The organism is Paenibacillus sp. FSL H3-0310, from assembly GCF_038002785.1.
Classification (GTDB): Bacteria; Bacillota; Bacilli; order Paenibacillales; family Paenibacillaceae; genus Paenibacillus_AQ; species Paenibacillus_AQ odorifer.
The window spans coordinates 2,133,137-2,594,509 of sequence record NZ_JBBODC010000001.1 but is presented as its reverse complement, the minus strand read 5'-3'; the positions used below and the strand labels follow the sequence as shown (position 1 = coordinate 2,594,509).

Here is a 461,373-nt window from a genome sequence, read left to right as displayed (position 1 = left end):
ACTGTGCGTCTTGACCGTGAAGATCCAGTAGCTGCATGGCAGGAGCATCTTGACACCTTGGAGCAAAAAGCGAATGTACTCAACGCAAAAAAATATAAAAAGCTGCATTACATAGCACCTGGCACTGACCTTAGCATCGAGCTTCCTGAAGGCCATATCTGGGCACAAGGAGACAGCATTAATGCAAAAGGTCATTCTTTTGTAGCCAATATGCCTACCGAAGAAGTCTTCACTGCACCACTAAAGACTGGTGTTAATGGCACTGTAAGAAGCACAAAGCCACTTAGTCATGGCGGCAACATCATCGATGGCTTCTCTATTAGCTTTGAGAACGGCCGTATTATAAGTGTTACTGCTGAGCAAGGTCAAGAAGCGCTAGAGCACCTCATTAGCATGGATGAAGGAGCGAAATACTTAGGGGAGGTTGCCTTGGTTCCTCATAAATCCCCTATTTCTGAATCCAACATTCTTTATTACAACACATTATTTGACGAAAATGCTTCTAATCACCTTGCTATAGGTATGGCTTATGCCTTCTGTTTAGAAGGCGGTAAAGACATGAATCCAGAGCAGTTAATTGAGCATGGCCTCAACAATAGTGTAACCCATGTGGATTTCATGATCGGGTCAGCTGAGATGAACATTTACGGGATAACTGCTGATGGAACTGAAGAACCTGTCTTCCTGAATGGAAACTGGGCGTTCTAATTTAAGCACACAAGAGATACAGGATATTGGGAGGAATAGAAACTATGTTGGATTTCAAGCAAAAGCTGGAGAATTACGCATTGCTGGCCGTGAAGATTGGCGTTAATATTCAACCGGGTCAGACACTCGTTGTGAATGCAGATATTGTATCCGCAGAGCTTGTGCGACTTGTGGTTCGTAAAGCCTATGAAGCCGGCGCGAGACTTGTAAAGGTAAACTATAGTGATGAAGTTGTATTACGTACACGTTATGATCTTGCTCCATCTGATTCCTTCCTGGAGCCGCCGCAGTGGCAAGCCGATGAATTAGAGGATCTTGCTAAAAAGGGAGCCGCATTTCTAACCATTATCTCCGCTGACCCAGATCTTTTAAAAGGCGTTGAACCTGGAAGAATTGCAGATAATCAACGTATTTCTGGGCAGACCCTAGCACCTTATCGTGAGTACTTAATGGGGAATCATGCGAGCTGGAGCGGCCTTGCCTTCCCATCAGCCTCTTGGGCGGCAAAAGTGTTCCCTGACGCTCCATCAGAGCAGCAGGTTGAACTATTATGGGACGCCATCTTTAAAGCCACACGTGCGGATCAGGAAGATCCTATTGAAGCATGGAGCCGCCATTTAGATGGACTCAAAACTCGTTGCGCTTCCTTGAATGAAAGTAAGTTTCGCAAGCTGCATTATACAGCACCTGGTACAGATTTAACTATTGAGTTGCCGGAAGGACACATCTGGTGTCAGGCAGGAGCTGTGAACGGTAAGGGCGTCCCTTTCCTAGCCAACATTCCAACGGAAGAAGTGTTTACTGCCCCTCTGAAGTCTGGTATTAATGGTAAAGTGAGCAGCACTAAGCCACTTAGCTACGGCGGCAATCTAATCAATAACTTCACGCTGACCTTTGAGAACGGTAAAGTGATTGATTTTACTGCTGAAGAAGGCGCAGAAACTCTGGCATCACTAATCGCACTGGATGAAGGCTCTTCCTATCTTGGTGAAGTTGCTTTGGTGCCTTTCCACTCTCCGATTTCTGAGAGCGGTATTCTTTATTACACTACGTTGTATGATGAGAATGCCTCCTGTCATTTGGCTTTAGGTGCAGCTTATGCCTTCACAATTCAAGAAGGAATTACGATGACTAAAGAACAGCTGTTGGAAAAAGGAATGAATCAAAGCCATACCCATGTTGACTTTATGATGGGCTCACCTGAAATGAATATTGACGGAATTAACGATGATGGAACAACAGTACCTATCTTCCGTAATGGGGATTGGGCTTAAGGCTTAAACAACACCCGTTAGATCCTAGATAGAACCAACTTCAAACAACCCGCTTAGCTCTCTAATTAGAGAGTAAGCGGGTTGTTTTTGTTTTAACAGCAACATTTCAGGTGGTAAGATGCCCAAATTTGAATAAAAGTTCAATATTTGTTCACACTATTGTTGATTTCCGTTCACAAATATGTCACAATACAGTTAAGGATTGAATTTCCAAGGAGGGGATTATCATGTTGAGAGACCCAGTATCCAAAGAAGTTGACAGCCTCGAAGAAGAACAGCTAGAAATTCAACCACCGGTAGATTCAAGAATTGTTGCATCTAATGCTATTAAATACACTGCCTATGTTATGCTGCTTTTTGGATTCTTGTATTTCCTGATTGCTTACTTGGCGCCTATGTTGGAACCTTAATGTGATGGATATAATTTTATTGGAAAACGCTTACGGTTAATCACTCTCTATGGAGCAGTGATTAACCGTTTTTATTAATTCCATGAGAATGCTTTGTTTGTCCAAGCTATTGCTGTTGGCGACCATACCCCGTTCATCTTCGTTTGTATCCAAGCTACGGCCTCTTCTCTATCCCCTTCAAAAGCGGATAAACCGTTATCTGACATCCAGTGACTGACCGTCTCGAACGAGGTGCTGCTCCAACCATTTACATCACCTTCATCATTCAGGCGTTGGTTGATGCCTGAGATCACCATATCTAACGATCCTTGCAGCTCAGTAACCGCGTTATCGAAGGCTGTTTTCTTTTCTTTTGCCTTCATATCAGCCTCTGCCCGAAGTTTACGTGTATCAATGCCTTCATGTTCACGAACAATCTGCAGTAAGGTCACAGCTTCTTTACTAGCCAACCCATCCTTATACCGCTCTTCAATAGATTTGGTACTGCCTACTGCTGCTACAAATGCCGGGAACCACTCCCTTGAGACCAAAATAGCCTTTTTCTTAATAAACTTTCCGTATCCTGCAAGGCCCTCACCTGGAAACTGCGCACGCCATGACCACGGATCTAAATCTGTCCCAGTATGCCAATTCTCGGGCTTAGTCAAGCCGTTTAAAGACGGGTGCCCGGGAATCAGCGCAGCAAGCGGTAAAATCCCCAATTTCGCAATAATCTCTGCTGTTTCCCCATAAGTGGTGACACTACCTTGTTCATATTCCTGACCCATTTGTTCATCATCTCCTAGATCTAATCTAATTTAATCTGATTTCATATTTCCAATTCCGGTTATAAAAGTGCTAATCAAGCGGGTTAGACTCTCGTTAGTATCGAGCGCCATACCAAATCCACCCTTTTGCTCCAAAGAGGCGAATCCATGTAGGATACTCCGTAATCCCCTTACGGCATGAAGTTCTCCTTCTTCACCTAATTGATAACTCTTCATCACCTGAATTATAAACTGCAAAATATGCTCACCAGCCGCTTCAAGCTCCGTGTTCTCCTGTTCAGGCGCTCGTAGTGTAGTCTCATACAAACCTGGTCTACTTCTAGCAAAATCCACATATGCTCGGCCCATCGCGTGTACAGCAGCATCTCCATTTAATCCCTCAGCTGCGTTCGACATGCATGTAAATAATAACTCTAAACCGTAAATGGCGAGCCCAGTCCGCAAATCCTGCAGGCCATTTATATGGTTATATAGTGACGGGGAACGAACACCTAGTTTAGCTGCTAGTGCAGCCAAGGTAACAGCTTCTATACCTTCAGCATCGGCAATTTCTGCTGCTCTAATCACTAGCGTGTGACGATCTAATCCTGCTCTAGGTGACATTTAATTACTCCTATCCTGAATCATTTGTGCCTTACGTATGGCTTTCTCCATCTCCTGCTTTGGCGCTTTTAGTAAGTTGCCGTGACCAACAGCAAGTAAAACTGGAGAGAACTCTAGAAGCTTAATCGCACTATTCAGAGCTTGTGCTTTATTCCATGTAGCCATTGCTGGAAAAGGAAACAGGGGGATGATGGTTCCAGCCACCGCAGTTCCCCGGAAGGTCTGAAGAGCATCCCCCACGATTACAGCACCGCTGCGTGAATCAAGGAAAGACATAGAGCCAGGGGTATGTCCTGGAGTGTGAATCGCTGTTAATGATCCAATGGTATCCCCTTCGTGGAGAAGGACATCTGGCTTGGTAGCTATCTTCTTCGGCACGCCTCCCTTAATAGGGGTCTGAGGTTCTCCTTCCCGAAGTGAACGATCTCCATGAAGTAATGCCGAATCTCGCTCAGAGATGTACACCTGAGCCTCTGGACGTTGCTTTTTCAGTCCATCCAGTGCCCCAATATGATCATCATGCGCATGCGTTAAGATTATGCGTGTAAGCTTCTTATTTAGCTTCGCTTCAGTCTCCATAATTCCTTTTAGACTAAATGGCATAGCGGCATCTATTAAAGTCAATCCATCGTTTTCCTCAATAATGTAACAATTCACTGGAAAAAAATTAGGCATCCAAGTCAACTGCAATAAATGACCTTCACGTGTTACTCTCATCCTTACCCCTCCGATAAACTAATGGTATTAGCTTAAATATAAACTAATGAGATTAGTTTTGCAAGAAGTGGTTATCTTTAATATTTAATCTTTAATCTTTAATTCTCAATGTTCTTGTCAGCATTTTTGTTGGATTTATTAATTATGTACCACATCGCCCAAGTGACCCCTATGAAAAAAACAACCGCCCCCACGAGAGTACTCGATATATTTTTTCTAATATCCACTTCTCCCGCTTCTCTAAAATCAAGCAAAAATGTTAGCGTGGCCCAAATAATCGTGCTGATAACTCCCGATATTAAATGAATCTTCTTAAACCGTCTGAGTTCTCCATCCTTACTCGGCAGCAGGTATATCCCATCTTTGACACAACGAACGGTAACATACAAGGAACCTAACAGCATAATCCCAAAAGTATCAACCCAATATTTGATGTCCCACTCCAGGATAAATACTTTTACCAAAAGGCTAATCATAAATCCCACTAACACAATCAACAATCCGTGCGTACTAAACTTCTGAATTTCTGTGATAATTCGTTCATCTTTAATCTTTGGCCCTTTCACAACTAATCCTCCCAAAAAATATCGTTTAATGACGTATCCAACGCCTTGCAGATGGCTATGCACAGCTTAATCGTCGGGTTATAGTTACCAGCTTCAATCAAGCCGATCGTCTGCCGTGTAACCCCTACAACTTCCGCTAACTGTTCTTGGGAAAGATTCTTTTGGATCCTAGCCAGCTTCAACTTGATGTTTTTGTTCTCTCCCACTCCATAACCCCTTTTAATGTTTGTCATGCATTCCATTTTCCACCATTGTAATCTATATCGGTCATTATGTACATTATATATTGCATTTAATTGGTGGGATCAACGTTTGACTTTAGGATCGACGTGTCATATTAGGGGCAACGTTTCATATTAAGATCAACGTTTCATATTAGGATCCAGACTTCATTTTCCATTCCCTCTCCGTCAGGAAATACTTTCTCCCCACCGTTGGATCAAATGGTGAAGAGTGATTGTAACTGAGTCCATAGCCAGTCAGTTGCGATGCCTAACTCGCCGCCTTTGCTAGTATGTAAGCACACTTTTGCCAATGGTTCGGACTCAGTTGATCTTATTTCACCATTTCAAACGTTTTAGGCGAGCTATCGGACTCAGATGCAGCTATTTACTCAAAACCACACTGATTCTGCGACGTTACATGGTAATAAGAGCTATGCGGTCCGATACATCTGCAAAATGACTCAAAAAGCTCAAATAGCTGTTATACGGTCCGTAACATACTGAGGGTCTTTAGTTAGTTTGGGTAGTTTAGGTTAGTTTGGAGTTAGTTCACATATTCGCCGTTGCATCGGACTGAGGAGTCCTTATTTCGTAGATTTGCAGCTAATTGACGTGCTATCGGACCCAGTTGCAGCTATTTACTCATAACCACACCAATTCTGCACAGTTACATGGTAATAAGAGCTATGCGGTCCGATAGATCGGCAAAATGACTCAAAAAGCTCAAATAGCTGCAATACAGTCCGATACGGAGATCAGTAGGAAGCCCGCAGGAGGTCAGTAGGAGATCATTAGGAAGTAAGTAGAAGGTTGAGCCACATCAGCAGAGGAACCAGCAACGAAACGTGATCAGCACCTAGCAGCCCTTCCCCCCTCACCCGACTACGGCTAGTCTAAGCAACAAAAAAAGCATCCCTAAGGATACTTTTGATCTTTCGATGCTAATGATCTTTCGATGCTTATGTCTTTCGATAATTATGATCTTTCGATCTTTTTGATCTTTCGACGCTTTTTCGATATTTTTGATCTTTCGCCGCTTTTAATATACGAATGCCTTCGACTTTCCTTATTCCACTACGCCATTCTCTGGATAGAAGTCTACGATCTTCAGCAGCTCCGAAGCGTCTGTGCGTGGACGGCTGTCAGGTACAGTCTCCGGATATCCGGCATGAATCATGGCTACAATTTTTTCGCCGGGCTTCACACCAATTTTAGTGCGGAATTCAGGGTTGTTGATGTATGGATCAGTCTTCCAAATTGTCCCTACACCTTGCTCCCAAGCTGCGAGCTGGAAGTTCTGTACAAGTGCGGACGCTGCTGCAAAATCCTCGTCCCACTCTCTCTGCCGAGGATCTTCAGGCATCACTACGATTACTGTTAATGGAATATTCGAGATATATTCTTTACGTTTAGCAGCCACTTCTGGATCAGCTATAGCACGTTTCACAAAAGCAAATGCAGATTCAGCTAGGAATTTCGAACCTTCCCCTTGAAAAGCAATAAATCTCCACGGCTCACGCACACCATGATTCGGTGCCCATACCGCTACATTTAATAATTCCTCTAAAAGGCCTTGTGGAAGTGGATCTTTTTTAAAAAGCTTAATCGAGCGTCGTTCTTTTATTATTTCGGCCACACTATTCTGTTGAGTCTGTTGAGATTGCGTCATAAGATCCACTCCCTATTATAGTAATAATGATAATCATTATCACAAATGATACAGCATCTTTCTACCTTTTGCAAATAACAGGTAACCTTTCGAATCACAGTTAATTTCATATAAAAACAACCGATATACTTCGCAGAAACTTTCGGATGTTATTGTTTCTCTGCATATTAACTTTTGAATTCACAAAAAAAACACCGTTCCTGAAGGAACGATGTTCACAGCTTCAGCCGAATCGGCCCATGATATATTCTTGCGTCATTTGATTCTCTGGATTGGTAAAGACTTTATCCGTCTTATCATATTCGACAAGGGAGCCAAGATAAAAGTATGCAGTATAATCAGAGATCCGAGCTGCCTGCTGCATATTATGTGTCACAATAACGATGCGAAGCTCTTCTTTTAACTCCTTGATTAGCTCCTCTACTTTACCTGTGGAGACCGGGTCTAGAGCTGATGCTGGTTCGTCCAAGAGCAGAATTTGCGGGTTAACCGACAACGCTCTAGCAATACAAAGACGCTGCTGTTGTCCACCGGAAAGTGCAAGCGCTGAATCTTTTAAACGATCCTTTACCTCATCCCACAATGCTGCTTTGCGAAGACTGCTCTCAACAATCTCATCAAGAGCCTTTTTACCTTTAATGCCATGATACTTAGGTCCAAAAGCGATGTTATCGTAAATCGATTTATAGAACGGATTTGGCTTTTGCCATACCATCCCGATCTTCTGACGCAGCTTAATCACATCCGTACCCGGAGCATTAATATCCACTCCATCAATCCAGATGCTTCCTTTTGTTTTTGAGCCAGAAATTTCGTCATTCATCCGGTTCAAAGAACGAAGAAAGGTTGATTTACCGCAGCCGGAGGGGCCGATCAGTGCAGTAACCGTATTTTCAGCAAATGGAAGGCTTATCCCCTTTACTGCCTCATATGTTCCGTAAAAAATACTCAGGTCTTCGGTTTGAAAAGATTCACGCACTGCTGTTGCCGACGTTCCCATCGATTACTCCTCCTACATCTCTACTTTAATTTGTATGATTAGTTCATTCTTTTTGAAGCTGTAAGCTTACGATAAATAAATCTTCCGAAATAACGTGCTGCCAGATTGAAGATTAACACCATAATTACAAGCACCGCCGAAGCTCCCGCAGCAATTTGTGCAGCGTCTGGAGCTAGACCTTCACTGTTGACCTTCCAAATGTGGACAGCCAGCGTTTCCGCTGGACGGAAGGGATTCAGTGGTGAATTCGCACTAAGTGGATTCCAGTTGGTGAAATCCAATCTTGGACTACTCATCCCTGCTGTGAACATCAACGCAGCTGCTTCCCCAAAGACACGACCAGCGGACAAGATAGTACCTGTAATAATTGTAGGTAATGCTACCGGAAACAACACCGAGGTAACAATTTTCCACTTGGACAATCCTAGTGCAAAACCGGCCTCTTTTTGTTGTTTTGGAACACTACGGAAAGCTTGCTCCGTAATCCGCACCATCAGCGGTAGATTAAAGACCGTCAATGCCAGCGCACCGGAGATTAAGGAGAAGCCTAGATTGAAATAGTTAACAATCAGCAATAGACCAAACAAGCCGACTACGATGGAAGGGAAAGATGACAATACTTCAACAATCAAGCGAATAAAGCCGGTAATCTTACCGGGACGAGCATATTCCGCCATATAAATACCGGCACCCAGTCCAAGCGGAACTGTAATAATAAGTGTCAGTACTAACAGGAATAAGGAGTTAAATAGCTGCGGTCCGATCCCTCCACCTGCACGAATCTTTTGCGGTGCGGAGAAAAGAAAATCCCAACTGATATGGCTTAAGCCTCTAAAGAGGATATATCCCAAAAGTCCAAGTAGAATGACAACGATGAGCATCGCGAAAAATACAATAAGACTGGTGGCAATTTTATTTACGGTTCTCGGCTTCAAATTTTATTTCTCCTTTCAAGCATTCTCACAAAGAAGACAAATACGAAAGTCATCAGCATGAGAACCAATGCCATACTCCACAGTGCATTATTGTGAGGTGAGCCCATGGTCGTGTTCCCCATACCGAGTGTGATCACACTGGTCAAGGTAGAAGCTGACTCAAAGAGTGATTTTGGTACGAATGGCGCGTTCCCGATAACCATTTGTACAGCGAGTGCTTCACCGAAAGCACGAGCCATTCCCAATACAATCCCTGTCATAATGGCAGGAAAGGTTGTTGGAATAATCACCCGCGAAATCGTCTGCCACCGGGTGGCACCAAGCGCATAGGAAGATTCTTTTAAGTTTTGCGGCAATGAAGCCAGCGCGTCTGCAGCCACGCTTGTAATCGTCGGAAGAATCATTACCGAGAGCACAAGCGCGCCTGCAGCTACCCCGATGCCTTGGCCCGGCAGGTTGTTGCGTAGAAACGGTACAATTACACTTAATCCGATGAAACCATATACTACCGAAGGAATCCCTGCCAAAAGCTCAATAACAGGTTGAAGTAATTTTTTGCCCCACCCTGGAACAATCTCAGTCATAAATAACGCAGCGCATAAGCTAAGTGGACTAGCAATCAATGCGGCAAGCAAAGTAACCAGGAAGGAGCCCGAGATAAATGGAAAAGCTCCGAAGGAAGGCGTATCCGCTTCAGGCGACCACTTTGTACCGAAGAGAAATTCAGAAACGGTAGCATTGCCACTTGTGAAGGTTGAAATTCCTTTAGACGCTACAAAATATACCATCGATACAATGATTGTTATCAACAGTAATACACAGAAGGACATATAAGTACGTCCAACAAAATCTTCAATATGATGTTTTTCGAATCGTGAGTTCTTTAGTTTCACCCTCAATTGCTCCCTCTTTCTAAAGTGAAAAGAGAGGCAGATGTATCCGCCTCTAATCACTTGAGATTCTAATCAATAACATTGCCTAGAATTAAATTACTTAGCGGTAACAGTTCCTGCAACGTCGCGAACAACTTGCATTTTAACAGCTGGGATGTATCCAAGTTCAACAACTTCACCTGTTTGCACTTCGTCAGTTAAGAAAAAGTCGAGGAATGCTTTTACTGTTGCATTAGGTTCACCATTTGTGTACATATGCTCGTAAGCCCATACTGGGTATTTACCAGAAACAACATTGTCAACAGATGCTTCTACACCGTCAAGACTAAGTGTTTTAATGGAATCATCCAGGTAAGAAAGAGCAAGGTATCCGATTGCCCCTGGAGTTTCACCGATCATTTTCTTAACCGTACCGGAGGAATCTTCTTGAATCGAACCTGGGATATCTTCTGTTTTGGTTCCAAGTGCAAAGCTTTCAAAGGTAGCACGAGTACCGGAGCTGCCTGGACGGTTGATGATTTGGATTTTTTGATCCGCTCCGCCGACTTCAGACCAGTTAGTGATTTTACCAGTGAAAATGTCCACCAGTTGTTGTTTAGTCAAGCTATCCACACCAGCATCAGGATGAGATACTGCTGCGATCGCTACTACTGCTACTTGATGATCTACGAGTGCTGCTGCTTTTTCCGCATCTGCATCTTTTAATTTTTCTTCTGCGAATACGTCAGAGTTTCCGATATCTACTTGTTTCTCAGCTACTTGAGTAAGACCAGTACCACTGCCACCGCCTTGAACTTGAATGTCCACGCCAGTGTTTTTATCCATGAAATTCTCTGCTACCAGCTCAACCAAGGGTTGTAATGCTGTTGAACCTGAAGCCAGAATCGAACCACTTATTTCAGCGCCGCCGCTTCCTTCGTTAGTTGCTGCAGCGTTTCCTCCTGTGTTGTTTGCCCCGCCGTTACCGCAAGCCGATAGTGCCAGTACGCTTGTTAAAGCCAAAGTCATGATCCATGATTTTTTGAATTGCATTGTTTTGTCTCCTCCTAAATGGTTTGTTAGCATGGCTCCCTGATCAGTTCATACCAAACTGGCTTCGAAAGCTTTAACATGGTGTTGTGGAGCTTGGCCCCCATATGCATGGTTACTGTAAAAGTTCATCAAACGCATATGTTATATGTTGTCCGGGACTTCTTGGCCCCTCTGACTCTTCTTATTCTAGAGCTCGTTCGTTAGAGAAACTTCTTATCTTTGTAAAGCGAACGAAAAAAATACCAATATAAAGTGTATATCTGTATAGATATAATCTATAATGGAGATATAATTTATAATCCAACTTAGCATTATGTGGAGGAAAGTCATGAATATTATGAAATTGAACATCGTAGTTCTAATTGAAAAATATAAAAAAGTAACCGATGTAGCCGCAGAATTAGGCCTTAAACAACCTACTGTATCTTTTCATATGAAGAATCTGGAGGCTGAGCTCGGAACCTCTCTATTTCTTTACCGAAGCGGAAGAGTACTGCTTACGGATGCTGGACGAGCCCTTTATCAATACGCCCTCAAAATCGTCTCTCTCACAGCAGAAGCTGAACGCACAGTTAAACAATTTTCTTCCCCCTCAAAAGGAATATTAGAGCTGGAAGCCAGTTTTATTCCTGCAACTTATATTTTACCTAATGTGTTAATCCAATTCATGAAACTCTATCCGGGGATTAACAACTCTTTGACTGTTCAAAGCGATGCTTTGTTACGTGAGCGTCTCCGTAGTCGGGATATTCAGATGGCCATTTTACATACTGCGGATTGGCAGGACGAATCTTTTGATTTTCAGCTTATTGTCCGTGATGAACCTGTCCTAATTTTTGCAACTGGTCATCCATTTGAAGGCCTAGAGAAATTAACACCTGAACTAATTGCCAATGAGCCGTGGATTCAGCATGAGCAAGGATCTTGTTTACGAGGGTATGCCGATCAATGGGCACAATTCAATCAAATCCGTTTATGGAACCGATCCGAGTTGAATTCTCCAGAAGTGATTAAACAGTTAGTTAGCGGGAGTGATTGTGTTGGTATTTGTTCTAAAGCGGCGGTTAAAGCTGAGATTGAGCTAGGCAAGCTTAGCTATGCTAACCTGCCAGGGATTCTGCCTGAAAGCGGCGGGTTTGTGCTCGGCTGGCGTAAAGATCATATTTTAACACCGTTGCAGCAATCCTTTGTTGATATAGTAACGACTCTTGATCTTTAAAAAAACAAGGAAGCTTCTAAAGCCGCAAACGGTTTTAGAAGCTTCCTTGTTCATTTATTCTATAAAAGGAAACATTAATTTCTCATTTTCACTTAAATACATATTCTCCTTCGTGATGATCACGGAGCCTGTATCTATTATCCGTTCCACTTTCTCACCCTCAACAGCTTCAATCGCCGTCTTCACAGCTAAGTACCCCATATTAAAAGGCTTCTGCATTACCGTGCCAAGCAAGATCCCTTTTTCGAGGAGCTTCACCTCATTGCTAGAATTGTCGAACCCAAATAATTTCACTTTGTCCTGAAATCCCATATCCATAATCGCCTGCCCAGCACCTAGTGTAGAAGGTTCATTAAGACCTATTATCCCCTTTAGATTTGGCTCGTCCTTTAGTAAACCAACAGTTAACTGGTACGCTTTTCGCACGGAACCATCACTGTATAATGTAGGCTGCACATCATGAACTCCATTCTCTAAAAGGGCATCACGAGCCCCTCTTTCCCTCTCAATTGCGGTGGCAGAGCCTTGTACAAAGTTAACGATAGCGACTTTATCCTCTGGATCGATATATTTTCTTAACTCCTGTCCTGCCTTACGTCCTGCTTCATAATTGTCTGTAGCAATAAAGCTCTCTGATACACCACCGCTTAAGCCCGAATCTACAGTAATAAGCGTAATGCCAGCTGATTTGATCTTTTCCGCGATTGGAATGAGGCGATAATAATCCGTAGCAGATAAAATAATGGCGTCAGGCTTTTCCTTAATTGCTTGCTCCAGCAGTTCTATCTGTTGATCTACATCAAGCTCTGTATCCGTTCCAATCGTGCGAACCTCTGCGCCGAACTCCTTAGCCGCAGTTGCCACACCTTGTTTCATCACTTCCCAGAATTCAATACTGCTATCGATAGTCTTGGGCACATAAATAATGGTCCTAACCTTTGCGTCAAGCTCATTTGTAAACATACGATAGGCTAATGAACCCAAAGTAACAATGAAGAGCAGTAGCAGAGTATACAGGCCAATTTTTGACCGTAAAGCGCTCATTGACTCTCCTCCTCATAAATCACAGGTATTCGTAAAGTGGCCGTCGTTCCTTCCTCCATCTCGCTTGCAAAAGACAAACCGTATTTCACACCGAAATACAGCTGGACACGATGGTTCACATTCGCGACACCTACACCGCTGCCAGTCTTGAAATCTGATTTTTGCAGCAGTACCTTACCCATCTGCTCTTCATCCATCCCAATACCGTCATCAATGACCTGTACGATAATATCGTTCTGTTCTTGTCTTGCTCGGATCAGAATGTGCCCTTGCTCAGGATTATGTTTTATGCCGTGATAGATCGCATTTTCAACCAAAGGCTGAAGTACCATTTTTAAAATGCTGCAGGTTAGGATATCTTCTTGTACCTCTATGGAATAAGTGAATTTATTACGATAACGCATGTTCTGAATCGTTAAATAGTGCCGAATATGCTCTAATTCTTTGGCCAGCGGAATCAATTCCTCACCCTCACCAATTGTTGAACGAAGCAGCTTGGATAGAGATGAAGTCATCTCAACCACTTCCTCCATCTTTCCTGTCTCTGCCATCCAAATAATCGAATCAAGTGTATTGTACAAAAAGTGAGGTTTAATCTGCGCTTGCAGTGCCTTCAGTTCACTCACACGTTTCATCTCTTGCTCCAGAACGATCTGTCCCATTAACTCTTTAATCTTCATAATCATAAGATTAAACGTACGAGCAAGCTTGCCGATTTCATTCGTGCTCTCAATCTCCACGCGTATGTCGAACTCTCCACGTTCCGCTTTTTTCATATTCAGCTCCAAATTCTTCAGCGGTTTGGTCAGTGCGTAAGAGAGAAATATCGATATAGCCATAGCAAAAATCAAACTAATTGCTCCCCATAAGGCGGCGGTTCCTTGCATACGTTGCTTGTTCGCGACCAAATCATCCGGATAAGTGACTCCAACTATTTTCCAGCCAAAGCTGGTAGTGTCCACAGTGTACAGTTTCTGATCATTCCCCGTATTAACCGTAACAGATCCACTCTTGATCCCAAGGACCGTCTCTAATTGTTCGAACTTGAGCTGGGAGTAGATCAACTGCTGTTGTGGATGATAGACAAGGCTACCTGCGGGATCGACGATAAAAACATAACCTCGTTTTCCCAGTTCGATTTGTTTACATAGATTATTAATTACACTGTAATTGAGATCTACGAGCAGTACACCTTGTTGATCCGCTTCCGTCATAGCATTCGCATTCGAGAGTTTTCGGCTGATCGAGACTACCCACCGGTATTCATCTTGAAAGATGTGCTGCACATGAGAGGAAGAAACTGCAACGTCTAATTGATTCATAGCTTTTTGATACCAATCTTGAGCTATTAGTTCAGGAAGCGGTTTCAAAACAGCATGCTGTCGATCCGAAACGGTCATGCCATCTGAGCCTGCATATAATATAGAGGAAATATCCGAGCGGGACTGAACGACTGACCGGAGATAATGACTGGCAAGCAGTTTATTCTTAAGTGCCTCTTCTTTATCTAAATTCGAGCCTTTTATATACTTCTCTAGATCACTGCTAGTTAACACTAGAGCAGCTATGCTCTCCATATTGCCAATGTAATTCTCGATATTCAGTTTTACTTGTTCTATTAACTGTGAAGTATAGGCTACAGAATTTCCCTTGACCGCGGCTGAGGACAGGCGATAGGAAGTATAACTCAGGACAATAGTTGTGCAGAGGATAAGAAGTGAAAAGGAGATAGCAATATTAGTATGAATACTTCGGCTGCGGAAAAAGCGCTGTGATCTCATAGAGAGAGATTCTCCTTCTGCCGGTGTCGATATTCCTTCGGTGTGCTTCCTACATTACGTTTAAAAATAACACTAAAATACTGTGGATCAGCATAACCAACTCTGGCAGCGATATCATATGTCTTCAACTGTGTGACCGTAAGGAGTTCTTTTGCTTTTTCCAAACGGAGTCGAGTCAGATACTCTATAAATGTTTCACCGGTATGCTGTTTAAAAGTTGCACTGAAATAACTGATGCTCATAAAAATATGGCTACACAGCTCATTGAGTGAAAAGCTGTCATTACAATAATTCTCGCGAATATAAGCTTCTGCGGCTTGCATCTGAGAAGTCCGAACCGTTGTTCTCTGTTCCGATAGTTTAAGTATCAGCGCATGGCAAGTCCTCTCCAGATAATTCCTTGCTTCATCTAGAGTCTTAAGCGCAGCAACCTCTGCAAACATATTATGCGAAACAACTACTGTATTTGGGAAGCCGATGTCGACCACATAGTTCATCAAAGAAACCAGCAGCTGATAGATGCTGCTACGGCAGCCTTCTATAGAGGAGGTATTACTTTTAAGCTCCTGAAACCACTTCAACAGAATTTCCGATACAGCAGAAGCTTTACCTGTCTTTAAAGCGGATATGAATTGCTTTTCCCATGAGGTGAAATGCGCCTGATCCAATCCCTTGCCAAACTCAAGATCCTGTATGGAGATAACTTTATCTATGCCTAAAAGGTAACGATATTCTATGGAGGAGATCGCTTCTTGGAAGGATTGTGGAATTTGTTGCAAAGTATTATATTTTCTACCGATGCCTATGGTGGATGACAGCTTCAAATATTTATTTAAGCTACCCTGGACTTGCTCTGCAAGAAGCTGCGTTGCTACTTCTAACGTCTCCGAATTGCCGGATCTTATCGCAGCGATTTTTCCATCTCTCGTCTGGAATACCACTCCATCTTGCTCTTTCTCCAGCTGCTCTTGAACAATGTTAAAGGCGCCGAAACGCAGTAGCTCTGCATCAAAAGCTAGGTCCTGGCTTCGTTTCTCCAATTCTATATCTATAACGAGCGCAAGGTACACTTGACCCTGCAACGGAATATGAAAATAACTCAATTTATTCTCGATTTCTTCGCTTTTCATTCGAGTAGTTACCAGCTGCTCCAAGAATCGTTCCCGCAGCAATGGAAGACTCTGATTAAGTTGCTTACGAAGCTTAACTAAATTCGCTTTTTGTAGATGCTCTTCATCTAAATCCTGCTTCATCTTACTTAGAAATTCAGCAAACTCACGTGCATTAATCGGTTTTAATAAGTACTCAGTCACCTTCAGTGTTATGGCCTGCTTCGCATATTCGAAGTCTTCATATCCAGTGACGATAATGACCTTCATATCCCGGTACCTATCCATCACAGCTCTGGCCAATCCCAGTCCATCCATAAAAGGCATACAAATATCAGTAATAATTACGTCAGGACGATGCTGCTCAATTGCTTCCAGTGCATCTCTGCCATTATCGAAATCACCAACCAGCTCAAACCCATATTTACTCCATGAGATCTTTTGTTTGATCCCTTCACGAACCTCATCTTCATCATCAACCAGAATTATTTTATACATCCAACACCTCCACAACTTTGAACTTATCAGCATAAGCATAATAGAGGCCGCCTGCGGGAGGCAACCTCTATTATTAAACTCTATTCGTATAGTAGAGGTTTGATCTCATCGGAATCCATATTGTTTTTATCATACCAGTGGAACCCCGTGTCGATGTTCTTTTCAACCGCTTCCCCTTTAATCGCTTGCACAGCTGCCTTCACAGCTTGATAGCCAATACCAATGGGGTCTTGTGTAACGGCACCAGCCACAACACCACTGCGGATAGCATCCATCAACTGCTTGCCAGAATCAAAGCCGACGACTACGATCTTACCATTCATTTGCAATTCATTAACTGCATTAGCCACACCTACAGCAGAGCCTTCATTAGAGCCATAGATTCCTTTCAGATCCGGATTTGCCTGCATCATCGCTTTCGCAAGGTCTGTGGACTTTAACTGATCTCCACCCCCATATTGCGGCTCTAACACTTGAATATCCGGATATTTTGCTTTCATTTGTTCCAAGAAGCCATCGCGACGCTGTTGCCCTGTGCTGCTCGTTTGGTCATGTATGACAAGGCCCACTTTACCTTTCTTGCCAATCAGTTCAGCCATTTTATCTGCGGCCAAAGCAGCTGCTGCTTTATTGTTAGTCGCTGCTGTTGCTACAGGGATATCACTGTCTACACCAGAGTCAAAGCCGATGACCGGAATCTTATTTTCCTTTGCCTTTTCTAGATAAGGAATCGCAGCTTTGCTGTCCAGTGCGGCAAGCGCAATTGCAGCTGGCTTCTTGTCGAGAGCGGTCTGCAGCATCTCAATTTGTTTATCCACCTGACTCTCATTTTCTGGACCTTCGAAGGTAATCTCAACATCAAATTCCTTAGCAGCTTTCTCCGCTCCTTGCTTCACCGCTTGCCAGAATTGATGCTGGAACCCTTTTGATATGACTGGAATGTATGGTTTGTCTGAACCGGATGCACTCTTGTTACTATCATTGTTGTTACATGCACTCAGCAAAGTAGTGACTAACAATAGACTGGCAAGCATAATAAACCCTCTACGACGCAGTTTCATTTGAATCTTCCCCCTCGTCATTTGCTTTGTATATCACTCCGGATGGAGATCATACCAAGTTTATTGCTTACGGCGGCGTAGAATATCAGCGTAAACCGCAATGATGATTACAACACCGACAATGACCGTCCGCCATTCCTGAGCCACGGACATAATCTGTAAGCCATTCGTCAGCACACTCATAATCAGTGCGCCAATAATCGTGCCTAGAATAGAACCTACACCTCCACTTAAGGAAGTTCCGCCAATGACCACTGCCGCAATAGCCTCTAGTTCATAACCGGTGCCCAGTGATGGCTGTGCTGAATTCAGACGTGATGCCATCAGGATACCTGCGATTCCACTAAAAATCCCTGTAATGGAATAGATAATAATCTTCCATTTGACTGTGTTCACACCTGATAAGCGAGTAGCTTCTTCATTACTGCCAAGCGCGAAGTTGTAACGCCCAATAATCGTCTTAGACAAGATTATGCTTGCGATCATACCGAGTAATAAGAAGATAACGATGGTGTTGGGTATACCGGGGATCATTTTACCCATGGCGATCTTGGCGAAGATCGGATCATCGTTGAAATATATAGGTTTGGCACCGGTGATGACAAGCGACAAGCCTTTGGTGACCATCATAATCGCCAGAGTGGCGATGAAGGGTGGAATGTTCATCTTCGCCACCATCAAACCGCTGACAAAGCCACACAGTGCTCCAGCCAGAATCCCACCTACAATGCCTACCGGGACGGGCAGACCCCAGAATGTAATAATGACTCCAACCATAACAGATGAGAATGTCATTACAGTACCGAGAGCAAGGTCGATGCCGCCCGTAATAATAACAAAGGTAGCTCCAAGCGCTAATACTCCGATTACAGCTGTAGAAACTAGAATTCCGACAAGATTTGAGAATTGAAAAAAGTTGCTGGAGGATAAAGAAAATACGATGACCAATATGATCAGACTGGCAAATGCCAATATTTTTTGTTTGAATCCGGATTGCCCTCCCGATTGCTTCATACCCGCTGGCTGACTAATCTCTTTATCCGCGATCTTCATAGTCCTGACACCTCCGGTTAACTCTTGAACAGTTATGAACGTTTCGTCGCATATTTCATAATCGCCTCCTGCGATGCTTCTTCTGCGGGGAGTTCTCCTGTTATACGCCCTTCACACATAATGATAATCCGGTGGCTCATTCTTAGAATCTCAGGAAGATCTGAAGAAATGATAATGATCGCCTTCCCTTGACTCGCAAGCTGATCCAGCAGCTTATAAATTTCACTTTTCGCGCCTACATCAATACCTCGTGTAGGCTCATCGAAGATGAGTACATCACAGTCTCTAGTCAACCACTTGCCGATGACCACTTTCTGCTGATTACCTCCGGACAGAAACTTAACCTTTTGATCTACACTTGGAGTTTTGGTGGCTAGCGCTTCAACATGCTGCTCCGCTGAGCTTCGCATCTCCCGCTCCTTCATCCAGCCAAATGAATTACGGAATTTATAAAAGGAGGCAATCGCATTATTCATGCTGATATCCATATCCACAAGCAATCCGAAACGTTTGCGGTCTTCGGACAAATACCCAATACCATGCTGTACCGCTTGATGTGGCTGACGTATCCGAACCGATTTTCCATGGAGCATAATTTCACCCTCATCGATGGGATCGGCACCAAATACGGCACGTACAACCTCGGTACGTCCAGCTCCCATTAAACCAGCGAAGCCCAAAATCTCACCTTTATACAGATGAAAGCTAATATCCTTGAACGCATGCCCTCTAGAAAGCTTCCGAACTTCTAAGACAACTTGCTGAGTCTGTTTCGCAATCGTTGGTTTCGACGTTTGATATAATTCACGTCCAACCATCATGCTGATGATCTGATCAATCGTTATTGAATCGGTACGAACGGTATCTACATAACAACCATCACGCATAACTGTAATGCGGTCTGTAATTCGCTTCAATTCATCCATGCGGTGAGAGATATAAATAATTCCCACACCTTTATCTCGTAGCTGCTCAATCATTCGAAATAACTCGTTAATTTCTGTATCTGTTAACGCGGCGGTTGGTTCATCCATGATCAATACCTCGGCTTGGAAAGACAAGGCTTTAGCGATTTCAACCATTTGCTGATTAGCAACGGTCAGGTCTGATACCAAAACTCTGGGATCCAGCTTCAGATTCATTTGATCAAACAGTACCTGAACTTTTCGGTTCATCTCCACATCATCAACGAACCATTTCAGAGCTTTACGCGGCTCTCGTCCAATGTAAATGTTCTGGGCGACCGTAAGATGAGGCATTAAATTCAATTCCTGATGGATGATACTAATTCCAAGCTCCTGTGCTTCACGGGTATTAACAATCTCCACTTCATTTCCCTTGTACCACATTTGACCAGTATCCTTGGAATAGACACCTGTCGCAATCTTCATAAGGGTAGACTTGCCAGCGCCATTTTCTCCTACTAACGCATGAACTTCCCCACGCTTCAGCTCAAATTGACATTCATTCAAAGCATGAACACCTGGGAAAAACTTGTTGATTCCCTCCATACGAAGCAACACTTCGTTCATTTTGATATCCACCTCAAATTCTTTGAGAATGCCTTAACCCTTAAAGTAATCGCTTTCAATCCGGAATGTAAAATCATTGTATTCCTTATAAGTTGCCATTGTAATGGAATAATCTCCGTAAAAAAGTTTAAAATTTTATGTTTTACATACAAAAAAAGCTGAACCGAGAGCACCTCAGTTCAGCACAAATGTTATACCCTAAAAATCACATGTCAGCGAACCCTCCTAAAGGCTTGCGCCATTTCCAGCCACCAATGTGAAGGTCTTAGGAATTCCCTTATCATACACGTCGGAGGATAGATTAGGTTCTTCAACTAATTGGCGGATCACTAGTCCGCTATTAGCTGCTGCGGTTACAATTTCTCCGAGTGTCCAGCGGCGCCAATACACAACACTATGCTCTTGTTCACCTGCTGGTTTACCTGTGGAAGGCAAATACTTGGAATAGGATACCTTCTTCTCTTCCAATGATGAGTCAAAATAATCTCCGTTTACTTTGTGTTTGCGTACCTTCGCAGTAGATCCCTTCGAGGAAATAAGCTTGGTCGTTACCGGATGAAAATCGCGGAGTACAAATACGCCTCCAGGAGAAAGCAATCGGCGAGCTGTTTCCATGAATAGTGTAAGGTTGGTAAAGTAATGAACAATTCCTAACTCTGCAAAGACGATGTCATATGAACCATCAAGGACGTCTTCTGGCAGCTTAAGAATATCTGAGACGATATAGGTTAGTGGTACCCCTGCTTCTTGGGCAAGATCAGCCGCATATCGCGCATTGGCTTCCGAGAAGTCAGCAACCGTTACTTCCGCACCTAGTAATGAGAGTGCCACGGCCTTCATCCCGTTTGAGCCCATTAAATTCATCATTTTCTTACTCTTCACCTCTCCAAAAAAAGAAAGGAGCGGGTGAAGCTTTGCACTTGGTTCCTTTATTAATTTTGCAGCTGCTTCTGACGGTGTACCAAACCGAGTTACCCAAGCGGTATAAGTATCTTCGTTCCAAAGCTCTTCGCTTGTTGGCACAGCGTTTTTTTCTGCCTGATTATTTGAATATTGATTCTGCTCTTCCATCCATTGCTACCCCTTTATGTGTAAAATATCTGTTATGAAGCATTCTGAATGGCATCAGCCATCCGGATAGTTTTCCTTCTTCCCGCGCACAAATATACTGCGAGGCCAATCATAACGAGCAGCCCACCTGCCCATTGTAAGGTTGTTAGCTGCTCACCCAAGAGTAAATACGCTAAGATACTGGCACCCACTGGTTCTCCTAAAATGTTCATTGAAACCGTAGTCGCGGATACATATTGTAGTAACCAATTAAACAAAATATGGCCAAACACCGTTGGCACCACTGCTAACAATACAAAGATTCCCCATTCCTTGGCCGGATAATTAAAAAAGGAAATCAATATGAACAGATTGTATACGGCAAACACGCCAGCGGCTGATAAGAAGACAATCAAGCTATATAAGTAAGAGGGCATACGCACCACTAGCTTTTGACCGATCAGCATATGTACAGCTACCGCGACAGTGCCTCCGACCGATAATAGATCACCTTTTAGATTATCCGCAGAGATGCCGATATCACCCCAGCCGATAAACACGACACCGCCAATCGCAATGCCAAGCCCTAGAATAGCGGACAGAGCTGTCTTTTCCTTATACAAAAAATAAACACCTAGCATAATGAATACAGGCTCCAGCGCCATGATCATTGTTGAACTAGCTACCGAAGTATACTTTAATGATCCCATCCATAGCAAAAAGTGCAGCGCAAGCATTGCGCCTGAGAGGATGAGCATTAGCCAGTCTTTTTTACGAAGAGCAAAAGCAGCTCCACTATAGGGTCTTGCAAAAGGCAGCATCAGCAGTGAGGTAAATAATAATCTGTACATGCCTTGTATAGATGCAGGTGCATCAGACCATTTAATAAAAATGGCGGAAAAGGAGATGGCCACAATCCCTATCAACATTAATAGTGGAATCGGAAGTGGCGGTTTTTTAAGTTTCACATGTTACGCGTCCTTTCAATATCTTAAGTCACTTATGTTAATTTAACGCAGACCGTGAAAAAATGCATCTATTTTCATAAGATTTCACTAAAAAAAGCACAAGCAATGTCATTTCTGACGAAAGCTCATGCTTCTTAAAAGGCTACGGCTTCAGAACAACCTTGATGCAATCCTCTTTTTTCTCACTAAAAACGTCATAGCCATGCTCCGCTTTACTAATTGGCAGGCGATGCGTAATGATATCTGTAGGATCAAATTTATTTTCTTTAATCATCTTATACAGCAACGGCATATAGTGAATCACCGGCGCTTGTCCCATTTTTAAAGTAATGTTGCGTTCAAATAGATGACCCAAAGGGAACATATTGTAATTAAGCCCATAAACTCCCACAAGCTGAATAGTTCCGAATTTACGTACGATATCCGAGGCCATTCTAAATGCACTGAGTGAGCCTCCCTGTAGCTTCAGAGTGGTTTCCACTTTCTCCAAAGCAGATATTTTGGCATCTAAACCTACACAGTCAATAACTACATCTGCGCCCCCATGTGTTATCTCCTTCAAATGAGCTTCAATATCCTTGATCTCTTCGAAATTATAAACTTCAACATTATTGGTCAGCTTCGCATGCTGCAGACGATAGCCAATATGATCAACCGCAATGACTCTTGAGGCACCTTTGATCCAGGCAAACTTCTGAGTAAGCAGTCCAACAGGACCGCAGCCGAGAACAATGACTGTATCCCCTGGCTTCACTCCGCCGCTTTCTACTCCCCACCAAGCAGTAGGCACAATATCAGATATGAAAAGAATTTTCTCATCTTCCATTTCTGCATCCTCAGGAACGACAAAAGGGCCGAAATTACCATAAGGAACCCGCAGCAATTCAGCTTGTCCGCCTGCAAAGCCCCCATAAGTATCGGAATAACCAAGATAACCGCCTGTGTCCTTGGCGTCATTAGCATTGTCGCATTGGCTCTCCATCTCATGCTGGCAGAAAAAACACTGCCCACAGGCGACATTAAAGGGGATGATGACTCGGTCACCTTTTTTGACTTTAGTTACGTCAGGACCCACTTCCTCAACAATCCCCATCGGCTCATGACCAATAACATAATCATCATGCATACCTGGTATTTCCCCGTTATAAATGTGCAGATCCGAGCCACAAATCGCCGTAGTGGTAATCCGAACAAGGATGTCATCTTTTTTCTCAAGCGTCGGATCAGCTACTTCTTTAACTTTCACTTTTTTCTTCCCTTGGTAGGTTAGTGCTTTCATGCTGTTAATCCGCTCCTTTGGAGATGGTCTAGAGATATAATTTTCATGCCTTTCTATGTTATATCCCTAAGCCCTACCCTCTTATCCATGAAGAAGCGGAGAATACATCATTAGTGCGTAATTATCAGTTACAGCTTCATCTCCAATTAGATCTCCAGAGCGTGTATATACTTTTCGACTGATCTTGTTACTGCGTATATATCCGCCCCAAGGCTCTAGACTAATCCTATGATCACTTTCGTATACTTCATAATCATAAAACGCCTGCTCATTGCATCTCCACTCCCCGTGTAAATGGCTATCGTCCAGCCAGAGCTTTAGTTGATACGTTTGAGCGGTGTTATTTTTTAATTGAAGATCCAAATAGTTATAAGAACAGGTCGCCCCGCTTCCAAAAGGTTGTGTACGTTGTTCATCTGGAAATACATCATAACTGTGACGATGCCGTTCCATAACGGTAAGTGGCGTATGCAGTGCCATCCAATAGATCAGATTAGACAACTGGCATAAGCCTCCTCCAACCCCGGAATGAAAACCACCATAATGCAGCACCATACCCTCCAGATACCCTTTTCGCTTAGTGGGCTTACCAATACTTCTCCAGTAGGAAAAAGTCTCCCCCGGCTGCACAACAAGTCCATCCAGCTTCGCAATTGCCAGCCGTAAGTTAGTTATTTTATTGTATTGAAGCACCATATCTACATTCCGAAGACTTCTTAATAACGGGGTAGCATGAGTCATAGCTGCATAAGTTAAAGTTTCATCCGTACGCTGCTTCGCTATTTTGCTTCGTCCAGTGCACCATTTCAAATATCTTTTCCAAATAAAATATCGTTTGCCAGCAAACAATCTAAGGCGAGAACGCTGAATAGGCTTCATGGCAGCCTGGGGTGTATTCATCTAGAACTGAACCTCGCTTTCAGCTCGTAACTGGGCGAATCTACCTCCAATTATCGCATTATGATGCTTAACGATCTCCCTACTACTCAGAACACCATTATCAAAGGTGCTATGAGCGTCTGAGACCAGTACACTTTTATATCCCATGCTGTATGCGCGTCTTATTGTCGTATCCAGACAGAATTCACTTTGCATCCCACAGATCACCAGATCCGTGATCCCGAGCTTTTGGAGTTCATCTTGCAGTTCCGTTCGGTGAAAAGCATCCCAAGTAGGCTTCTCAACGATAACTTCGCCTTCCTGCGGTGTGATGCGGTGACTGATCTGCCAAGTGGGTGTACCTTTTGTGTACTCCTCATCTTCGGTATGTTGAATATACACAATAGGAGTACCTGCTAATCGAGCTTTTTGCTGAAGGGAGACAATCCTGTCCATCACACCCTCTTCATCGTACAGCTTTAGATCATAGGAGAACATGGCTTCTTGAACATCGATAATTAATAATGCTGTTGATTGTTCCAAATGAATAACCTCCAAGAGCTTTTTTTTAAAATCATACCAGAAACTGGGACAGACTATCTACCTGCTAGAAGTTACAAATGTTAAAACTAAAAACCGAGTATCTGTAAGCAGATACCCGGACGATTTCATCAATCATTTATTTGCCACGCTTATTATGCCAGATCAATGCATGCAGCTGTGGAAGTACACGAACCTTGTTCATATCCGAATCCACGATTACTTTATTAAACAACCACTCCAGCCTTCCCAGAAGCCGAGCAGAAATGTTGCCCTCTTCCGTGACATCATCATTACCAGGCTGCAGAAAGAGCTGCACATTCGGATATCGCTGGTGAACGTTTTTCGCATAATCAAAATCCTTATCATCAAACACTACGACCTTCAAGCTATGCGTAGAACGACCCAGTTTCTCCATCTTACTCATGATGTTATCTAGCATTTCCCAATTCGTTGTCATTCCTGAGCTTGGGGGTTTAGGACTGATTGTCAGCACATCCACGTCATTGAACCAATCCTGCCATTTACTCCCCTGAGTTTCTATCGCTGCTATTATTCCACGCTCATGAAGCAGATTGATGAAGGTACCCATTCCTTCACCAATCAAGGCAGGATTACCGCCTGAAATCGTAACACAGTCGAAATTATCTCCAGCTAACGCCAATAATTCATTTATGATTTCCTCTGCTTCCATCATGCGAACCTTATTCTTAGCCGTACCATCCCAAGTAAAAGCGGAGTCACACCAGCCGCAGCGATAATCGCAGCCATAGGTGCGGACAAACATCGTCTTCACTCCAATTACCGCACCTTCGCCTTGAATAGTTGGACCGAACATTTCAATTACAGGAATCTTACTCACAATCACAGCCTCCATACAAACGGTAGGATGGCCCTTCATCCGGAACATCTTCAGCCAGCACCTCTGCCCAAGAGGTTGGAGTCTCCCATAGCTTTACCGAGTACAAAGGCAACCCTGCTTGCTTAAGCTTGTAGGCAATATATGAAGACATATTCTCTACTGTGGTGCGGAAAGACAACAAGGCTACTTTGGAGCCCGTATTCGTTAACGTCTCTAACACAGGTTCATTTCCCATGGCAAGAAAAGCGTGATCTAAACGATCTACAAGGCTTTGTTGTACTGTCATTTTGATATCGCTGAAATCAATGACGAAACCTTCATCCGAGTGGCCTTCCGCGGCCATAGGTTTGCCCTTAAGCACTACTTCGAGCTTATAAGTATGTCCGTGCAGATTGCTGCATTTCCCTTTGTGTCCCACTAACTGGTGTGCCGCATCGAACGTAAATATTTTGCAGACTGAAACCTCGTTAAGCATTAAGAACCGGCCTCCATTCTCTCCGCCTCATATTGCTCAAGACCACGCTGACGCAATAGACAGGCTGGACAAGTACCGCAGCCACTGCCAATAATACCGTTGTAACAGGTCAGTGTGTGTTCGCGAACATAATCAAAATACCCCAGTGCATCGGCCATTTTCCACGTTTCTTTTTTATCCAGCCACATTAGGGGAGTGTGGATCGCAAACTCATAGTCCATAGATAAGTTCAGCGTAACATTCAATGATTTCACAAAAACATCACGGCAGTCCGGATAACCGCTAAAGTCCGTTTGGCAAACCCCAGTGACGATATGGGAGTACCCCAGTTGTTTAGCTAATATTGCGGCAAAAGATAAAAACAACAAATTCCGTCCATCGACGAAAGTACTTGGAAGCTCATCTCCTTCACCAGCCAGAATATCTATATCCTGACGGGTAAGTGCATTGGGTGCCAGCTGATTGAGCAGCCCCAGATCAAGAATATGCTGTTTTACATTAAACTTAGCTGCTATCTCTGTTGCAACTTCGATTTCAGCCGCATGACGTTGACTATAGTTGAAGGTAACTACCTGCACTTCCTCATACTGCTGCAATGCCCAAACCAGGCAAGTGGTGCTATCTTGTCCGCCGCTGAATACGACGAGTGCTTTTTTGTTCATATGAATCTCTCCTTATCACAAGTTGGAATTTAGCGGTTGTCCACTTTTTCTGGATAGAGGTCGTGATTGATTAAGCGGTGTTCCGCCATCGCCTCATACTTCGTACCCGGTCTTCCATAGTTGCAATAAGGATCAATTGAAATGCCTCCGCGCGGAGTGAACTTGCCCCATACCTCAATGTAACGCGGATCCATCAGTGAGATCAGATCATTCATAATAATGTTGACACAGTCCTCATGGAAATCACCATGGTTGCGGAAGCTAAACAGATACAGCTTTAATGATTTGGATTCCACCATTTTTTGTTCAGGAATATACGAAATATACAGCGTGGCAAAATCCGGCTGACCCGTTACAGGACACAAGCTAGTGAACTCAGGGCAGTTGAATTTAACAAAATAATCACGCCCGGGATGTTTGTTATCAAACACCTCCAGAATGTCTGGATCATAACCAAACTTGTACTGTGTTCCCTGATTACCAAGCAAAGTAACTTCTTGCATTTCCTCTTTCAATCTTCCTTCTGACACGACAAAAAACCCCTCTCTTTTCCTTCGGCCTTGGCCGGTAATGGAAAGAAGAACGAGATTTCGAAAACTTGGCTCCACTAAGAAGAAACGGAAGCAACGTCCGGATAAAGGACAGCAACCGCTTGTACTGTTTAATATATTCTTAGTTTTTTATAGAGGGAGTTCGCGAACCTCTCCTGCACAACTTTAGCGCAGACTTCTTCTTAAAGCATATTGCGTCTTGAACTATACCATGGGTAGCCCGCTCCTGACAAGTTCTACTCTTTACTGTTACCTTATATAGATCAGCAAATAACTCCAGATTAACGTGGATAGACCTGCGTATGTAGAGATTAGGAAGCTCAAAAACCACGGCAATTTGATCGCGGATTTCTTTTTAATTACATGAACTATTCATACAGTTAATTAAGATGTGGCAAAAAAAAGGATTCAAATCCTAAGAAAAGGGTAACTTATTCATAATAATCTTCGAGCTAAGGGTGGGAGCATTTTATGGAACAAAGTATACAGCAGCTTATGGATTGGCTTAACAATCATTTAAATGAAACAATCGCTATTGAAAAGAAAGAACTTCGTGATTTGGATAAAGTTCATTTCAATTTAGAGTCCGTAGATTTCCGGAGTGCAGATGACGTAATTGATGAATATCTTGGAAGTGCACTGATATTAAGAGGTTTCGGCAGCACACTTAACGCCGATGGTGAACTGGTATCCCTGCCACAATCCACTTATGATTTAGCTGTTGAAGGTCTTCAAATCGTAGACTTAGCCGACCGCAAGGCAGAAATAACTACGGACAGAGCTAATTACACCCTTTCAGTAGATTAAACGAACATGATTATGATAAGCAAAAAGAGCCCACAGCGATCTGCGGGCTCTTTTTGCTTATCATTTATTCTTCTCCAATGATCTCCACTTCAGTTTCAAGCTCTACACCGAATTTATCCTTCACAGTCGCTCTTACATGGTGGATTAGCCCGATGTAATCACTGGCTGTTGCATTATCTGCATTCACAATAAATCCCGCATGCTTCTTGGATACCTCAGCACCGCCGATTCTTGTACCCTGTAAGCCGCTCTCTTGAATTAACTGTCCTGCAAAACGGCCTGGAGGCCGCTTAAATACACTCCCACAGGATGGATACTCAAGCGGTTGCTTCGATTCACGTAAATAAGTTAGTTCATCCATTTTTGCCTTGATCGTTAAAACATCACCGGAAGTCATAGCAAATTTGGCCTCAAGTACAATATACTCACCGCTTGCGAATACACTTTTTCTGTATCCCCATTGCAGCTCATCTCCTTGCAGAGTTACCAATTGCCCGTTCTTATTTATAGCTAGTGCACTATGCAGGACATCTTTGATCTCACCGCCATAAGCACCTGCGTTCATATAGAGCGCTCCACCAACTGTTCCTGGAATGCCACAGGCGAACTCAAGACCCGTAAGCTCCTTATCAAGCGCATATCTGGAAACATCAATTATTTTGGCACCACATTGCGCATATAAGAGATTGTCGCGAATTCCCATTTCGGTCAGTCCTGCCGTTTGCAGAACGATTCCACGTACCCCTCCATCACGGATAATCACATTGGAGCCATTCCCAAGTACCGTAAGGGTTATCCCATTTTGTTCTGCATATGTAACGATCTTTTGAATTTCATCATAAGTAGCTGGTGCAGCCAAAATATCAGCTTTGCCGCCCATTTTAGTGTACACGTGATCTTTTAAATTCTCATGACTTTTCACTATTCCTGCAGTCATTAGCTGCTCTAGATCATCTTGAATTTTGTCAATATTCATGTTTTCATGCTCCTTTAACCATGTATAAATGATGGTCCTTGATCTATTTTAAAGAGTTATTATGAAATTGTAGGCAACCACAACTGTAACAACGAACAGGCTCCCTTGTCAATGACGGGAGCCTGTTCGTTGTATGTTTTTAGATGATAATTACACAGCTTTATAGGCAGCAAGCTCGTAAGGAAGACACAGTGGCACACCCGTACGTGGATCCGGAACGATATCCGCTTCAATTCCAAACACTTCCCGCAATACATCTGGTGTCATAACCTCAGTAGGTGAGCCTTCGCTAACCACAGTACCGGACTTAATCGCTACCATATGCTGCGCATAACGAGTAGCATGATTCAAATCATGCACGACCATGATGATGGTACGGCCTTCTTCCTCATTCAGCTTTTGCAAAAGCTGAAGAACTTCGAGCTGATGCGCCATATCTAGAAACGTTGTAGGCTCGTCAAGGAATAAAATATCTGTTTCTTGAGCTAACGCCATAGCGATCCAAGCGCGTTGACGTTGTCCACCAGAGAGACGGTCAATAGGGCGATCATGAAAAGATTCCATGCCCGTAACAGAGATGGCATTGGAGATGATGTTGCGATCTTCTGCGGTCATCGTGCCAAATCCCTTTTGATGAGGGAAGCGACCGTAACTGACCAGCTCAGATACCGTCAGACCGTCAGGAGCCGTTGGGTTCTGCGGTAGAATCGCTAGCTGACGAGCAACCTCTTTAGTTGAAAAGTTATGAATCGATTTGCCGTCCAGCATTACGGTGCCACTCTTCGGCTTCATAATCCGGGCCATCGTTTTGAGGATTGTAGATTTACCGGAGCCGTTAGCGCCCACTAGTGCGGTGATTTTTCCCGTAGGGATAGACAAGTTCAAGCCTTTAACTATAGTAGCCTCTGCATACCCAATACTTAATTCTTCTGTATTCAAACGTTCTGACATGATCTACAACTCCCTTAAAAGTTTTATGGAGCTATGCTCCTAAGTATGAACTAATTTACGCTTTAGACTTGGCGAGTAAATATAAAAAGTAAGGTGCGCCAATAATCGCAACCACAATGCCAGTCGGAACTTCCGCAGGTTGCAGCACCCATCTGCCGATGGTATCAGCGGTAATCATAAGAAGCGCCCCTGTCAAAGCACTAGCAGGTAATAACACTTGATGGCGGGGTCCCACGAGCCTGCGAGCCAGGTGTGGTGCTATCAGGCCGACGAAGCCAATACCTCCGCTTACCGCGACGCAGGAGCCGGCAAGCGCTACGGCTGTTACCAGAAGGAGAATACGTTCCTTCTCCACACGCATTCCTAGACCTAATGAAGTATGGTCCCCTAGATTCAATACATTTAGAACCCGGGCTTTATAGAAGGCGAACGGTAACAGAATCGCGATCCAAGGCAGCAAAGCAAGGACGAATCTCCAATCCCCACCCCATATTTTCCCGGCGATCCAAGTAGCTACAAATTGATAATTATTAGGATCAAGCCTAAGTGCCAATACAAGCTGGCAAGCATTGATTCCTGCAGCGACCGCAATCCCGATAAGGATCAGCCTTGTAGGAGACAGACCATCTGCCTTCCGGTAGGCAAGAATATAGATTAAAGCTGCGGTCAGGCCAGCCCCACCAAGCGCTAGGAGAGGCAAGACAAATACCGGAGCTGCTGTTGTAGCCGGAAAAAACGAGATAAAAATGATTACCGCAAAACCTGCACCAGCACTTATGCCCAGCGTAGCCGGTTCAGCGAGTGCATTACGTGCGAGACTTTGTAGAATACAGCCCGATACTGCAAAGCCCGCTCCAACTAACAATGAAATTACGATGCGGGGTAATCTGAAATCAAATAAAATAAGCTTTTGCTGATGTGTTCCATCACCCATGAGTGTATGTAATACCTCTAGTGGGGATAGACGCATAAACCCTGTATTCATACTGACTATAAACACAACGACGATCAGTATAGCAAGGAGCGCTAACACCGTTAAGGCGCGTGTGCGGCGTTCTTTTTCATCTGGAGTAAGGGTTAATTTGGGCATTACAGCTCCCCCTTCCGCTTACTCGCTAAATAAATAAAGAACGGTACGCCGATGATGGCAATTAAAGCTCCTAGCGGTGTCTCATAAGGTGCATTTATCATTCTTGCGGCAATATCTGCAAAGATAATCAATAAGCTCCCTAGAACTGCCGAGCAAGGGATAATCCAGCGGTAGTCCACTCCAACGAAATAACGTGTAACATGTGGAATAATTAGTCCTATAAAAGCAATCGGGCCAACCGTTGAAACCGCGCTTCCAGCTAAGATAACCACAACAATCATACATGCCAATTGAACTATCCTTGTCCGCTGCCCCAGACCAACCGCTACTTCTCTTCCTAAGCTGAGCAATGTGACGGATCGTGATAACATCATTGCTGCAATTAAGGCTACGGCCACCCAAGGGAATATAATCTTGATCTGAGTCCAGCTAGCTCCACCCATCCCACCAGCTAACCAGAAGGCTATGTCCTGAGATAAGTTGAAAAGAATAGCTACTCCCTGACTAATAGCAACCAATAAAGCACTAACAGCCGAACCTGCTAATGTCAATCGCAAGGGGGTCAGGCCATTAAAAGAAAGCGAACCGATTCCGAATACGATAAAAGAGGCCACAGCGGCACCGATAAAGCAATACAACATTAGTGAAGTGAATGAGAGTGAGGGTGCAAAAGCAAATACTATGGCCAGCGCTACCCCTGCTCCTGCATTCAAGCCTAACAGCCCTGAATCCGCAAGCGGGTTTCTTGTCATCCCCTGCATGATAGCCCCTGCTACTGCGAAGCAAGCACCGACTAAGGCGCCAGCAATAGCACGTGGAAATCGCAGTTCTCTAATTACCTGATGTTTTTGTAAATCTGGATTGAAATGAAATATAGCTTCCCATACCGTAGCTAACTTGATATCTGCTGCACCTACTGAGACCGAAAGTGCCAATCCGAAGGCAATGGCAGCAAGTCCAAAAATAAGAATACCAATGGCAGCTGCCGGTCGGGTATGTAGAGCTTTTTTGGGTTCATTTTTAATACGATTTGCGAAATCTGAGGGTGAAACCATGAGTCGTCTCCTTATTCAATAGTTACAATGGTTTATATGATAACAACAATCATTCTCATTATCGCAAAAATATTTATGTTGTACAATTGCAGGATCGATTTTTCCGTACTATGGGTTGGTTTATAAAAAAATGGTGCAGATCTTTGTATCCCGAGATACTTGATCTGCACGCTCTTCCCCACCGAAATGATCAGTCTCATTCATGGTGAATTACGACTTTTATTTCACAAGACTTTTTAGCACATCGTCAATGATTTTTCTGCCAGCGTTCGCACCACTGTAAAGCCAGCTGCTTGTTGAGCTCATTTCATGCACATTTCCAGCTTTTACAGCTGGGATGCCCTTCCAGATTGCACTATCTAGGATCTCCAAACCCTCAGTCTTATCACTATTTACAAGGAAAATATGATCTGCGGTCAGCTCAGAAAGCTTCTCTAGTGAGATCGGATTCCAAGTTGCTCTTGTTCCTACTGGGATCTCTGTTACTAAGTTAGGCAGCGTTACGCCAAGGTCTGTATATAATACAGCTCCACTGCTGCGGGTTTCGTCTACAATATAGAAGTTTTTTTGCACCAACCATAAAATAGCCGCGGACTCTTGTCCAATAGCTCCTGCAAGCTGTTCTTTCGCAGCCGCTGCTTTAACATCATAATCTTTAATGGCTTTTTCTGCTTCAGGGGTTTTGTTCAAAATCTCACCCATCTTGAGCAACGATTTGCGCCAATCTTGATTTAGTTCATCCCCAATTACATAAGTGGGTGCAATCTTATTCAACTGATCGTAAATCCCGTTCTGAACAGAAGACTCCGATGGGATGATAATAAGATCCGGAGCAAAGCTGGTTACAGCCTCTAACGGAAGGTCGTAACTAATTGTAGGAACATCCTTCAATTCAGTGGCCAGATAATCCTGAACGCCGTTTGTAACTGACCATTGAGCTACTGGAGTTACACCCAGAGTTACCAAAGAGTCTTCCAAATATGAACCCAGAACGCGCTGTGGATTAGCCGGAATCGTTACTTTATGACCCATTGCATCTGTTAACGTCTTAGGTGCAGCAGGTGCCTCTGTAGATTCTGCTGTAGGCGCTGTTGTAGGCGCTGTTCCTGCATTTGATGAGCTTTCAGCATTATTATTACCACAAGCGGAAAGTATTAGCGTCATCACTATTAGTCCGCTCATCGTCACTTTCATGCTTCCTGATCTTTTTCTGTTAAGCCAAAACATTAAAAACCCTCCTATATGTAACTGCTTTGATATTCAAAGGTGACCTTTACCTCTGCTTCACTTTTAAATGATATTGATTCTCATTCTCTGTGTCAACATATAAATTTCAAATTCTGTGGATTTGCAACAATTTCCTTCATATAAAATACAAAAGAGGTTATATTCCGAACGTTCCGGATATAACCTCATCTTTAATCTTCTACTTATTTATTTAAATGATACGGGACAGTCGCTACTACAACGTCCTTTTGATTCATTAGATACGAGCGGATTAAAAAGCTGGTCTGATTATGAAGCACGGCTTGCCACCAATGTTTGGTAATAAACTGTGGAATCAGAATCGTGATGTGATCCGTCGCAGCGGTCTTCCACTCTACCGTATCGATAAACTTCACTAACGGACGAATGATACTACGATATCTGGAACGAAGAACAATCAGGCGTACACCTGGATTCCATTCCTCCCACCGTTGCTCCATCTTATGAATGTCTTCTTCATCAAAGCCTACATACACAGCAACAACATTATCTGTTAGAGACTTCGCATAGCTGATGGAATGTAATACAGCACGTGTAACCCCTGCAACAGGAACAACTACAGTACTTCCTTTAATTACAGGTTTATCAGTAGCCGGACATATACGCAGTTGATCCGCAGTATTCAAATAATGCTTATGAATACGGTGGAACACGAACATTACAGCAGGTAAGAAAATGAATGCCATCCATACGCTCGAGAATTTAGTAATGATAAATATAAGCGTAATCGTCAATGTAGTCAGCATACCGATGGTATTTACTACAAATCTTTTCACCCATCCAGCGGGTCTTGTTTTGATCCAATGCACCATCATCCCCAGTTGGGATAAGGTAAAAGGAATGAACACGCCTACCGCATATAGTGGAATCAAACCTTCCGTATTCCCATGGAATGCAGTCACAAGTATGATAGACATAACTCCTAGAAAAATAATGCCGTTTGAGAAGCCCAGGCGGTCACCACGGACCATAAATGCATGTGGCAGATATTTATCTTTTGCAAACATAAAGGCGAGCAGCGGAAACGCTGAATATGCTGTATTAGCTGCCAAGAACAAAATCACTGCTGTAATCCCTTGAATGAAAAAGTACAATCCGCCACGGCCAAAGGTCGATTCAGCGATCTGAGAGACAACCGTAGCCTTTTCATCTGGCACAATACCATACCAATATGCCAGCACAGTGATTCCGGTAAACATAAAGCCAAGGATAAGTCCCATGATCATTAGCGTCTTGGCTGCATTTTTCTCAGCCGGTGCCTTAAAGTTTGGGATCGCATTAGATACGGCCTCAACCCCCGTTAGGGCTGAACAACCAGAGCTAAACGCTTTTAATAGTAGAAACAAACTTACATTAGATACGGCGCTGCCTATTTCAGGAACATTCGCATGCGCGCCACCCATTGCATATTTAACGATACCGGAGATAATCAGAACAACAATCGAAACCACAAACAAATACACTGGAATTGCGATAAATGAAGCCGATTCAGTCACTCCGCGAAGATTAATGATTGTTAATAAAACGATAACAGATACAGCGATGAGAACAGTATGATTATGAAGACTTGGAAAAGCCGATGTGATCGCATCCGTCCCTGCCGAGGCACTAACCGCTACGGTAAGAATGTAATCCACCAATAATGAACCCCCAGCGAGCAGCCCTGTCGGAATACCAAGATTACTCTTGGCTACGATATAAGCTCCGCCTCCTTGCGGATAAGCAAAAATCGTCTGCCGATAGGATAAAATCAGGATGGCCAGCAGGCCCAATACGGCTAATGCAATTGGCAGGGAATACCAGATGGCAGTAAACCCGGCAGCCACTAGTACAATCAGAATTTGTTCCGTTCCGTAGGCTACAGACGAGAGCGCATCAGAAGACAGAACAGCCAGTGCTTTAACCTTGGATAACTTTTCATGATCGAGTTCATTCGACTTCATCGGACGTCCGATCAATAGTCGTTTTACCTTGCTTACCATGGTGGATACAGTTCCTTTCTTTGGGAGCTGAAACGGAATTTCCGTGCGCTGTTTTCATCGGTGGATTTCATAAATGCAGACACAAAATAAGCATACGGAAATGATCCGCATGCTTATGCATGGTCATTTTCCCACCTTGCTTACGAGGTTAGCTGGCGGATTCGGGCTGTGGTTATAGCCCTACGGTAGAGGTCTGTTCGACCCGGTTCCGATTCACCCCATTGGCATGAATGCCAAGTTTGGTTCCCCCGTTTTTCCTAAGAAAATTCAGCGCATATTCAACTTCTCACAAGGTCTAATATTAGTCTACAAAGTGCCTACAGTAAAGCGTTGAAAAAAATGAAAAAAGAATGAAAAAACATCCAATAAGCTCAAATATAGCGTCTTATTGGATGCTCTCTTTCATTATCTTCAATTATCCCTCTAGCCCGTGATTTTAATACCTTTTCAGCTTTTTTGTACCTTCCAAAGTAAAAACTAAAATCCTAAGCTCTCCTCAGCATCTACTTCAATCACTTCTTCTTCCCTACGTCCATACCAAAGAAGGAGACTTATTAGAGCAAAAGCGATTAAAGCTAACAAAGGAATCGTTATAAATCCGAAGTAGTTCAAGTAATCTTTATTACAAGGAACACCAACTGTACAAGGTAGAACTTTACTTAACGCTGGAATCTTCTGTTCCGCATAATGATAGATTGAGATACTGCCACCAATCAAACTTAATGGAAGCACATAAGGAATGATGCGCTTATCTCCACGGAAAGTGGCAATTCCCAACAAAAATAACTGCGGATACATAAAAATCCGCTGAAACCAGCAAAGCTTACAAGGTTCATACTTCAAGACTTCACTTAAATACAAGCTACCAGCTACAGCAACCAAAGAGACGAACCAGGCCAGATAGAGGCAGTTACGCTTGCAAAAAGATAGGAATTTTGTCACTTTGCCTCCACTGCTTTTGCGGCGGTGTTAATTTCAGATGTAATCGCTTCAATATCGAAAGGTTCAGCCGTTTTCACTCCATTAATGTAGAGCGAAGGCGTAGTTGTCACGCCTGAGTCAGTTGCCAACTGAATGTCTTTCTTCAGCTCATCTGCATAAGTTTTCTCTTGGATGTCTTTACGCAACAGATCGTAATCGATCGCTAATTTCTCTTTTTCAGCAAGGCTTACCAAGAAATCCTCAGTCGCCCATTCCACGCTCTCATCCCCTTGCTGCGCATACACAGCATCATAGAACTTCCAGAATTCATCCTTATTCTGATGGTATACAGACAATGCAGCTAGTGAAGCTGTCTCAGAGTCAGGACCAACGAAAGCCATATTTACAAAGTAAAGAGCTGCTTTTCCCTCGTTGACAAAATCTTGAACAATTTTCGGTTTCATGGAGCCAGCAAATTGGGAACAAGCTGGACATTTGAAATCACCAAATTCAACAAGCTTAACAGGTGCATCCTCATTACCAATCCTAGGTAGCTCACTGTAATTGAATTCTACCGGTTCTCCTGTAGAGACATTCTTTGCTGCATCTTTCGAAGCTAACATAAACAATCCAACAAAAATGATAACTACTACAGCTATTGAACTAATAACTAAAATTCTCGTTTTCTGCTTCTGTTGCTCCTGTTCTACCCGTCGTTTCTCTTGTTTGCTCAACTGGGGAACATTTGGACTTTTTTTAGGTTTACTCAAGGAGAATTCCTTTCTGTCCTCTAGGGACTAATGTAGTTTTTATCATATACATTTAAAATTATATAATTATTAATCTCTTTTTGGCAAACAGTATGGTCAAAAAAAACAGCGTAACTCCAAAAGGAGAAACGCTGCTCTTATTTTAAAAATATATAATTCCATTAAGCTCCAGCTTCTTCATTCAATAACTGTAACCGCAATAGCTTAATTCGAGAAATTCGCTTATTCTCAGTCTCTTCTACAATAAATAGATGATCATCAAATTCTACGGATTGCCCTTTTTGAGGTGGATTAACCTCCAATTTAGAATACAGCCAGCCGCCTATCGTATCGTAATCCTCAGTCTCCATATGAAGACCTAAAAGATCATTAATCTCTTCAATAAGCATCAAACCGTCAATGGAGTGTTCATCCTCGCCAAGCTTCTCAACACCGGGACGTTCCTCATCAAATTCATCCTGAATTTCTCCAACAATTTCCTCCATGATATCTTCCAGTGTCACCATTCCTGAAGTACCCCCATACTCATCGATCAATATGGCGATTTGTGTCTTCGCACGCTGCATAACTTTCAGCAAAGCACTAATCTGAATGGATTCCGGCACGGTCAATATTGGACGAATTAATTTCTGATAACTTTGTGGACGATCCTTAATTAAGTCCTTTATATGGATGAAGCCTAAAATATGATCCTTATCACCGTCACAGACGGGATAACGTGTCCTCATGCCATCATAGGCAATCTCAAGGTTCTCCTCAGCAGAAACATGATTATTCAGACAGATCATCTCTGTCCGCGGAATCATGATCTCCCGAGCCATGGTATCCACAAATTCAAAAATATTGTCAACTAACGCCATTTCAGTATTATCTATAAAGCCGCTTTTGTTACTTTCCTGCATGATAATACGAATTTCTTCTTCCGTATGCGCCGTTCCCAGCTCTGAAGCCGGGGCTAATCGGAAAATTTGCAGTAAACCACGCGCCAGCCCATTAACGATCCATATCACTGGATACATGATTTTGTAAAATACATTCATCGGTCCTGCTGTTAGTAAAAGGACAGATTCAGCCTTGTTAACAGCAATGGTCTTAGGTGCAAGCTCACCTAATACGATATGCAAGATAGTAATGAACATAAGAGCAATAACCAAAGATACAACATTAACAGCAGTTTCTCCTAAACCTATGCTTCCTAATAAAGGCCCGATAAGATTAGCTATAGCTGGTTGACCCAGCCACCCTAACGCAAGCGAAGCCAATGTAATGCCGAGCTGACAGGCTGAGAGGTAGCCATCCAGGTTGCTGACAATGCTTTTTGCATTAAAAGCTTTTTTACTACCTTCTTCAATCAGGGTATCAATTCTACCACTTCGTACTTTCACCATTGCATATTCGACTGAAACAAAAAATCCGTTTAACAATACCAACAAAATAATAAGACCAACATGTAATATACCGGGTAAAGGGTCGCTCAATTTATACTCCTATCCACCATTTTCCGTACATGGATGGATAGGCCCACCTCCTTCGTTTTTTCAGAGTATTGGCAAAATGCTTGCCGTTTGTTCCTTTCAGTATCAATTTCCCAATGGTTTCATCTCCAGTCTAGAATCACGTTTTTGAATATATACTTTATTATATTATTACATAGCCCATCAAAACAGGTCAAAACCAGTGTAAAAATATGATCTATTTTTGCCGCTGATGGACACATACCCCTTAAAAGTAGAAACAGGTACAAACTAATAAAAAGAGATTATGTGATTTTTCCGTGATTTTATCAGATGATTTTCTTTTGTTCTAATTTCTTATAAATGTGTTCCTTCTATTATATATGTTAAGTCTTTAGAACCCGTCCCGTCAACCGGAGCACCTCCAGCTTACGTTGAAGTTCCAATTGCTACTCATGATCATTCGTAACACTTGCCAGTCTAGACTGATTTTCGAACATCAGTCAGTCACAACATCAACGTCATGACCAATGTGACCATTTACTATTGCACTCTCAAGACAGCAAAAAAACTTACAAAGTAAGGTTTTTTGCTAAGTGGGTCCTGAGGGACTCGAACCCCCGACCACTCAGTTATAAACCGACCACTCTAACCAACTGAGCTTGGGGAAAGGTTAAAATAAGCTTAACTGTGTTTCTTTTTCTTCTATTATAGGGGTTTTTCTATTCATGAATTTAACCCTATATCAGATACTTCGTTTACAAATTCGTTAGCAAGTTTTCGTAATGTTCTCTAGAAAAAATTACCTATAACTGATAGAATACTCCCAGAATCATACATTGGGGGTTTATTTTTTATGAAAAGAATTATTGTACCAATCTTCATGTCACTTGTTTTATTGTTGATGCCTGTACTTGCTGAGGCGCATCCAGGACGCACAGATGCAAATGGCGGTCATTATTGCCGCACCAATTGTGCAAAGTGGGGACTGAAAGACGGAGAATACCATTACCACAATGGTGGTAGTTCAAATTCAAAACCTGCTGCCACTGCGAAACCAGCTGTTAAGCCTACTGCGAAACCAACAGCAAAGCCTACTTCTACGCCAGCTCCAGCTTTGCTTTTACCAAAGAAACAAAACGTCGGCACTCTTCAGGTCTACTTTTTCGATGTTGGCCAAGGGGACTCTACCTTAATCCGAACTCCTAATAATCAATATGTCCTCATTGACGGAGGTAATAACGATCAGGGTAAGAATGTAGTAAAATACCTGAACGCCCTTGGTGTAAAGACACTTGATGCCCTGGTTGCTACTCATCCTGACGCAGATCACATTGGTGGGCTAGATGATGTTCTCAAAGCGCTGGATGTTAAATCTGTCTACGCTCCAAAGGTATCACATACCACTGAGACATACAAAGATTTTTTGACCGCTGTAAAGAATGAGGGACGTACCATCAAAGCAGTGACTAAAGGCGTTACCATTCCTTTAACTGGTGTTGAGGCTAAGTTCCTGGCTCCTATTAGAACGTATGGGGATAATCTTAACGACTGGAGTGCTGTCTTAAAGGTCACTTATAAGAACAAGTCCTTCCTCTTTACCGGCGATGCTGAAAAGGCTTCTGAGAACGATATGTTAGCCGATGGCATGAATTTAAAAGCTGATGTATTAAAAGTCGGCCATCATGGCTCCAGTAGTTCGACCAGTAAAGCATTCATCGACGCTGTTAAACCACAGTATGCAATAATAAGTGTCGGTAAAAACAACTACGGGCACCCAGATTCCGGAATACTTACAAGGTTAAAAAATGCGAATACTTCAGTTTTACGGACTGATCAAAAAGGAACCATTACTGCAATAAGTGATGGTAATAAAATCTCTTTTACATCGACTAAGGGGGCAAAGTAATGCGGAAAGGAATCATTGATCGCTTCGAGGGTGAGTATGCCATTATTGAATTTGATGGTCAAACTGAAGATATCCTTAGATCAGAACTACCGGCAGAAATTAAAGCTGGAGACACTCTTATTTTCGAAGAAGGTAAGGTCATGATTGATACTGAGGCTACAGCCTCGCGGAAAGAAGAAATCGATAGTTTAATGGATGAGTTATTCGAGGAATAATAGTTATGCCCCGGTGAACGCTTCCGGGGCATTTTTTTATGTAGTCACTTGAATCACATCGTCAATCTTAATCCAATCATAGTCATCATCCGTTTGCAGTTTGATCCGGCGTAGCTGCTTGTCTATGGCCAGCACAATTCCCCGAAGCTTAATATCTTGAACGGGCTCAAACTGAGTAATTGTTATCTGCTCTCGATATCGTTTCGAATATGCCAGCACTTGATCAATCAATTCCCACTCCTGAGCGTCAAGCATCGGCTTTTTACGATCTCTCCACTGCTGCCCTCGCTCATCACTAATAATCCGAATCTTATGCTCCGGTAACATCATTCTACTGCAATCCCAAATACTCTCCAGTTTCTTAACCATGGTGTCTGCCCTCCTAGTAATCTGTCCAGTAATCTATATGGCCACCGTCCATGCCCCATGAAACAGATGCTGGTCGATCCTCTTTTCGCTCCCATCCCTCAACGACAACTGCACTCTCAGGTAGTTTCCCAAACTCCCACAGAATGTAGTTGTCCTCTGCCAATTCCTGCAGCCCGGCTAGAATCTTTTCTGGTGTCCGTCCGCTCTTTGTCTCCAGTACCTCAAGTGTAGGCCTATAACCGTGATGCACCGAGCAATGCCGCATGATCATCAGCAGCTTGCGGGCCGTATCGCTAAGCATAGCGGTTCTCCTGTGTCGGTTGCCATGACAGGATACTGGATTCTAGAAATACACGGGGCGAATTGGTGGTCAGGCATGTGGCACGGATACGGCCGTCACGAATACCACGGACCTCGATCTTACGTTGCGTAATCTTTTCCGTTTTGTCCTGGTATATAATTTCAACTGTTTGGCCAACACTCATTTTCATGTGATCGCCTCCAAAATAAGAACATTTGTTTGCATTATAAACAAAAATTCATCCAATAACAATAAGAGGAAAATTCCTTCGATGGTTGTTTATGTATTATCCATGAACAAATGTATATTATCCCAAAAATAAGATTTAATGTTTAGACACTTCCCGACATAAATGTTAATATTCATACATTATCCCAATATAAGGAGTGAGCAGGTGAGAAGTTCAATTTAAAATGAAAGACCTCTACAAAATACATACTAGGGAGTGTTTTAATTGAAAAAAATAAAGATAATTATGATGTTCTTGCTTATTTTTTCTGCAATACCAGTATCAAATGCGTTTGCAAAGATAGATTACTCAGGCGGTTTATTCGATGGGAAAATAATATATATATCAAATTCTATAAATCAAACGATCGGTGGTACTTTAAACTTATCTGATAACAATGAAAATACCAATGATACTATTAGTTATCCATCAACTGCATTTATGACTGCTGTATTAACAACCCCATCGAGTATAACTGGCATACGTTTGAAGGCCAACAATCTTATAAGAATAAGTTATATACGGTTATTAGGGGAATCTAATACCATCCTGCACGAATTGACCAGTAGTAGTATAGATATTACCGGGGAGCTTATAACCTTTCCTGCAGTTGAAAATGTAAAGAAAATTATTATGTTAACCTCTGAAGGCACTGGAGTCGTAATTTCAGAGTTCAACGCATATGGTACGGTTTCAACTCCATCTCCAAGTCCTACAATAACACCTGAACCAACTCCAACGGCTACGGCTACTCCTGTACCTACAAGCACCCCTAGTCCAACTGTTTCACCAACACCAACACCGACACCACCAGTGACGCCTAAACCTACAGCAACTCCAGAGCAACCATCCGGAGATCGTGCTATCCTAACTGTCACATTGATTAACGGAAGTGAAAAAGAATATGATCTCCCTATGTCCGAAGTGGAAGCATTCATAAATTGGTACGACGCTCGTGATGCTGGTAGAGGACCAGGTTCATATGCTATTGATAAACACTCAAAAAACAAAGGGCCTTTCAGCAAACGTAAAGACTATGTTGTATTCGATAAAATACTTACATTTGAGGTAAGTGAATACACAATTGAATAATTAAAAATAACCCCGCTGACCAATTAAGGTTGACGGGGTATTTGTTATACACGCTTATGCCAAAACCATTCTAAATTCAAATTCACTTCTCATGTAATAAGCATCAGCAACTTTAACGCTAACCGGACTCCATTTCTGAACTGGACCCTCACAATCAATTATGCAGTCAGCCAAGTCACCACGGCGTTCAAGTATATCCACTTGAGACTGTGACAAAGCAGCCGTTAGAAATTCTGCATCAGTCTTCAAGACTTTGTATACATTACTCAATATGATCACTCCTAAAAAGATAAGGTAGAAAGCGCTACTCCTAATACAATAACTCCTACGATCATCACCACAACACCTTTTCTGTTTTTCAAATAGTTGTATCCACCAATAGATATGAGAACTCCACACATCACTACAACCAACAAAGATAGTTGTTCCTCATCCGCAACATCATAATCATTGAACAATAATGAAATGCCTAGAAGAATAGTTGCCGCACAAAAATGGACACCAAATTCTTTAAATATTTTCTTCATTACAGCACCCCTATGTACTAAAGTACCTCGCCAATACTGGCAGGATACGGTACTTCCGTTGCGTCTATAATACCGGTTGCTGGAGTAATCTGTAAATTACAAATATAGCAAAGAAACCATCCTCACGTATGGCGAATTAATGCTAAAATTAAACAGGGAGGAATTTCCTACTTTCACATTCAGCGCTACCTACGGGGGAGGGAAATAAGACATGGCAATTAGTGCACAGATTTTTGATGCACACAATGATTTTGAAAAACAATTATACATTCCAGTTGCTTCTCTGTCTTTCTTCAGAGAATGCTGGTTACCTGGCGTCCAATCATTAGGTTTACGTTGGACTGAACTTTTTGAGTCAGGTGTAGATGTAACTGAAAAAGAGTTGCCAATTATTCTTGAGGAACTAGATCAATTGAAAAGTGGGCAGATCTCAACCTAAAGAGTATTAAAAAAGAACACTTCTTCGAAAGAGTCGAACAGCTTGAGATAAGACTCCCCACTGCATTTCAGCGTAGTGATACTGTTGTCTATATAGGATAGTTAATTACTACTGGAACTGGACCAAGATCGGCACGCTGCGAACACCAGTATTTACAAAGTTTATCATATAAGCAAAAAATAGACCCGTCAGGCATAAGTCCTTTCTTTCGGGTCTCACTTTCCCATAATTATCTATAAAAGTCCAAACGATAGTAAAGAAGGCCAAATTCCAATTGATCAACTATAAATTCAAAAGCAACATCGGTTCCATATAAAACCCCCTCATTCCCACTAGAAAATCTACCATCAATCACAAAAATAGCGTTAGGATACAACTTCTTCCTATACTTACTTTCAGGATCGGCCTTTATACCTTGTAAGTTCTCATCATTCCTTAAATCATCATATGTATAGATATTATCTCCAACTAGACTATACATAGCTGAATCATTGTTTTGTTTTATTATAGGGGCTTTCCTTATGTAATTTGAAATATAGTCATACAAAGCATCTCTGTTTTTCCGATAACCCAGTTCCGAAACACCATAACCAACAATTAGGTTATTAGTAAATAAGTGACCATAACCAAAATCCATCTCATAATCAGACACATCTCCCCTTGTGCCTGACGCTGAGTAAGTAGTAAATCTCACCTCACCCGAGGCCATATCAAGATAATCATCTTGCTTATGTTTTAATAATGGGAGTGAGTCATCAAAAGGTAATTTAGGATTAAAATTTCTATCTCTTGAAATTAATGCATAACCTAAGATACTTTCGTCTTCCTTATAAAATAGTGTGTAAAGGTAATCTTCTTCTATATAGTCTACCCTAGATATTTTATACTTTCCTCCCTCGGAATTTGTCCAGTATATATCGTGATTCCTGTGCGCCGTACCTAATAAAGTTTCAACATATTTTTTTGAATATCCTATTTTTATATTTTCTAACTTTGTTTCCATAATTCTATGTCTGATAGGAGTTATATCTAAAATCAATGGCTTAAAAATTTCTACTAATCCAACTCCAAGAATTGTCAAAACAATAATCAGTCCGTTAACTATTTTTAGTTTATTCCTCTTAATCCCCCCCCATAGATACCCAAAAAATCTTTTTATCATTCTAATTAATTTCATTTTATTCTCCTAAATATATTTTTTTGGAAAAAGCAATGTTAAGGAGTTATTTTATGTATGTTCTAAATTCAAATCGTTCCCGAACAAACCGAGCTCCAGCAATTTTGATAGACTCCGGAGTGTACCCTTCTACTATACCTCCATAATCCATGAGGTGGCCGAATGGGTCCGGGTACCAGACGGATACTTTTGATTGTGCTATGGCTGCAGCAAGGAAGTCTGTATCGCTCTCCAGGATTTTGTATGTATTATTCAAATTATCACTCCATGAATGAGTATAACGCCTATTAGGCTGTAGTCCATTCTACAATCTTACTGTTCCACCTGAATCTTATCTTTGCTATCTTCTACTCTTCCCTTTTCATCTGCATTAATAACTTTCTTAGCCGTATCAACAATTTTTGTAAATAACGCAAATATAAACTCTGAGCTATAACCTGCCGCAAATATTATTGAATGGATTTTTGAAATTCCAACTATTGCATCGTCTTCAAATTTAACGAGACTGATAAAAATAAAAGGAAATAAAAAAGCCAATAAAAATCGAATGTTGATGCTTTCGTAATCACCTTTTGACACTAATGCTTTAGAAAAAAAATAAGCTGTTGTACCAAAAAATGCAATGAAAACAAAAGAAAAAACCTGATAAGAACTGTACAAAAAAGGCTGTTCTAGCTTGGATAAATTCTCAGCAGTTTTAGTCATGAAAATTGATAAGGATCCGAGAACAACAATGGCCCACATTCCTCGCTTTAGTATCTTTTCTTCATTCTTTTCAGGATGACTTACTAAATCCTTTTCTAATGCTATTAATTCATATTTAATGTCTACCATTTGTGCAAGACTGGATTCCTTTAAGACCAATCTTTTTTCGAGTTTTTTGCATTTTTTTGCTAGTTTAGGTGAATATTCAGGATTTGAAGTTAAGTACTTTTCTCTTAAACGTTCTACTTCTTCAATAAGTATTGCTTGGGTTAATTGCGTCATTGAATGATTCCAACCACCTTATATTCAATTAGGTAATAGATCAAATATAGATCATTTGGAACATTATGTATATGTACTCTATATCACTGAAAGGAAAAAACACAAAGAAATACCCCGCCAATGCTGGCAGGGGATGGCACTTCCGTTGTGAACAGTTCACCTCATACTGACGTAATCTGTAATGCATAATAAATCAGTTCCAAAATCAGATTTCCGGAGCCAAAGTCCACAAATTATTTAATGTTGAACCTTCATCATAATAATCGCATAGGCTATAGTATAAAATCTCTAGGAGGCTAAAAGTAATGGCGTATCCAGGTAGTTATTCATCTGTTCCTCAGGTTCAAGAATGGTTAGGTAAGTATGTTGATATGACATTGGTTGGGAACATCCAAATCAATAGTGCTCTAATAAGCAAAGTTGACCCCATACCAGGAACAGTTGATGCTGGAGTTACTTACATTCAATACCCATATGGAAGACCACCTTTGGTTCAACAAACCACCGCTAGTGCAATTGTAATAATCGGTCAAGCGATGCCACCATTTGTTGATAATAAAAATAATTCAAGCCACAATAACAAACAACGTAATTATTAATTTAGAGAAAAGTTAGTAATGTCATAACCGATACTAAAATTTAGCCTTACAGAACATAACTGTCTGTAGGGCTAATAATAATCATATTTCCTAAGTGGTTAGGTAATTCACTCTTTCGTTCACTGTACCTTCTCAATTACTAAATGCTAATTCAAACTTCCCAATATCCGAAAGTCCCACACGAGCCTCAGACGCAGTACTAAATCCAAATCCGTAAAGAAGTGTGCTATAACACAAATAAGTAAGCCTATTACATGGCTGATTAACTCCAATAGATTTTTAGGTACGTTTATCGTTAACTTCACTGATTTTTATTAGTCAAGTTTTGATTATCCATCAATTTATTTATCGCCTTTCTTAAATAACCCTAGATTAAAGAACATCTGAATTATATTAAGCTCTAGCTTTGATTTGTCTGCCGATGTAGTTATCGCACCAGCTGCTTTAGCAGCCGTAATTGCCTCTGTATAATTGATGGAATATGTTTCCTTGCCCGAAATGTTTAATCGCTTTTCTACGTCCCTTAGGCGCCCATCCTGCTTCATTACGATTGCCTCTAACTCCTCAATTTTACTCAAGTCTCCCTTCGCCTCCTCTTTTAGTCGATCAATAATAGCCGTTGCTTTTGCCAGTGCTGTTTCAGATGGCTTGATACCAGCTCTCAACTGAGTAAGTGTTAAGGCAAAAACCATTTGGAAATGTGGATAATCCTTAAATGATGTCCAGTCGCCTCCCCACTCAAATCCGAGCTTCTTGGCCTCTTCCACCACTTCTATCCAGTCTTTGATGTTGTTATCGTTGTAGTCTCGGTTCATATCCCATGAAACGCTAGATCCATTCGGTAGCAGCAATGCGAAATCTACAGCGAGTCCATAATTATGGTAACTGTAGCCGCCTTTTGCATTGGTAACAATAGCTCCTGGCTTAGTGCGTCCCTGTGCATACAGTGCGTCTTGCTCGGTATTTGTGCGTAACCCTTGAGTTATCAAAATAGGAATACCCCTGGCGTAACAACGCTCAATCAATACTGTAGTAGCAGACAATATAACGGGATGTAAACCTAACAATCTCGCAGATGATTTACTCTTTACTTGTTCCAATGTCAGAGACATTACTCATCATCCCCCTTTCTACTGGCAGCGCGTTTAACTTTCTTATCCAACTCACTACCTACCCACTTGAGTACTACATCCAAGACCGGCAACGGAAGAGAATCCCCCCAACCAGCCCGAATTGAGTTAGCAGTCATGCTTTGTAAAACGTGATATAAGGTACCAATGGACAGTGCTCCAAATATCGCCCCAGGCAACCCGAACACCATGTCCAAAAGATGTCCACCAGCCGGAAGCAGTAACATAAAAAATGTTCGGAAGACTCCATCAATGCCGTATTTACTTGCATAGGTGTTGTCTTTCTTGGCGGCTCTAATACCTGATAACCAATCCATGATAATAAAAAATAAAAGTGCGACCATAATGGTTACGACAGTGTCCGCCTCCCCGTATAAAAAATCAAACGTTGGAATAAGCACTGCCCCTACTGTAGACGCAGCAATTTGAGATTTAGACAATTTAATTCCCCCTTAATGTAAATAGCCCCCGGGGATCCGAGGGCAAAATAAAAACGCCTCTATAGGCGCTATCTGTAATCCTTTATGCCAAAATTCCAAAAGCGTAAACTTCCTTGTAACTATCTGTGTTATTAGTAAAACGTATATACACGGCATCTGCTGCACTTGGCAGCTTCGCGGCTCCATCTACGACGGCAGTTAGGCTTCCGGCAGTGGCTCCCACTTCGACGGTTATTCCGTCCTGGGCTTCCAGGTACAGCTGTACCTTTTCCACGCTTTCGCCTAGCGGCAGCTTAACGGTTCTGCACTTGCCGCGTGGGTGAAGGGTTATTACACCGTCGCCCATATTGGCCGAATGTTCTGCCAGGTCTACCGCGAAGTTTTCCAGGCTAAAATCTTCGTCATAATAGAGCAGCAGCTTTCCTTTGTAGGCTTTTTCTAAGCTAGCACATTTCGCCGCGTTTAGTTCGTCGAAGGTAAAAAGGCTCGGCTGCTCTGTAAAAGATACACTGTTATAGATGATGTTCGGGACCATAACCGGCTGTAGATCGTCCCAAGCAGTTGCGACTTGTGATGTGTTCGTAATCGGCGTCGTGCTGCCGTCTTCGTTAACTAGGTTATATTCCTGGCTTACTTCCTTCCAGGCTGTAGCGATCCTGGCAGTAGTAACTTCGTCATATGTTTCCAGCCCGCTATCGTCTACAGTTAGGCTGCCTTTGTAGAGTAGCTGGCCCTTCTCGTCTGTCTTCTGTTTCTCTCCGTTGACCCCTGCTATCGACTTAGTGACTGCGACCGAAAAGGGAAGGCTTAGGGAATACTCAAAAGGACCGGCCGGGCGATTAAGCCCGGTTACGGTGTGACCCATGCGGTTAAAGGTTACACTATCCATGTGGCAATCCTCCTTATAGTTTGACTAATGGGCGGCCTGGTAGACGGTAAAAGTTGTATAACGATCCTGACCCCATGCCTACACTACTAAGTTGCGACCGTTTACGTAGCGACAGTTTTAGGAGTAATTCCCCGTTATATTGAATCAAACTAGGGAAACCAGTTAGAAATTCAGTCGCTTTGGCTGCCCAGGACGGGATACCATCAGTGTATTGTGAGTTATCTACACCGGTAACCAGGGGCGTGTCTGGTCGCCAAAAACGCAGGCAAGGCGTCCCACTACCACTGGCGTTAAACAGTACAGTGCTTATAAGACTTTGCGGGTCAATTTTATAATTGATATCATCACCAGGACCCATTAAACGACTGGCAGCATTAGCATATGCGTTAGGCGTTACAGCGTCATATGGGGCATTCGTTCCGGCCGTTGTGACGAAACCGGACGATCCAAGCAACACATTAGTAGAACCCGAAAGCGTGACCGCAGTTTGGCTAGTCATCTCCTGCGTCGGTAAATATTCCCCAATAACGCTAATACCATTATCCTCGTCGTTACCTAGAAATAGGCTCTCCACTTCACGGGTCTGTCTAAGTACGTACAGTACCCCCGCTAGGCCAGCGTCGCGCCGGGCGTTTTCAGGGACTAGCGTGTCGTATCCCGATTTTGTTGGGATAGATATTGATATAGTAAATTGATCCGCGTATAGCGCGGCTGCCGTTACGCCGTCAGAAACATCTGTATACGCTAGATAATGAACAAAACCTGCGTTATCAATGTGCCCCGGATGGATTGGCATATCCAATTTCGAGGGAATTGTAGCCGCATGGGACACCGGGGCTTGACTCCATGCAGGCATTCCGTTCCCTGCGTACCATGTAGTAAAGTACGTCTTATTCCCTAAAGGACCGTTGCCGTAACCGTAAAATGAGCATGTGCCTGCGGATATGTTAGCTTTTAACCAAGCTACCTTCTCGGCTACGGTGAACACGCCTGGTATTTTTCCATACTTGTCTTCGATTTCCCTAATAAGGTCAATAGAGAACATCATCTGGGCCTGTTGCCCGTTTGTGCTGATTGTTACAACTTTTAAAGAATTGTCCAGGGATTTTATAGCGTCATAATCAGCCTGTGAAAACTCTGTACCAGGCGCTGTAGGCGTAGCAAGGGCGCTTCCTACAGCGCTGTAAGCTTTGTTAGGATTAACGACCGTACTGCCAGTGATCTTACCTGCGAAGTCGTCTGTAACGGCTACCGCTCCTGGGATCAGCTTTTTGCCGTTCGCTTCCCCACTAAGTGTCTTAGTATATACCTGGTACAGCGACCCCAGGCCTGCTGGCATGTTAAGGCTGTACTCAATAATAATATCCTGGGCGACTAGGCCGCCAGGGAGCAATCCCAGGGTTACCTCTGCTTCATTTGTTCCCAAAGCTGTCCAGGTTCCCGATACAGTGGTCGAAGTACCGGAGATAATCGCCCGGACTACGGGGCTTGATGTGCTGGCGGTGGTTTCTACCAGGTATTGACCTACTACTGCAGTAGATAGCGCTATATTAATAGTTGCTGTTTTATTCATTGCATCTATGGATACAATAGTACGCCCTGACCCCGGAACGCTTGGACTAGGCAAATTAACTACAAGGAATGTATCGCTAACTGCTATTTTACTCACATCGTCTAATGAAATAGTCAGCCCATCGGCCGATACAGCTGTAATGCGGGCTAGCGCAGTATCCGAATCAATCACCCCGCTGATAATCTCTCCTGCTAGACCTTTTACCTTGATCTTGTCCCCAGCTTCCCAGGCTGCCGTATTCGCGCCGGTTCCCTTCGTAACTGATATGAAGCGTTCTTGCGGCTGGTTTTTCACTTTTGCCGCAGCATACGATTTCTGAGAAGTTTGAGCGTCGCTATTGATCCGGCGCTGGTCGCTTAAAGCTGGTGTAATGTCGGCGTAACCCGCGATAAAGTCCGCTGGTAGCGTGGCGAAAGAGGCCCCACGATCTACGTTACTGATAGCAACGTCTGAAATTTTTGTTCCGTTGGTAGCTATTATAGATATTTGATTGCCAGTAACTATTGCTGCACTAGCCATAAGAGAGATAATATCTGTAGTTGATCTTAGTTTTCCGTCAATGTATAACCTAACATTCTTTCTCGGACCATCCATGACAAACCGAACATGATGCAGACCTGTAATACTCTCCGTAGTTAGCCGTATCTGTGCGTTAAACGTCCCACCATTTGTGGTAGTTATATACATTGCATTATTTGTTGAAGCCTTTTCAAATACTAGCGTATTATTTAAGGCGTCAATCAAACGGATATTAAGCCCGGCCCCATCTATGGCCAGCATCCAGAAATCTACTGTCATTAGTCCCATGCGCCAATTAGTCGCAAGAGCGCCAGTACCTTGGAAATTAAAAATACCAGCACCCGATGGCATAGGGATAAAGCCTTTATTGGTAGATGTATCGGTAAGCGGGCTACCTACTTCTGGTGTAACGGCTCCATCAAACGAAGCATAAAATACATGGTTAGCATCCAGCGGTGTCTTGCGTACGCCTACGTAAGTTTTCCGCATAGCTTTCTTTCGTTCAACCTGGGAAGCCCCTCGAAGAATTTGATCCGTACCGTCAATCAACAATTGTTCATAGGACGGTGCAACTAAGTACGTCTTGTGCCGTAAGTCGGTTATGTCGCGTTCGTCGATGATGTTAGCGTATAGGTTGTCTGGGCGTGAAGTCGATAAACAAAGCGGGCTTATTGATCCTGTGACCGCAACCGATCTTAGGTTTTTAACAGATAGGGACGTAGAAGAAAGAACCTCGACAACCTCAAAATATAAGTTACCGAAACTATCAACCAGGCGATCCCCCGCCTTAATTCCGCCCATTGTATACCCACTGGATAAAGTAACTGTTTTAGTCGCTTGTGGTGCTATCCCGTCCGCATCCGTTATGATGCCAACGGGTTTGTAAACTATTGCTCCATTCGGATTATTCACACTATAGCCGCCTGTATTCCGGCGGTTGACTTTAAATAATGGGATTGCATATACATATCCGTCGTAGGTTTTTAGAGCGGACTTACTTGCTTCTGTGCCAGTACCCGAAACATACAGCCCCACATCTTCGTTAGCTATCGCATAGGTTACACCGTTAGCTGCCCGCTGTTTCGCGTTACGGAAAGCATAGGTTATGCCTTCTGTAATAACGGGGGCTGCGTTGCCCCCTTGGCCAAGTATGCTCATATTGTGTGAATTTACTGTTATATTCATTGTAGCGGTATCTACACAAAAGCCATCCGAAGGGAATTTAACAAAATCAACACCAGGTACAACCCTTATCCTGCTTTTTCATTCCTGAGTCGTTTGATCCCGCCAGGCTTCTAAAAAGACTAAATCGTCGCGCGTCCCTCCGGTAGGTGGATCAGGAAGGTAGAATAATACTCCTAGTGCTAGACCCCCGTAATTAACCACCTGCAACCTATTCCCTGCGATCAGTGCGTCTATAGGACCCATGCGCAGCCCATTAATAGATCCAGGGAATGAAGTGTTATTTAATTGCTGGGTCGGGTTCGGTACGTATACCTGCCCCGGTATATGCTCGGCCGCAATCCCAATAAAGGCCGGGTTAATCGCGACAATGTGCTGTAAAACGCCGCTGTGAGCGGTAGCCGCGCCCAATTCTCCAGCCGTAAAGGTTGTAGCGTTTGCCAAACCCTCTTCGATACGATTCAAGTTTCCAGCACTTAAAGGCGTACCCTGCTGAACTACTTTCCCACCACTATCTACGATGTGGTCTTTCCATACTGTTTTGTTATATATGGTCATATGAACAAACCCCCTATACTCTCGAAATGGTGTATTTAAAAGTTACCAGCAGACCGTTAAGCGCCGGCTTTACAATGCTGTCCGGCTGGTCGTCAAAAACCTCGCCATCCCTGTCGATCACCTGGAACCTAGTAATGGTTCCACTTACGCTGTCAGCCAGGTAAAACTGTACTGTGATTACATCACCGACCTGAGTTATGGACTGAATTGGCATAGTCGTTGTCGTACTGCCAATCTGGTACGTGCCGTGTGAAATAAGATTCTGCAGCCAGTTCTTCATCTTCGTATGTGTTCCAGATGTTAAGGCCATTAGATCGTTTCCCCCGTTCCTGCGTTTGTTTTGCCTGTCAACTTATAGGCCCGTTGCTGTTGCATATCGTAAACTGCACTTATGGACTCCCCACCATTGCTATAGGTCGCCGTCTGGTCGTTAGGCTTAACTGTAGGCGAGATGCTTACCCCGCTGCTGCCAGCATAGACCAGGCTAGTTACAGGAAAAGCCACCTGGAACTTCTTATCGAAGGTATTGGCGGCTTTCAGGGTTCCATTGTTATAGACTGGATTCGGCGGGATATTTACAACGGCTGGACCGCTATACAAGACGCCCGCGTAAAGCATTTGACTAGCAAAAGCCTGAAATGGATAGTTGAGAACTGTATACTGCTCGGATATCTCCAGCCTATTGCTCCATTCCGGTGCCTTAAGACTAACCACCAAATTACGAACGTGTACAGGCCGTATATATTCAATATTCCGTCTTAACGACTCTTGATCGATAGATTCTTCTGTTGAAAACTGGAATTCAATGTCGTTGTTAATGAAATCCTCTTTTATCTCCAATAGCTTGCCATGCTGATTTCCCAAATCCCGTAAAACCGCAATCCGGAACGGACTGTTCCCCCAACGCTTCTGCCGAATGCCTTCCCTTCGGTAACTATCAGACCCGTTCATTTTGCGTCTGAAATAGATCCACTCCCATATCCATAACGACCATGTCGCCATTGGAAGGATAAACTGATTACTTAGCTCATCAATCTTCTGCTCCCGAAGTTCCATTTCGTCCTGCATGAGAGAGAAGTGACGTTCGGCCATGTCTATCTCATACCAATATGCCGGCAACATACCACGGTACCGTTTAGGGATCACGATAAAACCACCTCAACGCGCGGAATGGAGGAAGGCGTCATCTCGACATCTTCCTCCATTCCATTCAAAGTGTAGTCTTCATAATCCTCTACTCCGGTTACAAGCAGCAACGAACCTACATAGTTATAAGCCAGTTTGCTTCGCCCACTCGCGTAAGTCATGACCCGTTCCTGTATGCTTGCAGCCATTTCATCAAGATTAGAACCTTCTGCTGTGATAAGATGGGCTGTCACAACTACCACATAGACCGGTGCAGGATGTACCTCCAAATCATGACCAGCGATTCTCCGCTCTTCCCACATCCAAGACTTTACCGTCTCAGCGAATTCTTCAGAGATTGGCTGACCGGCCAGATCCGTAAGATACAGATCAATAGAGTTCTCGTTCCTCTCTTTCTCCCTAGCTATGGCGGACCCTATCCCCTCCATCTCCTTCGCCCAAGTCTCATAATCTTTACACCGTCCGCTACCTACTTCCGTCACAGCGCGCTCCAACATCCGGAGTCGCAGCGTGTCATCGTCTTCCCCTTCTTTCCTCGTAACCCCAGCTGCCCAGCCATGGCCGTCCAGAAATTCCGAATCTGCCCAAATCGGGAAGCCCTGAAGGAAACCGTAGGTCCACAAAGCCTGCTGTTCTGAAATCTCAATGGCTATCGGGTACCACAGATCATAAAAAAACTCACCTTCATCCATTGGTGGGGGAGCTAAGCCGCGCTCCTGCGCCAAGGCAATAGCTCGATTAACCCAGCGTCGATAAATGTCCTCTGGTGTCTCCTGAAGGATCGGCATGTTCGGCATAGCTGGCAAATCTGATAGTTTAATAGTCATGTGCTAATTCCCTCCTCCAGCTCTGCAATGCCGGCTAAGCCAGATAATGATATGTTCAGTAACATCTCTTGCCCTGCTCTCTGCATTGACCTTACTTCGGCCCGCTGGATCTCTGCATGTGCCATTAACGCTTCTTCGATATCACGCTTAATCTCTACGTCCTCCCACCAGAACCACTCAGTCCGTTCAACACCTACCTCGTCCCCGTACACCACATAGCGAAAACGCTCGGTATTTAAAATCTTTAGTGCCGTTTGCACCAGATACTCTTCATAGGTAGTAGTTTTTTTGGGATAACCAGCATCATCAAGCACAGTACGTCGCTTTCGATAATCAATGACGTAAGTCCATTTGTTAGCCGAAACAACCGATTCTGCCAGCTCAACTTCTCCGATGTCCGCTATGTCCAAATCAGGAAACAAACTATCCACCACTGTTTCCCACATCCTTTCCTAGCACATAATACCGCTGGCCTGTCATGCGAGAAACAATAAGCCGTTCTCCAACCTTCAGTGGGCTGGGGATAGTTAGGACACCGGTTAACTTTGAAACCTCAAGTTGCTCAACCTCAAAGACTGCATCCATACGGCGTTCCTGCAGATATTCTGCAAAGACCAGTTTATCTGCAGGATAAGGTTCCGGGTCACCTTCTACCTGAATTTTCGGATTACCTGGCCAACTCAATAATGTCGCTCGTTCGGTATCTCGAGCGTCAATATGACCTTTCGTCTTTTCCTTCAACAAATTCAATGCGTTATTCAGCAACGTTACTCCCTCCTTTCCAGCTCAAGCTTCACAGTGTACAACCCATTCTTAAAACTGCTCTCTGCAGACTCTACAATCCACTTAGAGGTATGGTCCGTTTTGATCAATACCATCCATCCAGCCCGCAGCCCTGTCAGGGTATGATCTTCATGCTTTATCGTAATTTTCTTAATCTGCTTCGCCTGCGACAAAGCCTTCAGGCGCTGCGTTGCGATTGTGGCCGGGTCCTCATCTTCTTCCACTTCGATGATCTCTTCCATTCTACCCATTGCCTGTAGAGCACCTGCCGCTGTTTTGGTGACGGAGGAAGCCAACTTATCGTCCTTATACTTTTCAGCGGTGACGACCGTGTAGGTCTCCTCGATGCTATAACCAGCGGTGCTAGTCTCCATTTGTTCCGGAATGAAGACCGGAACAAGAGTGTTCGTCCCCTCCCGAACTACCTGCAGGTAGAAATTAGTATCCGTCCGGACTACATCTACATGATAGCGGTAGCCGCTACGCTCATATGCCTTTTGCAGCACATCCAAGATAACTTCTGAATGGAACATCGTGCCATAGCGTTCATCCAGATTGAACCCTAACGAAGGACATCGAAAATCAATTCCGGTAGTCTTGATATAACGCTGCAGCTCTGCGCCGGCTTCCCCTTTAAGATAAGGGCGGACGCCCTTGTTCTTCGCTAAATACCAACTCATCTCCCGAGCTTCAACCTCCCATTCATCCGTGAACTCATTTTGTTCATACTTGATGATGGGACCATGGAAGAACTGATTCTTGTGATGAAGCACACCCACACCTTTTAATCGTTGTGAAAAGCACATCAGCATACCGGCTACTTTTAGATCAGTAGCACCACGGAGTCGAACAGTGGCACTACGTGCGATTTCATCTCGTGCTGAAGACCAGGACAATTCAACTGCTGCATCCGTCAACAGCTGCCGATTACTCTCCTTTCCGTAAATGATCGCAAAGTTATCCATTTTAATCCCGCCTTTTATTTAACACTAAAGTTCTTATCCAAAATCCGCTCCTTTTGAGCCAGATAATCAAAATTTCCTTTAGCGTTAGCTGTAGACTTTTTCTCCTCATTTTTCTTCTTTTTTTCTTCCGCTTTCTTCAATTTTTCACTTTTCTTTGTCTCATTCTTCTTATCCGTTTTCCCCGTTGTATTAGGTCGACTTTTGGATGACTTGGTTATGATTACACCAGGCTTTAAGAGTTGCTTTGTATTGGAATACGAAACAATTTTAACTGGGTTGAACTCAACGAAATTAAATGTGATGTGTAAATTAGCTTGGCCATCTTTATAAGTGGCTTCGAAACTCTCAAACCACATTGTTTGCGAAAAGAGTGATTCAAAATTAATAACAACCGGTTTGAGCTTCCATTCCTCCATCAGCTTCCAAGCCTGCTCCGGGGATTGGTAAGTCACCGTCTCCTTGCCAGTTTCCCAAAGCTCTTGCCAGTCCCGCGGAAAAATGACTGAAAAAGAGACTCGCTTCAGCTTCGAAGTGAGTCTCTTACTTGTCTTCTCTTCACCTGTAATTACAACAAAGGAATCTATCTCATTGCTGCTAGTGATTTGTATCTCTGCTGGTGTAATTGGAAATGTGAATCTATTCTTATCACGTATCATGGTCAGCATGATTTATCCCCCGCTTTCCAGAGCATTGTACAACTCCTCGCCGAAAACCTTGCGGAACAACGCTCTTCCCTGCGGGCTGGTCAGCATCTTAGCGAATTCAGCAAAGTTGGTAATTCCCTTGGCCAGTTCACCGAAATCGATACTGATATTCTCTATTATGATATCTTGGACAGCTGCAGGTGCCTGGGCAATTGTCTTGGCCACCGGGATGCTCGATGATCTCATGCCCACTGCTCCACCATCGGCATAGGGCCGCACACCAAGCAAGCTTCCGGCTTGTTCCCACAATGCTCTTCCTCGTTTACTCTTCTGCCGCGAAAGTGGAATGATCATCTCTGGACCAGCTTCACCGACCAGTCCCATATGTGGAGCACTGATAAGCCCACCATCAGCGTACTTCTTCTTGCGCTTTTTCCGACGTCCAAAGAATCCAGAAATGCCATCATACATTTTCGTGGCCAACTTCTCACCGCCGATTGTTCCTAACAGCCCCCCGATTGCACCGCCAACGGCTGTTCCTACACCAGGCATGAGGAAGGTACCAAGCATTGCACCTGTTGCCGCGCCACCTAAGATCCCGCCTCCAATTCCACCAGCTACTTTAGCAGTCTGTCGCCCGCGCTTTCCTTTGCCAGCAAAGAGGATATCCCAAGCATCCATGGCGTAGCCAACAGGTCGAACCACTTTGCCAAGTAGTTTCGTACTTCTGGCAAAGGTTTTCATCTTGGCAGCCTGCCTACGCAATTGATGACCCGTCGAGCGTATTTTATAAGCATCAGTGAGGCTACTCGCTTTACTCATCGCCTTGGTGTAACGCTTCAGACCTTGCCTTTTCACCATTTCAAGCGAACCATGGATCCCTTCGGCATAGCCGGCTCCGTAACCTATCCTGTCGTTGTTATCATCAATGTAGGCCTTCGCCTTATAAGCTTGAGTTCGCAAAGGCTGTGCGCCAACAATGCCTCCATTTGCATACGCACGGACACCCAGCATCGCACCAGCTCGTTCCCACAATTTCACCCCGCGTTGCCGGCGCCCTGCTGAGAGAGGAATAATCGCTTCCGGTCCCGCCTCACCGACTAACCCGATATGAGGTCGAGTAATAATATCGCCGTTTGCATATGCGGCACCACCACTGGATTTCATAAGACTTGGTGCACTAAATGATTTCGTAGACCCTGCTCCAGTCAGGGTATTCAGAATACCCATAGCACCGATTGCTGTCGACTTAAGTTCTGGGAATTTACTCTGCATCCCCTTCGAAATCCTCGTAATAATGGTACTGCCCCAGCTTTCACTCTGACTCGTAACCGTTTGTATCGATAGCAGCTGCTGCTTCGTCTCATCCGTCGCCGTCTTTACTGCAGTCCCGATTCCGAGCATACTCGCTCCCGCTGCACCAGCACCCTGAACAATTCCAGCAGTGCTGATTTTCGTGGTTACACCTAACTGCTGAGTCTGTCCAGCTGTTTTCTGTGCAGCTGCTCCAAAAGCCTGCACGTTTTGCTGAGCATTGCCCGATTCTGTGCTTTTCCACGCGCCAACAAATGTATTTTTAATCTTATCGACCGTTTCCTTAACGCCGCTCTCGTTAACAGCACTAGTTAATGCGGTCTTTAATCCATCCTTGGCGACATTGGCCCGGAAAGCGTTGAAGGTCTCCTGTAATTGTTTTTCTCGTTCTGGGGTCAGGGTACCAAAGGTGATCTTTGCTTCAGTTGGAGGTTTAACCTCTGGCTTTTTCTCTTCTTTTTTGCCAAAGCCAAGCCAACCACCTATTGAAGCTGCCGCATCCTTAATACCGCCAGCAGCCGAAACCACTCCATCAACAACGGATTTGGTAACTCTGCTCGAATCGGCTAGGGAACCTAGTTTATCGCCAACCCATCCGCCTGCTGCTGCTCCTACTGCAGTTCCTATGGGTCCAGCTAATGAACCAACAACACCCCCAAGGATTCCCCCTGCTGTACCTCCGACCAATGATCCGCCTGTAGATGATACTCCGGCTTTAAACCCATCGTCTCTTGATGCTTGATACAGGTCATAGCCTGTCATGCCAATACCCGCCACAGTACCTGCAATTCCTAATGCTTTTACAGCTTTGGTCCCACCTTTAGCGAATCCCTTTAACAACCCTCGTCTCGCAGGTATATCCGAGACATCCGAGATGATATCCGGAACAGCAGACGTCCCCCGAAGCCGAGCGGTATTACGATAGGTAACTCGTCCTCTTCTTCCAGCAACGTCTGGAATTGCATCGATATCAGGAATATTAGTAGTTCGCGTACCCCGGAGCGCTCTGATTGAGCCTGTACCTCCACTGCCACCAGTTATTGTTCCGGTGTTAGAACTTGAGCGACCAGTACGCCCACGGCGGGTTGGCCTACCTCCTGAGCGACTACCTTGCCCACCAATTGATCCACCTAAACCGCCAGATTCATTAAGGTAGACCACACTGGCATTTACAGTCATAGAGGAAATCGATTTCAGACCACCGCCAAGACCACCATTTGATCCAGCAGTGGTGCCACGTCGGAGCGTAAATCTACGGCGGGTAGGGGTGCCTACTTCATCGATTGGAGTTGTTGTTTGTCCTCTTCTCTGACCAATCCAATCTGTTGCTGTTTTGACACTCGTATAGCCTTTTTGGAGTAGTCTTCCTCCCTTCACTGCTACTAACCCTCCAGCAACAACTCCTAAAGCCCCATTTATCGAATTGAAATGATCACTATATAAGCTGGTAAGTTTGCTGACAAAGCCAACAACTTTAGTTCCTAGTTCTTGTATTTCGTCTTTATTTTCTGTGATAAGAGTATTGAATTCTTTAAGTGCTGGAAGAACTGCTGTTGATAGATTTGCTCCCAGCTCCTGCATTTGCTGATCGATCTCCGCCCGTGTCTGAATAATATCCTGCATTGGATTGGCATCTTGCTGAGCCTTGACCATTCTCTCTGTTGTCCCTGCAATACCTGAAGGTGCAGGTTGAAAAGGTACTTGGAATGTCTTGAGCACAGCACTTCCGTTGTCTTCTGCTGTAGCTGATCCAAGAGATACCAGAGAAGCTTTCAGCTCAGTCTGTGATTGACTGGCTAAATCAGCAACTAGGGCCATGAGCGCACCCTTTGCACGTTGTTCTTCACCGGAGTTAATGTCTCCAGTAAATGAGACAGCTTGTTTTGCTGCTTCGGCTTTTCCAGCTCCGCGTAGAGCAAAATACTTCTCCATATCGCCAGCGTCTAAAGCTTTAACTCCAAAAGTTTCCTTTATAAAATCGGCAGGTTTATCAAAATTGAAGGAGCCTTCCTTCACACTTTGGGTTAAGAAGTTGGCCATCTGACCAGAGTTTGCACCGGTGTTTTTAAAATAACCGCTGTACTCCCAAAATGTGTCGAACAGATCTTTCTGTCGATCTCCGACTTTTTCATAGGCATATATCATGCTGTCAGTTACAGAAGCATAAGTTTCACCGAACGTGTCAGCTGACTGCGCGAGTGCGCGATTGATCTCTTCGAACCCTGCATCTGGCAAGAGATATTTCATCATTGCTGAAGCTCTCAGAAATTCGCTAGTTTGCGACTTATCCCGGACTAGTGGGGAAATATCTGCTAATTGTCTAGCCCCTTCCGTCTGAGAAGGGATAATACCCTGAACATTTAGATCTTTCACAGTCTGAAGACCTTGATCACGTGCAGTTGCAGGTAGTAAGGCTGCGCTTCGGGAAGCTTCGGAATAGTAGTCCATGACATTCCCGAATAATGCATCCTTGATTCCACCACCTAGCACTAGAGCTCCTGCAGTTGCCGCAATCGTTGTAATCTTGGAAGATATTCCATCAAGGACTGGGCTCAATTCATCTTGAGCACGTATATTCACACGAGAATCACTCATTCCGCGGATCTCCGAATCTGCACGGGATGCTGAACGACGTAAATCATCTGCACCTGATTGAGCCCGGCGAAAGATATCATCAACGTTAGCGCGTCCCAGCCGACGCACTTCATCTGATGCGTTACCGACCCGGCTTCCTAAATCATCCGCTGCACTCCGAGATCGCCGAAGGTCAGATACTAGGTTGTCCCCCATCTGTCCTGCGGCACGCCTGAAGTCGAGCAAATCATCTGTGGCTCCACGGAGTGCTGTTCGTATATTCCGGACAGCACCGGAAATAAGATCCCGTGCTTCGAACGGGACCGTCACCTTTGTTGTAGCTGCTATAATTGTTCACCCCCATCCTGCCTATTTCTTGTTAGCCAGGCGTTTGGCTTCTTCCTCAGCAATCATCCCCGCGGCAAGACAGAAATAATACTGCCGCTGTTTATCCACCTCATAAGGTAGGATTTCAGCCGGCAGCCGCTTCTGGTTAATCCAAAAGGATGCTACCCAGCTTGCTTCTCCGTCTTGCTTGATGAGTTTTTTGCTTCTTTCATAAGTTCGTCCTTTGTTTCTTGGAAATTACGCACAGCTTTGCTAAGCTCCGAATAATCAGCAGGATTGTCTAGAATACGCGGTGGCAGCTCATATTTACTAGTGCAATTGAAGGCGAGTAGTAAATCTTTATTGTTCCAATCAAATTCATGTTCGGTTGCCTTAACGATCATGACGTCGATCTCGTTATAGGAATCTTTCGGATCACCATTTTCCTCATAGGCCAACTCATAGGCTCGGCGTACCTCAATAGTGGTCAGGCGGCGCACAGACCATTCTTCTCCGTCTGCCGGCACAGTAATGGTATCGTCGTTACGACCTGCTTTGCCTTTGGATAGGTATTTTTCTAATTTATCGCTCATAGTGATTCTTCCTCCAATTTTTAATTGATATGAGATAAAGAAAAAGAGACGGTTACCCGTCCCTATGCCATATAATCCGGAAACTGTTCAATAAAATCAAAATCATTCGCGGTACCAGACAGTGTGATATCAATGCCATTGTTGTCATCAATCTTGGCAACCAGCAGATCCATTTCATCATGAATATGCACACCGCTGATCATCACCCGTTCTACATTACCTGTCTGCATGTCCTCAAGAGAGCCGGTAATCCGGTCTAGAAACATCGTCTTACCCGCCTTAAAATCAGCTAGGAGCCTGTAACGAAGAGAGGACTCCAGTTTTGACATAACCAACTTTACGGTGATCTCATACCCGACGATCTGTTTCGTCTTAGACATCTTCCGCGCACGGATAATATCCAGTGTCTCCGGCTTCAGAATAACCTCTACTTCTTTAATGGTCTGAATAGAGTCGCCATTGTCATCCTGTACGGATAAATTACGGCCAATAAGTTCGCGTTCCATCGATTACGCCACCTCCCAATCAATATTAAAGATCTCAATCGCGTCCAGCGGTTTTGCAGACAGGGAGAAGTAAGCATAATCCATATCACTTTTCTTCGTTGGATGCTCAGTAAATGTAAACTCTGAGTCAATCGCCTTCTGTCCAGCACGAGTCTTCAGATAACTAACGACTGCTGCGATAAACATACCTCGGCCATCCTTGTCATTATCCAGCTTAGCCTTGTTTGCTTTGCCAGCAGCGTAGATGTCATTCAGGATTTGGTCAATCGTCATGGAAACTCGAATCTTACCGAAGTCCTCCCGTTCCCCTGCCCCAAGTGCGGTCAATGTGTTCACTGCCGACTCAATAATATAGTCGTAACCGTCGCGGGTAGCCATCAGGGTACCTTCAGCCAACCCCTTCAAAACTTCGCTATGACTCCAGTCCACTAGAGCTTCAGTCATTGGTACCTTAACACCCGTAAATGATTTATTCGCCGGTGTTCCAGCTGCAAGTCCAGCCACCCATGCTGCCCAGTGAAGAGAACCATAGGTCTTACCATTGGTGTGTTCACCAGCCAAAGAGCAATTGATGATAAACCGGGCATTGGCCGCGCGACTGCGCGTATTATGATCTTCAATGTCATCATCAGTTTCCAATGCCCCTGCAATGACCAGCTGTGCAAGTTTGCGAGCCTTGGTGCGGCGATCCAGCAACCATTGTTTCGCGGCTGCCTGAACCGAAGCTTCAGAAGAAGGCAAGTACACGACATCAAACACTAAACCATCAATCCGATTAAATATACCGCTCCAATTGGCTGCCGTAATCGTTGCAGTTCCAGTGATTCCACCGGCTAACTTCGTGTAGGCAACATCAGCCAACGTCGTTGAACCTGTGTCTTTAAAACGCACCATATTGGACTTTTTCAGAGCATTAATTGCTTCCATTTTATCAGCGACCAAGAACGTCTCAGTATCATAGATACCTTTCGTATCCCGAATGACAACTTCTTTCTTTGTTGCATCCACCAGACTCGTCCGAATTAGGTACTCGAAATCATTTCCGCGAGTGCCTGGATAACGGGCCTCAATGGTATAGCTGCTGGCTACTGCAACGGATGCTGCCACCTCACTGCCGTTGGTGACACGGTAACCGATAACGGTCGCCCCGTTCTCAGCTGCTAGCTCCAACTCATCTACCAACAGTCCAGATTCTTTCAAACGCTCCGACTGATCCGCCATATCCACTGCTTTATTTGGCAATCCCCACTCAGCTTGATACGGTATCAAAACGCGACCAGATACCGATAGAACACGAGACTTTGCAACCGCCTGCAGCTCCACATACGCGCCTGGTCTATTCCGTTGTATCGACATTCACTGTTTCCTCCTTTTTTGTCAGTCCCAAATAGGCCTGCACCTTTTGAATAACTTCCTGCTGAGTCAGCAGGGTATCTTCGTCACAATCAAAAAGAGCGCCGGCGATTTCAAAGCGTTCCCGCTTCAAAACCACTGCGCTCTCGATCCATTCCTGCTTGCTTCGCTTGTTCAGGGTATCCGGAACAACATTAGTAGGTTGGCGAATCTGTTTTTTTAAGTTCATTCTTTAAGTTCTCCTTTCTTTTCTGATCAAAAGAAAAACCACCTCAACAAGGGCGATTATATCTTTTGAGACGTATACCATTTAACTAAATTCGCGCTAAAATCTTTGTGCTTCTTAATAAATCTCTCCATATATTCACTCGATATAGAATCAATCCCCATTCCAAAGTGATCATCCAATTCGTGAATAATAAACTCATAAATATCGTTCTGGCTTCTCCCTTTGTTCAACATTGAAATTAGCTGAACTGAAATGCAATCATACTCATCTTTCGGAGCACCGCCCTCAATCAAACCTATTGGGTCCCAAGCATTCACGATTGGTTCTAGCTGAATGTACAATTCCTTGTATTTGTTCTTTAACTGCTTAACTTGACTATTCGAAGGATGTTCCCACATATACATCACCTAATTCATATAGAGTACACCTCTTATTCGTGATATACCTCATGGTTTCCTCTAATATTTGAGATACAGCAGTTTGCAAAAGAAATATAAAAGCGAATTATCGTCAGCTTCATATTGAATCAATAAAAAAGTCGTTAATCTTGGCCACTGGACTACCATCACTATTTTCAAGCAGCTTCGGAACATGCAGCAGATATGAATATCTGAAGGTGACTTCCATCCGGTCATTCAGTGTCCGCGTGCGCGGAGCCTCGATCACCATCATAATGCCGAAGCGCTGCGAAGCCACGCAGAACCGCTGCTGACGAAGGTACAGAAAGAAGGGAGATAAGTCCAAGGGGACAGGTTCCTCGGATTCCTCCCCCCTGCTTCGGTCGATATCGTAATGAAAGACAAGCCCAACATCCTCGATGATGCGGTCTGCACGCGGCGTATGAGTTTTGTCGGATACCAGATCCGTTTCGATGAACACGCTGGGGCGATCAAACTGCCCTGCCAGCCAGCGAGAACGATCTCGAAGAATCGGCAGCTCCGGGTATATCCGCTGCACGAGTTCTGCCCAGGCTTTCAATCCCACATCCATCATGACAGCATCCTCCCCAGCTCTTTCTCCAACCGCTTCATAATCAGTGCGTTCATACCGCCATCCAGCTCCTTCACAGCGATGTCAAAGTATTGCCGACCAATGAACGACCGTGGCTTAGCCATAAAGCCAGTCTTTGCAGCCGGATCATATACAAACTGACCATTTGCCTTCCAGAATCCAGGAACATAATGTGCTTTACGGATGGTGTATCCATCATTGAGATGGCGTGCATAAGGAAGGTTGGAACCAACTTCTATAGTTATAGAATTGCGGTCAACATCCCATTCCCAAATGTTATTGTCCTCTCCACGAGTAAAGGAGTTCCACATCAATCCAGTGTCAATCAGATCCTGTTTATCAATCTCATCGATGACCAGGTTCAAAAGTGTTTCGCCCACAGCCTCAGCAATGTTCTTAAGGATCTGACTAACCCCTTCGTCGCTCAGCTTCTTGAATTTCTTCACTAAACCATCAAAATCATGCACGCTCACTGCCTTTCACCTCGCAAGTCACCAATAACTCACGCCAGTAACGGCGAGGGTTAGAGTCAATCACCAGATACCTACGTCCGAGCAGTAACACTTCGTCACTGATTCGGACGTCTGCTGTCTTCGGAACCCCAATTGTCTTTTTGACAATGTAAATGACAGGAGTAGATTCTGCCTTGGCATCAGTCTGCGTCTTAACAACGAAACAGTTCAGAACCGCGACCTTACCCGCCTTCCGATCACTGAACAGATTATCGGCATCCTGCTGGCGGCCGACCCTGTACACCTCCAGCGGTGTATTCATGCGGTGATTCATAGCAAATAGGCCGTGATGTTCCCATCATCCGACCCGGCCTGCTGCTTCTTGACCCACAGGAAGAGGATAGAGTCCACATCAGCATTGCCTGTAGTTTTCCCTTCAACTGCCTGTCGGGTATATGTCCAAGCGCCGTCACTTTCTGCTGAGTAGCCGCGGGCGACTGAAGCCAGGTATTCCTCACTGTCCTGCAGAGCCAGTGACTCCGCAAGCTTCACCCAGGCCAGCATGAGCTGCTTGTCTACCACCTCCGGAAAATGAACAGGTAAGTACAACTCAATCCGGGTCTGTGCGTCATCAATGTACTGCTCAAGCTGATCGTCAGTAGCCTCCTGCACAGCGCTGACGCGGCTACGGCTCTTAAGGAGTGTCGCTGTCAGCATCCGGCACACCGCCGCTTTCCAGTGCCTTCAGGGCGACGATCAAATCCGGCTTCTTCATATCCGTGAAGCCTTCAATGCCTGCTTTCTTCGCCTTATCCTTCAGTTGCGGTAGAGACAAATCTTCCAGTGGAATGATCTTTTCCGTTTTAACCTCAAAATCAGGATGCTCCAGTAAGTGCTTCAGCACCGTCTCATTTTCCACCAACACCGGCACAGCAGGCACAAACCGGATACTATGCAGCCGAAGGGAGGCGTTTTTGCCTCGGTAAGTTACGTAGGACATTAAAATTCCACCCCTTCCACGAATGCCAGAGCCTGTGGCTCCTCATAGATCGCATCAAAATCTGAATGAATAGCATAGAAACGTTTATCTGTCCAAATTGCCTCTTTTCCCTCAGTCGTCTTACGGATCTGCATATCGTAGGTATGGACCATTGCAAAGTTCGGCTGATAAGTAAAGAGAATGGCACCTTCTGGCATACTCCAGACCTCTTCTACATCATAAGCGTTGACTTTCTTCGTCCCTCCCAAGATCTGCAACTGAATAGATGCGCTGGTGTCCTTCTCAGCCAGCATCTGAAGTCGCTCGCTGAAGGTATTTGGATGCATGAAGTATTTGAATACTCCACCAGCGCGATAACGGGTTGGTATCGCACGCTCAACCTCAAACAAAATCCCTGTTTTCTCTTTAGCCGAAAGTGTTTTCCAATCTAAATAATGACCGGTTGTTCTGGCCAGTTTCAACCAACCGTCATTAATGGTCAGGAACTCATAATCTGGGTCTGTATTAGGTGTATTCGTATCGCCATTAAAGGCAATGTCTTGCATATTCTCCCCGTAGTTGTTGGCCATGTTCCGCATGATAATTTCTTCAGCGTTTTGACCACGAACCCGTTGCGTCTGACGGATAAACTCTTCAGTGATATCAAAAGGAAGAACCACAGGTTCTACCGAATACGGAATTTGTGGAAAGGTCAGCCCTGGTGTATTAGTCGCCATGATGTTCTCTTTTTTACCGCGCATGTTCCGGCCACGCACACCAATTTTATCGATAGTTCCTTTGGAGCTCTTCCGATTCTCATGACGGATACCTTTTAGGAAGCCATTAGCTTCGTACGCCATATCCGTGAAGGCTTCGACTTCCTCATAGTTCAAGGCATTTTGGTCCATTGGTGTAACGATGGTTGATTTACGAATGCTCGTACTAGCGATGTTACCGTTTGTTCTCATGATTTGCATTCCTCCTTCGAATTATAGGAAGCGTCCGAAACTAACGGCGCCTTCTGATTTGCTGATTTCTTCTTCATCACCTTGCGCGGAAGCACCGCGGCTATTCTTTACCAACTGCACGTCAGCTGCCAGCGTCTGCATCTGCTGACTCAGCGGTGCAAGAGCCTTGGCAATGGCGTCGGTAATTGCAGTCTCTTCTGCGGTATTAACTGGAGCAGCCCCACCTGCAGGTTGCTCACCATCGACACCTTCCTCTTTCTTAAGATCCGCAATTTCTGCCGTCAAGCCTTCTACCTGCTTGGCGATCGGGGCCATTGCGGCCGTAACGGCCTTTGCAATATCTTCAGCTTTCAAATCGTCATCCTCCTCGAGCTCTTGTTCTACAGGAGCCGTTTTATTTTTCAATTCATTAAGCGCAGCAATCGCATCGTCCACATGTTTAAGATTGCCGGCAGATATCGCCTTTCCAGCTTTGGTAATGGATTCAGGCGGCGCGCCGATAGCTTTCACGATATCCTCCTTGGTCAACACGTCCTCAGCAATGTCCACAAAATCCTGTAGCGCCTCCCGAATAGTATCCGTATCGGTTTCCATCCCGCTTTCCCAACTACCCCAACGAAAAAGGACCGAGTTGAGCGCATCCTGTGCTGCCCAAAATTCTCGGTCCTTTCGGTTTTTATTGTATTTGTCAGCGACAGCGCCCTTTTCAATCAGACCCAGCGCTTTGGCTATCCTGTTCAAGAATCCCTTGGATACCTCCTCTTCTTCCTCGATCTCTTCCCTCTTGCCTACGCCCCACATTGAAAAGCCAGTTATCTCGCCTTTCTTGATTGCCTCCCAAGTATCGTCTTCAGTCACTTTCACAGCTGCCACCCAGGAGCCCTTCGCAATCTGCTGCTCACCAAGTGTCATGTCACAAGGAGCAATGTATGACTCAATGACAAAACCCTTATCGACCTCGAGATCATGCTGCTTGTCGATGTTGTAGGTATGCTGCTTCTCCATAAAGAGATGCGCTGCCTTCTCAATCTCCACTTCATCCATTTGATCATCATGGGCGTCTGCCACATCGGGCTGATACACCACGCCTTTGACAATCCGCTTATCGTCGTCAATCTTGGCGATCTGGACCTGCTTCTGGATGGCATTCTTCCCAACGTCTTTGATGATGGCGAACGGCACGCCGTTCGCTCCCTTGTCTACAAGGGAGATATGCGTGATCTTGGCGTCTTTCAGTTTATAGCTCATATTCTGTTCTCACCTCCTTTCAATAAAAAAAGCTATATTAGATAACTCCTTGCAGATTCTGAATTGTAATGGCGCCAAAATTCGTTAAATAAATAATGGACTGACCTAGAAATTGAAACAGCGACAGCAAAGGACGAGAAAATAATGTCCTTGACTGTCGCTGTTTCATTGAACTAACGTTTCCCGTTAGCTTAATGATCATTTACTGATTCAGTACATAAGGGGCATTTGAATTTCCCCATATATTAGTTATCAAGTATTTTTTCCATTATCGCATTTCCATCATTGTTCTCAACTTCTTTATATTTTAGTTTTTTATATAGATTGTAGGCTGGTTCATTGAAATTAAATACACTAAGTCTGAGTTTTCTAATTCCTTTATCTTTGGCATCCTGCTCTATCAATTTCATAGTTTCAAATCCATATCCCTTATTTCTGTAATTTTGCTTAACCAAAAAATCACAAATGAATCCTGATGTATTCTCTTTTTCATACCAAATAAAACCAATTTTTTCTAAACTATGATTTATCATTACATATAAATAATTATTTTTTGTTGATAAACCCATCGGAAGTAGTTCATTGAATTCTTTTTCAGCACATTTATAAGCATCTTTATCGCTACTCATTTTAGATTTGATTAAATCTTTTGCATAGTCATTAACAGACCACTCTTTAAATTTTTCAAATTCACTTTCTGTCATATTTCGAATCTTTATCATTTATTAACCCCTATTCATTTAAATTTCTCGTTCGTATTTTTTCACAAACATGTTCGAGTTGTATAAAAGAAATTCCACTAAAAAATCTTTTGCATAAGGCAACAGGATGTTGCGAATGAATTACTTTCAAAGTTTATTGGGCCGCTCTTTCAGATAACGAATATTTACGAACTTCGTAAATAATTCCATATGTAGAGTATTCGCGAATTTATTGAGCTATCCTGCCCGATAGTTGAACAGGTAGCCTATACCGACAGCCTGTTCGTCATGATGCTATCGTGTCCCGTTAGTTCAATAGAAAATATTTATACTATAATTTCTTCTTTAAGAAAAATTGTTTTATATCTTCTGGGTATTCATCATTAACTGCAAAAACCTCATAGCCCATGCGTTTATAAAATTCCGGCGATTGATACGTAAATGTACAAGTATGAGCAAATATACAGCCAAGTTCTTTCCCTAGCCTCTCAGCTTCTGCTATCATGATTTTTCCATATCCTTTGTTTCTGTATTCATCAGCTATCCAAAATACATCAATATACAAACCGTAAGACCAGGTTTCACAAAACAAACCGCCCACGGCTTTGCCTGATTCATCTTTTAGATATAAATTAATATCCTTCCCAGGCTTTTTGAGTAACCCATTTGTCGCACAAACATTGTACTCATATAAATTATTACATACCTGATTGTAATCAGTGTCATTTGAGTCTACTGTAATTTTGATATTGTCTAAAGTTATATCAGTCATAGGTCTCTCCCAATAGAATATTTGTACTTAATCATTTATTAGCATGAACTTTTTCAAATATATATTAATTAACAAATTATACCACAATCAGGTTATAATTCTTTGGCAAAAAACAATTAAAGCTAAAGAATCCTGCCCGTTAGCTTAATGATCATCATCAGTCTATTACTCTATTTACTCAGTCTTCTATTCCACATTCAAAATAATCCCCTCCAGTTTTTTTGTAATTCATATTAACTAAAAGAAAGATTAGTCAGGAAATCACCTTTTCATTCCATTACAGATTGCAAAGTACACCGACAGCGAATAATCTCCTCGGCTCGTCCTGCAGGATCACCTGGAAACATCAGTTTGCTTTTACCCACTTCAAAGGGCTTATCCAGCGGTTGCACCTGACCGTTGGCTTTTTTGTGTGTCTTTCGTGTGCGATCGCCCTTAGAAGACCTCCACTTCTTCCCAGTTACCACCTCTGACTGCTTCCAACCTTCCAGCTTGCCGCCGTTGGCTGCTGCCGTGCTCATGGTTCGGGAAACGGTAATGGCCCGCTCCATGTTGAATGGGCCGGCATCACCTTTGGCGGCCGTCGCGCTGATCTCACGCACCAACAGCGCTCGCTCGGAGGGGGTCTTTCCCTCCTTAATGGCTTTCTGAAAAGCCCGGGTCATAACATCCGCGCTGGTGCCGTTCATATCTGGTACCAGCTTCTTGAGGTTCTTCGCAAAACGGGAAGCTGCCTTGTTCTTAGTGGACCAGGTCTTGTTGGTATTCAGCGCCGTCAGCTCCGATTCACCAGCCAAATGGTACAGCGGAGTGAAAGCATCATATACCGCTTGCTCGAACTGAACTGTAAAGAGATCACCGCTTTGAAGAGACAGCAGAACCTTTCCAAGCTCCCCGATATCAATCAGCAACTCCTCTCTGAGGTCCAGAATCGCGTCATGCAATGCCTTCCCTTGTAGCTCAAGGATTTCAACTATTCGGTTTTCTCCCTGCTTGTACAACTCTTCCAGCACTGTCCGCTCCGCATGGGTCAGCTCCAAACTATCCAAAAACTCAGTATCATCCGCTTTGGCGATGAGCTCCCAGCAATCCTTACACATGGCCGACTACCTCATCATGACTCTGACGCAGCAGACGCTTGGCAATGGTGGATACCTGCTCTTGCAGATTGTCTACATCAGAGTTAGGTTCTGGCACAGTTAATGCAGGCTGACTATTAATCAGTTGAGCAATCGGTGTATCCAAATATTCATCAGTGTATTTTGACTCATCGACCGTTGTATCAAGTACCTCTTCAGCGATTGGGATTAAATCTCTGATCAACATAATGCCTCGGTCTGCGATAAAGTCCAGCAACGCCTTGCGGTCTTCCGGGTCAATGATGCGTGGCCCACGCAGGGTCGCCCGCACACGGAAGATGCCCATAGCCGGGAATAAGCGTTTATTAAAGATCTCATCCATGATCCACTTGCGGTACGGTTCAAAGACCTGTTCCTCTGCAAATCGCAGCGCGGCTTGCGCCGTTGCACGGTTGTAATCAGAACTCTGGCCAACCAGTATCGGTGGCAATCGGAACGCGGAGAGGATATCGGCTTTCTTGTCCTTCCCATATTCCAGGAACAAGGCATCCTGTTGCAGCAGATCATTCAGTTTGTCCAGCTTAATGGATACCTTCTCGACTTTCTCATCTAGTGGTCCACCAGTCTCTTCCCCTATGGCTTCCAGATAAAGAATGCCTCCTTGGGACTGCGAACCTTTTACATTCTTCAGCAGCTCCATGGATTGCTTAGTTAGTCGTCCGTTGGTCACCGTTAGCAGCATGGAAAGCATTCGTCCATTAGAGAAATAGGAAACATTTAGTTCCTCTGCTTCACGACTACCAACCACTCCTGGTGCATTTCCAAACCAGCGCGGTTCACCATAAGGACCATCGTTTCCCAACTTCAAAGGTATGATCTGATTCCCTTGACCCTCTGTTCCAAATGTACGGAACCACACCACGGACTGCCCTCTCTTCATGGCATACTTCCGGGCATAGATATCTTGGGAGAATTCCTCTACCTTCTTCGATGACCGGATAAGCCGCTTGCGCTTGATCGACACCTTATCCGTCTCTCGGGTACAACGAACGAATTTCGGATTGATTCGGTAGAGTGTTGGGAACTCACTGCCGGCAGGCCAGGCGATCTCCACATTTGCATTCCCGCTGCTCTCTATGTCCTCAATCAAGGAGCCGATAATCTCATCCGGCGTATCCTCCAGGTTACAGGTCTCCAAGAACTTATCAGCCTTGTTCCACTCCTCCTGCGCGGTCTGATCACTCTCACCGGGGAGGTACTCCAAAGCAATACCATATCCAGCAATGTTTCGCTTGTATGCCTCGATGCACTGCGGAATGATGTTACTGTTTTTCACCAGTAGTTTGCAGGAGGCAGGATCATTGCCTGGTGGAAACGGAAGCAGCCCGTGCTGATCGTATAGGTTTTCAAAGCTATCCGGTAGCTGAGCGCTCGATGGAATATGCCTTTCCTCTGCTTTTGATATTTGGAACCACTGTGCCTCGCCACTCATGCCTTACACCCACCCCACATCATGATCAGATCGCTCCTCTCTCTCTTTTTTACGCTGCTTTACACGCTGTAGCAGATAATCCGTATGAATACCGTATCGGCGTGCATCACAGGTATGGTCGTTTTGCTTAATGGGCTTGTCTTCGCCGCGTTCTGCGGCTTTTTCATCCCAAACGTAAGACACCAACTCCTGAAGGGAATTGGTGTTATCAGCACAGATATAAAGTTCATTATTCTGAAATCGGTTAGATACCGTCTGAATCCCATCCAGTACAGTATTTACCGCAGCACGGATATTGTTGATCCCCCGCTTCTTCAGTTCAATAATAAAAGCTTTTGCTGATGGGTCGATGAAGACTGAATACTCATCACCATCAAGAAAGGCTTCCAGGTCATCCGCGTATTCACCATTCGTTTTCTCACCCTTATGGCGGATATTGTGATAATACTCATCAAGTTCATAATAGACGTTCCCTTGGACCCCGTATTTCAGGAATGCCGTTGGGTTATTGGCCCCGTAGTCGATACAAATGAATTTGCGATCAAACTTGGCCGGAAACCAGTCTCGGGGTTTCTTATGGACCGCATCATTAAACTTAGAGAAAATCACTCCCTCTGCCATAACCCAAAGCCCTAAGATGTACCGCTGATAGAATATCCCGCTGTACATGCGACGGTACCGCTCCCGTACACGCTCGGAGAGAGACAGGTTGTCCTCCATCGTGAAGTGTAGGTGCAGTGCTTGTTTCTTCTGCAGCTGGTCCAGCCATTCCTTTTTGAACCAATGATAAGGTCCTGCAGGGTTGCAGTTGAACCAGAGTTTGGCTCCATCTACGGAACAACGAGCAGTCGCCTGATCGACGAATGACTTCGGCATGAGTGCCACTTCATCGAAGAACATCCCGGCCAGCGTGATCCCGGCGATTAAATCCTGTGAGCTTTCATCTCGGCCACCAAATAAAAAGAACCGATTGCTTATTAAGCCCCGGGTCACAGTCAAAACATTTTCAGATCGATTATCATGAACGTGGTACCCACGACTGGCCAGCATGCGCTTTAAAGGCCCGACCACGTTACGTCGTAGCGCACCAATGGTCTTCCCTGACATGCCGAACTGTTCTCCTCGGAAGGTGTCCATCCCCCAGGCGATAAAGGAGAATGACATGCAAACCGTCTTGCCAGCCCGGACCGAACCATCACAGATGATCGCGTCCTTATCATGGTGCGGGCTCTCGGGCATCCACCAAGTCAGAACTTTAAGCTGCTTGTTGGAGAATGGAGCCCATTTGAATGCCGGCGGCTTGAGTTTAAGCTTCGCCATCGTTCCACACCTCCGCTGCCCTACCCTTCAGCGCATCCATAAAGCCATCGTCTTCGAAGTCTTCCTTACCCCCGCCACGAAGCATCTGCAACTCATACTCCATGGTTTCGATGCGGATACGCTTCTCGTCGTCGGTCAATCGATTTTTGAGTTCAATGGCCCGAATCTTCTTATCCTGGATGCGGGTCAAGGCCTCCTCCAGCTTTACGATATCGTCTATCTTGCGGAAACCCTTCTCCTCAATCTTCGACTCCATCATTTCATTTCGACTGTGTGGGATCTTCTTCGTAATACCGGTCTTCTCATCGTGGATCTCCGCGACTTCCTTGATGGCCTTCATCTCGTAGAGCACACTGCGCTCGGTCTCGGATAACCCATCCATCAGGGATTTGATCCGGTGCATCATGCGGCGCTCACGGATCGTTAGAAGATAAAGGGATTGATTCGCTTGGATGATCGGGTCAGTGTCCACCTGATCGATGAGCTGCTGCTCGGTTTCGGTTAACGCATCCAACCAAATGGTCTCATGCTCGCCTGTGGTGACTGCCTTCTTGTTGCCAAATGGCCCACCAGCACCGCCGCTGTTTCCTTTCGCATTATGATTGCCCGGAGGAGCACCGCCTCGATTACCGACTGCATTTTTGTTCCCTTTGGGAGCGCCGCGAAGTGGAACGCTCCCTTTCATTTCAATTGGAACGCTCCCTTTGGATTCAGGTGGAACGTTCCCTTTGAGTTCCTCTTCCCAATGGTCAATTGACTTCCATTTACGCACCTTATTTTCGCCAACAAAAAGAGCGGCGGCGATGTCCTTAAGCTTCATCGTCCCGCCGCTCTCGAGCCACATCTGCTTTGCCTTATCCCGTTCGGGACTGCGTTCTCTGGCCATTACATATCACCCACCTCCGAACGAGATATTGAAAAAAAGCCCGCAATAATTGCAGGCTTCAGATTTACTGTTTTGTCTTACTTAATCTTTTTTGTAGTGACTGAACAAATGTTACATCAGCGGGCAAAAATGAATACTGATTGAGGTCCGAGATGTCTACCCACTTTGCTTTATCATGTACATTCAGCTGAATATCTCCACTTATATGCTTTGCAAAGAAAGCCATTATTCTATATGTGGCTTTCTCAGACTGAAAAACACTTTCCCCGAAATACTTACGAACTCTTATATTAATACTTAGCTCTTCTTTGATCTCACGACGAAGGCATTGTTCTAAGCTCTCGTGGCCTTCTATTTTACCACCAGGAAACTCCCACAACCCTGAAATGCTTCCCTCGTCTCTCCGCTTAGTAATGAGCACCTTTTCCGCATCCATGATAATGGCTGCTGTCACAGTGACAACTTTGGCAGCATAATGAGCAGCCCGATGACAGTTTGGACAAACTGCTTTTGCATTTTCAACAGTATCTTCACCGCCTTCAGATAACGGCTTTACATGGTGAACTTCTAAATAAGGCGTAAAGTCCCTTCTCAAAAAAGGAGCAGGTTTTTTGCATTCTTCACAAATTCCCTTCGATCTTTCAAGCACTTCTACAATAACATCGCCATTTCTTACAAATTGAGTAGAAGTAACCGTCACGGTGCTCGGGACTTTTTCCGCTTCCTTGAGTCTATTGCGTCTATCTGACCTATTTCGCCTTTTTGATTTAGACACCTGCTTATTGATTTCCTGGTCATATTCATTTTGGGTTACAACCTTTTGGGTCTCAAAAGAATTCACCTTGTTAAGTATAAACCAACGCGAGTCATCGGAAGGCTCGTGTTCGTGTTTGACGTACTGGTATATACCCTTTAATAAACACTTCTCATTTTCCTTCTCAAAAACATATATCGGTGTCCCATACTTTGGAGAATCAATTATAGCCTTATTGTATTTATACTCAGATTTAAAAACACTTCGAAAGCTAAACATGTAGTATTTTAGAACATCGAATTTTTCAATCCACTCATTCGGGTATTTGCCATCCGAGAAAGTTGCCTTAATAAAAATGGCTTGATACTTAGGCTCATCGCCGATCAAATATATCCCAGACTGAGTATCATAAGTTTGCGAGAATATAGAAATGTCCCAAGATGAGTATTCTTGACCTATAACAAAATCATCGAGCACTGTCACATCGTCCGTTGCATGAGCAAATGAATTTACAAATTCGGAATAAAGGTCCTCATATGTTTTTAACCCGAGCGCTTTAAATCTATCATATAGTTTTCTTTTCGGATCTCCTATTTGGGGGACTATTTCAAACCGCTTAAGATACCTTGCAAGATCACCAACTTTTTTCATCCGATGAACGAGGGTTTTTGACCGTTTGACCTTATTTTTGTATTCCTCCTCGAGTTGTGGATGTTCAAGAGCAGGGGACTCAACTTCATCAATAACAAACTGTATTGCTTGATCTATAAACAAATTAGACACCTCTTTCTTTTGGTGCCTACCTGTTCGACAAAATAGAAGCTTTTTCCTCCAATTTCTTGCTAAAGAGAATTAAATCTCTTCTCTCTGCAGCTCAATATCTATCTCAATCAGCTTCTTCAGATCGTCAACCGTTTTGATCTCAATCCGGCCGTCCTGGAAGTCCTTGACCCACTTGGCTATGCCGGCCTTAACAATTTTACGGTACTGCGCCTTGCTCTCCAGGATACCGGCCATGACTTCGAGCTCATGCTGCAATAAAATTTCATCTTGTGTTCCCATTTACGTACCCCTCGACTTTCCGTTATGATGGAATGCGAGACAGCGGATGTCTGGAAATGCCACGCGTGGCGCGCCGCTGTCTCAGCCGGGGGATACCCTGGGTGAAGGGGAGGACGTTCACGCGTCCTCCTTTTAATTTATTACGGGATCAACACGATGAAGCAGCAATGGCTCTGTGCCTGTCGCGGCCTGGTACCGCAATTTGATCACATCACAAAACAGCGGATCAAGCTCCATGGTCCTGCAAGAGCGGTCAAGCTGCTCACAGGTCATCATGGTGGAGCCACTGCCACCGAATAGGTCGACCACAGTATCCCCACGCTGGCTACTGTTCTGGATCGGAATAGTCAACAGTTCCAATGGTTTCTGAGTCGGATGAAAGTACTTCGAAACATCCCCTCGAGAAATATCCCAAATAGTAGTTTGAGTCCTATCACCATACCAACTAGGCGCTCTTCCTTTGATATGACCATAAAATACTGGCTCGTGTTGAAATCTATATTGTGACCATCCAAAACTCGCAGAATTTTTGACCCAAATACACTGTGTTCTACGTACAATGCCTGCAGCATTCATCGCATTCTCGAAATCCCTCTGATAAAATGCTGGATGGAAGATATATATGGCCGCTGTAGGCAGCATCACCGTCACATAGTTCTGAAAAACAGCATGCAAAAAGCCCGCAAATTCATCTGCGGGCATATCGTCGTTCATTATGGAACTGGTACCTGCTTCAGCTAGGCGGGCCGAATCGCTCTGTACCGCTACATTATATGGCGGGTCCGTCACAACCAGATTCGCCTTCATCCCGTCCATAAGCCGGGACACATCTTCTGCATTCGTAGTGTCACCACACATTAGGATATGCCGGCCAAGCTGCCAAATATCCCCGCGCTGCGTCTCCGGCTCCTTAATCTCGTCAAGAGCTCCCTGTACGTCGAAGTCATCTTCAACTACTGAATCATTGATCTCAATATCCGAAATATCTCCAAGCTCTACAATCAACTCCCTGATCTCTTCCGGCTCAAAACCAGACAGAACCAGATCCGCTCCGTCTTCCTGCAGCTCATTCAACAGCTGCACCAGCGCTTCATCGTCCCAGCGGCCTGATACTTTATTCAGCGCCAGATTCAGCAGTCGCTCCCGATCCGGGTCTAGGTTAACTACCGAAACGGCCAGCTCCGTGCAGCTCTGCTCATTGACCAGCACCTTGTAACGCTGATGGCCACCGACCATGTTGCCGGTCTGCTCATTCCAAACAATCGGGTCGACATAGCCAAATTCGTCCAGACTGCGGCGAAGCTTCTCATACTCCGGATCTCCCGGCTGAAGGTCGACGCGGGGGTTATAGACAGCTGCATTGATCTGTTCAATTGGTACAATTTTGATATCCATTAAGGTCGCCCTCCCAAATAAAAAAAGCACCGATTAAGGTGCCAATTGGAACAAATTAAAATTATAGTAATTGCCTGAGCTCAATAAATCAATTCTTTCAAGAACATTTAAAGAAGAATTGTAACTTCTGACTAATGAGTTTCGTTCCATGTCACTTAGTTGTTCTATATAAGAAGGACTAAAGAATACATTTTCGGTACTTTCAATTATTAAGTAATTCAAGTATTTAAGGAATGCCTCATTGTCAAGTGTTTCCAGTAAATCGAAGTAACTTTTATAAACCGAATTATCGGTTAATAGATGTGAAATCAGAATGTCTGTTGTTCCATTTTTTGTTGGATAGACAGTAACGAATATCGAAGGTATTCTGTCTGCTCTTAAATTAAAAGTGTCATTTATCATCTCGCCATTTAAATTGTGCTGTACTGCAAATGATGCCGATGTTGCAAACTTTACTTCATAGTCTAATTTTCGATAAACTGTCCTTAAAATATCGTATTGATTAGAAATATATTTTTCTTTGAAATTATTATACTCAAACATGTGATCCTCTACATCAACCTTAGCAAGTCGATACATGTAAACATGCTGTTCATCCAACATTAACTTTGGTCTATCTAAAAACATCTTTTTGACAATGGAAAGCATCCTATTTTTTCTGTGTAATTCAAGAGCCAGTGATCTGAAAGCAAATAAAAAATCCTGTATGGCTTCACCTGAGTATTCTTTAAGTTCGATTGGTTTAAAAAGTTCTGTATCATGAAAATCGCAAAATCCAAAAAATGTACTTGCAGTATTCCTACTAACCTGTTTAATAATTGCTTCAGGTGGTCGACCTTCCTTAACAACCTCAGTTGAAAAGTGATATAGATGACCGTTATCGCTCAATCTATCCAAAATTCTATTATTCTGAATGGTGTGAGCACCTTTTATTGGTCCTTTACACTCAGTTTTATCAAAACCAAAACAGATCTTAAAATCTGTCTTAGCAAACTCTGTTCTGAGCAAATGATTGACCCTTCCAATACTTGAATCCTTATGATTTGAAAACGAATTATCTTCTCTCGCTTTCTGGTAGCAGCAGAATTTAAATTTTTTATCAGGATGACAAGGACAAGGTTCATATGCTTCTATTTTTAAGTTTTTATTATTTCCCGTGTAAATCATTTCATCACCCTTTCTTAACCAGAACACTTTCCAGTATCATACAATAGGCGATTTAGGTCAAGGAGGGATCTGATGCAAAACTACCTCCTTTGAGTTAAGTTGGTTTTTCATCTTTGGGCAGGCAGAAACTCAGCGGGAGACGAAGAGAATCACCCCTCCTTCTCTTTTCCGTCCTTTACCACACAAATACTCGTTCCTGCATTCAGGGTCTGAGAACGGCTTACAGAAGGCTCTTTATAGGCATAAAAAAAGCACCTGTTAAGGTGCTGACAATACGCCAAAGTCGAATCCGGATTCTGTGTTTAACTTACTTCTCTTAATTTCCATATGGTCAACTTTAACTGCATAAATTTCGGCTTGGACTTCCTGATCAAACGGGGTATGGACTACCATCTCTACTTCGTACCAATTTCCATCATGAGATAAAGCGAAGTACTCTTTTTCTATCGGCACTCTACTAAATAGATGACATTCATTCTCCCATTCAGATTCACCTTCATCATGTACATGCACAAAAACATTGATCATATTATCACCTCCCCACATCATATTTCAACATGAAGAAATATTCCCCTTTACTGCGTAGATAGATTCTGGAGGTTGCTCCTCCTTTTGAGTTGGTTGCTAAAAAACTACTCAACTTTTTCCAATGGCGCAAATGCAGCTAATAACCTTTTATAACCGACTGGAGGAGGAAATGATATTGTTACTTCTGTTTCCAATAACTCTCCTTTCACCTTAATCACTTCGCCAATACCCCATTTTCCATGACTAACTTCCATTCCCTGTTCAATTGGTTCTAACTTTCTTAGCTGGCTTAATCCAATTTTTTCACTTTTAAGTTTCTTATATTCAAATATCTCATCGTCTATTTCATCAAAATTGTCTATACTGTTTCTGATTTTTCTTTCCTTACTTGAATAATTCCCACTAATTCTTCTAACCTCATTAGTTAAATCAGCTACATTCTCCATTAACTTTCCCAATATTTGTTCACTAGGTTTTTCACTTGTTAACAAACCATCAATAATTAATCCTTCATGAATAGGTGTCATTAAACTATCAGGTTGCGCAAGCGCACTTTTCGCATACTCAACTAACAATCTTTTAGCGTCAGCCACACTATCTAAATCCTTGTAATCAAACATAATAGTTCTTTGATTTTTCACATCAAAAGGTAAAGCGGTATTAACATCACATATTTGGACATAAGGTTTTCTTAAAACATGCCTGATAGCTAGTTCGTAATAAACATTAGCATTGTTACCAGTCAGGTCTGCAATAACAAGATCAGAATTTATTATCGACGTAATAATTTGATGAGTTATCGCACCAGGATTACTGATTGTATCTGCTCTAACTACATCTTCGACATCAAAGCCACATTCGACAACGCTTGGGATAACGACATGTTTTAAAACTTGATCTGCTCTTCTTCTAATTTCAGAACCAGCTTCACCGATTGGGGAAACCACAAAGCATTCTTTTACCGACATAAAATCCCTCCTAGCATCATACTTCGACATCTAGGGATTTTTTTCCTTCTGGCATTTAATCATGGAACAAAACTGCGCTGTTCCTTCCCAGCGACCCCATATACAGCCCTTACACTTAACCGGCTGCTGAGTTGAATCTTTTAAACGCCGCTGCTGTTGCTTCTTCTTCAAATCAATTCCCCCAATACAAAAAAGCCGCCCAATAATGAGCGACTTCGAAATATATATTCAATTCAATCATGCCATGAGTCCGATCTATAGAACGGCGTCCGCTCTGCATCCGCAGCAAATGCGCTGCGCTCTTTGCTTAAAATCTTTACGGACTTTGTAACATAGGAGGATAAGACCATTTTACTGACCACATGAAATGAGAGCCAAAAGGACCAAACCCGATTTCTGACCATTCCTGGTGCGAGGACTCTCGAATCCTCAAAATCTCTAACTCTTTCATATCCACCTACCATTTGATGGATTATACTGTAAAAAATGAATCCGAGGAGGAATTACATTGCGAGAACTTATAAAAAAAGCATTGATTCGAATAGCAATAGTCCTTTCAATTGGATTGATCGGCGGGCTAATCGTAGATCACTATTCAAAATAGAAAAGCGAGAGGAAGTACGCCCCGGTTAAATGCCTCAGGGACGAGCGTCCGTGTCTCTCTCGTCTTATTTCCACAATCTCATAGTAGCACGGAAAAAGTGTCATATGGTATTCAACATATAGGCAAGTTGCAGTCAAGTCACGGTCAAGTTAAATCCCCTTCTCTTTTAAGAATTAGTTTCCCATTATTATGTCTGCCACCTATTGAACGGTTATTGAAATATTCTCCTTTCAATGTCTGTGCGACTGAATCATAATACAAAGTTGTATACCCGTTATGAACATCTAGCCCGCTTCCTTTGTCTCCGTCATTTGAGTATGCATAAAAAAGCTGTGTATTCGCCTCATCAGTTTTTATTGAGGCGATGCTACTTTTCGAAAGCGTTGTATTAAAGTTCCCCTTAATACAGATTTTCGTCCAGTGTTGTGTTATAACGAGATTTGCTGGGTATTTTACTTCATAATGGTCGTATGAGGACATTAAAACTCCTGTCCAGGTTCCACTTAGATCAGGTGTTCCTTCATATTTAGAGATCCACTTCCACAAAAATTTATCGAAAAGCCAAAACAGTATTCCAAAAATCAGAGATGTAGTTATTGGTATTTTTACGAATTGCCAAGGGATGTGATTAATAAGTTTTACTAAAAACGATGAAATAAAAACAGAAAAAATAACTAAGAAGTATAACGTCCTATTACGATTTTTATTTATGCTATATTCATGCATAAATTCACCACTCATTCCAAAGTATAATAGCTTCGTCTATAGTATTTAAAGCGTTAATACTTCTCCACTGCTCTTGTGATTCACCAATAAGTAGAACTTTTTCATTTTGACAAGTAAAGCCCCCCATCTCGAACCGGTTTTTATCCAGCCAAGAAAGCACATTATATGCCCTCTGCTCATAAGTATTTGAATGAAAACAATAACTAGGTACGTTATACAAGAGATTTTCTATAAAATATGAAGGGGCCATCTCCTTTGTTATTTTCCCGTTCGAAATTAGTTTATTTCGTAGATTTTTAAAAACTCTAACAAATGGTTTGAAATTTTGAATAGCAGATTCATTTTTCATTGAACCATTCTTAATATGTAGCTTCGGATAATTTATTACCCGTTTTTCGTCCTGAGTAGTAAAGAGTATGATCCCCTCTTCATACTGTGTGGTAGGTTCATAATTCCCGAACTTTTTGTAGGATCTAAATTGAAAGGACGGTACTACATCAGCTTCAAATCCATTTATCAACAATTTGATAGACTTATTTCCTACCGTAATATTTGAACTGCCAAATTCATTTTCAAGTGTTTTCAAAACCTCATTTTTAAACTGACTCCATGTATAAGATGCAGGTATGAAAGCTTGTTGAAATGCTGTATCTTCGTACTCAGTAAGATAAGTGATATCATAAAAATATGTATCATTAGACTGGACTACTATATCCACATCACTATTTCCAAAAATATTCGTATTGTTCCGATACGATCCTTGCAGAAATATCTGCAAGTTGTTCTTATTACGAATAATAGATAAATTTCCTCGAAGTGCTCTTTCAATTCTTTCTCTCACCATTTTAGGAGTAATAGTCGCTCCCTGATTCGACCATCTTTGAAGTTGTTCTTCAGGTATACCCATAGTGCGCCCCCTTTTTTTGCTGATCCTCTCTTATATTTTAGCAAAATTTGTATTATACAGCATTACAAATAAAAAAATAGGGTCATTCATTTGAATGGCCCTACTTCTATGAAAATTCATTTTAAAATTTCAATTCGTCAATTCCAAAAAAACCTATCAGTTTTAATGTATTTGCAACACTATCGGTTCCTTCACGGATCTTTCGCCGAATTGTACTATCACTCATGCCATACCGAAAAAACATTACTGTCTCCTTAAATGAATGTCCCTCAATGTATTTGTGCTGTATTGCACGCTTTGCATCATCGTCTTGAATTAATCCCACCGCCCGCAGAATTACCCCAGTATAGAGCTGGTACTGCTCATACACCCAACGTTGCTTTTCTAACAGAATGACAGCATTTGCCGCCTTATCAGCATGCAGTTCATCTTGATCGATCCTACGCGCAACTTCTCCATCAACAGCCACTTGCTGCAAATCTCTTGTAAAATCTTCGTAATCGCTCATTAGTAACTTCATACTCTTATATTTACAGAGGAGAAACTTCGTCCGCTGGATCTCTGTCTCGTTTGCTGTTGGAAAAAGCTCATCCTGTTCCCATGCCATCGCCATCCCCCTACTCCCCTTTATGTTATAATATCAAGAGGAATAGATTAGAAGAGTGACCCCCGTCCCGGCCAAGGTAATGGGGGTCTTTGCATATCGTTTAATCTTCGTACTATTTGAACTCTACCGTAAGGTGAGATAGGCCCATATCGTCGATTCTATTAAGCAGGTCGTCTCTGCCATTATCCGTTCGTACTAGCTCACGTTCGCTGCCATTATCCTCTAAAAGCATAGCTATCAGTTTGCTTTTGCTACCATTTTCAACTACATTTATTTTCATTTCCGTTCACTCTCCTTCATAATATAGATCAATACATTCCCCAAACCTTGTCTTTACCGCATCGCAGACAATAGCTGTACCAAATTCGGTTCTTGTTGACGATCTTATGTCCTAGCAATTTGCGGATGATTTTACGCATGAGATACGTACACCTTCCTTCGCTATATGTGTCTTCGTACTGTACAGTATTTGGTCATCAGTATAAGTTGGTATGATATAATACATTACGTAATAATTACCAGTTTTTTAAAGGGGTTAAAATATGAATACCGCAAAGAAGCAAAATAAAAATATTTATAAATGGATTTCCATTATTTCTATTACTTTAATACCTCTCGCTGTTGGCATCGGAATTGTATTTGATATTAATCGAGATCCAATACAAATTCTTCTTATGGTGTTAGGTTTTTTAAGTTTATCTTGGATAAATTGGTCAAAGTATAAAGAGAAATCTAAGTTGTAAATACTTTTGCTTCACAGTATGCGTCGACGGCGTAGCAACTCAGCTTCGGCCTCCTTCCAGTGAACCGGATGCGTACCGTTATCACAGAGAACCCTATAGTTTCTTCAAAGTCGCACCGCGCCAGTTTGGGGCTGTTTCCTAATCCCAGAGAGGGAGCTTCTTAACTCGAACTTTCAACCCTTCCATGGAACAATCTGGGGAGCTAACGATGTAATAATCATTGCCATTGTGCTCTACATGTGAATAAATCCAGCGACTGTCTCCGGATGGATCAACATACAAGTACTCAATTAACGCACCAGATGTGTAGTAGGCATGTTTTCCTGCTGTGTACCTACCATCTTTCCCTTTGTGAAGTATACCTTCTTCAATCACAGGTGCCGTCACTTGGCGTATATACCGCCTAACCTCGTCCAATTTACTGCTAATCTGATAAAACATACCCCGAAGATACATCTCTTGAGGATCTCCCTCGTTGTAAACCCCCTCATTTTCAGCTTCATTGATCATATTTGTAACCCACTTAATCCGAGGTTCAAGCTTCTCTAGCTCTACCTGTATTAGGTTTTTCATTTCTTCACTCCCCCTTCCTTAATCTTTTTAACTCCGTCGAATACCGATAAAAGCTCTCTTCATCTCGCTCATCCAGCGCATGGTCGATCAGTGTCCGAAGCTCTGCAATCCGATGTTTCCGCACTGCCGTTTCCCAAACCACTTCGATATATTTATCAATTGCCAGAGCATAAACTGCAAAGATCAAGGTGGCACCTCCCTGGGTAAGAGAAAAGCAGCTTACGCTGCTCCTCCGCCATCCTTCATTTTCTTTGCTGCCAGCTTGCGATAAGCTGTCCATCTGGTTGACAGCTGCCCACTGGTCATACCATTTTCATTAGCGATTTCGCGCCAAGTTTTATCTTCCTTGATACGTTTCTCCAGAAGAACAGGGAACGGGATTGGCTGTCCATCATATTCGACTTCTGGAAAAATTGGACGTTCAGCAAGGATAAAGGCGTCGAGTTCTTCCTTACTTGTCTCATCTGCAGAAGCTTCACCAAGATCAGAACTTTCACCTTTCAAGACTTGTTCCCCTGATTCATTAGGATCGCCTTCGTTATCTTGGCCGTCAGTTCCAGCTCCATCATTCATCCAATTTGGTTCGAGTTCTTCACCCTCTGAATGCTCATCAGAACCGCCATCATTAATATCTTCTTCAGATGATTGAACGCCATTAGTGTCTTCTTCCGCATCCGGCTCAACAATCTCGATATCATCATTCTTCTGCTCGCCGTCCATAACCCCCTCTTGCTGTTCAAAAAGGTTAGCCTGATCTGGATCTTCTTCACCAATCTTATCTGCGCTCATAACGACACCAGAAGCATCAGTGGTGACACGGCGGCCTGTAACCTCACGATAAACCTCATCTTCTTCGCTGAAATCAAAGGCAGCCTGTGGGTCGCCAAGGAATACGTTAACTTCTTCCCCTTGATTACTGCTCAGGAAGAGCAAGTGCGGCAGTGCTGCCTTCAGTGGAATTAGTAGTTTCACCTCAACACTGGACTCTCCAATTTTAATGCCCTTAGCAATTTCTCCTGTAAATTTCGCGTGATCCTTCATCATTCGAATCATTCCCCTTTGGTTTTATTGGAGTTGCTTGATCTTCACTTCAATGCGTGGTCGTGCGCTGTACCGTTTCCTTACGAATGCGTCCACAACCTGGCTATCATCCTTCCAGATGATGCCCTTCAGCGCATCCTTAACGCCCTTCAGATAGTTGTCCGCATCAGGCTTAGTCACTGGGAGAATATCACCACGCTCTGCAGCTGCTGCTTTTTTCTGACTAAAGCTCTTAGGTGTAGAGCGGAAGGCAGTAACCGCAATTCCGAGAGGTCCTTCCAGCAGTGCTGCTGGCGCATACTCACTGGCAGCCAATCGGACGTAATCCTTATAATCTCTTGATTTGGCGGGATCATAGGCTCTCGGGAATCCACCGGCAGTGCTAAATTTAGGCCGGCCCTGGGCGACCGGTTCTCCGTAAACCGTAAACTGAATCATTACGTTTCCCTCCTCGATGCTTAACCGGCATCATTGCTGTATCAAGCACATATACCATACCTGCCATCGCTCCAGTTTCATCCACAACCATGAAGTAATTTTGCTGCTGAAAGAACGGATCAATCGGCTTACGCTTCTTTACAACCATTAAGATCGACTCCCCTCATTCGTATACCGATTGCTAACTCGAACTCAGCAATACCCTCGTCCACTTCCGCTGGCTCCATGTCAGAAAACTCAGCTAGCAGATCCGTACGTCCCTGGGCAACTCCGGTATCTAGATAATGACGACGCATCTGGTTATACACGTGCCAGTAATTCCGCCCGCTCATCAGGCACCCTTGCGGATCGTCCGCTTCTTCGTCTTCCCTTCGACGCTGATCTTGGGGATCAGCACCAGTTCCGCAGGCGTCTCCCGCTCAACCAGCCAATTATTCGGGTTAAGCCGACTGGCCCGGATCGTTTCCTTCTGCCGTCGTGTCGGCCGTTTTCCCTGCTTCATCTTCTCCATCCCCCTTATTCAGCTGCTTCCACTCTTCAGGCCACACATACTGGCCGTCAATCATCTGTACGACGATAGAATCACCGCCATCTGTCACCCGTACCTCGCGGAACATCCCTGCCTTACCGTGAAGCTGTGTATAGCGATAAACTTCCTCCGGAGTGTTCAGTGTCACCGAAGGTGTATGCCAGCCGCCTGGTTCAGAGAAGCAAAACCCGTAAAATCGCTCTGCCATATTGGCTCCTTTACTGCGCCCATTGGCGCTTTGCAATGTTCTTCGCATTCCCTGCCAGCGTTTTTCCCTCATGCACATATTCGTAATTAGCAAATTTATTGAAATTCTTCATGAAGACAAGTTCGACGGTCCCCACCGGGCCGTTACGCTGCTTGGCAATAATGACCTCAATGATGTTCTTTTTCTCTGACTCTTTATCGTAGTAGTCGTCGCGATACAGGAAAGCTACGATATCTGCATCCTGCTCGATCGCACCTGACTCACGAAGATCGCTCATCATCGGACGCTTGTCCTGCCGCTGCTCAACGCCACGGCTGAGTTGGGATAACGCAATGACTGGCACTTCAAGTTCCCGGGCTATTTGCTTCAAGGTTCGGCTAATCTGTGATACCTCTTCCTGCCGGTTCGCACCGCTGCGCCCTCTACCCTGGATGAGCTGCAGATAATCAATCACGATCATTCCCAGCTTGCCTTCTTTCTTCAACCGCCGGCACTTGGCACGAATCTCATTCACCGTTATACCAGGGGTATCGTCAATGTGAATATCCGCCTCCGACAATAATCCAACGGCCATCGCCATGCGTTCCCAATCATCACCTTCAAACTTCCCTGTTCGCATACGACTGGCATCGATCTGGGCTTCAGCACAGATCATTCTTTGTACAAGCTGCGCGGCACTCATCTCCAAACTGAAGATAGCGACAGTCTCCTTCGCTCGTACTCCGACATTTTGAGCAATGTTCAGTGCAAAAGCCGTTTTACCGACCGATGGCCGTGCCGCTACGATAATTAAGTCGTTTTTCTGGAATCCGGCAGTCATCTTATCAAGATCAGTAAACCCAGACTCAATCCCTGTGATTCCGCGGTTTATATCACGGACGTTGTACCGCTGCTCTGCCTCTTCCCATACCTGCATCAATGCATCTTTGATCCCAATAAACTCACGTACTGGAACCGTTTGGTCTGAGAGTTTAGATACAGCAGTCTCAGCCATTGCAACGAACCCTTTAACATCCTGCTCCTCCCCAGCATTACGAAGCAGATCTAGGGCCGTATCAATCGCTTGACGACGAAGGAACATCTCCTGTACTCGCTCAACATAGTAGGCTGCGTTCGCTGTTGTCGGCACTGCATGAGCCAACTTCGACAGGTAACTAACCCCACCAACCTTGTCGATTTCCTCGCTGTCCTGCAGTTGTGAAGTCAGGCTGATCAAATCAATAGGCTGTTCCGCATTGCTGAGACGACGCATCGCTCTGTATATCCGTGCATGTCCTTCGTCGCTAAATTCCCCACCTTGCAATATATCTGCCGAAGCTTCATAAGCCGACTGGTCTATCAAGGACGCACCTAGTACCGCTTGTTCGGCTTGAAGGTCAACTGGCATTTCAATTCCTGCTGCTGCTAAAAAAACCTCACGATCAAGCATCCGTTTCACCTCGAAGCTTCCGCTTCACCGTTTCCCAGTAACCTTCAGGTGGTGGTTTATCGCTAGAACCCCACTCATCGAGATTGGCGAAATGTTCTGCAGCAGCTTCCTTGCTGCGCTGGCTATCTTGCAAATCGCCCAGGCGGCCACGGATGTTTGCAATCTTTGGCTCTACCGTTTCAGTCAGAATATAGCGATCAATATTCTCTTGGGCTGTTTCCGCCGGAAAATCTTTGAGATATTTATAATCTGCTTTTACCTTTTCGACGGAAGCATCAAAAAACGGGAAATGCTTCTTAATCTCTCGATAAAGCTGAGCAACTTCAACCACTTCCACGCTTCTTCTCCTCCTCGATGAACTGTTCTAAATCTTCAATTTCCTGTTGACGTTGGCTTTTTCGACGCTCTCTTGAGGCTCCCAGGGCGACTGTTCCCTGCTTTGAAGATGCAGGGGGAGTTAGGTACCGCTCAAGAAATGAGGACAATTCATCCCAGCAGCCATAAATAACGGTTTTGCAATACGAGAACGTCCGAATCTTGTCCGAAGGTCTCCTCCGTTTAGCTTTCTTTCGGGCAATTGCCAGATCGATGAAAAAGTATACGAGATCCAGCGGCATGGCCTCGTTCGCAATCTCACGAACATGTTCCCAATCGGCAGTAACGGAACTGAGTAGCCCATTACGTTGCATGTAATACTGTTCGATTTTAAGGACACGCTGTTCGACTGTCGGTTTATCAAGATCTATTTGGCCTGTGGAGACGGCACCCACAGCGGCGGTCAGCACCCCGGATCTTGAACTCAACTCTTTTTGATCATCTTCTTCCAAACCATTAATCCATCTATCAATCAAAATCTTTATAATATCTTTATTAGATCGGAAGTTTTCTTCCAGGTGATCGGAAGTTTTCTTCCTATCTCCATCCTCCAGATCGGAAGTTTTTTTCCTATCTCCATCGTCAGAGTGGAAGTTTACTTCCGGTCTATTTTGATACTTTTTTGAGTTCCGAACACTGAAAATAAGTCCATATGGAGCGCGGGTCACTCGTATGTAACCATGCTCCTCTAATCTTTTAATCCAATCGCGGATTGTTCTTCCGGTCACTCCGAAAGTTTCCTCCAACTCACTGCTGCGGATCGGCTTGTTCCCGAGGACAATACCCCAGATAGTTCCCTCTCTTTCCTTCTCCGATGTCGTGGAGCTGATACACCACAGGAAAAGCCATATCGCGCTGCCTATTTGTTTGTAATGTTGTGGCTGCAAAAGCCCTGAGTATGTCGGAAACGGGTAACTGTCTTCGGGCATTCAATCATCCCCTATAAATCATTCATATCAATCTCTATCATCCTGGAGGTAAACGATCGGATATTTCACCCGCTTCACCGTCCAGCCTGGGTAAGCTCGCGCGAAGTATTCTCGTGTCTCCCGCTTAAACTCTTCTTGATCTACATTCATCAGCTTCCAGATCCGCTCCCCCATCATGCTCTGCATCATAGGTTTATCGTTGATCATCGATCTGCCACCCTAACAAGAGCTCCGGTAGTCTCCTGAATCTCTCTCTTAAAGCGCTCTGCGTCACTATTACCGTCAGATAAGTGCAGAAGCCAAATCTCCTCAACATTCCGGGTATCATTGGCTTTCAAGAATTCTTTCACATTCTCCAATTCGAAGTGAGAACGAAGCAGCCGTTTCTTTTGGGCGGGATGCAAGTGACCCGCAGCCACCCGATTGTTAACGATTTCTAAGGAATAATTACACTCCACCATGATGTGAGTCAGGCCTTTGAAGCGATGCCGGCAATAGTAGGTATCAGTCAGAAAGACCAGCTTATCTCCCGCTGTATTGGCTAGCAGAAAACCTAGCGGCTCTTCCACATCATGCTGAATATCAAACGGTAGAATTGTCCAAGTATCAATTGTGAACTGCTCCAACGCCTTTATGACCTTCAGGCGATGTCCTGACAACCCTCTGGCATCCGCCGTTCCTTGACTGGTATAAATGTTTATACCTGCTCGCATAATGTCAGGAGCAGCCTTGCTATGGTCCAGGTGCTCGTGTGTAATGAGGCAACCGGCAATGTCCGACATTCTAAAATTAAGCGCCCGTTGTATCGACTTATAAGGAAAACCGGCTTCCAGCAGAAGTACGGTATGCCCGTCAGATATGCGATAGGCGTTACCAGCGCTGCTAGAGCCGAGACATTGGATGTCAATCATTAAAATTCCATCTCTTGTTCCACAGGAGGTACATCACCAGAGAAATTATCAGGATCAGTTTCACCTGTGGAATTATCATTCGCAGGCGAGCTATTAGCTGCATCCGCCGGTGAACCATTCGGAGTAATATCAATAATCGGTCCGTTTGCATTCGCCCGAATTTCCTCTTCGACTTCCGCCTCTGCAAAATCACTTTCCATTTGCTTAAGGCGCAGGTAGTCATCGTCAATCTTCTGAGAGTCGATAGTAATGTCGCCATAGGCGGCGCGGTAAATAGTCTTCCAGGCCATCTTGTCATACCAGCCTTCAACTGTTTCCGTGCCAACCTTTTTGTTATTTTCCCATTTGTCCTTTTCTCCGCCCCAGAATTCCGCAGAAGCATGATCAGGCTTTCTCTTTTCGATATCTTTTTTTGTCATGACGACAAGTTTGTTTTTTTCCGGGACCTTGGAAAAACTATGATAATAAAAGCCCCCAATGATATTTCCACGGTCAAATGCATTTACGATCTCGAACTCATAGCCTTCATACTGATTCTTTGAATCCTTCTTGATCGGTTTGAACTTATCGCTCGAATAAACCAGTTCAACGGTTACGTGATCTGGAACTTCAAGACCGTATTTCGTAGCCTTAAGCTCAATCCCACGGTACCCTTCAATAAAGGTGATATCATATTTTCCAGTATGCTTATTTTTATAGGGGATTGGATTAATATGGTTAGGTTGAGAAGGGTCAAATCCAACCCTTGCCATAGCCACCACATCACGAGCAAGCTTCTCCATGTTTACGTGTTGCCAAGTTACCGGCACAGCATCACGGAACTTCTCAGACTTCTTCAACCGCTTTTCTTCAGTTGTCTTAAGAATGGCATCCAGAGCGACAAAGTAATTCTGAGCGAGACGTTTCTGAAAGTTGGTAAGGGCTACTTCTCCAACGCTGGAACCAAACTCAGAAATGACTTTGGTCATAAAGCGTTCTGATTGTGTCGGTTCTTTCTTTTCAATCTCTGCAAGTGTCATATGTTGCTTTGTTTGATCAGTGGTACTCATTAAATCGCCTCCTAAATTTAATCGCAGTAAGATCGGAAGCAGTGCGGGCATCCGGTAACAAGCTCCCGACCTGCTTTTTCAACAGTAATCCCCGATGACTCACGTCCATCGGACTTTCCCTTCCACACATGATGACCAGGTGCATATATATTTTGATTACAAGACCAACAGCGGCCATCGTTTGGCGCGAAGCGAGGATCTTGATGCTCCTCACAGTAATTTTTCTGTGCCTTAATGCTTTCCTGAACGTCGTACATTCAAATCGCCTCCTGTATAGCTGCCGTCTCAATGCGCAGCCGTTTATCTGCTTCACTTACTACCAGTCGGATCACCTGAGCGTCAGTTGCGATCAGCTGCGTCACGGCCTCGGCATTATCTACGAAGATTGGAGCCGAGAATCCGTAATGCTCACCTAATGTGTTGATGATGTCCAAACCAACATTAATTCGAGCCGCATTGTTGAGCCCACCATCATAAGGAACTCCTCTATAAAGCGTGTCGCAGACTTCCTTGATCCCGCCGTTGATTTGATCCTCAAATAGTCGAAACCGTGCGAGCTTGAATTTGCTGTTGATCTTGGTATCCAGCATGCTGACCTTGGTCTTAGTGAACTCCTCGCAGAGGAACAATTCATGCTGCAGGCGTTCGTACTCTGATGCAAGTTCCCGCTCTTGTTTCTCTAGCTCCATCACCCGCATTTGCGCCCGGCGGACACTATCGAATTTGACTAGATCGCGTTCCATTTCTTCGATCTCAGCACGTTGCCGGCGAATTTCGGAACGAGCTATTGCAGCAGCATCCTCACCTGAAGTTCTCAATACTTCAATCTGCTGTTTAACTTGAGTTGCTTCAGCCTGCTTGCTCGCATATTCCGGATCTGAGGCAGGATCTTTTACACCTGCTCGAAGGACGGTTAGCTGATCATCAGCGGATGTGACCTCAGCCTGCAGGATTTTCAGGGTACTGGTTAAACCTTCAATTTCTTCCCGTAGCCGAATGATTTCCTCCTCGAATTTCTGAGCTTCTGCCACCGCTGCTTTACCGGAATTATTGATACGCTCCTTACGCTCTGCTAGCCGACGATTAAATTCAGCCTCTGCTTTGTTGTGGGCTGCCTTAATTTGGTCTTCTGGGAGTGACTGACCGCAGGCTGGGCAATTTGCATCATGACCTTCAGGATGTTCGAAGGTAAGACTCTTCAGCTCAGCAAATTCTGTTCTCAAGCGATCTGCTTCTTGCCGACGATCAGAAACTAAGCGCTCATTCTGCTTGATACGTTGCTCTTTGTCCTCTACTGTACGGCGGTACTTATCCAGCTCGTTATGCATCCGGTTCACTTCATCACGTTTGAGAGCCAACTTATCCAACACATTGGACTGCATCCGACTCTTGATATCGATAAGCTCACCTTCAATTTTACGAAGCCGCTTCTCCTGAACTGCCACTTCCCCGCCAGAAAGGATGCGGGACAATTCTGCCTCGCTGGATTCAACCCGGCGGCGAAGCATTGCGATATCTTCCTTGAGGAGCTCTTCATCCAGCTCCGCAACATCCGGCATTTGGCGCTGCACTTCACTGATCCGCACCGGCAGTTCCTTGATCTCCTTGTTAATCACAGCGCATCGGGAAGAAATAACCTTTTTATGTGACTCAAGGTCGCGATCTCCCAGGATACCAGGTAATGAAACAAGTTCCTTGTTACCGTAAATGACCTCGGCGTCCGTAAGATCACCGCATACTTCCAGTAACGTCTTCCGGCGTTCTTCTTTCTTTAGCTGTTCATTGAAGTAAGAAGGTGAAGTCAGGAGCTTGAATAAATCCTCTTTGATGATGGAATCAACTTCGGCGGTGTACTCTCCTTTTTTCACAGGAACACCATCAATGAAGTAATTCGTTTCATGTCCTTCGAACGCATCCGTCGCGGAACCACGTTTCTTAGTCCACTTTTCAGTAAATACTCGGCGGAAAGTACGACGGCGGCCATCGATCAAGAAAACTCCCTCCACCTCGTGCTCCAACTTGTGCTGAAGAACCTTTCCCACTCCATCCAAACCTTTAATCTCGAAGTCAGCCTTGTTCTGGCTGTCCTTACCGAACAAGAGCCAGACAAAGCCGTCGAACATAGTGGTCTTCCCAGTAGCATTGTCACCATAGACATCAGCATCCCCGCCATTAGCGGCGAGGACAAGTTCTTTAATACCTTTGAAATTACGGAGCGTTAGGCGCTCCAAAACGATACGTTTCAAGCGATCCCCTCCTCGATGGCTGCAATGCATTCATCGTGCAGCAGTAATTGTTGATCAGGTGTTTCTGGATAGCGGATACCATCCAAATAAGTCCGGATTTTGTATTCCAGCTCAGCCAATTGCTCATTGCTAAAATGATGCTGAATGGATTCCCCGCCTTGCTGGATATTTAGAACCGGAGGATTAAAGTAGGTCTCCGCATCGATGATGAAGTCAACGATTCCCTCATGTAAGAGAAATGTGTGCGTTCCACGCATGGATGAACTCCCCCTCTTGTGTAGTGCGCCCCCAGCATGATATAGTGGGGGCAAGAAAATTTGATTTTCAATGAACTGAGATAGCCCATGCCAGTGGGCTATTTTTCGTTGTCGTGTTCAGCAATTTCTTTGTATTCCACGATTACAGGAGCGTTCTCGACACTGGCTATCATGTGGCCATCTTCGTCCAGAACGACATACTCAGAATGAACATGGTCCTCATACTCAGAACCAACCTGCTTAATCTCAATTACTTCATGGCTATCAATCTCGGTTCCAACTTCAAATACTCGTGTAGGATTACTAACCACTGTTAACTTTTGAATGATTTGCATAAGCTGCCTCCTTTCTATGTATTTGCAAGGTGAGCGAGGGAGTAACTGCACCAATAAAGACGGCCTTTTCAGCTCCCTTGACCTATGTGATCCGCCACCACCTTGGATGCGTCAGCCGCATCTTGGAATCCCGGACGGAGGAAAGGTTATTTCTAAGGTCCGACATCCCAAGACAGGGGCCGAAGCCCGTGCCCGTCCTTCTTAAATCTTTGCTGCTGCTGCCATTTTTTGAATAACTGAACGGCTGTACAGTTTCCCTTCAAACGGAACCAAATCTTCCTGGCTACCAGTGATCGAACAGCCAGGCGCATACTTGCGGAAGATGATCTTGTCGTCGTCAACGAAGATCTCTACAGGGTCTTTGATCTCCAAATTCATAGTGCGACGTAATTCAATAGGAATAACGATCCGTCCAAGCTCGTCCAATTTACGTACAATTCCAGTTGATTTCATATTATTAGCCTCCGTAAGATGATTTTTAAGAGTTTATTAATGCATTTGAATCTCAAAGGGTAACCTTGTGCTTTTCACGCTTCGGGTTTAGAATGGACATCAAGAGATTCTCTAACCGAGATTTCAAACCAAGTGACTGCCCTGCCAGGCGGTCATTTTCCATTTCTACTTCTGCGATGCGGATCATATTATTCAGATAGTCTTCAGCATCCTCAATCCTTCCTGGTAGAATCACATCCGGATTCTTCCGGATCATCTGCAGGTTATGAGCTGCATGCTGACCCGCTTCTTTTGCCTCAGCAACCAATCGTTCTCTTTCCAAAGCGCTCCCTCATTTCAAATATTTTTTAACTTTTAGCTCAGCACGATGCTCCTTCCAAGTTCCCAACCAACTAAAGGAATACTCTTTACATAGCACTGCAGCCAGATGAGTCAGGGCCGTAATAGCTTCCACCGTTTCCATAAGCAGTCGTTTTATTTGATGTCGCTCTGCATCCGTTATTTGTTCATTAGTTTTGCTGATTGGAGCATGTCCAGAAGCGTCCAGCACTTCTTCCATTTCTTCGATAGTTTTAAATAAAACGCTCGCTCTATGTAGGTCTACGTTGTCTAACCATGGGGCAAACGCCCCACCAGTTACATCTGCAGCAGCTGCTAGTGAGAGTTGCCCATCATCGTAATGCTCAACCGCTGCCTTCATGACTGGCCTGGAAGCTTTACGCGTTCCTTTAACGATTTTCCCGATTTGAGAAGCATCGACATTAGCTACTTTTCCAGCAATATGCCGGTTATCACCAGCACGTTTCAATACGTCTTGTAGTGCGGTTCCAAATTGTCCGATTGCCAACTAGATTTCAACTCCTTTGTCCGTTTTATGGGATGCTATCGGACAGAGGCCTGATGTATGATGTTGTTAAGCGATTCCCCTTACCGCAATCCCTGCCCGCCGCTGCCGATAAAGCTCGGCGGGTTTTCTTTATCCGATTGCATGTCTGCGTTTAGCTTTGAAATCTTCACCAGCGTTATTATCGATCCACTCGGTGTGTTCATCGATCCACCGAAGTAATAAAGCTGACGGTATCCGTGGATTACCAAACTCACGATTCACTGGAAAGTCTGGACGTTTCATAACCTCAGTGGCTGTTGGTCTGCTAATGTCCAGAAGTTCCATGAACTGCTTAATGCTAAGCACTGGCGGTAGTGAAGTCGGGACTTGTACTGCGTAAACTTCAATTGCTCGAGATACAACTTTTTCAAGCAACCGTTCTAAGTCATCGCTGTCCATCACAACTATGGACATTTAGATCACCTCCTTGATTCAAATATGTTCCTTTAAGGAACTTTTGTCTTCAAAAAAATTTTCCCATGGAAATTTAAGAACACTAGCAATAGCTTTTGCAGCGGGAACAGCAGGAGTTTTAGTACCGACTTCAATATTTGTATAGTAACTCCGCGATATACCTGCTTCATCAGCTACCTGCTCATGAGTTTTACCTAATGTCTCACGAAGTTCTTTCAACCAACTCCTCATCCAGCATCACCTCCATTGTTCCTTTAAGTAACTTTATAGCTTGATTATATGTTACTTTAAGAAACATGTCAAACATAAAAGTTTCTTTTAAGAACATTTATATCAAGTTTCTTTTAGGAACATTATAATAGTCTTATCTTGTATAGTTGGGGTTGTGTACATGGAAATAGTAGGGAAACGAATAAAAGGTGAACGAGAGGCCTTAAAGAAACAGGATCAAAAATGGACTCAAGAATTTGTTGCAGATCTTATTGGTGTTGCTAGGGTAACCTACACTGCTTATGAAAATGGAACAAAATTACCACCAGTAGATACATTGAATAAAATAGCTGACACATTTGATTGTGACACTGATTTCTTAAGTGGAAGATCAAATATACGCAAGAAGCCTGAGAGCAACCTTACTTTCTACGGTGGGCCAAATGACTGGACAGAAGAGGAATTTAAAGCGGCTGATGATTTTATAAAGGAAATCAGAGAGGCACGACAAAGAGCTTTAGATAAAGCAAATAAAGAGCAGAAATAAAGAGGTTTTACACATAGCCAGCAATGGCTTTTCTTTTACATACAAAATAGAACATATGTACGCTAATTGGAGGATTTAACATGAACTTATCCAAATACTTCAAAACTCCGTTGGAACAAACTATTGAAAATCACTACCTCTCCAGGGCTATATTGGTGCCAAACGATTTGACTATAGAACGAATTTCTGAAGCCTTTAATGTTGAGGTGCATTTCAAAAGCGTTAAATCGTTTTCTGATAATGAATTATGTGTAATTGTTATCAACCAACAGGATGAACGTGATGTACAGCATAAAACATTCTTCCACGAGCTTGGACACGTGCTCCGCCATGTTGGGGATCAGCGTCAGATTTCGGAGCTTTTCCAGCAAATGCAAGAAGCTGATGCCGAACGATTCAGTCTTTACGCAGCCATCCCCTTTTTCATGCTTGAAAAATTGCAGCTCCCTGCTTTCGAAGAAGAAGCGGCAGGTATAGTTGCAACCGTATTTCAGGTTCCTCCAGAATTCGCACTGTTGCGTCTGAAACAGATTCGCGAGCGTATTGCTAGCGCTGAATTCATGACGGCTTTTACATATACTGCTGTGGCCAAGGAAAACACTTTACCATACACGACAACTCCTGAGCCAATCATACGAGGTGTTTACGGGCTTGACGATTTATCTAGACCCCACACGCTTATCATTGAACAACGTGGAGGTTTTAAGTGGGATCAGCCACTCTACATCGAGGTTAATGGAACCTTTAAAAGCGTGGATGTCCATCCAAACTCTAATCGGAATAGCGCTGTTGTTCGTTCAAGTGATCTTTTAATCCCTCCGAGCCGTTCTGGATACGTAATGATCGACATGGAGCGAATTGCTTCTCGACATGGACAAAACGCAAACAAATTGTTTCTAACCATAGAAGCTTTAGAAGATGCTATTAATTTTTAATTTAGGAGGACCTACTCATGGCCAGCGTATTTAAAATACCTGCAAAGAACAAACAAGGCTACAAGTGGAAGTGTGTCATGGAGGGTCCTCCTGATCCGGTCACAGGCAAGCGCCAACAGGTACCGAGGGTACGTGATACTCAGAAGGAAGCCATCGCCGCAGCTCAGGCAGTTGTGGATCGTATGAAGGGTGGAACCGATACAAAGCGAGCCAAAAAAATGAAATTCAATGAGGCTGCTCAAGAATGGCTACAAGATTATATTATTACTAGCGGAGTTAAAGGAAAAACTGTGGAAGCTCATGTGTCCGACATTAATTTACTGAACAAATATTATGGTGGAGCTAATATTGATAAAATAACACATAACCAACATCAAAAAATGCTCAACAATTTGTTTTCAGAAGGATATGAAATAAATTCCATCTATCGTTATCACTCAACAGCAAATTTAATTTTCAAATGGATTATCAAAGAAAATTTACGCATGGATAATCCTTGTCAAAACATTAAAATGCCTAAAAAACAAAGGACAGTTTTAGAAGCTAAAAACAATGCACTGGAAGAAAAATTTCTGGAAAGAAGTGAAATTGAAGAATTTCTGGAAGTACTACAAAATCACGGTTTAGGTGATGATCTAGAGACGTTTTATTTTTTGCTGTTTAGCGGAGTGCGACCCGGAGAATTTTGTGCATTAGAGTGGCCTGATTTCAACTTCGAAACTCGTGACGTTCATATTTATAAAACACTTCACTTTCCACAGGGTGGAAGTGGCGCGTACCAATTAACACCTCCAAAGACTACCGGATCCGTCCGCACCTTTGATGTGGATGATTTCATCGTTGAGATGTTTAAGCGGTTAAAGGTAAAACAGTCCGCTCGACATAAAAGATACAAGGAGCTCCACGATGACTTTGTAGAGACTCAGTTTATTTTGACCAATAACAACGGAACACCATTTACAAACTGGAAGTTAGTTAATCGTATGGCTCGTCTAATGAAATTAACAAACATCAAGAAGCACGCGACCCCTCATATATTTCGACACACGCACATCACAATGCTTATCGAAGCAAGTATAGCGTCTGGCTCTCAGATTGATCTCAAAACGATTATGAAGCGTGTAGGTCACGATGATGCAAAAACCACACTCAAGATTTATACCCATGTGACGGAACGAATGATGCAGAGCAGTAGTGACAAACTAAAAATCCACTTCCAAAACATATTAAATCCCAAGGATCTGCCGAGAATGTGATTTTTCTGTGATTTCAAGATAAAAAAAAGACTCAAAATCCCTTGTAAACACTGATATATCAAGGTTATTTGAGTCTCATACAATTTATTATATTAATATATTGGGGCAAACCGCAAGCATGCGTGTCCTTTTGAAAAAAAATGGGCGATGATTATCAAGATTATTCCATAAATTCATCACAAAAAAAAAGAACTCCTAACCGTTTGGCGTTGGAGTTCTTCTCATCGAAGATAGGTTAAATTTAGCGACAATTTCTCATCGTTGGAGGATTGCCAATTACACCTGGGTATTGGTAAGTAAGGGGCTCATCGAAGGTAGCATAATCAAAATAAATCATAAGTAAGACGGTGCGTTGGCCAGTCGCAGGGTCACTGATAATAATGTGGTCACGGCCTGCCGCTTCCAGCACACCCTTGTAAACTTTGGCATTCCAGTCTTTATTGTTCTCATAAGTAAAATAAAACGTACCTACTTTTCCTAAATTCAGGCGGAAAATATTCTCAATGTAGGATTGTTCGAACGTTTGTGGTGGATTCTGAACTACTACTCCCCCTGGAGTCATTGGACTACCACTGCTTACTTGGGGTGGCATGCTGCCCATGCCTTGCATTCCTGATGACATCGGCATTCCGGAAGACATTGGCATACCTGAAGAAGAGACACTACCGATGGTATAAGTTACGGGGCGGTAAGGTTGAACGATCATTTACTGAAACCTCCTAAATGTTTATCAGAGCATGAGCTCCTTTGGACACTAATGAAACTTACATTTGGACACAATTGAAATCACACTAACTTTCTGTGAGAATTACTCATTTTATTGAGTAATTCTCTTTGCACAGTTACCATGCTAATTGCCGATAAATACAGTCGGGCAATCTTCTCCGGTCGGAGTAAAGAAGCAATGGGCTTTAAAGCGGCCTGTGTTTTGTTGGTTATACCAGGTTGCAGGACAATCACCTGCGGGTCTGAAGAACCACAAAGCATTGGTAGCTGGCCAGGTTCTTTCACCAGCAATTACACGTTTGGCTAGACGGATATCTGCTTCTCTGGCTCGCTGGTAGAAGTATCCCTTCTGCGGCGCTTCGAAACCTCCAGGACTTTGATAGACCATATCATTCACATTCCGAATGTTATTAAAGTCCAAGCAATTGCCAAGAATCCGGTTGACGCCAACATTGCCGACCATGAGCATGCCGAGTTCTCCATCTTCCTCAGCTTCCGCTCTCATCAACCGCGCCAGCACCTTCACATCTTCCGAGTTCGTTTTGATGACGGCCACGCTGTCTCCTCCTTGGGGTCACTTCTTGTAGCAACCTCGTTCTTAACTGCATGCTGTATAGTATGTGCATTCGCCTAAGAGGTGACAGTTCCCGCCTATTTTTTAGAGTAGGGATCTTTCCTTTTAACTACTCAGCAAATCCCCATTATCTACACTCTAAGCTGCGTATGTCCAATTACATTTGCGCTGCAGCGTCTGAGTCGGGGTCGGTGGCAGCATAAGAGTCGACGTCGAGGTTAGCGTCGAATCAGTGCTGGCATCGGAGTCCACGTCGGTGGTAGCGTCGAATCGGTGCTGGCATCGGTGTCGGTGCTAGCCACAATTATCTACGTCAGCATCGATGTTCTTGTTAACGACAGCTTTAGCATCAGAGTCCACGTCGGTGGCAGCGTCGAATCGGTGCTGATATCGATGTCAATGTCAGCACCCGCTCAAAAGGCGCTATCGGACACAGCTGACCTTATTCGCGATATTAATCCACTTTTGAGATTCTATCGGACCCTAAAGCCCCTATTGGCCCGCAAAGCACCGATTATAAGCCTCTTTCTAATGAATAGCTGCATTGGAGTCCGAAACTAGGCTCAAAAGACTGTGAATTTGCAAATAACGTCATCTGGGTCCGCAAGGTGAGAGGGTAATGAAGATCTGACACTTAATAGATGATCGCACCTACAGTGAGCTTTGAGAGCTACGAGGTCAGTGAGCTTTGAGAGCTACGGTATCAATGAGCTTGAATGGTACATAACCAAAACGCAAAACAGCGATCCACCATGAGCATGAGGATCGCTGTTTTGATTTAATACATATGACTACTCCGCAGTTGAGTATTGTGCCTGTCGTTGGAATCCATGATATCTGGTTCCTTGATAAGTAAGCATTCCTCTATCGCCTTCAGCACTCAAGCCATATTCATGGCCATCTACTTTAAATTCCATGCGACTACCGCCCTCCAGCTCGTACGTTAAATAGTAAGTTGTACTAGTACGAGTTGAGCCATTCTCTTCCTGAAGCTGCTGCTGTCGTACTTCAGTCCGTTTGCTAACGATATGCGCAGGGATTGTTAGTATGGGGGAGCCATTGTTCCTGCCCCATTGAAGCAAGCCCCTGCCTGCTGATATAGCAAGAATACCAATCATAACAACGATAAAGATCGGCATCACCGTTCCGGCAAAATCAAACATCCATGAAAGATCCGGGCCCATTCCCATGACAGTTTCCCCCTTCTTCCTCTTGTTATTCAGCCTAATTGCTGCGTTCTGGTACTTCTGTACATGTATATGCCTCATCTAGTCCAGAAAGCATTAAATAAGTGAGACTAGATGCAAAAAAGACCACTTCGTTTTCTTAGAAATCAAGAATTCGAGTGGTCTCTATACAGAGTTTTCAGTTATTAAATTAAGCATGAACTAGGTCTAGCAATTTCTTAGTTTCGTCCGTCTGATCGTCTAACATTCCATTCTCAGCCCAGCAAGCTCTGCATTGTTCTTCAGTTTCACAAAGATGAGCGTCATCACAGTTGTAGCAAAGTTGCAAAAGGTTTCTTGTCATATAATCTGTTTCGAATGTTTTCATTGTAATCTCTCCTATTCGATGTCTGAGTTTGTGAAAATTTGAACTTGTTTTCTATGTGTTAAATATATCACAGGATTCTTTAAATGTCATGTGATTTTTTTCACATTTATAAAGAAAATTTTAAATAAGTTTTTTCCTTATATTCAATCATTCACAAACAACAATACCCCCCCACTCTTCTAACAACAAAAGAACCTACCATCAGGCAGGTTCTTATTCCTTATTACATTACGCGCCAGCTGATACCACCATTCGTAGTCTGTAACAGTATCGAGCGCTTGTCCTCTCTTTTCTCAATCAAAAGCCACCCCACCTCAGTGGAAAAAAACTGCAGCTTTACAATCTCCGGATATTCCAGAAGCTTAGATCGCAGTACACTGCTCTCTTTAAGAGGTAACCAGGTCGCTCCTTGATCAATCGTATGGTAAAGGGTGTCGCCGAGTATGGTCCAACCGATCTGTGAATTCAAAAAAGTCGGAGCAATTAGACGATTAACACCAGCTTGTGCGTTCAATCCAAAGGAAGCGAATTTCCAATTAGAGCCGCCGTTAGCTGTAAAATATCCATGGTAAGTGATCGTTTTTTCTTTATCCTTTTGACAGCCAACAGACATCCAACCAGTAGACTTACTAGCATCGAAGAACTCCGGTTTGCCAGTAATTACTCGGTCACAATCTTCTAAACGTTCGTTAACTAGAAAAGCTGGCCCGAGGCTCCAGCTCTTACCGCCATCTTTTGTCATAAAGATTTTGGGAAGAGCACCTGTCTGTAGTGTCACAAATCCATGTGTACTATTGCGAAAAATCATTCCAGTGGTGACCCCGGCAAACGGTATCGAATCATTTGGGAAATTCGGATTGTATTGCTCATTCTGCATCACTTCTTCCCAAGTGGCCCCACCGTCTGTCGTTGAAAAAAGTGCCTTGTTCTCTTTATTGGAAGAAGCGTTCCATGAGGTCATTAGCCAACCCTTTCTGGGTGAGTTGAAATATACAGAGGATACTGTATTCACATCTCCTAAAGATGAGATTTTCCAGCTTTGGCCACCATCTGTGGTTCGCAGCACAATCGTTTCTGTCGAGCCAAAAGCACTTCTTATAATCCAACCATGAGATGGATCCGTGAAGAAAATCCCCTTCCCATACACAGGATTGGAGAGGAACTGCACATTTGGTGCTGGTGAAATATTAGCCCAAGTTGCTCCGTTATCCCGGGTCAAGTACAACCGGAGTTCGTTTTTGGTAACCCCCCAGGCCAGACCCTCACTTTCACTAAGCAGCTGAAAATCTGTAAGACGAGTCTGAATTTGATATTTCGGAGCGCTATCATTGTCAATATGATTGGCGTCTGGAGTAATCAGGGTTATCGTCTGTCCTTCTTCAGGTGCCTCTGTCGGCTGGGGCTGCTGAGTAGGTTCAGGGGGAGGAGATGAACAAGCCGTGACCACCCACGCTAACAAAATCAGCATCAATATTAATCTTATTCCCTTCAATCCAGCAATCTTAGATGCCAATAACCTCTCTCCTCTCGGATGGATTGAATCTTATTTATGATTCAAATTACTATTACGATAGCCATATAGTGCATAGATTAGAAGTCCAACAACTGTCCAAATTAGAAAACCAATCCAAGTCTCACTTCCTAGATTATACATCAAAATACCACAAGTTGCCGCACTTAACAGCGGAATGAAAGGTACCAAAGGAACTCTGAACCCTCTTTTTAAATCCGGATGAATATATCTAAGCGCGATTACCCCTAAAGACACTACAAAAAAGGCAAACAATGTTCCTATGCTTGTCAGATTTGCCAACCGGTCCAGTGGGATGAAACCCGTTAACACAGCTATTAAGATACCTACCATCCATGTGCTTCGTACAGGTACCTGTGTTTTAGCATTAATCTTAGATAAACTTATGGGCAGTAGGCCATCACGTGAGATGGCAAATAACAGCCGAGTTTGACCGAATAACATCACGAGCAGTACCGTAGTCATTCCCGCAATGGCTCCAACAGAGATCAGACCGGCAATCATATCCTGATTTACAAAGCGAAGCGCATAAGATACAGGATCACTAACATTGAGATCAGTATATGGAACAATACCCGTTAATACGAGTGAGACAAGAACGTACAAGACAGTACAGATAGCAAGGGATGAAATAATTCCAATCGGCAAATCGCGTTGGGGTCTTTTCACCTCTTCAGCAGCGGTTGCTAGCGCATCAAAACCTATGTAGGCAAAAAACACTGTGGCCGCGCCATTGATCACGCCATGGTACCCAAAAGGGAGAAACGGAGTCCAGTTCTCTGGCTTCACATAGAAAAATCCTGTTACGATAAATAGAAGCACCACTGCTATTTTGATAAAAACCATGATTGCGTTAAAGCGTGCCGTTTCTTTGGTTCCCCGAGTCAGTAAATAGGAAATTAACAAAATGATGATTACTGCAGGCAGATTTATTATTGTACCCGCTTGTGCATTATAAGCCCCCGATAGTGCGGTTGGAAGATGTATCCCAAAGCCCTCTAATAACCCCTGAAAATACCCTGACCAACCGCTGCTTACAGCCGCTGCGGCAACTCCGTATTCCAAGACAAGATCCCAGCCTAAGATCCAAGCTAATAGTTCTCCAAAGGCTACATAACTATAAGCATAAGCACTCCCGGAAACAGGAATGGTCGAAGCAAATTCCGAATAACATAATGCCGAGAGCACACAGGCAAACGCCGCTAGTAAAAAAGAAATTATAAGACCAGGACCTGCATGTTCTGCTGCGGCAACTCCTGTCATTACAAAAATACCTGTGCCGATAATGGCTCCTACCCCAAGCATTGTTAGATCCAGGGCACCCAACGTCTTGTTTAACTGCGTCCCCTCAGAACTTGTGGGTATGTGTAGAGCCTTTTTACGAAATAAATCCATCCTTACATTCTCTCCTGTCTAGTCTTGCTAAGATAATGAAATAAAAATCACATTTTAGTATGGCCTTAATTAGGGTAATGCATTAAATAAGATCAGCTTGAAAACACTACCGTTAACGATTATGATGGACAAGATTGAAACCAAAAATTTGAAATATTAAGGAGATGGAGACATGGCCCCCCCAAAACCCAATCGGGTCGTAGTTATCGGTACTGGAGCAGTTGGTACAACTACAGCCTATACATTATTGTTACGTAGACGTATGCCCGAACTCGTACTTATTGACGTTAATCATCAGAAAGCACTTGGCGAAGCACTGGATATGAATCACGGCATGCCTTTTGTCGGCGGTGTGAAGTTATGGGCTGGTACTTATGAAGACTGCCGTGAAGCAGATATCATTATAGTCACTGCCGGTGCATCACAAAAACCGGGAGAAACCCGGATAGATCTGCTTCGTAAAAATATTTCGATTTTTAAAGATATCATTGAAAAAATAACAAAGTATAACCAACATGCCATTCTACTTATTGCAACTAACCCTGTAGATATTCTGTCTTACGCGACTTTGAAAATAAGTGGGTTTGACCGCAGACGTGTAATTGGTTCTGGTACGGTACTTGATAGTGCTCGTTTTCGTTATTTGATCGGTCTTCACAAAGAAATCGATCCTCGCAGTATTCACGGACAGATCATCGGTGAACATGGAGATTCAGAGCTTCCGGTTTGGAGTCTTGCGAATGTAGCTGGGATTGATCTTGGTTTTGACGAAGCAGAACGCGAAGAAATCTTCCAAGATACCAAGAATGCAGCCTATGAAATTATTGATGCCAAAGGCTCAACCTCTTATGCAATAGCTCTTGCACTGGACCGAATTGTAGTCTCCATTCTTCATAATGAAGGCGCCGTGTTGAATGTTTCTACTTTATTAAATAACTATAACGGGGTTTCGGATGTCTATCTCGGTGCGCCTTGCGTAGTAGATCGCTCGGGTGTTCGACAGGTACTGGACCTCCCACTCAATGAAACCGAACAGGCTTTATTCCAGAAATCCGCTGAGAAGCTAAAAGCAGAAATAGCTAAGCTAGAATTGTAAGCGAATATGGCTGGAAACAGCCCTTTTTGACTACAAAAGACACAAGAAACCGTCCTTTTTATATGTGGAGCGTTGCCTCCACTATGAAAAGGACGGTTTTTAATATAACACGAATTAACTTAGCCTGCCAATGACAAAAAGATCCTTTAGCAGGCCAGGCTCACCTGAAATTCCGGATCTTTTTTATCAATTTATTTAGTGATAGGTTGCTTGTAATATTCTTTGAGAACTTGTTCGGCTTTTTTGCCATAAATATCAAAACCACGGTCAATGGAAGCCTCTTCCAAGGCATATAATTTCGTGCTCCAGTCCCACCAGAAGTAACCGGCAAACCAAGGTTCATTCCAGAATGCTTCCAGCGCTGACCGATAGAAGTTGGCTTGTTCATCTTCTGAATACGGTAAGTCTGTGTATGTAAAGTCCCATGGCATGGTGGCACATCCATGCGCACTTCGGCATCCAATCTCGATGAATACGAGAGGCTTGCCAAATCGCTCAGAAAGTGACTTAAGCCGCGGTTTCTGCCGCTCCCAACCTGCCAGCATATTCTCATAAGAATCTCCCGGCACGGAAGCTACCGGATAATAAGCGCTGGTTCCGATAAAATCCACCTCATCCAGCCACTCGATTCCTTCTTCTTTGCCATGATTGGCATTATAAATGATCGGCCCTGTATAAAGATTGGTGACCTCTTGAATCAATTGTCTCCATTCCGCAGTTCTAGACTCTGTGCCTACCATTTCGCAGCCGATACAGAACATCTCACATTCAAGCTCTTCCGCCAACTCTGCATAGTGTTTAATGAAATTTGTATAAGAACGGAACCATGCTGCCCAATAAATCTCTCCCTCTTCCGGAAATCCAATCCTAGCTCTCCAAATGCCATCCCTCGAATTCACAACCGGTTTAAGACAAACTTTAAGACCAAGCTGTTTTGCCTGTTGTACCGCATGTGCGAGATCACGATCTGTCACCGTGTAACCGTAATCATAATGAATTTCTGTTGAATGCACTGTGTCTTGCCATGTCCAAAAAGATAAGGCGATCCATTCACTTCCTGTCTCCGCCAGCTTTCTCATCGAATCTTCTGCATATTCTGTACGGTATTCACCTCGTTTTGATCCCCAGCCATAAGTCATCCCTTTTAGAAATACATCCTTCACGATTAGGACCTCCTATAAAAAACTCTTAATAACTGTTAGAATAAATCAATACCGTTATAATAACAAGTTATTTTTGTTATCAATTTTCTGAGGAGGTTTCTTTCTTTTCTATCACAGCTGGATTTGCAATTTAGACATAGCCTCTTCCTTCTCACGACTGGTAATATGTGTGTATACGGTTGTAGTCTGGATCGAGGAGTGACCAAGCAGTTCCTGTACAGTGCGCAGATCTGCCCCTTTTCTCAGCAGCATGGTTGCAAAGGAATGTCGGAGCTTATGACTTGAATACGGACGTCGCTGTGCTGCTGGCACATCCCTTTGGAAACGATCAAAGGTATCTGCTGCAATTTGCTGAATGCCGCGGATCGACAACCTGCGTCCTTTTTGTGAAATGAACATCGCTTCCTCTTTACTGCGCCAAGGATCTAACCTTTCTGCTAACGCAGAGTCCAGAAAAGGCACTACATCCTCGGGAACCGGCACATTACGCCATTTACGCCCCTTCCCAAACACACGGAGAGAATGTCTTTCTACATTATAATCACTCAAATTCAGTGTGTGGACTTCCCCCACCCGAAGCCCCATATAGGACATCAACAAAAAAACTGCTAAATTGCGCTTTTTGTATTTACCATCTATAGAAGATAAAAACCGACCCAGATCACTTTCATCTAAGTAGACCGGCTCACGATTGATCTCCGTTTTGGATTTCTTAATCCCGGCTGCCGGGTTGTTCTGAAGTAATTCCAGCTCGATCAATGCCTTGAAAAAACAGTTAATCGCAGCATGCTTCCGGTTACGGGTCGCATCACTCACTCCACGTTCGCGGACAGAGGTCAAAAAAGAAATGACATGCAGCTTCTTCACCGTCTCAAGCTTTTTACCATTCAGGCTGTCTAAAAATTGTTTCACATCTACTAAATAGGATTTTTGCGTATAGGGAGTGTACCCGGCATCCTTCATCCAGATGAGAAAGGCCTCCAGCCCTTCTTCGTAGTCTTCACACCACTCATTCATGCCTTAGAGCCTCCTTGTTAACGTTGATCTATATTAGACTTCTCCATTGCTCAGCATGTTTTTGTATCGCAAGTAAGAACTCCGTCAGTACGGGCGATTTCCATTTCTTATGATGATAGGCGATCTGCGTCGCCACACGCTGTGATTCATCATTCCAATTCAACCTGGCAAGTTTGCCTTCGGAGAGTTCATTTTTCACAGTAATTAATGGAAGAAAGGCAATGCCAAGATCAGCCATCACACATTGCTTTATCGCCTCGATGCTCCAAAACTCTAACGTGGGGTCAGGAAAAACACCGTAACTGTTCAAATGCCGTTCAAATAAAGTCCGGTAGGAACAGCCCGTTTCGGTATGAAGTATGGTCACTCCTTTTAAATGAAGGGGTTCTACCTCAGCAAGATTTAATAAGGGATGATCTGGCGCTGCGATCAGCGTCATCGGCTCATGTACTAATGTTTCTATATTTAAATCTTTATCTTCCGTCTCAGGTTGCAACAAGAACGCTAAATCCAGTTCACCCGAACGGACAAAATCTGATAGTTCCCAGCAAGCTCCAGGCTTCAGAAGAATTTGCACCTTCGGATATTTAGCGCGAAACTCCTTAATAATACCTGGTAAGCGAAAAGCAGCGAGAGATTCAGGAGCCCCAATCCGTAAAGAACCCGTAAGCTCACTATCCGAGCGTAACGCGTCCTCTGCTAAAGTGTGCATTCTGGATATTTCTTGAGCGAACGGGAGCAACCGACGCCCTGCGTCGGTTAGGATAATCTTTTTACTGATCCGATCAAATAATGGCTGACCAATTTCAGACTCTAGTGCTTGGATTTGTGCAGTAATACTGGATTGTGCATAATCAAGCTTCTGTGCTGCTCTAGTAAAACTGCCCGTCTCCACTACCACTAAAAAGGTAAAAAGATGACGTGACTCCATGAATTTCCCCCTAAATGAAAATGAACCATCGGAATATCGAATGGATACTATTCAAAAATTCTGTTTTTCCAATGGATCTATTATCTGCTACTCTAGAACAAAAGACAAGGAAAGCAGGATAAAAAAACATGAAGGAATCCGGTTCAAACACTTTACAAAAAAACATTGGCATGCCTCAGGCTATTGCCCTTTACATCGGGGCTGTGTTGGGTTCTGGGGTCTTAATTGTTCCTGGTTTAGCTGCAGAAATGGCGGGTCCCGCTTCATTACTGGCGTGGGGATTTATGTCGTTGCTGATTTTGCCGATGGCCTTATCAATGGGTCTGCTCTCTGCTAAATTCCCTAACGCTGGAGGCGTGTCCCATTTTGTAACGCTTGCTTTTGGTCCAAAAGCTGGCTCACTGGTAGGATGGTTTTTTCTGATGTCCGTTCCGATTGGCGCACCTGTTGCTGCACTGACTGGAGCTGGTTATATGACCGCCGCTATGGGCTGGGACGAATCTGCAAGAATTACTATTGCCGCTATTATGTTGGTCATTGGCCTGATTACGAACTGGATTGGTATGCAGGTAGCTGGAAAGGTACAAATAGCGGTAGTTATAGCGATTGTTGCTGTGCTGGTCTTCTCCTTTGCTACTGCACTGCCCCGTATGGAAGTCGAACACTTCACTCCCTTTATCCCACATGGATGGATGAGCATTGGCCAGGCTGCTGCAATCTTATTCTGGTGTTTTATTGGCTGGGAGGCTGTCTCACACCTATCTGAGGAGTTCAAGGACCCACAGCGTGCCGCCGTTAAAGGAGTAACTATCGCCGCTATTATAGTAGGGATTCTATATTTTCTCTCCGCACTAGCAACTGTTGGTACACAAAGCTACCTCAAAGGTGGATCAAGCACTTCACTCGTCTGGATTATTAGTCAGCCTCTTGGGCGCTGGGGAGGATTTATTGCCGGACTTACCGGTCTGTTCATCTGTACAGCCACAATTATTGCCTATGCAGGAGCTGCCTCACGTGTGGCTTATGCTTTATCCCGCCAAGGCTCTGCGCCGAAATGGATGGGTAAAATATCCAAACAGTATCATACCCCTATCGGTGGCATAGCTTTTCTTCTGCTCTGTTTTGTATCGGTGATGACGCTGTATGGCAGCGGGTCCCTCTCCATCACCACTCTGATCCAGTTTCCGAATGCTACTTTTATCCTGACTTATATCGGAGGTTGTGCTGCAGGAATACGTCTGCTCAAAGGAAGTCGCTTAGGTGTGACGATAAGCTGGATTTCTTTTTTAGCAACAGCTGCTGTGTTTCCTTTTACGGGCTGGGCGATAGGCTATCCGCTACTCATTACTTTGGTATTCGTTTGGATTATCCGTAATAAGCGTAAACAGAGGATACGTGTCACTGAAGAGATTGGTCCTGAAATGCATAAGGAACAACAAAAGGTGTTGTAAGGCTCTAACTGCGTTTGAACTTCTCCTTAAGGAATAGTTGTACTGGTGTCCGAAACCGTGCTCAATAGGCGATAAATGTGCAAATAGCGTCAAATCTCTAACTAGTCCTAAACGGGCATTCGTTTCAGCAGCTGCTTAGATGGTTATGGAATGAAGAGGGTATACTAGACTATGACCAGTCAAAGGAGACGATAAATCATGCCAAACAAAACTAAGATTATTCTTGAGCCAGCTGCTCAAAAATTTGCCGATGATAATGCGAAACCTCCCTTTCTACCTGACCTTGGGCCAGAAAAAGGCCGTGAAACGGTAGATAGCGTACAATCCAGTGAGATATATAAACCTGAAGTTGATATTGAAGATCTAATGGTGCCAGGTGGACCTAACGGTGATGTTTCCATAAGAATCGTTCGTCCCCCAAGCTCCTCATCAGCGTCGCTGCCTGTTATCCTGTACATTCATGGCGCAGGCTGGGTGTTTGGGAATGCTCATACCCATGATCGCCTGATCCGTGAACTAGCTGTCGGAGCGGAGGCCGCAATTGTTTTCCCAAATTACAGCCTCTCCCCAGAAGCTAAATATCCTACAGCTATTGAAGAAATCTATGCAGTACTCCAGTGGACAGCTGAAAAAGGAAGCGAGCACGGATTAGATACTAGCAAGCTTTCTATAGCCGGAGACAGTGTAGGTGGGAATATGGCCGCTGCTATTACTCTAATGGCTAAAGAACGGAGTGGGCCGAAGATAGCGAAACAACTACTATTCTATCCGGTAACGGATGCCTCGTTTGATACTGAATCCTATCATGAGTTCGCCGAAGGCTATTTCTTGCAGCGGGACGGCATGAAATGGTTCTGGGATCAATATACTACTGACCCTGAGGAACGTAATCAAATCACGGCCTCCCCTCTTCGGGCTAGCCTAGAACAGCTACGGGATTTACCAGATGCACTGGTCATTACTGGTGAAGCAGATGTGCTACGGGATGAGGGTGAAGCTTATGCCGCCAAATTGCGGGAAGCTGGCGTGAATGTTACGGCTGTCCGCTTCCAAGGCATCATTCATGATTTTGTCATGCTGAATCCTTTAGCCGAGACTCATGCTAAAAAAGGAGCTATCAAGTTAGCGACAACATGGCTTCGTGAAGGTTTCTAAACAAATCAACTGTTGACATATTCTTTTACTAGGCGAATTGGTTCACACAGAATTCTTGTGCGAAACTGATTCGCTTTTTATTGTTAACATAATATTTATTATGTTAACAAGTGTATTTTTACAATTGAGAAACAAATATCCATTCTCTGCGTCAATATATTATAAATGATGTATAAGGAGCTAAAATCGTGAAATATGTACCGTTTATCCTAAAGACCGTTATATCTTCCTCCTTGCTCGTATCTGGAGCTGGTATATATTTGTCTAGTGCTCAAGCAGCAGTAACAACCTATGCCTCCTCTTCAACAACCGTCGACTCTATCACCACAATTAAACCCTTATGGCACGACAAGGCAGATGGTCAAGGAATTTATAGCCAACAGGCTCCTATTGCAAATAAATTATTCTATTATTCATCAGGCGGGACACTAAAGGCCGCCGATCTCACCACAGGCAAAGTTAAATGGTCCTACAAAAACGGAACAAATCCTGAGATTATAACGAATAACTCGGTTTTCTTTATCACTTATGAGGGTTATCTTGTAAAAGTTAATGCTCAAACGGGGAAATTGCTTTGGAAGGTTAAGGCTGCCAAAGATCCGATCGAGATCGGTGCTTTCGCGGAGTTAGTTAACGGAGTGATATACTTCCGGAACGAACATGGTGGAATTGCAGCTTATCATCCGGTTACTGGTAAAAAGATCTGGGAGAATAAAGACATCCCTATGTATGTAGGAAGTATCGACGGCCTTTATAACGGGGTATTGGTAGTATCCAGTACCGTTGATAATAGACGCACACAGTTTTTCGGTCTCGATCCGGCTACAGGCAAGAAGTTATGGAGAATTCAGGGATTTTATAGCTTTGTTGCTTACCGGGATGGTGAATTATTACTCCGCGAACAAGCCAATGCTGCAAATGATGCCTCTAACGAGCCTCTTAAAGGCTATCAGTTGACCTTGATACATGTAGATGTTAAAACTGGAAAAGCGAAGACCAAAAAGAACTACAAACCGCTCGAAGATGTCAGTAGACTCGGTAATTATTTTACATCACTTCAAGGCTCGTATCTATATACAGTCGATGGAGGTTTAGACCAATGGGGTGGTCATCCACTATACCGCTTTACCTTAGGTCAAGAAACAGCGAGTGAACCCAAAAGTTATGAGGAGTACGGAAATTGGGTGGCTGGTCCAGTAAATAACATGGCTTTTTTCCAAAAGGATGCACAGATTACTGGCGTTCAAATGAACGATAATCGCATTATAAGCTTCAACGGTCCGGACAGTCCCGCGCTTAGCGTTCAATTTCTGGGTAAGGGGATTTACGCTGGCTATGAGAATGGCTACTTCTATATCATAAATGCAGAAACAGGCAAAGCGCTTGGCAAAGTAAAGACCGGAGTACAACAATACGGCACACTATTTAGTGCGAATGGTATTCTCTACATCCAGACAGAGCACGATATATTCGCGATTTCCCTGCCAAAAGAATTAAAATAGTTGTTACTCCTCATTTTTTGCAGCCACTTCTCGTTTAAACTCACTGGTTCGACTCTCCAGATGAACTGACCCGCTGTTTCCAATCTGGAAGGTCGTGCCAGTCCCGATCGAAAGAATTTTAATATATTGTATATTAATCGTTGTTTCCACGGAATCCTTTAATATCACAAATTCATCCGCTTCATTCCCTTGGTTTGTCCATACAGGGATAGGAATATCTATGAGTGTAGTTTCTTTCGTGTGATTATTAATCTCCTTTATGTTAAAAAGATAATTCTCCTTGCTTCCCAGGAATTTAGATTGAACCCGGTCTACAGATCCACAAATAAAAATAGAACTGTCGGACAGATTGTTGATATAAACATCTTGTATGCGTGAGGTGTGCATAGGTTAACTGCCTTTTTTGACTTGATCTGGCGCGCTCTGAGTATATTCTATTACGCTGTCAAACGCCGAGGAGCAATGAATGGATTGAGTATCCCCTACTAAAAATACTGATGAACCCGAGATCGAAACGACTTTCACTGCATTGACACTAATATCTCTATTGATCACCGTTATCTTCATTCGTCTCCCGCCTTCCGGTTATATTTATTTCCAAATGCCGCTCTACTGCCATAACGATATCTCGTTTGATTTGCTCTACAATAGAAGCGCATTCCTCATCAGTGTATCCACGCCCTTCTTCTGTGGCAGGGAGTTGGTTTACATACTCGTTAATCCGTCCATCCATTTGATTCAGCAGATCCTGAGTCACCATTTGGATATATTGCTCATCAATGCTTAAATTCTTCTCTTTTTCTAAACGTGAAAATTGCGAGGGAACCTCTTCTTGCACATACTTCAAAATCTGTGGGCGAATCTGATCCGATAAGGCAGTTGTACCATCCTCCCGCTCCCCTATAGGTTTACCGTTGATCATCGCTTCATCCAGATTGTTTCCCTCATTCGGTGTAATGCCTATATTTAAAGTGCCTTCCAGCTTTTCGATTTTTAATTGTTCAAAATGATAATTGATAGGTCCTATACTTGCAGATTTATTGTTCTTTATGCTGTCTACATCGCCTTGCAATTCGCGAAGCTGCTTCTCTAACTGTTGAATCTTCTCCGCTTGCAACCTTAGTGTATTAAAAACCTGCTGAGCGTAATACGGATGCATACAACCCCCTCCTATGGTTTATTGTATGCGGGGACAAAGAGCCTAATTCAGATGTGCATATAGTTCCGCCGCTGGCGGTAAGGATACACGGGGTGAAGCCATTTTTTCCGCTGGAGTCGTTGGAGCCGATGATGGAGCTCCAGAGGTCTCATAATTATGAGACAACGTATTGATTCGTCCCGATGTACCAATCTGAAGTACCGAGGAATTAGAGATAGTGCCGATTTTTAGATTATAGATCGATATGCATTGATATACCGTAATGTTCATTTAAACCCCACCCTTAAGGAGGTGATACTTGATCCACCACATCTGAATCCATCGTATTTGTACTGCTGGCCGCATTATTCGTTATATTCGTACCTATGGAGTCACCTATGGAGAAGGAGTTGGCACCGGCATAAATTTTAGAGTTGCTGCTCAGGATAACGGATGCCGTATTTCCTACTAAGACTGTGGAGCTGGGGCCTACGCTATTGATTTTAATATTGCCGATGATTGAAACCACCAAACCACTCCTCCTTTCGGAATGATAAGCTATTCTATGTAGATATTCGCCCAGATGTCACTGAATAAGTCAAACGCCCATACAATGGATAAAAACCGTAGGAGGCGCAGAGCTATGAGTCCCAATAAGACGAACCCTTTAGATTGGATGAATGAAGATCCCTTTTTTAAGAAAAAGTTATCCTTGAAAGCTCTTGAAGAGCAGTGGAAGTTGAATCCTAACCAAATTGACGGGTATGTCGAAAAAGTAATCCGTGAAGCAACTGCAGCGACCTCCTCTTCATTTATGAACGAAACCTCAAGTTTAAGTTTTGAGCATATCGACACTCATAATCACCTAATTACCAAAATTCGTATTCCGAACGGAATTCACCCCGAAAGTATATGGGCACAAATCAATCGCACACAAATTAAATTAACAGGTTTAGGAAAAGATCATAGCGAGATTATTCAGTTGCCAGTTCCCGTCATTCCAGATCAGAGCAGAGGCACTTATAAACAAGGTTCCCTGCAATTCAGAATGCCTAAAATGTCAGCGGGAAGATTCAAAGATATCGACATCCGTTATTTATAAAATATTCCTTTAAAATCCACCTGTTTTACTCGTCCAAGTGCCCCATCCCCCCTAAAAAAACGTCTTAAAATCAAAACAGCGTATAATTTAAGTTATACGCTGTTTTTTGAGGGTGTTTTTTGCCCCTTTTTCATCCGATTTTCTATTCTTTTCGCTCTTCGAACTTTAAGTTCCTCTTGGTCATAAGATGGAGTATTAAGAGTAAAGGTGGGGGCAAATCATGTCTAAAAACAAACGCGGCAAAGCACTTTGGCGCATTCCATCCCGGGCCAGAGGAACATGTCCGATCTGTGGAAGCACACGTATTAAGCTGTTGTACTTCGGGAAAGGCATTTCAGGTGAAAAGCTTAATGTATGTAAGAAATGTGATGGGAAGCAAAAGGCATGAAAGCATTTAGCAGATAATTCACAGAACGGGTTACCAAATAAAGTGCGACCTTAACCTCGAACCTAAGCTCGACAAAAAAGCTATCGCACTTTGCTTGGTAATCCTTCACTTACAAAAATTTTTATAGTTCAATCCGATAGCGTCTTTCCTCATTCGTTAGAATGAAACCGACAGATTCATATAGCTGTAATGCAGAATCATTTTCCGTAAGCACCATCAGACATGCCTCTTCCAGTCCGTGGGTTCTAAAATAGCTCAATGCTTGAAAAAGCATGTACTTAGCAATTCCGGATCTTCTCCATGGCTCAAGTACAAATACATTTTCGATGTAGCCACCCTTCTCTTCCTGCCAGACCATTAAGCTACCCGCAACCTTCTCCCCTTCTCGAACAACAAGTGATGTCCAGAGCGGATTTTGTTTAAATTCAGCTAACCGTTCTTTCCCTAGCGGAGTTTCCGGCCAAATCTCAGCTTCTAATTCCAAATAATGCTCGTCTTCTTCAGGCGTCTCCATATTCCAGGTTGCGAATTCAAGTTCCTTAGCCAGAGTGGGTTCAGACAAGCCATCACTTAGATTGTGTTTCATCTTAAATAAGCTATTATAATGAGAGAAGCCCTTCACTTTTTCGAAAAATTGAGTATTCAAGACTTCTGCCGAATCGTTCCCTACACATAGAGTAGTTTTGTAATCCTTTGATAACGTTTCTTTTAATTCGAGTGCTCTTAATAAGAGTGACTGATAAACTTTTTCTAATAAATCATAATCGGCTTCACGTTCTGGTATTGTTTTTAAGTTCAGGTAGATCGAATGTCTGCTATCCTTGGAACGGCCGGGTGGCACAATATTGATGATGCTCACTTGACCTTTGGCCACCATTTTACCGTCCTCGAAAGCGCAATATACATTTTCCCAATTTTCCTCAGTGCCAACCCACCAAAAAACAACATTCCCCTTTGAAGATACTGAGTTATAAAGTTCACCAAGTAATGGCATGTCAGCTTGTTCAAAATGACGGATAATAGTCAATACAAAACCCCTTTTCAAATCATTAATATGGAATATATTTATAATAACATGCAAGTCCACGCTTGATTTGGTAATGAATTTTTATAACTAACTTCTCCTTGTTGTAACATTTTTTAAGTAACCCCTGTCTTACTTATATAGGGGGACTGAAGGATGAGAAAACGATTTTTTATAGGGATTACGATATTTCTGATTACTTGTGGAGTTGCTCTTGGTGTAGGGACGATATCAAATCTTCTGAGTCCGTTTAAAAGCTTCTCAGTCATCGTAGATAATCAATCTGATGTTGATATTAACTCTATCGAAGTAGGATTAATTGGTGCGGATTCAAAGAAATTGTATACAAGTCCAATAAAAGCAGGACAAAAGAAAAAATTCAAACCAAAATTGAGTTTAAATGGTGAAGGTGCTATATATCTTCGATATACCAACTCTAACGGACAGTCTAAAGAACAAACCGTGTGCGGTTATACCGAATATTTATCAGGTCATTCCAAAGTCACGATTACTAATGAACGCACAACCGTTGTTCAGCAATGTAATTAAATCTATTCACATCTGACCTTCAATCCTGCTTCACTCTGATGAGAGATATGTCTTCTAATAGGATAAAAAGCCGCCATTAAGGCGACTTGCTAATCAAATAAGATTTAGTTTTTTAATTTGGAAGATGGGTCGGATCCAATCCTAGAGGGAATACTTCCTCAAAGTTATCTTGCTTTTCATATAAGCTATACCAAGTCTCTGCAATAACATCAGGATCACCAGCTGTTCCTGCTTGTATCATTGTCCCTATGGAAAGATGGCCGACAAATACTCCTTTATCTATTAACTCATTGTGTAAAGCAGTAGCATAATTTCGTATACCAGACATAACAATGCCGCCATTTCCTACAAAAGGCAAAGGGAACATAGCAGAAATACCAGTGGTAAAAAGAATGGCTCCTGATCCTCTATGGATCATATTGGGTAATACTTCATTAACCGAAAGAACGGCGGGCAGCAAGTAACTGTTTATTTGTTCCAACACACTTTGAGGTGTAGTTTCCAGCACATGAGTGAATTTATCCCACCCTGCATACGGACTGAACTCTAGTACATCGATTGAACCAAACTCTTTTATTATCGCTTGAAAGACTTGTTTTAGAGCTGCTAAATCTGTCACATCCGCTACAAAAGATTGTGCTTCAATATTAAGTTTCTTAAGTTCACTAATGATCATTGATAATTTCTCGGGATTGCGTGAAATGACAGCCACCCTAAATCCATTAACTCCGAATTTTTTAGCTAGAGACAATCCTAACCCAGGCCCTGCACCCACGATAACAATATTTCTCATTTTTGATGAACTCCTTTTCTATGATATATTAAAGTAACAGCTGTTGCTTTAATTGCTAATATACAGCTACTAATTTAATGTATCAATCAACAATCAACCTGCAAATGTTGCTATAGCAACAAGATTGCTAAATTGTTGGGTAGGAGTGAAGTAATGGCTACTAAAGTAAACAATATTCGGCTGACACAGACTAAACAGTCTTTAATTGACTCCTTTTTACGGTTAGTTTCCCTGAAGGATTTTGAGAAAATAACAATCGTCGATATAACAAAGGGAGCTAAAGTTAATCGAGCCACGTTCTATGCACACTTTAATGATAAATATGAATTATTGGATTATATTATGGGTGATTCGGCATCCGCTGCTATTGTAAAACATACTGAAGGTGAAATTAAATTCGATCAAGAAGGCATCACTCAACTCGTATTATCGGTATTCGATTTCTATCAGCAACCAAACATACAATGCCGCAGCAGTTATATAGGGATGGTTGTCCCTCAATTGAAAGAGAAGATTATAAATGAGCTGAAGGTTCACTTATCTAACGCTTTAGGAGATATCTACCCAGATCACGGGAAAAGCTTTTATGTACCGATCATCGCACAAATGATCCATGAAGGTGTCTATCAATGGGTAACAGGGAATAATACTATAAATCAACAAGAAGTCGCCGAGAGAATTTCATCATTAGTCTTACGTGGGCTGCAATCGTAATTTAAAATCAGAAGATTCCTCAGACCTTTCCGCTGCCTGAACACTAAGGGGCCGAGTACGTCATTTTACAGACGAACTCGGCCCCTTGTGATACAGAATATTATCTGACCGTGCAACACATCAATCGATTACACATTCCCCGAAAGATTTAATTGCCATGACACACCAAATTGATCCGCTACCCAGCCAAATTTCGAACTGAATGGATATTCGCCTAGTGGCATGAGCACCTGTCCACCCTGGGATAATGCTTCATAAACGCGGTCAATTTCGGCTTCACTTTCACAATTCACATACAAGGATACTGCTGGAGTAAAGGTGAATCCATGCTTCACATAGCTATCTATACACATAAAAACTTGTCCATGTAATGAAAAAGTAGCCTGCATGACACTCCCTTCAGGGCCTGCTTCATTTGCTCCATAACGTTTAATACTGATGATTTCGGAGTGATCAAATAAAGAAGTATAGAAATTCATAGCTTCTTCAGCCTTTCCTTCGAACATTAGAAATGTCATTATCTTTTGATTCAGTTGCTTCATAATCGTCCAGCTCCTTAAAGTTATTTTATACAGATCATCTCATATCATTAACGCTTTCGTATACTTTCAAACGGGCATATAAGGTTTCGAGAATGGGATACATAACTTGACCAGGTACAGCCATCGCCAAAAGTGCACCATGCAGATGTTCAGCTTCCACTGGCAGATGTTTTAGCATATCCCTATGCATAGAGGAAGTAAATTCGGGTAGCACCGAATCCATCTTTTGCATCGTGACCGATACCATATCTGCTCCAACAGGCATACCTGCACTTTGCGCTATACTCACGATCTCATTCAGAAGCTGCTCATAAATAGTACGCGCTGTAGATGAGGCTAAAATGGGTCCAACCGAGCTATCCATTAAAGTTGTAATCCCGCTTAAACTAGCTACGAATATATATTTCTGCCACACTTCGCGCTGAATATCAGAGCTTAGTATCACAGTGAATCCTGCTTTATCCAAATGACTGAGAAGTTTCTGCGTTCGTTCTGACTCCCCACCCGCCCATTCACCAAACACAATACTATGAAAAGAACTACTTTGTATGATAGCTCCATTAGAACCTAACGTTGTCTCGATATAACAAAGACCACCCAATACCTTTTCTGCTCCAAAATGCTGCTGCAAAATACTAAAATGTTTATACCCATTAAGGAGCGGGAGAATCATAGTCTGTTCACCGACGAAAGGGGTAAGATCCATCATCACCTGAGGCAAATGATAGGCCTTCACTGCAATAATAATACAGTCAAAAGGCGCTGCCTTCTCCCCATATGTAATCGTCCGAACGGGAGTCTGAAAGTCACCATGCACACTTTTTATTGCCAGACCCTCATCTTCTAACTGCTTTTGTTTAGTAGAACGGACTAGAAAAGTTACATCTTCCCCTTTTTGAACCAGACGCCCTCCAAAATAACCACCAATAGCTCCTGCACCCACGAATAGAAATCGCATGTAAGTCTCCCCTTTTTTCACCTAATTTTTAACAAATAAAAAGACCGCTTAGCTTATCCGCTAAACAGGTCCGAATGGCAAAAAAAGAGTCAAGTATCGACCGTTCTTTTGTCTCGGTCCATACGGATCTGAGCAAAATCCAACGAGTTCACCTCCATGGCTACAAATAAATTACTATTCTTAAATCTGATCCATCTAGAGCGCCATTCGATTCTATCGATACAGCCTCCCTGGAAAGTATAACAAAAGAAAACCTTAAAGCCTAGTTTTAATCCATAACTTAGAGATGTCCAGAAACCCGAAGGAACCGGTGTGCAGACCAAACAGGCTTTGATTTAGCTGAGCTTTTTTATTCATATGACAGCCATGCAGCACCCAATAATTGTCTCGTAGAATTCCCTCCGCTTGATTCAGCAGTTTCACCCGTTCATCCTTTGGAGACTCTGCGAAAGGACCTAATACCTTCGAAAACAATGAAATCTGGTCCTCTCTAAGCAAAGAAAATAAATAATTAGATTTATTATTAAAGTAGTTAATCATTCCCCATTGCCAATCATCTTCTAAAACCTCTTCAGCAAGCTGGATCTCTGCTGTTGTCTGTATATGATCTGCCTTAAATTCATTGAAAAAATATAACTCAATTTGCAAACCTACGGAGGCAGCGCGTGTTTGGAGCCATAACGCTTCTTCTCGTTCTTCTTTTTTATCCTTAGTTGCTAAAGTAATGACTTCTCCCTGATACCCATTTTCCGCTAAAAGCGCTCGGGCATGTTCCAAAGTTGGATCTAGAAGCTCTCTCTTACTGCTCTCCCATGGCAAAAAGCTATCTGCTGGAGTGATACGATTGCCACCCAATTCTTTTATTAAAGCCGTTCGACTGTAAAGGATACGGATCACTTGGCGAAACCATAGCTGCTGATGAATTCCCTCTCTATGAAAATTAAACAGAATATATCTGCAGCCTAAGGCTGGGTAATCTATACTGTGATTGCTGATGATATCAGGTAAAAGCTCTCCATGTTCAGGATCTGGCAGCTGGTATTGGCGTTCATTAGAAGCCTCTTTTGGCAAATACCAAATCTCAACACGATCCAGGAGCGGCCGAATTCCGAAATAAAAATCAAAAGCTGCGAGCACCAAAACATCCTCATTCAGATCCAATAAACGGTAGGGACCTGTACCGCTTACTTCACTAGTGATATCTATATCGTAAGGAAGAATGGACATGTGAATACAACTGAACAGATGCAGAAAAAAGAGATTTGGACGTGACAACACAAACCGGATTCGATGATCTCCTTCAACCTCTACTCGTTCGATATCCTTATAAAGGCTAACCGCAGGGCTGTTCAAGTCGATAAGCCGTTGTAGCGTCTCTTTTACATCTCTCGAGGTCATGATTCTTCCGTGATGAAAGCGCACCCCCTTACGGAGGTAAAAAATGTAACTTGTATGGCCCTCATTAGCTTCCCACATATGGGCCAAACCAGGAAGAAAGGTATCGGTCGTTGCGTCATAAGTAACTAGTGTGCTATAGATCTGACCCAGCAAATAGGATTCAAAAGCGGTGTATACATAAGCAGGGTCCAGTACTTCCATATGCCGGTTACGGGTAATCCGCAGGACGTCCAGCCCTGAGGTTGACTCTGCTTCACTACGGAAACCCATCTGTTTATTTAACATCGTTAACAATCGTTCCTTTAAGGGTCCGGTCACCTGATCGCTGCTCATCAATTCGATAGCTTCTTTTATCTTTCCTTTACTGACTAACTCCTGAAAGCTATCCTCGAATACCTCATCAATACTTTTTAAAAAAGTAAGTTGAGAGATATGCCCCCTGCCTCTCCCCGGCTGCCATTGAATATATTCCTGCTCTTCCAGTTTCCGCAGCACGAATTTAACATTACGTGGAGTGCAAATCAGGATCGAAGCCAATAAATCTATCGTCACAGGAACAGGTTCATTCAGTTTGAACGAACTAGTAACGCCTGCTGCTAAACATAAAAAATGATTACTTATCTGGTCCAAATGGTTCACTCCTTTAAAGGTGAAATGGTTAATGTAATCCTTACACTTTTCCTTCCCCCTTTTATCATTATAATTATACATAAATCAACAAGGAATATGCAGCAACAATATTAGAGCAATAAGACTAGGAGATCGTAATCATTATGAATCAGCATCTAAGGCACATTCACCCACTAGCCTGGACAATTATCATCGGCACCATGTTCGGACGTCTGGTGACCTCGATGAGCATCCCGTTCTTATCCATCTATCTAACCCAAGTTCTCGGAGCTTCCCCGACACAAACAGGGATTACGGTCGCGGTTAGCTCGCTGGCAGGCGTATTGGCCAGTTTTTATGGCGGTTATATTTCTGATATTGTTGGCCGCAAAATCGTCATGTTAATCTCGGTATTTGGCTGGGCAGCCGTCTTCTTCGGATTCTCAGTGGCTCAACATCTATGGGTATTTTTCCTGGTGAACACCTTGAACGGCTTATGTCGATCTGTATTCGAGCCTACTTCACGGGCACTTTTATCTGATATTACACCTCCCGAGAGCAAGCTGCTTGTCTTTAATCTTAGATATGCAGCAATTAATCTTGGTGTAGTATTTGGTCCGATCATTGGGCTACAGCTCGGCTCTGCGGAATCAACTTTTCCTTTTCTAATCGCAGGAATCGTTTATGTTGCATATGGAATTGTATTATTCATGCAATTTAAGGCACATCGTTCAAGCATGCCCGACCGTACACAAGCTCAAGCACCACGTTTACTCGAAGCTTTGACAATCACCGGTAAAGACCGTGTGTTCCTACCTGTACTTCTGGGTACCATCTTTTGTGTGTTAGGATACGGTCACTTCGGCTCAACAATGGCTCAATATTTAGCGATGAATACGCATTTCACCAATGGTGGGCAATTGTTCTCCTATATGTTGTCACTGAATGCTATAACCGTGTTAGTAGTGCAGTATCCCATTGTACGAACGGCAAGTAAATTCCCGCCGATTGTCCCTTTAATCCTTGGGAATATCTGCGTTGCACTTAGTCTTCTCTTAGTGGGGCTTGCAGGTGGTGTGGCTCTATTAATGATCAGTGTAGTTCTGTTCACTATAGGGGAAGTCTTACTCTTTACGATGATGGATATGTTGATCGATCGGATTGCCAAACCTGAAATGAAAGGGACGTACTTTGGTACGATTGGCTTTAATAATTTAGGGAGTGTTATGGCACCTATCTTCGGGGGGGTGTTGTTAGACCATTATGGCGCTCAGAATGGCCTTGCGATCTTCGTACCGTTGGCTTTAACAACAGCTTTTGGTCTTCCTTTTCTTCTCGTAGCGCACAAAAGACTTGTTGCCAGAGAGAAATTAACACTTGGTGTTGAAACTAGAGCAATAAAAGGATAACTTATCCAATTAAATACGTCATTTACTGGATCATACTCATATTAGTTAACATAATCATTATTATGTTAACTAACTATATGAATTAATTCATTTATCAGAAAATCGGGACCGTATCTTTGCAGAATATGCAATAGCTACGGTCTCTTTTACATAGAAAAAACGGTTAATCATATATTCCCTGCAGAAAACTCAACTGGCCTTTCACATATTGCCTTAGCTCTAATGGCTCAATGATTTCGGAATGTCCTATTATGCTCCAGATATTAGCACATGCACTTTCATAACCAAACATATTCACCTTTAAAATGAATGCATCCCCTTCTTCTCTCATTTCCATGACCTCTAGCTGAGATAAAGAAGACATTGTTCTCTTATCGGCTCTAATCACAACAGGATAGACCTCTTCCTCTTTACAAACTTGCTTAAAAACCTGTCCCTGCTGCTTCCAGTGCTCTTCTAATGAAAAATCCATAGGTATAGAGTACTCTTCTTCCACAAGCTGCGTAGAGGCAATTCGCTCACATTTAAATGTGCGGATGTGCTTAGCTTCTTCACAGTAGGCTATAAGATACCATTCCTCTTTTTTCACCACAAGACCATAGGGCTGTAATTTCCTGTATGATATTTCTCCGCTAACCTTTTGGTACGCAATCTGTAGTTTATGAGATCGCCAAACGGCTGTCCGAATAGATTCCAGACAGGGAATTTCTATTCGTTCTGTCCACCAAGGTGTGTCATCGAAATAAAAGCGTTTTTGCGCTTTCTGAATGTCAGGTTGGTAGGATGCGGGCAATGTTTTTTGTAATTTCAACAGCGTCGTTTTCAGCTTAAGACCCGATTCAGAATGTCCCCCAGAATAGATGCCCATACCTGTTAAATATAGATTGATTACATCTTCACCATGTAACTGCTTCAGGTTAACTGTGTATCCCTCCATTAAAGAGATACCACCATTGGGCCCCGACATAGACAACAAAGGAATACCAGCTTCAGCTAGTACATCTATATCTCTATAGATAGAACGTACAGAAGTTTCCAAGGCTTGAGCTAGTTCATTGGCCTTCATTTTCCCTCTCGACTCCACTAATAATAAAATAGCGATCAAACGATGTAAGCGCATGAGAACCTCCGAGCTTTTCTTTTTTATCTAGTATACTTCAAAATTCTTGCCATGATGTTGTCAACAATAACAGGTTATGATTTAGTCATTACATAAAGGGAGCTGAAACATATGAAAATTGCCGTATTAGGAACAGGGTTCGGAGCTTATCATGCAGAATTATTGACGAAAAATGAGCGTGTAGACAAAGTAGTTCTTTATGGTAGAAATGAAGCTACGCTGCAAAATTTAAAACAAACGTTAGGCGTTGAGATTACCACAAATATAGAGGATATCATGCTTGATACCACGATTGATGTAATCGATATCTGTCTGCCCGTGACTTTACATAGACAGTATGCCGTTGAGGCGCTTAAGCATGGAAAACATGTATTCTGTGAAACCCCCGTATGCTTTACCATTGAAGATGCCCTTGCGATGAAGGAAGCAGAACAATTGTATGGCAGACGAATTCTCGTTAACCAGTTTATTAAATTTGATCCTGCGTACAAATATTTATACGAAACCACTACTAATGAGAAATATGGAAAGCTTTTAGCCTTCACCTTAAAAAGAGAAACGTCTCCTCTCTGGGGGGATCTCGGACTTCATTCTATCTCCACAAATCTGATGATTCACGAACTTGATTTTGTAACGTGGCTGCTTGGATCGTTAGAAGAATACTTTGTGTGGGGAACCGATGGTGGACGAAGTGAACAAGCTTTAGTGCGTACCCATTTTCAGAAAACGAATGTCTCCGCAGAGATCGTTGTATCCTCACAAATGCCAGCTGGTTATCCTTTTTCCGTAGGGTATGAGGCTTATTTTGAACAAGGAAAGCTAGTCTATCAAGAAAGTGACGACATGAATGGCATGGTTGAAGGATCATTAATTGAATATACCTCTGCAGGTAAACAGCAACTTTTGTTAGAACAAGCTAATCCTTTTGAAAAGAGTATTACGCATGCTCTCCAGTGCTTAGAGGAGGGTTCTACATCAATAATCGAGTTAGACTATGCCTTTCAAGCTATGGAATTAGCAATAAAAATAGAAAAAAAGCTTGTTTAAACATAAGGGTTGGTGTAGATATCCTTTTTCATGGTTTTTGTTTGTATGGGCGTAGAATTTGTAGAATTAGTGGTTAGTAGCTAGGGAGAGGAATAGGTTTTGAGTTTTCTATTGTGAATTTTTCATATGTTGAAATTGTAGAATAAAGTAGTAAATTTAGTCCTTTTTGGTACGCTATGGTTAGTTCTTGTTCATAAAAAGCTGTTATTTCACAGCATTTTGGAGGGATTTCATCCTTGGGATTAAGGGCGTTCAATTAGAGGATAAGTTAGTTGAACAGGCTGCCTATGATCTCGGCAGCCTGTTGTCATTGTGCTATCGTGCCCCATTAGCGTAATCGCGAGATTTATTAAATCTAACGATTAGTTTCAGAAAACTGAATCGATTGGATTGTATCAGTTAGCGGGTCAAATTGGATCGATACAAAAACTCCAAACTCGTTACCTGCTTTGCTTCTAATCCATAGTTTGAATTTCTCTTCAGACTTTTTAGGTGTTAGTTCAGTACGACCAATGTGCTTATAATCAATTATGACTGCATTGTATCGTTTTTGTGTTTCCTCTACTGCAATTTTGCCCCATTTTGCGTATTCAGGCGCAGCCTCTACTGTAACAGTGGAAAAAATAAGTATCGCCAAAAATGATATCAGTATTTTTTGCATAATAACCGCCCATCTGGAGAAGTTTTCAGTAATATCTCCCACTTTATCCAAATGTATTCTTAGACAACTTAACGCCAGCGTGCAGTCTACAACTTTATTTTTAAATTTATCAAGATCTAGATTTAGGAAAGTCAGATATAATAAAGGGTTCCACATATTAGTCATGACTAATATGTGGAACCCTTTATGCTTAACTATCGTACTCCGTTAGGATTTCTGTGGAACGAATATTTTAAATCGCATTGTTACTCATACGGCATCTTGTCCTTACCCATATATACAACACACTTTTACTCCTCCTTAAATGCTGATACCTTCATTGTATTGAATTCATCAACTCATAGTAATATTTAGAATCACTAGTCTTATAAAGGCTATACCAAGCGTCTAATGTTTTTGGAGAAAACACATCCAAAGCTTTCAAGATGTGTGCAGAAAATTCCAACGGAGCTATTCCAGATGCGGTGATCAGTTTTCCATCAGTTACAGCAGACTCCATTTTGTAATACTTTTCTCCTGTATAAGTGGGACAGATCATTTTAAGGTATTCCAGATCATTGCTTGTATGCCCACGTGAATTCAGCAATCCTGTCTGGGCAAGTCCCATTGTAGCACCACAAATCGCTGCAACCCATATACCTTCCCTTAAACACCTTTCAGCGATTTTTAAGAGGGGGTGGTGAATGGTTTCTGTCCATGTATCTCCACCGGGTAAAATCAATAGATCGGATCTTTCAATACTGCAATCATCCAATTTGATGTCAGGTAATATTTTTAATCCGCCCATTGTAGTTACTGGAGTCTTATCAATTCCCACGGTAACTATTTTTGATGGGGCCAGCCCCTTTTTATAATATCTTCCCGAGTTCAGTTCGGCAGTTAAGTAACCTATTTCCCAGTCTGCCATTGTGTCAAACACATAAAGATATACCGTATTATTCATTTGCAAGTTCTCCCTATTTTACAATTCATCAAGTGATACCAACCAGGTAATCAATGATTATCATCATTATAAAATGACTTCACTGACATCCGCTGTCAGTGAAGTTTTTAAAGTTGATAATATTCCATTAACTCCGACACAACACCAACAAGTTTTTCCTTCAAACTCTGTGGTTCGATTACTTGAATGGATTTCCCGTAGGATAAGAGAAAATTAGGAACATAGGTATGAATTGATTTTTCCTCAAGTAAAAAGATTGCTTGATTTGATGTACGCTCTTTCAGATGATGCCCCAAAAACCAATGCAGGCATAAGTCATCCAACGCCTCTGACCTACCTTCGATAATTAAAGCAATTAACCCGTCCTTGCCGACTAAATCAGGTAATAGATTTCGCAAAAAAAATTCCCGAGCCAAAAAAGCTTCGGAACGTTTAAATATGTTTTGAGTCCGCTTGATTTGTAAAATCCGTTCTACCCGAAAGCTGCGGATCTCATTTCTCAGGTGGCAAAATGCAACAATATACCATTTATTGTTCCAGTACACCATTCCATAGGGATCTATCACCCTAGTCTTGGGTTGATCATCACGGCGTGTGTGATAATCAATTTCTACAGAGAATTCGTTTGCTACAGCTTGCTCCAATTCCGCCAATACTGGCTGAATAGAAGGGTCTCCCCTACGGTTTATAACTTCAAATCCGGCTAAATGATGGCTGAGAACACTTTCCTGTTCCTGATTCGAATACATTTTCAATTTGGATGTCGCATTACCTAAAGCCTCACTCAAAGGGTATCCCGCTTCTTTTGCAAAAACAGCAGCATGAAGAAGTGCTTTTTTTTCTTCAATATCAAATAGCAGAGGTGCTCTGATAAAATTATTCAGTAAGCTATACCCGCCATTATGACCAGTGTCCGATATTATAGGCACTCCACTGGCACTTAGCGCATCAATATACCGATAGACTGTCCTTATATTTATTTCTAACTTTTCGGATATTTGTTTTGCGGTCATTTTAACACCCGAATTCAGCATCCATAGGATTGCCAGCATATTATCGTTTTTTGGCATTACATATACCTCATCTTTTATTAGGATCGCACTAAATTATTTGCTTTGCGAATCGCCTGCATCCCTTTATTCATCAATCTTTCAGCCTTTCAATCCTCACTTAGCAATCTATAAACAACAATCTGCAATTTTTAACATTGCTGCTCTTAGCTCAACCCAACAATCTACTTTACCACAACTTGTGATACAGTTCACCGCGCTGTTTGTAACGGTAAGTTTTTGGGCCATCCTTTGCAGAATGCTCTTTCTTTGATCCGCTAGGTTCCAATTGCCCTAACCGCCGTTCAGGGGACTAAAGAATATACACAGCATATACATCACCTGGAAGAATGGATATTTCCAGTTTCAATAAACTTGAGTGATGCGTATAGCCTTTACCAAGTAGACAGTTAATAACGCCTTTACACAAAAACAAACTTACCATGCGTCTGCTCATGAGCAGTAACGCACGGTAAGTTCCATCAATAATAACTCTTTATTTGGTAATATGTTGTATTTTTATGAAAATATCTTCCTTCTTCATTTATTTATGCCGTCATCAGTATTTAAGCTCACTATTCTTCCACATGGTATTCCCTTCCTTGTCGAAGCCTGTCATCTCGGTAGCGCTCATCAATTCGCCTGTTTTGACATCAAAGAAAGCGCTCATTCTCAAACTGTCATTCTCACGATTAGGAGAATTCGGCGAGATACCCATAACTCTTAGCAGCAGACGTGTTTTGGAGGAGTTAGGATCAGTATTATACCCGCTGATAGTAAAATGATACCCCTTGATCCAGTCATCTGCTATAGCAGGATTTCCTGGTTTCATCCCCAGTCTCTCAACAGCTTGTTTAACTGCATCGGAAGAATCGATTTGAATATCAGATATCGCATACTGTCCTTTTACAAGTAAATTCTTATCGTGCTTTTTCACATCAGTCTTAATGGCCATTCCATTATCGATCTTGATATAAATAAAAACATTCCCTTTCTTGCTGCCAAATTCGAGATTCCAAGCATCTCTTGTTCCATCCGAACCATCGGTTCGTTCCTGGGAAACAGAAGTGTCATCCGTGCTTGTTATGTTAATAAGTAACGGCTCTTCTTCCGTCAGCTTCTTCGCCTCTAAGTACCCAAGGCGCAGTGCCTCCATCGCGGTTACGCTCTTCTTTTCATTGGTTCCCTTATTCGTTATTGTGGCAGCTGGTTTCTCTGTCTCGTTAATCATCTCACTGGTTGTTGTGGCGGCCTGTTCCTCTGATTTGTTAGAAGAGCCGTCGAAAAGAACATTTTTCATACTGAAGAATAGAACGACCATAATCACAATCAATGTAATTGAGGCAATGCTAACATATTTCTTCTTACGCAAGGCTGCTTCTCCTTAGTTAATGAGTATAAGAAACTTTGGTTACGCCATAATTAACTGCTGAAGTAGTTTCCGTACTGTCCACACAATGACGATTGAATTTTCCAATTTTTAACACACCAAAATCATACAATAATGTTTCCTTAAATGCAATTCTTGTCGCATATTTTAAAATAACGGCTATTATTTACATTAACTCGAAACGAAATTGATCCTAGCTCACTGGTTTCAAGGGTTAAACTTGCCCCTATTTATGATACAGTTCACCGAGAATGATCTTAAACTAAGCTGCCCGTTAGCTGAATAAGCTAACAGTCATTCCCTCGAATCCTTTGATAGACCTCCGCATAGGAAAACTTAAGTTGTTCTCGCAACTTTTTATTTTCTTTTTCGAGCTTCTTCATCTTTCGTTTTAACGACGCAATGATGGTGTCCTTGTTGTTTTCATCGAACGCCAACAAACAATTGCATTTCTCCGCCTCATGCGTTACACTCTTTATATTGACAAATTTGCAGGTCTATAAAAAAGGAGGTTAACGCGCCCATGTGCCCCCGTACCAAAGAACAAAATGAGCTCATACGCATGCAGCGCAGGGAACAAATCCTGGACTTCGCCGCGCGCACCTACTTCCGTACAGGCGGAAGCTTTGATATTCGCGACGTCGCCCGCGAGGCTGGTCTCGGTTATGGCACGGTATACCATTATTACCCCAACCGGTATTTACTAATAGAAGATGTGCTGAGCAGCGGCTTCGAGCGATGTGAGCAAACCCTGACTCAATGGGCGAACATCAGCCGGGACACCCCTGACGACAGGCAGTTGTTAACGTATTGCAAGATGCTACTCCAGTTGTGGCAGTCAGATGCCCGCGCATATCTCGTCTACAAAATGGCAGCGGAGCATTTTACAGGCTTGCCAGAGAAAGATCGGCACCCTGCCAAGAGACGATTCATGGAAAGACTGTATGTTCCACTCCAATCGACTATCCAACGCGAAGACGACAGCATCAACCTTATGCTTGCCGTGTTGGTCGGCTGCTGCGGGCTGCACTACTATGCGAACAATTCCGAGCTGGACGTCGATCGAATCGCCCAACTCGCGATGCAAGCCATTACAAAGGAGTCCTGAAACAAACATGGTTATCTTAAAAAGCAAGTATGAAATCGAAGCCATCCGCAAGGCATGCCAGGTTGTGGCCGAATGCCATCGCACAATTGCTCCGCTCATCAAACCGGGCATCACAACGAACGAGATTGAGCGCATATTCGAAGATATTATTTTGAAGCACGGCGCCAAACCCTATACGAAGGGCTACAATGGCTATCAATATGCAACCTGTGCCTCCGTCAACGACGTAATTGCACATGGCTTCCCTACAAATAAGCCACTTGAGGAAGGCGATATCGTGACGATCGACACGGTAGCGGAGCTCGACGGCTGGCTCGGCGATTCAGCCTGGAGCTATGCGGTCGGGAAGATCTCACCGGCGGCTGAGAAGCTGATGCGCGTCACGAAGGAGTGCCTTGATCTCGGCATCGCGCAGGCACAGCCCGGCAATCGGCTTGGAGACGTGACGAGCGCAATCCAGCAGCATGCCGAATCGAACAACTTCGGTGTCGTGCGCGACCTTCTCGCTCATGGCATCGGTCGTGACCTTCACGAGGAGCCGACCTATATGCATGTCGGCAAGCCCGGCAAAGGCCCCCGCATCAAGGAAGGCATGGTATTCACGATCGAGCCCATGATCACTGAAGGCACCTACAACATGACAATTGATCAGGACGGCTGGACCGCCCGGACGCTGGACCGCAAGCTCGCCGCCCAATACGAGCATACGATCGCCATCACCGCTGAAGGACCACAAATCCTGACCGCGCAATAGAACAATTAGAAGCCGACCAACGAGAGGGTCGACTTCTTTTTTATTTATTGAGCAGAAAACGAATGGCCCGCGGACCGATTGAATTCTTAATGCGAAAAGGATGCTAAACTTAGAAACAACAAAATCCCCCTCAATCTGAGGGGGGGTTCTATCGCAATGCATTACGTTTCTCCTAACATTTCCTACAAACACTAATGATAGATGAAGATGACAGAGAAAACGGCGTTTTATCCCAGTCAGCATATTGATGTTCGACGCGAAAGCCGTGACGAGTTAATAAAGAATGTAGCGTATTCGGATCCGTGAACCGACAAGCAATTCGGGAAGTCGTTCGCTTATACCCCCAATCACGCATCGTGACCCAATGCATGATATGCTGGCCAGCATCGTAACATTGGGTGCCTGATACCTTGACGTTATTTCCATCCTTATCAATAAATGATCCCCATTCTGTCTCCTCTTGATCGGATAAATCCGTTCCCTCCGGATTTCGGGTCTCAAATGCAAAGATTCCATGAGGTTGTAAATGTTTGTGAACGGTCGTGAGCAAATCGCTTTGATCTTGATCACTTAAAAATGCCTGAAAAGCATTACCAGTCAAATAAATCATCGAAAATCGCTTGTCCGATTCGAAGGTACGGGCATCACCTTCCATAAAAGTAACAGTCAGCCCTTTCGCCTTCAACCGCGCATACGCAATCATCGCTGAAGAGATATCTACACCGGTCATTGTTATACCGGCTTTCGAGAGGGGGATCGTTGTTAAGCCTGTACCACAAGCAAGTTCTAACACTTCCCCAGGACTCGATCTGGCAAGCTCAAGATAGAACTGATATTTGTCCATTTCACCGTCAAATTCAAGATCGTAATTTACCGGATCTTGAAATTCTTCAAGATTGCTATGTTCAATCAACACCATTCCCCCTTTCATTCCTTGTTATAATATAATCGAAATAAATGCTAATCGACAGCCATCGCGCTTAACAGTATTATTTTACTATTTTTTTGATAACACGTTTGGTGATAAACGGTTATAATCAATTTTTATCAAACATGCCAGTCCTCGTTAGTTCAACCCTGAACGTTCCATTTCATATTTTATAAAATATACTTTCACCATTGAGGAAGGGGCGACAATATTCAGCGCATAATTTGGGCATTCTTTCACGCATCCAGTCATGAACATGTACATTCTCTATCTGGAAAACGTAATACCCAATAATAGCGACCAACATTAAACCTTCTAACTGCAGTAGAGCACTCGCTGTATTTTCACACGCTCTGTAATAACCCTTTAGGAAAGTATCTCTTCGATCGGAAGGCAGCATCATAGCTCCCATGGCTACATCAAGTAAAGCATAACCTTTTCCGAAAAAGCCAAAATCGATAAAACGCACCTTTCCTTCGGTTGTGATGATGATATTACCCATACACAAATCCCCATGAATAAGGTCCGGGCCAGCCTCCCCGCCATGGTCATCTAACCGGGAGTTGATCAATTGCAGCGTTTGTTCAATGACATTAGCATCAGGAGGCGTAAATAAATTCTTTCTCACACCCGAATGAATCACACGGATCATCCGTTCATTATAAGCTTTGCCTTGACTCGGGCGAATCTCCATACCTGAATGTTCGTACTGCCGAAAAAAAGTATGCAGTTCTGCTATTTGAGATCCCAGTTCTTTTACCAGTTCAAGATTGTTAACATCATTCATATTCAGGTCTCTTCCATCCAACCAGGTGAGGACGGAGCAGTTTAGCAGTTCACCTTCGTATTCAATGATCGTAATAAGTTCACCCTCATTGTTTCTTACGGGAGCCTGTATTTCGTTGGTGCTCCAGCTTCCCAGCTTCTCAAGCATTTGCAATTCTCCAAGAATGCCGCTGTATGTATGTTGCAGACCTTTCATGTCCTCTATAAAAGGGTCATGAATGCGGAGTAAATATGATTTTCCCGTTCTGTCATTAACACGATAGGTTGTACTTCTACAACATTTTCGAAATATCCTGCCTATAGCTTGACGAAGCTGCCGGAATGATTTTTCGCGGCAGCTTCGTTGTGAAAGGATATTCAGCGCTCAGTTTCAATAGTCCAACCAAACTCTTTTATTTCTTAGTGATAGGCACCCATATTTCACTTTTAAAATTTGGCGATGTGATATCTTTGTGCTCATTCCATAGAATTTCAGGCCCTTTAATTAGCTCATATCCCGATGACGGAGCCCATTCCGAATATATTCGCCCCCAGATCTCTTGTAGCGCACTCGGAAAAGAGCCGACGACTGTGAATACAGCCCACATAGAGGCCGCCACTTCCAGCTGTTCCAAGCCATTCCATGAGTCTTTTGTAGTGGCAACGCCAATATAATGATCGAACTCTCCTTTTTCCTCCATACGTCCTTCAGAAAAATTTGTAGAGGCGCTTATAAACCCTGAGGGCTCAACATCAGAAAATCTCTTCATCTCATCAATCATTTCCGGCGTCAACCCTTCATACATAGACGCAATCTCCGGATTGACCCCTTGGAAAATGATTGGAACCCGTTTTTTTATGCCCACGATGCGGAAAGACTCTTTGTTTTCAATCCGGTAATTCATTTCATTTCCTCCTTTGATAGTCAGCTGAAACGACATCCGAGGGAACGCCTTAAGGGAATGTCCATGGACCCGAGCTTCTGAAGGACTAACCCCATGCAGGCTATGGAAAGCCCTAGAAAAGGAATCCGGCGAATTATAACCATACTTCAGAGCGGTATCGATAATTTTGATATTACTTTGTGAAAGCTCGAGTGCTGCCAAAGTTAGACGTCGACGCCGGATGTATTCCGACAGAGTAATGCCTGCTAGGAATGAGAACATGCGAGTAAAATGATATTCCGAACAGCAGGCTATTTTCACAACCTCCTGATAATCAATGGGATTTGTTAGGTTCTCCTCAATATAGTTTATTGCTTTGTTCAGTTGTACCAGCGTATCCATGACGTTGCCTCCCCTCGTTAATTATAAGGTTATCAGAGATGGTTTTTATCTTCCCGACTTTATCTGCACGATTCTGTAGGGTTTTTTCATGTTTCGATGAACAGAGACTCAATACGAGGAAGTTACTCTCTTCTCACAAGAAGGACTACTTTTTTTTGAATGTCAAAATCATAGTAAACATAATAATAATTATGTTAACTATGATCCGAAGTGCGTTCAGAAGCTCGATCGTCCACTCACTTTCACAACCTTTTTATAGCAAGAGCAAAACGCTCGATCGTCTCTTTTGATAACCCATTTACGTTCTTATTTTTTCCTTTTACCATCCGCAGTACAAACCGGTCTAGCAAAGTTAGCTTCTCTTCATAGATCTCATCTCCAAAAACTTCTTTCGTCACTGATTGGTCATATAACACTTCTGGAAACGCAGATTTCAATTCTTGTGAGGCCTGTTCACCTGTTGCTCCTGCACAAACAAACAATCCTACTCGTTTTTTCCCTAGTTCATTTTGATATTTTGTTGTAAAATCAGTCATTTGTTTTTGGATTTTTCCATAATAAATAGATCCTCCCAAGATGACCATATCATATCGTTCCAGTGTCGGCTCTTTAACATGCATCAAATTAACTACTTCGGTTTCTTCGCCCAGTTGAGATTTTAATAAATAAGCCGCTTTTTCCACACACCCATATTTCGAGGTATACATAATTATTGTCTTCATTCTAATCACTCCCTGCCGCGCTGGTCACTTATTATCTTAAGGGTTCACGTACATGCTTTAACAAAATAACCATACAAGCAGCAATAGCTACAGTCATCGTCGGAAAAATTACACACTCGGCTATAGACACATCCACACCGCTATAGATCATTGCCACCAGCATTGCCGTAATTGCTAGCAGTAATGTAACTCCTTTAAAAACAACGACAGTTGCCAGTAGGTACCCAAAAGGTTGTCTACGAATGACCATAATCCCCGTTACAATTGCTAATGGGACTAAGATCGCAAGATCCAAAACTTGAATTACCAATGTACTATAGTGCTCTAGCCCTTGTGGCGGTGTTCCCCCCAGTAGTGAATTCAGTATTTTCCCTAACCAGAGCAATAAAATCATAAAAGCAATAACCATTAGGGAAAAGCCGATTCCTTTAGAAGGTAAACTGTTTTTAAAGTAAGTATGTATGGATTCTTTATCAAAGGAAAATAAGGCTAGGATGAATGCGAAAAAACTTAAGGAAAACAACAGCACATAAACTAAAAACAATGAATTGTACATCGTCAGAAAGCTGTAGGATGCGTAAGTATATAAAAAGTACCCCAGAGTGCCCGTAAGGAGCATCCTCCCCTTTATCGAGCCTTTAATTGTCATGATGAGCGAGTTGAGCAGTAAAGGTATGGCAAGAAATAATGTAACTCCATCCTGTGCTTTAGCTTGTGCCGCCGCAGAGACAGAATCATGGCTGTACACTCCTGACCCCTGAAGCTTTACATCCTCGCCCCATATTGACGTGAAAGTATATTTTGTTCTATCACTTATCCCATCTGAAAACAACCCAACCGCTGTTGCAAACACTGCAATAACCGAAATCATCACCGACAGCACTACGACTTTCCTTATATGTTTTATAACAACCGCCCCCTCCCTTCATAAAAATATTTAGATTTCACCTGGAAGCAATAGCAACCATTGAATCCAAATGACATGAAATCAGAGCTTCGACCTGATCATCAGGCAGATCCTTTTCGACAAGCAACCGCATAATTAAACCGAACGCTGCACTCCATATCACCTGAGCTGTGAGTTCTACGAAAGCTTCTTCACGGTTTTTTTGTGCTTCAAATCTGAGCAGGCCCTGGCAGAGCATCCCAATCGCTTTACGTTCCTGTGCAGCTCCTCTAAATAGAACAGCTGTGTAACTAAGAACAGCCGGTGTATCGTTTAGCATGACATTCCGGTATTCTACACCCGTAGAAAGAGACATCCTGATGAACTTCTCCAATGTTCGTTTTAAAAGTGTATCTGGAGGTAATTCCTGCTGTACCTCTTGTTGCACAGACTGAAGCTCAGAAAGCATATCCGTATATTTTTGTTGCAAATAGTTCTCGATAATCTCTTCTTTGCCTTTAAAATAATGATAAATAATTCCCGGTGAATATTCGATTTTCTCAGCGATTTTTCGGATAGACAGCTTCTCTATTCCCTCTTCGGCAATCAATAAAGCTGCATTTTGCAGGATTAGATTTCTCATTTCTTCACGCTCACGTACTTTTCGTTGTTCTTTAGTCATAAATTTGTCTCCTCATGTGTTGAACACCGTTTAATCTTTGAACACTGTTTAATATATGTTTTGGATTAGTATTATGTCAATATCCTTAGTCACATGTATTCCCCTCCTCCAATCTACATATCTGGACATAAAAAATCCGCCAGTCTATATAGACTGACGGAACCTTTAATTTGTGAAGTTAAAGGATTACAGACAGAGGGTTTTAGTAATGATAACCAACAGGATAAACAGAACCAGAATAGCTCCTGTGGAAGTGAAACCACCGTATCCTCCTGCAAATTCGCCCATTGTTGACTCCTCCTTTGTAATTGAGTACATCATAAGATATGCAATATTGCCCTCACTGACTGGGTATTTTGAACACAAAAAATAAACCAACGACCTTTTTTATGGTGAATGGTTTAATAGGTTAACATAATTAATGTTATGTTAACTACAATAGAGAGCATAAGATGCTCCCTACATCACAATTCGTATATGTTCTTAATAGCTAGCCAGTTTTATAAAAAATCACAATTTCCTGACCTTCCGTCTTGACGCTCTCTTTGTCATTCTCTACTGTCTAGCGCTCACTCGCTTAGCCCCTTTTTCAATCCATTTGCCGTTAGTAGCAAGCTCCATAGCTAAAAGAAACCAGCAATATAACGGTTTTTATTTCTTAATCCTATTAATAGTTAATGTGTTGAAGTATTGGCTGGGGTTGCCTTGCTGTGGATTAAAGCGCTCTTGAAACTCTCCATGGGTATAGTCCCCGATCACTTTATGCCAGAAATCACGAGCAGGTGTATTCGCACGGACTTGTGAAACCTTCCATTCCCCAGAGTACATATCAAAGAGCTTATGCGCAGCCCATGTACCTACACCACTTCGGCGGTATTTTTGCATCACAAAAAACTCAGTCATATAAAACTGGCCTTCAGGATTACGCAATAACCTGTCCACCAAAGCAAAACCAGCAATATGCCCGTCCACCTTAAACAAATATGCGAATTTATTATTTCCGCTACTCCAATAAGCTTCTAGTCCCGGATAGGCCGGAAATACCCCGTCTTGATTGACATCAAATTCTAAATAACGGGTGAAATCATATAGGTAGAACTGCATTAATCTGCTTATAGTATGCTTACGTTCTTTGGGAACCAGCTCAATTTCAAGTTTCATTATGTGCACCTCTGACATTTATGTTTACTTCACATCATAAAGCTTAGCGGCATCAGGAGCAAGGCTCGGACCTAGTTTCCCCTTCATTCGAAGTCCAATCTGGGACAAAACATGTTAAGATAGAAGGAAGAGATTTTATGCAATCTATGGAAAAAGGTGAATCACATGAGCGTTCAAAAGAACGATGACCGTAAAAAACTTGATCAAAAGCTACCCCTCATGCCCTGGTTCGTTCAGCAGTTTATTGATTATAAACGCCCTGATCTCTCCCCTTCCACACTGCTGGAGTATATCCGGGATTATGAATCTTTTTTCGGCTGGTTGCGTGCAGAGGGCTTATCTCAAGCCGGCTCAAATACCGAGATCACACTTCTAGAATTGGAAACCCTACATATGGACAGTATTGTCGGATATCGGTTGCATCTAACTACTCGCGCCGAGGGAACGAACACTCGAGTTACTGTATCCCGTAAGTTATCTGCATTACGCTCCTTATTTCATTATTTAAGTCAAATCGCCGAGGATGAGAACTTTTATCCATTGCTTAAACGCAACATTATGGCTAAGGTTGAGGTCAAACGAACACATAAGCCAAAGGATACTGCCGCTAAGTTAAAGGGTAAGATTTTGGAAGATGAGGAATTACTGGAGTTTGTGGGGTACATTTATGAAGGTTATGGACGGGATGTGGAAGGTAACAAACAGGCTTATTATTCGTTTCAATTAAATCATGAGCGCGACGCCTGTATTGCCAGCTTAATTCTGAACTCTGGCCTGCGTGTGTCTGAGGTAGTCAATCTAAACGTAGACGATTTGGATGTTAACAACAAGCTGCTATATGTCACCCGCAAAGGGAATAATGACGAAACGTTCAAGACACCTGTCTATTTTCGAGAGCAAGCTAAAGATGATCTAGCTCTTTATCTTAGTCTGCGCCAATCTCGCTACAAAACACCCAAGAGAGAAAAAGCCTTGTTTATCTCTCTCCCTAACGGGCGTCAAGAAGGCAAACGTATGACCAAACGTGCGATTCAAGAAATGATTATTAAGTACGCTAAACGCTTTGGTAAACCGTATCTTACGGTTCATAAGCTGCGTCATTCTTTTGCAACAGATTATTATCTGCAAAATGATATTTATAAAACGAAGGAACAGCTCGGGCACGCATCCACCGAAACAACTGAGATCTACGCTCATCTAACGGATAAAACGATGTCCGAGGCGATCGAGCGGCGTACCGATAATTAATCATCACCAAGGGGAGCTTATACTTCGGATGAGTAGCCGCTCTTCGCTAGTGCAGAGTTGTTATCGGTCTCAGCGGACCTTAAATGCAGGATTATCTCACATTTGGATTGCCAACGGACCCCAAGGTCGCTATTGGCCTGAAATACGCAAATATGAGCTCCATTCTATGAAATAGCGACGCTGAGGTCCGAAACCCCGCTTAAAAAGTGATAAATTTGCAAATAAGATCATCTGAGTCCTTAAGCATCCGCGGGGGATTAATCTCGGCAGTGGTGCAGGCTAATAACTCCAACCAGCAGAGCAGCGACTCTTCCGATAGGAGAATTGCTATGATAGTGTCGCCTACCCGGACATTTCATTCTCGCTTTTTTTCAAATTTGAGTACATCCGGCGGGCACCCCTAACCCTTTTATAGTTGCACTAAAAACCCACTTACGGTACGCAAGTGGGTTTTCTTATTCTAATTTATGGGGTAAAATCCCCCTTTAAACCGGTTGTAAGCGACTATTGGGTTAGCACGAACGCTATTTTTTTGCTTATCTATTGTGAATTTTTCATATGTTGAAATGTTGGAAATAATAACGTTGGCTAAGCAATTATATGGCGATTTCTGTGCGTGCGTGGATATCAAATACCTTTTAATCCTCGATGGCCAGAGTACCCTCCACATCTAGCCCCGAATCTCTCCTGGCAGCTTGATCACTGTTACCTTATCTCCGGCAGATAGCCCTTTTTCTTCTGGGGGTACAACTATCAAACAGTCGCTATCCTTGATCGTGACCGTTACGGAAGATTCATCAATGATTGCCGGATAAGCAAACAGGCTGCCGTCTTTAATTTCTAACCGAGCTCGCACAAATCTAGTAAAATTATTCACTCTTTTATAATCTGTGCCGAGTTTAGCGCTCCATTCCGGTAAAAAAGGCTGAGAAGCACTTTGCATCAGTGAAATCACAGGCCGTGCAAACAGTTGAAACCCAACGAAACAAGCCCCCGGATTCCCGGATAAAGCTAACAGCAGCTTACCCCCTCTAACCGCAGCAGTAGTTACGCTTCCTGGACGCATCGTCACTTTGTTGAACAACATATTACCACTTTGTTCGCGAACCAAGTCGCCCATGATATCATAATCCCCCACAGAAACGCCACCCGTTGTAATCACAAAATCATAAGTTTCCAGCGCCATCTGTACTTTACTTCTAGCCAGCTCCAGATCATCCACAATAGCGCCTAACATTACTGGAGCACCCCCTGTTTCTTTGACTAGAGCTTCTAGCATAGGGGAGTTACTATTGCGGATTTTGCCAGGCTCCAGCGGCTCATGCACTTCCAGCAGCTCTGTTCCTGTGGCAAAGATGGCTACCTTGGGACGACGATAGACTTTCACGGTATGTAATCCAAACGCTGCAAGAACAGCTATATCCCCCGCAGAGATTAACCTTCCTGTAGGCAATACAAGATCACCTTGGCTTAATTCGAAACCTTGAGGTGTGATATTGCTGTTTGCTTCTAGTTTTTTTCGAATTCCAACGTAAGTCTTTCCTTCCTCTTCACGTCTCTCCGTGACCTCCAGCATCACCACAGCATCTGCACCAACCGGTACTTGTGCACCCGTCATAATTCTTGCGGCTGTTCCCGGAGTTATATCTACCGCAGGCACTGCGCCACACGGAATATTATCCACAATTTCTAACCATACCACTTGTCCATTAACACAGTTACGGGTATCCCCCGCGATAATCGCATATCCATCCATACTCGAACGATTAAACGCAGGAAATGGGTGTGGAGCGATCACTTTTTCAGCCAAATAACGTCCACAACACTCATCCAGCGATACGTCTTCTGATTCTAGCGGATTGGCATATTTGATTATTTTGGCCTGAGCTTCTTTTACTTGCAGCGCTTCACGCTGAAATCTATTATCCTTCATAAAGACCTCCGTTCTGAAACTTCGATGTTTGCAGTAATAGGTATTATTTTAACATGAGACCTCTTGAAGTAAAATTATAAACACAAAAGGCCACCATCCATGTTTATGGGCAGCAGCCTTTTCTACAATATTTTTTCCGGTATAGTGATCCGTTACTTCTCTACTAGTCTAGGATGCTCTAATTACCTTTACATCCCCAGGGATTATTTTCTCCCCTTCATAAAGCATAAACCGTCCATGTTGCCACTCTACACGCAGTAGACGTGAATCATCTGATTGATATTGCCACACATGCTGCTCTCCACCGTTCATAAATGGAGTCTGACCTGCAACAGCAACAAAACCTTCATATTCTTCCTCCAGGAAAAATGTATAGCCATCGAGCTCAAGCGTTGCTGGAACCTCAGCAGGATTATCTAACCGCCCATCGATTGGTCTGTACAATCCATATTGCAGCTGTTCCCGCTCTTCTATATGAAGATAAGCTATCTGGCTTCCATCTCTAAGGGTCAGAACAACAGCATTACGGCCCCGATTATGTGTCCGGCCAGTAACTTCATAGGTGACAAGCGATACTTCACAAATGTCTCCGGGAGACAAATTAAGCATACTTTTTTGAACTTCCTGAGGCGCTGGCTTAGAGAAAAGGTTACCTATACGTTTCCACATACTCAACTTGATCGTTCCTCCTACATAAAGGCAGTAATAATTAAAGCACCCGTAATTTGCAGTGAACCTGATAGCAGGCCATATCCGATTTTACCAAGCTGTGTACCATGATCCAGATCCAGCTTCCCCCAATTTGCTAGTAGAAGTCGAACCGTTCTTTCTAAAATTAACAAAAGCAAAAATGATACCAACGAAATCAGCAACGCATCTGGCAAACTATTGGAAGCCGCTATCGATGAAGATAAAATGAAGGCCTGAGCTAAAAGCTTCATTACAAGCCGTGTAGTCACCGCCATATTTCCAGCCTTTAACTCTTCTATATCGTTATAACGAGTAAAAAGTGAATCTATATACATCAGTACAAACAGCAACACAGCGCCGCTCACCGTCCACACGACCATGGACACCAGAATATGGAGATCCATTCTATAGCCCCCGCTTAATCATTTTGCATGCCTTTCATAAGCATAGATAAAGCGAAGAAGAAACGAATTTCTGTCTCCCCTTCGCCTGTGAACACCAGCCGTGAACCGGCTAAAGATCAAATGTTATTGCTTCTCGTATTGTTTCATCAGAGCCGCCAGTTCATCTTCAACCGCTTGATCTTTGTTCAGCTTCTCGAATTCATCATCCAGAGATTTATTGCCTGAACTCATCTCATTGCTGGCTTCAGCCTGAGCTTCTGCTTGCAGCATTTTATCTTCCATACGTTTGAGTCCTGCAGACGCTGAATCGGAACTAAATCCGCTCATTGCTTTGTTGATCTCGGTTTGAGCTTTGGCAGCGTTATAACGTGCAACCAATGTCTCACGTTTGTTCTTCATTTGGGTAAGCTGTTTGCGCATCTCTTCAAGCTTGCCACGAAGGTTATCCGCAGAGGCTTTGTTCTGATCAAAGCTGGCTTTGTATTCTACCAGTTTAGCTTCAGCAGCATTTTTCTCTTCCAGAGCGCGGCGAGCAAGGTCAACATTACCCGCTTGAGCTGCTGCATGAGCCTGTTGGGTGCGTTTGTTAACAAGCGCTTCTTGTTCTTCATACAGCTGTTTGAATTTCTTCTCAATGGCGATTTGCGCCGCTACAGCTTTTTCTGCATCTTCTAAATCTTCGGTCATATCACGAATGTATTGATCTGTCATTTTAATCGGGTCTTCTGCTTTGTCAATAATCGCGTTCACATTAGACATGGTTAAATCGCGCAATCTTTTAAATATAGACATGGTTTCATTCCTCCAAAAGATAATTTAATTCCTCACATGCTATCTTTTACGTAGAATTGCCACTACCGTTTCATATTTGTTGCGCTAAATATTGATTTACTTTTAAATTCACAATTTCCACGACTTCCATAATACCTTCTTTCGTGAGATTGTCGTAATGAATCCCCATCACTACTGTGACCGTCTTGTTCAGCGCTTCAGCTACTCTGATCGCAATGGGCTCGCTTATCGTGTGCTCTTTATGATGAGGAACCGCTGAAGTCAGTACTTTAATCTGCTCCCCCTCCAGATAAGCAGTACTCGTGGCACCAATATGCCGAACCCCTCCACTAATTAAGAGCAAGAGATCACGTCCGACAGCCGTCGCCTTCAGCTCAATATTCTCAGGATCAATCTGGTTAGTAGTCAATAGTATTCCCCTCGCTACTTCACTTTATATAATGCCCCGTATTTCCTCTAGTGATTGAATATTTTCTTCAACCATAAATTGCTCAAGCTCTGCAACTAGCTGACTACCTGCACGCAAGTTCATGAAATTATAAGTTCCCACTTGGATAACTGCAGCACCTGCCATAATAAACTCGATGATATCCGTTGCTGAAGTGATGCCACCCATTCCGATCACGGGAATCGTTACGTTTTGTGCAACTTGATGCACCATACGCAGAGCGACAGGCTTAATCGCAGGTCCAGACAATCCAGCATATAAGTTATTGAATACACTGCTTCTACGGCGGACATCAATCTTCATTCCTGAGATAGTGTTGATGAGCGAGACAGCGTCTGCACCCTCCTCCTGACACATTTGTGCCATTTCAACGATATTTTCGGCTCCCGGCGACAGCTTTACAGCGAGGGGCAGTTTAGTTGCGCGTCTAACAGCCTGTACTACTTTTTGAGCTTCTGAAGTTTGGATCCCAAACGCAATGCCGCCCTCTTTAACATTTGGACAAGAAATATTCAATTCAATCATGTCTACTGCTGTCTTACCTGCACTCGCACGAGCATCTGCATCCCGCTGAATCATCTCAGCTCCAAGAACATAATCTTCAAGTGTGCCTCCACCCAGGTTGACCAAACGAGCGGTGTCGAGTGTTTCCCAATAAGGGCATTCTTTATCTAAAAATGCAGCTACACCCGGATTCTCGAGTCCCACACTATTCAGCATACCAGAAGCTGTCTCGTATACACGAGTGCCGGGATTCCCCGCTTTCGGATTGAGGGTTAACCCCTTGCCAGAGATTCCGCCCAGCAGAGACACATCATACAGCTTGCCATATTCACGGCCAAAACCAAACGTTCCAGAGGCCATTATAATTGGATTTTTAAAATGAACGCCAGCAATTGTTGTGTTCAACTTAGTCATGGAAAAGCACCTCCTCAGAAAGAAACACAGGTCCGTCTGCACAGGCCTTCTTTTGACCATCACGGCAGGATACACTGCAGACCAGACAGGCTCCAATCCCACAAGCCATTCGGTTCTCTAGAGAAAGGTATACTTTCGTTCTACTGCCTGCTTCTTCAGCAGCAATGCCTTTACGTTGAGCAGCTTTAAGCATAGGGTGTGGGCCGCAGACAAAGACATGATCATATTGGCTGAAATCCACACTATCCAAAATTAAACCGCCAACATCGACTACAAGCTCACTTGCAAGTGGGCGAAACGCTTCTGTCCGGTAAGCTTCACGGCTAAAGCCCAAAAAAATATCACTCCCCGGAAGCTGCTTCGCGCAATAATAAAGCGGTGCAATTCCGATCCCACCGCCGATGAGTGCAACCTTCCCTTCGACCTGTGGAAATCCATTTCCAAAAGGGCCCTCAAGCTCTACCGAATCACCTGAACCCAGTCGTGATAATATCTCCGTACCTTCCCCAACGACGTGATACAGAAATTCAACACTATCCTCGTGTACTTCATGTATACTTAAGGGTCTGGATAGGATGGGGTAAGCTCCCCATGCCCGTAACATGTAGAATTGACCCATTGCTCCGCCACTATTCGTCTCTACCTTAAGGTGATACACACCATCTGTCAGCCGTTCGTTACTTAGAACCGTCCCCACGTTATCAAGCTCCTTCAAATTTTATCTTTATTAAGATTGCCTTAGAAGGAGCATAAAATCTGTGACAAACTTCACACCGAAAATGGTCTAGCCTCTTTTCCAAATCCCACGTTCATAAGGTTTAGGTACATCATGTACGCCACCAAGCGCTTCTTCAGCATGTAAAGCCCAATAAGGATCACTTAACATCCCACGGCCAATAGCTACAAGCTCCGCCCTTTTTTCTGCAATGATGGACTGTGCCTCAGAATAGGCTTCAAGCCGTCCTACCGCAATTACTGGCACTTGTAATCCACTGCGAATATATTCTGCCAGATCTGCTTGGTAGGCTGGGCCCGCATTAGGTCCACCATTAGAGCCAATGGGACCTTCACCACCTGAAGACACATGGAACATATCCACTCCAGCATCCTTATATCGGCGGCAAAACGCCAGGGCATAGTCAGCATCATATCCACCATCAACATATTCTTTCGCGGAAACCCTCATGATCAAGGGCATATCTACTGGCACTACTTCTCGGATTGCTGCAACTACTTGTACTCCAAAAAGTGCTGGATCTTGTCCATATTCATCCAATCTGATGTTGGTCAGAGGTGAATGAAACTGGTGAATTAAGTAGCCATGCGCACCATGAATCTCCACAGTATCAAATCCTGCCTCCACAGCTCTACGAGCGGCAGCACGAAAGGCTTCTATCATCTCAAGGATGCCTTCCTTAGAAAGCGCCTGTGGCTGCTTAGAACGAGCATCAAATGGAATTGCAGAAGGGGCAATCGGCGGTTCAGCATCGACTGCTTTACGTCCAGCATGACCTAGTTGAATGGCTATTTTTGCCCCATAGGCATGTACACTTTCTGTGAGCTTACGATAAGCCTCTATATGTGTATCACTCCAAATCCCTGTATCCCGGTTCGTTATTCTACCGTCCGGGTGGACTCCAGTCATCTCGACAATGATTAGACCAGCACCTCCAACAGCACGGCTAACATAATGAACAAAATGCCAATCATTAGGAATTCCATCCTCTTTATCCACCGAATACTGGCACATAGGCGGCATAACAATACGATTTTTCAGCGTTAAACCCTTCAATTCATAAGGTGCAAACAATTCTGACATCCTTGTCCCCATCCTTCCACCTGTCTATAATTGGCCCGGGAATATCCCGTTCTATTTAGTATACACGCATTAGGGTGTGCCAGAAATCTTTACCAGAGCCCTTGAAGAAACGGCATAAATTCATCCTTCAATGGAGATAACAATGAAGAATATGGTGATGATCAGGTAGTAAAGGAGGCATATGGGGATGTATGATCAACGGAGAGTCCAGAAACTGCTAGTAGTATTAGGATCAATCATTGTCCTGCTATTTCCAACCTCTTCAGCAGAGGTTGCTTCAGCCCCAGCTCAGAGTCAGAAATCCTCACAGGATCAAATTAAAAGCACGCAAACCACTGACGAAGACAAGGCGATATCTGCGGGAACTTCTACTACAAATAATTCAACGAGCAGCAACAATAAGAACACTAAGGGCTTGTCTCTGAGTCAGCTATTACACAAATATCCCGAGACCTTTAAGACCAGCGGTCCTCGGAATAAAGTCATCGCCTTAACTTTTGATGATGTGCCTGACCCAAGGTTTACACCCCAATTGCTAGATGTTCTTAAGAAATATCATGTCAAAGCAACCTTCTTCGTGGTGGGAAGCCGAGCTGAGAAACATCCCGCTCTAGTGAAGAGAATGATTAGAGAAGGACATGCTATTGGAAATCACTCTTATGATCATCCTCAGTTTGTAAAGCTAAAGATGCATGATTTCAGATCACAGATCATTGAGACCGAGAACATTATTCAAACCTTAGCCGGATATAAACCACGCTTGATTCGTCCACCCTATGGAGATATCTCTGAGCAACAGTTGAGATGGGCAAAAAATCATGGTTATAAGCTTGTAAATTGGAATGTGGATTCGTTGGACTGGAAGGGACTTTCCAAAACTCAAGTTAGAAATAACATCTTAGCTAATGCTGGAAAAGGAGCAATTATCCTTCAGCATGGTGGAGGTGGGCCGGGTAGTGATCTTCGCGGAACGATTCAGGCTTTACCTGAGGTAATCACGATTATGCGTAAACGTGGCTATTCTTTTGTTACCGTTCCTCAATTGCTGCAGGTCTCTAAAAATAAATAAACAAGAAACGGAGGCAGCCGCTAAGGACTCCCTCCGTTTCTTGTTTAACCTTTTTAACCCATTTCATATCTTTATAATAAATCTCTATATTTTTATCTAGCTATTTAACAATGTATAATTGTACATATTGATAACCAAAATCGGCTACAAAGCTTTGGCTGCCTGGGATAAAGATATCGATCCGGTTACCTTTAATGGCACTTCCCATATCGGTTGCAGTAGCCAGAAAAGCTTCTTTAGGCAATCCTGCGTGTGAATGTCCGGTAACCAATACTTTTGTTCCGAGAGGAATTACACTTGGATCAACTGCGATGGTTCCTAGCTTGAGTGGGTTCCCGAAATAATCAACGGCACCCCAGCCTCCATTCTCACTAGCCGCTGAGGAATAAGCAGAAGCCTTAACTTGTATCGATTTCTCGTAGTTAAAGGACTTGCCCCATGCTTCAACTGTTTTTGATTCTGGAGTAACATTCAGGCTTGGTGTAAGCACTGGAGTTTCTGTCGTAGCCACAGACTCTGCTTGCATTTTACTTGGGATCGTTATTTTAAGTCCATCGTAAATATTAAGAGCAGCAACGTTTGGATTAGCTTTCATTAAATCATTAACACCGACATTGTATTGCTGAGATAGAGTATAGAAAGTATTGCCTTCCTTTGCAATATGAACGCTGTCTGCAAAAGCAGGAGCGGTGTGCAGCAATGCACTAATTCCCATAACTGCAGCAAGGGTTTTAATGGTTCTGAACTTGTTCTTCATAAATGCCTCCTCTTTAGATGGGCGTAAGCGGTATGACTTCCGTATACGCTCGTGTACATTTCCTGTACTTATGTACATCTTGTGTGATGTCCTGATGTATTGTTGTCATTTGTAAAACTGACAGGACTTAATATATCACAATTTTGTAACCTATGCGTATGTAATTGTTACCATTCTGAAATAACATGTTTAATTATTGTCTTTTGTCCATTAAGAAGTTAACGTAATTTTGATTATGTTAACTAAATAGCGACAATCACATCCTATTATATAAGATAATTAAATAATATTCTTTGAGATTTTACATAGATTTAACATTTCGTGCCTCATCCAATAGTAAAATGATAGAATATGATAAATAGATTTGAGATATAGACATCGAAGCATATTTGGAGGTCCCATGAATACAGAAGAGATTAAAAACAATCAGAGCAGTCCAGCCACTGCTTACCTCAATAGGGATTTGAGCTGGATCGAGTTTAACCGCCGCGTACTCAAGGAGGCGCAGGACCCTGATAACCCTTTAATGGAACGTGCCAGATTTCTGGCGATCGTCTCGAGCAATCTGGATGAATTCATAAGCGTTCGTGTGGCGGGAATTCAGGATCAGATCCGGGCGGGCTATACTAAAAAAGATTTCACAGGCTACACCCCTTCCGGGCTGTATAAACGCCTCATCAAACGCGTAACCAAAATCATTGCCGATCAATACCGGACGTTCCGTGATATTTCGCGGAGTTTGCATAAAGAAGGCATCGTATTTGTGGATTATGAGGATCTTACCCATGCCCAAGAGCAGTCCATAGAACAGTATTACCGGGATATCATCTATCCTGTACTAACGCCAATGGCTGTTGATCAGAGCCGGCCGTTTCCACTCGTGCACAGCCAGTTTATCTACCTAGCTGTTGTTCTTACTCGTAAGAATGGTCTTGAAGAGGAGCCTTATTTTGCTATCCTGCAAATTCCTTCGAATCTGCCAAGATGTATCCCTCTTCCCCACCGCTCTAATAGTAAGAAAAGACAATTTGTATTTATTGAAGATGTGATCCGCCATCACATTCAAACCTTATTCAGCGGTTACGAACCTGTTGCGGTTAGTGAGTTTCGTTTGACTCGTAACTCAGATCTTACGATCGATGAGGAAGGTGCAGAGGATCTGCTGGAAGAGATCGAAAAAGAGCTGCGCAAGCGTCGTCGCGGGGTGCCAGCCCGTTTGGAAGTACAAAAAGGTATCCATCCCTATGCTCTTGAGCAGCTGCAAGCGGAATTTGAGCTGGAGGACTTCGTATTTGAAATTGAAGGTCCGCTTGATCTAGGCTTTCTTCGTAATTTTGCCGGAAGCTTAAAAGGTTTTGGTTACATGAACTATCCACCTATTGAGCCGGTTTATCCTGCTGAATTTCAAGAAAATGAGGATTTCTTCGAGGTGCTGCGTGAACGGGATGTATTAGTCTACCACCCTTACGAGTCTTTTGATGCAATGACAGACTTTATCATTCAAGCTTCAGAGGATGAGCAAGTGATGGCGATTAAAATGACCTTATACCGTGTCAGTGGAAATTCTCCACTTATTACTGCACTAGCCAATGCTGCGGAGTCTGGTAAGCAAGTTACAGTGGTTGTAGAGTTAAAAGCTCGATTTGATGAGGAACGGAACATCGCTTGGGCACGCCAGCTTGAAAAATCAGGCTGTCATGTCGTTTATGGTCTGATCGGACTCAAAACGCATGCCAAAGTGACCTTGATTGTCCGCCAGGAAGGCCCTGAACTGCGCCGTTACGTGCATGTAGGCACAGGAAATTATAATGACAGTACAGCCAAGGCCTACACGGATCTCAGTCTATTCACCGCCCAAAGCGATATCGGACTGGACGCTTCTGAGCTGTTTAATCAAATGACTGGATATTCGGCTAATTTTGACTGGCATTCCTTCATTGTTGCACCGACGAATATGAGCTTATCCTTGCAAAAGCTAATGATGCGTGAAGCTGAACATGCACGGGCAGGCAGACCCGCTCGCATAATCGCCAAGATGAACTCGCTCTCTAATCAGCAAGTAATAGACGATTTATATAGCGCAGCCCAAGCCGGAGTCTCCATTGACTTAATCGTGCGAGGGGTTTGCTGCCTACGTCCGGGAATAGAGGGCTTAAGCGAAAACATTACCGTACGCAGTATTGTAGACCGTTTTCTGGAGCACTCCCGGATCTATTATTTCGAAAATGGCGGCAAACCTGAGGTGTATTTATCCAGTGCCGACTGGATGACTAGAAACCTAACCCGCCGGATTGAGCTGATGTGTCCTGTCAGAGACAGCGGCATCCGTAAACAGATCGTCAAGATTCTAGAGTTGTCTCTAAAAGATAATGTTAAAGCCAGCTTCTTGCAGGCTAATGGATATTACGAACAACCAGACGACAAAAAGGCCCCTTTCCGGAGCCAGTTTGCTGCAATGGATGTTACACGTTGGAAGGGAAGCCGAGTTTTACCTTCACCGCCCAAGCATTCTTAAATGCTTTTATCGCGTTCTCAATGTCCTCTAGGCCAATTAGCAGTGACGATGCGCCCTCTAAGTCCAGATGAAGCGTATTGCCGTGCAGATTGGCCTTCAGGCCGCTTACAATTCCAATCTCCGTGCTGTCCAACGCAATGCTAAGCTGGACAAGCGACCCGAGCTTATGAATCCACTCTTCGTCGGATGGCAGCAAAATGTCCTTATGTTGTTGGGACAATTTCTGCTTCCGGCTTTTTGTGCTGTATGAGGCAATCATGGCGCAAAGAATAAGCTGACGGTGGGTAAGTCCACGAATTGGTGAATTCATCAACCAATACAAAGTATGTCTTTTGGATTGGTAATAGTTAATATTCGTTCCCGTACGATGCAGCATGATGGACACGTAAATTAACATCTCGTGCTCTGCTCTATTCGATTCATCTTTAAATGCGTCAAACAGGCTGAGTGCTAGCTTGTTGATATGATCTAAATACCGTTTAGAAGTATGAATATCAAAGCGAATGATCGTGTTTAAGCTATATTCCAATGCACTATCACGCACTGGCTGCTCCGGCTCCAGCAGATCATGCAGCAAGCCTTCTCTGAGCCCTTCCCCGCTGATTACCGCCTCACTCGCCCCAATATACTGATACACCGTATGGAAAATAATCAACCCGGATACAATGATATCCGCCCGACTCTTAGATAATCCATCTAAATCCTTACGTTTTTCGTAAGGCATTGAAGGTAGGGTGTTCATAAAGTGCTCGATCGTCTCACTGGTCATCGTATAGCCATGGGAGTTAGGCAATGAGTATGCTCGTGTCTTCTGATCCAGCTTCCCTAAGGAACGAACCGTCCCTCCTAAACCGAATAAAGGAAGCCCAGCTTTGGCATTTAGCCAATCATGCTCAACCAGTCTGCCGAGAACAAAAGTCTGCAGCTTGTGAATCTGCTCATCGCTCCAATTCCCACCTTGGCCAAACATTAGGTTGGTATTTACTGCCCCGAACGGGAAAGAAATGCTGTGTTGATAACGCCGCTCACAAAAAAGAGTGATTTCAGTACTCCCGCCACCAATATCAATGACATAACCATCCTCTACATTAAAGGCATTAATAACACCCAAGAAGCCATAATATGCCTCCTGGTGGCCACTGATCACCTCAATCGGAATGGAAGAGGATTGTGACAAAAAGCTTATTATTTCACTTGAGTTAGCCGCATTACGAATGGCTGCCGTTGCACCCGCCCGAATGGTTTCCACTGCAAAAGCGTTGCAGATTTCCTTAAACTGCCGCAAGACCGGAACAATCGTTTCCATGTCCTTTTGTTCCAGTCTATTCTCCTTCGTAATCTTCTCACTAAGGCGAGCGGAGTACTTACACTCCTTGATGATCTTATAGCCTCCTTCGCGCGTTGTATCATAAATTACAAGACGAATGGAGTTCGAACCAATATCAATAATGCCTATCCGGCGTAGATCATCTCTCATTATGTATGTACTCCTTTTCCTGTTGATTGACTGACCATCTATTATACATGGTTTACATAAATAAATGAACTCAGCCCCCAGCGATATATTCCCACATTACCCTCAGGACCCTATAACAAAACGGCCACTGGATACTTGTCCAGGGCCGTTTTGACGAATTCTTTATAATACTTTACTTAAAAAATCCTTAGTCCGAGCATGTGTAGGATTACCAAATACTTGTTCAGGAGTACCCTGTTCAACGATGAACCCGCCATCCATAAACAGAATGCGGTCACCCACTTCACGGGCAAAGCCCATCTCATGTGTAACAATAACCATTGTCATTCCGTCTTCGGCAAGCTTTTTCATAACCTCAAGTACCTCTCCTACCATTTCCGGATCAAGCGCTGAGGTAGGCTCATCAAAAAGCATCACATGGGGCTGCATGGCTAATGCACGAGCAATCGCGATCCGCTGCTTTTGTCCACCGGACAATTGAGCTGGATAAACATCCTTTTTATCTTCAAGCCCTACAGTCTTGAGGAGCTCCATTGCGAATTTATCGGCCACAGCCTGCTGCTGTTTTCTTACTTTAATCGGTGCGAGCGTAATGTTTTGCAGAACGGTTTTGTGCGGAAAAAGGTTGAACTGCTGAAAAACCATCCCCATCTTCTCACGCGTTGCATTGATATCATGCTTCTTTGAGGTGATCGATTCCCCTTCAAAAGTGATCTCGCCACCTGTAGGCTGCTCCAATAAATTCAAGCAGCGCAGAAAGGTACTTTTTCCCGAACCACTGGGCCCGATTACAACGACAACCTCACCCTTTTTAATCTCCAAATCGATTCCTTTGAGAATCTCCAGCTTTCCGTAATGCTTCTGCAGGTTCTTAACGGCGATCATCGGTATTCAGCCTCCTTTCGAGTCTACCTAGGATCTTGGAAAGCGTAAATGTTAGAACAAAATACATAAATGCAGCAATCACGAGTGGTGTCATGCCATCATACGAAATCGTTGTAACTGTACGAGCTTGAAACATCAAATCCGTTACTCCGATAAATGAAATAATCGATGATTCCTTGATAATGGTAATGAACTCATTACCGATTGCCGGAAGAACACTTTTAAGTGCCTGAGGAAGTACAATATGACACATGGTCATCCCTTGCTTCATTCCAAGTGAACGTGCGGCCTCCGTTTGTCCACGATCGACACCCTGAATCCCGGCACGAAAAATTTCTGCCAGATAAGCAGAACTGTTAATGGAGAGTGTAATCGCCCCGGACTGAATCGGAGTAAACTCAATCCCAAACGTCGCCAGCCCGTAATGGATGAGAAACAATTGCACAAGCATTGGAGTGCCCCGCAAAAATTCAACCCAAGCTGTGGCTAAGAAACGTAACACTCTCCATTTTGACATGCGTAGTAGAGAGACGATAATCCCAAGAATGAAGCCAAATAATACACCAAGAACAGCAAGTAGCAAGGTATATTGTAGTCCAGTCAAGAAAAGATCACGATAATCATAAGCCATTCTAAATAAAGTAATATCCAATATCTTATCCTCCTATCTCCAAAAAAATAGAAAATAGCAAAGTTCCGCTATTTTCTGTAATACACATACAATTTACTTCAGCAGACCTAAAACAATATACATTCCTTACTTCGTGCTTTCAGCAAGCTCGCTGGCAGCCGCTACATATTCATCAATCTTACCTTCTGATTCTAGACGTTTAAGTGTAGCATTTACTTTATCCAGAAGCTCTGTATTGCCTTTTTTAATCCCAATTGCGTATCCATCATCTTCTACTTCAGGCTTAGCATCGGTAATTACAAGACCCGCTAAATTCTTAACAAAAGATTTAGCTACAGGTCCTTCAATAATTGCTGTATCGATACGGTTAGATTGCAATTGCAGAACGATCTCGGAGATTTTACCAAGAGAGGTGATCTTTGCGCCTTCAATCTCTTTGGCGATTTCTTCTTGAATAGAGCCTGTCTGTACACCAATTTTGGTACCCTTCACCGCGTCCATAGTAGCGTATTTATCTTTATCTGCTTCGCGTACTACAATAGCTTGCTCTGCTTTGTAATAAATATCTGAAAGTTCAACCGCTTTTTTGCGTTCTTCAGTCGGGCTAAGACCGGAAATCACCATATCTACGCGTCCACTGGACAATTCGTTAAGCAGTGAATCAAAAGGCAGATCCTTAACTTCAAGCTCAGCGCCCATGTCGGCAGCAATTTCCTTAGCGATGTCGATATCAAAACCTACGATGGTATCTTTTCCGTCCACTACTTTATGGAATTCGTACGGAGGGAAATCTGCACTTGTTCCCATAATCAGCTTTTTAGTAACTGCACCGGAATTTGCATTACCACTAGCAGCGGTATCATTATCATTTTTATTTTGACCGCAGCCTGAAAGCAGACCTACCGCTAATACCATTCCTAAACTAAGTTTACCCCATTTGTTCATTTCTATATCTCCCCTATTCATATGAAAAAATCTAAGTTGACCCAATGACTGACTTATTATAAATCAGAACGCATGAATATGCAAAGGCATAATTGTGACAATAACTTCCTTTTAATGGATTTCTATGAGGGGAATTCTATAATACATAGCTAAAAAATCACTTTTATTCACGTTGAAGCTAAATTTATACATTTTTACTATCCCCTATACTGGCTAAATCATTCGACTGTTTATTCCTAATTTCATAAAAAAAGGACTGCTCCCAGAGTATTTACCATACTCCCAGGTGCAATCCCTTATTAACCCATTACAGAATTCGTTAAACTTTATCTGGTTATATCATCGTAGATATCCATGTACTGCTGAGCGGATACATTCCAGCTATAATCTCCCGCGAAAGCATTTTTTGTGATCTTTTTCCAATGTTCAGGCTGCTTGTAAAAAGAAAGCGCCCGGCGTAGCGTAAACATCATATCGTGTGCATTATAATTGCTGAACGTAAAGCCATTGCCTTCACCGGTTTCTTCATTATAAGCGTGCACAGTATCATTTAGGCCACCTGTCTCACGGACAACGGGTATGCTACCATACCGTAAAGCGAGCAGCTGACTGATGCCACAGGGCTCAAACTTAGACGGCATAAGGAAGATATCGCTGGCAGCATATATTTTTCGTGAGAGTGCATCATTAAATAAGATCTGTGAAGACAGCTTGGTCGGATACCGCCATGCCGCTTCCTTGAACCAACGCTCGTAAGATTCATCACCTGTTCCAAGCAGCACAAATTGAATATCCTCGTGATATAGCAGCTCATCCAGCACTCGGGTAAGCAGATCTAAACCTTTGGAGTCCACGAGACGCGTGACCATGGCTACCATTGGGATATTAGCATCCACAGGTAATCCCAGCTCTTCCTGCAAGGCTACTTTGTTCTCCGTCTTCTTGGTCAAATTAGAACGATAACGGGTAACAAGGCTCGAATCTGTCGCTGGATTATAACTTTTAGTATCAATGCCATTCACAATCCCACTTAAAACATCTGACCGTGCGTTCAACAAACCATCCAAACCGTAACCATAATAAGGTGTGCGAATTTCTTCTGAATAAGTCGGACTGACGGTCGTGACCCGATCACTGAATACAATCCCGCCTTTTAAGAAATTCACATTACCATAGTACTCCACACTACCAAAATAGCTGCTATCCAGACCTAACAGCTCTCCAAGTACCTCATAAGGAAACACTCCCTGATACAACAGGTTATGTATTGTAAATACACTCCGCATTTCACTGTAAAATGGATTGTGGCGATAATGCCCCTGTAGCAGCATTGGAATTACGGCCGCGTGCCAATCATGGCAATGCAGTACATCAGGCTGGAAATCAATGGCTGGCAGACACTCCAGCACTGCACGATTATAGAACGCAAACCGTTCACCATCGTCCATATAACCATAAATTCCATCACGGCCAAAATAATACTCGTTGTCGATAAAATAAACGGGGATACCCTCATAGATAATGCGTTCAATTCCACAGTATTGTTTTCGCCAGCCAATTGGAACAAACACTTCCGTTAAATGCTCCATTTGAGCGGTGAACTTGTCAGGAATCCCACGATATTTAGGCAAAATCACTCGTACATCTACCCCGGCAGCCTTCAGCGCTTTAGGTAATGCTCCAATGACATCGGCCAAACCACCCGTTTTGACAAAAGGATGGGCTTCAGCTGCGGCAAATAAAACCTTCATGATTATTTCCCCCTTAAACTGTACGGATTCTCTATTCGTACTTAGATCTATAACTCTTTTGCCTCTTTATTCTTACCCATTCGTGACGTTTTTTTAAACACCAGAAAGCTAAGGGGCGGAAGAGTCAGCTCTATGCTGTTCACCTGATTGTGCCATTCCAGCTTAACGCTCTTTTGAGGGACATTGTGCAATCCGGAGCCACCATACTCTACATTTTCTGAGCTAAAGAGCTCTTCATAAGTCCCGGCCCGTGGCACGCCTATACGATAATTGTGCCGTTCTACCGGTTGAAAATTGATGACTATAAGCAGCGTATCTCCTGGTTTCTTCCCTCGGCGTATATACGAAATCACACTTTGATCATTGTCATCCGCATCAATCCACTGATAACCCTCTTGAGAATGATCCAGCTCCCACAACGCTTTTTCGGAGCGATACAGTTTATTAAGTGCAGCCGTGTAGGCAAGCATACGACGATGGCTCTCATAATCCAACAGCAGCCAGTCCAGCTGCTCCTGATCCTTCCACTCGATAAACTGACCGAATTCCCCACCCATAAACAGAAGCTTTTTACCGGGATGAGAGATCTGATATCCCAGCAGCTGCCTGAGGCCTGCGAACTTTTGTTCATAAGTACCCGGCATTTTGTCTAACAAAGACTTCTTGCCGTGAACAACCTCATCATGCGATAGCGGCAATGCGTAATTTTCGGCATAAGCATAACATATTGGGAACGTAAGTAAATTATGATGATAAGGTCGCCCACCAAAATCATGTTCTATGTAGCCTAGCGTATCATTCATCCAACCCATATTCCATTTGTAATTGAAGCCAAGGCCCCCTTCATGCACTGGTGCAGTAACCCCTGGCCAAGCACTGGACTCCTCCGCCATCATCAATGCTTTTGGGAAATAATGAAAGATAGCCTTGTTCAGATTCTGGATAAATTTGATGGCCTCCAGATTCTCCAATCCACCATTAACATTCCGCCGATATTGATGATCCCGCTTTTCGAAATCTAGTCGAAGCATACTCGTAACCGCATCTACACGCATTCCGTCGATATGATAATACTCGAACCAAAACAGCGCATTAGAAATAAGAAATGAAGAAATCTCCGGCTTACTGAAATCAAACGAAAGTGTCCCCCAGCCTGGTTTTTCAGCTAACATTGGATCGGCATATTCATAAAGTGGCGCTCCATCAAACATACGTAATCCGTGTGCGTCTTTGGCAAAGTGAGCGGGAACCCAATCTAAAATCACACCGATACCTGCCTTATGCAGCTGATCGATCAAATACATCAACTCATGGGGTTCGCCATAACGGCTGGTTGCCGCAAAATACCCCGTCCCTTGATAACCCCAGGATAGATCATATGGATGTTCTGCCAACGGCATAAATTCCACGTGTGTATAGTTCATCTCCACCAAATAAGGAATTAACAGCTCGCTCATTTCCCGGTAGGTGTAGAACTCTCCATCCTCTTTTTGACGCCAGGTACCGAAGTGCATTTCATAAATGTTCATTGGTTGTTGATATGGAGCTTTGCTTTTCCGACGCCATGCTGCATCTCCCCAGCGGTAGCCATCCAGTTCTGCTACTACCGAAGCCGTTGCCGGTCGAACCTCAGCTTTAAAAGCAAAAGGATCCGCTTTAAGGAAACTTGATCCATCTGAGGCAAGAATCCTGTATTTGTAAAAAGTTCCCGGCTGTATTCCCGGAAAAAAACGACTCCAAAATCCTGAATCGGGTATCTTATATAACGAGTCCACGCCCTGTGTTCCGTCCCAATCATTATGATCACCAGCTAGTCCTACATATGTCGCATGAGGAGCCCACACGGTAAAGCGCACACCGGTAACGCCTTCTTCAGCGGCAGTGTGTGCACCCAGCATAGAATAGCTGCGATAATTGGTGCCCTCATGGAACAGATAGATATCAGCAGCTGACGGAAGGGTCTCGATTTTTGCTTTTTCAGCCAATTCTACACCACCTTTTTCAATGTGCTTGTACCTATTACCTTACCCGAATATTACCATTTTGAAAATGTTTTGATGTTAAAAGAAAAGATTTTCTGATAAAGAAATATTAATTGTAATTTTTCTGTTTACAAAGCAATATATTTCACCTATGTCGTTTCAAGCGCTTGTCGTAAGTTTATATTACAAGCATTGACAAAATAATGGGAGGGATAACAAATGAACAACAAAAAAGATTGTATCGCCATGTTATTGGCAGGAGGGGAAGGCCGCAGATTGGCTCCCTTGACTTCCAGTATGGCTAAGCCTGCAGTCCCTTTCGGTGGACAGTATAAAATTATTGATTTCCCGCTAAGTAACTGTGTAAATTCGAACATTGATACAGTAGGTGTTCTGACACAATACGAAGCTGACTCTTTGCATAATCATATCGGTGAAGGTGAGCCTTGGGGCTTAGTTAGTCAAAAGGATAAAGGTGTCACACTGCTTCCTTCAGGTGTTGAAGGCAGAGACAGTTATACAGGGACTGCTGATGCGATTTATAAAAACATTGACTTTATTGATAGCCGCAACCCAGAACATGTGCTCATTCTATCCGGTGACCATATTTACCATATGAATTACCGTAAGATGCTGAATTATCATATTGAAAAAGGAGCAAAAGCAACCATCTCCGTAATGGAGGTTCCTTGGGATGAGGCTAGTCGTTTTGGAGTAATGAACGTAAACGATGATCTGAAAATTTCCGAATTCGCGGAAAAACCTAAAGTACCAAAAAGTAATCTTGCTTCAATGGGTATCTACCTGTTCGAGTGGGCTTATCTGAAGGAGCACTTGTTGCGGGATGCAGCTAATCCTAATTCCAGTCATGACTTTGGTAAAGACGTAATTCCTACCATGCTGGATCAGAACGATGATTTATTCGCTTACCGTTTCAAGGGTTACTGGAGAGATGTAGGTACAGTCGGCAGTCTTTGGGAAGCACATATGGACCTTCTGCAAAAAGACAATGGCATGAAGTTAGACAAGACTCATTGGCCTATGTATAGTCGGGTTCGCCGGACTAAGCTTGCAGTTCATAAACCACGTGTACAGAACCCAGCAACGGACTCTCTCGTGAATGAATCCTGCTCCCAAGAAGGTAGTCTACAACGTTCTGTAGTCTTTAATGGGGTAGAAATCGGTAAGATGAGCCAGATCAAACAAAGTGTTATTATGCCTGGAGTTCGCATTGGCCGTGGAGTGCTGATTGAGAATGCCATTATTGGTGAAGGGGCAATCATTAAGGATGGAGCAGTCATCAAGGGAAGCATAAATAATATCGTTGTCGTTGGACCACATGAGACTGTGGCTGCCAAGCCGGCGGTCCGAAACCAACCTTCCCGTCTGTTTCAGGATGTGTATGAGAAGACAGGACGTTTGCGTGAAGTTCTTCCTTCATAACAACCATTATATAGAAAAATACTTTATATAAAAAGGGGCTGTTGTCCTGGTCGATCATGACCAGAGCAACAGCCCCTTCGGTTGTAAAGAATTAGTGATTTTATGAATTACGGCTAGCCGTCCATTCTCTGTCTAATATGCTCATTTCCACACAATCTACATATTGCTCACCGAATAAAGCAGACTCACGTTGAACACCCTCCCGCTTAAAGCCAACAGCTTCATAAGCTTTCAGGGCAGCCGTATTGAAATCGAAAGCACCCAGAGACAGACGATGCAGGTCCAGACCTTCAAATCCGATTCGAAGCATCTCTTGCATCATCCGTTTACCAATGCCTTTACCTTGAAACTCAGGATCTACTACTACCCTGCCGATACGTGCAGAACGATTAACCCGGTCAATGGCTGAAAAGCTAATATGGCCCACTACCTGCTGCGTAGCTTCTTGAATTGCACAGAAGATAAGACGATCGGATAAGCCTGGATGATTAGCATCCTTTAAGTATTTAACAAGCTGCTCATCCTCTAAAGGATAAGTTAGCGAAGGTCCTGCCCACTGCTTCAGATACTCTGGAGAAACACTCCAGCGCTTTAAGTGTTCAAAATCAGATTCTGATATAAATCTGAGAATCAGACGGTCTGACTCAGCACCTTCCTCAAAATGTTCATATAAGTTCACTAAACGACCATTTCCCATATCGTTAGTGCCCATGTAGTGAAAACCCATGCTCTGATAATAACGATTGAGCTTAATGTTATGTGCCACAGTGTCAAACCTAAGGCTCTTACAGCCTAGATCTTTGGCTAGAACTACTGCATATTTAAGCATTTGCTGTCCAAGTCCTCGGCCGCGGTGGGAGTCTTTCACAGCCAATCGGTGCAAATAAGCGTAGGACTCATCATTTTTACTGCCCCAGTACTGTGGATCACTGAATTGCAACGTGAACATGCCAACTACAGCCCCATCGTCAAGGGCTAAATAAACATGTCTGTCAGCAAAATATCCTGCTATATCGGTCTCGGTAAATTGTCCGGGTGTCCATTGCTTAATTCCATTAAGCTCCATCCACCCCGCCGCTTCTTGCAGTAGCCTCAAGATGTCGCTAACCCGATCTGGCTCTCCACGAACTATACGGATCGAATTCTTCGTTACCCCCATCTCACGTTAGGCCTCCCAATCATCTAATTCAGGAAAGGTAGCTGTCACTTGAGTTACCTCTTCTGTGATAACTTCCGGCTGTGGTTCTGTAAGAGGCAAGATGACGGTAACTTCCGTTCCTTTTCCAAGCTCACTTGCCATATCAAGTGTCCCATTATGAAGTTCTACAAGTTGCTGTGAAATCGCTAACCCCAAGCCTGTTCCTCCATTAAGTGCATCCACTTGAAAGAAACGGTCCTTCACTCTGGATATATGTGCTTCACTAATCCCTATCCCGCTGTCTCGTACCATAATCGCTGTTTCTGTAGCAGACAGTCTCTTTGCTGACAGTTCAATACTGGAATCTTCATGTGAGAACTTCACTGCATTGTCTACCAAGTTTAAGAATACCTGTTTTAGCCGATTGGCATCCCCTTTAACAAAGATCGCATCTTCACATTCCAGCAACAGATGTATTCGTTTCTTTTCCGCTTTAGCCCAAACATTCAGTATCGTCTCTTGCAGCAGTACCTTTACATCTACAACCCCAATCGACAGCTTCATCTGGTTCTGCTGCAGCTTAGAAAAGTCGAGAATTTCTTCCACCAGCCCAATCAGGCGTTCACTTTCTTTGGAAATGATGCTGACTCCAAGTTTTGTCTCCTCCGGATCATACCCGCCGGATACCAAGGTTTCACTCCAGCCCTTGATACTTGTAAGAGGTGTCCGCAGCTCGTGAGAAATGGATGAGATAAAATCATCCTTAATCTGATTACTGCGTACAATTTCCTGAGCCATATAATTCAGCGTTGAAGCCAAATCACCAATCTCAAATTTATAGTCTCCCTTAATCCGTACGTTGAATCTCCCCTTCGCCATCTGAGCTGAAACTGCCGTTATATTATTCAGCGGCTTCACAATCGAGTTGGCCAGTCCGAAGCTAAACCCAACAACTACAGCCATAACAGCTGCAGCAATAGCAGTGGACAATAAAGTTAGATTAAGCAAATCATTATTGATTTCTTCTAGTGAAGTAATATACCTTAGGACATACTTATCCTGTCCATGAATCTGCAGCATTTTGGAAACCGCCATCACGCTCTCATTCGTGCCTGCCTGACGCCCTACCCAGCGCCCAACGCTGCCGCCAACGGCTTCTGGTACATCACTGGTCGTAATGGTCCGATCCGGCTGAAAGCCAGTGGAACTAGTGATGATATCCCCATTTAGCGATAAGATTTCCAGCTCCGTCTTGCTCAATGAGAACCTCTCCAGTACTTCTTGTAGCAGATAGATGCTATTATCGCTGGGTATCATGTTCTTTTGAAAAAACGACTCTGAAACAGAAATGTGATTTTTAATCTTGCTGTATACACTGTCATAATAATATGTTCTGATGGCCAGCAGGAAGATAACTTCTACGAGGAGAAGCGCCAAAAAAACTACAAGAATGTAGTGCAGAACAATCTGTCTGCGCATCCCCTTCTTAATCATTGTCCTTGGCCTTTCCATCTATATCCGTGCCCCCATACAGTCTGCAAAAATTCCGGCTCCGAAGGATTGTTCTCAATCTTCTGGCGTAAGCGCCGGATATTTACATCTACAATTTTGGGATCACCCATATACTCCTTGCCCCACACATGATCCAACAGAAGATCGCGGCTAAGTGGAGTGTTTTCTTTTTCAAGAAAGAATTGAATCAGAGAGAACTCCGTGGGCGTCAGTTCAATGGCTACATTATCACGTTTGAATTGTTTGGTAATAAGATCCAAGCTGAAAGGCCCCGAATGAAAAGAAACCTTGGCCGACTGTTCACGATGCACATTTACACGGCGCAGCAAAGATTGAATACGTGCAATTAGCTCCGTTGGGCTAAATGGCTTACTAACATGATCATCTGCACCTACGGACAAAGCGTAAACTTTATCCTGCTCCTGAACCTTGGCGGTAAGAAAAATAATTCCCAAGCGTTCATTAGTCTCCCTAATCCGTCTACAAACTTCAAATCCATCAATGCCGGGAACCATAACATCCAATAACGCAATATCAATATCAGGTATAGTGGTTAATTTATGCAATGCTTCATTCCCGTCAGCAGCCTCCAGCACTTCGAAACCATTACGCTTCAAATTAATGACTATGAAACTGCGAATGGACTCTTCATCTTCCAATATCAGAACTTTACTCATCTATTCCCTTCCTTTCAATAGGGGAGGCAATCTTATTGCTTCCTTCTTTAGTTGTACTTTGTTCTAGCTCACCACGGTAGCCGATGACTTTATCTAAATCCCGTCCAAGCAGCTCCCAGCCTTCATTCTTAGCCTTATCCCATTCCGAAGGAGAAAAGAAGGAAACCTCAGCAAAAGTCTCTCCGGTATCAGTCATGATGAACTTAAGGTTTTTATCCAGAACAGATTTCGTATCAATACTTACCTTTCCATGCAGCTCTGGATCAAAATTAATAGTAAAGCGATCCGATGGATCACGATATAGCTGGACTGCAAAGGTTAGGCCATCTTTTCCATCCCATTTATAATAGGAGGTGAAATAAGGAATATCTGCGGGGTCGAAATACTCCCATCCTTTTGGCGCTTCAAGCAATCCAACTTCAATAATGCCATCATGATCGATATCTTCGCTTGCAATCAGACGATCTTTGTAAGTCCTCGTATCACCTGGCAAAACCACACGCAGCTTGTTATGCTCCATAAGAACCATTAAGCTGTAGGCGGATTGGAAATCCACCGAAGCGTCTAATACGATTCCTTCTTTATCCTTAGCAATCTTTCCTGCGACAATATTGTAATAATTAGAAAAATACGGATCGATATCCTCGATCTTATCGAGCACCTTAAAGCCATCATTGTACTGATAGATCGAAATGGTTGCAAATTCATTTCTTTTAAAATAAACAACGGTGATGTCTTCAATTCCATCCTTGTTAAGATCATCAAGCATATATTTGGTGTAAGGAAGTGAAAGCACTTCTTCCAATGATCCGCTGGAATAGCTATACACGACGAGGCCTTTTTCTTCCCCGCGTGAATAACCTGTAATGATATTCAGCTTCCCGTCACCTGTCATATCTTTCAGATCGACGGACTCCAGCATAGTTCCATCCCCATCAAAAACAAGCTTTTTGACCCAGGCATCTCCTTGCTTCTCTAAGATCATCCCGTGAATCTCTACAGCTTCGCTTGGCGTTCTATAGAACACCAACGACTCCATAATTCCATCGTTATTGAGATCCTCTGTGAAAATTGAGCTCTCATCATTAACCGGGCGGATCAACTCCGTACCCGCTGGAATATGTGAATTAATAGCAGCCATAAGTGTTGCTTTGTCAGCAGACAGCTGCGGAGCTTTCATCTTCGAAACGGGATCACTGATGAAAGTACAACCCGAAAGTACGGATAACGACAGTGTTGCAGCTGCCAGGCACCTAAGACTTTTTATACTCAACCTCATCACTCTTTTCCTTATCCGTGTCCGAACTTTACAAATTTGCGCGTTCCTGAGACGTTAATCTACGTCCCTTTATATCATGCTTAATTCGTCCATCTTCTAGTACCCATATACGTGAAGCGAAACGTTCAGCCAGTTCAATAGGCAGCACCGTCACTACGGTAAGACCCGTCTCTTTACACAGTCTGCGCAAAGTTTCCAATACACTTTCTGCGGATTTGGGGTCCAGACCCGTAACCGGTTCATCCGCTAGAATTACTTTGGCACCATGAGTTAATGCTCTAGCAATCGCTACACGCTGACGTTCTCCACCGCTTAGCTGGCTAGTCTTCATCTTCGCTTTGTCTAGAAGTCCAAGGGCATCTAATTCATCCATCGCACCCATATAATCATCTGAACGAACCATCCCTGTAACCATACGCCACATTGGCGTCTGTGCGGACTGGCCGATCAGCACGTTTTTCAGCGCTGTGCGGTTAGGATTGAGCTCTGCATTCTGCTCCAGGTAAGCCCACTCCCGTCGAATTTTTCTTTTTCCGGAAAAGGCACTCGCCATAATATCCGTACCGTCCACTCTAAAATTCCCTCTGTCCCACTTCTCTCGCAGCGCTAAACAGCGTAATAAAGTGGTCTTACCGCTCCCACTCGCTCCAAGTATGGCTACGAGTTCACCCGGCTCTAATTGAAATCCTATATCCTGCAGGACCGGATTTTTGTCTTCCCCAACTGCCTTGGCTAAGTGTTCAACTGTGATCATAGTTCAGCCTCTCCCTGTCTTCATCTATAATCTATAGTGTACTCTGAATGTGAGTTCAATTTCCATGCGAGCACTCGTTCTTATCTTACCTCAATTTCTAGGTTGTGGCGAGAATAATAACCCCAGCAAGCCGAACACGATATATAAACCACCCATCAGGGCGAAAATACCGCCGCTTAAGCCCACTTGCAGCAACAAACCACCAATGCCGGGGCCGATAATACTGCCAATACTAAAATGGAAAGAAGCAACCACATTAGCAGCAGGCAGTAGATGTCGTGGCAAAATATCCGCGGCCAGACTTAGCCCTAATGAGAAAAAGGAGCCCACTAATCCTCCTGCGATCATCAGAAGTACCATTGTCAGCGTAAAATGATCACCTGCCAGCGGCAACATCGCAAAGGCGATCCCGCCTCCGATCCCGGCAATAATCAGTACCCGCTTGCGGCCAAACCGGTCGCTCCACAGACCTAATGGAAACTGCAGAAGCAGTCCTCCAATCCCCGCAAAAGGCAATAACGCTGCAATTTGATCTGTGCTGTAACCGATACGCAGACCATATACCGGAAAGCTGCTATTTAAGCTGGCTTCCATAAAGCCATATAAAAGGGCTGGAATTAAAGCGAACCAGGCTAAGCTGTAACAACGACCGAAACGGCGAACCTGGCTTTCACCACTCTCCGCTTTATCTGGCCGGGAATCCGGCAGAATTGTAGTCACAAGGATTAAGACTAACAAAAATAGAAATGCGAGAACAATAAAAGGCACGGCCTGTCCATAACGCAGCAGACTTATCCCAAGTGGTCCTAAGCTAAAACCCAGACCATAGGACATGCCATATAGTGAAAGATTACGTCCGCGATGCTCGGCAGGTGTCATAAGCAGAACCCAAAGCTGGGCCCCGTAATTAATCGCAGCATCGCCCACACCCACAAGCAGACGCAATACAAACCATACCTTGATCCCTGTAAAAAAGGGAAACATGAGCAAGCTTACTAAGACTAAACTAATCCCACCAGCTATCAATTTTTTAAATCCAACCGCTCCAAGAACACGTTCAGCAATCAAGGTCATCCCAAATGATCCTATGTATAGTGCAGCAGCATTCAGTCCGTTCAGTGACGAGGACACTCCTTTTTGCTCCAAAAGAATGGATAGAATGGGCAGCAACAGCCCTTGGCTAAGCCCTGCGGCTATAGTAGCGGTAATAAGAATCATGAAAGTCATTTTGCTATTACTTCGTATAGATACTTTAAGCCGGTCTGACACGGATGATATCCCCCTATAATAAAAACAATGATGTGATCTAACGCCAATTGGCAAACACCGAACATTATAGTGGACAACCCTCTTCAAAACAAGAGATAATATGTAGAAGTTACGGATTTCTGGGGGTGCATGTTACATGGATTACGAATTAAAAATCGACGTATCGCCGGTTTATGAACTGTTGGACAGTTTTATGATATATGTAACCAGAAAATGGATCTCCAATTTAGACCTCGGTCCCCACTGGGTTAGTGATGTGGAAGATCGCATTACTCCTCATAAAGTAACAGCTCTCATGCAAGCTGCCGAGTGGCCATTTACAGATTATGATGTGTTATATGCTTGGGTTTACAGCCGGGGGCCCGCAACATCAGTGCTGCATTTCCTGGATGATCTGGATTCAGCTTCTATAGAAGAGTGTTATCAGCAGATCGCACCGTTAATTCATGATTTCACCATAGATGAAGCTTCCCGGATCAAGAGCAGCTATAGTCCGCTTCTTAGACTCTGGTATGAGCAATATTTTCGTCATGTAGAACACAAGATTTTACCGTTATTAATTGAAGATGCCTCTGAGAAAAAAATGCTGGAAAGCAAAATGGACCCTATTTCTTTAATTGAATATGCATCCGGTGGTGTAGTTTTCGAGGATATACGGGATCTTAAGACTATAGTATTATTGCCTACCGTTCATAATCGACCAATTAACACCTACTGCTTCTACAAAACTATGGTGATTGTACAGTATCCTGTAGATGTGCCATTGGAAGATGAAAATGAACCCCCGATGGTGCTATTGCGCATGACCAAGGCGCTGTCAGATCCAACCAGACTCCGATTGCTTCGGTATGTCGCCCATGAACCCAAATCTCTATGGGAGATGCAGTCCGATCTAAATCAATCCAGAGAAATGCTTATGCATCACCTAATGATCCTACGCGTAGCCGGTTTACTCCGTATCCATCTTCGCGGGGAACAAGACGAGCGCTTCAGTATCCGTCCAGACGGCGCTTCTGAGCTTCAAATGTTTCTAGAATCTTATATTCACCTATAGAACACTATACAGATACAGATCCAAGGAGAGAGAGATATGAAATACACAACTCAACAAGTAATTTTCGATCTAGATGATACGCTGGTTCACTGCAACAAATATTTCGATTTAATTTTAGGACAATATTTCGAGCTCATGACTGATTGGTTTAATGAATTTGGGCCAAGCACCAGTGAATTACGCAGCAAGCAAATAGAAATTGATGTTGATACCGTCAACACAAGTGGCCTGGCCAGCGACAACTTTCCCAAATCCTTAATCGCCACCTACCGTTATTTCTGCGCCAAATATAACCGTCCGACAGATCGCTTTCAAGAGCAGCAATTACACAAGCTCGGCCTAAGCGTCTATGACCAAGAAATTGAAGCTTACCCTGGCATGGTTGAAACACTCGATACGCTGAAGCAAGAGGGTCACCATTTATTCTTGTATACTGGCGGGGACGACACCATTCAGCAACGTAAAATTGAACAAATGAAGCTGGATGCTTATTTTGACGATCGTATCTATATTCGGAAGCATAAAAATGTTGAGGCGCTTGAAAATATTTTGGCTACCCAAAGCTTTGACCGCAAACGTACCTGGATGATTGGCAACTCGTTACGTACAGATGTACTTCCCGCAGTTACCGCAGGCATCAACAGTATTTACCTGAAGCAGCAAAATGAATGGAGCTATAACCTTATCGAGCTGGAGCAAGAGATGCAGCAAGCCGTGATGACTATTTCGTCCATCCACGAGGTGCCCCCTGTCATTCGCTCAGCCGCTAAATTCAAAAACTAATAATCTAGCTGCGACGTTACGTAGCATTGTTACAAATGACATATCTACACTACCTACTGGATGATTATACTATTTTTATAGTATTCCTATATTGTCTAGGAGGTGAGATATGAAAAAGAAAGTGTCAGCTAAACAATCTCAGACCAAAAGACCTTTGCTTCCCATGATATTAGGTGTCGTTGTTGTAATCCTTCTCGCTGTAATTGTTTTCATCTTAAGCAATAAGACTGATGATACAGCAGATCTACCCAACTACACCGACGTAAAGGGAAGCATTGTTGTTGATGGGCTGAAATATGAGAAGCAACCTCATCTTGGAAGTCCTGATGCCAAAGTTAAAGTTATCGAATTCGCAGATTTCAAATGTCCCGCCTGCAAAATGTGGACTGAAAAGTATCTGGATACTTTTATTAAAGACTACGTAGATACCGGAAAAGTGGAACTTTTCTTCATGAACTTCGCATTTTTGGACCGGGACTCTTATCTTGCTGCTAGCGCCGGCGAAGCCATCTACAAGCAAAGCAACGAGAAGTTCTGGGAATACCTTCATAAGCTGTACGCTAATCAAGGCGATGAGAGCGAAATTTGGGCCACTCAGAAATTCATTTTAAAATTCGTTAAGAATAACATCGAGGGCATTGATTACGCCCAATTTGAAACAGATCTCAAGAATCATACCTATATGTTCGATGTAAAAGAAGACTTTAAGATCGCTGGTTCCTACGGAGTCAACGGTACTCCTAAATTTATGGTGAACGGAGTGCTGCTTCAGGATTCTTCGTATGAAGGGTTAGCAGCAGCGATTGACAAGCAGTAATCAGTCTTTAAACTGCGCCCTATAAGCTGTTCACTTTGAAAAAAGTGACCTTCTTACAGGGCTTTTTTGTGTGTATGAATTAAAAAAGATGACTTCTGTGATATACAGAAGTCATCTGCTGATTACTTAATTAAGCCACTGCTTATTCTACCAAATGACACACGGCACTATGGCCTTCTGACACGATTTTCCGTTCAGGCTTGACAGCCATACATACATCCGAGGCAAAAGAACACCGCGGATGAAAAGTGCAGCCACTTGGTGGATTAAGCGGTGATGGCACCTCGCCTTGAATCGATACCATCTGCTGCTTCTGCTCCACACTATCCGGAATCTTCAAAATCGAATTTAGCAGGACCTGCGTGTAAGGATGCGTAGGTTTCTTGAACAATTCATCCGCCGGAGCCTGCTCAACCACCTCTCCTAAATAAAGAACCGCGATATCATCACTCAAATACTCCACTACTGCCAAATTATGCGAAATAAAGATATAAGTCAGGTTAAACTCCTTCTGCAAATCCTTTAGTAATTGAATGACTTGAACCTGAATAGATACATCCAATGCGGACACCGGTTCATCACAAATGAGCAATTTGGGATTCAGTGACAACGCTCTGGCAATCCCAACCCGCTGCAATTGTCCACCTGACAGTTCATGCGGATAAGCGTATTGGACTTCAGAAGGCAAACCGACCCGCTCAAGTAGTTCGATCACACGCTCATGCCGGCTTACTTTAGTTCCGATTTTGTGGATAGCCATTGCATCTTCAATAGCGTCTCCTACCGTCATTCTCGGACTGAGGCTCGCCTTGGGATCCTGGAAAATAATTTGCATATCCCGGCGCATCGCCCGCAGCTTCTCTTTATTTGCCTTTGAGAGCTCCACGTCCTCAAAAAATATTTTTCCTTTGTCAGATTCGAGTAGACGCAGAACCATTCGCCCTAAGGTTGATTTTCCTGAGCCACTTTCCCCAACAAGCCCCAGTGTTTTCCCCGCTTCCAGGGTAAAAGAAACATTCTCGATGGCATGCAGCTTTTTTCCTTGTACACGAAAAGTTTTCGAGACATTTTCTACGCGCAAGAGCGGATTATTGGGCATAGGAAGCGACCTCCTCAGCATGATGGCAGGCGATCTGATGATCGGTGCTAAAATCACGAAGCTTGGGAACTTCATTCTGACACCGTTCAGTTGTATAGAAGCAACGATCGGCAAATGGGCAGCCGGTCAATGTCTGTGTAAGTGTCTTTGCCGTCTTTGGAATAGGCATTATTTCTTTTCCCTTGTGGCCCACTTCGATAATGGAGCGTTTCAATCCAAGTGAATAGGGATGCGCCGCCTCACTTATGAACTTGTCCGTAGTGGCTTTCTCCATGATTTGGCCCCCGTACATCACGATGATTTTGTCACAAAAGTTGGTCGCAAGGCCAAAATCATGCGTTACCATAACTACGCTCATCCCATGTTTTCTGCGCAAATCCTGCAATAGTGCAAGAATCTGCATCTGCACAGTGACATCAAGCGCGGTTGTTGGCTCATCGGCAATCAATAATTGCGGTTCACATGCCAAAGCAATAGCAATCATGATACGTTGGCGCATCCCCCCGGAAAATTCGTGAGGATAACTTTTAAATCGTGATTTAGGATCCGGAATCCCCATTTCATGCAAGAGCTGAATGGTGCGGTCAAAAGCTTCCTTCCGGTTTGCATATTGATGTGTCAGCATGGCTTCCATTATTTGATCCCCGATACGCATGATCGGGTTCAAGCTGGTCATCGGATCTTGAAAAACAACGCCGATGTCACGTCCACGAATATCTTCTAATTGTTTGGGACGCATTTTAAGTAAGTCCTTACCATTAAACTGAGCTGTCCCCGATGTTATTTTTCCATTTTCACGGATGAGCCCAATTGATGACATCAATGTAACTGACTTACCGGAGCCACTTTCACCAACAATCCCCAAGGATTCATTTTCATTGATCGAAAAACTGACGCCGTTTACGGCATAAACTTCATCTTCACTGCGGGAGAACTTCACATGAAGGTCATCAATAGAAAGTAGCGGTTCACCCATATTAATTGCCTCCTTTCGGACTGAATGCTTCCTGGAGACCGTCTGCTACAAACAGAAACGAAAGCAAGGTTATTGCAAAGATACCTGCCGGAAAATACAGCAGCCATGGAAAGCCGAGAATATTCTCACTGGCTTGAGCAATCATACTCCCAAATGAAGGGATTGGCGGCCGAAGCCCCATGCCAAAAATACTTAAGCCTGCAATCTGGATGAGATCACCGGGAATCCCGAAGGCGAGAGAGACACCCATACTGCCGATAACATTCGGCAACATATACTGTCTGGCAATATGCGCCTGAGATGCGCCTAACGCTCTTGCCGCTTCCACCATCTCCCCGTCCCGCATACTTAGGACCAGACTTCGGATCAAGCGTGCATACCCCGCCCAACCCGGAATTCCAATTGCTAGAATCAAAGATAAATACCCACGTCCCAGCATAATGACTAATATCAAGGCGAACAAAAATCCCGGCAAGGTCATCATAAAATCCACAGCACGCATAATAATCATATCGGCGATTCCGCCGCGCAATCCGGCCCACAAGCCCAATATGATCCCGATAATGAAGCTGACCAAAGTCGCGCCAAAAGCAATAATCAGAGCGCTTCGAACACTGAACAGAATCTGGCTGAACATGTCATGCCCCACATTATCCGTACCAAAAATATGCTGCCAGGTCGGCCCTTGATTGATAGCCAAAAAATCTCCCGTGCGATAGTCATATGGGGCCACCCAAGGTCCAATGATCCCCGCGATCAAAAAAAGGATAACCCAGACCAAACCAATAACGGCAAGACGATGTCTTTTAAATCGCTTCCAACCTTGATAAAACTGGGATCTCTGAAGATTCTTTTTTCTCTTCAAAGCTACATCCGATTGAGTTGCTGCAACTGTGCCAGCCAATTGCTCCCCCTCCTAGGTTCGTATAGTCTGTGCCGCTTATAATCTGACACGCGGATCAATAAAGGCATAAATAATGTCAACGAGTAAATTCATAATCATAATCATGGATCCCAGCAGAAATACAGATGTGATGGCGAGCGGATAGTCGAAACTGGTAAATGCCGTCTGCATCACCTGACCAAGCGCTGGAATGGCGAAAATTTGCTCCACCCAGATCGTGCCCATCACTGTAAAAGCAAATTGAGGTCCGATGACGGTTATCATCGCAGTCAGCGAGTTTTTGACACCATGCTTAAAAATCATCGGCCAATATTTGACACCCTTAGCTTTTGCGGTTCGCATAAAATCCGACCTCATGGTTTCGATCAGACTGCCCCGCATATATCTGGCAACAACACCGACATTCGCCGCAGATAAACAAATAATCGGCAAAATTGCTTGCCTCCAGTGACCCCATCCCGTTACAGGCAGAATTCCTTGAAACACAACACCAAATAACAAAACCATAATCACCGCGAGAACAAATGCCGGAATGGCCTGACCCGTCAATGAGATGGTGCTTACCACATAATCAATCCAAGTGTTACGTTTGAGTGCTGCAATAATGCCAAGCGGAACCCCGATAATTACCGAAAGAACAACAGATCCAAAGGCCAAAAGTGTACTGATCGGCAAAGCCTGCTTCAGTTGAGTCGCAATTTGCAAAGACGGGTTCTGCATCGAATTACCGAAATCGAAGGTTAATTGATGCCATATATACTTCATGATTTGTTGCCACAGCGGTAAATTCAAACCATACCGGCTTTGAAACTGGTCCATGACTTGTTGATAGAGAACAGGGTTTTGCCCTTGCAGCGGAGCCAGTGCCGTAGCCATGGTATTCGTATTCATGAAACCGCCAGGTGAATAATACATCATGGTATAGCTAACTGAAATGACCAAGATTAAAGTGATAATAATTTGTAAAATGCGCTTTGAAATAAATTTCAATATGGTCAAATTCGAACCTCCTTTACCGATTCACGGGCACCATAATTGGCGCCCGCGATTGGTAATTATTCAACCCATTTAGGATTATTCTACAGATAAAAGATGTAGCCCATAGAAGTTGCCCCATGCCCAAGGATTTGATTGCACTCCTGTAATGCCGGGTTTTACCAAGAAGTATTGCTGTTGATAATACAACGGAACAGCATAAGCTTCTTCGAGCAGGTTATTAACTACCTTAGCCGCGATAGGAGCAGCGTCTTCGACGGTCAGCGCATTTACGAATTGCGCTTGCCACATTCTCAAATCTCTTAAGGTATCAGATTGATAACTGTTGTAATATACCTGTACATCAAGTGCATTTTGATTCAACTTGCCACCTGGCGCGTTTGGTGCTACGAAGGTCCAAGCGGTTACAAAGGCGGCATGTTTTTCATCGTTATTTTTAGCATTTTTCCAAAGGTCTACAATCTGTTGCCATTGTTCAGCGGCCGTTGGAAGCCCCGGTTGTTTCAAATAAGGCTGCCAATCTGCAGGCTGCTCTGCTGTCCATTTATCCAAAAAGGCGATATCCTCTTTAGCAGCTTTTTCTAATGCTGCCCAGTCGCTCCATTCTACACCGGCGTTCTTATTATCCGGATCCCCATATTTTTCAATAGCCGGTTTATAATAAGTTTCCTTGGTCCAATCCACGAATTGTTTCGTAGCTTCTAGCGGGGCATCCAGTGTTCCTATGGAATATAGTTGCTGCGTAGCACCCATGTCCAAACTTCCTGGTTCACTCCAGTTGGTTGCGCCCGACGCCAGAATAAAGCCTGGTTTTGCATCGCCCTGAGGTCCGCTGTACTGATAAGCGTTAAACTGCGCCTCATTGAGCTGAACTAGCTCTGTTTTGATACCAAGATTTTGTTGCAGTAATTGACCTAACGCCAAAGCGATTTGTTCACCCTGAGCATCTACTTGCTTGACCCCAACATACAACGATAGGGTTGGCAGACCTTTACCGCCTTCATAACCAGCATCCTTCAATAATTGTTTGGCTGCCTCGAGATCTTCCGGAAGTCCTTGCTCCAGTTTTTCCGTTGGCCAACCTGGTGAAGCAAAGATATTGGTCGCCCCGCCCATGCCGTTCAGCACCGATTCTACGATCGGTTTACGCTGGATCGCTTTGGCGATAGCCTGGCGCACCTCTTTTTTGTCATATGGAGATTCCGTTGTCGGGTTGCTCCAGAGCAAATATTTGATCGCATAAGTCGCTGCAGTATACAGCTGGGACTTTAGCTCCTCCGTTTTCTTCACGTATTGTAAATCAGACGCGCTTTGGATTAGAACGACATCTGCATGGCCGGACATATAATCCTCCACCGGCACGGTTGTCGCCGGAAGAACATGGATGGTCTCTACATTGCCGTGATTAAGCTGGCCGGCTGCACCTACATAATTCGGATTGCTCACCATGACGAGTTCACCGTTAGGTGTAAAAGATTTAACCATGTAAGGGCCATTGCTCACAAAATTCCCCGGTTCAAACCACTTACCAGGGTTCGCTTCGACCGCTTTAGGATTCATAGGCATCGACCCGGAAAGAACCATATCCCCCAGAATAGCGTGAGGCAGCGTGGTCGTAATTTCCAGCGTGTAATCATCAACTACTTTTAGACCAACTTCTTCTTTACTTACAGATCCGGCATGGTATGCATATCCGTTCTTCACAAAATTAAGTACGCTTAGCCAAAGTTGTGCGGTTGTGTTAGCTGGATCCAATTGATACATATAAGAAAAATAAAAATCATGGGCGGTTACTGGATCGCCGTTTGACCATTTGGCATCTTTACGGAGGGTAAATGTCCAAGTTTTTTTGTCATCGGAAACGGTATAACCTGTCGCAATTTTCGGAACGATTTCATTATCCTGATTGTAGCCATAAAGCCCTTCGAGCAAAGTTCCTTGCCCTACCAGAATTTGTCCTTGCCATTGTGTAGGATCGAGCGTCGGGATCTTTGGATTGAAAACGGTTACCGAACTTCCCGCTTTAATTTCAAGATCAGAAGCGCCCTCATTCTTAACTGCCGTTTGACCCACATCACTGGTTGCTTTTACCGAAGTATTGCTATTACCTGCAGCATTTTTACCGTTCTCATTGGCACTATTAGAGGAATTACTGCAAGCAGTCACAGATAACAAAGAAAATGACAGAAGTAGAGCTAAGAACGCGTTCTTTTTTTTCATCCTCAAGTGAACCCCCTCATACATAGTCTTGAAACAAAAAAACTAACATTTTATTATCTTGTTATCTATGATGTTATCCTTCACCTTTTCATGCTTTGCCCCCCTAAATTTAAACTCCGATGTTTGTTGGTGAACTTACGAATATCTTCTTTTGAATATCACTCAGGAAACTAAGGGTAATCGCTTACATTCTAAAATTTTCCACAAAGATTGTCAAGAAAAAATGTTACGTTAGTTAGCATAACTAGTTATTATTAATATAACTTAATCTTATAATATGAATTTTTCGTTAATTTTTTATTAGCTTTTTTAGTGTTATTTCGTAAATAACACTAACTTATTGACGAATTTTAGCTTATTTCTTGTAATGCTGATATAAATGCTATAGAAGAACTAGTTCTATGAGTTGAGTTCCTTAGGACATAATAAAAAGAGTGCATCCCGGCAGTCATTTTATGACCTTTGGGATACACTCTGAACCATTTAGATATGGGAATCGGAATAAAATACTGTTATCGATACAAATATCAGAATAGGTGGACTCTGCCTCTACCGGAAATTATCTACACACTCATGTAGAAAGGCGTCTAGTGTGCGTGGATCTCTGCCGAGTAAACGCTTCACAGTGTCATTTGGACTTTCTGGCACCATCCTAGACATGGTTTGAATTTCCACAACGTGGTTCGCGAGCCAAAGAGGCAGATTCCCATGCTCAATAAGATTACGGAGTAGTACTTGAGGGTCCATGTTGATGTAACTTATCGGCCGATTAAGCAGGGCAGATAGTCGACTCGCGATCTGGGGATAACTGAAAATCTCCGAACCAGTAAGCGTATATATATGGCCTGATACCTTGTCGTTGGTCAGAACTTCTGCGGCAACGTCTGCAATATCGCGACAGTCAATAAAGTTACACGGTGAAACGCCCATAGAGCCGAAGAAAACATTTTGGGTTGTGATCGTTGGTGCAAAGCGCATTAAATTTTGCATGAACGCATAAGGGCGCAATACGGTATGGGTGATACCCGATACCCTCAACGTGTTCTCAATTTCTTGATGCCAGCCCGCCACTGCCACTGGAGCGCTATGCTCAAAGGCTGGACTGGATATTTTTACGATATGTTTGATTCCAGATTCGGTGGCAATCTGAATGATTGAGGTTTCCAATTCGATTTGTCTTGGACTGTTGGACATGGCAAGGAAGAGCTGGCTAGCACCTGTAAACGCGCGGCGCACCGATGTAGGGTCAGAAGCATCCACAAAAGCGACCTCGATAATTGATCGGCTTTTTTCTCCGATTTGATCACGCAACTTCTCTGGCTCTCTGCTCAGCGCCCTGACAGGTACACCAAGATCAACCAAACGTTCCAAAAGCGCACTTCCAATCGTACCTGTTGCTCCCATAATAACTATCATTTTTATCTTCTCCTTTTGGATGAAAAATCAGTTGTGACGGCAAGTCGCCACCGCCATGTCACTATCGTGCTCGCTATGAATCCAGACAACGGGAAATCGATCCAGACACGATTTACCCAGACCAAGTGATTACTCGGAATCATAATTTCTACTACAACAGATGTCACCCATGCAGCGTATAGCCCAAATGAGGACCCGGCCATTGCGAATACCCCTACCACAACCAAGTGAGGTGCACCGATGACCCATCGCAAATGGCCCACTCGACTATGCAACAAAAGTCCAATCATCAAGGCCATCAAGGCGGATGCACCGCCAATAGTGGTCAATGCCGCTATTTGAAGCCCCCTATCTGCAGTAACCAATCCCCCGATACCTGCCATAATGGCAGGAGCAGCATAGGCCATTACAACTTCACGCCATAGTACAAAAGTCTTTTTCTTGGAACCAACAGCCTTGATGCTGTAAACATCATCTGTCTGATTCGGGTTTTTCATCTGGTTCATTTACTTGCTCCCTTCTTCTTTGAAATAGTTCAACGATTGATTTCAGCGAACTATAATTAGGCGCCTAACTATATAAGAGTAAAAATAGGCTAGCTTCACTAGCCCAATTCTACTCATTACTGATGTTTCCCCTTTGGTTTCGAGCCTAATTCGCCCGTAAGTGCTGAAATGCCTTGTGTAACTCGACCTAGCAAGTCGAGAAATACGCTGCGTTCTTCGATGTTGAGCAACCCCACCATAGCTTCCAGCCGAGCGAAATGCTCAGGAGCCATTTCACGGAGCTTCTTCGCTCCTTCTTCCGTTAAAACAACTGATTTCTGACGGCCATCGTCTGAGCTTAATCGCCGAGATACTAGCCCATCTCGTTCAAGAATGTCGATAAGACCAGTCACTGTAGCACGTGTAACTCCTAGATGCTCCGCTAATTGCGAAGGCAACTCTTCTCCTTCGTTATCTTCAAGATCTGCCAATAAACGATAACGCCCTGTTGATAAACCGAATCTAGAGAAATGAATCTCCGAGGCGTGTCCAAGCATGGCTCCCGCTGCCATTAGCCTAGACGCGACGAGTATAGCCTGTGCGTCTATGTCTAGGTTATAGCGATCAATCTGACGCTTGGATTGTACAAGCGAGGGAATAGCCTCAATGTCGTTTATTTTTTTATTATTGTTGTTCATATATGTAGTATGGTCCCTAACTACTTTTATGTCAACTCATTTTTTTATACCTCGGCAACCCTGGAGTTAAACAGTTGCATTTGGTTGTAACTCTATATTTCTCCCAAAGCTTGATCAATCGACCTTCAAGATCTTCAATCCGTAGTGAATATTCTGCTCTTATTTTCTAAAGTAGTAGAAGTTCTGTCCGCATCATTCTACTATTCAAATTTTAACTGAAGCGAATCACAGATTGGCATATAGCCTATCTTTTGATAAATGCTATTAGATGTGGGATTTGCTAAGTCGGTATATAAGACGCATCTAGTAAACCCTTTATCCAATGCAAGTTGGCTTATTTGCGCCACAATTGAAGTTGCGTAACCCTTTCCGCGCTCATATGGAGGGGGATATACAAATGCTACACCAATAGCCGTCTGCATCTCCCTTGTATATCCTGCCATAGAAACGGGTATCCCATTGTCCTCTAAAATATATAGTTTTTTCGATGCTATTCGGTAGAGGTAAGGGTCTGCATCTTGCGGGATGGACATTTCTGTTTTACCATAACTCCCCGCTGCATAAAATGCTTCAGCCCAGTAAGGGAAAAAGTGAATATCCTTTTTATCTAGTAATCGAACGATACCAACCTTTTGAATGTCTGGGTTTACTGCCGTAAGTTCATATATACGTTGGGTCATGATTGTTTTAAAGGTTGTTCCCTTGCGTAAAGTATATTCTTTGGCAAAATACTCTGCCAAGGTTTTTTCGGTCATCACACCTGGAATTTCACGGTCTTTCAGCCCATCTACCAGACAGTTTATAGCTTCTGGGTTAATTATGTTGTCTGTTGCATAAAGCGTAATATTGTGTGGCGGTGTCATTATGGCGGTAAGTTGTATGCCCCTAGCATCCGAAATAGTTACCATAAGCCAATTTACAGGGTCACGCCAGTCTGTTTTGTCTTTTCCTTCATGTCCAATTATGATATTGCCAAGAGGAATCAAATTTTGTGCTTCATGACGCATCAACATACCATAGGTATCATTGTAAAACTCATACACATCCGTATACAACTTGAATTGCATTGCAATATCCCCCTTTCATCTGGTCAACGTTTTTCCGGATTTTTCGAACTAATCGTTCTTCTTACGGTTTGTTCATTTTTCGCCTGCCAATTTAATAATTAATTTATGAAGACGCAAAAAACCCCATCCCATTAGGGACGGAGTTGCTCCGCGTTACCACCCTGATTGACGTTTATAATAAACGCCCTCTTTGCCATCGTCCAACAACGATGCTTCTTTGTAACGGTAGAATCCCGGTCCCATCTACTATAATTCGGGGGACTGCTCTGAGGTGATTTTTGGATTCGGATATCCGCTGCCTCGCACCAACCGGCAGTTCTCTGAACGGCTTTTCCAGATCTACTTGTCCTCTTCATCGCATTTGGTAATTATTAATTAAGTTTAATATAAGACAATAGGAATTTTCTGTCAATAATTCAAACAACAATAAGGACCTTTAAACTTATATTGCTTCTAAAGCAGATAATCTAACTAATCATGCGACGATATGAATGCGGAGACTACACTACAGTCTGCTTATTTTCTTCATCAGCACATAGCACCAACCTTTTACTTACCTGCTTAATCTGTTTCGATTAGCTTAGAGGTCAACTTCACTACTGGCCTGATATACTTCAAAAACCGCTCCGGATCGTGATAAACGTAAATGATTCTCCCAGCGGAAGTATCAAAGCAGTAACCAGTGTCTGCAAAATTAAAAGTTGCCATTGCCCTTTCCATCTTTTCCTCTACACTACGATTTTCCTGCTCATAATTGAATGGCCCATGTTCAAAAACAATATACTCGGCTTCGAGAACATCAATCATAAGCATTTGTGGAGGTACTTCACCTTTATAATCAAAAGGAAGACGTACACCAAAACACTCTGTACGTGGAATACCCCAATCGCAGAGTCTGCCATCCGGGTCATTAATGTAAGCCATAATCTGACCGCTGCCACCGTTAGATTCACTCCCGCCATCGTCATCCAATTTGCCCTTGATACTATCGAGTAAGCCGCAAATTGTTTCGCAGTCCTGTCCTGTAATAAGACTTTGCTTTTGCCAAAAATCCCAATACCCATTACTCTCATAGTTTTTAATGTGCAAAAATTTGTGAGTGGGAATGGTTACAAAATAAATGTTAAGATCATCTGTAGATTTCATCATACCAATCTCTCCAAATCCGAAAAAGTAGCGGTCGAAAGAGTTTATTTTTGTACGAAGGGCGACAGGCATAGGCTTTTTCCGGTAATCACTTGGAGTTACACCATATGTTCCCTTGAAAGCCCTGGTAAAAGCTTCATGTGATGAAAAACCATAATCAAAAGCAATATCCAAAATGCTCTTTTCACTATCCCGAACCTCTTTTAGTGCAAAGGCTAATTTTCTATGCCGTAGATAATCCCTAAATTGCATTCCCGATATTTCCTTAAATTTTCTCGTAGTATGAAATTCGGAATAACCTAACTTGTGAGAAAGAAATCGTAGCGTTATTGCTTCACTGTTACGATTCTTAATACACTCGTCAATTTCATTAACGATTATTTGGATTTGCTTGTGCCACTCGTACAATTGGTCTGTTCACCTCGTTTCAACCACTCTATAGTCATTGTAGAGTAATGGAATTTGCATTGCTTGATTCTACTTGCGGAAAAGAGATGACAATTCAAACGTTTTGGTCCTACTATTTCGGAATCTCATCATGAAACGGTACCACTATTTCGTTTGTATCGTTAAGGAATACATATTGAATCTCAGATTTCCTCTTTGCATTTAGTGGTCGGTGTATAACCCTATCGTTCTGTCAAAGTTATTTCCGCAAGCAGCTTAAGCGTGTCATGCATTCGCAGGATGGACAAGAAGAAGCATGGAGTATCGGGAGGCATTAAACAAAAGGGCTCGGACCCGTTGAGACATGGGAGTGAAAATGACATGCCCCTACAGTTGTTCCAAGCCACCGCCTCCTCAATTTCCTTCTTATCTCACATTTAGCTAAAGGGTAAAATCCTACGAATTCATGAGCCTGCATGAGTAAACTAAATCATTTCGGAGGAGTTCAAAGCCCATCTCATTCCGGGTAATGGTGATGATTAGGCCCTGTTAGAGTCTGGCGAACGTGATGTAATCGACTTGGACAGGTTCTGCCAATTCCATCCGAAGTGCCCGGTTGATCTGTCCCCGGTGATATTGCCCATGTAAAATGACCTGCGACAAGATATCCCGGACGGACGTTTGGAACGGGACTCCGTTCTGGTTCGCATAATCGACCCTCACGTCCAAATCAGATTCCTCGAGCCCTTCGATATACACACGATATTTCTCGGCGTTTTCTTCGAACATCGTTCGAATCGCCGTCAGGTCCTCTGCTTCCTCCCACAACGAATATTGCGCACTACCCTTGCCCTGCAATCGGGACAGCCAGACTCGTTCCGCAACCGCGACATGCCGAACCAGCTTCAGAAGGTCCTTGTTCTTCATCTCACTCTCCTCGAGCGCTTCTAAGATTTGTGCGTCCGCCCAGTATAGGTGGTCCATCATACATTTGATCGTCTTCATTTTCGTTTCCCCCTTTTCGTCTCATTGATTAATTGAACCTACCGTTTCCCGTAATTGGTCATTTATTTCACAAATCATCATAATCTTCATCAGTCCAAGGTTCTATTTTTTATCGCGCTCAATGGAATCAGGAGACGTATGTCGTCTTTTGGTTAGAATCAGAAAATATAAAAGATGAGACCTTTGCCCTCGGCTACAGTTTGGCTGTAGAAACGCCGGATTTCGTTAAAATGCTGTAGCAGGTAGGCAAAGAACGCATCCTTATCCTCGCCTGAAACAATATCAGGTTCAAGAGGATATACTTCTTCCTTAACCATGGCCGGGAAATCATACCGCAAGCGGAGCTGCGCTTCATCCAGCTCAGAAATAACCTGATGCGCTTCTGCAACTTGCTTGGCACGTAAGGAAAACGCCCCGAATGAGCCAAAATCGATGCCTTTGTCTGATGTCAGCGGAACAACATAACTAAGAGGGGCATCTCCATCGGAAATAACTCCACAAAGCAAGTAGTGAATCGCCTCCCAGGATCTATCAATGTCCAGTCCGGGATAATCGTCTATTTTCAAGCTATTCAATGCAATGTCGCCTGTAACAATTTGTTGCACTAGGTTGTCATCCATAGCAAAGTAATATCCACGCATTCCCATGTTGTCATCCTTCCTTCCATTCTAGTAGTGACTATACTGCCCTATCATAATGTAACCTCTGGATTTATCCCGCAGGATAGAAAAAGAGTGAAGATCAGCCCCCTACGTAATCATAATATCTTGTCTGCACAAGTTACTACATCCCGTTTAAGATAGGTATGTCCTACACTCTTTAACTAATGAATTTTATGTGTAAAATATATAGTCTCCCACAGCCGACACTGAAATCATATCCCATATACGGCAAGTCTGACTAATAGTCTTAACTACCGACCCAGCTGAAGCTATTGGCGAATTTATTGCCGTTGGAGCAAGTTTGCGGACTCCAGTGCTGCTATTCTCTCGCAAGCGGTGCATTTATAGCCCTTTTCATGCCAATAACGACTATGGGGTCCGATAGCAGTCCAAAAAGGACGTATTCCCGCGTTTAGGGTCATCTGTGTCCGCTAGCGGCTTCGTACATGTAAATGTGATGTAATCACCCATGATCCATATAAACTTCTAGTTAGACTATGACTCCACTGTTAATTGACCCGTATCCATATTATTAAGCACAAGTTTGCCTTCCAGCGGGGTGCCGTCTTCGCTCGCAAGCTTCAGCTTACCCGTACGGCCCTTTTCAATTAATGCCTTTACTTGTGTATCTGTAAGGGTACGCCCGTGGTTCTCTTTCCAGATCACGAACTTGCAGCCTTCTTTGTAATGAGAGCAGCCGTAGCCTTTTTTACCCATAAAAATCATCCCGCCACAGCCAGGACGCGGGCAGTTTCCGATAATTTTCGGACCTGAATTTGCTGATTCTTCTTCGTTAGCTGGTTTACGTTTTCTTGGCGCGGCAGGTTTATCGCTGGTTTTACGAGATGTACCTCCACCACTCCGACCTTTAGCCCCTGTATTCACAGAAGGAGTTTCCCCTTCAAAAGAAGTTTTGGACGCCCGAGACTGCACACGAACCTTGTCCACGATCATACAGGCAAATCTTTTTACATTCTCCATAAATTGTCCGTCCGACGCCGTTCCTCTTGATATTTCGTTCAAGCGACGTTCCCACTGGCCGGTCATTTCAGGTGAAGTCAACAGCTCGATGCCCGCTCCACGTATCAGTTCAATAGCCGTTCGTCCTTTTTGCGTGATGGCGATTTTTTTGCCTTGCATTTCAATGTATCCGACATTCTTAAGCCGTTCAATGGTTGCAGCACGGGTGGCGGGAGTACCCAGCCCTGAATCCTTCATAGCATCCCGAAGCTCTTCGTCTTCAATCTGCTTTCCGGCACTTTCCATCGCTCTAAGCAGCGTGCCTTCCGTATAGTGTTTTGGCGGCTGTGTATCTTTCTCTTTAACGATTGCGTCACTACAGATCACCTCATCTGCCGGAGCGATTGCGAACGGTTCATTCACTTCAATCTCTTCGTCTTCCTCATCATCCTTGTTTTTTCCCTTGGACGACTTCGCTTTATCTTTTTTCTGGTCCGCGTAAATTACCTTCCAACCGAGACTTAATAATTCCTTAACAGTAGTTTTGAACTTTTCGTCCTCTACATCAGTCATAACCGTATGCACTTTATATTCCGCAGCCGGATAGAACTGTGACAAAAAGCGCCGCACAATCAAATCATACAGCTTTCCCTCATCCGCACTAAGCCCTGTTGCTTTCCGATATGTAGGCAAAATCGCATGGTGATCCTCTACCTTGGAGGGATTGCAGATAAATTTGTTTCCTTTATGAACGAGATTACGATTCGCGCCCTTCACCCATTCATCATAAGCCGTCCCTTGGAGCGCAGATAAAGTCTTATGCATCTCCGGAATATTTTGTTCTGTAACATAGTTAGAATTCGTCCGCGGATAGGATATCACCTTATGCTTTTCATATAAGGCTTGTGCGATATCGAGTGTTTTTTTAGCGGAAAAAGCGTACTTCCCATTCGCCTCCCGCTGCAACAGCGTTAAATCATACAGTTTATTCGGGTACTCTTTCGTTTCCTTAACCTCATAAGATTCAATACGTCCCGGTTTTCCTTTGACCTTGGCAGCCAGCGCCTCCGCCTTCTCACCATCAGTCAGCCGGTCACCCTGCCACATGCCTTTATAGGTCATTTCATTTTGTGTAAAATGGCCCTCCACCTCAAAAAACTTAAGGGATGAGAACGCCTCAATCGTCTTCTGGCGATCATAAATAAGTGCAAGTACTGGGGTCTGAACTCTCCCCACCGACAGCAGCACATTATGTTTCGTAGTAAATGCACGTGACCCGTTCATACCGATTAACCAATCGGCTTCACTGCGCGCTTTTGCTGCTTTGGTTAGATTCTCGTACTCCGCCCCATCCTTTAGCTCTTGAAAGCCTTTGCGGATTGTCTCTGGTGTCAAATCGGAAATCCACAGCCGCTTCACAGGATGTTCAAGCTTCAAATGCCGCTGAATGAGCGAAAATATATGCTGGCCTTCTCGCCCGGCATCACAAGAATTTACTAGCAGATCGCTTCGTTTAGCCAGCTCTCCGATTACCTTCAGCTGATCAATGGTGCGCGCATTAGGAACTAGCTTGAATTGGTCCGGAATAATGGGAAGATCATTAATATTCCATTTTTTGTATTTCACATCATATGCATCCGGCTCAGCCAATCCGATTAGATGCCCTATTGCCCATGTAATAATGTACTGCTCCCCTTCAAGATAGGAACGGTAATTTTTAGCCTTTGGTTCTATTGCGGCGGCGATATTCCGCCCCATGTCCGGTTTCTCCGCAATAATAAGTGTCTTCAAAAACATTCGCTCCTTACCTTCTCGTTCTTAAGTCCAAAATAGGTCCAGTACTCTATTATAACATTAACCTCAGTTTTTTTTAATCGACCGGACTTTTCATAATCTTTCGTTTGATTTAAAATAAGTTGGTATAAGCGTATTCATATATCGGAGGGAAACAAACCTTGTATGAGAATCACAGATTTACTGAACCTTTTTCTGATCGAAGGCTCTCTGCCCTGAAGGCGGATTGTGAGCAGTGCTTTGGCTTGTGTTGTGCCGCATTGCCTTTTGCTGCTTCCATAGATTTCGCTAGAGACAAAGACGCTGGACAGCCATGTCACAATCTACAGTCGGACTTTCGCTGTGGTGTACATACAGAGCTAAGAGAATTAGGCTACCGTGGTTGCACGGTCTATGACTGTTTTGGAGCTGGGCAAAAGATTTCTCAAGTCACTTATGCTGGAGAAGACTGGAGGAAAAATCCGAAAACTGCGAAGCAAATGTTCGAGGTATTTCCGATCATGTGGCATTTGCACGAGCTGCTCTGGTATTTACATGAATCTTTAAACTTAGAAATAACCCGTACAATCCATACGGAGCTGCAAACAGCTCTCGATGAAACGGAACAGCTCACTTTACTTAATCCTGAAGCACTTGCAAAAGTGGATGTTGCCGCTCATCGAGCAAAAATCAATATGTTACTGTTGCAGGTCAGTGAGCTTGTACGAACTGAGGCTCGCCGTAAACTAAAAAAATCAGCGAAGAATTTCAGTCGAGGTGCCGACCTTATGGGAGCTAAGCTCAAAGGAGCCGATCTCAGAGGCGCCAATTTGAGAGGAGCCTATTTAATAGCCGCAGACCTTAGGGACGCTGATCTCAGAGGTGCAGACCTTATTGGGGCAGACTTTCGCGATACTGACCTCAGAGGTGCTAATTTAGCAGAAGCTCTCTTTCTCACTCAGGCACAGATCAATGCGGCAAAAGGCAATACTCTCACAAAATTACCAGCAACACTCTCCTGCCCTGATCATTGGCATTCCCATTAAATGAAAAAAGATCATTTATATCAGCTGTGAATAGAATTGTTTGATCCGAGACACAGCTTCCATAATTTCTAAGACTTCTTTCCCCGCTGTGTTTCGGTTCAGATACTCTACTCTTCCCTGTGATGCTTCCTTGCCCACAACTATTGATAGAGGTATCCCGATCAAGCTTGAATCTTTAAATTTCACGCCAGCGCGTTCATCCCTATCATCAATCAGCGTCTCAATACCAAGCTTGGTTAGTTGATCATAGAGACCTTCGGCAACCGTCCGCTGCTCACTATCCTTGACGGACATTATCAAGATATGAACCTGATAAGGTGCCAATGCTGCTGGCCACATTAATCCATCCTCATCATGATGCTGTTCAGCAATAGCGGATAAAAGCCGTGAGATACCAATTCCGTAACAGCCCATAATCATAGGTTGACTTTTGCCTGAAGAATCTAAGTAAGAAGCGCCTAGCTTTTCACTGTATTTAGTACCTAATTTGAAGACATGACCCACTTCAATCCCTTGATGAAAATGCAAAATACCCTCCAAACAATGCGGACAAACTTCACCTTCTGCTACATTCCGAAAATCCCCCACATGCCCAAGCGAAAAATCTCTGCCGGGTACGACATTACGGAAGTGATAATCTTTTTCTCCCGCCCCTGTAATCCCTTGAGTCATATCAGCTACTGCCGCATCTGCTAGGACAGTAAGCGTTAAGCCTACAGGTCCTACAAATCCACTTTCAACGCCCGCTAAGGATTTCACAGACTCGTAGTCAGCAAGCTTAATCTCATTCGTTCCTAAATATTTACTTACCTTTATTTCATTGACTTCATGATCACCCCGGACCAGTACAGCAAAAATCTGTCCGTCACCTTCATAGATTAATGTTTTGATAATCTGGTCTGGCCGGATATCTAGCTCCTGCTCTAGTTGCTCAATTGTGCGCAAATCAGGAGTGAGGAATTTCTCTATCTCCGGTACTTGTATGACAACTTCATTTTTTACAGGCCGCACGGACTCTGCCTGTTCCAGATTGGCCGCATAATCACAAACGGTGCATGCAGCAATCGTATCCTCCCCAATATCAGCCAGCGCCATAAATTCATGACTGCCACCCTCGCCTCCAATCGCACCGGAATCCGCATGGACAGCACGGAATTTCAATCCACATCGCTCCAATACCCGGTGATAAGCCTCGAACATTTGGATATATGATTTATCTAGACCTTCCAGGTTTGTGTCAAAAGAGTAAGCATCCTTCATCAAAAACTCTCTGCCTCTCAGCAGTCCAAAACGTGGTCGGCGTTCATCTCGGAACTTGGTCTGAATCTGATATACGGTAATAGGAAGCTTTCGATAGGAGCTGATCTCATTCCGTACGAGTGTGGTTACTACTTCCTCATGTGTAGGACCTAGTATGAATTCCCGCTCATGACGATCCCGCAGCGTCATCAGCTCCTTACCGTATACCTCATACCGGCCTGATTCTTTCCAGAGCTCCGCAGGCTGCATAGATGGCATCAATACCTCCTGAGCCCCAGAGACATCCATCTCATGCCGCACAATCGCTTCTATTTTCCGTAAAACACGTCTTCCAAGCGGTAAATAAGTATACACACCCGCTGCTAATTGGCGGATATATCCCGCACGCAGCAGTAGTTGATGACTGCTTGTCTCCGCCTCTGAAGGTGCCTCACGCAGAGTTGTTAATAAAAGATTACTTTGACGCATATTTATACCCTCCCTAAAAAATGAACGCTCTAAACGCAAAAAGACACATTCGTCAGGGACGAATGTGTCGTGATACCACCCTTATTTAACCGCCAGCCCGTAAATAGTCTACACTTGATTTGGCGATCCTCGATCGAATAACGGCCGATTCCGGCAGCGGTTATAAGCTGCAGCTACCCAGGCAGGATACCATCCACACGTATTTGAGGAACCTTTCAGCCGGTGAGTTCCCTCTCTGTTCTAACGCTACTAGGATCGTAAGTCCTTGGTCAATGCTTTTGTCATTTAAATATTGTATTAAATCTATATGAAAATAATATTTCCGTCAAGCGTCGGCTCCAAAAAGAAGCCGCTTCTCCAGCAGGTAAACTGCTTTTGAAACGGCTTCTTGAATTAATGCCTAGACAAGAACGCTTGAGCCCATCAGGTATTTATCCACTTCACGTGCAGCTTCGCGACCTTCGTTGATGGCCCAGACCACCAAGCTTTGACCACGACGCATATCGCCCGCAGCAAACACTTTATCCACATTCGTATTGAATTTGCCGTAACGTGCTTTCACATTGGTACGACGATCAGTCTCCAGGTTAAGCTCCTCAACAATATCTTGCTCCGGTCCATCGAAACCAATAGCGATGAGAGCGAGTTGAGCAGGATATACAGCTTCCGTTCCAGGAACGGGCTGGTAGATTTTACGACCTGTCTCATCCACGATCCGGCGGATCTGCACCGTATGAAGCTCCTTCAAGTTCCCCTCTTCATCCCCAACAAATTTAGTGGTCATGATAGAGAATTCACGCGGATCATCGCCAAAAATAGCTTTCGCTTCTTCTTGCGCATAATCCAAGCTGTACACATTCGGAAATTGTGGCCAAGGATTAGCAATCGGATCCCGTTGCAGAGGCGCTTTTTCATGTGTACCAAATTGAGTGATACTGCCGCAGCCATGACGAAGCGCTGTGGCAACACAGTCAGATCCTGTATCCCCGCCACCCAAGACGATTACATCTTTACCTTCAGCGGATACATAGTTACCATCCTCCAGATTGGAATTCAAGTAACTCTTGATCGTGCCATTTAAATAATCCATGGCATACATAACGCCCTTAAGCTCACTGCCTTCAATGTTGAAACGGCGTGCTTTAGTAGCTCCACCACACAGAACGACCGCATCATACTCATCAACAAGCTGCTGAGCCGGAATGTCTTTACCAATCTCAGTGTTCACTACGAAGTTAATCCCTTCAGCAGCCAGCAAATCTACACGACGTTGTACAACTTTTTTATCAAGCTTCATAGTAGGTATTCCATATGTCAGCAGTCCGCCAATGCGGTCACTGCGCTCAAATACAGTTACAGAATGTCCAGCCTTGTTAAGCTGTGCTGCTGCGGCAAGTCCAGCAGGTCCAGAGCCTACGATTGCAATTTTTTTGCCAGTCCGTTTCTCCGGAGGATTAGGTACAACCCAGCCCTCTTCAAAACCCTTATCAACGATCGCAAGTTCAATTGTTTTGATGGTTACCGGCTGTCCGATCAAGCCCACTGTGCAAGAGCCTTCACAGGGAGCGGGACAAATACTGCCTGTGAATTCAGGAAAGTTGTTTGTCTTATGCAGACGTTCCAGTGCTTCTTTCCAGAGTCCACGATACACCAAGTTATTCCATTCCGGAATTAAATTGTGTACTGGACAACCTGAGGTCCCGCCAGCCATATCAATACCTGTATGGCAATAGGGGGTTCCGCAATCCATACAACGTGCGCCCTGTGTCCGAAGCTCGTCCTCGGATAAATGATGGTGGAATTCTTCCCAGTCCTTTACCCGCTGCTCAGGATCCCGATCACCTGGGAGCTGCCGTTTATACTCCATAAAACCTGTAGGTGTAGACATGTTTACGTTTCCCCCATCCGTTCTCTTCGTGTTGAAGTATAGTACATTGTAGCATATTGCGGCTTCGTATGGTTGTCAGCAACGCAATGAAGTACCTGCACATTCTATTCTATACCTATACATAATCATTTCTAATTTTAATTATAGTAACATTCATCACTTTTGCACAGTAATGGATAAATCTACTGATTATTTGTACTATTTCACATGTTATGTCAGAGAAAACGTTTTATTGCTATTCCGTACGTTCATAAACAAGGAAACGGTAATCATACGGATTCTTCTCATCACGAATTCCCTTGATATTGGAGACCTCTTTCCACATCCTCCAGTCAATCTCAGGAAACCGGGTATCTCCTTCAAAATCCTGTTCGATCTGCGTCAACATCAACTTGTCAGCATACGGCAACATCAACCGGTAAATTTCCGCACCACCGATTACCATCAGCTCATCTTCTTTTCTACCCTCACTGAGAGCCTCTTCAAGCGTGTGTAGAACCTCTGCACCTTCAGCTGAATAATCAGTATCCCTAGTTAGAATTAGGCTCGTTCTGCCCTTCAAGGGCTTGCCTCCGAGCGAATCCCATGTTTTGCGGCCCATTAGCATTCTTTTGCCCAATGTTTCTGCTTTGAAATAAGCAAAATCCAGCGGCAAATGCCAAGGCATATCGTTATCTTTTCCTATGACATGATTGGCACCCATTGCCCATATTAAGCTAATACTCATGAAGTTCTCTCCTTCCTCCATACTAAAGTAAAAAACTATATTGCCAAAAATTATATTTGCGAATCTTCATTTACAATTACGTTATACTGCGATCGGCGCTTTTATCGAAGGATGCGGATTGTACCCCTCAATGACCAGATCTTCCAGTTCAATATCAAAAATTGATTTCTTCTGTGAATTAATAACCAGTGTAGGCAATGCTCTTAATTCTCTTGATAATTGCTCTTTCACTTGCTCAACATGGTTTGAATAGATATGCGCATCACTAATGCTGTATACAAACTCGCCTACTTCTAGCCCACATTCGTATGCGATTAAATGTGTAAGTAAGGAGTAAGATGGAATATTGAAGTTTGCCCCGAGAAAAGAGTCCGCACTGCGTTGCAGCAAGTGACAGCTTAGTTTACCATTTGCAACGTAGAACTGGAACATAACGTGGCAGGGCGGTAACGCTGCTTTGCTTCCTTTCGTCCCAGCATTTATAACATCTTCCGGGTTCCATGCGCTGACAATTAAACGCCGAGAATCAGGATTTGTTTTGATCTGATGAATAACGTCTTGTAATTGGTCAATTGATTCGCCAGTTGAAGATGTCCAATTCCGCCATTGCTTACCGTAAACGTTTCCTAGCTCGCCATATTTCGCAGCAAACTCATCATCTTCTAAGACACGATCACAGAATGCTTTCATCTCTGCTTGATATAATTGATTAAAATCTTCATCAACTAAACAACGATTCCCGAAGTCTGTCATATCCGGGCCTGCATATTCGTCCGATTCAACCCATCTTTTAAAAGCCCATTCATCCCAAATATGATTATTATTTTTCAATAAATAACGAATGTTGGTATCGCCTTTAATAAACCACAATAACTCACTTGCAATTAAGCGAAACGGTGTACGTTTTGTTGTAAACAGCGGGAAGCCTTTTGATAAATCAAATCGCATCTGATAACCAAATACACTTATTGTACCAGTTCCTGTACGATCTTCTTTTTTCACACCATGATCCAAAATATATTGTAAAAAATTCAAATAGGTTTGTTCTAACTCATTCGTCAATGTATTGCACCTCCGTAATATTTCACCTCATATATTATATCTGAAAAATCCGATTTTTGTAGAAGGTAAGATAATTTTTAAATATATTTAATAATCGGGTTACCTATTCAATTATAAAGGATTGATTCAGCAATTGTATCTCTACTCCGCTATCCTAAGCTCCACTCTTGCCCCATAAGCCCGAAGGCTTGCTTGTCCACCCACAGGAAAGGTAATCATCGGCGATGTATGTCCAAAGTCCACGTCTGCAATCACAGGAATATCGGATAATTCTTCTTTTGAGCGGATAATTGTGGTCAGCAGCTTCATGGACATACGTGATTCTTTTTGGAATCTGCCGATCACCAACCCTTTGGCCTCTTCAAACTCAGGCTGATGAATTAGGGATTGCAGATCTCGATCAAAGGTTGCAGGTGCTGACTCATAATCATCCTCAATGAACAAGATAGAATTTTTTAAACTTGGCATATACTCTGTTCCCTGCAAAAGATTTAAAGTGCATAAATTGCCACCAATAATCGTTCCTTTCGCTTCCCCATCATTGATAATGAACGGACCTTCATTTTTAATAAATATCCGGTTTTCCTGATCCAGATACCACTCATCATCACTCCAATGCCTGGAAGGCTGCACTAGAATTTCTTTATTGTCCATCATCAGCTTGCGGAAATATTCGATGGTATATTCATTATCGTGGAGCATCGCAAATGTGGAAAAATGCGGTCCGGAGTATGTAACTAATCCTGTCTGAGCATAAATCGCATTACTTAGTGCAGTAATATCCGAATAACCACATAAACGCTTTGGATTCTCTGCAATGATTGAATAATCTATATAACGCAGGAGCTGGTTACTATTGAAGCCCCCAATGGTCGTTAATATTCCTTTCACTTTGGGGTCTAAAAAAGCTTCGTGCAAATCCTCAATTCTCGAATCAATAGAAGAGGAAACAAAATCATCCGTCTCAAAAGAATTTGTTGAAATGGATATCCGAAAACCTAACCGTTCAAGCTGCTCTTTAGCGATTTTCCTTTGCTGAGCATCGATTAATGACAAACTTCTGGAAGGAGAGATAATACGCAGCTCATCTCCAGGCTTTAATTTATCAGCTCTCATCATTGAACCTCCCTATATTTATAAAATACAGATTAAGTAATTGCTCTTCCTCCCAGTATATCTCTTTTCAAAAAAGTGGAAAACACAAAAAAAGGCGGAACGCATTTGCGTCCGCCTTTCTGTTGCCTGCTAGAGCAATTTTTGGAGAAAAATTATTTCATTACATGAATTGGGTGACCTTCAACCAATTCAGCAGCTTCCATGACGATTTCGCCAAGGGTTGGATGCGCATGAATAGTCAAAGCGATATCTTCAAGCGTTGCGCCCATTTCGATTGCCAAACCAAGTTCAGCGATCAAGTTAGAAGCTTCGATACCAACGATTTGAGCTCCCAGTACCAAATTGTTCTCGGAGTTAGCAACAATTTTGATGAAGCCTTCTGGGCTGTTCAAAGATACTGCGCGACCATTTCCTGCGAATGGGAATTTGCCGCTTTTCACTTTGTAGCCTTTGTCTTTTGCTTCTTTTTCAGTCAAACCAACGCTTGAACACTCAGGATCTGTAAATACAACAGCTGGGATGACTTTGTAGTCAACAACAGATGTAAGTCCTGCAATTGCTTCAGCAGCGATTTTACCTTCGTAAGAAGCCTTGTGAGCCAAAGCAAGACCTGGAACAACGTCGCCGATAGCGAAGATGGTAGGAATGCTTGTGCGTCCTTGGTGATCAACTTTGATCAATCCGCGCTCGTCGAGCTCAAGACCGATCAGATCTAGACCAAGTTCACCGTCAGTGTTAGGACGACGACCTACAGTTACAAGCAAGTAATCTGCTGTAACTTCTTTGGACTCGCCACCAACAGAGTATTTCACGGTTACTTCTTTGTCGTTCTGAACAGCACTTTCAGCTTTAGCGTTAGTTACGATTTCGATGCCAGTTTTAGCCATGTTTTTCGCAACAAGACGAGTCATATCTTTATCGAAGCCTGGAAGTACAGTATCCAAACCTTCGATGATTGTTACTTTAGTGCCAAATTTAGAGTACATTTGACCAAGCTCGGCACCGATGTATCCACCACCGATTACGATCATGCTCTTCGGAATTTCTGGAAGTTCCAGAGCTTCAGTCGAAGACAGAATACGTCCGCCGAATGGGAAAGGTTTAAGTTCAATTGGACGGGAACCTGTAGCAATGATGCAGTGTTTGAAGCGGTAACGTGGAGATTCATGATCATTGAACACACGTGCTTCTGTGTCGCTGATAAACATGCACTCGCCGTTAAATACTTCAATTTTGTTGCCCTTCATCAAGCTAGTCACACCGCTAGTCATTTTTTTAACTACGCTGTTCTTGAATTCTTGAGTTTTGGCAAAATCCACTTTAACATTCTCAGCTGTAACGCCGAAAACTTCACCATGCTGTGCGGATTCAAATTGATGCGCAGCAGCGATCAAGGCTTTAGAAGGAATACATCCACGGTTCAAACATACACCGCCGAGTTCCGATTTATCCACGATGAGGACTTTTTGGCCGAGCTGGGCGGCACGAATTGCCGCCACATACCCACCAGGACCTGCACCAATGACCAATGTATCAATATCTAGTGAAGCGTCTCCTACTACCATAATTATACCTCCATAACCAGCAGCTCAGGATTATTGAGCAGCGATTTAATGTAGTTCATAAAGTTTTGAGCAGTCGCACCATCGATAATACGGTGGTCAAAGCTGAGTGACAACGCCATTACTGGAGCAACTACGATTTCACCATTTTTCACAACTGCTTTTTCACTGATACGGCCAGTTCCGAGGATAGCCACTTCAGGGAAGTTGATGATTGGAGTAAAGAACATACCGCCAGCAGAACCGATGTTACTGATGGAGATCGTGCTGCCCTTCATTTCGTTAGCAGACAATTTACCGTCACGGCCACGAACGGCCAAGTCAGTGATGCTGCTAGCAATCATCCAAATGCTCTTACGGTCAGCGTCTTTGATAACTGGAACGATCAAACCGTTTGGTGTATCAGTAGCGATACCGATATTGTAGTATTTCTTGTAGACAATTTCGCCTGCTTCTTCATCAATCATAGCATTGAGTGCTGGGAATTGACGGGAAGCTGCAACAAGTGCCTTAACGATGAATGGAAGGTAAGTAACCTTAACGCCTTTTTTCTCAGCAATAGGTTTCATACGTGTACGGAATGCTACCAGTTCAGTAACATCTACTTCATCCATGATGGTTACGTGTGGAGCAGTGTAAGCCGATTTAACCATTGCGTTGGAGATCGCCTTACGAATACCCTTGAATGGTACACGTTCTTCTTCAAGACTAACGTTACCGCTAGCTGCTGCAGGTGCTGCTTTAGCTTCGGTTTTAGCAGCCTTAGGAGCTTCAGACGACGCTGCTGCTGCAGGAGCTGCTGGTGTAGAACCACCTTTCAAGAAGGCTTCTACGTCTTCACGAGTGATTTTACCACCTTTACCAGTTCCGTTCACTTTGGAAATATCCACTTTTTGCTCACGAGCAAATTTGCGAACGCTTGGTGTAGCCAAAACATCGCGGTCAGGAGCTGGTGTTACACTTGCAGATCCGCCTTCTTTAGCATCAGTAGGGCTTGTTGCTGCAGGGGAAGAAGTAGTGTTTGCACTTCCTTTTGCTGCATCGGCTTCAGCAGATGCATGACCTTCTTGTTCAGGAACGTCGCCTTCAGCAGCGATAATAGCTACAACTTCGCCTACGCGGCAAACTTGGCCATCTTTAGTCAGAACTTCCAATACAGTACCATTCACTGGACATGGAACCTCAACTACCGCCTTGTCATTTTGAACTTCCATGATGATGTCATCATCCGTTACCTTGTCACCGGCTTTGATATGCATTTTGATGATTTCACCTTCATGCAGACCTTCACCCAGCTCAGGGAAGCGATATTCAAAATTCGATGCTTTGTTAGATGCTGGAGCAGCTGGTGCAGCTGGCGCTTGAGCAGCAGGAGCTTCAGTAGCAGCACCCTCTTGATCAGGCACGTCACCTTCTGCTTCGATAATAGCCACTACTTCACCGACACGGCATACTTGACCGTCTTTTGTCAGAACTTCCAATACAGTACCGTTTACTGGGCAAGGCACCTCAACTACCGCCTTGTCATTTTGAACTTCCATTACGATATCATCATCCGTTACCTTGTCACCGGCTTTGATATGCATTTTGATGATTTCACCTTCATGCAGACCTTCACCTAGTTCAGGAAATCGGTATTCAAACTTTGCCACTTTGAAAACCTCCTCGTGAAATTGGGACTAACCTTATGATTTAAACTTTATAAGATGAAACAACGTTGTCATCCATATGGATGACAACTGTTTCTCGTAAAAATATTTAGAATTCCAAAACTTTCTTCACGCCTGCAATAATACGTGCAGGGTTTGGAAGCCATGTATCTTCTATTTGTGCGAATGGATACACAGTATCAGGACCTGCGATACGAAGCACAGGTGCTTCCAAGTGCAGTAGTGCTTTTTCATTGATTTGTGCGATAACTTCAGCAGCTACACCCGCACTCTTTTGTGCTTCTTGCACCACGATAGCACGGTTAGTCTTCTTCACAGACGCTACAATAGTATCGATGTCGATTGGACTTACAGTACGAAGGTCGATAATTTCAACATTAACGCCTTCTTTTTCGAGTTGCTCGGCTGCTTTGGTAGCTGTATGTACCATCAGCCCGTAAGTAATGATCGAAACGTCAGAACCTTCACGTACTACGTTCGCTTTACCAAGTTCAACTGTATATTCACCTTCTGGCACTTCAGCACGGAATGCATGATAAAGGTTCAAGTGCTCCATGAAGAAGACAGGGTCATTGTCGCGGATAGACGCGATTAGAAGTCCCTTAGCATCATATGGGTTTGAAGGAATTACAACTTTAATCCCTGGGCTTTGTGCGATCAAACCTTCGAGTGAGTCAGTGTGAAGCTCAGCAGCCTTAACTCCGCCACCAAAAGGAGTACGGAATACTACTGGAGCGTTATATTTACCGCCAGAACGCCAGCGCAAACGCGCTGCTTGAACAACGATTTGATCCAGTGCTTCAAAGATAAAACCTACGAATTGAATTTCAGCAATCGGACGGAAGCCTTGTACACCAAGACCAAATGCCAGACCGCCGATAGCGGACTCAGCTAGTGGTGTATCAAAAATACGATCTTCGCCAAATTCCTTTTGCAGACCTTCAGTTACACGGAAAACGCCACCTACATTACCAACATCCTCTCCGAAGATAAGAACGTTAGGGTCACGATTCAGTTCAACGCGCATCGCGTCGCGAATCGCTTCTTTCATATTCATTTGTGCCATTGCCTGATATCCCCCTTATTCAAAATCGGCTTTTTGCTCTTCCAGATGTTTAGGTGTTACTTCGAACATACTGTCGATCAAGCCAGGTATTGTCATTTTTTCGGTTTGTTCAGCTTTTTTGATCTGCTCGTTAACAGTAGCTTTCGCTTCATCTTTCACGCGCAGTGTATCTTCTTCAGTCCAAAGACCTTTCTTCTCCAAATACTTGGCAAGACGGGCGATTGGATCCTTTTCACTCCATTGTCCTTCTTCTTCTTTCGAACGATATTTACTTGCATCGTCAGAAAGGGAGTGTGGACGGAAACGGTAAGTTACAGCTTCGATCAATGTAGCACCTTCGCCGTTGCGTGCACGTTCTGCAGCATCACGTACAGCACTGATTACTGCAAAGATGTCCATACCGTCAACCTTAATCCCTGGAATACCAGCTGCAACCGCTTTGTGAGCGATCGATTTGGAAGCCGTTTGTTTAGCGAACGGAGTCGTAATCGCATAACCGTTGTTTTGAACAAAGAAGATTACAGGCAGTTTAAAACGACCAGCAAAGTTCAAGCCTTCGTAGAAGTCACCTTCTGAAGAACCGCCATCACCAGTGTAAGTAATTGCAACATTCTTTTGTTTTTTCAATTTGAAGCCCATAGCAATACCAGTAGCGTGCAGGATTTGCGCACCAATGATAATTTGTGGCATCAATACATTAACCCCATCAGGAATAGCTCCACCATGTTGGTGACCGCGGGAATATAAGAAAGCTTGGTACAATGGAAGTCCGTGCCATACTAGCTGCGGAATATCACGGTAGCCTGGGCATAAAAAGTCTTCTTTCTCCAAAGCGAACTCACTACCAATCATGGTAGCTTCTTGACCGGATACCGGTGCGTAGAAACCAAGGCGACCTTGACGGCCAAGGTTTACTGCACGATCATCCCAAGTACGGGTAAATACCATACGATACATAATTTCTTTCAGTTGATCGTCGGTTAAATCTGGCATCTTATCCTTATTGATAATTTCTCCATCCGGGGAAAGTACCGATAGAGCCTCGACGTCCTCTGTATACACTTCATAAGGAACTTTACTCATTATCTTCACCTCAATAAAAAAATTTGAATATCAGCTGCCTCTGTTATAATATTATTATACACCTGTTTAGTTACTTTCGTCAAAGAAATACTTATAAAATTTATATTCCTTCAAATTTTGTATGTATAACAGGTGAGGAAATTTTATATAACAGTTTAACACTTTTCCAACAAGTAAATGATTAATAACACAGTTACACATTTAATAATTTTAGCGTAACCCTGTGTGTATTGCAAAATTCGACAAGAAAGGTGACGTGACAACGATGAGCGATTCTGTTTTTCTGAAACGCACAATTGTAAAAGAAACGCTTTGGAGTGAACATCTGCAGGAGGAACGTAAATTACGTATCTATCTGCCCCCAGGCTACAATGAAGTTCTGAGTTACCCCGTGGTGTACTGCCAAGACGGAGAAGAATTTTTCAACTTTGGACGCATTGCTACACTTGCTGGACAACTTATTATAGAAGAAGATGTCGAGCCCTTCATTATCGTTGGTGTAGAAGTTAACGTCGCTGTTCGGACTCAAGAATACGCTCCGTTCGGCAGCCGATTCAAACAGTACCTATCTTGCTTTTCCGAAGAGATTATTCCCTTCATTGAAAAAAATTATCCCGTACGCCGTACACCCGACGAACGAATCTTAGCCGGCGATTCCCTTGGAGGCAGCGTCTCCCTCCATCTGGCACTTGCTTATCCAGCTATCTTCACACGTATCATCAGCCTATCCGGTGCATTCTATCCCGAATCACAAGCCATGCTGGCTAAAGAGGAAGATCTCTCCTGGCTTAATATTAATATGGTCGTTGGACTGCAGGAAACAGATTACCAGACTGATACTGGGACCTATGATTTTGTTCAGATGAACAGAGAAACAAAAGCATTGCTTGAAGCACGTGGAGCTACCGTATCCTACCGGGAGAAAGACGGTCGTCATCTCTGGGGCTTTTGGCAAAAGGAACTCCCTGAATCTCTACTCTATTTTTTAAACACATAATGCCTTATTGATAGAAGCAAAAAATGAACATCTAAAGAACGTATGTAGATTTCAGCCGTGTTTACGCTTACAGTTTAATCCAGAAAATTTCCTTAATTCACTTTAATACTAATCAGAGAGGCTGGAACCCAACCGGGTTACAGCTTTTCTCTTATCACCATTTCTAGCAACACGTCACAGCCTGCATTGATCAAATCATATACCTGTTCAAAATTACCTGTAAAATAAGGGTCTGGTACTTCTCTCAATTCTTCCTCAGGCAATAAATCCATGAAGAACAAAAGCTTAGCCTCTTCCCCACCAGGAACCTTTCGAACATTCTCTCCATTAGACTTGTCCATGCAGACGATATAATCAAACTTCTGAAAATCCTCGCTACTGACCAAACGCGCTGCCATATTTGCATAACTAATCTTGTTTTGATCAAGTATACGTCTAGTCCCTTCATGCGGTTCCTTACCTATATGCCAATCTCCAGTTCCCGCAGAGTCAACCAGAATCTTATGTGAAAGCTCTCGTTCATCAATCTTATGGCGCAGAACGGCCTCCGCCATTGGTGAGCGACAAATATTACCCAGACAGACAAATAGCACGTTTACGATTTCATTCACCTCCCAATTGTTAAAACATTAGTAAATATGAATTTATGCACATAAAAAATCGCACACTATCATTTTAGCGTTGTCTTGGTCAATTGTGCAACTTTTCGATCTGCATTATACTGGGACAGGATAACCAACTAGAGTTTTAGAGGAGGAATGGATGTTATGCCATCCAAACGAGTTGTTATTTTTGCCGGTGGAGAACTATCTCCGGATTATTTCGCTCTATTAGATGAAGAAGATTTTATTATCGGTGCGGACCGGGGTGCATTATTCCTCATCTCACATGGATATATACCCGATATTGCGGTAGGTGATTTTGATTCTGTATCGCCTGAGGCTTTTCAGGATATTCAATCCAAAAGTAAAAAAACAATCACTTGTGACGCCGTGAACAAGGATTTAACCGACAGTGAGATGGCACTCGATATTGCAATGAATCAGCAACCTGATTCTATTTTACTATTAGGAGTTACAGGCACTCGAATTGATCACTCCTTAGCCAGCATTCAAATGATGACAAGGGCTCTGCAACGGCAAATCAATTGCTACGTGATGGATTCTAATAACTATGTGACACTTACCGGATCCCAAACAGTCATTGAAGATTTGGGCTACACCTATGTATCTTTGCTTCCATTAACTCCTGAAGTAACAGGGATTACATTAGAAGGATTTCAATATCCTTTGAATGATGCTACTTTAAAGCTAGGGCAATCTCTAGGTGTAAGCAACAAACTGATTTCCTCCACTGGAACAGTTAGAATACGTAGTGGATTATTGCTGATTATCCAGAGCAAAGACTAAATACATAGTGATATAGAAACATCCTTGTAACTTTTGTTTCAAAATTAAAAAGCCGTTAAATCCTTTATATATCAAGGGGTTTACGGCTTATTTTATTGCTCAAAATATCAAGTTATTAATTTTTTGTAACTTTTAATGAATTTTTAATAAAACGTTTACAACCCAGGCCCAGCCTCACTTTATTGCTGCTCTACCAAATTTTATGACATAGATAACCTGCTATACTACGAATCAGGCAAGCAAGACAAGCCAAGCAAGACAGATTGATATACTAACTTTGGAGGTACTTACAACATGAATAAACAACAATGGATAAAAAAAGCGATTGTTATAGGAATGGTTACTACAATGGGCTTAGGAACAATGATGGCAACTGGTGTAGGTGCAACTAAAGTTGAAGCCGCTACGGTGTCCAAAGGACAAAGCGTTGTCAATTTCGGAAAAAACTTTATGGGAACTCCATACAAATTCGGAGCCTCTACTTCTACTACTAAGGTTTTTGACTGCTCTTCCTTTATGAAACATATCTTTAATAAATATAATGTATCATTACCCCGCACAGCTGCGGCTCAATCAAAAGTAGGAACTGCTGTATCCAAAGCTAACCTTCGTGTCGGCGATCTTGTATTCTTCTCCAGCGGCAGCAGAGCAACTGGTAAAAATGTAACTCACGTAGCTGTTTACGCTGGAAACGGTAAAATTCTGCACACTTACGGTAAACCAGGTGTTACGGTTTCTGATCTTAATTCTGGTACATGGAAAAAGACTTATCTAAAGGCTCGCCGCGTACTGTAAACAACAGCTCTATAGTAGAGTCTTTTCTATAAAAGAGAATTAGTCTCAGGATGTGGTGCTGCCTTCGGGCACCCTCATTACATATCCTGTTCCGCGAACAGTATGAATCAACTTGTTCCGGTACCCTTTATCAATTTTTAAGCGGATATGCCTGATGTATACATCTACAACATTGGTATCTGCATGGAATTGATATCCCCATACTTGTTTGAGTATTTCCTCGCGGGAACATATAATCCCTCGATTCGCAGCGAGATAATATAGAAGATCGAATTCTTTATGCGTCATCTTAAGCTCGATCCCTTCACGGGTGACCAGCCTGCGGCTGGGATCGAGCATTAAACCATCTACCTTTAACAGATATTTTAAATTTCGACGCCGACCCGTGAGGGTTAATAAATTTAGAATTCTACATTTAAATTCACCGGTATGTAGTGGTTTTGTCATGAAATCATTCCCTCCGGCTAAAAAGGCCGCAACTGCTCCGTTACCAGATAATTCTTCGGAAATCACCATGACCGGAAGAATCATTCCCTCATCTCTTACTGCGGAAATGATTTTCCATCCTTCCCATGTTCCCACCTCGCCTAAATCAGCAAGCAGCAATACCGGTTCTACTTCAGAAATGGATAAGCGAAGATCTTCGGGATCTTCGCTTTTTGTTATTTGCAGACCGATATCATTAAACACTTTCGCAATAGCGTCTAGTTCTTCCTCTCCTCTTCCGTTTCCCGCAGACATGTACCATATCATTTGCTCACTCACGAAGATCCCCCGTATCCATCAGACATGCATCAGCATCCCATTAATAGATATAGAATCCCCGGAAAACAAAGAGACCATTCCTATGAAATGGCCTGAAGATCAGTTTATTATGCTTTTTATCCAAAATATCGATGATAAAAGCTACGGGCAGCGGCAATATCCTTCGTTCCATGGATCAATGCCCGGCCATCTGCGAAGATCACCATCCGGTAAGGACCTTCCTTAAAGGAAATTAGATAAGGATTGCTCTCTACCTCACGGTCTCCTAAACGAGACAGACGACTGGCTGTTTCCTGCAAGTTAAGTTTCTGCGGCCGGGCAGGGCGGATCTGTACGGTATCCCTGCCACAAAGCACATCACTTCGTTCCGTATTTAAGGCTGTTAGATAAGGGTAGATCGGATGAGTCCCACAAGAAGGACAATTCTCCTTTTTAGCACTTTTCACGCCAATTTCTTGATGTTCATTACGCCATACATCGAAAGTCAGCAGTTTATTCCGTAATTGATCCTTATGGTTACCGAGAAGCTTTAACGCCTCAGCTGTAGCATTTGCAGTGACCAATTGTACGGCCTGGGGAAGAATACCCGCTGTATCACAGGTATCTCCCCCTAGTGGAACTGTACCTAAAAGACAATGAAGACATGGCGTTTCTCCAGGCAAAATCGTATATGTAATTCCATAGCTTCCTACACAAGCTCCATAAATCCAAGGGATATTATTCTTTTGGGCAATATCATTAATGATGAGACGTGTATCGAAATTATCAGTCCCATCCATAATCAGGTCCACCCCTGAGATGAGTCCTTCCAGCTCTTCCTTCCGCACATCCATAACATGCGCTTCTATGACAACCTCAGAATTAATCTGCTGCAGTCTGTTCTGGGCTGCAATGGCTTTTGGAGCTCGCTCCTGCGCATCCATCTCGGTATACAGCTGTTGGCGCTGCAGGTTACTCCACTCTACATAATCGCGGTCAACGATAAGAACATGCCCAACCCCACAGCGGACTAATGTCTCTGCAATCCCTGTACCTAACGCACCCGCACCAACTACAAGCACTTTTGAATTTGCGAGACCCTGCTGTCCTTCAGTTCCAAACGGCGCGAAACGTATCTGCCGTGAGTATCGATCTTCTCGCCCAGCGTTATGAAACATACATTATCTCCTCCCCATATCCAAAAAGCGGAGAACAGCAGGATCTCTGCTATTCTCCGGATTTATGATTATTCTATACCTGTACAGCTGACCACTGCTCAACATCCCAAATTTTCGTAACCCAATCTTCATAAAAATCAGGTTCATGAGATACAAGCAGGACTGTGCCTTTATATTCTTGCAAAGCGCGCTTCAACTCTGCTTTAGCAATAACGTCAAGGTGATTGGTAGGTTCATCGAACAGTACCCAGTTGCTTTCGCGCATCAAAAGCTTACAAAGTCGCACTTTCGCTTGCTCCCCACCACTCAGCATACTAAGCGGACGTGTAATATGTTCATTTTTTAGGCCACAGCGTGCCAGATGCCCACGAACTTCGTTCTGAGTTAAACTGGAGAATTCATTCCAGACATCCTCAATGGGTGTAAGACTAGCTGCTTTCACTTCTTGTTGGAAATATGCAGGGTTCAGATAATCCCCAAGATAGGTTTTGCCGCTGTATGTTGGGATCACTCCCAGAATTGTCTTCAGCAGTGTCGATTTACCCACACCATTGCAGCCAACAATAGCAATCTTCTCTCCACGTTCAATGACCATGTTTAGCTGTGGCAGCAGCGGACGATCATAACCAATCTCAAAATCAATTCCTTCGAAGACGGTTTTGCCGCTTGCCCGGCTCTCTTTAAACTTAAAGGTCGGCTTAGCAGCTTCTTCAGGACGATCAATTCGGTCCATACGATCAAGCTGCTTCTCACGGCTTTTTGCCCGGCCTGAAGTTGAAGCACGCGCTTTATTCCGCTGGATGAAGTCCTCTTGTTTTTTGATAAAATCTTGTTGCTTCTCATAGGCATCGATATGCTGGTTTTTATTCATCTCCGCCATATCGAGGAATTTCTCATAGTTCGCCGTGTAACGGGTCAATTTACCGAACTCTAAGTGATAAACGACATTAACGACTTTATTCATAAACTCAGTGTCATGGGAAATCAATATAAATGCATATGGGTACTGTTTCAAATAGTTGGTCAGCCAATCGATATGCTCAACATCCAAATAGTTGGTAGGCTCATCAAGCAATAGTACATTGGGTTTCTCCAGTAGCAGCTTCGCCAGCAGCACTTTGGTTCTTTGACCACCGCTGAGAGAAGCAACATCACGATCTAGCCCAATCACGGACAGGCCTAAACCATTGGCCATTTCCTCTACTTTTACATCAATCAGATAGAAATCTCCGATATCCAGTTGTTCCTGAATGTCTCCCATCTGCTCCAGTAGTACTTCTAGTTCCTCAGGCGAAGCATCACCCATCTGCTCTGTGATCTTCAGCATTTCCTGCTCCAACTCAAGCAGTGGCAAAAAAGCGTCCTTTAGAACATCGCGAATCGTTTTGCCCGGTGTAAGAATCGTATGTTGGTCCAAATAACCGTAACGCACCCGAGGGGTCCACTCTACTTTACCATTATCCTTCAAAAGCTTTCCTGTCAAAATGTTCATTAGCGTCGATTTACCAACGCCATTTGCTCCAACAATTCCAACATGTTCTCCTGGTAACAACCGGAAAGACACGTTCTTGAACAATGTCCGATCCCCAAAATTGTGGGAAACGTCTTCTACAGTAAGTAAACTCATAAATTCTCCGCAAGCTCCTGTCTATACTTAAATAATGCGTAAATCAAATCACGTATAAATATATATTTTATCACACTTTAGCGGAACACTGAATTAAATGTTAGTCCCAATAGCCTATCTTAAGAAAAAACCACGGCGTTTTCCATCGTTTCGTTCGCCCTTAATGTCCCCTAACAGCTCAGCAATTACATCTGCCAACTTCCCTTTTTGTAAAAATGGATCTTGCTGACATGGTAAATTATAAACCCTATCTATACCTAAAGAATTTCGCAACAGTTCAACAGATTGGTGTTCAGCAAGTGGTAAACCCACTCTCCATTCCCGTTCAGGCTGCAGCCCCCTTCTCCTAATCCATAATAAAGATTCCTCCAATCGCCAATCGGCGCCAGAAGCAATTAGAATGGGAATATCGCTATGCTTGATTTCTTCCAACGCTCCATCAAATCCACCCGTGCCCAGATCTAAGACAACAAATTGATAAGCTCCTCTCATAAGCTCTGCTACATCCCCATGGTGAGGTCGCTTCCAGTAATGAACCTTCCTCCAGGAAAATACAGACTCAGAGCTCTCATCAGGAACTGAAGCGCTCTGCACATCAACCATATTGTGCATGCGCTCATAAACCGATGAATCCGGTGATAGATCAACCCAAGCTGTTGAACCGATCTGTGCCAGATAACTGCTAATTGCAAATGAAGTATGTGTTGTTCCAAGTCCCGGCCCTACTCCAAGTAAGGCGATCACTTTAGCCTTCCGTTTATCAACCACTAGGGGCACAGACACTGCTAAAGAATTACCTTCATCCATATCATTCTCCACATGAACCAGTGCTTGAATAACAGCTGTTGCGTCCTGATATCTTTCCTCCGGATGTGGCCGTAATAAACGTCTAATTATAGGAATAAAAGCTGCGGGAACATGGTCACGCAACTTATTTTCCATTCCTGACTCCCAGTGGCTGCATAAGCCTCCGGTAGCCATATATAAAAGCAATGCACCAAGACCATATAAATCAGAAACCGGCTGACTCTGCCCGTTCCCATACTGCTCAGGAGCCGCAAACCCAACTGTACCAAGCTTCACCGTATCTTCAACGATTCCTTTTCTATAATTTCGAGCGATTCCGAAGTCGATTAACATCAATTCTTTTTGCTTAGTTAACATAAGATTAGAGGGCTTTAAATCACGATAAACAATGGGCGGATGATGACCATGTAAATATTGCAGGACTTCTAAAAGCTGTTTAGCTATTTGTAGGATGAACTCACAAGGTAAAGGTCCGGGATTATCCTTCATCAGCTGACTTAAAGTTATCCCTTCAATATAATCCATAACTAAATAAGAATACCCTTCTTGATCCGAAAGATAGTAATCAACAATACGTGGAAGCCGCGGGTGATCCAGACCCATTAGCATCTCCGCTTCCGCCTCAATGTCTGAAGGTAGTTCTTCTGAGCTTACACTTTCTTTTACAGCCCAGCGTTTCCCCTTTAAACGCAGATCCTCCGCAAGATAGACAATACTCATTCCACCTGTTCCAATCTGATCAATAATTCTGTATCTGGCGTCCATTATCTGCCCTACCCCAAGCTTCGATGCAAAATCCACCTGAACTTCCCCCTTTTTCACATAAAAAAAGAGAAAGCTTCCGCCATTAACGTTGTTACCGCAGATTACGATAACGTTAATAACGGGATGCTTTCCCTTAAGATTTTTAAATTAGGATCTAACTTAGTATTTAATCATATAAAGTGTTATTTCGTCACGATTATGAAACAGCTGCTTGGCCCGTTGAATCTGCATACGTTCGCCCTCAAACATTGCAATGATCTCTTTGATCATCGCTAGAGGTTTCTTATGCATCAGCTTTACGGTCACAATCGCTGTTCCGCCTGGGGACAGGCTGTGCAGCAGCCCGGTTACAAGCTTCGCCATCAGCTTAGGACTCCAGCTCATATCACATACAAGCAGATCAAATTCATTATCGCGGAATTTCACTTCTCCGGCATTTTTGCGCAGGATCTTCAGACCCGGGTAATTACGCAGCGATTCATGCATCAAAGCAGGGTCAACCGCTGTTACCTTCATTCCACGCTCCAGCAAGAAAGAAGTCCAGCCCCCTGGAGAGGCACCGATATCAAGCGCATTACGGAAGCTGTAAAAAGGAATAGCGAACTCCTTCTCCGCTTCCATCAGCTTGAACTTAGCACGTGAGATTTGTCCGTCTTCCTTGCGGAAACGGATTGCACCGCCATTCCAGCCGGACAGATTCTCTTCTGGTCTGGACACTCCTGCATATAAGGCATTCCCGTCTGCGTAGACAGAAATGACCCATGCCGGATCTTGTACTGTAAATTCTGCACCCAAGCTCTGCAATTGCTCCTGCAGCCATTCCCGAAGTTCGCCCGGACTTTCCTGCCAGAAGGAAGGATCCCCTTTACGAACATTTAGGGATACTTTCTCCCCCTCTAGCTCACTGCGGCGGCTTAAATACACAGCCAAACGCTGTAACGCATCCATGGTTCCTTCATCCTGAAACTGCACAGGCTGTATATGACGAAGGAAAATGGGCAGATTCTGTGTGAGCAATCGTGATACTTCCTCGGGTTCAGACTGCAAGGTGGCTAGAAAGATTTCTCCCGGCAGCAGCAGCGTACTCTTCACTGCGCCGAACAAGCGCCGAAGCTCTTCCTGAGCATATGGCGCAAAGCCGTGATTAGCTGTACAAATATATCGGGAGTACACCATTTCTTCCGGAGCAGTGGTCTGCTCTTCGTTATCATGTCTTAATTCGTTCAAATCGTTTTGCCTCCAGGTCTAATTTTAATCCAGGGACGACCGCTATCCCATTCTACATCAACAGGAATATCATAGGTGGCCAAGATCATTTCTTTGGTTAATACTTCTTCTTTCGGTCCGGAACCAGCTAGCTTACCGTCGCGAATTAAAGCAACATGTGTAAAAAGCGGGACAATTTCTTCCACATGATGAGTTACATATACAACGGAGACATTACGTTGTCTCAGCTTGTCTACTTCAGCCAGCATTTTTTCTCTTTCGTACAGATCAAGACCTGCACAAGGCTCGTCCATAATCAGTAGTTTGGGGTCAGCCATAAGACATCTTGCCAGCATTGCTTTTTTTCGCTCTCCCTGTGACAAGGTTCCAAAAGGATGAAGTGCCATATTGCCCAGATTCATATCCTCTAGCAAGCGGATTGCCTTCTCCTTCACTTCGTGTGGAATGCTCTCGTAGAAACGCAAATAAGCGTAAGCTCCTGTAGCTACAACCTCCCACACCGGATCATTTAAAGACATTTTCTCCATTAAGGAAGGACCAATATAACCAATCTCTTTACGAACCTCGCGTAAATCACATTGACCATATTTATTCCCCAATACCTCAACAGTTCCTTTGCTAGGGAATAAATAACCTGTCATAATCTCCAAAATTGTTGTTTTGCCCGAACCATTTCGTCCCAAAATGACCCAGTTTTCGCCTTCCTTCACTTCTAACGATACATCGTCCAAGATTAGGCTTTCTTCTCTGCGCAGAGATAAATGTTGTAATGAAATGATCATGATATAACACTCCTTATGTATTCCAGAATCCGCTCAACTGAAACCATTGAATAATAAATATGCGGATTCTCTATCCGGTCAGCAGAAGCCACAAGTAGAGCAGGGACACTGGTAATACGGTATTTTTGGACCAGATTAGGCAACATGTTCACATTTCCGGCAACCATTTGGAGTTCAGCAGGCAATAGATGTGCCGCTACTTCCAACATGCGTTCTGTAGCCTTACAGGTACCACACAGCGGAGTATGCAAAAATACTACCAGCGGTTCTCCAGGTCTCGTGAGTATCTCCAGTAAATCCGCTTCATTCATTTCCTTCATTTCAGCCCCGTCTCCCCAGCGATATCATAAAGCTTATCAGAACTTAGGGGACCATTAAACAAGATCATCCCCTCAGGTTTAGCCGCGTATAAGATTTCATACATTTCTTTTCTCCCTAAAACACTGGAGGTGTGTAGATAGATTTCACGGGGGTACAGTCCTTCCAGAACAATCCGTCTAGCCACTTCCCCACCAGAATAATCATCCGGTCCCATATCATAATCTAACGATAAAATACCAACCTCACACTCACGCAGCATCAGAAGACATTCTTCTGTTGTCCTGGCTAAAGCAAATCCAAGCGGACCTTTACGGAGATCGTCCATATAGATATGAGTCACTTTCTAGCCCCCGCTTCAAACCAACTGCGAACAGTAGCTATTTCATTCCGATGACTGCCATCTGAACCCTTTTCAGTTTCCAAAACAACAGATTTTTTACGTAATGGATCAGAAGTTATTAAGCGCTTAAGACCCTCTTCGCCGATATAACCTTTTCCTATTCCAGCATGCCGGTCCCGTCTCGAATCAAAGGGAAACTTAGAATCATTTAGATGAACAGCTACAAGATGCGGCCAAAATCCAAGCTGGTTTCCTCGTTCAAGCAAGTCTTCCGTATGCTCAGGATTCCAAATTCCCGCCGCAAAAGCATGACAGGTATCCAGACAAAATCCAATCTTCTCGGGAAACTGGCTAAGCTCACGAACCTTCACCAATTCTTCAAGTGTAATCCCTTCGGTACCATGGTTGCCCGCTTGATTCTCGATTAGCAGCTTGGCGTTACCTTCCCAGGACTCCAGCGTCTCATTCATACATTGTATAATATTTTGATAGCCTTGTAACGACTCCATTCCAGCAAAATGTCCAAAATGAACAACAATGCCTAAGGAACCGCAGGCTTCAGCAATTTCCAGATCATTAAGTAGGGAGTCTACATACACCTTTCGAGGGGTAGCGTCATCCCTATTCGCAGCCATATTGATTGCATAAGGGGTGTGGGCGATAGAGGTGATCCCTTTTTCTTGGCAAAAGAGTGCACAATCCCTTGTATCTCGAATATCAACCGTCTTTAACTTCAGACTGCGCGGATTTTTCGGAAAATATTGAAAACTTGTTGCACCGCTCTCCCAAGCAAATCGGGCAGCTCTCCCATATCCACCACGAATGCTGACATGAGCCCCTATTTTGGGTTTAGGCTTCATGCTGACAGTCTGGGCAAAAAAATACTTTGCGTCCAGACAGCTCTGTTTTGATAATCGTTCCCCCATCGCGTAGGCAGGGTTCGCCCTCACGGTCATAGACTTTACATTGATCATTATAAGAGCCCGTAACCGTATCACCGGTCATAAATGGCATTTCCATGTATCCGCCAATCTCTGTCGCATCAGTCAATACTTTTTGAATGCTTTGATACAGGCGGGAAATGGCTTCAGGTGATAAATTTTGTACTAAAACTGAAGGCAGAAGCCCTGCGTCAAAAGCAATCTCATCCGCATAACAATTTCCAATACCCGCCATTACATGCTGATTCACTAACAGACTTTTTAACGCACCACGCCGCCCTTTTAATATTCCTGCAAAACGTTCCGGCGTCATCCGTCGATCCAGCAGCTCAGGTCCAAGCTTACCCATCGTTGCTTCGCTTTCCTTCACGGATACTAAATGTAAGAACCCTAACCGCAGGCCCATAAAATAAAGGATCTGATCACCAAATGCGATTTCTACTTGCGTATTACGATCCGGCCGCTCTTCTTCTGAACCATAAAAAAGCAATCCACCCAGCATTAAATGTAATAGTAATCTTCGTCCATCATGGAGATGAAACAAAATGTACTTGGCACGCCGCTCTACAAAAACAACACGCGCACCGATCAAGGCATTAATGAAAGCTTCTGTTTCCATGTTAATTGTTTTTTCTCTGTTCACAATTACATTAGTTATCGGAACATTTATAATACGCTGGCTAAGCAGCTGTCTATAATTCTCCATTTCCGGCAATTCTGGCATACTCATCGTCCCCTCTAAGTTGGTGAAGTAATAAGACCCTAGCTATTATACACCGAGAAACATTTTAAGTTCAGCTAAATCGGCACATATTTCATCGGGAGTGATCCCTGTGATGCTTTTATAGTGCTCCAGGTTCTCTGTAGTGGTTAAACCGGTAAGAACAAGGATTGTACGACAGCCCGCATTAACACCGGCAGCGATATCCGTACGCATATTATCCCCAACAACAGCAGCATGTTCAGGTTGAATGTTCAGAAGATCTGTCGCATATTTGATCAGGTGGGATTCAGGTTTACCGATCACTACTGGCTTCACTCCACTGGCAGCCTCAATTGCTGCACCAATCGTACCCGCACCCGGCATAACCCCATCATCTGATGGTAACATTAAATCTGGATTGGTGAGCACAAACTTTGCCCCGCTCAAAATCCAACGCGAAGCTTGAGCTAACGAAGCATAATTAAAAGAACGATCGATACCTTGCACCACATAATCAGGGGATTCTGTGACGATTTGGAGCCCTGCCTCAACGCAAGCCATACGCAGTCCCTCTTCTCCAAGTATCGCCACTGTAGCCCCAGGTGATTCCTCAGCTATGTAACGTGCGGCTGCCATAGAAGAGGTACATACCTCCTCAGGTTTCGCCTCAATTCCCATTCCACTTAAGTGGGCAGCAACGTTAGCTGCCGTACGCGATGAGTTATTAGTAACAAATAAAAAAGGGATATCCGCTTCACGAAGAGCTTTTATCAGCAGATCAGCACCGGGAATCATTTTATGCCCATGGTACAATGTACCATCTAGATCAATCAATAATCCTTCAATTTGTTCCATCACTAACCCCTCAGTTTCCACAATAAATTTAATTAATATAATAAATAAATAATAGTATTAACAAACTCGTAGCCTTTGCCCTGCTTGGATTTACAGAAAAACTCAATCCCTTTAGGTGGAAGATATCACCTACTGATTTTCGGCAATATGTCCAGCCATTCGTTCGTCTTTTACTCCGTGATTACTTTAAATCTAACACACTTCGTCGAATGAAATCGAACAACCGTCCCATCCAGCATTTTTTAGCATAGCACTGTCATTTCCTGCGCTTTCCCGGAAAATAATCATTCCCCCTATTGCCCATTTAGTCTGCGAGGTACCGGATATGCATTAAATTCCTCAGCTAATAATGTCTCTGGGAATAGGAGTCCAGCCTCCTCAAGCAAAGGAATTAACTCTTCATGCGAGCTGTAACGAGAACTGAAATGAGTCAGCAACAGCTGTCCTGCTTTGGCTTCTTTTGCTAACTCTGCAGCCTGACGGGCTGTACTATGATGATATTGATACGCCATGTCAGCCAGATCATGGGCGAAGGTTGCTTCATGAACGATAAGGTCTGCATTAAGAGAGAGTTCTAAGGCTCCCGAACAAGGTCTTGTATCTCCAAGGATAGTAACAATACGTCCTCGTTTGGGTTCCCTGACAACATCAACAGCACAGATTCGTACACCTTCATCCGTAACAACATCTTCACCTTTTTTTAATTTCCCATAAATCGGTCCCGGTTTTAAACCATAACTCTTAAGCAATTCCGTATTGAGGCTTCCGGGACTATCCTTTTCCGTTACCCGGTAGCCATAGCTGTCAATCCGGTGCTCAAGTAATGCAGCCTCAACTTTAAAGCTATCATCCTCGAATATAATTCCTCCTGTATGCTCTACAATCTCAATCTTATAAGGAATTCGGGATTGGCTCACAGCTAAGGAGATCTCTAAGTAAGCTTTTAATCCAGGGGGTCCGTACACCGTTAACGGCGCTGTCCCTCCCTGATAACCACGACTTGATAATAGACCTGGAAGACCAAATAGGTGATCACCATGCAAGTGGGTAATGAATAGTTTTTCCAGCTTTCCTAGCCGAATCGGTGAACGAAGAACCTGATGTTGTGTACCTTCCCCACAATCGAACATCCAAATACTGCGACGTTCTTCCAGCAGTCTTAATGTAACGGACGTTACATTGCGTTGTAGCGTTGGCACACCTGCATTAGTACCTAAAAAATATAAATCCATTCTTTTTCCTCCCTTCTGCTTATTGGCTCAACCATCTCTTTTCAATTCTAAACGACCTTCTTCCAGCAAAAAACCCCCCAGTTACGGGAGGTTCCGCTGAAAGGGATACAATCCCCTACAGACCAGGTATATAAATGAAAGAATTACAGCTTCTCTACATTAAAATACTGCGCTTCTGGATGGGCAAATACCATAGCCGAAACGGAAGCTTCGGGCTCCATCATAAAGCCTTCTGTAAGGTGAACACCGATATCCTCCGGAGATAACAACTTAAACAGTGGACCTTGATCTTCTAAATCCGGGCATGCAGGATAACCAAATGAAACACGGATTCCTTGGTATCTTGCCCCATGTCTTTGCTTCATCGTCATATCCGCCGGATCCGGGAAACCCCAAGTATCGCGCATCATATGATGGACGCGTTCCGCCAGTCCTTCTGCCACTTCAAGTGCAACCGACTGCAAGGCGTGTGAACGCAGATAATCTCCGCTTTCTTTCAGCTGAGTAGACAATTCACGTACACCGTGACCTGCTGTTACAACTAGGAATCCAACATAGTCCATAATACCACTGTCAACAGGTTTCAAAAAGTCCGCCAAGCACAGATGAGGCTCTACCCCTTGTCTCGGGAAAGTAAAGGTATGCAGGATCTCGGACGTATTCTGTGGATTATACACTATAATATCATTCCCTTGCGATTGTGCAGGGAAGAATTGATACATAGCATGTGGAGTAATGGTACCCTCTAGCATTGCTTGATGGAGAATATCGTCTACGGTACCCTTCAGTTCAACAGTCCGCTGATCTCCAGCAGCTAATTGGGCTTCTACAGAACCCCGTAACCCCAAATGATGACCCAGCAGCATTTGCATATTCACATAGGGGATAATATGCCCCAATGGATAGTTACGCAGTACGTGGCGTTCTAAATCCGGTGGAACAAATACAGGTGCATCTGGAGATATTTTGGAACGCACTGCTCTGGTTAGTTTCGGCAGTTCTTGCTTAGGCGCCACCGCAACCGCTGCTTCTGCCTCCACACGAATTTCCTCGGCAATCTTCTCCCGTTCTTCAGGGTTCATAAGCCGATTGGCAATATCCAGCCCGTCCATAGCGTCCTTAGCATACAATACTAGACCGTCATATTCTGGACGAATACGGGTCTTCGTAAATTTACGGGTCAAAGCTGCGCCGCCAACCATAATCGGAACATCGATACCTGCTGTACGTAAATCCTGAGCGGTGAGGACCATCTGCTGAGCAGATTTCACAAGCAGCCCGGACAATCCTATCGCATCAGCTTTTTCTCGACGGAAGGCTTCGATAATGGTCTCTGGTGGTACTTTTATACCCAAATTAATGATCTGATAACCATTATTAGAGAGGATGATCTCCACTAGATTCTTACCAATATCATGCACGTCCCCTTTTACGGTTGCCAGCATAATTTTCCCTTTAACCGCTGTCTCATCCTTCTGCATAAACTGCTCTAGATGATTGACAGATGCCTTCATCACCTCAGCGCTTTGCAGCACCTCAGCAACAATCAATTCATTATTATTAAATAACCGGCCGACTTCCGACATCCCTGCCATCAGCGGTCCATTGATGATCTCCAGCGGACCAGATTTAGTCAATGCTTCATTAAGGTCAGGAATGAGTCCTTCCTTCGTACCTTCAACCACATAGGAGGCTAAACGCTCTTCAAGTGACAGGTTGGAAATCTTCTCTTTTTTCTCTACTTTTTTACCACGGAAAGCAGCTACAAAAGCAGAAAGCGTCTCATCATTCGTATTATAAATCAGTTCCTCAGCAAGATGACGTTCTTCGGCAGGAATGGAAGCATACCGCTCCACTTTCTCTGTATTTACGATCGCATAATCCAACCCAGCTTTTGTACATTCATAAAGGAATACTGAGTTCAACACTTCACGTCCCGCTTCCGGCAATCCAAAGGAGACGTTGCTGATGCCCAAGATCGTATGAACACCTGGAAGTGCTTCCTTGATCAAACGAATGCCGTCAATCGTTTCTTTTGCTGAACCGATATATTGTTCATCTCCGGTTCCTACAGGGAACACCAATGTGTCAAAAATAAGATCTTCTCCTGCTAAACCGTACTTATTCACTAGCAAGTCATAGGAGCGTTTAGCCACTTCCAGTTTATCTGTCGCCTTAATGGCTTGTCCCGTCTCATCGATGGTACCCACAACAATAGCTGCACCATATTTATGAATGATCGGCGTCACCAGCTCGAATTTTTCTTCACCATCTTCAAGGTTAATGGAGTTAATTATCGCCTTACCTTGACAGTACTGCAAAGCCAAATCGATAACCTTAGGATCGGTAGTATCGATCATCAGGGGTACTTTAACCTTTTTCACAACCAGTTCTAAGAAAAGCTTAATATCTTCAATCTCATCACGGTCAGGGTCTTGTACACACACGTCAATAACCTGTGCCCCACTCTTCACCTGAGCACGGGCAATTTCTGAGGCTTCCTCATATTTACCTTCGACGATAAGACGTTTAAATTTACGAGAGCCAAGTACATTCGTACGTTCACCAACCATGTATGGGCGGTTGTCGTTCTCAATATAGATAGGCTCAATGCCTGAAAGTGCAGGTGGATGATTACCTGTCAGCGGGCGTGGAGGATATTCAGAAAGTGCTTCCTTCATCGCACGGATATGCTCTGGGGTCGTTCCACAGCAACCCCCCGCAATGTTCAGCCACCCTTTTTCGGCAAAGGCTGCAATCTTGCGAGCTAAAGAATCTGGAGATTCATGATAATGTCCGTTCTCATCCGGCAATCCTGCGTTTGGATAACAGCTCACGGCTGCGGAGGAGATCTCCGAAAGCGAACGAATGTGATCCCGCATGAACTCAGGACCAGTCGCACAGTTGAGGCCCATAGAGATAGGCTTCAGATGTTCTAATGAGATATAAAATGCTTCAATATTCTGACCCGCCAATGTAGTACCCATTGGTTCAATTGTTCCTGAAATCATAACCGGCAATGTGATGCCAGTCTTTTCAAAAGCATTACGAATACCAATACTTCCAGCTTTAACGTTAAGTGTATCTTGAGAGGTCTCCAGCAGCAAAACATCTACTTTACCGTCGATCAATGCCACTGCTTGTTCCTCATAGCTATCAACTAACTCTTGGAAAGTAACGCCTCCAGTTACTGAGAGCGTTTTTGTTGTTGGACCCATAGCCCCCACGACGTATCGCGGACGGTCAGGTGTGTCATATTTGTCTACTGCTCTGCGAGCCAACTCTGCTGCCGCTAGATTGATCTCACGTGCCCGCTGAGGAATATCATATTCAGCTAGCACAACAGAGGTTGCACCAAATGTGTTAGTCTCAATGAGATCAGCCCCTGCTTCGAGGTACTGCTCATGAATCGTCTGAATGACTTCTGGACGTGTTAATACCAGCATTTCATTACAGCCGTCCAGCTCATCGCCTCCAAAATCTTCTCCAGTAAGAGGCACCTGTTGGATCATCGTGCCCATTGCGCCATCAAGGATCAAAATCCTTTGTTGTAAGCTTTCCTCAAGTGTATATTTAGCCAACTAATAGCCCCCCCAGTAAAACATTAGAGTAAGTTTAGCAGAATAAAGGAATTTCGAAAAGCCTTCCTTTCCACTCTGCTTTATCTGTTATTGCTCAGTAAGCGTTGCGAACCTTTGAATCATGGTTTCACAGACAGCTCTTTGCTAGGCATAGAGTGCTGTGTCCGGGCTGTCACATGTGAAGTGACATTATATTGTCCTTCCTTTTCAAGGGTCCCTTCTGCTTGATAGACTCCTTTACCAATTAGCTTTCCCTTAAGCTCTATTTTCTGTCCCTCATCATTTTTATTCACAATTTCGAACAGAACCTCTTTTGCATCATCTACTGCCTCGTTATCTTGGGTCACCACAGCTTCAAAGGTTACCTTTTGATTTACAACAACTTCTTCAGGACTCCATTGTAGTTCGACTTTGATAGGTTCCATAGACATGTTCATATTCATGTTATGTATTTCTGAATGCTTGGTTCCATTTGAAGAACATCCACCTAGTACTAGAAGTGTTGCACCTAATAATACAGCGACTAATTTCTTCGATCTCATCATTCGGAGCCCTCCCAATCATTATCGAATAATAAAAATCTACCAATTCATGTTATACATCTCCATCTATTATACACATTATTATTGGTTTTTCAGTATTTTGCATCAATTCCGCATTAGTCTTGTGACTTAAATCATTTACTTAAAAATCTAATGAAATCCTTATGTTAGTATGTATGTACAGAAAAGCAGCGAGTTTCTTAGGATCTCAGAAACTCGCTGCTTTTATAAAGTCTTTATGTTGGAGCTAATAGCTCTGTATATCTTACAAGGATTGAACTAGTGGAAGAAGTTCCTCAAGGTGATTGATTTCATGATCCGGATGAATATCAAGACTAGGTGCTCTACCTTTTCTATTAATCCAGACCGTGGTCAACCCTGCTGCCAGCCCCCCACGGATATCCGTTGTCAGCTTATCGCCGACCATAACCGCTTGCTCAGGCGTTACATCAAGAAGCTCTAAAGCATGCAGGAAAATTTCCTTATCCGGTTTGCCTTTACCAAAGCTTCCGGAAATCACAATATGATCAAAGAAAGGAATTAACTCGGGCACACCATCTAGTTTCTCTTGTTGCAGTGCAGGACAGCCGTTCGTAAGTAGCAGAAGCTTCACTTGACCCCGTAACTGCTCCAGTACATGCATTGTTTCTTCATAGATGTATGGACGTTTTCTGCGCTCTGCTGCGAATTTAGTTGCCAAGGTCTCAGCTAGTGCTTCGTCTTCCACCCCTAACGCTGCAAGTCCGCGACGCCAAGACTCTTTACGATATACCGGTGCAAGCTGCTCCAATTGACGGAATTCTGGCTGTTCACCTGCCGTAAAGTTAGCCCAGAGTGCTTCATATGGATTAATTCCGATCATCTTTGTAAATGGGAACGTCTCATAAGATTCATATAAGCTACTTGCTTCCTTACGAACTGCAACTTCTAGTTCTTGTGGATCGATCGTATCCCCGGCGGCTTCACAAGCAGAACGAAATGCTTCTTCGACGCTCCGATCATCCCACAGCAATGTATCATCAAGGTCAAATAGTACAGCAGAAATTGGCATTACAGGTCTCCCTCTCCCTTTAACTGGTCTAGTTCTATTCGTGAACTACTTCAATGTTGTGAGCTTTAGCAAATGCTTCTAATCGTGTACTCATCGCATTAGTATCATAGCGATTCATAAGTTTTGTGAAAATCCATTTCGTACGTTTCCCTTTATGCTTAATGACTACAGCTCCACGCGAAAGGGTGATTTTCTCAATATCTGCAGCTGGAAGTCCGCGTTCGCGATTGAATTTAATAGTGGACAGTCTTGCTTTTTCCACCTTCAAGTACGGACGACGGAAGAACAATAGCGCTGCCAGCAAATAGTACAGTACTACTCCCAGCCAATTAGCCAGCATGCCATTACCTTTGGCCTGATCAATAGAACCAACTACCCAAAACATAGTGCCAAGTATCACTAACACTACCGGAAATGCAATGTTGCGACCTTTAAAGACTTCGGCATTCTGGGTAGGAGATTTAGAGGCATAAATCGTATCCTTGCCTTGCTTCTTTCTTTGCTTGTTGATTTGCTGTGTGTTGCGTTGAACCATTCTTTCCCAAGAACGGGCCATGTGCGTTCCCCCTAGTCATCCTGAAATATCTATGAAAAGGAACAGCGAGCTAATGTTTAAGCCCCTTGTTACCTTGTTCATGCTCATCGTTATCTACCACTTCAATAGTATTTAATTGTGCTCGGAAGTTATTGCGGATATTCCCCAGGTAAATTTCACGAAGCTTGGCGCGTTCCGCCACTTCCTCTTGATTAAGGCCTACGCTCTTCTGTTTGCGTGCCAATTCGTTAATTCGCGCGACCAACTCATCAATATTCAATACTTTCCCTCCCCCTATAAATTAATTCTAACTCTGCCATGAGAAAAAGAGCTTGTCAAGGTCTACTCCCTGCAAGCTCTACTGGTCATTCTATTATGTTCTCAGAAAATTAATAAATAGGTAAAGTAAGTATGTCTCCAGCGTTAATTTGACTACTCTTAATCCCACTTGAACGTTTAATTCCTTCTATATAAACAACTGTCTTCATATCAGCTGGTTTATTCTTAAGGGCAATACTCCATAGTGTATCTCCACGTTCAACCACAATCCGCTTCTCTTCCTTCATTATAGTCGTCGATCCTGCAAATACATTTCCCACTACTGTTAGGCCAGATAATACTAGCACGAAAATCAATATTAACTTAATAAAGAAATCTTGACGGAACAACGAAATCATCCCTCCAAGCAAACGTTCCGTTATCTCTTTCACCTTAGCGGAATTACGGGCAACGTCATTATGTCCTATAGATTCAACCACTGGGGCCTTATCGTAGATGCTGCGGTATGTACTGTATTTTAGCATAATCATCATCCTCCAAACACTTGTTCTTACTTTCGAATTTATAATAACACGAACATGTGTTTTGTTCAATACTATTTCAGAACAATTGTTCTCTTTTTTTCGAGAGACTCAAGCGGTTCATTTTATTATCATTTGTCTACCATTTTTTAACTCTAGCAGATTAATATTTATAATAGTTAGAACTTATGTTTGTGCGAACGGTAGTTCTATGTTATAATTTTCCCAAACATTACTATATGGGGTTGATTCCAATGTCAAAGATTTCAAGTCGCCAGCTGGCGATCCTGGAATTTATACGAAGCGAAGTCCGCAGCAAGGGTTATCCACCTTCCGTCCGGGAAATTGGAGAAGCTGTTGGCCTTGCTTCCAGCTCCACAGTTCACGGTCATTTGGACCGGCTTGAGAAGAAGGGACTTATTCGTCGAGATCCAACGAAGCCACGTGCAATAGAATTACTAGGCCAAGAGGATTCAGAGAATGTTCACCAATTCGCGCAGACCATCTCACGGATTCCTGTCGTAGGTAAAGTTACCGCCGGGGTACCTATCACTGCTACAGAGAATATCGAAGACTACTTCCCACTTCCTACTCACTATGTAGGTGACAACAAAGTATTTATGCTGTCTGTCATGGGTGATAGTATGGTGGACGCAGGCATTATGAATGGTGACTATGTGATTGTTCGCCAACAACAAACAGCGGACAACGGAGATATCGTTGTAGCCATGACCGAAGAAGATGAAGCAACCGTTAAGACCTTTTACAAGGAACGTGATCATATACGGCTTCAGCCGGAGAATCCAGCTTATGAGCCGCTTCGCCTTAATCGCGTAACTATTCTCGGAAGAGTCATCGGATTGTTTCGAGATATCCACTAAGTATGCACTTCTAACATAAAAGGCTGGTCCGCATATGCGGAACAGCCTTTTTTCTACGTTTTTTTGCTTTTCCAACCACTTACGAACATTTGTTCCCAATGGCTAAAATGGCCATTTTCTATGAATAACCCTTTAGGCGTTCTGCTCATATCCTAATTAGAAAGGAGTGTTGCGTATAATGCCCAACTACCGAATTATTGTAGATCTGACCCAACGAATGTTATATCTTCTGGACAATGATATTGTGATTAGAGGTTTCCCTGTCGGCATCGGTAAGATGTTAACCCAATCCCCAGTGGGTGAATTCACTATTATTAACAAACAACCCGACCCAGGGGGTCCCTTCGGTGTGTTTTGGATGGGACTGTCTAAACCACACTACGGAATTCATGGAAACAATGACCCTTCCTCCATTGGGAAAGAGGTGTCCCACGGCTGCATCCGGATGTACAACGAGGATGTGTTAGCACTCGCTGCTATTGTCCCTATAGGCACACGAGTAACGATAAGAAATTAAATTCGAATGGAGGCTCGGCAACCCCCAAATCACATTAAAAAATGGGGGTCATTACATAAGTAAGTATTTTTTCATTAGCATACTAGGAGTTTGGTGATTATATGTCGAATATTGTTAACAGGATTGCAAATTGAAAAGGATGTGTTTAGTTTGAATAATTCAAAAATTAGAACCCTCGTCGATTTTAAAGTCGATGCACTGGGTAAGCTGTCCGGTTTACTTTTAAATGATGAACAAGCTAGTGGAAAAAAAGTGAATTTGCTCACCTCTTTTGGCAGCATTCAGGGAATCGTCTCTCCAACCGTCTCCAACAAAGAGGATGTATTTGATTTAAAATCTTTGATGGATGATGTAATTGTAGACGAATACATATCTTATTTGGGAGCAGAACACCCTGATAAAAATTTCAGCTATAACTTTGTTGTCCTCAATGACGTTACTGTAAGACCTTATGCTAGTTATGGGACTCCGATCGAATACAAACAGCTGATTGTTTATACCGATCATATCACTGCCTTCAATTTTCTATAGGTTTACATAATCACCTTAAAAAGCACTCTTGCAGCAACCCCAAATTTTGCATCATTTGCAGAATCGGAAGGTTTCTCTGGGTGCTTTTTTTGGGTTAATCGTGAAGTCGATCCTATAATTCCACGAATTTCCCTTTTAAAAGATACTAGTGGAGATCATTCAGGCATATCTTTCAATAAGCAACAATTTGAGTCTAATGAGATAACTAGGAGGTGTGATTATATGCTGATTATCTTGATGTACTTATTTGCTATTTTAGGAGTTGTTTTAATTCTAAGTGCCGCCATTATAAAATTGAAAACGCTATCTGCTTCATCTGAAATTTCTATGCTAGTTAATGCGACCTCATCTTTTAACATCAGCTTCACCAAAACATTCATTCCCCCCAATCAATCTCACTTGATCGCACTTAACGAGCCTAATAAAAAATTGGCAATCGGTACCAAAAATCCGAAGAGTAACAAAAAAGCAGTAGCAAAGCTATACTCTTTTGATAATGTAATGGGATCCGAGATTGTGGTTAACGCACTCACCCTTTCAAAAGTCTCCAAAAGACATCAAAACAGCAAAACTACTGCAACAAGTGCAGATATTAACGTCCTTAAGGAAGCTGATGAAGAAGCTAATGTGATTGAAGAGCTTACGCTTAAAATATATATGAACAGCAAAGAAACGCCTGTGTATTGTATCTCCTTCTTGCCGGGTTTATTGCCTATTCGACAATCCGACAACCAGTACAAGGAAGCTTTCTCCCAAGTACAGCAATTGCATGCACTGTTCAGGTCAATCGTCTCTGAATAATTAAGTTGCTTTTTGCGCAATAAGATGTGTGAATTATTTTTCGCAAAAACCTTTGATGTAGACACCATATCGCCATACCCTCATTTGTTTTCGACATAGAAAAATCTAAAGTTGCACACTAAACCCATCAAACTGGTGAATGCCCGTACCATGTGCTACTACCTTTTGCTCACGTAACTCACGAACTGCCTTTTTGACCTCTTGTAAAATAGATGGATCTAAACCCAGTGTATTATGAGAACCGAATACTTGGGTAACTCCTGGAATTTCCGTAATCTTTTCTAAGGATGCCACTAAATCAACCGGACTAGTCGAAGGGTAAAAGGCATAGATTGGCGTAACGTCATACAATAAATCACCTGTAAACAGATATCCGTTGGCATGATCAAAAAGGCTGATATGACCTGGCGAATGACCTGGTGTGTGGTAAATTTCTATTTTGCGCCCGCCTATGTCGAGCACATCCCCTTCTTGTAAAAGAGCTGTTGGTTTCCCTTGAAAAGGTATGTAGGTGTTAGGATCAAAGGTTTCAGGAACAGGAAGGGTGATGTCCCGGCTCATATCTGTTCGAATCTGGGCAAGGGACAAGCCTTTTATTCCGTTAATCAGCCAATCCTCATCCGCTTTATGAACATAGATTGTCTCGAATTGCCCATGACTGCCAATATGATCTGCATGCACATGCGTAGTTATGACAGCGATAGGTAAATCCGTTAACTGGTCCGTTATTCTTTTTATATTATCAATACCTAATCCCGTATCAATTAACGCGGCTTGTTTTTGCCCCAAGAGTAAAAAAGAATGCACCTTTTCCCAATGTCCATATTCACTGATTGCATAGGTGGTCGGATCAATTTCAGTTACTGTAAACCAACGATCTTTAATCAATTACACTCCCCCATTCCATTTTTCCCTTACATGCTCTTCTCCCTTACAATAATCCGCCTGTTCATCTGCTTGATAGATTTCTTGATAGGGCAAAATGTTGATTTTGCCTGAGTCTGGATATTCGCAAACATCTATTCCCTGATTCGTTCGGAGATCCAGATACCTGCATGGTGCATCGGAATGATTATAAAGCTGGTGCGCCCCTTCCGGTCCCATTTCAAAAAATATTACATCCCCTTCAGTAACCTCCGTAAAACCCTCGGGTGTTCTTAACATCGCTTTTCCCGCTAAAATCACAAATATTTCTTCAGCATTTCTATGAAAATGATAAGGAAAAGAATATTTATCAGGATCTAAAGATCTGATATCAAAAACTAAATGCTTGGAGCCCACCATTTCAGCTAACCTTTCACTCGTATGCCAAGCAAACTCTGGGATCGGGGACTGTTTTTGTGTAAAAGAGACCGTATTTTCATTAAAAATCTTCACCATCTGCAACACTCCTCCTTATGTTGTGCGTTCATTTACAACAAATAAAGAATCCCAGCTACAGCTAATGAAATAAGACCACCTAAAGCGGACCAATTCGCTACTTTGTTTTTAGCTTTACGGTCTTGCTTAGATTCCGAATAAGAGTTACCTCTTTGTTGTGTACCTGTCGTGAAGGCTCCAACACATATACCTGAAATTATAAAGAAGCCCAATCCTATGTAAATAAAAATTTGCATGAACTTACTCCTTCCCAGGAAAGAATTAGTAATCTATATATAAGATATTTTAACATTAAATCCCTCTACTACGTGCCATGACTTTCGGACCCAGATGACGCTATTTGCTAATTTTGAGCCTTTGAAGCATGGTTTCGGACTCCAGTGACGTTATTCCTAAGGATGAGGCTCATATTGAGTGTTTTTAATGCTAATAGCGACTATGGAGTCCTTTAGTATCCCAAATGTGGGGTAAAGCTTCGTATAAGGTCTGCTGGATCCTATAGCAGGCTCATACGCGAAATTTGCAACCTCAGCAAACGAAAATTGGCGTTCGAATGAAGTAAGGTACCAAAAAGAAGAAGAAGTGTGCCAACAACCATTTTTTTGATTATGGTTATGGCACACCCCTTCTACTCCGCACAACTCCTTCGGCTCTGATCACACTTAATTCCTTTCAAGTTCAAGTGTTGCCAGTGAAACCATCACCCAAGGTGCAAACTTATTCGACGAATCCCCCTTAGGATTGTGTATCCGAAAAAGAAAAGCTTCCCCCGCCTGATTCTTCCAGACCATATAATCTTCTATCCCTTTATCACCGGTTGCCTGCAGATATAGTTCAGCAAAACCTAGAGGATGTTCAATTAGTTCCCCGCTATGGTCGTTGGCTTTGCCAATTGCAGAAAGCTCGGTTTGTCCCTGCTGCTTCAAAGCTGTGAGATCGTAATCGGCAGGTAAGTGTTTAATTTCGGCATAATAGGTTGGATCCTCAGTTAATGATAAACGACCAGACTGTGAGTCTAGTGTGAAATCCTGAAAAACATACAGGGAATATCCATCACCTTGCTCAAGTGTACCTTCTTGCCCTGAGACCCCTCCCTCCTGTTCACCAAATGCTTTGGTCTTTGGCCGATCGGATACTAGAGGATCAGTGGCCTCCGGACTGGCGGACTCCTGCACCTCCATAGAAGGAGTAGCAGAAGGTTCAGGAGTGCTTGTAGCTTCAACAACTGGCATTGTCGCTGCATTTGATGCTGTAGGTTTTGCCTCGTCTGTTGTTTTATTGTTACTACATGCACCGAGAATTGAGGAAGACAGAAGAATACTAGTAACTGTAGTTAGTAATATTTTTTTCATTACGCACCTCCTTATTACTATATTAGTTATTACCCACATGAGTGACGTGTCCTCTTATTCTTCAAACCTTTTCTTCATTTTTATTGCTACGGATTGAAAAATTTCAAACAATCGACTCGTTCTTATTAACAGCTATGGAGTTGTGCTCGAAATTCAAATTGTTCCCGGACGATTCGGGCACCTACTATCTTAATTAATGCCACCAGATTCCATAAAGTGACCCATGAGATCTTAGTTCTTCTCGGTTTCATAAGGTTAATTGGACTGAGCAAGAGCAAGGTAGACGACACATCAATTAAGTAAAACAAATTCCACAAAACACTTTACTTAACACATTTTCAGAAAAAAATTAAATAGCGACTCACAGCAATAAGGAAAACCAATTGTGCGCAAACGTCGATAAGGTATCTTTCACCTGCTCGTTTTGCTGAGCAATTTACTAGAAAATCTATTTCTTACCGTCCACTTTTTTGACTTTGGTCTAATTAAGAAAAAGTAAGAAGTGAGATCATACTCATACAATCAGTTAGCGAGCATATGATTGTTGATAGAATACTTATAAATTATTGGAGGTTTTGCTAATGTATATGGTGTATCCTTATTGGTTCAGATCTCAATTTGCCCCCATTTGGGCAACTTCAACTCAAGAGGCTCTTGAATTAATGAGGACTTCAGTCCAAGGTGAACGAAATGACGAACTTTTTTATGACCAACTCATTCAACTTGCTCCGAATAAAGAACAAGCTGAAGTTATTACTTCTATTCGGAATGATGAACGTGGGCATAATCTTATGTTTCGACAAATGTACAGAGAATTGACAGGACATGAAGTGACAGGAGTTAGCGACGAAGTCCCTGAACAAGTTAATTCGTATAACAATGGTTTGCAAAAAGCCTTTCAAGGTGAATTGTCAGCGGTTGAAAAATATCGAAAGATATGGTTCGGTCTTCCGTATGGCGTTTATAAGGATACTTTATATGGCATTATTCTCGATGAGCAAAAGCATGCAGCGAAGTATAATAATTTATTGATACTAAATTCAGCTGCAAATCAGTAGTCATTGTATCGACTGCCCTTCAGAAATCACAACTTTACTTTCTTAATATTAAGCGTGTCCCCTCTGCCTTCTCTCGAGTGCAAATGTAAGTCTTATCTTGTACCTGTGTCATGACGGCGCCTTCCCTAACACGTTGAACTCATCCACATTCTCGATCCAATCAAATGTCCCGCCCACGATGTGTGTGAAAGATGCGTCAGCTCTATCCATACCACCATTATTCCCCGCATTTCTTTCTGATACTTCGTATATGATCGAACGTTTACTTTCCAACTGTCGAACTATGGTCTGCAGCACAATTCCTCAAAAACCATATTCTTTGCCCTCATCCTAATAATCCACTTTTCGCTATACAGCTAAGCTAGATGGTGTTAAGCCTTCTGGCTTTTTTACATTTTAGTCAAGAACGAATTCAAAGGTAACGCATGCTTTGGATTCGCCTTTGAATTGATTATCGATAACGAAACATACGAGTGAAATTTATCAAAAGTTGCCGAGCTCGCAATTCAAAAACTCAATCATTTGACTGAGTCATAGCATTCTCCATTATAAGAGGCTAAGAAGTTTCACCTGTCGCGAAAATGGCTTGTCCCAAGTTGGAGAGCATTCTTATAGTCCAATTCATAAAATCGTTTAGCCAGCTTATTACCCCTTTCAAGCTTTGGAATAACACGTTTAGGTCATGGTAGCATAAGAATCACAGCGCACATACACACATATTTCAAAGAAAATAAATGAAAGCAGTATGGAGAAATTTGAAGCTCATATGAGAAGTATCCTCGAATGATCACTACATTTTTTGGGGGCATTACGGGGGCGTCCATAAACCTCTACAATATCTCCTATTCTTACCCCCACACACAAAAAAAAACTCAACACCAAAGGCGTAGAGGGTTTAAAGGTTCTAGTAAAGCGTCATATATTGGTTTCTTTCCCACTCGTGAACCGAGTCCGGTTTACAGTTTGCCCTTTTTATATTGGTCTGAATAGTACCTAATTCCGTTAAAATAAAGGGTTCTCTGAGAAAACGATTACGGATTTCATTGTCTTCCTTCTATTATTTGTGAGCATTTTGTGGGCGTTTATGTGTGCAGGAAATATAGCCCAATTTTCAATCAGAAGAGGTACTACAAATGCAATTGAAGATTTCAATCTAGGGAATAGAATCCAGAATATCGCTATCTTAAAAGTGGCTTGAAAATCGTATTGGGAGAATCATCGCCGTTAAAATTAACTTTAGATATCGGATAACCATCGCTAATTGGCTTCGTTCCGGAATCATTGGTGGATGTATCATAGGATCCATTGCCTCCGTGAGGGAAGAAATTTAATGTATGAACAAAAACCCTGCTACCATCATGGTCAGCAAGGTTTTATTATGACGCTTACTCGTAGAGTTGATTACAGATAAAACAAAATTTTTTGAGCAATAAAAGAGCAGTTCAGGTTATCCCTGTGATGACTCTTCTATATCACTGACGAGGCGATTTTCACAATCGTATTAGCTAGGTGTCTCATTGAGCTATCGTTCTCCGTTAGTTGAATCCACCCGTGGAATGTAAAACTTGGCCGGTAATCCACTCCCCATCATCGGTGGCTAAGAATGCAACCAGACGAGCTGCATCCTTAGGCAATCCTACTCTACCTGTTACAAATTGCTTAGATAACTGCTGTCGTAGGTCAGGAGTCATCCAGCCGGTGTCTGTGGGTCCAGGATTTATCGCATTTACGGTGATGCCTTTCGGACCCACCTCTGCTGCAAAAGTTCGTGTGAAAGCATCTATTGCCCCTTTCGTTGTGGCATACGAGATTTCACCAGCCATGGGGCCTAGTGATTGGCCCGATGTCATATTAATAACTCGACCACCTGCCGATTGCGTAAACCGTCTAGCGAATTCCACACTAAGCATAGTTACCGCCCTAACATTAATTGCGTAGTGTGCATCCAAAGACTCTGGGGTAATCGTGGTTAAGTCATCGTTAACCGAATAACAAGCATTGTTAACAAGAATGGAAGGTTCTCCTAGCTTCTGCTCAACGTTATTTAATAAATCCACAAAGCTTTCAGGTGCAGAAAGATCCATCATTAGGTGTTCGCAACGAACGCCCATGGAACGTATTTCCTCACAAAGTTGCTTTTGCTCCTCGTTATTGCTACCCCAGGGCATCTGTTGATCGTAACTAACCCAGTGTGTAAAAAATACATCAGCGCCTAGATAGGCCAACTCTTTGCACACTGCAGCACCGATTCCTGTGCTGCGACTTGCACCTGTTACTATTGCGATTCGACCTGTTAATCTGCCAAGTGTAGTATTCATGGGTCTTTTCTCTCCTTTTTATTTTGAAGTCGCATTAAACTGCGGTGACTATTGTGCAAATCTGCCCGTTACTTCAATGAAAACAGCAGGCTACCGTAGCGCCTGCTCATTAATGTGTATTATTCTACTAAAGTTCCCGTTAGCTCAATAGTCTTATGTTTTAATTAGAGTCGCTGCTTATAGTTGTGAGGCTTGCCGAACACCTAACGCAGTGACGTCCCGACGGGCTTAGGGGGCTGGATGTGGTCACTCGCTTCTCAGAGTGACCCGGAGCGTCAATATGGTATTAGTCGAAGGAAGTTCTGGAAGCAGCCATTGTATTTAAGGCGTTCTCAAAATAGCTATATACTTCATCTGCAATTCCCAGAAACTCTTCAACAAGTACATTACTATCCAAGTAACAAGCATACAGATAATCAACTAAAGCGGAGTCAATCTCACAATAGTTTAATATGGCATTCTTCATCTTAATAATGTCATCTTGCCATACACCTGTATCTTCTAAAACCAAAGAGTATAATGCACGAATTAATCTCTTAGAGTAACCTTTAATATATCTAATTTTCATTGTGTTATCACTAGCATTAGAAAGTAAACTATGTATACGATCTACTTCCTCCTTGGTCTCTGTATTTAAGTCTAAAATGAACTCTGGAGAAATAATTATCGGTGATACTTTTTCACCAACGTCATGACCATATATGCAAACACAAATTATCTTTACCCAAAAACCCCACTCATTTGGTTTACTTAATACATCGTCAATCGAGCAAATTATCGTATCAATCTTAGTTACTATTGGATATTCTTCCAAAAGCCTGTCTTTAATATTTGACAATCTTTCGTAATCAATATCTTTGGGATTTACACATACAATAGTAAAGTCTGCATCTGACTTAAAAGGTTTAGCAGTTCCTTTTGGAATCGAGCCACACATATAAATGCTATGAATCTTACCTTTGAATTCGGTAAGTATATTATCTATATACTTATCAACAAAATCTTTATATTCACTTTGTATTTCAATTCTATTTATAACTTTTTCTAATATCATATAGACTCCTCCTAAACTAAGAACTTCTTTCGGCTAACGCCTTTTTGCGAACTTCGTAAATTCGTCATGACTTAAGTTATTCGCGAAATCATTCAACTATCCTGCCCAGTTAGCTTAATAAGGGATAAGTGAAAATGTATTCTGATAGACTACTCCAAGAATCAAACATTGGGGTATTTATTTTTTATGAAAAGAATTTTTGTTTCAAGCTTCATGTCACTTTTCTTATTATTGATGCCTGTACTTGCTGAGGCACATCCAGGACGCACAGATGCAAATGGGGTTCATTATTGCCGCACAAATTGCGCAAAGTGGGGACTGGAAAACGGAGAATACCATTACCACAACGGTGGAGGTTCAGATTCTAAACCGGCTGCCACATTTGTAAGACGTTAGATTTTTCAGCTGAGGATGAAGCAACTCTATTCGGAGATACAAAAACGTTTAATTCGCAACGAACGATAAAAATTAGTCAATCTATCATTAGCGATCTAAAGCAACACATTAAATATCAGAACCAAAATAAATTAGCTTGGAAGGGTTCCTATAGAGATGATGGAAACTTCATGCCAAAGTCTTCTTTATTCAATTCTTTTTCGCGAATTTTGAAACGTATTGGTCTCCCGGCGATGCCGATTCATTCTCTTCGTCACACTCATGCTGTTCTTTTACTTGAGGCTGGTAACGATATGAAGTATGTACAAGAACGTTTAGGTCACGGTAGTATGAGAATCACAGCGAACATATACACACATATTTCAAAGAAAATAAATGAAAGCAGCATGGATAAATTTGAAGCTCATATGAGAAGTATCCTCGAATGATCACTACATTTTTTGGGGGCATTACGGGGGCGTTCATAAACCTCTACAATATCTCCTATCCTTACCCCTACAGAAAAAAACCCTCAACGCTTAGAGCGCCAAGGGTTGATGTAACTAGTAAAGTGTCATGTATTGGTTTCTTTCCCACTCATGAACTTGTGTCCGGTAGATATCCCATTCGATTTCTTTCAGCTCGTAGAAGTGAGCCAGCGCATGTTCGCCGAGAGCTTCGGTAATTACATGGCTGCGGATCATTTCGCTTAGCGCTTCTTTCAAATCGGATGGCAAGCTTGGGATGCCTTCTTCAATACGCTCTTCCTCAGACATCACATAGATGTTACGGTCAATTGGAGCTGGAAGATCAAGCTTACGCTTAATTCCGTCTAGCCCTGCTTTCAACATAACAGCAAGTGCGAGGTATGGGTTAGCTGCCGGGTCCGGGTTACGAACTTCAACACGTGTGCTAAGCCCTCTCGAAGCCGGGATACGAATCATCGGGCTACGGTTACTTGCAGACCAAGCTACGTAACAAGGTGCTTCATAACCAGGAACAAGGCGTTTGTAAGAGTTCACTGTTGGGTTAGTAATCGCTGCAAAAGCACGAGCGTGCTTCAAAATACCAGCCATATAATAACGTGCAGTTTTGCTCAGACCTAGCTTGTCACTTTCATCGTAGAACATGTTTTCTTTGCCATTAAACAAGGATTGGTGAGCGTGCATACCAGATCCGTTAATACCAAACAATGGTTTAGGCATAAAAGTTGCATGCAAGCCATGTTGACGGGCAACCGTCTTCACAACGAGCTTAAAGGTTTGAATTTGGTCAGCAGAAGTGATCGCGTCAGCATATTTGAAATCAATTTCATGCTGGCCGGAAGCCACTTCATGGTGAGAAGCTTCGATTTCAAAGCCCATTTCTTCAAGGGTCAATACGATTTCACGACGGCAGTTTTCCCCTAAGTCTGTAGGAGCTAAGTCGAAATAACCACCTTGGTCATTCAATTCTGTAGTTGGGTTACCTCTTTCGTCTGTTTTGAACAAGAAGAATTCAGGTTCAGGTCCAACATTCATCGCTGTAAAGCCCATTTCTTCGGCTTCCTTCAGACAACGCTTCAGGATACCACGTGGGTCTCCAGCAAATGGAGTACCATCCGGCATATACACGTCACAAATCAGACGTGCAACACGGCTATCAGTCACCCAAGGGAAGATTACCCAAGTATCAAGGTCTGGGAAGAGATACATATCGGATTCTTCAATCCGTACATAACCTTCGATGGAGGAACCATCAAACATCATTTTGTTGTCGAGTGCTTTTTCCAATTGGCTAACCGGAATCTCTACATTCTTGATAGTACCTAACAGATCTGTAAATTGCAGACGAATGAAACGAACATTCTCTTCCTTGGCAATGCGTAAAATATCCTCTTTAGAAAAGCTCACGTGATCCTCTCCCTTTCAAAACTCTGTATATTATTATTTATTAAAAAACCGGGATAACTCACCTTGAATAAGCGATACCTGTCCCGGTCTTTTACCGGAAACTAGTTCTTGCTTCAGCAAACGGTGAAGCTGCGAATCTGATAGCTCTCTACGTCTAACCTCTGTGTCAGGGGTAATCACAGTAGCTTCTTCGGATTCCTTCGAGACTGGGTTCATTACTTGCTTGATGCCAGCAATGTTAACACCCTTTTCAATCAAGGCCTTAATTTCTAATAGGCGCTCAACATCATTAAAAGAGAACAAACGTTGATTCCCAGAGGTACGTGCAGGTACGATCAGACTATGCTGTTCATAATAACGAATTTGTCTTGCAGATAAATCAGTTAACTTCATTACAATTCCAATAGGAAATAATGCCATATTTCTGCGGATTTCATCACCCATGACTCATCCAACCTTCCAATGATCTTTTTCTGATCTCATTGTACATTTCCTAATACAGCGTGTCAATGGTGTGTAAGATTTTCTGACAGTAATTTTCGATCACGCATACTTTGGAGTGCCATCAAAACGCCATATTTGACATGGGAGTAGGTTAATCCCCCTTGCATATAGCCAATATAAGGCGCACGGATAGGCGCATCTGCCGATAACTCTAAGCTACCACCTTGTATAAACGTACCTGCCGCCATGATGACAGGATGTTCATATCCCGGCATATCCCATGGTTCTGGAACTACATGGCTGTCTACCGCCGCAGCACGTTGAATTCCCTGCACGAAGGCAATCAAGTGATCCGGTCCATCAAAGGAAACCGCCTGAATCAAATCTGTACGAGGTTCATTCCACGCTGGTTTCGTCTCAAACCCGCAGCGCTGAAATACAGCTGCCGCAAAAATACTGCCTTTAAGGGCTTGTCCAACTGTATGCGGAGCCATGAATAGGCCTTGGTATAACCCGCGGGTAGTTCCTAACATTGCGCCTACCTCGCCACCGATACCAGGAGCTGTAAGACGGTACGCTGTAAGCTCTACTAGATCTCTGCGCCCACAGATGTATCCACCCGTCTCAGCAATTCCACCACCAGGATTTTTAATTAATGAACCCGCTACTAAATCCACTCCAACCTGCGGAGGCTCAAGCTCTTCAGTAAACTCACCATAGCAATTATCAACGAACACAATAACATCCGGTTTCAATGACTTCACTCTCGCTGTCATGTCACCTATTTCGGCTACTGTGAAGGAAGCACGCCAATCATAACCACGCGATCTTTGGATTCCAATTACTTTAGTTTTCTCATTGATAGAGAGAGTTACCTCTTCCCAATCAATCTTACCCTCTGATGTAAGGGCAACTTCCCGATATGTAATTCCGAAGTCTGCGAGTGAGCCTGTCCCATCTCCTGCTTGGCCAATCACCTTGTGTAAGGTATCGTACGGACGACCTGTGATGTATAAAAGCTCGTCTCCTGGTCGCAGCACACCAAAGAGGGCTGTTGAAATGGTATGTGTTCCTGAAGCAAAATGCGGGCGCACCAAGGCTGATTCCGCACCAAAAACGTCAGCATAGACAAGATCCAGCACTTCGCGTCCACGGTCGTTGTAAGCATACCCCGTTGAACCCGCAAAATGATAATCACTGACCTGATGACGTTGAAACGCTTCAATAACCTTCCATTGATTCTTATCGACAATTCGATCAAGAGCTTTGACTGCACCTTCGATTTCAACTTCTGCGGACTCTGCCGCTCCTAAAATATCTTCTGCAAAAACTGCCATTAGTTCTTATTCGCTCCTTACATTTACTTGCCATCATAATGACAGAAAGCGACAGTTGCCTGACGCTTTTTGTCATTAGCTATTATTTTATACCTATACAACAAGCATTTCCACTTTAGGGGAACAAAGAAGATTACGGCTGGTCCACAAAATCAGCAAGCATGTAACCCCATTTATCATAATCCTCTTTATTAAGACGGACGTTATAGATAACATCGTTCTCATCATAGGTGGTTTCCAGAACCTCACCTACTCTGTAAAGCAGAGAAGAAATATCGCCTCGGTCTCCAGGAATGCGAAAATTCAGCGTATCTCCAGCCAACTCATCAGAGATAATTTCAATAATCCGGGTTAAATCCTCCGGGTTAAACGCACTGATTTTCAAAAACCCTGTGCCTGTTGGCAGCATTTCCAGTTGCTCAGGCTCACATAGATCGATTTTATTAAAAAGTACTATTTGCGGTTTGCTAGCTGCCCCTAAGTCCTGCAAAATAGTTTGTACAATCTCCATCTGCTCCTCACGCATTGGAGATGAGGCATCCACTACATGCAACACCAGATTGGCCTCATTGACTTCCTCCAGCGTTGCGCGGAAAGATGCTACAAGATCATGCGGAAGATTCTGAATGAAGCCTACAGTATCCGTAAGCACTACCTCTTTGCCACCCGTTAGTTGAAGCACACGTGAAGTAGGGTCAAGCGTAGCAAACAATTGATTCTCAATATAAACATCCGCATCCGTAAGCTGCTTAAGCAGCGTCGATTTACCAGCATTCGTGTAGCCGACTAGAGCAACCTGCACTGCCCCTGCCTTACGGCGGCGTTCACGGTGCAATTCACGGGTTTTAACTACCTCATCCAACTGGCGTTTCAACTCCGTAATCCGACCGCGAATATGACGGCGATCGGTCTCAAGCTTACTTTCACCTGGCCCTCTGGTTCCTATACCCCCGCCTAATCTGGATAAGTTTTTGCCTTGACCGGATAACCGCGGCAAAAGATAGGACAGCTGTGCCAGCTCTACTTGAATAATACCCTCTCGTGTTTTGGCCCGCCCAGCAAAAATATCCAAAATGAGCTGCGTCCGATCAATAATCTTCAGATCCAGAGACTCTTCAAGGTTCCGTACCTGCGCTCCAGATAATTCCTGATCAAAAATAGCCGTATTAGCTCCAAGACCATCAGCGGCCATGCGGAGCTCTTCTACCTTACCTTTCCCGATAAACCATTTCGAATCCGGTGTTTCCTTATTCTGACGCAACACATCCAGGACTTCAACACCTGCTGTTTCTGCTAATTGTACTAATTCCTGCAGAGAAAGCTCTGGGTCAATACCGGTACGTTTAATTTTATCTGTGACGAGAGTGACCAATATCGCCCGATCTTGAATATCCGTTTCTGTATCATGCGTAGTTATTGCCATTTATTCATGCTCCTTATGACGGTAATAGAATCTTTGTGTACCATTTAATCAGTTTTTCACTTCTTGCTGATGTTATACAGATGAACCTGTTCATTCACAGCGCTTCAAAACATTTTATCATAAGTTTCATTGGTAATATAGGCTGATAATGGAACGGCTCACCATTCTGTCCGCATTTTCATTATGATAATCTTCAATCTTTTATAAAAGATAAACCGACTAAGCACGTATAAACTTAGCCGGTGTCAATTTATTTAAGAGATTATACTCTCCCCTTTTGAATAATCATCGACCGGAAGAACAAGGTCTCTCGGTAAGATCTCCATCAAAGATTGTTTAGATATTTTGACATGCCTGCTTATTAATCTAACCGCTTGATGGCGGATTGCCTGTTCGAGGATATTGCGTACATAACGGGCATTACTAAAGTTTTCTTCAATAATTTTCTCATTAAGGATTAACTCTTTTAGTTTCCCGTTTGTTTCTGGAGTAATTATATAGTCTCTTTCAGCAGCCATTTTATGTGCAATCAATATCAGTTCATCTGTTGTGTAGTCCTGAAAATCGAGTTGAATTGGAAATCGTGAGGGAAGCCCGGTATTAGCCTCCATGAACATCTCCATTTCATTTGGATAACCCGCTAAGATAATGATGAGATCATCATTCCTGTCCTCCATAACCTTTACAAGACAGTCGATTGCCTCTTTTCCAAAATCTTTATCTCCGCCTCTTGCCAAGCTATAAGCCTCGTCAATGAATAATACGCCACCCATAGCCTTCTTAACAAGGTCTCTGGTCTTTTGAGCTGTATGCCCTATGTATTCCCCCACTAAATCCGCTCTCTCTACTTCGATTAATTGACCTTTACTTAATATGCCCATATTCTTTAACAGCTTGGCAACGATTCTTGCTACAGTTGTTTTTCCAGTCCCGGGGTTGCCTTTAAACAGCATATGATAAACCTGATTAACTACATTTAACCCCAGTTCTTGTCTCATTTTTTCCACTTGGATAAGCGCATGAATTTCATATATGAGATCCTTCACCTTTTCAAGACCGATAAGCTCATGAAGCTCTTGCAGGATTTCTTTTGTAGATTCTAAATGATTATTTTGAGCCAGCGCGCTCTCCAATGTTTCATTCGTAATATTTGTTGGGTCTTGATTTTTGAAAGTTATATTCATTCTGGAATCATTAATGGTTATCTTTCTTAAATTTTCTTCACCCATTGTAATCACCTCGTTAGAGCATTATATGCAATAACTGAATGACATCATGCACTTGTTTTAAAGAATGGGGTTTCGACATTGGATTCCCTGCTATCTCTCGCATCTTCTACGATGGTACACGAGGATAGAATGACCGAAATGCATAAAAGTCATAAGCAGACATTTATTTTTTTATCATTTCACAACCCCATTATTTTTGATATACAAATAACAAATAGCCCCCCTTTAGAGTTTAGTCCATTTGGGGGCTGGCTTTTCTAATCAAGTCTCTTCCGGAATAGGAAGCATTATTAGAAGATTCTGATATTTGAGAACAATTACAGGAACAACTGCTGGATTTTCCATTTCGTATAGGCTAGAATTTCACGCGACTTATGCCTTGTCATCGACAGAACAGTGGATTCAGTAAGCCCCAGTTCAGGATTCACATAACCGAGCTCGTCCGCGATTTCGTGTGAACGCCATCCATGATATGTATGCGTAATAATAATTGCTGAGGACAATCCCTCACTTGTCATAATTGCTTTGCTATACAGAAGATTCTCGTAAGTGCTGGTAGCTTTATTTTCAACAGAAATGGCGCTATCCGGAACTCCATGAGCTACTAAATAATTGCGCATACCTTGACCTTCGGTATATTTCAGATCAGGTTTATCCAAACCTCCAGAAACTATGATATGCGGGAACATCCCCTCTTGATAAAGCTTAAGCCCGTAATCCAATCGTTCCTTCAATCCCGGGCTAGGTTCATCTCCCCACATCGACATGCCAAGAATGATCCCTGTATCGGCTTTGAGCATAGGATCTGTCGTTGCAGCTTTATTGATATTCCTCAATGCGTACGCACACCACAACAAACCAACTACAACAATAACCATTAAAGCAATAAGCAACGTTCGTTTAGACCAAATTCGGCGTTTTTTGCGAACAATCCGAATCGGGGAAGAGTCTCTTCCATAAACGTACCATTCCATCTTTATTTCCTCCTGAATTCTCCATGATGAAATAATTCGGCACGATGTTTCAAAGAGAGTGAGAAATAAGGGAAAGCATGAGCATCGATGCCACGTAAAATAGTATGGGCAGTCTCCCAGGCTAGCTTATAATCGTTTTCTGAGATGTCTTGCCTCTCCAGTGCTTCCTCCAGTTCATCCTCATCGAGCAAAAACACCTCGCCGTTCCAAAGTACTACCACGTCCAGATACAAATCGTCAAACCAAGGCACACCTTGATCAGTAACGCCTTGCACTTTACAGGTGTCTATGTACCATTGAACAATATTTTGTTTTTCGTCGAACATAGCCGTCACAATATAGTGACTATCTTTCGGAAAATATTGCAGCCAGGAATAACCTTTATCTGCAATACGATATGTATGTCGTCCATAGCTCTTCCACAGTGGTTCTTTCAGCCCGTAGATGGTATAAAGCGTAATATATCCGCTGAATTCCCGGCTCTCCACATAGCGGCAGGCAAAATGGCGACGCGTAATCCGGCGCCAGTTGGCCCGGTCTCCGAATTTACGTTTCATAGAAATTACCCTCTCCAGTATGGTCTATTCAGCTTAACACATTTAGAGGATACACTCAAAATATCCCGCAAAATACAAGAAATTTTTCTTCTAAACCTAATAAAAACGGCAGTCCAGCTTCGCTCTATAAATAAAGCAAAGCTGGACTGCCATGGATAAAGCTATTGTTTGAAATTCAAATTCGTTTTATTGAGTGGAAGAATCCCCGTTCACAAAACCTGTCTCTGGATCAGGGTTTGTGGATACATTCCCACTCTCATCGCCGGAACCCTCTCCCCCGATAGTGGGTTCTGGAGTTGGGGTCGGCATTGGTGTTGGCGGTGGCGGGGTGATTTCAGGGATTGTAGTACCACCGTCATTTCCGCCTCCCTCATTGCCGCCTCCGTTATTGCCACCATTTCCATTCTCTCCGTTGTTGCCACCGTCCTCTGGGGTCGGGGTCGGAAGATTAGGATCTATGGTGGGTTCAGGGGTCGGCATTTCATCCTGCACGGATACACTAACCACATTGGAGGGCTCGCTCTCCACTTTTAGCGCAGGGTCATAAGAAGTTACATAATACTCGTAAACCAAACCAGGCAGTGCACTAAAATCGCCTGCGCTGGTAGTCACTGTATTTAACAGTGAGCCAAATTCAGCTTCCGATGTCTCTCTACGATAAATACGATACTCAACGCCGGCAACAGGAACTGCCTCCCAATTGAGATTTACAGTCATCGTAGAAGGATCATATGCTGCTGATAGTCCAGTAACGGTCTGAGCTGTTTCTGGTGTTTCAGTAGGCTCAGGAGCAATCTCGTTATCGAGCTGCGGGAAGGATTTCTTAGGAACATCCTTCAGCGCTTCCTCCATGACCTTACCCCAGAAAGCAGCGGCAAGCGGACTGCTGTTCTTAAGCAGATGCTTTTTACTTGGCTTGTCGTAACCCATCCAGACTGCTGCAGTCCATTCTGGCGTATAGCCTACAAACCATACATCACGGTTCGAGCTGATTCCAGAATATCCACTTTGCGTCGTACCGGTCTTACCGGCAACAGGACGGTCAATCCTAGCTTTTCTACCCGTACCGCTCTCCACGACCTTCTGCATCATCTCAGTCATTTGATAAGCTGTTTCCTTACTCATCACTCGCTCAGGCGTTGTATTCGCTTTGTAGACCGTCTCACCACTGCTATCAGAGATGGATTTAATGGAATAAGCCTCTCTTAGTTCGCCGCCATTTGCAAAAGCGCTGTAGGCTTGCGCCATTTCCAGCGTATTGGTCCCTTTGCTCATGCCTCCAAGAGCCAGCGATAGGTTCTTATCCTCATCTTCCAATCCAATGCCTAGTTTCTTGGCAAATTTAAATCCGGTATTCACACCAATTTCATTGAGCAGCCAAACAGCCGGAATATTCTCTGATTTCTGAATGGCATCACTCATGTTGATGCTCTTAGAATATCCGTGCAGGTTGGTTGGACAATAGTTCGCGAAACATTGCTTCTCGTTGCTTAGCGTTGAATTCATGGTGAATTTCCCAGTTTCCAGCGCTGGAGCATAAGAGACAATTGGTTTGAAAGCAGAACCTGGAGAACGACGGCTGCCAGTTACACGACTGTAGCCTTTTTTCTCATAATTCCGTCCGCCAAGGAGTGCGACAATGCTGCCATTCTCCTGATTCACAATCGTCATTGAGCCTTGTACCAGCTCTTCATCTACACTCTTTTCAAAATTATCACTATCTGCAAAAGCATCTTCAACCGTTTCTTGAGCATGCTTATCCATGGTAGTGTAAATTTTGTATCCGCCGATATTCAGATCATCTTCTGACAATCCAAATTTTTCTTCCGCCTCATCTACTGCAAAATCAATAAATGCTTGATAACGCTGTTTCTTTTCTGGCGGCTTATAGTTATAATCTACGGCTTTTGCTTCGTCTCTTTCCTGCTCCGTAATGTACCCTTGCTCATACATAAGCTGAAGCACTACTGCCCGGCGTTCCTTCGAAAGATCAGGGTTACGCAGCGGGTTGTAACGAGACGGGCCTTTTGGCATGGCCGCCAATGTCGCGATTTCCCAAACCTTAAGCTGACTCAAATCACTTTTACCAAAATATCTTACTGACGCTGCTTTAATTCCGTAAATTGTACCCCCGAAGTTAATCCGGTTCAGATACATGGTAATAATCTCTTCTTTAGATTTCTGATTCTCCAGAGCTACGGCAATCGACACCTCAGTTGCTTTACGGAAAAACGTCTTGTCCCTTGTCAGGAAGATGTTTTTGGCGAGCTGTTGAGTAATGGTACTACCGCCCTCTACCATACTTCGTGCGGCTATATCCTTTACTGCTGCCCGGCCAATCGACCATAAATCCACACCAGAATGTTCGAAGAAACGTTTGTCCTCTGTGGCTACAAAAGCGTTAACCAATAACGGTGGAATTTCTTCATACTCTACTGGATCACTTTTCTCCAGTGATAATTCGCCGATTAAATTAGCATTGCGGTCATATACCTTAGTCGTTTCATTCACTGTTAGCTTATCCTGGTTCTCAAGCAGAAGCTTTTGACCATTTAGCATAATGAACAGATATCCACCTAATGCACAGAAAATGGCCAATGCCGTAGCGAAGAACAAGCTCCACAGCACACGCTTCTTCGTCAAAAATTTCTTTTTCTTTTTTGGTTTTGATTTTGGTTTTGATTTGGAACTGGACGATCCTCTATCTCTATTGTGATTCGTCCTGGATGTATCGTCTCTAGACATAATGCCTCCTGACTCCCTTTCGGAAATAAACATAAATGGTCTGCCATGAATGAAAAGAACAACCTTCACAGGTTGCTCTCTCACACTCTATTCAAACGATTTATAAACAAGAAAGGTTTCAATTCATTTTTGATAAATGTTATTCTTCACTACTGCTGTCTTGCATCAGTGATACACTACGTTGTGGTGTGAACGTGGAAATTGCGTGTTTATACACCATTTGCTGGCGTCCATCACTGTCAATGACGATTGTAAAATTGTCGAATGCTTTAATTATTCCCCGGATTTGAAAACCGTTGGTCAGATATACCGTAGCAGGGATATTTTCTTTGCGTAGTTGGTTCAAGAATGTATCTTGGATGTTAATGGACTTGTTCATATGACGTACCCCCAATGGTTCAATTAGATTGTTCAGAAGTATATTCAAGACCTGAGAGAAACTTTCCTGCTATTATACCACGTATTTTTGAGAAATTCTCAGAAAAGTTTTGTTCACCTTCGACATCGATCCACTCGATTTCCTTCATGTGGCGAAACCATGACAACTGTCTTTTGGCGAATCGGCGAGTATCGCGTTTAAGCAGTATCACAGCTTCTTCCAGCGTCAGCTCTCCCGCCAGGTAAGCGGCAATTTCCTTGTAACCCAATCCCTGCATGGACACAAGGCTTCTGCTGTAACCGTTATCCAGCAGTCCCTTCACCTCAGCAACGAGACCATCCGCCAGCATGCTATCAATTCGGTCCTCAATACGTTTATATAGTATTTTCCGGTCCATTGTCAAACCTATGAGACATAAGTCATAGGGAGATTCCTTCTTTTGAGCAGCATGAGAAGCGGAAAGTGTAGTGTTTGTCTGGTGTTGAATTTCCAGTGCACGGATAATTCTGCGACGGTCGTTAGGATGAAGTTTGGCTGCGCTGACTGGATCAACCGCCTCGAGTCTGGCATGCAGTGCAAGCGCTCCATGTTCTTCCGCAAATTGATCCTGCTCTTTACGGAAAGCTTCATCAGCCACTGCTTCCGAGAACTGAAAGCCGTAACATAAAGACTCAATATACAGTCCAGTCCCCCCTACGATAAAGGGAAGCTTCCCTCTAGCGCTTATCTCCTCGATGAGTCTAGTGCCCTGCTCTTGAAATTCAGCGGCAGAATACGCATCCTGCGGATCATGAATATCGATCAGGTGATGGGGAATGCCGTTCATTTCGGCGGGTGTAATCTTAGCTGTACCAATATCCATACCACGATAAACCTGCATCGAATCGCCGGAAATAATCTCAGCGTTATAAGCCGCTGCCAGCTCCAGACTTAACCGGGTTTTGCCTACGGCAGTTGGTCCTAACAGCACTAGAACCTTATGCCTTTCTTTAGTTGTCAATGTGTATCACCCCGTACGATGTTTTGGAGTTGCTTCGGAGCAGCTCAGTAAACCCTAGGCGTTCAAATTCCCCACTCAAAGCCTTTTCTTTTAAAAGAACAGTCTTACGGGCGACCCTAACCGCTTCGGCTACACTCTCTGTCGATAAGGCTGCACGGTTAGCGAATTGCCGCAGCGGGGAAATCGAGGCAGAACCCGTCAGAGGCACGCGAAACATAGGATCAAAGTAAACAATATCCACACTTCGATCTGGTTGAGACCGTAAATAATCCAAATGTTCACTATGCACAACATTAACTCTGCGTAAAGCCTCATTGACCTTTACTTGCCCAGAGATGTAATGAGACATCCCTTCACTGAGCAGTGCGTACAGCGGTAATGAGCTCTCCAAAGCGGTAACCTCTGAGGACTCACCACCATGTACAGCAAACAGTAAGGAGTCAGCTCCTAATCCAGCTGTACAATCCAATACGCTATCTCCGGGAAGCATTCGAGCCGCAACAAGCATCGGCTCGATCTCACCCTTTAGAATTCGTTTAGCGCGAACGAAGCCCATGCTCGGATGAAACTCCATAGGCTCCATTCCTAAGCGGTGTAGTCGAACAGCGTCCTGAGATAGAATCAGAATATCCTCATCTCCGTAATGTTCAACCATCCTTGTAATGGAGAGCTTCTCACGTGGAGCATAACTACAACCCGTTCTCTCCGCAAGGCTTTGCGCGCGTTCTACTATTTCCATTATCGGGCTATACCCCGTAGTTATAATCATGGTGCCTCCAGTCTTGCTCTTAACAAATTTCAAAAAATGTATAATTACATAACCCGCTTGAACAATTTCTCTAAATCATAGGATGAAAAAGAGATCACAATCGGCCGTCCATGTGGGCAAGTATACGGTTGTTTGCACTCTGCCAGTCGGGACAACAGAGCCTCCACTTCCTGTTCTGTTAGTTTATGGTTGGCCTTAATCGAGGCTTTACATGAACACAGAATCGATGACTTTTCTCGTAGCTTCGCAAGATCAATCATACGCTCGCTTAAGACCCACTCCGCCATTTCTTCAACGACCGCCTTCTCATCCCCTTCAGGAAACCAATAGGGCAAAGAACGAACAAGAAAGGTCTGTCCGCCAAAGTGCTCAAGGTATACCCCGGCCTGCTGAAACCAATGTAGACGTTCACTAAGCTGACGACTTTCAGAAGGCGTGAACTCCAGTGTAATCGGCAGTAGCAGCTCCTGTGAGGCATCCTCCGGCCGACCAAATTTCTCATAGAAGTATTCGTAATTAATACGTTCATGTGCCGCATGCTGATCGATTAAATAGAGTCCTCCATCATTCTGGGCAATAATATAGGTCCCATGATGCTGGCCTATATAATTAAGCTCAGGAAAGGCCGGAAGTCCAGGCTCTTCTTGTTGTGGTGGAGCCCATAGCTTCTCAACCGAAGGGAGCTGCTTCTGCGCCATTGACGTTTCTTGCGGGCGATAGCTATTGAAATAACTAGTATTCGCATTAGTTTGGCGCCCCTGCGAAGATGAAGACGGATAGCCTGATCCGTAAGCTGGAGCTACCTCGCGAGCTACCTGATGATCCGCCTGACCATCCTTGCTAAAATCACGGGAAATACGGTCAGGGTTCGATGACTGTAGTCCACTTAAGAAGCTGGCAGATCCCGTAGGGGCTGTATCCTTCTCATCACCATTCGAAGATGACGGCGGAACAGCTCCTTTGGAAAAAGCAAATTGCTCCTGGATAAAGGAGCTGCTGCCCTTGGGTCCGATTGTTTCCTTGCTTGGACGTGGAATCAGACTTTGCCCCAGCAGTATTTTGCGGATCTCCTGCTCAACAAAGGTGTAAAGCTCATTCTCCTTACTGAATCTAACCTCGAGTTTTGCTGGATGTACATTGACATCTACCAAAGAGGGGTGCATATCCAGTTCAAGAACTAATAACGGATAACGGTTAATCGGAAGCAAGGTGTGATAAGCACGCATGATTGCTGCGTTCAGTCCATTACTGCGAATATAACGTCCACCGACAATAGTAGTGATTGCATTTCGATTGGAACGTGTCCATTCTGGACGACTAATATATCCGGAAATCCGATAATCCAAGTCTTCTGCCGTAATCGGCAGCATTGCTTTGGCGGCATTGGTTCCGTAAACAGCTGCGATGACCTGCAGCAGATCACCATTTCCGAGCGTATGCAGCAGCTGATTGCCATTATGATGCAAGGTAAAAGAGATCCCCGGATGAGCCAGCGCCATGCGGTACATGGCATCTGAGATATGGCCCAGCTCCGTCTGAATACTCTTCATATATTTCAGCCTTGCCGGCGTATTAAAAAACAATTCACGAACGGCAAGATCACTTCCCCGGCCGGAAGGAGCGTCCTCATTTCGTATGAGATTGCCACCCTCAATGTCTACTAGGCGCCCTTTGCCGTCATCGGCAGTTGCAGTTAGAAGCGATACCTTGGAGACCGCGGCAATACTGGGAAGTGCCTCTCCGCGGAAGCCTAAGCTTGTGATTTGAAATAGATCGCGGCCATTCAGAATTTTACTTGTAGCATGCCGGTAAAAGGCGGTCTCGCAATCTTCAGGATCAATCCCGGAGCCATTATCTTTAACGCGGATGCTCTGCAAGCCCCCCTCTTCTACCGATACCTCAATTCTTGTACTGCCAGCGTCAATTGCATTCTCGACAAGCTCCTTTACAACTGAAGCTGGCCGCTCTACTACTTCACCCGCAGCTATCTGGTTGGCAATATGCTCGTCCAATATATGAATTTTGGCCATTTCATTCACCTCTTATTTAGGCAATCAATTATTATAAAATCTTTATTGCAGATCCTTAACCTTCATCTTCAGCTCGTTCAACAGACTCATCGCCTGCAGCGGCGTCATATTCATAAGATCAGCGTCACGCACAGAAGAAATGAACTCTTTTAGCGCAGGATTCTCTTGGATTTCAGTTACCGCAACTTGATGTGCACTACCTTTGCGATTCTTGCGTGGTTCTTCCTCACCAAAGATAGACAACTGAACAACCTCATTTTCTACAGGTGCCTCAGTGATGACACTTACGGCTTGCGCTATCGAGGATGCGCTAGCAACTTCTCTTACAGCCGCCTGTCTTTCGAGGCTTCCCCCGTAATGAACTTCAGAACCACCAGGATGGGCTGCCTGCTCAATGCTCTGCAAGAGACCATAAGCTCGATCAATAATCCCTTCAGGAAGACCCGCAAGACGTGCACAATAGATCCCATAGCTGCTGTCAGCCGCTCCAGGAACTAGCTTGCGCAGGAAGTTAACTTTATCACCGCTCTCTTGAACAGCCATAGAGTAATTCCGCAGTCCTTTAAGACTCCCTTCCAAATGAGCCAATTCATGAAAATGCGTCGAAACTAGAGCTTTGCAAGAAATAACATCATGTACATATTCAATAACCGCCTGAGCGATGGCCATACCTTCACTGGTCGAGGTACCTCTTCCCAGCTCATCAATAATAATCAAGCTACGAGCTGTTGCTTTCTCTGTCATAACCTGGATATCAGCCATTTCCACCATAAATGTACTTTGTCCACCGATCAAATCATCAGCTGCTCCAATACGAGTAAAGATCCGGTCTATAAGCGGAACTTCAGCACTGTTTGCTGGTACAAAACATCCAATCTGAGCCATGATGCAGATCAGCGCCACCTGACGCATGTAAGTACTTTTTCCCGCCATATTAGGACCTGTAATTAGAAGAATATTACCTTCTTCCTTACTCAGCGTGCTTCCATTTGCAATAAAAGCAGAATCTTTAAGCACCGCCTCCACAACGGGATGACGGCCCCCTTCAAGCCGAAGATCATAACCATCCGAAAGGACTGGCTTCACAAAACGATGTTCGGCACTAACTGCCGCCAAGCATTGATACACATCAATCTCGGCAACCTTTTCCGCAAGATTTTGCAGGCGGGGAATTTGCCCGCTGATGCGATCACGCAGCTCGGTAAAGAGGCTGTATTCCAAATCCGTCATTTTATCCTGAGCTTCAAGAATGAGTGCTTCCTTCTCTTTAAGCTCAGGTGTGACAAAACGCTCTGCGTTGGCAAGCGTCTGCTTACGTTCATATCGTCCTTCCGGCAGTGCAGCCAGATTGGATTTGGTGATCTCTATGAAATAACCGAAGATTTTGTTATAGCCGATCTTCAGTGACTTAATGCCAGTGGCCTGTCTTTCCTTAGCTTCCAATTCAGCGATCCAACGTTTACCGTTACTGCTAGCTTCCCTAAGCTCGTCCAAACGTTCATGATAACCGGAACGGATAATTCCACCGTCGCGCACAGACACCGGGGCATCCTCGACGATTGCGCGATCAATATCCTCTCGCAGCTCAGCGCATTCATCCATACTTGCACCGATCTCTCGTAAAGTAGCTGAACCGGAGGTCATACATAAATCCTTCAATGCAGGAATTTGTGCCAGCGATAATTTCAGAGCATTCATATCACGGCCATTGGCACTGCCAAAAGCAATACGACCCACCAAACGCTCCAAATCATAAATTTCTTTAAGCGCTAAACGCAGGTCCTCGCGAACGATAAACTGATTGTACAAATAATCGACAGCCTCTAGGCGCCGTTCGATCGGAGCTCGCTGCAATAGCGGCTTATCAATTCTGCGACGCAACAGACGGGCGCCCATCGACGTTTCCGTTCGATCCAGCAGCCAGAGCAGGGATCCTTTTTTGGAGCGTTCGCGAACCGTCTCGGTTAGTTCAAGATTCCGGCGTGTAAATGGATCTAGAATCATATAATTGCCTGGTTCATAAGGAGAAATCTGACTAAGCTGCCCTAACGAACGTCGCTGGGTCTCATTCAGATAAGAGATCAGAAGCGCCAGACATTGTCCACGTTCCTTCTCTAGACGTACCCATGCCGCTTCACCGAACTGACGACGTGCCAGCTCCTCCTCGCGTTTCTCCCAAGGGGTGTAAACTACAGGTTTGGCTAACAGCGGCGTTTCGCTTCGCAGGATCTCCAAAAGTGCAGCGTCTCCGATGATCTCAGCCGGTTCATAAATGCCAATCTCATCACGCAGCCATTCGGCTCCAGATAATACCGAAGTAACATACAGCTCACCAGTTGTTAAATCGCAGGCAGCTAATGCCATCATTCCGTCACTTTCGGTGACGCAAACGAGGTAGTTATTGCTCTTGTCAGCAATGATTTTTCCATCCATCACGGTTCCTGGTGTCACGACGCGTACAATATCCCGCTTCACCATGCCTTTAGTGACTGAAGCATCCTCTAACTGCTCACAAATGGCGACTTTATATCCTTTTTCTATCAGGCGTTGAATATATCCCTCGGCGGCGTGGTAAGGCACTCCACACATAGGGATTTTCTCCTCGCCCCCGCCTTCGCGGCCTGTCAACGTAATCTCAAGCTCCTTGGAAGCCAAAATGGCATCTTCAAAGAACATTTCATAGAAATCGCCCAGTCTAAAAAATAGGAAGGCATCCTTAGCCCCTTCCTTTACCTTTAAATATTGCTCTATCATCGGCGTATATTGTGCCATGGTCAACCTCCATGCCTATTTAATGCTGTCCCCCATTATAACAGAAAATTGATGGACAAAGTTACCCTGAAACCTCACATTAGTACAACGAAAGACTAGAATACTTATCAGACAAACACTTACATGAGGTATATTCTTCTGCTTTTAAATATTGTAAAATCTTAACACAGAGCGTCAGCCCATATAAAAATCAAAGGAGAATACAATATGATACGAAAGCTAACGAAGGATGATCAAGAGCTGCTGATGGCATTGCTGCGGAAAGAGCCGGCGCTTAATTTATTTATCATTGGCGATGTGGAGAATTTTGGGTTTGAGCAGGATTTCATGGATTTATGGGGAGAGATTGATCCAGCCGACGGGCGGATAAAAGCCGTTCTGCTGCGCTTCTATAGAAGTTACCTTCCTTATGCAGATGGCCCTTTTGATGTCGAGGGGTTCGCTGAGATTATCCGAAAGGATAATGACATACATATGATCTCCGGAGCCTCAGAGGTGGTGAAGGCTTTTGACGGGGAAATTAATTTCAAACAAGTAAAACAGCTGTATTTTGCTGAATTAAAAGAAATGAACAATAAAATAAGTGAGTCCTTCTCTTCAGCTGAGCCTATTAAAAAAGCTACGGTTCAGGATGTAGAAGCGATTTGCGCACTCACGGATACCATTGAAGAATTTGAAAGCAGCCGGAATGGTTCAAGAACCAGCCTGCGTAAAACGCTGGAAAGCAACACCGGCCGCACCTATTATATAGAACGGGAAGATAAGGTCATTGTCACCGCTTCAACTTCAGCGGAAAATTCCATGTCAGCGATGATTGTAGGGGTTGCCACACATCAAGCATTCAGAGAGCAAGGCCTTGCTTCGCGCGTAATGGCACAGCTATGTGCAGACCTGCTCCATGAAGGAAAGTCATTGTGCCTCTTTTATGACAACCCACATGCCGGAGTTATTTATAAACGACTTGGTTTTCAAGATATCGGTTCATGGACCATTGTTAACATGTAGACCAAATAGTAAAATCACACTTTTACTTTGCTGCACCATAACTCACGTATATCCCGTGATTCATCCCACGTCCGTTCAGCGGCAATATATTCGAATAAAGGCTCGATATAGGGGGCGGCAATCTCGTAGCCGCCTAGGGAACGCAGCTGCGCCAGCAATGGGGGGATTGCGGCGCGCAGCGGAGATTTATCGCCGCTGTAGTAGGCGATATGCAGGTCTTCCCGGTCGAGCGGGCGTTGCGTCAGGTCCTCATAATGGCTCACGATTAGGTGAGCCAGATAGACCGCGCCTTTAGCGATGACCGGGGATACCAGGAAGCTCGGCAAGGTCCGGTACTCGAAGCCGCCATGCGGCTGAGTCCGGAAATCGCCGAGCACGCCGTATCGGGGACGACGCGCCCCTGCGCGGACGTCTTCGAGCAGAAGCATGGGCAGCGCGAGATAGTTATCGAGCGCGCGCAGCAGCGGCGCCGTCAGCGTCACGCCGCTGAAGTGCAGATGGCCGCCGAGGGCCCAGCCCGTCAGCGGCATGCCTCCCGCCCGCCAGCGCAGCGAGCGGTCGGCGATGAGCCGGTCCGCCAGCGCCGCGGCGGACATCAGCTGCGCCAGCAGTGCGCGCGGTTCCCCGCGCGGCTGAGGGCGCAGCTCGGCGACCGGGAACGCGCCGCGCGTTCCCGGAGGTCCGGCGTCGCAGCCAGCGACGCCGTCCGTGGGCAGGTACCGCGACGCAGGCACGACGCGGCCGGTGGATTCCCGGAGGATGATAAACTCCGGGTCCATGCCCATCAGCAGGCCGCTGCGGACCGGCTGCTCCAGAGCCAGCTTTCGTTCCAGCGCTAGCGCTGCGGACCGATAAGGCTCGGGCAATCGTTGCCCGGAGGTCTTTACTAGTGGAGTGACTCCCTCCACCACATACCTCCGGTTCCCCATTGCCCTCAGCAGGACCTCACCGCTATCCAGCCCCAAGCTGTACAGCGTGCGGACAGCAATCCGCTGGAGCAATTTCATCACCCCGCGAAGCTCTCCCCGCACTCGGCCTCCCGTGGTATTGCTCTCGGCATTAGCAATCCTCACTGCTTCGCTGTAATTATCGGTGGCCGCACGCATTCCAAGACCTGCTCCAAGCAAAGAGATGTGGAGGACAGTCAAATGATAAACCAATATCTTATAACACTGCCTGTGACCCTTCTCAGTAGCATCCGAAGCATATGTATCGACAAAATGTTTTCCAGATGGCGTCAGCGTTGCTTCAACCCCGCTTCTAAGCAATCTAGACTCTCTCTCTGCCACAGACAATTCTGAATACACCTTAAGACCTTCATTCATACTCTTTAGCGCCTCCATCCGAGCGTGAACCTTTTTTCATCCTAAAAATAAATAAAAAAAAGGAGGGCATTCGCCCTCTACGCCGCCGCACTCCCTACATATAATGGACCATAACCCATTGATACTCAGTTAACGGCGGCGTATCCTTCCTTACAGCTCATCATCCAGATTGTCAGGGTCCAGATCATCGTAATCGAAGCTATCACCTTCAAAATCATAATCCTTGTCTTCTGGATCATCACTTTGCTCAGTGACATACACGCGGACTTTGGTCTCAGCCACCAACTCCACTTCGAATTCGCGCTCTACGCGAAGTGTCACACTGCCTCCGCCTGGCGATACGCCCGCTTCTACACAGTTGGGTTCCTGCGTTGCCTCCGCAGAGACCTCAACTGTTGAAGTGCGGTGTCTCGTGTCCAGGTAGGAAAGCGGAATGAGCTCCACATAAGAGACTGTTTCCTTTGCTACCTCGGTCTGCTTGTTCTTGTCGTACGAGTACCAGATGTTTACATCATAAGTACCAATTACTTCGATTCCGTTCCCGGCGGCAACCGCTTCGTATTGGTGGTTGATAATCCAAGCCCCCAAAATACTAGTCGGATGATGTGGCGGAGTCACGGTATGGGTTGCTGTAGAGAACTTACGACCTTTGCCGCAAATTGCCTTCGTAATGATCTCCCTTGTTTGACGTTTATGGCTTAATGACATCTTTGAACCTCCTCCATACAATCATTCACTATCAAGTGTATGCAGGTTCTAGGCATTTGTTGATTGTTAGACTATAAATAAATTTGAGTAAGCCCTCAAGAAGGCTTTTTCAGGAGACTCATAGTTCATTTTATTTCAAATTTTGTACATATATGAGTAGATTCCAAAAATGGTCCAACCTGTTCCGGAGCCATTCCTACCCCCTCAAAAAACCCTAAAACACCAGCTATTGCGGGATTACCCGCACAATTCCAAGTGATCTATGTTTGCTTAAGTCAATAAAATCCTCATCAATATTCACCAGTGGCCGCAAAGGGTCTGTAGCAAGAATCATAACAATTTTTCCTTTTCGTCCATCTGTCAATTCCACTTCGTTCCCTAGCATTGACTGCATTAACTTATTAATAAACACTCTGCAAATATAAGGGTCGAGCTTACCGAACACGCTCTCCTCCATTTGCAGTAATACTTCGTATAAAGGAGCCGCTTTACGATAAAATCGGTCGGAAGTCATCGCGTGAAACACATCAGCCACAGCAACGATTTTACTGAAATCAGTAATCCGGTTCCCAAGCACACCAAATGGATAACCACTGCCGTCCATTCTTTCATGATGCTGTAAGGCTACTAGCGCTTGGGTATGGTTTGTGCCTACCGTATCCCTGATCATCTCATACCCAAAGGTCGTATGCTTTTTCATCAGCTGAAACTCTTCGTCAGATAATGGACCGGGCTTAGTTAATATGTCATCCGGGATTCTCATTTTGCCGATATCGTGAAGAGTCGCTGCAATGGTCAACATGCTCAAATCCTCAGACTTTAGCTTCAGCCATTTGCCTAGCAGGGTAGATATTATGCCCACAGCTACATTATGTCTGTATGTATAATCATCTTTGGTCTGCAAAGCAGCCAATACTCCGTAAAAGTCATTCTTTTCGCTTACCTGCTGGATAAACGGAATCACTTCATTTCTAACTTCCAGCATAGGAATTCTTTTATTTTTGTTATGACGAATCTGTTCAAAAATATTCTCAATCGCAGCTGTACAATCATCAATTGCAAGCTGGAAAAATTCCGCGCTATCCAGCTGGACGACGTCATGAGATTCCAGAGTGATCTTATGTTGACGAATTAATCTAATATGTTCAGCACTCAATAAAGTCAATGCGGGTAAAACAAATACTCCTTTGTCATTAAAGAGGTTAGCTACAAGTTGTTTTCCGATAAATGATTCCATATCTTTGTCCATACGCCTCACCTGCCAATGCGGAAAATTCGTATATGAATTCCCTGCTTGAATTTGAACTCACCCTATAATTGTTAATCCCTTTCGAAGATCAACTTTTAGTTCATACATATTTTATCGTGATTTCAGGGGCGAATGTTAATACTTCACTTTATTAAAGCCTAATTTTAAGCTTTTTTCCGGGTGAGCAAACGTTTCTCAGGCTTATAACTGACCGGTATTTTATGGCGTTTCGCAATTTTTAAATAAAGTGCCAATTCTCTGCAAAGCTGCAGAATCGCTGATCGCACTTCAAATTCCTCACGTGTCTCTGGCAAATCCATGCTTTCAAACTCATGTTCAAGCTCTTCCAGCAAATGTTCCGTGCGGCCTGTATATTCTTCAGCCAAAACATCTCCGCTAAGCTGGTCGAACAATTCAGCTACCATCTCTCCATGCGGTAAATGGCGATATACTTGAGAAATCAGCTGCATCATGCTTTGTATCGATTCCAGCTGCTCCTTACGCATATAGAAATAGACATTCCAAGCTTCATCAGGATGAATTACATGATTCTCCATCTCGCGAGTAGCTGCTGTCAATCCCCGCTGCACTGCATTATCCGCATCAATTAATTCTTTGCCATCCCACATATACGCAGGCTCACGCAAAGTACGGGCCATTTGAGTAAAAATAACTGAAAAGTATCGATCCACTTCCTTGCGGATTCCATAAATAACTCCCCCAGTCTGTGGCATGTAAATTAAGTTGACCACCCCCGCTGAACCGAGACCTATGGCCAGTAGCTCTACTTGCTGCAACAACACATGTAGCGATAACTCAGCTTGTCCAAACACACGAAACACAATAACAGAGCTAGTGACAATCCCTTCCTTGTAGCCAGACTTCACAATCATCGGAAAGCCAACAAGAACGTACAGTCCAAGTACCCAGTAATGAAACCCTAATATCCAAAATAAAATACACCCAAAAAAGAGTCCCACGAGCGAGGCCAAAAAACGCGCCGTTATCGTCCGGAAACTCCTTTTCAAGGTAACCTCCACACCCAGAATGGCTAAAAGCCCTGCACTTTGTGCATTGGGTATGCCTACTGCAGACGCGAGAAGAACGGACATTAACGTCGCAGCAGCTGTTTTAATTACACGAAATCCCATAACCCTATCTCTCCTTAAAAGCACTAACCGTTAATAGGTAAAGATATAGACATGTTACAAGATTTTGTGAATGGACACAACGTTACATTAGACTTACCGACGGTATAACAAGCGCTTCTCCAGATACACTACCAGTTGATACATTGCCGTTGCTACGGCTGCAATAATCAGCAGACTGGACATTACAAGCGTGAAATTAAACACCTGGAATCCATATATGATCAGGTACCCAAGACCGGATTTTGCTACTAGAAACTCTCCTACGATAACCCCGACCCATGACATTCCCACATTCACCTTTAGGGTAGAGACCACCGTTGGAAAAGATGCCGGAAGAATCACTTTAAAAAACACCTGAACTTTAGAAGCTCCAAAAGAGCGGACCACCTTCACCAGATTAGGATCCACACTGCAAAAGCTATTGTAAACAACAAGTGTAGTAATAATCACCGTAATCGATAAGGTTGTCACAACGATAGCGGTGAAGCCCGCCCCGAACATTACGATAAAAATCGGCCCCAAGGCCACCTTCGGCATACTGTTAAAGACAACCATAAACGGATCAAGCACCGCTGATAAAAACGGAGACCACCAAATAATCACTGCCAGCAGCGTTCCTAACAAGGTTCCCAGAACAAAGCCTACCGCAGTCTCTCCTACCGTCATCCCCAAATGAGGCCACAAGCTTCCACTGATCATATCCTGCCAAATCTGTTTGAAGATTTTTGTCGGGTAGCTGAACAATAACTCATCAATCCAGCCCATTCTTGCTCCCGCTTCCCACAACACAAAGAACAGCAGCAACAGACTGCTTCTTACAGCAATAACCTGATTACGCCGGCGCTGTTTAGTTTTTTTGAAATCCACATGCATTTGCTGCAGCCACAGTTCACGGGAAGCTAAGACACCCGCTTGCTCTGTTCGTTTCATTAGCTTTCCCTCCCTGCGATCTCCATCTCTGTCCATACTTCATGAAAAAGCTCCGCAAACCCTGGCTGATCACGCGCATACAGCGGTGGGGCTGAGCGGATTAGCTCCGGAACAGGAAAAACTTTACGAATCTTCCCTGGATTTCGCTGCAATAAAATAACCCTACTGCTGACCGCAATCGCTTCTGACAGATCATGCGTGACCAAAATAGCCGTGGTTCCCCGGCTGCGTAAGGTCTCTGAGACTAAATCTTCCAGCTGAAGTTTGATCTGATAATCAAGTGCCGAGAACGGCTCGTCTAACAGCAGCAGTCCTGGATTGGTAGCTAATGTTCGTACAAGAGCCACCCGTTGCCGCATCCCTCCGGATAGCTGAGAAGGATAGGCCTGTTCTTTCCCTTCTAATCCCATCTCGCGCAGCAGCTCCAAAGTCCGTTTATGACTTTCTTCGTTTAAGCTTCCGGTAAGCTCCAGTCCAAGCACGGCATTGTCAAGAATACTCCGCCAAGGAAAAAGATAATCCTGCTGCAGCATATATCCAACCTCAGGTGAAGGGCCTAGAATGGGTTGGCCATTTACGAATACTTCTCCCTCAGAGGGCTGCAGCAGTCCGGCAATAATCGATAGGAGAGTCGTCTTACCACAGCCACTTGGGCCTACTAAGCTGACGAACTCTCCTTGCTCGACATTAAGATTTAGATCCTCAACGGCCAGTGAAGCTTCCCGATCGCCGAGATAGGCATGCGTTACTCCCTTTAATTGCACTACTGGAAGCAAGGTCATCCCCTCCTTATAGTTAACAAAATCCATTTAGGATCTTATCTCTCTTATTTAGAGCCACTGCTCTTTATGGTCTTTTCAGCTTTTTCAGCAAAAGTATTGTTCACGATCTTTTCTGCTGGAACACGTTCTTTAAGTTCACCTGCGTTGTCCATAACATCTAGCAGATTATTCCATTCCTCATTATCAACAACCGGATTAATGGCGTAGGTGTCCTGTTCCTTGTAACGTTTTACAGCAGAAATCACAATGTCACGATCCGTTTTATCAAAATAAGTTATTATGGCATCCGTAATTTCTTCAGGACTATGTTCCTTCACCCAAAGCTGAGCACGCTGGATGGCATTAGTGAACTTTTGCACGGTGTCTCCATTTTTGCTAATGTAGCTGTTTTTTGACATGAATACCGTATAAGGTAAATAACCGCTCTCCACCCCAAACGATGCCACTACAGCTCCCCGGTCTTCTCGTTCGAAGATAGAGGCCTGCGGCTCAAACAGCTGCACATAATCCCCAGTACCTGAAGCAAATGCACCGGCAATATTAGCAAAATCGATATTTTGGATCAAGGTAATATCCTTCGCAGGATCAATTCCCTTTTTAGATAAAGTAAACGCGCCTGCCATTTGTGGCATTCCGCCTTTTCTTTGACCAAGGAAGGTAGAGCCCTTCACTTTATCCCAATTAAAATCTCCATCAGCCTTACGGGCGAACAGGAATGTTCCATCCCTTTGAGTCAGCTGTGCAAAATTAATGACCGGATCATCCGAGCCCTGCTGATACACGTAAATGGAGGTTTCTGAACCAACCAACGCCACATCAATAGCTCCTGAGAGCAATGCAGTCATGGTTTTATCTCCACCGGGAATCGTCTGCAGTTCTACATCCAGCCCTTCATCTTTGAAGAAACCTTGAGTCAAGGCAACATACTCGGGTGCATAAAAGACAGAGCGGGTAACCTCCCCAATCTTCACCTTTACCGTCTCTGACTTTCCGCCGCAACCGGCAAGTACTGAAAAGCATAAAGTAATGATCATGAGCGACAATGACAGCTTTTTCCGAATCTTCATTCTTCATTCTCCTTTCTTACCGGGTCCTTCGCCCTTGCTTAAAGCATATGCACATGCCTACTGAAAGGTTAAAATCCCGAATATCGTGGGGAATTAAAAGAATATCCATGATATCAGCGGTTTTTATTGATTTTATGGATAAATATCACTGGATTTGCTGTTTTTATATCTGTGCAAACGTTTTACCTGAGGATTTGATTACAGTACTATAAGAATTAAAGCGCTTACCATTTCCTTTATAGGAAAATTGCAGCAGAAGGGGTTATTTTATATGGATAAACTAGCAACATCTATCGCCAAAAAACACACAATAAACGGACTTTTGACTCTTAGCTTAACTGCCGTTCTGCTATCCGGTTGTTCAGGAAATAATAACAATATTCCCTCCTCTGCCTCCCCTTCTCCATCGCCAAAAGCAAATACAGCTCAGAATACTACAACACCTCCCGCTGCAAAAACGATTACCACTGACGAACAGCCCTCAACGGTTTATTATGAGATTTTTGTTCGTTCATTCTATGACTCTGACGGGGATGGCATCGGTGACCTCAAAGGGATTACCAAAAAATTAGATTACTTAAATGACGGAAATCCTGACACCACAGACGATCTGGGGATCGGTGGGATTTGGCTTATGCCTATTAACCCTTCACCAAGCTATCATGGTTACGATGTGACAGATTATCGTGCAATCAATCCAGATTATGGGACGATGGAGGATTTACAAGAGCTCGTTACGGAGGCACATAAACGTGGGATTAAAGTAATTATGGATTTGGTCGTGAATCATACCTCCATAGAACATCCTTGGTTCGTAGATTCCGCTAAAAATAAGGACAGTAAATATCGCGAATGGTACATATGGGCTGAAGATCAAGGACGCCCTGCCAATGGAGCTAGTGCCGCTGGTAGTGGCAGTGCATGGCACTCTTTACTGGGTAGTCATTATCTAGGTGGCTTTTGGGAAGGCATGCCTGATCTAAATTTTGATCAAACGGAAGTTCGTAATGAAATGAAAGATATCGGCAAGTTTTGGCTGGAACAAGGGGTTGATGGATTCCGTTTAGACGCTGCTAAACATATATACGAAGACCTTCTAAGCGACAAAAGCCAAGCCACAACCAATAAAAATGTATCTTGGTGGCAGGATTTCCGCAAAGCGATGAATGAAGTGAATCCTCAAGCTTATATTGTCGGCGAAGTATGGGAGAATTCTGCAGTCACCGTAGGGGCTTATTTGGATCAAGCTTTCGACTCTAGCTTTAACTTTGGGTTAGCCGAGACCCTTATTAATTCCGTGAAAACTGAAAAAGACAGCGGGACTGCCTTTACGCTGGAACGTACGTATAATTTGTACTCCAAAATATCTGATAGCCATTTTACCGATGCAATTTTTTTGACAAATCATGATCAAAACAGAGTCATGAGTCAATTAGACGGCAATCTGGATCATGCAAAAATGGCAGCAGCCCTGCTGTTAACCTTACCTGGAAATCCTTTTATTTATTATGGTGAAGAAATAGGAATGCTTGGTGTAAAACCAGATGAAGGAATTCGTGAGCCCATGAGATGGATGACAGCGGATCAGGGTGAGGGGCAGACTACTTGGGAGGTCGGCAGCAATAACGCTGATGATGTTAGCATTAATGTCGAAAGCCAGACTAACGACAGCAGCTCACTGCTTAAAAGATACCGCGAACTCATTGCGTTAAGAAACGAAGTCCCAGCGCTCCGTGATGGCGGAATTCGAGACTACACTTCTGGCAATGCAGGGGTAATGGCCTACGAACGTATAACAACAGAGGATCAACTCCTCGTTGTTCATAACCTAACTGGAGATGAACAAATCATTACGCTTCATCCAAATGTTGAGGGTATCTCTTACACCAAGATCCAAAAGACAACTGCTGACAAAGTGACCTTAAATTCAGATCAGCTTACTCTTCCTCCCTATTCAACGGTTATTGTGGACTAGGAAAAGCGGAGGAATGAAATACCCACTCTGCCACAGAACCACATAATTGTGCTTTCGATATAGGAAGAGCTACAATCCAGTCTTGGGAAGGATCGCTGCTCATTCGCAGCAACCAGCCACTTGAATGATCACTTATGAAGCTAGCATACTGAAACTTCCAGCCATTTTCACTAGAAATACAGAGTCGCAATTCTCCCTCTGCGTCGAAGCATTTCATCACTCGTGCAAGATGGTTGGAATGGACATCATCTCCTGTCTCTGCAGCTAAACACTCTGAGAGTCTGTGAACCGTAGAGGAATCAGAGCCTTTTTTCAGCTCCTCGAACCTTTTTTTTGACATTAGTAACGCCGGAATCCCGTGAGCAAAGGGCTCCATCGCTCTCTCACATTCGAACAACTCGAGACAAAAGCTCTCTGTTTCCTCTCTGTTCTTCAGCACACACGGAGGAGAGTCCGGTGTATTATTGCAGTAGGCTAGTATTTTATCCTTATGTATTTGTAAACACAGATCTTTAGTTTTCTCCTTCTCTCTATATTTGAATCTACCTATCCTTTCTGCTGTAGACGCAGTATGTAACAATTCATTTAATACTACTTGGTCGGTTACCCGATCTGGAAATAAAAATTCCGTTAAATCCGTTAAATCCGTTCGTTCTTTCTCATTCACATTATTGTATCCTTCCTGTATTACATATAAATGTATATTAAACTAGCAATCTTTATGTTATCATAAGCTAATTTTAAGGTAAAATTAAGAAACAAGGGGTATGATCATTAACATGAAATACTTGTAGCGAGGTGATTTCAAAATGAGAATGCTCATCACATTTCAGAACAAACTTGTACCTGTGTATTTCACAACAGAAAATAAACAGCCCACTCAAAAAGTACTTAGATTACTTAACAGTACGCTGGAGCTCAAAATTCAAAAGGGCAAAAGTGCCCTCCAGAAATGCCTCAATTCTCTGATTAGTATCGAAATTAAAGGCTCTGAAGCTATATTGCACAGTTACAGTGAAAATGATTCATTGGCGCTATCCCTCTATTAATGGAGGGGTAGTTTTTTTGTCACAACATTGCTGTCCTCAGCTTTCTAATAAGGAACGTCCTAAGTAGCCAAGAGGTGCTGCTTGGACCCGTTGTCTTTTTGATGCTAACTTGATCAAAAATGACACTCCGTTTGATTTAGATACTATTTGCGCAAACATAGCTTCAACTCTCAAAGTCAGGGACCTTGGTTCGCTGGTTCTGCTTGGTTCTGCTAGGTTCTGCTTGGTGCTACTTTGTACTGATTTTGTGCTATTTCATGGCACGTTTGGATTGCTGCTTGCCGGCCATCCCCATAGCCGGCTGCTATCGGACTCAGATGACCTTAATCGTAACTTTTGGGCTCATTTGGAATTCTAACGGACCCCAGGGTCACTATTGGCTCGAAAAACACTAATTATCTACCTCAAAAAGCTAAATAGCTGCGCTGGAGTCCGAAACTCTGCTCTAATGCTCATAAATTCGCACATAGCGTCATCTGAGTCCGCAGTAATCTAAATTCGAAACTCAGTTTGCTTTAGTTGCTATTGTCGTGTACATAGTTGCTACTGTCGCGTACATAGTTGTTACTATCGTGTACATAGTTACTACTGTTGTAGCTTTAGTCGCTGCTTTTGAACTCATAGCCACTGCTTTCGGACTCATAGTTGGATGCTTTCGGACTCAGATGACCTTAATCGTAACTTTTGGGCTCATTTGGAATCCTATCGGACCCCAGAGTCGCTATTGGCGCGAAAAGCACTAATTATCGACCTCAAAAAGCTGAATAGCTGCGCTGGAGTCCGAAACTCTGCTCTAATGCTCATAAATTCGCATATAGCGTCATCTGAGTCCGCAGTAATCTAAATTCGAAACTCAGTTTGCTTTAATTGCTATTATCGTGTACATAGTTGCTACTGTCGTGTACATAGTTGCTACTGTCGTGTACATAGTTGCTACTGTTGTAGCTTTAGTCGCTGCTTTTGAACTCATAGCCACTGCTTTCGGACTCAGATGACCTTAATCGTAACTTTTGGGCTCATTTGGAATCCCATCGGACCCCAGAGTCGCTATTGGCGCGAAAAGCACTAATTATCGACCTCAAAAAGCTAAATAGCTGCATTGGAGTCCGATACTCTGCTCTGATGCTCATAAATTCGCATATAGCGTCATCTGAGTCCGCAGTAATCTAAATTCGAAACTTAGTTTGCTTTAGTTGCTACTGTCGCGTACATAGTTACTACTGTTGTAGCTTTAGTCGCTGCTTTTGAACTCATAGCCACTGCTTTCGAACTCATAGTTGGATGCTTTCGGACTCAGATGACCTTAATCGCAACTTTTGGGCTCATTTGGAATCCTATCGGACCCCAGAGTCACTATTGGCGCGAAAAACACTAATTATCGACCTCAAAAAGCTGAATAGCTGCGCTGGAGTCCGAAACTTTGCTCTAATGACTAAAAATTCGTATATAGCGTCATCTGAGTCCGTTGGCCGCTGAGGATACTTGGAAGGTCACTTAGCGAGTGATTTGTTGTCTGACTTAGCCGTTAACTTGGTTTGTGACTCAGTGTGTTACTCAGTAGGTGACTAGTTGTGTCAATCAGTGAGTTACCCGGCGGGTGATTAGTTGTGTTAGTCAGTGAGGTGACTTAGCCGTTAACTTGGTGTGTGACTCAGTGGGTAACTCAGCGGGAGATTTGTTGTGTGCCTTAGTAAGTCGTTTAGCGGTTGACTTAATGTGTGACTCAGTTAGTGACCTACACGTTACTAGTTATGTGACTCAGTTAGTAACTTAGCCGTTAACTTGGCGTGTGACTGACTCAGTGTGTAACTTAGCAGTTGACTTAGTGTGTAACTCAACAAATGACTTTGCATGGGTCATCAGATTAGATGTAGCGGGTGGCCTGACCCTACTATGTCACCTGCCAAAAGTGACGTTTGTCGTAGGTTGGCTTTCATTTGCTGCCCCTTTATGCTGAAGCAATCTGCCAGGACTAAAAAACGCAGAGCAGTGATCCCCCCTTAACGGGAGGATCACTGCTCTGCTATATTTACGGACTTTTTTAACCCAAGGACTCTGTCTCGCGAAAAATCTACTATTAGGAAGAGCTAAGCAATTATCAGCTGATCTTGTAATTCTTCTGCTCTGCTTTTTCAGCTTTCTGGATTCGAAGTCTAAATAGCTTCACTAAATTCTGACGCGTATGCTCTTCGTGACAGCTGTCCAATTTTTTAATGATAAACCGATCGATGGACATGTCAATCGCTCCTTTTAGATCATTCTGGAACTTATAGAGGCAGGAAATTATTTCCTGTTCTCTTGTATCACCTATTAACCTTGTTTTCATTTTTTCAAACTCCTTAAGCGCAAACAAATTTCAAGAACAAAAAAATAATTTACAAACAAAAGATTACATGCTATATTAAATATAGTTAATATTAAATACACACATGCAAGGGAGAAATCATAATGTCTAAAGTTCTATTTATTAAAGCAAACAACCGTCCAGCAGAACAATCCGTAAGTGTTAAGCTGTACAATGAATTCTTGGAGAGCTACAAACTCAACCACCCAGAAGATGAAATCACTGAACTTGATCTGTTCGCAGAGCAACTTCCATACTACGACAATACCCTGATCACTGGTATGTATAAAGCCGCTCAAGGATACGAAGCAACACCTGAGGAAGCAGCTGGTGCCGCTATCGTTAATAAATATCTTAATCAGTTCATCGCTGCAGATAAGGTAGTATTCGGTTTCCCACTGTGGAACATGACTGTACCTGCTGTATTGCACACTTATGTAGATTACCTTTGCCAAGCTGGTAAAACATTCTCTTACACTGCTGAAGGTCCAGTTGGTCTTTTGACAGGTAAAAAAGCAATCGTTCTGAATGCAAGAGGCGGTATCTACTCTGAAGGTCCTGCAGCAAGTGCTGAAATGGCAGTAAACTTCATCGTTGGTAACCTTAACCTGTGGGGAATTAAAGATATTACACAAGTAATCATCGAAGGCCACAACCAACTTCCAGCACAATCCGCTGAAATCATTGAAAACGGATTGCAACTGGCTAAGGAAACTGCTGCATCCTTCTAAACCATAACCGTTTAGATTCAATTCAATAATGAAGGGCGCCCCTTAGCTGTCAAAAGCTAAGGGGCGCCCTTTTTCAATGTCTATGCCGTTATATCAATTCTTTTTAATATTCATCCAGCTCTTTACGCCATCCGTATCCTCTGGTTCTGGATGAACTCACTTTAGTGGAAGCCGCGCTTTTTCTCTTAAGCTTGGCTTCTTTATTATTTTGGTACAATACTTCTCGTTGTGTTTTTCGGTAGTTGAATAGTCTCTTCTCTTCCAGTTCACCTGTTTGGACTGCTTCCAGTACAGCACAGCCCTCTTCGCGTTCATGTCTACAGTTGCTAAACCGGCACTTAGAAGCTAGACCGCTGATATCACTAAACGCTAGATCAAGACCACCTTCATCTTCCCAGAGCTGCAGCTCCCGCATCCCCGGTGTATCTACGATGATCCCCCCATCCGGCAAAACAAACAGTTCACGGTGGGTAGTAGTATGACGTCCGCGGCTATCCCCTTCTCTAACATCCTGCGTAATCTGAAGGTTCTTCCCGCATAGCCAGTTGACCATTGTCGACTTCCCACAACCGGAAGAGCCCGTAAGAGCTACTGTTTGACCCTCACCAATGTAAGGCAGCAGCTTCTCGCGTCCTTCATCTTGTATTGCACTAACAGCATGTACTGATACTCCGGGAGCCGCGCTCTCCATTTCAGCGATTTTACTGTCTGCATCCGGACAAAGATCCGCTTTAGTGAGTAGAATAACTGGATTTGCCCCACTATTCCAAGCCATGATCAGATATCTCTCCATCCGGCGAACATTAAAGTCATCATTCAACGCGCTGACCAGAAATAATGTGTCTACATTGGAGGCAACAATTTGCTCATCTTGTGTATTTCCTGCGACCTTGCGTGAGATCACACTCTGCCGAGGCAATACGCCATGTATGATTCCATGCTCGCCGCCATCTTGCATCGCCAATGCTACCCAGTCTCCAATGGCAGGAAAATCACCCGAGGCTACAAATGTGTGTCTCAGCTTCCCGGCAAGCTCTCCCCACGTCTCTCCTACATCAGTTAACACCTTGTACTTACTGCCAAAGTCACCAACGATTCTCCCGGGAATAAATTGTTTATCCTCTGCATGACTCCACTTTTCATTCCATTTTGTACTCCAGTTTTCATTCCAACCATATTGCTTTATGCTATTCATTCATTTCCTCCTAAAAGATATGTTTATGTTTTTTCTTGCCCCTTGGCGTTTTCCGAGAACACAAAAAGCCGCCGGAAATAAAGACTCCGGCGGCGGTATATAGACATGTGGATTTATTACACCAAATCCAATCTTTCTATACACGCAAAAAAGCCACCGGACCCTATACGGTTCCCGGTGGCTCTAATAAGCGTAATTGAGCTTACCTGCTAAACTGCACGAATCAATTATTCGGCAGCAGCTGTTCCCGGAAGACACGTATCCACAACAGTTGAGTTCATTACATTTAAAACTGTCATAAAACATCGTCTCCTTCCGAAATTTAAGATGCTGTTATCATAATTGGTGCAGCAGTAAAATGTCAACCCCAAATTTTCCAGATTACAAAATAGCCTTTAATTCTTTCAGCTCACGGATCATTTTCCAAGGTTGGATGTCCAGCTGATCATCCCAAGGATGTTTCCTTTGCAGCCATATCCCTTCAAGGCCAGCCTTACCTGCCCCCCAGATATCATTTATCGGATGATCCCCTATAAACAAGGTTTGATCCGCAGAGGCACCCAGCCTGTCTAAAGCTAATTGATAAATCGCAGGATCAGGCTTCGCAATGCCAACTTCTCCAGATATAACAATAGCCTTGAAGTACTCTCGCAGGCCGAGAATATCAATTTTGGTGTTCTGGATTTCTTTTTTACCGTTGGTGACCAGCCCCAAAGTATATCCACGCTCCACGCAATACTCCAGAATCTCCAAAGCATGCTCCATGGCTGCACCATGATTGATGTAGCTCGCATCATAATACGCTCGGATATGTTCAGCCGACACAGGCTTTTCCCAAGGCAGGATCTTACTAAGTTCTAAAAAAAATCCGTCTTTATCACGGTAGCCATCAGCGTCTCTGTGGATCATATCCTCGATCACGGCCTGCGCTTCCGCAGGTTCAAGATGCCCAAGAAAATCCTGCACGAACTGAGTGCTAAAGCTGCGAAATGTATAGTCGCGATCCATTAAAGTATTGTCCAGATCAAATAAAATAGCTTGTACATCCTTCATCAAGCAATTCCCCTTACATGCTGTTAATTTTCAAACCTAACCTACAGAATGTAATTGTACTATGCCTTTAGAGACAAAGAAAAGACTATTCAACAAAAAGGATTTGTGGCTTCCCTTTTACTGAACAGTCTTTGTGAAGATTCATATCTACGTCATTCCTTTACTCGAAATGCTCTGCCCGATGGGTCAGCATCATTTCTTCATCCGTAATATACAACGGAAAAGGAGGTGTTTCTTTTAGATAACTTTCTGTAGATAACAACCGATAATGAACCTCTGGCAACCAGGTGTCTTCAAGCAGTGGTAGCTTGCCTGTATCACTAATATAACTGTCTACAGCAGCCTGAACTAAATCAAGATAATACGGTACTAACTTGTCTTCTTCCTCGAAAATTTCATAGGTCTCTCGAGACATATAGAAATTCCGTTCGGGTATTCCACCCAAATAACGTTTCAGACGACTCATATCGATTCTTTTGTCCTCTAAGATTAATGCTGTTCTATTAATAGGTCCAGGCATATCTTCTTCGAACTTTCGAATCGCCTGTTTCACTTGAGGTAATGTGACGGTTACATGATCTGATTTGGGTTGCTTTTTTGTGCGTTTAAATAACATAACGAAAGTCTCCTTTCTAAATATGTCTCAGATAACGCTTACAATTCCATTTTATTCGAAATTCGAATAATTAATCAGTACATTTCAAATCGACACAGAATGTTAATATTTAAAAGATCATTATTTGACATATTCCCACCGAGTCCATACTTCTCGAGGATTTAGTTCATACTTGTCCTTCTCACGATACATAAACTGATGCATGATGAATTCACGACGAATAGTGGCAAAATCTTCATGAAACTGCTTAATAAACTCATTGATTTCCTTTTCCGTATAAACAACACCTGGCTCTAGCTTCTCAACCATGTATTGAAGCGCTATCAATTTCTTCTTGTATTGTGCGGGAATTTGCCGCAGCCGGCCATCTTTAGAGAAAAAATTACGAATTACAGTATCCTGAAGACTATTCTCAGGCAATTGCTCTTCCATATTCTCAGCTCCTTTCGAAAAAATAAATTGCAGTGAAGCTTCAGCCCCATTATTGATAAACTCCGGATTCAACTTAAAGTAAACTGTATTTTTGTCGCGTCTTTCCTTTATTAGAGCCGCTTCACGTAATTTAGCCGCATGATGAGTGACTGTAGGCTGCGATAAATTCAACTTCTCAGCCAGCGCTTGCCCATGCATTTCTCCTTGGGACAGAAGCAACAATAAGCGAAGACGCGTTGGATCAGCTAAAGCTTTATGATAACTCACGATTTTCTCCAACTGCACTGGGTTCACGCTCCTAGAATTTCACAATACATTGATACATTAGATATATATCTAATTATATAATAATCAACGTTGTTCTTGCAATGGTTATTATACTCAATCTGCTCTTATGGAAAAATTCATGAATTTAGGGTAGGATTTAAAGAAAAGATAGTAACAATCAGGAGGTAACCCGCTTTATGAAAGATGTCATTATTATCGGTGCAGGTCCTTGCGGCCTCTCGGCAGCTATTGAATGCCAACGCCAAGATCTGTCCAGCCTTATCATTGAAAAAAGCTTTATTGTGCACTCCATTTATTTGTATCCAACAAATATGCAATTTTTCAGTACGGCTCAGTTATTAGAAATCGGGGATGTTCCTTTCACTTCGACCAACGACAAGCCTTACCGTCATGAAGCGCTTGTCTATTATCGCCGAGCCGCCGAGCAATATGGTCTAGAGATCGCCGCTTATGAAGAAGCATTATCCATTGAACCGCTTGAAGATGGAACCTTTGCCGTACATACGTCAAATATGCGTGGTGAGCATCAGAAACGTATCACTGCAAATGTAGTTATAGCAACAGGTTATTTTGATCAGCCAAATATGATTGGCATTCCAGGTGAAGAACTACCTAAAGTTACTCATTATTTCGGTGAAGCCCATCCTTACACGGGAATGAAGGTAACTGTAATTGGCGGCAGTAATTCCGCAGTAGATGCAGCACTGGAGCTTATGCGTGTAGGAGCTACGGTAGATATGGTATATCGTGGTGAAAGCATCTCAGAGAATATTAAACCTTGGGTTCGGCCAATCTTTGAAGGCATGGTGCAAAAAGGGAAAATCACTCTGCACTTAGGCTCGCGTGTCACTGAAATTACTGCAAGCTCAGTAATTGTTACGGATCATAAGGGGGACAAGAAAGCATTGGATAATGATTTCGTTCTTGCCTTGACTGGCTTCCGTCCGAGCCGTACCCTCCTCACTTCAGCGGGTGTGATCATGGATGACGACATGGATAAGCCTGCTTTTAACACCTCTACCATGGAAAGTAATGTTCCAGGGTTGTATGTTGCTGGAGTAATCGCCTCCGGCCGCAATGCTAACGAAGTGTTTATTGAGACCGGAAGAGGGCATGGTAAGCTTATTGCAGATCACATTGTGTCAAAAGAAAGTTCTAATCCTAAGGAGTTGAAACATTAAGATGGACATGACCTCTTTGCTTTTGCTTGGACTTGCAGCGCTTGGAATTATCAGCAGCAATTCCCCTGTAACAATAGCAATGGTCGTCCTACTACTGCTAAGAGTACTTGGCTTACAGCAAACTTTTCCTTGGCTAGAAAAATACGGTTTAACCATCGGGATTATCATCCTGACCATCGGGGTCATGACCCCATTAGCCAGCGGCAAAATATCGCTGCAGACAGTCGGTCAATCCTTCTTGCACTGGAAGTCCTTGCTTGCTATCGCTATTGGCATTCTCGTCGCTTTTCTTGGAGGCCGCGGTGCTACGCTCATGACCAACCAACCCACAGTTGTTGCAGGTCTGCTGATTGGCACGGTGATTGGGGTTGCGTTATTTAAAGGCGTTCCGGTCGGACCGCTGATCGCAGCCGGCATTTTATCACTTATGATCGGCAAAATGTAATAGAACAGCACAAAAAAGACCGCTTTTGGCGGTCTTTTTTATTGTGCCTTTTATAGAAGCCACTACATCACTATTCCTCCACCTGAGAAATGGACTGCGGAATTTGCTGCACCGCTCTTTTTTCAACGACTAATAAATCTTCAACGCCATACTCTGTCTTAATTTTCTGCAACTGCTTCAAAGCCTCTTCTTCTGTATTAAAATATCCTGCTTCCACGAGATATAAGCCCTTCTCATCCTTTAACATCCGCACATCCTCTAACCCATATAACATTTCTTCAGCCATACCCAGCGCCTCACCAGAAGGCTGTGAGACCGTTCTTAACGAATATACAGAGCCCCCTTTTACTTCGTCTCCTTTCTCTTTTAACGTAATCACTACCTGTGCTGGCTCTTTATATTCCTTTACCTCATAAGCAACCGAGTCCGTAAGCGTGACATTGAACCGAATAGCCGAATCATCTAGCGTAATTAGTGGATAAGCATCCTGGACATATCGGCTTTGTTTTAATGTCTCCAGATCTTTGACTGCTGAGAATTTTCTCGCCCCACTTACTGTAATCGTCATTGTTGCCGGATTTTCCGTAAACTTTACGTTATATGAGCTTGCTAACTGTTGTGTTTCATCTGGATTTGCAAAATTCAAAATCAATTGATCGCTATTCTTCAATTGTTTCACCGAAATAAAGTTCACATCTACTCCATCCTGAATGGTTCCACCACCTGCACTTCCTTCCGTAAATTGCAGAACACTGACCAGCTTACCTAGAACCGGTATTTGATCCATACTACTCGCAAAAGCAGGAACCGTATTTACACCCACCGTAAAAGAAATCAATACAGCCGCAGCTACTGATCCTGTCCATTTCAAGGCACGTTTTGAAGAACTATTTTTCTGTTTATAGATTTTCCCTCTTTCAATTCCTTTACGAGAAGCGAATGATAGTTCTTTAGGAATTTCAATCTCATTATAGGCTTGCTGTAGACGTTCTAGTTGCTTATCCAAAGTACTCACTCTCCTCCATACTTATTTTTAATTTTTCCAAACCTCTATAAATAACGGTTTTGACACTGCTCAGGGGCATATCGAGAACTTCTGCAATTTCCTTTATGGGCAAGTCCTCCAAATATCTCATCACAATCACCATTCTTGATTTTTCATCAAGGCCGCTGAGCGCTTCATGCAAGTCCATAACTTCTTCCCTAGATTTCGGAGCATAGCTGCCTCCCAGCTCTTGATCTATATACACGATTTTTTTAGATTTACGGATAAAGTCCAGCGCACAGTTGACAGCGATCTTGGTGAGCCAAGTTTTAAAATATTGCGGTTGCTTCAATTTATGAATGGAGATATAGGCTTTGAAGACGGTCTCCTGCACAATCTCCAGTGCATCCTCTTGATTCCGCACATAGGAGTAGGCCATTCGGTATAAACGCTCCTGCATGCCGTCAATAAGCGCAGTAAAGCTGTCTTCATCACCTGCTATCGCCTTTTCCTCAAGCGTGGTTTTATTCACGTTCCTCACTTCCTTTCATGATGATTATAAGCTTTAGACGCACATGATCTCCGAAAAGACTCAGATTCCGTTTAGAATTTTTGCCATAGTATAAGTTACTGTGTGCCGCCACCCTGATTGGAATTCAAAAAAAGTGGCCTTCTCTTTCGAGAGGACCACTAAGGTGTTCAAGTATTTTCCCAAAAAAATATTAAGCGTCTAAATGCTGTACGTTAAATAATCGCGCATAACTACCCTCTATCGCCATCAGCTGTTCATGCGTACCCCGTTCAGTAATTTCACCATTCTCAAGTACGACAATCTGATCCGCATGTGTAATCGTTGACAGTCTATGCGCTACAATTAGTGTAGTACGTTCCGAAGAAAGAGACTGCAGCGCTTGTTGAATTAAATGCTCCGATTCCAGATCCAGCGCCGAAGTAGCTTCGTCTAATATAAGAACCTTCGGATCCTTGAGAAATACCCTTGCGATAGCAACCCGCTGCTTCTGTCCTCCGGATAGCTTAACACCACGTTCTCCCACTTCTGTCTCATAACCCAGTGGCAGCTGCTCAATAAAATCATGCGCATTGGCAGCTTTTGCTGCTGAAATGACCTCTTCTTCCGTGGCATTAGGATTACCGAACAAAATATTCTCACGCACAGATCCGCTGAATAAGAAATTATCTTGCAGGACCATGCCGACAGACCTACGCAAGCTTTCCTGTGTTAATTCCTGTATATCATAACCATCCATTTGAAGGCTGCCTTTACTGATGTCATAGAATCTCGGGATCAAGCTTATAAGGGAGGACTTTCCTCCACCGCTCATTCCGACGAACGCAATGGTCTGTCCGGGCTGAATACTCAGATTAATATCTTTTAAGACCCAATCATTCTCTTCGTTATATTTAAACCATACATTCTCAAAAGCAATCTCACCACGTGAATCCTTTAGCACTTTTGCTCCCGGCTTGTCTACAATATCATAAGGCTCATTCAGCAGCTCAAGCACCCGTTCAAGAGAAGCAGAGGCTTGCGTAAGCACCGTCGAGGAATTAATCAATCTCCGCAGCGGGGAATACATCCGGTCCAGATAGCCAAAGAAAGCTACAAAGGTACCTACTGTCAAATTGCCATGAATGACCTGATAACCACCATATCCGATGACCAAAAGAGGTGCTATATCCGTTAATGTATTAATAATTGCGAAGGTCATAGCATTCCAGCGGGTTTGCGCCATCGCTTTTTTAAGAAAGTTACCGTTGATGTCCTCAAACTGCTTCTGATCCACTTTTTCCATCGTAAAGCTGCGGATGATTGATATCCCTTGAATCCGTTCATGGAGATAACCTTGAATGCCAGCCAGAGCTTGGGAACGATCTTTCGTTAACAGCTTAAGCCGCTTATACAATTTGTTAACTGCAATTGCGTAAAAAGGTAATACCGAGATAGACACGAGCGCCAGCACCGGATTTAAATAAAACATAAATCCCAAAGCAAAAACTAGTGTGAACGTGTCGAGCCATACATTCATCATGCCGACTTCGACCAAATTTTTGGTCTGCTCAACATCGTTAATAAATCTGGAGATGGCTTCTCCCACCTTGGTATTCTGATAATACCGCAGTGACAGCCGCTGTAAATGACTGTAAAGCTTATTTCGCATATCGAACAACACTTTACTTGTGATAAGCTGAGCAAAGTATTGGCGATAATACTCTACGGGCCCTCTTACGATAACAAATAAAATTAAGGCACCACCCAAAATAAGCATCAAATGTGATACCCGTTCCTCAATCCCCATGCTCGGGTTCATTAGGAGGTCATCGACCACGTATTTCAGAATCATTGGCAGTGTTAGCGGAATACTGAATTTGATCATGCCGATAAACAGCGTAAACACAATCAATTTCATATAAGGTCGTACAAAAGTAAAATATGATTTCCATTGCTTCACAGGAATATTCTGTCCCTTCTCTTTAGTGAGTTGCTAAGTACAGTTGACTTTTGCTCTCTACAGTGTTTTTATAATTTTAGATCATAAGTACAATTGCAGTACCGAACTTCAGGAGGATAACGATGTCTAGACAATTTGTGACGGAAGCCGTCATGATGGCGATTTACGGCCAGCTTCTCGTATCGAGCAGCCCTGTAGAATATATAGTGCCTTATACTACCGTGATGGAACTATACGAACTGCGAGACAGCGATGATCCGTTGATGAACCGTCCGGACGACGACAAGCATGTTAAGTTGAAGATAAGTGAGCTCATTGCTTATTTTGAAGAACCGCTCAACGCGAAGAAGATCAACCGCTGTTTAGCTGTGCCTTGGGCGAAAAGCTCAGGTATTCTCCTTGGCGGGCAATCCAAAATCACCATCATTAACAGTATGGATACCGCTGTCTACGGTGAGATGTTCGATCCCATCGAAACAGAGCTTCTGCTGTCCTCACAACGTGAGAAAGTACCTATCCTAACGGATCAATTTGAATTGATTCAACGGATCATCGAGGGTGGAGTTCCAGTTCAGGTGTACGATATTGACGACTTCGACTTCGCTCTGGAGGAAGAAACCTCTCGCAATTTGCACTGATAACACCTATGTATTTCCAACTGGAATACCCTCATTTTAAAGACAGCATTTGAAAAGCCCCTGCCTTTTGGCAAGGGCTTTTCCTGATTAAAATAAACAATCATTAAGACAACTATACCTGCACTTCGCCGGATACCGGCTTTGGTTCGTACTTATATTCAATGTCATCCTCTGACTCAGAGTATACGATAGATAGGTCATAACCTTCCATATACCATAAGTCCTGCTCCTCCATATAGAACACAATATCATCCTGTTTGACCTGAATAGCTGGACGCCCAGGTGCTTCTGTAGCAATGCCCAGCGAAAAACCGGGGTGAAGTCCACCTCCCGAGCTATAACGGGGAAATAAACGAATATAGTCTCCATTCTTAAGGTCCAATTCTCTCTTAAACCAAGCTGCCGCTGCTTGACTAATTTCCATGTTCATTTCTCTCAGCTCCTTTGTATATTCTAATCATAACGAAAATAAGTCGATATTCAAACAACTTTATGCAATTAATGATTTCCCAATCCATTTAAAATTAAGTTTGACAAATTCGCGAACCGGATGATAAACTCTGAACATAACTAAACGTCTTCTAGTTATTACCAAATTAATGAAAGGGGTGAGCGCGGTGTTTACGAAGTTACAGCCATATTATTTTACTATTGTTGGAATTTTTACTCAACCGAATACCGAAGCAGCCCAAGTGATTAAGCCATCCTGAAGTTTTTGCGAGTCTTATGGACCGTATAACTTTAGTTCTTGAAGGTCTCTCACATGCTTGGTGCTGTAACGCACCGTGCGCATGATAGCTGTAAATTACAGGCATATCGTCCGTTTTCGGATGATATGCCTTTTTTGTTTGCTGAAGAGATAATCACTTGCGCTTTTATCAGCATCACAAGCAATCATTACAACCTGAAAGGAAGGGATTTACTTGTTCTCTGTTCTTCGCGATCTCGGCTGGTTTTTTCGCCGAGAAAAAAGGCGTTACCTGATTGGACTCATATTACTCATAGGTGTGGGCGTTCTTGAATTACTCCCTCCACGTCTGCTAGGCAATGCCATTGACGACATAGTACGCGGTTCGATTACTACAGCTTCGCTTGCCAAATATATCGGCATGATATTCATTTTGCTGCTAGTTATTTATTGGATTACCTACATATGGATGCACAAACTTTTCGGAGGTTCCAACCTTGTTGAGCGCCTGCTGCGCTCCCGATTTATGAATCATCTTATGACTATGACACCTTCGTTCTTCGAAAAAAATAGAACTGGTGACCTCATGGCCCGGGCAACCAATGATATCAGAGCCGTCTCAGCTACCGTAGGATTCGGGATGCTTACACTGGTGGATTCTACAATCTACCTCACGGTTGTGCTGTTTGCGATGGGCTTTCTCGTGAGTTGGAAATTGACCCTTGCAGCAGTATTACCATTACCCCTAATTGCAATAGCTATGATTTTTTATGGTAAAGCTATTCATGATCGGTACAGCTTAGCGCAGGATGCATTCGGAGATATGAATGACCAAGTGCTCGAATCTGTCTCTGGTGTGCGCGTAATCCGTGCTTATGTCCAAGAGCGTCTTGATGAAAAACGTTTCTCGGATATTACTGAAGATGTTTACAACAAAAATATGGCCGTAGCTCGTGTCGATGCTTTCTTCGAACCAACCATCCGCTTCTGCGTCGGACTCAGCTACATTATTGGTCTTACTTATGGGATATACCTTGTATTCCGCAATCAGATCACACTGGGTGATCTAGTCTCCTTTAATATGTACCTCGGTATGATTGTATGGCCGATGTTCGCTATTGGAGAATTGATCAACATTATGCAGCGTGGTGGAGCTTCCCTCGAACGTATCGACGAGACGTTAAACTCCAAACCCGATGTTCAAAATGCTGCCCATCCCGTTCAAGTTCCCCACCCTACTCGAATCGAGCTTAACGATGTGACTTTCCGTTATCCTTCTTCGACGATAGACAATCTAACCCATGTCAACCTAACCCTGAACCAAGGGCAGACATTAGGTGTAGTCGGGCGTACAGGAAGCGGGAAATCTACACTGCTCAAACAATTGCTCCGCGAATATCCGACAGGTAATGGAGAAATCCTTATCTCTGGCGTGCCTATTCAACAGATTTCCCTGGATCAGCTGCATAGCTGGATGGGTTATGTTCCACAAGAGCAAATCCTTTTCTCCAAATCCGTTCGGCAAAACATTCAGTTTGGTCTAGACAACGCCGATGACGATACGATTATGCAAGCCATTACAGCTGCCGCTTTCCAGAACGACCTGGGCACATTGTCCGATGGTCTGGATACTCTAGTGGGTGAACGTGGTGTATCTCTCTCCGGTGGACAAAAGCAACGTGTCTCTCTGTCCAGAGCTTTTATCGCTAATCCTGATATTCTTATTCTGGACGATGCCTTATCAGCCGTTGACGCTCGTACGGAAGCTCAGATTATCGACAATATCCGGAATGAACGTGCCGGAAAAACCACATTAATCTCTACTCACCGTCTTTCTGCCGTCCAACATGCCGACATGATTGTTGTACTGGATAACGGACAAATCGTTGAGCGAGGTACACATCAGGAACTATTGGATTTGAATGGCTGGTACCGTGAACAATATGATCGGCAGCAAGTCGAAAATAACTTATCAAATGATTAAACTATAACCATAAATAAACGAGCTACGACTACGCAAAACATTTTAGGAGGTGTCACGGTTGACACAAAGTACAGGCAAACGCCTGCTGGAATATGCATTGACCGCAAAGAAAACCTTTATCGCAGCCCTTCTGCTGCTTTCAATCGGGGTAGCGGCAGAGCTGGCAGGTCCATTTATAGCCAAAAGCATGATCGACAATCACATGCTGGCCATCGAGAAGCCCTATTTCAGCACCACGTCTCCCGATAAGGCGGCTGAATATAACAATAATTTATACAAACGCGGCGATCGCTTTGAGCCTGGTGAAACTAAAGGCCAAGAAATTCGTGTTCTTCAAGCAGGGAGAAGTTTCTATTTTATTAACGAAGCTGTAACACAGCCTGACGGTGAACGAAAGTTCATCGATGGAGAGATGCATATCACCCGTGGTGATAACGAAGTTATCTATCCCGCGGTTAAGCTGTCGGCCGATGAGCTGTTCGCTTTTTACAAACCCGAGCTTCCTGGAATCTATCAGTTGGTCGGAATGTATGCTATTTTTCTTGTAATCTCCATCTTTGCTGAATTCGGAAAAACCTATTGGCTGCAATCTTCGGCGAATCAGGTAATCCGGAAGCTGCGGACAGATGTATACGCGCATATCCAGCGACTACCCGTTCATTTTTTTGACAATTTGCCTGCTGGTAAGGTAGTGTCGCGGGTTACAAATGATACCGAGGCGATTAAGGATCTATTCATTGCCGTCCTCTCCAATTTCAGCACCGGTATTATCAATATAACTGGCGTATATATCGCTCTGTTCTTACTTGATGTCCGTCTGGGTCTGATCAGCTTGTTCATTGTACCTATTCTTGTGTTATGGATCGTGCTCTATCGCAAAATTGCGACCAAATACAATACGATCATTCGCTCACGTCTAAGTGAAATTAACGCCATTATTAATGAATCGATTCAGGGGATGTCAATCGTCCGGATATTCCGCCGTCAGAAGCAGCTTAGTGCAGAATTTGAGAACCTGAACGATGATTACTTGAAATATCAGAATAAAATGTTAAATCTGAATGCTTTCACGTCCCACAATCTGGTGAACTCACTTCGCAGTCTCTCTTTTGTGATGGTGCTTTGGTATTTCGGACATGGCAGTATTACTGGTTCAACCTTTGTATCCTTAGGCGTTCTGTATGCCTTTGTCGATGTGCTCGGACGTTTGTTCCAGCCTATCACAGGCATGGTGAACCAGTTGGCGAACCTGGATACTTCTATGGTATCTGCAGGACGTGTGTTTACGCTTATGGATGAACCTGGAGAGAATGTTACGGACGGCTCCATGCCACGCTACAAAGGGAAAGTGGAATTTAAGAATGTATCTTTTGCTTATAAAAAAGACTACGTCCTGCGCGATATCTCCTTTGAAGCACGCCCGGGTGAAACTGTCGCTCTTGTAGGTCATACGGGTTCCGGCAAAAGCTCAATCATCAATCTGCTGTTCCGGTTCTATGATCCACAAAAAGGCGATATTACGATTGACGGTCAAAAGGTTACGGATATTCCGAAGCAGTGGCTGCGGAATCACATGGGCATCGTGCTGCAGGATCCGTACCTCTTCACGGGCACCATTGCTTCGAACGTCAGCCTAGGGGATGAACGAATTTCCCGTGAACGGGTAGAACGTGCTTTGCGTGAGGTTGGTGCGGATAAGTTACTCGCTCATCTTCCACAAGGATTTGATGAACCTGTCATCGAAAAAGGAAGTACTTTATCTGCGGGTCAGCGGCAATTGATTTCTTTTGCGAGAGCTCTCTCCTTTGACCCAGCTATTCTCATTCTAGATGAAGCTACCTCCAACATCGATACAGAAACGGAAAGCGTCATTCAGGATGCGCTGGAAGTTCTCAAAAAAGGACGCACCACTTTCATCATCGCTCACCGCTTATCCACGATTCGCAGTGCAGATCAGATTCTAGTCCTGCATCACGGAGAGATCGTAGAACGCGGCAGCCATGATGAACTGATGGCGCTTGGCGGAAGATACTTCCGTATGTACCAGCTGCAAGTAGGTGCTGCTGCTAACAGCTCTGACGATAACGCTGGCGCAAGCAACCGTCCAGCACTCGGAAACTTGCAACCCTCTCTTGAGAAAATGTAATTTACAACCCTGAGTCACTTCATTGTGATTCAGGGTTTTTTCCTGCTTGATCTTAGAACAGATGTTCTGTATTATGGAAATTAATACATAACCTTGGAGGAGCAAACGATGCTTACTTATAATTTGACTAAGAAACAAGCCAGGCTTTTTCTGCTATCTCATCAAAAGTTAACTGCTGGAGCTATCCCTTCTGGAAAACTTAGTATTTATGACTATGTTCGTCACGTAGGCTGCATCCAATATGACCCCCTTAATATCGCTGGCCATAATCATGAGCTGGTCCTCCAGGCACGGATTCCGGGATTTACGCCAGAACTGGTCCAAGAGCTTCTGTATGAAGACAGACTGCTCGTTGATGGCTGGGACAAGAACATGTCAATTTATTGTACAGAGGATTGGCCTTATTTTAAGCGGAGAAGAACAGCTGCTGCCTCCCACCATCAGGCTAATGAGCCTGTAATGGTCGCTGTAGCACAGGTTCGTGAAGAGCTTCAGAAGCGTGGCCCCCTCTCCTCTCTGGATTTAGACGGAAAGGAAAAAGTAGATTGGGCTTGGGCTCCGACAAGATTATCACGAGCTGCAATGGAAAGCATGTACTTTTGGGGAGAGATTGTTGTCCACCATCGTGTACATACCCGGCGATATTATGATTTCGCTGAACGTTTGTTACCCTCAGAGCTGCTGAGTTCAGCCGATCCAAATGTCACGGAAGAACAATTTCATGATTGGTATGTGTTACGTAGAATAGGAAGTATCGGCTTGTTATGGAATAAATCTGGAGACGGATGGCTGGGCATATCCGGACTGAAGAGCAAAGAGCGTGCGGCGGCGATTCAGAGATTGCTGGAGAAGGATAGTCTCAGAAAAGTTTGGGTCGAGGGGATTAAGGTTCCGCTTTATATCCGCAGTATAGATGCTCCAACCTTGGAGTCTGTGATACTGCAAGAATCTGAAGAGATTGGGCTTCAACCACGTGATTCATTTGCGGCCGTTTTGGCTCCGCTGGATAATTTGTTGTGGGAACGTGAGCTGGTTCGGCAATTATTCGGATTTCATTACCGCTGGGAGGTCTATAAGCCGGCAATAGAACGAGAATATGGTTACTATGTACTGCCTATATTATATAATGATCGTTTTGTTGGCAGATTTGAACCGGTGATGGATAAGAAGAGCCAAACATTGAATATTAACAATTGGTGGTGGGAACCTGGAGAAAGCCTAACACCGGAGATGATTCCGGCATTAGGCGAAGCTTTAACTGCACTCTCTCGCTGTGTTAGAGCTTCTTCGGTTCATTTTAGACCAGAGGTTGTAACAGCTTGCGGATTAGAAGGATTATTACAATAAGTTTTCCTCCTCTAATCCAAGTTTCGTGAACATTTCTGTGCAGTAGCCTTGCAGTTTAACTTCAAGTCTACTTGCTTTATTTTTAAAACGTTTCAGCTCCCGAATCATTTTAGCCCTTCCGGCAGGCGTAAAGGTTTCCTGTATACGCTCTTTAAAGTAATCATGAACGATGTAATTACGTTGTTTCCATACTTCCTCCAACTGAGCGGTTTCTTGCTCCGAGAAAGGAAAATGATGTTGGATTTCTTTGATGAGTTGGCCGAGTGAATTGCTGAGTTTTCGCTGATAAAGGTCTGTCAGATCTGCTTCTGTTGGCGTTTTTCCTTGTGATAGCTTAGTAAGCAATAGCAAGTTGGTAAGCTGCTGCTCGAGGGCCTGTCCATAATAAACTGCCAGTCCAAAATAGGCGAATAACTCTTTTGATTGTTCACTCTCAGGTACATATGTATCCTTCATCTTTTCCCCCACTTCTGTATCCTTGTTCCTTTTATCTATACAAGTTATGTTTTGTTGTAATCCCTCTGTCTTGATCTGTACAAATAAAAACCGATAAGCAGTGTTATATATACTAATGCTTGTGCAAAGGAACCTAACAACTCCGCTAATGACAAAGTATCAGCTTTCATCATGGCCTCCATTACAGGAGTTACTGGCGGCAACAACCAGATCAAAAAATGAAATATACCAGGCAAACTTTCGCTGATTTGTGCTCCGCCCAGTGATAGTATAACGATAGCTAACAACATACCTGTCGCATGACTGCCTTTTTGAACCCAAGAAGATTGAAAGAATAGGGCAATAGCCACACCAAGCATACCCAATAATCCATGTCCTATGAGCGCGAGAATTAACCGATATCCCCCGGGTGATTCTGCAAAATGACCCGTTACCCAAGGATAAAGGACAATCAATAGATCTAGCAGCAGCGTTAGAAATGCAAGCGTTAAGATACCACCTGCACTATGTTTAGCCACACTTCGCATGTGAACAACTGCAATCTGCCGATGAACAGCGTGCTCATGATTCAAAAAACTAAGACTCATCCAAGCGCAGCTTATAAAGAGCATTACTGCTGTAGCGGCATAGCTATTCATAACTGGATTGGGCTTATAAGAATACAATATCAAGACTGCAATCACAATCCCTGCTAACGGGCCGAAATAACGCTGAGATCGAGTATAACTTCGCAGCATGTAAACGATAAACGGATACACGTAAGACCCCCTGTTCAACTCCTAGGATTCATCCATTTTTCTAAGTCATGCGATCCTCCGCGAGGTTCTACCGATTGTATTGAACCACCCGACTCCAAGATAACCCGCAAAAAAGTATCTGATTCTGAACTTGTTACTGTCAACGCCGTACGTTCTATGTTACAACTATCCTTAAACGTATTTATTGAAATGAAACCTGCCATTTCCTTCAATTGCTGCAGTTTCTGAATCGACAGATTAGACAATAGTATGTATGTAGAGGGTTTTATGTTTAGCTTCTCTGACCCCTGAATTGACTTTACAATTTTCCCTTCATGTATCACATGAACCTGATCCGCAAGCAATTCAATCCATTGGGGTTCATGTACAGAGAAGACTATAGCAGTCCCCTTATTTCTCAAAACGATGAGAAGATCAGCTAACTTATTCATTGAGGGGAGATCAAGGCCCGACATAGGTTCATCAAGAAGCAGCAACGAGGGACTTCCCAACAAGCTTTGAATCAAATTAATTTTTTGCAGCATTCCTTTGGAGAAATTTAGCATCGACTGCTTGCGAAAGTGCTCCAGTTTAAAAAGTTGAAATAACGTTGTTAGCTCCTGTTCGATCAGGACTGGCGCAAGGCCGCTAATCTGACCCATACTTCGTAAGTACTGTTCTGGGGTCAGCTTCAACCCTGGAAACATCTCAGGTGCATAACCAATTCTCAGATTTGGATCCTTACAACTCAGCTTTCCTGAGGAAATGTGGACAAGTCCAGCTAAGATTGACAACAGGGTACTTTTGCCGGATCCGTTTCGTCCGATCAGAGCAGTTACAGTTCCCTTTTCAATAGTGAACGATACATCCTCCAATACGGGTCGGCGTCCATACTGTTTACTGATCTGCTCTAATTCAATTAGGGAAGTAGCAACACCTATACTACCGCCGGCAAAGTTACGATCTACTAAGTTCGCCACTTAACATTCTCCCTTCATATCTACTGTTAATTCTCCGGTTCCCTACGAATTTCCTCTTCTAGGAATCAAAAAAAAGAAAGAACTGCCATAGCAGCCCTTTCTAAAATTTACTTTCAATCCAGTATTTCTCCCCTTTTTTTGTTTATTTTATATTCTGAGATAAAATCTCATCGGCTTGAAGGCGGAACTGTTCGGCAGCTTTTTCAGGAGTGATTTTGCTGAACATAAGCAGATCATATAATTGACGTAATACGCTAGTTACTTCTGAAGCACCCACCGGATCCGGTGGATCCATCGGACTGCTATTCTGCTCCACCCAGTCAATATATTCAAAAACCTGTGCAAGCTCTGGCTCTAGAAATGGCTTCATCTGCTCTTTAATAGCTGAGGACACCGGGACGCCACGTTCTCCCTTAAGCACTTTATTAGCTTCCAGATTATTGACAAAGAAATTAATGAATTTTGCTGCTTCCTCCTTTTGCTTAGAGCTTTTTGAAATCGAAAAAAACATCCCTGGTTTCAAGAATAAGCCGCAATCATTGTGCGGGCCTGGCATGGTGGCTAAAGCCAGCGGTTTTCCGTAACGCTGAACAGTGCTAATAAACTGATTAGAATATCCCCAACCCAGCAATGCTTCCCCTTTGTAAAAAGGGTCTTGATCCGGTTTGTTAACATCTAACGTCCAGATATCAGGTTCGAAAATCAGTTTTTCCTGCATCAGACGCTGCATACGTCCGAAATACTCTACAAACAAGCGATCATCGCTATAGCCAAGGGTTATTCCATCTTCCGAGAACAATGACGCTCCATTCTGCCGTAAATAATAAGCAAAAAACTGTTCTGGCGTCAGATAAGTTCCCAGATAAATTCCTTTCCCCTGTTCCTTTAAAGTAACGCCGATCTGCTCAAAATCCTCCCAGCTCCAATCCGTCCCTGGAGGCTCAATTCCCTGCTCCTTAAAAACTTCTGGATCATACACACTGTACAAAGCATTTATCCCTAGATTAAAACCATATAGTTGCTCGCCTAGTTTACCTCCGGCAAGATTGTTGTCGCTGATGCTGCTCGTATCTATAAGTCCGCTCTTAATATAAGGTGACAAGTCTTGCAATAAATTCAAAGTTCCATATTGCGAAAGGTAAGAGATATCCATTTGGATAATGTCTGGAAGAACATTGCCTGCTGCACTAGGTGCAAGCTTTTTCCAATACTCATTAAAGGCGCTGTAATCATATTCAATTTTCACCAGAGGATTCTGTTGTTCATACATTTGGATAACCTGAATTGTAGCGTTATTCCGGAAGTCACTTCCCCACCAGGCAATCCGGAGGTTAATTTTTTCTACTGCATTCTCTGGTGGAAGGTCCTTTTGTTGCCCGCAGCTTCCGAGAGTTGTAATCATGCATAGCAGTGCCAAGCTAAGTATGAATCTGCGCATCACCTACACCTCCTGCGGGAACGGCAAAAGAACACTGACTTTTGTTCCAAACCCAACCGTACTCTCAACATAAATGCCATATTCCTCACCGAAGGCAAGTCTGACCCGGTCACGGATGTTAAGCAAGCCAATACCTGTGCCTCTAGTCTCTACTTCCCCATTTAGTAATCGTTTGAGGAAATCTGCTTCCATTCCGGGGCCACGATCCTCAACTACAATCGCTAGCTTGCCATCAAATGGTTCAGCATATAATAGAATTTGACAAGGTTCAATCATCGTCTCAACACCATATTGAATAGCATTCTCCAACAGCGGTTGCAGGGTTAGCTTTGGAATAGAGACAGTATTAAAGACCTCTGGAATCTCCATATGAAAATCCAAACGTTTCTGAAACCGATAATTCTGAATAGTGATATAATGCTTCACAATTTCTAGCTCTTGCGCGACTGTGATTACATTTTGTTTCAAGCTGATCGATGACCGAAGAAGAAAAGCAAGCGAGACAACCATGCTCGAAATCTGTGCATGTTCACTTTTTTTAGCTAACCAGTGGATCGAATCCAGTGAGTTATAGAGGAAATGAGGATTAATCTGCGCTTGCAAAGCCTTAAATTCTGTCTCTTTTATAATCAGCTGGTTGGCATAGTTCTCTTTGATCAATGTGTTAATCTGTGTTATCATCTGACGAAATGTCCGTTGTAATAACCCCACCTCATCCATTTGCTGAAGTGGAGGAGCCATCAGCTTAGTATCCATACTGTCCAGATCTCCATATTGAACCTCTTTCATTTGACTGATCAGCGAGCGAATCGGTTGTGTCAGATTACGGGCAAAGCTCATCCCTAGCGCAATTATAATCACAATCGCAATTCCAAATATAATGATCATTGTATTCTTCAGCCAAATGGTTTTTTCAAAAATATCATTATAAGAAACATAGTTGTAGTAAGTCCATCCAGAGTAGGAAGATTGCTTCTGTGATACAAAGGCAACTTCTCCATTCATCTCTTTGATTTCGTATCCAGCCCCTGATTTTAAAGGCTGTAAAACCGCTGTTACACCGTCCGCCACTTTCCGATAAGGATAAACCAGTTCCTGACCTGCTTTCAAAATAATATCGCTGTCTTCTGCGGCCACACCAGCGTAATCTTGGGCTAACCTCCCTATATTAATGCGTAAATAGAGCGTGCCCAGCTTATCTAGCGTCATTGGATCATAAGCTCTCACTTCTCGGACCATGACCAGCATCGGATCTGAATCGTCAGGATACAACCAACGTACAGCACCATTCCCCGCTTCTGCCTCTCGGTTCATTCGTGCCGATTTCTCCTCTGTGAACAGAATCGTCTCTCCGTATCTGCTGACCTTCCCTTGGGAATCGATCAAATGTACAGACTGAATGTAACGTTCGTCCATACTGATATGCGTCCATAACCGATCAGCAATCATCTGCCGTGTAACATATCCAGTAAAATCGGAATCATCTTTGCGCAATTCCTTAAGGCCTTCTTGAATTTGCCGATCAGCAATCATCGTCAAAGTCATGGATTCCAGCTTTTTAAGCTCCATATCAATCGTAGTCGAAGACAAATTAAGCAGCCGATACGACTTGTCATAAAGCTGCTTGTCATAAATAGAGTAGGCATAATATAAAGAACCGAACGCCATGGATATAATCAGAATCAGTATCAGAACAATCATCAGGAACACCTTCATTTTAATACTCAAATTCCGATAAACTTTCATCCGGGCTCTCCTTTGTCACTGTAATATAACTTGTATACCACATTATGGATAACCCGGATAGTCTTCTTAATCCGCTTATTTAGCCATGTAACGGTCATACGCAGCCTGATGGATTTTTATAGCTTCTTCAATGCCCATTCCTTTGATCGTATCCACCATTTTTTCAAATTCTGAGATTGGTTTCTGGCCATTAATGATTGCTGTCATCGTTTCATTCAGATACGTGTTGACCTGACTCATAATGGAAGTGCTTTTGCTGGCTTCGTCAACGCTCAAACGAAACGGAGGAAGCGTCAAATCAGAGCTAGCCTTCATCCAAGAAGCATTAGCCTCTCGTTGCCCCTCATCGAACAATAAAGCATCCAAATAACGGCTATCCTGATTGATGGGTCCATCCATAATCGAAAGCGCATATGAGGCTAACGCTTGATCGTAAGTCAAACCTTTAGGATTGTTGGTAATGACATCTGTGAATTTTATTCCTTCTCCTTCCTTCACATAGCTCTCACCTTCAATTCCGAAGTTGAACAATTCATGTCCTTGTGGGCTGTAATTGAAATCCATCCATTGGACAATATCCTTCAGTTTATCCTTATCCGCTCCGGTAGTGATTGCTTCACCATACGTCAATACTTTATTGTTCATATTAAAAGTAGCATAAGCTGTTCCGCTAGGAGAAACCGGCCAAGGTACACCTGTAAGATTAAAGTTCGGATCGGTATCGCGCATCAGGTTGAAGAATTTGCCCATACCGCTAAAGACACCACCGCCATAAGAACCGGCTAAATTATTCGTCACTTTATAATCAAAGGCTTTGCCATCGTTGGTCATAATTTCCGGATCAATAAGCCCTTCCTTATACCATGTGGCCATCGTTTCCAAGAAGCTTGAATAACCTGGCTGAATCGGCCCGTATTCGACCTTATCCCCATTCATCTGAAAACCGCCGATTACCCCAAACCCTGGTGAGAAATCGTGCAGCTTCGTCAGGTCACCAGGACCCCAGTTTCCAGTGAACGGCAGCTCATCGGCCTTCCCGTTGCCATTAGGATCTTTTTCTTTAAACGCTTTCAAAACAGTATGCCATTCCTCAATGGTGGTCGGCGGCTTCAGTCCCAGCTTATCGAGCCAATCCTTGCGCATAATCAACCCTGAAGTGGCATTCAGCTTCAGCGCATCCAGCTTCAGAAGAGGGAACATATAGATCGTTCCATCATCCAGTGTGATTTGTTTTTTTACATCCGGGTCGGATTCAATGATTTTGCGAAGATTCGGTGCATATTGTTCTATCAGCTCATTTAAACGGATAATTCGGCCATCCTCAATTAATTTCTCCGGCCCACCAACCGCATCCGCCCAATTATAATAAATGACATCTGGAAGCTCTTTCGTAGAAATCAACAGGTTGAACTGATCCTTCTGCTGTCCAAGTGGTGGGTGCGTAAACTTCACTTTGATGCCAGTCAACTCTTCTTTCTTTTTATAGCTGGCCATATCACCAAAACTCTCCAAAGAAGCGGTAAGCTTACCATCATTGGCACGCCAGTAATTAATCGTCATTCCGTCTTTTGTAATTGGCAGTGGAATTTCTGTCAGCTTCTCCACCGGCGTATTAGTTGCGGTAGTATTCCCCTTATGATCTCCCGCCTTATTACCCGCACTAGTTCCATCATTATTGCCTGAACAGCCAGCCAGCATTGTAGAAAGAAGGACGGAACTTAACATCATGGCCCCTATTTTTCTTTTCACCCAAAATCGCCTCCATAAATAAATGTTATTTATTGTTTCACGGCACCGATTAAAGCGCCTTGAACAAAATATTTCTGGATAAACGGATACACCAGCATGATTGGTAACGTTGAGATTATGATAGTGGCGTATTTGATGTTCTCACCGATAGCGAAGCCTGTATCTACCCCAGCTCCCATTGACTCTGTACTGCTGCTAATCAGAATATCCCGCATTACAATTTGAATCGGATAGAGATCCTGACTGCGCAAATACAGCATCGGGGCTACATAATCATTCCAATGGTCAACCGCATAATAAAGAGTCATAACCGCGAGAATAGATTTGGACAGTGGCAGTACAATTCGGAATAAAATCAAGATATCATTAGCTCCGTCAAGCTTCGCCGACTCGATCAAGCTGATCGGTATTCCCTCAAAGCTAGTTTTCATTATCAAAAAATAAAAAGTACTAATCGCTCCAGGTATAATCATCGCCCAGCGGGTATCGACCATCCCGAGGTTCTGAATGAGCAGAAAAGTCGGGATCATCCCTCCGCCAAAAAACATCGTGAATGTGATTAACTTCATCAGTGTTTTTCTACCGAAAAGATCTGATCTGGACAAGGAATACGCTGCGATTGATGTCATCAATAAATTAACGATTGTCCCAACAGTTACATAAAAAAGTGTATTTAAATATCCACTATAGATTTTCGAATTTTGAAATACCGCTTTGTAAGCTTCGAGCTGAAAGCCTTCAGGCAGCAGCATTAATGACCTGGAACGCAGCAGTTCGTTCGGATCACTCACAGAGGAATTCAGCACATACAGGAGCGGATAAATCGATACAGCCATGATGCCTAACAACAGCAACACATTAATACAGTCAAAGATACGTTCACCTGCCGAACGTCGCATAGGTTCACCTCCTGTTCCTCACCAAAGACTGGTGGAGTTCACTTTTTTACTAATAGAGTTGGCAAGCAAAAGCAGTGAGAAATTTATAACCCCGTTAATTAATCCAATGGCTGTGGAATACGTATAATTGCCTTCCAGCACCCCAGAACGGTATACAAAGGTTGAGATAACATCCGAGGTTTCATAGGTTGGAGCGGTCTGCATCAGTAATATTTTTTGAAAATCGGAATTCATAACCGCGCCCAGACGCAGAATCAGCATAACGACGACAGTAGGCATAATTCCCGGCAGGGTAATGTTCAGAAGCTGTTTCCAGCGACCTGCGCCATCTATTTTGGCAGCCTCATATAATTGGGGATCAATTCCGCTAAGCGCCGCCAAAAAGATGATGGAAGCCCAGCCCGCACCTTGCCAGATGTTGGAGAGAATATAAAGTGGCCGGAACATATCCTTCTCTGCCAGAAACATCACAGGCTGTAGATCAAAAAAGCTACGAACTACGTTAAACAACCCGCCATCAAGTGCTGAGAATGTTTTTAACATACCGACAACAACCACGACTGAAATGAAATGCGGCATATAGCTAACGGTTTGAATCGTGCTTTTGAACCACTTATTCCGGACCTCATTTAACAGTAAAGCCAATATAATGGGTGCCGGAAATCCGAAAATAATACTGTAAAAGCTAAGAATCAGTGTGTTCTTAATAATCCGCCAAAAGTAGTAGCTTTCAAAAAACATTTTAAAATTATCAAACCCGATCCACTGCCCCGCCATAATCCCTTTTATAGGACTATAGGATTTCTGAAAAGCCATTAGCAGACCGTACATCGGCCCATAGCTGAAAATCAGATAAAAGAGCACCACGGGAATTAACATGATATACACATATTTATTCCGCTGCAGTTCTTTTTTCACATAAGACCATTTGCCGGGTTTCATACCGGACTTCTTGGTCAGCAGCTGATGCTTAAGCTCCATTGGTTGGCCTCCCCGTATGTAATATGACTAGCTTCCTTATGCACATAACTTTACAGGTAAAGCTGTCCTTTCCCCATGTTCATATCCGGTAATTATTTGTTCAAAACCGTGGAACCCTCTTTGTCCTCGCACACAAAAATACCCCACAGTACTTATCGATCAAGTACGTAGGGTATATGGGCTATCTTTAAATGAAACAATTATGGAGCCGTTTTTTTATATTCGGAAGGAGAAAAACCCGTGAATTTCTTGAAGGCTTTGCTAAAGTAGGATACATTATCTCCAAAACCGACTTCTTCAGCTAGAGGTCCAATCGTAAAATGTGCACATCCTTCGATGATTTCGAGCGCTTTTTGCATCCGGTATTTCATAACATAATTCGTAAACTTTTCCCCCGTTTCTTTCTTGAACATCTTACTAACATAATCAGGATTCATATAAATCTCCTGTGCAACAGTCTGCAAAGTTAATGTCTCTTCACAATAACGCCTATCCACGATACGCTTTACCTCTGCCACCATTTGCGATTGCTTACTGCGATTGCGGCTATAACGATCAAGGGTAATCTCTTCTGCAATACTCATTACAAACTGCTGAAAAGACTGGAGCGTGCTAGTCTCCATCATTCGGGGCAGCTTATCAATATATGTTTGCATCTTGTTTTGATCACTCAAACGTATAATCTCCATGAAGATCTGGATCAGATAGGATTTGGTCTTGGCAATGTCATATCTAAAATTCAGAAGTTGATGCAAAAGTGACAGCAGCTCGCATTCAGCATCTGCCCAGTGCCCCGCTTTAATGAGCATAACGAGGTGTTCGAGATCCAGTTGCAGCTCTAGACCTTCCTCATCCTCTGGAATGCTGATATCTTTTTCTGTAATTAAGCTCCCTTCCCCCAGATAAAATCTATGGCTAAGACATTCAATCGTCTGCGTGAATAAACGCCTTACTTGCGTCAGCTCTCCAGGTTCACTTAATGCGGCCGTCAGATCAATATGATAATATTTCATAAAGGTAGCGCGGATGCTGTCTATTTTCTCAAATAAAGCAGCTTCAGACAGGTCATCTTCCATTAATAACAGAACACGCCGCCCTACGGTGGAGCTTAAAATATGATGTTGAAAAATATCTCCCGCAATATTACTGACCGCGAACAAATGCTCATATTCATGTTCTCCTTCAATCTCTACCAGCAGTAGCCTAACACGTTGACTCTGAAAATTCAGTCCAAACAGCTCACCAAAATATTTCCATTCCTCCACACCATAGGTCTTGTTCGTCACAAGCTCCTTCAGGAATTGTTCTTTGGCATGTGGAAGTACACGTTCCAGTCCATATTTTATCGATAGGATAAAGTTCTCCTCGTACTGCCGTTCCTCTCGCTTCTGAACTACCTCGCTTAGCGCTTCATTCAGGCTCTCTTCGCTGCACGGCTTCAGTAAATAATGTTTAACCCCATACTGCATCGCCATCTTAGCATAATCGAATTCTGAGAAGCCTGTCAGCATAATAAAAGAGGTCTCAGGATGAAGCGCTGTAACCGTCGCCACCAGCTCCAGCCCGTCCATTCCCGGCATACGAATATCGGTAATAATAATATCAGGTATAGCTTGCTTGATTAATTCTAATGCCTCCAAGCCATTTTGCGCGGTTCCAATAAGTTCTGTGCCCAATGCTTCCCAGTTCATTACCGATGAGATGCCATCCAGGATAATAAATTCATCATCAACTAAAAGGACCTTTTGCATGATACTGCTCCTCCAATCTTTTTTGTAAGCGCTATCAATAATATGTAAAAGGTTAAATCTGTATGTATTTAGCATTCTACATGCTTGTTTCCTTTTTTTCTACCAATAGCATGAATCAAACAGACCTGGATATAAAAAACCAGACTATTGCTATATCTCTACAGCAACAGTCTGGCTATTAGTTCATATATGAGAGTTAAGTTATACGATTTACGCATATACCTCAACAGCATCGCTAATCAAACGGCATGCCTCTGCAGCTTTACGGCAGGCATTAATACATTCTTGGCAGTGATTATGTATATGCTTGCTGCTCTCATCCGCGCATGCTTCACATATTTCTGCACATAGTTTTAGAATTCCAGATACAAACGGACTTTGACGGGTCATTGCTTGAATGGCATAAGAACAAATATCCGCACATTCACGATCGAGCCGCATGCTCTCACGAAGAGATGCAAGATCATATTCTTTTAGGCTTGAGACATAGCTGTAGTTACAGGCATTCATACTTTCGAGACAAGCGTCAATGCACTCCTGATATTGAATTCGGGTCATAGCCTTCAACCTCCTGCATTTTTAATGGTATGCCTTACTATTAACCTACAAGATTAGGAATGAACCACAGCTTCTTCTGAAGCAGAACGGATTACAGGCTTCTTTTGATCGTTCCAGGCCGAACTAAAATACGTCCTTCCATCTCCAGCAGCTTCGTGCGTAACTCACTGGATGAGAAATGTTCCCCGATAAATACAGCTACGTCTGGCACTTCGCCTTGAGGTGTGATTTTCATAAAATCAGCTTCACGGTAAGCATATTGAAAAAGAAAACGACTGGAGGTGTCATTAAAGGTCACAATGCCTTTAGCCCTATAAACATCCCGCGGAAGCTCCTTGACGAACTGTTCAAAGGTCTCGCTGTTGACAGGTCGTTTGAAGTAATGTGTGTATGCCATCACGTGATCGTGGGAAGCATGGGTGCCTCCTGAAGGTTGCAGAGCTTCCTCATGCACATGGCTTTCACTGTCGCCCTCTTCAAGCTGTGAATCCGTAAGAACTCCACCTGCGCTACGCAGGAGCTCCTCTGTGTCGATCTCACAACGCTCCGCTGGCATAATCGGTGCATAAGAATTCCATTTTCGCAGAACGGTTATGATCTCTTCTGCTTCATCTGCTGAGACACGGTCAGTTTTATTCAGAATCAAAACAGAGGCGCAGCGAATTTGCTCCTGCATCAGTCGATAGGTTGCGCCTTGCTGCGCACGGTACAATTCGAGCAAATGCGCGGCGTCAACGACAGTGATCAAGCTTTTCAGCTCTACTTTTTGATACAGTGAAGTTTCGGTTACGCCATCTACAATTTCCAGCGGGTTCGCCGCACCTGTGGCCTCAATAACAACAACATCCGGTGATTCCTTCTTGATAAGAGTAGTTAGCTCTGTACTGAGATCTCCTCGGATAGAACAGCAGATACAGCCGCCGAGCAGCTCTGCCATAGGAACGGTTTGCTCAACCAGCAGCCCATCCAGATTCACTTCACCCAGCTCATTCATCACTACTGCCGGGCGTAAGCCCTGATCTTTCCAATGTTCCAGCAGGCGCTGCAGCAGGGTAGTTTTGCCGCTTCCCAGAAATCCTGACAATATATACACAGGTACAACCTGTTCCATGATTCATCGCTCCTTGCAAATTACGGGTATGGTAGCGAGTTTACTACATGATGCCAAAGCACGCAAGCGGCATCCCTATAACCTCAAAAGATTAGCGCTGGATAACGAAACTTGTCTTTGCTTCCTCCATACCCTATCATGAGAACATCTCTAATTTAGGAGCTGATCTCATTGTCATCCGTTGAAGAACATCGGAAGGAAGCACCACAATCCGTATCCTGCTATATCATTACCGTCTCCGACACCAGAACTACCGAAACCGATACCGGTGGAGCTTTAATCCAATCCATGCTTGAGGCTGCCGGATATGAAGTTATAGGCCGTACCATTATCAAAGACAACTATCAAGACATTCGTGAACTACTCTATAAAAACGCTGATCACACTGGAGTTGAAGCCGTACTGCTCACGGGTGGAACAGGAATTTCTCCCCGTGATACCACCTACGAAGCTGTTTCATCCTTGCTGGATAAAACGCTGCCGGGCTTCGGTGAGATTTTTCGAATGTTAAGCTACACAGAGGATATAGGTTCGGCGGCAATCCTTAGTCGAGCAATTGCAGGTACGATTGGCAACACAGCTATTTTTTCTATGCCCGGCTCCACTGGAGCCGTTAAATTGGCTATGGAACGGCTAATTATCCCGGAGCTTCGTCATGTAATGCGAGAGATATACAAACAATAATCCCACCCATTTTTTTATAAACTAGACAAATAACCAAGCATACCTTTGTTCTGTGCGTATAATACGGTAAGTTCACACACAAAGGAGCTGAAGGAAATGTCAGAAGAATGTCCAAAATGTCCGGCCCAAACTGTCACTGACCCACCTAAGGTGGTTTATCAAGATTATTACCACCCTCAAGTTGTGAATGTTATTCACCCGGTAGAAATCGTTAGACGCCATCACTGTGTCCCAGTTCCTCGCCATTGCTACACCTATTCTGTTAAAGATATCATGTGCGATAACTCCATGATGCCTAGAGGCAGAAGATAAAACTCTACTTCATAACTCTATTAAAAGAATCCTATAAGTGAGAGAAACATCCTTGTCCAACGCATGGGGATGTGCTCTCGCTTTTTTCTGCTTAAAAGATTTGACAATCCTGATCATTCCCCCTATAATTTTGAACACTTTACGCGAAAGTGGTTTTTGATTAACCAAACAGTTAATCGGAAAGGAAAGAGATGAGCTCACTCCAAACTTTAAATCGAAAGATCAAAACGGTCGTCAGTCCTTTTCATGAGTTATTATGCAGTCTGCATGTCTTCCATCAACCAGAACACCATCCAACAAGATTACAATGGGCTCTGGAGCTCAAGAAAAGAATGCCTCTTGCTCTACAGGAGAACATCCACACACTTGGGCAGTTGTCAGAACGTTGGATCGCTCTGCTAGATTTACCGGACCGTATGGGTGTCCCTATTTCTTGCAATCAAGGAATCACCCTACTCAAAAAACTTCCGGATGCAGAGCTAGTGTATCTATTTATGAATCAAGAAATTGCACTAAGTACCATAGTCGAATGGCTGAATGAATCTGAAAGCAAACGTTCGCTGATGAAGTTGAGTGGAAACGTGAAGTACCTGATAAACAATCTGGCTAGTGTTCGCAAGCTGTTAATCTCAACATTAATTACATACGAACATGATTATTTCGGGCAGGAATGGGACTATATCGAACCATTTATGAACATCTCAGCCGCTCAGTTTCAAGACTTAGCCAGTCGTTCCCCGGAAAAGGCATTAAATACGCTCCACCCACGCCTCCTCTCAGAGAACGGGACTCTGACAGTACAAAAGGCTGTAACGTATTACTTTCCTTATGACCAGCTTGGACAAGTGTACGTTTTTCCTTCTACATTCATATTTCCGCATCTGCTTGTTGGCTGGTTCGAAGACACTTTATTTTTGCCTCTCACGGTGGATGTTCCCGGTCTTGCCTTTAGTGAGGGACCGCCGAGTGACCTGTTGCGCCAACTCAAAGCTTTAAGTGATGATACGCGGATGCGAATTCTGAAACTGCTGTGGAAAGGGCCGCATTGTACCAAGCAGCTTGCGCCAATATTGGGTATTTCTGAAGCTGCGGTCTCTAAACAGCTAAAACAACTAAGTGAAGCAGGATTTACCCAATCACAGCGAAAAGGGAACTATTTATTTTATTCAGTGAACAAAGAAGTCTTTGATAATCTGCTCATCCTGCAAAGGCAGTACCTTGAACAATGAGGTTAACGAAAGGTGTGAGTACATATGTGGCATATCGCTATCGCAACCCTAAAAAGAAACCAAAAATCTAATCTTAGAGCCTTTCCCTGGACCTTTACATTCGGGCACATTATTGATGGAGTTTATCTAGTCATCATCTCTTATTTTTCTTATGTGTATCTAATCAAAGGGGATATAGATTCAAAATTTGCTATCTATAGTGGCAGTGATGACTATCTGACCTATGTAATTATTGGAGGTATGCTCAGTATATTTTCCGTCAGTATGATGATGAATGTATCCAGGGCACTTATTACCGAATGGAGGGAAGGTACACTTGAGGCACTGTTGCTCTCCCCTTCAAGCCGGAGCGGTTATTTTCTAGGTAACGCAGTCCAGCAGTTGTATCGAAGTGGGGCGGAATTGCTGGTGGTTCTCTTCTTTGGCCTTTTGGCAGGACTTCGACTCCCCTCTGTTCACTTCATATCTGTCCTCGTGGGAATTTTGCTGTTTTTACTATCGTGTTATGCGATGGCGCTGGTGCTAGGAAGCATTATGCTTTATACAAGGGACACCTTCATTGTGCAAAATACTCTATTTACACTAACTGCTCTACTGTGTGGATTTCAGTTTCCAAGGCAATACTTGCCTGACTATTTGCAGGCTATAGGTGAGATCTTTCCATTGACCTATGCGCTACAACTCCTTCGAGGCTCGCTGCTAACTGGAGAAGCATTACGATTACCTGATATATGGCCAATCATACTGCTTAGTGTTGTATACATAACGGTTGGTCAATGGACAAACCGGCGCATAGAGCGCGGGTTGTTCGAACGATTCTAAAACCTTGGAGAGGGTGAAAACCATTGATTAACATGCATGAAGTTACTAAAATTTACGAGAGCAAACATAAATTGGGCTGGTTTCGTTCGGAAAAAAAATCAGTGACAGCAGTCAAATCACTATCATTAGATATCGCTGCGGGGGAAATCGTAGGTCTTCTCGGTCTAAATGGCGCTGGAAAAACCACTACAATACGTATGCTTTCTACTCTCCTAGAGCCAACCTCCGGCAGTATTGAAGTCGATGGAATGTCACTACACAAAAATCGACAGGCCATTCAGCAAAAAGTAAATATGATCGCCGGAGGAGAACGAATGTTGTATTGGCGGCTCACTGGTAGAGAGAATCTTCAATACTTCGGTAAACTCTATGGAATGAACAGCCCTCACATCGCTAGAGAAGCAGGACGTCTTCTGGAAGAAGTAGGTTTGACTCAAGCTGCTGACCAACCCGTTGAGCAATATTCTAAAGGGATGAAGCAACGGCTGCAAATCGCCCGCGGACTTATCAACGATCCACAATACTTATTTCTAGATGAGCCCACACTTGGCCTAGATGCCCCCATTGCGAGACAGCTTCGCAGTACGATAAGAAAGCTTGCACTGGACAGTGGAAAGGGTATCCTTCTGACCAGCCATTATTTACAGGAGGTCGAAGAACTTTGTGACCGAGTTTATGTACTGAATCGAGGCGAGCTTCTGCTCTGTGACAAACCTGAGCGGATTGTCCATCAGGTTGCAGGCTCGCAAACTGCTCATTTAGAGGTTACAGGCTGGCATGAATCACTTCGTCCCAAGCTACTAGAGCATCTACGAACATTTACTCAGCCTGCGGAATTAATGGGTGTCTGCGCAACAGAAAAACTAGAACTTCAAAATGATGGACTGCAGCGCATTTCTGTAAAGACACCTTCGGCTGATAGAATCATTACAGAGCTGCTGCCATGGACTACGGAGCAGGGGCTTAGCATTAAAAGCTTCGCATCCGAAAAACCTACTTTGGAGGATGCGATTATCCTCCTTTCGGAAGGAAGGGTATCATGAACTTACATAGCTTATGGTTTACCCTTAGCGCGGAGATCACTAAGCAGCATCGAAATAGAGTTAAGGGACGCGCAGTGTTTTTTTCACTTCTACTCTGGCCGGCGCTCACCTTTTTAACCACCTACTTTACCATGCAGCCCTTTAGAACCGGAGCAGGATCAGCACTCTCAAAAGTAATACCAGATGGACGGATTCCCCTATTTTTGCTGAGTGGATATCTCGTATTTCAGTTATACTGGACGGTTGTGCAAGCCGCATGGTTATTCGAACAAGAACGCAAAGGGGGCACACTTGAGGTAGTGTTCCTAACACCAGCGTCAAAAATGGCCTTCCTGTATGGACGTTCCATATATTCACTTTTTCACGGAATATGGATGTTCGCTTGCTTCTCCATCCTGACTTTCATTTTTCTTGCGGATGTAACGACTGTTAACTGGGGCGCCTTATTACCTGTATTAATACTTATCATGATATCAGCGGTTATATGGGGAGCTTTGCTGTGTGCGATATCTCTCTTCTCAAGGGATTCAGGGCTACTTTATTACATCTTTCAAGCACCAATGGAGCTGTTTGGCGGGGTTCGTATTCCACCAGCAGTATTCCCAGCATGGGCAACGGGTTTATCCCTTCTGTTTCCACTCACATATAGTCTGGTTCTTGTGCGCGGGGCGTTATACGATAATATCGGTATTAGCTGGTGGTGGGCTCTCGGCGCTTTAATCGCAGGTAGTGCTTGTCTTGTCATTTGTACCCGCTATCTTCTGGTTAGAGCAGAACAACATGCAAGAGTAAAAGGAAACTGGACTTTATTCTAACTGTAAATGACCAAGTCTTTAACACATAGGACCTAAGAGACGTTATTTGCTGGTTTTTAGCTTTTTCAGAAGTTTCGCGGACTCCAGTGACACTATTCCTTCAAAAAGGGTTCATTTTGGGAGTTTTAGGGCCGATAACTGCTATGGAGTCCGTTAGAATTCCAAATGGGAAAGAAAGCTGTGTTTAAGGTCAGTGGTGTCCGAAAACTGCTTCTTACGCGCAAATGCTCCCTAATCACAAAAAAACCCGGCAGACAAATCTGCCGGGTTTTTTCATATTTTATATACTGGAGATAGACACAGCTTATAAGTCAGGATGTTCGTGTTTTGCCTTGAGACGATTCCAACGGCGCTCAACTTCTTCTTCGAAGCTGTGTAAAGCTGGCTCATTCTCAGGTTTCAACAAATGACGAGTTTTACCCATTGTCTTCAGCCATGCTGAGAGCTCAACACGTTTGCCCTTATCTTCAGGATTATATGTGATATTCGTAGAACCATGCTCTACTTCATATAACGGGAAGAAGCAAGACTCAACAGCTAATGATACGATGTTCGTGCCTTCCTTATCATCAGACATCCAGTTTAGCGGACATGCGATCAGGATTTTACCATACACCAAACCTTCGTTTTGTGCGTACCACTGTGCTTTTGCCGCTTTTTTCAACAGATCCTGCGGATAAGCCTCCGAACCCGTGAAGACATAAGGAATGTTAGTAGCCGCCATAATTTGTGCTGTATCTTTATGCTGAGTAACTTTACCTTGCTGCTGCTTGCCGATACTGGAGGTTGAAGTACGGTGACCCAGTGGTGTCGAATAGGACTGCTGTGCTCCAGTATTCATGTAACCCTCGTTATCGTACTCTACAATAATCATTTTGTGACCACGCAGTGCAGCTCCAATTGCCGGTCCCATCCCGATGTCCATACCGCCATCTCCGGTTACCATAACAAACGTAAAGTCCTCTTTAAGCCCTAGTCCATCCAGCTCACCGCGACGTTTGCGTTCCCAGAACATCTCTACGACACCGGACAAGGTAGCCGCTCCATTTTGGAAAAGATTATGGATAAACGTTGATTTATGGGAGGAATACGGATACCCCGTAGTCGTTACCATGGCACAGCCTGTATGATAAAGTGCGACGATATCCCCTTCAATCCCTTTGAAGAAAGTCTCCAGTCCTGAGAAAATCCCGCAACCTGGACACGCACCATGCCCTGGGGAGAGCCGTTTAGGTTTCTTCGTCAAGCTGCGCAGTGGCGGAATCCGTACGCTTAATTTGCCTGTTGCTTCATCCTGTTTCACAGTGATTAACCCTGTCTTCAGTGAGTCAAAGTCCATTGGCTTCAGAAGACGTTGCGGAGCTTTATCTGGTGTACCCGGATTGTGGCCATAATAATCAAATGGTATGTCTACTCGATCTGCAGCAACAGCATCTATTGCTAATTGGAAAAAGGCATGACCATCTTCTGCGTAGAAGTCCTTACCACCCAAACCGTAGATACGGCTAATTACTTTAGTCGTAGTGTTGCCATATGTGAACAGGGCTGCCTTGATTTCATTGACCATGTTACCACCATGTCCGCCAACAGAATCTGCACGGTCACCAACGGTGATTGCTTTAACATTTTTCAGCGCTTCAGCAATTTGCTTCTGCGGGAAAGGACGGATCATATTCGGCGAGATTGCACCGGCTTTGATCCCTTGCAACCGAAGCTGATCCACAACATCCTTAATAATCTCAGAGGCAGAATTCATCAAGAATACGGCTACTTCAGCATCTTCCATCCGATATTCCTCGATCATTGGATAATGACGTCCGGTTAACTCAGCAAATTCCTTCGCAATTTCTTCAAAAACTTCACCCGCATTGTACATAGCTACGGACTGCTGATAGCGGTTGTTAATATAGTCAGGTTCGTTCATATAAGGACCAACCGTTACCGGATTATTGCGGTCTAAAGTATCGGTAAAGCCTGTTGGAGGTTGTGGTCCAACAAATTTATGAACATCCTCCCTATGAGTAAAAGCTTGAACGCGGCGTTTCTGGTGGGAGGTGAAATATCCATCTGAAGCCACCATTACCGGAAGACGAACTTTAGCATGTTCCGCAAGCTTCAATGCCATTAGGTTCATATCATAAACAGATTGTGGATCCCGGCACATTAAAATAGGCCAACCTGTATTCAAAGCAAAATACAAATCTGAATGGTCCCCATGAATATTCAGCGGTCCAGAGATCGAACGGCAGATTAGATTCATAACCATAGGCATACGCGTACCAGCTTGTACAGGCAATTGCTCAAGCATGAACATATAACCTTGGGCACTGGTAGCATTAAATACACGTCCGCCAGCCGTTGAAGCGCCATAACAGATACCAGCAGAGCTATGCTCGCCATCTGACGGAATCAGCATAATATCATGCTGGCCATTCGCTTTCATCGTATCAAGAAATTGTGCTACTTCTGTCGATGGAGAAATCGGAAAATACCCCATTACATGATAATTTATCTGATGAGCAGCATAAGCCGCCATTTCATTGCCGGATTCATATAGGAATTTCTGCTCTACTTTAGCAGAGCCTACTTCTTTTTCATAATCTATAGCCACGTGTATTCCACCTTTCCTCCGTTAATTAGGCCTCAGTAACGAGATCAAAAATATGCCGGACCGTATGACTCTCTGCGTAGCCCTCTTCCTCACGTTCGCCAGACAAGGCAGTTGTAGGACAAGCTTCTACACATTTTAAACAGCCTTTGCAGTATTGATAATCAATACCTTGCAGGAACATTTGTGGACGCCCCTTCTTATCAGGCTGCTCATCCCAAACAAAACACAGATCAGGACACACCGTATCGCACTGCGCACAATGAATACAATCCTCCTGCTTAAAATGAGGCAGCAAACCGGAGCGTGAAATGCTCAAGTTCTTTAAAAAGCTGCTGCCAGGATTCGTAATGGTACCGCCGATTGGCTGTGTTTCATAACCCAATGCGGAAATATCAGACCGTACGAACTCAGGCATTGTCACGCCCGCAGGCAGTGGAAAATGCATAAACTTAACTTCATTAAATCCACGGTCGAAAGTAGTCAGTGCTGACTGTACTGCCTGTGGATATTTTTTGCCTAGTGATTTCTCTATAACGCCTTTCATAATTTCAGGGTCCAAGAAATCACACATCCGGAACAACGCGCCTAGCATCGCCATATTAACGCGGTTTTTCTCATCTAAGGCGATAGTTGTAGCATCAACGACTGCAATAGTTCCTGCCATCATATTCAGGGAGGATTTCAATTCCTCCGGCGATTTTGCTGAGTTCACCAATACTGTGCTATGTTCATAAATTCCGCTAATTACGTTAACTGTCTTTGCTAATGCTTCGTGAAATACCCCAACAACATGCGGACGCTCAACCGGAGACGTGTCACGAATAGGCGTATTCAAATCACAAAACCGGATATGCGCTTTTACCGCTGATCCCTTCTTCTCCGAACCATATGACGAAAAGCTGACCCCATTCATTCCAGCACCGACAACACCTGCTTCTGCAAGCATTTTACCAGCCAGGTTCGCACCCAACCCTCCAATTGACTCCAGACGAATCTCAAAAAATCCGAGCTCGTTCACTTTTGGTAACTGTACCACCGACATAGCCCCTTTCAGAATGTCATCTAGTATAATATCCTTTTGACTTTTTCAACGATTGTAGCTTGATTTTGCAAGACGCGAAGTGACAAATCTTGCATTTTCCAAGTGTTGCCTAAGCTTATTTATCTACTTTCATTTAGCAATAAAATTAAAAATTAAGATGTTAAATTCATCACATTCTTCATGATAAATATCACACACCGATGAAAAATCACCTCTATTTCTACAAATGTGTATCATTTATACTTTTCAACTAGTCCATTTCAGGATAAACTGATTCTTGGTGTAATTTTTTGAACCTACTTAGGAGGCATTAAATGTGAAGTCAAACGAAGCATCATTACAGAAAAAATTGCTTCCACGGCATATCAGCTTTATGGCGATGGGCGGCGTAATCGGTACGGGGATTTTTAAAGGAAGCTCTGAGACGATAAGCATTGCTGGACCAGGGGTTGTTCTCTCCTATGTATTGGCAGGCTTGCTGCTACTAGTCGTTATGGGTGCAATTGCCGAAATGGCCACGGTATACCCGAACAAAAATATGAAGGAATTCATCCGCGAGGCTTTTGGAGAACGGCTCTCCTTTATCGTGGGTTGGCTATATTGCTTCATGTGGTTGACTGTCTGCGTAATCGAAGTGCTGGCGGCAGGAAGCTTCTTGCAGTACTGGTTACCGGATGTTCCATTATGGCTACTGAGTCTAGCAAGTGGTGCTTTAATTATTGGCATCAATATGATGAGTGTAAGCGGTTATGGAGAGACGGAGTTTTGGTTAGCAGGAATCAAAATAGCTATGATTATCATCTTTATTATTCTGGGAGCTGCATTATTGTTTGGGCTATTGCCTATGTCTGAAGGGACTCCCTATTTAAGTAATTTTACGGATTATGGCGGATTATTCCCACAAGGCTGGACACCTATCTTCTCTGCCCTTCTGGTCGTCATGTTCTCCTACGGCGGATCTGAGCTGATTGGACTAACTTTAACAGAAACTCAAGATGCAGAAAAAGTGTTGCCTAGAGTTGTCAAAAGCTTCATTTTACGTGTTATTTTGTTCTACACCATTCCAATTCTGATCATCTGTGGGTTAATTCCTTGGAATCAGCTTAACGAGCATACCAGCCCCTTTGTGCAGGTATTAGCAGCTACAGGACTTAAGGGTGCTGACCATGTTATGAACTTCATACTGATTACGGCTGTGCTCTCTGCTGCTAACTCTGGTATCTACGGTGCCACACGGATGTTGCACTCTTTGGCTTCACAGGGTGAAGCTCCACGTAGCTTAGCAAAGACCTCAGCAAAAGGTGTGCCGATCAACAGTCTTAAACTTTGCGCTATAGTTCTTTTTGTTGGTTCTATGTTAGCGTACTTCGCACAGGATGGACTTTTCCGGCTGCTGATGGCTGTTCCCGGCTTCGTAGTAAGCTTGGTATGGATCAGCATCTGTCTATCACAGCTGAAGCTGCGGAAAACCTATCCTAAAGAGCCAAGCTTTAAAGTGTGGGGTTTCCCTTATATTACGATTTTGACGCTTATCTGTTTGTCGGTTATCACGATTTCCTTCCTTTTCGACACTCAGAACCGGATCAGCATAGGCACATGTCTGGGCTTCCTGCTGATGCTTACCATCTGGTCATTCGCTAAATTCCGGAAGAAGAACTAAACTATATATCTCGCACTAACATGAAAAAAGGTGTATCCATTGTTCTTCGCGATTGCGTAGAACGGGGATACACCTTTTCTTATGGGACCGTTGATTTGCCCACTCGCACCGGATTCGCCCCATTCTGCGGGATTTATACCGTTGATTTGCTCACTCGCATCGAATTCGCCTCATTCTACGGGAATTCTACGGGATTTATACCGTTGATTTGCTCACTCGCACCGGATACGCCTCATTCTGCGGTATATATACCGTTGATTTACCTACTCACACCGGATTCGCCTCATTCTGCGGGATTTATACCGTTGATTTACCTACTCGCACCGGATGCGCCTCATTCTACGGGATTTATACCGTTGATTTGCCCACTCGTACCGGATGCGCCTCATTCTTCGGGATTTATACCGTTGATTTACCTACTCGCACCGGATTCGCCTCATTCTAGGGGATTTATACCGTTGATTTACCTACTCACACCGGATACGCCTCATTCTGCGGTATATATACCGTTAATTTACCTACTCACACCGGATACGCCTCATTCTGCGGGAATTTATACCGTTGATTTGCCCACTCGCACCGGATTCGCCTCATTCTACGGGATGTACTTATTCTTTTTGGGGTATGATAATTTGTCGATATACTTTAACTAGTGTTCTGTTGCACAAAATGCAACAAAAGCCAAAACAGATATACGCAGACAAGCTGTCTTATATACTTTCAGAAAATAAACTCACGGCGTTCGAAGTTAACAAACGCAAGCTTCACCCAAACGCAAAAAAGCACGGGAATCTAATCTTCCCGTGCTTCTTTCCATCGAAACTACAAAACCTACTCAATCTCCGGCTGAATATGCTCCGCGATCAATTGCTGCTTGCTGGTCCAGACCTTCTCACTCAGATTCACCCGGTACACCTCTGGATTGAGCTTACGCAGATATTCCGGCCAGAACAGATCCTTCTGCTCCCGATGGTAACGGCGAACTTCATTCAGATCCGGCAAAGTATAGACCTGGAAGCCGTTCACGTAAATCGGCTCAAGCATAGGCAGCGCTTCATAACGCTCCACATACTTGTGCATGTATGGATGCAGCGGATTAAACAGCTTCACCCGACCGCCGTTACGTGGAGCTTCCTCTTCCGGGAAGCAGATATAATCTGCTAACGCTTTGCCATTTTTCCCGATAATCCGGAATACGTCTTTGCTGCCTGGTGTGGATACTTTTTCAGGGTTAGAAGAAATCTTGATTGTCGGTACCATTTCTCCAGTTGCGGACTCAATTTCTACCAGCTTATAAACTCCACCCAAAGAGGGTTGATCCGAAGCCGTAATCAATTGTGTGCCTACACCCCATGTGTCGATGGCTGCACCTTGCAGCTTCAGATCCATGATTGTATTCTCATCCAGATCGTTGGACGCCACAATCTTCACATAATCTAGCCCCGCTTCATCCAGCATGTTCCGCGCCTGCCGGGATAGATAGGCCAAGTCACCGCTGTCTAAACGGATACCGATCATCTTTTTACCTTGAGCTTCAAGCTTTTTGGCAGTTCTAATCGCATTCGGCACACCACTGCGCAACGTATCGAAGGTATCAACTAATAGTGTAACTTCATCCGGCATCACCTTAGCATAAGCATCAAAAGCTTCCTGCTCGCTGCTGAAGCTCTGAACCCAAGAATGAGCATGTGTACCTTTGGTAGGGATGCCAAACATTTTACCTGCCAGCATGTTGGAGGTTGCATCAAAGCCACCGATATAGGCCGCTCTAGCGCCCCAGACCGCCGCATCCGCTTCTTGTGCCCGCCGGGTACCAAACTCCAGCAGAATATCATTCGGAGCTACCTGCTTGATTCGGGAAGCCTTCGTAGCGATCAGCGTCTGGTAGTTCATGAAGTTCAGAATAGCGGTCTCCACCAGCTGCGCTTCCATGATCGTCCCTTCCACACGGATTAGTGGTTCATCCGGGAAAATCAACGCCCCTTCTTTCATCGAATAAACGTTGCCCTGAAAATGAAATTGCAGCAATTCTTCCAAAAAAGCAGGAGCGTAATTTTCTTCTTGCTCCGACAAGTAACGGATATCATCTTCGGTGAAACGCAAGCCGCCGATGTACCCCACGATACGCTCTAATCCTGCGAACACGGCATAGCCGTTTCCGAAAGGCAATTTGCGGAAATAAGCTTCAAATACAGCTTTTCGCTTATGGCTTCCATTCACCCAGTGAGCATACATCATATTGATCTGATATTTATCTGTATGTAGCGCAAGTTCTCTCTTCAAGTCCTCATCTCCTAATATCCACGTTGCTGTATGTTTTTTATAGTATTATGCCTTAACAACGTCTGCTCCTAAACTTCCCCGGAAATGATTTAGTGCCCATTTATGTCCATCCGCGTTGAAGCTGGCGACCGCATCTTCGTGCACAGTAATAGTAAAACCTTTGTTATATGCATCCACCGCAGTGTGCAAAACACATATATCTGTACATACGCCAATCAAATGAAGGTCAGTAATGCCACGTTCCCGCAGCTTAAGCTCCAGATCAGTTCCACTAAAAGCGCTATATCGAGTTTTGTCCATCCAATAGATGGAATCCTGGTCAGCTTCATAAACAGTTTTCAAACTTCCATAAAGCTCCCGCCCTCTAGTCCCTCGTACATTGTGAGGTGGAAACAGTTTGCTCTCGGGATGATAAGGATCATTGTCTTCATGTAAATCCACAGCCATTACAACATAATCGCCATTTTGGACAAACTCAGACGTTAATTGGCTGATTCTTGGCTCGATATCGATTGCAGGCTGCCCAACCGGTAAATTCCCATCGACAAAATCATTGGTAAAGTCAATTACTATTAGTGCTCTCATGAGAATCGTCCCTCCCCTGATTTAAGACACTACGTATAAATGGACAACAATGGCTCGTGATCTGTAAACATATACAGCTGAGCCGGGCGTTGTGAGTATTGATTGGAGCTGAGTGCATTGCCCTCTTCATCTCTCACTTCTTTTAATATACCCTGACGGCTGCGTGTTGACGTGATTTTACGAATAAAATTTGGCTCTTTAAATTCCGGCACTACTGTCTGAATCACCTGATAAAGCTCACTTAGCGTAAAATGTCTAGGCAAAAACTGTCTTGCTATCGTTGTCTGCAGCATTTGCTGTTGGATACGTACGTATGCATCCTTGATGATTTCATGGTGGTCAAAAGCGAGCTCCAGTTCTTCTAACGCTTCCTGTAACGTAAATAAACCCACTTCACCCGCATCGTCGGAAGCTTGTCTTTGCTCCAGCATCCACTCTTCTACTAAAGCGAAAAAGGCATGGCTGATAATCCATCCCCGAGGGTCGCGGCCAGGTGTACTATAAACCCCAAGATATTCTAAGTGACCTCCATCGACACCAGTCTCTTCTTTCAGCTCACGAGTTGCAGCATCATATATAGACTCATCTTCCTGACAGAATCCGCCTGGTAGAGCCCACATGCCTGCACACGGCCATTTTTTCCGTCTAATTAACATTACCTTCAACTCACGTAAAGGCAGCGTCTTGGTGACCGTCTTCCGTTCGCGTTTGGTCAGTGTAAACATTACAATGTCGGCCGGAACACCATCCGGTGTACGATATTTTTTGGCGTTATAGGTTAATTCCCCATTGTCGCTCATAATTGCCCCATCCTTTTCCGAAGCTGTAGTTTTACTTATTCGTATCTTTAAATGTACCAAACATGTTCTTCATAAATCAACAGATGAATTCCATTATTTTACATTATCCTACAAAAAGACTATATGAGAAACGACGTTGTCGTTGAATTATAAGGATTATGTATGTTCATGTACTTTACTTCTACCTCTTATATTGAAATAAAGGGACGGATCTGCATCCGCCCCCTGAACTGAGTGTGGGTTATCCGCATGTGGTCGGAGGCGCTTCAGTGCCGGCTTCCACATTTATTTTTTCCGAAACGGTATCTCTAATCACGGAAATTACCAGCTGGAGCAAATAATTAATGTCGCTCTGGCTTTGCTGAAATTCGTTCACGACTGGAATACCGTCGATCTCATCTTGCAGCACTTCAATTTCACGTTCAATTTTGGCGACCATATCTTTATTATTGAAGCTTTCGAAGGCCACGATTTCTTTTTGTTTTTTCTTAATGGTTGCAATCAGTCCTTGCACACGCTCGTGATTAAGAATTTTTTGCTCAGCCTGCTGAAAATGGCGTACCTCTTCACTGGTTGAGATTAATGATGCTAGTTCTTTAGCTTTGCCCATAATATCCTCGCGAACGATCAGATCACGGGTATTATAAGTTTTCATTCCATATTTATTCAACTGTTGTTCTTCTGTACTCATTAGTCATCTCCCCATTCGTATGTGATTAATGAACAGCTGCGGCCTCGACCACAATATCCCCTTTAATGTACCATGTTTTGGTATCTGTAATTCTCACGTTTACAAATGTGCCGATAAGCTCCTTAGGACCTTCAAAATGGACCAGCTTGTTAGCGCGGGAACGGCCGGAAAGGACTTCGGAGTTATTCTTACTCTCCCCTTCAACCAGCACCTCTACAACTTCACCCAGCATCCGGTCATTAATGATCCGGCTGTTCTCTTTGATGAGATCATTTAATCTTTGCAGACGTTCACTCTTCACCGACATCGGTACATTATCTTCCATCGCCGCTGCTGGTGTGCCCTCACGTGGAGAATAAATGAACGTATATGCCATATCATACCCAACCTCACGCACAAGCGATAGGGTATCTTCAAATTGCTCATCAGTCTCCCCAGGGAAACCAACGATAATATCGGTACTTAATACAGCATTCGGCACACTTATCTTAATCTTGCGTACTAATTCCAGATAAGCTTCCCGGGTATATTTACGGCTCATTTTCTTAAGAACGGCAGTACTTCCCGATTGAACCGGCAGATGGATATGCTCCACCAAGTTGCCGCCTTTGCCTAAAACCTCAATCAATTTATCGTCAAAATCTCGTGGATGCGATGTCATGAAGCGAATGCGCGGAATATCAATCAGACGCATATCATCCATCAGGTTACCGAAGGTGTAATCAATATCCGTAAAATCTTTACCGTAAGCATTTACGTTCTGCCCCAATAGCGTTACTTCCTTGAAGCCTTGGCGCGCAAGCTCTCTCACCTCAGCGATAACGTCCTCTGGACGACGACTGCGTTCTTTACCGCGTGTAAACGGTACGATGCAATACGTGCAGAACTTATCACAGCCATACATAATGTTCACCCAAGCGCGCATGCCTTCCCGCTTCTTCGGCAAGTTCTCAATAATGTCGCCTTCTTTGGACCATACCTCAACCACAAGCTCCTTACTAAATACCGCTTCTTTAATGAGGTGTGGCAACCTGTGAATATTATGCGTACCGAAGATCATATCCACGAAGCCATGCTTTGACATAATCCGGTTGACTACGCCTTCCTCTTGGGACATGCAACCGCATACCCCTAACAACAGACCCGGCTTCTCGATCTTCAGGTTCTTAAGATGTCCTAGCTCTCCAAATACCTTATCCTCGGCGTTCTCCCGAATCGCACAAGTATTCAGCAAAATGAGATCCGCGTCATTCCGGTCAGCGACACTGCGGTAGCCCATCTGTTCCAATAGGCCCTTCATCGTTTCCGTGTCATGCTCATTCATTTGGCAGCCATAAGTCGTTATATGATAATATTTGCCCACTCCGAAATTCTGCATCTCTTCAGGAATCTCGAAATCATAATGCACTTCTATTTCTTCCTTGCCGCGCCGTTTTCCTTCTTTATAGTCAGGCTGGCTATTAATTTGCACATTTCTTCCTTTAATCCGGTAAGTAACCTTACCTTCCTCTTCACTAATTACCTTTGCATCACTAAAATCAAAATATTTCGAATAATCCTTAGAACCCTTGCCGGATTTTAAGTCCGGTGAGTTATGGTTCCCCTTTGTCATGCTGTTTTCACGTCCTCTATTGTTCAACAATTATTTTTATACTTCGCTAATTTAAAATTATAACATAATGCTGGCCTAACATAGAAGTGCCCGGTCTATTAATGATGTAATGAAGCGTTGCATATCGACAAAAAAATACCCCGCCAACGTTTGGCAGGGTCAAGTTCTATCATATTAAGGGGGGTATGCTACTATTATAAGCAGATACACTACTCTTGAAACAGTTACACAACCTCTTACCTAAAAAAATAGTCATTGTATATTCTGCTAGTTTTAGTAAAGCGTATTCGTCGCTTCAGGAGTAAATGGGATGATTTCGTCTATCGCTCCACTTTGTACTTTGGCAGGCCAAGCCGGATCGCTAATAAGCGCTCTGCCCACTGCAACCAAATCAAACTCCTCCCGATCGAACCTTTCAGTTAACTCATCAATATTATCCTCAGGCTTCTGAGCTTTATCTTCCTCGAAGAAATCGCTTTGCAGGCCAATAGAGCCTACTGTAATACACGGCTTCCCGGTAAGCTTCTTAGTCCACCCAGCTAAATTAAGATCAGAGCCAGCAAATTCAGGTTGACTGAAGCGTCGGGTCGAGCAATGAAAGATATCTACACCCGCTTCGCTAAGCGGGGCCAGGAAACTTGCAAGTTCTTCTGGAGTCTTCGCCAGCTTCTCATCATACGCCCCCAGCTTCCACTGGGAAAAGCGCAGCACGATTGGGAAGTCTGGTCCAACCGCTTGACGGCATGCTTTAATGATCTCGACAGCGAATGTTGTTCTTCCTACCAAATCGCCACCGTAACGATCGGTACGTTCATTCGTTCTATCCCAGAAGAACTGGTCTATCAGATACCCATGAGCGCCATGCAGCTCGATGCCATCAAAGCCAACGCTTTTGGCATTTGCTGCCGCTTGAGCGAAGGCTGTTACTAAACTTTCAACCTCTTCTGTGGTCAGCGGCTCTGTCACCGGCTCACCTGCTAAATTCAGACCCGAAGGGCCTACAGGAAGGGCTTCAACGTTAGGATACTCGCCGATTGTACGCGCCATCCCCACATGCCAAAGCTGCGGGATGATCTTGCCGCCAGCTGCGTGAACCTCTTCCACAACCTTCTTCCAGCCTTCTAAAGATGCTTCTTCATGTATATTAGGAATATCTTGGTGACTGACAGCCGCTGGATGATTTATCGCAGTACCCTCAGTAACAATTAATCCCACTCCACCCTCTGCACGTCTACGATAATAAGCGGCAACATTGCTTCCCGGCACACCCTTCGGAGACTGCGCGCGTGTCATCGGCGCCATTACAAATCGGTTCGACAGCGAAAGATTCCCCACTTGAAAAGGTAAAAATAGTTGCTCTGTATTCATATGTTACCTCCAATTTATTAATTGATTACTTTAAGTAAGCTTATTATCTACCCAAAAGATGGGAAATGCAAATTTTAAGAAAAAGACAACAAAAACCGGACCTCGCAGAATCTACGATTGCCCGGTTTCACCAAATTATAATGACTCTCTAGACTTCAAGAATCCCCGCTTTAGGTGTAACTCCAAATGCTTTAGCTAAATCCCATAGCTGTTGGTCTGTGATCTTTTGTTTGATTTCTCTACCGCCAATCAAGTTGTAGATCGTCGCAGCCTTTTCAACCGTTTCTACTAGACCAAAGGTAGCATCCATGGTGGAGCCAGTGCCAAAAATCCCATGCTGCGGCCAGATGACTAAACGGTGATCCTTCATTTTTTTGGCAGTCTCACGGCCGATTTCACTGCTGCCCGGAACAATCCACGGAATAACACTGACGCCATCAGGGAAAACAACAAGGCACTCTGTGCACATTTCCCATAACGTTTTGGTAAACTTCAGTTCGTCCAGATTATGCGTGAAGGTCATCGCGATAACATTTGTAGCATGTGTATGCAGCACGATACGGTGTGTGGGATCAACTTTCAGACGTTCAATATGACTCATAAAATGCGAAGCGAGCTCACTCGTAGGAACTGCACCATTCCGCAATCCCCACAATACTTCCACACTTTCGCCATTGCCGCTAACCCTTAACACACCCAGATTCGCTTCAGGGTCTTTAATCACATTTCTGAAATATTTGCCCGAACCTGTTACGATAAAATACTTGCCTGCTAATTCTTTTACGGGAAAGGTGAGTTTGATCGTGCGCAACGGCTCCAGTACATTAATATACTTAGCCACCTCATTCTCATCCAGTAAATAGCTGACATTCCCACCATTCAGTTCATCCCAGCCAAGCTCCCACATATGACGGGTGATCTCTGACATTTCCTGAATAAATGGAGCTTCACTGCTGGCAATATAACCTTTTGATTCTAACAAGGATGTACTCATAGTCTATTCTCTCCTTTGTATTTGCTACTCTCCGTATCCACTTCTATCTTAAAGACAAAACGTCTTGTTCGTAATTTTTCACTTCAGTAAGCCATTGCTCACGCACCGGTGTACCTTGTGATGCACAGTAGTAATCCCAGACCGCTCCAAACGGATACGATTTGAACTCTTCTACCAGAGCAAGACGTGAAGTATAATCCCCGGACCGCTCGATTTGCTTAAGTTCTTCCACTGGTTCCAGCATCGCACGCAGCAACGCCTTAATAGTGTTGCGGGTGCCAATGACCCATGCCGCGAGATGATTGATACTGCCATCAAAGAAATCCAATCCAATATTCGTACGAGGAAGTAAATCCCCGCGAACCAATTCACGGGCGATTTCCAGCAGCTCATCATCCATTGTTACCACATGGTCACTGTCCCAGCGGACAGGTCTGCTGACATGCAGCAGCAGCTGCTCACTGAACATCAGAATCGAAGATAATTTATTCGAAATCACTTCTGTAGGATGAAAATGTCCCGCATCCAAACAGATCGCTTTTCCATTTGTTAAACCATAACCCATATAGAATTCATGAGAGCCAACCACATAACTTTCAGAACCAATTCCAAACAGTTTACTTTCCAAGGCATCCATATTATAAAGCGGATCTATTTCCTGACTAAAAATCTCATCCAGCGACTCTTTTAAACGTACTCTCGGAGCTAGCCGATCTACTGGCGTATCTTTATATCCGTCTGGAATCCAAAAATTCGTCACACAAGGCTGACCCAGCTCCCGCCCAAAATGCTCAGCGATCGTACGTGAAGCTTTACAGTGTCTGATCCAGAAATTCCGAATCTCCGCGTCCGAATGACTGAGAGTGAATCCATCGGCTGCTTTCGGATGTGAGAAACAAGTAGGGTTAAAATCAAGCCCTAAGCCCTGCTCCTTCGCCCAATCCACCCAGGATTGAAAATGTCGTGGCTCTAGTTCATCCAAATCTACAGGTTCATCTGTATCTGCGTAAATAGCATGCAGGTTAACCTTATGTTTACCAGGAATAAGAGACAACGCCTTTTCTAAATCTTGACGTAGTTCATCTGGTGTACCCGCTCGGCCCGGATAACTTCCCGTTACCGCAATGCCCCCGCTTAGTTCTTTTTCCTTAAAAAGAAAACCTTTTACATCATCACCCTGCCAGCAATGTATGGAAATTTTAATTTGCGCGAGTCGCTCCAGCACTTTATCCACATCAATACCGTGGGCTGCGTATAGTTTTTTGGCTTCGTTATAACTAGTGATAATGCTCTGATCCATGCTGTTTATCCTCCTAAATTAGTGCAACGTCTGTTTCGCTTAGATAAGCTCATTCACCTTGGACAGATGAAGGCTTCTCCAGCGATTTAGAATGTTATTAAAATGCTTGATCGGCTGCGGAATGTATGATGTTATTTCAAAAGATTGTTCGATAATAGCTCTTGCCTCAGTTATGTCTGCAATGGAATCTGTGCTAATCATCTGTACTACTATATTTCCTAGAGCAGTCGCTTCCGTTGGTCCAGCCTTTACTTCCCTGCCGATAACGTCAGCGGTTAGTTGGCATAAAAGCCGATTGTTCGCCCCCCCGCCGACAATTTGCAATCCCTCGATCCGACGTTCTGTCAGCTCCTCCAACTCTTCCAAATAAGTTAGATAGGATAACGCCAAGCTGTCAAAAACACAACGTGCTAACTGTCCAGGTGTCTCCGGAACGGGCTGCTCACTCTCCATACAGGCACTGCGGATTTCTTCTATCATGTTCGATGGATTAAGAAACCTTGGTGCATTACAAGGGATCAGGCTGCGAAACCCCTCTTCTCCCTTTGCAAGCTCTGCAAGCTCCGCAAAACTATAACAATTGTTCAGTAATCTGCGAACCTCTTGAATAAGCCATAAGCCCATTACATTTTTGAGGAATCTATAAGTTCCGTAGGCTCCCCACTCATTGGTGTAGTTAGCCTGCATGGCTTTTAGAGAATTTAGAGGCTCCGTTCTTTCTACACCGAGTAAAGACCAAGTTCCACTGCTGATATAAGCTGAGCCTTCTTGAAGTGGAGCACCTAGCACTGCAGAAGCCGTATCATGGGATGCCACACAGATCAGCTGGCATTCAGGCAGGTCATATTGTTGGATTAAAGCTTCGTCAAGAGGACCAACCACTACACCAGGCTCAGTTAATTTTGCAAATTGATCTTTCCTGATATTCAAAAATTCTAATAGGTCATCGTCAAAATCCCGGCTTTCCAGATTCAACAGCTGTGTTGTAGATGCAATCGTAACCTCGTTGATTTTGCGGCCAGTCAGTCGGTAATATAGATAATCTGGTACAAGTAAAATCTGATCCGCTTGCGCTAGCTCTTCTTCTTTATGAACATATAACTGATTCAAGGTATTGATGGATAACTGCTGGATTCCTGTCTTTTCATAGACGGTTTGTGGTGAAAGCTGCTGTGCCACCTGATCCACAGCCAGATCCGTTCTGCGGTCCCGGTAGGCGTATACTTCCTGAACACGATTCCCGTCCGCATCTACCAGCACATAATCTACACCCCATGTATCAATACCGAGCGTACAGGTAGTAATTCCATCGGTTTTAGCCTTCCGAAGCCCGATCATAATCTGCTCTACTAAATAATCAATGTCCCAGAAACAGGAACCCTCTTGTTCCGTAAAGCTATTGCTAAAGCGATGAAGCTCTTCTAAGGAAAGAATACCTTCTTGCAATATTCCGCGCACCAGCCGCCCACTTGAGGCACCGATGTCAACCGCGATGTGATTATTCATAAACAATCTCCTATGATGAGGGGTGATTTATAATATTTTTTTGAACAGTATAATAACTTGTTCTTTAGTAGGAATAAAAGGGTTCCCTGGTGCACAAGCATCCTTCATCGAATTTTCAGCCAGAAGATCAAGATCTACTTCTTCTACACCAAGCTCGGATAATTTGGCTGGAATCCCTACTTCTTTAGACAACGCCTTGATCGACTCAATTACGAAATCTGCGCATTGTTTATCCGTTTGGTTCTCTACATTAAGTCCAATCGCTTTAGCAATGGATCTGAATTTCTCAGGCACATATTTGGCATTTTCTTCTTCCACAAAAGGCAGCAGCATCGCGTTACATACGCCGTGCGGCAGATCGTATACGCCGCCCAGCTGATGCGCCATCGCATGCACATAACCAAGCCCCGCATTATTGAAAGCCAATCCGCCAAGGAATATCGCGTATACCATCTGTTCACGCGCTTCGATATCATGGCCATTCTTCACAGTACGAGCCAGGTTAGCAAAAATAAGTTCCACTGCGGCTAGTGCCGTAGCATCGGTTACCGGATATGCTCCCGGCGTCACCAGCGCTTCAATCGCATGAGTCAATGCATCCATACCCGTAGCCGCGGTAAGTGCAGCGGGTTTATCAACCATAAGCTCAGGATCGTTGACTGAAATCGTCGCAAGGCTGTTCTTATCTACCATAACCATCTTCACTTTGCGTTCTTCGTCTGTGATTACATAGTTAATGGTCACTTCAGCCGAAGTACCAGCAGTGGTATTCACGGCGACAATCGGCAGTGATTTATGCTTAGACTTGTGTACACCTTCATATTCTTTGATATGACCGCCATTTGTGGCAATGATACCAATGGCTTTGGCAGTATCCTGTGGTGATCCACCGCCAATGGAAATCAGATAATCACAATTCTGCGCTTTGAGATAATCAACGCCATCGTGGACATTTTTACAGGTCGGATTGGGTTTCACTTCATCATAGATGGCATATTCAATCCCCGCTTCGTCCAATACCGTCAGCAATTTACCAGCAATGCCACTTTTTATAAGGAATTTGTCCGTAACAACAAGCGCCTTTTTTAATTTAAGCTCTTGGATGTATGGACCAATCTCCTGCAAGCATCCCTTGCCCATAATATTGATCGATGGAACATAATACACATGCGTGCTCATGCTTGACCAGCCTCCTAAAGTTAATTTATCAACACCAAAGTTTTACACACAACTCTGCAAGCTAGAGCGTAGTATTCCGGCTGCAGCGCCTCAGGCTGGCCTCTGAATCGCAACTGGGCCGGCTCTGGTATCTTTCAAATCTAATTACCACTACAGGACTTCTTTTCTCCTTCATCGTATGCCCGCAAATCTTTGTTGTCAACATTTTAAATATTATTTATGTTGTTTTTATTTGTTTTATATCCGTTTTGTGAATATTATTGGAAAACAAACATGATTTTACGTTGATTTTATTGCAAAACACAGATATTTGGAGCTATGATTAAGGAATATAAAGATTTCGGAAAGGTGATCCCTATGCTTGCAGCTGAAAGACGCAAAAAAATAATTGATCTTGTTCATCAGGATAAACGAGTATTAGTCTCTGATCTAAGCCGGATGTTTGAAGTTACAGAAGAGACGATACGCAGAGACTTGGAGAAGCTGGAGAAGGATGGCATTCTAAGCCGAACCTATGGCGGGGCCATGCTGAATCGTCACACGAACGAGGATTTGCCTTTTGTTACACGCAATGCGCTGAATACAGATATCAAACGGGGAATCGCTCTTAAGGCGCTAGATTTAATCAATGATGGAGATACGTTAATGGTGGATCCTAGCTCCACAGCCTTTGAGTTTCTAAAACTGCTTGGCAATAAAAACAATCTGACCATTATTACGAACTCGATTAATATTTTGCATGAGTTCTCGAATTCTGGGATGGATATCATCTCTACCGGAGGTTCTTTACGTTACCGATCCATGTCACTCGTTGGTCCTGTAGCACATGACACCATTCAAAGATACAATGTGGACACTGCGGTTATCAGTTGTAAAGGAATAGATATGGAGCGAGGCATCACAGATTCTAATGAACCGGAGTGTGAGCTCAAGAAATATATGCTACGTCAAGCTAACAAGGTCATACTCCTGGCCGATCACACCAAATTCGATAAGACCGCCTTTACGAAGCTGATCGAGCTTGGCCAAATCGACTTTTTGATCACAGACCGCCAGCCTTCTGAGGTTTGGTTGAAGCGCCTGAACAAAGAGAATATTGAGCTTCTCTATTAATCGGGCTCAAACGCCTTCGCAGCCCATTTAAAAATGCCGTTCCCCAATGAGTAATGGGTGACGGCATTTGTTGTATGGAGATGATTATCTTTTTGTATAAACCTGAGAGATTGGGACTACGTTGACTGTTGATTTGGGATTTTCGCGTTGCACTTGCGTTGTAGTTTTTTTCCTGCAAATATATATAAGCGCTGGTGGAAAATTCAGCAGTACCCACTTCGTGTGTAGGATCTCAAAATGCTGGCTCAACTCTGTTTTCATCCGCGGAAAATATTCATAGGTTATAAACCACCCTCCTTCTTTTAAAGAAGAAATGATCTGTTCCATAAACCTAGTGCGGTCTGGCTTCGAGAAATTCATCAAAGACAAACTACTCACGATACAATCCAGCTTCTCCAGACTGCTGTTATGAAGCGCAAGACGCAGCCGGAGACAATCGTTGTTGCAGAAACATCCGGGGAATTCCTCTCTTAACTGACTGCGAAAATCAGGATCTATTTCAAATAGAAGAACATTCATACCGGTCTTTTCTCCACGCGGAATAAACCTTGTGATTGCACCAGTCCCCGCACCCAACTCAGCCATAGAATGCACTTGGTTCCAAGGCACTGGATCAAGCAACGTCTGGGCCAGCCAATGTGAACTGGGAGTTACACTACCATATTGTCGGGGCGCATGCAGAAATTTATTTAGAAAATGAAGTCGCTCACGAATTCCACTTTGCATGAAATCTCCCCCTTGCTTCCTAACTTACCCTTCTACCCCTAAAATATGTAAACTGCATTAAATTCGTACTCCATCTATACTTCCCATTATCTATTCCCCTTAAAATAAAAAGCCCAAATTTCTCCGCAACATAAATTGCGGGAAATTCGAGCTTGTAAACACTCAATTCAGAGTCGGCCAATCTTATTTAGTTTCCACAGCATGTCCGCCGAACTCGTTCCGCAGTGCAGCAACTACTTTTCCAGTGAATGTGTCGGTCTCAAGGGAACGGTAACGCATCAATAACGCCATAGCGATAACCGGAGTCGCCGCTTGTAAATCAAAGGCGGTTTCAAGCGTCCATCTGCCTTCACCAGACGAATGCATAATGCCCTTAATCTCATCTAGTTTAGCGTCCTTCGAGAAGGCGCGTTCCACAAGTTCCATCAGCCACGAACGGATTACAGAGCCGTGATTCCACACCCGAGCTACTTCCTCAAAGTTGTAGTCAAATTCACTCTTTTCCAGAACCTCAAAACCTTCACCGATAGCAGCCATCATGCCGTATTCGATACCGTTATGCACCATTTTTAGAAAATGGCCGCTACCTGCTTTACCAGCATATAAAAAGCCGCTTTCTACAGCTGTATCACGGAAAATAGGCTCCACAACTTCCCAAGCTTCGGGATCTCCGCCAACCATGTAACAAGCGCCATTACGCGCCCCTTCCATACCGCCAGAGGTACCTGCATCCATAAAGTGAATTCCGTGCTCCTTCAATTCCTCATACCGACGAATCGATTCCTTATAATGCGAGTTTCCTGCTTCAATAACGATATCACCTTTAGACAACTGTGGAGTAAGTTCAGCGATTACAGAATCAACGACCTGATGCGGAACCATGATCCAAATGATTCTTGGTGTTTCCAATTGCTGTACCAATTCTGGAAGCGTTACTGCTCCACTAGCGCCTTTAGCTTTCATTTCTTCTACAGCAGGTGCATTCAGATCAAAAGCAACAACCTCATGTCCATGATCCAGCAAATTTTGACCCAAATTAAAACCCATTTTTCCTAACCCAACTAATCCTACTTTCATGTAAATTCCCTCCGATTTATAGATTCTTGTGATGTATTTTAGCTAAATTGGCAAAAAAAACAGGCAGGGGCTTAAGCCCCTGGCCGTATAGATTCCTGCGCTGCTGCAACTTCTGCTTGAGCGTCGAGAAGATCTGACTCCTGATCTGTATCATCAAACCACCAGCGGTCTTCACCCAAAAGCTCCATAGCCGCATCTGGACCATAAGAACCTGAAGCATAGGTATGAAGTGGCATTAGCCCCTCTTCCATAGCTTCCTGGATTGGTGTAACCCATTGCCATGACAGCTCGACTTCTTTCCAATGAGCGAAGAAAGTGGCGTCACCACGAAGTGCATCAAAGATCAGATTTTCGTAAGCTTCTGGTACGTCTGAAGTTCCGGCTTCATAAGTAGCGAGGACAGGTTCAAGTTTCCCTTTTTGCAGCTGATCCTTCGTATTCAACTGAAGCGTAATGGCTTCATTCGGACCGATCTCGATGATGAGTAGATTTGGAACGTCATTTCCTTTATTTTTGTTATTGTTATCATTAAACGGTTCTTTAAATTCTATAACAATTCTTGTTGATTTCTCTTTCATTCTCTTGCCGGTACGGATATAGAACGGAACTTCATTCCACAATGGATCATCTATAAACAAACGCGCTGCAATAAACGTCTCATTTTGTGAGGATTGGCTAATTCCTGGTTCATCTAAGTAGCCTGCAACAGATTTACCTTTAATTTCACCTTCAGCATATTGTCCGCGGACAACATATTGATTAACTTCGTCTTTACTTAGCGGAATGAGACGCTCCATGACATATCTTTTCTTCCCACGGATCTCTTCAGGTGTACTGCCTTTTGGAAGCTGCATCGCCATCATCATGAGCAATTGCAGCATATGGTTCTGGAACATATCACGAAGTGCCCCAGCTTTATCATAATAGCCTGCCCGTTCTTCAACGCCAACAATCTCACTCGCCGTAATTTGCACATTTGCGATATACCGATTTTTCCACAGTGCTCTAAGCACAGGATTTGAATATTTTAGAACTTCCAGATTCTGAACCATCGGTTTACCCAAGAAGTGGTCAATTCGGAAAATCTCCTCTTCAGTAAATACGGCATTCAAGCTGTCATTTAACTCTCTTGCTGTTTGCAAGTCTGTACCAAAAGGCTTTTCAATTATCAGACGCTTCCAGCCCTTCGTAGATCCCAGACCACTGGAGTGAATATTGGCGGCAATTTCCTTGAAAAACTCAGGACCCACCGATAAATAGAACATCCGATTCTCCGGAATGTTAAAAAATTGCTCACGACGTTTAACATGCTCCAGGAGCTTCAAATAATCCTCTGTATTACCTACATCTAGAACGCTATATTCAAAAGCTTCCAAGAAAACCTGCAACTGTGGAGATTCTACTGCCGGCTGTCTAGAAAATGTCTGCAAAGATTGCAGGACTTGCTTACGGAAAGCTTCAGTTGAAACTTCTCTTCTTCCTAATCCAATCACTGAGAGAGGACCTGAAATTTGACCATCTAAAAAGAGGTTATATAGTGCAGGATAGATTTTACGTTTTGCTAAATCTCCTGTAGCGCCAAAAAGCACAAATGTTGATGATTCCACTTTCATTCCTCCCGCTATTATATATTATTTATTAACTTACTTTTAATTACTAGCATACTCAGTAGAATCAATCATACGACTGATATTTTTATTCGTCAACCTCATTTCGACATTTACGAAAAGTTATTATTTTCACAAAGCTTCGAATTGGTAATTATGATTAATGTCACACCAATTATCTTATTGGATTATTCGTATTAATTTACTAGGAAATAATCCGCAAATAAGATAACAACCCGCTCCCAGCATGGCTTTTGGCGTTCTGACTTTACACACTCTGATTTAAAATTCTTCATCCAAAGCTGTTTACAACATAAACAAAATTCCCAGTCGCTTAAATAAGCTCATCCTTCCCCTGTGTTTCAAACTAACTTTAAGTAATAGAGTGGTTTGGTCTCGCGCGCCTTGATGAAGACTATGCGATTTGATTCCAAGTTTGGGAATTAAGCATAAAAAGTGACTGCTTCGAGGAATATTACTTGAGAATACTTCAAAGGAATTTTTGCTGAGCACATTGGAGTGACTTGGAGTCTGTGAAGAGAACGATTGGGGATGAGATGACGTTTGCAAAGAGTACCATTGGGGATAGGTTAATGTTGCTAAGAGTACCCTGTGAATGTCTTGAGTTTGCTAGGTGTACCCTGTGAATGTAGTTTGCTAAGTGTGCGCTTTGGGGGATCACTTAAAAGTTCGCATAGAGCGTCTTTAGATCCAGTTTGGAGTAACATTTATGTTTACCCGCATCTCCGGCTGCGGCGAGATCAGACCTTGGAGACCTTAGACGTCGATTCTTACTCATCTGCGGTGGTTTTATGTCCACACCATGGAGGAAACGGACTCAGGTGCCCTCAAACGTCGATTCGTACTCGTCTGCCGTGACCTTATGTCCACACTAACTATGGGTTCGGACTCAGGTGACATTCTACTTCGATACTTACTCGTCTGCGGAGGCTACGAGTCCTCGCCATCGACGGTCCGGACTCAGGAGACGCTATTTCACAGATTTTGGTCATTTCGCCCTGCTAACGGACTCAGATGCAACTATTCGACCAAATATACTCCTCTTTGGAGCAAAAACTTGGCAATAAGAGCTGTGCGGTCCGATACTTCTGAATAATGCTCCAAAAACACTAAATAGCTGCAATACAGTCCGAACGATGATGTATTATCGTCAATCTTGGCTAGTCCGGACTCAGGTGACATTATACGTCGATACTTACTCATCTGCGGAGGCTACATGTTCTTGCCATCGATGGTCCGGACTCAGGAGATGCTATTTCGCAGATTTAGCCCATTTCGCCATGCTATCGGACCCAGATGCAGCTATTAAACCTAATTCGCTCCTCTCTGGAGCAAAAACTTGGCTATAAGAGCTATGCAGTCCGATAATTCTGAAAAATGCTCCAAAAACACCAAATAGCTGCAATACAGTCCGAACGGTAATGTAGTATCTTCAATCTTGCTAGTCCGGACTCAGATGACCTCAGACGTCAATTCGTTCTCGTCAGTTGAGGCTACATGTTTTCACTAACTATGGGTTTGGACTCAGGTGACATTCTACTTCGATACTTACTCGTCTGCGGAGGCTTCGAGTCCTCGCCATCGACGGTCCGGACTCAGGAGACGATATTTCACAGATTTTGGTCATTTCGCCATGCTATCGGACTCAGATGTAGCTATTGCACCAAATTCACTCTTCTTTGGAGCAAAAACTTGGTAATAAGAGCTATGCGGTCCGATACTTCTGAATAATGCTCCAAAAACACCAAATAGCTGCAATACAGTCCGAACGGTGATCTAGTATCTTCAATCTTGCTAGTCCGGACTCAGCTGACATTATACGACGATACTTACTCGTCAACCTAGGCTGTATGTCCACACTAACTATGGGTTTGGACTCAGGTGACATTCTACTTCGATACTTACTCGTCTGCGGAGGCTTCGAGTCCTCGCCATCGATGGTCCGGACTCAGGAGACGCTATTTCGCAGATTCAGGTCATTTCGCCATGCTATCGGACTCAGATGCAACTATTCGACCCAATGTACTCCTCTTTGGAGCAAAAACTTGGCTATAAGAGCTATGCAGTCCGATAATTCTGAAAAATACTCCAAAAACACCAAATAGCTGCAATACAGTCCGAACGATGATGTAGTATCTTCAATCTTGGCTAGTCCGGACTCAGATGACCATAAACATCGATTCATACTCGTCAACCTAGACTGGATGTCCACACTAACTATGAGTTCGGACTCAGGAGACGTTATTTCGCAGATTTAGCCCATTTCGCCATGCTATCGGACTCAGATGCAGCTATTGAACCAAATCCACCCCTCATTGGAGCAAATACTTGGCAATAAGAGCTATGCAGTCCGATACTTCTGAATAATACTCCAAAAAATCTAAATAGCTGCAATACAGTCCGAACGATGCTGTAGTATCATCAATCTTGGCTAGTCCGGACTCAGGTGACCTCAAACGTCGATTCGTTCTCGTATGCTAAGATTGCAAGTCTGCACCATCTTGAGATCGGACTCAGGAGACCTTACACGTAGATACCTCGTCATCCCCATGGATCAATCAGATTCGGAAGTCCTTATATCGCAGATTCAAACCACTCACATTAGACTAGTTACCTGCCAAGTTTACAATACCATTTGTTTAGAGCCGGTACATTAAGTGTTATAGTTAATGAACATATAAATTTTCATTCAGTTCACGAAAGGAAGGAGAATTTTCATGAATATGGAGCAATGGGAACGAATTCGGACGGGACAGGGATTTATAGCTGCCTTGGATCAAAGTGGTGGCAGTACACCAAAAGCGCTGCTGCAATATGGTGTTGCAGAGGACAGTTACTCTAATGAAGATCAAATGTATGGGTTGGTTCACGAGATGAGAACGCGCATTATCAAGAGCCCTGCATTTGATTCAAAGCATATACTGGGTGCAATCTTATTTGAGAACACAATGGATCGTTCCATAGACGGGCAATATACTGCCGATTTTCTATGGGAGAAAAAAGGGATTGTGCCTTTCCTGAAAATCGATAAAGGTCTTGCCGACCCTGAAGACGGAGTACAACTAATGAAGCCTATTCCCGGCTTGAGTGATCTTCTGAAGCGGGCCAACGAACGTAACATCTTCGGTACAAAAATGCGCTCGGTGATTAAAGAGGCTAATCCTTCCGGTATCAAAAAGGTGGTTGAACAGCAGTTTGAAATCGGCAAGCAGATTTTAGCAGCGGGACTCGTTCCTATTATCGAACCGGAAGTTGATATCCACAGTGCTGATAAAACGGCTTCAGAGAAGCTGCTAAAAGAAGAACTATCAGCCCAATTGTCTACGCTGGGCAAAGACGTGAAGGTCATGCTTAAGCTCTCCATCCCAACGGAGAATAATTTCTACCGTGAATTAATGGAGAATCCTCATGTTTTGCGAATTGTCGCTTTGTCCGGCGGTTACACACAAGCGGAGGCCAACGATAAGCTCGCCCATAATCAAGGACTGATCGCCAGCTTCTCACGTGCGTTATCGCAGGGACTAAGTGCTGGGCAGTCAGAAGAAGAGTTTAACGCGCTCCTCTCCAAATCTGTAGAAGCGATTTATGCAGCCTCTATTAAATAAGATCCTCATTTAAACCATCACATAAAAAGAGCTGTTTCCCTGACAGGTGTTCCCTGCTGGGTAGCAGCTCTTTTTTTATGATGAGAATTTACTTTAAAAGTCTAGAACTTTCAGATTAAACGCCATTCTGTCTACTCATTCAGCCCACACAAGCATGCAATGGGTTTGTTAAAGTCCCTTACATCTTATCTAAGGACCACACCTGTAGCTAAAACACATTAATCAACCACTTCTCTGTTGTTTCTTGGTACACCATCCATAATTCCTGTTTTTAATCCAGTGCATTTCTTTACCCAATAATTTCTTGATCTTACGCAAAACAGGCTTCCACCACGCATGTAGGCGAGATAGAAACCTAATCGATTACTTCTATGTTATCTTAAATCGAAACCACGAGGATTAATGCAATTAAAGCTGGCAGTCCTTGCATAAATAAAATAGACTTTTTCACCGTCAGTCCTCCATATAACGCTGCCACTATAACAGTTGATAAGAAGAAGATTTCAATTTGATGGCCGAAATTTACATTCGGATGAACCAATCCCCAAATTAAACCTGCCGCCAAAAATCCATTGTATAACCCTTGGTTCGCTGCCAGTGTTTTAGAAGCATCCGCAACTTCCTGTGTCATTCCAAAGACTCGAAGCCCTTTTGGCTTTGACCAAGCAAACATTTCTAAATAAACAATATAGATATGTATTAACGCAACAACACCGACCATAATATTAGCTACCCATACCATCAAAATAACCACCTTATTTTAATTTGTGTACAATTTAATTGTATCACATTAAAACTCAAAAGTGTATACAACATCTCATAAACAATTCGACGCTAAAAAAGAATAGCCATAATCTTCAAAAAAAAGACTACCGCTATTCCATACGTAATGTTTTATGAAATTCTAAAATACTTTTGCAGCAATATAAACGGTTACGCTATTGTAAAAACCATAAAGAGAGCCATTGCTCCAGACGAAATTGCTAGGATCTGAAATTCCCGTATTTTGAGACGCTTGATGTCCATGTTTCTCTGACCATAGACCTGAGCTATTTTGAAGCATGAAGTGGTAATCAACGTTATCCTCAGGAATATCGACTTTACCATTACCATTTGAGTCGATCCATCCCACTCTTAGTGCAATTCGATGTTCATCGGAATTAATCGCTGCAGTTCGGCCCGGAAGTATCCGCCAACCCGGTTTAAAGTATAAAGGATTCGTATTGCCATCTTGAACCACAAGACCAGCAGTATAATACACGTTAGTAAAATAGGCAGGATCTCTGACATTTGAGACCCCGTCTCCATCACCAGGGTTGATTGCCCCTGGAAATCTTAAGGCATAACCATAACAGTTAATCCCATAACTATTTTCGGCTGTATACGGCCACGCATGACCATAAGCGGAAGCTAGAGTTGCTTGCGGAGCATCAGGTTCAAAAGTAGGTGTTATTAGCTCCGGTGCTAACAATTCATTATTAATAAGATTGTCATCTGCCGGGGGTACAAAGCTTGATGACTCTTTGAGTTCTCCAACTGTAGTAACATTTCCTTGTGTGTCCACAATAATCGTATCGTCGCCCTTCCATTCTCCAACCCAAGCCTTTTCCGGTCCAGAAGTTTGGACTTCTTTCAAATTACTCACGTCGACGTCGATGGGTGCGGCCATTGCAGCAGAGGACAGGGCCAGATTCAGTAAGAGCGTGCAGGTTATTGCGACTTTATAAGTCTTTTTCAAAATCACAAACATCCCTTTCTATGTAAGATAAGTAAAAATTAACATTTTATCCTAAAATAGAATATGAAGAATGTTATGGTTTTTCCGAACACCTATAAAGCTTTATATTCAAAATAGTCAAAATAAGCCGGCTTCGCTTGCTGATCCAAATCCTGAGCACATACCCCGACATAGGAACCGGTAAAGCCAAGCTTGCCGCCATATTCATCCGAAAGCGTACCAAAATCTAAGGGAGTACAGACAGCTGTCCAATTCACCCCGTCTGATGAAGCATAAAACAACAGATCACGTCCATGAATATCCGCCTTCAGGTAATATCGATCCCAATCTTTCACAGATAGCTGCATAGAGGAAATCTCATCGTATTTGCCACCTCTACACAGCACAACGCCCAAACTAGTTCCACGAATCTCATCTGCGGTAACACGCAAATAATAGTAATCACTGTCATCATAATAGAGGACTAACCCAGCCATTTGCAGGAAGCTATTCGGCTCGAATTCCAGACAGGTTGTAGCTGAGCATTCAAAATGTTGAATCGGTCGGGCAATTAAACTCTGATCATGCAGTGAAGCTAACGACTCTCTGCCGCGCAGACGAAGAAAACCCGGACGTTCCTTCAAGCTAACCCAAGATTCATCAAAGGGCACACGCAAGCTTTGGTATGGAAATCCAAGAACCTCTCCATCAAATTCATCTCTGTTTGGCAGCTCCTCAAAAGTGAATATCGGCAGGTCAGGAGCCATGGTCTCCAATGCAGGCAGCTTCCCTCCGTGGGCCAATCGCAACCAGCCATCCTCTGTCCATTCACAACGTTGAATCGCAGTTTCCCGGCCTAACGGATTCATCGTTGACGTTCCCGGAATCGGGCGTGTGCATAAATGCGCCATGTACCAGTCCCCATTCTGAGTCTCTACGAGCGATCCGTGCCCTGCTTGCTGAAACGGGTAGGTCAGATCATGTGCCGTGGTCATAATCGGGAAATCCGGATCCGTATCATAAGGACCTGTGAGGCTTCGGCTTCTAGCTAAGGTGACCATATGGTTGATGCCGGTGCCCCCTTCTGCTGTCAGTAAATAATAGTACCCATCCTTCTGGTACAATTGCGGACCTTCGGTCACTCCGATAGGTGTCCCTTTATAAATTTCATGGATAGGTCCCGCTAATTTGCCAGTCTCCGGGTCATATTGCTGCATAACGATGCCAGAGAAGTTATTGTGATTTTTACGGAAATCCCAACGCATATTAAGCAGCCATTTGGTCCCTTCCAGATCATGGAACAAAAATGGATCAAATCCGCTGCCATTAAGTCTAACCGGCTCACTCCACGGGCCCATGATATCCGTCGCTGTAATTAAATAATTATGCAGATCTTTATATACACTTTTGCGAGATTTCACATCTGTAAATAGCAGATAAAATACGCCTTGATCATAAGAAAGCGCTGGTGCCCAAATGGAACCAGAGCTTACGTTACCACGCAGATCTACTTGTGAGGCTTCTGTCAGCACACGTGAAATGGAATGCCAATGAACTAGATCCTTGGAATGATGGATTTCTACACCGGGAAACCATTCAAAAGTAGAGGTTGCGATATAATAATCATCCCCTACTCTAATAAAAGACGGATCTGGATGAAAACCTGCCAACACCGGATTAACAATTTTTTGCGTCATAATGTTACCCTCCACTACCGGATTTTTCATAGTTTAACGTATTTATTGTATCGCTTTCATAACGATTAAAGTTATAATGAGATATAAGAAAATGTTTGTATTTTGTCATCTTGGAGGGCCTATGAAGCAGCTGTTCGAACCTGTTGTTTTTGAAGAACATAAGACCTTGATTTGGGATTATAAAATATATACCGACGACTATTACAAAGGTTATTATCACTGGCATCAATGCTGTGAAGTCATGTTCGTGTATGGCGGACAGGGAAACGTTGTTGTGAATCAGCAGATGTACGATATCCGCAGGGGAATGTTATTCTTTTTCCAGCCCTATCAGCTGCACCGGATCTATTCTGAGGTTTCTCCCGAGTGTCCTTTTGAACGAACCATCTTCTACATTGATCCACATGTTGCTGAACACCTGCTGGAGGGTTTTGCGAAAAGGAAGGCTTTATTCACAGCGCTTTGGCAAGGGAAAAATACACATTGTGCCTTTGATCTTAAGGATCACGTTGAGTCTGTGGAGTGGATTCTGGAGCAATATAATCACAATAAAAAAGTCAGTCTGACTGAGGATACCGAAGACATTTCACTGTTAATTCTTCAATTATTGAGCAATATAGGAACTGAAGATCAGCATGTATTCCAATCCGGAGAACGGCGAACCTTGCGTTATTCTGAGAAAATCATGAGTTTTATCGAAGAGCATTATCATGAGGAGGTTAATCTGGATCAGTTGGCTGAGGAGATTCACTTGTCCAAATCCTATATCTCCAGAATCTTTCATCAGGAAACCGGAGGAAGGCTTGTTGATTATCTGACTGCCCGCCGGATCAAACAGGCCTGCCGCTTGTTAGGAACGACAGACCTGCCTGTGGAGCAAATCGGAATCACTGTTGGTTTTCCAAATGCCTCTTATTTCAATCAACTGTTCAAAAGAGTCCTAGGGACGACGCCATTAAAATATAGAAAAAGTAATTAGATCCAATCTACACAACCGTATTTTTTTCAGTCACGAAGAGTATATTTTTAGCAAAATGATTAATATCTATCAGCTCTGGGCGGGAGGCGTCCACCAGTTCACCATTGATCCTTAAATTGACAAAGGTCACATTTTCAACAGCTCTCTCTTCGTCATATCCATAAATTCGTGAAGGGTTGGCCGTCCCGCTATAGCTGATGTCGCGAAATGTAATGTCCCGGATGCTTGTCCCCGGCTCTGGATTGTAATCCTTGTTATAGACCACCCGCACATCAATTAGCTGCCCCCGCTCAATACGCTCCACACGTATATTTTCATATAGAACATTACATACCTTATTTCGATCCCCGGCATTAATCGCCAGTGCCCCCCAATAGTTCTCTTGCGGTTCGTGATGATTCAAGATATCAAGATTTGCAAAAACAATAGACTCGATGGTGTCTCCGTTCCGTTCATGATCCCCATGTGTACCAATCATCAATGGATGAGCGACATCCGCCCACAGAATGGAATCACGAACGCTAATATTACGGGTATCCCCATAAAAATCCCATCTCGAGCCGTAAATAGCAATACAATCATCCGAATTACGCATAAAAACATCCTGGATCCTAACCTCGGAACTAGACATAATATCAATGCCATCAGACCACCCCCGAGTGCTAAACGATTTGAAATTATCAATCACAATCTGCTCAGACTGCCCGATGAAAATGCTGTAATGTGGCGGATCAATCACGGTAATACCTTCCACATTTATAGATCGTGAAAAAACAATTCGTATCCCTCGAAAGGCCGAGAATCGATGAAAATCCGCAAGATAAATTATACCGCGACCACGAATGGATACATCATGAACTCCCTCGCATACCAAGGAACCTACAAGCACTGAACCTCCCGCAAGATACACCGTGGTTTCCGAAGGGACCGGCAATACTGTTTCTTCTATATAATGTGTGCCTGGAGCGAAATAAAGCACCTTCCTTTTTTCACGAGGATCAGCAGCGGCATTATCCAGCAGCCGTAAAAGATCAGGTTTCCGGTGTATACCCGGTTGGACTACTAGAACATTAGCATCCTCTGGTTGAGGGGCATCCTTCTCCTTAGGGTTAGCAAATAAATGCAGATTTCGAAAAATATCACCGTTGATCTCAATCGATAACTTTTGCGGACCTGTTAGCTTAAACAAAATGGTATTTCCATGATATTCGTAAGAGATCCCTCGCGAAGCCGGAGCAATGTTCACACAATCAATCTCCGTATAAAGACAGGTGACTTCAACTTCTACTGTACCTTCCAGATCAAAATAAGCCATGGATGCAAGACGCACCTCATGCATATCTACCTTAACCTCGTAAATAAACAAGCTATGCCATTCTCCTTCAGGCTGCCGTACTCTAACCTTATAATCCTCACGTCCCGGGATATCTTTAGGTGCTTTATATACTTGTAAATCATCCACTTTACCATCCTCCTGTTCATTTCGATTGTATCGCTTCCAACACCGATAAAGTTTTAATGTGTTATGCAGAAATGTTTGTATTTTGTCAGTTTTAAATTATAAGCCAACTTCAACATGACAATAATCAAACATTTCCTTATATCAAAACACAACTTTCCTGAGCTTTAGAAAGCTATACTCATAACATCCTAATTACACTGGAGGCAATAATAATGACACACCCTTATTGGCAGGAAATCATGGGTAGACTTGATACAAAAGTGGAACGTATGGTAGAGCAGATCGGTGACAAGTGCCCGCATTTCGCCGGGAAAGATGGCAAATTTGATGATATCGGTTCAGACTGGTGGACTACAGGGTTCTGGCCTGGACTCCTCTGGATCATGCATGATATGACCGGAAAAGATCTTTACAAGGAGGCTGCTTGGCATTGGGACGGTACCTTGGAGGAATGGTTTGTTAAACCAACGGTTGAGATGCATCACGATGTGGGATTCCAATTCCTTCCGACAGCTGTAATTAAACATACAATTACAGGTGACGAAGATGCCCTGCGCAGAGGAATTGAAGCTGCGAATTTCCTCGCTGCCCGCTATAATCCTGTAGGCAAATTCATCCGCGCATGGAATGAAGATAAATACGGCTGGGTAATTATCGACTGTATGTTAAATATCTCCCTGCTGTTTTGGGCCAGCAAAGTGACAGGTGATCCCCGCTATAAGCATATTGCAATTAGCCACGCCGAAACGACAATGCAATATGGCATACGTGAGGATGGATCCACCAAACATATTATTTCTTTTGACGCAGAGACAGGTGCTTATCTTGAGAATTTTGGCGGTCAAGGCTACTCGGCTGAATCCTCTTGGAGCCGAGGAACAGCTTGGGGATTGTACGGCTTTATCAATACTTATCGCCACACTGGTGATGAACGTTTCCTGAACACTGCTAAGCGGATCGCACATTATTTCATCTCTGCTTTGCCTGAGGATCAAGTCCCTTATTGGGATTTCCGCCTAGAGGATGATACCCGGATGTTCCGAGATAGCTCCGCAGCCTCTATAGCCGCTTCAGGATTATTAGAGCTAGCAGATATCTTACCCTTAGGCGAAAAAAGTCTATATGCAAATGCAGCGGAGCGAATTCTGCGCTCACTGACGGAAAATTACGCAACCTGGGAGCTGCCGGAGCATGAAGCGATTTTATTGCACGGAACTGGCAGTGGCAATTCCTTCATTGATGTATCCCTGATCTATGGAGACTACTATTATATTGAGGCTATCGCTAAATTAAATGGCTGGAAACATCGGATTTTCTAATTGCAGATAGTTAATTTAAACAACAAAAAGACACCTCTCTTGAGGTGTCTTTATATATTTCAGGCTATTCGTTCACCAGTGCCGCAGCACCCTCCAGAAGCATCAAGCCGCTGAGTTGAATACTCAGCTGAACCGGAAGCTCCGGTTTCACTTCCCACGATGAACTGCACAGACCCAGTTGTTTATCCAGACCTTTTTCCCACAACTGCATTGCATTGGCCAATATAACCTCACGAATACGGATATTTACAGGAGATATTTTACAGAGCTGAACCAAATAACGAATCAGAATGCCCTTGAACAATCCAGTATCATCAATGCCTTCATCAGGCAACATCAGATTAATTGGATCGCATAACCGATCAATACATGTATTAGCCGTTCGATTCGCATCTTCTAAGTAATGAACATCACCCGTATTCTTGTAAAGCTCTAGGCCAGCGCCTAGAAACACCCCCTGACAGTAAGTAAACTCCCAATCGTAATCGATCTGGCCATCCCCGAGTCTATTCATCCCATCCCACACAAAACCAGTCGTAGAATCCATCAAATATGTCTTGTTCCATTCATAGATACGGAGCGCCCACTCCAGATCCTCTTGCTTATGAAAAAGTTCATATAACCGGGCTGCAAGGATGACGGCAGGTGCATTGGCAGGTGTGTTTTTATAATCTAGCTGATCCTTCTTCCACGCCATACCTCCACCCAACTGTTCATTCCAAGCCGTCTTAATATCCTCCCATAGATCAAGCACAGCACTTAAATAGGCTTCATGTCCTGTAACCCGATAAGCACGCAGCAACGCCAATGCTGTCCATTCCATATCATCATAGTAATTATGCCTGAAAGTCCCCCCGTTATAAGCTTGCAGACTCTGACTTAGCTCCTTAATTTTCAAGGAATACACAGGATCTCCACTACGCTCATAACCATCTACTAAAATATCAATGACATGAGCCTGCCACCAATAATAAAAGTTTTCCCCCGCAACGTTGTACGCTCTGGGATACCATTGGTTCATGATCCCCGTCTCAGCATTATAATAATTACGTAGTAGACATTGTTGGAACCACTCGGACTTTTCCTGCCAACTGACTGCTTCTATGACTTCCTTTGCTTGTGTCATTAAGAACTCACCTCAACCCTGTTCTTTAGTTAATTCAGCCATCTTCTCAAGCAGCTTGATCGCACTAAGCTGGGAGCTGAGCTGAATCACACCAGCGGAAGTCGAAGTCCAATCTGTGCCAAACAACACTTTATCCTCTGACTTTCCTTGTTCCCAGAGACATTCTGCATTCGCTCGCAGGAAATCTACAGCTTTAACTGCTGCGGAATCAGCTTTGACCCATTCAGCTGTATAGCGAATCAGGATTCCTTTAAACAGTCCCGCATCACCATTTCCTTCATCTGGCAGCACACCTCCCTCAGAGTCAGCAAGTTCATGGGCTGCGGCAGCAAAGGTTAGACGAGCATCCTCTAAATATTCCTGCTCTTTAGTGATACGGTACAGTTCAACTGCTGCACCAATGAAAACACCTTGGTTGTAGGAGTATTTCCAATCTTTATCGATCTTTCCATCGCCAGTGCGATTCATGCCATCCCATACAAAACCCGTTGCCGGATCTACTAGATGCTCTTTTTGCCATCTGTATATTTTTAACGCCCATTCAAGATTGCCAGCTTCACCAAAAGCTTGATACAAGCGTGCCGCAAGTATAGCTGCCGGTGCGTTGGCTGGTGTATTTTTATAATCCAACTGTGATTTCTGCCAAGCAATCCCACCGCCCATATGCTCGTTCCAACCTGTCTGAATGTCGTTCCATAAAAGAAGGGCTGTATCTTTATAACCTTCCACTCCTGTTGCTTGATAAGCACGAAGCCACGCGAGAGCCATCCATTCCATATCATCATACAACTCATTTGGCCACATACCACCATTTCGTTGTAGCAGACCTTCATGAAATGCGGAAAGCCTTTTGGCATACCAGTTCTCTCCAGTCCGCTGTAGTCCATCTACCAATACATCCACAGCATGGGCCATCCACCAATAATGAAAAATCGTGTTGCATTCTCCATTTGGACAAGGTGTTTCTATATTGTACATTTTGATCGCTTCATTCCAGAAGAATGAATCCAATGCAGCTTGTGCTTGATTCGCCCGTTCCTCCCAAATCCCTATCTCCAATTGATTCATATAGACTCTCTCCCTGGTTCGATTTTTATTGCATTAGCCCTTAATACCACTGAAGGCTATCCCTTGTACAAAATAACGCTGAAGCGCTAAAAACAACACCAATATCGGCAAGATTGCTACTAGCGCTCCAGCCATCATTGGACCGTAGTCTGTTTGAAAATTATAGGAAAAAGCTTGAAGTCCCATTTGAATCGTTGCTTTGTCGGGATCATTCAGCACAATCATTGGCCATAAGAAACTGTTCCAGCCCGCTTGGAAGGTAAAGATACTTAAAGTAGCCAGCGCTGGTTTAGTCAACGGCAAATATATCCGCCAAAATATTTTAAACTCTCCACAGCCTTCGATCCGGGCCATTTCCATCATGTCACTAGGCAAGGTGAGAAAGAATTGCCGCATGAAGAACACAGCAAAGGTTCCAGAAGCGCCCGGAAGAATAATCCCCCAGAATGAGTTCATCAGCCCGTTACCCCCGCTACCAAAAATATCATTTCCTCCAAAAAGAGGAATATGGCGCATGACATAAACCGTGGGGATCATCGTCACAATGCCTGGTATCATCATCGCCGCAAGCAGCACGCGGAATATCGGCTTATTGAGCTTAAAATTCAATTTTGCGAACGCATAACCACTGATAGAACCAAAGAACAGATTCGCCAATACACCCGCTACTGCAAGTACAAGCGAATTCCAGAAATAGAGCGCAAACGGAACCGTAGTAAATGCCTTACGATAGTGTTCTAAGGTCAAATGTGAAGGAAACCACCGGATGGGCATGGCGAAGATCTCTTCGTCAGGCTTCAAGGATGTAAGAACACTCCAATAAAAAGGTAGAAACATTACGATAGCAATAACTATGCACACTATATAATAGATAGATTTGCTTAAGCTTCTTTTTAATAACGAACTTCCGCTAGTATCCATACCTCTATCCCCCTTCTGCATGGCAAGCCCGGCTTATACAATGGACTCCTCCGCCTTTGTGATCCGCATGTTTATTAGTGAGAAAATGAGAATCGCCACAGCAAGCACAAATGCTTGTGCAGACGCATACCCCATTTGCAATTGATTAAAGCCCTGCTGATAGATCAGATAAACTGGGGTCTTTGTCATATTCGCCGGACCACCCTGCGTCAGCACAAAAGCTTGGTCGAACAACTGCAACGCACCAATGATTGACATCGTACTGACAAGAAAGGTTGTTGGTCGCAGCTGCGGCCAAGTAATAAACCGGAAACAAGCCAGCTTATTAGCACCGTCCAACCGTGCAGATTCATACAAATAGTCAGGCACGCCTTGCAGACCTGCCAAGTAGATAATCATATTAGAACCTACCGATTGCCAGAGGGTAAGCATAATAATGGACAACATCGCCGTTCGGGTCTCGGATAACCAAGCTGGACCCGTAATCCCAACATAAGACAACAATCCGTTAACCAAACCAAATTCAGGATGCAAAAGCCAGATCCAAACGGTAGCAGCAGCAACGGCGGATGTAAGGGTAGGCAGATAATTCAATGTGCGGAACAACTTTACCCCACGCCAGGATCGACTAAGCAGAATCCCGAGGAGAAGCGAAATCAGAATATTAAATGGAACGAAAATGATGGAATACAGAAATACATTTCGGAATGTTTTCCATAACAAACTGTCCTCTATCAAACGGCGATAGTTATCAAAACCGATCCAATCGTTTCTACTAAGTACATCGTAGTTGGTAAAGCTTAAATATAGCGCCATTACCACAGGGATGACTGTGAATACTGTAAACAGCAATACCGTGGGTGTAATAAACAGATAAGCCGTCCGCGCCTGATGTTTCTCTAGCTTTCTGATGGAAGCCATTCAGCTACCCCCTCCTAAGCAAAAGGGAGGCGAAACCTCCCTTCACTTCAAATGTCTTACTTATTATTTCACTACTTCACTACTTCATTATCCTTCAGCATTTTGTCGCCCTCTTCTTGCGATTTCCTCAAGGTCTCATCAATGCTCATCTTGTTTTGCTGGTTAAGCTGCAAATTAGGGGCCAAAGCATCAGTCTCCATCACGGAATATCCAGGATGGTTCGGACGAACCTTGGCGAACTCCAACGTTTCCAGAAACGGCTGCCATTTTGGATCATCCTTGAAAAATGGATCTTCCATCGATGGCTTATAACCCGGCAGGTTTAGACTCGTCTTTGCCCAGAGCAACGCGTTATCTTTGTTCGCTGTCCACCATTTGATGAACTCCCATGCTTCTTCCTTATGTTTGGAGCCTTCTGGAATCACTAGCCCAAATCCACCCATGACACTACCTTTATCACCATTTGGTCCGGCTGGAGGAGGAACGATTCCATAATCCAGGTCTTTACCATATTTGTTATAGGTGCTGAGCATCCACGGACCGGAATACAGCATAGCCACTTTACCTGTGACAAAAGCATCTTGCCCTTCACCAAGTCCAAGTTCGAACCCTACTTTATACACTTTGTCCTTGTTCATTAGGCGATCCCAGAACTCAAGCACCTGCTTGCCCTGCTCATTATTAAAATTGGTCTTTCCATCCTCCGTAAGCATGGTGCCGCCAGCCTGTTGGAGATACATATTAAAAAGTCCCAAATCTCCCATAGAAAAACCTGCGGTCTCCAATTTATTGCCATTCCATTTCGTTAGCTTCGTAGCCGCTGCCTCTAACTCATCCCAAGTTGTTGGAGGCTGAAGTCCTGCCTCTGCGAGCAGCTTCTTATTATAGAAAAGAGCACGGGCATCTACTGTAAGCGGCAGCCCATATAATTTGTCATCGTATGAAAGCTCCCGTAGGGATTCACTGTAGAAATCATCTTCGGAAATACCGTCACGCGTTAAGTATTCATCCACCGGATGCAGTACATTTTTCGGGGCATACAGCGAAGTTCTCCAACGGTCCCAAAACAGTACATCAGGAGTGCCGCCATTGGTCGCAGAAGTTAGGAATTTCGTGATCATATCCTGTTGCAGCACATATTTTACGTGAATTTTATCCTGCGATTTATTAAAAGCATCCACCATGGTCTCGAATTGCTTCTGCCCCTCACCGCCCCAATCTCCCCAGAAGGTAAGCTCTGTCTTTTTCCCGGTACTGCTCCCAGCTTTGCTTGTGTTTCCGGTCTCTTTGTCCGCAGATCCGTTATTGCCACCGCAGCCCGCAGCAAGTGCAGTAGTCATTACCAAAACAATTGAGGTAACCAGCCATTTTTTCATGTTCTCTATCCCCTTTAGAGTCGATTATTCAAACCTTGTTGGTCTCAACCGCGCTTAATCTGCTTACCACAGCGCATGAGTACAAGCTCACAGAACATCATATTTGCCCAAGAGAACCATGGACGTGTAAATTCATCAGGATTATCCACATGAAACCCTTCATGCATAAATCCAGTTCCTGCATCCGTCTTCTCCAGCAGATGAAGTAAGGCTTCCTGTTCCTCAAAGCGGGTAGATGTCATTCCCTGCATCGCTAAAGCTATGGGCCAGATATACCGATTTGGCGTATGCGGACTTCCAATGCCAGCAGCCGCTTTTCCTGCGAAAAAATAAGGATTAGTGCTACTTAAAATAAGTTCACGGGTATTTTTATAAATAGGATCATCAGCAGTCACATAACCCAAATAAGGGATAGAGAGTAGACTAGGTACATTTGCATCATCCATAAAATTCACCTGTCCCAGACCATCTACTTCATAAGCATAGACCGCTCCAAACTCTGGATGTTCTACAATTCCATACTCACTTATTCCCTTATTAAGCTGGTCAGATAGTTTTCTAGCTTTCTTTTCCAGCTCCTGATCACCTAAAATCTCACGGGCAATTTCACACACATATCGTAAAACAACCACCGCGAACATATTGGCCGGAACCAAATACCCATATTCACAGGCATCGTCACTAGGACGAAATCCAGACCAAGTCATTCCGGTATAAGCCGTCAACGTCCCTTTGCCTTCTCGAGCTAACGTATCCGTGGGCGGACAGTTCATCCGTTGAAAAAGATATTTTGAATCGCGCTCATGGTTCTGTTCGGTAGTCCATAATGTTATGATTCTTTCTACGCCTGTTACAAACGACTCATTAAACTGACTAGTACGGCCCGAATTCTTCCAGAGCAGATAACTCAGTTGGATTGGATAACATAACGAATCAATTTCATATTTTCTTTCCCAGACTCCCGGGCTCATCTCCGTCAGATCCTCTTGGTGGCCATGCCCACTTTCTTCTTCATTGAATGCGTTAGCATATGGATCAAGCTGGATGTAAGTAAATTGTCTACGTACAAGTCCCTCAATCATGTCTGCAATTTCTTCATCTTCGGAGGCAAGGATTAGGAAAGGTCTGACCTGTGCGGCGGAATCCCGTAGCCACATCGCTGGAATATCTCCGGTAATAACAAAAGTGCTTCCGTTTGGCATTCGTTTTAAGGTTGTGTTCCAGGTGTTGGCCATACATTTCTCGAACATTTCGGCTAATTTCGGGCGATCACTCAGCTGTGCTTTTACGCTAGATGCCAGTTTATGCATTGACTCGGGTATTTCTCTAGTTGCTTTCAGTTATAATACCCCCTTTTTCTTTTTAACTTTGAAGCGCTTTCATTGATTAGTATATTGTCATGTAATTAGTATGTCAATATGTTTATTTTATTATAATAATATATCAATGCATCTATAATGATAAATACATATCTAAAACAAATAAAAAAACCCATCCAAAAAGATAGGTTTTTATAACAACTAATATATGTTTAATTTGGAGAATAAGCCAAAATTCTATTTAGAGATAGATTGTTTAGCGGAGCTTGTGGATTCACCAGAAATTAACTCAGCTTCCAGCATTATCTTATTGGACACACTCTGCCCGTTCATAATTCGCAATACATTTTCTACTGCAAGCCGCCCCATCTCTTCTTCATTTTGCCGTAAATGGGTAAATGCATAACCCGAACCAAGTGGAGTTGGCGGACTATCAAAGCAAATGATCGAAATATCTTCTGGAATTCGTAGCCCAAGTCGTTGGACCGCAGTTCTAGCCAGCAGCGCAATATTATATTCCACAGCAAAAAGCGCCGTTATTGTTGGATTCTTTTGCAAATGAGAAATTAGCCGCGAAATGTCATGTTCAATATTCTCATCGTTGAAGGAATCCGGTAGTGTTGAGGTCAAATCGCTGACCCACAATCCCTTGTCTACAGCTATTCCCCGTTCCGCATGCGCTTGAATAAATCCCTCTACCCGCTCTTCAAGAGCTGTGGTATCCGCTGGAGGTGGAGAGAGAAAGGAGATATGAGTATGCCCGAGATCAAATAAATACTCCGTACCTTTGAGTGCAGCCTGCATATTATCAGTACTGATCGATGCTGCTGCCACTCCTTTTAAATGGCGATCTACCAGAACTAGCGGGAACCGCCCTATCACCAATTTTAGAATCTCCGCATTAAAAAATTCGCCTTGAGCCGGAAAAATGATCAGACCATCTACACCTAAGCTGAGCAACTTCTGAATAGATTTCTCTTCGTTCTCCGGCACCCCAAACGTTCTTCTTAAAACCAGAAAACAATCATTGTCACGTGAAGCCTGCTCCATGCCATAAATTAAGCCTGTGCCATAGCTGTTGCCAAAGTCGGTAATAACCAGACCGATCGTCTTTTCCTCATGGTTAAAGGAATTGAAAACAGTTCCGTCGGAGACCGTCCCCGGAGATATCGCTGATTCCATGTAATCGACTGCTGGATCTGCCACAAATGAACCTCTCCCCGGTTTTCTCACAATTAATTGTTCCGCGGCGAGCATTTCCAGAGCTTTTTTACTCGTAATCCGACTAACATTATAGGCTTCAGCCAGTTCTTTCTCTGAGGGAACCCGTTCCCCTTGTCCGTAGGATTTATTAACGATAAGCTGCTTCACTTCATCAAATATTTTTTCATACATCGGTTTGGATGATGTTGTCTCACTCATGACTTTCGTTATCTCCTGACTCTAATTTTTTCATCTTATACATAATAATATATCATGATATATTAAGTTTGTCGACAGTTGTGCGGCTACAGCAAAAAAAGAGGGAGGAAGGATGTAAAGTGGAAAAATACAAAACTTCGTATATAAACAGAGATAACCCGTATTCAGTGAATGCTGGTTAAATAAAGGCTAAGTAATCGCTATAAATATCATTTCTACTATATTCTTAGATAATATCAAACCGTATTTCATCTAACAAGTTTTTACACTTTTGTCCATTTGTTCTTTTTTTATTCAAAAACAGCTAACACAGGTCTATCGTAAATTGCTGTTCAGAATATATAATAGAGACTATCTGGTATAGAAAGGAAGTTGAATAGTTAATGAAATTTAATGATTATCGCTATGAGCGCCCGGATGTAGAGAAGTTCAAACAGGATTTTAACAACCTGCTTAAAGATCTCAATGACACCGAGCCATTAGAAGTGCAAAAGGCTTCCGTTACCGCTATTAACAAGCTTCGCAATGAGTTTGACACCCTGCAGACATTGGTTAGCGTTCGCCATTCGATCAATACAACAGATGAATTCTACAAGGCTGAACAGGAATTCATGGACGAGATTGGCCCTATCGTTCAGGAATACATAACGGACTACTACAAAGCACTCGTCAATTCCAAATACAGAGCCGAATTCGAACAAGAATGGGGCACGCAGCTGCTTCAGCTTGCAGAAGTAGCTCTGCGTACTTTTAGTCCAGAAATCATCGAAGATTTACAATTGGAGAACAAACTCTCTACAGAATACGCTCAGCTTATCGCGTCCGCCAAGATTCCATTCGAAGGCGAAGAACGGACACTGACTCAGCTTACTCCATTTGAATTGTCCACGGACCGCGATATGCGCAAACGTGCTTCACAAGCCAGATATGATTTTATGTCTGAACATGAGAGTGACTTTGATCGAATCTATGACGAGCTAGTTAAAGTCCGTAACCGCATTGCTAAAAAGCTTGGTTACAGCAACTTTGTTGAGCTAGGTTATGACCGGATGATGCGTACCGATTATAACGCCGACATGGTAGCCAACTTCCGGAAACAAGTTCTGGAGCATATCGTACCCGTCTCCCAACAGCTTAAGAAACGGCAGACTGAACGCCTAGGTCTGGATGCCTTGAAGTTTTATGACGAGAACTTCAGCTTCAAGACTGGCAATGCCACTCCTAAAGGAGATCCTGACTGGATTGTAGCTAACGGATCCAAGATGTACAAAGAGCTCTCTCCGGAAACTGATGAATTTTTTACTTTTATGTTGGATAACAATCTAGTGGATTTAGTAAGTAAAAAAGGTAAGCAAGGCGGTGGCTATTGTACTTACTTCAGCCAATACCAAGCACCTTTTATCTTCTCAAATTTCAATGGAACCTCAGGGGATATTGATGTCTTGACCCATGAAGTGGGGCATGCCTTCCAGGTGTATGAAAGCCGAAATATTAATGTACCTGAATATGCTTTTCCTACTTATGAAGCCTGTGAGATCCATTCCATGAGCATGGAGTTTTTTGCTTGGCCATGGATGGAATTGTTCTTTGAAGAGGATGCAGACAAATACCGTTTCAATCATTTGGCAGATAGCCTTCAGTTTATTCCTTACGGAGTTACTGTAGATGAATTCCAGCATTTTGTTTACAGCAATCCTGAAGCAACCCCTGCTGAACGTAAGCAAGCATGGCGAGAAATCGAGAAAAAATATTTGCCGCACCGCAATTATGAAGGTAATGCTTATCTGGAACAAGGTGGATTTTGGCATAAGCAAGGCCATATCTTCGCCTCCCCGTTCTATTACATTGACTATACACTAGCACAGCTATGTGCCTTCCAGTTCTGGAAACGTTCAAATGAAGATTTTAAATCCGCTTGGAGTGATTATTTAGAATTATGTCAAGCTGGAGGAAGCAAATCCTTTATCAAGCTGGTTGAACTTGCGGGCCTGACTTCACCTTTTGAAGATGGCTGCATTAGTTCGGTCATTGGAGAGATTGAAAGCTGGTTAAACAGCATTAATGATAAAGAACTTTAATAATACCTTGCAGTACCGATAAAAAAGCAATCCCTGCTTCTTAGCTGGGATTGCTTTATTTTCATATTAAGGTTATTTAGCGATAACGAATCAACAAGTCCAGTGGATAACGACCTGCATTACGGCCATACAAAGCTAGCCCGCCGTCCTCTGCTTGCAGCTCCAAACGGAAAACACGATTGCGATCCAGCTTCGCTGCTAACTGCCCCGGTACACTTGCCTTGCATAGGTAGCCATAAGATCCAGCCTCATCCAGCTTATTCGCTATTGGCTGATAATGCCAAGACAAAATCCCTCTGCTATCAGCCGGATCATCCGGTAAATAGAAAGAACCAATCCGCTGCCCATCCACCAGAACGTTCACTCGGGAAGGATGACGCTCTTCATCCGTCATATAATACGTATTCGGATTATATTCCACCCTCGCATCTGCCCCATGCATAAGATCAAGGCCCATATCATTAAGCTTCGTACCTTCAACATGCCGCGCCAGCAATCGTTTAGCACTTGCTTCGAAGATGATTTCGATCTCACCAATCATTGATTTATCTGCTGCATCTGGCAGTGTAACCTCGTATACATACTGACCTTGCCCAGCACCATTGATCTTAGATCCTTGGATAGCATCCCATTGATGCTTAAAGTTATGATCGGTATAAGCTCCCACTGGAATTTGAATAAATGCTCCTTCACCTTTAAACAATACAGTGTTATTACCGCCTCTTACATCAAAAGTAATGAAATTCCGCGTGATCGCTTCACCCTTCTCATTAATCAGAGAAACAGCAAGTATTGCAGCCGCCTCCTGACCAGGCATTGTAATGTTCAAAGAAGGAAGTATAGTGTTTCCAAAGTTATCCCATTTCACAGACATATGTCCACTTTGCGCAGTGACCCGAGTCCCCAAATTGTCGTACCACAGTTCCCATTTCAGCTTCAAATTATGACCGTGATAGCTGTCCGCGAAGCTGGAACCTAGCAAAGGTACTTTAACACTCTGCCCTGCTTCTACTGTCTGGCATGGAGGAGCATCTATCACGATAAAATCTGGGGAATGCAGATCCGCAATCGTCATCCCGGGAACAAAATCCCCATATCCAAAATCCTTATCGCTCCCGTCTAGCCGGTAATAACCATTGAACTCATTCGTAACATCACGGAATTCAGTAAATACGAATCCACATAGCTTATCATGCCGCCGGAATTCATTCATCATATAGCGGTAATGCCATGCCAAATCACTGTCCCCTGCACCACCTTCTATCCCCCACACATTACCGCATTCGCTGTTCATTAGAGGGGCATCAGACTGTACGTTGCCGCCAATACAGTTAAACTCCGATCCCGGGAATGTTTTATCTACAACCTCATTTAAGTGGGCTTGCAGCTGCTCGTAACCATTAATGTAAAAGTGCCATGTATTAATATCCGATTCCACATGATCATAATTACACGGCGAGTTATCCTCAACAATTCTAGTCGGATCAAGCTGCTTCGCCCAGCGATATTTCTCCCGCACCCATTCCTGTGTCTCTTTAAGATAACTACTCTGCTGCTGTACATCACTTGTGAGGCTAGCCTCCTGAGCATCTGTCTTCAAACCCCAGGTCTCGTTGAACATAACCCACGAAAAAATAGATGGATGATTATAATCTCGTTCAATCACCTCAAGGGCTTCTCTCTCATAGGAGGCTCTGGCCTTGTCATCCGGATTACCCCAGAAACAAGGCATATCTTCCATAACAAGAATGCCAAGCTTATCCGCCCAATACAGCTTACGGGGTTCTTCGGGCTTAATATGAATTCGCACCATGTTTAGCCCTAAACGTTTCATTAGATAAATTTCATCCCGCATGTCTTCATCCGTTGGATAGGTGAAAAACCCTGTCTTGTGATAGGACTGATCAAGAGTACCGTTCAAATATATCGGTTTACCATTTAAGGTGATCCACCGATAATCACGATCTTCAAAGCGGGCAGTCTGAATTTCGCGAATTCCGAAATAAGTGCTGACTGTATCTGTACCAAACGATCCACTAAGCTGCAATTCACCTTCATATAAATAAGGATTTTCTGGACTCCACAAATGCGGATTGGGAACATCGATAGACAGCTTACATTCGTTCACCCCTGCTATAAGCTGCAGCTTCTCTGTATGAACAACAGAATGATCAGCGAATTGCAGCGTAAACTCTGCCGAACCCGTTTCATGCGCAATTATTCTTGTAGTTACCTTCACCTGTCCATCTATACGGGTCACAAACTTTGCATCTTTCATATAAGTTTCGGGACGTGCTTCAAGCCATACAGGCTGCCAAATTCCACGGATTTCTCCATATCCTTGTTTGCCCCGCGCTTGATAAGCATGATCGAAATCCTCAGCTCTTACGACAATATTATTCTCACAATTAGCTGCCCAGTAAGGTGTAATATCAAATTCAAATGAACCATATCCACCTTGATGTGAACCTACATGTTCTCCATTTATCCACACATCACATGAATAATCTACTGCCCCAAAACGTAAAAACAATCGTGTTTGTTGGTCAACAGCCTGCCCATTCACGGTGCGGCGATACCAGCCTATTCCTTGTTGATCGCAGCCAATTCCGGATAAGGGACTTACCCAAGAAAAAGGTACAGTGATCATTGAGTCGTAAGCGATTTCAGGATTGGAGTACCATAACGCCTTCATACCTTCATTGTTCGGATCAAACTTAAATGACCATTGCCCATTCAAATTCATCCATTCATGACGTTGCCAATGTGGATGAGGGTGTTCAGAACGAGGAATCGCAAGTGTCTCAGAAGCTAATATAGAAGTTGTCATATGGCGAGCACAGCCTTTCAAAATAAGAAGTTGAGCCCATTTTAGCACCAGTATATGTTTTTCGCAATGTTTATTATGATTTTACAATACTCGTTCTTCATTGTACAATAACCTCAACCCATCCTATACGAAAAGGAACAAAAATGATGAATGATATTTCACAAGAAACGATACGTTATCCCGCGTCACGCATTTTAGATGTAGCTAAAGCACTGTCTGGTGACGTTCGCGTCCGCATTCTTGAAGCCCTTGGAGAGAAGCCTATGAGTGTCAGTCAATTAGCTGAGACGTTAGGTGTAGCTCAGCCAACGATATCTATCAATGTGCAGACGTTAGAACAGGTTAATCTTATCTCGTCTACACAAGGTGCAAATCGCGAAAAAATCTGTGCGGTCACCTGTCGCTCTATTCAACTCGATCTCCCTTCAAAGCTAGGGGATGGGCTGCATCAAACTGAGGAAATACATATGCCCATCGGAATGTTCTCCCACTGCTCCATACAACCGTCCTGCGGGATGGCCGGAAAAGATGGTGGCGTCATTGGCTCCCAGGATGATCCAAGAGCATTCTACATGCCTGAACGAGTCGATGCCTCTCTCTTATGGTTCGCAGAAGCCGGTTATGTCGAATACTATTTTGCCAACCCCCTGCCTCCAGGCGTCGAGTTGGACGAAATCCGCATTTCGGCAGAAGTATGCTCAGAAGCCCCTTCATTTCGAGAGGATTGGGCCAGTGATATCAGCTTATCCATCAATGACCAGTTAGTCGGGACTTGGACCTGTCCCTCCGATTTCGGGAACCGCAAAGGGAAACTGACCCCTGAACGTTGGAGAAGTGGAACTGAATATGGAGCTCTTACTACATGGAGTGTCTCGGAATCGGGCAGCAGCTGTAATGGTTCTTTCTCATCTTCCACTACAATCAGCTCTTTAAAGCTGGCGTTTAATGAACCTATTCGTGTACGTTTTGAAATTCGGGAGGATGCACTCAATAAACGAGGACTAAATCTGTTCGGAAGTGGGTTCGGGGACTATGCCCAGGATATCATACTGGCGTTTGTACGACGTCCGAAATGAGGAAAAAGAGGCAGGAGTGCCTCGGAAGTGGATCCAATGTTCACCAGCATCAAGAAGAACATCAACAATGGATGCACACTTCCAGCCCTGACCAGATGGACCTCTCTATTTCATACCAGTAGAGACCTTATTTTGCTTCAACTTTTTTTAGATTCTCAGCGACTCTGAAGGTTACAATCTTGCTAATTAATTCATAAGGCATAGGCTTATCAATAGGGAATTGAACGGAACCTTTAGCACCTTTATAGCCTGATAATTCATCTTTAAAAGCATTAATTCCACTTGGAGTTGGATAGAATCCAATATGCTTGGGATAAGCAGCGAAATGCACCAAATTTCCGTGTAATGCAAAAGTAGGCATCTGATAGCTTATTTTTTCCTCTGCTTCCGGTGCCGCCTCTTTTATCACCTTTCTTAACGTATTAAGGATTTCCTGAACCTCAAGCGAAAACCCGGAAATATAGGCATTGATCGATTCATATGTGATTTTACTTTCATCCATGATATAACTCCTCTCTGGATCATCTCCACGATTTGCATAAATGTAGGGCCGCTAAAGCCTCAGCTTCAGTACTTTTGAACAACATTTTATCGCCTTGATTGCATTCGTAAATAAAATCATTCAGACTTTTGCTGTTATAGCTTGTAAATTCTCCTACGATAGCAACTCTCATCTGATAGTTTGTATATTTTTGTGCAATCTCACCAGCAACTCCAGACTTTAGCTCGAAAAAATCATCCGTAATCTGTTCCTTCCTCAGAAGCATTTTATCGCATCCTTGGTATTTCACATTCATCATTAAGTCTAAGGCATCCCTTACATTATTGATTATGATCTCCTCACCAGAGATTATAGCTACCGTTGAATCATTCTTATCATCCACTGTGATTTTCATTCAAGACTACTCCTTTTCCGCGAAGAATTTCTGCAACATTATGATTACTCTGCTTAATCGCAACCGACCATGCAGATTCACCACTTTTTATTTTAGCAGAAATGTCGGCGCCATGTTCGATTTACAACTCTATTAGTTCTACATTATCCGTATGAAAAGCAGCAGAATGTAAGGAAGTATAACCATCACTATCGAATATATTATTCTCCATATTCGCAAGGTGCGGATGAGCTTTCAGGATTTCTTTCAGCCGTTCTGCATAGCCTGATTATGCTGTCTGAAATACATCATTAATGATTAATTATCGTATAAACGAGCTAAGCCATAAAAAGAAAAGAGGACTCGTTCAATGTTCTTTGAACGAATCCTCTAATGATCACAATTCTGGAGCTCAGTAGATTAGATTAAATCCGACTTTTCAAGTAGCCGCTTCACGATCTCTGCAACCTCAGCTCTGGTCATATCATCTTTCGGAGCAAGCCCTTTACTGCTTCTTCCCATGATAATGCCTGCCTGCAAAGTGTCAGTAACTCCACTGATTGCCCAGTTAGAAACCTTACTACTATCTGTAAATGGAGCTAACAAAACGTCAGCCGATTGAACAGAAAGCTTAGTCTGTAGCGCTGTAATTTTCATCGCTTTAGCAATAATTAACATCGCTTGTTCACGGGTAATATGTTCATCAGGGCGGAACATGCCATCTTCAAAACCATTGATTAATTGATAAGTAAATGCCGTGTTGATCGCACTGTTATACCAATCCGTGGTCTTTACATCTGAGAATGGTGTTGCAGCTTGTTCCATCTCAAGTCCCAGACCGCGTACAACAATCGCCGCAAACTCTGCACGGGTAATGGCTTGATCCGGAGTAAATTGACCACTACCTGTTCCCTCAATGACTAATCGGGAGCCCATATCGTTCACTGCCTCTTTTGCCCAGTGATTAGCTACATCACTAAATTCAAGCGGATGCCAGATTACGGAGTAAGTACCTCCGCTTAAGCTATTGATAGTAGCAAAATATTTGCCATCAATTACAACCACTTTAGTAGGAACATGGTGTACCGAACCTTCGGAATCAACGTACACTCCAGTTGTAATCTTGTTCGGGTCCATCCCTTCAGGAATGGCTATGGTACGTTTAACATACGTATTGAATTGGGAAAGTTCAATACTCTTATCTCCGTAGATACCTCTAGCCGTAAAATTAACTGGCGCGGAAACTAATGAGAAGGATCCTTTTTGCGCAGCTGCTTCTAAAGCTTTAACTTTATCGGCTGTAGGAGCACTAATTTCAATCTGTATCTTAATATCTTGCAAAGCTACCGACTTGCCGATTTGCTCGTTCAAAGCGTCAATATTAATTTGTTGAGCAGGCAGTGTAAATGTCGCATTTCCCGCTTTAATCTCAAGAATCGCTTGATTACCCTGCATATTTTTAACCATTTGTCCATTTAATTCGCCAACTATAACATCAGATTTACTATTTGCACCGATAGAAACTACTGTACCTTTACCTTCAGTGGCGAGCTTGTCCTCTAGCTTCTTCTGATCTAACACAATAGTGATTAACGTTTGCTCATTCCGTTTACCATTCGTTGCGGTTCCCACTGTTTCAGCTTTACCATTGATTAGAATGGAAGCAGCATTTACCACAGGTGCCGGAGTTGGTGATGGGGTTGGTGATGGGGTTGGTTGCGACGGAACAACAACATCACCACCAGATGGAGTGCTAGGAACAACTGCATTGGACTCAGCAGAGAATTCGCTGATGCCAGCTTTATTGATTGCCTGTACCGTGAAGGTATAGCTTGTTCCATTCGTCAAACCACTGATTGTCAGAGGACTTCCAGTTCCTGTAACCGTCAAACCTCCCGGATTAGCAGTTACAATATATCCTGTGATTTCGCTGCCTCCATCGTTCACCGGCGGGATAAAGGTGATGATTGCTTGACCATTCTCTGCAGTTGCAGTTACGGATGTTGGAATTCCAGGTGCTGTAACTGGTTTAACAGGTGCCTTCACAGTAACGGTTGTAGAAGCCGTATAACTACCATCTTTCGTCGTTACCGTTATGATGGCTGTTCCTTCACCAATCGGAGTTACTACTCCATAAACAACCTTAGCTACTGTCTCATCGCTCGAGCTCCAGATCACACCTTTATTTGTTGCATTAGCAGGAGCTACTGTCGCTTGTAGAGTTCCCTCGCCTTCACCCACCGTTAAGTTAAGTTCTGTCTGGTCTAAAGTCACCCCAGTTACGATAACGTCAGGTGGCTTAGGAGCGGCTACATTAACTGTGGTTGTAGCTGTAAAACTTCCATCTTTGGTCGTTACCTTGATAACCGCTGTACCCTCTCCAACCGGAGTTACTACTCCGTTCACTACGGTCGCTACAGTTTCATCGCTCGAGCTCCAGATCACGTCTTTATCTGTTGCATTCGCAGGCTCTATTGTTGCTTTTAGAATTCCATCAGCTTCACCAGCTGTTAAATTCAGTGTTTCCTGATCTAACTTCACTCCAGTTACGTCCACAACCGGCGGGATTGGAGCACTCACATTTACTACAGACGAAGCTGTAAAACTTCCATCTTTCGTCGTTACCGTAATAACCGCTGTACCCTCTCCAACCGGAGTTATTACTCCGTTCACAACGGTCGCGACTGTTTCATCGCTCGAGCTCCAGATCACGTCTTTATCCGTTGCATTGGCAGGCTCTATTGTTGCTTTTAGAATTCCATCAGCTTCACCAGCTGTTAAATCTAGTGTCTCCTGATCTAGCTTCACTCCAGTTACATCCACAACCGGCGGGATTGGAGCACTCACACTAACTGTGGTTGTAGCTGTAAAACTTCCATCTTTCGTCGTTACCGTAATAACTGCTGTCCCCTCACCAACCGGAGTTACTACTCCGTTCACAACGGTCGCGACTGTTTCATCGCTCGAGCTCCAGATCACGTCTTTATCCGTTGCATTGGCAGGCTCTATTGTTGCTTTTAGGAGTCCATCAACTTCACCAGCTGTTAAATCTAGTGTCTCCTGATCTAGCTTCACTCCAGTTACATCCACAACAGGCGGGATTGGGGCACTCACATTTACTACAGACGAAGCAGTAAAACTTCCATCAGTAGTCGTTACCATGATGATCGCTGTTCCAACGCCAACTGGAGTTACCACCCCGTTTACAACGGTTGCAACAGTCTCATCACTAGAGCTCCAATTTACTGTTTTGTTCGTGGCATTAGCAGGTGCTATTACGGCACTAAGCGTGTCTCCTGCTTCTCCTTCCGTTAAACTGAGTGTTGGTTTATCCAGGGTCACTCCGGTTACGATTACATCCCCCGTATTGTTTACCGTCACATTAAAAGTGTAGGTGTTGCTTAATGCTCCATCACTTACCTTAACAGAAATCACACTGGTGCCAAAAGCATTCGCTGCGGGTGTTATTTCTAAAGTTCGTAACTCACCACTTCCACTTATTTTCAGTCCATTATTCGGAATTAAGAGCGTATTCGAGGAAGTAGCTGATACTTGTAGGTCATCTCCATCCACATCGAGAACCTTAAAGGATCGTGAGACCGACTTGTTTTTATCGGTTGTAGTATTCCCCATAAAACCTGTGTCCTGCTTCCAGGTTGCCCCAGTAATTGTGCCGTTCTTAAGGGGAAGACCAGAGGTATTAATAGCGACATTCCCATCATTGCTATTCGCTAATTTATAGTTTAAAGCCAGATTAGGCTCCGAGCCTGTCAAGTCGACATTCATTTCTCGAACAATATCACTTTGGGTCTTGGCTTTACTCCAGAACCTCACGTCTCTCATTCCACCGTTATAATCTCCGTCCTGTCTCCACGTGCTTTTTCCAAGCCAGTTATTCGGACGTGCAACGTTTCCTACTGTACTTAAATCCATGGCCCCTTCTGCCTTAAGTACACCATCCCAATAAATCCGTCCCTTTTTCTGACTGTGATCATAAACAATCGCGACATGAACCCATTTAGAAATCGGGAAATCCTCAGTGACATTAATATCTCCCTTATTAGTGTAGGCAGTGAAATTCATCCGTTTGCCGTTAAAACCTACAAAAATATTGTGGTTCTGCTCTGCGATCGATGATTCAAAAAATCTCATCCATGTCTGAAAAGCATCTACCTTCAAAAATCCTTCAACTGTAAAAGAATTCCCATAAATCCGTTGATCCGGGAACGTCACATAATCCCCGTTACCGTCAAAACTAAGATAGTCCCCACCATTTAGTTCTGTCAGATAAGGTGCATCATTCACTGGATTTACAGTAATTACGGCTATACCCGGATCTGAGCTGAACGCGGCAGATACTGTGGTATTCGCATTTTTTTGATAATTTTGATAACCGGATGCTGTTGTATCCCATAGCTTAAAGCTAATGGATGCCGTTCCGTTCCAGTCTTTCGCCGGGACAAAACGGATTTTCTCCGATTTCAGCAGCAGAAAAGCATTACTGTTTGACACCGGCTCGATATTATACCAAATTCGTCCCACCGTGTTGTAATACTGCCAGGCCCCTTTGGTATTATCTAAAGCTACTACAGCAATCCCTGTTGACGCTGGATCCGATACTTTTCCTGTCAAAAAGCTGGCTACCTCAACTCCTGCGTTGGAATAGTCATCTTCATTAATCGACGTTATTATAGCTGGGCTATTCTCGAGCCAACCGAAACTAGCTTTTGCACTTATGATTGGAGTTTGCATAGGACCCACCCCCTGCACCACAAGTCCAGTACATAACGAAATACTAATGCCTATTTTCATAAATGATGGCTTCAAACTCTATTTCCCCCTCTAGCATAAATCATGTCCTTAATTCGACAATAATCGAGAGTATTATACAAAATTAAGATAAACAAAAAATAAACAAAAAAAGAACCCTCGATAGCCATCCTTTCGAAGGTTCCTTCCATTACAATAACTTCTGTTTCATTAACGCTTTGAGTTTAGGATCGGGTGTTGTTCCGAGCTCTTGCTGCAGCATCTCTTCCAATTGACCAAATTTCCGCTGTGCTTCATTCATTCGCCCTAATTCAATTAATAAGTTAATGATTTCATGATAGATGTCCTCTCGCAAGGAATCTAATTTTATTATTTCTCCAAAATAATGCAGTGCTTGCTGCTGCTGATTCTGCTCCAAATGAAATCTTGCAGCCAGCTCTAGCAATCCTATATATTCATGCTCGAGTCTGCGCGTCCTGCCACTGGCCCATTCATAGGCTTTTCCTTTGAGTAATGCTCCTGTGTATAAAACTTCTGCTTGAATCATCCATTCAACATGTCTTTCAGAGGTTTGCCTGATTTGCTTTAACAATCGCTCAAATTCATACAGATCACAATAAATGCTGCTTTCTACTACATGAATTTCATTCCTGCTAGCTTTTATATAATTGGCGCCGATTGCTTTTCGAATATAATACAGCGTCGAGTTCAGATTCTTCCATGCTTTTTCAGGCTCCAATCCGCTCCACAACGTGTCGATAATTTCCTCCCGGCTAACCGTCCCTTTACTAACCAGAAAAGCAAATAATTCTTCTGTTTTTGGACTTCTCAGCTTGATTAGCTCTCTGTTCTGCGTTCTGCGGTACACTTTTAAACCATTAAATAAAAAAACTTCTAACGTAGGCTCAGCCGTTGTATTTCGATTTATTTTTTTGAGTTTCTCTAACGTCTTAGACAACCGCTCCGCAGTTACAGGCTTCAAAAGATAATCCACTGCACTCAGGTCAAAAGCCTGCAGCGCATACTCATCAAATCCGGTTACAAAAACCACATCTATCGATTCATCCAATTCATGCAAAAGGCTAGAAAGCTTCATCCCATTCGTCTCAGGCATAGAAATATCCAAAAAAGCTACATCTATCGGATTGGCCTTCGCAAAAGCATAAGCTTCCGCAGGATTCAAAAACGTCTCATAGACATCAATCTCTCCGCTCTGCGATAAGATCCGCTTCAGGCGTTTTACCGATAACTCCTCATCATCTACAATAATCGCTCGCAGCATGCCTCAACCTCCCATCCGCTTAAGCTGCTGTATTGGAATTTCAAAAGATACCGTTGTGCCTAATCCTTCAGCACTTTGAATATGAATATTTTTTCCATATAATAGCTTGATGCGCTGACTGATATTCCACAGCCCCACCCCTCTTTTATCTACATCTGACTGCATTACTTCTTTCAATTTATGCTCACTCATTCCAGATCCATTATCCTCCACAATAAAGCTAATCACAGAATTCTCTAATTCTTTTACAGATATAATTACCGTGCCACCCCGCAAATTGGACATTAGGCCATGCCTTATTGCATTTTCGACCAAAGGCTGTAGAATCAGCGGAGGAATCCGGTAATCCGTATTCACTCTCACATCATATTCCACATTTAATCTGGCACCGAAGCGTGCTTTTTCAATATTGATATAAGCCTCTACCAGCTCAAGCTCATTCTCCAGACTCGTTAGTGAATCCAGTTGTTTGAAATCAAAGCTGCTTCGCAAATACTGGGACAGCTGCAGTGTCAACTCTTCGGCCTTCTCAGGTTCTTCCACACATAGTTCAGCAATTGAATTCAGAGCATTGTATAAGAAATGAGGTTTGATCTGGGATCGTAAAAAAGCAATTTCGGCGTCTTTAGCAGTCTTCACGGAAGCTCTCAATCGGGTCAGACTTTTAACACGTGCCATTAGCTCTTCAGCTTCAAAAGGTTTTCCCACATAGTCATTTGCACCGTTATCCATGGACATCTTCATATCGCTCACCCTGTTCTTGGCCGTCAGCATTAACACAGGTAGCTCAAAAGGGGTAAATCTCTCTCTAATCTTTTGCAGAACCTCGTAACCCGAAATGTCCGGCATGGTAATATCCAGTACCACCAAAAAAAAGTCTGTGTTTTTCGCTAGCTCCTCAAGTGCCATCTGCCCGCGATTGACAACCACAATAGAATATTTCTCTAGCTTAAACAGATTGATCATAGATTGCAGATTGGCAAAATCATCGTCCACTACTAAAATGGGCTCATTGATCTCGCCTTTGATATAAAGGGGATAACTACCATGGGAGAAACTTAATTCTTTATAAGAATGTGCCGCCTTAAGGGTTGGCCTCGAGATTGGCTTAACCACTTTATCCCACCGTGGAAGTGTAAAAATAAACACCGAACCTTTTTCCACTGTAGATTCCACAGCTATGTTCCCACCATGCAGTTCTACTAGCTTCTTAGTAATACTTAATCCGAGCCCTGTTCCACCATGACTATGAATCTCCGCCTCATCCACCTGCTCAAAAGCTTTGAAAATACGCTCCTGCATATCCGGTGAGATACCCAAACCTGTGTCTGCCACACGTACTTCCACCCACTCCTGAATAACTCTGGCACTAATCTCTATTTCACCCTGTTCCGTAAATTTAATCGCATTATCAACCAAGTTGTGGAAAATTTGAATCAGACGATTGCCATCTGCATTCACCATAGGAAAATTCGAAGCGACTCTGTTAACGAGCAGGATCGACTTTTCTCCGAGCAAAAAAGAATGAATACCAATGACGGAATCAACAACGGCTTTCAAATCCAGGTTGCTTTTGTATAATGTGATGTCTCCATACTTCATTTTGGAATAATCAAGTAGTTCATTTACCATATGTGTTAATCTTCTGCCGCTCCCTATTACGATCGCTAGATTCTGCGCTTGTTTTTCATTAACTGGACCCTCAACCCCATCCAGCAGCGTAGCTGTAATGTTCACTATGGCATTTAGAGGTGTTTTTAGTTCATGTGAGGTGTTGGAAAGGAATTCATCTTTAATTTTATCCAGCCCGATCAGCTGGTTTTTCATCTCGTCTATGGTATGGTAGGCTTCAAAAAAACGTAGAACAATCAGCACGATCATGATGATATTAAAAGCCACAATGTAAAACTGCCCGAGCCAAAGGTTCTCTTTTATAGAAAGAGCAAACAAAATAATGTCTATGGAATATAGATTAATAGCTAGAATCGCCATAAACATCAGCAGCAATTTGATTCTATTTACTTCTGCGCTTCTAATATATAGGGTAGCCACTCTACATAACATCCAAATTAACATCAGCTCATATAAAATAATCACATACGGATAAATGACCGTGTAAGAACGAATCGGCAGGATGGCGACCAGAATTATAAAGTTGCCTAAAACAATCGTTATGGCTTGAGTAAATTTTAAAGATATTATGCTTTTGTGCATTTGGTAAAAAAATATTGCGAGCACAATAAAGCAGGAGATGGAGCTTATATCCTTTACTTTGTAGAGCACTATGAACGAAAGTTTAGGGAAAAAGAGTAAGAGTGAACGCTCGCCGATCAACCCATGATATATCGCAAACAGCAAACAAATAGTAGCAAATACAAGTAAAGAGTAATCCTGCTTACGGTATAAGGACGCTGCCCCAAAGCAGATAAAAAAGATAAGGGCAAGTGTGCCTAAAATAGCAACGGTGCTAAATTCACGGGCCGTACTCTTCTGCTGCACCTCCATCATTGCTGCTTCCTCACCAAAGGATAAAGAAACCGGAATGCCCCCATTTACATAATCGAAGTTGGAGACTTGAATTATGATTTCTACATCTCCCTTATCAGACGAAAAAAGCCCAATCAGCGGGATATTCCCTGACCGATAATCAGCTTCATTAGCAGCAGGATTTCCATCCTCAATAACTGACTGTCCATTAACAAAAATCCTGCTTGAAAAGCGGATATTTGTTTTTTTCAAGGCGAATACCCCGCTTACAGGCAGGTTTTTTAGAACCATCCGATAGGTGGCGGAACCGAAGGCGGGTAAAGGGCTTCCATTAACGATGTTGCCGTTCCACCGGGAGGGCACCTCCATCCAAGCTGTAGAATCAGGTATATCTGCGCTACCCGCCCTAAAATGCTCAGAAGTTAATAGCTGGTTCCAATAAAACTCCCATTCACCGTCTAACTTGATAATCTTATCCTGTTCGTAATCCCAAGCCGCGAGATCCATGACTCCATGCTGCACTTGCAGGTGACTTCCTTGTTTATCGTGACCCATAAGAATGGATAGAGGAATCGCAGATAATAAAATTAAACCAATCAGATAGATAAGTAATGTCCTTTTGAGCATCGTATCGGCCCCTTTTATGGAAGAGTAAAGCTGCAGCAATCACCAGGGCCATCCTGCAACACGTGATGTAGAGTAAAAAGTCTAGATGAACATAGATAATTCTATAAAATTTTCTAATTTCCTTCACAATTCGACAAAGTAATAGGCCTTTATTAGGATTTTTTTCGGAAAAAGCGGGACTTGTATGAAAAGAGGGTCTGAGAATTCTTGCGGCTCTGAATACTTACGCCGCACGCATGCGGACTCAGGAGACCTTATTAGTTGAAAAACGAGGGTTTTGCCACGCTATCGGACTCAGTTGCAACTATATGCTCATAACCACCCCATTTTGAGTCGATTTGCAGCTAATAAGAGCTATGCAGTCCGTAACTTTTGGAATACGAGCGAAAATGTACGAATAGCTGCAATACGGTCCGTTCATCCCGGAGTTACATGACTTTGGTGACATAGACAACATGGATAATCTGACGACTTGGACTAGATAGACAATTCTGACGTCGTTGGGAACTCTGAATGCTTACGCCGCACGCTTGCGGACTCAGGAGACCTTATTTGCTGAAAAATGAGGGTTTTGCCACGCTATCGGACTCAGTTGCAACTATTCGCACATAACTGCCCAATTTTGAGTCGATTTGCAGCTAATAAGAGCTATGCAGTCCGTAACTTTTGGAATACGAGCGAAAATGTACGAATAGCTGCAATACGGTCCGCAACGTTCGAAAATGAATAATGATATTGCGCAGAGCACGTAATCCATTTTTGCGGATCAGTAAGCACATGATGATCGTCCTAGAAAAGCCATGCGGCCGCGCGGGGGAAGAATCCGCTTTTAGAGTAACTATTAACTTCAGCAAATTCAGCTCGTTCACCCTGCTAGCTACCTTCATTTAAAACCTATTAGAATTCGTCATCTTTATACACAGTAACTCATTGAAGAAATCCTCAGCACTCGTTATAATAGCAACTATAGGTCGTGAAGAACACGCCGCTTTTATACAATCTCTATCCTGGGTTAAGCTCAGGAGGAATTGTATGGGAGCGGCTTTTTCTTTTTTCAAAAAATTACTTAAGGAGGATATACAAAATGTCCAGATTCGAACAGCAACTAGAGGAATGGTTACAGATCAACTTGGATAAGGAGAACAATCCCCGCAGACAGGAGCTTCTTGCAAAAGGGTTGGGCTATGGAACAGTCGAATTTCTGCGTGCGGTATGGTTTCCTGCTGTAGGAAACTTCAACTACTTGTTCCACGAATGGGAAGTGCGCGATTTCAACAATGGTTATCGTTATCTTGATCTGGCCTATATGCCAGGTGGAGCAAAGGGTGGAATTGAGATTCAAGGCTACGGTCCGCATGCTAGAGATCTTGATGTACGACGATCCAAAGATTTATGTAGACGCCATTCCTTATTATCGCTAGACGGTTGGACCTTCCTATCCATCGCCTATCCCTCAATCACGGACGAGCCTCAGCTATGTCAACAACTAGTACTCGCATTCATCGGCAAATTCATGGCTTCAGACGCGCCCTCTTCATTAACTTGGTTAGAAGCTGAAACACTTCGTTTCGCAAGACGTCTTCTGCGTCCGTTCACACCTGTAGAGCTTACCCACCATCTTAGAGTCACTAATCGCCATGCCCGACGTGTTTTACATGAGTTAGTTGAACAGCAGCTACTAGAGATCGTCGGTGGAAAAGTACGCAATCGAACCTATCAGCTTAGAATGTGATGACTTGATTAGTTTGGTTTGATTAGTATGGTTTGATTAACAAAGTTACGTTCGGACCGTATAGCTCTTATTTCCCAATTCCCCTCGTTTTCGCCACACTAACGGACTCAGTTGCAGCTATTTACTCAAAAACACTGCTTTGACCCAATTTTTCAGCTCATTAAGAGCTATGCAGTCCGAAACTCACGGAAAATGAGCGAATTAGCTAAAATAGCTGCATTACGGTCCGTAATGGCAACTCTAGGGTCATACCAGCAAGGCTCATACAAAAAAATGATCCTGAATCTAATCCGTTGCACCCCCGCATTGTCCTTCCAAAATCTAAGTCTTTTTCATTACCATCTATTACTATTACTAATCATTATTCAGAAAAAAAGTGCTCTGCTTAGTCCGTATTTTAATCAACGCTTGACCTTAGGTCTGACCTAAGGTTTATAGTTATTTTATCAAATAACTTACAGTTAGGAGCACCGCCCTTGAATCCGTACCTTACAATTGGCGAACTATCAAAACTTATGAATGTATCTATCCACCAGATTCGATATTTTGAAGAAAAAGAAATCCTGTTTCCATCCTATATAGACAATAATCAGTACCGGATGTACGGCATCGATGAGATCTATCAATTGGCACATATCCTGTTGCTCCGCAAATTAAACATCTCTGTCAGCACCATTAGCCAAAGTATGAATAAATCCGCAACGAATGACTACCAACTGCTGTTAGAGAAATCGTTAAACAAAATCAACTCAGAAATAAACCAATTAATAATGCTGCAACAATTTATACAAAAGGTACTAAAAGAGCATGCAGATTATGGCAACATGGAGGGGGAGTATCAAATTAAACATGTGGACAATCGTTATCTGAAAAAGTGGTTGGTGCTAGAGGATAACGAAACACTAACTGCACGAAGTTTATATGAAAAAAGACCGCAGTACCATCATTTATTTGAAACAGATTTGCATTATGTATACGATTCTGAACAAGTAACCTTATGCTTTGAAACCATTGAAACCACTCCCGCCCCTGACATTGTTTTAGAAAAAGGGTGTTATCTCTATAAAGCATTTTTTGTAACAGACGATCAGGATGTAGATCATGAGATTGCCAAGCTGGAACACTTTTTAAATGGGCATCACTACATGGTATTGGGACCAATCATCATTTTGGAGAAATCGTACCTATCCATGTTTAACAACGACAAGCTTCATTATGAGCTTCAAATTCAAATCGAGCATGCCTTAGATGATACCACTAAATGAGTACAAACGAGGTTATCATCGCCCATTACCAGGAACAAGATCGTGAGGCTGTAAGCAGGCTTTTGGTAGATGCATTTCACGGGAAATTTCACTCTCTCCTCTCTCTCGAGGACAATGAAATTGCTGATCTACTTATAAGACTTTGGGAACAAGATTCTACTTCTTTATCATCCAAACAAATAATCGCTTATGAAAACGGAGAAGTGGTTGGCACTATCTACTTAAAATGGCAGGATACGCTCTCCCTTAAAAAAGGATCAATTAAACCACTGCATTCGACTCCCTTTTTGCAGCTATTCAAGAAATTTGGATGCTTAAATGTCTGTAAGTTAATCCTTGGGTTATATTTTTTGGATTATCAACCTAGAGCAAAAGAGTGTTATGTGGCTCATTTGGCTGTTCGGTCCAGTCACCGTAATAAGGGAATTGGCAAAGAGTTGCTGGTTTGGGCGGCGGATTTTGTCAACAGTCATTCTGAGGTTGAAAGATTAACGCTACATGTTGCTAACAATAATAAACGAGCCATTAATATGTACCAGCAGTTGAACTTTGAGATCCATAAATCTGACTATAGCGCGGTAAGACATTTACTTTTTAAAGAGCCTATTTGGCATTACATGATAAGAAAAACATCGCTACAATCTGGGGGATCAATGAATGAAAAAGAAAATTAAGCTAACTGTCTGGATGATTACCATTTCGTTGTTGATTGCAGCGGTCCTGTTCGTACTACAGCAACATTCTTTTTCAATGACTGAGCAAAAAATTGAAATAGATACACCTCAAGGTCAACTAACAGGAACCTTAGTTCTGCCCGAAAGTTACTCTGGAACCGTCGGACTGGTAGTTTTTGTTCATGGGGATGGCCCAGTTAATGATACTTACGATGATGGATATAAACCTTTGTGGGAAAAGCTCGCCTCTGCCGGATATGCTTCCTTATCTCTTAACAAACCGGGTATTGGGGGTTCCTCAGGGAACTGGCTAGAACAAAGCATGGAGGATAGAGCGCAAGAAACTATTTATGCGATTAACTGGGCTAAAGCCTTACCTATGATTGATGCTCAAGCTATTGGTTTGTGGGGAGCAAGTCAGGCGGGCTGGGTGATTCCTAAGATTGTTAAAAAAGTGCCTGATCTCGCCTTCAGTATTCTTGTATCCCCCGCCATTCAATGGATTTCTCAAGGACAATACAATACCAGACAAGAGATGATTTTAGAAGGTTTTTCAGAACAGGAGATAAAAAAGAGAGAAGATTATAACGCGCAAATCCTACTGCTACTTAAAGAACAGGCGTCGTATGAAAAGTACTTGCGAATTGCACAATCGGACGATTTAATTTCCAAAGAAAAATGGGGTTTTTTCGCTAAAAATTATCAGTCAGATGCGAGCGGGGATTTAAAAAACTTCACTACACCTGTCCACTTAGTTCTTGGCGGGCAAGATATAAATGTAGATGTTGAGGAAACCGAACGTGTTTACCGTGAAAAAATTCCTGAAAACCTACTCTCCGTCTTCTATATTCCTGATGCTGATCACTCTATGCTCTCAAAAAAGAATGCCTTATCACCATTAAGAACATATTTGACCGCTGTCTTTTTTCCACGACATATTGTTGTTGAGCCATATTTAGATGATTTGGTTCACTTTGTAAGCCAGTTTTAATCTGTTTGCCATTCATTATGCACTCTCGCCAGCTGAACTCCCTACGTTCGGACCGTATAGCCCTTATTTCCTGAATTTCCTCGTTTTCGCCACGTTATCGGACTCAGACGCAGCTATTTACTCAAAAACACTGCTCTGATCCACTTTTTCAGCTCATTAAGAGCTATGCAGTCTGAAACTCAGGGTAAATGAGCGAATTAGCTGAAATAGCTGCGTTACGGTCCGTAACCACCACGCGGAAAGTACTTAACAACAGCCCAAGCCCGTGTATTGGCTATGATTTCCCCAGAATCTACGTATCTTATAGAATACCTACGACTATCACCAATGCACTCCCTACGTTCGGACCGTACAGCCCTTATTTGCTGAATTTCCTCGTTTTCGCCACGCTATCGGACTCAGTTGTAGCTATTTACTCAAAAACACTGCTCTGATCCACTTTTTCTGCTCATTAAGAGCTATGCAGTCCGAAACTCAGGGAAAATGAACGTATTAGCTGAAATAGCTGCACTACGGTCCGTAACGACAATCGCGGGCGTAATTTTTGCTCAAACGGTCGCGGACTTCCACTGCAAGCATACTTATCGGCAGCTTCGGCGCCCGTAACCACCACGCCAGCGTACTAACCACCAGCAACAGACTCCGAAAACTCCACGTAAGTAGCAGAAGCAAAGGCATAAACCGGGTGTCATTAACTCAGATTCTCCCTCTCCTGCTGCATAAACAGCGTTATATGGCGTATTGATTATAGCTGTACGCTTTAGTGATAACGTATAATTTCGGATGATCAAGCTTAGCTTTGGTCAAAATCGATCATATAAGGAGAGGTTTTAATCATTGAGAAAACAACAACGTTTGTTAGCCATGCTCGTAACCTTCCTGCTTTTGTGTTCCTCTTTTCCGTTATCGATGTTTGCAGAGGAAGCACCTGATCCTTATGAAGGAATGATTAACATTCAAAGTGAATGGCAAGGCAGCGTATTTGGTGATGTTGGGGGGCAAGACAAGATTACTGCGGCCAACTTTGGCATTACGGAGAACACGGATGGATCAGCAACACTGCGAAGCTCGAACGACAGAGGCAAAGTATCGGGCAGCACGGAAGGTATCGCTTATTACTTTAAAGAGGTTGATCCAAGTGTTAATTTTGAGTTGAAGGCAACGGCTCACGTGGATGCTTGGACAGCCAATAACCAAGTTTCCTTCGGAATAATGCTGCGCGGCAATGTGTGGGATAACCAATTCGGAGCCTACTCTGGTGATTATGTCGCCGTGGGTGCTTTGGATCAAGAAATGAAAGCGTTTCATAAATTGCAAAATACAAGCCTACAGAAACTTGGGTACGTGTTTGATAACGCTAATCGCCCTGCCCAAGGAGAGAATTACGAATTAAGCATCAAAAAGACCGGAAATCTGTATATTATCCGCATCGGCAATGAAACCAAAACGATCGAAAGCTTTGACGGCTCCATTCAATATGCGGGCCTTTATACTGCTAGAAATACTACGGTTACGTTCCGAAACATTCAATTCAGTCAAGAAGGCCAAATCGAGCTAGGACCTTGGGGCTTCAGCGCCTTCGGAGGCAATACTAGTCCAGCAAAGAACCCCGAACCTATAATTGAAAGTCCAACCTCTGTAACGATGACGACTTACGGCGGCAAAATCTCCAGCAGCGATGAGGGATTATCTTTTTATTCGAAAGAGATTCCTGTGGAAGCGAACTTTGAACTGAAAGCGACCGCTTCAGTGATTGCTTTTAATAGCAATAGCACTGTCAGCACACCTAACCAGAAATCCTTCGGTCTTATGCTCCGCGACAGTATTGGGACGAACGGAGATACAAGCACAACCACTTCTAACTATGCGGCGGTGGGTGCTTTGGATCAGGTAATGAAAGGTTTTTATAAAAAAGACACCCAAGTGAAGTTAAATCCTTTTAGCGATATCCAGGCTCCGTCCGCAGGAGCTGTATATTCGCTAAGTATTAAAAAATCAGGAGATACTTATCGATTAAGTGTGGGTGATCAGACCGAAATCATAACACTGGACGATACGTTCACAGATACTCTTTTTGCCGGAATTTATGTAGCTAGAGATGCAACTGTTACTTTCAGTGACATAGACATCCAGCTTGAATCCAAAATCGTAACCAGCTTAACCGCTGATACGAGCGCAATGACGAAAACCACTTATCTGGTTGGTGAACCCCTTGATTTGACTGGATTAGTCGTTAAGGCTATTTTTTCTGATGAGAGCGAGGCAGTTTTATCTTCTACGGATTATATTGTTACAGGCTTTGATAGCAGCAAGGTTGGAGAAAATATCATAACCATTAACTACAACGGTGCTTTCGTGAGCATTCCTTTGCAAATCGTTCCATTATCTATGACCTCATTATCAGTGAAGTATTATCCAGCTAAAACCGTATATTACCCAGGGGATACCTTCGATCCAGAAGGTCTTGTTCTTGTTGCCAATTATAACGACGGCTTCCTGACCAAAGAACTGACAAGTGATCTTTATTCCCTCTCCATTAACGGACAACCGATCAGCGATTTATTACCGTATCTATTTACGCAATCAGGCTCCACAGCGGTATCCGTTACTTCAACAGAGGCGCCGGCAATCACAACGACCTTTAACGTGGAAGTAAAAGCAGCGACGTTATCCGCTTTAGAAATTCGAAATGAACCTAAACAAACACTCTACTATATCGGTGACTCCCTCAAACTAGAAGGACTTGTGGTTTATGCTCATTACAGTGATGGTACACAGATTCGGCTGTTGAACAATGAATACAAGGTCTCTCTTCTCGACACCACGACATCTGGGGATAAAAAAATCACAATTACGCATAAAGGCTTAACAACCTCTTTTCAAGTTAAGGTCAACGTTAAAAAACTACTTGGCATCGAAGTCACCAGCTATCCTAAAACTACCTTTTTTATTAACGAAAACTTTGACAGCAAAGATCTCTTCGTATCCAAAGTGTATGATAATTCAGATAGAGAGAAGCTAAACAGCTATACGCTCGACACTTCCAAGTTCAACAATCAGGCAGCTGGAGTGTATGAAATTGGCATACTCCCTACCGATTCTTCTATTATGCCCATTACGTATTCCGTTACAGTAAAAGAAAAGATGGATCCCGTTTGGAAAAGCATTCAATTCGGTCAGTCCACTTCAGCTGCTAACAATCAGACGATTGTCAACGAGGATGGATCCGCCCAACTGATCGCTTTGGAAGGCGGCGGTAAAGTCACCGAAGATCATGACGGCATTACCTTCTATTACACCGAGCTAGATGCTGCGGAAGATAATTTCGTGCTGTCTGCGGATATCCAAGTGTTGGCTTTTGCAAAAAATCCATATGACGGGCAAGAATCTTTTGGCATTATGGCACGTGACGTCATCGGCACACAAGGAAATTCTAGCGTCTTTGCATCCAATATAGCTGCCATCGGTGGTTATAGCGGCGGGACGAAAAGCGATCTGGGCACACAGCTTTTTGTCCGTACGGGAGTTGAAAAAACGGATGGGACTGGCAGTAAAGGGATTCAAACCATCATGCTTCAAAAAGAACGTCCTGCACCTGCCAATACTGTTCCAGCAGCACCTTACCATTTAACCTTAGCAAAGACGAATAGTGGTTTTACAGGACAGCTCAATAATGGCCAACAAGCTATTCATTTCACACCAGACATTCTAAGCGTACAGGATTCAAAAATGTATGTCGGATTCTATGCTGCTCGTTTAGCCACAATTAATGTAAGCAATATTCAATTAACAGTCACTTCAGCAGCTACAGATTCTCCTAAAATAGAACCACCTGCGACTCCCGTCACACCTAGCTTAAATATACTTTCACTAAGTAAAACCTCAGATCCAGCTTACCAAATGATTGTGCGCTCTAATGTCAACGGAACGGTGACGTTGAAGCAAGGTTCTACGATCATCGCTCAGGATATCGAGGCAATAGCTGGTAAACGTCTTTCTATTCCCACGAGACTTCTTGATCAAGGAGATACGAACTTCAGCATTACTTTTTTACCAGATGATACTCAGTATTTGACCTCTTATGAGAAGATCATCAGCAACTTTACCGTCACCCTAAAAAGTTATAACGAAGATGATGATATCTACGTATCCCCCACCGGATCAAGCTCCGGAGATGGAACAATCAATCTCCCACTTGATATCGATACTGCGATTGATTTCGTTAAACCAGGTCAGCATATTATTGTGCTTGAGGGTCGTTATGTGCGGAAATCACCACTTGAGATTAAAAAGTACAATGATGGCAAAGCCTCCGCCAAAAAGTATATAGAAGCAGCACCAGGAGCAAGACCTATCTTTGATTTTGACAAAAAAACAGAAGGTGTTCTCTTGAGCGGAAACTATTGGCATGTGAAGGGACTTGATTTCACTCGCTCAGCTGGGAATACCAAGGGCTTTACAGTGGGAGGCAATTATAACATCGTTGAAAATAGCCGTTTCTATGCGAATGGTGACACTGGTCTACAAATCAGCCGAACTGATGGTACCGCGATAGAAATCAATGAATGGCCTTCCTACAACTTAATTCTCAACAGTACCTCCTTCGACAACCGTGATCCATCCGACAATAATGCCGATGGCTTTGCGGCAAAATTGACTGCGGGTGTTGGTAATATTTTTAGAGGTTGTCTGGCGCATAACAATATCGACGATGGCTGGGACTTATATACGAAAGCAGGCTCAGGTGCAATAGGTTCAGTGCTGATTGAGCACAGCGCCGCCTTCAACAATGGGTTCTTAACAGACGGAACCGTAGGTGCCGGTGATAAAAATGGCTTCAAGCTTGGTGGCGAAGGCATTCATGTCACACATACCATCCGCGATTCCATCGCCTTTGGTAATGGCGCTTATGGTTTTACAAGCAATAGTAATCCAGGTGTGATCGCCATCAACAACATCGGATTTAACAATACGCGTGGTAATATAAGCTTCACCACTTATGATCACATTACTGCAGACTTTACGATTGACGGTTTCTTATCTTACCGAACTGCCAACATTGCAAAAGACCAATATCCAGCTTCTTTAGCTGCGGACAATAATTTCATGTTTGACGGTACGCGATCGGCGAATAAATCAGGTTTAGAACTGAGTGATTCTAACTTTGTCAGCTTAAATCCTGTAGTCAATTACTCTCGGGATACTGACGGGAATATAATCTGGGGCGATTTCTTGAAGTTCATTCCTTTGGATGGGCCGGAACCAAGTCCGACGGCTTCTCCGAGTCCAACGGCTTCTCCAAGTCCGACGGCTTCTCCGAGTCCGACGGCTTCTCCAAGTCCGACGGCTTCTCCGAGTCCGACTGTTTCTCCGAGCCCAACGGCTTCTCCAAGTCCGACGGCCTCACCGAGTCCGACTGTTTCTCCGAGTCCGACCGCTTCTCCAAGTCCGACGGCTGCCGTGAGTGCAGGCAGTTCCGGAACATCGGTTGGAGATTCGGCCACTACTATACTCCATTTGGACGGTAGCGTAAGGATTGAGATACCTACTACTATGAATGGAGAAAAAGCTAGCGCAATATTGACTGAATCTTCCTTACAAAAGATTATGGCTTTAGCCAAACCTAATTCCGCAGGCCACAAAATCCTAAGAATTCAGCTCGCAGAGGAACAATCGCCAAAAGTTGGCTCATTTGAAGTCACTCTCCCTGCCGCAGCATTTCTTGTTGGAGCATCCACACTGCAGCTGGAGATCAATACATCACTAGCTACCTTTGTACTTCCGGATAATCTATTCCCGGCGAAGACACTGGACAATGTGAAGACGGTTACCTTGCTCCTCAAGCCTGTCGATACAACAGGAAGTTTAAAGAAGCAATTGGGTGAAAGTTTGCTTATTGATTACGAGTTACTTTTGGATGGTACAACAGTTCAATTAGAGAGTTTAAATTCGGCCATACAAATTGGGCTTCCTTATCCAGCAGCTGTACCTCCATTGAACAACGCCTTTATTGTAGTGTGGAACGTCAATGAGCACGGAGTCATCCAACCGGTAGTAGGCGGGAATTATGATTCAGATAAGAAGCAAGCTATTTTCTCAACAACAAATTCATCTGGACAATACGCCGCCGTTTACAATCACAAAACGTTCAGGGACATAACTGATTCTCATTGGGCGAAGTTTATTGTAGAAGTACTAACATCAAAAGGTGTCATTAATGGTGTAACAGAAACAGAGTTTAGGCCCGACCAGACTGTTACACGTGCAGATTTCGCACTTTTATTGGTTAGAGCTTTAGGTCTATCCGCAGCAGAAGGAAATAGCTTTGCTGATGTGTCACCTAACGATTATTTTTATGAGGGACTTATGACAGCTCAGAAATTAGGGGTCGTTACGGGCCAAACCGACGGCCTTTACCACCCTCATGACTCCATCTCCAGACAAGAAATGTTTGTTATGGCAGCTAGGGCATTGAAGGCTGCTGAGGTATGGGAATCGAATACGACCTCTTCCTCCCCCTCTGCATTAGACAGCTACACCGACCATAATCAAATTTCTAATTATGCGGCAAATGATATTGCAACGCTGGTATCAGCAGGTCTCATTAAAGGAGACTCTCAGCAGCAGCTTACACCAACTGCCCATTCCACACGTGCCGAAGCCGCCATGCTGATTTACAGAATTATGATGCAAAAATAAAAAAAAGAACTCCAAGACCACTATACTCGTGGTTTTGGAGTTCTTTTTATCCTCTTCCCTCCCCCCTTTAAGTCTTCTAGTTCATTTCCTTATCAGGAGGATTGGAAACCCGATACCCTTTCGGCGATTGATGGGTGATTTTCTGGAAATTCCGATGAAATGACCGTAAGTTACTATAGCCGCAAAGGTTGGCAACTTCACCAATAGTCAGATTCGAGTTTTTTAATATATAACATGCTTGTGAGATCCGATAGTGATTCAAGTAATCTGTGAAGGGCATTTTCATCAGCTGGACAAACAGCTTTGATAAATACGGGTAATCATATTGCAGATGTTTTGCTACCGCTTTTAATGTGCAATCGGCAGAATAATTTTGTTCTACAAAAAGCAGGATTTTATAGAGCACCTTTGTTTGCGGGGTCTGTTTGACCGGAGCAAATGATGTCTGACAGATCAACTGCGCGCATACACCATACAGGAAACTTTTCTGGCTATAAATCGAATCCAGCTTTGTACAATCAGGTTCATTCACAGCATGGAGAACATTATCATTTGGTATAAAGCTTTTATAATTCATGTGAAAATCACCTATCAATTCTGTGGAGAAAAGGATTACCATAATCTCCGAAAAATCAATCGTCTCAAATTCATGCATCTGATTAGGAAAAATAAAAACCAGATCATTTTTCTGCACCTGATAGCTTTTCCCATCAATGGTGATAGATAACTGCCCGTCTTTGACATAAATAATCTCAAATGCCCGATGAAAATGAAGTGGAAAATGATAGTTTTTCAATGAAATGAGTTTAAAGTAATCTTTTTCGCTGACACCATGTTTTTCAAAAAAGGGCCACAAGTAGATTCTCCTTCACGAAAACACTAATTTTGTCTTAAAGTGTACTATATAAAGTATAGAACTAACAACGTTATTTCCTATAATATTGGATAAAGTCAACCAAGCGGAGGTTATAGGACAATGGAATATCACATATCAAAAACCGGTTCAGATCAAGGTCAAGGCACTCAGGTGGATCCCTTTTTAACCATCAATAAAGCGGCTTCAGTAGCTGTGGCTGGGGATAAGGTTATCGTTCATGAAGGGATATATCGCGAGTGGGTAAAACCGAGATACAAAGGATTAAGCGAACAAAGAAGAATTATTTATCAAGCCGCTGAAGACGAGCAGGTTGTCATAAAAGGCTCTGAGCATATACAAGATTGGCAGCAGGTTGAGAACCAAATATGGAAAGTGATCTTGCCGAACACGTTTTTTGGCATCTTTAATCCGTATGTTGAGGAAGTGTCTGGCGATTGGCTCGTCACTATAGAGGAGAAAAGACACTTAGGGGATGTATATCTAAATGGCATGTCTTTTTATGAGGTCAGTCAGTATGATCAACTGGCAGCTCCTGTCGAAAAGCTGGAGTTCAAGGATCTCTGGACACAAGAGATGGTTCCGGTCCAAAATCCAAAACAGACGACCTACGTTTGGTTTGCCGAAGTAAGCCCTGACCACACCACGATTTACGCTAATTTCCAAGGTGCCAACCCGAACAAAGAACTGGTAGAAATCAATGTACGCAGATCTTGTTTCTACCCTGAAGAAACCGGAATTGATTATATTACTGTAAAAGGTTTTGAAATGGCGCATGCGGCAACACCTTGGGCACCTCCAACGGCAGACCAGCCCGGACTGCTGGGCACTAACTGGAGCAAAGGCTGGATTATTGAAAATAATATCATTCACGATGCCAAATGCAGCGCTATCAGTATCGGCAAAGAAGCTTCCACAGGCCATAATTACCGTACCCTTCGAAAAGACAAACCCGGATATCAATATCAGCTTGAATCCGTCTTTACTGCTGAGCGTCAGGGCTGGAGCAAAGAATCGATCGGTTCACATCTTATCCGCCATAATACCATTTATGATTGCGGCCAAAATGCCATCGTCGGCCACTTAGGTTGTATTTTCAGCGAAATTCATCATAACCATATTTACAACATTGCGACAAAACGGGAATTCTGGGGCCACGAAATTGCCGGGATCAAGCTTCACGCACCGATCGATACTCACATCCACCATAACCGGATTCACGATTGTACTTTAGGTTTATGGCTGGATTGGCAGACCCAAGGGACAAGAATCAGCAAAAATCTGTTCTATCAAAATCATCGGGATTTGTTTATAGAAGTAAGCCATGGCCCTTACATTGTTGACCATAATATCTTGACAGCTAAACATGCTTTAGAGAATGTAGCCCAAGGTGGAGCCTATATCAACAATCTGATCGGCGGCAGGATGGTTCATCGAAAGGTACTAAACCGGTCCACGCAATATCATCTTCCGCATAGTACAAAAATTGCCGGTTTCTCACTTATTTATGGTGGGGACGATCGGTTCTATAACAATATCATTGTTGGAAAAGACGGATGGACAGGCGTGGGAACATCACATTTCAATCACTACACCACCTCTTTGGCGGAGTATATCGAGAATGTCCATAAGTTACACGGTGATCTTGAGGAGTTTGAACTCGTTGAACAGCCTATGTTCATTAATAACAACGCTTACTTAAACAGTGCAGAGCCTTTCGAAAAAGAGAATGTAAAGCTGGTTGAGGAAAGCTTTGATCCAGACTTCTTTATTGTAGATCAAGGAGATGAGGGATTCCTTTCCATTGATCTGCCTGGTAGCTTCGTTAACTTCTTAGGTGAAGTACATTCAACTGAAACTTTGCCGCGGGTGCGCATCGTGGATGCCGAGTTTGAGAATCCGGATGGCAGCAATATAATCCTGGATACAGATTTTCTGGATAACAAGAAAGAGAATAAAAGCACTTTAGGACCTCTTACACTTTTGAATAAGGGCAAAAATTATATTAAAGTGTGGTGATCGGTAAAGCAGGTGGCTAGTCCACCTGCTTTTTTCATTGCAATCATTGAGTCTGCTACTTATTGGCCTTAATCTTTTGAATAGATACTTCGTTTTGTTCTATTATGATTTGATATTCAACAATCTCTCCTGCTTTAAATTCTTCGTTAAATTCTTTACTGACCGTTCAAAGAATTGATCTGAAGGTCATGGACGATAAATAAAACGAATATAGATAAGTCTTGTGAAAAGTTATCTGAATGATACTCTAATTCAAAATAATAATCCTGCCCGTGATTACACCCTTTTCATCTCTGGAAAATTGAAGTGCCCTAGTTTCTTTATCGTCCGCACTGAAACTTACGGAATCCGAGTAACCGATTTGCCCTTCCTCAAACATATTTTGGACAAAAAGCTTAACACTCCAGTTATCGTATTCATAATTGAAAGCCCCTTGTTCATCAACACGCACTTCCTTTACAGATTCAGGGATAATCGTGCCGGTGGAGATTTTTTTCTTCATATCCTCTATTTTTTTAATTAGTTCCTTCTCATCATCATCAATAGAGGCAGCTGCATCTGTTGAAACCGCTGAATCAACTTTGCTGTCGGCAGAGGGTTCTTTCAACAGCTCCTGTAAATAGCTCTCAGCTTTGACAGGGTCAGCTTTGGTTGGATCCAGCGGAAGTTCAAATAGAATAGCGGTCCCCTTGTAATCGTTATTAGCGCTAATTTCCCCTGTACTTTCATTATAAGCAAACGCATCTTTGCTGAAAAAAGAACTACCATTACTGACAGCTAGATAAACCCCTCGGTCAGCGAACATCTCCACTCCATCACATTCAATCAGCCGGTACATAATTCCATCTATAACAGCCTCGCTATAGCCACCATTCATTGTTGTGATATTAACCTGCCATGGTTTTAGTCCCTTTATAAGCGGTGACACAAAGAATGGATCCTGGCCATACTCCGGTTCACTTGTAGCAGGCATGGGGCCACCGTCTATTCTGGCGATGGATACAACGGCATAGGATCTGTTTGGGTTAATATTCTGATCAGACTTACTCAGTTCTGAAAGACCTTCCCCCGAGACTATTCCATTCAACGTCACGTTATAATCACCAGATATAACCGATTGGTTGATTTCAACAGCATCCCTGCTTTCGAATGCTTTTGCCAGCAGTTGCTGGCCCAGATGCTCAGCAACCTGCTTGGGGCTAAATAGCTGTGTAGCTGCATAAGCCGTTAAAGACATTACAAGCGTGAATATAGCAACCATTAGTCCAATCGAAACTCTTTTTTTATAGGCTGGTTTCATTGGTTTAGTCTCCTTAAACTGTTGGATGATTCTTTCGTTTAATTCCTCTGTCGGCTCTGCTGTAGAAGCTAGCGCTTGCTTTAGCAGTTGATCCAACTTTTCGGAGTCATTCATTGGGATTCAACCTCCAAAATCTTTTTCATCGCCTTGCGGGCTTGGAATAGTCTGCTTTTAACTGTGCCCGGTGGAATCCTTAGCGCTGAAGCAATCTCATCAACGGTCATTTCTGCGGTATAGTACAGATAGAGCGGTATTTTCAGTTTCTCATTCAGCCGGTCTGCGGCAGCATGAATCATGTGCCGAAGCTCCTGGGACAGCAATGCATCCTCTGGTATAACCTCTCCATCGGAAGTACACGCCAGATCGACCGCTTCATTATAATCTGCTGTAGGTGCAATTCTTTGCCGCCATGCCCATTTTCTGCGTTTGTTTTTGCGTAATGAGATAGCAATCGAGATAAGGAACGCTTTCGGATTTTGGTTCAGGTCCATTTTATGCCGCATTTCCATAGCTTTTAAAAAAGTCTCCTGATAGAGATCGTCCGTATCCACCCTATTCCCCGCAAGCGTAAAACAAAATGCGTAAATTGCTTTGCCATGTAATTTTATTAGGTCACTCAACTCTTCAATTTCCAAGTAGGCTACTCCTTTCTGAATGGCCATTCACCTATATATTGTCGTAACCTTGGAATCGGTTCACTATTTTGCTGTTGACTTTGACCTTAGGGTAAGGTGTTAAGTAGAGCTAGAACCAAACATCGATGTTTTGGCTTGGAAGCTTAATTAAAACGAAAAAAGGAGATGACTTTTTGCTGTCGATTGGAGAATTTTCGAAGATATGCGAAGTTTCTACGAAGACGCTTCGATATTATGATGAGATCGGATTAATTCATCCCGATGAGATTAACCCTGAGAACGGTTATAGGTATTACTCCATTAAACAACTTAAAAAAATGCTTTTTATCAATCGTCTGAAAGGTTATTGTTTCTCGCTGGAAGAAATCAAAGACATTTTACAATGGGAACAGAATCATTCAGAAGAGAAGCTCTACTCAGCCCTTAATCTCAAGAAAAAAGAAATACAGGAGAAAATAAGCGCTTATGAATACACCTTACAACAAATCAATAGTGATGTTTTAAATTTGGAGAAAGGTATTCCCATGATGTCTTACCTGAATGAGATAAAAGTAGAGCTTGTTGAAACTCAGCCTATGAATATTCTTTTTATGCGTCAGATGTTGAGCAGTGATGACTATGCGTTAGGTTATGGACATTATTTTAGCAGGCTATATGAAAAAATCGCCACGGAAAAACTCACTTTGCTCGGTACGCCAATAACGATATATCACAGCCATGAATATAATCCAGCCGGAAATGATACAGAGTTTGCTCTCCCCATAAAAGAGGGTGTAAAAGGTACAAGAGATTTGCCTGATGCCCTTTGTGCGAGATCTGTTCTTAAAGGCGCCTATTCAGAATTGACCTCGGTCTATGCTCAGCTGAGAGAATGGATAGAAAATGAAGGTTATGAATGGGTGAACTCACCTTATGAAATCTACTTAACGGACCCGACACAGGTTGCTGTGCCTGAGGATCTGGTTACCGAGGTCTATTTTCCAGTAAAGAAAAAAAATTCATAAAGGAGTACCTTTCATGCTCAAAAACAATTATCCAACTTCAGATTGGCAAATCTCAGCCCCCGCAAACTTAGGAATGGATGCTGATATGCTTTCAGAACTAGAATCGAGGATCAAATCCGAGTATAGCAATATCAATGGGATTGTTGTGGTAAGAAATGGAACTATTGCTTATGAAAAATATTATAATGGCGCTGGCCTGAATGACACAAATCATGTGGCCTCTGTAACAAAAAGTATCATATCCGCGCTCATAGGCATTGCCATAGATGCTGGCTGTATTAACAATGCAGATCAAAAGGTACTGGAGTTTTTCCCGGACTATGTTCCAAACGCTGCTCAAGATCCGCAAAAACAAGAAATCACCTTACGCCATCTCCTGACGATGACCGCACCTTATGCTTTTGCAGATTGGCACGAACCGCTGGAGCAAATGTGTATGCAGCCTGACTGGGTAAAATATACGCTGGATATGCTAGGCCAACAAGGAACAATTGGGGATTTCAAATATTCTACCGCTGGAGCACATCTGCTTTCTGCCATCATCACGCGCAGCACTGGACAAAGTGCCCGTGAGTTCGCCAACGAACGTTTATTTAAACCTATCGGAATGAATGAAATCCCGGATTATGAGATGAGCTCATTTGGGTTGGATGATTTGTTTGGGGTTAATGTGAAGGGGTGGGTGGAAGACCCCAATCGTATCACCACAGGAGGTTGGGGACTTACGTTGTCTCCACGCGATATGGCGCGTTTTGGTTTATTATATTTGAACCGTGGACAATGGGAGAATAATCAGATCATTTCGGAGACATGGATTGAGGAATCAACAGCGATGAACCCTAATCATTACGGTTACTTGTGGTGGCTACGCGAAGAAGACGGGGTTTACACCTACTCAGCGTTAGGTGATGGTGGTAATGTCATTTGCTGCATTCCAGAAAAAAAACTTGTCGTAGCCATCGCCTCAGAATTCACACTTCAGCCTCGTGACCGGTGGACTCTGATTAAGGATTGTATTATTCCGTCTGTTGTAGAGTAAAGAAGATAGAAAACATGCTGGTTGCCACTACTTCATTAACAACTAGGAGAGCAACCAGCTGTCTACACTCTAAATCGTTTTGCTTCGAGGAAAAATAATATCGCCTTCGTTGCTGCTTACATCAAAAAATCCTACTTTGTGTTTTATAGCCAACTCCCGCATCGCCGTATAAGCTTCCTCAGCTACAGAATAAGCGAAAGCCGCATAGATGACGGATGAGCCAAGCGAGTAGTCAGTCAACCGGTTATCCGTTCCGGCTTCCTCCATCGCTTCAAAAATCTCGTCCTCTACATTCATATTAGGAAATTGCTCAGACAACTCACTATAAAAGCGTTGCAACGCCTCCGATAAAACTGATGGATCATTATAGGCATGGTCTTCCGACCACTGCACTTGCTGTTCATACCACTCCATAAACGCTGCTCTCTCTTGCGGTGCTTTAGACGTCTCGAATGCCATCAAATCATAGCTCATTTAAAATCCTCCTCTAACCCACCCTAATCGTGCATTTTCAGTTCCTATAAATTGTTGGGCTGTTTTGATTATATATTAAAAATCATCAGACCCATACTATAGAATCATGATACTTCCTCACCCGTTAAATATCATGTGAGCTCCGGTGTATCCACAAAAGTAACCACTGGCTCCATTACGCCATGTAGTTCGAATAAGATTAGCTCGTTATCACCTTGACGCAGAAGCGGCGCTGGTAAGTACAGTGTTTTAGTTGGACCCTTCTCCCAGTAGCGCCCTAAATTAAAGCCGTTTATAAAAACCTGACCTTTACTCCATCCATCCAGCTGCAAAAAAGTATCCTCAGGCTTACTGACTTGAAAGCTCCCCCGGTAAAAAGTGGGCTGCTGACGTTGCTCGCAATCTATCGGTGTGAATGATAATCCCTTAAGATGGGTTAAAGGCAAAGAACGAATCGTCCAATCATGCAGGAATTGATAGCCGAGTCTAACGCCACAGGTTATGCCTTTTGGATCACGAAGCAGCGGGCCATAATTTACACGCCCCATATTCTCCACAAGGATGTCGATCTGCAGTCCCTCCGTTGGAACCTCTAATGGAATTCCTCGCGGATCCCAGCGTTCAACTGTACCGACAAAGGCCCCATTCGCGAATACAAGCGCACGATCACGTACTTCTTGAAGGACGAGCTCCGTACTGCTGCGGGGTCCACTGATCTTCGTCGAATACAAAATGAACCCATAATTCTGATTCAGTTTCTCCATTGGCTCGGGACATGCTCTATGTACTGGGTGAGACAAAACGTCTAACTGAGTGAACAGTGGTGCTGCTTCTGTCATCAACACTTTACCATAAGCTTGTGACTTTATTAACGGCGGTAATTCCAGGGGCGGCAACGTTACGTATTTCTCAATTATTGTTCGAGCTGCATAGAATTTTGCAGTTGGCTTACCGGATTCGTCCAGCAGCGTATCATAATCGTAGCTGGTTACGATGGGCTCATATTTGTCAAAAAGATTTGCCCCATTCATAAATCCAAAATTCGTCCCCCCATGGAACATATAGAAGTTAACAGAGGCTCCTAAAGCCAGCATTTCATCCAAAGTCTCCGCTACTTCAGATTCGGGGCGTGTATTATGCGGTTTCATCCAGTGGTCAAACCATCCATTCCAGAATTCCATACACATCAACGGTCCCGTAGGCTGATATTCACGTAGTTTAGCAAAGGCTTCCTTTGCCCGTGAACCGAAATTCACCGTGGCGAACACTCCGTCAATCATGCCCCCTTGGAGCATATGATCTTCAGCTCCATCTGAAGTAAACAGCAGAACGTCCATGCCGCGGGCGATCATTCCTGCTTTTAGATCATTCAGGTAAGTCTTATCACTACCAAAGCTTCCATATTCGTTCTCTACCTGAAGTGCAAGCACAGGCCCACCGTTAGTGCTTAACAAAGGCCGCAGACGTGGAAGCAACTCATCGAAATAGGCATCCAACTTAGATAAATAGACGTTATCATTACAACGCAGCTGTATGTTATTGTCCGCAAGTAACCAAGCTGGCAATCCACCGAATTCCCATTCCGCACAAATATAAGGACTTGGCCGCAAAATCACGTGCAAACCAAGCTCTCCAGCAAGTCTAACGAAAGCCTCGATGTCAGCAAATCCAGCAAAATTGAAGCTCCCCTCCTCTGGTTCGTGTAAATTCCAAGGAATATAGGTTTCAACAGTATTCAATCCACAAGCCTTCAGCTTCAGCAAACGATCCTGCCAATATTCCGGAACGATCCGGAAATAATGAAGCGCACCAGAAAGCAACCGGATGGGTTGTTCCTCTAATGTAAAATGATCCCCTGATATGGATAACTTTCGCATATAATTTCTCCTCCAACATTGAGATAGACTATTTAATTATAGGTAATAAAAATATCAACCCATATGGACGATTCTAATGAAATATATGGAGAATTCATTGGTTGCTAGAGGCTTTTGTGATGCTATACACTATATTCATAGGGGGTTGTTACGGATGTCAAAAAGAACTCATATTTGGTTAATTACCACAGATCAAATGCGTGCGGACGCACTAGGTATCGAAAACGCTTCCGTACTGACACCTGAGCTTGACAAGCTTGCTTCGGAAGGCACACTCTTCACTGGTGCTTACTGCGCTAGTCCTGTTTGCACGCCTTCACGTTCTTCCATTTTTACAGGCAGGTATCCGCATGTTCACGGTGCCTGGAACATCGGTACCACACTCAGAGAAGACGAACTTACCTTATGCGATCATTTAAAGAAAGCGGATTATAAAACCATCGGTATAGGAAAGATGCATTTCCGCCCTCAGATGAAGGGGGACTTTTCACAAGAATATGAAGAGCCTGCTTATCGTGACCGCGGAAGAGCTTCCGATGGAACGTACTACGGATTTGATGAACATCATATTACGGAAGATAATTGTATCGGGGAATATATGGAGTGGCTTAGAGTGCGCAACCCTGAAGCGGCAGAACGTTTCAGCAAGGACCGTTACAGAGCTTCTAATGCTCAAAACGATGTGTGGGAGAGCGAAATCCCTCCAGAGCTACACCAGTCATACTGGATTGCTGAACGGAGCATCGATGTGATCCTCTCTCACAAAACCGAACAACCGCTATTTTTATGGACCAGTTTCGTCGATCCACATCACCCCTTTGACCCTCCAAAAGCTTACGCGGATATGTACGCTGACACTGACATTCCATCTCCAGCCAGCGAAGCAGACGACGTGCATCTTCGTCCTCCACATCTGCTGCGTCAGAGTCAGGGAGGATATTGGCCTGGTGGCGGTGAGGAGCATTCTCTTGATGAAGCGCATATGAAACGGCTCACCCGAAATTATTATGCGATGATTACCTTCATTGACGAGCAGATCGGACGTATTATAAAAGCTTGGCGTCAAAAAGATATGTACGATGATGTAGTCATCCTCTTCACCAGCGACCACGGAGAACTGCTCGGTGACCATGGGCTGATTTACAAAGGGCCGTGGTTTTATGAAGGGTTAACACGAATCCCGATGATCGTACGCGGTCCTGGGATTGCTTCCGGGCAACGGGTCCCTGCTTTGATGGAACATGTTGATATTGTCCCCACACTGCTTGCAGCCGCAGGTCTCAAAACTCCCTACGGAATTCAAGGTGTGTCACAGATGGAGGTGCTGGCTGGAAGAGAGTCCCATGTGCGCAATTCTGCCCTAACCGCTTATATTGCTCATGATCGCGGCATTAACGCTAAGTGTTTGCGTACAACACGCTATAAGCTGGTGATCTTCGCAGGTGAGACCTACGGTGAATTGTATGATTTGAAAGAGGATCCTCGTGAGAACTCCAATCGTTTTGAAGATCCCGATTATAGTGATATTCGCCATTCGATGATTGAATTGCTCGTCCATCGAATGATTCAAGATCAGGACCCTTTGCCTGAACGCCGGAGTAGCTGGTAAATTCACTAACCTTTCTTTCTATCCTTAACAGACTTAGGGCAACCTGAAAGTTCAGGTTGCCCTAAGTTATGATTATTCCCCCAATTGGGATGCCTTTAGAATATGAGAAATTGGGCGTCCGGCAATCCATTCGCCGTTGTTTACAAACCCTTCCTCTCGTCCCTCCAGCTCGTGAATAAGACGCTCTCTCCATTCTTTTATGCGCTCGAATTTATCAATACAGCCTATCGCATTAATCTTCTCAGAGGGGTCTGCCGCTAAATCAAAATACTGCTCTTCCCCTGTCTGAGAATACCAAATAAATTTCTCTCTTCCATCCGTTAAGAAGTGGTGGGACTTTTCTCCATAGGCTTGTTCCCCATGAATATAAGATCGCCACAATGTCTGATCTCCCCTGCACAGCGGCAACACACTTTGCCCTTCTACTGTAAATGGTATTTGAACGCCAGCAGCTTCAAGAAATGTGGGCATAATATCGCGAAGCTCTACAATGGAATCAAGCCGGGAGCCGGCAAGAAGTCCAAGCGTTTCTCCCGGATCAAACACTATGAAAGGAATCTTAGCACTTCCTTCATAAGGAAGAGATTTCCGGAAGTAATGGTGATCCCCCATCATTTCACCATGATCAGAAGTAAATAGAATCAAAGTTTCATTTAAAACTCCATACTCCTGCAGCCCATTGATCAACCTCCCAATTTGGTCGTCAAGATGCGTAATTAGCGCGTAATACGCGGCACGGGCACGATCCAATCTGCGCTTTGGCAAATTAGTGAACGAAGAAGTTGGATCCTTAGCTCCGTTTAAGGCAGCACTCTCGTCCACCCAATCTCCGATTGGAGGATCAGGAAATTCCAAGTCCTTGTACATATCTAGATAACATTGTGGCGGATCCAAGGGGGAATGCGGGCGAACGAAGGAAGACCATAGGAAAAATGGTTTCCCAGGGTCTCTTCTTCGCAAAAAGTCTAGCGACTCGGTTACGCACCAATTCGTTGGATGCATCGCTTCCGGCAAGTGCCAGGGGCGGGCAACCGTTGAGGCGTTGCAATCGAGGCCTAAGTCAGTGATATCCGAATTGGTATCAGTTTGTCTTCGCAGCCACTGCAAATAATCGTCCACTTGATCATAGTGTTCATCATGGAACGTTTGGTTCTTATCCCGATTGTAGTGAAGATATCCATCATGAAGCACCACATTATGGAATCCACATAGATTACGTGCAGGATACACATGCATCTTGCCAACACACTGCGTATGATAACCAGCTTGAGCAAGCTCTCCGGCAATCGTATGGGCGTAATTCCATTCAACCTTATCCTGATAACCAACCCGGCCATGTGATCTTTGCCCCATTCCTGTCATGATAGCAGCCCTGGCGGGAATACAACTGGGGGTAGCCGAATACGCGTGCTCAAATAAGATCCCCCTTGATGCCAGAGCGTCCAGGTTGGGTGTCTCAACGACGGGATGTCCCATAATGCTCAGGCAATCAAAACGCATCTGATCTACGGTGATAAGCAGAAGGTTAGGCTGCTTTGTGTCCTTTTGATTGTCCAGATTAGTATCAATCATAACCTCACCCCCTTCTTAAACCCCAGCGATCACAGACGGTGTTGCAATCGTGTGCCATAAATTCGCACTTATCGCCCTGGGGTTGCCCTCGTCAACAAGGCCGTCGAACGTCAGAAGCTCCTCTTCTAATTCAGCAATCTGTTCCACGTTCCCTTCGACATAACGATTGATTCGATGAATCGCCGTTCTGATTCTCTGAAGCAATCCTCCCATACGAAGATCAAAGACATCAAGACCAAACACCTTATTTTCCTGCTCCCATTGCACTCGATAGTCGTCCATGAATTGTCTGGCCAAATCAGATAATTGTGGCAAAGTCACCTTGGCAAAGTGAGCCAATTCCTCTAAATCTCCACGATGATAAGCTTCGCGTATAGAAATCCCGATTTCGCTCTTTATTTCGAGCAAGCGACACAAGCTGGCTTGTACAGAGAATAAGGATTGCCAAGGCGAATTGCGAGTGATCGCCTGTTCGAGCTTTTCTGCACTTTGCTGATAATGCTTCGAATACGCGCTAGGAATAACATGTCGATCGAACAAACCACATAAAATATCTTGATAAAGCAAGTATTTAGCCGGATTGATAGAACATCCCCCCGGTGCCGAATTACCCGGAACCAAGTTGGCCGCATCGAGTGCCATAAAGTCATCATAATTGCCTTGCACGCAGCTACTGAATCTTTCTTTGACATGGTTCTCCACGAAACATCTCGTGTAGCAGAGCTCCGCCCAAAGTTGAAGGGTAGGAAGAACCGAGAAAACGGAAGCTTCAGCGCCATTATCTCCCCATGCGGTAATCAACACTTCTTGAATTCCATACTTAACACAGCTATCATGAGCCAGCAGACTGACATGGCGACTGAATTCATTGTTTGGAGCGAAGCCCATCCATTTCCAAGCACCACCTGCAAATCCAATATGATCATTCAGCTGCTTATGTTTGCTTAACATCCCGTCGTATTTCTCCTGCGTTTCCGAATAATAATCCCAGTAGATCAAGGTAACATCTTCAGGAATCAGCTTTACAATATCAGGGCTAATTGGACTTTCAGCATCGTAATATTCTCCGGAACTGGCCAGACGAAAAAACATGTCGCTCCACATCATCGTCTGGAAACCATATTTTCTGGCGATCTCCATAACAGTGCTAAAGTGTTTTAACATTAACGAGGAGCGATCCTGATACCCATGCTTATCCAGGTATTTACCAAGTCCCATCATATGAGCTTCGTCCATCCCGATATTTATGCGGCGACTGCTTACATGAGCCGACATAAAAGCAAACATTCGATCAATTAACTCATAAGTTCTGGGATCATCAATAAGGAGAATATCCTCGAAATCCACAAGCGGTGCATGTGCCTGCCATTTCAACGCTTGGCCGAGATGGGCCAGGGTCTGAATACAAGGAACCAGTTCTATGCCAAATAACGCGGCATACTGATCCAGCTCCCGAATTTGATCTCCTGTATATCGGCCTCGCAAATAGCCGAAATAAGGGTATCCCTCCAGTTCGTAGGTGTCTTCCGTATACAACTGAACCGTTGAATATCCCATAAGCGCTAAACGCCGGATCAATTCCTTGTATCCTTCATAGTTAAGAACCGCATTTCGCGAACAGTCTACCATGAAGCCTAACTGTTCATAAACCGGCCGTTCATTAATTTCAACTCGTTCTCCACGGCGTACGTTCTCAAGAAATCGGCTGAGTGCCCGGAACAATTGATGTTCCTGTTCATACGCAATGGTGACCTGAGCCTCATCGTAAGATATTCGAATGCCCTTCCCTTGCTTCTTACAAATCACTGGTATCCCTGAGCGTTCCATTCGAATACTCAATATTCCCGCTACTTCTGAAACAGCTGCTAACTGTTTCTCGGTTAACCCTGTCAAATGAATGCTAAGGTTCATAGACTTTACCCTCCCAATCTTATAAGTATGCGGTCTGTAGCGCCGCACAGTCTAAGCCATACTTCAAATAATTAAACGGAAGATCCGGGCTACTAGCGCCCGGATCTTCTCTATTCATCCATTATTCAATACCTTGTTCCTTGGCCTTCTCATTTACTTCCTCTATCATTTTATCAAGACCTTTAGCCTTATAATCGTTCACAATGCTATTCCAGTAACTCTCAACGGGTTCTTTGGAAAGCATGATCTTAAGCAAATCATCATGGTCAAGCACAGTAAATTTATCCTTTGTTGGGGTGGACATATAAGTTAACCGAATGTCGTATTCTGGCACCTTTGTATTGTTCTGAATCCAGTCGATGTAATCGACAGCTTCTTTGCGGATTCCTTCGTTAGCAATCGTCGGGTTATCCATGTTATAGCTATCTGAAGTTTCATAAGCCACCAAATTCTTCAGAAATCTGCTAGCTGGATACTTCTCATTTAATGAACCCTTTTCAATGACAACCTTCTGCCCATTTTCGAGCTTATAATCTACACCTTCGATGCCATAAGTCAACAGATCCTTGCCTTCAGGAGACAACACATAATCATAGAGTGCCATGATGCGATCCATCTTTTTATCGTCAATCTTATTGCTGAAATAGCTTTCTGACCAGTATGTTTTAAAGATGGCATGTGAACGTTCACCATCAGGACCGATAAGCGGCTTGAGCGCCTTCACGCTCTCCGTCATATCCTTATCCGGATAAGCTGTTTTCCAGCGTTTTTCATACATATCGCTATTTAAATTTATGAAACCTCCACCGCTTAGAAGAGCAGCTGCTTTGCCTGCTACGAAATTGTCATAGGACTCTGCTGGTTTGACGAGCGCGATGTCTGGATCGATCAATCCTTTTTCGTACATATTCTTCATGTTTTGCAGCGCTGGCAGCGCATTTTTAGAGAATACAGCAGGGATAAACTTTCCATCCTCTTTGATCCATTTAAAATCACTGCCGCTTCCATCACTAGTAGCAACCGGGTTGCCATACAACCAGAAGAATCCGCCCAGCATCTTGGTAGTTGTCGTCGTAAGGCCAGTAACATGCTTGCCTTCCGGATCCGACTTTACGATTGCATCAAGCATGGCTTCAAACTCTTCCCATGTCTCTGGCTCTTTGGTGATCCCAGCCTTTTGAGCAAGATCCCAACGATAGAAGACCATACGATCCAGTGCGCTCCAATCAACACTCGGGAACATCCGGCGAGGCACAGTATAATACTTTCCATCTACTCCTAATCCTTTAATATCTGGCGATTCAAAGTATTTTGCAAGGTTTGGATACTTTGAAAGATCCGGGAGCGCTTTGACAACGCCTTGATTCACCCATTTGCGCTGATATTGCGTGCCGACGGCGTCGATCGCGAAAATGTCTGGCAATTGGCCGGAAGCGGCCCACATTTGAATCTTCTGGGTATAGTCATCCCAAGACAAATTGACAGGTTTTAGTGTGATGTTGAATTTCTCCAATACTTGTTTAGCGATCGGGTCCTTTTCGATGTTAGCAATCTCGGCATCCGCATCCCAAAACCCAAGAGAAATGGTCATTGGATCCTTGTAAGGATTATCCGTGGAGTTAGAATAATTCGGAGATGTTTCACCGTTTGAACCAGCCTGCCCTTTGCCGTTATTGCCTCCACCGCAAGCCGTGAGTACTGAAGCCAACAAAGTTATACATAATGCCAATGTCATTATTTTCTTTCTATGCATGCTTGAAACCTCCCTTTATACTATTTTAGGATAGAATCAATCTATTTAAAATCTTTCTTATCCTTTTATTGAACCCACCATAATCCCTTTATTAAAATGCTTCTGCAGGAACGGATAAACAACAATAATCGGAATACTCGAAACTACAATCGCTGCCATTTGAAGTGCAGGTGTGTAGACCTTCCCCGTCTGCTCCTGCTCGGCCATCGTTTGTGCCATTTGGCTTAGCAAGGAATTCGAAGTAATGAGTGTCTCCCGCAGATAAATCTGAAGTGGTGCTTTAGCAGCGTCACTGATAAAAATCAGCGCATACCACCATTCATTCCATCTTTCCACAGCATAGAACAAAGCAAAAGTCGCCATGAATGGAGCAGAGATCGGAATAATGATTTTGAAAAGAATGTACAGATCATTCGCCCCGTCCAGCTTAGCCGATTCTTCCAAGCTTTCTGGAATGGTATTGAAATAGTTTTTCATAATGATTAGATAAAACGTATTGAGACCCGCGGGGATGATCATGACGAGTATATTGTTTACGAATCCTAGATCCTTAACGACTAAGTAAAAAGGAATTAAACCGCCATTGAAAAACATAGTGAACAAGATCATGCTGAGCATTATGTTTCTGCCGGGCATACCCCGCTTGGATAATGCGTAGGCTCCCGCCACAGAGATTGTCATACTGAACAACACGCCAACCACAGTTACGATGACAGAATTAAAGATGGAAGTCCAAAACTTCATATCCTGAAGCAAAAGCTTGTAAGCGGACAGGTCAAACGAAAGCGGAAAAATATAAAAGTCACTTTTACTAATCGCTTCGAACTTTGCCACAGAGATAATAAGAACATTATAGAAAGGAAAAAATGTTACTATTGCTAGGAGCCCCAGAACCACGAATGCGACGATATCGAAGACACTCCACTTTTTTCTCTTTTTAACCGTTGTGTCGGTCACTTGCTTCTCCCCTTTTCCTGCAGATTAATACAGCCCTTCCTCGCCCATCTTCTTAGCGAACGTATTGGCCGCCCATAAAAGGATTAGGCTGATAATGGACTTGACGACACCCACGGCGGTCATATATCCAAAGTCTCCTCCAATCGTGAAGGAAGTCCGATAAATGTAAGTATCGATCGTGTCGGCAACCGAATATACCGGCGAACTATACAGGTTGAAAATTTGCTCAAAGCTCGAACCTTGGGTTAGTAGTTGTCCAACTTGAAGGATTAACAGAACTGCGACTGTACTCTTCAAACCCGGCCATGCGATGTTTAGCAAACGGCGAAACCGGTTCGCTCCGTCCACTTCAGCCGCTTCAAACAGCTCAGGATTGATCCCTGCCAGAGCCGCCAGGTAAATGATTGAATCCCAACCGATCTCTCGCCACACATGCGTGATATACAGAACGGGTCTGAATGCACTTTCATCGACAAGAGGAGAATTCGGATCTCCACCAAACAGCATGATGATCTGGTTATAAATCCCGTCCTTGCTTAAAATATTGATAATAATCCCCGACAGTACAACCCACGATATAAAATGCGGGAACGTCAGGATCGTCTGAAAAAACCGCTTCATTTTTGTCCTGGAAAACTCATATAAAACTATCGCCAGGATAATGGGCATCGGGAAATGAGTGACCAGCTTCATCAAGCTGATAATGACCGTATTCCAAAACGCCTTGCGAAAATCGGGGTCGGTCAGCAGCGTTTGAAAATTCTCCAACCCAACCCAAGGACTTCCCAGAATCCCCTCACTGTAATTAAATGTTTTGAACGCTAGCGTTACACCGTACATGGGAGCATAGCTGAAGAGGGCATACCAGATTAACACCGGTAGAACCATGAGGTAAAAATACTTGTACTGTAAAATCGTTTTTCCTAAACTTTGCTTTGGAGCACGAGTTTTTAAGCTTCGTTTAGGCGTACGAGCGGTTACAGAATCAGCCAATCTTCTCCCCACCTTTCTGTATGAGTTTGTTATGCTTGTAAGCGATTTATATGGTAAATTATATCGGGAGTGTAAATTCTCTTGTATAGAGAATACAACTCCGATTATGTGGATTTTTCACACCTTTGCGGGAGACCTTCCTGTGGCACGTAATATCGGACATAGTGAGCGTAAGATCGTCCATACCCCCCTTGGTCCACAATCGCTAGGATAAATCTAAGAGCTCTATAAAGAGAGGGGGATTCACTTATGCGTTCAGTAATTATTGCAGATGATGAGAAGTGGATTGTAGAAGGAATTAAAGCAGGAGTGAATTGGAAGAAATACGGCTTTGAAGTGATCGACGATGCCGAAAATGGGCAAGAAGCCCTTCAATTAATTCAATCGCTTCGCCCCACCCTTGTTCTAACAGATATCAAGATGCCTGTTATGAATGGACTAGAGCTCATTCAACGTGGCAAGGCCATCGCGCCTGATACGATCTTTATCGTACTCAGCGGACATGCCGAGTTCGCTTATGCACAAAAGGCAATGAATTATGGCACTTTCGGATATTGCCTCAAACCCTTTGAAATCGAAGAAATTGAAGGAATGCTCAACCGAATAGCCCAGCAACACGATTCCAAGACAGTTAAAGAACAACCTATCCACGACTTCGAACTTTATGAAGCGGTTTGTTCCGGAGATCTTGAACGAATTAACTTATGGTTGGATGAGAAGAAAATACCCTTGTCGAAAGATACCCCTCATATCCCCATTGTTATCCAAGGGTTAAGTTCACCTGTAGATGTCAGGCAGTTCTCTTCCCTGGTCTTCCCAATGAGCCGCCGTCGGTATGGTTACTTATTGGAAGAGTGCCAATACGAAGTCTTCCTCCAGGGTCTTGAACAAACAGAAGTTGTACAAGAGTGCGGAGTCGGGATCGGTCCTCCTATTTCGGATATACACCAATTAGATGCGTCTTTAGAGTCCGCCTCTCATGCTGCTTTCAGTATGTTCGCAACAGGGATGCCCGGATGTTACAGGGTGAATCCACAGCAGGACATACCGATCGACGAGAAACTCAAAGAGATTTCCCGGATTCTTCATAATAAAGACCGGCTCGGTTTCATAGCAGCCATGGAATCGATAAAGAAATTATTCAAAGAGGGAACGTTCACCATTAAAGAAGCCTATTTGCTCTATACATCGATCCTCTACTTATTTCCTCGGGAAGGGACTCGGGTTAGCGGCCGTTTTTTTGAAGGATATGAACAGCTCTATTATCGGTACGGCACGGCTGAAGCTATGATCGATGATCTGATTCTTATGACACTTGATATTTTTATGAACAGAAACGAATCTGATATTTCACGAATCTCAAACCACAAAGTCAAAGAAATCATGTTATACATCCGCAACCATTTCAATCAAGAAATTTCGATCCAGCAATTAGCCAATCAGTTTTTTTTAAGCCCAAATTACTTATGCCAATTATTCAAAAAAGAGGTCGGCGAGACCATCATCGAACATATCAGTCGTTTACGAATTGAATACGCTTGTAAAACGCTGATCGAAACCAACCTTTCCATTTACCAAATCGGTGAGAAATGCGGTTTTCAGGATTATTTCTATTTCACACGAATTTTTAAGCGGCATCTCAAAATGACACCTACACAATATAGGGAACTAAACAATGAAGACATTTAAGAGACTATCCATCCGTACTCAGGTTTTGCTATTCGGGTTATTTATTGTTGCCATTATCCCAATCATCGTTTCACGAGTCTACCAACTATCAAGCGAGACTATCATTAATCAAAATACGCAATACAATACGGAGCTGGTCTCCCTCCTCAAACAACGGATTTCTGACAACTATGCCAACGTCTCTTCCATGATGATGAATGTGGGTTACGATTCGACCGTCCAAAAGTTCCTAGTCGAGAATGATAAGCTTCGAGTCTACGATCTATCCCAAAAAGTTGAAGGATTGTTGAGCATCGCCCGAAATATGAACACGGATATCTTAGATATTATTGTTATCGGTAGCTCAAACACACGTATTTCCTTAGCAGGAAGAACAAAATATGCTATCGATCTTATGAAAACAGCTGAGGAGGATGGAATCGTTCATTATCGCGGATACAGTCCTCCAGACAAAGTCATCGACAAGAGAAAACTGCTTTTCGGGATGAACATCTTCGCTTCAGGTGACACGTCCCTATATGGTGAAAAAATTGGCTATCTCGCAGTTATTGTAGATATGAAAGCCATTCAAACTGAAATTTCTGAGTATCCCCGATTGGTCGGAACCAGCTTTTTTATGATGGATGATAAAGGCATGATCTACTCTAATAGCAATGAGCCGGAGGATATGCTCCAGCAGTTTCAAACTCGGGCAACTGGAAGGGATGGAGAGTCCATCGTCGAGACGGTTCATGGAAAGAAATATGCAATTCAGTCCTTTAGCTTACCGGAGATCTCTGGAAAAATCATAACCGCTGTTCCTGTCCATAATTTAATGAAAGAACTGGAGAAATTGAAGAAGGTCAGCTATGCTCTTCTAGCCTTAATCTTGCTGGTCGTCTCTATTCCCTATTCTGTGCTTATGATGAATCTCTTAAGACCGTTGTCTAGGCTTATGCGCTATATGAATCAATTAAAAGGCGGAAGTCTGGGGATATTGAATAACAAGGTCGATTTAAAGGGCTATGCTGAGATTGAAATCATCTCTCGACAGTTCAACGATATGACCACACGGATCCACGATTTGACGGACCAATTAATCGATGCTTCAACTCAACTTTATCTGACCGATCTGGAAAAGCAGCGGGCGGAATATTCGTATTTACAAAGTCAAATTAATCCGCATTTCTTAAGTAATACTTTAGATACAATCAAGGGCGTTGCGATCGTAAAAGGAAATCGGGATATCTTCGAGATGACTACCGCCTTAAGCACAATGCTCAAGTACAGCATCAAAGGCAAAGAGGAGGTAACTCTTGGGGAAGAGCTGAAAATCGCGGAATCTTGTGTGAGGATTTACCAAGGCCGTTTCCCGGACAAATTTACTTACAAGCTGTTGTGTCCACAGGAATGGCTACACATTCCCGTGCCTAAAATGATCCTTCAACCTATTGTTGAAAATGCGCTTGGTCATGGGCTTGAGGCACAAGGACAAGGAATTTTGCTGATCTCCGTAGAGAAAAACGAAGCGGGGCTGCTTGAAATCGTGGTTGAAGATAATGGTGTAGGTATCGATACAACAAGACTGGAACAACTTACGGAGTTGCTGGCTGGTAAGAATATAGAATCAGGAGATCATATCGGTCTCCTAAATGTCAATAATCGTCTAAATCTTAAGTATGGCGATCCTTGCGGCGTTCTGCTGTACAGTAAGGAGGGTAGCGGGACGAAGACCGTTTTGAGGCTTCCCGGATCTTTAATAGATCCACAAAAAGCGAGAACATAAATAGGGAGGTTGCCCATTCAGGGCAACCTCCCTTTCATATGTCTTTCATTCACCGCATTTACTAGGATATTATTAAGCATCCTATAAGGATGAGCTCAGATACTCTTTGGCATGGTAGGGTCCACCTTCCATAAGTACCGTCCATAATGGATCGATATCACAATCCATGGAGCCCATCATATGATCATGCCATTCATTCAACAGATAGACAGCCTCCATACAAACGTCTTTACGCACTTCGGCGAGATTATGTTGTTCATAAGGATCATGCTTCAAATCAAACAGCATTTCTTGCGGGAATCCATGGTGTCCGTCATGATAGGTACGTATATATAACCAATCCGCAAACCGGACGCTGCGTTGACACACATGCGCGCATTGTGAGATTACGAGATACTCACGCCCTCCCAAATTCCCCTCCAAAATAGCACCTGCATAACTTTCACCATCCCAAGAAGCAGCCGCTTTCAAATTCAAAAGGCTCGCTAATGTAGGTCCTAGATCAAGGTGATAATGTAGCTCCTCCTCCACGATTCCCTTCTTGCCCCCTGGCCAGCGAACAATCATCGGAATACGGCAAGTCGCCTCGTCTGCTGTGCCATGTTCGGAGTAAATTCCTAGTTCACCCAGACTCTCTCCATGATCCGCAGAGATCAAGATAGCCGTATCTTCCATCACGCCAAGTTCTCTCAGCTTAGAAAAAACTTTCCCGAGATGCTCGTCCAGATACTTAACTCCAGCATCATAGTTGTCAAAGATAACACGCAGGTCATCACGGTTCTCTATCTCCTGCTGATGCCTGAAATGCTGCTGATAATGCGATTTCGCGAGCGCATTCATATCTTCAATACTATGCTGCCCCTTCTTATTTCGGTGAAGCTCAAACACTTCTTCCGTGATCCAATCGGGTAAAGGCTCCTTCTCGAACGGATTACCGTAGCTATCGGGTGTACGATAAGGTGTATGCGGATCCCAGAAATTCAGGTGCAGAAACCAATTTTCGGACTCCCCGTTATCCTCAATCCATTTAAGTGCCACTGGAAGCACCTGCTCTGCCGTCTCATGCCCTCTGCCACCAACATTAAACACTTCTTGGAACCCGGCGTTAAAGGTCCACGCCGAGTGTCGTTCGGAGAAGGTGCTGATCGATGCGGTTTTCATCGCCGCTTGCCTTAATATAGCCGGAAGGCTCTCCATCCCCAGACGGTCATTGAATTCACGTTTGGCTCCTTCTCTACGCATATCAGCAGCGGTTCCGCCATGCCCTACAATCCCATTATGAATGCCAAATCGCCCCGACATTAAGGCGGAACGAGACGGCAGGCAAGGAGCATCTGAACAATAGTAGTTGGTAAAGGTGACACCTTCTTTAGCGATTGAATCGATATTCGGGGAGGTATTCCGATGATAGCCATAACATCCCAGATGGTCCGGGCGAAGCGAATCCAAATCCAAATACAAGATTCTCATGAGTTATTCCCTGCCTTTCCTTTTCATCGAAATGGTTACGCTCGATTCGGGGAGCTTAGAATGATCTGCTCATGCTTATAAGAGTAAATGAATATGGAAAACTCCGCTATGGAGCAGCGATGTTTGTTTTTGTAAATTCGATACTTTTCCGGTACTCTGCCGGCCCCTTGCCGTATTCGCCACGAAATACCTTGCTGAAGTGTGAAGCATCATAATAACCACATCTCTGGGAGATATGCTCGATTGTATAATCCGTATATTCCAGCATTTGTTTAGCTTGCTGCAGCCGCAATTTTCGCAGCATTTGCATGGGTGTCAGTTTATATATTTTCTGAAATGCCCGGCTAAAATAAACAGGATTCATATGATAGAGCTTGGAAAGCTCCTCTCTACTAATCTCCTGATCAAGCCTCTCCTCCATATATTGCAACGCTTCGTTAAAGCGGTCCGTGATAAAGGGATCTCGTGAAGAGCGGCGCCCGCCAAGCTTGGTACTCTCCATAATTTCGTAAAGAAGAAAAAATGCCAATGAACCGACCTGAACATTCCTGAAATCATCTTCCTCCTGCAACCACAGGCTCCGCAATTCGTCAAATCTTCGCTCATATTCGCTTCGATCCCGGACCCGAATCACCTTGCCTAGAGGGAATAACTTAAAGAAGTCATCTCCGTCTTTAACTTTAGCGTTAATATTAAACAGATAATGTATGCCATCCGTTTTGGAGATCACATTAAAAGGCTCGTTAGGACGGTGGATCATCACGTCTCCGGCAGAAGCAACATATTCTCCTTCGGAGGATGTCGTCAATACCTCACCTTTTTGGATATAAGAGACGGTATAACAAGACTGGACGTAATCGAACAGGATCCGCTTCTGATATTGAATCTTTAGGACGTCCAGCACGCTGATGTCAAACTGACTATGGATGATAGAGGACAAGGAAGTTCCTCCTTCTTATGTAGTAGTCGTAAAAGTGCTCTAACCTGTATAATCAGCCGCACATCGAAAGCCAATATTCCCTGCAGAGCTGTCTGGAGTATTTTTGCTTCTAGCCGCCACCCGATAACGGTTGCAGTAAGATTTATGGCACAAATACGATCCTCCGCGCATTGATCTTGCGACACCACTTACTGGACCTTTCGGATTCACGGCTTCGGAAGATAAATGATAATCCTTAGTAAACCAATCCGCGCACCATTCCCACACGTTTCCTGACATATTATAAAGACCATAGCCGTTAGGCAGATAGGACCTTACAGGTGCGGTACCTGCAAAACCATCGCTGGCATGATTTTTATCGGGAAACTTTCCCTGCCATATATTACAACGATGTTCTCCGTCTGGTTTTAATTCGTCCCCCCAAGGATACCGTTTCTGAACCAGTCCTCCTCGTGCGGCATACTCCCACTCCGCTTCCGTAGGCAGACGTTTACCAGCCCAACGACAATATGCATCCGCATCATGCCATGATAGGTGAATAGCCGGATGATCAAGTCGTTCATCTACATGGGAATCCGGACCTTCAGGATGACACCAATCCGCTCCCTCCACCACCCACCACCAGGGGGTTTGAGTGGCTACTTGGGTCACCTTTTTCCCAGTCTCCATGGAAACAAAAGAATGAAACACGTAAGACCATCCAAATCGTTCCGCATCTGTAACATAGTTTGTTTCCTTGATAAAAGCAGCAAACTGCTTGTTCGTAACCGCCGTTCCATCCATCAAAAAGGAAGATAAGGTAACCTTCCTAGTCGGCCCTTCTCCATCTGCGGGGAACCCTTCCTTATCATCCGTCCCCATAAGAAAAGTGCCTCCAGGGATAAGGATCATGTCCGAGAAATCTTTATCCCCTGTTACTCCTTGAACCGTTGTGTTCTCCTTACAAACATCAATAGATTCTTGTTTCGCGACTTGATTTCGACTAGCTGAACAACAAGCCCGTATATTCTCTGACATGATTTACCTCCAATCTGGGATCGTCCCGGCTCTGTCTAAAAAAAAGCTACCCCAAGAATGCCACAAGCAACGATAATGGTGAGCGGATGCAGCTTATATTTCATTAAACCATAAAGTGCAGCGAATACAATGATCAACATGCCAAGGGTCTGCCAAGTAATAAAAGCATGTTCCACGCTATTTAAGCCAAAACGAATCGCAGCATAGGCAATCAAGCCTGTAATCACTGGCCGCAAACCATAAAATAACGTTTTAATCCATTGACTGTCCCTCACCCGATAAAAGAAGACGGAAATAACGATGATGATTAAAAATGAGGGCAGAACCATGCCTAATGTTGACACAATCGCTCCTTCGATTCCGGCTATACGATATCCGATCAAGGTTGCACTGTTCGTTGCAACAGGCCCGGGTGACATCCCTGCGATGGAAACTACCTCTTGGAATTCCCCTTCGGATAACCACCCCCCAGCCATAGCTTCATGCTGAATCATCGGAATGATGGCGTACCCTCCTCCAAAAGAAAGAAGGCCAATTTTTATAAAAGTGAAAAACAAACTCCAAATCACATCGCTTCCCCCTAGATGTAATACTCCGGATAATTCGATTCTTCATCAGAAGCTTTCAAGGACTCCTTCTCCGTTCGAACTTGGAGCCCTAAGAGCTGTTTAATTTGCAGATATACAAACCCAATACATAAACCAATTGCAATCACGTAAATGGGATTAATTCCGAAAACCAGTAAAACAACCGGTATAACTAACGCCGTAACAGCGGTAGTCTTGTCAATTATAGCGTTCTTGGCCATTCGATATGCAGCTACTAGGATCAAGGCAATAACAGCACCATTTATCCCTTTCATAGCGGCAATGACTTTTGGCTGGTCTGCCAGTTGGGAGTATACGGCGCTAAGCAAACAAACAATGATAAAGGTCGGAATCGTTATCCCTGCGATTGCAGCAATCGCACCCTTCACACCAGCAAGACGATAACCAATGAATGCTGCTGCATTTACACCTACACCCCCAGGTGCAGCACCAGCTAAAGATAGAATTTCATCCATCTCCTCTTCACCCAGCCATTTTCGTTTAGCGGAAATTTCCCGTTCGATCATAGGGATCATCGCATAACCTCCCCCGAAGGTTACAGGACCAATTCGAACAAATACCCAAAACAACTGAAACAATAGACTTATCCTCAGGTCTGTATTCGGTATCATATTTGTTTTCATAGTTGTTCTCATGGAATCCACCCTTATATAATCTGTCGTAATTTCATTATATCACTTTTTCCCAAAATGGAATTAAGTTTTTTGAACGGTAAAATACAACCAAGGGTTTATGAGTTATACTATATTCATGTTAATAAATACAAACTATATAAAAAACGATCTTACAAGTTCATCCTATATATAGCTTGGAGGTATATCGTGGAAAAGCGCTCGACACATATTCCGTCACCAAAAAAACTCCTATACGACCGAATTGCCGAACAAGGCACTGTTTCCAAGTTGGATCTTTTACAGACATTTTCGCTTACCAAAAGCACAATGACCCGGATATTAGATGAGATGACGGAAGAAGGCTTGCTGATAGAAAGCGGATTTGGAGAATCTAGCGGAGGCAGAAGACCTATTTTATACCAGATCAATCCTTCCTACGGTTATATAATCGGTTTAGAGATTTCCAGGGTGTATTCTTCCCTTGGTTTATTTGATATGCAAATGAACCCAAAATCAATAGTTCACTGGCGAATGGATCAGGCATTCACACCTGAAAGATTTATAGATCATATCAGTATTCAAATACGCGCTTTCCTTAGGGACCATCAGTTAGTGGACAGTCAAATCATCGGGATAGGAATAGGGGCTGTGGGGCCACTTGATCGGGAACAAGGCTTGATCCTAAAACCGCTGCACTTCCCTTCTTCAGGCTGGAACAATCTGCCGATTTGCAAACTGGTAGAGGAACGGACGGGGTTCAAGGCATGGTTGGACAACGGTGCCAATTCTGCACTGCTTGGGGAACGATGGTCTATCCGTCACGCAAACATTCAGCATATGCTTTATGTACATACTGGAGCAGGACTCCGCTATGCGATGATGTCGCATGGAAGTATTGTTCATGGCACAATGGATATGGAAGATGCCATTGGTCAAATGATCATCCAGACAGATGGACCCCGATTAAATCATGACGGGAACTACGGGGCTCTGGAAGCATTCGTATCTGTGCAGGCACTAGAACAAAGTGCGCGCTCAGAGGCGAAAATGGACAACGATCTGATCCTCCAAAGATATAAAGTGGCGCCTGAGAAGCTGACTTATGATGTATTGGTACAAGCCTTTAGAGACGGTAATCCACACGCGCGTGAATTATTTACCCAAGCTGCCAGCCACTTCGGGATCGGACTCGCCAACGTTATCAACCTGTTTCATCCAGAGACCATCATTCTAGGCGGTGCACTCATTCACTCTCACGAGTTGTTTTTCCAAACAGCGGTGGAGGTGGCACAGAGAAACACTTACCGTTATCCTGAATACCAACCTCACTTCTCCCTAGGTATATTAAAAGAAGAAGCTGTGGTGACGGGTGCGGCAATAATGGTGAGAAATCATATGGTTCTATAGCATAACAAAAAGGTTGCTCCCAATCCTTTGCATGACTGTTGGGACAACCTTGTCTAGTCTAATCTATAATGCCTGACAGCAATTTTTGAATTTCTTCCCGCTTCCACAGAAACATGGATCATTTCGACCTGGAAGTGGTTTTGCACTTTTCCTGTACTCCAGCATCCGCTCCGATCTAAGTCGGTTCGCCAGTAATAGCATGCGTTCATAGGCGTATGAGTAGAACATTTTGTAGCTATGGCAGAAATAATCAACCTCAGTCCGATCATTAACATCAAGCCAATTCCGGTTGCGCGGACATCCCCCATTGCAAAAGCTAAGGTACTCACACTTATAGCATGATTCATTCATATTGGGCTTCATTAACAAAAAATCATCATATACTGGGCTGCTTAGCAGTGCTTCCAAGTCAGTTTGGCCGATATTTCCTAGCCTATGCTCTTCATCAATAAAGAAATCGCAAGGGTAGGCATCCCCGTTCGTTTCAAGCACCATCATCTTCGGGCAACATGAGTTGTGAACGCATAACTCTGCCTCACGATGCATGAATACAAGAAGCATATTCTCAAAAATACGAATAGGAAGCTCTGGGTACCCACCGTTGTACCAAAGGTCAAATGTACGGCATAAAAAGACTCCGTATTGTTCAGGTGTAATTCGGAAACGTCCCGCTACTTCACTTTTCTGAGAAGCAAAATCCATGCAGGGGATAAACTGAATATTAGGAAATTCGTGTTCTAGATATAATGCCATCAACTCATCTGGTTTCGTCACGTTATCTTCATGAATCACCGTCAGAATACTATACTCCACACCCTCATTCTGTAAATGACGAATCCCACGCATAACTAGATCATAACTGCCTTTTCCCGAACCCGTTACACGATGAGCATCATGAATAGGCTCTGGGCCATCCAGACTAATCCCGACCAAAAAGTTATACCGTTTAAAAAATTTCGCCCATTTCTCATGGATAAGCGTTCCATTGGTCTGCAGTGCATTACTGATCATCGTATGAGGCGGAGCGTACTTAGCTTGGAATGAAATCACTTGTTCAAAATACGAAAGTCCGGCCAATAATGGCTCCCCACCCTGCCAAGAGAAAGTCGCTATCCCTGATGATCTTTTCATGTACTGAGCGATAAACCGCTCCAGAAGCTCCGTATCCATCACTCGGATCGGTTGCTGAGGATGTCCCCCGGCTGTACTGTAATAGCAATAATCACAGGCTAGATTACAATCCTCTGAGACGGTTTTCCACATGACATGAAGGGTCTCCTGCTTAGAGGTTTGTATACATGCAGTCATACGATTCTGCCCCTCCTATGTAATACTATCTTTGTAAAACCTAATTCCTATTTGTTCAATTAAATCATAGATCTGCGAGTCAACGATGAGTAAAACATCATAGCTGGTCAAATAACTGGGCACAAAAAAACTGCACTCCCCATTGTCCGTTGGGACAAAGCAATAAGGGTGTGCAGTTTCTTTGTGGATGAGTCTAACGGTAGTTAGAGACTAGTCTTATTAATTACGGACGTATTCTCTATTTGCTGTTTCCAACATGGATTTCCAATCCGCAAACTTCGTCTCCCTAACAACATGACGATCAAACAGTTCATCAGGTATGTCAGCAACATCTTCTTCTGTCTTTACTTGAAAGTTCCCTTTGGTTACAAACTCATCGAAACTTTTGTAATTGGAATACTTACTCATAAACGCTTCATTAAACAATTTCTCGAAAGAGATGTGATTGGGATCTTCTTGATACGTTTTCTGTCCTTGTAACTCATTCATTAATTCTTCCATGGTCATTGGTTTTTGTCTTCTCAAATTACCACTCCTAATTTTCTGTTATAGTTGTAGAATATCATGTTAATCCATAAATCACACGAATCCTAAGCTTACCATAATTTTGACGATTTCACCTTTCAAATTTCACTTAATATGCAAATAGTCGGCCTCTATACTTAAAATACAACAAAAAACCTTCCTTATTCATAAGGAAGGCTTCTTATTATTAGGACAATTTCACCAGGCTGTAGTTTTTCTTACCCTTACGGATAATGATAAAACGTCCGCCGATGGCTTCGCTGGCTGTAACTTCAAATGCTACATCGCTAACTTTTTCACCGTTCATGGAAATTGCGCCTTTGGTGATGTCTTCACGCGCTTGACGTTTGGATGGCTCAATTCCTAGATCTACCAGCCACTCCACGATATTTTTGGACTCCAATGTCGTTTCGTAGGTCGGCATTTCCTTGAAGCCTTGCTCGATCTCGTCAGCGGTCAGAGATTTAATATCTCCACTGAACAGAGCGGCAGTAATACGTTTAGCCTGCTCCAGCAATTCCTCACCATGCACGAATCTGGTCATTTCTTCAGCCAGTGTTATTTGCGCTTCACGTTTATGCGGTTCGGTCTGCACCTTTTCTGAAAGTGCATCAATTTGTTCTTTAGAGAGGAATGTAAAGTACTTCAGGTATTTCACAACATCACGGTCATCTGTATTCGCCCAGAACTGGTAGAATTCAAAAGCTGTCGTTTTGTTCGGATCCAGCCAAATGGCTCCGCCAGCTGTTTTACCGAATTTTGTACCATCGGCTTTCAGCATAAGCGGGATGGTAAGTCCGAATGCTACCGCCTCAGAACCTTCTTTTTTACGAATCAGATCTAAGCCACTTGTGATGTTCCCCCATTGGTCAGAACCACCGATTTGCAGCTGCACATCTTCATGCTGGAACAGGTGCAGGTAGTCCAGGGATTGCAGGATTTGGTAGGAGAATTCCGTAAAGGAAATTCCGCTGTCCAATCTGCTCGCTACAACATCCTTGGCAAGCATCGAATTGATGCTGAAGTTTTTACCATAGTCACGCAAAAATTCGATAACATTGATTTTATGCGTCCAATCGTAGTTGTTCACCATGCGGATTTGATTGTCGCCATCAGTCACGAACAGTTTTTTCATCTGTGCTGTAAGTGCGTCAACGTTGGCTTGGATTTGCTCCAGCGTTTGCAAAGAGCGTTCAGATTGACGTCCACTTGGATCACCAATCGTTCCCGTAGCCCCACCAATAAGAATCACTGGACGATGTCCTGCCAGTTGAAATCTTTTGAGCACCATGAATGGAATCAAGTGGCCAATATGCATACTGTCACCTGTTGGATCTACACCGCAGTACAGGGATACCGATTTTTGATTGGTCAGTTCTCTTAGCCCTTCGGCATCTGTTTGTTGATTGATGGCATCGCGCCATTCTAGTTCGTCGATAATATTCATTGCCTTACACCCCTCAAAATTAGTAGTTATCCTATAAATGAAACATCAGTCCGCCAAGCGGAAACGGCTTTGCCCTCCTGACTAGGACGGTACCGTTTCAGCGAGAAATATAAGGATCATTGATGAAGTGAACCCTATAAATCCTTATATTTAAAAACAAAAAAATCGTCCCTTTGTCTATTGTAGACATAGGGACGATTGAATAACCGTGTTACCACCCAGATTGCATCCATGAAACGCTTATGCTCAAGCATACCATTGATACCACTCTTGACGAGATATCGTTCGCCATTCCGCTCGGTGTTACCCGAGATACTCCAAAGTGTAATTCGCAAGCTTAGTGTGTACCGGGTTTCATCAACCCCCGGCTTTCTGGAACAGGGACTAAGTTACTACTGGGCTCCTTCAACGTATATCGTATATAAGATTACAGCCAGTATAGTGAAATAATTCTTTTATGTCAACTATCTTCAGCAGAGAATGCCGTCACACACTTCTACTGTAAAGCGCTACTAGGCATTTCCACTTTTTTTCTGATACAATTACGAAAAAAGAGGTGAACGAATCCGCATGCTAGATCCTATCGATAACCATATTTTGATGCGTCTGGCCCAAAACAGCAGAATTTCCTATACTGATCTAGCTAAAGAAGTCAGTTTATCAAGTGTCGCGGTGAAAGATCGTATTGATCGGCTAGTCAATCAAGGGATTATTGAACAGTTCTCGATTGTCATCAGTGCTGAAAAGCTAGGAAAGAAAATCTCCGCCTACCTGGAACTTGAAGTAGAACCTGCTCATTTAAATCATATCGTCGATGTATTAAAGGAAAACGAACGCGTAGCTGTATTATACGAAATGACGGGACCATGTATTCTGCATATTCACATCTTGGTAGAGAATCTTGAAGAGATGGAACGGTTTATGCATGAATCAATCTACTGTCTGGATGGACTGGTACGTGTAGAAAACCAAATCTTATTAAAACGCCACAAAAATCAGGACGGATTGAATATATAAGAAATAGAACCGCCTATAAAGACGGTTCTTTTCTCATATGGATTTTTTTAGGATTATCGAATAATTGCTATTTCGTCTTATTCTGTCTTAGCCAGCTTAGCTTTATAAAAGTTCACGAAATATTCGCTGACCACGATCTTCCCGTTCACAACACTTATTGGGGCTACAAGCTTCACTGTCTCTCCGTTGTAAATCCCCGTTGTCGCTCCAACCTTCATCTCCAGAACATTGCCATTGTAGCTTAGCGTAACTGTCTTAGTGGCTGGCTGCCAGCCAACCTTTGCTCCAAAGTTCTCAAAGCTGCTCCGTAAAACCACGGGCTTGCGCTCGGAATCGCCGAATTGACCTTTATCAATTAAGGCGTGTACGCCCCAGTTTCCATCCACCACTTGTGTAATTCCAAAATCAGCTGACACAGACATCAGAGAGTACGCCTCATCTTCGCTCAATTCCATTCCAGCCATTAAAAAATCTTTTGTTTTATGAGCGGCATCCTTCATCGCTTTGTCGATGGACGAGTTTTTGAAGATATCCGTCTGAGCACTAGCCCCCAGCTCCTCCAAATAATTGGCGTAGCTGAATCCATGTACAACCCACTCGTTCTCATTTTCAAGTAATGGGAAGTTTAAACCTTTCAGCTTGTTGTTAAGCGATGTTTTTTTATGAAGAATGACTTGTATATCCCCAGTGACCGATGTCTCGATCGCAGTTCCGTTAATCTCCGAATCACCTTGACCGGCATGCGGGTCACCGATCGACAGAAGTGCACCAGCTACGGATACTGGATAATACATCGTTGCACCTTCGGTAATCCGCCAATCATCTACGTTACCGCCGTTGTAAGAAGGTGGAACGGAGTCAACAACATCCGCTTCTTTCGGCGCCACACCCATTGTACCAAAGTGGAGACGTACCGGAATTTTCACGCCTTTTAGCACATCGAAGTTCTTATCAATCGTATTATGGTCAACGATAACACCCGGGTAGTCAATTGTCGGGTGCACTTGACCATCTGGATCGGTTTGCACAGACCATTTGTAGTTATATACAGCTGTTGCATAATCTGTTCCACCCTCCGTATCCATCTCGTAGATAGTTACTACCTCACGCTTTTTCGGCTCCTCTACCATATCTCCGTATAGATAGCCCCAGTTCGCTGCGGCATTCACGCCATATGTTTTGCCAGCGTATTGGTCATTCCCATTTGGTCTCAGCTTCATGTCCAGAATCTTAACTTCCAGCACATCTCCTGGTTCAGCACCTTCAACAGCGATAGGACCTGTCATAATGTGTACGCCTGGCCCGCGTAGCGCTTCGTTCTTCTCCCCTTCAATCCAGTGGAAAATATCCTCTACTCCCGCATCTCCTTTAATCATCCGCTCGTAATCATCCCCTGAGTGATGTGTAATGGCCTCAACCGTTACGATGTCTCCCGAATGCACAGTTAGAGCTGGATCTCCCTTACCTATATTCCCCCATCGAACAGTTTCCGAATTCGCCTTCAGTACATGGGTTTTGGGTTTATACGCATCGTTCGATGTGTTAGCATACATAACACTCGATAACGAGTTCACCCCTAAAAACAGGGATAACGTGACACCTACATTACGAATTATTTGTTTTTTCATACGAAAATCCTCCATCCCTATAATTAGTGTTAGTTTTTATAACATTTGGTGTTTCTGAGTATAACAGATGACCTGAGGATTAACAATATAAATATTTTTATGAATTTTGGTTTAAATAATAAACACGAAGGAGTCTTTCTCTTGAATTATCCAAGTTAACTCCACAACAAAAAAACGCCAACACTTATTAGCCCATAGTGTTTGACGTTTGATTATCCAGTCTAAAGTGATGCACTTATTTTATTTTTGATCAGTAATACTTCTTGTAGCCCGGATTACAATCCGCTTTGTTTCCTTGGTACCTGATAGGTTCAACCATTCATCACAAATTTGCTGTACCCATGCCGGATGGCTTTTGCTAGCATCATTTAACCAATTGCTTACAGAATCCTGAACGTATTTTGCCGGATCAGAGTTAAGCGGTTCTAATAGCGGAAGGGCAATCGCTGGATTTTCTTTGAGCGCTGTAATATGCTTTGCCCATACCCCATGTGGGCGCGTCAATTCGATCGCAAATCTCCTAATATTCGCATCCTGATCATGAACCCAAGCCTTTAATAATTCAATGGAAGCATCCAGCTCGGCAATGACTGATTCCCTTAAAGCCATCCATGAAATCTCACGCACCCCAAAATGCCCATCCGCTGCAAAAGGACGGATTGCTGTTAGTTTTTGAACTAGACTCCATTGATGATTCTGGCCCACGATATAAGCAGCCCAGCAGCGAACACTATCGGATTTATGATGAGCTAACACAGCAAATAGTCGGGAACGTTCCAGCTCTGATTTACAGTCAAATAGAAGCTGCCACTCACGTGAAATCACCGGGATGAGCTTCATGATTTTCTTTTCCGTTAACGCATTCAGCTTTTGTAAAATTGGTTTAGCTTCCTGTTCAAAACCTAGCTCATTCAGTACATTTATCAACAAGACAAGATGATCCACAGCAAGCCATTCCGTTAAATTCACGCTCTGTAAATATCCTTTATTCAGCAGTTCTACAATCTCAACGGGAATTTCAGTAACCTTTCGAGCGCCCTTCCTGTGTTCCATGGAAATCGTCCCTTCACTATGATTTGAAAGCTTAAATCACCTTCATGTCATAGCTAGGATACCGTTGTTTCTAAAAATGAAGCTGTAATCTCGTTTACAACTCGATAGCTATGTTATATTTCTTTCCAAAATCTTGTCTCGCTGGATATAGATAGTTCTGAACCCTGTCTGAATAACCTCCGCTTTCACCAATTCTTGCAATGCCACTGTTACAGCTTCTCTGCTGGCTCCAATTAAATTAGCGATTTCTTGATGCGATAGAGGAACATTAATTTTGTAACAATTATCCTTATGCTCAACCCCATGCTGATCCGCTAGCTTTAAAAGAACGCACAATATTTTATCATGCAGATTTCCGATGGCTAGATTTTGAGTTAACTGACTCATACTTTTTATGCGGTCGCTCAATACTTGCAATAATGACATCATAAACCTAGGCCGGTGAGAGATAAATTCTTCAAACCTTGCAGGATCAATTGTACAGATATGGCTTTCCTCTATCGTTTCAATATAATGTTCCTTCGTTCCAAAAGAAATCATACCCATTTCACCAAAAACATTACCCTCACTGAGGATATCCGATGTAAATTGCTTACCGTTTGCGTTTAATTGGTATAAGCGAACCTTTCCTTTTTTCACAAAAAACAGTCCTTCAGAAAAGGTTGACGGTGTTTGGATATATGTATTTTTGGGGACTACTGTTATTCGCGTTAATTCTTCCATTTCAATAAGATCTTCCAGTCCTAACGATTGAAGCAAATTGAATTGAGATAAATAATGATTTTTTTCCATTGCCCCTCCTGTATAAAACGCTATTCATTTCTTCAGTATACCTTACAAAAAAAGCCACGTCCTAAGGACGCAGCTTACTAAATTACCGGTTACTTGCTTCCCAGCGCGCTACTTCTTCCCGCACACGTGGGGCCACTTCGGTGCCCAGCAGTCTAATCGCCTGCATAACATCCTCATGAGGCATCGTGCCGTGCGGCACATGTAAAAAGAATCGCGTAATTCCCACATGCTTGCGCAGATGAATGATTTTATTAGCGACAGTTTCTGGATCACCTACGTAAAGGGCGCCCTCTAAGCTGCACGCTGCATCATAATCTGCACGATGGTACGGAGGTGTTCCTTTTTCTTTCGCCCGCACATTGGTCCGGGCATGCGTTGAAGGAAAAAATTTCTCCAGCGCTAACTGATTAGTCTCCGCTATGAACCCGTGTGAATGCGAAGCGATTGGAAATTTTGAAATATCATGCCCGGCTTCAGCTGCTGCTTTTTTGTAAAGCTGTACATGTGACGCATAATCCAGTGGTAGAACATTCCCTATAATCGCTAAAACAAAAGGCAAACCTAGTGATCCTGTGCGGATCGCAGACTCTGGACTTCCTGCACTCCCGATCCAAATCGGTAAAGGATCTTGAACCGGACGCGGGTAAACCCCCAAATTTTCTATAGCTGCTCGGTGTTTGCCTTTCCAGGTCACTTTTTCTGACTTTTGGATGGCTAATAACAATTCCAGCTTCTCATTAAACAGTTCTTCATAATCCTTCAGATCATATCCGAATAGAGGAAAAGACTCTGTAAACGAACCCCGGCCGATCATAATCTCCGCACGTCCGTTTGAAATTCCGTCCAGCGTTGCAAAGTCCTGAAACACACGCACCGGATCGGCTGAAGACAGGATCATTACAGCACTGCTCAACCGGATCTTAGTAGTCAACGAAGCAGCCGCAGCCAGTACAACCGCAGGTGAAGACGCCGCATAATCATGCCGATGATGCTCGCCTACTCCGTATACATCTAACCCCACCTCTTCGGCAAGTACAATTTCCTCCACTACTTCACGTAGTCGTTCTGCATGACTTATTGTCTCACCCGTTTGGACATCAGGTGTGGTCTCGACAAATGTGCTTACTCCAAGTTCCACTATTCATTTCCTCCTAATATTCTGCACGATGCATTATTCTCTGGATGTAAAAAACCATAAAGGGACTACCTAATTATACTAACTAATTTAGGTTCCTTCGACTATAATCGAAGTTCATCTAATTAGATCCCCCTCACTATAGATCGGACTGAGGAGCCGTTAATTTAATAATTTCATTCATATTGCTAAATTATCGGACTTAGATGCAGCTATTCGTGCAAAGTAGCTTCCATAATGTGTGTTTTTATGGAAATAAGCGCAATACAGTCCGAAACTATCGCAAAATGAACTAAAAAGTGAAAATAGCTGCAATACAGTCCGAACAAACAAGACCTCGTGTGAACTGACCACAATACAACAATTATACTGGGACTTTTCCGCCAATGTGCAAGAGTGCAGCTAATGCGTGGTAACGACGAAGTTTGTTTAATTGCATTTACCACCAACGCACAGTGCAGCTAATGCGTGGTAACGACGAAGTTTGTTTAATTGCATTTTGTGCAACTATATACGCTTTGAAGGTAGCCTTTGTGGATTTAGTTGCACTCTGTACACTTAAATACGAGCACTTGCGTCAATATGGCGGGATTCTAGAATAATAGTTGTAAAATATGCAATTAAACTGCCCCAAAGCTGCGAGCATAAGAGCTTAAATGTACTTTTTACAACTATTTTGCTTTTTTAATGAGAATTGAGAGGATGCTGCTAGTGAGATATAATCGCGATGTAATAGCGATGTAATAGCAATGTAATAGCGAAGTAATCGCAATAATACAAAAACAAAAAAGACCACTAATCACCTAAACACAGACGATTAGCGGCCGGTCAAATCCAAGCTAGTTTGCATTCCCAATACTCGGAGTTATCGGCTTATCCAGCGATTTCGGTGGTTTGCTTGGGTTTATCCCAACGCCGATCCGACCGAATACATACGCTCCGCCAGGAATTCGATTCGCTAAATTCATTATAAGTGCCGAGCCTACCACACAACCGACAAATTGTAGCAGAACACTAAATAGTCCAAGGTTTTGCAACCCAAATGAAGCTGGAAGCTTAACGAATATAGCCAATAGCAAAGGATGAAGCAAGTATATGCCAAAAGAATATCTGCTGCTCCATTCCAGCACACGTGGCACTTTCTTCATTTTCGATGCCACGGAGAAGAGCAGCAAAATCATGCTTAAGGCGAATAGAAGCATATCAATTCTTTTGGAGCTATGCGCCGTTATCCAGCCTTGACTATTCACGAACAGCACTAGCGCACCTGTCAGAACCGGGAGCGTGTATACGGCTATGCGGAACTTTTTTAATTTTTCCCGGAACCACAGCTCATTTCGTCCCAGGTAATAGGCTACTGTAAAGTAAAAAATCCAACCAGGTGCGAAAATCCAGTACATTTTATCCCAGAAATAATGGGCGGCAGCCGTATCTGCGGGCGTAGTAAAGTTGAAGAAACCCAAATAGATAACGTTAATAAGGAACGATACGATTAGAATATTGCGGGGGTTAAGCCGCTTCGCATACGTCTGAAACCAGAGGAATAAAGCATAAAACTGAAAGATAATCAGTATAAAATAGCCATGGAAATCTCCAATCAGCAAATGACGCCAGAGGTAATACCAAAGAGCCTGCAGCAAAGGAATGCCGTCACTACTCGACAGCTCCAATCCTTTTAGTCCTGCATACAAGGTCCCGAAAAAAAAGTAAGGCAATAAAATATACTTGATTCTTTTCTCCCAAAATCTCGCTGGAATTTCATTGGGATAGGCAAATGACAACACGAATTGGGAGATAAATACGAATACAGGTGTGCCAAACGTTAGCAGTAAACCCACCGACTCTACCCAAGATGTATTTCCATCGTCATAAACCCGATAAAGAGCATGCAGCAGGGCTATACTTAAGCAGGCTACACTACGAAGAACGAACATTTCCGAGTTCATTTTGCGTTCCATGCGGAGTGCCCCTTTCAATGGGTGCTTTTAATGATCTACTGCGCTTCCTACACTTAAGCGGTCAGTAATTGTTTTTTCCAGCCCGGTATGAAAGTTATGGTTAGGGAACCAAGACAATAATTCCTGGGCTTTTTGATTGTTTAAATAGCTATGGAGAATATCCCCCGGACGGGGCTCCGCATAGGTTGTCAGGAAATCCCGACCCGTGATGTCCCCTAACATCCGAACCATCGTATTTATCGAGGTTGGTATTCCGCAGCTAATATTCATCGTCTCATTATTCACCCTGCCTTCGGTCTGAACCGCGTCAACGAACGCTTGCGCCACATCCTCCACATAGACGAAATCTCTAGTCTGCTCACCGTCCCCATAGATTACGAGATCCTTCCCTTGCTTTATACGATCCAGAAAAACAGAAACAACGCCAGCTTCTCCATGCGAACTTTGCCTTGGCCCATATACATTAGCGAGACGCAGAATCGTATATTTCAGCCCATGTAAGCTGGCAAACATCCGAATATATGACTCTGGTACACTTTTGGATACACCATAGCAGGACTCGGGATTTAAGGGATGCTGCTCATCAATGCTCAAATATTCCGGGTTCCCATAAACCGCTGCCGACGAGGCATAAACTAGCTTTTGAACCTGATGGATCTCGCACATGCGCAGTACATTCAGCGTGCCAACAATATTCACATTCGCATCAAATAACGGGTTCCGCTGTGATTCTCTGACGTCGATCTGTGCAGCCAGATGAATGACTGCATTTGGCTTTTCAAGGTTAAACACCTCATGCAAAGTCTCATCCCGAATATCGTACTTATACAGAACCGCAGTAGGATTCATATAAGTCAGACCGGAGGCTCCGGATACATTATCTACAATCACAGTTTCTATGCCCTTTTTTATTAGCCGATCAACCACATGGGATCCAATAAAGCCTAACCCCCCAGTTACCAATACCTTCAAAATAAAAAACTCCTTTCGCCCGCTAAGAGTGATCTTTGTACCGTGCATTCCCCGAAAAATTCACATAAAATACAAAATCAAAGGATAAAGGAGTGAAGTATATGGCTACTGCCCCTATTCCAGACAGCTCGGTGACTACGTCCATCCTTTCTGATGGTGCGGTCACATCTATTAAAATAGACCCTGAGACTAACGGTTATGTGAACATCCGATCGTACGGCGCTGTAGGAAACGGTATCAAGGACGATACAGTAGCGATTCAAAATGCTATCAATGCGGGAAACGCCAAAAACAAAGTAGTAATCTTTCCTCCTGGTGTATATAAGGTATCTTCGGGACGCATGCGTAACCCCTCCGTCCTCGACTGGTGGTGTCTTCGAATTCCAGCCAAAACGAATTTAAGCTTTGAAGCCGGCTCCAAACTTGTGCTTGCCCCGAACCCACCCTCAGACACTAGGGTTCTAGTAATCTTAAATGCCTCAAATATCACAATCGCGGGCACCCTTGAAATTGATGGAAGTGCATCGACTGTTAAAACAGCCGTCAACGATCAGCTTCACGGCTTATTCATTTCTTCTTCGCAAAATATAACGATAGAGTCAGTGTACTCTCACGATTGCTATGGGGATAATATCTTCATTGGGGGGACAGAAGAAATCCCCTCCGTTAATGTGCACATCGGATATGCACGCTGTGAGACTGCTGGACGAAAGAACTTTGTGGTCCATTTTGTAGACCAGCTTCATGTCAACAGAGCGGTTCTGAATAATAGCCGCGGTGGCGCGCCTGGTTTTACTGGTGCTAACTCTCTCGATCTTGAACCCGATGTCTTTAAAGGAACGCGCAGCTTTTATCAGCGATTCGACTCCTTGACAACCATAGGTTTCGGTAACGACCTATCAGCAGGGCTTACAGATGCTATCGCTAGACTCTGGACACTCGACATCGGTTCACTAGATATGCGTGTAAGCGGATCGGTAAGTCCAGCCTTACTGTCCTATGGACTGACGCTGAAAATCAATCATTTGGCTATCCGTTCCACCGATCATAAAGCTAACTTCGGTCTACAGACGATCTATTCACAATTTATTGATATCGCTAGCGCCAAGTTCGATGGCATCGGGGGCCCTGCGATCTATGCAGCGTTTAATGCTGCCGGAGGTAAACCAAGGTTGCACATCGGTTCTTTAGGAATGTACGGTTCGGGTTCCACCTTAGCAAGTGGTGTCCGAATCGACGGAGGCGATCTTTATGTGGGGACGATAGATGCACAGGATTTAACGGGCAATACCTTGCATTTATTCACAACGGAGTCTGACGCGATGGCTACTGTCGACAATATGATCGTCCGCAATAGCGGAACCAATCAGGTAGTGCTAGTCTCTTCTTACGGTGCAGCTAAACCGTCTCTGCGCCTCAATAATGTAGCGGTGTTTGATACCCGAGCAGTGAAGGTAAAGCGAATTCTAGAATTCGAAACACTAATCGGCATGCAAGGCACATCACTAGGAACCTTGTATAATCCATATTCGCTCCCTGAATGGTTCTCGACCTACGGTAACTTCAAACGGGCCATTCGCCTCACTGGCGGGGCAGTGTTGCCCGCGGTGTTCATAGTAGAGGGTTCGCCCGAGGGAGTCGTAACCGCCCCAGTTGGCAGTCTGGCCATGCGAACGGATGGCACGGCACAAGCCACTTTGTATGTGAAGGAAAGCGGATCAGCTGCCAGCGGATGGAAGGCTAAATAAGATGAATCAACGGTATTGGTTACATGTCTCTATCGCATAAACGACACGTTCCAAATCCTCATCCGATAAAGAGCTTCCAGAAGGCAGGCAGACACCTGTTGAAAATAATTTATCCGATACACTGTATTCCTCACTGTAAGGATAGTAGTAATTGCTCTCGAACAAGGGTTGTAAATGCAGCGGTTTCCATACAGGTCTAGCTTCGATATTGTGCTGTTCCAGACATGACAGGAGTTGTTGTGAAGAGAACCCCGCCACTTCTTCATCGATGGTCAGCGCACTCAACCAGTGCGTGCTGCGACAATTGCGCGCTTCCGGCATAAAATGAAGACCCGGTATGGAACCTAAACGTTCCCTATATCGCCGGCCAATAGATCTGCGACGCTCTACTCGCTCTTCAAGCAGTTCTAATTGACCGCGTCCTATGGCTGCCAACAGGTTGCTTAACCGATAGTTGTATCCCATTTCGGAATGTTGATAATGAGGGGCAGTGTCTCGGGCTTGCGTAGACCAGAAGCGCGCTTGATCTAAGGCTTCGGTATCGTCGGATACGAGCATGCCCCCACCTGACGTCGTAATAATCTTATTTCCGTTGAAAGAATAGATTCCGAATTGGCCCCAGGTTCCGCTGGCCTTGCCTTGGTAGAAAGCGCCCAGTGATTCGGCAGCATCCTCAATCAAGGTAATTCCATATCGGTTAGCTATTTCTACAATGGGCGCCATGTCTGCACTTTGTCCGTATAAATTGACGACAACAGCCGCTTTTGGCAGCAGCCCTTTGTCATTCAAAGCTTGGCAGGCCCGCTGAAAAGCTAGCGGACACATGTTCCAGGTCTCAGGCTCTGAATCGACAAATACGGGGGTGGCCCCCAAATATAAAATAGGATTGGCGCTAGCAACGAACGTGAGCGTTGAACAGATCACGTAATCTCCTTGTGTGACACCGGCTAGACGAAGTGCGAGATGAATCGCCGCCGTGCCAGAGCTTAACGCTAGTGCACCCTTTGATCCTGTGTAGGCGGCCATCTCCCGCTCGAACGCATCAACTTGCGGACCAATAGGAGCAATCCAACCAGAGTGTATCGCCTCCTCCATGTAGACCTGCTCACGTCCACTAATATGCGGCGGGGATAACAAGATTCGTGGCAGAATGCTCGTTTGACTAATGCTCATGCGAAGCTCCTTTCTCCATTTGGCCCGATTTCTTCAGATGGAATACATATCATATCGAGATCTGGATGCCGATAGAGCGGAAAGTAATTTCCTGATATTCTGGTGTCACAAAAGGATATGATCCGCTCATACAACTCTGGGAAAAAAATTCGTTTACCTAAGTAATAGTCAAGGGGTTCCAGTTGTGTCGCGAATCTATGCTTGAATTGAAATAAGTCGTCATTCCCCTTATATCCCCCGCCAAGATGAAAACATTCAAAGCCATTTTCCATCCCCCACTTGGCTGCTGCGTGTATTAGCAATTTGGTAGGTGACCACTGCAGATAGGCGCGATCCCAACCACATAGGTGATAATGCATCCACGGTCGTTCATGTAACACGATGCTGGTCGCCACCGTTTTCTCCCCATCCATAGCTTCGAATAGCTCTACTCTCCCCTCAAGTAGATGACTAGTATCTTCTATAAATTTTTTGGGAAAATAATAAAAAGAATCCGCCTGTAAATCGTTTAGTGTTCCGTAATACAATTCACTGAAGGACTCAATACGATCCTTCAGATTCGAATTTCGAATCGTAAAGGGTGCGGACTTTAATTTATGAATATTCCGTTTATGATTGCTGCCATAATGCCGGATGAGCTCTGACTCCGAACCCACAGTCAAATCAATATAAATTGTATTCCTATTCCATTCGGTGGTCAGACCGCCTTGATATTCCGTAGCGTTGCCAATTAAGGGGTGAAATCTTACAAACTCGGTCATGATCTTTTTCTCTCTACAGTAATACGTGAACGTTTCACTGAATTGCCGATACAGCTCACTTCGTTCGGCTCCCGGAGGGAGGTTCGATATCGGCCCCCCGTATCCATAGGGTGTACTAATGTCGTACCAATCGCCTTCAAGCCCCAGTTGGATTACGGCAGGAAGATGGCTTATGGAACGAAGTAAGTAAGGATAAACTATGAGCTGGTCTCCCTGCTTAAAAACAAACAGCTCTGCCTGCTGATGCTCTCCATCCTCAAACAGCCGAAAAAACGCTGAGGAGAAATAGATATCCTTCGTCTCTAGCTGGTTCAAATAGGCATCCCATTCCGCTGAACTAGAGCTGCCTAACACGATGAAGTTACTCATACAACACCTCTTGATTCTCCAATAGTTTGATCATACGTATACTTTCAGTGCTTAAGATTAGCCCGGGGTCTCGCTCACGCAAATAAGCATCTGAAGAAAGCAACAATAGCCTTTTCTCCCGGTCTAAATCCATTAATACGTCTGTCAAAAGATTGCAGCCACTCCACCCTCCACTTTGCAGTTGGATACGATAATACTGTTCACCTAACCGGCCCACAACTGAAGTCTCTTCCTTCGTTCTAATCTTAAGAGAAGAGAATCCATACTTTTGATGATGTGCCTCTGCCATCGGATAATCATCTATGATGTACGCCAATGCTTCTCTATCCCTATCAATCGATGGAGCCAAATCTCTTACATACCAGTAAGTCCGGCCTTCCTCTGCAAAACCAAGCCGCAAATACCAAGCATGAGCTTGCTCATTCCACGAAAATACATCAAGTGCCAGCTTCGAAATGCCATCCTTTTGGGCCAACGTCTCCCCGTACGCCATAAGCTTGCCGCCGATGCCGTCTTTTCGATAAGCTGCGTCCACATTCAAGTTATTCAGAACCAGCATCTGCTCCATTCTTCGCCATTCAGCGAATCCAATAAGATGATCTTCAGAATAGGCACCAATCAGCAGTGTTGCTGAATGGCTTCCGCATTTACATGCTGCTTTCAAATATTCGGGATAACCGCCACAGGCGAATATGGTTTGATTATAGACCGACTCTGGCAAGTTGCTCTGTAAGAGCCGGCATGCAAGGTGAATATCATCTTCCTGAAGCGGACTAAACCGCAAATTCATGCCGACCCCTCCTTTTGGTTCATTCTGTACTCATCGAGCGGCAAACTATGCTCACCCGGATTGGCCACAACGTCATCTTGGCGGATCACCTTCAGCACAGTTTTGCATAAGATCAACGCATCTAATCTAAAGCTCAGCTTCTCAACATAGGTAACGTCATAGGAGAGCCGCTGTTTCCACTCCGAAGTATTACGTCCAGATACCTGCGCCAATCCCGTTATTCCGGGTCTTACAGTAAATCGCAGCCGCTCCCGTTCAGAGTAATGCGGGCTGTAACGGATGAGCAAAGGTCTTGGTCCGATCAGACTCATTTCTCCCTTCACAACATTTACTAATTGCGGGAGCTCATCCAGACTCAGCTTTCGAATCAATCCGCCGAATTTGATATAACGCCGAGCATCCGATAACGGCTGGCCCTGCGCATCATACATTTCAGCCATGGTTCGGAACTTGTAGATGTAGAAGGGTCTTTCTCCCATTCCCGGCCGTTGCTGCTTGAACAAAATAGGACTTCCCAGCTTTATCCGAAGCAGCAACGCCACCACAGCCATGACCGGACTAAACACACCTAACATAACGATCGCTCCCACCAAATCGAAGCCCCGCTTCATATGGCGATACATGGTAGTCTTTCCCCCGCCTTTCTCTTATTCCGTAAAAAGACGTTCTGTAAGTGACTTTACCTCTTCCGGATTTGCACTCCAATAATACACTTTGGTTCGGACGAGCGGATCTAGAGCAGAGCTGTTATGGCCAGGAATCTGTTCGTAAGCAAAATCTGCGGAATCCATTCCTTTGAATAGCCAAGCTAAACTCATCAAATCACTGTCACTAAAACTCGTATCAATAATGTCTTTCTTTTCACGCAGTAGCAGTCCCGCTAGATCAGGAATATGCTCCGGACTTAATAGCTTTTTGGCTACAGCCCGAACGATATTGAATTGCTCCCGTTGGCGGCTAAAGTCACCCTCCGGAGTCGAGTAGCGCTCCCTTGCTAAATAAAGCGTGTGGGCACCATCCAGATGCTGCTCACCTTTCTTGATGGTGATCTCCGGAGTGATGGTCACATCCTGATCAATCAGCATATCGATCCCGCCGATCGAATCGATGAAATCACGAACACCGGAGAAGTTCGTCTTGATGTAGTAATGAATAGGAATATTCATAAAATCACTAACGGCTTGAATCAGTGTCAGCGTACCCTGCTGATTCCCACCCTTTGTTTCACCAACGATATGTGCATGATTGATCTTGGTATAACCGACGTTCTGCACATAAACCCGCGTGTCCCGCGGCACAGATACGATATTCACCTTCCGTTGATCCGGCATCACATGGGCAACCATGATCGTATCTGCCCGCGAGCTTTCTCCGCCCCAAGTGTCTGTTCCAATTAGCACTACATTAAAGGATGAGCTTTTCTTGTCTGTTGGAGATGTCACCGCAGTTGGAGTCTGTGTAGACGTTGTAAGGGTAAGCTCATCCGTTTGCGCTTGTGGGGCTGGTGTGCTGAGCGATTGCACCATCGTTTCATTGTCCGTAACCACATTAGAGCTAGGGATCGTCAAAGGGTTAAGAATCGCCTTATTAAAACGATGCTCTGGATTCAATATCCCTCCAATCCAGATCCCCCCTACTACAACCACAACAAGAATAACAATCAGGCTGTATCGTCCCACCCGCCGCATGCGTGAACGTTTACCTGTAATTGCCTTGTCGCGCTTGCCCCATAATCTTGTCATCCATGAATGCTTAGTCGACTTCATAGGTCAGATTCCCGCATGAACTTCGGATTTAATGCGTTCAAGATCATGTGTGCCCACCTGCGGTTCTTCCTGAAAGCCCGAATAGCTTGGAATTAGCTGCTTTAGCAGTTTTTTGATCTGATGACTGCTTGGCATCAGTTCATACCGTTTGCACAAGTTCTCCAGAACCCCCAACACCAAATTCAGTTCAGATCTGGAGACACTTTGCGGGCGGCTAATCATAATACGGTAGTTGTTAGTGACCAATAATCCTTCTTCTTCAGTCAAAAGCTCCTCAAACAATTTTTCTCCAGGACGAATGCCAGTGACCACAATGGGAATATCTTTGTCAGGCTCGAGACCCGACAAGCGGATTAAATCCCTCGCTAGATCGTATATACGAACTGGCTTACCCATATCCAGCACAAACACTTCTCCCCCTTGTGCCAGCACACTTGCTTGAATAACCAACTGTACTGCTTCGGGTATCGTCATGAAGTAACGCACCATATCCATATGTGTAACCGTCACCGGGCCGCCGTTTTCGATTTGTCTTTTGAATAACGGAATGACACTGCCCCGACTACCCAGCACATTACCAAAACGTACAGCGGCAAAAACCGTCTTACTTAAGGAATTCTGATCATTAATGATCATTTCCGCGGCTCGTTTCGTGGCCCCCATAACACTGGTAGGATTAACCGCCTTATCCGATGAGATGAGGATGAACCGTTTAGCGCCATATTTAGCACTCGCTTCCGCTACATTCCTTGTGCCGATCACATTATTTTTAACTGCCTCTACTGGATTCATCTCCATAAGAGGAACATGCTTGTGAGCAGCGGCATGATACACAATGGAGGGGCGGAACTTTTGAAAAACGTTATCGATCCGCGATACATCCTGAATGTCCGCTATAATGGGATGAATGATCTGATCGGGATATAACTGCCGCAACTCTTGTTCAATAAGATAAATGCTATTTTCTCCATGCCCCAAAAGCAGCATTTCCTTCGGACGATACGCAGCCAATTGCCGGCATAATTCCGAACCAATTGAACCGCCTGCACCCGTGATGAGAATACACTCGCTTCCCAGATTCTCACGAATCTCTTCCGTATTAATTTCTACGGGACTTCTCCCCAGCAAATCATTTACGGATACTTCACGGATCATGTTAATGGCCATTTTCCCGTCCAAAATATCGGTCATACTAGGCATTAACTTGATCTGAGCTTTGGTAGATTTGCAGATTTCGATGATCTCCAGTAATTCCTTTTGAGGAGCCGTAGGCAAAGCGATGATAATGAACGAAATGTCCAGCTCCTCGACTGCCTGGGGAATGAAGTTACGGTTACCGACTATCGGCAACCCCATAAGCTCCAGCTTGCGCTTTGAGATATCATCATCTATGAAGGCAACTGGGTTCATGAATTTAAATCTTGAATGCTTGATATCTTTGGTAACGAGGATGCCTGCTTTTCCCGCCCCAACAATTAGCAGATTGCCTTCGGATGAACCCTTTGTTCCCAGTGTTTCGAATCTATCGTTGATGAGGCGGTTAACTAAACGTAAGCCGGCAATGCCGAGAAATACGTAACCCGCTGCAAAATAAATCGAAATCGGCAATCGATAGGAAGGGACGAATACATGCGCAGATACATTGACAACGACCACTCCGCAGAGTGTTAAAGCACTCACTTTTAGCAGCTGCAATAACTCACCTATACCGGTGTATCGCCAAATATTGTTATACACCTTGAATCCAAATGAGAACGCTGCGTACACCATAATGTGAATGAATATCGCCCACGGAAGCATCCACATGTACTGCTCAGGGATTTGAAAATCAAACCGAAGTAAAAACACAAGCCACACTGAAGCCGCTATAATTCCTGCATCCAACATGACTAAACGTACGATCCGCATTTTCATCACTTCTTTCTCCCTAATTAACTAATTATTCGTTTATTCGTTTGTTCGTTTGTTGTCGTATATGCGAGAATGAATTATCTATCTGCTGTCAGACCCGTTTGTACTTCAGACGGAAATGGCTTTATCCCTGGTTCTTTCAGCGCTTCTATATAAATCGAGTCCATTTCACGAAGCACCGCTGGCAATCCATAGCGAATAATCCTGTCCTTGTTCGCCTTACCCATTGCTGCGGTCAAAGCTGCGTCCGCTCGCAGTTGAACCAGTGCTTTTGCCGTAGCGGCAATATCATCCACTGGAACCAACATGCCCGTTGACTCATGCTCAATCAAATCGCGAATGCCCCGAATATGTGTGCCGATCACGGGTTTGCCTGCTGCCATCGCCTCCATAATCGCCCGGGGTAACCCCTCACGATAGGACACAAGTGCCGCAACATCACACGCTTGTAGCAAATCCGGTATATCTCTTCGGAACCCCAGAAAATGCACCTGATCCCTAACCTCTAACCGAGTAGCAAGTTCTATAAGGGTTTGCTCGAAAGGACCTGTACCTGCGAATGCTAGATGAATATCGCTTGCTTGATCACCCAAATGATGTAGTGCTTCGATCAACTGTTTTTGGTTCTTGTTAGCATTTAACTCAGCGACGCAGAGAACAACGAATGAAGGATTATCATTGTCACTCTTAGGTAAATCAAATAGCTGGTAACGACTTTCCCCCATCATTTTTGCAATTTCATTATCCCCCTCACCGCTACCGTATACCTGAAGATCAAGCCCGACTCCGCTCACATAAGTTACTTTTTTTCGGACAGGGAATTTCTGAGCACGCTCATAATCTTCACTATTAATGGTGATCAGTACATCCGTCCAACGTGCCATCAAATACTCCAACGGATAATAAAGCATCCAATTCAGAAAAGGAGCACCTTTAAAAAAATGAAAACCATGAGCTGTATACAATACGCTAGGGACACCTGCTCTATGGGCTGCAATCCGTCCGAGAATCGAAGCCACTGGTGTATGTACATGGACGAACTGAAATTTTTCCGCTTGGAAGCTTTTCGTTAAGATCCGCAGAGCCGTCCAATTCTTCAACTGTAAAGGACTTCGTTGTATAGGTACGTCGTGACATACAATTCCCCGCTGTTCCAAGCGCTGTCTGGCTTCGCCCGGCTGAGCGTAAGCATGGACTTCACACCCTTTTTGCAGCAATAACACCATGTAAGGTAAATGAAAACTCTCGAAATGCCCATATATGGAGGCTACAAAAGCAACCTTTGCTTGTAAGCCACCCTCAGCTGGAATACTCCCGATGTCCTTACTTGAGCTTTTATTGAGGTTGCTCTGCTCGTTGTCGAAGCTTGCGCCCAGTTGACCGTTCAACGTGTTGGGTTCGATAGGGCATCTCTCCTTTCAGGTTTTTGTCTGTTAACCGGATGCAAGCTCCGTTCATCGCCATCATGAACCACCAATACCGCTGGAATAACGCCTCAATACCCATCGATAACCCAATCATCGCTGCATGGGACAACAGCAATGCCATAATAATTGGCCTATGAATGGGATCTGCTGCACGATAAGAACGGATACCCACAATGAAGAACCAAATCATAAATCCTCCATATACAATCAAGCCCAATAAGCCGAATTCAGTCAAAAACCATATTGGCGTGTTGTGGATAATAATGCGCAGTTCGTAATTATAGGAACCAAGCCCAATGCCTAATAATGGACTTTGTGCGATCCAATCCACCGCTTTGTCAATGATGTCAAGACGCGACTGGATCTGGGAAGGTCTGCTGGACATAGACTCCAGCACATTTAGATAAGCGGTGCCTTTATACAGCAGCAGAGCTATAAAAGCCACACCAAACCCCATTCCGATCTTGAGCAGTCTGGAAGGTTTGGTAATCAAAAGTGTAAGTAATACAAGGAAGAGACCAATCCATGACGAGCGCGAGAAAGTCATCATAATGCCCCCGGCTAAGCTTATCGTCGCTAGTATGCTGACCCATCCCCGCAGCAGCTTTATCTTCTCCCCACTCGTCATGATATGAATGGCAAAAGCCGTCACCAGCAATCCTCCGTATGCATTGGGATCAATTAACATGCCGGACAACCGCCCGTCTTGCACCATAAACGGAACCTTTACTCCGCTGAAAAAAGCGAATAGGGCAACACCATTTAAGAGCAGCACACTGATCAGGAAAAATCGGAGCATCTTATATAACCGTTCCCAGCTATCTACGGCTTGCACAAGCATGATATAGGTCAACAATAGGAGTATGAATCCAATATCTTTTTGCAATAAGGCGTATTGGGTTATGAAGCCGTTGCGCCAAATGGATACAAAGGAAGCTAGAACAAAAATGAACAACATGCCCCAATGCCATGAACTGAATATCCTCCGGTCCAATTTGAGATGGAATCCAGCGGCAAACAAACCTAACATTAAGAAGAGATCCGACGGGGCGATACGGAAGGCTCCACCAAAATCAAACTGTGCCGGAAGGCATATGATATACCCCATGACCGCAAACAGAAATAAATTGTGCATGGTGTAGGGCTTCCCTACAACAGATACAGATGTCATACAAGTCCCTACTTTCCTACTTTCCTACTTTCCTATAAAACAAAGAACTTATGCCGCCGCTTCCGACTGTTCCCGATTTCTTACCTTTCCGATGACACGATACAGCACAACTACACTGCCAATCATCTGTACAAATAACGACGAACTAGCTCCCATCGCAGCCCCTACTACCCCGTAATGAGGTACGAAGATCAGACAACATAAGCCATTAGTGAATGCTGTGCACAGAAACAATGGAATCTGGGCTTTGTACCTTCCGGTAGCCGTTATGGCGTACCACAGGTAGGATGAAATAAATACCAGCATGGTGGACGCCAGCAGCCAATGAAACAACCCTAACTCTCCTGCCACGTCTGAACTGAATAATAAGGTTAACAGCTTGTGTCCAAACAACCACCCTATCAAACAAGCGACCGCACTAAAACCCAAACCCATCGCTATCATTCGGCTGAGTAAAGTGACAAACTCCTTGTGTCTCCCGGCTGAATGCCACCTGGCAAGACGTGGTGTTATGGCTTCACCAAGTGCGGTGACGACAACATTACAGGCAACAATCATATATGAGAGTGAAGCATAAATACCTAAGTCATGCTCCCCTTTAAAATAGGAAATCGCGTATAATGGGATATTCGTATTTAACGACATCAACGCCAACACCACGCCTAGCGGTGAACTGACGATCAGTAAACTCCATAGGCTTCTTTTGTTGAAGAGTGGCCTGAGAGAAGTGTATATTCTTGCTTTACGAGCATCATATCCAATCGTTATCGCTAACCATCCGATAATCATGACTAACAAGGCAAGAACAAGGCTCTGTGTAGGGATAAATACGAGGATGAAGATTAGAATGGAGAATAACCCTTTTGCCATTCTGGAGATTGAGATTTGATCTAATCTCTCCTCCTTTTGAACGATGCCCAATAAAATATCACTGATTGATTCAACGATTCTATACAGACCGATGAAGAAAATAACCAATGCTGTATTCCAATCCAAACCACTCATAATGCAAAAGCCTGCGGTAATCGTAAACGCAAGGGCGGTTGTTATCAGCCGTAAGCCCAGAAAGTCTCCAAAACTGTATTTCCCCGATGAATCAACGATTAATACGGAACGAAGATGTAGATGCGACAGCATAAAGATCGGAGCAGTAACTGCAAGCCCTAGCGAATATTTCCCCACGATTGCCGATGACCCGAATTTATTCAGCAGGATCACAATCACAAACTGAGCACCAGCGTAAGTGATATTCCCGAGCAAATAACGAAGAGAAGCAAATGACATAGACGTCAGACCATTCCTGAAGAAGAGGCCCACTCGGCAAAATCTTCACCACGAATCTTGGAACGCCTGCTCTTTTTCCGATAATTCAATACGGCTCCCAGTAAATGTGCTCCCTGCTGCTCTAACAAGTGCTTGGCAGAACTCGTGTGCTTTAAGAGTACTTTTCCGGATTTCACAACTAGCAATACCCCCTCAGTCATCGTTGCCAAAATAAGGGCATCCGAAAATGGCATTAATACAGAGGATGAGTCGATGACAATCGTATCAAAACGCACGCTCAGCTCTGCAAACAATCGCTTCATTCCTTCAGAGCCTAGTAATTCAGCGGGATTTGGTGAAATCGGACCAGAGGTCAATACAGACAAACCTTCTGCTTCCTCAATAGAAATAATGCAATCCTCTAAGCGGGTATGATCCACTAAGATACTGCTAAGCCCGATCCAATTAGGCAGATCAAATGCCTTATGCACCGTTGGCGTACGTAGATCCCCATCAATGAGTAGAACTGTCTTACCAGCTTCCGCCATGGCAATCGCCAGGTTTATCGCTACCGTTGATTTCCCTTCATCCGGAAGTGAGCTTGTGACTAATAAAGAGCGGATCTCTCCACCAACGCGGGTATAACGAATATTGGAGCGTATGCTTCGGAATTGATCTCCGTTAGATGACTTCGGTTGTTCCAGGCAATATAATTTTGGCGTTTTCTTCTTCATAACTTGTGGCTCCTTCTGCTGATTTGGTTTTCGCTTTATTCCGCCGTTTACGTGGCTTCAATTTGCCCACGGTTCCCAGAAGCGGAAGCTGCAAATCAAGCTGAATATCTTTGGCACTTCTCACGGGTTTCTCCATCAATTCCCGGAGGATAGAGATTGCGATCCCGGTAATCAGCGCCAATCCGAAGGCAATAGCCATATTGAAGACCGGCTTAGGTGAGACAGGATCAGAAGGAACCTTGGCACGGTCGAGAAATACAACATTCTCCACTCCCATAATCGATTGAATATTCGCATTAAAGGCTTCTCCGAAGCCATTCGCGATATCTGTTGCCCGTTGAGCTTTTGAATTGGTCACAATTACCGTTGTTACGAGTGATTCACTATTGGTTCTTGTCTTCACATTTTTGAGCAACTCTTCCGCTGTCATTTTTAGCTGCAGCTTTCTGACAACCTCTTCCGCTATCCTGCTGCTTCGAATGATCTCCCCGTAAGTGGTTACCAGCTTTTGTCCGGCCATAATGTCATTAATTGCTTTCTGCTGCCTGTCCCCTTGAATAAGTATAGAAGCTGTCGCCTCGTATTTCGGCTGTAAAACGTAATAGCTAACACTACCAGCTAGCCCGACTGCAGCGATACATAATACAATAATGAACAGCAGCCTACGTTTTACTAGTTTCAAAATGCTGCCCAGTTCGAATTCCATCGATCATTTCTCCTAACTAGTTAATGTATTGTCGCCTCTTTAACAAGATTATTGTTGTATATTCATATTCTCTTTCTCTCAACATATGTCCAAGTCCGTACTTAAAATTTAAATGTCAAAATATTAAAGGGCTCATTTAGCTCACCTGTTAAAATCCAACAAAAAAAGGCATTCTTCCAGTAAAATCAACTGGTAGAATACCTTACATATAATCTATCTAGTTCAGGAATGTACAAGTGCAGTTAACACCATCAGGAGATATCTTTACGTTTCAGAACATGATGAACATTGCTTAACATGCCGGATAGAACTCCAGCAATTGGGAATACTGCCCAATTGACGTCCCAGCGCCCATAGACAAAACCCGTGAACAGAAAAATCGCCGTCGCCAAAGGCCATAATACAGCCCCAACAACTCCAACAAATCGGTTCTCTTCCTGCTTCTCTGCAGTGATATTCGGCTCCTCCAGCAACTTCGTATAAGTACCCTGGATATTCCCGTAATAGATGAACAAAAACACCGCCACAGCTGCAATAAACAGAAAAGCAGCGACTCCATAGGGAGCATAGTCATCGTTGACATAGCTAGTGGTAAAGATAAAAGCCGGCGACAGCACGCATAGGCAGACTCCTGTAATCAGAGAAAGACGGTAAGTCGGAGCATAAAGACTTTGGCTGCGTTGAAGCGCCATTTTTAGAGCATAAGGCAGCTGAAAGCCTTGCTCCAGACTCTTAAAGCGATCCAGCTTCATTCCGCTGTGTATAAACATCCCGACCGCGATAGCGACCAGCACGAACATTCCGACCAGCCCCAGCATCGAACCTTTATCACTCATAACAGCCTTATTTTCAAATATTGTATCCAGGGTGATCAAAAACGCCACTCCGCATGCGCAGAGAAAAACGCCGATCCCCGTCCATAATCCAGCGCTTCGTCTGGCCGCCGCATAAGCGTAAACCTCTTCTTCCGTCAGCACCGGAATAGCCTGTTCTGGCGCAACTGGATCGATGCCAAGCTCTGCTGTCAGCTCTTCAATATTGCCGAATTCCGATATGACGATACCAATCGCCTCATTCTCCGACTTGCCAGCAAGCTTCAGCTCCAGGTACTTCTCCTCCATCCCAGATAGCAGCTCTTGCTTCAGATGTTCCAGTTCCGGAGTCTTTGGCAGACCTGCAAACATATTATCCAGATATACTATGATCGTCTCCATGCTCTATCACCACTCCTTGATAAATTGGTTTACAACTTGCTGTGTAACCTTCCATTCCTCACATTTTTCTCGGTAATAGGCGAGACCCAAAGGGGTAATCCGGTAATACGTACGCCGCTTGCCAAGACTCTCATCCAGATAAAAGGATTCTATATATCCGTTTTTCTCCAGTCGGGTGAAGGCAGAATATAACGTTGTCTCCTTCATGACATATTTCTCCTGCGTTAACTGCCTGATATTTTTGGAAATCTCGTACCCGTAAGATTCCCCGTCCAGCAGCATGTATAGGATCATCGTATCATTGTAGCCGCGTATAACATCACTGCTGATCAAAAATATCCCCCCATGATTACTTCATCTGTCGTAGTAGTTGCAGTATAACATAATTACTACGACAGATGAAGTAGTTAATGGAAAAATAGGCCAACATAATTTGAGGACCGAACCTTCCTTGATTAAATCACAATTGCTGTCTGCGCATGACGTAGCTTCCAATATGAGGTTAGGTATACGATTGTGCAGGCCAGTAGTGTTTGCGGGGACGATGGTGTTTACTAGTAGGCTGTTTGCGAGGGCGGGGGTGTTTACCAATTGGTTGTTTGCAGGACGATGATGTTTACTAGTAGGCTGTTTGCATAGACGATAGTGTTCACCAATTGGTTGTTTGCAGGACGATGGTGTTTACTAGTAGGCTGTTTGCGAAGTCGATAGTGTTCATCAATTGGTTGTTTGCAGGACGATAGTGTTTACTAGTAGGCTGTTTGCATATACGGTGACGTTTACCTACTCTTAGTTTGGCGGATGAGGTACTATCGGACTCAGTTGGCGTTATTCGAGGCATTTTACTACTTTTCAGGTTCTATCGGACCCCAATGCACCTATTGGCGCACAAAACATCATATTTAGGGCCCTTTCTAGGGAATAGCTGCACTGGAGTCCGAAACTACGCTAGAACTGCGAAAAACATACTAATAGCGTCATTGGGGTCCGTTAGCCTTGCTTGCCCCATTATCTATTGAAGCAACAAACCAACGCTGGTTTGTTTTCCTTTTTATTGAACCTTAATACAATAAGGTTGACTGCAAGAACATAGGTGTTTACTTCCCCTTACTTTGGCGGACGAGCTACTATCGGACTCAGTTGACCTTATTCGCAGAAATCCCCCACTTTTCTGATCCTATCGGACCCCAATGCACCTATTGGCGCACAAAACATCATATTTAGGGCCCTTTCTAGGGAATAGCTGCACTGGAGTCCGAAACTACGCTAGAACTGCGAAAAACATACTAATAACGCCATTGGGGTCCGTTAGCCTTCCTTGCCCCATTATCTATTGAAGCAACAAACCAACGCTGGTTTGTTGTCCTTTTTATTGAACCTTAATACATTAGTTAATTAATTACTCTGGACGAGCTACTATCGGACTCATTTGACCTTATTCGCAGAAATTCCCCACTTTGCTGATCCTATCGGACCCCAATGCACCTATTGGCGCACAAATCACCATATTCGAGCCTACTTCTAGGGAATAGCTGCACTGGAGTCCGAAACTACGCTAGAACTGCGAAAAACATACTAATAGTGTCATTGGGGTCCGTTAGCCTTCCTTGCCCCAATATCTATTAAAGCAACAAACCAACGCTGGTTTGTTTTCCTTTTTATTGAACCTTAATACATTAGTTAGTTAATTACTCTAGACGAGCTACTATCGGACTCAGTTGACCTTATTCGCAGAAATTCCCCACTTTTCTGATCCTATCGGACCCCAATGCTCCTATTGGCGCACAAATCACCATATTCGAGCCTACTTCTAGGGAATAGCTGCACTGGTGACCGAAACTACGCTGGAACTGCGAAAAACATACTAATAGCGTCATTGCGGTCCTTTAGCCTTGCTTGCCCCAATATCTATTGAAGCAACAAACCAACGCTGTTTTGTTTTCCTTATTATTGAATCTTAATACATTAGTTAGTTAATTACCCTGGACGAGGTACTATCGGACTCAGTTGACCTTATTCGCAGAAATTCCCCACTTTTCTGATCCTATCGGACCCCAATGCTCCTATTGGCGCACAAATCACCATATTCGAGCCCACTTCTAGGGAATAGCTACACTGGAGTCCGATACTGTGCTAGAACTGCGAAAAACATACTAATAGCGTCATTGGGGTCCGTACCACAGTGGACGATTATGAGTCGGCGATGTGATTTAGATGTATATTGTTGATGTTGGTGATGATGATGTTGTTGTTGTTGTTGTTGTTGATGTTGGTGATGGTGATGGTGATGGTGATGTTGTTGATTTTGTTGATGTAAATTCAAGCGAACTGAGTCAAAGTCAGCAAGCCTAAACACAAAACAGCGGTTCTCCAATTATGAGGAAAACCGCTGCCTTGTTGTTTTTTTGATAATTAATAAATAGTTAATCATTGCTAACGAATACACCAACTTGAATACGTTGACCTATTAATGTCGTGTACGGAGCATACGTCCAACAAAATAAAGCATTTGTTTACGTGTAAAAAAACGTGACATTTGAGCAGAAATATAATTTGTAAATCCTGGGACAGCAAATACTTTTTTAGCCTGAAGCGACCGAAGAGCCACTTGAACGACATTTTCTGGAGTGTCTCGTTTGCCTACCGAAGCCTCATCGGCTCCCACGACATTAAAAAATTCTGTTTCCGTAGACCCCGGACATAACGCAAGAAATTGTACGCCCCGTTTCCGATTTTCCTCCCATAGCGCTTGAGTAAATGATAATACAAAAGCTTTTGTCGCTCCATATACAGCCATATTAGGGAGAGGTTGAAATGCAGCTGTTGATGCAACGTTTATGATCACTCCACTTTTTCTATTTAACATCTCTGGCAAAAACAAATGGGTCAGATCTACAACCGCCAAAACATTTAGCATCACTTCTTCATGTTGTCTCGAACCAGATAGTTGTTCAAAAAGCCCATGCGTAGCAAAACCTGCATTATTAATAAGAATATCAACGTTCAAGCCACGTTCTACACATTGTTGATAGAGCCTTTCAGGGGAACCTTCTTGAGATAAATCAGCAACCAGAACCTCCGCTTGAATTTGAAATTCTCGTTTTAATTTTTCCGCTAAAGCAATCAGTTTATCTTCAGAACGGGCGACTAAAATTAAGTGACTTCCTTTGGCTGCAAGTTCTCGAGCAAACGCTTCACCTATACCCGAAGAAGCTCCCGTAATCAACGTCCATTTATTTTGAATTGTAATCATTGTTATCCTCTCTCCCTTTAACGACCATTTAGAAACAGTGTTTCAATAAGAATCATTGTATCCAAGTGAAGTTGCGTTGTCAAATAAAGTTCTACACATTTAATTATTGGCTATTTCTCTTCTACATCAGTAAAATAAGGTTTAGAAATAACGGCTATCTAAAAAAAGCTAAAGTAAAGTTCTAAGGAAGTGAAACTACATGCAAAAATCGTCCAAAATATCTTCTATAGATGCACAATCTGTTACAACCTACCCAAAAGCAAAACAACAGCATGCGGAAACATTAAGACTCAACATTATCGAAGCCGCTGCGGCCATTATGCATGAATCTGGACCCGAAGGTGTAACCATCCGTAAGGTTGCTGAAAAAATGGAATGTCCCACAAAAATCATTTATAACTTGTTTGGAAACAAGGAAGGTTTAGCGAAGGAGCTTTTTCTGCAAGGGTGTAAATTGTTGGCTGCTGCCTTTCAAGCGGTTCCAAAACAAGACAATCTAAATTTATATCTTCGCGAGCTTGGACAAGCTTATTGGGATTTCTCACGGAATCATACTAGCTATTATATGGTTATGTTCGGAGGAGCCTTTAGCGAATTCAAACCGGAGGAGGAAAGCTTACATGCTATCTTTACGGCACTACAACAAGTGATAGCCCTTATTACAGAAGCCATCGAACAAGGATTTATTAACGAAAAAGACCCTCTGCTTGTTGTGAACCTGGTGTGGGCGTCATTGCATGGCGTCATTCATCTGCATTTAGGGGGACATATTCAAAATGAGGAAACAGCTAAAATATTATATGATAGATCGGTCTCCAATTTAATTCATACCTTCTTTAAAAAAGATAATTAATTCTAAAAAGGCCTCTTTGCAAGTCCCTACTCAATAAATTCAAGCCGTAATCTTGGGATATCCTTAGATCACGGCTTTTTTAACATGCTAAAAAAACACAAAAAAAAACGGCATTTCTGCCGCTTCTTCATCTCTCTAATTATGTCCGGCGCATATATGCACGCACAGTGATAGGTGCAAAAACCGCAACAATCACAGCAGCTCCGATAAGTGAGATAGCGAAATCCCAGCCTACGGTTCCAGAGTTAGCAAGCTCACGGACAGCTGACACAAGATGCGAGATTGGATTGACTTTGACAAACCATTGCAGCCAGTTAGGCATCGTATCTACAGGCACGAAGGCGTTGGATAGAAACGTGAGTGGGAACAACACAATCATTGATATCCCCTGTACGCTGGAAGCGGTTCGGGCAATCACACCAAAGAAAGCGAAAATCCAGCTAATCGACCAGGAGCAGACAATAACCAAAAGCGCAGCAATTGCGACATGCTCCAGACCGCCATCAGGTCGGTAACCCATAATATAGCCCATGACAAAAGTAAGCACAGTAGCGATCGTATATCGAATCGTATCTGCCAACAAAGCTCCGGCTAGTGGGGCTATTCGGGCAATCGGCAATGACTTAAAGCGGTCAAACACCCCTTTATCCATGTCTTCCCGCAGTTGGACACCAGTGACGATGGAGGTCGTGATTACAGTCTGCACTAGAATACCAGGAATAATAACGGGCAAATAGCTCACTACATCTCCTGATATGGCTCCACCAAAAATATAAGTAAACATTAGTGTGAAAATAATTGGCTGCAGCGTTACGTCGAACAATTGCTCGGGTGTGCGACGGATTTTCAATATCCCGCGATAAGCCATCGTTAACGAGTTACGAACAGATTGTTTGAAGCTCGTATGGTTTTTCAATTGTCGGGTCGCACCTGGACTAATAGTAGAAGTTCTCATACTCATGCTCTTGCTGCCTCCTTATTCATTGATTCTTGTGATGCTTGGGATGCCTCATCCGTAGCTCCATGGCCAGTGATCGTCAAAAACACTTCATCAAGCGTCGGTTTCTGCACACTCATCTCCGCGAGTGGAATCCCCGCTTCGCGGAGTGCAATAAGCAAATCAGTGACTAAATCAGCGTTCGCCATCGGTGCAGTAATTTTCCCAGCCTCATTCGGCACAATAGACTGGATATGCAGCACATGTTCCACAATCCGGCGCGCTTGAGCGATATCTTTAAGATTTTGGACTTTTAAGTGCAGCGAGGTGATGCCCACTGAAGCTTTTAGCTCATCCACGGTGCCTTCTGCAACGACATGGCCATGATCAATAACTGCAATACGATCTGCAAGCTGATCGGCCTCTTCAAGATACTGTGTAGTTAACAGCACTGTTGATCCTGTGTTCACCAACCGACGAATGGTATCCCACATTTGCGAACGTGTCCGTGGGTCCAGACCTGTTGTTGGTTCATCCAAAAAGATAAGCGGAGGCTGGGCAATCAGACTTGCTGCAAGATCCAGACGTCGGCGCATACCGCCAGAGAAATTTCGAAGCGGCCGTTTCGCCGCCTCCGTCAGACCAAACTCTTCTAACAACTCCGCTGCTTTTTGCCGCGCCTCTGCCCGCCCTAACCCTAAAAGACGTGAAAAGATAATCAGATTCTCTGTAGCACTAAGTGACTCATCTACAGAAGCATATTGTCCCGTAACCCCTATCAATTGCCGAACAATCTGCGACTCCTTTACCACATCATGCCCGAAGATTCGCGCCGACCCCGCATCCGGACGAAGTAACGTAGCCAGCATCCGAATTACCGTCGTCTTTCCTGCCCCATTGGGACCAAGAACGCCGTAAATCGTGCCTGCCTTAACGTTTAGATTTACTCCATCAACTGCGCGATTGTCACCAAACGTTTTGACGAGCCCACGCGCTTCGACGGCCCAATCTCCAGGGTTGGGCTCAATTATTTTTTTGCGTTCATTTACCATTACAATTCCTCCAACGTTTTAGTTTGTATTGTGATGGTAACTCCCTTTTATAAACTGAATTTAAACAACACAAAAAACCGGGGAGCGCGATCTCACGCCTCCCGGTTTATTACTACTCCTCTGAGTCAGCCTCAACATATTCTTTAAGCGCAAACAATTTATTAGCCCAGTAACCTTCAAAAAAGGCAAGCCAATCTTGCAGCTCCAGCAAAGGTTCTGGCTGAAGCTTATACCGGGTCTCCCGTCCGACTTTCTGACTGCTAACAAGCTGCGCATCGGACAATACCTGTAAATGCTTATTAACAGCGGTTCGGCTGATCGGGTAGCAATCCGTAATAGATGCTATAGACATTTCCTTATTAGCGAGCAGCTTTAGCAGACTGCGGCGGGTAGGATCTGCTATCGCTTGAAATACATCATGTCCTGCTTCAGCAACCGGCATATTAAGCCTCGATATAAGCAGGAAGTTTTTCTTGGACGATTTTTTCCCAGCCGCTGTTCATAAAGCCGCGTACGATTGGATGTGGTTGGCCAAATTCAGTAACTTTTTCAGGGTCCCATCCAGAATGAATCAAGGTAAATTCAGTTCTCCCTTCGATTTCTTTCAGTTCAAAAGCAAGATGCCAATCCTTCCCCCAATTAAAACCAACACGATTCGGAGGATCAACTTCGGTTACTTTACAAGGAGAATCTCCGAATTGTCCAGCATGCAGGATGAATTCATGCCCAACAACAGGCTCAAATGTACTAGGCATCCACCAGGCTGCCATTCCTTCTGCCGTGGCAACAGCTTTCCAAACCTTTTCTATTGGCGCATTTAGTAAAATCGTTTGACGAATTTCTTGTAAGGGTTCTTGAGTTTGCATAATAAATAGCCTCCAGCATTCATTTAATATAACACCTTTTGGGTTCGCTTTTCATTATAACACCTTTAGGTGTTATGTCAATTTACAGATTTCCCTAATTCTCCGTTCGTTATTCAACGTCTCAATCCCTCAATAATATCCTTTAACTGCTATAAAAAAGCCCCTCCCTCGGTCATCCCGAAGAAAGGGCCTTCCTATTACATCAGCTCTATGGTCAGTTTCTTGGCTTGACAGTTACTGTGATTTTCTCGCTAGATGTCTCGCCTGATGCATTGACTAATACCGCGTAGTATTCATATACACCTGGTGTCTTATCTTTCTTTAAGTTTCGTAACTGTCATCTGAGCCGCAGGGGGAGCCGTGCTTAGTGTCTGTGTGTCGATTACTTCTCCATTCTCATACAAACGGTACTCAGTACCATTGGTTCCCCACCACATATTCATCACAACGTCGTAAGTTCCATCCCCATTCCAGTTGTCGTGGGATACTATAGGCTTGCCCGGCGCTGCATCTGTAACAGTAAGGATTAGCGGATCGCAGATAGTCGAACCGAAGCTGTTGACTAGCTCGCACGTGTACGTGTAGGTTCCATTTGATTTGCCCACAATATCCGTACTCACGGCTTGTGCATTCGGTGAGCTGTCCGTCAACATCTGGGTACTGATCAGTACATCGTTTTCATAGAGCTTAAACTCGGTACCGTTGTTCCCCCACCAAAGATTCATCGTGACGGCATAGCTGCCATCTCGAAGCCCGGTGTCGTGCCCATTATTGTCAGATAACACTGGCTTTCCAGGGGCTCCACCAGCAAGCGGAGTTGTATTCTGGAGCCATTGTGACCAACGGACTAGAACCTCTGCCTGCTCAGAAGTGAACACCTGATTGCTCTGGAGATTCACTTCACTATTAAAAACTTCCAGCAAGCTGTGAACTTCTGCGCCAGCATGCTGCTGAGCTTTTTCTTTGGCGATCGCCAGCTGCTGCTTAAGTGAATTGGTTACGTTTTCTAAATCTGGAGCACCCGTCTCAGCTGCAAAATTTTCGGTTAATGCCGACAAGCTGTCAAATGTCGCATATACACTATACGAATGCTCTGCCAGCCCGACATTGCCCGCCGCATCCTCGGCTTTCGCAGTTACACTATGAGTTCCCGCTTCCAGCGTATACGCTTTAAAATCTGCGAGCGTTGAATCACATGGCGAATAAGTGATGCCTGATACAGTATCAGCTGCACTACAGGTGATGTTTAATGTCTGCTCTATGGTATAGGAACTCTCTCCTTTAATTACCACCTGTGGTGCGGTCCGATCAATCTTCACCACAGCAGGCTTCTGCGGCTGTTCCACATTACCCTCTCTATCAACGCTCCAATAAACTAACTTATGTGTTCCTTCATTGGACAAAATAACTGAATTCCCGGTTTGCTGCTCGCCATCGTTTACTGTGAAATAGGTTGCCGCAACACCAGAGCCCGCATCTGTAGCTGTGAAGGTTACCAACGTATCCTTGTTGGTCCAACCTTGTGGCGCATCATCCGTTGTCACCGGAGCTGTTGGGTCCGCCCCTTTCACTACGCCATAAAAGCGTAATTCCGCCATGTTTCCAAACCAATTACTACTATTATAGATCCGGATATAACGATAGGCTTCTGCGTTACTAATACTTAAGGTCTGCCAATCCATCGTTTTTCCTGCAGGAGAGGAGATTGTCGTCCAGCTTGTATGATCATTCGAACCCTGAACCACAGTCCCATTGATTCGTGTAAAATAATTATCTTGCCTGGAAAGCACCTCTGCCTTGGACAGCTGGACCCTATTCCCTTCTTTAAAATCAAACGTTATAAATCCTCCATATCCACTACCATTTACCCGAAAATCCGTAATTGTGCCTGCATTTCCATCGAATAATGATCCCGCAACATTCCTGAGATCGGTTGGTGTTCTCCCACTGGAATCACTTAAATTAGTAATCGCAAGCACATTACTAATCAACTCGGTCTCATCGGGAATGTACAGAGAGGAACCATCTGTAGTTGATGTTTTTTCCGGCCCCTCGATTCCCTCCTTTGACTTGTATTTAATACTAAAGTTCACAGGTCCAGGTTGTGCGTTATTGCCCATGACCGCTTCAGCCGTCCAATTGATCTTATCGACAGTAGCAACGGTTGCGACTTGATCCTGAATATTGACATTCACTTGGTTAATTGCATCGCTTGCTTTAAAAGACAATTTCACCGTGTCCCCAGGCACAATTCGTTTCTGGATACTTTGGTCGGAGCTAATGGACACCGCATCAAGCTTTGAATTGATTGTAACATCACCATACAAACGTAGTTCAGCCATGTTTCCATACCAGTTGTTTCCATTGGTGATGCGGATATAACGATAGGGTTCTGTGCTGTTAATCGTCAACTTCTGCCATTCCGGCGAATTTCCTGCTACATTAGAGATCGTGATCCACGTCACATTGTCATTGGAGCCTTGCACCACTGTTCCATTAATTCTGCCCGCATAATCATCTTGCCTTCCGATTACTTCTACCCTAGACAGCAATGCCTGGCCGCCTTCTTTAAAGTCAAAGGTTAGATATGCACCATAACCACTGCCATTTAAACGAAAATCAGTGATGGAACCTAAATGATTATCAAATAAAACTTTTGCTGTTGCCAAAAGATCAGCCGGATTTCTTCCACTGGAATCGATTAGGTTTGCTATCTCAAGCACATTAGCGACAAGTCCCGTCTGATCTGCAATGAATAAAGTAGAACCATCTGTTGTAAAAATAGTCTCTACTGCATCCTCTCCAGCTGCCGTTTTATAATTGATCTTAAATTTCACAATACCTGATGGAACATATTCATTCACCACAAGCTTAGCTGTCCAGTTGATATTGTCCACAGAACTGACTGCAACAGGTTGACCCTGTATATGGGCCGTGGCATTATGGATCATTTCTGTAGACTTAAAGGATAATTGAATCGTATCCCCTGGTATAATTCGATTTCTTAAGCTTTGATCCGAGTGAATGGACACGGACTCTAATTGATTTACTGTCTCATACCGCTGGCCAAAGATTCTAAATTCAGCAATTTCCAGCATAGTACTCGAAGGCTTTATCATTTCCATTTTCAAAAATCGGAATTTTTCATGCTCCAGGCCTGCTTGAACCTCAAGTCTCTGCATCTCTTCAGTAACTGTTGTCAAGCCGGGGGTTAAGCGGGTCCAATTTTCTTTGTCATTCGATCCGAACATTGCAACGCCGCCAATTCTCTCCGGAAAACTAGCTCTTACCTGAAGCTCAAAGCTTTCTGCTGATATTTGAAAATCCGGTCCTAAATCCATGTAATGCGCCCGATCCTGCGCTGTATAATACCCCACAAAACTATCATTTGTGTTGTCCAGCAGGTTCGGGACAGCGTTACCAAAGGTTGAGCTAACAAACATATTCGTAAAATTAACACTTCCATCTTTCATTAATGGCGTCAATTCTTTAAGACTTTGCACTGCGAGATTCAGGTCAAATAACTTCTGATAGAAGACCTCGTCAGTGGCAGTAGTAATTACATCCATTACCTCAGCGTGCACTTGCTTATAGTGAGCTAACGTTGCCGAAATGTAAGGCACATCAACATGATAAGGAGAAATGACGGCGTTGACGGCAGATTGCCGATCATTCGCTACTACAACACTAACATCCTTGGCTGTAACCGAAGTTCCATCTGCGGCACTCACTACAAAGGAGTAGGTTCCCGCATGTGCTCCAGACCAAGAGAAAACACCTGAAGTCTCATTGAACACTGCACCCTCAGGTAACTGATCCGCTTGATAGGTAACAACATCCGTTGCACCTGCGTCTGTCGCAGAGAAATCAAATTGAATTGCAACTGTAGATCCCTCATAGGTAAATAAAGATACTGGTTCCTTTCCTGATGTAAATACTGGAGGGGTAAGCTGTGCCCCAGCTTTTAAATTAATATGGTCAATATCGACTGTTGTTCCATTTCCTTTTACATTAAAATAGACAAGATCGCTGAAGCCTTGGAACTCATTGAACTCATACTGAATATACCTCCATTGCCCCTTTGTATCAGGCAGCGTAACGGTATCGCCAAACACCTCCATGGTTGCTATGCCATTAGTCCGAATCTTAAAAGCAATGATTCGTTCGCCACTGCTTGCACCCACAAAAGCAATTTTACTGCCCTCATCTGTTGCGGTAATTTCAACGTAAGTAGTGTCTCCTTCTTGTTTTGTGGTGGAGTGACCATCAAGCTTCGTGTACCGGTCTTCCAGTTCTCTCAAATCTGGATTCGTTATCACCTTCGGCAAATTGAGCGTACCCTCGCCCTCTGCTTCTTTAGGAATGTACAGCCAATAATCCCCGCCTCCATCCGGAGACTCCCAATAGAAAGGCAATCGCTTAGCAAACATCTCGCTAAAATAAGGAGCTTCAACCTCCATATTTATTCCAGCTGTATATTTATAATAATAATAAAGGTCATAGACATTACCGCCAATTCTCCCCCTGTAACCGCCAGCCAAGTGTTTATAGATAATCGTTGGATTTCCATTTACATCTGTATGTGCCGCCACTGGAATCCATGGTGTATCATGGCCAATCATATACTGAGCAAAGTAGTCGGCAGCTTTTAAAATCCGTTGATCTAGAAATTCATACGGACCCACCGCATTTGGCGCACTAGAAACAGTCCCCTCTACCGGATTTACCTTTGTTTCCTGAGCCAATAATAAACGTGATAAAATCTCTACATTCGTTATATCCCCAGCGCCATGCGCCTGATCTCTGCCCATTTCAACATGCTGAACTACGGGTGGATTAACTTTTTCCCCTGTTACAATATTTGTATCGACCCATCTGAATAAAGCTTTTATCGCGCCATTTTGCCCCTGATCAACAGCGGTTTTATTGACGGTAAACCATTCAACTCCCTCATTGTACCTCTCTGTATTTCCTGTAAAAATATAACCTGACATAGCTCCAAGCAGCGGATAAAGATGCTGGTTCATAAAACGATCATTTGTGTGTTGGAACGTTTCAATAACCGGATTAATAAGATTATTCGTAAAATCAGCGACATCTTTTTCCGTCCATTTCAGCTCTTCAGTTTGAGCACTTGTGTACCTTAAGATTTCCGCCGCAGTAACCATTCGATTAAGTGGAATTCCTGTATGAATATGTGCATCATTAAAATACACGTATTTCTCAGGGTCCATCTGTGACCAAATCCGGATAATATGCATGGCATTGGCTCTGTAAACCTCATCACCCGATATTACATACAATAGAGCTTGTGTATAAGCCTTCAAACCATCCGCTATAAATCTTGAATTAAAGCCCTGGCTATTAAAAGCATCGCTCGCTGGTTTCAACGGATCCGCACCACTTTGATTGTTGGAAGTGACCGTCCTTGAAGCTGCCGGAGAGAGAAGCATCTGATTATAATAAGTGATCCAGGGTTCTTTTTGCGCCCGTACCTGTGTCCTAATATTCTCAAGAATATCCTTGGTCAGGCCAACACCCGGATGTTTGAATCCGCTTTCATCTATAACCTCATTAATGGTAGGTTGGTAATCCGTAATTATCGACAGCTCTGTCGATTCTACTGCGGCTCCTTCTGCCGATAAAGGCACTAGCGTTACCAACAAACTTAAGGAAACTGTGATCCTAAAAATACGTTTAAGCGATTTTCCAAAGAGTAGCTCTTTAAATGAATTCATTGTTCTCCTCCATTCATTTACATCCTCTGATTTAATGCAAATAAATACCGCTGGCAAATTCATTCACTACAAAATGTTTGTTATTCAGGTCGACAATAACCTCTCCATTAATCTGAAGATTATAAAAATAAATATCCTTCACACCTCTTTCCTCGTCATAGCCGAATATACGGGAAGGATTGATATTCTTCCCATTGTAGGTGATATCGCTAAACTCTATATTTTCGATACATCGTCCTGGCACCGGATTATAGGTTTTATTCCACACCACGCGGACATCAAACAGCTGCCCCAGTTCAAAATCCTCCACCCGGATATTTTTGAAAGTAACCTTACGTACGGTATTGTTATCCCCTGCACAGATTGCCATAACCCCCCAATAATTTTCCTGCGGCTCGTGATGCTCAAGCACATCGATATTTTCAAACCAAATATTTTCTATAAAATCGCCATTATGTTGGTGATCACCATGAATACCGACATGCATGGCATGAGCAACGTCCGCCCAGAGTATGGAATCTTTAACTGTGATATGGCGTGAGTCTCCATAATACTCTCCACGGCTGCCGTAAATGGCAATGCAATCATCAGAAGTTCTCAAGAACACATCTTTAATATCCACATTTGAGCTAGCCATCATATCAATTCCATCACACCAGCCGCGTGTACTGAAAGCTTTGAAGTTATGAATGCGGATATGCTTAGACGCTCCGATATATATACTGTAATGCGGAGGATCAAGCGTGATGATCCCTTCGATCTCAATCTGTTCAGAATGCTGGATTTGAACGCCTCTTAAATAAGTGGTTTTCTCCATATCCGCTAAATACAGAACACCTCTGCCGCGAACAACAACATTCTCAGCATGGTCAATCATTATGGATCCGCAAAGGATCGCGCCTCCGGCAATATAAACTGTGGTCCCAGAAGGGATATGCAGCATTGGATTCTCGAATTGATGAAGCCCGGGCATAAAATATATCGTCTGACGCTCCCCATTAGCCCTTTCTGACAAATGCTGAGCTTGTTCTTCGATAGCCGCAAATTGATGTATTCCTGGTTGGACAAGCACTACATTATCATCGTCAAGTTTAGGTGGGGCTGTCTCCAAGGGGTTGGCAAAAAGATGCAAGTTACTAAAACGTTCTCGATTGATTTCAATGGAAAGCTTACACGGGTGCTCCAATGTGAACAAAAGGGTATTCTCTTCGATTTGAAAGGGAATATGGGTTGCCAAAGGGCGAATAACCGCTTGTTCAATCTGCCGGTTATTACAATGAACAGAGACCTCCACCGTGCCTTCCATATCAAAATAAACCATCGATGTCGATCGAACCTGATGCATATCCACCTTTGCTTCAAAAACAAACAGTGCTTGCCATAACCCACCAGGCTCTCGTACACTCACTGTAAAATCGTCTTTCCCCAGGGCTTCATTCGGCTGCTCATAAATAATTAATTCGCTCATTTCTACCTCCGTTATCTTAGAATCAACTCACTTAAGGGTTTAATAAATAGGCTGGAGCAAGCTTTTGCTCCAGCCTATCATCCAGTACTAATCAGCGAACGCTGCTATTTACGATCTGCCAGCACTTTATTTACCTCATCCGTTACTTCCTGACCTCCGGCCTTTAGCCAGCTATCCTTGAAATTATCAAAATCTTTACCCGTGTTCGCTTCTCCTGTAATTGCTTTGATAACAAACGTATCTTGCAACGTCTTCAGATTGCCCCAATACTTGGGTTTGCTTGTTAATACCGCTGGTCCCAGTACATCTAGCAATGGTGTAACACCTGGAGTGATCTTGTCTCTCAAATCTAGCAATTCTTGTTTTACCGTATGTTTTTCCATTGAAGTGTCTGTGGAGCTAAGTGGATTATAGAAATTGCCCGCTCCCATCTTCGGAGCACTAACCTCTTCATCCGCTTTTGGAATGGCAAGGTCCCCTTCCATATCATAGCTCACACCCAATTGACCGAAACCTGTCAGCAGAAAACCTTCGGAATCCGTAGACACATATTCGAGAATTTCCATAATCTTATGACGTTTCTTCTCATCCTTTTCGAGTTGAACACCGAACAATACCGGTGCCTGTCTTGCACCATACGCGAAAGAATAAGCAACGCCATCTGGAGCTGTAAACGGCTTGCCAGGCACGAATATTTGACCTTTCTCTAGACCAGGTTTTGCGACAAACCCAGATTCTTTATAAAAATTGCCCCACTTCCCGTTATCAACCATACCCACTTTTTGATCAGCAAATTTAATATTGATTTCGTTATTATCACTAGTTATGAATTCAGGATCAATCAGACCTGCTTTGTACCATTTGCTCAATAACGCCAATGCTGATCGCGTCTCTTCTGTAATGCCTCCATAAACTACGTTCCCGGAAGCATCCTTTTTGAACTGATAAGGGGAAACAGCAAATGCTGAGAAGACACTTGTGAACAATTGCTCTGGAAGCTTGCCGCGGCCGATTAAACCGTAAGTATCCTTCTTCCCATTTTTGTCCGGATCTTCATTAACAAATTTGGTGAGTACATCCTCAAGCTCTTCCAATGTCTTGGGTGGTTCTGAGTAGCCAATATTTTTCAGCCAGGCTTCATTATAGCCCGGAATAAATCCATCAAGACCACCTGGCCAAATTTTCGGGATCCCCCAGTTTTTTTCGTTGTATAAGCCTACGCCCCATGCCCCGGAATCAACCGAATCCAATGCTGCTGCATATTTCGGCATCAGGGATTCAATTTCAGCCTTATCAATCGTCGCAATAATCCCTTGATCTGCCCATTGCACCATATCCGTTTCATTTGCATCGACCGGGAAGATATCAGGAATATCTCCAGAAGCAAGAAGCACCGAAAATTGTTCTTTCCAAGTTCCACGTTCCAATTTAATATTTTTGATTTTTACATTAAATTTCTTCTCGAGCTCGGTTTGCACATAGTTACCGTCTTCTTCTGGCGTATTAAAGTTGTTCGCCCAAATAATTTCAATCGGAGCTTCAGCTGCTGATGTTCCCCCTTGACCTTGGTTCGTCGGCTTCGTTTCGTTAGTGTTATTATTCGCCACATTCCCGCCGCAACCGCTCATGACAAGTGAAGCCGATAGGGCTATCGCAGCAATTTCCAACCATTTCTTGGATGTATGCCTCATATTCTTTTATTTCCTCCCTTTTCTAGTTCATCTATATATTTAGACAGCCCGCGGATATAGCGGACTGTTTAAACCGTTCTGAGCCTCCTAACCCTTAAGTGATCCAACCATAATTCCTTTGACGAAGAAACGTTGCAGGAATGGATAAATCATTAATATAGGTAGCGCTGTAAACATAATAATCGCCGCTTTGACCATTTCAGGAGCCTGCTCATTGGTAGGAAGTGGTAACATCGGATCTCCTTCGGCCGAAATAACTAGCCGTCTTAAGAAGAGCTGCAGTACAATCTTTGATTGATCCTGCATATATAACATTGCATCAAACCAAGCGTTCCAGTGCCCTACTGCAGTCCATAGGGCTAACGTTGCTAGAACAGGCTTCGACAGTGGAATAACAATCGTAAATAAGATCCGCATATCATTAGCCCCATCTATTTTAGCTGAATCCTCCAGTTCCTCCGGTATACCCATAAAGAAATTTCGCAGGAGCAGAAGATTAAACGTGCTGAGCAGGCCGGGGACAATATAAACCCATAACGAATTTATAAGTCCCAGACTTTTGATTAGCAGATAGGTAGGGATAAGCCCGCCGCCAAAAAACATCGTTACGACAATGAACATTGTATAAAATCCCCGGTGCGGCAAATATTTACGAGATAGCGGATATGCTCCCAGTGACAGAAACACGAGTGTCAGAACTGTTCCTACAACTGTGCGGAAAACCGTATTCCCCATCGTTTGCCAGACCGTATCTGTTGTCAGTACACGCTTCCAAGCAAAGAAGGAAACTTCTTTGGGATAGAAATGAATTCCCGGCCGTAGTGCTTCCGCAGGGGTGCTAAACGATATAGAGAGCACATGCAAGAAGGGATAAATCATCGTAATACAAAGAACGATTACAAATAGGATTAGAAAGACTTGGAATACTTTTTCACCAGTGGATAGCTTCAATTGTAGTTACTCCTTCCTTACATACATTCATTAATAAAGACCTTCCTGCCCCATTTTTTTCGTTATGAAGTTAGCAAATAACACCAGGATAAGACCCACCACATTTTTAAATAATCCAACAGCCGTCGTTAGACTGAACTGAAAGTTTTGCAGACCTATCCGGTACACATAAGTATCTAACGTATCCGCCACCCCATATACAGCTGGTGAATAAAGTGTTAAGACTTGATCGAAGCCAGCATCCAGCACACTCCCTACCCGAAGAATAAGCAGAATAGCAATCACCGGCAGGATCGAAGGAATGGTGATAAATAACGTTTGTTTCCAGCGATTGGCTCCGTCCAGAACTGCAGCTTCGTACATTTGGGAATCGATGCTTGCTAATGCAGCTAAGTATATAATCGTTCCCCAGCCGATTTCCTTCCATATTCCTGACATAACGAGCGTAAAGCGGAAATATTTCTCGCTGCCTAAAAAGTAAATGGGATCAAAGCCGAGCCACTGAATAATATAATTGACCACACCGGAATTCGGAGATAACAAAGTGATCAATATCCCCCCTATAACGATCCAGGATAAGAAATGGGGTAAATAGGATATCGTCTGTGCAACCTTCTTGAAGAAGGAAAACCTAAGTTCGTTAAATAACAGAGCCAATATGATCGGTGCAGGAAAACCAAAAATAATATGGTAAAAACTGATAATAAGCGTGTTCTTAATGATTTTCCAAAAGTCGGGTGAAGCTGTGAACAAGTATTCGAAATGCTTTAAACCGACCCAAGGACTTCCCCAAATTCCATCACGAATAAAATAATCTTTAAAGGCCAGTTGAATGCCATACATCGGGCCATAAGCAAATACGGTATACCAGATGATCACGGGAGCTAGTAATAAGAATAAATATTTGTTTTTTTTGTATTGGCGCCAAGTATGTGTCCACCTCGAGACTTTCGGCTTAAGATTCTCTCCCTGTTTTTGAATGCCAGCAGTGCTTGCCGGGTTCATAGTTGTTTTCTCCTTCCGAATACGATTTTGCGTTAAGACTGTGTCTGAACACCCCTTACGTTAGGGCATTGTAAGCGCTTTTTCTATTGTAAATTCATTAAAATCAGTAAATTATCTTCGTATTGGGGCTATAATTTTTCGAACAAAAGAAAAGACAATCGCGAGACGATTGCCTTTTCCACATGGATTGGAGAATTATGCACTTGAATGGTTCGAATGGTTTGCATTGCCTGCGTTCCTATACTGGACCGGTGTAACTCCGTAACGTGTTTTGAATTTGTTGTGAAAATATTGCGGGTTACGATAACCCACCTGAGCAGAAATCTCAGCCACGGACAGCTGCTTTTTTTCTCTTAATAAATCAGCCGCCTTCTCCAACCGCACTCGGGTTACATATTCAGTGAACGATTCATTCATAACGGTTCCGAACAAGGTAGAAATATACGATGGCGCCAACGAAGCAACCTCAGATAATTTATTTAGCGATAAATCCTCTTGAATATTATCATCGATAAAGATTTTTAATTTATGAATGATCTCTGTATGTGCGTGGTTTCCTGACTCTTGAATATAAGCTGTAATTTGTGCCGATAAATCACGAATGGAATCAAGGGTTTCGGCCAACGTCTCCTTTTTGAACTCATCGAACAGACTGGAAGGCGAAACGATTTGTTGCAGATCAAGCTCAATAATGGTCTGATACAGGACCGTAACCAACTGAAGCAGGCCTAACTCAACCGTCTCCAATTGGACATCACCTTTCTCCATGACCCTTTGGAAATCGTCCATAAACCTGTTCATCGTAACGTCATTGCCCGCCTTTAAGGCGTTTTTATAAAGATCAAAAGAGAATAAGTGTGGTGTACCATCGTTAAGCGGGATATGTGAATACCGCGCAATAGCTTCCGAACCATAGATAAACCGATATCGATAGGCATGTAAGGCATTTTGATACGAAAAGGGGATTTCTTCAGGTGCCTGAACCTTCGATCCAAGCGCTGCTCCAAAGTGTAGTTGCTCAGGCAACACATTTTTTATAAGCTCCAGTTCCTTCAATAATAAAAGCTCCAGCTCTTCGTGATCCTTATTCAACTCACTGAAATAGATAAGCGCCGCTTCCTGGGTATTTAAGCTGATAAATTTATAAAAGCTATAGGCAGCATGCTGTTCATAAAAAGCCCTGAATTCCTCGCAATCTCCCTTAGTTATACGAATATAGCTAGTCATGTAATGACATTGCAAAGGTAAATAATCGTAGTAATCCGAGCCAACGCCTGCACCTAATACCAGATTTTTTAGTTCATTCACTTTAGCTTTAGATTCTAAGGTTTCGATTTTTTGACCTAGCTTTGAGATTGTACTACCAATAATAGCGAATTCATTTTGCGAATAGTTTACGGTGCCTGGATGATAAAAGCTGCGAACATTGTTAACAAGCTTCTTCATCGGAACATATACACGTTTGGAAATCAAATAAGCGAATAGAAGCCCAATTAACAATACCAGGATACAGCTGACAAATATTTGGCTCTTCAGCTGCTTTGATGAGGATACAAATGAATTCATAGGCCGTATTAATACGTATTTCCATTGATTATTCGAGGTTTGGTCATTTTTAAAAGACAACACATATTTGTCGCGTTTATTATAATGAATTTCCTTATTATCCCCTGCTGACTCCATCCATTGCTTAGCAGTCTTAAGCCCCTCTTCGACGTTCGAGCCCGTATGGATAATAGGGCTGCCCTTTTCATCAAAAGCATATAGCTTTTCCATCGGCGAGCTCATCGTGCTGGAAATCATTTTATTGATGTATTCTAAGCTAACGTCAATGTACATGGTGCCGGTTGATGTTTTTGATAAAGCACCATAGGGAAGGGCGATTGCGTAAGTCAACACCTCTTCTTCATCCGATAACGTTCTATATGTCCAGCGGTTTAAGGCTGGTGTCACTGAAGTTTTCAAGAAGAAAGCATCTGGAGAATTGTCCAGCTTCGAATAAAATTGGCTGTTATCGATGATATAATTTCCTTTCTCGAAGTATGTGGATATTTTGTAAACGCCTTCATTAGTAAGCTTGAAAATTTCGAGATCCTTGCGAAAAGCTAATATTCTGCTCGTATTGCCTTCCCATTCACTATCCAGTAAATAATTCAGCATAGATTGATTCTCTAACGACAAGGTAGACACTGCACGGTTGCGGATACTGTTTTCGTATTTTTGCAGCAGCGTATTCTCCACAAAATCACTTGAAGTCATCAGTCGTTGCTTACTGTCTCTGGCAATCTCATCCACCATTAAGCGATTAGCCTGAACATACAGATAACTGCCCACAAGTCCGATTAAAACAACGGCTAATAATGTGAATGAAAAAATCAGATGGGTAAACCATGTGCCTCCATTTCTTAATCTGCCGCCGATCTTCATCACAAGCCCCCCTTTAGTTCATAACCCTATCTCTGTAACTTTCTAAATTGAAAGCATTTATAATTAAAGATACTAAAATGCACCAACTTTAGCCATTATAAAATCTTCTGTTTAAAGATAACGCATCTTATAAAACCGAAAAAAACAGGCTTCCCCGAAATTAATCGCTGGAAACCTGTTTATTAACCTATACAAAACATCTATCGCGACAAAGAAAGTAACTTCAATGCCCCCGCTCCCTTTTTGAATATTCCTTCACCCATGCAATCCATTCTAACCTGTGCGTATACATAAGGATCACAAAGCTCCCAAACCATACCCACAGGATAGGAGCAGACCACTTACTGATGCACAAATAAACAAAAAGGAGCAGCATTCCGCTAACCACTTGCACACCATCCGAGACAGGTGAATTCCCTCTGCTTTTGTACCCGCTGCCGAGCACTTTCAACACTGCCAGGATAACTGCTAATGCTAAAGAGGCCTTGAATCCTGTCAACGCGCTCCATACCCCAAAGGTTACGGCGATCGCCTTCCCTCCTTTTCCTTTAAGAAATGGAGAGAAGGCATGACCGGCAATAGAAGCTAAGGCTAGCGGAATAATGAAATAACCCTGACTATAATGACTTTCCATTACCCATAAAAGAGGCAAATATCCTTTTAAAAAATCCAACAACACCCCAAAAATTCCGAATTTATAGCCAGATGACTTCCATAGATTCAAAGCCCCCGGATTACCGTCGCCAATGTCTTTCAAGTTCTTTTTACGCGCAAGACCAAGCCAATAGGAAAACATAAGAGATCCCGACAAAAATAAACCCGCGACCCACAATATGATCATTAGTCCCTAGGGCCTCCCACCTGGATCTGCCTTCCTTTCCAGCTTACATGCCTCAGAAAAACAACCTGATAAATCGAATACAGCATGATCAAGATAAAGAAAACAGTTGCCACCACGTGAAATACAGGAATAACGATGCCAAATACACCTACATATTTTATAAAATAAAAGAGCTGGAACATATAAAGGAGATAACCGATCAATAAAGGCATAAACCATGTAGTATTCGCAAAAATAAACACAGTTTCTGAGATGATGAGTCCGATCACCCAAAGCGCGATTGGAATAATTGTCCGCGGGCTTATCGTTGAGGTGCTTAAGACAGCCCCTTTACTGAAGCCTTCAATCTCACTTTTTATCCCCTTCGGATACATACGAAAAGATACTAAGCCATAACCGATAAAATTTCTAATGGGAACACCTGCAGCGATAAACTTCTCTCCTAAAGACAAATCATCCAGCACTTCAGATCTAATGCTTTGATGGCCATTAACTTTTTCATAATCCTGCCTTAAAGCTAGAATACACGAACCGTATAATCCTTTTTTAGCGTTATTCTTTTCAAAAACAGAGGTGAATGTGAAGATCCCCAGCATATTCATGATTAAGGCAAGTTTCTCAAACAGCTTTTCTGTATGATGAAAAGGAACTACCGAAATGACACCTTTCGATAGCTCCCTTGCTTTTAATAATGAGGCCAGAGCGTTAGGCTTTAACCGGATATCTGCATCCAGAAAAGCAAAAATATCGCCCGAGGCTTGTAAATACCCATTCCAGATTGCCCAGCTCTTGCCCGTCCATCCCTCAGGGAGACTGCTGTTGGCAATAACCTTAACTCCATAGCTTTCGGCAATTCCCTTGGTCCGATCCTCCGAGAAATCATCCACAACAATAATTTCATAGGGGGTAATGGTTTGGAGCTGGAGTGAGTCGAGCAGAAAACGCAAATTGTATTCTTCATTTCTTGCGGGGATAATGATGGACAATTTCTCCGGTCCTTGAAAATGTTCGTGATCGGCGGCCAATATATTCTTTCTAAACAATATAAAACCGGAGAGACATCCAACACCTATAATAATTAACAACCACATTTACAGCTCCCCCCTCCTATAGCTATATATATGAAGGGTTAGTCCGTAATATATTCAATTCAAATTTAACCGACATTTACTTTTGCTGAGTATTGATTAAGCTTTTCTGTACACAACAGCATAACGATGGCGAAAAAAACGATCATCGCAGGAAAAATACCCAGCGTGAATTTCGAAGCTAATAAGCCGATAAAAGGCGGCATCAGCGTGGTGCCGGTATAAGCTGTTGCCATCTGAAAGCCCATAATCGACTGAGCATGTTTCTTCCCGAATCGTACAGGGGTTTCATGTAGCATACACGGAAAAATAGGGGCTAACCCTAAACCTATAATCATAAATCCTACAAGTGAAACTATAGTTGGAAGCGGCAATACTAACAGCACCGTACCGATTAAAGCAATGAGCTGGCCATATCGAATTAGCTGTTTATTACTCATTTTAAAAGTAATGAAACCCGTCACCATTCTACCAAAGGTAATCCCTAGATAAAAAAATGATACCCATGTCGCTGCAGTTGATGCAGGAATGTCTTTAATGTTTACAAGAAAGCTGCTCCCCCATAAGCCCATACTCGTTTCGATGGCAGAATAAAATAAAAAGGTTAACATTGCTAGCTTTACCCCTCTTAATTTCCATGGTTTTGTGTTCTCTGCGGCATACTCTAGCTCCGGATGATTGAACTCAGGATCACTTTCAGCATTCGGGTGGTTATTGCTCCCAGCCACTCTATCCCATAAAGGCAGTGTAACGAATAAAATAATGACTAAGCTCAATTGTATGTAAGCAACCGTAAGATAACCTTGCCGCCATAGACCTTCTCCAGAGATAAAAGAGCCCATAATAATAGGACCCAGCGTGGCGCCCACTCCCCAGAAACAGTGTAACCAACTCATATGATGGGCTTTATAATGCGTAGCCACATAACTATTTAATCCGGCATCTACAGATCCCGCACCTAAACCAAGTGGAATTGCAGCAATAATTAACCAGACTAACGAAGGTGACCCTGCAAAACCAAGCAACGCTACAGCAGTCATGATACAGCTAATAAGAGTCACTTTCCCTGTACCAAAACGTTTAAGGATAACACCACTCATTAAACTGGACACAATTGTCCCTACTGCAATAACCATCGAAAGAATTCCAGCAGTACCTAATGAAGCATTTAAGTCCATTCTCATCACTGGCCAAGCGGAGCCAAGCAATGAATCCGGCAAGCCTAAACTAATAAATGCTAAATAAATAATAATAAGAAAAAAAGTTGCCATAGTTATCTCCTTAATTGTTCTCATCTATTTGTTGTGAAACTAATAAGCCTAATCCAAGACTTTGTAATCCATTCAGATAATCACGTTTCAAGTTACTTACCGCTATCGCTGGAAGATGCTCCTTCGGAACGTATGTTGCACTCCGTTCATAGATTTGATTAAGCATGGCTGGAGCTAATTCATCCTCACAAAAAATAATATAATGCGGATTCAAAATAGAAGTCATAGTAGCCACTAATCGACTAATCGCATCCACACTATGATTCGATTGCATATTTGATCCACCAGGATCTCCAGTTAATGCCTCTATGAAATTTTTATGATCATACTGTGGCAAAAATTGAACTTCTCCTGAAAAAAACGTCTTTCCTCGCACGATTTCACCATTGACCGCGATCCCAGCCCCCGGACCATTTTTCCCTAAATACAGATACATTAGAGATATATTCTCTTTCAAATTTTGTTGCGTCATATAGCCAATTACAGCGGCATTCATATCATTTTCCACGATTGTCGGAATAGATAGTTGATCTTCTATGTGTCTTTTCAAATCTAAATTCTGATATTTCTCATAACCCGGAATCAGAAAAATCTGCCCATGATTCACCGCACCTGGAACTCCAATAGCCACAGAATGGATTTTAGGATTGGCCTTTTTTTCATTTTCAATAAGCATGACCAGTTTACTAACATCTTCCTCAAGAATACTGGGCAAACTCTCTTCTTTGATTACCTCCCCAATGCAATTATAGATGGTATAATTGGTTTCATTTTTTTCCAAAAAAATAGCCATCCCTAACCGATAATTCGGATTATAGGTGTATCTTATTGCCCTTCTTCCCCCACTTGACTCATCCAGACCGCTGACCGTTATTTCCCCTGCCTCTTCCATCTGCATTAGAAATTTACTTATCGTTGGGAAACTGTATTGCAATTTATGGCTTAACTCTGCCTTCGTTGCTTTTCCTAGTTCTAATAATGCTGTTCGAATATTTCGGATAATTTCAGATTTCATTTGCTGTGAAGGAAGTCGTTTCTCACTCGCCATGGCTCTCCCACCCTCCCACCTATAGTCATACTGACTTATTAAACGCGTTTAATAAGTCAGTATGACTATAGCAGCAATTAAACCTACCGACAAGTTAATTCTTGAATCAAGTTTCTTCCGTAGGTGCCAGAATGAAATAAGGAGGCGTATAGCCCCCCTAATCCCTAGCATTAATCATTATCAAAATCAAAGCCTTTGCAGGATTCGTTCCCACCTTCCAGGATGACTATCGTCTAAGTACACCGGCTGAAATCCTAATTTCAAATAAATACGGATGGCGGGCAATCTGAAATCATCGGTTTCTAAAGAGGCTGCCGCTCCACCTGATTCTCTTATTTTGTACAAAACAGCAAGACTTACAGCATAACCGAGGCCTTTGCCAGAATATTCCGGAAGCACTCCAACCATATGCAAGTACCAACTCTTAGGGTCTCCACTGCCTAATTCCCAGGCCGTAGCTGTCGCTACAGGCTGATCCCCGCGGCAAATGAACAACAAGCGATCCGAATACAAGGGTACATGATCACTGATTTTATCTACGAATTTAACTTCTCTCGTAAAAGAATGACGGATAAGATCCTCCCAATTTCGCTCGTCCTCCGGCTGGAAAGACGTAAGCCGATACCCAGCGGGGCAATGAAAAGCAGGCAAGTCGGACAGCATTTCTTTTTTCATTACAAGTTTGGAAAGCGCCTGTTCCACCGTCAAATTCTCACCTTCGATCTAAAATCAGGAAAAGCTATAACTTTCCCACCCATCTCTACAGATTCCATAGATAATGTAAACACAGAGCTCCAAGTAACGGCATCATATACGTCCACCGAAGGGGTTCGATCCTCCTGAATCGCGGAAATGAATTCCTCAAGCACCATAAAATCACCTCCGCCATGTTTCGTCCCAGCAGCGTATTCGCCCCATTTTTTCCATGTTGGATGATCATAAAGTGGCTGATAGCTGCTTAACGGCTCCCACAATTCCTCTCCATCCTCTATATTTTTGGGTGAAAGATTCCTGAACCAGATCAAATCTTCCTCTTGCTGATGGCGGCCCGTAATATACGCCCCTTCAGTTCCTTGCAGCAAATAATGAGTTTTATTATGAGGTCGTACAGAGCTCCAATCTACACGCAGCTCAATCAGTACACCCTTTTCCGTTTGGATGACCGCAACCGCACTGTCGCCTTGCCGCCAGAAACCTTCACGCGCTGCCGGATGATCTTTTCCATAATGCTCTCCAAAATAATATTGTAAGGATCTTGATTTAGAAACAAAAGTCGAGATGCTTTTTAATCGATCTCCATCAGGCTTATTGAGATTAATCCATTGGGCAACTGGACCTATAGAATGCGTCGGATAATTGATCCCGTTATAATGCTGATGTAATTGCCCCCGCCAAGTCAGAGATCCATCCGGATGATGAGTCAAGTGACGCAAATCATGGATATATCCGCCTTCCAGATAAGTAATTTCACCGAACATGCCTTGATCCGCCATATGTTTAATCGTCAGATTGGAGCGCGAGAAGCAGTAATTTTCAGACATCATATATTTAAGTCCAGTTTGTTCAACCGTTTCGATAAGCTCCCAAGCTTCCTCTAAAGATTGGATCGAAATCACTTCGCTTAGGACATGCTTACCCGCTTTTAAAGCATCAATAGATTGTCTGGCATGCAAATGCATGGGGCTTAAGATAAACACTGCATCTATCGCCGAATCTTTTAACATTTCATGATAATCCCGATAGGTTCGGATGTCCGGAAATTTCTCTTTCCATTGATTAAGAACCCACTCATTCAAGTCACAAGTAGCGGTCAGATGTATCCGATCCGATAGAGAGTATAGTGCATTCATAAAACTGGCCCCGCGATTCCCGCCTACTATGGCTAATCTTACTGGCTGGCGATTCATTGCTGGTCCACCTGCTTTCTGTCCCTTTGAAGTCGATTGATGATTAGTTCCTGATCTCCCGCCTCCCCTTCAGCCTGCGGATATTTTTCATAATCAAAAATGCTGAGGGTAAATAATGAAGACCATTTACTTAATTGCTCGCTCGCCAGACTCACCATCTCTAACCGGATCTCATCTTCAAGCACAGTGAGAATTCGAGCAGCAGGAATATCCAGAATGGAGGCCGTTTGAATGAAATGCCAGTTTTCTTGTCTAACGATAGAATGCACATGATTATGCCCGTTGAAATAGAAACCCACACCTTGCCATTGCTTCAATATCGGCCAAATATCCAAGCTGGGATCCAGTGACATCATTGGCTCAGTTGATCTAGCCGTCGTATTATACAAGGGATGATGGCCAAAGACGAATAGTGGCTTATCTGTAGTCCGCTTCATTTGTGCTTCGAGCCAGGCTAACTGTTCATCATCAAGCGTTCCGCTCCAATCGTCACGATTTTCCCGTGCGGTATCCAGCAATATAATGATCGCATGGGTCTCTTCAATCACACTGTATCGCTGCTGCCGGGTGACGGAAAGGATTTCTTGCTTAGGATAAGTGTACGTATCATGATTGCCAAGAACATGTAGAAAACGCCTGGAATGCTTGCTGTCCTTAATCTTACCCATGATATAATTAAATTCGCTAAATTCTCCTGCATGCACCATATCTCCCACAGAAATATGATAATCGGCTGGGATGGACAAAAATAGATTCATAAATTGCTCGTAAAAAGCATCTCGTGCCTCTTTAATCAAAACCTTGTTGTTTAACAATTCGTCCGGATAATGTAAGTCTCCGATAATCGCCAGCCTCATAAATGCCTCCTCCTAACCTTTAATGCCAGAGCTCATAAAACTACCTATCACTTGCCGTTGGAACAATAAAAATCCAATCATTAAGGGTGCCGAGACAATCAGCGTAGCCGCGCAGACATCAGACCACTGTGCGCCTGATTCCGTGGCTTTTGCGAACATCGCCAATCCTACAGTTAACAAGCGATTTTCCTCTGAATTGGTTACAATTAACGGCCACAAGAAATCATTCCAATGAAAGCTGACCGACACGATGGCAAAGGACACATAAATCGGGCGTGACAGTGGAACATAGATTCTGGAAAGAATACGCAGCCGTGAGGCGCCTTCCACCCGGGCAGCTTCATCGAGCTCATAGGGTAATTGCTTAAAGGATTGTCTTAAGAGAAACACTCCAAAGGAGGAGGCAAAGTAAGGCAGCATAATCCCCAGCTTGGTATCCAGCAGACCCATTTCGTTCAACACCTGATAGTTGGAAAAGATAAGAACATCTGGCGGCACCATAATTTGCACTAAAAATAACAGGAATAGCAGCTCTTTTCCAAAGAAACGTACTCGTGCGAACGCATAAGCAGCCATTGTCATCGTAACGAGTTGCACAGCTAGCACAACACCGCACACCAGCAATGTATTCATTAAAAATCGTCCAAAAGGCGCTCCATTCCAGACATGAATCAAATTCTCGAACGTAAAGCCCCAAGACCAGCCCGAATCGATAGCGACGTCTTTAGGTAAAAAAGCCGTTCTGACCACCCATAGGAAGGGAATGATCCAGACCGCGGCAAAAGTAAATCCAACCGCATGCCATAGTATCTGCTGGATTCGGCGCTTCGTTCTTTCTGAGTTCAACATACGCTCCTCTTCTAAAGCTTTACGTGTATTCTGCCTTAATACTAAGGGCAGCTTTAATGGATTATCCTCCATGGAATCCACCTCCTATTCATAATGGATTTTCCGATCCCAGCCAAAAAACTGCAAAGAGGAAATCAGGAGCAGCAACACGATCATGACCACCGTCATCGATGCGGCCATTCCTTGATCGTAGAAATTAAAAGTGGACTCGTAGATATAATAAAGCAGCAGGTTGCTTGCATTGTTCGGGCCGCCTTTTGTCATAATCCAGAGATGGTCAACCAGCTTAAAGGAATTCGTTATCGCCACAACAGCCACGAACAATGTTGTTGGCATCGTGAGTGGAATTGTGATTCTACGAATGGAAGTGAACGTACTGACTCCGTTTACTGCAGCCGCTTCATATAAATCCTTAGGAATCTGCTGCATTCCTGCTAAATAAAAAATCATAAAATATCCGGCTTCTTTCCAAATCATCATGATGACTAATGCGCCCATCACTGTATCAGGAGTTCCCAGCAAATTCATAGGCTGATCCGCTATCCAAGAAGCCAATCTGGCGAAAAGACCAAAATGAGGGGTATACAGAAACAACCAAATGTTCGCCACCGCGATCATTGGGATCATATTCGGATAGAAAAAGGAAAGACGTGCCAGTCCCCGCCCTTTTATCGCTTTGTCGGCAAACAGTGCCATCAAGAAAGCCAAAACTATTGAGGTTGGTACTGTGCCAAGAGCGAACCATATATTGTTACTGAACACCTTCAAAAAAACATGGTCATGCAATAGATTAGCGTAATTCTCAAATCCTACGAACAAAGGCTCAGGAGTTGCTAAGTTTTTCTCATAAAAGCTGAGCCAAAGAGATTTAAACATAGGGTAATAAGTAAACAAGCAAAGAAAAAGCAGCGACGGCAACACAAGTCCCCAGCCGAATCCGTTTCGTCTAAGCCTCTCACTCCATCCGGCATTCATACCATTCAATCCTTCCCTGTTAAAGGTTTCTATGATTATTGAATAATGGAATGACGCCAGAACATGCTACCAAGGCTGTCCTGGCGTACCCCATACCTTAATAATTACTTATTGAAGGGAGCTAGTGCCTGATCTGCTTCTGCTTGCGCTTTTTTGAGCGCACCTGCGGCATCAATCTCTCCTGCCAATGCCGCTTGAATCTGATTCGTTATTGCCGTCGATACTTTACCATGATTATGAGTGGATAATTCCCGGAACGCATATTCCAGCTGGTCTCTTGCAACCAATGCTTGCGGGAAATCCGCCGTATATTTCTTCATTGCATCTGTATCATAAGCGGATTTTCTTACGCCAACATAACCGGATGAGCTGCTGAAGAGGGCCGCCTGTTCCGAAGCCGTCATGTATTTGGCGAATTCCCAAGCTGCAGCTTGTTTTTCAGGAGAGCTGTCCTTGAAAATATACAGATTGCCGCCACCAGTGGGTGATCCAAATTGTTTTTGTGCAGGTGGGAACGCTACACCGAATTCGAATTTCGCATTATTTTTTACATTGGTTAAATTGCCACTTGTGTGCATCATCATGGCTGCTTTACCTTGAATGAAATCCGTTGGAACCGTAGCCCAATCAATAACACCTTCCGGCATCGCCTTATATTTATGGGACAAATCCAACCAGAACTGCAATGCCTCCACATTCTCCGGTGTATCAAACATCGCTTTTTTGCCATCAGAAGACATTATGTTTTGCTTCGGATCAGAAGCATTTTGCCGAGCAAGCATTTGAAACATCCAATATGAATCATCATTGCCCGGAATTTCCAGCCCAACGTGACCGTCTTTGTTCAGGTTCTCAGCATAAGTTACAAGCTCATCCCATGTAGTGGGTGGCTTCTCTGGATCAAGTCCTGCGGCTTTGAAAATTTCTTTGTTGTAATACATAACAATCGTGCTTCGCTGAAAGGGCAGGCTGTACGTTTTACCTTCAGACTGAGTATCTTCCACAAAGGCGGGATAAAAGTCTTCCATTTGAATATTCGTGTCCTTTGCAATAAAATCATCCAGCGGAATGATTGCATTCATATCGAGCATACTGTACAGCTCTGTTGACATCATGACCGCGACATCCGGTGGCTGTTTGGCTTGTACACCCGCTTGGATTTTTACGGTATTATCACCGTAATTGCCTGTGTACACGGGATTAACCTTAATTTCCGGGTGCTGTTCCATGAATGCATTAGCCATCCCATCGATTACTTTAGTAAGAGGCCCCCCCACATTAACCGGATAATAAAAGGTAATCTCCACCGGCTTAGTAGCTGGAGTCTCTGTGGATTCAGGAGTTGCTGCGATTGCTGTAGGCTGAGCGTTATTAGTTTTCGCTTTGGCTTCAACTGTACTGTTATTGGCTTGACCGCAGCCCGCTACTGCTAGCATGGAAATGGATAATAGCGTTAGAATGGTTTTGGATTGCTTTAGCATTTCTGTTAGCCCCTTTTTTCGCTTGGATTTGAATTAGAATGCATAATGGCGAAAGTTCACACTAATACGATTTGAGCCTACATCAAGAATATGAAGCTGGGCACCATCAGCGGTGGGCAATACAGCAATTCCTTGAGCCTCTGTACCACTAGGCAGATTGCGATCAAAGGCCACAGATACGTTTCCAGTCTCCGGATCAATCTGGTAAACCGTTTGGGTCGCGTTATCCGTAGAGGCATATAGAATACCGTTGTACACTTCGGCACCTTGAATTCGATCAATGCTTTGGGAAAGTGGAACGGTTGTGATTACATGCATATCGTCGAGGCTAAGGACATTCAAGACGCTTGCATTACTCCACTGAGCTGTATAAACCTGACCGCGAGCGGCATCCACCGCTACCCATGGTACACCGCCAATATGCAAATTCAGCGGCAAAGCATAGGATGTGCCTGTATATTTCAAAGTGTTCACATCATAAAGGGCGATGTAAGGATGCTGATAGTTTTTACCGTCTTCAATAGGAGCGTATATTTTACCGTTATAGTAGGAAATATCACCGATATGGTCTCCACCTTGAGAGGCAATCTCCAGTGGAATAGCCAATTCATTCCTTGCTTTTACGGATTTTCCATCAAGTCCAGTCCGTAAGAGCCCATACGAGGAATTAAAGATCCATGAATTCCCGTCTGTAGCCACCCCTTGTCCTCTTTCAAGAGCATCTAGTAACCAAAAGGTTTGCTTGGATACTTCATGCCATCCAGCAGTGATCATTGAATCTGAAGTTGACTCTGCGCTGGACTCTACCACGGTGTTTACTAGGTTATCCGGTCCGACAGGTGTGGCAGATGCTACTAAAGATAAAGAACTGGTCGTAAGTACCCCCGCGCAAATCAGACTGAATAATCTTTTTAATCTCATGTTTTCTCTCCTCCTAATAAGGTTGTAGTTCGGCATTTGTACGCCTTACTTCAACCTTATTATAGGAGCTGGCTGCAGCTCTCTAATTGAACAAAACACTTCATTCCTTGAATAAAACTCTCATTTACAAGAATAAAATTAATAAACCATATGATTAGGCTTGGAGGCGCTTTGATTCGCATACAGCTTTGGGGTTAGGCCGGTTTCTCGTTTGAACAATCTAGTAAAATGTCCTTGATCGGCGAAACCCACCTGAGACGCAATTTCCTTCAACCCAATTTTCCCGGAACGAATAAGAAATTTAGAACGTTCGATTCGCAGCCGGATTAAATAGTTATGGGGGGTATATCCTGTCTGTTGTCTAAAAATCCGAATAAAATGTGATTGGCTCATATTAGCCATGGTTGCGAGATCAGTCAGTTGAATCTCATCTTCCAACCGCTCACGCATAAATTGAATGACCTGAAATATCTCTTGGTTGGCGGGCGTTTTACTGTTTGAGTGCTGGGGGATCACAGAAGAATAGTGTTGTAACAAATGAATAATTAACATATTTGATAAAGAGTCGCTGTATATTTTCCCTTTGGCACCGCCATTCTGCAATTCCTCCAGCATCCAAAGCCCTAATTGCAGCAGCTTGGAATCCTTGACATGAAATTTGCGGTCCAATTGGATATGGCCTTCCTTCAGATAACCTGATTCACGAGCAATCTCTTCGATGACCGCTGGTGTAATTTCAATTTTCAAAAAATAGAGCGAGGTTCTGCCCCAAGGACAAAGAAGGCTCTCATTACAAGGGGTAATATGAATGGTGTAATAGTTTTCGTAGTAGGCTGTGCAGTGAATCCCAATTAAATATTTTGACTCCGAGGATGGGGTGAAAGCTTGCTGCGGGCTATACCATTGTGAAACCTGAAGCTTATCCCAACCATAAGTATCGCTTGCAAGAACAGGCTGGGTAGTGGTAAAGGACGATTCTTCCATTTCTCTCATATTTCATCCCCCTTTTCCCCTCAATATAACAAGCCTATATACGCTCCGCGTCAATGAGCTGTAAAAGCTATATTAATTTCCTCTCAGATTCGAAAGGTGTATACTTCGAAACAGCAAAAAAGAGGGGTAGCCCCCTCTTAGTATTTTTGCATATTCCGTTTCTACTTATTGAAACTATCTACTCTTATTTCTCATCCAACCACAAAATCGCTGTAACGCCACGCGGATAATATTTACTGCCCGTGATCTCACCGGAAATAATCTGATCGCTCCAGCTCCAGATGGAAAGCTCCGGATGGGTAAGCCAAGCTACGTGAGCACGATCCGCTGCCGCTCCCCGTTCCTCCCATTCCAGTCCCAGAATGCTGCGGGCGATGAATTGGGAGAGATAGATTTTACTGAGCCAGCTATTATTGCTGGTTGAAGAGATTTTCCAGCCTCCGTCTTCGAATAAGCATACTCCCGGCTGTAACACCGCATGCAGATGCTTGTCGAGTGCGCCAATATAGGCGGCGAACCGTCCATTACGATCAAGAGCTTCTTTGCAGCCTGTAAAGTAAGGGAAGACAAGGCCTTCGATAGCCGGAATGATCTTGGAGTCATTGCCTTCTCCAATGACAGCCGGAATATACCCGTCTGCTGTAACACTTGCCACCATTGTTGCGGCGCATTTTTCAGCCTGATCCCCTGCTGTTTTGGACTGTTCCGCACGCCCATGCTCTGCAAATATTTTCTCCATAGCCAAGTAAGCAGCCCAGCATTTTCCTGCCAGATAAATATTGTTACGAGCCTGACCTAAAGACACATCCAGACTGTCATACGTAGTAATTTCGGCTCCGCCCATCGTACGTGAGCTATCAAGCCCCATGACACCATTTCTTTGTTCAGGATCTGGATGATCGCGATTTACCATGCTATCCAGGCATTTCTCCATAATACTCAGATTACGTTCCATCCAGCCGCGGTCGCCTGTATGCTCTGCATAAGTTGCTGCACTCAGCACCCAGTTAACCAATTGTTCATGTGTCATATGTGAGAAACAACCATCAATGCCATAGACCTCATAAGCAGAATATCCCGGACGTGAAACTACGTTGGCTACACCCATATCATGTGTGAAGCTAATTCCACCTGGATACTCTGTATCCTCACCCGGGAAACGCACCGTATCTTCGTAACTGAATCTTTCCACGAACATATCTAGTTCATTACGTACAGTCCAAGGATTCAAACGCAGCTCATAAAATAACTGATCGACGGTAAGATCAAAGGTATTCATCATCCGGTATTCGCCTTCGTTGACGATCCAAAATGGCTTATTCTTGTAGTCCAGCAATTGCGTGGAGCCATAATAACTACGAATCGCATGCGCTAACATAAAGGTTTGATCTGCGGATAGGTCATCATGAGTAAATCTATCGTTAGCTTGCTCCGCTTCTTGCTTAAGGATATCAAATCTAGCTAATGCATATTCAGCCACTGCCTCTATATTGTTGAAATAATGATTGTAGTAATAAGAAGCATCAATTCCTGAGGTGACATAACCTGAACGGTGAAAACAAATAGCAAAGCGGTAAGTTTCTTTTACTCCGGCTGGAACATCCATGATCAAAGCGCCGACTCGTCCCAGTCCAAAGGTCCAATTCTCCTGCAGCTCCTCCGTTAGAATATCCTCCATCGTGAAATGCAGTGCGGACTTTGCAGTTCCTTTTTCCGCAGCAATCGCAATAAATCTTCCTTGGCCAACGCCTGTAATCTCCGATGATACATCATCCAGTCTTCTCATTCCGCTATACACATCTGTTCCCTGAAAACCAAAGAATGCACGGCGCGAGGTGGCGGATGAGGAGTTGTCCACTTCGAGTTCAACCAGCACAGCAGGCAGCAGCACATCCTTCATTTCTTCTATAGAGGCAGTTTCTGGATCCGGTACAGAACGAACGGGGGACAGAATCCGGAAGGTCAAATCACCCGCACTCCAGCTGTCTGTGGCTACATGAAAATCTCTGGAAATCTCATTCTCTTGAAAAGGGAACAGAATATTCTCCTTGTCAGGATTAGGATCCGGATTCTCAATATCATAACGTTTGCTTTCGTCCTCACCCCCGATTTCATGAAATGGCAGTGTATCATATCCCTTCCCGTCAGCACGTTCTAATCCTATGAATATATTTTGTCTAGGTGGTTTTCCAATCTCCAGATCGAAACCTCCACTAGCTCCTTTGAATCCTAAAGTGAAACTCGCAAATGCACCAATCGGTGAATGATGGGCATTAAAAAATTGATTATGCGCCATAAATAATAACACTCCTTCCAGCATGGTCCCGGATACCTCCGGGCTATATCTCCATGTTATCGATCTTTCCGGAAGTACAACAGGGTTAAAGCCTTCTTTTATTTGGGCAAATCAAACATCGATAAAAACCTATGTTATAATGAAGCCAAACTTTACAGTAAAAGAGGATTGAAATGATCTCGAATGATCCCGCTTTTCATAATTCTATTGATGGCCAGATGTCTCCAGACATCCAAGCGGCTTTCCATATCTTCGCCGCGCATTGGAGAAAAGTAAATCCGGATTGGCAATATCCCGTACACACTCATCCTATGTTTGAGATTAACGTTGTACTGCAGGGTGAGCAACATATGACGGTCGGCAATAAATCTTTTATCCAGCAAAGCGGTGATATTTTGTTCATTCGTCCCGGTGTAGAACATAGCAGCCTCGGTTCGAATGCTAGTCGTGACATGACTTATTACTGCCTGCATTTTGATATTGATGATCTGATTTTACGGCGAGCTTTACTAACAGCAGACGCTGTTAGTCTAAGTGGGAATACCCCGGAGCTGCGAGCCATTCGTTCCGCTCTAGATGTCATCATAAATTCTTCCATCCTGTCAGAGTCAAAGGACACTCACAGAAATCGCCTGATTACATTGCATGCTTCGCTGCAACTTCTAACCGCACTCAGCGGCTGGGTACTTTCGGAGATGCCCCGCCTGGCAGATACAGAAGCTACGGAAAATACCGTCGCCTTAGCTAACGCCATCGAAGGATTGCTGCAAGCATCTGTCTCCTCCGCTGCAAGCACAGGCGAAAGAGGCGGCGGTATTGAGCACATTGCGGCAAAACTCGGATACAGTACAACTCACTGCAATCGTGTTTTCCACCAAATTTATGGCATGTCGCCAAGACAATATTTATCCCGCTTGATCATTCGTCACGCCAAACTGCTGCTAATGGATAATAGTCTATCTGTCGAATCGGTCGCCCACCGGCTAGGATACCGGGATGTGTCCCATTTCAGCAAGCAATTCAAACGCTGGACAGGTCTCCCGCCAATGGGCTACCGCCGTTTAACCGCGAATCCAAATACGCTTTAGTGATTGTTTCGCATACAAAAAAAAGGGATGTACCCCGCAGCCCACTAAGTGGTTACAGGATATATCCCTTTTTATGAATTAACCCTTCGTTGCACCAGACGCAATCCCCTTAACAAAATACTTCTGCAAGGCGATAAACACAATCAGCACAGGCACAACTGACATTGCTGTTCCTGCAAAAATCATATCCCAACGTGAGGAGAATTCTCCGATATAACGGTAAATTTCCACGACCATAGTTTTAGCCTGTCCTGAAGGCAATACCAGCATCGGCATCAGGAAATCATTCCAGATTCCAAGTCCGTTTAAGACCACCATACTGGCTGTGACGGGTCCTAGCAGCGGGAAAACAATTTTCCAGAATATCGCATAACGAGAACATCCGTCGATCTCTGCCGCTTCTTCAATTTCTCTAGGAATGCCTTTGACAAAGCTTGTATACAGCAGGCACCCAAAGCCCACCGCACCGGCTACATAAATTAGAATTGGACCGGCAAGGCTGCCGTATAACCCCAGCATTCTAAGCTCTTTAAACAGAGGAATCATATACGCTTGAAAAGGGATCATCATTCCTGCTAAAAAGTAAACGAACATGAACCGGGTCCATCTGGCATTTCTGCGTTCAATTGCGTAACCCGCCATCGGAATAATTAAGACCTGTGCCGCAATAGAAACTGCTGTCAAAATCAGACTATTCAGAATAGCCCGTGGAAACTCTGTTTCGGTTAACAGATATTTAAAGCTGTCCAGATAAAGGGTTTTCGGAAAAGCAATGGCATCCTTCATAATCTCTGCATTACTCTTGAAGGCTGACATTAAATTAAAGAAAATAGGAAAGAAAAAGATAATAGCCACTAATAATGTAACAATGAAAAGTGCGATTTGCCCAACTCTTTTGCGTGTCTGCATCGTCATCTTAGAGCTGCACCTCCCGCTTCTGGAGAACCTTCACTTGGAAGACTGTAATGATAAGTATGATTAAGAACAAGACCATCGCCAGCGCAGTACCAAAACCTTGTCTTAATTCACCAAACCCAACCTTATAAATAATATAAGTTAATGTCTCCGTCTCAAAGCCCGGACCACCATCAGTCATGACGGCAATCTGATCAAAAATCTTCAAGGCGCTGATCATCGATAATACCATACATACAGTCATTGACCCCGCAAGCAGCGGAAAGGTAATATGCCGGAACTGTTGCCAGCCCCCTGCTCCATCAATACTGGCCGCCTCATTCAATTCCTGCGGAATACCTTGCAATCCAGCGAGATAAATGATCATATAATACCCCGCGCCTTTCCAAACGGTAGACAAAATAATCGACAGCATCGCATACTTAGGATTGCCCAACCAATCCACAATCCAGGCTCCAAGCCCAACAGACTCCAGAATCTGATTAAATACACCAAAGTTGTAATTCAGGATCATCGCCCAGACGAAACCCATTACGATCCCACTAAGCAACGTAGGGAAATAAAATACACTTCTGAATAAATTCCGGAACCAGCGTACCTTATCGACCATCATAGCCATTGCAATTGCTGCAATATTTTCTAGAACAACAAGTGAAATGGTCATGATCATCGTATTTTTCAGTGCGTTATGCACCCTTGGACTATTCCAAATTTCCACAAAGTTAGCGAAGCCGATATACCTTACGTTGTCGCTAATGCCATCCCATGAGGTGAAGCTTAAATAGACACTGCCTACCGTAGGGACGATAACGAACAAGGTGTACAAAATAAATGATGGTAATATAAACAACAGAGCGTAGGACTGCCATTTTTTCTTTTTCTTTTTGTGCTGCACAGTGCCTATCAATGACTTGTCAGCATTTACTGCGGATGTAGCCATGGCTACTCTCCCTCCCTTAAAGACCGCGCTTGTTAAAAAGAGAACCTCTGCAGCAGCAGAGGTTGCTCGTTCAGGCGCTGCTCTTACATCTGATTAGCTTTCACTTGGTTGTCATACTCTGTATCCGCATCTTTCATGTACTTCGCTACATCTCCATCTTTTACCACGAGATCCTGCAACAGCTTGTAGTACCAGTTACGGAATTGTGGAGGGATTAGATTGTCTCCCCACCAGTTATTGATCGCCAACGATTTCACTACATTCGGGTCAGCAATAAGATCCAAAGCCACCTGCATTTGTTCACTTGTGTCATAGGTTACTTTCTCTTTTGTTGAAGGAATCGCATTTATCGTTGCTAAATAGTTCGAATACTGTTCTGGGGCGAAGAAGAAACGGATAAAGTCTTTGATGGCTTCTGTTTTGTCTGCATCCTTAGCGGCTTCAGCCGATAAAGACCAGCCTGCAGGTGACGGAAGACCTATGACATTGATTTTCCCTTCACGGTCAGGAAGAGCATAGAAGCCAAATTCAAAGTTCGGGTCTGCTTCAGCGATTTGTGTAAACATCCACGTACCGGAGTACAATTGTGCTGCTTTGCCAGAAACAAGAATCGAAGCGGTCTGATTGTCGCCCGTGCTGAGCCAACCTTTATCTACATAATTCTTGAACAATTCTTTGAAGTCCGTTATGCCTTGAACTACATTAGCATCCGTGAAGCTGACCGTTTTAGCGGTACGTTTGGAGTTCCAATCTGCATCTTTCGAGTAGACCTCATCAATCAGGAATTTGTTAACCCAAAAGCCCATATGGAAAATATCTTTTCCGCCTACTACAATCGGAGTAATGCCTGATGTTTTCAATTTTTCTTGGATGGCGATGAATTCGTCATAGGTTTTTGGAAGCTCGGTGATCCCTGCATCCGCATATGCTTTTTTGCTGTAGATAATCCCTTGGGGAGCGTTCACTTGCAGCGGTGCGTTCCACACCTTACCATCCACTTGTGGAGGGGCTTCGAACAAATCTAGCAGATCGGAAGGCAGCTCTACAATCTTACCCGCATCGGCAAAAACTTCTGTATCCCGCATTTCCACCAGGTCCGGGAATTCACCCACAGCATCCTTGGTTTTCAGCCAGTCAAGATAGGCAGCGGATGAAGTTTCGCTCAAATCTTTAATAGTGACATTCGGATTAGCTGCAGTAAACTTTTTGACCGTATCTGAGATAGCTTTTTTGGTGGCCGGATCTCCGGAGGCGTAACCTATCGTAAAGCTAACCTCTTTTTTGGTCTCTTGCGGTGTATTTGAAGGCGTCTCGGATGCTGGCGTATTAGTTGCCTTACTTCCTGCATTATTATTATTTCCACCGCAAGCAGTCAAAACTGTTGTTGTGGCAAGTAACAATACGGATAGTTTCATCATTGTTTTTTTGTACATATCATAATAGCCTCCCCTTTTAGTGAACCGTGGAAACTGAAGCAAGATGTGCGCATCATCTCTCGAAAGCGTTTCCGTTGCTAATAGAATAGCATTCCTTATAAATAGTTAGAATGAACTTTTTTAAGCGGGATATGCGGTGAATTTAAGAATAAGTAAAAAAAGAACGAAAGACCGCAGTCTTCCGTTCATCGTCTATCCTTTACGCATTCTCCGAATCCGAGATTTTATACGGATCCTCTACAATCGGAAGCAACAATAGAATTGATGTCCCAATATGCTCCCGGCTGCTGATAGATACCCCGTATTCTGCACCGTACACTGTACGAATTCGTTCATGTACATTTTTTAGTCCAACATTTTTGCTAGGCGAACTAGGCTCTTCCAAGGTTTCAGCCAACTGCTGTACCTTTTCCTTGCTCATACCGATTCCATCATCATAGATCGTAACCAACAGCATTTCATCTTTCTTTTCGATCGTCAATCCAACTGTCCCTCTGCCTTGACTGCGTAAGCCATGCTGGATAGCATTTTCAACTATCGGCTGAAGTGACAATTTCAGAATGTACCAGTTCAGATCCACTTCGGGTGAGAGATCGACTACAAGCTCAAATTTATTCTCATACCGCACAGAGATAATATAGAAATAATCCCGTAGATGCTCCAGCTCCTGTCGTATGCTTACCCTGTCCTCTCCATAGTCGATTACATATTTCAACTGGTTAGAGAGTGATAAAATCATATCTGCGACCTCATCATTATCTTTATCCACCGCATTCATTCGAATGACTTCCAGGGTGTTGTATAAATAATGCGGACGAATCTGACTCTTCAGAGCATTTAACTCCGTTTGCTTCTGCTTGATCTGGGCAACGTAAGCTTCATCGATATAGGCTTGTAAACGCTCGACCATTCGGTTAAAACCATGGCTAAGTCTACCCATTTCATCATTGCTGTTCACGACCATCTGGGTATCCAAATTACCGGATTCTACGATAGCCATTTGCTTAATTAAGTTCCGAATCGGAGCAGCCAGCCGCCTAGAGAACCAGACGCCCATGATGATCATTGCAATCGCACAAATAAACATCGCTATAAACACCGTCGTACGGGCTGAAAAAAGCTGATCGAATAAATTTGCTCGATGAATTCTGGCAGTCACCGTGCCTTTAAGAAAAGGAATCTCTTCACTGAGAACGATCATCTCCTCGTCCTTTTTAGCCCGAAAAGCCTCTCCATTCGCTGACCTTGTCTCATTCGTGAAATATACATTTCCGTCGCCATCCAGCAGAAATAATTCATCCTGTCCCCCCAGATTTAATTCTCTGAAGAACTGATTAAATAACGAAACATCCACATCCATAAACAAGGTCCCAACTATCTTGGGATCTTTGGTGACACGCCCGGAAATATCAATTAAAGTACGGCCGATGGTGAACACACTGCGCTTTGAACCTGTATAATATTCTTCGGAATGGGTAGGGAAAATTGCCACTTGTGAAGGATTTGGAGCCATTTTAGTTAACCACTCTTGATAAGGCAGCAAATCAAAATTGACCCCTCTGTTTTCTTTTTCCTGATAGTAGAGCTTATCGTCTGACTCCCTATGAAAATAAACACTGGTGATGTAGGAATCACTGTAGAGAACTGTTTTTAGAAAGGTTTCAATAGGAATCGTATTGATCTGCTCCAGCTCATTTACATTATAGGTTTGATTCTGCGAATAACTCTCGATAAAACCTTCATATCGTCCCGTATACATCAGCTTAGAGACCTCATTGTACTGATTAAAGGCTGAATTCAGGTTATAGCTCATATATAGCACCATTTGCTGCAAATTGCTTGTTGTGTAACGCTCGACATATCCGGAAAACGTCTGCACAGAAATGTAGCTAAGTGCAAAAAGCGGAATTAGGCCGACTAATAAAAAGGAAGCGGAGAATTTAACAAATATACTTTTGGATCTTCGGCCCCAGATAAACATGAATGAAGGCATCCCCTTTGCTATCCATCTGACTATTGGCTTTTGAAGGATTGCTTATATTCTTGTGGCAGCTTGCCATATTTCTTCTTAAACATATCGCTAAAATGCCGGGCATTGTTGTAGCCTACACTATCGGCAATCTCATAAACCATCATATCGCTTTGCAGCAATAAACGAAGGGCATGATTCATCCTCACCTCAGTGACATAATTCTTAAAGTTCTGTCCGGTATGTTTTTTGAAAAAGCTGCTGAAATAATAGGAATTCATAAACATCATCCCTGCCATAGATTCCAGTGTAATATTTTCTGGATAATGCTCCTCAATATAAGCCTTCACCTGGGATAGCTGCTTCAGTTCCTTACTGCCCATGCGACTGCCAATTTGCCCGGACATTTTGCTCAAAAGCACACGAAAATCTTCCTCCACCTCTTGGAAGGTAGAATAATTAGCCAATCGTTCAAGAATCGGATTTGTATCCTGAAGTGATGGACCTGCCTCCACACCGAATTGAATAAGCTCCTGTTCAAGCTGCAAGAATGTATTGTATACGGTAGAAACGGCTTGGTTTCTATTCCCGCCTGCCGTCTGCCGGATCGTCTGAAATAATCGCAGGCACTCTTGCTCAATTTGTTCTTTGTGTTGTAATTTCATGGCAATCCCAAGGGCGGACTGGATTTCATGCAGCGGAGCTTGAATCAATGTTTCACTCTCATACCTGCTCTCTTTAACAGGAATCACACGATTAGGCCCTGTAAAATATTTATAATTTAGCGCTTTCAAAGCTTGGCGATAAGATTCATCAGCATCATCCATACCGTCAACAGGATTGCCTACCCCAAGAGTCACCTTTAATTTCAGAAAACTTGTAATTTTGTCATGGAGGTCTAAGGCAATTCTCGCTGGTTCCTCAGCATATTCATGCTGGAGCAGGATACAAAAACGTTCCCCTTTACGGAACATATAGCTATTATCGCTTTGCTCCACGGTTTCTTTAATAATGTTAGACAGTGCAAAATCAATTAGCTTACGTTCGCGTTCTTCCCATCTGGAAGGCTGCCCCGACGACTCGTCCGTCTCTACCAAACAAATACTGACGTAGCGACTTAGCGCAATAATCCCCATATCAAGCAAGGTGTCTGCTGTTCCCTTATTGCCGTCCGTCAGCTTGTCGAGCAATTCTTCGATCGTTAATCTGCGGTTTCTCTGTTCATAATGGTTCAGCTTCTCTTTGTTGCGCTCGCCTTCTGTTTCTTGACGAATAAGGGAGACGGCTTTGCTCACAACCTGTTCCAGCTGATTTTTGTTCACGGGCTTCACCAAATAATCCAGCGCACCATATTGCAGTGCTTGACGGGCATACGTAAACTCCTGATAAGCGCTTATAAAAATAACCTTCACCGCTCTGCCAGCTTCATGAATTTCGCGGATGATATCAATCCCTGTATATCCTGGCATACTTATATCACTAATAATCAGATCAGGATCACAATCCTCGATCTGTTGTTTCAGCTCAATTCCATCACTGGCCTCTCCTACAATGGTGAGTCCAAGCTTCTCCCATGAAATCAGTTTTTTTAGGCCTCGCAAAATCACCGGTTCATCATCTGCGAGCAGTACCCGAATACTCTTCATTATGCAGTCCTCCTACCTTAGAGAAATCATCCCACAGCTGTCCAATCATCTTAATCTTATGATAACAGACAAACAATCTTTGGTGCAGCTTCAAGCGGATGAACTTTCTTAAGAAGAAACCGCAGTTTCTTAAGAATATTATATCTACGCTTGTTACTACTCACCTGTTATTTTTATCTAAAGTTCAATAAAACAAACTATCCTCAACTTTAATATTGTTGAAATAGAAACAAAAAATCAATATAATTTGTTAATGTAAGAGCGCTGGGAGGACAGGCCATGAACAAAGAAGATCAGGTCATGATGGGTTTCAGGGACGTATATAACAAGATGGTTTGGCTTAATAAGGATAAGATGGAAGACAGTCTTAAGGGTTATAAACCTTCTGAAGTGCATTGCATCGAATACATTGAAAAAAATGCAGATTCCAACGTCACAAAACTTGCAGAGTCCTTTTATATGACTCGCGGTGCCATAAGTAAATTAACTAAGAAGCTCATCCAAAAGGGCCTCATCGAAAGCTACCAAAAATCGGATAACAAAAAAGAAATCTATTTTAGGCTTACTGAGCAAGGGAAAGTAATTTATAAAATCCATGAGGACCTGCACAAAGAGTTCCAAGAGCGGGATAAAGCCGTATTTGAGCAGGTAACTGAGGAGCAATTTGACAGTATGCTTAGCTTCGTAGAAAAGTATAGTAGGCATTTGGATGCAGAAATAAAGAAACAGGGTATAGATTTTAATCCGAATAAATTCGAATAATGAAAATGAAACTCCATGCAGCCGGGCTCTTATGAGAAAGGCTGCATTTTTATGGTCATTATTTTGTTGACACGGAAACAAAACAGTGATAAAAATGGTGATGTACCAGATTTGTTTCCAAGGAATCAAAACATCAACTTTTGAGGAGAGAATTTAATGTTCAAATTCAGATCACATAATGAACAGAACACAGAGCAAACCGTAGATAAACACGCTCTAATCTTCGGTTTGATCTCTGTGTTTCTGTGCGGAATAGGCTTCAGTATCATCATGCCCGTTGTCCCATTTTTAGTGCAGCCTTATATAAGCAATCCGGGAGAACAGGCAATAGTTGTCACGCTGCTAACCTCTGTTTATGCAGTCTGCGTATTTTTTGCAGCCCCTGCACTTGGAGCTTTGAGTGACAAATATGGGCGTCGTCCATTACTTTTGGTATGCCTTTT

General features: G+C 43.6%; 432 protein-coding genes, 1 tRNA gene, 4 pseudogenes, 2 riboswitches and 2 other annotated features (2 of these 441 only partly in view). Of the genes and pseudogenes, 86 read left to right on the top strand and 351 right to left on the bottom strand.

Going from position 1 to position 461,373, the window contains the following annotated elements:
* From MHH63_RS11800 to MHH63_RS11790, 3 genes are all read left to right on the top strand, one after another.
* A protein-coding gene (locus MHH63_RS11800; RefSeq protein WP_036676902.1) for an aminopeptidase crosses the window boundary here: on the top strand, positions 1–708 show its 3' portion. Its footprint begins 525 nt before the window's first position; 708 of the gene's 1,233 nt are visible here — the last part of the coding sequence; the start codon falls outside the window, past its left edge; its stop codon occupies positions 706–708.
* A 44-nt stretch (positions 709–752) separates the two neighbouring features.
* Positions 753–1,982, top strand: a complete 1,230-nt coding sequence (locus MHH63_RS11795; protein WP_076126659.1) for an aminopeptidase — start codon at positions 753–755, stop codon at positions 1,980–1,982.
* A gap of 227 nt (positions 1,983–2,209) precedes the next feature.
* Positions 2,210–2,392, top strand: a complete 183-nt coding sequence (locus MHH63_RS11790) for a hypothetical protein (protein ID WP_076126661.1) — start codon at positions 2,210–2,212, stop codon at positions 2,390–2,392.
* Positions 2,393–2,466: 74 nt separating this feature from the next.
* On the opposite strand, the gene MHH63_RS11785 is transcribed toward MHH63_RS11790, so the two are convergent.
* The 10 genes from MHH63_RS11785 to MHH63_RS11740 all read right to left on the bottom strand — a co-directional run bounded on the left by MHH63_RS11785 (position 2,467) and on the right by MHH63_RS11740 (position 10,798).
* On the bottom strand, positions 2,467–3,159 hold the full coding sequence (locus MHH63_RS11785) for an AlkZ-related protein (RefSeq protein WP_339168005.1): 693 nt from the start codon (positions 3,157–3,159) through the stop codon (positions 2,467–2,469).
* A gap of 30 nt (positions 3,160–3,189) precedes the next feature.
* Positions 3,190–3,762, bottom strand: a complete 573-nt coding sequence (locus tag MHH63_RS11780) for a TetR/AcrR family transcriptional regulator (RefSeq protein ID WP_076190237.1) — start codon at positions 3,760–3,762, stop codon at positions 3,190–3,192.
* Entirely contained in the window at positions 3,763–4,479 is a 717-nt protein-coding gene (locus tag MHH63_RS11775) for an MBL fold metallo-hydrolase (protein WP_341171564.1), read from the bottom strand.
* 98 nt (positions 4,480–4,577) lie between these two features.
* The gene (locus MHH63_RS11770; protein WP_341171563.1) at positions 4,578–5,045 is read right to left on the bottom strand and encodes a DUF6773 family protein; all 468 of its coding nucleotides are present in this window, start codon (positions 5,043–5,045) and stop codon (positions 4,578–4,580) included.
* Between the two features lie 2 nt (positions 5,046–5,047).
* Complete coding sequence (locus MHH63_RS11765) at positions 5,048–5,251, bottom strand: helix-turn-helix transcriptional regulator (RefSeq protein WP_036676881.1); 204 nt, start codon at positions 5,249–5,251, stop codon at positions 5,048–5,050.
* Positions 5,252–6,335: 1,084 nt separating this feature from the next.
* A complete protein-coding gene (locus tag MHH63_RS11760) occupies positions 6,336–6,938 on the bottom strand; it encodes a nitroreductase family protein (protein WP_076099095.1) in 603 nt (200 codons plus the stop codon).
* Between the two features lie 223 nt (positions 6,939–7,161).
* The gene (gene pstB, locus MHH63_RS11755; RefSeq protein ID WP_036687516.1) at positions 7,162–7,938 is read right to left on the bottom strand and encodes a phosphate ABC transporter ATP-binding protein PstB; all 777 of its coding nucleotides are present in this window, start codon (positions 7,936–7,938) and stop codon (positions 7,162–7,164) included.
* Between the two features lie 38 nt (positions 7,939–7,976).
* On the bottom strand, positions 7,977–8,873 hold the full coding sequence (gene pstA, locus MHH63_RS11750) for a phosphate ABC transporter permease PstA (RefSeq protein WP_076184366.1): 897 nt from the start codon (positions 8,871–8,873) through the stop codon (positions 7,977–7,979).
* Entirely contained in the window at positions 8,870–9,772 is a 903-nt protein-coding gene (gene pstC / locus MHH63_RS11745; protein WP_036687519.1) for a phosphate ABC transporter permease subunit PstC, read from the bottom strand. The genes pstA and pstC overlap by 4 nt, the downstream gene beginning before the upstream one ends.
* Before the next feature lie 90 nt (positions 9,773–9,862).
* A complete protein-coding gene (locus MHH63_RS11740) occupies positions 9,863–10,798 on the bottom strand; it encodes a phosphate ABC transporter substrate-binding protein PstS family protein (RefSeq protein WP_076126671.1) in 936 nt (311 codons plus the stop codon).
* Between the two features lie 328 nt (positions 10,799–11,126).
* On the opposite strand from MHH63_RS11740, the gene MHH63_RS11735 reads away from it, so the two are divergent.
* Positions 11,127–12,017 (top strand): LysR family transcriptional regulator, encoded by an 891-nt coding sequence (locus MHH63_RS11735; RefSeq protein ID WP_341171562.1) that lies wholly within the window; start codon positions 11,127–11,129, stop codon positions 12,015–12,017.
* Positions 12,018–12,071: 54 nt separating this feature from the next.
* Here the strand turns inward: MHH63_RS11735 and MHH63_RS11730 are convergent, their stop codons facing one another.
* From MHH63_RS11730 to queF, 15 genes are all read right to left on the bottom strand, one after another.
* Positions 12,072–13,061: a substrate-binding domain-containing protein gene (locus MHH63_RS11730; RefSeq protein WP_339281065.1), complete on the bottom strand. Its 990-nt coding sequence runs from the start codon at positions 13,059–13,061 to the stop codon at positions 12,072–12,074.
* Entirely contained in the window at positions 13,058–14,842 is a 1,785-nt protein-coding gene (locus MHH63_RS11725) for a cache domain-containing sensor histidine kinase (protein ID WP_340951218.1), read from the bottom strand. Before MHH63_RS11725 ends, MHH63_RS11730 begins: the two co-directional genes overlap by 4 nt.
* Positions 14,839–16,449 carry a response regulator gene (locus MHH63_RS11720; RefSeq protein ID WP_341171561.1) on the bottom strand — a complete coding sequence of 537 codons (1,611 nt, stop codon included), beginning with the start codon at positions 16,447–16,449 and terminating at the stop codon, positions 14,839–14,841. The genes MHH63_RS11725 and MHH63_RS11720 overlap by 4 nt, the downstream gene beginning before the upstream one ends.
* An 80-nt stretch (positions 16,450–16,529) precedes the next feature.
* Complete coding sequence (locus MHH63_RS11715) at positions 16,530–17,510, bottom strand: ABC transporter substrate-binding protein (protein ID WP_076138730.1); 981 nt, start codon at positions 17,508–17,510, stop codon at positions 16,530–16,532.
* A 60-nt stretch (positions 17,511–17,570) separates the two neighbouring features.
* A complete protein-coding gene (locus tag MHH63_RS11710) occupies positions 17,571–18,563 on the bottom strand; it encodes an ABC transporter permease (protein WP_076279361.1) in 993 nt (330 codons plus the stop codon).
* Between the two features lie 32 nt (positions 18,564–18,595).
* On the bottom strand, positions 18,596–20,095 hold the full coding sequence (locus MHH63_RS11705; protein WP_341171560.1) for a sugar ABC transporter ATP-binding protein: 1,500 nt from the start codon (positions 20,093–20,095) through the stop codon (positions 18,596–18,598).
* A gap of 225 nt (positions 20,096–20,320) precedes the next feature.
* Entirely contained in the window at positions 20,321–21,166 is an 846-nt protein-coding gene (locus MHH63_RS11700; protein ID WP_076217755.1) for a class I SAM-dependent methyltransferase, read from the bottom strand.
* 32 nt (positions 21,167–21,198) lie between these two features.
* Positions 21,199–22,113: a DMT family transporter gene (locus MHH63_RS11695; RefSeq protein WP_341171559.1), complete on the bottom strand. Its 915-nt coding sequence runs from the start codon at positions 22,111–22,113 to the stop codon at positions 21,199–21,201.
* Positions 22,114–22,255: 142 nt separating this feature from the next.
* A complete protein-coding gene (locus MHH63_RS11690) occupies positions 22,256–23,392 on the bottom strand; it encodes a zinc-dependent alcohol dehydrogenase (RefSeq protein WP_340976118.1) in 1,137 nt (378 codons plus the stop codon).
* Positions 23,393–23,473: 81 nt separating this feature from the next.
* Positions 23,474–24,292 carry a VanW family protein gene (locus MHH63_RS11685; RefSeq protein ID WP_076184375.1) on the bottom strand — a complete coding sequence of 273 codons (819 nt, stop codon included), beginning with the start codon at positions 24,290–24,292 and terminating at the stop codon, positions 23,474–23,476.
* Positions 24,293–24,814, bottom strand: coding sequence for a cysteine hydrolase family protein (locus MHH63_RS11680; protein ID WP_076184376.1), 522 nt, complete (start codon positions 24,812–24,814; stop codon positions 24,293–24,295).
* A gap of 136 nt (positions 24,815–24,950) precedes the next feature.
* Entirely contained in the window at positions 24,951–25,673 is a 723-nt protein-coding gene (gene queE / locus MHH63_RS11675; RefSeq protein ID WP_076184377.1) for a 7-carboxy-7-deazaguanine synthase QueE, read from the bottom strand.
* Positions 25,666–26,148, bottom strand: coding sequence for a 6-pyruvoyl trahydropterin synthase family protein (locus tag MHH63_RS11670; RefSeq protein WP_036687544.1), 483 nt, complete (start codon positions 26,146–26,148; stop codon positions 25,666–25,668). The genes queE and MHH63_RS11670 overlap by 8 nt, the downstream gene beginning before the upstream one ends.
* Positions 26,148–26,810, bottom strand: coding sequence for a 7-cyano-7-deazaguanine synthase QueC (gene queC, locus MHH63_RS11665; RefSeq protein ID WP_339187204.1), 663 nt, complete (start codon positions 26,808–26,810; stop codon positions 26,148–26,150). The genes MHH63_RS11670 and queC overlap by 1 nt, the downstream gene beginning before the upstream one ends.
* 29 nt (positions 26,811–26,839) lie before the next feature.
* Positions 26,840–27,313, bottom strand: coding sequence for a preQ(1) synthase (gene queF, locus MHH63_RS11660; RefSeq protein WP_036687775.1), 474 nt, complete (start codon positions 27,311–27,313; stop codon positions 26,840–26,842).
* A 163-nt stretch (positions 27,314–27,476) separates the two neighbouring features.
* A riboswitch (PreQ1 riboswitch) is annotated at positions 27,477–27,520 on the bottom strand.
* A gap of 312 nt (positions 27,521–27,832) precedes the next feature.
* Here queF and MHH63_RS11655 point away from each other — a divergent pair.
* Positions 27,833–28,168 carry a hypothetical protein gene (locus MHH63_RS11655; protein WP_036687547.1) on the top strand — a complete coding sequence of 112 codons (336 nt, stop codon included), beginning with the start codon at positions 27,833–27,835 and terminating at the stop codon, positions 28,166–28,168.
* 64 nt (positions 28,169–28,232) lie between these two features.
* Here the strand turns inward: MHH63_RS11655 and murB are convergent, their stop codons facing one another.
* The 10 genes from murB to MHH63_RS11605 form a co-directional block, all read right to left on the bottom strand.
* Positions 28,233–29,144 (bottom strand): UDP-N-acetylmuramate dehydrogenase, encoded by a 912-nt coding sequence (murB, locus tag MHH63_RS11650; RefSeq protein WP_076106777.1) that lies wholly within the window; start codon positions 29,142–29,144, stop codon positions 28,233–28,235.
* Between the two features lie 150 nt (positions 29,145–29,294).
* Entirely contained in the window at positions 29,295–30,095 is an 801-nt protein-coding gene (locus MHH63_RS11645; protein ID WP_036687549.1) for an ABC transporter ATP-binding protein, read from the bottom strand.
* Between the two features lie 55 nt (positions 30,096–30,150).
* On the bottom strand, positions 30,151–31,185 hold the full coding sequence (locus tag MHH63_RS11640) for a FecCD family ABC transporter permease (protein ID WP_076184380.1): 1,035 nt from the start codon (positions 31,183–31,185) through the stop codon (positions 30,151–30,153).
* Positions 31,185–32,240, bottom strand: coding sequence for a FecCD family ABC transporter permease (locus MHH63_RS11635; protein ID WP_076184381.1), 1,056 nt, complete (start codon positions 32,238–32,240; stop codon positions 31,185–31,187). Before MHH63_RS11635 ends, MHH63_RS11640 begins: the two co-directional genes overlap by 1 nt.
* Before the next feature lie 219 nt (positions 32,241–32,459).
* Positions 32,460–33,467, bottom strand: coding sequence for an iron-hydroxamate ABC transporter substrate-binding protein (locus MHH63_RS11630; protein WP_341171558.1), 1,008 nt, complete (start codon positions 33,465–33,467; stop codon positions 32,460–32,462).
* Between the two features lie 203 nt (positions 33,468–33,670).
* Positions 33,671–35,488 (bottom strand): APC family permease, encoded by a 1,818-nt coding sequence (locus tag MHH63_RS11625; protein ID WP_076126699.1) that lies wholly within the window; start codon positions 35,486–35,488, stop codon positions 33,671–33,673.
* A gap of 123 nt (positions 35,489–35,611) precedes the next feature.
* Positions 35,612–35,771: riboswitch (cyclic di-AMP (ydaO/yuaA leader) on the bottom strand.
* Between the two features lie 194 nt (positions 35,772–35,965).
* Positions 35,966–36,430, bottom strand: coding sequence for a disulfide oxidoreductase (locus MHH63_RS11620; protein WP_076126701.1), 465 nt, complete (start codon positions 36,428–36,430; stop codon positions 35,966–35,968).
* Positions 36,427–37,179 carry a DsbA family protein gene (locus MHH63_RS11615; RefSeq protein WP_081387610.1) on the bottom strand — a complete coding sequence of 251 codons (753 nt, stop codon included), beginning with the start codon at positions 37,177–37,179 and terminating at the stop codon, positions 36,427–36,429. Before MHH63_RS11615 ends, MHH63_RS11620 begins: the two co-directional genes overlap by 4 nt.
* 161 nt (positions 37,180–37,340) lie before the next feature.
* Complete coding sequence (locus MHH63_RS11610; RefSeq protein ID WP_036687555.1) at positions 37,341–38,657, bottom strand: hemolysin family protein; 1,317 nt, start codon at positions 38,655–38,657, stop codon at positions 37,341–37,343.
* 573 nt (positions 38,658–39,230) lie between these two features.
* Positions 39,231–39,296, bottom strand: a tRNA-Ile gene (locus tag MHH63_RS11605).
* 193 nt (positions 39,297–39,489) lie between these two features.
* Here MHH63_RS11605 and MHH63_RS11600 point away from each other — a divergent pair.
* Both MHH63_RS11600 and MHH63_RS11595 read left to right on the top strand, forming a co-directional pair.
* The gene (locus MHH63_RS11600) at positions 39,490–40,542 is read left to right on the top strand and encodes an MBL fold metallo-hydrolase (RefSeq protein ID WP_341171557.1); all 1,053 of its coding nucleotides are present in this window, start codon (positions 39,490–39,492) and stop codon (positions 40,540–40,542) included.
* A complete protein-coding gene (locus MHH63_RS11595; RefSeq protein ID WP_341171556.1) occupies positions 40,542–40,757 on the top strand; it encodes a DUF3006 domain-containing protein in 216 nt (71 codons plus the stop codon). Before MHH63_RS11600 ends, MHH63_RS11595 begins: the two co-directional genes overlap by 1 nt.
* Before the next feature lie 36 nt (positions 40,758–40,793).
* Here MHH63_RS11595 and MHH63_RS11590 read toward each other — a convergent pair whose 3' ends face one another.
* The 3 genes from MHH63_RS11590 to MHH63_RS11580 are packed head-to-tail and all read right to left on the bottom strand — an operon-like array spanning position 40,794 to position 41,611.
* The gene (locus MHH63_RS11590; RefSeq protein WP_341171555.1) at positions 40,794–41,126 is read right to left on the bottom strand and encodes a YolD-like family protein; all 333 of its coding nucleotides are present in this window, start codon (positions 41,124–41,126) and stop codon (positions 40,794–40,796) included.
* Between the two features lie 13 nt (positions 41,127–41,139).
* Positions 41,140–41,427 carry a hypothetical protein gene (locus MHH63_RS11585; protein WP_341171554.1) on the bottom strand — a complete coding sequence of 96 codons (288 nt, stop codon included), beginning with the start codon at positions 41,425–41,427 and terminating at the stop codon, positions 41,140–41,142.
* On the bottom strand, positions 41,420–41,611 hold the full coding sequence (locus MHH63_RS11580) for a hypothetical protein (protein WP_341170949.1): 192 nt from the start codon (positions 41,609–41,611) through the stop codon (positions 41,420–41,422). Before MHH63_RS11580 ends, MHH63_RS11585 begins: the two co-directional genes overlap by 8 nt.
* Before the next feature lie 270 nt (positions 41,612–41,881).
* On the opposite strand from MHH63_RS11580, the gene MHH63_RS11575 reads away from it, so the two are divergent.
* Positions 41,882–42,748, top strand: coding sequence for a hypothetical protein (locus tag MHH63_RS11575; protein WP_341171553.1), 867 nt, complete (start codon positions 41,882–41,884; stop codon positions 42,746–42,748).
* A 54-nt stretch (positions 42,749–42,802) separates the two neighbouring features.
* Here MHH63_RS11575 and MHH63_RS11570 read toward each other — a convergent pair whose 3' ends face one another.
* Together MHH63_RS11570 and MHH63_RS11565 are read right to left on the bottom strand one after the other, a co-directional pair.
* Positions 42,803–43,018: a hypothetical protein gene (locus tag MHH63_RS11570; RefSeq protein WP_341171552.1), complete on the bottom strand. Its 216-nt coding sequence runs from the start codon at positions 43,016–43,018 to the stop codon at positions 42,803–42,805.
* Between the two features lie 11 nt (positions 43,019–43,029).
* Complete coding sequence (locus MHH63_RS11565; RefSeq protein WP_341171551.1) at positions 43,030–43,275, bottom strand: hypothetical protein; 246 nt, start codon at positions 43,273–43,275, stop codon at positions 43,030–43,032.
* A 211-nt stretch (positions 43,276–43,486) separates the two neighbouring features.
* Here MHH63_RS11565 and MHH63_RS11560 point away from each other — a divergent pair, with 211 nt between their 5' ends.
* On the top strand, positions 43,487–43,714 hold the full coding sequence (locus tag MHH63_RS11560) for a hypothetical protein (protein WP_341171550.1): 228 nt from the start codon (positions 43,487–43,489) through the stop codon (positions 43,712–43,714).
* Between the two features lie 229 nt (positions 43,715–43,943).
* Here MHH63_RS11560 and MHH63_RS11555 read toward each other — a convergent pair whose 3' ends face one another.
* On the bottom strand, positions 43,944–44,891 hold the full coding sequence (locus MHH63_RS11555; RefSeq protein WP_341171549.1) for an ETEC_3214 domain-containing protein: 948 nt from the start codon (positions 44,889–44,891) through the stop codon (positions 43,944–43,946).
* Between the two features lie 312 nt (positions 44,892–45,203).
* Entirely contained in the window at positions 45,204–45,878 is a 675-nt protein-coding gene (locus MHH63_RS11550; protein ID WP_341171548.1) for a hypothetical protein, read from the bottom strand.
* 305 nt (positions 45,879–46,183) lie between these two features.
* Here MHH63_RS11550 and MHH63_RS11545 point away from each other — a divergent pair, with 305 nt between their 5' ends.
* Positions 46,184–46,477, top strand: a complete 294-nt coding sequence (locus MHH63_RS11545) for a hypothetical protein (RefSeq protein WP_341171547.1) — start codon at positions 46,184–46,186, stop codon at positions 46,475–46,477.
* Positions 46,478–46,818: 341 nt separating this feature from the next.
* Here MHH63_RS11545 and MHH63_RS11540 read toward each other — a convergent pair whose 3' ends face one another.
* From MHH63_RS11540 to MHH63_RS11340, 41 genes are all read right to left on the bottom strand, one after another.
* The gene (locus MHH63_RS11540; RefSeq protein WP_341171546.1) at positions 46,819–47,589 is read right to left on the bottom strand and encodes a M15 family metallopeptidase; all 771 of its coding nucleotides are present in this window, start codon (positions 47,587–47,589) and stop codon (positions 46,819–46,821) included.
* A complete protein-coding gene (locus MHH63_RS11535; RefSeq protein WP_341171545.1) occupies positions 47,589–48,047 on the bottom strand; it encodes a phage holin family protein in 459 nt (152 codons plus the stop codon). The genes MHH63_RS11540 and MHH63_RS11535 overlap by 1 nt, the downstream gene beginning before the upstream one ends.
* An 82-nt stretch (positions 48,048–48,129) precedes the next feature.
* Positions 48,130–48,936 (bottom strand): hypothetical protein, encoded by an 807-nt coding sequence (locus tag MHH63_RS11530; RefSeq protein WP_341171544.1) that lies wholly within the window; start codon positions 48,934–48,936, stop codon positions 48,130–48,132.
* Between the two features lie 13 nt (positions 48,937–48,949).
* Positions 48,950–52,213 carry a hypothetical protein gene (locus tag MHH63_RS11525; RefSeq protein ID WP_341171543.1) on the bottom strand — a complete coding sequence of 1,088 codons (3,264 nt, stop codon included), beginning with the start codon at positions 52,211–52,213 and terminating at the stop codon, positions 48,950–48,952.
* Positions 52,214–52,291: 78 nt separating this feature from the next.
* Positions 52,292–52,768, bottom strand: a complete 477-nt coding sequence (locus tag MHH63_RS11520; RefSeq protein WP_341171542.1) for a hypothetical protein — start codon at positions 52,766–52,768, stop codon at positions 52,292–52,294.
* A 13-nt stretch (positions 52,769–52,781) separates the two neighbouring features.
* On the bottom strand, positions 52,782–53,078 hold the full coding sequence (locus MHH63_RS11515) for a hypothetical protein (protein WP_341171541.1): 297 nt from the start codon (positions 53,076–53,078) through the stop codon (positions 52,782–52,784).
* A complete protein-coding gene (locus tag MHH63_RS11510) occupies positions 53,078–53,914 on the bottom strand; it encodes a hypothetical protein (protein WP_341171540.1) in 837 nt (278 codons plus the stop codon). Before MHH63_RS11510 ends, MHH63_RS11515 begins: the two co-directional genes overlap by 1 nt.
* A complete protein-coding gene (locus MHH63_RS11505) occupies positions 53,911–54,741 on the bottom strand; it encodes a baseplate J/gp47 family protein (RefSeq protein WP_341171539.1) in 831 nt (276 codons plus the stop codon). Before MHH63_RS11505 ends, MHH63_RS11510 begins: the two co-directional genes overlap by 4 nt.
* Positions 54,738–55,187, bottom strand: a complete 450-nt coding sequence (locus tag MHH63_RS11500; protein ID WP_341171538.1) for a DUF2634 domain-containing protein — start codon at positions 55,185–55,187, stop codon at positions 54,738–54,740. The genes MHH63_RS11505 and MHH63_RS11500 overlap by 4 nt, the downstream gene beginning before the upstream one ends.
* On the bottom strand, positions 55,165–55,506 hold the full coding sequence (locus tag MHH63_RS11495; protein WP_341171537.1) for a hypothetical protein: 342 nt from the start codon (positions 55,504–55,506) through the stop codon (positions 55,165–55,167). The genes MHH63_RS11500 and MHH63_RS11495 overlap by 23 nt, the downstream gene beginning before the upstream one ends.
* A gap of 2 nt (positions 55,507–55,508) precedes the next feature.
* Entirely contained in the window at positions 55,509–56,489 is a 981-nt protein-coding gene (locus MHH63_RS11490) for an XkdQ/YqbQ family protein (protein WP_341171536.1), read from the bottom strand.
* Positions 56,490–56,503: 14 nt separating this feature from the next.
* A complete protein-coding gene (locus MHH63_RS11485) occupies positions 56,504–57,154 on the bottom strand; it encodes a hypothetical protein (protein ID WP_341171535.1) in 651 nt (216 codons plus the stop codon).
* Between the two features lie 3 nt (positions 57,155–57,157).
* On the bottom strand, positions 57,158–61,351 hold the full coding sequence (locus tag MHH63_RS11480) for a hypothetical protein (protein ID WP_341171534.1): 4,194 nt from the start codon (positions 61,349–61,351) through the stop codon (positions 57,158–57,160).
* 179 nt (positions 61,352–61,530) lie between these two features.
* On the bottom strand, positions 61,531–61,941 hold the full coding sequence (locus MHH63_RS11475; protein ID WP_076219929.1) for a hypothetical protein: 411 nt from the start codon (positions 61,939–61,941) through the stop codon (positions 61,531–61,533).
* Positions 61,942–62,003: 62 nt separating this feature from the next.
* Complete coding sequence (locus MHH63_RS11470) at positions 62,004–62,447, bottom strand: phage tail tube protein (protein WP_060622117.1); 444 nt, start codon at positions 62,445–62,447, stop codon at positions 62,004–62,006.
* 3 nt (positions 62,448–62,450) lie between these two features.
* A complete protein-coding gene (locus MHH63_RS11465; RefSeq protein WP_341171533.1) occupies positions 62,451–63,803 on the bottom strand; it encodes a phage tail sheath subtilisin-like domain-containing protein in 1,353 nt (450 codons plus the stop codon).
* The gene (locus MHH63_RS11460) at positions 63,784–64,029 is read right to left on the bottom strand and encodes a hypothetical protein (RefSeq protein ID WP_076219927.1); all 246 of its coding nucleotides are present in this window, start codon (positions 64,027–64,029) and stop codon (positions 63,784–63,786) included. The genes MHH63_RS11465 and MHH63_RS11460 overlap by 20 nt, the downstream gene beginning before the upstream one ends.
* A gap of 56 nt (positions 64,030–64,085) precedes the next feature.
* The gene (locus tag MHH63_RS11455; RefSeq protein WP_341171532.1) at positions 64,086–64,433 is read right to left on the bottom strand and encodes a hypothetical protein; all 348 of its coding nucleotides are present in this window, start codon (positions 64,431–64,433) and stop codon (positions 64,086–64,088) included.
* Positions 64,434–64,545: 112 nt separating this feature from the next.
* Positions 64,546–65,022 (bottom strand): hypothetical protein, encoded by a 477-nt coding sequence (locus MHH63_RS11450; RefSeq protein WP_076310191.1) that lies wholly within the window; start codon positions 65,020–65,022, stop codon positions 64,546–64,548.
* On the bottom strand, positions 65,019–65,513 hold the full coding sequence (locus tag MHH63_RS11445) for an HK97 gp10 family phage protein (protein WP_076310190.1): 495 nt from the start codon (positions 65,511–65,513) through the stop codon (positions 65,019–65,021). Before MHH63_RS11445 ends, MHH63_RS11450 begins: the two co-directional genes overlap by 4 nt.
* On the bottom strand, positions 65,500–65,826 hold the full coding sequence (locus tag MHH63_RS11440; protein WP_076219925.1) for a hypothetical protein: 327 nt from the start codon (positions 65,824–65,826) through the stop codon (positions 65,500–65,502). The genes MHH63_RS11445 and MHH63_RS11440 overlap by 14 nt, the downstream gene beginning before the upstream one ends.
* Positions 65,823–66,209, bottom strand: a complete 387-nt coding sequence (locus MHH63_RS11435; protein WP_076310189.1) for a DUF3199 family protein — start codon at positions 66,207–66,209, stop codon at positions 65,823–65,825. Before MHH63_RS11435 ends, MHH63_RS11440 begins: the two co-directional genes overlap by 4 nt.
* Complete coding sequence (locus tag MHH63_RS11430; protein WP_076220670.1) at positions 66,187–66,492, bottom strand: Rho termination factor N-terminal domain-containing protein; 306 nt, start codon at positions 66,490–66,492, stop codon at positions 66,187–66,189. Before MHH63_RS11430 ends, MHH63_RS11435 begins: the two co-directional genes overlap by 23 nt.
* Entirely contained in the window at positions 66,492–67,439 is a 948-nt protein-coding gene (locus MHH63_RS11425) for a major capsid protein (protein WP_076220671.1), read from the bottom strand. Before MHH63_RS11425 ends, MHH63_RS11430 begins: the two co-directional genes overlap by 1 nt.
* 21 nt (positions 67,440–67,460) lie before the next feature.
* Positions 67,461–68,687, bottom strand: coding sequence for an XkdF-like putative serine protease domain-containing protein (locus MHH63_RS11420; RefSeq protein ID WP_076220672.1), 1,227 nt, complete (start codon positions 68,685–68,687; stop codon positions 67,461–67,463).
* A gap of 245 nt (positions 68,688–68,932) precedes the next feature.
* Complete coding sequence (locus tag MHH63_RS11415; RefSeq protein ID WP_076220673.1) at positions 68,933–69,409, bottom strand: GNAT family N-acetyltransferase; 477 nt, start codon at positions 69,407–69,409, stop codon at positions 68,933–68,935.
* A 310-nt stretch (positions 69,410–69,719) separates the two neighbouring features.
* Positions 69,720–70,160 carry a GNAT family N-acetyltransferase gene (locus MHH63_RS11410; RefSeq protein WP_076219678.1) on the bottom strand — a complete coding sequence of 147 codons (441 nt, stop codon included), beginning with the start codon at positions 70,158–70,160 and terminating at the stop codon, positions 69,720–69,722.
* A gap of 269 nt (positions 70,161–70,429) precedes the next feature.
* Positions 70,430–71,260 (bottom strand): phage minor head protein, encoded by an 831-nt coding sequence (locus MHH63_RS11405; RefSeq protein ID WP_341171531.1) that lies wholly within the window; start codon positions 71,258–71,260, stop codon positions 70,430–70,432.
* Positions 71,253–72,731 (bottom strand): phage portal protein, encoded by a 1,479-nt coding sequence (locus MHH63_RS11400; protein ID WP_341171530.1) that lies wholly within the window; start codon positions 72,729–72,731, stop codon positions 71,253–71,255. Before MHH63_RS11400 ends, MHH63_RS11405 begins: the two co-directional genes overlap by 8 nt.
* A 3-nt stretch (positions 72,732–72,734) precedes the next feature.
* Entirely contained in the window at positions 72,735–73,970 is a 1,236-nt protein-coding gene (locus MHH63_RS11395) for a PBSX family phage terminase large subunit (RefSeq protein WP_445321757.1), read from the bottom strand.
* A 67-nt stretch (positions 73,971–74,037) separates the two neighbouring features.
* Positions 74,038–74,937 (bottom strand): phage terminase small subunit, encoded by a 900-nt coding sequence (terS, locus tag MHH63_RS11390; RefSeq protein WP_341171528.1) that lies wholly within the window; start codon positions 74,935–74,937, stop codon positions 74,038–74,040.
* A gap of 64 nt (positions 74,938–75,001) precedes the next feature.
* A complete protein-coding gene (locus MHH63_RS11385) occupies positions 75,002–76,465 on the bottom strand; it encodes an NUDIX domain-containing protein (protein WP_341171527.1) in 1,464 nt (487 codons plus the stop codon).
* A 78-nt stretch (positions 76,466–76,543) separates the two neighbouring features.
* Positions 76,544–76,753, bottom strand: coding sequence for a hypothetical protein (locus tag MHH63_RS11380; protein ID WP_341171526.1), 210 nt, complete (start codon positions 76,751–76,753; stop codon positions 76,544–76,546).
* Positions 76,754–76,885: 132 nt separating this feature from the next.
* Positions 76,886–78,148: a site-specific DNA-methyltransferase gene (locus MHH63_RS11375; RefSeq protein ID WP_341171525.1), complete on the bottom strand. Its 1,263-nt coding sequence runs from the start codon at positions 78,146–78,148 to the stop codon at positions 76,886–76,888.
* A 33-nt stretch (positions 78,149–78,181) separates the two neighbouring features.
* Positions 78,182–79,315 (bottom strand): hypothetical protein, encoded by a 1,134-nt coding sequence (locus MHH63_RS11370; RefSeq protein WP_341171524.1) that lies wholly within the window; start codon positions 79,313–79,315, stop codon positions 78,182–78,184.
* 258 nt (positions 79,316–79,573) lie between these two features.
* A complete protein-coding gene (locus MHH63_RS11365) occupies positions 79,574–79,843 on the bottom strand; it encodes a hypothetical protein (protein WP_341171523.1) in 270 nt (89 codons plus the stop codon).
* 104 nt (positions 79,844–79,947) lie between these two features.
* Complete coding sequence (locus MHH63_RS28585) at positions 79,948–80,811, bottom strand: hypothetical protein (protein ID WP_445321756.1); 864 nt, start codon at positions 80,809–80,811, stop codon at positions 79,948–79,950.
* A 748-nt stretch (positions 80,812–81,559) separates the two neighbouring features.
* Entirely contained in the window at positions 81,560–82,156 is a 597-nt protein-coding gene (locus tag MHH63_RS11355) for a Cap15 family cyclic dinucleotide receptor domain-containing protein (protein ID WP_341171522.1), read from the bottom strand.
* On the bottom strand, positions 82,146–83,048 hold the full coding sequence (locus MHH63_RS11350) for a nucleotidyltransferase domain-containing protein (RefSeq protein ID WP_341171521.1): 903 nt from the start codon (positions 83,046–83,048) through the stop codon (positions 82,146–82,148). The genes MHH63_RS11355 and MHH63_RS11350 overlap by 11 nt, the downstream gene beginning before the upstream one ends.
* Before the next feature lie 121 nt (positions 83,049–83,169).
* Positions 83,170–83,655 carry a hypothetical protein gene (locus MHH63_RS11345; RefSeq protein ID WP_341171520.1) on the bottom strand — a complete coding sequence of 162 codons (486 nt, stop codon included), beginning with the start codon at positions 83,653–83,655 and terminating at the stop codon, positions 83,170–83,172.
* A 112-nt stretch (positions 83,656–83,767) separates the two neighbouring features.
* The gene (locus MHH63_RS11340; RefSeq protein WP_341171519.1) at positions 83,768–83,935 is read right to left on the bottom strand and encodes a hypothetical protein; all 168 of its coding nucleotides are present in this window, start codon (positions 83,933–83,935) and stop codon (positions 83,768–83,770) included.
* A 262-nt stretch (positions 83,936–84,197) separates the two neighbouring features.
* Here MHH63_RS11340 and MHH63_RS11335 point away from each other — a divergent pair, with 262 nt between their 5' ends.
* Complete coding sequence (locus MHH63_RS11335) at positions 84,198–84,398, top strand: hypothetical protein (protein ID WP_341171518.1); 201 nt, start codon at positions 84,198–84,200, stop codon at positions 84,396–84,398.
* A gap of 138 nt (positions 84,399–84,536) precedes the next feature.
* Here the strand turns inward: MHH63_RS11335 and MHH63_RS11330 are convergent, their stop codons facing one another.
* From MHH63_RS11330 to MHH63_RS11225, 23 genes are all read right to left on the bottom strand, one after another.
* Positions 84,537–84,971 carry a DUF5348 domain-containing protein gene (locus tag MHH63_RS11330; RefSeq protein WP_341171517.1) on the bottom strand — a complete coding sequence of 145 codons (435 nt, stop codon included), beginning with the start codon at positions 84,969–84,971 and terminating at the stop codon, positions 84,537–84,539.
* Positions 84,972–84,975: 4 nt separating this feature from the next.
* Positions 84,976–85,158: an IDEAL domain-containing protein gene (locus tag MHH63_RS11325; protein WP_341171516.1), complete on the bottom strand. Its 183-nt coding sequence runs from the start codon at positions 85,156–85,158 to the stop codon at positions 84,976–84,978.
* 32 nt (positions 85,159–85,190) lie between these two features.
* Positions 85,191–86,015: a hypothetical protein gene (locus MHH63_RS11320; protein ID WP_341171515.1), complete on the bottom strand. Its 825-nt coding sequence runs from the start codon at positions 86,013–86,015 to the stop codon at positions 85,191–85,193.
* Positions 86,016–86,036: 21 nt separating this feature from the next.
* A complete protein-coding gene (locus MHH63_RS11315; protein WP_060622088.1) occupies positions 86,037–86,450 on the bottom strand; it encodes a RusA family crossover junction endodeoxyribonuclease in 414 nt (137 codons plus the stop codon).
* Positions 86,401–86,598 (bottom strand): hypothetical protein, encoded by a 198-nt coding sequence (locus MHH63_RS11310; protein WP_341171514.1) that lies wholly within the window; start codon positions 86,596–86,598, stop codon positions 86,401–86,403. Before MHH63_RS11310 ends, MHH63_RS11315 begins: the two co-directional genes overlap by 50 nt.
* Positions 86,579–86,782, bottom strand: a complete 204-nt coding sequence (locus tag MHH63_RS11305; RefSeq protein WP_341171513.1) for a hypothetical protein — start codon at positions 86,780–86,782, stop codon at positions 86,579–86,581. The genes MHH63_RS11310 and MHH63_RS11305 overlap by 20 nt, the downstream gene beginning before the upstream one ends.
* Positions 86,782–86,952, bottom strand: coding sequence for a DUF6906 family protein (locus MHH63_RS28580; RefSeq protein WP_445321755.1), 171 nt, complete (start codon positions 86,950–86,952; stop codon positions 86,782–86,784). Before MHH63_RS28580 ends, MHH63_RS11305 begins: the two co-directional genes overlap by 1 nt.
* Complete coding sequence (locus MHH63_RS11300) at positions 86,891–87,187, bottom strand: hypothetical protein (protein WP_341171512.1); 297 nt, start codon at positions 87,185–87,187, stop codon at positions 86,891–86,893. Before MHH63_RS11300 ends, MHH63_RS28580 begins: the two co-directional genes overlap by 62 nt.
* Positions 87,188–87,197: 10 nt before the next feature.
* The gene (gene dnaB / locus MHH63_RS11295; RefSeq protein WP_341172002.1) at positions 87,198–88,616 is read right to left on the bottom strand and encodes a replicative DNA helicase; all 1,419 of its coding nucleotides are present in this window, start codon (positions 88,614–88,616) and stop codon (positions 87,198–87,200) included.
* The gene (locus tag MHH63_RS11290) at positions 88,609–88,953 is read right to left on the bottom strand and encodes a hypothetical protein (RefSeq protein WP_076220250.1); all 345 of its coding nucleotides are present in this window, start codon (positions 88,951–88,953) and stop codon (positions 88,609–88,611) included. The genes dnaB and MHH63_RS11290 overlap by 8 nt, the downstream gene beginning before the upstream one ends.
* A complete protein-coding gene (locus MHH63_RS11285; protein ID WP_341171511.1) occupies positions 88,940–89,920 on the bottom strand; it encodes a hypothetical protein in 981 nt (326 codons plus the stop codon). Before MHH63_RS11285 ends, MHH63_RS11290 begins: the two co-directional genes overlap by 14 nt.
* Positions 89,921–89,947: 27 nt before the next feature.
* On the bottom strand, positions 89,948–90,127 hold the full coding sequence (locus tag MHH63_RS11280) for a hypothetical protein (RefSeq protein WP_341171510.1): 180 nt from the start codon (positions 90,125–90,127) through the stop codon (positions 89,948–89,950).
* Entirely contained in the window at positions 90,124–90,831 is a 708-nt protein-coding gene (locus MHH63_RS11275; protein ID WP_341171509.1) for an MBL fold metallo-hydrolase, read from the bottom strand. The genes MHH63_RS11280 and MHH63_RS11275 overlap by 4 nt, the downstream gene beginning before the upstream one ends.
* On the bottom strand, positions 90,831–91,880 hold the full coding sequence (locus MHH63_RS11270) for a recombinase RecT (protein WP_341171508.1): 1,050 nt from the start codon (positions 91,878–91,880) through the stop codon (positions 90,831–90,833). Before MHH63_RS11270 ends, MHH63_RS11275 begins: the two co-directional genes overlap by 1 nt.
* Before the next feature lie 17 nt (positions 91,881–91,897).
* Complete coding sequence (locus MHH63_RS11265; protein ID WP_341171507.1) at positions 91,898–92,137, bottom strand: hypothetical protein; 240 nt, start codon at positions 92,135–92,137, stop codon at positions 91,898–91,900.
* Complete coding sequence (locus tag MHH63_RS11260; RefSeq protein ID WP_341171506.1) at positions 92,138–94,126, bottom strand: hypothetical protein; 1,989 nt, start codon at positions 94,124–94,126, stop codon at positions 92,138–92,140.
* Positions 94,123–94,383 (bottom strand): hypothetical protein, encoded by a 261-nt coding sequence (locus tag MHH63_RS11255; RefSeq protein ID WP_340970048.1) that lies wholly within the window; start codon positions 94,381–94,383, stop codon positions 94,123–94,125. Before MHH63_RS11255 ends, MHH63_RS11260 begins: the two co-directional genes overlap by 4 nt.
* Positions 94,384–94,481: 98 nt before the next feature.
* Positions 94,482–94,718 carry a hypothetical protein gene (locus tag MHH63_RS11250; protein WP_340970051.1) on the bottom strand — a complete coding sequence of 79 codons (237 nt, stop codon included), beginning with the start codon at positions 94,716–94,718 and terminating at the stop codon, positions 94,482–94,484.
* 201 nt (positions 94,719–94,919) lie between these two features.
* The gene (locus MHH63_RS11245) at positions 94,920–95,171 is read right to left on the bottom strand and encodes an AbrB/MazE/SpoVT family DNA-binding domain-containing protein (RefSeq protein WP_341171505.1); all 252 of its coding nucleotides are present in this window, start codon (positions 95,169–95,171) and stop codon (positions 94,920–94,922) included.
* Positions 95,172–95,223: 52 nt separating this feature from the next.
* A complete protein-coding gene (locus MHH63_RS11240; RefSeq protein WP_341171504.1) occupies positions 95,224–95,493 on the bottom strand; it encodes a hypothetical protein in 270 nt (89 codons plus the stop codon).
* Between the two features lie 9 nt (positions 95,494–95,502).
* Positions 95,503–96,018 (bottom strand): XRE family transcriptional regulator, encoded by a 516-nt coding sequence (locus MHH63_RS11235; protein ID WP_341171503.1) that lies wholly within the window; start codon positions 96,016–96,018, stop codon positions 95,503–95,505.
* A gap of 129 nt (positions 96,019–96,147) precedes the next feature.
* The gene (locus MHH63_RS11230) at positions 96,148–96,471 is read right to left on the bottom strand and encodes a hypothetical protein (RefSeq protein WP_081383892.1); all 324 of its coding nucleotides are present in this window, start codon (positions 96,469–96,471) and stop codon (positions 96,148–96,150) included.
* 18 nt (positions 96,472–96,489) lie between these two features.
* Positions 96,490–96,690: a helix-turn-helix transcriptional regulator gene (locus tag MHH63_RS11225; protein ID WP_445321754.1), complete on the bottom strand. Its 201-nt coding sequence runs from the start codon at positions 96,688–96,690 to the stop codon at positions 96,490–96,492.
* A 172-nt stretch (positions 96,691–96,862) separates the two neighbouring features.
* On the opposite strand from MHH63_RS11225, the gene MHH63_RS11220 reads away from it, so the two are divergent.
* The 3 genes from MHH63_RS11220 (at position 96,863) to MHH63_RS11210 (ending at position 99,419) form a co-directional block, all read left to right on the top strand.
* Positions 96,863–97,228 (top strand): helix-turn-helix domain-containing protein, encoded by a 366-nt coding sequence (locus tag MHH63_RS11220; protein WP_076220787.1) that lies wholly within the window; start codon positions 96,863–96,865, stop codon positions 97,226–97,228.
* An 80-nt stretch (positions 97,229–97,308) separates the two neighbouring features.
* The gene (locus tag MHH63_RS11215; protein WP_076220786.1) at positions 97,309–98,163 is read left to right on the top strand and encodes an ImmA/IrrE family metallo-endopeptidase; all 855 of its coding nucleotides are present in this window, start codon (positions 97,309–97,311) and stop codon (positions 98,161–98,163) included.
* 17 nt (positions 98,164–98,180) lie between these two features.
* Complete coding sequence (locus tag MHH63_RS11210) at positions 98,181–99,419, top strand: tyrosine-type recombinase/integrase (protein ID WP_341171502.1); 1,239 nt, start codon at positions 98,181–98,183, stop codon at positions 99,417–99,419.
* Positions 99,420–99,660: 241 nt separating this feature from the next.
* Here the strand turns inward: MHH63_RS11210 and gerQ are convergent, their stop codons facing one another.
* From gerQ to MHH63_RS11180, 6 genes are all read right to left on the bottom strand, one after another.
* Complete coding sequence (gene gerQ / locus MHH63_RS11205) at positions 99,661–100,125, bottom strand: spore coat protein GerQ (protein WP_036687556.1); 465 nt, start codon at positions 100,123–100,125, stop codon at positions 99,661–99,663.
* Positions 100,126–100,269: 144 nt separating this feature from the next.
* Entirely contained in the window at positions 100,270–100,701 is a 432-nt protein-coding gene (locus tag MHH63_RS11200; RefSeq protein WP_036687557.1) for a cell wall hydrolase, read from the bottom strand.
* 809 nt (positions 100,702–101,510) lie between these two features.
* The gene (locus MHH63_RS11195) at positions 101,511–101,903 is read right to left on the bottom strand and encodes a DUF2500 domain-containing protein (protein ID WP_076190442.1); all 393 of its coding nucleotides are present in this window, start codon (positions 101,901–101,903) and stop codon (positions 101,511–101,513) included.
* Positions 101,904–102,096: 193 nt separating this feature from the next.
* Entirely contained in the window at positions 102,097–102,273 is a 177-nt protein-coding gene (locus MHH63_RS11190; protein ID WP_169744776.1) for a hypothetical protein, read from the bottom strand.
* A 223-nt stretch (positions 102,274–102,496) separates the two neighbouring features.
* Positions 102,497–103,786 (bottom strand): VPS10 domain-containing protein, encoded by a 1,290-nt coding sequence (locus MHH63_RS11185; protein WP_341171501.1) that lies wholly within the window; start codon positions 103,784–103,786, stop codon positions 102,497–102,499.
* A gap of 30 nt (positions 103,787–103,816) precedes the next feature.
* Positions 103,817–105,199: an amino acid permease gene (locus MHH63_RS11180; protein WP_341171500.1), complete on the bottom strand. Its 1,383-nt coding sequence runs from the start codon at positions 105,197–105,199 to the stop codon at positions 103,817–103,819.
* A 172-nt stretch (positions 105,200–105,371) separates the two neighbouring features.
* Between MHH63_RS11180 and MHH63_RS11175 the strand changes: the two genes are divergently transcribed.
* Positions 105,372–106,295, top strand: a complete 924-nt coding sequence (locus MHH63_RS11175; RefSeq protein ID WP_036687562.1) for an L-lactate dehydrogenase — start codon at positions 105,372–105,374, stop codon at positions 106,293–106,295.
* Positions 106,296–106,486: 191 nt separating this feature from the next.
* On the opposite strand, the gene MHH63_RS11170 is transcribed toward MHH63_RS11175, so the two are convergent.
* The 3 genes from MHH63_RS11170 to MHH63_RS11160 form a co-directional block, all read right to left on the bottom strand.
* Entirely contained in the window at positions 106,487–107,458 is a 972-nt protein-coding gene (locus MHH63_RS11170) for a glycoside hydrolase family 113 (RefSeq protein ID WP_340010294.1), read from the bottom strand.
* Between the two features lie 111 nt (positions 107,459–107,569).
* Entirely contained in the window at positions 107,570–108,475 is a 906-nt protein-coding gene (locus MHH63_RS11165) for a tyrosine-type recombinase/integrase (RefSeq protein WP_076106781.1), read from the bottom strand.
* Positions 108,476–108,503: 28 nt separating this feature from the next.
* Positions 108,504–109,406, bottom strand: coding sequence for a LysR family transcriptional regulator (locus MHH63_RS11160; protein WP_076133707.1), 903 nt, complete (start codon positions 109,404–109,406; stop codon positions 108,504–108,506).
* Between the two features lie 128 nt (positions 109,407–109,534).
* On the opposite strand from MHH63_RS11160, the gene MHH63_RS11155 reads away from it, so the two are divergent.
* The 3 genes from MHH63_RS11155 (at position 109,535) to MHH63_RS11145 (ending at position 113,514) form a co-directional block, all read left to right on the top strand.
* Positions 109,535–110,857, top strand: a complete 1,323-nt coding sequence (locus MHH63_RS11155) for an APC family permease (protein WP_076184385.1) — start codon at positions 109,535–109,537, stop codon at positions 110,855–110,857.
* 198 nt (positions 110,858–111,055) lie between these two features.
* On the top strand, positions 111,056–112,012 hold the full coding sequence (locus MHH63_RS11150) for an alpha/beta hydrolase (protein WP_076217745.1): 957 nt from the start codon (positions 111,056–111,058) through the stop codon (positions 112,010–112,012).
* Between the two features lie 188 nt (positions 112,013–112,200).
* Entirely contained in the window at positions 112,201–113,514 is a 1,314-nt protein-coding gene (locus MHH63_RS11145) for a PQQ-binding-like beta-propeller repeat protein (protein ID WP_341171499.1), read from the top strand.
* Positions 113,515–113,517: 3 nt separating this feature from the next.
* On the opposite strand, the gene MHH63_RS11140 is transcribed toward MHH63_RS11145, so the two are convergent.
* Genes MHH63_RS11140 through MHH63_RS11120 form a run of 5 tightly spaced genes read right to left on the bottom strand, consistent with a single transcriptional unit; the run spans position 113,518 to position 115,181 of the window.
* Entirely contained in the window at positions 113,518–113,901 is a 384-nt protein-coding gene (locus MHH63_RS11140) for a hypothetical protein (RefSeq protein ID WP_341171498.1), read from the bottom strand.
* 3 nt (positions 113,902–113,904) lie between these two features.
* Positions 113,905–114,081, bottom strand: coding sequence for a spore gernimation protein GerPD (locus tag MHH63_RS11135; protein ID WP_111504304.1), 177 nt, complete (start codon positions 114,079–114,081; stop codon positions 113,905–113,907).
* On the bottom strand, positions 114,059–114,673 hold the full coding sequence (gerPC, locus tag MHH63_RS11130) for a spore germination protein GerPC (RefSeq protein ID WP_341171497.1): 615 nt from the start codon (positions 114,671–114,673) through the stop codon (positions 114,059–114,061). The genes MHH63_RS11135 and gerPC overlap by 23 nt, the downstream gene beginning before the upstream one ends.
* Positions 114,674–114,715: 42 nt before the next feature.
* Positions 114,716–114,943 carry a spore germination protein GerPB gene (locus MHH63_RS11125; protein ID WP_341171496.1) on the bottom strand — a complete coding sequence of 76 codons (228 nt, stop codon included), beginning with the start codon at positions 114,941–114,943 and terminating at the stop codon, positions 114,716–114,718.
* Between the two features lie 13 nt (positions 114,944–114,956).
* Positions 114,957–115,181, bottom strand: a complete 225-nt coding sequence (locus MHH63_RS11120; RefSeq protein ID WP_036687577.1) for a spore germination protein — start codon at positions 115,179–115,181, stop codon at positions 114,957–114,959.
* Between the two features lie 114 nt (positions 115,182–115,295).
* On the opposite strand from MHH63_RS11120, the gene MHH63_RS11115 reads away from it, so the two are divergent.
* Together MHH63_RS11115 and MHH63_RS11110 are read left to right on the top strand one after the other, a co-directional pair.
* Positions 115,296–115,754 (top strand): Hsp20/alpha crystallin family protein, encoded by a 459-nt coding sequence (locus MHH63_RS11115; protein ID WP_341171495.1) that lies wholly within the window; start codon positions 115,296–115,298, stop codon positions 115,752–115,754.
* 220 nt (positions 115,755–115,974) lie between these two features.
* Positions 115,975–116,142, top strand: coding sequence for a hypothetical protein (locus tag MHH63_RS11110; RefSeq protein ID WP_169744777.1), 168 nt, complete (start codon positions 115,975–115,977; stop codon positions 116,140–116,142).
* Between the two features lie 121 nt (positions 116,143–116,263).
* Here the strand turns inward: MHH63_RS11110 and MHH63_RS11105 are convergent, their stop codons facing one another.
* A complete protein-coding gene (locus MHH63_RS11105; RefSeq protein WP_339191217.1) occupies positions 116,264–117,136 on the bottom strand; it encodes a GNAT family N-acetyltransferase in 873 nt (290 codons plus the stop codon).
* A gap of 186 nt (positions 117,137–117,322) precedes the next feature.
* Between MHH63_RS11105 and MHH63_RS11100 the strand changes: the two genes are divergently transcribed.
* On the top strand, positions 117,323–117,715 hold the full coding sequence (locus MHH63_RS11100; protein WP_076190225.1) for a hypothetical protein: 393 nt from the start codon (positions 117,323–117,325) through the stop codon (positions 117,713–117,715).
* Between the two features lie 112 nt (positions 117,716–117,827).
* Here MHH63_RS11100 and MHH63_RS11095 read toward each other — a convergent pair whose 3' ends face one another.
* Complete coding sequence (locus MHH63_RS11095; RefSeq protein ID WP_076184391.1) at positions 117,828–118,508, bottom strand: SDR family NAD(P)-dependent oxidoreductase; 681 nt, start codon at positions 118,506–118,508, stop codon at positions 117,828–117,830.
* A 153-nt stretch (positions 118,509–118,661) separates the two neighbouring features.
* Here MHH63_RS11095 and MHH63_RS11090 point away from each other — a divergent pair, with 153 nt between their 5' ends.
* Positions 118,662–119,222: a TetR/AcrR family transcriptional regulator gene (locus MHH63_RS11090; protein WP_076302580.1), complete on the top strand. Its 561-nt coding sequence runs from the start codon at positions 118,662–118,664 to the stop codon at positions 119,220–119,222.
* A gap of 128 nt (positions 119,223–119,350) precedes the next feature.
* On the opposite strand, the gene MHH63_RS11085 is transcribed toward MHH63_RS11090, so the two are convergent.
* From MHH63_RS11085 to MHH63_RS11075, 3 genes are all read right to left on the bottom strand, one after another.
* Positions 119,351–119,764, bottom strand: a complete 414-nt coding sequence (locus MHH63_RS11085) for a VOC family protein (protein ID WP_341171494.1) — start codon at positions 119,762–119,764, stop codon at positions 119,351–119,353.
* A 34-nt stretch (positions 119,765–119,798) separates the two neighbouring features.
* Positions 119,799–120,722: a ketopantoate reductase family protein gene (locus MHH63_RS11080; RefSeq protein WP_339281078.1), complete on the bottom strand. Its 924-nt coding sequence runs from the start codon at positions 120,720–120,722 to the stop codon at positions 119,799–119,801.
* A 255-nt stretch (positions 120,723–120,977) separates the two neighbouring features.
* Positions 120,978–122,750, bottom strand: coding sequence for an ABC transporter substrate-binding protein (locus MHH63_RS11075; protein WP_339281079.1), 1,773 nt, complete (start codon positions 122,748–122,750; stop codon positions 120,978–120,980).
* Positions 122,751–122,893: 143 nt separating this feature from the next.
* Between MHH63_RS11075 and MHH63_RS11070 the strand changes: the two genes are divergently transcribed.
* Positions 122,894–124,138 carry an MDR family MFS transporter gene (locus MHH63_RS11070; protein WP_339281080.1) on the top strand — a complete coding sequence of 415 codons (1,245 nt, stop codon included), beginning with the start codon at positions 122,894–122,896 and terminating at the stop codon, positions 124,136–124,138.
* A 163-nt stretch (positions 124,139–124,301) separates the two neighbouring features.
* On the opposite strand, the gene MHH63_RS11065 is transcribed toward MHH63_RS11070, so the two are convergent.
* Positions 124,302–125,258 carry a helix-turn-helix transcriptional regulator gene (locus tag MHH63_RS11065; protein ID WP_339281081.1) on the bottom strand — a complete coding sequence of 319 codons (957 nt, stop codon included), beginning with the start codon at positions 125,256–125,258 and terminating at the stop codon, positions 124,302–124,304.
* Between the two features lie 111 nt (positions 125,259–125,369).
* On the opposite strand from MHH63_RS11065, the gene MHH63_RS11060 reads away from it, so the two are divergent.
* Complete coding sequence (locus MHH63_RS11060) at positions 125,370–126,305, top strand: Gfo/Idh/MocA family protein (protein ID WP_341171493.1); 936 nt, start codon at positions 125,370–125,372, stop codon at positions 126,303–126,305.
* A 355-nt stretch (positions 126,306–126,660) separates the two neighbouring features.
* Here MHH63_RS11060 and MHH63_RS11055 read toward each other — a convergent pair whose 3' ends face one another.
* From MHH63_RS11055 to MHH63_RS11040, 4 genes are all read right to left on the bottom strand, one after another.
* On the bottom strand, positions 126,661–127,008 hold the full coding sequence (locus tag MHH63_RS11055) for a DUF3889 domain-containing protein (RefSeq protein ID WP_341172001.1): 348 nt from the start codon (positions 127,006–127,008) through the stop codon (positions 126,661–126,663).
* Between the two features lie 274 nt (positions 127,009–127,282).
* Positions 127,283–127,909, bottom strand: a complete 627-nt coding sequence (locus tag MHH63_RS11050; protein WP_076126738.1) for a type 1 glutamine amidotransferase family protein — start codon at positions 127,907–127,909, stop codon at positions 127,283–127,285.
* A gap of 107 nt (positions 127,910–128,016) precedes the next feature.
* Positions 128,017–128,979, bottom strand: a complete 963-nt coding sequence (locus MHH63_RS11045) for a helix-turn-helix transcriptional regulator (RefSeq protein ID WP_076190218.1) — start codon at positions 128,977–128,979, stop codon at positions 128,017–128,019.
* 538 nt (positions 128,980–129,517) lie between these two features.
* Complete coding sequence (locus tag MHH63_RS11040; RefSeq protein WP_340976156.1) at positions 129,518–130,330, bottom strand: hypothetical protein; 813 nt, start codon at positions 130,328–130,330, stop codon at positions 129,518–129,520.
* Between the two features lie 541 nt (positions 130,331–130,871).
* Here MHH63_RS11040 and MHH63_RS11035 point away from each other — a divergent pair.
* Together MHH63_RS11035 and map are read left to right on the top strand one after the other, a co-directional pair.
* Positions 130,872–131,456, top strand: a complete 585-nt coding sequence (locus MHH63_RS11035) for a TetR/AcrR family transcriptional regulator (protein WP_341171492.1) — start codon at positions 130,872–130,874, stop codon at positions 131,454–131,456.
* Between the two features lie 7 nt (positions 131,457–131,463).
* Positions 131,464–132,210, top strand: a complete 747-nt coding sequence (gene map / locus MHH63_RS11030) for a type I methionyl aminopeptidase (protein ID WP_036687603.1) — start codon at positions 131,464–131,466, stop codon at positions 132,208–132,210.
* A gap of 172 nt (positions 132,211–132,382) precedes the next feature.
* Here the strand turns inward: map and MHH63_RS11025 are convergent, their stop codons facing one another.
* From MHH63_RS11025 to MHH63_RS10990, 8 genes are all read right to left on the bottom strand, one after another.
* Entirely contained in the window at positions 132,383–133,129 is a 747-nt protein-coding gene (locus MHH63_RS11025) for a class I SAM-dependent DNA methyltransferase (RefSeq protein ID WP_076126747.1), read from the bottom strand.
* Positions 133,130–133,301: 172 nt separating this feature from the next.
* Positions 133,302–134,216, bottom strand: a complete 915-nt coding sequence (locus MHH63_RS11020) for a phosphotransferase enzyme family protein (RefSeq protein WP_341172000.1) — start codon at positions 134,214–134,216, stop codon at positions 133,302–133,304.
* 100 nt (positions 134,217–134,316) lie between these two features.
* Positions 134,317–135,189, bottom strand: a complete 873-nt coding sequence (locus MHH63_RS11015) for an AraC family transcriptional regulator (RefSeq protein WP_076302589.1) — start codon at positions 135,187–135,189, stop codon at positions 134,317–134,319.
* A 242-nt stretch (positions 135,190–135,431) separates the two neighbouring features.
* Complete coding sequence (locus tag MHH63_RS11010) at positions 135,432–135,911, bottom strand: flavodoxin domain-containing protein (protein ID WP_312149479.1); 480 nt, start codon at positions 135,909–135,911, stop codon at positions 135,432–135,434.
* Between the two features lie 31 nt (positions 135,912–135,942).
* Entirely contained in the window at positions 135,943–136,794 is an 852-nt protein-coding gene (locus MHH63_RS11005) for a hypothetical protein (RefSeq protein WP_341171491.1), read from the bottom strand.
* 61 nt (positions 136,795–136,855) lie between these two features.
* Positions 136,856–137,479 carry a TetR/AcrR family transcriptional regulator gene (locus MHH63_RS11000; protein WP_341171490.1) on the bottom strand — a complete coding sequence of 208 codons (624 nt, stop codon included), beginning with the start codon at positions 137,477–137,479 and terminating at the stop codon, positions 136,856–136,858.
* A 186-nt stretch (positions 137,480–137,665) separates the two neighbouring features.
* Positions 137,666–137,767, bottom strand: a complete 102-nt coding sequence (locus MHH63_RS10995; RefSeq protein ID WP_197069683.1) for a sporulation protein YjcZ — start codon at positions 137,765–137,767, stop codon at positions 137,666–137,668.
* 363 nt (positions 137,768–138,130) lie between these two features.
* Positions 138,131–138,640, bottom strand: coding sequence for a GNAT family N-acetyltransferase (locus tag MHH63_RS10990; RefSeq protein ID WP_076126756.1), 510 nt, complete (start codon positions 138,638–138,640; stop codon positions 138,131–138,133).
* A 165-nt stretch (positions 138,641–138,805) separates the two neighbouring features.
* Between MHH63_RS10990 and xerS the strand changes: the two genes are divergently transcribed.
* Positions 138,806–139,888, top strand: coding sequence for a tyrosine recombinase XerS (gene xerS / locus MHH63_RS10985; protein WP_076190208.1), 1,083 nt, complete (start codon positions 138,806–138,808; stop codon positions 139,886–139,888).
* A gap of 670 nt (positions 139,889–140,558) precedes the next feature.
* On the opposite strand, the gene MHH63_RS10980 is transcribed toward xerS, so the two are convergent.
* From MHH63_RS10980 to MHH63_RS10945, 8 genes are all read right to left on the bottom strand, one after another.
* Positions 140,559–141,821, bottom strand: coding sequence for a molybdopterin molybdotransferase MoeA (locus tag MHH63_RS10980; protein ID WP_341171489.1), 1,263 nt, complete (start codon positions 141,819–141,821; stop codon positions 140,559–140,561).
* Between the two features lie 168 nt (positions 141,822–141,989).
* Entirely contained in the window at positions 141,990–142,496 is a 507-nt protein-coding gene (locus MHH63_RS10975) for a DUF4178 domain-containing protein (RefSeq protein WP_076130052.1), read from the bottom strand.
* Between the two features lie 14 nt (positions 142,497–142,510).
* The gene (locus MHH63_RS10970; protein WP_341171488.1) at positions 142,511–142,915 is read right to left on the bottom strand and encodes a DUF350 domain-containing protein; all 405 of its coding nucleotides are present in this window, start codon (positions 142,913–142,915) and stop codon (positions 142,511–142,513) included.
* A gap of 123 nt (positions 142,916–143,038) precedes the next feature.
* A complete protein-coding gene (locus tag MHH63_RS10965) occupies positions 143,039–143,707 on the bottom strand; it encodes a PspA/IM30 family protein (protein WP_036687619.1) in 669 nt (222 codons plus the stop codon).
* Positions 143,708–143,777: 70 nt separating this feature from the next.
* The gene (gene lpdD, locus MHH63_RS10960) at positions 143,778–144,116 is read right to left on the bottom strand and encodes a prenylated flavin chaperone LpdD (RefSeq protein ID WP_256721057.1); all 339 of its coding nucleotides are present in this window, start codon (positions 144,114–144,116) and stop codon (positions 143,778–143,780) included.
* A 24-nt stretch (positions 144,117–144,140) separates the two neighbouring features.
* Positions 144,141–145,073 carry a dihydroorotate dehydrogenase gene (locus MHH63_RS10955; protein ID WP_076098788.1) on the bottom strand — a complete coding sequence of 311 codons (933 nt, stop codon included), beginning with the start codon at positions 145,071–145,073 and terminating at the stop codon, positions 144,141–144,143.
* Positions 145,066–145,770: a dihydroorotate dehydrogenase electron transfer subunit gene (locus MHH63_RS10950; RefSeq protein ID WP_076130050.1), complete on the bottom strand. Its 705-nt coding sequence runs from the start codon at positions 145,768–145,770 to the stop codon at positions 145,066–145,068. The genes MHH63_RS10955 and MHH63_RS10950 overlap by 8 nt, the downstream gene beginning before the upstream one ends.
* An 87-nt stretch (positions 145,771–145,857) precedes the next feature.
* The gene (locus tag MHH63_RS10945) at positions 145,858–146,892 is read right to left on the bottom strand and encodes an NADH:flavin oxidoreductase/NADH oxidase (RefSeq protein ID WP_076308325.1); all 1,035 of its coding nucleotides are present in this window, start codon (positions 146,890–146,892) and stop codon (positions 145,858–145,860) included.
* Positions 146,893–147,079: 187 nt separating this feature from the next.
* Between MHH63_RS10945 and MHH63_RS10940 the strand changes: the two genes are divergently transcribed.
* On the top strand, positions 147,080–147,961 hold the full coding sequence (locus tag MHH63_RS10940) for a polysaccharide deacetylase family protein (RefSeq protein WP_076184412.1): 882 nt from the start codon (positions 147,080–147,082) through the stop codon (positions 147,959–147,961).
* A gap of 100 nt (positions 147,962–148,061) precedes the next feature.
* On the opposite strand, the gene MHH63_RS10935 is transcribed toward MHH63_RS10940, so the two are convergent.
* On the bottom strand, positions 148,062–148,718 hold the full coding sequence (locus MHH63_RS10935) for a 3D domain-containing protein (protein WP_076130047.1): 657 nt from the start codon (positions 148,716–148,718) through the stop codon (positions 148,062–148,064).
* Between the two features lie 400 nt (positions 148,719–149,118).
* Between MHH63_RS10935 and ppk1 the strand changes: the two genes are divergently transcribed.
* Positions 149,119–151,233, top strand: coding sequence for a polyphosphate kinase 1 (gene ppk1 / locus MHH63_RS10930; protein ID WP_076130046.1), 2,115 nt, complete (start codon positions 149,119–149,121; stop codon positions 151,231–151,233).
* Here the strand turns inward: ppk1 and MHH63_RS10925 are convergent.
* From MHH63_RS10925 to glgB, 6 genes are all read right to left on the bottom strand, one after another.
* Positions 151,181–152,710, bottom strand: a complete 1,530-nt coding sequence (locus MHH63_RS10925) for a Ppx/GppA phosphatase family protein (protein ID WP_076130045.1) — start codon at positions 152,708–152,710, stop codon at positions 151,181–151,183. The two genes, ppk1 and MHH63_RS10925, sit on opposite strands and share 53 nt — an antisense overlap.
* 162 nt (positions 152,711–152,872) lie before the next feature.
* Complete coding sequence (locus MHH63_RS10920) at positions 152,873–153,595, bottom strand: amino acid ABC transporter ATP-binding protein (RefSeq protein ID WP_076130044.1); 723 nt, start codon at positions 153,593–153,595, stop codon at positions 152,873–152,875.
* Positions 153,582–154,247 carry an amino acid ABC transporter permease gene (locus MHH63_RS28575; protein ID WP_445321753.1) on the bottom strand — a complete coding sequence of 222 codons (666 nt, stop codon included), beginning with the start codon at positions 154,245–154,247 and terminating at the stop codon, positions 153,582–153,584. Before MHH63_RS28575 ends, MHH63_RS10920 begins: the two co-directional genes overlap by 14 nt.
* 105 nt (positions 154,248–154,352) lie before the next feature.
* Positions 154,353–155,171, bottom strand: coding sequence for a transporter substrate-binding domain-containing protein (locus MHH63_RS28570; protein ID WP_036687634.1), 819 nt, complete (start codon positions 155,169–155,171; stop codon positions 154,353–154,355).
* Positions 155,172–155,497: 326 nt separating this feature from the next.
* Complete coding sequence (glgA, locus tag MHH63_RS10910; protein ID WP_076279326.1) at positions 155,498–156,922, bottom strand: glycogen synthase GlgA; 1,425 nt, start codon at positions 156,920–156,922, stop codon at positions 155,498–155,500.
* A 47-nt stretch (positions 156,923–156,969) separates the two neighbouring features.
* A complete protein-coding gene (glgB, locus tag MHH63_RS10905) occupies positions 156,970–158,907 on the bottom strand; it encodes a 1,4-alpha-glucan branching protein GlgB (RefSeq protein WP_341171487.1) in 1,938 nt (645 codons plus the stop codon).
* Positions 158,908–159,123: 216 nt separating this feature from the next.
* Here glgB and MHH63_RS10900 point away from each other — a divergent pair, with 216 nt between their 5' ends.
* The gene (locus MHH63_RS10900; RefSeq protein ID WP_076130041.1) at positions 159,124–160,347 is read left to right on the top strand and encodes a glucose-1-phosphate adenylyltransferase; all 1,224 of its coding nucleotides are present in this window, start codon (positions 159,124–159,126) and stop codon (positions 160,345–160,347) included.
* Positions 160,348–160,447: 100 nt separating this feature from the next.
* Here MHH63_RS10900 and MHH63_RS10895 read toward each other — a convergent pair whose 3' ends face one another.
* The 6 genes from MHH63_RS10895 to MHH63_RS10870 all read right to left on the bottom strand — a co-directional run bounded on the left by MHH63_RS10895 (position 160,448) and on the right by MHH63_RS10870 (position 166,934).
* Positions 160,448–161,506 (bottom strand): GNAT family N-acetyltransferase, encoded by a 1,059-nt coding sequence (locus MHH63_RS10895; RefSeq protein ID WP_081387185.1) that lies wholly within the window; start codon positions 161,504–161,506, stop codon positions 160,448–160,450.
* Between the two features lie 6 nt (positions 161,507–161,512).
* Positions 161,513–162,979 (bottom strand): HAMP domain-containing sensor histidine kinase, encoded by a 1,467-nt coding sequence (locus MHH63_RS10890; protein ID WP_341171999.1) that lies wholly within the window; start codon positions 162,977–162,979, stop codon positions 161,513–161,515.
* A complete protein-coding gene (locus MHH63_RS10885; RefSeq protein WP_036687642.1) occupies positions 162,976–163,674 on the bottom strand; it encodes a response regulator transcription factor in 699 nt (232 codons plus the stop codon). The genes MHH63_RS10890 and MHH63_RS10885 overlap by 4 nt, the downstream gene beginning before the upstream one ends.
* Complete coding sequence (locus tag MHH63_RS10880) at positions 163,667–164,947, bottom strand: hypothetical protein (RefSeq protein ID WP_254847685.1); 1,281 nt, start codon at positions 164,945–164,947, stop codon at positions 163,667–163,669. The genes MHH63_RS10885 and MHH63_RS10880 overlap by 8 nt, the downstream gene beginning before the upstream one ends.
* Positions 164,948–164,981: 34 nt before the next feature.
* A complete protein-coding gene (locus MHH63_RS10875) occupies positions 164,982–165,707 on the bottom strand; it encodes a phosphonate ABC transporter ATP-binding protein (RefSeq protein ID WP_036687647.1) in 726 nt (241 codons plus the stop codon).
* A gap of 90 nt (positions 165,708–165,797) precedes the next feature.
* Positions 165,798–166,934 carry an MFS transporter gene (locus MHH63_RS10870; RefSeq protein ID WP_341004285.1) on the bottom strand — a complete coding sequence of 379 codons (1,137 nt, stop codon included), beginning with the start codon at positions 166,932–166,934 and terminating at the stop codon, positions 165,798–165,800.
* Between the two features lie 178 nt (positions 166,935–167,112).
* Between MHH63_RS10870 and MHH63_RS10865 the strand changes: the two genes are divergently transcribed.
* From MHH63_RS10865 to MHH63_RS10855, 3 genes are all read left to right on the top strand, one after another.
* Positions 167,113–168,030: an ArsR/SmtB family transcription factor gene (locus tag MHH63_RS10865; RefSeq protein ID WP_036687649.1), complete on the top strand. Its 918-nt coding sequence runs from the start codon at positions 167,113–167,115 to the stop codon at positions 168,028–168,030.
* 36 nt (positions 168,031–168,066) lie between these two features.
* Positions 168,067–168,813 (top strand): HAD family hydrolase, encoded by a 747-nt coding sequence (locus MHH63_RS10860; RefSeq protein ID WP_076098782.1) that lies wholly within the window; start codon positions 168,067–168,069, stop codon positions 168,811–168,813.
* A gap of 109 nt (positions 168,814–168,922) precedes the next feature.
* Positions 168,923–169,630 (top strand): DsbA family protein, encoded by a 708-nt coding sequence (locus tag MHH63_RS10855; protein ID WP_340951249.1) that lies wholly within the window; start codon positions 168,923–168,925, stop codon positions 169,628–169,630.
* Between the two features lie 142 nt (positions 169,631–169,772).
* Here MHH63_RS10855 and MHH63_RS10850 read toward each other — a convergent pair whose 3' ends face one another.
* From MHH63_RS10850 to MHH63_RS10790, 13 genes are all read right to left on the bottom strand, one after another.
* On the bottom strand, positions 169,773–170,729 hold the full coding sequence (locus tag MHH63_RS10850) for an ABC transporter ATP-binding protein (protein WP_076130038.1): 957 nt from the start codon (positions 170,727–170,729) through the stop codon (positions 169,773–169,775).
* Positions 170,719–171,705, bottom strand: a complete 987-nt coding sequence (locus MHH63_RS10845; RefSeq protein ID WP_076281726.1) for an ABC transporter ATP-binding protein — start codon at positions 171,703–171,705, stop codon at positions 170,719–170,721. The genes MHH63_RS10850 and MHH63_RS10845 overlap by 11 nt, the downstream gene beginning before the upstream one ends.
* 1 nt (position 171,706) lies before the next feature.
* Positions 171,707–172,609 (bottom strand): ABC transporter permease, encoded by a 903-nt coding sequence (locus MHH63_RS10840; RefSeq protein WP_081387748.1) that lies wholly within the window; start codon positions 172,607–172,609, stop codon positions 171,707–171,709.
* Between the two features lie 36 nt (positions 172,610–172,645).
* Complete coding sequence (locus MHH63_RS10835) at positions 172,646–173,608, bottom strand: ABC transporter permease (protein ID WP_036687660.1); 963 nt, start codon at positions 173,606–173,608, stop codon at positions 172,646–172,648.
* Positions 173,609–173,683: 75 nt separating this feature from the next.
* Positions 173,684–175,825 carry a peptide ABC transporter substrate-binding protein gene (locus MHH63_RS10830; RefSeq protein ID WP_076130036.1) on the bottom strand — a complete coding sequence of 714 codons (2,142 nt, stop codon included), beginning with the start codon at positions 175,823–175,825 and terminating at the stop codon, positions 173,684–173,686.
* Between the two features lie 549 nt (positions 175,826–176,374).
* The gene (locus MHH63_RS10825; RefSeq protein ID WP_339187274.1) at positions 176,375–177,241 is read right to left on the bottom strand and encodes an SDR family oxidoreductase; all 867 of its coding nucleotides are present in this window, start codon (positions 177,239–177,241) and stop codon (positions 176,375–176,377) included.
* Between the two features lie 2 nt (positions 177,242–177,243).
* Entirely contained in the window at positions 177,244–177,747 is a 504-nt protein-coding gene (locus MHH63_RS10820; RefSeq protein WP_179089435.1) for a hypothetical protein, read from the bottom strand.
* A gap of 116 nt (positions 177,748–177,863) precedes the next feature.
* Complete coding sequence (locus tag MHH63_RS10815; protein WP_076279322.1) at positions 177,864–178,424, bottom strand: MarR family winged helix-turn-helix transcriptional regulator; 561 nt, start codon at positions 178,422–178,424, stop codon at positions 177,864–177,866.
* A gap of 200 nt (positions 178,425–178,624) precedes the next feature.
* Positions 178,625–179,491: a GNAT family N-acetyltransferase gene (locus MHH63_RS10810; RefSeq protein WP_341171486.1), complete on the bottom strand. Its 867-nt coding sequence runs from the start codon at positions 179,489–179,491 to the stop codon at positions 178,625–178,627.
* Between the two features lie 130 nt (positions 179,492–179,621).
* Positions 179,622–179,856, bottom strand: a binding site (T-box leader).
* Between the two features lie 196 nt (positions 179,857–180,052).
* Positions 180,053–181,045: a helix-turn-helix transcriptional regulator gene (locus tag MHH63_RS10805; protein WP_341171485.1), complete on the bottom strand. Its 993-nt coding sequence runs from the start codon at positions 181,043–181,045 to the stop codon at positions 180,053–180,055.
* Positions 181,046–181,573: 528 nt separating this feature from the next.
* Positions 181,574–182,011 carry a DinB family protein gene (locus tag MHH63_RS10800; protein WP_341171484.1) on the bottom strand — a complete coding sequence of 146 codons (438 nt, stop codon included), beginning with the start codon at positions 182,009–182,011 and terminating at the stop codon, positions 181,574–181,576.
* A 176-nt stretch (positions 182,012–182,187) separates the two neighbouring features.
* The gene (locus MHH63_RS10795) at positions 182,188–182,670 is read right to left on the bottom strand and encodes a YfbM family protein (protein WP_341171998.1); all 483 of its coding nucleotides are present in this window, start codon (positions 182,668–182,670) and stop codon (positions 182,188–182,190) included.
* Positions 182,671–183,186: 516 nt separating this feature from the next.
* Complete coding sequence (locus MHH63_RS10790) at positions 183,187–185,442, bottom strand: type IA DNA topoisomerase (protein WP_339187284.1); 2,256 nt, start codon at positions 185,440–185,442, stop codon at positions 183,187–183,189.
* 164 nt (positions 185,443–185,606) lie between these two features.
* Here MHH63_RS10790 and MHH63_RS10785 point away from each other — a divergent pair, with 164 nt between their 5' ends.
* Positions 185,607–186,470, top strand: a complete 864-nt coding sequence (locus MHH63_RS10785; protein WP_076130030.1) for a pentapeptide repeat-containing protein — start codon at positions 185,607–185,609, stop codon at positions 186,468–186,470.
* A gap of 15 nt (positions 186,471–186,485) precedes the next feature.
* On the opposite strand, the gene MHH63_RS10780 is transcribed toward MHH63_RS10785, so the two are convergent.
* From MHH63_RS10780 to pdhA, 9 genes are all read right to left on the bottom strand, one after another.
* Entirely contained in the window at positions 186,486–188,198 is a 1,713-nt protein-coding gene (locus tag MHH63_RS10780) for a proline--tRNA ligase (protein WP_280753125.1), read from the bottom strand.
* Between the two features lie 400 nt (positions 188,199–188,598).
* Entirely contained in the window at positions 188,599–190,086 is a 1,488-nt protein-coding gene (locus tag MHH63_RS10775; RefSeq protein WP_076130028.1) for a glutamate synthase subunit beta, read from the bottom strand.
* 235 nt (positions 190,087–190,321) lie between these two features.
* Positions 190,322–190,813: a dihydrofolate reductase gene (locus tag MHH63_RS10770; RefSeq protein WP_076130027.1), complete on the bottom strand. Its 492-nt coding sequence runs from the start codon at positions 190,811–190,813 to the stop codon at positions 190,322–190,324.
* Between the two features lie 81 nt (positions 190,814–190,894).
* The gene (locus MHH63_RS10765) at positions 190,895–191,875 is read right to left on the bottom strand and encodes a thymidylate synthase (RefSeq protein ID WP_076184426.1); all 981 of its coding nucleotides are present in this window, start codon (positions 191,873–191,875) and stop codon (positions 190,895–190,897) included.
* A gap of 141 nt (positions 191,876–192,016) precedes the next feature.
* Positions 192,017–192,991 carry a S66 family peptidase gene (locus MHH63_RS10760; protein ID WP_076302607.1) on the bottom strand — a complete coding sequence of 325 codons (975 nt, stop codon included), beginning with the start codon at positions 192,989–192,991 and terminating at the stop codon, positions 192,017–192,019.
* Between the two features lie 152 nt (positions 192,992–193,143).
* Complete coding sequence (gene lpdA / locus MHH63_RS10755) at positions 193,144–194,556, bottom strand: dihydrolipoyl dehydrogenase (RefSeq protein WP_036687684.1); 1,413 nt, start codon at positions 194,554–194,556, stop codon at positions 193,144–193,146.
* Between the two features lie 2 nt (positions 194,557–194,558).
* Complete coding sequence (locus MHH63_RS10750) at positions 194,559–196,205, bottom strand: 2-oxo acid dehydrogenase subunit E2 (RefSeq protein ID WP_076130024.1); 1,647 nt, start codon at positions 196,203–196,205, stop codon at positions 194,559–194,561.
* Between the two features lie 106 nt (positions 196,206–196,311).
* Entirely contained in the window at positions 196,312–197,289 is a 978-nt protein-coding gene (locus MHH63_RS10745; RefSeq protein ID WP_038571553.1) for an alpha-ketoacid dehydrogenase subunit beta, read from the bottom strand.
* Positions 197,290–197,304: 15 nt separating this feature from the next.
* Entirely contained in the window at positions 197,305–198,372 is a 1,068-nt protein-coding gene (pdhA, locus tag MHH63_RS10740; RefSeq protein WP_038571556.1) for a pyruvate dehydrogenase (acetyl-transferring) E1 component subunit alpha, read from the bottom strand.
* A gap of 265 nt (positions 198,373–198,637) precedes the next feature.
* On the opposite strand from pdhA, the gene MHH63_RS10735 reads away from it, so the two are divergent.
* Positions 198,638–199,369 (top strand): alpha/beta hydrolase, encoded by a 732-nt coding sequence (locus MHH63_RS10735; RefSeq protein ID WP_076184429.1) that lies wholly within the window; start codon positions 198,638–198,640, stop codon positions 199,367–199,369.
* Between the two features lie 137 nt (positions 199,370–199,506).
* Here MHH63_RS10735 and MHH63_RS10730 read toward each other — a convergent pair whose 3' ends face one another.
* Complete coding sequence (locus MHH63_RS10730) at positions 199,507–199,971, bottom strand: low molecular weight protein-tyrosine-phosphatase (RefSeq protein WP_076184504.1); 465 nt, start codon at positions 199,969–199,971, stop codon at positions 199,507–199,509.
* A 165-nt stretch (positions 199,972–200,136) separates the two neighbouring features.
* On the opposite strand from MHH63_RS10730, the gene MHH63_RS10725 reads away from it, so the two are divergent.
* Positions 200,137–200,778, top strand: a complete 642-nt coding sequence (locus MHH63_RS10725; protein WP_036687693.1) for a thiamine diphosphokinase — start codon at positions 200,137–200,139, stop codon at positions 200,776–200,778.
* Positions 200,779–201,072: 294 nt separating this feature from the next.
* On the top strand, positions 201,073–201,573 hold the full coding sequence (locus MHH63_RS10720) for a C40 family peptidase (RefSeq protein WP_076128433.1): 501 nt from the start codon (positions 201,073–201,075) through the stop codon (positions 201,571–201,573).
* Positions 201,574–201,618: 45 nt separating this feature from the next.
* On the opposite strand, the gene MHH63_RS10715 is transcribed toward MHH63_RS10720, so the two are convergent.
* From MHH63_RS10715 to MHH63_RS10630, 18 genes are all read right to left on the bottom strand, one after another.
* A complete protein-coding gene (locus tag MHH63_RS10715; RefSeq protein ID WP_341171483.1) occupies positions 201,619–202,338 on the bottom strand; it encodes a response regulator transcription factor in 720 nt (239 codons plus the stop codon).
* A gap of 116 nt (positions 202,339–202,454) precedes the next feature.
* Positions 202,455–203,495: a ThiF family adenylyltransferase gene (locus tag MHH63_RS10710; protein ID WP_076304093.1), complete on the bottom strand. Its 1,041-nt coding sequence runs from the start codon at positions 203,493–203,495 to the stop codon at positions 202,455–202,457.
* A gap of 73 nt (positions 203,496–203,568) precedes the next feature.
* The gene (locus MHH63_RS10705; RefSeq protein WP_036687697.1) at positions 203,569–205,122 is read right to left on the bottom strand and encodes an ABC-F family ATP-binding cassette domain-containing protein; all 1,554 of its coding nucleotides are present in this window, start codon (positions 205,120–205,122) and stop codon (positions 203,569–203,571) included.
* 114 nt (positions 205,123–205,236) lie between these two features.
* Positions 205,237–206,730 carry a serine/threonine-protein kinase gene (locus MHH63_RS10700; protein WP_341171482.1) on the bottom strand — a complete coding sequence of 498 codons (1,494 nt, stop codon included), beginning with the start codon at positions 206,728–206,730 and terminating at the stop codon, positions 205,237–205,239.
* A gap of 123 nt (positions 206,731–206,853) precedes the next feature.
* On the bottom strand, positions 206,854–207,870 hold the full coding sequence (locus MHH63_RS10695) for an SAM-dependent methyltransferase (protein ID WP_076184506.1): 1,017 nt from the start codon (positions 207,868–207,870) through the stop codon (positions 206,854–206,856).
* A gap of 47 nt (positions 207,871–207,917) precedes the next feature.
* On the bottom strand, positions 207,918–208,703 hold the full coding sequence (locus MHH63_RS10690) for an ABC transporter ATP-binding protein (RefSeq protein WP_282579836.1): 786 nt from the start codon (positions 208,701–208,703) through the stop codon (positions 207,918–207,920).
* Positions 208,700–209,023, bottom strand: a complete 324-nt coding sequence (locus MHH63_RS10685; RefSeq protein ID WP_076184431.1) for a thioredoxin family protein — start codon at positions 209,021–209,023, stop codon at positions 208,700–208,702. The genes MHH63_RS10690 and MHH63_RS10685 overlap by 4 nt, the downstream gene beginning before the upstream one ends.
* On the bottom strand, positions 209,020–209,364 hold the full coding sequence (locus MHH63_RS10680) for a cyclic-phosphate processing receiver domain-containing protein (RefSeq protein ID WP_076184432.1): 345 nt from the start codon (positions 209,362–209,364) through the stop codon (positions 209,020–209,022). Before MHH63_RS10680 ends, MHH63_RS10685 begins: the two co-directional genes overlap by 4 nt.
* The gene (locus tag MHH63_RS10675) at positions 209,361–210,224 is read right to left on the bottom strand and encodes a deoxyribonuclease IV (RefSeq protein ID WP_341171481.1); all 864 of its coding nucleotides are present in this window, start codon (positions 210,222–210,224) and stop codon (positions 209,361–209,363) included. Before MHH63_RS10675 ends, MHH63_RS10680 begins: the two co-directional genes overlap by 4 nt.
* A complete protein-coding gene (locus MHH63_RS10670; RefSeq protein WP_076309786.1) occupies positions 210,214–211,029 on the bottom strand; it encodes an Fpg/Nei family DNA glycosylase in 816 nt (271 codons plus the stop codon). The genes MHH63_RS10675 and MHH63_RS10670 overlap by 11 nt, the downstream gene beginning before the upstream one ends.
* Positions 211,030–211,074: 45 nt before the next feature.
* Positions 211,075–211,863, bottom strand: a complete 789-nt coding sequence (locus MHH63_RS10665; RefSeq protein WP_341171480.1) for a TIGR01457 family HAD-type hydrolase — start codon at positions 211,861–211,863, stop codon at positions 211,075–211,077.
* A gap of 293 nt (positions 211,864–212,156) precedes the next feature.
* Entirely contained in the window at positions 212,157–213,095 is a 939-nt protein-coding gene (rnz, locus tag MHH63_RS10660) for a ribonuclease Z (protein ID WP_341143171.1), read from the bottom strand.
* Between the two features lie 143 nt (positions 213,096–213,238).
* Positions 213,239–216,616 (bottom strand): methionine synthase, encoded by a 3,378-nt coding sequence (gene metH / locus MHH63_RS10655; RefSeq protein ID WP_370511261.1) that lies wholly within the window; start codon positions 216,614–216,616, stop codon positions 213,239–213,241.
* Between the two features lie 179 nt (positions 216,617–216,795).
* Positions 216,796–217,221 (bottom strand): FixH family protein, encoded by a 426-nt coding sequence (locus MHH63_RS10650; protein WP_038571571.1) that lies wholly within the window; start codon positions 217,219–217,221, stop codon positions 216,796–216,798.
* Positions 217,222–217,483: 262 nt separating this feature from the next.
* Positions 217,484–218,269, bottom strand: a complete 786-nt coding sequence (locus MHH63_RS10645) for an HAD family hydrolase (RefSeq protein ID WP_036687714.1) — start codon at positions 218,267–218,269, stop codon at positions 217,484–217,486.
* A 34-nt stretch (positions 218,270–218,303) separates the two neighbouring features.
* Positions 218,304–218,825, bottom strand: coding sequence for a hypothetical protein (locus MHH63_RS10640; protein WP_076128411.1), 522 nt, complete (start codon positions 218,823–218,825; stop codon positions 218,304–218,306).
* Between the two features lie 49 nt (positions 218,826–218,874).
* Positions 218,875–219,084: a DUF896 domain-containing protein gene (locus MHH63_RS10635; RefSeq protein WP_036687717.1), complete on the bottom strand. Its 210-nt coding sequence runs from the start codon at positions 219,082–219,084 to the stop codon at positions 218,875–218,877.
* A 109-nt stretch (positions 219,085–219,193) separates the two neighbouring features.
* Positions 219,194–219,607, bottom strand: a complete 414-nt coding sequence (locus MHH63_RS10630) for a LysM peptidoglycan-binding domain-containing protein (protein ID WP_076128409.1) — start codon at positions 219,605–219,607, stop codon at positions 219,194–219,196.
* A 251-nt stretch (positions 219,608–219,858) separates the two neighbouring features.
* Between MHH63_RS10630 and lexA the strand changes: the two genes are divergently transcribed.
* From lexA to MHH63_RS10610, 4 genes are all read left to right on the top strand, one after another.
* Complete coding sequence (lexA, locus tag MHH63_RS10625; protein WP_036687720.1) at positions 219,859–220,485, top strand: transcriptional repressor LexA; 627 nt, start codon at positions 219,859–219,861, stop codon at positions 220,483–220,485.
* Between the two features lie 178 nt (positions 220,486–220,663).
* Positions 220,664–221,002 carry a L,D-transpeptidase gene (locus MHH63_RS10620; RefSeq protein ID WP_076128407.1) on the top strand — a complete coding sequence of 113 codons (339 nt, stop codon included), beginning with the start codon at positions 220,664–220,666 and terminating at the stop codon, positions 221,000–221,002.
* Between the two features lie 150 nt (positions 221,003–221,152).
* Positions 221,153–221,533, top strand: a complete 381-nt coding sequence (locus MHH63_RS10615; RefSeq protein WP_139329870.1) for a hypothetical protein — start codon at positions 221,153–221,155, stop codon at positions 221,531–221,533.
* Between the two features lie 222 nt (positions 221,534–221,755).
* Complete coding sequence (locus MHH63_RS10610) at positions 221,756–222,334, top strand: hypothetical protein (protein ID WP_076279303.1); 579 nt, start codon at positions 221,756–221,758, stop codon at positions 222,332–222,334.
* A gap of 105 nt (positions 222,335–222,439) precedes the next feature.
* On the opposite strand, the gene MHH63_RS10605 is transcribed toward MHH63_RS10610, so the two are convergent.
* The 4 genes from MHH63_RS10605 to MHH63_RS10590 all read right to left on the bottom strand — a co-directional run bounded on the left by MHH63_RS10605 (position 222,440) and on the right by MHH63_RS10590 (position 225,066).
* On the bottom strand, positions 222,440–223,222 hold the full coding sequence (locus MHH63_RS10605; protein WP_341171479.1) for an MBL fold metallo-hydrolase: 783 nt from the start codon (positions 223,220–223,222) through the stop codon (positions 222,440–222,442).
* Positions 223,223–223,711, bottom strand: coding sequence for a cupin domain-containing protein (locus tag MHH63_RS10600; protein WP_179086810.1), 489 nt, complete (start codon positions 223,709–223,711; stop codon positions 223,223–223,225).
* Between the two features lie 35 nt (positions 223,712–223,746).
* Positions 223,747–223,950 (bottom strand): DUF5316 domain-containing protein, encoded by a 204-nt coding sequence (locus tag MHH63_RS10595; protein WP_341171478.1) that lies wholly within the window; start codon positions 223,948–223,950, stop codon positions 223,747–223,749.
* 426 nt (positions 223,951–224,376) lie between these two features.
* Positions 224,377–225,066 (bottom strand): hypothetical protein, encoded by a 690-nt coding sequence (locus MHH63_RS10590; protein ID WP_341164763.1) that lies wholly within the window; start codon positions 225,064–225,066, stop codon positions 224,377–224,379.
* A 581-nt stretch (positions 225,067–225,647) separates the two neighbouring features.
* On the opposite strand from MHH63_RS10590, the gene MHH63_RS10585 reads away from it, so the two are divergent.
* Positions 225,648–226,124, top strand: coding sequence for a ferritin-like domain-containing protein (locus tag MHH63_RS10585; protein WP_339187305.1), 477 nt, complete (start codon positions 225,648–225,650; stop codon positions 226,122–226,124).
* A 108-nt stretch (positions 226,125–226,232) separates the two neighbouring features.
* On the opposite strand, the gene MHH63_RS10580 is transcribed toward MHH63_RS10585, so the two are convergent.
* The 3 genes from MHH63_RS10580 to MHH63_RS10570 all read right to left on the bottom strand — a co-directional run bounded on the left by MHH63_RS10580 (position 226,233) and on the right by MHH63_RS10570 (position 229,496).
* Positions 226,233–226,397 carry a hypothetical protein gene (locus MHH63_RS10580; protein ID WP_175619958.1) on the bottom strand — a complete coding sequence of 55 codons (165 nt, stop codon included), beginning with the start codon at positions 226,395–226,397 and terminating at the stop codon, positions 226,233–226,235.
* A 1,262-nt stretch (positions 226,398–227,659) separates the two neighbouring features.
* Complete coding sequence (locus MHH63_RS10575; protein ID WP_339168158.1) at positions 227,660–228,442, bottom strand: SDR family oxidoreductase; 783 nt, start codon at positions 228,440–228,442, stop codon at positions 227,660–227,662.
* A 286-nt stretch (positions 228,443–228,728) separates the two neighbouring features.
* Complete coding sequence (locus MHH63_RS10570; RefSeq protein WP_341171477.1) at positions 228,729–229,496, bottom strand: nucleotidyltransferase domain-containing protein; 768 nt, start codon at positions 229,494–229,496, stop codon at positions 228,729–228,731.
* Positions 229,497–229,709: 213 nt separating this feature from the next.
* Between MHH63_RS10570 and MHH63_RS10565 the strand changes: the two are divergent.
* Together MHH63_RS10565 and MHH63_RS10560 are read left to right on the top strand one after the other, a co-directional pair.
* A pseudogene (locus MHH63_RS10565) lies at positions 229,710–229,862 on the top strand (YHYH domain-containing protein); the annotation flags it as partial.
* A 14-nt stretch (positions 229,863–229,876) separates the two neighbouring features.
* A pseudogene (locus tag MHH63_RS10560) lies at positions 229,877–230,320 on the top strand (site-specific integrase); the annotation flags it as partial.
* Positions 230,321–230,434: 114 nt separating this feature from the next.
* On the opposite strand, the gene glnA reads toward MHH63_RS10560, so the two are convergent.
* The 13 genes from glnA to mutS all read right to left on the bottom strand — a co-directional run bounded on the left by glnA (position 230,435) and on the right by mutS (position 247,422).
* On the bottom strand, positions 230,435–231,763 hold the full coding sequence (glnA, locus tag MHH63_RS10555; RefSeq protein WP_036687730.1) for a type I glutamate--ammonia ligase: 1,329 nt from the start codon (positions 231,761–231,763) through the stop codon (positions 230,435–230,437).
* Between the two features lie 33 nt (positions 231,764–231,796).
* Positions 231,797–232,207: a MerR family transcriptional regulator gene (locus tag MHH63_RS10550; RefSeq protein WP_019910684.1), complete on the bottom strand. Its 411-nt coding sequence runs from the start codon at positions 232,205–232,207 to the stop codon at positions 231,797–231,799.
* A gap of 62 nt (positions 232,208–232,269) precedes the next feature.
* Positions 232,270–233,544, bottom strand: a complete 1,275-nt coding sequence (locus MHH63_RS10545; protein WP_076184443.1) for a methionine gamma-lyase family protein — start codon at positions 233,542–233,544, stop codon at positions 232,270–232,272.
* Between the two features lie 133 nt (positions 233,545–233,677).
* Positions 233,678–234,967, bottom strand: a complete 1,290-nt coding sequence (gene hflX, locus MHH63_RS10540) for a GTPase HflX (RefSeq protein WP_076128387.1) — start codon at positions 234,965–234,967, stop codon at positions 233,678–233,680.
* 254 nt (positions 234,968–235,221) lie between these two features.
* Positions 235,222–236,196, bottom strand: coding sequence for an AAA family ATPase (locus tag MHH63_RS10535; protein WP_076098759.1), 975 nt, complete (start codon positions 236,194–236,196; stop codon positions 235,222–235,224).
* A gap of 317 nt (positions 236,197–236,513) precedes the next feature.
* Positions 236,514–237,170, bottom strand: coding sequence for a YdcF family protein (locus tag MHH63_RS10530; RefSeq protein ID WP_076277324.1), 657 nt, complete (start codon positions 237,168–237,170; stop codon positions 236,514–236,516).
* Between the two features lie 2 nt (positions 237,171–237,172).
* Positions 237,173–237,727, bottom strand: coding sequence for a DUF402 domain-containing protein (locus MHH63_RS10525; RefSeq protein ID WP_076190185.1), 555 nt, complete (start codon positions 237,725–237,727; stop codon positions 237,173–237,175).
* Between the two features lie 186 nt (positions 237,728–237,913).
* Positions 237,914–240,472 (bottom strand): transglycosylase domain-containing protein, encoded by a 2,559-nt coding sequence (locus MHH63_RS10520; RefSeq protein ID WP_076190184.1) that lies wholly within the window; start codon positions 240,470–240,472, stop codon positions 237,914–237,916.
* A 139-nt stretch (positions 240,473–240,611) separates the two neighbouring features.
* Entirely contained in the window at positions 240,612–240,851 is a 240-nt protein-coding gene (hfq, locus tag MHH63_RS10515) for an RNA chaperone Hfq (protein ID WP_036687741.1), read from the bottom strand.
* 19 nt (positions 240,852–240,870) lie between these two features.
* Positions 240,871–241,851: a tRNA (adenosine(37)-N6)-dimethylallyltransferase MiaA gene (miaA, locus tag MHH63_RS10510; RefSeq protein WP_175619957.1), complete on the bottom strand. Its 981-nt coding sequence runs from the start codon at positions 241,849–241,851 to the stop codon at positions 240,871–240,873.
* Entirely contained in the window at positions 241,841–242,653 is an 813-nt protein-coding gene (locus MHH63_RS10505) for a class I SAM-dependent methyltransferase (RefSeq protein WP_341171476.1), read from the bottom strand. Before MHH63_RS10505 ends, miaA begins: the two co-directional genes overlap by 11 nt.
* Before the next feature lie 11 nt (positions 242,654–242,664).
* Positions 242,665–244,650: a DNA mismatch repair endonuclease MutL gene (gene mutL / locus MHH63_RS10500; RefSeq protein WP_341171475.1), complete on the bottom strand. Its 1,986-nt coding sequence runs from the start codon at positions 244,648–244,650 to the stop codon at positions 242,665–242,667.
* A gap of 42 nt (positions 244,651–244,692) precedes the next feature.
* A complete protein-coding gene (gene mutS / locus MHH63_RS10495) occupies positions 244,693–247,422 on the bottom strand; it encodes a DNA mismatch repair protein MutS (RefSeq protein ID WP_341171474.1) in 2,730 nt (909 codons plus the stop codon).
* A 207-nt stretch (positions 247,423–247,629) separates the two neighbouring features.
* Between mutS and MHH63_RS10490 the strand changes: the two genes are divergently transcribed.
* The gene (locus MHH63_RS10490) at positions 247,630–248,427 is read left to right on the top strand and encodes a GNAT family N-acetyltransferase (RefSeq protein ID WP_076304078.1); all 798 of its coding nucleotides are present in this window, start codon (positions 247,630–247,632) and stop codon (positions 248,425–248,427) included.
* Between the two features lie 14 nt (positions 248,428–248,441).
* Here the strand turns inward: MHH63_RS10490 and MHH63_RS10485 are convergent, their stop codons facing one another.
* The 7 genes from MHH63_RS10485 to MHH63_RS10455 form a co-directional block, all read right to left on the bottom strand.
* The gene (locus MHH63_RS10485) at positions 248,442–249,752 is read right to left on the bottom strand and encodes a putative amidoligase domain-containing protein (RefSeq protein ID WP_341171473.1); all 1,311 of its coding nucleotides are present in this window, start codon (positions 249,750–249,752) and stop codon (positions 248,442–248,444) included.
* A gap of 150 nt (positions 249,753–249,902) precedes the next feature.
* Positions 249,903–250,460: an outer spore coat protein CotE gene (locus MHH63_RS10480; protein ID WP_036687755.1), complete on the bottom strand. Its 558-nt coding sequence runs from the start codon at positions 250,458–250,460 to the stop codon at positions 249,903–249,905.
* A gap of 226 nt (positions 250,461–250,686) precedes the next feature.
* A complete protein-coding gene (locus MHH63_RS10475; RefSeq protein ID WP_036687837.1) occupies positions 250,687–251,697 on the bottom strand; it encodes an HD-GYP domain-containing protein in 1,011 nt (336 codons plus the stop codon).
* 176 nt (positions 251,698–251,873) lie between these two features.
* Positions 251,874–252,860 (bottom strand): aromatic acid exporter family protein, encoded by a 987-nt coding sequence (locus MHH63_RS10470; protein ID WP_076128366.1) that lies wholly within the window; start codon positions 252,858–252,860, stop codon positions 251,874–251,876.
* Positions 252,861–252,953: 93 nt separating this feature from the next.
* The gene (locus tag MHH63_RS10465; RefSeq protein ID WP_076128364.1) at positions 252,954–253,790 is read right to left on the bottom strand and encodes an ABC transporter permease; all 837 of its coding nucleotides are present in this window, start codon (positions 253,788–253,790) and stop codon (positions 252,954–252,956) included.
* Entirely contained in the window at positions 253,790–254,599 is an 810-nt protein-coding gene (locus MHH63_RS10460; protein ID WP_248548747.1) for an ABC transporter ATP-binding protein, read from the bottom strand. The genes MHH63_RS10465 and MHH63_RS10460 overlap by 1 nt, the downstream gene beginning before the upstream one ends.
* Before the next feature lie 17 nt (positions 254,600–254,616).
* Positions 254,617–255,639: an ABC transporter substrate-binding protein gene (locus tag MHH63_RS10455; RefSeq protein WP_038571597.1), complete on the bottom strand. Its 1,023-nt coding sequence runs from the start codon at positions 255,637–255,639 to the stop codon at positions 254,617–254,619.
* 271 nt (positions 255,640–255,910) lie between these two features.
* Here MHH63_RS10455 and MHH63_RS10450 point away from each other — a divergent pair, with 271 nt between their 5' ends.
* Positions 255,911–257,614, top strand: a complete 1,704-nt coding sequence (locus MHH63_RS10450) for an alpha-amylase family glycosyl hydrolase (protein WP_341171472.1) — start codon at positions 255,911–255,913, stop codon at positions 257,612–257,614.
* On the opposite strand, the gene MHH63_RS10445 is transcribed toward MHH63_RS10450, so the two are convergent.
* Positions 257,601–258,281 (bottom strand): hypothetical protein, encoded by a 681-nt coding sequence (locus MHH63_RS10445; protein ID WP_076184452.1) that lies wholly within the window; start codon positions 258,279–258,281, stop codon positions 257,601–257,603. The genes MHH63_RS10450 and MHH63_RS10445 overlap by 14 nt on opposite strands.
* A 142-nt stretch (positions 258,282–258,423) precedes the next feature.
* On the opposite strand from MHH63_RS10445, the gene MHH63_RS10440 reads away from it, so the two are divergent.
* On the top strand, positions 258,424–258,663 hold the full coding sequence (locus MHH63_RS10440; RefSeq protein WP_036687997.1) for a hypothetical protein: 240 nt from the start codon (positions 258,424–258,426) through the stop codon (positions 258,661–258,663).
* 505 nt (positions 258,664–259,168) lie between these two features.
* Here the strand turns inward: MHH63_RS10440 and MHH63_RS10435 are convergent.
* Both MHH63_RS10435 and MHH63_RS10430 read right to left on the bottom strand, forming a co-directional pair.
* Positions 259,169–259,306, bottom strand: coding sequence for a hypothetical protein (locus MHH63_RS10435; RefSeq protein ID WP_340393812.1), 138 nt, complete (start codon positions 259,304–259,306; stop codon positions 259,169–259,171).
* A gap of 1,455 nt (positions 259,307–260,761) precedes the next feature.
* Positions 260,762–260,989, bottom strand: coding sequence for a hypothetical protein (locus tag MHH63_RS10430; protein ID WP_038571602.1), 228 nt, complete (start codon positions 260,987–260,989; stop codon positions 260,762–260,764).
* Between the two features lie 122 nt (positions 260,990–261,111).
* On the opposite strand from MHH63_RS10430, the gene MHH63_RS10425 reads away from it, so the two are divergent.
* Positions 261,112–261,738 (top strand): FMN-dependent NADH-azoreductase, encoded by a 627-nt coding sequence (locus tag MHH63_RS10425; RefSeq protein ID WP_076128352.1) that lies wholly within the window; start codon positions 261,112–261,114, stop codon positions 261,736–261,738.
* Positions 261,739–261,841: 103 nt separating this feature from the next.
* Here MHH63_RS10425 and rsgA read toward each other — a convergent pair whose 3' ends face one another.
* From rsgA to MHH63_RS10405, 4 genes are all read right to left on the bottom strand, one after another.
* The gene (gene rsgA, locus MHH63_RS10420) at positions 261,842–262,933 is read right to left on the bottom strand and encodes a ribosome small subunit-dependent GTPase A (protein WP_076133795.1); all 1,092 of its coding nucleotides are present in this window, start codon (positions 262,931–262,933) and stop codon (positions 261,842–261,844) included.
* A 381-nt stretch (positions 262,934–263,314) separates the two neighbouring features.
* The gene (locus tag MHH63_RS10415; protein WP_341171471.1) at positions 263,315–263,986 is read right to left on the bottom strand and encodes an HAD family hydrolase; all 672 of its coding nucleotides are present in this window, start codon (positions 263,984–263,986) and stop codon (positions 263,315–263,317) included.
* A gap of 160 nt (positions 263,987–264,146) precedes the next feature.
* Positions 264,147–264,602, bottom strand: a complete 456-nt coding sequence (locus MHH63_RS10410) for a DUF3939 domain-containing protein (RefSeq protein WP_036688004.1) — start codon at positions 264,600–264,602, stop codon at positions 264,147–264,149.
* 120 nt (positions 264,603–264,722) lie between these two features.
* Positions 264,723–265,319 (bottom strand): DUF2087 domain-containing protein, encoded by a 597-nt coding sequence (locus MHH63_RS10405; RefSeq protein WP_036688006.1) that lies wholly within the window; start codon positions 265,317–265,319, stop codon positions 264,723–264,725.
* Between the two features lie 179 nt (positions 265,320–265,498).
* Here MHH63_RS10405 and MHH63_RS10400 point away from each other — a divergent pair, with 179 nt between their 5' ends.
* Positions 265,499–266,503, top strand: coding sequence for a YpdA family putative bacillithiol disulfide reductase (locus tag MHH63_RS10400; RefSeq protein WP_341171470.1), 1,005 nt, complete (start codon positions 265,499–265,501; stop codon positions 266,501–266,503).
* A gap of 1 nt (position 266,504) precedes the next feature.
* The gene (locus tag MHH63_RS10395; RefSeq protein WP_036688009.1) at positions 266,505–266,948 is read left to right on the top strand and encodes a DUF441 domain-containing protein; all 444 of its coding nucleotides are present in this window, start codon (positions 266,505–266,507) and stop codon (positions 266,946–266,948) included.
* Between the two features lie 70 nt (positions 266,949–267,018).
* On the opposite strand, the gene MHH63_RS10390 is transcribed toward MHH63_RS10395, so the two are convergent.
* The 3 genes from MHH63_RS10390 to MHH63_RS10380 form a co-directional block, all read right to left on the bottom strand.
* Positions 267,019–267,954, bottom strand: coding sequence for a DUF4179 domain-containing protein (locus tag MHH63_RS10390; RefSeq protein ID WP_076128342.1), 936 nt, complete (start codon positions 267,952–267,954; stop codon positions 267,019–267,021).
* Positions 267,947–268,465, bottom strand: a complete 519-nt coding sequence (locus tag MHH63_RS10385; protein WP_076128340.1) for a sigma-70 family RNA polymerase sigma factor — start codon at positions 268,463–268,465, stop codon at positions 267,947–267,949. Before MHH63_RS10385 ends, MHH63_RS10390 begins: the two co-directional genes overlap by 8 nt.
* 190 nt (positions 268,466–268,655) lie before the next feature.
* Positions 268,656–270,404, bottom strand: a complete 1,749-nt coding sequence (locus MHH63_RS10380; protein WP_076128337.1) for an ABC transporter ATP-binding protein — start codon at positions 270,402–270,404, stop codon at positions 268,656–268,658.
* A 122-nt stretch (positions 270,405–270,526) separates the two neighbouring features.
* Here MHH63_RS10380 and MHH63_RS10375 point away from each other — a divergent pair, with 122 nt between their 5' ends.
* On the top strand, positions 270,527–271,042 hold the full coding sequence (locus MHH63_RS10375) for a hypothetical protein (RefSeq protein WP_038571616.1): 516 nt from the start codon (positions 270,527–270,529) through the stop codon (positions 271,040–271,042).
* A 112-nt stretch (positions 271,043–271,154) separates the two neighbouring features.
* Here MHH63_RS10375 and MHH63_RS10370 read toward each other — a convergent pair whose 3' ends face one another.
* The gene (locus MHH63_RS10370) at positions 271,155–271,472 is read right to left on the bottom strand and encodes a HesB/YadR/YfhF family protein (protein WP_036688019.1); all 318 of its coding nucleotides are present in this window, start codon (positions 271,470–271,472) and stop codon (positions 271,155–271,157) included.
* 493 nt (positions 271,473–271,965) lie between these two features.
* On the opposite strand from MHH63_RS10370, the gene MHH63_RS10365 reads away from it, so the two are divergent.
* The 3 genes from MHH63_RS10365 to MHH63_RS10355 all read left to right on the top strand — a co-directional run bounded on the left by MHH63_RS10365 (position 271,966) and on the right by MHH63_RS10355 (position 277,207).
* Positions 271,966–273,714 (top strand): ABC transporter ATP-binding protein, encoded by a 1,749-nt coding sequence (locus tag MHH63_RS10365; protein ID WP_076184456.1) that lies wholly within the window; start codon positions 271,966–271,968, stop codon positions 273,712–273,714.
* A gap of 58 nt (positions 273,715–273,772) precedes the next feature.
* Positions 273,773–275,860: an ABC transporter ATP-binding protein gene (locus MHH63_RS10360; RefSeq protein ID WP_076184457.1), complete on the top strand. Its 2,088-nt coding sequence runs from the start codon at positions 273,773–273,775 to the stop codon at positions 275,858–275,860.
* A gap of 108 nt (positions 275,861–275,968) precedes the next feature.
* The gene (locus MHH63_RS10355; protein WP_076194710.1) at positions 275,969–277,207 is read left to right on the top strand and encodes a winged helix-turn-helix domain-containing protein; all 1,239 of its coding nucleotides are present in this window, start codon (positions 275,969–275,971) and stop codon (positions 277,205–277,207) included.
* Here MHH63_RS10355 and MHH63_RS10350 read toward each other — a convergent pair.
* The 11 genes from MHH63_RS10350 to MHH63_RS10300 form a co-directional block, all read right to left on the bottom strand.
* Complete coding sequence (locus MHH63_RS10350; RefSeq protein ID WP_038571625.1) at positions 277,199–277,663, bottom strand: hypothetical protein; 465 nt, start codon at positions 277,661–277,663, stop codon at positions 277,199–277,201. The genes MHH63_RS10355 and MHH63_RS10350 overlap by 9 nt on opposite strands.
* A gap of 44 nt (positions 277,664–277,707) precedes the next feature.
* On the bottom strand, positions 277,708–278,421 hold the full coding sequence (locus tag MHH63_RS10345) for a hypothetical protein (protein ID WP_341171469.1): 714 nt from the start codon (positions 278,419–278,421) through the stop codon (positions 277,708–277,710).
* Between the two features lie 14 nt (positions 278,422–278,435).
* A complete protein-coding gene (locus MHH63_RS10340; RefSeq protein ID WP_076128324.1) occupies positions 278,436–279,380 on the bottom strand; it encodes an ATP-binding cassette domain-containing protein in 945 nt (314 codons plus the stop codon).
* A 142-nt stretch (positions 279,381–279,522) separates the two neighbouring features.
* Positions 279,523–280,818, bottom strand: a complete 1,296-nt coding sequence (locus tag MHH63_RS10335; RefSeq protein WP_341171468.1) for an ABC transporter substrate-binding protein — start codon at positions 280,816–280,818, stop codon at positions 279,523–279,525.
* A gap of 3 nt (positions 280,819–280,821) precedes the next feature.
* The gene (locus MHH63_RS10330; protein WP_280753112.1) at positions 280,822–282,564 is read right to left on the bottom strand and encodes a sensor histidine kinase; all 1,743 of its coding nucleotides are present in this window, start codon (positions 282,562–282,564) and stop codon (positions 280,822–280,824) included.
* 75 nt (positions 282,565–282,639) lie between these two features.
* Positions 282,640–284,313 (bottom strand): extracellular solute-binding protein, encoded by a 1,674-nt coding sequence (locus MHH63_RS10325; protein WP_280753111.1) that lies wholly within the window; start codon positions 284,311–284,313, stop codon positions 282,640–282,642.
* Between the two features lie 29 nt (positions 284,314–284,342).
* The gene (locus MHH63_RS10320; protein ID WP_076128315.1) at positions 284,343–285,212 is read right to left on the bottom strand and encodes a carbohydrate ABC transporter permease; all 870 of its coding nucleotides are present in this window, start codon (positions 285,210–285,212) and stop codon (positions 284,343–284,345) included.
* 18 nt (positions 285,213–285,230) lie between these two features.
* Positions 285,231–286,193, bottom strand: a complete 963-nt coding sequence (locus MHH63_RS10315; RefSeq protein WP_076184463.1) for an ABC transporter permease — start codon at positions 286,191–286,193, stop codon at positions 285,231–285,233.
* A 200-nt stretch (positions 286,194–286,393) separates the two neighbouring features.
* Entirely contained in the window at positions 286,394–287,944 is a 1,551-nt protein-coding gene (locus MHH63_RS10310) for a response regulator transcription factor (RefSeq protein ID WP_248548758.1), read from the bottom strand.
* Positions 287,945–288,154: 210 nt separating this feature from the next.
* Positions 288,155–288,502 carry a four-helix bundle copper-binding protein gene (locus tag MHH63_RS10305; RefSeq protein ID WP_036688030.1) on the bottom strand — a complete coding sequence of 116 codons (348 nt, stop codon included), beginning with the start codon at positions 288,500–288,502 and terminating at the stop codon, positions 288,155–288,157.
* A 91-nt stretch (positions 288,503–288,593) separates the two neighbouring features.
* Positions 288,594–289,613: a CobW family GTP-binding protein gene (locus tag MHH63_RS10300; RefSeq protein ID WP_076281690.1), complete on the bottom strand. Its 1,020-nt coding sequence runs from the start codon at positions 289,611–289,613 to the stop codon at positions 288,594–288,596.
* Positions 289,614–289,778: 165 nt separating this feature from the next.
* Here MHH63_RS10300 and MHH63_RS10295 point away from each other — a divergent pair, with 165 nt between their 5' ends.
* The 5 genes from MHH63_RS10295 to MHH63_RS10275 all read left to right on the top strand — a co-directional run bounded on the left by MHH63_RS10295 (position 289,779) and on the right by MHH63_RS10275 (position 294,518).
* Complete coding sequence (locus MHH63_RS10295; RefSeq protein ID WP_076128304.1) at positions 289,779–290,297, top strand: MogA/MoaB family molybdenum cofactor biosynthesis protein; 519 nt, start codon at positions 289,779–289,781, stop codon at positions 290,295–290,297.
* Between the two features lie 503 nt (positions 290,298–290,800).
* Entirely contained in the window at positions 290,801–291,838 is a 1,038-nt protein-coding gene (locus MHH63_RS10290; RefSeq protein WP_081390503.1) for an ArsR/SmtB family transcription factor, read from the top strand.
* Positions 291,839–291,862: 24 nt separating this feature from the next.
* On the top strand, positions 291,863–292,660 hold the full coding sequence (locus MHH63_RS10285) for an ABC transporter permease (protein WP_341143192.1): 798 nt from the start codon (positions 291,863–291,865) through the stop codon (positions 292,658–292,660).
* Between the two features lie 23 nt (positions 292,661–292,683).
* Complete coding sequence (locus MHH63_RS10280; RefSeq protein ID WP_445254230.1) at positions 292,684–293,703, top strand: ABC transporter ATP-binding protein; 1,020 nt, start codon at positions 292,684–292,686, stop codon at positions 293,701–293,703.
* A complete protein-coding gene (locus tag MHH63_RS10275) occupies positions 293,700–294,518 on the top strand; it encodes an ABC transporter permease (RefSeq protein WP_341171467.1) in 819 nt (272 codons plus the stop codon). Before MHH63_RS10280 ends, MHH63_RS10275 begins: the two co-directional genes overlap by 4 nt.
* A gap of 304 nt (positions 294,519–294,822) precedes the next feature.
* On the opposite strand, the gene MHH63_RS10270 is transcribed toward MHH63_RS10275, so the two are convergent.
* Entirely contained in the window at positions 294,823–297,129 is a 2,307-nt protein-coding gene (locus MHH63_RS10270) for a thiamine pyrophosphate-dependent enzyme (RefSeq protein ID WP_341171466.1), read from the bottom strand.
* A gap of 25 nt (positions 297,130–297,154) precedes the next feature.
* Positions 297,155–298,165, bottom strand: coding sequence for a 2-oxoacid:acceptor oxidoreductase family protein (locus tag MHH63_RS10265; RefSeq protein WP_038571642.1), 1,011 nt, complete (start codon positions 298,163–298,165; stop codon positions 297,155–297,157).
* A gap of 322 nt (positions 298,166–298,487) precedes the next feature.
* Between MHH63_RS10265 and MHH63_RS10260 the strand changes: the two genes are divergently transcribed.
* Positions 298,488–299,831, top strand: a complete 1,344-nt coding sequence (locus MHH63_RS10260; RefSeq protein WP_036688050.1) for an amino acid permease — start codon at positions 298,488–298,490, stop codon at positions 299,829–299,831.
* A gap of 20 nt (positions 299,832–299,851) precedes the next feature.
* Positions 299,852–300,484 (top strand): hypothetical protein, encoded by a 633-nt coding sequence (locus MHH63_RS10255; RefSeq protein ID WP_341171465.1) that lies wholly within the window; start codon positions 299,852–299,854, stop codon positions 300,482–300,484.
* 178 nt (positions 300,485–300,662) lie between these two features.
* On the opposite strand, the gene MHH63_RS10250 is transcribed toward MHH63_RS10255, so the two are convergent.
* The 10 genes from MHH63_RS10250 to MHH63_RS10205 form a co-directional block, all read right to left on the bottom strand.
* Entirely contained in the window at positions 300,663–302,114 is a 1,452-nt protein-coding gene (locus tag MHH63_RS10250; RefSeq protein ID WP_076128292.1) for a nicotinate phosphoribosyltransferase, read from the bottom strand.
* A 45-nt stretch (positions 302,115–302,159) separates the two neighbouring features.
* The gene (locus MHH63_RS10245) at positions 302,160–302,699 is read right to left on the bottom strand and encodes a cysteine hydrolase family protein (protein ID WP_076280041.1); all 540 of its coding nucleotides are present in this window, start codon (positions 302,697–302,699) and stop codon (positions 302,160–302,162) included.
* A 29-nt stretch (positions 302,700–302,728) separates the two neighbouring features.
* Positions 302,729–303,499 carry an NUDIX domain-containing protein gene (locus tag MHH63_RS10240; protein ID WP_036688055.1) on the bottom strand — a complete coding sequence of 257 codons (771 nt, stop codon included), beginning with the start codon at positions 303,497–303,499 and terminating at the stop codon, positions 302,729–302,731.
* Between the two features lie 241 nt (positions 303,500–303,740).
* Positions 303,741–304,190: a RicAFT regulatory complex protein RicA family protein gene (locus MHH63_RS10235; protein WP_076128288.1), complete on the bottom strand. Its 450-nt coding sequence runs from the start codon at positions 304,188–304,190 to the stop codon at positions 303,741–303,743.
* Between the two features lie 25 nt (positions 304,191–304,215).
* A complete protein-coding gene (gene miaB / locus MHH63_RS10230) occupies positions 304,216–305,802 on the bottom strand; it encodes a tRNA (N6-isopentenyl adenosine(37)-C2)-methylthiotransferase MiaB (RefSeq protein WP_038571650.1) in 1,587 nt (528 codons plus the stop codon).
* 273 nt (positions 305,803–306,075) lie between these two features.
* Complete coding sequence (locus MHH63_RS10225; RefSeq protein ID WP_076128286.1) at positions 306,076–307,170, bottom strand: NADH:flavin oxidoreductase; 1,095 nt, start codon at positions 307,168–307,170, stop codon at positions 306,076–306,078.
* A gap of 148 nt (positions 307,171–307,318) precedes the next feature.
* Entirely contained in the window at positions 307,319–308,164 is an 846-nt protein-coding gene (gene rhaD / locus MHH63_RS10220) for a rhamnulose-1-phosphate aldolase (RefSeq protein WP_076128284.1), read from the bottom strand.
* 43 nt (positions 308,165–308,207) lie between these two features.
* Positions 308,208–309,464: an L-rhamnose isomerase gene (rhaA, locus tag MHH63_RS10215; RefSeq protein ID WP_076128282.1), complete on the bottom strand. Its 1,257-nt coding sequence runs from the start codon at positions 309,462–309,464 to the stop codon at positions 308,208–308,210.
* A 39-nt stretch (positions 309,465–309,503) separates the two neighbouring features.
* Complete coding sequence (gene rhaB / locus MHH63_RS10210) at positions 309,504–310,970, bottom strand: rhamnulokinase (protein ID WP_076128280.1); 1,467 nt, start codon at positions 310,968–310,970, stop codon at positions 309,504–309,506.
* 27 nt (positions 310,971–310,997) lie between these two features.
* Positions 310,998–312,149: an iron-containing alcohol dehydrogenase gene (locus tag MHH63_RS10205; protein ID WP_076128278.1), complete on the bottom strand. Its 1,152-nt coding sequence runs from the start codon at positions 312,147–312,149 to the stop codon at positions 310,998–311,000.
* Between the two features lie 357 nt (positions 312,150–312,506).
* Between MHH63_RS10205 and MHH63_RS10200 the strand changes: the two genes are divergently transcribed.
* A complete protein-coding gene (locus MHH63_RS10200) occupies positions 312,507–313,262 on the top strand; it encodes a DeoR/GlpR family DNA-binding transcription regulator (RefSeq protein ID WP_076100077.1) in 756 nt (251 codons plus the stop codon).
* Between the two features lie 84 nt (positions 313,263–313,346).
* Here the strand turns inward: MHH63_RS10200 and MHH63_RS10195 are convergent, their stop codons facing one another.
* The 4 genes from MHH63_RS10195 to MHH63_RS10180 form a co-directional block, all read right to left on the bottom strand.
* Positions 313,347–313,988 (bottom strand): class I SAM-dependent methyltransferase, encoded by a 642-nt coding sequence (locus MHH63_RS10195; RefSeq protein ID WP_076194673.1) that lies wholly within the window; start codon positions 313,986–313,988, stop codon positions 313,347–313,349.
* Between the two features lie 183 nt (positions 313,989–314,171).
* A complete protein-coding gene (gnd, locus tag MHH63_RS10190; protein ID WP_036688068.1) occupies positions 314,172–315,065 on the bottom strand; it encodes a phosphogluconate dehydrogenase (NAD(+)-dependent, decarboxylating) in 894 nt (297 codons plus the stop codon).
* Between the two features lie 71 nt (positions 315,066–315,136).
* Positions 315,137–316,672, bottom strand: coding sequence for a glucose-6-phosphate dehydrogenase (zwf, locus tag MHH63_RS10185; protein WP_076278115.1), 1,536 nt, complete (start codon positions 316,670–316,672; stop codon positions 315,137–315,139).
* A gap of 1,041 nt (positions 316,673–317,713) precedes the next feature.
* Positions 317,714–317,875: a hypothetical protein gene (locus MHH63_RS10180; protein ID WP_341171464.1), complete on the bottom strand. Its 162-nt coding sequence runs from the start codon at positions 317,873–317,875 to the stop codon at positions 317,714–317,716.
* Between the two features lie 1,535 nt (positions 317,876–319,410).
* Here MHH63_RS10180 and MHH63_RS10175 point away from each other — a divergent pair.
* A complete protein-coding gene (locus MHH63_RS10175; RefSeq protein ID WP_076194668.1) occupies positions 319,411–320,298 on the top strand; it encodes a fructose bisphosphate aldolase in 888 nt (295 codons plus the stop codon).
* Positions 320,299–320,677: 379 nt separating this feature from the next.
* Here the strand turns inward: MHH63_RS10175 and MHH63_RS10170 are convergent, their stop codons facing one another.
* The 3 genes from MHH63_RS10170 to MHH63_RS10160 all read right to left on the bottom strand — a co-directional run bounded on the left by MHH63_RS10170 (position 320,678) and on the right by MHH63_RS10160 (position 323,712).
* Complete coding sequence (locus tag MHH63_RS10170; protein ID WP_076128270.1) at positions 320,678–321,040, bottom strand: DUF1304 domain-containing protein; 363 nt, start codon at positions 321,038–321,040, stop codon at positions 320,678–320,680.
* 162 nt (positions 321,041–321,202) lie between these two features.
* The gene (locus tag MHH63_RS10165) at positions 321,203–322,036 is read right to left on the bottom strand and encodes a hypothetical protein (protein ID WP_076304063.1); all 834 of its coding nucleotides are present in this window, start codon (positions 322,034–322,036) and stop codon (positions 321,203–321,205) included.
* A gap of 92 nt (positions 322,037–322,128) precedes the next feature.
* Complete coding sequence (locus MHH63_RS10160; protein WP_076302640.1) at positions 322,129–323,712, bottom strand: glycoside hydrolase family 43 protein; 1,584 nt, start codon at positions 323,710–323,712, stop codon at positions 322,129–322,131.
* Positions 323,713–323,833: 121 nt separating this feature from the next.
* On the opposite strand from MHH63_RS10160, the gene MHH63_RS10155 reads away from it, so the two are divergent.
* Positions 323,834–324,691 (top strand): AraC family transcriptional regulator, encoded by an 858-nt coding sequence (locus MHH63_RS10155; RefSeq protein ID WP_076128265.1) that lies wholly within the window; start codon positions 323,834–323,836, stop codon positions 324,689–324,691.
* 7 nt (positions 324,692–324,698) lie between these two features.
* Here MHH63_RS10155 and MHH63_RS10150 read toward each other — a convergent pair whose 3' ends face one another.
* A complete protein-coding gene (locus MHH63_RS10150) occupies positions 324,699–326,153 on the bottom strand; it encodes a glycosyl hydrolase family 28 protein (RefSeq protein ID WP_341171463.1) in 1,455 nt (484 codons plus the stop codon).
* 212 nt (positions 326,154–326,365) lie between these two features.
* Between MHH63_RS10150 and MHH63_RS10145 the strand changes: the two genes are divergently transcribed.
* Positions 326,366–327,472, top strand: a complete 1,107-nt coding sequence (locus tag MHH63_RS10145; RefSeq protein ID WP_248548767.1) for a glycoside hydrolase family 88 protein — start codon at positions 326,366–326,368, stop codon at positions 327,470–327,472.
* 64 nt (positions 327,473–327,536) lie between these two features.
* Here MHH63_RS10145 and MHH63_RS10140 read toward each other — a convergent pair whose 3' ends face one another.
* The 7 genes from MHH63_RS10140 to MHH63_RS10110 form a co-directional block, all read right to left on the bottom strand.
* Positions 327,537–328,598, bottom strand: a complete 1,062-nt coding sequence (locus tag MHH63_RS10140; protein ID WP_341171462.1) for a glycoside hydrolase family 76 protein — start codon at positions 328,596–328,598, stop codon at positions 327,537–327,539.
* A 12-nt stretch (positions 328,599–328,610) separates the two neighbouring features.
* The gene (locus MHH63_RS10135; protein ID WP_256721064.1) at positions 328,611–329,666 is read right to left on the bottom strand and encodes a glycoside hydrolase family 76 protein; all 1,056 of its coding nucleotides are present in this window, start codon (positions 329,664–329,666) and stop codon (positions 328,611–328,613) included.
* Between the two features lie 33 nt (positions 329,667–329,699).
* Positions 329,700–330,587, bottom strand: coding sequence for a carbohydrate ABC transporter permease (locus MHH63_RS10130; RefSeq protein WP_076142466.1), 888 nt, complete (start codon positions 330,585–330,587; stop codon positions 329,700–329,702).
* Between the two features lie 33 nt (positions 330,588–330,620).
* Positions 330,621–331,508, bottom strand: a complete 888-nt coding sequence (locus MHH63_RS10125; RefSeq protein ID WP_036688088.1) for a carbohydrate ABC transporter permease — start codon at positions 331,506–331,508, stop codon at positions 330,621–330,623.
* A 71-nt stretch (positions 331,509–331,579) separates the two neighbouring features.
* Positions 331,580–332,884 (bottom strand): ABC transporter substrate-binding protein, encoded by a 1,305-nt coding sequence (locus tag MHH63_RS10120; protein WP_076280054.1) that lies wholly within the window; start codon positions 332,882–332,884, stop codon positions 331,580–331,582.
* Between the two features lie 44 nt (positions 332,885–332,928).
* Positions 332,929–334,194 (bottom strand): glycoside hydrolase family 125 protein, encoded by a 1,266-nt coding sequence (locus MHH63_RS10115; RefSeq protein WP_076128250.1) that lies wholly within the window; start codon positions 334,192–334,194, stop codon positions 332,929–332,931.
* 246 nt (positions 334,195–334,440) lie between these two features.
* Positions 334,441–335,625 carry a GntR family transcriptional regulator gene (locus tag MHH63_RS10110; protein ID WP_076194647.1) on the bottom strand — a complete coding sequence of 395 codons (1,185 nt, stop codon included), beginning with the start codon at positions 335,623–335,625 and terminating at the stop codon, positions 334,441–334,443.
* Between the two features lie 383 nt (positions 335,626–336,008).
* On the opposite strand from MHH63_RS10110, the gene MHH63_RS10105 reads away from it, so the two are divergent.
* Positions 336,009–337,703: a M3 family oligoendopeptidase gene (locus MHH63_RS10105; RefSeq protein WP_248548771.1), complete on the top strand. Its 1,695-nt coding sequence runs from the start codon at positions 336,009–336,011 to the stop codon at positions 337,701–337,703.
* A gap of 76 nt (positions 337,704–337,779) precedes the next feature.
* Here MHH63_RS10105 and MHH63_RS10100 read toward each other — a convergent pair whose 3' ends face one another.
* Positions 337,780–340,533, bottom strand: a complete 2,754-nt coding sequence (locus MHH63_RS10100; protein ID WP_248548772.1) for a glycoside hydrolase family 2 protein — start codon at positions 340,531–340,533, stop codon at positions 337,780–337,782.
* Between the two features lie 143 nt (positions 340,534–340,676).
* Between MHH63_RS10100 and MHH63_RS10095 the strand changes: the two genes are divergently transcribed.
* Entirely contained in the window at positions 340,677–341,609 is a 933-nt protein-coding gene (locus MHH63_RS10095; RefSeq protein ID WP_254857042.1) for an ArsR/SmtB family transcription factor, read from the top strand.
* Positions 341,610–341,736: 127 nt separating this feature from the next.
* On the opposite strand, the gene MHH63_RS10090 is transcribed toward MHH63_RS10095, so the two are convergent.
* From MHH63_RS10090 to MHH63_RS10065, 6 genes are all read right to left on the bottom strand, one after another.
* Positions 341,737–342,111, bottom strand: a complete 375-nt coding sequence (locus tag MHH63_RS10090; RefSeq protein WP_339809986.1) for an iron chaperone — start codon at positions 342,109–342,111, stop codon at positions 341,737–341,739.
* A gap of 19 nt (positions 342,112–342,130) precedes the next feature.
* Positions 342,131–342,505 (bottom strand): DUF4180 domain-containing protein, encoded by a 375-nt coding sequence (locus MHH63_RS10085; protein ID WP_076128242.1) that lies wholly within the window; start codon positions 342,503–342,505, stop codon positions 342,131–342,133.
* A 399-nt stretch (positions 342,506–342,904) separates the two neighbouring features.
* A complete protein-coding gene (locus MHH63_RS10080) occupies positions 342,905–347,311 on the bottom strand; it encodes an Ig-like domain-containing protein (protein WP_341171461.1) in 4,407 nt (1,468 codons plus the stop codon).
* A gap of 133 nt (positions 347,312–347,444) precedes the next feature.
* Entirely contained in the window at positions 347,445–348,536 is a 1,092-nt protein-coding gene (locus MHH63_RS10075; RefSeq protein ID WP_076309250.1) for a response regulator, read from the bottom strand.
* 3 nt (positions 348,537–348,539) lie between these two features.
* On the bottom strand, positions 348,540–351,650 hold the full coding sequence (locus MHH63_RS10070; protein WP_341171460.1) for an ATP-binding protein: 3,111 nt from the start codon (positions 351,648–351,650) through the stop codon (positions 348,540–348,542).
* A gap of 638 nt (positions 351,651–352,288) precedes the next feature.
* Entirely contained in the window at positions 352,289–352,537 is a 249-nt protein-coding gene (locus MHH63_RS10065) for a hypothetical protein (RefSeq protein ID WP_339281113.1), read from the bottom strand.
* 197 nt (positions 352,538–352,734) lie between these two features.
* On the opposite strand from MHH63_RS10065, the gene MHH63_RS10060 reads away from it, so the two are divergent.
* The 4 genes from MHH63_RS10060 to MHH63_RS10045 all read left to right on the top strand — a co-directional run bounded on the left by MHH63_RS10060 (position 352,735) and on the right by MHH63_RS10045 (position 356,312).
* On the top strand, positions 352,735–353,382 hold the full coding sequence (locus MHH63_RS10060) for a transcriptional regulator (protein WP_339281114.1): 648 nt from the start codon (positions 352,735–352,737) through the stop codon (positions 353,380–353,382).
* 476 nt (positions 353,383–353,858) lie between these two features.
* Entirely contained in the window at positions 353,859–354,647 is a 789-nt protein-coding gene (locus MHH63_RS10055) for a MerR family transcriptional regulator (protein WP_341171459.1), read from the top strand.
* A complete protein-coding gene (locus MHH63_RS10050; RefSeq protein ID WP_076303301.1) occupies positions 354,644–355,321 on the top strand; it encodes a GNAT family N-acetyltransferase in 678 nt (225 codons plus the stop codon). The genes MHH63_RS10055 and MHH63_RS10050 overlap by 4 nt, the downstream gene beginning before the upstream one ends.
* On the top strand, positions 355,305–356,312 hold the full coding sequence (locus MHH63_RS10045) for an alpha/beta hydrolase family protein (RefSeq protein WP_076303302.1): 1,008 nt from the start codon (positions 355,305–355,307) through the stop codon (positions 356,310–356,312). The genes MHH63_RS10050 and MHH63_RS10045 overlap by 17 nt, the downstream gene beginning before the upstream one ends.
* Positions 356,313–356,822: 510 nt before the next feature.
* Here MHH63_RS10045 and MHH63_RS10040 read toward each other — a convergent pair.
* The gene (locus tag MHH63_RS10040; protein ID WP_179089466.1) at positions 356,823–356,990 is read right to left on the bottom strand and encodes a hypothetical protein; all 168 of its coding nucleotides are present in this window, start codon (positions 356,988–356,990) and stop codon (positions 356,823–356,825) included.
* A gap of 159 nt (positions 356,991–357,149) precedes the next feature.
* Between MHH63_RS10040 and MHH63_RS10035 the strand changes: the two genes are divergently transcribed.
* On the top strand, positions 357,150–363,011 hold the full coding sequence (locus MHH63_RS10035) for a bacterial Ig-like domain-containing protein (protein ID WP_076303303.1): 5,862 nt from the start codon (positions 357,150–357,152) through the stop codon (positions 363,009–363,011).
* Positions 363,012–363,087: 76 nt separating this feature from the next.
* Here the strand turns inward: MHH63_RS10035 and MHH63_RS10030 are convergent, their stop codons facing one another.
* Positions 363,088–363,867 carry an AraC family transcriptional regulator gene (locus tag MHH63_RS10030; RefSeq protein WP_076303304.1) on the bottom strand — a complete coding sequence of 260 codons (780 nt, stop codon included), beginning with the start codon at positions 363,865–363,867 and terminating at the stop codon, positions 363,088–363,090.
* A gap of 120 nt (positions 363,868–363,987) precedes the next feature.
* On the opposite strand from MHH63_RS10030, the gene MHH63_RS10025 reads away from it, so the two are divergent.
* Positions 363,988–365,904 carry a right-handed parallel beta-helix repeat-containing protein gene (locus MHH63_RS10025; protein WP_076303305.1) on the top strand — a complete coding sequence of 639 codons (1,917 nt, stop codon included), beginning with the start codon at positions 363,988–363,990 and terminating at the stop codon, positions 365,902–365,904.
* A gap of 247 nt (positions 365,905–366,151) precedes the next feature.
* Here the strand turns inward: MHH63_RS10025 and MHH63_RS10020 are convergent, their stop codons facing one another.
* Together MHH63_RS10020 and MHH63_RS10015 are read right to left on the bottom strand one after the other, a co-directional pair.
* The gene (locus tag MHH63_RS10020) at positions 366,152–367,318 is read right to left on the bottom strand and encodes a hypothetical protein (RefSeq protein WP_076129716.1); all 1,167 of its coding nucleotides are present in this window, start codon (positions 367,316–367,318) and stop codon (positions 366,152–366,154) included.
* Positions 367,315–367,866: an RNA polymerase sigma factor gene (locus MHH63_RS10015; protein WP_076303306.1), complete on the bottom strand. Its 552-nt coding sequence runs from the start codon at positions 367,864–367,866 to the stop codon at positions 367,315–367,317. The genes MHH63_RS10020 and MHH63_RS10015 overlap by 4 nt, the downstream gene beginning before the upstream one ends.
* Positions 367,867–368,012: 146 nt before the next feature.
* On the opposite strand from MHH63_RS10015, the gene MHH63_RS10010 reads away from it, so the two are divergent.
* Both MHH63_RS10010 and MHH63_RS10005 read left to right on the top strand, forming a co-directional pair.
* Positions 368,013–368,843, top strand: coding sequence for a MerR family transcriptional regulator (locus tag MHH63_RS10010; RefSeq protein ID WP_076303307.1), 831 nt, complete (start codon positions 368,013–368,015; stop codon positions 368,841–368,843).
* A gap of 13 nt (positions 368,844–368,856) precedes the next feature.
* On the top strand, positions 368,857–369,882 hold the full coding sequence (locus MHH63_RS10005) for a serine hydrolase domain-containing protein (protein ID WP_076303308.1): 1,026 nt from the start codon (positions 368,857–368,859) through the stop codon (positions 369,880–369,882).
* Between the two features lie 69 nt (positions 369,883–369,951).
* On the opposite strand, the gene MHH63_RS10000 is transcribed toward MHH63_RS10005, so the two are convergent.
* Both MHH63_RS10000 and MHH63_RS09995 read right to left on the bottom strand, forming a co-directional pair.
* Entirely contained in the window at positions 369,952–370,356 is a 405-nt protein-coding gene (locus MHH63_RS10000) for a hypothetical protein (RefSeq protein ID WP_076303309.1), read from the bottom strand.
* Positions 370,357–370,487: 131 nt separating this feature from the next.
* Positions 370,488–372,233, bottom strand: coding sequence for a glycoside hydrolase family 35 protein (locus MHH63_RS09995; RefSeq protein ID WP_076303310.1), 1,746 nt, complete (start codon positions 372,231–372,233; stop codon positions 370,488–370,490).
* Between the two features lie 154 nt (positions 372,234–372,387).
* Here MHH63_RS09995 and MHH63_RS09990 point away from each other — a divergent pair, with 154 nt between their 5' ends.
* Complete coding sequence (locus MHH63_RS09990; protein ID WP_076303311.1) at positions 372,388–373,842, top strand: sulfatase family protein; 1,455 nt, start codon at positions 372,388–372,390, stop codon at positions 373,840–373,842.
* 72 nt (positions 373,843–373,914) lie between these two features.
* On the opposite strand, the gene MHH63_RS09985 is transcribed toward MHH63_RS09990, so the two are convergent.
* From MHH63_RS09985 to MHH63_RS09965, 5 genes are all read right to left on the bottom strand, one after another.
* Positions 373,915–375,414, bottom strand: a complete 1,500-nt coding sequence (locus MHH63_RS09985) for an arylsulfatase (RefSeq protein WP_280753097.1) — start codon at positions 375,412–375,414, stop codon at positions 373,915–373,917.
* Positions 375,415–375,429: 15 nt separating this feature from the next.
* Complete coding sequence (locus MHH63_RS09980; protein ID WP_076303313.1) at positions 375,430–377,325, bottom strand: family 20 glycosylhydrolase; 1,896 nt, start codon at positions 377,323–377,325, stop codon at positions 375,430–375,432.
* Between the two features lie 121 nt (positions 377,326–377,446).
* Positions 377,447–379,078 carry an extracellular solute-binding protein gene (locus MHH63_RS09975; protein ID WP_076303314.1) on the bottom strand — a complete coding sequence of 544 codons (1,632 nt, stop codon included), beginning with the start codon at positions 379,076–379,078 and terminating at the stop codon, positions 377,447–377,449.
* Positions 379,079–379,135: 57 nt separating this feature from the next.
* Positions 379,136–380,035, bottom strand: a complete 900-nt coding sequence (locus MHH63_RS09970; RefSeq protein ID WP_076303315.1) for a carbohydrate ABC transporter permease — start codon at positions 380,033–380,035, stop codon at positions 379,136–379,138.
* A gap of 24 nt (positions 380,036–380,059) precedes the next feature.
* Positions 380,060–381,028 (bottom strand): ABC transporter permease, encoded by a 969-nt coding sequence (locus tag MHH63_RS09965; protein ID WP_076129727.1) that lies wholly within the window; start codon positions 381,026–381,028, stop codon positions 380,060–380,062.
* 249 nt (positions 381,029–381,277) lie between these two features.
* Here MHH63_RS09965 and MHH63_RS09960 point away from each other — a divergent pair, with 249 nt between their 5' ends.
* Complete coding sequence (locus MHH63_RS09960) at positions 381,278–382,717, top strand: response regulator (RefSeq protein ID WP_339187422.1); 1,440 nt, start codon at positions 381,278–381,280, stop codon at positions 382,715–382,717.
* The gene (locus MHH63_RS09955; protein WP_036688197.1) at positions 382,704–384,482 is read left to right on the top strand and encodes a cache domain-containing sensor histidine kinase; all 1,779 of its coding nucleotides are present in this window, start codon (positions 382,704–382,706) and stop codon (positions 384,480–384,482) included. The genes MHH63_RS09960 and MHH63_RS09955 overlap by 14 nt, the downstream gene beginning before the upstream one ends.
* 81 nt (positions 384,483–384,563) lie before the next feature.
* Here MHH63_RS09955 and MHH63_RS09950 read toward each other — a convergent pair whose 3' ends face one another.
* The 5 genes from MHH63_RS09950 to MHH63_RS09930 form a co-directional block, all read right to left on the bottom strand.
* A complete protein-coding gene (locus tag MHH63_RS09950; RefSeq protein WP_341143209.1) occupies positions 384,564–385,952 on the bottom strand; it encodes a sulfatase in 1,389 nt (462 codons plus the stop codon).
* 106 nt (positions 385,953–386,058) lie between these two features.
* Positions 386,059–386,892, bottom strand: a complete 834-nt coding sequence (locus MHH63_RS09945) for a helix-turn-helix domain-containing protein (RefSeq protein ID WP_076305392.1) — start codon at positions 386,890–386,892, stop codon at positions 386,059–386,061.
* Between the two features lie 39 nt (positions 386,893–386,931).
* Positions 386,932–387,909: a formylglycine-generating enzyme family protein gene (locus tag MHH63_RS09940; RefSeq protein WP_341143210.1), complete on the bottom strand. Its 978-nt coding sequence runs from the start codon at positions 387,907–387,909 to the stop codon at positions 386,932–386,934.
* 35 nt (positions 387,910–387,944) lie between these two features.
* A complete protein-coding gene (locus MHH63_RS09935) occupies positions 387,945–388,478 on the bottom strand; it encodes a chromate transporter (RefSeq protein ID WP_341143211.1) in 534 nt (177 codons plus the stop codon).
* 11 nt (positions 388,479–388,489) lie between these two features.
* Positions 388,490–389,128 carry a chromate transporter gene (locus MHH63_RS09930; protein ID WP_341171997.1) on the bottom strand — a complete coding sequence of 213 codons (639 nt, stop codon included), beginning with the start codon at positions 389,126–389,128 and terminating at the stop codon, positions 388,490–388,492.
* 210 nt (positions 389,129–389,338) lie between these two features.
* Here MHH63_RS09930 and MHH63_RS09925 point away from each other — a divergent pair, with 210 nt between their 5' ends.
* On the top strand, positions 389,339–390,538 hold the full coding sequence (locus tag MHH63_RS09925; RefSeq protein WP_341171458.1) for an ROK family protein: 1,200 nt from the start codon (positions 389,339–389,341) through the stop codon (positions 390,536–390,538).
* A gap of 63 nt (positions 390,539–390,601) precedes the next feature.
* Here the strand turns inward: MHH63_RS09925 and MHH63_RS09920 are convergent, their stop codons facing one another.
* The 3 genes from MHH63_RS09920 to tyrS form a co-directional block, all read right to left on the bottom strand.
* The gene (locus MHH63_RS09920) at positions 390,602–391,846 is read right to left on the bottom strand and encodes an anaerobic sulfatase maturase (RefSeq protein WP_341143212.1); all 1,245 of its coding nucleotides are present in this window, start codon (positions 391,844–391,846) and stop codon (positions 390,602–390,604) included.
* A gap of 219 nt (positions 391,847–392,065) precedes the next feature.
* On the bottom strand, positions 392,066–392,353 hold the full coding sequence (locus MHH63_RS09915) for a hypothetical protein (RefSeq protein WP_036688213.1): 288 nt from the start codon (positions 392,351–392,353) through the stop codon (positions 392,066–392,068).
* A 205-nt stretch (positions 392,354–392,558) separates the two neighbouring features.
* A complete protein-coding gene (gene tyrS, locus MHH63_RS09910; protein WP_341143213.1) occupies positions 392,559–393,818 on the bottom strand; it encodes a tyrosine--tRNA ligase in 1,260 nt (419 codons plus the stop codon).
* 187 nt (positions 393,819–394,005) lie between these two features.
* Positions 394,006–394,236 (bottom strand) — a binding site (T-box leader).
* A 152-nt stretch (positions 394,237–394,388) separates the two neighbouring features.
* Here tyrS and MHH63_RS09905 point away from each other — a divergent pair.
* Positions 394,389–394,835 carry an Lrp/AsnC family transcriptional regulator gene (locus MHH63_RS09905; RefSeq protein ID WP_038571749.1) on the top strand — a complete coding sequence of 149 codons (447 nt, stop codon included), beginning with the start codon at positions 394,389–394,391 and terminating at the stop codon, positions 394,833–394,835.
* A 77-nt stretch (positions 394,836–394,912) separates the two neighbouring features.
* On the opposite strand, the gene MHH63_RS09900 is transcribed toward MHH63_RS09905, so the two are convergent.
* From MHH63_RS09900 to MHH63_RS09875, 6 genes are all read right to left on the bottom strand, one after another.
* The gene (locus MHH63_RS09900) at positions 394,913–396,463 is read right to left on the bottom strand and encodes an acetamidase/formamidase family protein (RefSeq protein WP_341171457.1); all 1,551 of its coding nucleotides are present in this window, start codon (positions 396,461–396,463) and stop codon (positions 394,913–394,915) included.
* 240 nt (positions 396,464–396,703) lie between these two features.
* The gene (locus tag MHH63_RS09895) at positions 396,704–397,516 is read right to left on the bottom strand and encodes a DNA alkylation repair protein (protein ID WP_341171456.1); all 813 of its coding nucleotides are present in this window, start codon (positions 397,514–397,516) and stop codon (positions 396,704–396,706) included.
* Between the two features lie 108 nt (positions 397,517–397,624).
* Positions 397,625–398,308: a Crp/Fnr family transcriptional regulator gene (locus tag MHH63_RS09890; RefSeq protein WP_076129738.1), complete on the bottom strand. Its 684-nt coding sequence runs from the start codon at positions 398,306–398,308 to the stop codon at positions 397,625–397,627.
* Positions 398,309–398,390: 82 nt separating this feature from the next.
* Entirely contained in the window at positions 398,391–399,446 is a 1,056-nt protein-coding gene (locus MHH63_RS09885; protein WP_076281653.1) for an LLM class flavin-dependent oxidoreductase, read from the bottom strand.
* 836 nt (positions 399,447–400,282) lie between these two features.
* Positions 400,283–401,401, bottom strand: a complete 1,119-nt coding sequence (locus tag MHH63_RS09880) for an acyltransferase family protein (protein WP_076309748.1) — start codon at positions 401,399–401,401, stop codon at positions 400,283–400,285.
* A gap of 27 nt (positions 401,402–401,428) precedes the next feature.
* Positions 401,429–402,373: an NAD-dependent epimerase/dehydratase family protein gene (locus MHH63_RS09875; RefSeq protein ID WP_076219536.1), complete on the bottom strand. Its 945-nt coding sequence runs from the start codon at positions 402,371–402,373 to the stop codon at positions 401,429–401,431.
* A 101-nt stretch (positions 402,374–402,474) separates the two neighbouring features.
* On the opposite strand from MHH63_RS09875, the gene MHH63_RS09870 reads away from it, so the two are divergent.
* The gene (locus MHH63_RS09870; protein ID WP_341171455.1) at positions 402,475–404,121 is read left to right on the top strand and encodes a glycosyl hydrolase family 28-related protein; all 1,647 of its coding nucleotides are present in this window, start codon (positions 402,475–402,477) and stop codon (positions 404,119–404,121) included.
* Between the two features lie 6 nt (positions 404,122–404,127).
* Here MHH63_RS09870 and MHH63_RS09865 read toward each other — a convergent pair whose 3' ends face one another.
* From MHH63_RS09865 to MHH63_RS09805, 13 genes are all read right to left on the bottom strand, one after another.
* Positions 404,128–405,294, bottom strand: coding sequence for a DegT/DnrJ/EryC1/StrS family aminotransferase (locus MHH63_RS09865; protein WP_076306137.1), 1,167 nt, complete (start codon positions 405,292–405,294; stop codon positions 404,128–404,130).
* Positions 405,291–406,424 (bottom strand): GNAT family N-acetyltransferase, encoded by a 1,134-nt coding sequence (locus tag MHH63_RS09860; RefSeq protein WP_341171454.1) that lies wholly within the window; start codon positions 406,422–406,424, stop codon positions 405,291–405,293. The genes MHH63_RS09865 and MHH63_RS09860 overlap by 4 nt, the downstream gene beginning before the upstream one ends.
* Entirely contained in the window at positions 406,417–407,214 is a 798-nt protein-coding gene (locus MHH63_RS09855; RefSeq protein ID WP_076280228.1) for a GNAT family N-acetyltransferase, read from the bottom strand. The genes MHH63_RS09860 and MHH63_RS09855 overlap by 8 nt, the downstream gene beginning before the upstream one ends.
* On the bottom strand, positions 407,211–407,837 hold the full coding sequence (locus tag MHH63_RS09850; RefSeq protein ID WP_076129746.1) for a sugar transferase: 627 nt from the start codon (positions 407,835–407,837) through the stop codon (positions 407,211–407,213). Before MHH63_RS09850 ends, MHH63_RS09855 begins: the two co-directional genes overlap by 4 nt.
* Positions 407,838–407,861: 24 nt before the next feature.
* Complete coding sequence (locus MHH63_RS09845) at positions 407,862–408,956, bottom strand: LCP family protein (RefSeq protein WP_254848838.1); 1,095 nt, start codon at positions 408,954–408,956, stop codon at positions 407,862–407,864.
* 27 nt (positions 408,957–408,983) lie between these two features.
* A complete protein-coding gene (locus tag MHH63_RS09840) occupies positions 408,984–410,894 on the bottom strand; it encodes a polysaccharide biosynthesis protein (protein ID WP_341171453.1) in 1,911 nt (636 codons plus the stop codon).
* 74 nt (positions 410,895–410,968) lie between these two features.
* Positions 410,969–412,279 (bottom strand): glycosyltransferase family 4 protein, encoded by a 1,311-nt coding sequence (locus MHH63_RS09835; RefSeq protein WP_341171452.1) that lies wholly within the window; start codon positions 412,277–412,279, stop codon positions 410,969–410,971.
* Positions 412,227–413,453 (bottom strand): O-antigen ligase family protein, encoded by a 1,227-nt coding sequence (locus tag MHH63_RS09830; RefSeq protein WP_076194873.1) that lies wholly within the window; start codon positions 413,451–413,453, stop codon positions 412,227–412,229. The genes MHH63_RS09835 and MHH63_RS09830 overlap by 53 nt, the downstream gene beginning before the upstream one ends.
* Before the next feature lie 84 nt (positions 413,454–413,537).
* On the bottom strand, positions 413,538–414,773 hold the full coding sequence (locus MHH63_RS09825; RefSeq protein WP_076303330.1) for an oligosaccharide flippase family protein: 1,236 nt from the start codon (positions 414,771–414,773) through the stop codon (positions 413,538–413,540).
* Between the two features lie 5 nt (positions 414,774–414,778).
* Positions 414,779–415,486, bottom strand: a complete 708-nt coding sequence (locus tag MHH63_RS09820; protein ID WP_076277771.1) for a CpsD/CapB family tyrosine-protein kinase — start codon at positions 415,484–415,486, stop codon at positions 414,779–414,781.
* The gene (locus MHH63_RS09815) at positions 415,434–416,192 is read right to left on the bottom strand and encodes a YveK family protein (protein WP_341171451.1); all 759 of its coding nucleotides are present in this window, start codon (positions 416,190–416,192) and stop codon (positions 415,434–415,436) included. Before MHH63_RS09815 ends, MHH63_RS09820 begins: the two co-directional genes overlap by 53 nt.
* Before the next feature lie 251 nt (positions 416,193–416,443).
* The gene (locus MHH63_RS09810) at positions 416,444–417,406 is read right to left on the bottom strand and encodes a permease prefix domain 1-containing protein (protein ID WP_076129752.1); all 963 of its coding nucleotides are present in this window, start codon (positions 417,404–417,406) and stop codon (positions 416,444–416,446) included.
* Positions 417,407–417,412: 6 nt separating this feature from the next.
* Positions 417,413–417,739, bottom strand: a complete 327-nt coding sequence (locus MHH63_RS09805) for a PadR family transcriptional regulator (protein WP_076129753.1) — start codon at positions 417,737–417,739, stop codon at positions 417,413–417,415.
* A 1,881-nt stretch (positions 417,740–419,620) separates the two neighbouring features.
* On the opposite strand from MHH63_RS09805, the gene MHH63_RS09800 reads away from it, so the two are divergent.
* The gene (locus MHH63_RS09800; protein WP_341171450.1) at positions 419,621–419,758 is read left to right on the top strand and encodes a hypothetical protein; all 138 of its coding nucleotides are present in this window, start codon (positions 419,621–419,623) and stop codon (positions 419,756–419,758) included.
* Between the two features lie 115 nt (positions 419,759–419,873).
* On the opposite strand, the gene MHH63_RS09795 is transcribed toward MHH63_RS09800, so the two are convergent.
* On the bottom strand, positions 419,874–420,659 hold the full coding sequence (locus tag MHH63_RS09795; RefSeq protein ID WP_076304439.1) for an SDR family NAD(P)-dependent oxidoreductase: 786 nt from the start codon (positions 420,657–420,659) through the stop codon (positions 419,874–419,876).
* Positions 420,660–420,858: 199 nt separating this feature from the next.
* Here MHH63_RS09795 and MHH63_RS09790 point away from each other — a divergent pair, with 199 nt between their 5' ends.
* A complete protein-coding gene (locus MHH63_RS09790) occupies positions 420,859–421,512 on the top strand; it encodes a TetR/AcrR family transcriptional regulator (RefSeq protein ID WP_076182436.1) in 654 nt (217 codons plus the stop codon).
* A gap of 139 nt (positions 421,513–421,651) precedes the next feature.
* Here MHH63_RS09790 and MHH63_RS09785 read toward each other — a convergent pair whose 3' ends face one another.
* From MHH63_RS09785 to MHH63_RS09670, 24 genes and pseudogenes are all read right to left on the bottom strand, one after another.
* Positions 421,652–422,467, bottom strand: a complete 816-nt coding sequence (locus tag MHH63_RS09785) for an ABC transporter permease (protein ID WP_076129863.1) — start codon at positions 422,465–422,467, stop codon at positions 421,652–421,654.
* Between the two features lie 2 nt (positions 422,468–422,469).
* Positions 422,470–423,501 carry an ATP-binding cassette domain-containing protein gene (locus MHH63_RS09780; protein ID WP_341171449.1) on the bottom strand — a complete coding sequence of 344 codons (1,032 nt, stop codon included), beginning with the start codon at positions 423,499–423,501 and terminating at the stop codon, positions 422,470–422,472.
* A gap of 112 nt (positions 423,502–423,613) precedes the next feature.
* Positions 423,614–423,943 (bottom strand): ArsR/SmtB family transcription factor, encoded by a 330-nt coding sequence (locus tag MHH63_RS09775; RefSeq protein WP_341171448.1) that lies wholly within the window; start codon positions 423,941–423,943, stop codon positions 423,614–423,616.
* A 1-nt stretch (position 423,944) separates the two neighbouring features.
* Positions 423,945–424,367, bottom strand: coding sequence for an SRPBCC family protein (locus tag MHH63_RS09770; RefSeq protein ID WP_341171447.1), 423 nt, complete (start codon positions 424,365–424,367; stop codon positions 423,945–423,947).
* Positions 424,368–424,581: 214 nt separating this feature from the next.
* Positions 424,582–425,176: pseudogene (locus MHH63_RS09765) on the bottom strand (endonuclease); the annotation flags it as partial.
* 528 nt (positions 425,177–425,704) lie between these two features.
* Positions 425,705–428,488 (bottom strand): annotated as a pseudogene (locus MHH63_RS09760) (discoidin domain-containing protein); the annotation flags it as partial.
* A 1,648-nt stretch (positions 428,489–430,136) separates the two neighbouring features.
* A complete protein-coding gene (locus tag MHH63_RS09755; RefSeq protein WP_341171446.1) occupies positions 430,137–431,573 on the bottom strand; it encodes a glycosyl hydrolase family 28 protein in 1,437 nt (478 codons plus the stop codon).
* Between the two features lie 104 nt (positions 431,574–431,677).
* On the bottom strand, positions 431,678–433,264 hold the full coding sequence (locus tag MHH63_RS09750; RefSeq protein ID WP_076182453.1) for an extracellular solute-binding protein: 1,587 nt from the start codon (positions 433,262–433,264) through the stop codon (positions 431,678–431,680).
* 87 nt (positions 433,265–433,351) lie between these two features.
* Positions 433,352–434,215, bottom strand: a complete 864-nt coding sequence (locus MHH63_RS09745; RefSeq protein WP_248548802.1) for a carbohydrate ABC transporter permease — start codon at positions 434,213–434,215, stop codon at positions 433,352–433,354.
* 30 nt (positions 434,216–434,245) lie between these two features.
* Complete coding sequence (locus MHH63_RS09740) at positions 434,246–435,220, bottom strand: ABC transporter permease (RefSeq protein ID WP_076129849.1); 975 nt, start codon at positions 435,218–435,220, stop codon at positions 434,246–434,248.
* 195 nt (positions 435,221–435,415) lie between these two features.
* Complete coding sequence (locus tag MHH63_RS09735; protein WP_341171445.1) at positions 435,416–437,647, bottom strand: AraC family transcriptional regulator; 2,232 nt, start codon at positions 437,645–437,647, stop codon at positions 435,416–435,418.
* A gap of 223 nt (positions 437,648–437,870) precedes the next feature.
* Positions 437,871–438,488, bottom strand: coding sequence for a glycerol-3-phosphate acyltransferase (locus MHH63_RS09730; protein ID WP_341171444.1), 618 nt, complete (start codon positions 438,486–438,488; stop codon positions 437,871–437,873).
* Positions 438,488–439,579 (bottom strand): glycosyltransferase, encoded by a 1,092-nt coding sequence (locus tag MHH63_RS09725; protein WP_341171443.1) that lies wholly within the window; start codon positions 439,577–439,579, stop codon positions 438,488–438,490. The genes MHH63_RS09730 and MHH63_RS09725 overlap by 1 nt, the downstream gene beginning before the upstream one ends.
* Before the next feature lie 65 nt (positions 439,580–439,644).
* Positions 439,645–440,847 carry an MFS transporter gene (locus tag MHH63_RS09720; RefSeq protein WP_076190985.1) on the bottom strand — a complete coding sequence of 401 codons (1,203 nt, stop codon included), beginning with the start codon at positions 440,845–440,847 and terminating at the stop codon, positions 439,645–439,647.
* A gap of 10 nt (positions 440,848–440,857) precedes the next feature.
* A complete protein-coding gene (locus MHH63_RS09715; protein ID WP_076307745.1) occupies positions 440,858–441,895 on the bottom strand; it encodes an ROK family transcriptional regulator in 1,038 nt (345 codons plus the stop codon).
* A 186-nt stretch (positions 441,896–442,081) separates the two neighbouring features.
* Positions 442,082–442,597 (bottom strand): GNAT family N-acetyltransferase, encoded by a 516-nt coding sequence (locus MHH63_RS09710; RefSeq protein WP_076307744.1) that lies wholly within the window; start codon positions 442,595–442,597, stop codon positions 442,082–442,084.
* Positions 442,598–442,599: 2 nt separating this feature from the next.
* Positions 442,600–443,802, bottom strand: coding sequence for a Gfo/Idh/MocA family protein (locus MHH63_RS09705; protein ID WP_341171442.1), 1,203 nt, complete (start codon positions 443,800–443,802; stop codon positions 442,600–442,602).
* Positions 443,799–444,659, bottom strand: a complete 861-nt coding sequence (locus tag MHH63_RS09700) for a metallophosphoesterase family protein (protein WP_076217815.1) — start codon at positions 444,657–444,659, stop codon at positions 443,799–443,801. Before MHH63_RS09700 ends, MHH63_RS09705 begins: the two co-directional genes overlap by 4 nt.
* A 12-nt stretch (positions 444,660–444,671) precedes the next feature.
* On the bottom strand, positions 444,672–445,508 hold the full coding sequence (locus MHH63_RS09695) for a carbohydrate ABC transporter permease (RefSeq protein WP_076183151.1): 837 nt from the start codon (positions 445,506–445,508) through the stop codon (positions 444,672–444,674).
* 84 nt (positions 445,509–445,592) lie between these two features.
* Positions 445,593–446,483: a carbohydrate ABC transporter permease gene (locus MHH63_RS09690; RefSeq protein ID WP_341171441.1), complete on the bottom strand. Its 891-nt coding sequence runs from the start codon at positions 446,481–446,483 to the stop codon at positions 445,593–445,595.
* Between the two features lie 104 nt (positions 446,484–446,587).
* Positions 446,588–447,964, bottom strand: coding sequence for an ABC transporter substrate-binding protein (locus MHH63_RS09685; protein ID WP_341171440.1), 1,377 nt, complete (start codon positions 447,962–447,964; stop codon positions 446,588–446,590).
* Positions 447,965–447,997: 33 nt separating this feature from the next.
* The gene (locus MHH63_RS09680; RefSeq protein ID WP_076182490.1) at positions 447,998–448,885 is read right to left on the bottom strand and encodes a DUF6923 family protein; all 888 of its coding nucleotides are present in this window, start codon (positions 448,883–448,885) and stop codon (positions 447,998–448,000) included.
* Between the two features lie 138 nt (positions 448,886–449,023).
* Complete coding sequence (locus MHH63_RS09675) at positions 449,024–449,878, bottom strand: AraC family transcriptional regulator (protein ID WP_341171439.1); 855 nt, start codon at positions 449,876–449,878, stop codon at positions 449,024–449,026.
* 184 nt (positions 449,879–450,062) lie between these two features.
* Entirely contained in the window at positions 450,063–452,174 is a 2,112-nt protein-coding gene (locus MHH63_RS09670) for a glycoside hydrolase family 52 protein (RefSeq protein ID WP_341171438.1), read from the bottom strand.
* A gap of 173 nt (positions 452,175–452,347) precedes the next feature.
* Here MHH63_RS09670 and MHH63_RS09665 point away from each other — a divergent pair, with 173 nt between their 5' ends.
* On the top strand, positions 452,348–453,262 hold the full coding sequence (locus tag MHH63_RS09665) for a helix-turn-helix transcriptional regulator (protein ID WP_248548810.1): 915 nt from the start codon (positions 452,348–452,350) through the stop codon (positions 453,260–453,262).
* A 78-nt stretch (positions 453,263–453,340) separates the two neighbouring features.
* On the opposite strand, the gene MHH63_RS09660 is transcribed toward MHH63_RS09665, so the two are convergent.
* The 5 genes from MHH63_RS09660 to MHH63_RS09640 all read right to left on the bottom strand — a co-directional run bounded on the left by MHH63_RS09660 (position 453,341) and on the right by MHH63_RS09640 (position 460,168).
* Positions 453,341–454,177, bottom strand: coding sequence for a carbohydrate ABC transporter permease (locus tag MHH63_RS09660; RefSeq protein ID WP_170914270.1), 837 nt, complete (start codon positions 454,175–454,177; stop codon positions 453,341–453,343).
* Between the two features lies 1 nt (position 454,178).
* On the bottom strand, positions 454,179–455,117 hold the full coding sequence (locus MHH63_RS09655; protein WP_076307741.1) for a carbohydrate ABC transporter permease: 939 nt from the start codon (positions 455,115–455,117) through the stop codon (positions 454,179–454,181).
* A gap of 83 nt (positions 455,118–455,200) precedes the next feature.
* Positions 455,201–456,550 (bottom strand): ABC transporter substrate-binding protein, encoded by a 1,350-nt coding sequence (locus tag MHH63_RS09650; protein WP_076190970.1) that lies wholly within the window; start codon positions 456,548–456,550, stop codon positions 455,201–455,203.
* A gap of 202 nt (positions 456,551–456,752) precedes the next feature.
* Positions 456,753–458,534: a cache domain-containing sensor histidine kinase gene (locus MHH63_RS09645; protein ID WP_076182507.1), complete on the bottom strand. Its 1,782-nt coding sequence runs from the start codon at positions 458,532–458,534 to the stop codon at positions 456,753–456,755.
* Between the two features lie 32 nt (positions 458,535–458,566).
* Entirely contained in the window at positions 458,567–460,168 is a 1,602-nt protein-coding gene (locus tag MHH63_RS09640; protein WP_340033244.1) for a response regulator, read from the bottom strand.
* 279 nt (positions 460,169–460,447) lie between these two features.
* Here MHH63_RS09640 and MHH63_RS09635 point away from each other — a divergent pair, with 279 nt between their 5' ends.
* Both MHH63_RS09635 and MHH63_RS09630 read left to right on the top strand, forming a co-directional pair.
* Positions 460,448–460,930, top strand: a complete 483-nt coding sequence (locus tag MHH63_RS09635) for a MarR family transcriptional regulator (RefSeq protein WP_076182515.1) — start codon at positions 460,448–460,450, stop codon at positions 460,928–460,930.
* A 156-nt stretch (positions 460,931–461,086) separates the two neighbouring features.
* Positions 461,087–461,373 carry the 5' end (the start) of an MFS transporter gene (locus tag MHH63_RS09630; RefSeq protein ID WP_341171437.1) on the top strand. The gene runs 949 nt beyond the window's last position, so the window shows 287 of its 1,236 coding nt (coding positions 1–287); it begins with the start codon at positions 461,087–461,089; its stop codon lies off the right edge, out of view.

Bases quoted from the DNA above. Each gene is read 5' to 3' on its own strand.
- MHH63_RS11795 (WP_076126659.1), top strand. From the start codon at position 753: ATGTTGGATTTCAAGCAAAAGCTGGAGAATTACGCATTGCTGGCCGTG.
- MHH63_RS11790 (WP_076126661.1), top strand. From the start codon at position 2,210: ATGTTGAGAGACCCAGTATCCAAAGAAGTTGACAGCCTCGAAGAAGAA.
- MHH63_RS11785 (WP_339168005.1), bottom strand. From the start codon at position 3,159: ATGGGTCAGGAATATGAACAAGGTAGTGTCACCACTTATGGGGAAACA.
- MHH63_RS11780 (WP_076190237.1), bottom strand. From the start codon at position 3,762: ATGTCACCTAGAGCAGGATTAGATCGTCACACGCTAGTGATTAGAGCA.
- MHH63_RS11775 (WP_341171564.1), bottom strand. From the start codon at position 4,479: ATGAGAGTAACACGTGAAGGTCATTTATTGCAGTTGACTTGGATGCCT.
- MHH63_RS11760 (WP_076099095.1), bottom strand. From the start codon at position 6,938: ATGACGCAATCTCAACAGACTCAACAGAATAGTGTGGCCGAAATAATA.
- pstB (WP_036687516.1), bottom strand. From the start codon at position 7,938: ATGGGAACGTCGGCAACAGCAGTGCGTGAATCTTTTCAAACCGAAGAC.
- MHH63_RS11740 (WP_076126671.1), bottom strand. From the start codon at position 10,798: ATGCAATTCAAAAAATCATGGATCATGACTTTGGCTTTAACAAGCGTA.
- MHH63_RS11735 (WP_341171562.1), top strand. From the start codon at position 11,127: ATGAATATTATGAAATTGAACATCGTAGTTCTAATTGAAAAATATAAA.
- MHH63_RS11730 (WP_339281065.1), bottom strand. From the start codon at position 13,061: ATGAGCGCTTTACGGTCAAAAATTGGCCTGTATACTCTGCTACTGCTC.
- MHH63_RS11725 (WP_340951218.1), bottom strand. From the start codon at position 14,842: ATGAGATCACAGCGCTTTTTCCGCAGCCGAAGTATTCATACTAATATT.
- MHH63_RS11720 (WP_341171561.1), bottom strand. From the start codon at position 16,449: ATGTATAAAATAATTCTGGTTGATGATGAAGATGAGGTTCGTGAAGGG.
- MHH63_RS11715 (WP_076138730.1), bottom strand. From the start codon at position 17,510: ATGAAACTGCGTCGTAGAGGGTTTATTATGCTTGCCAGTCTATTGTTA.
- MHH63_RS11710 (WP_076279361.1), bottom strand. From the start codon at position 18,563: ATGAAGATCGCGGATAAAGAGATTAGTCAGCCAGCGGGTATGAAGCAA.
- MHH63_RS11705 (WP_341171560.1), bottom strand. From the start codon at position 20,095: ATGAACGAAGTGTTGCTTCGTATGGAGGGAATCAACAAGTTTTTCCCA.
- MHH63_RS11700 (WP_076217755.1), bottom strand. From the start codon at position 21,166: ATGGAAGAGCAGAATCAATATTCAAATAATCAGGCAGAAAAAAACGCT.
- MHH63_RS11690 (WP_340976118.1), bottom strand. From the start codon at position 23,392: ATGAAAGCACTAACCTACCAAGGGAAGAAAAAAGTGAAAGTTAAAGAA.
- MHH63_RS11685 (WP_076184375.1), bottom strand. From the start codon at position 24,292: ATGAATACACCCCAGGCTGCCATGAAGCCTATTCAGCGTTCTCGCCTT.
- MHH63_RS11670 (WP_036687544.1), bottom strand. From the start codon at position 26,148: ATGCTTAACGAGGTTTCAGTCTGCAAAATATTTACGTTCGATGCGGCA.
- queC (WP_339187204.1), bottom strand. From the start codon at position 26,810: ATGAACAAAAAAGCACTCGTCGTATTCAGCGGCGGACAAGATAGCACC.
- queF (WP_036687775.1), bottom strand. From the start codon at position 27,313: ATGCAAGAAGTTACTTTGCTTGGTAATCAGGGAACACAGTACAAGTTT.
- MHH63_RS11655 (WP_036687547.1), top strand. From the start codon at position 27,833: ATGGAACAAAGTATACAGCAGCTTATGGATTGGCTTAACAATCATTTA.
- murB (WP_076106777.1), bottom strand. From the start codon at position 29,144: ATGAATATTGACAAAATTCAAGATGATCTAGAGCAGCTAATGACTGCA.
- MHH63_RS11645 (WP_036687549.1), bottom strand. From the start codon at position 30,095: ATGTCAGAACGTTTGAATACAGAAGAATTAAGTATTGGGTATGCAGAG.
- MHH63_RS11640 (WP_076184380.1), bottom strand. From the start codon at position 31,185: ATGCCCAAATTAACCCTTACTCCAGATGAAAAAGAACGCCGCACACGC.
- MHH63_RS11635 (WP_076184381.1), bottom strand. From the start codon at position 32,240: ATGGTTTCACCCTCAGATTTCGCAAATCGTATTAAAAATGAACCCAAA.
- MHH63_RS11630 (WP_341171558.1), bottom strand. From the start codon at position 33,467: ATGTTTTGGCTTAACAGAAAAAGATCAGGAAGCATGAAAGTGACGATG.
- MHH63_RS11625 (WP_076126699.1), bottom strand. From the start codon at position 35,488: ATGGTAAGCAAGGTAAAACGACTATTGATCGGACGTCCGATGAAGTCG.
- MHH63_RS11600 (WP_341171557.1), top strand. From the start codon at position 39,490: ATGAAAAGAATTATTGTACCAATCTTCATGTCACTTGTTTTATTGTTG.
- MHH63_RS11595 (WP_341171556.1), top strand. From the start codon at position 40,542: ATGCGGAAAGGAATCATTGATCGCTTCGAGGGTGAGTATGCCATTATT.
- MHH63_RS11590 (WP_341171555.1), bottom strand. From the start codon at position 41,126: ATGGTTAAGAAACTGGAGAGTATTTGGGATTGCAGTAGAATGATGTTA.
- MHH63_RS11585 (WP_341171554.1), bottom strand. From the start codon at position 41,427: ATGCTTAGCGATACGGCCCGCAAGCTGCTGATGATCATGCGGCATTGC.
- MHH63_RS11580 (WP_341170949.1), bottom strand. From the start codon at position 41,611: ATGAGTGTTGGCCAAACAGTTGAAATTATATACCAGGACAAAACGGAA.
- MHH63_RS11565 (WP_341171551.1), bottom strand. From the start codon at position 43,275: ATGAAGAAAATATTTAAAGAATTTGGTGTCCATTTTTGTGCGGCAACT.
- MHH63_RS11560 (WP_341171550.1), top strand. From the start codon at position 43,487: ATGGCAATTAGTGCACAGATTTTTGATGCACACAATGATTTTGAAAAA.
- MHH63_RS11555 (WP_341171549.1), bottom strand. From the start codon at position 44,891: ATGAAATTAATTAGAATGATAAAAAGATTTTTTGGGTATCTATGGGGG.
- MHH63_RS11550 (WP_341171548.1), bottom strand. From the start codon at position 45,878: ATGACGCAATTAACCCAAGCAATACTTATTGAAGAAGTAGAACGTTTA.
- MHH63_RS11545 (WP_341171547.1), top strand. From the start codon at position 46,184: ATGGCGTATCCAGGTAGTTATTCATCTGTTCCTCAGGTTCAAGAATGG.
- MHH63_RS11540 (WP_341171546.1), bottom strand. From the start codon at position 47,589: ATGTCTCTGACATTGGAACAAGTAAAGAGTAAATCATCTGCGAGATTG.
- MHH63_RS11530 (WP_341171544.1), bottom strand. From the start codon at position 48,936: ATGGATAGTGTAACCTTTAACCGCATGGGTCACACCGTAACCGGGCTT.
- MHH63_RS11525 (WP_341171543.1), bottom strand. From the start codon at position 52,213: ATGAATATAACAGTAAATTCACACAATATGAGCATACTTGGCCAAGGG.
- MHH63_RS11520 (WP_341171542.1), bottom strand. From the start codon at position 52,768: ATGACCATATATAACAAAACAGTATGGAAAGACCACATCGTAGATAGT.
- MHH63_RS11515 (WP_341171541.1), bottom strand. From the start codon at position 53,078: ATGGCCTTAACATCTGGAACACATACGAAGATGAAGAACTGGCTGCAG.
- MHH63_RS11505 (WP_341171539.1), bottom strand. From the start codon at position 54,741: ATGACTATTAAACTATCAGATTTGCCAGCTATGCCGAACATGCCGATC.
- MHH63_RS11500 (WP_341171538.1), bottom strand. From the start codon at position 55,187: ATGTGGGAAACAGTGGTGGATAGTTTGTTTCCTGATTTGGACATAGCG.
- MHH63_RS11490 (WP_341171536.1), bottom strand. From the start codon at position 56,489: ATGGATAACTTTGCGATCATTTACGGAAAGGAGAGTAATCGGCAGCTG.
- MHH63_RS11485 (WP_341171535.1), bottom strand. From the start codon at position 57,154: ATGCTGACCATGATACGTGATAAGAATAGATTCACATTTCCAATTACA.
- MHH63_RS11475 (WP_076219929.1), bottom strand. From the start codon at position 61,941: ATGAGCGATAAATTAGAAAAATACCTATCCAAAGGCAAAGCAGGTCGT.
- MHH63_RS11470 (WP_060622117.1), bottom strand. From the start codon at position 62,447: ATGGAACGCGAACTTATTGGCCGTAATTTATCCGTACAGGATGACAAT.
- MHH63_RS11465 (WP_341171533.1), bottom strand. From the start codon at position 63,803: ATGTCGATACAACGGAATAGACCAGGCGCGTATGTGGAGCTGCAGGCG.
- MHH63_RS11460 (WP_076219927.1), bottom strand. From the start codon at position 64,029: ATGAACTTAAAAAAACAGATTCGCCAACCTACTAATGTTGTTCCGGAT.
- MHH63_RS11455 (WP_341171532.1), bottom strand. From the start codon at position 64,433: ATGTATATGTGGGAACATCCTTCGAATAGTCAAGTTAAGCAGTTAAAG.
- MHH63_RS11450 (WP_076310191.1), bottom strand. From the start codon at position 65,022: ATGATGGATGTGGGATTGAAAGCCTGGGCAGAACTCGTGCAGCGGATA.
- MHH63_RS11440 (WP_076219925.1), bottom strand. From the start codon at position 65,826: ATGAATCACCGCATGAATACACCGCTGGAGGTGTACAGGGTCGGCCGC.
- MHH63_RS11435 (WP_076310189.1), bottom strand. From the start codon at position 66,209: ATGCTGACAGCGACACTCCTTAAGAGCCGTAGCCGCGTCAGCGCTGTG.
- MHH63_RS11430 (WP_076220670.1), bottom strand. From the start codon at position 66,492: ATGTCCTACGTAACTTACCGAGGCAAAAACGCCTCCCTTCGGCTGCAT.
- MHH63_RS11425 (WP_076220671.1), bottom strand. From the start codon at position 67,439: ATGAGAACAAACGGTAACATCGCTAGTACGAGCATTCGTAAATCAACC.
- MHH63_RS11420 (WP_076220672.1), bottom strand. From the start codon at position 68,687: ATGAGCTATAAACTGAAAGACGCCAAGATCACGCATATCTCCCTTGTA.
- MHH63_RS11415 (WP_076220673.1), bottom strand. From the start codon at position 69,409: ATGATAAAGATTCGAAATATGACAGAAAGTGAATTTGAAAAATTTAAA.
- MHH63_RS11410 (WP_076219678.1), bottom strand. From the start codon at position 70,160: ATGACTGATATAACTTTAGACAATATCAAAATTACAGTAGACTCAAAT.
- MHH63_RS11405 (WP_341171531.1), bottom strand. From the start codon at position 71,260: ATGTGTAAGGATTGCTGGGAGCTCATCGCCAAAGCGGATGATACTGAG.
- MHH63_RS11400 (WP_341171530.1), bottom strand. From the start codon at position 72,731: ATGAGTGGCGAGGCACAGTGGTTCCAAATATCAAAAGCAGAGGAAAGG.
- MHH63_RS11395 (WP_445321757.1), bottom strand. From the start codon at position 73,970: ATGCCCGAGAGCCCGCACCATGATAAGGACGCGATCATCTGTGATGGT.
- terS (WP_341171528.1), bottom strand. From the start codon at position 74,937: ATGGCCAGAGAACGCAGTCCCGAACGGGATAAGGCAAAGCAGATGTGG.
- MHH63_RS11380 (WP_341171526.1), bottom strand. From the start codon at position 76,753: ATGGGAACACAAGATGAAATTTTATTGCAGCATGAGCTCGAAGTCATG.
- MHH63_RS11375 (WP_341171525.1), bottom strand. From the start codon at position 78,148: ATGGATATCAAAATTGTACCAATTGAACAGATCAATGCAGCTGTCTAT.
- MHH63_RS11370 (WP_341171524.1), bottom strand. From the start codon at position 79,315: ATGATTTACACGGGAAATAATAAAAACTTAAAAATAGAAGCATATGAA.
- MHH63_RS11365 (WP_341171523.1), bottom strand. From the start codon at position 79,843: ATGATCAATGTTTTTGTGCATGTACATGATGAAGGTGAATCTGAATGG.
- MHH63_RS28585 (WP_445321756.1), bottom strand. From the start codon at position 80,811: ATGTCGGTAAAAGAATGCTTTGTGGTTTCCCCAATCGGTGAAGCTGGT.
- MHH63_RS11355 (WP_341171522.1), bottom strand. From the start codon at position 82,156: ATGAGTGGTGAATTTATGCATGAATATAGCATAAATAAAAATCGTAAT.
- MHH63_RS11350 (WP_341171521.1), bottom strand. From the start codon at position 83,048: ATGGGTATACCTGAAGAACAACTTCAAAGATGGTCGAATCAGGGAGCG.
- MHH63_RS11345 (WP_341171520.1), bottom strand. From the start codon at position 83,655: ATGGCATGGGAACAGGATGAGCTTTTTCCAACAGCAAACGAGACAGAG.
- MHH63_RS11340 (WP_341171519.1), bottom strand. From the start codon at position 83,935: ATGAAAATAAATGTAGTTGAAAATGGTAGCAAAAGCAAACTGATAGCT.
- MHH63_RS11335 (WP_341171518.1), top strand. From the start codon at position 84,198: ATGAATACCGCAAAGAAGCAAAATAAAAATATTTATAAATGGATTTCC.
- MHH63_RS11330 (WP_341171517.1), bottom strand. From the start codon at position 84,971: ATGAAAAACCTAATACAGGTAGAGCTAGAGAAGCTTGAACCTCGGATT.
- MHH63_RS11320 (WP_341171515.1), bottom strand. From the start codon at position 86,015: ATGATGAAGGATCACGCGAAATTTACAGGAGAAATTGCTAAGGGCATT.
- MHH63_RS11315 (WP_060622088.1), bottom strand. From the start codon at position 86,450: ATGATTCAGTTTACGGTTTACGGAGAACCGGTCGCCCAGGGCCGGCCT.
- MHH63_RS11310 (WP_341171514.1), bottom strand. From the start codon at position 86,598: ATGGTTGTAAAGAAGCGTAAGCCGATTGATCCGTTCTTTCAGCAGCAA.
- MHH63_RS11305 (WP_341171513.1), bottom strand. From the start codon at position 86,782: ATGAGCGGGCGGAATTACTGGCACGTGTATAACCAGATGCGTCGTCAT.
- MHH63_RS28580 (WP_445321755.1), bottom strand. From the start codon at position 86,952: ATGAAGCAGGGAAAACGGCCGACACGACGGCAGAAGGAAACGATCCGG.
- MHH63_RS11300 (WP_341171512.1), bottom strand. From the start codon at position 87,187: ATGGCAGAGCGATTTTACGGGTTTTGCTTCTCTGAACCAGGCGGCTGG.
- dnaB (WP_341172002.1), bottom strand. From the start codon at position 88,616: ATGCTTGATCGTGAGGTTTTTTTAGCAGCAGCAGGAATTGAAATGCCA.
- MHH63_RS11285 (WP_341171511.1), bottom strand. From the start codon at position 89,920: ATGCCCGAAGACAGTTACCCGTTTCCGACATACTCAGGGCTTTTGCAG.
- MHH63_RS11280 (WP_341171510.1), bottom strand. From the start codon at position 90,127: ATGATCAACGATAAACCTATGATGCAGAGCATGATGGGGGAGCGGATC.
- MHH63_RS11275 (WP_341171509.1), bottom strand. From the start codon at position 90,831: ATGATTGACATCCAATGTCTCGGCTCTAGCAGCGCTGGTAACGCCTAT.
- MHH63_RS11270 (WP_341171508.1), bottom strand. From the start codon at position 91,880: ATGAGTACCACTGATCAAACAAAGCAACATATGACACTTGCAGAGATT.
- MHH63_RS11265 (WP_341171507.1), bottom strand. From the start codon at position 92,137: ATGTACGACGTTCAGGAAAGCATTAAGGCACAGAAAAATTACTGTGAG.
- MHH63_RS11255 (WP_340970048.1), bottom strand. From the start codon at position 94,383: ATGCGTGGAACGCACACATTTCTCTTACATGAGGGAATCGTTGACTTC.
- MHH63_RS11250 (WP_340970051.1), bottom strand. From the start codon at position 94,718: ATGCAAATCATTCAAAAGTTAACAGTGGTTAGTAATCCTACACGAGTA.
- MHH63_RS11245 (WP_341171505.1), bottom strand. From the start codon at position 95,171: ATGAAATCAACTGGAATTGTACGTAAATTGGACGAGCTTGGACGGATC.
- MHH63_RS11230 (WP_081383892.1), bottom strand. From the start codon at position 96,471: ATGTCCATAGTTGTGATGGACAGCGATGACTTAGAACGGTTGCTTGAA.
- MHH63_RS11220 (WP_076220787.1), top strand. From the start codon at position 96,863: ATGGAAATAGTAGGGAAACGAATAAAAGGTGAACGAGAGGCCTTAAAG.
- MHH63_RS11215 (WP_076220786.1), top strand. From the start codon at position 97,309: ATGAACTTATCCAAATACTTCAAAACTCCGTTGGAACAAACTATTGAA.
- MHH63_RS11210 (WP_341171502.1), top strand. From the start codon at position 98,181: ATGGCCAGCGTATTTAAAATACCTGCAAAGAACAAACAAGGCTACAAG.
- gerQ (WP_036687556.1), bottom strand. From the start codon at position 100,125: ATGATCGTTCAACCTTACCGCCCCGTAACTTATACCATCGGTAGTGTC.
- MHH63_RS11195 (WP_076190442.1), bottom strand. From the start codon at position 101,903: ATGGGCCCGGATCTTTCATGGATGTTTGATTTTGCCGGAACGGTGATG.
- MHH63_RS11190 (WP_169744776.1), bottom strand. From the start codon at position 102,273: ATGAAAACATTCGAAACAGATTATATGACAAGAAACCTTTTGCAACTT.
- MHH63_RS11180 (WP_341171500.1), bottom strand. From the start codon at position 105,199: ATGGATTTATTTCGTAAAAAGGCTCTACACATACCCACAAGTTCTGAG.
- MHH63_RS11175 (WP_036687562.1), top strand. From the start codon at position 105,372: ATGGCCCCCCCAAAACCCAATCGGGTCGTAGTTATCGGTACTGGAGCA.
- MHH63_RS11165 (WP_076106781.1), bottom strand. From the start codon at position 108,475: ATGAATGAGTGGTGTGAAGACTACGAAGAAGGGCTGGAGGCCTTTCTC.
- MHH63_RS11160 (WP_076133707.1), bottom strand. From the start codon at position 109,406: ATGGAGTCACGTCATCTTTTTACCTTTTTAGTGGTAGTGGAGACGGGC.
- MHH63_RS11155 (WP_076184385.1), top strand. From the start codon at position 109,535: ATGAAGGAATCCGGTTCAAACACTTTACAAAAAAACATTGGCATGCCT.
- MHH63_RS11150 (WP_076217745.1), top strand. From the start codon at position 111,056: ATGCCAAACAAAACTAAGATTATTCTTGAGCCAGCTGCTCAAAAATTT.
- MHH63_RS11140 (WP_341171498.1), bottom strand. From the start codon at position 113,901: ATGCACACCTCACGCATACAAGATGTTTATATCAACAATCTGTCCGAC.
- MHH63_RS11135 (WP_111504304.1), bottom strand. From the start codon at position 114,081: ATGAAGATAACGGTGATCAATAGAGATATTAGTGTCAATGCAGTGAAA.
- gerPC (WP_341171497.1), bottom strand. From the start codon at position 114,673: ATGCATCCGTATTACGCTCAGCAGGTTTTTAATACACTAAGGTTGCAA.
- MHH63_RS11125 (WP_341171496.1), bottom strand. From the start codon at position 114,943: ATGAACATTACGGTATATCAATGCATATCGATCTATAATCTAAAAATC.
- MHH63_RS11115 (WP_341171495.1), top strand. From the start codon at position 115,296: ATGAGTCCCAATAAGACGAACCCTTTAGATTGGATGAATGAAGATCCC.
- MHH63_RS11110 (WP_169744777.1), top strand. From the start codon at position 115,975: ATGTCTAAAAACAAACGCGGCAAAGCACTTTGGCGCATTCCATCCCGG.
- MHH63_RS11105 (WP_339191217.1), bottom strand. From the start codon at position 117,136: ATGCCATTACTTGGTGAACTTTATAACTCAGTATCTTCAAAGGGGAAT.
- MHH63_RS11100 (WP_076190225.1), top strand. From the start codon at position 117,323: ATGAGAAAACGATTTTTTATAGGGATTACGATATTTCTGATTACTTGT.
- MHH63_RS11095 (WP_076184391.1), bottom strand. From the start codon at position 118,508: ATGAGAAATATTGTTATCGTGGGTGCAGGGCCTGGGTTAGGATTGTCT.
- MHH63_RS11090 (WP_076302580.1), top strand. From the start codon at position 118,662: ATGGCTACTAAAGTAAACAATATTCGGCTGACACAGACTAAACAGTCT.
- MHH63_RS11085 (WP_341171494.1), bottom strand. From the start codon at position 119,764: ATGAAGCAACTGAATCAAAAGATAATGACATTTCTAATGTTCGAAGGA.
- MHH63_RS11080 (WP_339281078.1), bottom strand. From the start codon at position 120,722: ATGCGATTTCTATTCGTGGGTGCAGGAGCTATTGGTGGTTATTTTGGA.
- MHH63_RS11070 (WP_339281080.1), top strand. From the start codon at position 122,894: ATGAATCAGCATCTAAGGCACATTCACCCACTAGCCTGGACAATTATC.
- MHH63_RS11065 (WP_339281081.1), bottom strand. From the start codon at position 125,258: ATGCGCTTACATCGTTTGATCGCTATTTTATTATTAGTGGAGTCGAGA.
- MHH63_RS11060 (WP_341171493.1), top strand. From the start codon at position 125,370: ATGAAAATTGCCGTATTAGGAACAGGGTTCGGAGCTTATCATGCAGAA.
- MHH63_RS11050 (WP_076126738.1), bottom strand. From the start codon at position 127,909: ATGAATAATACGGTATATCTTTATGTGTTTGACACAATGGCAGACTGG.
- MHH63_RS11045 (WP_076190218.1), bottom strand. From the start codon at position 128,979: ATGCCAAAAAACGATAATATGCTGGCAATCCTATGGATGCTGAATTCG.
- MHH63_RS11035 (WP_341171492.1), top strand. From the start codon at position 130,872: ATGTGCCCCCGTACCAAAGAACAAAATGAGCTCATACGCATGCAGCGC.
- map (WP_036687603.1), top strand. From the start codon at position 131,464: ATGGTTATCTTAAAAAGCAAGTATGAAATCGAAGCCATCCGCAAGGCA.
- MHH63_RS11025 (WP_076126747.1), bottom strand. From the start codon at position 133,129: ATGGTGTTGATTGAACATAGCAATCTTGAAGAATTTCAAGATCCGGTA.
- MHH63_RS11015 (WP_076302589.1), bottom strand. From the start codon at position 135,189: ATGGATACGCTGGTACAACTGAACAAAGCAATAAACTATATTGAGGAG.
- MHH63_RS11010 (WP_312149479.1), bottom strand. From the start codon at position 135,911: ATGAAGACAATAATTATGTATACCTCGAAATATGGGTGTGTGGAAAAA.
- MHH63_RS11000 (WP_341171490.1), bottom strand. From the start codon at position 137,479: ATGACTAAAGAACAACGAAAAGTACGTGAGCGTGAAGAAATGAGAAAT.
- MHH63_RS10995 (WP_197069683.1), bottom strand. From the start codon at position 137,767: ATGGGCGAATTTGCAGGAGGATACGGTGGTTTCACTTCCACAGGAGCT.
- MHH63_RS10990 (WP_076126756.1), bottom strand. From the start codon at position 138,640: ATGAAACTTGAAATTGAGCTGGTTCCCAAAGAACGTAAGCATACTATA.
- xerS (WP_076190208.1), top strand. From the start codon at position 138,806: ATGAGCGTTCAAAAGAACGATGACCGTAAAAAACTTGATCAAAAGCTA.
- MHH63_RS10980 (WP_341171489.1), bottom strand. From the start codon at position 141,821: ATGAAGGATAATAGATTTCAGCGTGAAGCGCTGCAAGTAAAAGAAGCT.
- MHH63_RS10970 (WP_341171488.1), bottom strand. From the start codon at position 142,915: ATGGATCTCCATATTCTGGTGTCCATGGTCGTGTGGACGGTGAGCGGC.
- MHH63_RS10965 (WP_036687619.1), bottom strand. From the start codon at position 143,707: ATGTCTATATTTAAAAGATTGCGCGATTTAACCATGTCTAATGTGAAC.
- MHH63_RS10955 (WP_076098788.1), bottom strand. From the start codon at position 145,073: ATGACTAAGTTGAACACAACAATTGCTGGCGTTCATTTTAAAAATCCA.
- MHH63_RS10945 (WP_076308325.1), bottom strand. From the start codon at position 146,892: ATGTCAGAATTGTTTGCACCTTATGAATTGAAGGGTTTAACGCTGAAA.
- MHH63_RS10940 (WP_076184412.1), top strand. From the start codon at position 147,080: ATGTATGATCAACGGAGAGTCCAGAAACTGCTAGTAGTATTAGGATCA.
- MHH63_RS10935 (WP_076130047.1), bottom strand. From the start codon at position 148,718: ATGAAGAACAAGTTCAGAACCATTAAAACCCTTGCTGCAGTTATGGGA.
- ppk1 (WP_076130046.1), top strand. From the start codon at position 149,119: ATGAATACAGAAGAGATTAAAAACAATCAGAGCAGTCCAGCCACTGCT.
- MHH63_RS10925 (WP_076130045.1), bottom strand. From the start codon at position 152,710: ATGAGAGATGATCTACGCCGGATAGGCATTATTGATATTGGTTCGAAC.
- MHH63_RS10920 (WP_076130044.1), bottom strand. From the start codon at position 153,595: ATGATCGCCGTTAAGAACCTGCAGAAGCATTACGGAAAGCTGGAGATT.
- MHH63_RS28570 (WP_036687634.1), bottom strand. From the start codon at position 155,171: ATGAACAAATGGGGTAAACTTAGTTTAGGAATGGTATTAGCGGTAGGT.
- glgA (WP_076279326.1), bottom strand. From the start codon at position 156,922: ATGAAGGTTTTATTTGCCGCAGCTGAAGCCCATCCTTTTGTCAAAACG.
- MHH63_RS10900 (WP_076130041.1), top strand. From the start codon at position 159,124: ATGAACAACAAAAAAGATTGTATCGCCATGTTATTGGCAGGAGGGGAA.
- MHH63_RS10895 (WP_081387185.1), bottom strand. From the start codon at position 161,506: ATGGGGGTAACGAAGAATTCGATCCGTATAGTTCGTGGAGAGCCAGAT.
- MHH63_RS10890 (WP_341171999.1), bottom strand. From the start codon at position 162,979: ATGATTAAGAAGGGGATGCGCAGACAGATTGTTCTGCACTACATTCTT.
- MHH63_RS10885 (WP_036687642.1), bottom strand. From the start codon at position 163,674: ATGAGTAAAGTTCTGATATTGGAAGATGAAGAGTCCATTCGCAGTTTC.
- MHH63_RS10875 (WP_036687647.1), bottom strand. From the start codon at position 165,707: ATGATCACAGTTGAACACTTAGCCAAGGCAGTTGGGGAAGACAAAAAT.
- MHH63_RS10870 (WP_341004285.1), bottom strand. From the start codon at position 166,934: ATGACTTTCATGATTCTTATTACCGCTACTATAGCCGCAGGGCTTAGC.
- MHH63_RS10865 (WP_036687649.1), top strand. From the start codon at position 167,113: ATGGATTACGAATTAAAAATCGACGTATCGCCGGTTTATGAACTGTTG.
- MHH63_RS10860 (WP_076098782.1), top strand. From the start codon at position 168,067: ATGAAATACACAACTCAACAAGTAATTTTCGATCTAGATGATACGCTG.
- MHH63_RS10855 (WP_340951249.1), top strand. From the start codon at position 168,923: ATGAAAAAGAAAGTGTCAGCTAAACAATCTCAGACCAAAAGACCTTTG.
- MHH63_RS10850 (WP_076130038.1), bottom strand. From the start codon at position 170,729: ATGCCCAATAATCCGCTCTTGCGCGTAGAAAATGTCTCGAAAACTTTT.
- MHH63_RS10845 (WP_076281726.1), bottom strand. From the start codon at position 171,705: ATGGGTGAACCGCTACTTTCTATTGATGACCTTCATGTGAAGTTCTCC.
- MHH63_RS10830 (WP_076130036.1), bottom strand. From the start codon at position 175,825: ATGAAAAAAAAGAACGCGTTCTTAGCTCTACTTCTGTCATTTTCTTTG.
- MHH63_RS10825 (WP_339187274.1), bottom strand. From the start codon at position 177,241: ATGATAGTTATTATGGGAGCAACAGGTACGATTGGAAGTGCGCTTTTG.
- MHH63_RS10820 (WP_179089435.1), bottom strand. From the start codon at position 177,747: ATGAACCAGATGAAAAACCCGAATCAGACAGATGATGTTTACAGCATC.
- MHH63_RS10815 (WP_076279322.1), bottom strand. From the start codon at position 178,424: ATGAACAACAATAATAAAAAAATAAACGACATTGAGGCTATTCCCTCG.
- MHH63_RS10810 (WP_341171486.1), bottom strand. From the start codon at position 179,491: ATGCAATTCAAGTTGTATACGGATGTGTATGAGTTTTACAATGATACC.
- MHH63_RS10800 (WP_341171484.1), bottom strand. From the start codon at position 182,011: ATGATGGACCACCTATACTGGGCGGACGCACAAATCTTAGAAGCGCTC.
- MHH63_RS10795 (WP_341171998.1), bottom strand. From the start codon at position 182,670: ATGCGTGGATATTACTTTGCTATGGATGACAACCTAGTGCAACAAATT.
- MHH63_RS10780 (WP_280753125.1), bottom strand. From the start codon at position 188,198: ATGCGTCAAAGTAATCTTTTATTAACAACTCTGCGTGAGGCACCTTCA.
- MHH63_RS10775 (WP_076130028.1), bottom strand. From the start codon at position 190,086: ATGTCTACACCTACAGGTTTTATGGAGTATAAACGGCAGCTCCCAGGT.
- MHH63_RS10770 (WP_076130027.1), bottom strand. From the start codon at position 190,813: ATGAGTATTAGCTTAATATGGGCAATGGGTGCCAATCATGTCATAGGA.
- MHH63_RS10760 (WP_076302607.1), bottom strand. From the start codon at position 192,991: ATGAGAGCTGATAAATTAAAGCCTGGAGATGAGCTGCGTATTATCTCT.
- lpdA (WP_036687684.1), bottom strand. From the start codon at position 194,556: ATGGTAGTAGGAGACGCTTCACTAGATATTGATACATTGGTCATTGGT.
- MHH63_RS10745 (WP_038571553.1), bottom strand. From the start codon at position 197,289: ATGGCACAAATGAATATGAAAGAAGCGATTCGCGACGCGATGCGCGTT.
- pdhA (WP_038571556.1), bottom strand. From the start codon at position 198,372: ATGAGTAAAGTTCCTTATGAAGTGTATACAGAGGACGTCGAGGCTCTA.
- MHH63_RS10735 (WP_076184429.1), top strand. From the start codon at position 198,638: ATGAGCGATTCTGTTTTTCTGAAACGCACAATTGTAAAAGAAACGCTT.
- MHH63_RS10725 (WP_036687693.1), top strand. From the start codon at position 200,137: ATGCCATCCAAACGAGTTGTTATTTTTGCCGGTGGAGAACTATCTCCG.
- MHH63_RS10720 (WP_076128433.1), top strand. From the start codon at position 201,073: ATGAATAAACAACAATGGATAAAAAAAGCGATTGTTATAGGAATGGTT.
- MHH63_RS10710 (WP_076304093.1), bottom strand. From the start codon at position 203,495: ATGTTTCATAACGCTGGGCGAGAAGATCGATACTCACGGCAGATACGT.
- MHH63_RS10705 (WP_036687697.1), bottom strand. From the start codon at position 205,122: ATGAGTTTACTTACTGTAGAAGACGTTTCCCACAATTTTGGGGATCGG.
- MHH63_RS10695 (WP_076184506.1), bottom strand. From the start codon at position 207,870: ATGGTGTACTCCCGATATATTTGTACAGCTAATCACGGCTTTGCGCCA.
- MHH63_RS10690 (WP_282579836.1), bottom strand. From the start codon at position 208,703: ATGATCATTTCATTACAACATTTATCTCTGCGCAGAGAAGAAAGCCTA.
- MHH63_RS10685 (WP_076184431.1), bottom strand. From the start codon at position 209,023: ATGAAGGAAATGAATGAAGCGGATTTACTGGAGATACTCACGAGACCT.
- MHH63_RS10675 (WP_341171481.1), bottom strand. From the start codon at position 210,224: ATGAAGCCTAAACCCAAAATAGGGGCTCATGTCAGCATTCGTGGTGGA.
- MHH63_RS10670 (WP_076309786.1), bottom strand. From the start codon at position 211,029: ATGCCAGAATTGCCGGAAATGGAGAATTATAGACAGCTGCTTAGCCAG.
- MHH63_RS10665 (WP_341171480.1), bottom strand. From the start codon at position 211,863: ATGGAACAAATTGAAGGATTATTGATTGATCTAGATGGTACATTGTAC.
- rnz (WP_341143171.1), bottom strand. From the start codon at position 213,095: ATGGATTTATATTTTTTAGGTACTAATGCAGGTGTGCCAACGCTACAA.
- metH (WP_370511261.1), bottom strand. From the start codon at position 216,616: ATGGGCACGATGATCCAACAGGTGCCTCTTACTGGAGAAGATTTTGGA.
- MHH63_RS10650 (WP_038571571.1), bottom strand. From the start codon at position 217,221: ATGATGAGATCGAAGAAATTAGTCGCTGTATTATTAGGTGCAACACTT.
- MHH63_RS10645 (WP_036687714.1), bottom strand. From the start codon at position 218,269: ATGCCAATTTCTGCTGTACTATTTGACCTTGATGATACATTGCTGTGG.
- MHH63_RS10640 (WP_076128411.1), bottom strand. From the start codon at position 218,825: ATGGCCCGTTCTTGGGAAAGAATGGTTCAACGCAACACACAGCAAATC.
- MHH63_RS10630 (WP_076128409.1), bottom strand. From the start codon at position 219,607: ATGCTAAAATACAGTACATACCGCAGCATCTACGATAAGGCCCCAGTG.
- lexA (WP_036687720.1), top strand. From the start codon at position 219,859: ATGTCAAAGATTTCAAGTCGCCAGCTGGCGATCCTGGAATTTATACGA.
- MHH63_RS10620 (WP_076128407.1), top strand. From the start codon at position 220,664: ATGCCCAACTACCGAATTATTGTAGATCTGACCCAACGAATGTTATAT.
- MHH63_RS10610 (WP_076279303.1), top strand. From the start codon at position 221,756: ATGCTGATTATCTTGATGTACTTATTTGCTATTTTAGGAGTTGTTTTA.
- MHH63_RS10595 (WP_341171478.1), bottom strand. From the start codon at position 223,950: ATGCAAATTTTTATTTACATAGGATTGGGCTTCTTTATAATTTCAGGT.
- MHH63_RS10590 (WP_341164763.1), bottom strand. From the start codon at position 225,066: ATGAAAAAAATATTACTAACTACAGTTACTAGTATTCTTCTGTCTTCC.
- MHH63_RS10585 (WP_339187305.1), top strand. From the start codon at position 225,648: ATGTATATGGTGTATCCTTATTGGTTCAGATCTCAATTTGCCCCCATT.
- MHH63_RS10575 (WP_339168158.1), bottom strand. From the start codon at position 228,442: ATGAATACTACACTTGGCAGATTAACAGGTCGAATCGCAATAGTAACA.
- MHH63_RS10570 (WP_341171477.1), bottom strand. From the start codon at position 229,496: ATGATATTAGAAAAAGTTATAAATAGAATTGAAATACAAAGTGAATAT.
- MHH63_RS10550 (WP_019910684.1), bottom strand. From the start codon at position 232,207: ATGGGTGATGAAATCCGCAGAAATATGGCATTATTTCCTATTGGAATT.
- MHH63_RS10545 (WP_076184443.1), bottom strand. From the start codon at position 233,544: ATGGCAGTTTTTGCAGAAGATATTTTAGGAGCGGCAGAGTCCGCAGAA.
- hflX (WP_076128387.1), bottom strand. From the start codon at position 234,967: ATGGCAATAACTACGCATGATACAGAAACGGATATTCAAGATCGGGCG.
- MHH63_RS10535 (WP_076098759.1), bottom strand. From the start codon at position 236,196: ATGGGTGAAGAAAATTTAAGAAAGATAACCATTAATGATTCCAGAATG.
- MHH63_RS10530 (WP_076277324.1), bottom strand. From the start codon at position 237,170: ATGGAATGGTACGTTTATGGAAGAGACTCTTCCCCGATTCGGATTGTT.
- MHH63_RS10525 (WP_076190185.1), bottom strand. From the start codon at position 237,727: ATGAAACGTAAATTCGGAGACCGGGCCAACTGGCGCCGGATTACGCGT.
- MHH63_RS10520 (WP_076190184.1), bottom strand. From the start codon at position 240,472: ATGTCTAGAGACGATACATCCAGGACGAATCACAATAGAGATAGAGGA.
- hfq (WP_036687741.1), bottom strand. From the start codon at position 240,851: ATGAACAAGTCCATTAACATCCAAGATACATTCTTGAACCAACTACGC.
- mutL (WP_341171475.1), bottom strand. From the start codon at position 244,650: ATGGCCAAAATTCATATATTGGACGAGCATATTGCCAACCAGATAGCT.
- mutS (WP_341171474.1), bottom strand. From the start codon at position 247,422: ATGGCACAATATACGCCGATGATAGAGCAATATTTAAAGGTAAAGGAA.
- MHH63_RS10490 (WP_076304078.1), top strand. From the start codon at position 247,630: ATGATACGAAAGCTAACGAAGGATGATCAAGAGCTGCTGATGGCATTG.
- MHH63_RS10485 (WP_341171473.1), bottom strand. From the start codon at position 249,752: ATGAATGAAGGTCTTAAGGTGTATTCAGAATTGTCTGTGGCAGAGAGA.
- MHH63_RS10480 (WP_036687755.1), bottom strand. From the start codon at position 250,460: ATGTCATTAAGCCATAAACGTCAAACAAGGGAGATCATTACGAAGGCA.
- MHH63_RS10475 (WP_036687837.1), bottom strand. From the start codon at position 251,697: ATGGAATCATTTATCGGAAAACAACTTGTAGCTAACCTCTTTAATGAC.
- MHH63_RS10470 (WP_076128366.1), bottom strand. From the start codon at position 252,860: ATGGGATTTCGTGTAATTAAAACAGCTGCTGCGACGTTAATGTCCGTT.
- MHH63_RS10465 (WP_076128364.1), bottom strand. From the start codon at position 253,790: ATGAAACGAACAGAGCAAGCGGGTGTCTTAGCTTCCCGTGAACTGTGG.
- MHH63_RS10460 (WP_248548747.1), bottom strand. From the start codon at position 254,599: ATGGATTTTGTTAACTATAAGGAGGGGATGACCTTGCTTCCAGTAGTG.
- MHH63_RS10455 (WP_038571597.1), bottom strand. From the start codon at position 255,639: ATGAAGATTCGGAAAAAGCTGTCATTGTCGCTCATGATCATTACTTTA.
- MHH63_RS10450 (WP_341171472.1), top strand. From the start codon at position 255,911: ATGGATAAACTAGCAACATCTATCGCCAAAAAACACACAATAAACGGA.
- MHH63_RS10440 (WP_036687997.1), top strand. From the start codon at position 258,424: ATGAGAATGCTCATCACATTTCAGAACAAACTTGTACCTGTGTATTTC.
- MHH63_RS10435 (WP_340393812.1), bottom strand. From the start codon at position 259,306: ATGAGTCCGAAAGCAGTGGCTATGAGTTCAAAAGCAGCGACTAAAGCT.
- MHH63_RS10430 (WP_038571602.1), bottom strand. From the start codon at position 260,989: ATGAAAACAAGGTTAATAGGTGATACAAGAGAACAGGAAATAATTTCC.
- MHH63_RS10425 (WP_076128352.1), top strand. From the start codon at position 261,112: ATGTCTAAAGTTCTATTTATTAAAGCAAACAACCGTCCAGCAGAACAA.
- rsgA (WP_076133795.1), bottom strand. From the start codon at position 262,933: ATGAATAGCATAAAGCAATATGGTTGGAATGAAAACTGGAGTACAAAA.
- MHH63_RS10415 (WP_341171471.1), bottom strand. From the start codon at position 263,986: ATGAAGGATGTACAAGCTATTTTATTTGATCTGGACAATACTTTAATG.
- MHH63_RS10410 (WP_036688004.1), bottom strand. From the start codon at position 264,602: ATGTTATTTAAACGCACAAAAAAGCAACCCAAATCAGATCATGTAACC.
- MHH63_RS10400 (WP_341171470.1), top strand. From the start codon at position 265,499: ATGAAAGATGTCATTATTATCGGTGCAGGTCCTTGCGGCCTCTCGGCA.
- MHH63_RS10395 (WP_036688009.1), top strand. From the start codon at position 266,505: ATGGACATGACCTCTTTGCTTTTGCTTGGACTTGCAGCGCTTGGAATT.
- MHH63_RS10375 (WP_038571616.1), top strand. From the start codon at position 270,527: ATGTCTAGACAATTTGTGACGGAAGCCGTCATGATGGCGATTTACGGC.
- MHH63_RS10370 (WP_036688019.1), bottom strand. From the start codon at position 271,472: ATGAACATGGAAATTAGTCAAGCAGCGGCAGCTTGGTTTAAGAGAGAA.
- MHH63_RS10355 (WP_076194710.1), top strand. From the start codon at position 275,969: ATGCTTACTTATAATTTGACTAAGAAACAAGCCAGGCTTTTTCTGCTA.
- MHH63_RS10350 (WP_038571625.1), bottom strand. From the start codon at position 277,663: ATGAAGGATACATATGTACCTGAGAGTGAACAATCAAAAGAGTTATTC.
- MHH63_RS10335 (WP_341171468.1), bottom strand. From the start codon at position 280,818: ATGCGCAGATTCATACTTAGCTTGGCACTGCTATGCATGATTACAACT.
- MHH63_RS10330 (WP_280753112.1), bottom strand. From the start codon at position 282,564: ATGAAAGTTTATCGGAATTTGAGTATTAAAATGAAGGTGTTCCTGATG.
- MHH63_RS10320 (WP_076128315.1), bottom strand. From the start codon at position 285,212: ATGCGACGTTCGGCAGGTGAACGTATCTTTGACTGTATTAATGTGTTG.
- MHH63_RS10315 (WP_076184463.1), bottom strand. From the start codon at position 286,193: ATGGAGCTTAAGCATCAGCTGCTGACCAAGAAGTCCGGTATGAAACCC.
- MHH63_RS10310 (WP_248548758.1), bottom strand. From the start codon at position 287,944: ATGCAAAAGGTCCTTTTAGTTGATGATGAATTTATTATCCTGGATGGC.
- MHH63_RS10305 (WP_036688030.1), bottom strand. From the start codon at position 288,502: ATGACCCGAATTCAATATCAGGAGTGCATTGACGCTTGTCTCGAAAGT.
- MHH63_RS10300 (WP_076281690.1), bottom strand. From the start codon at position 289,613: ATGGAACAGGTTGTACCTGTGTATATATTGTCAGGATTTCTGGGAAGC.
- MHH63_RS10290 (WP_081390503.1), top strand. From the start codon at position 290,801: ATGAGCTCACTCCAAACTTTAAATCGAAAGATCAAAACGGTCGTCAGT.
- MHH63_RS10285 (WP_341143192.1), top strand. From the start codon at position 291,863: ATGTGGCATATCGCTATCGCAACCCTAAAAAGAAACCAAAAATCTAAT.
- MHH63_RS10275 (WP_341171467.1), top strand. From the start codon at position 293,700: ATGAACTTACATAGCTTATGGTTTACCCTTAGCGCGGAGATCACTAAG.
- MHH63_RS10255 (WP_341171465.1), top strand. From the start codon at position 299,852: ATGAAAAAAGGTGTATCCATTGTTCTTCGCGATTGCGTAGAACGGGGA.
- MHH63_RS10245 (WP_076280041.1), bottom strand. From the start codon at position 302,699: ATGAGAGCACTAATAGTAATTGACTTTACCAATGATTTTGTCGATGGG.
- MHH63_RS10240 (WP_036688055.1), bottom strand. From the start codon at position 303,499: ATGAGCGACAATGGGGAATTAACCTATAACGCCAAAAAATATCGTACA.
- MHH63_RS10235 (WP_076128288.1), bottom strand. From the start codon at position 304,190: ATGAGTACAGAAGAACAACAGTTGAATAAATATGGAATGAAAACTTAT.
- miaB (WP_038571650.1), bottom strand. From the start codon at position 305,802: ATGACAAAGGGGAACCATAACTCACCGGACTTAAAATCCGGCAAGGGT.
- MHH63_RS10225 (WP_076128286.1), bottom strand. From the start codon at position 307,170: ATGAATACAGAGCAACTATTTTTACCTTTTCAAGTGGGGAATCTTTCG.
- rhaD (WP_076128284.1), bottom strand. From the start codon at position 308,164: ATGAGTACATCCTTGTTAGAATCAAAAGGTTATATTGCCAGCAGTGAA.
- rhaA (WP_076128282.1), bottom strand. From the start codon at position 309,464: ATGGATCAGAGCATTATCACTAGTTATAACGAAGCCAAAAAACTATAC.
- rhaB (WP_076128280.1), bottom strand. From the start codon at position 310,970: ATGAATAATCACATCGCGGTTGACATCGGTGCCTCAAGTGGGCGGCTG.
- MHH63_RS10205 (WP_076128278.1), bottom strand. From the start codon at position 312,149: ATGAGCACGCATGTGTATTATGTTCCATCGATCAATATTATGGGCAAG.
- MHH63_RS10200 (WP_076100077.1), top strand. From the start codon at position 312,507: ATGCTTGCAGCTGAAAGACGCAAAAAAATAATTGATCTTGTTCATCAG.
- MHH63_RS10195 (WP_076194673.1), bottom strand. From the start codon at position 313,988: ATGCAAAGTGGAATTCGTGAGCGACTTCATTTTCTAAATAAATTTCTG.
- gnd (WP_036688068.1), bottom strand. From the start codon at position 315,065: ATGAAAGTAGGATTAGTTGGGTTAGGAAAAATGGGTTTTAATTTGGGT.
- MHH63_RS10180 (WP_341171464.1), bottom strand. From the start codon at position 317,875: ATGTCACCTGAGTCCGGACTAGCCAAGATTGACGATAATACATCATCG.
- MHH63_RS10175 (WP_076194668.1), top strand. From the start codon at position 319,411: ATGAATATGGAGCAATGGGAACGAATTCGGACGGGACAGGGATTTATA.
- MHH63_RS10170 (WP_076128270.1), bottom strand. From the start codon at position 321,040: ATGGTATGGGTAGCTAATATTATGGTCGGTGTTGTTGCGTTAATACAT.
- MHH63_RS10160 (WP_076302640.1), bottom strand. From the start codon at position 323,712: ATGACGCAAAAAATTGTTAATCCGGTGTTGGCAGGTTTTCATCCAGAT.
- MHH63_RS10155 (WP_076128265.1), top strand. From the start codon at position 323,834: ATGAAGCAGCTGTTCGAACCTGTTGTTTTTGAAGAACATAAGACCTTG.
- MHH63_RS10145 (WP_248548767.1), top strand. From the start codon at position 326,366: ATGACACACCCTTATTGGCAGGAAATCATGGGTAGACTTGATACAAAA.
- MHH63_RS10140 (WP_341171462.1), bottom strand. From the start codon at position 328,598: ATGACACAAGCAAAGGAAGTCATAGAAGCAGTCAGTTGGCAGGAAAAG.
- MHH63_RS10135 (WP_256721064.1), bottom strand. From the start codon at position 329,666: ATGAATCAATTGGAGATAGGGATTTGGGAGGAACGGGCGAATCAAGCA.
- MHH63_RS10130 (WP_076142466.1), bottom strand. From the start codon at position 330,587: ATGGATACTAGCGGAAGTTCGTTATTAAAAAGAAGCTTAAGCAAATCT.
- MHH63_RS10125 (WP_036688088.1), bottom strand. From the start codon at position 331,508: ATGGCTTCCATCAGAAAGCTAGAGAAACATCAGGCGCGGACGGCTTAT.
- MHH63_RS10120 (WP_076280054.1), bottom strand. From the start codon at position 332,884: ATGAAAAAATGGCTGGTTACCTCAATTGTTTTGGTAATGACTACTGCA.
- MHH63_RS10115 (WP_076128250.1), bottom strand. From the start codon at position 334,194: ATGCATAAACTGGCATCTAGCGTAAAAGCACAGCTGAGTGATCGCCCG.
- MHH63_RS10110 (WP_076194647.1), bottom strand. From the start codon at position 335,625: ATGAGTGAGACAACATCATCCAAACCGATGTATGAAAAAATATTTGAT.
- MHH63_RS10105 (WP_248548771.1), top strand. From the start codon at position 336,009: ATGAAATTTAATGATTATCGCTATGAGCGCCCGGATGTAGAGAAGTTC.
- MHH63_RS10100 (WP_248548772.1), bottom strand. From the start codon at position 340,533: ATGACAACTTCTATATTAGCTTCTGAGACACTTGCGATTCCTCGTTCT.
- MHH63_RS10095 (WP_254857042.1), top strand. From the start codon at position 340,677: ATGATGAATGATATTTCACAAGAAACGATACGTTATCCCGCGTCACGC.
- MHH63_RS10090 (WP_339809986.1), bottom strand. From the start codon at position 342,111: ATGGATGAAAGTAAAATCACATATGAATCGATCAATGCCTATATTTCC.
- MHH63_RS10085 (WP_076128242.1), bottom strand. From the start codon at position 342,505: ATGAAAATCACAGTGGATGATAAGAATGATTCAACGGTAGCTATAATC.
- MHH63_RS10075 (WP_076309250.1), bottom strand. From the start codon at position 348,536: ATGCTGCGAGCGATTATTGTAGATGATGAGGAGTTATCGGTAAAACGC.
- MHH63_RS10070 (WP_341171460.1), bottom strand. From the start codon at position 351,650: ATGCTCAAAAGGACATTACTTATCTATCTGATTGGTTTAATTTTATTA.
- MHH63_RS10065 (WP_339281113.1), bottom strand. From the start codon at position 352,537: ATGAAGGTAGCTAGCAGGGTGAACGAGCTGAATTTGCTGAAGTTAATA.
- MHH63_RS10060 (WP_339281114.1), top strand. From the start codon at position 352,735: ATGTCCAGATTCGAACAGCAACTAGAGGAATGGTTACAGATCAACTTG.
- MHH63_RS10050 (WP_076303301.1), top strand. From the start codon at position 354,644: ATGAGTACAAACGAGGTTATCATCGCCCATTACCAGGAACAAGATCGT.
- MHH63_RS10045 (WP_076303302.1), top strand. From the start codon at position 355,305: ATGAAAAAGAAAATTAAGCTAACTGTCTGGATGATTACCATTTCGTTG.
- MHH63_RS10040 (WP_179089466.1), bottom strand. From the start codon at position 356,990: ATGCCTTTGCTTCTGCTACTTACGTGGAGTTTTCGGAGTCTGTTGCTG.
- MHH63_RS10025 (WP_076303305.1), top strand. From the start codon at position 363,988: ATGGAATATCACATATCAAAAACCGGTTCAGATCAAGGTCAAGGCACT.
- MHH63_RS10020 (WP_076129716.1), bottom strand. From the start codon at position 367,318: ATGAATGACTCCGAAAAGTTGGATCAACTGCTAAAGCAAGCGCTAGCT.
- MHH63_RS10015 (WP_076303306.1), bottom strand. From the start codon at position 367,866: ATGGCCATTCAGAAAGGAGTAGCCTACTTGGAAATTGAAGAGTTGAGT.
- MHH63_RS10005 (WP_076303308.1), top strand. From the start codon at position 368,857: ATGCTCAAAAACAATTATCCAACTTCAGATTGGCAAATCTCAGCCCCC.
- MHH63_RS10000 (WP_076303309.1), bottom strand. From the start codon at position 370,356: ATGAGCTATGATTTGATGGCATTCGAGACGTCTAAAGCACCGCAAGAG.
- MHH63_RS09995 (WP_076303310.1), bottom strand. From the start codon at position 372,233: ATGCGAAAGTTATCCATATCAGGGGATCATTTTACATTAGAGGAACAA.
- MHH63_RS09990 (WP_076303311.1), top strand. From the start codon at position 372,388: ATGTCAAAAAGAACTCATATTTGGTTAATTACCACAGATCAAATGCGT.
- MHH63_RS09985 (WP_280753097.1), bottom strand. From the start codon at position 375,414: ATGATTGATACTAATCTGGACAATCAAAAGGACACAAAGCAGCCTAAC.
- MHH63_RS09980 (WP_076303313.1), bottom strand. From the start codon at position 377,325: ATGAACCTTAGCATTCATTTGACAGGGTTAACCGAGAAACAGTTAGCA.
- MHH63_RS09975 (WP_076303314.1), bottom strand. From the start codon at position 379,078: ATGCATAGAAAGAAAATAATGACATTGGCATTATGTATAACTTTGTTG.
- MHH63_RS09960 (WP_339187422.1), top strand. From the start codon at position 381,278: ATGCGTTCAGTAATTATTGCAGATGATGAGAAGTGGATTGTAGAAGGA.
- MHH63_RS09955 (WP_036688197.1), top strand. From the start codon at position 382,704: ATGAAGACATTTAAGAGACTATCCATCCGTACTCAGGTTTTGCTATTC.
- MHH63_RS09950 (WP_341143209.1), bottom strand. From the start codon at position 385,952: ATGAGAATCTTGTATTTGGATTTGGATTCGCTTCGCCCGGACCATCTG.
- MHH63_RS09940 (WP_341143210.1), bottom strand. From the start codon at position 387,909: ATGTCAGAGAATATACGGGCTTGTTGTTCAGCTAGTCGAAATCAAGTC.
- MHH63_RS09930 (WP_341171997.1), bottom strand. From the start codon at position 389,128: ATGATACCGAATACAGACCTGAGGATAAGTCTATTGTTTCAGTTGTTT.
- MHH63_RS09920 (WP_341143212.1), bottom strand. From the start codon at position 391,846: ATGACTGCATGTATACAAACCTCTAAGCAGGAGACCCTTCATGTCATG.
- MHH63_RS09915 (WP_036688213.1), bottom strand. From the start codon at position 392,353: ATGACCATGGAAGAATTAATGAATGAGTTACAAGGACAGAAAACGTAT.
- tyrS (WP_341143213.1), bottom strand. From the start codon at position 393,818: ATGAATATTATCGACGAACTAGAATGGCGCGATGCCATCAATCAACAA.
- MHH63_RS09905 (WP_038571749.1), top strand. From the start codon at position 394,389: ATGCTAGATCCTATCGATAACCATATTTTGATGCGTCTGGCCCAAAAC.
- MHH63_RS09900 (WP_341171457.1), bottom strand. From the start codon at position 396,463: ATGAAAAAACAAATAATTCGTAATGTAGGTGTCACGTTATCCCTGTTT.
- MHH63_RS09895 (WP_341171456.1), bottom strand. From the start codon at position 397,516: ATGGAACACAGGAAGGGCGCTCGAAAGGTTACTGAAATTCCCGTTGAG.
- MHH63_RS09890 (WP_076129738.1), bottom strand. From the start codon at position 398,308: ATGGAAAAAAATCATTATTTATCTCAATTCAATTTGCTTCAATCGTTA.
- MHH63_RS09880 (WP_076309748.1), bottom strand. From the start codon at position 401,401: ATGGAACGCAAAATGAACTCGGAAATGTTCGTTCTTCGTAGTGTAGCC.
- MHH63_RS09870 (WP_341171455.1), top strand. From the start codon at position 402,475: ATGGCTACTGCCCCTATTCCAGACAGCTCGGTGACTACGTCCATCCTT.
- MHH63_RS09865 (WP_076306137.1), bottom strand. From the start codon at position 405,294: ATGAGCATTAGTCAAACGAGCATTCTGCCACGAATCTTGTTATCCCCG.
- MHH63_RS09860 (WP_341171454.1), bottom strand. From the start codon at position 406,424: ATGAGTAACTTCATCGTGTTAGGCAGCTCTAGTTCAGCGGAATGGGAT.
- MHH63_RS09855 (WP_076280228.1), bottom strand. From the start codon at position 407,214: ATGAATTTGCGGTTTAGTCCGCTTCAGGAAGATGATATTCACCTTGCA.
- MHH63_RS09850 (WP_076129746.1), bottom strand. From the start codon at position 407,837: ATGTATCGCCATATGAAGCGGGGCTTCGATTTGGTGGGAGCGATCGTT.
- MHH63_RS09845 (WP_254848838.1), bottom strand. From the start codon at position 408,956: ATGACAAGATTATGGGGCAAGCGCGACAAGGCAATTACAGGTAAACGT.
- MHH63_RS09840 (WP_341171453.1), bottom strand. From the start codon at position 410,894: ATGAAAATGCGGATCGTACGTTTAGTCATGTTGGATGCAGGAATTATA.
- MHH63_RS09830 (WP_076194873.1), bottom strand. From the start codon at position 413,453: ATGCACAATTTATTTCTGTTTGCGGTCATGGGGTATATCATATGCCTT.
- MHH63_RS09825 (WP_076303330.1), bottom strand. From the start codon at position 414,773: ATGTCATTTGCTTCTCTTCGTTATTTGCTCGGGAATATCACTTACGCT.
- MHH63_RS09820 (WP_076277771.1), bottom strand. From the start codon at position 415,486: ATGAAGAAGAAAACGCCAAAATTATATTGCCTGGAACAACCGAAGTCA.
- MHH63_RS09815 (WP_341171451.1), bottom strand. From the start codon at position 416,192: ATGGAATTCGAACTGGGCAGCATTTTGAAACTAGTAAAACGTAGGCTG.
- MHH63_RS09810 (WP_076129752.1), bottom strand. From the start codon at position 417,406: ATGGAGACGATCATAGTATATCTGGATAATATGTTTGCAGGTCTGCCA.
- MHH63_RS09800 (WP_341171450.1), top strand. From the start codon at position 419,621: ATGTATATTGTTGATGTTGGTGATGATGATGTTGTTGTTGTTGTTGTT.
- MHH63_RS09795 (WP_076304439.1), bottom strand. From the start codon at position 420,659: ATGATTACAATTCAAAATAAATGGACGTTGATTACGGGAGCTTCTTCG.
- MHH63_RS09790 (WP_076182436.1), top strand. From the start codon at position 420,859: ATGCAAAAATCGTCCAAAATATCTTCTATAGATGCACAATCTGTTACA.
- MHH63_RS09785 (WP_076129863.1), bottom strand. From the start codon at position 422,467: ATGAGAACTTCTACTATTAGTCCAGGTGCGACCCGACAATTGAAAAAC.
- MHH63_RS09780 (WP_341171449.1), bottom strand. From the start codon at position 423,501: ATGGTAAATGAACGCAAAAAAATAATTGAGCCCAACCCTGGAGATTGG.
- MHH63_RS09775 (WP_341171448.1), bottom strand. From the start codon at position 423,943: ATGCCGGTTGCTGAAGCAGGACATGATGTATTTCAAGCGATAGCAGAT.
- MHH63_RS09770 (WP_341171447.1), bottom strand. From the start codon at position 424,367: ATGCAAACTCAAGAACCCTTACAAGAAATTCGTCAAACGATTTTACTA.
- MHH63_RS09755 (WP_341171446.1), bottom strand. From the start codon at position 431,573: ATGAGCGAATTAATTATTTATGAGCAGCCGAATGAAGCCCTGGGGAAA.
- MHH63_RS09750 (WP_076182453.1), bottom strand. From the start codon at position 433,264: ATGAGGCATACATCCAAGAAATGGTTGGAAATTGCTGCGATAGCCCTA.
- MHH63_RS09740 (WP_076129849.1), bottom strand. From the start codon at position 435,220: ATGAACCCGGCAAGCACTGCTGGCATTCAAAAACAGGGAGAGAATCTT.
- MHH63_RS09735 (WP_341171445.1), bottom strand. From the start codon at position 437,647: ATGAAGATCGGCGGCAGATTAAGAAATGGAGGCACATGGTTTACCCAT.
- MHH63_RS09730 (WP_341171444.1), bottom strand. From the start codon at position 438,488: ATGATCATATTGTGGGTCGCGGGTTTATTTTTGTCGGGATCTCTTATG.
- MHH63_RS09725 (WP_341171443.1), bottom strand. From the start codon at position 439,579: ATGTGGTTGTTAATTATTATAGGTGTTGGATGTCTCTCCGGTTTTATA.
- MHH63_RS09720 (WP_076190985.1), bottom strand. From the start codon at position 440,847: ATGGCAACTTTTTTTCTTATTATTATTTATTTAGCATTTATTAGTTTA.
- MHH63_RS09715 (WP_076307745.1), bottom strand. From the start codon at position 441,895: ATGGCGAGTGAGAAACGACTTCCTTCACAGCAAATGAAATCTGAAATT.
- MHH63_RS09705 (WP_341171442.1), bottom strand. From the start codon at position 443,802: ATGAATCGCCAGCCAGTAAGATTAGCCATAGTAGGCGGGAATCGCGGG.
- MHH63_RS09700 (WP_076217815.1), bottom strand. From the start codon at position 444,659: ATGAGGCTGGCGATTATCGGAGACTTACATTATCCGGACGAATTGTTA.
- MHH63_RS09695 (WP_076183151.1), bottom strand. From the start codon at position 445,508: ATGTTGAACTCAGAAAGAACGAAGCGCCGAATCCAGCAGATACTATGG.
- MHH63_RS09690 (WP_341171441.1), bottom strand. From the start codon at position 446,483: ATGAATGCCGGATGGAGTGAGAGGCTTAGACGAAACGGATTCGGCTGG.
- MHH63_RS09685 (WP_341171440.1), bottom strand. From the start codon at position 447,964: ATGCTAAAGCAATCCAAAACCATTCTAACGCTATTATCCATTTCCATG.
- MHH63_RS09680 (WP_076182490.1), bottom strand. From the start codon at position 448,885: ATGAGATTAAAAAGATTATTCAGTCTGATTTGCGCGGGGGTACTTACG.
- MHH63_RS09675 (WP_341171439.1), bottom strand. From the start codon at position 449,878: ATGAGAGAAATGGAAGAATCGTCCTTTACCACTACCCAGCCTGTTCTT.
- MHH63_RS09670 (WP_341171438.1), bottom strand. From the start codon at position 452,174: ATGGCGCATAATCAATTTTTTAATGCCCATCATTCACCGATTGGTGCA.
- MHH63_RS09665 (WP_248548810.1), top strand. From the start codon at position 452,348: ATGATCTCGAATGATCCCGCTTTTCATAATTCTATTGATGGCCAGATG.
- MHH63_RS09660 (WP_170914270.1), bottom strand. From the start codon at position 454,177: ATGACGATGCAGACACGCAAAAGAGTTGGGCAAATCGCACTTTTCATT.
- MHH63_RS09655 (WP_076307741.1), bottom strand. From the start codon at position 455,117: ATGGCTACATCCGCAGTAAATGCTGACAAGTCATTGATAGGCACTGTG.
- MHH63_RS09650 (WP_076190970.1), bottom strand. From the start codon at position 456,550: ATGTACAAAAAAACAATGATGAAACTATCCGTATTGTTACTTGCCACA.
- MHH63_RS09645 (WP_076182507.1), bottom strand. From the start codon at position 458,534: ATGTTTATCTGGGGCCGAAGATCCAAAAGTATATTTGTTAAATTCTCC.
- MHH63_RS09640 (WP_340033244.1), bottom strand. From the start codon at position 460,168: ATGAAGAGTATTCGGGTACTGCTCGCAGATGATGAACCGGTGATTTTG.
- MHH63_RS09635 (WP_076182515.1), top strand. From the start codon at position 460,448: ATGAACAAAGAAGATCAGGTCATGATGGGTTTCAGGGACGTATATAAC.